We start from the raw sequence: 439,745 nt of genomic DNA on the forward strand, positions 1-439,745 counted from the left end.
GTTTAAATATTTTATACTAATATCTACTCATCCAATATGATACAATTTTACTATTCTATCCAAGGAGGGAAATTTAATGCAAGCAACTATCTTTGATATTCCAGAAGAGAATTCCCAATTTAAAATAGGAGATTCTGTGGTAATAAAATCTCCCATAGAGGTCGAAGAAAGTGGTATTACACTAGATATTGAAGATAGAGCTTATCTAGAGAAGTTTTCTCAGAAAGAAGTAATTATTGAGCAAATACTAACTAACGGAGCTGTTACCAATGTGATTGTTATTTTTAATAATGGAAGTAAAGGTATTTTTTATACTCATGACCTTAAGAAAATGAAATTGATTGAAGATCACAACCTTATTTCTAATTAAATTTTGTATTTTGTATAAAAAAAGGCTACCAACGAAATTGTTGGTAGCTCTTTTAATTATGATGCTTTTCTTTTAGCCAAAGACTCAATATTCCCGACAATTGAATGGTTCATCATATCGTTTGTGATTGTAATTTGACAATCATCATTAATAAGAGTGATTTCTTCTTTATCTTGGTTAGGAAAGTATGTATAAGAGTCGTATTCGAGTCCCACTTCTTTCCCTCCGCTGCTTTGAATAAGGAAAATTTTCACTTCGTCACCTGTCTCATTATCTGAGATGACTTTATCGTTATCAAAATATCCTTTAATTATATGTTTTTTAGGTTTTAAATTTTCTGCTAGAGTTACCATGTCATCAAAATTAATCATTTCAACTGAGTTATTAGTGCTAAAAAGTTGGATCATATTCCCGCTCCTTTTTTGTTATATTTTCATTATATATAAAAAAGCTAAATTTGTACATGGAATTTTTTTCTGCAAATTCCATAAACCCATCTTTAGATATATTTTACATTAAATATCATGGGTTACTATATAAGCCATTACCCCTACCTACGCGCTTCGAAACATCACTTTCGAATTTTTTAGAAAATATATTTATTCATAATAAGCGCTATTTAAATTTTCTAAAAAAGAAGAGGTGATTAACCTCTTCTTAATGTTTCATTAATCTTTTTAGGGCTACTGTTCTATCTGTTAGCCATTATAAAATCTACAGTATCCAACTTGGTAATGTAAGCATCTCTAATTCGATCTTCCACCAGGACATCGTCTAAATAATATTTCTCATTACAGTTCTTGCACGAATAGGTAGGTGTATTCGATACTGTAATCTCTTTTCCAAAAATCGTATGTACTGCATCTATATTTAACAGATCCATCAACTCATTGCATTTTTTGCATTGCATTGCTGGTGCTATTGTATTCATACTTGTCACCTCTTACGCTTGTATTAAAAAAACCTTATTGATTGGGTGTATTTGAATAACATCGATTCGCCCCACTATAAGGAATAAATTATTCTGTCTAGTGGCATACAGTGGAATCGAACCACTCCTCTCAGAGACCCGTTTAATGTGAGCCCATAGTCTGAAGCTTCCCAGAGCTGTATGCCATATTTTTATTATGTATTGCAGAAGATTATTCCAGGTATTAAAAATAACATAAAATATATATTAAAACAATATTTTAGTTAAAAACACAAAGTTGTTATAGAAATTTCCCTTTATTCTTTCCCATAGTAAATAACCCCTCATATAGAGGGGTATTGTTCCGTATTAATTCTTACTTTGATTTGTACTTTACTTCTCCAAAGACTGCTAGCTGCACCAATTCATCGGCTGATTCCACACTTAACTTCTCTACTTCGTTTAGTTCGTCGCCTATTTTTGAGGTTATTGCAGATGATAAATTCTGTCGAGACAGTTCGGCATGAGTTTGCCAATCATCTCTAACGTGTAGCTTTAATACAGCTCCTCTTGATATAGCTTGGTTTAACATCAGGTCTTCGTTGCTTTCGGGTGCTTTAATTGTTCTTATGCCTGAACACCAGCGACTAATCCCATTTTCGGAAAATGCTTTTTCTAAAATCTGGTCTATTGTCTCATCGTTATACAAATCGAATCACCTCTTGTTTAGTATGTGGTAGGAATGGATACAAATCAATATACCTTCTACAGAAATGGCATTTTTATCTTTTAGGTAGTTAATTTCACACTATAGATAAACGGTTGTTCACTTTCTCCTTTGATGATAAGAGAATGATTGCCGAAAATGTACTCAATGATCCTTTCGTTCCACTCTTCATTGTATTTTTGGTTTCTGGGTTTGCCTAAGTACATTTCCAAATCCTCAAACATAAACGGTGAAGGGGTTGCGATCATTGATATTAAACGATTGTTTATATTATCAATTTCTAGTATGTAATCTTTGTAGACTAATGAAATGACTCCTTCTGAATTATACTCTCTTCTGTTAGGTTCTCCCACCGTTTTAAATATTTCCTCTTTTTCCATACCTAACTTTAAACTAATTCCTGGTAAGGTCCCATCCGACGCATCCTTTTTAAGAGAGTCATTTATTTCTATCGTTAAGGGCAAATCAAAGATAAAATGAGTATTGTCTTCTTTCCAATTTTCTAAATAATATTCCCCTTTTGAGTAGTCCTCTGCGGAATAAACTTTTTCTTTTAATAGATTTAGAGTTAGAGTGTTGGGTTCATATTCCCACAATTTAAAATGTAATGATTCTCCTTTTTCTGATAAATCATCATTTGAGTATTCTACTGAACGATATAAAAACGGACTAACATACTCGATTGACTCTACAAAACCATAAAAATCTGAAACGTTGTAATCGATCTCTAGGTTTACTTCCATCAGTTTATCCTTTTTTAGGGTGAAGAATTGAGCTTCAACACCTTTTGTAGATGATGCCTTTTCCACCACTAACAGGTCGCCTTGAAAGTTCGAATCATTCTTGATGACATACACCATATTCTTATCAGGGATAAAGACTTGTTTATTAGAGGCTTTGCCGCTCCACAAACTGAGATTGTCTTGCGCAATTAGTTTTTCACCAACAGCTTTAACGGCTAATTGATAGTCTCCTTGGAAGTACCTCTTCCCTTTTTCGATAAAAGGATTGTTCTTCTCACTTATCTTTTCTTCTTCATTCTCTGCCACTAGATAAATCTCATATTGTTTATTATTTTCATTTTGCATTGTTACTTTATGACGATACGAACCTTGCGTTTCATTCTCACCATTTTCTATTTCACTATTTTTTATAAGTTCTTTTTCGTGTTCTCCATTCAGTTCATACACCCCACCTAACTCAAAAATAGCCCATCCTAGTATGCACAATGCTAGAACTGTTAAGATGATGATTTTACTTTTTTTCATATAATAGCCTCCTATTCTTATTAGTCATTTGGCTAAAAACATAGATTTACCTTAGTTTAAGTCTTCTTATTATCTACCTTAAAAGGTATACGTGGAGTAGGTTCTTTGTATATGCAAGGTGTGTGTTGAGAGCATAATAAGCATATACATAGCATATATATTTAGTTGTAATTGAATGTCTTTTGCCAAGTACCTAGAAATCATAAGTGACTTACTTAATTCATAGGAAAAGGTGATGTTTGTGTCTAAGAAACAGAACAATTTGAGGAGTAAAGTTGAGAAGGTTATTAGAAGATATAATTCTGAAATGCTACATAAGGCTAAAACGAATACTGATTTAAAAAAACGCGAGTTATTCTTGTTGAAAGAATTAAATAAGTTACGTTCATACATAAAAGAGATTAAAGGGGTTCATCAGACTGATAATTTCTTACAATATACTGAGGATATAAAGGAAAAGATACTAGATAGTCTATATAACGTTTCTAATGTTTTGCTAGAAGGAATTAATCAACTCAAGGGGACTCACTATACTCTTGAAGATGTATTAGAACGTGCTCCGAAAAAATATTTTCACGCTGGTGTTGCTTCAGCAGTAGAAAGTAAGTACATGATAAATGAAAGAATACGAGAGTTAATGGCAGCAAACCATCCCGCTCATCCTAAAGATGATTATGCTGAAACACGGATGATGAAGCGGAAATTCATTATTCATGCCGGTCCTACGAACTCTGGTAAAACGTATCAATCTCTTGTTGCATTAAAGAACGTTAAATCCGGGGTGTTCTTGGCTCCTCTGAGATTGTTAGCTTTAGAGGTGTTTGAGAAAGTTAACCAAGATGGGATTCCGTGCGACTTAATAACTGGGGAAGAACAAGTAAATGTTCCTGGTTCTTCACATACGTCCTGTACAATCGAATCAGCAAATTTTGGTCAAGTTTATGATGTTGCAGTTATCGATGAAGGTCAAATGATCTCTGATGACCAAAGGGGTGGTGCTTGGACGCGGGCGATTTTAGGTATTCAGGCAAGGGAGGTTCATATAAGTTGCTCTCTAAATTCGATTTCTTTACTCAAAGAAGTGGTCAGAGACTGCGGGGATGAAGTGGAAGTCGTTTATCATAATAGAAACACACCTCTAATGTTTGAAACTAAGAAGTTCTCATTTCCTGAAGATGTAAAGCCTGGGGACGCCTTAATCGTTTTCTCAAGAAAGATGGTTTTGGAGACGTCTGCTGTGCTTACTGACTTCGGCATAAAATCAAGCATAATATATGGAAATCTCCCTCCTCGCACTCGTAGAAAACAAGTAGAACGTTTTATTTCTAAAGATGCTGATGTTGTAATATCGACTGACGCTATTGGGATGGGTTTAAACTTACCAATTAAAAGAGTGGTCTTTCTGGAATCGGATAAGTTTGATGGAGGAGAAGTAAGAGAGTTAACAACACAAGAAGTGAAACAAATATCTGGGAGAGCTGGTAGGAAGGGAATGTACGACGAAGGCTATATCAATTCTACCGTTGAGGAATCAATCATCAGGCACAAATTAGATAGTAAGGATCAACAAATAGAAAAGGCGTATCTTTCTCCTTTGGAAGAAAATATCATAGCGCTTGAAGTTGGTTCGTTGAAGGATAGAATACTCTCTTGGATTGAAGTTCCGCCTGTTGCGCCATATCTTGATAAGGCTAATTTAGAAGCACAACTCTTTTTGTTAGATGAAATAGAGGAAGAAATATTCTTAAATGATTCTGAAAGGTATGCTGCCGTACATATCCCTTTCGATCATACAAATGAAGAATTGGTCAGTTTGTGGTCTGACTATATCAAATATATTAACAGCAATACCCATGAGTTACCTAAACCTACAGTCTCTCCATTAGCGGACTTGTCTAATTTAGAACATTATTACAGAAGTATAGATTTATACTATGCATTTAGTAAGAAATTCGGATTTCAATATGATGAAGATTGGGTACAAGAACAACGAGAAAAAGTATCAGACCTAATACACGAATTGTTAATAGAACAATTTAGGTCAAAGGAAATGAGATGTAATAATTGTGACTCATTACTTAGTGTCGCTTCCTCATCGTATCAACTATGCAACAAATGCATTTTAGAAGACCAACATTAAAAACTCGGAATCCGAGTTTTTAATTTATCTGAAGTCTTGTTCTAGACTTATTTGGCTTGTTAATGACTTGATATGTAATGTAGCTCAATTCTTGAAAGCTATGGCGGTTTTTAGTCAGTAGCGGATGGCACAAAGGGCATGTGCTCGTATTTAAGTGAAGCAATTCTAGAGGTCTCCATTGTTTGCTAAATTCCGTTTTGTAAAGAATGAGCCTCACATCCTCCATGGGGTAATCCATTTCTAAATTAACGCTAGCAAGCTTTGATACTAATGGTTCTCCGTTAACCTTCGCTATTTCTGTTTCTTCTATTCCAATTACTCTGGAATCTTTGATCGATAATAATCGTTCTCTACTCTTCCAAAACATATTGACTGAAGTTACTTTTTCGAATTCCGCTAACTTACTCCAAGGCAATCTCCGGTCAAATAACTCTATTTCTGATTGACTATTAACATCGTATCTAATTGCAACTGGTTTCTCATTCGTTTTGATATGTTGTTTAGTTGAGATAATCTCTTCTCTGGAAAGTAATCCGCAGAATGGATCGAAGTCATAACCGAAATATAATAAGTTTGTTTCCATATATTCCTCTCCTTTGTACCATTCTCATGTTTAGGTTAAGTTATATATCCTTCGTGGGACCAAATTAAAAAAGCAGATATCAAACAATCTGCTTTTAATCACACTCGGCTATGTCGCTTTTCGTTGCAACTCACTTTCTCTCCTACGCATCTCAGTGATTCTGTTACTTCCACTTTTGAAAACAGACATTTCCCGAGCGCGTTCCATAATTTCAGTTAATGTACCGTAATCCTCTTTCATTAGTTCATAATCATGTTTAATAGAATTCAGCTCCGCTTTTAACTCTTCATTTTCTTCTATTAGCTTTTGATTGCTAGTAGTATTCTCTATCTCTCTACCAAGTTCATCTTTCAAGGAGTTAGCTAAGCGGATCAGTTCATCCAAATTCTCAAGCGCTTTAGGACCTTCTTGTGGTATAGAAGATGACTCTTCCAATGAAATATTTTTTTCTTCTTCAACTATGATTGGAGACGGATTTTTTTCCATCAATTTTTTTCGATGTCTCTTAGCAATATCCAAGGCAGAATCATATTTCTTTCTTAAAACATTATTCCATCTAGCATTGACTGAAGCTGATGTTCTATTAAGGTTATTTGAAACTTCTTCGAACGCTCTCAATTGGGTACTGCCTTCTCGAACGTGTTTCAATACCTTATCTGCTAACAATAAATCCTCATCTTCTGTCCAAGAATCTGTGCGATGTGGCATTAGAATCTCCCCTTTAGTTTTTTAATAGGTTTGACAACTAGATTCGGTATTATACAAAAATATAATAAAAAGCCATAATCTTTATTAAGACTACGGCTTTTAAATAATTATATGTATTTAGATGAGCGCACTATCGAAGACTTCGTCATGACCCGCAATTAAAGCTCCATAGTTTATCGAACTCTGAACAGTTACTAAGTCAGAATGTCTATTATAAAACTCTTTTTTCACTACAACATATGTAGGATATGCTTTTACAACCGTAACAACTTGAGCTTTTTGAAAGCCTGGATCTGGTTTTGCCAACCATCCAATCTGTTCTCCTTCCAAGTTCTCGAATACACTCCTAATCTTAGGCAAAGCCACTCTAGCAGACATCTCTGACTGTCTTTTGAAAGCGGATATAGTTTGATTTAAACTTTTTGTTCTATCACTAATAAGAAGTTCCATTAATTACACCACCCTGTATTATTTCCGTTCGAACTCATAAACACATCATAAAATATGAAATAACTAAAAACAATAGTTTTTTTTATTAAACATATATTTTATTAATAAATATTTTACTTTGTTGTGTTTTGGATTTAAACTAATATAGTAGCTTTTTTTAACGGAAGTAGGTTTTATTTATGAGCAAAATGTTGCTATGCTGGGGTGTTTTATTCATTTTTGTAATGACATCTTGTGCCAAAAACTCTACATATACAGGGTTTGTTAATTCCGTTGACCATGATGAAAGGCTTGTGTTAATAAGCGATGAGGAAAATCACACAAAAACTGATCCTGAAACGCTCAACTATTTTACACTTAATATGAATCCACCCATTGTAGGTGAAAGTGATAAGCCTATTAAAGGAAAACAGATATCCAAGGGTGATCACATTAAGGTCTGGTACGATAAGCAGGATAAAAAAGTAAAGAGAGTTTTAAAAATACAACTTTTAAAGAAGAGTTCGGGTGAAGTCGCTAACCAATTAATGATAGATGATGTTAAAGAGAGACGGATTGTAGTTTTTGTTCGTGACAGTATTTCTGAATCTTTCCAAAAGAACACGTTGGATACAATTCCTTCAATGTACGCCGATGCGACAACTTTTAGAATGATGACTTCCAAAGAGCAAGTTGATTTAGCTAAAGAATTGGGTGTTGAGGAATATCCGAGTTATGTAGTGTTCGAAAATTCCTCTCCTGTTTACCTCACCTCCCAATTAAGGAGTTTGAATAAATTCCTAAATGGTAGAGAGTGAGCGAAGAAAAGGTGGCACTTAACCATTTTGGTAAGTACGAAAAATGGAAAGAAACAACTAACGACAAGTAATCGGTCGTTAGTTGTTATTTTTAAGTTGTCTATTCTTTAAGAATTCTTTAAAGTCTAACTCATTTTGGATGTGTAGAATCATTTTATCGAATTCTTTATCTTTTATTGTTGTTTCTCTTTTCAATAGAAATTCGTCTTTGTACCATTTCTTTAATTGTCTTTTTCTAGAGATAGTATGGGTTTTGGAAACTTGTTCGAACGCTAATATCGCCTCTGTTGATGGCTTGGTAGTGGGTTTGGAGAATTCATTGATCTTATAGTGAATTGGTTTAATGAACCTTAGATTGTGAAGTCTTATCACTTCATTTATATGAGGGTAAACCTTTATAGGGAATGGTCCTGATAGTATTTCCCACCTTATGCTAATGCTCAATTGATCTTTGTATTGGTGAGTAGTTAAAAGTTCATTCTTTTTATTACAGGTATGGTTTATTTTATGCTCCTTAAAAGACGTTATATAGCGCATTATTTGAGTTATGCCCAATTTGCAATGGTTAGATAGTAAAGGGTAATTTTCCATAGAATCGCCTCCTCTATTGTTGATACATAATTTTTATGCATTTTCCTATGAGTCCTAGAAAGGGACTAAATTGTTTCTGTAATTACTTATTTCAAAGGAGATGTTTGCAATGAAACAAGCAAGATTGATATATAACCCTTCAGCAGGAAGAGAGATTGTTAGAAATAATTTGGCTGATATTCTAGAAACGCTCGAAAATTCAGGATATGAAACAAGCACTTTTGCTACTAAAGGGAAAGGTGATGCATCATCGGAAGCTTTAAAGGCTTCTAAAAAAGGATATGACTTAATAGTTGCTGCTGGAGGGGATGGAACGATATATGAAGTGGTCAATGGGATATCTCCCCTAGAAAAACGACCTTCGTTGGCTATTCTACCAATGGGAACCAGTAATGATTTTGCGAAAAGTATAGGGATTCCTAGACGGCTACCAGAAGCATTAGAAGTCATTGAAAAAGGTGATTTCAAACCAGTAGATATAGGGAGAATGAATGATCGATACTTTATAAATATTGGAGGCGGAGGGTCGCTAACTGAATTAACATATGATTGTCCACCCAGAATGAAGACCATTTGGGGGCAGTTTGCATATTATATTAAAGGTATTGAAAAGTTGCCGTCTTTAAAACCTGTTACAATTGAGTATGAATACAACGGTATGTTGAAAACTGAAGAAGTCATGCTGTTTATGGTCAGCAATGGCAATACAGTAGGTGGTTTTGAAAAATTTGCGCCGAAAGCTCAAATAGATGATGGTCTCTTTGATGTATTTTTGCTTAAAAAATGTAATTTCCCAGAACTTATTAGGGTGATGTCTATGTTGCCATCTGGAAAGCATATCTACGATGATAAAGTATTAAATTTTAAAACATCTTATCTTCGAGTAGTCCCAAGTGAAGATGTTCAAATTAATTTAGACGGAGAATTAGGCGGGATTACACCTTGCGAATTCACCAATTTAAAACACCATTTGAATGTTTTAATGAATTAAAAAATGAGAGCCAAAGCTCTCATTTTTTGTTTAATAGGAATTGAGAATGTAGTGATTGGATCGCTCGTTTCATATCTTCTCCTTCTACAAGGAACCAAATAGTAGTATGTGAGTCAGAGGATTGTAGGATATTTATTTGATGTTTGCCTAATGCTTCGAAGGCTTGTGAGATCACTCCAGGAACTCCTGACATCCCCGCTCCTACAAGAGAGATCTTTGCACAGTTTTCTTTCACTTCATAATCATAGCTTAGTTGTTTAATTATCTCCGTAGCTTCTCCTAATACTTTCTGGGGAACAGTGAACGTAACCCCTTTTACATGGACGTTAATGAAATCAACACTAATACCATTTGTTTCGAGGGCTTGAAACACCTTTAACCTACATTCGAACGGACTATCTGATGTCTCAATGTTGAATTGTGCTAAAGAAGGAGTGTTTGTAATCCCTGTAAGGAGTCTGTCACTTACATCTAAATGGTTACGGTTTATTTCAGTAAGGTTTGTGACTAAGGTGCCTTCCTCGTTTGAAAAAGTGGATCTGACTTTCAAGGGGATATTTTTTTGCATAGCGATTTCAACAGCTCTAGGATGAACTACTTTCGCTCCTAACTGTGCTAGGTTACAAATCTCAGTATAAGAAGTCCTTTTTAAGATAGCAGCATCCTTCACTATTCGTGGATCCGCTGTCATGATCCCTTCAACATCCGTATATATCTCTACCAAATCTGCGTCTATCGAAGCTCCTATAGCGGTTGCTGATGTATCGCTCCCGCCTCTTCCTAGCGTAGTAACTTCGCCATTAATTGTCTCTCCTTGAAAGCCGGGAACGATTACAACTTCACCGCACTCAAAAGCTTGTAAGATGTTAGAGGGTTTTAGTGAAATAATTCTGGCATTATTATAATTGTTGTCGGTTACTATACCAGCTTGTCCCCCAGTTAACACTTTATTTTTAATACCTTCCTGATTTAACATTCCGGAGAAAACTGCTGCAGTAATTGTTTCTCCTGTTGATAATAAAAGGTCTCTTTCTCTATTGCTTAAAATGCTATTATCTTCTTCTACTAATGATAATAAGGTGTCTGTTGCATAAGGGTCACCTTGTCTGCCCATTGCTGAAACGACTACAACGACTTTTTCCCCTTCTGAAAGGGCTCTTTTTATATGTCTTATACATTGGATTCTGCATTCATGAGTGGAAACGGATGTACCACCAAATTTTTGTACGGTAATTCCCATAACTAAAGCACCTTCTTACATAAGTATTTGTTATTGTGGCAAGTTACTATATTTTCATAAAATCCGTTTAAAGTCCTTTTCCTAAGAAAAAGATGCAAAAAAAAAGAACCCCGCAGGGTCAAAAAGTGGTTGAGATCCCATAATAATATTTTCCGTGCTCCTCTTTTTTCCAAAGAATTTTACCGCGCTTCACTTTATTGTTTGAGAAAATATCATAAAAAATCTCTATGAATTGTGATTTTATCGGGTTAACAGACTCTACTTTCATTCCTGATTCGCTAATATCAAGTATTGTAGCCACATTAACTCTGTAATAGTCTGAAATTACTGCTTGGAACTCCACATTTTCTCTATTTTCTGCTCTTTCATTTTTTATCTGATTAGCTGTAACAATCTTAAAAACATATAACACTTCATCATCTAAAGTGTCCATTCTCTCAAATCTAACATTAAAGTAATTTATATATTCGTGTGTGTTATAAACAATACTCACTTCTTCATTGATAGTAAAGAACATCGGTTGCTCGTGATTTTTGGGTGTAAAGGTGACTAGTTCATCCGAAGTTTCCTTATATATATGTGTGTTTGCGATGAACCTATGATTTGGAGCTATTAGTTCTGCACTTTTAGAATTATTGTTTCTCACTATTACACACCTCCCTAGGAAGAGTATATATATAAATAGGATATTGGGAAGGAAATTAAATAAAAAGTTAAAAATGATTGCATTTATAACTTTTGGGTTTAAATTAGCATTAAGAATATGTTCAAGGGGGGGATAGAATGAATTACTCAGAAGTTGTACAGAAGGGGCAAATTAATTACTATGATTTGCTCTCAAATTTACCTGTTTATTATCAAATATTCTTATTAATTACTCTGTTCGTAACGATAGGCGTCTTTGCCTTATACATAAAACGAAAACTCACCATGCTCTCTACTTTAGGGATTGTAATTCTTATAACGACTACTGTTTCAATATTTCCGCCTTCTTCTTATTATGACGAACTATACGATGAGTGGGCAGATCATTATGCAAAGCCCTATATAGAAGAATTGCCTGAAAGAAAAGCGGATGTATTAAATGTGGAAAGTTTAAAAGATGATGACGGAGATAAGATCATGATTAACTTTGTTGATAAGAATGGTCGAGAATCACAAATTGAAACTGACTCTTCATATCCTATTGAAAGAATGAAAGGTGGTTCTCCTTATCTTACCTATAAAAAATTAGAAAAGGATTTAGGTAATGGAATAAAACCAGGTATGTACGGTATTACACTGCATCTTCCTGAGGCTTTCGTTATCAAAGGAAAGTAGCACTATATAGAAAAACCTACCCTTAAGATATTCTCTATAGAATACCTTTGGGGAAGGTTTTTTAATCATTCTAGGTCGGACTCTAATAAGTTTTTTAAATCAGTTCTGGTGTTTTCAAGAGTATCTTCATTTATAATCACATAAGAAACGCCATTAACCATATCAGGGTGACCTTTCATGGAGATACTAGATATACTGTCTCCTCTTACATCGTGCATTTTGATAATGATCTTCACCATATCTTTAAAGGAAAGATTTGTTTTTATGTTATCGCCAAGAGTGTTGAAAATATCGACCATTTTAGTTATGTTTCGGAAAGATACTGTTTGATTAACAAACTCTCTTATGACTTGCTGTTGCCTTCTCATTCGACCAAAGTCTCCCTCTCCATCCTTTCTAAAACGCGCATAGTTGAGGGTTTCTGTTCCATTTAATAATTGTTGCCCTTTATAAAGTGATACATAGGAATCGGATATCCTGTCATGAAAGTACATATCTTTCTCAACATCTAATTCTAGTCCACCTATTAAATCAACCGTGTTGACAACGCCATCAAAATTTACGATCGAATAAAAATCAATAGGAATATCCAGAAGATTTTCTACCGTGTTTAATGTCATGTCTATTCCGCCGTATGCGTATGCAGAGTTTATTTTATCGTAAGTATTTCTCCCACTTATTAAAGTTCGAGTGTCGCGAGGGATCGATAGTAAGGATACTTCTCCTTCATCAGGATTAACTACTGCCAGTATCATTGTATCCGTCCTGCTTAATTCATCCATATTTGAACTGTCGACGCCAAGTAATAATACGGTGAAAGGTCTATTTTTCACAGTGGCTTCAACATCGTTAGAACTATTAGTAAGGTCAATCTGTGAATTCTTATATTTTTCTTCGATCTTAGTCTCCGAAAAATCTTTCCATATGAAATCCTCTATTGTTAAGTAGCTACCTACCGCTAGAACTCCTATAAAAGTTAGTGTAAATAGGAACCTTAATAAAAATTTCATAGCACTCACCCCTTTCCACACAGGTTTCTCCACCGTTATTTAGTTTGTTAAGAATTCATAAAAACCTCATATCAAAAAAGTATAAATATCAATAACTTCTAAAATCCAAAAAGGACAGCTAGTCCTGAATATTAGACTAACTATCCTACGGGGTTTTATATTAACTTAAGGTTGGATTAGTCCTTTATAACCTATCAAGAGATTTTTTCGTTTAATTTAGTAATGCGACCTTCAAAACCTGTTTTAGTTCCATCATGAACACCTAATTTCAACGCTAGCTTGGAAACAGCAATAGCATCCTCATAATTTTGATTCGATTCATGAATTATAGCTAGTCTCTTGAATGCTTCCAAATTCGAGTTTTTCAGTTTTGCTTTTTGATAAAGTTTTATACTTTGATTGCATTGGTCAATACACTTAGAAACAGCGTCCTCTTTCTCCTGTCGCTGCTTATAATAAATGTCTATTAGTTTATCCATGTTGTTTAACTTTGTTCCCTGATCCTTAGTACAATTATTCATTTGAATAAAGCATTTCTCAGCTAAGGTGTAATGCTTGCCAGTAATCGCTCTGTTGCCTATTTTAGACAAGAAAGAGTAACGGGTTTCCTCTGTTTTAATCTTGTGCCCTCTTTGGTCGATTATCTCCACATTTATTGTTTCTGGATAAAAGCTTTTTGAAAAGTAAAATCTAGCTGCCTCTCTTTCTTCAGTAGAAAGGTCTCTCCAAAACTTATTCAATTTCAAACTTTTTATATATCCACCATAATTATTTAAAAATAGTCCCATTTCATCCACCTCACTTATTGTATTATGTTTATAACAAGTGAAAAGTTTGTTCAATGAAAACGTATCTTTTTTTGACATATTCCTAAGCTGAGCTTAGTTTTCCAAAAACAAAACCCGCACTAAAATCTGTGCGAGTTCTAAATGGTCATTTTTTCACTTTTGGTTCATGAATAATACTATAAAACCTTGTACAGTTCCCTACTCTTTTGTCCGGTTCCCGACTCTTTTGTCCGGTTCCCGACTTTATTGTCTATTATTCGACATTATCATTCATAATTCGACACTAAATAGTTACAGATTTTGCCAAATTTTTTGGCTGATCGATATTACATCCTCTGTGTAAGGCTGCATAATAAGCCATGATTTGAAGTGGAATTACGCTTACTAATGGAGCAAGTTCTTCATGGACTTTTGGAATGATGATACTATCTCCTTCTTGTTCTAATCCTTTCATGGACACAACACATGGTTTAGCTCCTCTTGCTGACACTTCATTGATATTACCTCTGGTATTAAGGTTTACTCTGTCAGTAGTAATAAGAGCTACTACCGGAGTTCCCTCCTCAATCAATGCTATTGTTCCGTGTTTGAGTTCTCCCCCAGCAAATCCTTCAGCTTGTATATATGAGATCTCTTTTAGTTTTAATGCACCTTCGAGACAGACATAATATTCTGCTGTCCTTCCAATAAAGAATGCATTTCTAGTTGTGGAGAAGAACTCCCAAGTAATTCTTTCAATATGTTCTTTATTATCACACATGCTTTCAATCGCATTGGCTGCAACAGCTAACTCTTTTAGTAGGTCAAATTCTAGTGTTCCTCCTTTAGCATTCGCTGTATCCACAGCAAGAATGGCTAGGACGGCTATTTGGGCAGTGTATGCCTTAGTAGAAGCAACAGCAATTTCAGGACCTGCATGTAACAACAATGTATGATTAGCCTCTCTTGAAAGTGTGGAACCTGGAGCGTTTGTAATTGTAATAGAACGATGCCCTAATTGATCGATCATGTTTAAGACTGCGCGGCTGTCTGCTGTTTCTCCTGATTGAGAAAGGAAAATAAACAAAGGTTTCTCGCTGAGGAGAGGCATGTTATGTACGAATTCGCTTGCGATATGAACCTCGACTGGGATATTTGAAAAGTTTTCTAAGAATTGTTTACCTATAAGACCCGCGTTATAACTAGTTCCGCAACCGATAATATAGATACGGTCTGCATCTGTCATTGTGCGACGAATATCTTCATCAAGCTTTATGTTTCCGTGCTCATCTTGATGTTCTTGGATAATCCTTCTAATGACGAAAGGTTGCTCATCAATTTCTTTTAACATGAAATGAGAATAAGTGCCCTTTTCGGTATCGCTAGGATCCAATTTAGCCTGATAGGGTTCTCTCTCAACAACATTTCCCTTTAAATTTTTAATTGTAATTTGTTCTTTTTCTAAAATAACCATTTCTTCATCCATTAACTCTATATAGAGGTCAGTTACCTGTAGCATTGCCATGGCATCACTTGTAACTACGTTAAATCCTTCTCCTGCTCCTACTAGCAACGGACTTTTATTCTTCGCAACATAAATGCGCCCTGAATCTTTGTTGTCTAGTAATGCGATTGCGTAAGAACCTTTTAAGCGTCTTAACGTCATTCTTAAAGCTTCTTCTGTAGGCACACCTTCTTTGGACAAAGAATCAATCATTTCGACGATGACTTCTGTATCAGTTTCGCTAACAAATTCATGTCCATTCAAATACTTGCTCTTAATTGAATTATAATTCTCAATTACCCCATTATGAACTACAGCGAACCTACCTGATGAACTTTGGTGAGGGTGGGCATTTCGTTTGTTAGCCTCTCCATGTGTAGCCCATCTTGTGTGCCCGATACCTTTTGGTGCATCTACATTAGGGTCTACTATGTCTCTCAAATTGGCGATCTTTCCTTTTTCTTTGTATGTCTGAATACCGCTATCATTTTGAAGTGCAATTCCTGCAGAATCATAACCTCGGTATTCTAACTTCTCTAACCCCTTCAAAAGGATTTCCTTAGAATTCTCACTCCCAATAAAACCTACTATTCCGCACATCGTAATTCCCCCAATTAATTTAAAATTCTCTTTAGTTGTTTGTTTTGTGCAACAAATTACTTTGTTGTTTTGCAAACAACTCTCGATTGTGAGTTCAACCGGAAGGTATCCGCCGATAATCGATAAACCTTCTCCTCGTCATCTAATTGTAGACCTGGCGCTTACCTTTCTTCTTGTTCAGTTTTTCTAAATACCCTTGAGAATCTAAAAAAGAAGACACAGAATGTCTTCTTTTGGATATATCTCTTCATTGTTATGTAAAATAATTTGTCCTATTTGATTTTGATGACCTCATGGCTTTTTAGCTCTTCCAAGGTGTACATAAATACCTTGTCTGGCGCTACGAAGGTATATAAGTCTCCTAACCGATATCCGCTAATAATTTTGTTATTCAGGTTATTTTCTCTTAATTGGAACTCAAAAGTGGATAAAACTCTTTTATTGATTAGGTCAATTCCATTTTTAAAGCCTTTACTTATTTCTGACTCTAACTGTTCCATGCTTAAAGAGCTAACTATTGCATCTTTCGCTCTTTCTGTGGAGAACTTATCTGCATATATAAATTTAAGTAACTTCTCGATGTTAGTCTCACCTTTTTTAGGTTTATACAAACCTAAGTAAGCTTCTACATCTTTTATTGATCTTAATTCATACGCATTTTCTTCCCATATTGTGATTGATCCGGCATCATAATTAAATGAAAATTCGTGTTTTTTGTTATTCCCTTTTTTCCAACAATGGTTAAGGTAGTTCAAAGAGAAGTCTAATGAATTATTTAGTTCTTTTACTATGGATAGGATATTCCTAGTTTTTTTTCCATTTGCGAATAATGAGCTGCGTTTCCTGGAAGAGGATATTAATACTTCTTCGCCGTAGCCCTCAAGAATTTCTCCGAGGTTGAGAATGATATCCTTAGTTATACGTTCTTCTTCCTCTATATCGGATATATTATAAGCGGATACATAAACCACCTCGTTGTCCCCTAGTTCAATAAGAAAGGATTCGCCCTGTTCGATCTTTCCGAACAAGAACGCAGCCTCTTCGGGGTGTACCAATACATTCCACTCTTCTACATTTGTGTCCTTATAGTAATTACGGTGTATTTGCTTTGAAAGGTCATAAGATGAAATCTCTAAAATTGATGGAAGCATAAAAAGTACCTCTCTATTCTTCATGGTTAAGTAATGGTGTACTAGGGTTCGAGAGAGAATGCTAGATAAATTTAGCGCACTGTGTAGCATTCTACCTGTCACAAGTTTTTCTCATTATAATAAACCTGAAGTTAGAAGTTAATAATCACAGTTCAGTAATAATATTATTTTTTTATAACTAATTTTTAAAAACCAAATAAATACTGTATCCCCCGTTCCATTCTTCAATTACAAAAAAAGGTGGCGATACGTATATTCTAGTTGTTATAATATAAAAAAATATGTTTTAACAATAAATAAAATTAATTTTTCTGATTTTATTTGTTTTTTAGATGTTGAGGGGGATATTATGAGTAAAAAGAAAAAGATGTTGATAACTGGAGCAATAGTGTTGCTAATCTGGTTAAAGACATATGTTGTACAGAAGGGTTTCTTTAACCTTCCTTTAGAAAACTCCATACAAAGCTTCATTTTGTTTATCAACCCATTAAGTTCAATCTTAATCATTTGTGGTATTGGAATGTTGTTCTCAAGAGTAGGTTTAGTGCTCGCGATGTTCTTCAGTTCTTTTATTCTTTTCGCGAATGTCATATATTATAGATTTTTCAACGACTTCATTACGCTTCCTGTTCTGTTTCAAACTGATAACGTGTCTGACATGGGTTCTAGTTTTCTAGAATTAGTTCAATTCAAAGACCTGTTTATTTTCAGTGATGTGATGGTCGTATTAATATACTTCTTGGTACGAAAAGAAAAGGTAAGGGATTTCTTCTGGTCTCGAAAACAATCTTTTACACTAGTTGCAGCAGGAGTATTAACGTTTATTCTTACGTTAATGGTAGCTGAGACAGAACGGTCACAGCTGCTAACAAGAAGCTTCGATAGAGAATTATTGGTCAAGAATATCGGTCTATTGAATTACCATGTATATGACGTAGTCTTACAGTCGAAAACAAAGACACAAAAAGCCTTTGCAGACAGTAGTGAAGTCATTGAAATTGAAAACTATGCTTCAGCAAATCATTATGAACCTAATGAAGATTATTTCGGTGCTGCAAAAGGAAGGAATCTATTTGTAATTAAGTTAGAATCAACCCAAAACTTTGTAGTAAATGAGACTGTGAATGGCGAAGAAATTACTCCATTTCTAAATGATTTAATTGACGATAGTATTCATATCGAAAATTTCTATCATCAAACTGGTCAAGGCAAAACTTCTGATAGTGAGTTTCTATTAGCTAATTCTTTATATCCATTGCCAAGAGGAGCTGTATTTTTCACTCACTCCCAAAATAAATACAATGCTCTTCCAAACCTACTAAAAGGAGAAGGGTACTACTCTGCGGTCTTCCATGCTAACAATAAAAGTTTTTGGAACAGAGATATTGTATATGACAATTTCGGGTATGATAAATATTACTCAAAGCCTTATTATGAAATTACAAAAGAGAATTCAATTGGTTGGGGAATTAGGGATGATCACTTCTTCAAACAATCAATGCCATACTTAGAGGATTTACCTGAGCCGTTTTATGCTAAATTCATCACTCTAACAAACCACTTCCCTTTTTCATTGAGAAAAAGTAATGAAATCATTCATGAGTGGGATTCGGAAGATGGTACTGTAAATAGATATTTCACTACTGTGAGGTATCAAGATGAAGCACTTAAACTCTTTTTCGAAGACTTGAAGAAGAAAGGTCTATATGAGAACTCAATGTTTATGATATACGGTGATCATTATGGGATATCAGAAAACCATAATGAGGCTATGTCGAGATTTTTAAACAAAGATATAACTCCACTCGAAACCACAAAGTTACAGAAGGTGCCTATGGTAATACATGTTCCTGGTCAGGAACCACTAACTGTAAAGACTGTATCGGGGCAAATTGATCTAAGACCTACTATTACAAATTTGCTAGGAATAGAAGATAATAAATCAATATTGTTTGGTTCGGACATGTTATCTAAAGAAAAAGAGTCCTTCGCGGTACTCAGAAACGGTTCCTTCATTACTGAAAATGTTATTTGGGCAAGAGGGAAATGCTACAACAGAGAAACTAGTAAAGAAACAAATTCCATTGAGTGCGAACCTTATTTTGAAAAAGCTAAAAATCAATTAGGTTATTCTGATAAGGTTGTATATGGAGACTTATTAAGGTTTATTGATAAGTAAAAATAGCATCTGCTTTAATTAGCAGATGCTTTTTTTATTTCGGACAATATATTCTCGTCCATTTGTTTGTATACTTCTTTTTTATACTCTTCGATTCCATACACCATAACTTCATTATTAGATTCCTCTTTCAGACCAATATTCTCCAGTAAAACTTTGGTATGGTAAATAGTATCTTTTTTCTTTAAAAAGAACGCATATAAATCCTTTTCTTTATCTGTAAACTTTAAGATATTTAATACTTCTTTCTGAAATTCTTCTATAGTAATGTTTAATGCCACTAGTTGACTAGTGATTTCTTCATTGTCAGCTATTACACAAATGTAATCTAATATAAAAAACCTAACAAGATCAAAAAATTTAGGTTTGGTTATTCTATTAATCCTTTTTTCGAAGGACTTGCTACTTATCTTTCTATACTCACTATCAAACTCTTTAATAATTGTAACGGTGCCTGATAATCCGATATCTGATAAGAGTATTAAAGATTTGATATTATTGTTAAGCCAGCTAATTGAACTATTGTGCGCTATCTTCTCTGTATATTCTTTTGCGTAATCAGTCCACTTATCATCCCATTTTTTAGCCAAATGATCCCCCTCCTCCCTTCTAATATTAGATGTTCTAAGCAATATCCATTTACTAAGTTTTTAATTTTATTAGTTTATTGACTTGTATTGATATTGGTTTAGAAAAGTATGGAGGTGATGTAAATGGCGGAACTTGAAAATTTCCGAAAAAGCTATCAATTTTCGAATAGCTTAATGTGTATTCTATTCCCAATTATTTTCTTTACGCCTTTGGCGAATATTACATTTCTTACAGGTCCTTTTGTATGTTTCTTCTTCTTAACCTTCCTAAGTGTATTGATAAAAAGCTATATTATTAAAAGAGATTTCACTATTAAAAGTAACATCTTATATTCTATGACCACATCTATAATATTTTCGATTCTAACGAGAGCTTATTTCTCTTTAGGAACTGGTGAATTTGTCTATGTAATGATATTTGGATTCTTATTTGCATTTTTTTATTTAATTCCATTAACAAGTGAATTCGAAAAGCCACTATTCTTCTATGGAACATATATAATGATTTCAATTTATGTATTCTTTGCTCCCATAGGTCTACTATTGTTCTTCCCCATTTGTGCTGCAACTTTAAAGAATTTTAGGGTTCGCGGTGTAGTAATAATTGGATTAATTCTTTTATTAGCAAACATCTCTCCAACAATGCAAGAGATGAAGGGAGTTGTAAAATACGAAGAAAGTCAAAAAGAAACGCATAAAATGGGATATAACAACTAATTTAGAAAGTAATGATTTTATATAAGATATATATTAAATATAAAAACAAATAAAAAAGCCCTGTAAATATAAATTTATGGGGTTTTCATTTATTATTTTTATCTCGTAATTTACTTTTTTCATTAAAAATATACAAAAAAGAATTTTTTACCTACTAAATTTTGATTATTTCTGTTAAAATTACTTGAGACAGGTTTTGAGATAACCTTTCAAAAATATGTCATCTGGTGACATGGGGTGAAGAGATGTTAAGTAAGGTTATAATTCCCTTCAAAAAGGATACCAACGAAGAAAAGATTCTCTTGATTCAGGGTGGAGAGGAAGAGTTAAGAAACTCTTTTATTAAGGATCATCAATCGTTCGTTAAAAAAATCGTCTCACGGGTTTGCAAGAGGTACATAGACTCCTCTATGGATGAGTACAGTGTAGGGCTTCTAGCATTTAACGAATCAATCGATGAGTATACCAATAAAAAGGGTAGCTCTTTTTTAACGTTTAGTAATCTAGTAATCAGAAGAAGACTAATCGATTACATAAGAAAAGAAGCTAATACTCAAAATCCTTATCCAATTGATGAACAACTTGGCGAAAATATGAATGGAAGCCTTACGGTTAAAGCTTCTATAACAAAGTATTCTGAAGAAATGATTAATGAGTTCAGAAAAGATGAATTAGAAGTTTTCAAGAGCCAACTGAAAGGTTTCGACATTACCTTTACTGAGCTACTGAAGATTTCTCCTAAGCATTTCGATGCTAGAAGGAATGCTATTGATGTCGCCAAGAAAATCACCGACTGTACTGAAATAAGAGAATATTTGTTTCAAAAGAAAAGGTTGCCGATGAAGAAGGTCGAAGGGATAGTTGACGTTAGCCGTAAAACGTTAGAAAGAAACAGAAAATATATTATAGCTTTGGTTATTGTTATGACCGAAGATTATAGATATTTAAAAGAATACCTCACCGGAATTTAAGATTCTCGCCATTTTATTCGAATGGCTTTGTTTTTTTTTGACGGTTTTTTTAAAACAACAAATAAAAAATAATTTTCCGTCTTTAGGTATTTATTGGAAAATATATAAAATAGATAATATTGACACTTAATTTTGTGTCCTATTGATTTTATATATTTATTAATGTTATTATTACAAAAGTGTTAAAAATTATTCAATACAATTACAACGAGGTGTTTACATTGAAAAAAGTTTTATTAACAGCAACTATACTACTGGCAGCTGCCCTTTCACACTCTGATGGAAGCATGGCATACGATCCATATGATCCTGGTGCATCAGGTTATGCGATTCAGGACAACGATTCAATGATGTTAGCTTATGACCCTTACGACCCTGGTAAATAATACTTAAACCTTTTAGACTCCACTAACTTACTTAGAATGTTTATCTAAAGAGGTTGGAATCGGAACGTTTGTTCGGTATTATTGAAACAAACATGAGAAGAACAGATGAAAGCAGGGATTCAAAGTGACACAGGGTCTAGTTATAGAGATAAAAAGAAGCCATTTAATCGTCATGACTCCAAATGGTGAATTCTTAAAAGCTCACAAAGAATTGAATGAACATTACATAGAAGGTAATGAAATTAGCTTTGTCCCCTTAGAAGAAAATTCTAACAGCAAGATGAAAAGTTATCTCAAAATACCGAATCTCAAAGTTGGTGTCTCACTTTCAATGGCGATTATGTTGATATTTCTTACGGTATTTTCGTCATTTGGAACAAATTCGGTATCTGCCTATGTCTCGTTAGATGTTACTCCAAGTGTAGAGTTGGAGGTAAACAAAGATCTAAAGGTAATCGACATAAAAGCTTACAACCAAGAGGGGCAAGATGTTCTATCTAATATGGTCGGTTGGAAAGAAGCTTCTATTGAGAATGTTACTGTGTCATTAGTAAACATTATAAAAGACATGGGCTACCTCAATGGAACTAAAGAGGTTGTTATTTCAACAACTTTTGCTGATAATGTTTCGGAGGAAACTGCTAATCATATAAGAGAAAAAATATCTAAAGCAATAGAAACAGTTGGTTCTACTGCAAACATTAAGCTTACTACATTTGAAAGTAATATTGATTTACACCAACAATCTAGAACTCTTGGAATTAGTCCTTTCAGGTATGCAATGGCTCTTGCAGCTGAAGATATGGGACTTGACTTAAGTATCGATGAAGTTAAGTCTATGCCTATGGAAGAATTAGAAAGAAAGATTGGTGGCATTGATCAGTTGGTTCGTTACGGATTAACTAATCGCCAAGTTGCTACTTTGAAAAACAATAACCAATCCAAAAAGAATGTTGCTGAAGAAAAGGAAGAGCAGGAAAATGGTACTCATGCAGACGATGATGATGTCATAAAAGAAGCACTTTCAACCTTCAGAAAACAGAATGTTGTTTTATCCCTTATAGTCCTGAATAATGTTTCTCATGAATCGCAATCTATTAGAGGTGCTGCTGACACATCTCATCCAATAAAAAAAATCTCGGCAAGTGATACCAGGTTATCAATCATACCTTGGTAATAAGAAAATCCCGACTTTGATGTCGGGATTTTCTTTATGCTGAAAAATTATTTACTTAAGATATCAAATAACTCTCAACTATTTATAATATCTAAGTCCACTACCTTATGACCATTTTTCTCAATTTTTTTACATAGTTGATGGATTTGTTCCTCATTGACGCTCTTATCTAAAGTAATGACAACTCTCCTCACTAATCTATCCCCTGGATCTAATGTAAATGAGCCTTCTATGTTGTAACTCTTTTTTATATTCGAAAAGAGTTTTCGTAGTGATCCTTTCACTTCTGATGTTGCTATTGTTAAGCTGTATCCACCTGTTTTCATGCCGAATGACCCTTTCAAAACGTCCATTACTTTGGAATGTGGTAAGATCCCTACAAATTCATTTTCTTCGTTCAGTATCCCTAAAAACGGTAACTTTTCAATGTGGAAAAGAGTTTTGAAGAAGGATGAATCCTCATTTATAAAAGCTTCTGTATCCTTAATTAATTCTGTAACTTTAACGCTCAATTCTTTCCCTTCTTCTTTATGTTCTAAAATATGTACTTTATAGATCAACCCTAAGAATTTTCTTTCAGAAGAACATAATACGGGAATGCAACGATAGCCAGAGCCCCTTAGTAACTTAAGGACATTTTCTAAATTCATATCGGCGGTACAGTAGGTAACTTCCCTTTTAGCTACGTAATGATGTTTCACTCTCATTATTTATCACCCCCTTCCATAAATCATAAAAAGACCCCAGAAGACTAAACCAATTTAATTATTTTTAAAAAGGTTTAATAGTCCTCGTAGAAATGTTTATCGAGGAGGGGTTGTATGGTTGATTTCATAAAGAGGTATCAAAAAACTTTAATAGATTTGTTTTTATTATTATTTTTAACTGTGTCACTGTTGTACTTTTCGTCAATGGTCATTAAGATTGCCGCGCCCGTAGTTCTGGGATATGTTTTCTTTGTAATTATTGAACCTTTAGCTGGATTGCTGCATAAAAAGGGGTTAAAGAAGTCTGTGTCATCGGGGATATCAATATTTGCATTTTTAATTATTTTTGCTGGCATTTCAACATTATTCATAGCTACTTTAATTACTCAGACTGAAAATGTGATAAACAACGTACCTAAATATAATCTCCAGCTACAAAGTCAGATTGACTCTTTAACTATTTTTGTAAACGAAAATATTGATAGGGTGCCTACGGAAATATCCGAAAAAAGCGCTGAAGTATTAGAAAAAACGGTTTCGGAAGTTTCTGCAGCTAGTATGTTAGTGCTTAAAGACTTTTTTAAAGCAATATCCTCTATACCCACATTGATATTTAATGTCTTGTTAGGATTGATCTTAGCCTATTTCCTTTCTGTTGAGAAAAATAATTGGAAAAGGTTTTATGATAAAAACGCACCTAATACTTTCAAAAAGCTCTATTCATTCCTAAGAGACAACGTTATGTCTGGTATTAAGAAGTACGCTTCTGCTCAGTTTAAGCTGATAGGTATTACTTTCTTATTTGTTTTAATCGGTTTGCTAATATTAAGAGTGGAGAATGCATTTATGATTGCCCTGGTTTCTGCTATTTTTGATATTTTGCCACTCCTTGGTATAAGTGCAATATTTTTGCCTTGGATCGCATATACAATTTTCATTTCTAAGGACATTGGTCTAGCTATTGCACTAGGAGTCATACTGGTGATAGTGATTTTATTTAGGCAGTTTGCAGAGCCTAAATTAGTTGGTGAGTCACTTGGAGTTTCAGCTTTTGTCATGCTTGCGAGCATGGTGGTCTTCCTTTCTCTCTTTGGAGTTGCAGGGATGATTTTAACGCCTCTAATTGTGATCGTTTTAAAAGAGCTTGTTCAGCAAGGATACCTTTCAACTTGGATAAGGAAGCCTGAAGGTGAATATGAAGAAGAAAAACCTGAGTAGTCCATTAGGACACTCAGGTTTTCTTAGTATATTTATGAAAAGATCCATGGTAAAATAATGTAGATTCCTTTGTCACTAAGTTTTTATTCGTATTTCCAAAAACCCTTGAAATACATCATAAAAACTTCTTAATTTTCCTCTGATTCTAATTTCTTCCACTCTGATTCGAATTCCAACCTATTAAGTTCGTGCTGTGAAAATGTTTCTGCATAGTAAGTCTTCCCATTTGGTCTTGCATAGAAATAAAGAGCTTTAAAGTTTGATCCCTCAGGTTTTAATACCGATTCTAGCGACTGTATACTAGGGGAGCCTATAGGACCAATTGGCAAACCATAAACATGATAGGTATTAAATGGTGATTCTGTAGCAATGTCACTATTGTACATAAATACTTTGTGCTCCCCATTTGCATACGCTGCAGTAATATCACTTTCTAATTTCATACTTTTGTTTATTCTATTAAAGAAAACCTGAGCCACTTTTGGTCTATCTTCCTTAAACTTAGATTCTTTTTCTACTACTGATGCGAAAGTGATGATTTCATCAAATGATAGATCGTTTTCTGCAATCGCTCTTTGGTTATCTTTATACCATTGGTGTGTAGCTGTTAACATATGGTTCACTACAATTTTGGGGTCTGATATTTCTTTAAAATGATAGGTATTGGCGTGTAGATAGCCTTCTAGTAAGTTTTTCTTGTCGGAATTGTATTCTGGTAGCCAGAAAAACTCCTTTTTAAGTTTTTTATACACTTCAGGATCATTTGTGTATTTCACGAAGCTTTCAGCAGAAAAGAGTCCGCTTTCTTCGAGAATCAAAGCCATTTGAGCTACTGTTTTTCCTTCTGGGATAGTAACTTTAACTCCTATATCTGAATCATTATTTGTTTCTCCGGAGTTAAATTGAGCTATTAGTGTATCGAAGTCCCCTTCTTCGATTGTGTAGTCTCCATGTTTAAAGACGATTTGAAATTTCTCGGGTTCTTTCTTAATCTTTTCATAATACAGAGATTTGAATTTCATATAATAATAAAATATATCAGCTTCTTTGATAACGCCACTTGCTTCTAAAAGGTCGGCGACCTGTTTTGCAGACTGACCGTGGAATATCGAGATTGTTCCCTGGTTTGCATGGTTATAATCTTCAAACTTCGCCTTACCCCATAAATAAATTCCCGTTAACATTATGATGAATATAAGAAAACTAATAATAAACTTCTTCAAACTTACACCTCTCTTCGCTATAGATAATAAGATGGTTTCGTGTTGTTTTGCACAAAATCATCCTCTTATAGTTTTTATAATTCATAGAAACCCCTCGTATACAAATAAAGGAACAGGTCAGAATAACAGACCTGTTCCTTTATTTCATTTCTAGATACCAGGCGGAAATTTTATTAATATATTTTTTGTCCGCTCCAACGATATAGTAATCATTTTCAAGTTTTACAATGATACTGTTTACGTCTTCTCCTCCTGATAAAGGTACCAGAACGTTAATGTTTTCTTGCTCGTATTCAATATTTAGCATCGCATCTTCTGACAGGCGTTGTCTTACTTCTTCTCTCCAGTCATCTTTATCAAAATCAGGTATGATCTTAATCTCGGGTTCCATCGATAATATAATTTTCTCTGTAATTGAAAACACTTGATAGTATTCTTGTGTATCTTTTAACGTTGTATTTTCTCCAATTATCTTTGGATGGAACTCCTTCCCTGCGTATACTTTTATATACCGATTAACATAGTTAGTTTCTTTTTTGGATAGATCCTCTGTTATGAATACATCGTCTTGGCTGCAACCAGTAAGTAGAAGAATAGCAATAAAAATAAACATTACTCTATTCATGACTAACCCTCCTCGAACAGTAATGCACCTCCTATAAAGGCACTTTCGCTATTTGTCAGTAAAAACCATAAAAATGTTATATGCGTTCTTTAGAATCTTGTGGTTTTTAATTGATTTTTTCTAGATTCACTCTATAAGAGAGAAAAAGGAGGGATCACTGTGAACGACCTTTGTAATTCATGTAAAAGAACTTTCGATGAGGAGCATGAATGGCATGAGTGTTCGGATTGCTCATATAGACTATGTTACTACTGCGCACGCAAGGAAGGCTCAAAATGTCGTAAGTGCGGAGATGGACGTATTCATTCTGAAAGGTAATGTGTTGCCCTCTTTAAGAGGGTTTTTTTATTTTTATTGAAAGAAAAGTACGCGAAAAGGAGTTGGTTCTAATGGTTAAAGTTTTTAATAAAATCTTTGATACTAACAAAATGACTATAAATAAATATAAAAAAATTGTTGAGAAAGTGAATTCATATGAGGAAGAGGTCTCCTCTCTAAGCGATCTAGAACTCAAAGGTAAGACAGAAGAATTCAAGGCGCGATTAGTAAAAGAAAAGGTTACGGATATCCTTCCTGAAGCTTACTCAGTAGTACGAGAAGCTTCCAAAAGGGTTTTGGGCATGAGACATTACGATACACAAATTCTAGGTGGGATCGTGCTAAACCATGGAGATATAGCTGAAATGAGAACTGGTGAAGGGAAAACTTTAGTCGCTACCCTCCCTCTTTATCTAAATGCGCTTACTGGAGATGGTGCACATCTTATAACTGTGAATGATTATTTAGCAGAAAGAGACTCTATGGAAATGGGCAAGGTTTTTGAGTTCCTGGGTATGAGTGTTGGTTTGAATATTTCGGGATTAAATAGTGAACAAAAGAAATCTGCTTACGAGGCTGATATTACTTATGGAACAAATAGTGAGTTTGGATTCGATTACTTAAGAGATAATATGGCGGTGTACCAACATGATAAAGTTCAAAAGGGTTTGGATTTCGTCATAGTTGATGAAGTAGATTCCGTATTAATAGATGAGGCTAGAACACCTCTCATTATTTCTGGTAACTCAAAAGATTCTACAGAGACATATTTAAAAGCTAATAAATATGTGAAAACACTAAAAAGGGATGAAGATTACATAGTAGATATCAAAAGTCGAAGTGTGCAAATGACTGAAAATGGTTCAGATAAGGCTGAAGCTTTTTTTGGAGTGGAAAACATATATGATTATTCAAACGTTAGTCTAGTTCACCATATTAATCAGGCATTGGTCGCATCTGCAATAATGAAGCGAGAAGTTGATTATGTAATCAAAGAAGGAAAAGTTGTTATAATCGATCAGTTTACAGGGAGGTTGATGGAAGGTAGGCGCTATAGTGATGGACTGCACCAAGCTATAGAAGCAAAAGAAGGATTAGCAATTCAGCAAGAAAGTAAAACGCTTGCCTCTATTACCTTTCAAAACTACTTTAGAATGTACAACAAGATATCGGGCATGACTGGTACTGCTAGGACCGAAGAAGAAGAATTCAGAAAGATTTATAATATGAATGTTGTAGAGGTCCCTACAAACAGACCGGTTATAAGAAACGACTATCCTGATTTCATTTATAAAGATGAAAAAGAAAAATTTGAAGCAGTTGTTCAAGAGGTTAAGAAACTAAATCATGTAGGACAACCCGTCTTAATAGGAACTATAAACGTTGAAACAAGTGAATCTCTTTCTAAGCTTTTCAAGCAAAAAGGGATTAAACATAATGTATTGAACGCTAAAAACCATGGAAGAGAAGCGGATATCATTGAGGATGCCGGGCAAATGAATTCAGTCACTATTGCCACTAATATGGCTGGAAGAGGGACAGATATAAAGATTAATCAAGAGGTTAAGGATTTGGGTGGGCTAGCTATTATCGGGACAGAGAGGCATGAATCTAGGAGGATTGACAATCAACTGCGTGGTCGTTCAGGAAGGCAGGGTGATCCTGGTGAGAGTAGGTTCTTCGTCTCGTTAGAAGATAATTTGGTTAGAAGGTTTGGCTCAGATCGATTGAAATCGGTTATGGAAAGGATGCCTTTGGAGAAAGGTGAGCCTATTGAAAGTAAAATCATTACTAAAGCTATTGAAACCGCACAAAAGCGTGTAGAAGGTAATAATTTTGATGCTAGAAAGAAAATCTTAGAATACGATGATGTTATGAGAGAGCAACGAGAAATAATTTATAAACAAAGAGATGATGTTCTTTCTTCGCAAAACCTAAGACAAGTCATTGAAAAAATGACACAGTCAACTATAGAAAGGTTGCTAGATACTCATGCACCTGAAAAGATGGTCTACGAAGATTGGGATTTAGTAGCTATATGTGAGTTTATTAAAAATAATTATCTTAATGAGACTGAAATCACTCCTCAAGAACTAAGAGGTAAAGATAGAAGTGAGATTAAAGAAATAATACTACATGAAATAAGTGCTGCTTATGATGCAAAAGAAGAAAAATTCCCTAATGAAGTTATTAGGGAATTAGAGAAATCAATCATCATTAAAAGTGTTGATAGGAAATGGATGGACCATATAGATGCTATGAGTCAACTTAGAGATGGAATTCACCTAAGAGCCTACGGACAAAATGATCCTTTAAAGGAATATGCCTTTGAAGGTTATCAGATGTTTAGTGATATGATCTCCTCTATTGAGGGAGAAGTGTCTAGTAATTTCATGAGAGCACGCCTAACTTCGGAACCTAAAAGAGAAAAAGCTGTTCAGGGTACAGCAAAAGTGGATAATGGTAATACTACTCCTACAAATAAACCAATAGTCAAAGGTGATAAAGTTGGTCGGAATGAGGCGTGTCCTTGTGGTTCCGGTAAGAAATACAAAAAATGTTGTTCACTTACAACTTGAGATAAATATTCTCATTTTGCAAAAGAGATAGAAAGGGTTTGGCTTACGCCGAACCCTTTCTTTATGGAGAAGTTTTTCTTTTTTTATATAAACAGTGTATTTCGTGATAGAATTTTACAAATCCACAGCAACTATAAGGTTAATAAAGTAGCTATATCAAACACTTCTCCTCTTTCAAACTAAACGACAAAATCGAAAGGAAGTTAACAATGAACAATACCCAAACAAAAGTGTTACTAGTACCAAAAGAAAAAGATTTGCAAAGAATTACCAAGACACCAGATGCTACTGTAGAAGCGGAATATGGCGAAACAGTTTTAGAAGGGAAACACGTTACATTAGCTCACCACGTTGAAAAATACAAAAACAATCCCGCTCCATGCATGTCTAAAGTGAGACCTCTTAGAGAAGGTTCTACAATCGTTATATCTCATATTGACTTAGATGCATTGGGAGGTGTACTCGGTTTATTAGGGTTAAAACCGAAGGATGATGATTTTTGGAGAGCGGTTGAGTATATTGATGTTAATGGTGTCCATCATATTAGAAAGTTCCCTGATCAAAAGCGAAAAATCGAAGCTTATTGGGCATGGATGTCTTTTAATTGCCGTACAGAAAAAGAAGGGGTCACCGATGTGACTGATATGATTTTACGACAACACAAAGTTATTAAAAGGATTTTAAGCGGAGATCAAAAGTTATTGTGGGATGGAGAAAGATGGTCAAAAGGATTAAAGAAAAAAGTGGAACGCTGTCTTGTAGAAGAGGATCAGAACGTCAGAGTATTTATCACCAATGATATATTTTGTAGTTCATCTTATTACTCCCCCAAACAAGCTAGAAACGTTCCGATAACTATCACTTATAAGACGGCTGATAGTTCGATCCGTTTGGCGACTTGTGAAAAAACTATTAACGTAAAGGAGATTATGCAAGAACTATTTGGACTAGAAGCAGGAGGTAAATCAGGAATTGCTGGAAGTCCCAAAGGAAGACGAATGACACGTTATGATTTTGAAAGAGTTGTGAAAAGGGTTAAAAAAATATTCGAAATGTCAAAGGTAAGTTAAAAAAGAGAGGTAACCTTTACCTCTCTTTTGTATTAATTAATATCCAAAGTATTCATTCACACCTTCTCTTATTGATTTTGCGGTTTTAGATTGATACTCTCCACTTTTTATCTTCTCTAAATCTGACCAGTTTGAAAGGAAGCCGAACTCTAGTAAGACTGATGGCATAGTAGCCATTCGATTCACATAGTAACTCTTATTCCTTACGCCTCTATCTATGCTACCTATAGAAGATTGTACGTGGCTATGTAAGATCGTAGCAGCTTTTTTACTTTTTTCAGGATATGGGTTCATATTGCCATCATAATCATCCCTAGCGTTGTAATAAGTCTCTGTACCTCTTATGGAGGAGTAATACATCCAGTTACTGTGTACTGAAAGTAATAGGTCTCCTTCTTTGTCCTCAGCAAAATCTAATCTGCACTGCAACTCTTCAGAGGAGCTCTTATATCCTGGCTTACATTCTCTATCAGAATCTCTCGTCATAAACACCGTGTAGCCCTCTTCTTCAAGTTCATTTTTTATTTTTTGTGATATTGAAAGATTAACTTGTTTTTCATATGTATAACCATCAACTGCTCCCGCTCCAGAGTCTCTACCTCCGTGCCCTGGATCAATTACAATAATTTTGTTCTTGGGTTCAGTTTTTTCTTTTGTTGGTTCTTCCACTACTATTTCCTTTACATAGTCTAAATGGATATACCCTACTTTCGTTTCAAACTTAACTTTTCCCCAAGGTCCTTCCCTTTCGACAATTTGAACTTTATCTCCATTTTCAAGCAAGCCTATCTTCTTGTTCCAAACTGCTGGACCATTTCTAAAGTTTAAATAGTCAGCTGTAACTACGGCAAATTCTTTTGTTTCTTTATTTTCAGTTTTGGACTCTTCTTTGACTTCTTCGTTTTCCTTTGAAGGTGTATTATCCTCTTCTACTTTAAGTTTTTGACCGATAAATATAATATTACTTGTTAAGTTATTAAGTTCTTTTATTTTCGTTACTGAAACTTTAAATTCTCTACTAATTCCATATAAAGTATCACCTGATTTAATACTATATGTACTGTATGAAGGAGTTTTATTTTCTTTCTCCTTTTTAGGTTTATCTTCTGTAAGTGAGAGTTTCTGCCCTACAAAAATCACATTGCTTTTTAATGAATTTAGAGATTTTAATGTAGAAACAGATATGTTGTTATCCGTACTTATTCTCCACAATGTATCGCCTGATTTAACTGTGTACTTTGTTTGCGCGTTTGCATATTGCTCCCCTATATTGAGTGCAAGAAATGCAACGATAAGGAATGTGACTATCCTTCTCATAGGTATATCCCCCCTTTTAAACTTTTTAATGTTACTTAGTTGAAGAAGAATGTCAATTAATCGTTACAGTTATTTTAGTTAGGAAGTTGTCGATATTTCGATTTAACTAAAAGGAAAATGAATTCATTTGGGAAAAAGATTAAAAAAGGAGGGGTTTTAATGGATAAAACCGCGATTAATGCTGAAAGTTATTATGCTATTCAGTTCTCTAATGGAAAATTTCTTCATGATTGCCCAAGTGGTAATCTTTCATACAGCGAACTAAATGAAGCGAAAAGGTTTCTGACGCAAGAAGGTGCAGTAAAGGCTACTGCTAAATTGGAAGATACATCGGATGAGCTTTCTCTTCCTAAGGAATTTAACGTTGTAAAAGTCGTATCTGAAGTGATTAGAGTTTAAAAAAAGAAGTGCCCAGCTGGGCACTTCTTTTTTATTTGAAATAACTTATAACGCCATTATGGATACCTTCTGCAAATTTGTACTGATAAGAATTTGAACCTAATTTTGCAGCATCGCTACTATTCGTTACATAACCTGTTTCAATAAGTGCACTTGGAATGTTATAGCCACTATTACGAAGTACAGCGAAGTTAGCGTATTTCACGTATCGGTCTCTTGTATTAGCACTATCAACCATTTTATCTTGAATCAAATTCGCTAGCTTCTTGTCTCCTCTTGAAGAGTTGTACCAGAAAGTTTCAGATCCATGAGCTGAAGATGGTCCAGCATTTGAATGGACACTTAAGAACATATCTGCATTGTGTTTTTTAGCTACTTCAGGACGACAATTTAGGTCACTTCTGTAAGAATGACCTGCTGGTGCGCATGCAGTATCAGTAGTGCGTGTCATAACAACTTTCGCCCCAGAAGCTTCTAACTTGTCTCTTAGTTTGAGTGAGATAGCCAGATTCACATCTTCTTCGTGTACAATTCCTTGTGCTCCAGCATAACGACCTCCGTGACCAGGATCGATAACAATTACTTTTCCTTTAAGTTCAGAAGATTGAACTGCTTGAGTATCTTTTGAAATAGTCGTTGAGCTACCTGTAGTTAGATATCCATTATGTACCCAACCATTCTTACCATTTACTGTTACGTAGTCCCAATTGCCTTTTGTACGATTTACCTTAACTTCTGTTCCTTTTTTCAAATATGTGATTACATCATAGTTTGTCGATGAACCTTTTCGAAGAGATAGCCAATAGGCTGTCACACTTTTACTAACTACTTTAACTTCTTCTTTTTCTTCAGCAGGATTATTATTAGTCAAGTAGTTATTGTGAACATATCCCTTCTTACCATCAACAGTAATGTTATCCCAATCCCCCGTTGTTGAATGGACATTTACCTTCGTCCCTTTTTTCAAATAGGAGATCACGTCATAGTTCGTAGAAGGACCTTCTCGAAGTGTAAGCCAAGTAGCTTTAACTGTTTTCGACGATGTGTCTGCAACAGCTTTGCTTCCTGTTAAATAGTCTGCATGGACGTAACCATTATGACCGCTAACTTTCACTTTTGCCCAGTCACCGCTATAACTAGTAACGATTACTTCTGTACCTTTCTTTAGATATGTGATCACTTCATGATTTGTAGAAGGTCCTTGTCGAAGCGTGAGCCAGTATGGTTTTACTTCTCTTACGCTGTCTGATGATACAACAACAGATTCAATGTCTAAGTATGAACTATGAACATATCCGCTCTTCCCATCATATGAAACTTTCGACCAACCATTTGTTTGTTTATCGATTTGGACTTTGGTTCCCTTTTTTATGTAGTTGAGAGCTTTGTAATTTGGAGAAGGACCACTTCTAACGGTGAGCCAATACGAAGTCACCGTCCCTTCCTTCAAACTTGCTCCTTCTGCTGTAAGTGTATTGGAAGTAAAAGGTACAAGCAGAACAGAGAGCATCATGAAACATGCTAACATGGAAATTTTCATTTTCCTCAAATTTGATCACTCCTTTTCCTGCTGCTATATACCTCATTGACCTAAAAGGAGTCTTTCCTTTCAATTTTTAATAAAAAAATATCCCTTCTCTTTCTAAGAGGGATATTAGCGTTAAAAGGGCTTTAGAAGACAATTGAAAAAGCAACTTCTTCAGTTGCTTCGCAGAATAATTTCTTAATTTTTATAAACTCTTGGACCCCTTATACTGAAGTCTATTTTCTTAATATCGGTTACAAGTGCTATATGGTCTCTCTTCTGTACTTCGATTAATACTTGTTTATCAATTTCTAAGCTACACGTACTATTGTTATCTAGCTTTCTAAATACTTTTATTACATTACCAGAAATAGAGTTATCACTGATTGGTGCCAACCCTTCTTCTAATCGGGATTTGTTCACTTTTTTTAATTTTAAATCCATTCCTTCAGAATATCCTACACCAATGTTATCTCCATTAATTTCAATAGTTTTCTTGATCGTCACCATGTCCATTCCTCCATCTGTTTGTTATTTCCAATAGCATTTTAGCACGGAAACAGTATTGCAGAAAAAAGAATCCTAATATTATCAGGATTCTTCAGAGATTAACTATCCTACTCTTTTAAGTTCAACTACCTTGTGGGACTTCATCCAAGCTTTGTTTACACTCTTATCCCAAACTGAAGTAATTTGAAAAGATAAGCTTCCGCTTTTTGCAATTGAGACTTCCCCTACAATTTTTGTAAGATCATCCTCAATAATATAGTGGTTCTCGCTTTCGTTATTTGAAAATGAAATAGTGTTGATGTCTAACTTCTCAATTAGAGAACCCATAATTGAATCAAACGTAATGAAACCATCAAACACGTTTTCGACTTTCCTATTTACAAAATCGCTCATCTCAACGTTTACAAAGTTTTCTTGTTTGTCCCCAAAAATTGTTCCATTATTCATATTAATCATCTCCCAATTATTTTTGAAAAGCGGTTCCGTTTGCTTTTCTGGTTTTTGTTTGGGTAATTTATAATAGATTTTTTCTATAATTGGTGAAAAAATATGGATTTTTTTGATATAAAAAAACCTACCTGCGAGGGGTAGGTTGGCTGCTTCCAATGTCTATCAAGTTAACAAAACAAACAGAAATAAAATCCCTATAATTATTCCGATGGACATTAAAGTTCTTAGAATATTTCCTAATAATCTAAAGGTGATTTTGGTAGCAAAGTAAACAACAAAAATAATTAGTATGATGATTAGTATATCCATGTGAAATGCTCCTTCTAGAGTTTTGATAATTATAGTACGGTTTTGAGATATGTGAAAAAAAGTAGCGCTGCATTCACATCATATTTCGGCAGATTACGATTAGTCTCTTCTCTCTCCTAAAAACAAAGTTAGGTATTATCAAAAAATCGCATCTACAAGAAAGGTAATTAGCCTTTTTCATGAAAAAAACCATTAGTTGAAGGGGGAATAATTATCCTTGTCTTATTAATGATTACCTCACTAATGGTGCAAATTCTCTCACCATTTGCAATAAATATGGTTGATGCTGCGACTCCTAAACCGGAACCGATAGAGTTGACCGGTGGATATGCCCACTCTTTGCTTTTAAAAGATGATGGTTCTGTTACAGCTTTCGGAATGAATGAAAGTGGTCAGTTGGGATTATCAGACTATACAAATAGATACGCCCCAGAAAAAATACCTCAATCAGATTTTGGAGGGAATAAAGTAATAAAGGTAGAATCCGATCCTCTGTCTAGTGGAGCTTTAACAGATAATAAAGAAGTGTATTTTTGGGGAAGAGGGTTTGGTAGTGATCCATACAAAAAACCACTTGGCTTCCCAGTTCGGGATTTCGATATGGGTGGTAGTTCAATAACAAATTTGCATGAACATAGAGTAATAGTTAATGATTTGGACGGTTCTATTTCTGTCTTCGGAAGCAACTATTATGGTTCTTACGGAAATGGTATGGATAGGTACGGAAGTTTAGGGAGTTGCTCTAGAAGTTATTCTAGTTCTACTCCTCAACAAGTCTTACTTTCTGCTACGTTAGAGTCCTGTAATGATGGTACTAGCTACCAAAAGATTACCCCAGGGACAGAAGTACCGCTTACAGATGTTGTTGAGGTATCCTCAAGTCATAACTCAAGGTACACAGTCGCATTAGATAACGCAAACGATGTTTACACTTGGGGTTCGGGTTATGGATTGTTCGCAAGAAAAAACGTAAATGTGAGCGCTTTGAGCATCCAAAAGGTCGAAGCAGGAGACTACCCATATGTATTAACTGCTTCTGGTGAAGTTTATCGTTTTTCAGGGTGGAACGGTTCACCGACAAAGGTTACACTTTCTGGCTCTAGTGAAAAAATAGTTGATATAAAAGCTGGACGTAATAATACACTATTACTCACTGAATCAGGAAAGTTATACGGAATTGGCGATAATTCATACAAACAATTAGGTAGTTCGATAGCTGATAGTGGGATAAGTCTTACAAGTGATACGGCTGAGTTCTTAAATATATCTAACGTTTCAATAATTGGTATGGGGCACTATCATTCCTTGTATACCGATACTAGTTTCGAAGTCTATGGAATTGGAAGGAATACATACGGGCAGTTAGGTAATAAAAAGGACAACTCTACTTCGGTATTTAAAGAGATCACTAGTTTCTCAGATCCAGTTAAAAAGATTTCTGCAACGAATAGATCCTCATATGCAATAACTAATAGTGAAGAGTTGTTTTCATGGGGAGATAACGTTACTAGAGCCCTTTTGGGTAGGACTGGTAGCAGCAATTCTCCTGGTCTAGTAAGAGACTTCTTAGCAGAAGGCGGCGTTAGAAGAATAGATGGTCTGTCCGGAAGTTATATGCACCACGGAGTCGTTACTGAGAACAACAAGTTTTTCAATTGGGGGCATACTTGGAAATATGGTACTGGTAACGGCGGGTCCTATGGGAACTTAGCTGAAGTTACCAACCAAAACGCATTATTAAATGGTGAAGACTTCACAGTAAAAGATGCTTACCAATCCTATTTTAACGGAGGTATAGTAACGACCTCGGGTAAAATTTTCACATACGGATATGATGCCCATGGAGCTCTTGGCACTGGCACAATAAATAAAGACGTTGATTCCAATGGTTACCCTTACGTTGTAGGAAAAAAAGCATTTATGGAAGTTGTGGTTCCAAATGGAGTGACTTTTGAAAAGTTACAGGGCAGTTTATATACTTGGTACGCGTTAACAAGCCAAGGTGATATCTACTCATGGGGTGATGACGCATACGGAAAGTTAAGCTACTCAGGTGGAGACAATCCTACACCTAAAAAAATTGAGGGTATTCCCAAAATACAAGATATTGCTGCTGGAGGGCATCACGTTCTTGCGTTAGATACACTAGGAGATATATGGGTTTTTGGAAGGAATGACGATGGGCAGTTGGGATTAGGTCACACCAATGATGTCACAACTCCTGTTAAATTAGATGGACTGTCTAATGTAACGAAGGTTGAAGCTGGTTTGAACTTCAGTTTTGCCTTAACAGATCAAAATGAATTGTTCGCTTTTGGGCAAAATCGTTACGGACAGCTCGGTTTAGGAGATTATGTTTCCCGCTCTTCTCCGCGAAAAGTTGATATTGCTAATGTAATAGATATGACAGGTGCTAGGGATCATAGTTTAATTCTTACAAGTAGCAATAAAATTTTTTCCTCTGGTTCGGACTCTCATGGTCAATTAGGATTGTCGCAACCTGTAGGGTTGGAGATCCCTCAAAGGGTGGCTTTCCCTCCTACTATTTCATTGAATATGACTAACAATAAAGAATACGAAGTAGGAGATACTTTAAATATATTGGGTGCAATTACGACGATTGACGATAATGTTTTGATGGACGTTACATATAGAATAGAGGGATTATCACAGAATACTAGTGGCTCTATTTCACAATACACTTCCGATTCAAGCGTCACTTACAATTTTAATAAAGACATTATATTAGACAGTTCATTTTCTCAAGGAGGATATACACTATTCGTTACAGTCACAACTGAAAGTGGCGTTTCAAGCACGGATTCTGTCAACTTTGGGATTCTGGATTTAACTGACCCTTCTCTCACTGCTAACAACACTACTGTGAGAGATTGGAATACTGAGCCTATAACATTTGATATATCTGCAGATGATTCAGGAGGTTCAGGGTATAGAGGAGTAAGGTATAATTGGACTGAGTCTTCCTCTAAACCGGCGACTGGATGGTCCTCAATCATATCTTCTAAAAACACGTCCATTTCAAAACCTGAAGCTGGTTTATGGTATTTGCATGTTGAGTCACTGGATAATGCGGGAAATAGTTCTTACATATCAAAAGGACCTTTCTTGGTCGAGAGTTCGAAGTTTAAGACGTTGGATGTCTCTACTGAGAAAATCGACTTGCATTGGGCAAGCAAAGCTTCGGCAACTTCTTACATAATAAAGAAAGATGGAACTACTATTTATAACGGAGCATTGAATGATTACACTGATACGAATATTCAAGAAAGCAGTCAATATCTATATGAATTTTTCACCGATACAAGTGGAACCGAAGTAAAGGTAGCTGAGATAAATGTTGCAACTGGTGTATTCTCTATTGACGTTCCTAATAGTGCAAGTTTCACCCCTATTGCATTAGATGGATATGAACAGACTACTAAAGGAGCATTTGACAAAGACTTGCTGATTACAGAGACTTCAAACAGAAAAAAAGACTGGTCACTCTCTGTAAAAGCAGATCCATTTGAAAACTCTTCTAAAAACCTAAGTCTTCCTAACGGCTCTCTCACGTTAGATGTTCCACAATTAGATTCAACAAAGTACGGTCTAATTGGTAATTCGTCGATAGTAACAATAGATTCAGGAAATTATGCACTATTACACCAGGTCGACTCGACGGTAGCAGATGGAGTGTTTACTCTCCCGCTTAGAAGTAATGTGTTAACTTTATTCCTCTCTCCAGGGACAAAGACACAAAACTCGGTTAACGGAACTGAGATTTACACTTCTACACTCCATTGGTCTATTTCTTCTGGTCCTTAAACCTCTCATTTTGAGAGGTTTTTTTGTGTTCAAGTGCCTGAATGAATAACAATAAAAAAACACTTGTCCATCCTATGATATATAAGGCGGACAAGTGCTGAGCGGTTCAGCTTTTTTTCTATCGTTATTCTATTTCCAGTACATAGAAAGGATAAACTGACAAGACACTAGTATTATCTATTTTATAATCTTGTTCTTCATGTAAGTGACCATGGAGGAAATAGGTTGGCTGCGCCTTTTTGATATAATCTGTAAAGGCTCGAAACCCTCTATGTGCGTCAGTTTCGTCATTATTTTGTTGTAATTGAGGGTTGCTGTGGGCGATGAAGAAATCAACAGTTTCTAACCCTTGAGTAAATTCCTCTACTTCAAACTCATCGTATTGGCAATACTTCCTTTTGTTATAGACTGGCGAACCACCAAATCCAGCAATTTTGTATCCATTAAATTCTATGACATTACCATGTACATCTTGGACATTGCCCGTCAAAAAATCAGGTCCGTCGTGGTTGCCTAATACTCCAAATTTAGGGCAATCAAAATAGTTATCAATCTTTTTCACATCTAAATAATCAATATCTCCCAAAAGAAAAACTACATCGGGATTTATATCAGGTAAACCAAAAGAAAAATGATAGTCTGAAATCACAAGTATTTTCATAAAATCCTCCCTTCTTTTCTTATCAGTTGTTCCAACGATGAATCCACAAGATGCCGGATTTGAGCAACCTAGGAACCGCACCAGTTAATGAAGTGTTCATAGCGGTGCCAAATCCATCTTTTTTTCCTAATGACCCCAAAGTCCCTTTCACCTTAATATCTGAAGGATCTTGTGGTTCAGTCCCACTTAGAACGCATTCTAAAACTCCGACGATCTGCTTGCCCTGCGCTTTTGCTATTTGTGCGCTCGGGGGATATGGTGAACTTGCACAATCACCCACAACAAAAATGTTACTCTTACCTATCGCCTGATGATGTTTGTTTACTAATATCCTACCTTTGCTATCCTTTGATAGGTCTGTACTTCTCACTACTTTGCTCACTTGAGTACCCGCTGACCAAATTGTAATGTCTGTATTTAGACATACTCCTTCATTACATAGAGTCCCAGGTTCAACATAGTCCACACGGGAATTGTGAAGTATCTCTATATCATGTTGTTTAAACCATTTTTCCACATAGTCTTGTAAACGCTCAGGAAAAGGGCTTAAAACTTTATCGCCTCGATCGATTAATCTTAAATTTAAATCAGGTCTGCTCTCTCTTAATTCGCTAGCAACTTCTATTCCAGTAAGTCCTCCCCCGACAATGGATACATGCCCAAATGGTCTTATATTGTGAAGGGCTGCATACGTATTTCTTGCTTCTTTCATTGTTTGTAATCCGAATGAATAATCTTCGGCTCCTTTAATACCATGGTAGTTGGATTCGACTCCTAAACCCATAATTAAGTAATCATATTTTACTTCCTTACTCTTCAGAATAACTTTATTTTCATTTGGAACGACCGAAATAACTTCGTCACAAACGACATTTATTCTTGGTGTGTTTGGGAATGGCAGTCTTATCTCGTTTTCTGGAACCGTCCCCGCTACCAAGGCGTGAAACTCTGTCTTGATAGAGTGGAATGGGTTTCGGTCAATTAACGTAATCGTGTATTTGTCTGGAATGTTCGAGTTGATAATCCCATTCGCTATTTGTAACCCTCCGTACCCTCCGCCAAGTATTACAATGTTATTCAATTCACTTCACCTCTTTCTCATCGAACACACTAATAATATAAAAAGGTAATTACATAAAGTATTAAAGCGAAATTTTTCATAAAAAGGTAACTTAGCATTGTGTTTTTCTTGCTGTTGGTTATGATGTTTTGAAATGGAGGTGTTGAAAATGACTGTATATGAAATATGCGCAATCTTAGCTACTGCCTGTTTGGTTTTAGTTTCGTTACATGTGGTGAATTTGTTAAAGGACGCAAGGACTTCTGTTCGTGAACTTAATAGAATGAATGGTGAAATAAACGAATTGCTTGAAAGCACAAAACACGTCCTATCTACTCTTACAAAACAGGTAGAAACAACAGTTAGTGTATTTAGAAAGTTCCAATATGGTTCTGATTTAATTAAAAAAATAAAAAACAAGCATTCACGCTAAAACCTAGTGGATGCTTATATACTTGCATGATTTAGTTAGTGTTGGGGTGAATGATATTGAAGTTCTAAAGGGATTTGAGCTTTCAATTTTAATTAGAGAATATGAAGGTGTTTTAGAGATGCGTTAGAGAAGCAGTCCCATTGTATATCATGATGATCATTTTGATAAACAATGGAATAAGGTCTCCACCTTCATAGAATATTTTATTTATAGATACATATTACAGGGGGATATATAAATGGACTGGATTGTAGTTGCTTATCGAGAAGGATTGAATTCGCCTGAAAAGGTTTATGAATTCAAAAAAGAAGAAGAAGCGAGATCGTTTGCGGAAAGCCTAAAATCAATGTACACAGTAGTGAGCAAGGTCGGTTAAAAAAGGTAGTAGGGTAAAAACCCCCTACTACCTTTTTCTTTTGTAATAGTCATTAACCTAGCATCGTGTATCTTACTTCCCTATGCCACCAGAGATACCTGTAACAAAAAATTCATACTTTAACTTATATAGTGTATTATCATCGTCCCATGCTCCGTATCCGAAGTTAGAAGCGGGTGGTAAAAAATTTGCCGTTGTGCCTGACCATCCACCACTAACAGGATTGGTTTGCCAAGAAGAAACACTAGCAGGTGAACTTGCGGCTGGTATCGAAAATAAACCTATAGCCAAAACAAATGATGTAGAAGTTAATAGAATTTTTTTCATACCCTCACCTCCCTTTTAAATTTATATATCAAAAAGTATTAAAGTCAATTAATGATTGATTCGTAACCATTACGTGAGTTTGGTAAAATATAAATGAAATAAATAGAAAGTCAACAATACAATACAAGTTGGTGATCTGATGGTATACGATATTCACATAATTGGTAGTGAAATAAGAAATGGGAATTACGTGACCTACGGTACAGCATATTCAGACAAACAAGAAATTTTATGGTTATACACTTCTAACAATGATGAAATTAGGATATATGAAGGTGTAGCGGGAGATGTTTTCAGACAAGAGTTGCTTCGATTTATAAGGACTGAAAATGAAAACCTCCTTAATGGGATATACAAATTTAACGAAGATAAGACATTTTCTATAGCAGAAATAAGTGCAGAAAAAGATTATTTAAGAAAGAAACGCAAAAAGAGAAGCTTCTAAAAAAACACTTTAGAGCTTCTCTTTTTGCTTTATATGTTTTTGTGATTAGCTTACAGTGTTCTGTAACCTAAGAAATGACTACTCCAGTAAGAGTTATTTACGCTAGAAATCGTTACACCTTTCGAAGATGAAGAATGAATGAACTTCCCATCGCCTAGATAGATACCCATGTGTGAAGGACCTGCTTTATAAGTGCCTTGGAAATAAACTAGATCTCCCTTTTGAGGGTTTTGGGTGCGTTCACCAAGGTTCCAATAGCCCGCAACATTCGTTCTACTCACATCATAGCCACTCTTGTTTAATACATAATACATAAATCCGCTACAATCGAATCCTGATGGCGTTGTTCCGCCCCACACATAAGGTGTTCCCAAATGCTTTTTAGCATTCGAAATCAACTGTTCGGATTGGACGTTAGAAGAGCTTTTCGTTTCAGTGTGTCCTGAACTTGTACTAGTCCCTCCGCTCTCGCCGTTAACTATCAATACTTGTCCAGGGTGAATTATTGTGCTACTTAAGTTGTTTAAGTTCATGATTGTAGAAACGCTTGTGTTGAATTGGCTTGCTATTTTTCCAAGGTAGTCTCCACTCTGCACAGTATAAGAACTTTGAGAGTTTGAAGGTTGAGAACTATCAGGTTGAGAAACAACCAGTTCTTGTCCAACATAAAGATAATTTGTTTCGAGTTCATTCCATTTAATGATATCGCGGTAGTCTACTCCATATTGCTTGCCGATTTTATATAAGTAATCTCCTCTTTCAACAGTATGTACCTTTGACCTCTCAACATCACTACCTGGTAGTTTAATTGTTTGTCCAACATAAATTGTGTTTGAAGTAAGATTGTTAAGATCTTTGATCTCACTGACGCTGGTATTGTAATCTCTAGCAAACTCCCATAAGGAATCTCCGCTTTGCACTTTTACAGATTGAGCAAAAGCATCCCCTCCAAAAGCAAACGTTCCAATCATTGCACTTGCTGTGACGCCCAGTAAAACTTTTTTCATAATAATATCTCCTTTAAGTTATGTTTTTCGCTAGTTAATAACGATTTATTTAAAATAATAATAAAATATATTTTTGTTTACTATTAGCATTATAAATATTAATTACTAATAATAAAACCCCTTAAAGATTACAATTAAGGGTCTATTTGTACCATCTAATGTTTCATAATTATTAATAAATGTAATGTTTTTAATATATTCGAGTAATATAATCGCCGTTCCAACTCGTTGATACACAAACGTATAAGAGCTTCCAAGCCGGGAATAATGAAGGTTATATAATACAAGGGGGTATTGGAATGAAAGATTGGTATAATAGTGTTGCTGAAGTTTTAGAAGACTCTTTGAGAGATGAATGTTCCTTCTTTGATCAATTGTCGGTCCAAGGTGATTTAGACATTGAGATTAACCGATATGAGCAAAACCCAAGTATTAGCGTACTTGTAGAGGGCGAGATATTCGATACTCTATATTACCAAGTAGACGAAAGATACTTTTATGTAATCAATGAAGGCATTGCATCGCATCCTAATACTCCACAGTTACGACTAATATTTACTAACTTAGAAATGATTGTGCAATTCCTCCATGGTTCTATCCATAATTACTTTGATGATGAGACGTATGTAGGTGCTAACGGGCATGAGGATTCACAAGATATCAATGAGAAAGCAAATAATTTTGAACCATTCGAGGGTGTTCAATGGGTATCTAACCTAGAATCCACCATGAAAATTGATGTTCCATTTCCTCAACAAATAGTAACTACGTTAGAGTTTGGGGAATTTGAAAATGAACTCATTATTAAAAAGAAAGAAGTTTTATCTTCGGATGTAGAAAATAGTGTAGGAGTGTATTATTTGAAGATAACTAAAGGCGAGGCTGAAGCGATTAAAGAGGAATTATCAAAGTATACTGCCTAACAGCATAAAAAACCTATCTGATCCGAATCGATCAGATAGGTTTTTTTAATAGATATATTTCAATGGGTCGACTGCATTAGTTTTTTCGAAGTCCCAATTTCCTTCATGGATTTCAAAATGGAGATGCTGACCAAATGATTTCCCTGTATTGCCCATGTATCCAAGAAAATCCCCTTGCTTTACGGTATCCCCCTCTTTAACTTCTCTATTTTTCATATGAGCGTAAACAGTTTCGTAAATGTTCCCGTCGATCTCATGTTCAATGAATACAACGTTTCCGTATGATTCAGATAAGTAAGAGCGTTTTACCAATCCATCAGCTGCAGCTGATACTGTAACCCTATCACCTTTCATCGCTATGTCCACGCCATTATGGTGACTCCCCCATCTCTCACCAAACGAAGAAGAGTAATTTCCTTTACTTGGTTTCATAAAAATAGGGTTCTCTGCTATTTCCACTATAAAAGTTTGACCTGTATATATAATGTTGCTAGAAAGTCTATTCATCTCTTTTAATTGGTTTACTGTTAGGTCGTGCTTTTTCGCTATTTTGTAAAGGTAATCCCCGCTCTTAACAGTATAAAACTCATTTTTAAGGCTTTTATTATATGTAGTTTTTTCTACTGCAGGTCCCTTCTCTTCTTTAACAGTCTCTTCCTTATTGCTTTTTACGGGTTCGGATACAATCAATTCTTGACCGGTATATAACATATAGCTACTTAGGTCATTCCATTTAGCAATATCTTTGTATGAAACACCGTACTTCTTCCCAATCTTATAAAGGTATTCACCGTGCTTAACGTTATGAGTTTTATAGATTTGTCTACTTGGGCTAGCAACTGACTCATCTGTCTTGCTGTGCGTATCTGTGGTATTAACAATCTCCTTCTCTTTGCTATGTATTTCTTTTTCTGATACACCTAATGGTTCAGAGACGATTAGTTCTTGACCGGTATACAACACATAACTACTTAGCTCGCTCCACTTTGCAATATCCTTATAAGTTACACCATACTTCTTCGCGATCTTATATAGGTATTCACCGTGTTTTACCTTGTGAATCAAAAGGTGGTCTTCTTTATTTTCTGAAGAGTAATTCACCTCACCTTTGTTCTCCTTTTCATTTATAGGGATGTTTAGCTTCTGTCCCACGAAGATAATATTTGAAGTCAACTTATTTTCTTTCTTTAAATCTGAAACGTTTATTTTAAGTTCATTTGAAATTTTCCAAAGCGTATCACCGCTTTTAACCTTAATTGTCTCAGCTGAAGCATTAGTTCCGTACGAAATTGTACCTATTAAAGCAAGTGATAATACCGCTCTATTTATTTTTTTCATTTTCTTCCCTCCTCATATAGAAAACGTAGATACACTATAATGAAAAAATAAATAAATCAACATATTATTTAAAATTAATAGAGTAATATATTCTTTTATAAAATTTGATTTGCTAAACTGACTCAGTAAAACGAAAGGGGTGTTGAAATTGAGTAAAGGGTTAAAGATAAGTGCGATTTTAGGCGGAGTATTTCTTTTGCTGATTGTAATGGTAGTATCGAGTTATAATGGGTTCGTATCCAAAGATGAATCTGTTAAGGAAGCGTTCTCTCAAGTGGACAACCAACTTCAGAGGAGATCTGATTTAATTCCGAATCTAGTAGAAACAGTCAAAGGATATGCTGATCACGAAAAAGGGATTATGAAGGATATTTCTGAAGCTCGTTCTAAGTTGGCAGGCGCGTCCACTCCTAGTGAAATGGCGAATGCTGATAAGGAACTATCTGGTGCATTGAGCCGGCTACTAGTGGTTGTTGAGAATTACCCAAATTTGAAAGCTGATAAGAATTACCGTCAACTGATGGATGAACTTTCTGGAACAGAAAACCGCATAGCAGTAGCACGTAAGGACTACAATGCTCAGGTAAAGTCATTTAACAAAAAGGTGAAAAAGTTCCCTGGTCTGGTTTTCGCAAATATGTTCGGATTTGATGAGGTAGAATACTTTGAAGCGGACGAAGGTGCTTCTGAGGTACCTAAGATTGATTTCGGTGGCGAGGGTGAATGATCCCATCGCTTCGTAGATTCATTTTACTAGCGTCATTATTGGTCTTTTTCACAGGTTTAGAAGTTCAAGCTTCTGAAATACCATCGCAACAAGGTGACATCTACGTACAAGATTTTGCCGAAGTGTTAACCACTCAAGAAGAGGAAAAGTTGCTCCAACTTGGACACTTTCTAGATTCAGAAACCAAGGCACAAATATCGGTTATGACAGTAGACTCATTAAATGAGATGCCAATAGAACAATACACAAACAAAGCTTTTAGGGAATATAAGCTTGGAGATGAGAAAGAAAACAATGGTATCTTGTTTCTTGTTGCAGTAAAAGATGAGATGACGCGGATCGAGGTAGGTTATGGGCTTGAAGGAGCTCTTCCAGATGGTAAGGTGGGTCGAATTCTGGACGAATTCGCAATGCCTTATCTACAAGAGGGTAAATTTAGTGAGGCAATAACAAATACATACAAAGTTCTTTACAATGAAGTTGCAAAAGAATATGAATTGGCGACAGATATAAAGCCTATACCATACAACGCAAACGATGCTTCTGATGAACTGCCCATATCATGGATAATTATTGGTATTGCAGTGTTGATCATTTTAATCATTCTTGATTTAAAATATCTAGATGGTTTCCTAACATTTACGATATTCTTAAATTTAATAACTTCTCTTCTCTCTCGTGGAGAATCGTCAAGCATTGGTGGTAATGGAGGTTCTTCAGGCGGTGCCGGTTCTGATAGAGAGTGGTAACTATTACCCGTTTGTTCTTTTAAAATTAATGTATTAAAGCATTGGATAGTTAGTCCGTTATAGGACTGACTATCCTTTTTTATGTCATCTAAATGCTTAATGTGTTTAATGTGAGTAAAGAAAGTATATTTTCATCTAAGATTTGTAGTCTTGATATCTTGCCAAATAAATCAATATTAGCCATAAACCCTTTTTATGATATATAATTATTTACGTTGGCAATACTTATATATAAAAGTCGACAAAATTGAATTTGCATTAGTCTGCAAACACAACTTCATAACAATTTAATAAATATTTTTTAGGAGTGATTTTGTTGAGTTCCGATACAATAACAAAATTGAATATCGATGAATCTTTGAGAAAAGATTTAATTGAATTAGAAAGAGAACGTTTAAAACTTGATGGTTTTGCACATGGGGAATTAACACCTTTGTTAAAAGATATTTCTCAAAAATACGAGAACCTTAGCATGTACAAGGTTCGAAATATTTATTACTCAAGGATTAAAGGTAAAATTGACGTCGATGCTGCTCAAAACGAGATATCTGAAAACACTTCAGAAGGTGACATCAACGAGACTCCCCAGAACTCAGAAATTCCTTATAATGAAGTATTAACCTTTAATAACAAGCAAATTAGAACAGTATTAATTGATGGTGAAGAGTTTTTTGTTGGTAAGGACTTTTGTGACGCTCTAGGACTCAATCGGTCTCATAAACTCGTACGTAAATCGTTTATACCTGAATTCAAATCCTATGCAAAATTGAAGTCTGGATATGGATTCATCCAAACGATGATCATTAATCACGATGGCGCAGAAGCTCTACTAGAAAATACTATTCTTGAAGGTTCAACAGAAACAACTCGAACTACAGCAGCAGAATTGAAAGAATATCTTGATGCAAGAAATCCCAACTCTGTTGAGGAAATGGTTTTAGAAACAGAGGAACAAACGTCAAATGAAAGTGTTCAAGTTGAACAAACTTCAGAATTCAAAGATGAATACTTAATAGATAAAGTTGATAACGATTCGAACGAAGTGAAGGATAATTCTGCTGAGGAACAATGGAACTTAGTTGAGGATGATAGTCAAGATTCAGAGGAAGTAGAAGGTGAACAGATTACATCTTCTCTAAATACTTTGGGCGTCTTAAAACCAGACTCTGATGATAATGATAATGTTGCAGAGGGTCAAGATGTTAAGAGTAACGACGTAAAAAAGGAATCGCATAAGCAAACTACGATAGACCTTGATTCTAGTATAGAGCAATACAATCAGAACGTTTCCTCACCTTTAGATGAAAGTAACAACATAGTTAGCAAACCACATAATTCTCCGTACGCAATAGGAGAAACTGTAAACGCTAAGGTAGAAACTATTAAGCATTATGGAGTTATCTTAAAAACAATTGATGACCACCTTCAGACTGGCTTGCTTCATATTAGCCAAGTGCAAAACGATTACATTAATGACCTTTATGACTATTTTGAAGAGGGCGACGAAGTCTATGATGTAAAGGTAATTAGTATCGAGAAGGAAACAGGGAGAATTGGTTTTAGTACGAAACACCTTAACTTAAATGATCCTGCTGCTATTAACCGGAAAAACCAATATTATAATGAATCAATTAGTAGTGTCGGGACAAGACAATCGAGTTCTACCCCTGATAGTGTAGAGAAGCGAGGTGAAGACAAGAGCAACCCTCCTATTAATTCTCTAGCAGAAAAGTTATCTGGGATAAATTTTGATTTTAAACCTGAACAGGAAACTGTTGTCGAAAGAGAATCAAGCTACTCGCTAAATAGAAGTGAGGCTCCTTCTCCTTCCAAAACTTCTAAGCCAATTACGCAAAACCCTGTCAAGACAAGGGATGTGAAAATTGACGAACAGAATGAGTTTAGGGATATTGCGCAATTCCTAAACGGTGTTGTGGGGGTGTTGTCTCCAGATGCAAAAGACGTTTTAAAAGAAATCATCGAAGATTTTGGTGTGTTTAAATTTGCTATGGCGATGAGCGAGGTGTCCAAGGACTTTGTAGCCGATCCTGGTCTACTGTTCTTGAAGGAAGTCGAGAAAAAGATTGGGGATGGACTTTGACTGCATTCAATATGAATCCTCCGACCATGCCGAAGATCAACTTTGTGATCGAACAGGTTACCCAAGAGAAGTAGCTCGAAAAGAAGTTATTCGCTTAGCTACAGAGGGGCAATTATTGATTGAAGTAGACGATTATAGATATATTAAGAATGGAGATTTGTATCTACCGTGTATCCAATACACCGGACGTCCACCAAATGTGTATCGTGTTAAAAGTGTTCTTACTTGGGACATGGTTGAACATCGTCTTCAAAATATTATAGATAATTATCATGAAGTTTCCTAAGAGGGTCGATATTCGACTCTCTTTTTCTTTCTCTCAAGAAAAATAACCGCTCACTGCGGTTTAAACCTTGTAGGCTGGCTGCGTATGATTTTTCATACTTCATATCTTTAAACTAGCTCCCATCCCTTCTCTCTCATTATCATTAGATATCTAGGTTAAGTGCAACTGGGGAGTAGCGGAAAGTTTAGTTCAAAGAAATTTCAAACTAGTTTTTTAGCTTTCATGACCGCTCTTACAATTTCGTTTAATAAATCGCTTTTGTTCCCATTCTTCACATTGTCTATGAAATCAATCACATCTTTGTCCCAATAAAAGCCCCTATAGACCCTTTTATCTTCATCAGGGTTGGATAATATCCTATCAATGCCATCTAATTCAATTACGCTCTTATTCGAACCATCTTCTGAGCTTTTATTTTCTACTTCTTTTTTGGAAGCATTTGTGTTTTTATTTGAGCTCTCTAATGTGCTATTGTAAGGGCTTTGCTCAACACTATTATTTTTACTTTCATTAGTGCTAGCATTTAAATTGTTACTCCTGCTTTCGCCTTGGCTTTTATTGTTACTCTTTCTCTTCCTATCATTTTTGTTAAGCAGGTCTTTACTTGGCGAGTATACTTCCCCTGCTCGGTCGCTTTTAGATATTATATTTACGTTCGGTTTTTTCCCGTCTACATAATCATATAGCGACTTCTTAAGAACCTCTCTATCTGCGCCATCAGCTAAGAACCACCCTCTTCTCCCTGGTGTAAATGTGCAACCCGCATTTTTCAAGGCTTGATTCGCCCGCTTTTCTCCGATATCTAAGCTTTCTCTGGCTACGTCCGCTAATCTCTTTTCCTTAGTGAGTTCCAACACTTTTCCGATTTCCATATCATCACCTCAATATGTAATATTCTTCCCCGCTGCATGCAGTTCCTACTAATGCAGTCGTACTTAATTTTGTAATAATCCCTTTGTAATGAGGCTCGATATATTATTTAAAATATGGGAGTAGTGGCAATGAAAATATGAATCCACAAATTAAAAATCTGAATAAGGTAAAACCACTGTCAGTTAAAGTTAAATCTTTAAAAGGCACATCTCTTTATTAGAGGGGGTCTCCTACTCTTCTATTTAGTAACCCTCTATATCTCCATGGTTACCTCTACCCTCTTCGATTCTCACTCTATTATAGTTCAAAGATGAAAAGACATAGCTTTCTCATAGTGAAAGCTATTTTGATTTGAATTTGTGAATATCAGACTGCATTATACTTCTATCTGTAATAAGGCGGATTTCAAAAAGTGAAATTTAGATTTTGATATTTGTCATGGTGATATTTAATAAGCAACAAAGTAAAGATCATGCTAGTAAAAATTATACGTAGTCACAATTCTTAGATTCTGATTAATCTTTTTCAAGGCTTTTCTTTGTTATTCGCCCCTCCTTCTCTTTGCCTTTCCTGAGTATGTTTATGTAATTTGCTTAAAACTTAAATCCTTTAAAGTAAAACAAGGGTATTTAGCTAATTGTGTTAATCAGTATAAAAAGAGGTTGCACATGCCAAGTAGTCGAAAACAACAGGGGCGAAATCCTTTGTTGCAGTTTAACCTTTGCGTGGTTTCGTTCATCATTACATTGTATTTGCTTTATCAATGAAATATAGTAGATGATGTTATTTTCTCAACGTTGTCTTTTAACAAAAACACCGCTAATCCGAGCATTTAATCAGGTATTATAGGAGGTAGAAATGATAGATATAATCACTCTGTTATTAGTCTGTTACCTAATCGGTTCAATACCTTTCGGTATTATTGTCGCAAGATTGGGGTATGGAGTAGATATTAGAAAGGTTGGTAGCGGGAATCCAGGAGGAACTAACACCTTTAGGACCCTTGGGAAAAAAGCGGGTTTCATTGTAACCGTTGCAGATATCTTGAAAGGGACATTTGCAGCATCACTCCCCTTCCTTTTAGGAATTGATGTTGATCCCATTGTGGCTGGAACTTTTGCTGTATTAGGTCATTGTTACCCTGTATTCTCTAGATTTAGAGGCGGAAAGGCAGTCGCTACTACTGGTGGTTTATTATTGTTTGCTGGTCCACTTCTGTTTTTGACTGCACTAGTAACGTTTTTTATCGTACTTAAGTTAACAAAATACGTTTCCCTTTCGTCAATTATACTTGGAACTGCAGTTCATATTTACGCCCTACTAACACAAGAAATCAGCGTTATGTTGGCAACATTTTTCTTATTTGTGTTGATCGCATATAGACACAAACAAAATATCAAACGGATGTTAGAAAGTACAGAACCTAAAGTTAAATGGATCTAATACTAAAGGTATACCCACTTTGTTTAGTTAGTGTGAGTATACCTTTTGCTATTTGTTATCTTGTGTTGCGCTCATTAAGTTTTTCTTCAGTAAAGCGCTTTGTATTATTAATTTCAAGCGCACCTTGCCCTCTCTTATAAAGTCATATTTCCGACCAATGACCGTTTCACCTCTCCTAACAACAGTCCTTTACCCTTTTAGTAACTTTAAAGAAGCATTGACGATTGATTGTGGAATGGTGTTCCCCGTTTCCTTAAGGACATAGGAAGATTTGTAATCTACCTCCCCTCTCCCCTTTTTCACAACAGTAATTTTATTCAATTTTGTGATCCACATATTGTTGCTTTTAATCACTTCATAGTCGTGCCCCACGCTATAAAATAAGATTGTTGAGAGGTCCCATGCATCTTGAAAAATCGTATCATCCTTTTCATTGGTGTTGATCCTTGCTTGGAGTTCTTCAAATCTGGATATTAATTTTTTCGTTTTCATCTTCATAACAAAGTCCCCCTTTTGTTTCTATTAGTGTGTTTAAATTTTTTTCATAAATCAAGGTTCGTTGAATGGAATATTTCGCAACAATGCACTGCACGTTCGTTAGTCTAAAAGTCTATCAATGAGAAGCTTATAAGCATCCCCCATCACAATCTAATCCACAACATGTTTTCCACAAACCACATATGAACCACATTAAAATATATCCAAAACCAATAACCGCCCAATCCAAAAGGTCGCTACACCGCTAAAAGAAGCACAAATGGTTCACAAAAAGCATGTATGGAACAATAATAGGATCTTTAATATCGGGATTAATGGCTCTAACCTCTACATGTTCCCAACAATCTATATGTGGTTCACACGTCGGTTGATATCTTAACTTTGTTATTATTGCTGCAAACAGGCTTTACAAGTTGGGTCCATCGAACCTAGATCCAGTGCACACTACATATGAAACATAAGAAACATGTGGTTCACAGGTTAGTTATTTAGTGACTTTTTAATTCGTAGTGATTACGATTATCATTTGTGTTGTTGTTCACAGCAAGACCATATAAGACATGTGATTCACATTAACTGAAACACTGATTTTGTTCTTGAAATAAACTCTTATATTTTGTACTGCACTTATCACAGCACATTAGTATTGATTTTCTTTCACATGGTCCATATGTAAAGAACATATTGTTCATACAAAACATGTTGCCCACAGTGAGTTTTTACTTTTTTGTTTAAATCATACGTGTCGAGTATATGCTTATTGCGTCTTATGTGCTTGCTTTATATATGTAAAGTACATGTAGAACACATAAATATATTTAGTCAAATTAGTTTCTATATCTTTTCTACGAGTCTATTGTTTTTGACTCGTTCAAAAAGCAGGTAATTTACGATAAATATGGTTCATAAGTGTTCTGTGTTCCATATGTAATAGAGCGGTTTAATCCCTTACATAATCTTCGTTCTCTGATGGACTTAAACATGTGGGGAACAAAGCACATGTGGTAGACATTCTCTATATGATGTGTGGTATTATGGTGAAAAAGATACTAAAGGTGGTGAAGTTATGAGCGACTATTGGAAAATTGGCGATTTTGCTAAGCTTGTATATAATAAACACTTTAATACCGTGGATGGTTGGTTTAAAAAACTAGAAGATGAGGGCATTCATTACGTTCAGAGGGATCCTCAAGGTGAGAAAATATATGATGAGCTTGATCTATCTATCGGGAAATTTATAGCCGAGCATAGAAAAGAAAAGTGGGCTTTACCAGGGATATTCGCAGTTTTGCCAAAAGCCTTTGAGTTAAGAACTGCTCCAGCCGGAGAACACGAGACACCAGCAAAGCAAATCGATGAAAAATATATCGCCAACATAGTTAATCAGCAAGTACAGGAACAAGTAAAAGAACTCATCAAGCATTATGACAGCCAAGTTCAAAAACAGTTAGAAAGTCCTGAGATGAAAATGAAGCAAAGAAGCGAGAGGATTAATGACCTTTTATTGTACTCAAAAGTCAGAAGGCGATTAGAAGATGAAGCTGCTGAATTATGGCTACAAAAGCCTGATCTCGAAAGAACAAAAAAAGTTGGCTTCTTCAGAAAGGAAGAAGATATTTTAAAGAGAGAACGTTTTATCAGGCAATATGTTGATGAACATTTAGATGAGGAATTAACAAAAGAAACTGAATTGACTATGATTAAATAAAGGGCGCTTACTTAGCGTTCTTTTTTATGCCCATTATTAGCTTGCATGTTATCTCACAACATATGAATCACAAACCATATATGCTCTACAATCTGTTTTGTGTAGAGCATATATGGTTATGAATTTTCAACATCTTCTACTTTATGGGATGACTTGTGATACCTACACAAACCCTTGCTATAACAATGATTCCAACCTCTATGTAGACAACATATCAATCATTAAAAGGCAATATGAGCTATAGTTCAAACATTTCTTTCCCGCTCGTTTAGTTCTTCCTCTATGTTGTTATGTTCATAATGAGAACACTGGAGATCTTGAATTGAAAGAGCAGTCTAAATAAGTAAGATGCGTTCTTTAAGAACAATCAAAGCAGCCTGTTTTTTAAAAGGCTGTTAGAAATGTGAATGTTAATCATAAGCATCTTAGGGTGTGTGAGCTACCATATAAAAAGAAACAAGAATGTAGACATGTTGTTCACTAATGGTGGTAGCTTATAGATATTTTCTCACCCGTGAAACTGTAGTGTGCAACATATTACCCTTGTTCGCCACAACTAGCTTTAAATTATTCTTCTTATGTGTTCCGTCATCCGCTCAATAAGAATTGAGGGTGGAGATTGTATCCTTTACTTACGTCAAATTCTATTAAATCCCCAACACGAGGCTATGCAGCATATGTTATGCACACATACTATATGTCCATAGTATGTTCGGAGTATATGTAAAGGAAGTACATTGTGTGTCTTATTAATGTGTTTTGTATTGTATTTGTATGTGCTCTATATACTGATTTTTGCATCTCATTTATAAAATTGTTCTGCTAACTACTGTTGCTGATCAATATTACATTAGTCTAGTTAACAATATGGAAGAGGGGAGGGCACCTAATAACCAATTTACTAGGTGAACTGTATCTCCATGCAGATTTCAGTAGGAAAGCTGTCCTTTCAATGTTAAAACAAAGCAAACACTTAGCTAATCGACCGAAAAAATGTATAGCTCGGCGTTTTAACCCTACTACAGTATGCACAACACATGCGTTCGATATATCCTAAGTACGTCCATGGGGGGTTTATAGTATATGTTTAGTATGTGTTAAGTATATGTATTGTGATTCCGAAGTAAATACCAAACATCTATCTCTACACAGGGGCTTGTATTATTGGTTCTTCAGCCTTCCCCATAAAGCAGATCCTTTATTATGATTCATTGTATATATAATAAAGAGGGGTATTAACCTCTAACGTCTGCTGCACTCATTAATGTTCAATCTTAGTAAGGGGAAAAGTATTTAGAAAAGTTGATTTATTTTATCGTTTAATATAAAAAACATATTTTTTACCACAAAAAAATCTCAAATTTTAATTTTAATGTTAAATCATATTTTTTATTGTAATTTATTTTTGATTAGGTTAATATTAACATTGTGCTCGACAGACAACAGTATCTGTTACGAGGTAAAAGAATTATAAATATGTAATTAGTGCTTATCCTTATATCTATCAATAAGAAACTAAGATACATACAATAAACAAAATAGCTTCCATACAATAGAGGAGGAACACAAATGAGAGCAACAGGCATTGTAAGAAAAATAGATGAGTTAGGTCGTATCGTAATCCCGAAAGAGCTAAGAAAGACGATGAAGGCTGACCCAGGTACGCCATTGGAAATCTTCGTGGATCGTGACGCTCAAGTTATCCTTAAAAAGTATTCACCAATGAAAGAACTTAGATTGGTATCTGAGGACTTCGCAACTTCATTGAGTAACACATTAGAACTCCCTGTCCTAGTATCCGACAGAGACTCGTTTGTAAACGTAACTGGAGAAGGTTCCGAAGGGTTCTTTAACCAAGACGTAGGTTCCGTTATCGAAAAGGCTATGGACACTAAACAGATTCTAGTGGGAAATTCCAATAAGCTCGTTAACTTATCCGGAAACACGGTGAGTAACAATCTTTCTTACATCATTGCACCTATTATTTCTGGTAAAGATGTTCTTGGCTCCATCACAGTGTTTTCCCAAGAAGACAGCAAGTTAGACGAAGGTGTAAAGTTTACTATAGCAACTGGAGCTTCCTTTATTGGAAAACAAATGAAAGTTTAATAAGAGTATCTAAGTCGACTATGAATCTAGTCGGCTTTTTTGTTTGAGCTGTTCTTCATCCGCTCAAATTCCTATTTTGGGTTCTGCATTATTTGGAGCATTTGACTTTAATTTTCTTACGTTTTCCCAACTTAGAAAATTCTTTGACTTGTTTTTTAGTGAGTCCAGCAGCCATTAAAGAATTCTTATTCGCCATGATAATCCCCCCAAACTCGTATGATTGTTCGTTAAATCTATTATTGACCATTATTTTGTAAACTATACTTCTAAGCCTCCCTATAGGTACATATAAATCTACCAAACAACCAAATGACCTAGCGACCCAAGGATAAGGTAGGGGGAGAGGGGTTCTAAGGAGAGGGAAGGGGATTATATGGGACATGTTAACCCGATGTTTTCGAAGACCACAGGTAAAGCTGAAACAAGCAAGCGGAACAATAATGTTCGGAAATCGACCACTGTAAGGAAGAAGAGGATTGATGCTAAAAAGGATATTAAAGTTCCTGTATCTATCGATGCTCGAAGGTTCTTAAGGAGCGAATCTTACAAAACAAATTCGACCGCTACAAAGATTGCTACCGAGTTAGTGGTGCAGTCTTTGAAAAAGAACATTTATTATCCTGAGGTTAATTACTCACCGTCAGAGAAACCTGTACATGTTAAGTTGGATCAATATTATTATGAAATACTTTATGAGAAGGCAATTGAATGGGATTGTAGTGTGAGGAAGGCAGCTCACAGAATATTATCTTATGAATTATCAGGAGGTACAAACTATGAGATCATACAGTTCTCTTGATTTAATTCACCAAGAAATGACTTACCAAAATCACCTGGATAGTGCGAAGGGGTTTTTAGATACCATTAAGGTAATAGCTAGTAAGAAGCTGAGTAAAAACGTCACTTTGCGACTGACTGTACCTAATGACATTTACCATAGAGCCAAGGTCTTTTGCGATGATGTCTCAGAGATAAGTGAAGATAACTTTGATCAGTCTAGTTTGATCTGGGTACTATACAAAGACTTTATTACTTATATACGCAAGCACAATAACCCCCATAGCGTTTATCAGATGCTAAGTGTGAGGAATCCTGATGAGCCGGAGATTAATGATTACACTGGTGCATACCATGCTGGTAAAAAGTATAGAAAGCGTAGAGTCTCGCTAATAGTAGAGATGGAAAGGAAGGAAGCATTGAGGGGTGAATATGCATTGGCTGATCTTTCTAAAGTGTATGTTGATCACCCATTCACCTTAGAAAAAGTATTGGAGATTTTATACTTAGACTTCATGGAAGAATATCAAAAGGGGAATATAAAAAGAGCGGTGGAGAAAATTTTAAGAAATTGGTCAGAGTAGAAAAATAACAAAAAATATTAATTACTCATTAGAATTTATATTCTGTTTAGTAAAGGGAATTGAGAATTATTATTACTAATAAGAATTAATATTCTAGTTAGTATGGTCAGATTATGTTAGGTACTTAATAAAAAAAGTAGCAAGACCCCTATAACTTTTTCAAGTGAAAATCGTCATCATCTTATACAATTTGAAGGAAAAATTATATGCCGTTAATATACATTATCGGCAGTTCGTTTAAAAAGGGCTAAAGCTAGTCACACCAACGGCTCAAGGCTCTTTTTTTGTTTTTTTATTTTCAACACTTTTTTTACCCTTTTTTACCCCTATAAACGCATATGTCTGGCTCTAAGAGTTCGTTTTATAATGTCTCTAGATATACTTCAGAAAAGAGAAACGTTCAATACAGGGGCAATTCAGGCGTTTTAGGGAGTGTTGAGGGTAACATCCCATAAAAGCACGTAAAAACATAAAATAAAGCCAATTTATAAAGCTCGAATTTTAACTGGTGAATTTGGAAATGAACTAATCACAAGAATAAATATTCTTTTTAGGAGGTACTAAGCAGAATAAATATTCCTAACAGTAAATTGTAAGAAAACTAACTTTAGGAATAAATTGAACTTTTCCCAAAGAAACATATCTTTTTTTCACACACTTCCATTGAGTATCCTACAATTAGAAAAATATTGAGGAGGAATCTACAATGGAAGCAACAAAATATCGCAAGTTAAGTTGTGAGTCTAACTACCAAAATAACAACGGGTTTACTACTTTCTTAATTGAGGGAGTGCCTGTTAACGATCCAAATAACGAAACAGTAACGATTGCAAAAGTACATGGAAAATTAATAAATAAAGAAGTAGTCTTATTCGAAGATTACTTATCACACTTTTGTGTGCGCGATGTTCAGGTGGAAAGAGTAATAGAAGAGGCTAAATACAAGTTAAGTCAGATGTTGAGACCTGAGCACTGGTATGACATTTGGAGCGATACAGATGGGCAAGAAGCTTATTTATCTACTGACATCCCTCCAGAAGACATGTATAATTTTGTACATCAATGGAAGGGGAGCTTAAGAGAAATCCCTGAAGACGGATATGACGTGAATGATTTTATAGAATTTTTGAGAAACGAAAAAAGTGCGTCGATCATGGTCGTTAACCGACCTAGTAACGGACTTAATCTAAACGATTAATTAAAGCTCACCAAAGGAGGCTTATGCCTTCTTTTCTGTAACGGGGGCGCAACAAAGTTACGTAATAGGGTTACAATTTGTTTAGAAGGGTGATTGGATGAAAAAGTGGATAGTGGTTTCGGTAATTGCTTTTGGTCTTCTATTTTCTTTTTTAAGACCATTAATGCAGATTCCTGAAGATTCATTTATAGCGAGTTACCTGCCCGCTATGTTAATATTCCCTGCACTAATCTTCATGTGGTGGGATAGCAAAAGAGAATTTAAAAAGAAAATAGAAACAATAAGAGACTCACACTTAGATAAATAAGTGTGAGTCCTTTTTTTGATAAAATTTAATACATTTCCAATATATGGTTTATAATCTGATTAATAAAATAAAAAAGAAGAAAGGATGGAATGCAGCATGAAAGAAATTACAGTAATTAAAAAGAACAAATGTAACTCATCGACCAAAGCGATCAAGTTTTTGAAAGATAATGGAGTTCCACATCGAGTTAAAAGGTTAGAAAGTCTCCATGTCACCGAAGAGTGGGTAATGGATCTATTAAAGAGGACTGGAGAGGGTTCAAGCGACCTACTGGTTAAATCTGCAGGTGAGTCTGTGCATTTGACTAAGGAATTAGGATTATATACAACGAAAGAGCTTGTAAATTTAGTGGTAAATCATCCTAGACTGCTTAAAACACCAATTGTTATAGAAGGTGACAAAACATTCTTCGGATTCTCAGAAGAAGAGCTGCGCACATTCTTCACCAGAAAGCACAAGTATCAAGAATTAAAAGCTTTGTTAGAAAAAGAAAGGAAAATGTCAGTTGGTTAAGGATGCGATAATTCGTCGCATTCTTTTTTAATATTAATAAAAGATATTATTAATTAATTTTCAACTTGTTTAACTACATATAAAAGGCTAAAATTAATGATGGAGAAAGCGGGGTAATATTGTGTCAGATTTATATGTATGTGTATGTGGAAGTGCTTTTGATAACCAAGATAAGCTCGATAATCATATATACCAGGAACACATTCTGCTTGAACATATTAAGCCGAAACTATCGAACAATCAGGTTCGTGATTATTTAGTGAAAAGAATAGGGTTAAGTTATTTCGATGAACTCAAAGTTACAACTCATCATAAAACTTCTCATAAAGTAACTGTAAAAAGCGACATTATTACAGTCGAAGTAGTAAAAGGTTACCTAACGGAAGATGACTATGTTAATAAATTAGAAGAAATGAAACTGGCTCTATCCATAAGATTGCATTTGGTAAATATGGTACTTCACGATTTAGGAGCAAATGCCTCTAAGTTAATAACATCTGCTGGATATCGTTATACAGAAGAGGGGAGAGGTCTTTATTATTTTTCTAGAGGTGAAGGAGTTCGAGATAGCTACTTTGATCCTGCCCAGGAAGAGTTAGAAGAATATATTTCTAGATTAAAGATGGATTTGTTAAGAGAAGTAGAAGGTACGCCTGTTCTGATTGCTAAGACAAGTCCTTATCACTTGATTGATTACAGCATAGACAACGTTTCTATATCTTCCTTATTAGAAAGCGGTCAGAAACTAAGAATAGAAGTTTTGGAGTAAGTAGAGGTGTTTATTTGAAGAATTATAATTGCAACGTATGTAATGGAACCTTCGCCAACAAAAAACAAGTTCTCGTGCATTTTAAGAAAGCTCATATTGAATACAAGGAAGACTGTTTAAGTCCTTTCGATATAAAACGAGTATTGCGTAATCATTTCCCTAACTGTAGTGATATACAGGTCATAATTTCAAACATCCCTTATATTATGTACGAATTGGTCTTAGAGTTCCATAATAATAAGGTCATTCACTATTGCTATGCGGATGATCACAATACTATTGAAAACTCGGAACTTCTGAATAAATTACTGTCTCAATTAAGGGAGAAGGTTGCACTAGTAGAAGAGATGCTATTAGCCTTCAAATCATTAGGTGACTTAATGGATGTCTACTGTTCCAATTTCACCTATGGGTATACAGAGCTTGAACACCATTATACATTCGGCTTTCTTACCAAAGATGATATGACACCTAGAGAATTATCATTTTTCCCTAATAGAGATGGTGATAAGGAAAGGGTAATGAACATTGTTCGTTCTTTCTTTATTAAGGAAGTCGAGGGAATATCAAGTCATATATATGAAGATGGTTTTATTAAAGGATATGAGGTAAATGGCATACCTGTTTTCAACATGTTGGAAACAGCAAAAAAAGTAAAGGTAAGTATCTTAGAAGGAGAGTGATCCCACGCGGATTGCTCTTTTTTTATTTGAGAAATAAGACACTATTACAGGATATGGAGCGGGATAGACCAACATTATGAAGGGAGGGATACATATGAGAAAAAAAGGACTACAAATAGTGCTTACTGTCATTACTAGTACGCTTTTGCTGTCAGGATGTGGAGATGGAATTAATCCAGAAGAGGGGATATCTACTCAAAAAGAAGATATCATAGTTAAGAAGGAAATAGTTACAGAAAAGAAAGATTATTCCCCTATCCAAGTAGAATCCTACAATACTGAAAATATATCATATGACGTTATGCCGTATAGCAAGACATCGAATAAAAACGAAGGGGTAAATCCCTTATTTAGAGACACCTACACTGATATAAAAGGGGTATTAACTTTTAGAGGTGACCATTTAAGGTCGTCCCCTTCCTTTGGAATTGTTGAGATTGAAGACGAAGCTTTTGAGGTAATTTGGTCCTTCGAAACAAAAAGAAACAGTGAATGGGGAGGCGGATCTGGCTGGGTTGGTTCTCCCGCTATAATTTCTTGGGGTAAAGATGTACTTGAAATAATGAATGTTAAAGAGCGGTTTAAACAGAAAGAAGATTTTACAGAAGTAATTTATGCTTCCTTAGATGGTAATGTCTACTTCTTAGATTTAGATAGTGGTGAAGAAACCAGAGACCCTCTGAAAATACAAAATCCAATCAAAGGTAGTGTAGCTGTAGATCCAAGGGGGTACCCGCTCTTATACGTAGGTCAAGGAATCCCTCAGCAAGGTGAGATCGGATATCGAATCTTTAACTTAATTGATGGAGAACTCCTATACTTCATCCCAGGTATAGACAATCAATCTTATAGAGGTTGGGGCGCTTTTGACGGTTCTCCTATAATTAATAAAGAAACAGATACCATGTTGTTAGGGGGAGAAAATGGACTGTTCTATAGTGTCAAATTGAACACTTTGTTCGACAAAGAGAATGGAACGATTTCTGTTGACCCAGAAGAAACGAAGTACCGCTATAAAATTAACGGTAATAACCATCAAGGTATAGAGAACTCTGTAGCAGCATACAAGAACATCGCATATTTTGCAGACAATGGAGGTAGTGTTCAAGCTATTGATTTAACTAACATGAGACCAATATGGGCATTAGAGGGTACAGATGATACTGATGCTACTATTGTAATTGATGTTGAGGGCGGAACACCATTTCTATACACCGGAACTGAGGTTGATAAGCAAGGTTCAAAGGGGATAACATTGATCAGGAAAATTAATGGATTGACCGGTGAAGTGATTTGGAAATCAGAGTATCCTGCTTATAGTATCTCTGGCGTAAATGGCGGGATGTTAGCGACTCCTTTGTTAGGAAAGGGTGAGCAATCTGATTCTGTATATTTTACAATAGCTCGTTATAAGACGGTAGGGGGCGGTATCTTAGTCTCTATTGATAAGAACACAGGAAAAGAACATTGGAGATGGGAAATGCCTTCTTACTCCTGGTCATCACCATTAGATCTTACAGATAAAGAAGGGAATATGTATATTCTTCAAGCGGACGCTGTAGGGAACGTCCATCTAGTTAATGGCGATGATGGGAGTATTATCTTTGCGGACAATTTCGGCTCCAATATCGAATCTTCCCCAGTTGCATATAATAACAAGATTGTGTTCGGCACTAGAGGTGGGCAATTCTACGGAATAGAAGTTAAATAACTGGAAAAAGAGCGGCTGCAGAAGAACAGTCGCTCTTTCCATTTATATACACGAATACCATTATTACATATAAAAACTAATAATATTTGCATGTTATTTCCAGATTGTTAGGTTAAATTCCCTAGTTATTTCTACTCAAATTATCAAAAAACTTACATTTCTTATGTTTTTTTATAAATTCAATGGAAAAAAGAGCGGTTTTTACTTATAATAATCAATGTTACTTTTTTTAACATTGGAGGAATCAACTTGAGATACAGAAGATGGCTCCTATTTACGCTATCCATCATGATCGTTTGTCTTATCTACTTAAATAAAAATGACATTTTGAACAGTGCGGATAATATAGATGAGTTACCAGTTCTTAACTTGGCTGAGAGTTCAGGAATGACAACTTTGGACTCTACGCAAGCTTCCGACGCTCCTACTTTTACTATATTAAATAATGTGTTCGAGGGTTTGTACAGACTTGGTAAAAACAATACACCGGTACCAGGAGTTGCTGAAAGTTACGAAGTTACAGATGAAGGGAAAAGGTACACCTTTGAATTAAGAAGGGATGCATATTGGAGCAACGGCGATAAAATAATTGCCCAAGACTTTGAATTTGCATGGAAAAAAGCCTTGAACCCGAATTCGCTATCTCCGAATGCTTTTAATCTGGGAAGTATTAAGAATGCTAAGGAGATCATCAATCAAGGTAGCGATATATATGGTCAAGTCGATAAATTAGGTGTTAGGTCGATAGACAAGCACACCTTGGAGGTTACGCTAGAAAAGCCTACTCCCCACTTTATCAACCTTACAACTTTTCCAACGTTCTTTCCTCAAAACAAAGACTTCGTAAATAATCAGAATGGTTATTATGCGATGGATGGAATCGATTCTCTAGTTTTCAACGGACCTTTCGTTTTGTCTAAGATGACAGACAACCAAGGGTTTCAATTAAAGAAAAATGAGAAGTATTGGGACAGAAATTCTGTTCAGGTGGGAAAGATTAATTTCCAACGTTCGAAAAATATGGCTCACGCTGTTGAGATGTATAAAAGAGGGGAAATAGACAGGACTAGAATTACTGCTGAATACCTGGAAGAATTCCAATATAGTACGGATTTCCATACAGTAGAAAAACCTGTAATACATTTCTTAAGACTGAATCAAGATAACGAAGTATTGAAGAACCCAAACATCAGAAAAGCTCTTGAAATTGCATGGGACAAAGAATTGATGGTCAGAGAAGTTGTTAAAGGAGGCGCTTCTCCCGCTCACTATTTTGTGCCTGATGATTTCGCTTTTAATAGTAAAGGGAAAGACTTTAGAGGTAATGAAATCGGTTATAACAACGTGGAAGAATTAATTGGTAAAGAATATTGGAAGAAGGGGCTACAAGAAATAGGCACTAAACAAGTAACGCTTGAATTGCTAAATTACGAGAGTGCGTTAACTCAGGAAGTTGCCTTGTTTATTAAAAATCAACTAGAAAACTATCTAGAAGGACTAAATATTGTTATCGATCCCAAACCAATAAAAGAAAAATTGCGAATGGAAGATGAAGGAGATTACGACATTTCCTTTTCGGGATGGGGTCCGGATTATCAAGATCCTATGACTTTTCTAAAAATCTTCGAAACCAATCACCCTAAAAATCAGATGAATTATTCTAATGAAGAGTACGATCGGTTAATAAAACTAGCATCTGATGAAAAAGGGGATAGGTGGGAATATATGAAAAGAGCCGAAAAGATTTTACTAGAAGAAGATACGGCTATAATCCCGATGTTTCAAAAAGGTGAAAACTATATCGAACAAAGTTATGTGAAAGATATTATTTCACACCCTGTAGGCGGAGGCATTTCCTATAAATGGGCGAAAATATTGACTCACAAGAAGGAAAAAGACTCTGATAAGTAACATAGTCCTTACCTATAAAGGTAAACTATATATTTTTTATGACAATAATCCAAAACGGCAACTAAAAAACAGAAAAAGGAAGTGCTGATGAGTTTCAGCACTTCTTTTTTTTGATTCTTAGTTTATTTTCTCAATATAATATCCCACGAAGAATGTTAGAATGGGTATACACGTTCAAAGACCTTTTATCTCGAAAATAGAAAGGGAGATGCTATTAGCCATGAATGGGGGTAAGTTCCACTTCTCTGATGACGATATCTCTTTTGATGATCAAAGAAACAGAGATTATATTAGGCAATATCAAAAGGAAAATGATATCGAATATAGAGACTTAGTTGTCAACGGGAACCTAAGACTAGTATTCAACATCATTCATAAATACCGTAGAGATGATAAAGATGATTTATTCCAAGTAGGGGTTATTGGCTTGATTAAATCGATTGATAACTATCATTATTCCGGTTCAGTAGCTTTCTCCACGTATGCTACGCATTTCATCATAGGATACATACAAAATTATATTAGCGATAATAATCTAATAAAGATTAATAGAAGTACGAAAGTGCTTGCTAAGGAAGTATTTGAGTACGAAGACACTTTCGAAAAGGTACATCAAAGGAAACCTTCTCTATCTGAGGTTGCTGCCCATTTACCTTACTCAGAAGAAGAAATGGCTCGGGCGATCATTTCAACAAAGAATGTCGGGTCATTAAATTATTCAACCGATGATGAAGGTGTATTGGTTCCAATGGGAGCCAACCTTTCTAGTGATGATGATGTTGAAAGTTATTCAATCGATAAAATTATACTTAACCGCGCACTTGATGAATTAGGTTTCATCATGAAGGAAATTATTTTGTTAAGGTTTTTTGAAGAAAAAACCCAACGTGAAATTGCTGAAATTTTAGATTTTTCACAAAAGCACATACATAAACTAGAAAAGAAGGCTCTGTCACTATTAAGGGAGCGAATGAGCGCTAAAGATGTTCAATAATCGAATTCTCTTTTAGAAAATGTTCTATACCATTTATTCGTTCTTTGATAATCTATTCATAAGATTGTTTGTCGCCTTCAATGGTTCCGCCTGATTGAACAGCACATCGTACAAGGCGTTTGTAATAGGCATATCGACGTTTAAAACATCGGACAGGTGTTTGGTTACTCTTGTCGCCTTAATGCCTTCTACAACCATGCCAGAGCCTTTTATTACTTCATCTACACTTTCTCCAGTCCCTAGCTTGAAACCTGCGTTCCAATTCCTACTATGTTTACTTGCGCATGTGACCATTAGATCTCCAACACCGGACAACCCTAAGAATGTCATTGGGCTTGCACCCATACACTCCCCTAATCTAGAAATCTCTGCTAAGCCTCTTGTAATTAGAGCTGCTTTTGTATTGTCTCCATACCCCAAACCATCGGATAGACCTGCTGCAAGTGCGATGATATTCTTTAGCGAACCTCCTAATTCCACACCGACTAAATCCTTGTTTGTATAAACTCTAAAATAATTATTGTTAAAATAATTTTGAACTTCTAGTGCGTAATTTACGTTCTTGCTACTTACAACTACCGTAGTGGGCAGTTCTTTAACAACTTCTTCAGCATGACTAGGACCTGATAATACAGAGATTTTCTGAGAATATTGATCGCCTAGTTCTTCCTTTATAACGTTGGACATTCTTTTATTGGTAGCCTCTTCGAAACCTTTACTTGCATGAACTAATAGAGTGGAGTCATTTATGTATTTAGAAGACTCTTTAACGACCTCTCGCATTGTGTGAGAAGGTACTACATATATCACCAAAGAAGAATCTTTAATTACACTTTCTAACGATGTAGAAGCGAATATATTAGTAGGCAACTTAACGTTTTGTAAGTATTTTGTATTCGTGTGATGATTGTTAATCTCATCTACAACGTCCTGTCTTCTTGCCCAGATACAAACATTATGACCATTATCGGATAACACCTTTGCCAAAGCAGTGCCCCAACTTCCTGAACCGATTACAGATACTTTTGTATTCATAATATCTCCTCCTTTTTCATTAATGTTGAAAAAGGAGCAACAGTCCTCTCAAATAAAAGAGAATAAAATTTGTTTAAATCGCGTTTTTGATTATAATTTCATAAATCGGAACGAGGTAGTGAAGGGGTGAGGCGATGTACAGGAAGAAATTTTACATGGTGATCTTTATGGTATTTGCCGTCCCTATAATCTTACTTACTGCAAGTATTGTAATTAATCAGTTTGTAGATGGAGGGATAGGTGTCGTCAATAAACTGGAAGAGGCAATAGGAATAAAGGAAGAAGAAATCAAGGTGTTATCTAAAGAAGAAATGTTATCAATAGGACGGTCAGCGCTTGCTTATGAAAATAACATCTACAAGATTGAAGATGTTGAGACCTTTGATATTTGGTTAAGGTCACTCTATATAGAACCTGGCGAGTTTGAAAAAGAAAAAAGGCAAGTTTTTAACAACTATAAAGAAAAGAATGTCATAGTATCTCTTATAGCGATTAGAAATCAGGAGAAGGTATCTCAAGATGACGAAGAAGTGTTTTTTAATTACCATATGACAAGAAAAATAATAACGGAGGATAACTTAAAAGTTACTGAAGAGTATGACGGTGAAATGACTTTGGAAGAGGTAAAAGAGGGTAGTACATATAAAATAAAGGATCATAGAAAGACGAATTATTCTGATACACAGGGTAAATTGACTAAAGAAGAGTTGGAACTGATCGAAAATTATTAAGTTTATTGGAAAAAATAAAAACAGTGCTAACCCTGAGTGGATTTACACTGTTTTTATTTTTTACCGCTTTTCCCCTTAATACATAGCGAACAACCTAGTTTTGAGAGTTAACTACCTCTTTTTTTTGTACTTAACCTAAGGGTTCTGTCGAATCGCCTCTATGTTTCATGTGAAACATGACTAAATAAATCGATTGTTACATGCAGAGTTTGTCAGTTAAACAATGTTTCATGTGAAACATATCGAATAGTGTTTCTTACAATCTTTCTGACGCGCAATTGGGTTGTTTTATTTATTTCCTGCCATCCCTGTTTTGATCAATTGCTCTATCAGACTAGAGTAAGAGATACCCACCTTATCAAATAACATCGGAAACATACTTCTTTCAGTAAATCCAGGCATTGTATTTACCTCATTTACAAGGATCTCCCCTGAGTTACGCTTCAAGAAGAAGTCGATCCGCGCCAGACCGGAGCATTGTAGAGCTTTATAAGTCTTTTTTGCGAATTCATCGATTAGCGCTTTAGTATCTTCGCTAATATCAGCAGGTATACTTAGGTTAGTCACAGATTTATTTTGATATTTTGCTTCATAATCGTAAAAGTCTGATGTTGTAGCTACTTCTCCTATAGCAGAAAGAACAATCTCTCCATTAGCTTTTTGGAGAACTCCAATCTCTAATTCTCTCCCATCAATAAACTCTTCAATAATAACCCTTTTATCGTATTCAAAAGCCTTGTTGATTGCTTCTTCTAGTTCGTAGGCATTTTTTGCTTTACTGATTCCTATACTGGACCCCATATTTGCGGGTTTGATAAAGCAAGGATAATTAGCGCAATCCTTTACTTCTTCAATAGATTTGTATGAGTTTAGCCTTTCACCCCTAGTGATGAATGTATACCTTCCTTGAGGTATGTTGAAAGAGTCTAACATGATCTTTGTTGTTACCTTGTCCATAGACAAAGCCGAAGAAATAACGTCGCAACCTATGTAGGGTACATTTAACATCTCGAATAGTCCTTGGATTTTACCATCTTCACCGTATGGTCCATGTAAGACAGGGAAAGCTACATCTATATCCTTTAAAATCATTAAAGCAATTGGTGTACTAGTAGGGTTCGCTGACCCTCTAGGCATTAACTTTTCGAGTTTTGTTGGCGGAGAAGTAAGTTTTTCAAACAGCTCCCAATCGCCATTAGAATTAATATGTATGGGATACACTTCTTTACCTTTGTAATCAATAGCTTTTAAGATTGAAAAAGCGCTCTTAACAGACACTTCCCGCTCCATTGATTTCCCACCGTAAATTACTGCTATGCGTGTCTTTTCTTGGATAATAGTCGTCATGTTTTAATACCTCCAGAGGGTTTATTGTAAGGATTTGATAAGGAACAATTAAAAACAAAAGAGGATTTAAACTACCTCTTTTGTTTTTTTGCCCTTCAGATAACCTACTAATAGAAGTGTGACGGTCAAAAGGGCAGGGATAAGCAATTCAAGATTTGCATTGTGAACTAAATCAGAGATGCTATCGTCCTGAACAATCATTTCTCCAGCTGTCCAAATGAGTACAGCAGAACCTATGTAGATTATTATTGGGTACTTTTCCATAGCCACAATGAGGAATTTACTTCCCCATATGATAATAGGTATTGAAATTAGTATTCCGATTAATATCATTCCAAAGCTACCGTGAGAGACACCAGCTAGAGCCATCACGTTATCGAGGCTCATAACTGCATCGGCAATTATTATCGTTTTTATTGCAGAGAATATTGTAGTACCTCCATCAACATTGTCGTGAGAGTTTTTACCTACCATCAGTTTGTAACCGATCCATAACAATAATAAGCCGCCTACAAGTTGGATAAATGGAATTTTCAATAACCATACGACTAATAGTGCAAAGACTAGGCGTAACACAACCGCTCCAGCAGTACCTGCAATAATAGCCTTATTCTTATGTTTTTCTGGCAAATCCTTTGCTGCCATTGCAATTAATATCGCATTGTCACCTGATAGGATCAGGTCGATTAGTATAATTTGAAGCAAAATAGACCATTGAATATCAAACAAATATATACACCTCTTTTCTTGTAAGTATAATAATAGAAATTAAATATTTTGGAATGTTAAAGAGATAAAATTTTATACTTGGGATGCTTTACTATCGTCTCCATGAAGATAAGGCGTAGTTTTCTTTTCATTTGTTTTGCATAGTGTTCGTTTAAAATAGAGGCATTAGTTGTAACACACCAGAAGTACCTTTTTCTTGAAGAGTTGATTAACCAATACAAAAATAACGAAGTTATAACATCTTCAGTGGAATCAAAATTGCTAAGGTCCCCGTCGTAATGGTCTAAAAACTGTTTGGTTTGAAGACGCATAGAAACTATTAAGCTTCTTTTTTGAGGAGCATTTAGGCTGTTCAAGTATATTTTCAGTTCTAACCCTCCTTAATTTATATAGATGATTATTGATAAAGAAATAAAAACACCCTTCAAACAACGCTGCATTGTTCAATTGCTACTGATAGGGAAAAGTGAGTGGGGGAGAAAGGCTTTGAAAAGAAAAGAAAACGATGGACACTTTAGAGGTGGGGAGGGGTAATATAAGTTAATCAATCTCTTGTTAATCAACTACCGTACATAGGATAGAAGTTAAAACAATATTAGTAAAATGCTTGGTGTAACATTTACATTCAAGAGATTTCCGAGGGGATACGATACAAAGTGGGGTGTTTTACTCAGGAAATTTAAAAGAAGGGGAACACAGGGTTCACAATTCGAAATGATAACACTTAAAATTTAACCTTATAGAATAGAAAATAGCCTGACGGTTTGCCAGGCTATACATTCCACTACTCCCTCGACGTTCAGAACTTACTGATTCCTACCAATATAGGCTATCTCCCCCCGCCTAGAGGTTATCAAAATCACTGTTTATATATTTTCAAACTCTCATTTTTAATATTAATAGACGCATTGAAATCACGATCTATCTTAAAATCGCATTTTTTACAAACATACGTCCTTAGATGCAAGGGCATTAAGCGCTTGTTACCGCAATTAGAACAAATTTGTGAGGAAGGGAAATATCGATCAACTTCAATAACGAACTTCCCTTGCTCTTGAGCCTTATACTTCAACATCTTAATAAAAATACCCCAAGAAGCATCATGAATTGATTTGGAAAGGTGACGGTTTTTTACCATATCTTTAATACCTAACTTTTCAATTCCGATGATGTCGTAGTTTGATACAAGATGAGAAGAAAGCTTATGAAGAAAATCGTTTCGATAATTTGTTAACTTTTGATATGATCTTTTGACTTTTTTCTTCTGTTTGTGCCAGTTACTAGATCCCCTTTCCTTTTGGGAGAGCTTCCTCTGTTCCGATTTTAATCTAGATTCGAGTTTTCTATAGTGCCTTGGGTTATTTACTTTATGTCCCGTAGACAGGAAAGCAAACTCCTTTAGACCGACATCTACACCTATTGCTTTTTTGACATTTATGTCCCTCTGGTAACTCCTTTTTTGCACCAATACATGTATGTACCAATCATCAGCGGTTCTAGTAATTGTTATTGACTTAGCAGCTCCATTCAAATTCCTTGAGTTTACGTATTTACATGAAAATAATCCCGAGATTGAAATATTGCTAGAAGGTTCATCGATTTTATAATTACGCTTTATAGTTATTTTTTCGTTTATATTTCGTTCAAAGTAGTTTATTTTGGTTCCATTCTTTAAAGAATTGTCTAACTCTGCTTTTAATGTGTAAATAACCGATTGTATATAGAAAAATTTCACATCAGCAACATGCGGATACTTTTGCTTTAGTGTTGGAATATGATTTATCATTTGTTCCACTGAGATGAATCGTTCTCTTTTCTGGAAATAGACTTTATTGTATTTCAGAAAATAATTATAAATAAATCGAAATTTGGAAAACTGGATATCGAGTTCTTTCTCCCGTGACCGACTCAACAACAACTTATACTTGTACGTTCTATATATGTTTTTCATTTTCTCACCAAAATATATTTCAAATAAGATATCATTTACCCTTTTCAAATAAAACAAATAAACAATTCCGCTACTCCCCACAGGAAATTAACCATAAGGAATTTGACCCTTTCTAGATAATTGCAATTATGGATGTATATTAAAGAAAGGTGTGATATATATGGACAAAGAGGTGTTATGGACCAAGATAAATCACCGTAAGTTTGAGCAATTACCTCAACACCAAAAGATATTATCGTTAATCAAAAGCAATTTAGGGCGAGTAGAGTTTGTAAAAGATCATATATGTTTAAGAGATGTCTTTTTCATATCTGAAGATGATGTTGAATCCTTTTCAAGTTGTTTCTTGGCTGTGGATGTACAGTGTGACAAACTTGCTAGTTATAAATACAATTTGCAGTGCTTCTTGGAAAAAGAAACATGTGACGTAGATACTGTTATATCTCGGTTAGAAAAGTTTTTCAGCGAAACAAAACGAACACTATTTGTCGGAATAGGATTTCGTGAGTGCCAGGTTGATTCATTTGATGAAGTGTTCATCACTCACGATTTACAAGAGGGGGTTTATGACACAATCGAAGAAGGATTAAAAGAACATAGGAGATTTCCTAATTGGTACAAAAAACATGCAGCATACCCCGATGAAATAACCTTTATCTCAGCAAATGAGGATAGGGCATTGGAGCAGTTAAAACAAATCGAGATGAGTCTATTACTTTTAAGTATAGAAAGCGCCTTAAGAGAAGAACATGATGGGGCGAAAACTACATATTATTTGTTAGCGGATCAATATAAGTTATTATCTAATATACGGTACTTCTAATCCACTAGGGAGTAGGTCAATAAAAAAGCGCTTCTCTTAAAATAGAGAAACGTTTTTTATTCGCTAATACTGTTAATTCAGATCAAGCCTTCTACATATTTGTTATGAAACTCTGGAACAGTTAATTCTTCGACTTGATTCATATATACAAACTGAGAAGGCTGGTCCATGCCTAATTCATGACATCTTTTCATAACCTTCTTATGGACATCACTAAAAGCTTCTAACACTTCAGGGTCATAACTTGTGCCGTTATATTGATTAAGGTCATCGAACGCCCCTCTAGCAGGTCCACCTTCTTTATAGCACCTCTTTGACATATAAGCGTCTATAGAATCAGATGCTCTTGTAATCCGTGCAAATAAAGGAATTTCCTTGTGGTAAAGACCTCCTGGATATCCCGTGCCATCAAAATTACAGTGATGATACTTAGATGCTTCAATTAATTGATGCTCCACGTTAAGCTTTTCGAGGACATGCGCACCTCCAGTAGCATGCTTCTTCATCTCATTGTACATTTTGATAGTGTATGCACCTTCATAATTTAGGAAGGAAGAGCTCATTCCTAATTTCCCCGCATCATGAAATAAACCACTCTGGTAAAGAAGGTTTAGGCTTTCTCCCTCAATACCCAAGGTCTTCCCTATGGCTGCATTCAACAATCCAGTATGATAGCAAAAAATTAGAGAGTTCTTATCATGTTCATTCATTAAGATTAGCAAATCTTTTTTTGAGTTAACCCTCTTAAAATCAATCCAAGAGAGGTCATACGAAAACTTTTCCAAAATAAACACCACCTTTAATAAAAAGTCAGTTTTCCACGCTTAGGGATTATATTCCAAAACCCTTTTTTTGGAAATAAAACTGATAACTTTTTAGTAAACGTTAGTGTAATGTTATAGAGAAACACAAAAAAAGACCTATGCTATTAATTTAATAATAGTAGAGGTCTTCTTCCTTTCTTCCTATATGCAATTCGGGCGATTTAGCCAATCAATTGTGTCCCAATCTTATGAGAGAACCTCGTGGTGCAGACGACACCTGGGTTCGTAACTTTCATTTGATCCGACTAAAACAATAGGATCATCAAATTTTGGTGGCAACCCGTTAATTAATCTTTGGGTAAGAGTGGCTTCAGCACCACATTTCGCACACAAACTAAAATTTTGGGTTATTTCGTCTGCCATAGCTAGTATATCTCCCATCGGTCCAAATGGAAGACCTCTGAAATCCTTGTCCAATCCAGAAGAAATCACATAGCGGTTATCGTCAGTAAATCTTTTTAGAGCGTGTAGGATTTTATACTCTTGATTTTCACCTATTTCCTCAAAGAACTGTATTTCATCAATGCCTATCACTCTGAAATTATTGTACTCTACTAAACCTATTAATTCTTCTACATTATTCACCGGTATTGCAGGAACCTTCTTCCCATTATGAGAAGCTACTTCTTCGTTGTCGTACCTTATATCAATAGCGTGCTTAAAGACGCCTATTGAAAGACTGTTATAGTTTTCCTCTGTTCTCAGCGCTGCGTCTTTCCTCAATTGATCACTGCGCTTAATTACATCTATTTGGGACATAAGCCTTTCCGTTTTACCGCCAAACATGTTACCGGAATTGACCACAATCCAACCAAAATCTAAACCTTTTATTCCAGGCAAAAACATATTAACCCCTCCTGTCTTCAATCATTATATTACTTTTTTATATAATTTTATATAATTTATTGTTTATTTGATTCGTTCTGTTGTTGATGGAGCTGGAATCGGATAGGAGAAACATTTTTTTGAAAGAAAAGAAGCGAGAGGGGGGATAAGATTGAATTTAGATGATTATATTACGCTATTCCTGAGTTATTTAAAGAGTTTGAACCGTTCTGAAGAAACGCTAAATCAATATAGAAAAGAGCTACAATACTTTATTAAGTTCTTAAAAGAGAAAGAGATAGACGATATTAAAAATGTCGATACCATTCACATTGACTTGTATCAGGCACACTTAATAGATAAAGGGAATACATCTACAACGCGTTCCAAAAAAGCTTCTGTACTTCGACAATTTTTCAAATACATGAATTCCAGAAACTATATCGTTTCATCTCCAACGGATGCTTTAGATCCTATTAAAACAAAAGATGCTGATAAGAAGAGGAAGCATGTTTTGTCTATAGATGAAGCGGTGCGCTTCATTAATAGCATTACTAAACACTCCGTATATAAGGATAAGAACAAGTGCATTGCGATGGTATTCTTGTTTTGCGGGGTTCGTGTAAGCGAATTATGTGCGCTTAGAGTAGAGGATGTAGAGTTCAAAAACAACACACTTCACATTAGAAATGGTAAGGGTGGAAAGGATAGGGAGACTTTTCTACCTAAACAAGTAGCAAAAGAGCTTAAACATTATTTAAAGAATCGTCCTGTTGACTCTGAATTTTTATTTAATAAAAAACTAACTAAAGAACCTCTAAAGCCACGATCAGTTCATGACTTGATAAAAAGACATATCAAGAAAGCCAGGATAAAAAAGAATATCGGGTGCCACGATTTGCGTAAGAGCTCTGCAACTAATTACCTCTTGGGAGGGGTTAACGTAAGAAACATTCAAATATTTCTTGGGCACAGCGATATCTCTACTACAATGCGATATCTAAATCCAGATAAAGAAGAAGTTAAAGCTGATTTCAAAAGTAAGGACCTATTATCGAAGAAGTTAAATAAAGCGAGTAAAAAATCACATAATCGATAAAGGGTTTTTTCTGAACTTTAACAAGGATATAACAGATTAAAAACAGGGTTTAAAGGTGGTTAATATGGAAATTAAAAAGTTCAACAAACTAGAAGACGCTTTGAGGTCGTTCGTCGAGACAAACACTGAAATGGAAGGAAAGCTAAAAAAGCTACAAAAAGAAATTAAAGTAGCAGGTTCAAAGATGATTGATGAGCACGTCAACTACAACCGGTTCGATGAGGCGAAAGAGACAATTGAGAACATCAATCACTTCAATAAATTTGTTTTTAAGACTAATGCTGTAGAAATTGAACAATTCGCCAAGTCTATCTTTAATATAGACAATGATTCCACACCAAAGAAGCCTATTTTAGTGGAAAAAGAGGGGGATGAATTTTCGGAGCAACCTGTTGATGAGCTTGGCGGTAACAGCTTGGATATCCAAAAAGTCAAAACTGCTCTTATCGAGAAAGATTTTATTATTGAAAATCTGAATGATACCGTAGCGGAGATTTCAAAGAATGGAGACCATTATTACCTCACACCAGTCTTAGCGAAATCATCTGAGAGTGAGTTAAAGGATATTTTAGATCGGACTGTTGATAAAAGAAACATAGGTTTTATTTGTCCTTCGGAGGAAGAGATGAATAAGGCATGGGAAGTTACTGAGAGTTGGACTCAAGAAAACAAATCCGAATGTAACTTCTTAACTATTAATTTCACTACACTTAAACGCATCAAAGAGGATCCAAAGGTTTTTGTAGATATAAGCTTTGAATAGAACGGAATACATATTGATCAAAAAAAGCCCACAAGTGTAAGGCTTTTTTTGTTTATCACCTATCAATCCAACAGTTTGCAAATTCATCTGCTGCTTTTTCTGGGGAGAGCTCTCTATAAGCTCTCTGAACAACTTCAAAAGAGTGAGAGCGGTTTGAAGCTACTTGGGTGTCAAACTTTTCGTAGATGTGGCTATTTTCCTCGGAGTAGGTTAGTAATAATTCATATGCTGAAGATTTTTGAATTTGTTTTGTTAGAGCATGATAAATGTGTCCTATCTCGTGAAGAGTTAAAAAGGTAGCATACCTATTCAGGGATTCTCTTTCACTCCCAAGTAATATATTCACTAGTTGTTTATTCTGTTTAAATTCATAACATATGTGGAGTAAATTAAGGTTTATAATTACAACTTCACGGTAATCGTCTAAATCTACTGAGGCACTTGCATTGCAAACAGGAATATCAGATATATGGACTATAATTCCTTCACGAATGTGAGAAGGGATTACCGGTTTAATAATCCCGATACATCTAATAATCTTCTCTAAGCAATCATGTAATTCAACTGTTCTTATGGAAAAGTCCCCAAATTGTTGCAGTGGCGCATCTGGATCAAAAACTACAAAATCTGTATATATTCTCAAGTTCATCACCACAAGTTAAATTGTTGGATGAACGCTGTATTCCTTTTAATTAGTAATGCAGTTTGGCTAATAAAAGGTCAATTTAAATAGCAAAGGCAGGAGATTTTTTTTGGAGAGCAATTACGATCACAAAATATATAAATACATGACGAAGCGGTCAGCCTTAGATGTCACACCTAATCTTACATTCAGAACGACTAACCAAAGGCACCAAGAACAGATATACAAAGGGAGTTTAAAATTCAGCATAAGTGATAAGTCTCAAGGTTATGCCTATGCCTATTTAGATAAAAGTAGCGTAAAGATGATTATGAGGTCGATTATAGAGGGAACCTTTGACCGATTATTCCCACTTAGACTATACCCAAAAGGATTTGTAGAGTATGGTGGTTCGGACGAAGGAAAAGGAGGAGACCCCGAATCAAGGATCTTGTCAATCTCAAAAGGAGAAAGGGAAGTAAGAGATACTGATGGAAGAGTTTTAGGAAAGGAACGGCAATACGTTTTCACTATTATGAAGGGGAAGGGGAGGCTTACAAGAACAAATTCTATACAAATGGTTGGTACTCCTGAGACTAGAGTCCAAAGCTACGTTTCTTACCATGAAGCAGTTAAAATGGCACATGAAATATTAGATTATATTTCATCATTAGAGTTGTCTCACATGATGATGGGCGAACCTCTAGTAACTTGGAAACCTAAATTTGTTGGCAGAAAGAAGAAGCAAGAAACAGTGAGAGAAGTAGATCAAGCAGCGAACACCATGTCTATTCCAAAAGGACAATTAAAAGGGAAGCAGATTAACCAACTAACTGAAAAAGAACTGATTTTAATTTATAACAACCTTAAAAATAATACAGCTGGTTATGAACAAATTTACAAACAAGTGAAAAGTGAATTGAAATTAAGATTACGTCTTAAAAGAAGCAAGAACTAAAATGAAATCAATCTATATCTGGACAATTAGCACTTTCCTACATATAAAGGAAGAGTCTTTTATGATTGAAGGGGGAATTTTTTGAACAGTGCACTAGGCATAACTCTCCTTCTTATACTATTAATACTAACAGCATTTTTCGTAGCATCTGAATTTGCAATTGTAAAAGTAAGAAGGTCAAAGATTGAACAATTAGTGGTTGAGGGAGATAAGAATGCAGAACGAGTTCTAAAGATATTGAACAATTTAGACGGATACCTTTCAGCATGTCAACTTGGCATTACACTTACAGCCCTAGGAATTGGATGGTTAGGAGAGCCAACCGTAGCTAAAATGATTCTCCCAATCTCAAAGGAATGGGGTGTGCCTGACAGTGCAGCACACACCGTATCATTTATAATAGCGTTCTCAGTAATAACATTTTTGCACGTTGTATTAGGGGAGTTAGCTCCAAAAACAATTGCGATTCAAAAGTCTGGAAAGCTTGCGTTACTGTTTGCTAAACCTTTAATATTCTTTTACAAAACCTCATATCCATTAATTTGGACATTAAATGGTTCGGCAAATCGCCTGGTACGATTGTTAGGATTTACTACTGTTAAAGAAGATGATGATCACAGTGAGGAAGAGATCAAGATAATAGTATCTAACAGTAAAGATTTGGATCCTGATGAGCAGAATATGGTTCAAAAAGTGTTTAATTTCGATGAAAGAATCGTGCGCGAAATTATGGTTCATCGTAAGGATATGTTTTGTCTAAAGTCAAACTGCGATATTCAGACGAATATAGGTCGCATTAAAGAAAGCACTTTTTCTAGGTTCCCTGTAATAGGAAAGGACCTGGACGATATAATCGGTTATGTGACATTACGTGATGTTTATAACCATGATCAAGATAATGATTTTGATTCTATAATTCGAAAAATGCCTATTGTGGTTGAGACATCATTGATTAAGAATGTCTTGAAGTCTCTTCAAAAGAACAAACAGCAAATAGCTATTGTATTAGATGAATATGGCGGCGTTTCTGGGATGATTACTGTAGAAGACATTGTTGAGGAACTTGTAGGGAATATTAGAGATGAATACGATAATGAAGAAGAACCTTTCAAAACAACTTCTGAGGGCATAGTAATTCAAGGGAACGTGTTGATAGATGAGGTTAACGAACAACTAGGTACGGAACTAGAAGATATAGATGGCTTTGATACTATTGCGGGTTATTTGGTAACGAAACTAGACCTAAGCAAGGAAGATAAGATAAAACTAAATAGCGGAGAAGAATTTATAGTCTTGAAAAAGGACGGACAAAGAGTAAAGGAAGTCCTATATAAAAAATAAAAGGTCGGAATACTCCGCCCTTTTTTTCATGGTGTTGTTTCTCGTTTTATGAGAGTGCATAATTGCGTAATTCTACATTCACTCTATTACCATTCCCGTCCTCAATCCACTCGCCGTTATAATAGCAGTTTTTCATCATTGTAATGATTTCATCAATGCTACTAAACTTCATAAAACAAGTATATCCTCCAGGCTCGTTGTCCCATTTCTTTTGTTTAATCCAACAAAGTTTGTACTCTTCCATGACACACCGTCCTTAACCTTTATAGTATTCCAACAGGCTTTCATGAACTATAGCTGGCTGTCCATTCGTCCAAATCTTTGCCATACCGTTAGAAGATATTGAATCGAGTAACCAGAACGTACCGTTGTATTTAACTAATTGTTTTTCCGTTGTTGGTTGTTGTTTCATTTACTTTTCCTCCCACTTCATTTTCTAGAACAAATTATACAACAGAATCAGTTCTTGGTCTAAAATACATCCCTTATTTTAAAGTCTTTGTTTTAGCGTCACCTCTATAGCTTGCAACATTCGAGAGCATAACCTCTCCAGGAACATCAAGCAATTATTAAAGAATGTTGTAAGTTCTTTATCTTTATTTTCATAGGTCAAAAACAAAGTTGGGGTTTGGTATAAAAACATGTCTATTCTAATGGGCAAAACTTGGTCAACGCTTTTTTCATGTACGACTTCATTTCGTAAATTATAGATGAAATTCCACACAGGATTGTTATATGGTCTAGTGTACTTCTGAAAAATGTTCTTAATGTTAACCGGAAGATTCTCATGATGATAAACATTGTGTAGGTAAACTGAATTGTTAGCAATATTAAGTTCGAAACATCTATTTATTAAATGGAGAATTATGTCCACGCTTGATCTTAAAGAAACCATAAACCCTTCTATCTCATAATAGATTGGCATGTAAATATCATCATAGTAATCATTATTTTGTAAGTCTTCTGATTTTAGAAGTAATCGTTGAATATTACTAAAGTGGTAATTGTTTCTCTTTAATTTGAAATCGACAGCTTCGAATATACTTGATAATTCTTCTTGCTTAGGCTCATTGATAATTTCACTGATTCTATCAAAATAATCTATAGCGTTAATTCTCAATATACACCCTCCTTTATTACGATTCATGCTTGATTTTTATTAAAAACTGATTATAGTCCGATAGAGTTCGATTGATAATCTAATTATATTTATTAAAGTTTTATATCAATGTTGTCGAAGGTAGATAGGAGTTTTTATGCACTTTTAGAAGGTTGCGTAATCAATAAATTGAACAAATACCAAACCAATTTTCAGGAGTATAAATCATCATTATATAGGCGTCAAAGGAACGGTGCATTTTTATATTTCATAAAGTCTTTTAAAGTTTGGGGGTGGTTTATTGGTAGTTAAAACAACTGAACTAGAGAGTAAGATTCAGAACCTTATTATCTTAGGCAAAAAACGAGGCGTATTAAGTATTTATGAATTGAAGAAGGTATTGAATAAATCTGATTTTGATAAGAGTCAATTAGAAGCTCTGTATGACCTTTTTATAGAAGATTTGAAAGTAGAGATTGTAGAAGAAAATGACATGGATGATGTAGAAAGCAAAGAGAAAGACGTTTATATTGAAGACCTAATCAAGGAAGAAGAGGAAGAAGAGGAAGAGGAAGAATACATAGAAGCTAGTGATGCAGTGAAAATTTACTTGAAGAGAATTGGAAAGTATCGATTACTTACTGGAGAAGAAGAAGTCATCTTAGCGCAGCAAATTGAAAATGGAGATGAGAGAGCAAAAGAAATGTTAGCAAACTCTAATTTAAGACTTGTAGTTTCAATTGCGAAGAAGTATATGCAAAGAGGTAAAGCTGGGTTAGACTTTTTAGATTTAATCAGCGAAGGAAACATAGGGCTGATGAAGGGGATTGAAAAATTCGACTATACTAAAGGGTATAAGTTTAGTACGTATGCAACATGGTGGATCAGGCAAGCAATAACAAGAGCAATCGCTGATCAGGCGAAATTAATCAGAGTACCTGTGCACATGAACGACACAATAAACAAAGTGAAGAAAGAGAACAAACGACTTACTCAACTACTTGGCAGAGAGCCTACACATAAAGAGTTAGCAAAAGAAATGGAATTATCGCCTTCTAAAGTGTCGGAGATTTTCCGAATTTCTCAGGACCCTGTATCAATGGAAAGTACAATAGGCGGAGATGAAGATGGAAGCACACTAAACGATTTCGTGGCTGATGAAGTAAATCCTACACCAATGCAATCGACCAGAAATTCAATGTTGCTTGAGACCCTGGAGGATGTATTGGCTTCCTTAACAGAAAAAGAGAGAATGGTCCTCAGACTAAGGTACGGATTAAATGACGGAGAGGGCAAGACTCTTGAGGATGTAGGGAAAATGTTTGGGGTTACAAGAGAGCGCATTCGACAGATAGAAGCAAAGGCTATTAGAAAGTTAAGACACCCTTCTCGTTCAGCAAAATTAAGAGACTTTAAAAAGAGCTAACACCTTAATTATGGTGTTAGCTCTTTTTATTAGTAGAACCTACGCCTCCAACCCTTATATCGATAGGAGAAATTTCGTTTTCCGCTATGTAATATTTAACTGTTTCCACATAAAATAGAGCATCATTCGCGCTTATCACCAGATTTTGATTGGTAAGGTTCTCAATAAATAATATTATGTGACCATCGTTAGCGTCGTTTTCGTAATAATCTGAGTCTATCACAGGAACTCCATTTGAAAATGCAACTTTATTTTCAAGAGCGGAAGGGATATACACTCCAAACCAACAATCTTCAGGAATTTTCTTTTTAAGACCGGTATTAATCCTAATTTTAGTAGCAGCGGGTATCGTCAGTTTATGATTTACCCTGCGGATATTGGGCTCATTCTCATGAGAATAGGTTTTTGTTGCTCTCTCATCACCCAACACAGAATTCGATACAGATTCGAAGTTACGTTCGAATAAAGGAGATCGTTCTCTGCTTCCAATAATAAATTGGGCAAAGTGGTCATACTTGTCTATTTTCAAATCTTTCTCCCCGTTATTAAATAGATAAATAGTATAAAGGTTGTTATCCAGCCTCAACTCGCAACAATTCTGCACCCTTCCAAATTCATCAGCAATCCTCAAGTGATTCTTAATCCCCAAACTACTTCTTAAATATAAATTCACTATTAAACCATCTTTCTCACGATCATGCGAAAACCAGAATGGTAGTTTCACTTCTATGTATTCGTTAGCCGGAATTATTACATCAGATGCCATATAGATATCATACCCAGCACTATAAAGAGTATTCCTTCTTGGAAATAAGAGTTTATCATCACAAATTATTTTCAATCCATCTACTAAATTAATAAAAACACCTCCGTCAAAAAGAAAGGGCGTACCAAGCATTTATATAGCACATCCACTACATATACTTTACATATAATATTGGATATTGGTAGAAAAAGTGGTATCCAAGGAAACAAATGGTTGCATTCCGCACATCCATTGCATATACTGAACATATACTAAATATATTTTCTTAGGAGAGTGCAAACTATGAAATTTGACTTTAAAGTCGGTAACGACAACGGATTCTCTGAACATGACATCAACATCGATGGTCTACTAGTACAACAACCGAATACTAATGTTGCTGTGGACCAAATTCCTTGGAGCGATGAACAGCAAATTGACCAATTCATCCCTAATATTTTAGATCAGTTAGTTGTAACAGTAGATTCTAAACACGCAAAACCTGGAATGTATTATGTTGGAAAATTCGCAGTCACTAGCGGAAAGCCACTAAATTACATGCAATTTGAAACTGAAAAGAAATTTGAAGTAGATCTGCCAATTGTCAATACTCTAGCAAACATAGCTGCAGTAGCTGTACAAAGGTCTTACAATGAATCTAAAGATAAGAAGTTAGTAGACAATCTTGAAGTGAAAGTTGATATGACTACAGCATTACCACTGAGTCAATATAATGACGATTCTGCTAAACTATTTACTGATAAGTTCATGGATGCTCCGCACAATGTTACGGTTCATGTTGGTAAAGAAAGAGTATTTGTTAAAATAGTTTTCGATTTTGTGAAAGTTGTACCTGAAGCGACACCTGTAATATTCGCTTTGCAAAAAGATAGTAAAGGGGACGTTAGAAAAGACGATATCTATACTCCTTTAGTAGAAGAATATGAACTTAAAAACATCAACGGAAGCCACTTCAAAGAAAAGAGAATAATGCACCTTGATATTGGCGATGGTACGACTGAATATGCAGTTACATCTGGGATTCGTCCAGATCGACAGTTTAAAAAAGGTTCTAACCATGGTGCGGGGCACGCAATTGAAGAGGCTATTGATGACCTAGCAGAGAAGGTGAAACTACTAAGCGTTGAAAGACACTGGTACGAAGAGGTAGTTAAAAGAGGCGACGTTCCTGGAAATAAATATTATGGCAGGGCTATGGATTCCCTTCAAAAACCTCTAGAATCTCAGGTAAGAGAGATAACTAAAAGGTTGAGTCGCGAATTAGACAAAGCCCGAAACGAAGTAGATTACATCGTGGTATATGGTGGAGGCAGTATCTTGATGAGAAACATTCTCTATCCAATCTTGAAGAAAACCGCTGACGAAAGAGAAATTAAACTATTCTATATCCCTTCAAAATATGCAGTTACATTAAATTCTGATGGATTATATGCCTTTGTTAATGGTAAGATATTTGAAGCATTGAAAGCGAAGACACAAAATGAAAGCACAGTAGTATAACGGAGGTGACTTCCATTGGTAAAGAGAGGAAAGAAGGTTGCCGGAACTAGCGTAACTTTAAAACTCAGAAAAGACGCTCCAGATTTGTTAGTCCACTGGGTCAATATACAAGGCAACTTTACGGATGCTGTATTCTATCTAATTGAAGAGGAAATTAAAAAGAATGGAGTTCGAGACCTATCGAAAAGGGTCTTGTCCAACAGAGATTTGCCTTCCGTGGAAGAATTAGAGGCAGACGATCTTGCAATTGAAAGGCTTGAGGAGTTATTAAATCCCCAAGTGGAAGAGGAGCAGCCTAAGCGAAGAGTGGTAAAACCTAAAGCGAGAGCTGAAAATACTCCTAATGAATATACTGTTTCGTCTCTAACAAAGAGTGAGGAAGACTCTGTAGTCTCACAGAAAACAACCGAGGAAACAGAAAAGGGAAGCGAAGTAATTCATAACCTCGCAAATGAAAGTAACAATAAATTAGGCTCTATTGGTGAAAATAACACCGAAGAAACTGATAAGGAATTAGAGGATAATGAAATTACCGAATCTAGTAAAATACATGTTGAGAACGAACAAGAGAATAAAGTGGCAGAGCGTGAAGAAACTCAACAAGTAGATGAAGAAGATGACGAAGTAAGTGAAGAAGATATTAACGCATGGTAAAAAGGACGCGATCGCGTCCTTTTTATTTTGTTTAATTCTGGACTATTTCTATCTCAGACAACTTTTCTCTTAGTTCTTCTAAGTCATTTACCCCACTGACTTTGAGAAACTGTTCGGTGGTTATATATCCTTGCTCGGACTCAGTTATTAAATTTAACGCCTTTGCATTTTCAATTCCTCTATCAGGGTTCTGTACTTGTCTATATTTAGATATTTCACTTCTGGTTACCGGCTGCTTCATAGAAACTATAGTGATGGTTTCCATTGTTGATTTATTTAGCTTCTCCTGTTTCTTCGGCAATACTTTCTCTAATATATCACCTGAAGAGCTTGCGGAAACCATTTCATATCCGCCAGCTACTTGTCTTATGATGAACCCTCTATCGCTAAATTCTTCGATCAATTCTCGTAACCATCTATTTACTATGGATTCTTCAACCTCAACGATAGAAGAAATGCGTTTTATAGAAAGTGGAGATTCTGCTACGAATAAGAGGCTTTCAACATATTTTTTACTCATATGTTTCATCCTTTCCCTCGATAAATAGCGTGTCATCGAGTTTAACTATTATCGCAATTTGTGATTTGATTAATTCTAGTAAAGCACTAAATGTAACAACTAATTCTTCCTTATCTGTAATAGAAGAGAATAGGGATGTTACATCTATGCTCTTTGTTTTTAATTCGTTTCTTAGAATTCTTACTTGGTCTTCCACAGTATATTTATAATTAGAAACTTCCTCCGTTAATTTATCCATTTTATTATTCTTTTCTGAACTTGCAAATTTAGATCTCAATATATTTTGATACGTTTTAACAAAATCATCTGTGGTGGCATTCTTTTTTTTGTTAAGAGTTTCTTTCCTAGTACGTCTATACATTTTGCTTTCTATGGATTGAATTTCTTTCATTTTTTCTAGATTTTCTTTGTAATCCATATAATCAAGCAATTGTTTAGTAAGAGAGTCTCTTGGATCAACTTTGTCCTTTTGGGGCAAGAGCATTTTTGTTTTTATGCCTAATAGTATACTAGCCATCTGCATAAAGTCTGACGTTAGCTCTATATCACTTTTCTTCATAACCATTAATTGTTGATTATAGTCTTTGGTTATTTGAGAGATGTGTAGGTCGTATATATCCATTTTTCTTTGCTTAATTAACTCAATTAACATATCCAAAGGACCTTCAAAGTCTTCGATCTTAATAATATAATCCATGTTATGTACCACTTTTCTCTTCTTGCAGTTTATGAGGGAACATGATTGTTACACCTTCTGTTTCCTGCGTCACTCCGTATACCGTATCAGAAACCATCCAAGTACCTTTCCTATGAGAAACTACGATGAATTGCGACTTCTCGCTAAATTTCTTCAGATAGTGGGCGAATCTCGCAACATTAGCTTCGTCTAATGGCGCGTCCACTTCGTCTAAATATATAAAAGGGCTAGATTTAGAAGATATGATCGCAAAAATAAGAGCTACTGCTGTTAATGATTTTTCTCCTCCGGATAATATATCAATGCTTTTTGGCTTCTTTCCTGGTGGTTTAGCCATAATGGAAATTGGAGATTCCAAAGGTTTTTCAGGTTCTAATAAAGATAATTGAGCCTTCCCTCCACCAAATAAGTCTACAAAGCTCTTCTTGAACATAGTTGAAATATTATTAAACGTTTCATTGAACTTTTCGATCATTTCTCGTTCTACATGTTCAATTAGTTCTAGGAGGTCTTTTTGAGCTTGTACCACATCTTGAAGATGTTCGGACTCCAATTCGTATCTTTTCTCAAGTTCTTTGCATTCTTCCACGGCATTGTGGTTAATGCTCCCTAATGCTGATAGAGACTTTTTGATTGTTCCTATTTTTTCACTTGATTTTCCTTTGTCAATTCGCTTTCTCTCGATGGAGTTTATTTCCGAACTTATTCCGTAAGAGTTTAGGAGCTGTGAGTTAATGGTTTTAAATTGAGTATCTAGCTTACTAAATTTCACTTCTCGGTTATTTATTTCTCCTTGGATACCTTCTTTAATAATATGTAAGTTTCTCAATTCGTCTTCTTCGTGTTCAATAGAGGCGGTGAGGTTGCCAATCTTCTCTTTAAGGTCGTCGATTTCTATCTGCTGATTATTCGTTTTTACCTCTAAGTTTATATATTCTTCATTTAATTCGTTGAGAGATTTATCGATCTGTTTTACTTTTATTTTTTCTCCTTCTTGCTTGGAATACAGGTTCGCAATCTTTTCTTCTAAGTTTCCATTATCGTTGCTATAGCTTTGCATGTATTCTTGTAACTGTTTAAATTCTTCCTGCAGACTTGTATTTTCTAACATAAGTGAGTTTTTTAGTTCTTTTTGAACTTCTAACTGTTCTTCCTTATCTTTTAAACTTTCTGCTAACCTTTCTAATTTAGAAGATAGTTCTTTATGTTTATCACCATTACTTTTTAATGTTAATGACACTCTGGACTTTTTATTTCTCGTCTCCTTCAATGAAAGGCTCATTTCTTGTTCTTGCATCGATATTACTTCAAGGCGTTCTTTCATATCGGAATATGTTTGCTCATAGTTAGCTAATTGTAGCTTTTTTTCTCTAAGTTGTTCTTTCTGGTCCTCTATAATTGCAGAAAGTTCATGAGTAATGTTATTCAGTTCAATAAGCCTATTCTGCTTTTCCTCTAACATTACTTTTTTCCGTTTAATTAGTTCTTTTTTCATTTCTGCTGCACTTTCAAGTTCTTCAAGCTCTCTTCTAATAGTGAAAAAATTTCTCTTATTATACTTTGATCTACCACCGGTAATTGATCCAGTTTGTATAAGTTCCCCTTCAACTGTAGCTATCTTCATACGGATCTTATTCTTCTTGGTAAGATTGATCCCAGTCTCTAGGTCTTCAGATATTAATGTTCTACCCAGAAGAGAGTGAATAACAGGAGCGACATCGTCATGAAAATTAATAAATTTAGTCGCAGGGTTAACGCCGTTTTCTTTATCTAATATTTTTTCTTCCTTTTCATTCAAGTGTAAGGGGTTTGCTAAATTCAAAGGAAGGAAAGTAGCACGACCCATTTTAGAGTTCTTTAAGAACTCGACACAAGTTCTCGCAGTAGAATCGTTATCAACCACAACAAATTGCATTGCAGACTGAAGCAAACTCTCTACAGCTTTCTCATAATGAGGTTCTACTTGTATTAACTCTGCCAAGACTCCGATTACTCCCTCAAACTCATTCTTTCCTTTTTGAGCAAGTATTGATTTAACCCCGTCATAGAACCCTTGATTGTTTGTAATAAAGTCCTGAAGATTTTCTAGCCGGCTTTTGATCTTCACATATTCCGTTTCTAGTGTTTGTATTTCGGAGGAAAGTTCATTAACTTCATATTCCAAGTCTTTGGCAGACCCGATATTACTTTGATAATCATCCAATTTCTTCTTATGCTCATTCTCACTATCACTAATCAAAGAACGGATCTCTTTTATAGCAGATTCCTTAGATTGCTTATCAGAAGCTCCATTAGAAATCCTTTCTCTTTCATTCGCAAGTCGTGATATCAATTCTTCTTCTTTCTTAACTAATTGCTCTAATTCGTATTTTCCTTGAGTTAGATTATTATAGTGGTTTATAGAATCAGTTCTAGTATGTTCTATTTCTGATTTCAAAAAAAGTATTTCACTCTCGCCATCAGAGAGGATAGAGTTTATTTCCGAATTCTTATTCTTATTCTGAGTAATCTGGTGCTCAACATCTTGCATTCGCCCTTTTTTCTTTACTATCCCATCCGCAGATAGGGAATAGTTTTCTTCTATTTCTTTCAATGTGTTATTGTTCTCATCAATATTTCTTATAGCAGTATCTCTACGTTCGGTATAGAGGTTTATTTCACCCCGTATCTTCTCCAAGGATTCCTTATTTGTAGAGTGATTATCCTGAAGGGAGAAGAATAAATCGTTGTGTGTTTTGATGTCTTTTTTTAAGTGTAATAACCTTTCATCGGAACTATGTATTTGTGAATTGATACTGGAGTATTTCGTTTTGGAATCTGACAAATGCTTTGTAACAGAAGTTAACTCTTCACCAACTTCGTCGTACTGATTTAATAAGTATTGGATTTCAACATTCCGTAACTCGTCACTCAATTCTTTGTGTTTTGCAGCCTTTTTAGATTGTTCCCTTAGTGGAGTTAGCTGCTTCTTTATTTCAGTGGTAATGTCTTGCAATCTCTGTACATCGTTGTTAATTTCTTTTAGATTTTTTTCAGTATCATTTTTTCTTTTCTTCATCTTCACGATACCTGCAGCTTCTTCAAATATTGCTCTTCTTTCCTCTACATTATTGGATAAGAGTTTCTTTGTTTGCTCTTGACCGATCATAGAATAACTATTTGAACCTATGCCAGTATCCATGAATAAATTTTGTACGTCTCTAAGCAAAGCTGTTTCTTCGTTGATGAAGTATTCTGACTTACCGGATTTGTTCATACGGCGGGTAACAGAGATGTTTTGAGAAGTATCGAAATTGCTAAATGTAGAATTCTCATTAGAAAAAACAAGCGTAACCTCGGCGAAGTCCCGAGGCTTTCTTGTATCGCAACCAGAGAAAATAACATCCTGCATTTTTCCTCCTCGTAAACTTTTGGCGCTTGTTTCTCCTAAAACCCATCTTATACCATCAAATATGTTACTTTTACCTGAACCATTTGGTCCCATGATGCTTGTAATGCCATTAGAGAAGTCAATTACTTCTCGGTCTGCAAAGGATTTAAAACCATGGAAAACCCCTTGTACTAACATTGATTATCAGCCTTCATTCTCTCTACTAGCTCATCACAAGCATCAGCTACGTAGTTAGGCTTAATACCTTTATCGTTAACTGTCTTAATAACCTTATTCTGTTTAAGGTTTGAAGCGTCTCGGTCACTCATTTCTCTTTTAGCAGAGATCTTAGAAGCTTCATGTACCATTTCATACGGATTTAGTTCTTTCAAGAAAACACCCCCTTAAGAATTAACACCTAATAAGTTCAAATACTTATTAAGAGAATTTTTTCTTTTATTCTGTGCTTGGTCATTCAGTTCATTAATTTCATCGTTGATTATTCCTCGAAGGATAGACACTGTTTCTTTTCCTTCATCTGTTAACATTTGCATAGAGCAAATTTCACAGCAATAAGCTTCAATGTTTTCAATGACAACAACCTTCTTATATGGATTCCTAGATTTAATTGTATGTTTTTTTGTGGTCAATTTTAGTTTACCGACCTTGCAATTTTCACACCTATTCATGTAAACGCCCTTTCCTTAAAGGGTTATCCCCTTTATTTTTAATAAAATATGACATCAGTATTATTTGTGTTTATAATATTTGATTTAAATCCTTCGTTTGTAAGTATATTGATTAAATAATAGCAAGCTAAAAGTGCGTCAGCAGCTCCATGGTCTTTAAAATAAAACCTATTTAAGTGGTCAATACCAACAGCAAAATCGCCTTCTCTCATATCCTGCTCGAATTGTTCAGTTGAAGAGAAAACAACATTCTTTAATCCTGGATATTGCTTAGCAATCAAGCCTAATTCAGTTGATAATAAGACTTTAGAATTTGAATTTTTAAATTTGGTTGAGATTAACTCTAAAATTTGAAAAGTTGATAGACGTATAATTGATCCGTGGTCATTATATAGAAACTCAAAAGTAGTACAATCTGGCGATATAATCATTCCTACATCTATACCGTGAAACTCCATATCTTGTTTGAATTGCTCGAAGTTATTTTCAACAGATGGCGTTATGCCTTCAAAATCAGTAACTAATTCGTTGAAGTCCAAAGCATATCCATTGAAATCATAATCTGATAGGAGTATTCCTCCTAAGAATTTATAAGCTGTTCCATATAACGGATTAAGTAATATCTTTACATTGGGCAGGAAGTTTTCGCCTTGAAAAGTATCCTGTATATACTTCCTGTAAGTTATAACTGGGTCAAACTTTTCTACTAAACCTTTTGATATCCATTTATTAATTTCATTATCATCATAGTATTTGTATTGTTGTTTAACTGTATCTAGGAGAGAAGGGGGGAGGGAGTAACCATTGGAATCGAATGCCTTAATGCCTAGTATGTTAGCCTTGTTCTGGTCTCCAGTTAACACCACAGTTCCCATAGATTTTTTGTGTTTAGAACTAACTATTAATACAGAGGATGGGGCTGGTTTATTACTTAGGAAGGTCTTAACCCCGTTCTTAGCCATAATTGACGCAAAGAAAAAAGCAAACTCTTTTGAGAAATATCTGGTATCGTAACCGATCACCAGTTTTTGCCCCTTCGTACTATAAGCCTTGTAATGATGCGATAACGATACAGCAATATCATACGCGTTTTGATAAGTGAATGTATCTCCTATTCTCCCAATCCATCCCTTAAACTCATTGGAATAATTCATATTTTATCTACTCCTTTTTATGTCTGAAATAATTCGTTCTATCTTTAGTGATGAAATAAATGCATAATGTTCTATTAACAATACACTTTTCATGACCCTGCCATTCGAAGAGTCATAAACGACTTCTTCCATCCTTTTTTTATGCAAGTAGTTCTTTATCGGTCGAGACTTAAAGTCATATATAGAATTTGTTTTATCTAAAGATACATAGTTCCCGAATCCTAAATGAATAAATTTAGGTAATTTATCTGCACTCGTCTTGGACAAAACAGGAGATAACACGACTGTTTCGTCTTCAAGAAGAAAAGCGGCTCTTGTCCTTTTCCCTTTTGTAATATCGACTACTTTTTTCTTGGCTCTTTTGTATTCTATATGTTTCCTGGTGGAGGTTGATTGGGGTGGAAGTATAGCTACTATACTTGATTCTTTTATGTAACTATCCAACAGCCTAAAGAAAGGTATATTAAATCTTCCGAAGAGCGTTCTTGGAGATAAAGACGAATCAATCGCAAACCCTTCTTGAGTTATCAGGATCGCTCTTGAAGGTTTCCCAAAAGAGGTGTCTACAAAGTATCCTTTGAGTTTTTTAATATTGATTTGCTTTTTTAGAGGTCGTGAGGTTTTCGGTAGAATAAAATTCACATTGTCTTTTGGTATATAATTGTCATTGCCTACGTTAACAAGTCCAGTGAATCTATTTGATAATGATGTAGGGGAGAGGGAAGAGAGTATTGAAAATCCGCTGTGAGTAATAAGTAAAGATCTGGATTTCTTGCCGTGTGTAGCATTAAAAAGGTCATTATGTTCCTGCTTTATTTGCTTGTATCTGTTGATAGGGTTTGATTTTTTATTTAAAAGTAGTTCTATAGTATCCTCGCTTATGTAATTGTTATTTCCTATGCTTACTAAATTTTTTACTTTTTTCGCTAACGTAAGCGAATTTATAGGAGACATTATTAAGAACCCGTTTTTGGATACAAGAATAGTCTTAGTTGATTTACCATAACTGCAATAAGCTATTTTACTTGATTTCATCCTGGAAATCTTTGCGCCCTTATTGGTCTTGCTGCCATTCTGAATTATGATCTCAACTTTGTCTTTGGTTGTATAACTTTGAGGTCCTATTTGAAGCGGATTGGTTACTAATTTTGATAAAGATTCTGGTGTTTTATAAGAACCAACCACAATGCCGAGGTTTGTTATTATAATGCTTTTAGTCTTCTTTGCTCTAGTAGTATCAATATACTCATCCTGTAACTTCTTGTCGGATATGAATTCTTTTACAGGTCTAGATCCATTGCTTTGAAATAGATGTATTTTATCCATTGGAATATAATTGTTGTGACCTATTGATACAATTAATCCGATTCGGCTAGCTAACAGCGAGGTCCTTACAGATGACAACACGAGGTATCCGTTGGTAGTTAAAATCAACGATCTTGTTTTTTTTCTATTTGTGGCATCAATAAGCTTAGATTCGTTTCTTTTTATTGAAATAAACTCTCGCATAATTTTGTTATTATGGTCTAATATTATTTCAATTTCTTTTCTTGGTATTCTATTATTCTGTCCTAAAGATATAAGCGACATTAATTACCTCCTTTCACTTTCGATTCAAAATCCACCATAGAACAAAAAATAGAATGTCTTTTCAATAAAAGACGGTATATGAGGTATTTTTCCGATAAACATTTAATATCAATTTCTATTTAATAAATTTAGGTGGTATTAACTTAAAACCTTTAGAAAATAAAAGAAAAGCCCCGTTTTCTGCTCATACAGAAACGGGACTAGATAGATATGCTTTTGAGCGGTGTTTTTTTAGATAAAAATGAGAAGTGTTTAGCTAAACCGTTCATTTTCTTTGGTGGGGCAATATGAAAAGCAATTAAATTTTGTTCGTTTAACTGAAACTTTCTTAGGTCATATCGATACTCGTCCAAGCTTGAAATAAAATCGAGTAAGGCGTTTTCTGCTGATGGATTGTTTGAGAGTAGTTCATTCAACATTGTGTGACCTCTGTCAGTCAACCTACCCTGATCATCTACTAATTTATGAAACTTAAGGTTGAGGATAGTTCTATTAGAATATAAGTCTTTGACCTCCAAACCATTAACTCTGAATAAGCGTCTCCAGTTATATGACTTATTATCATACAAGAACTTTTGATAATACAGCAGTTCAGAATTAAAAAGTCTATTTTCGCCTTCGTTCCTATCTAAAAAGAATAAGTATATTAAAGTGGTCCAGTTTTTCATACAAAACACCTCTAAGAAATTTTTTTAGGAAAATTCATTAAATTTTATTATTGATAAATTTATTATTCCACACAGTCTTAGAGCCAGTCAATTATCTGCTAACCAAGAAAACCTACCTTAACATTAAGGTAGGTTTGCACTCAGATTAGAATACTTTTCTGCTAATTCGTTAAAGAGGTCTTCGCTATTGTCTAGTAAGGTAGCTTCTATGTCGGACATAATGTCCCTTTTATAAGACTCTGCTTTTGTCTGTTGGATATGATACAAAATCTCTAACGAGGCAGAATCTCTAATAATTTGTTCAGGATATTTTGCATCATACCATTCTGGAAATTGACGAAGCTGTGTGATTGCATCATTTGGATCTTTAGCTTTATTCTCGTTCATGAGCGCTACTATTCGAAACATATCATCATTATCCAATACACTTTCTTGAAAACCTATTTCTACATACAAAGTTCTACTTGTATTTGAGAAGAAAGAGGTTATTTGCTTGTTAATATCCTCCAAGTCAATAACTGTCCGCTCGAAAAACGACGCGTTAACATCGTGTGGATCGGCTGCTTGGACTTGGATATTAAAGGATGCAAAAATCTGATACTCATACTCATCAACATTATCTTCAGCAATATATAGAATGTCTTGTAAGCCCAAGTGGTCTTTAACGAAAGTAACTCTATCTAAGTTAGCCTCCAAAATGTTTAATATCGATTCTGTACCTTGTTGAAATGTTCTACTTTTAATTTTATTAAAAATTTGTTTTTTGGACATCGTTAAATCTTCCCCCTTTAGAAGAGTTCTAAATGTAATTGTAAGCACTACATCAAAAAACCTTTAATTTTATTACCTATTAAGAACCTTATTCACATAATTAATAGTTTCTTTGAAGGGTGGTATACCTCCGTATTTATCAACATTACCTGGACCGGCGTTATATGCGGCAACGGATTTCTCTAAGTTGTTATCGTATTTATTTAATAGATAGTTAAGGTACTTAACTCCACCTTCAATATTTTGCTTAGGGTCGAAAGGGTCTTTTACCCCTAGCCATTTAGCGGTATTAGGCATCAACTGCATAAGTCCCTGAGCACCTGCATGGGATTCAGCGTCTTTTTTAAAATTGGATTCAGCTTTTATAACAGAGTTTATTAATTCTTTTGGAACATTATATTTGGATGACATATCCGAAACGGTGTCTTGATAAAAACCGTTACTACTATCACCTTTGTCAGTTAATATTTCATTGACTCTAACATTAGTTGGGCGGGAGTTATAATTAATAGTGTCTGGGGGGTTGTTAGAATCTTTAGAAGTTTTAGGGTCAATTCCTTTAGGTGTATTACTTTGAAAATTATCATACTCTATATCAAAATTACTTGAGAGTGTTTTTGTAATTGATGATTTCTCTTTATTTAGTATTTCGGTTAAATAGGTAGATGGTTCTGGAATAGATGATCGGTCGAAAGTTATAAAGTTGCTCATAATGATACCTCCAAATGTCCTTTTTATTTGTTTTATGTATAAGAGAGGTTCTTCCTCGTTTATTTAAAAGAAGTGGGGGAGGGGGTGGACATATGAATAAGAAAAAAAGGAAAAGTATTATTGGTAACATAGTAATTACATTAGTTATCTTTTTACTACTAATATCTTCTCTTGTCCCTGCGCTAGGTATATAAAAAAGTCATGGCTATACCATGACTTTTTTATGTATTTAACCTTGAAGTAGTTGGAGCACACCTTGTGGAGCAGAGTTGGCTTGCTTAAGCATCGCCATACTTGATTGAGATAGAATTTTTGATTTGGTTAGCTCACTAGATTCTTTCGCCATATTTGCATCCTCGATTCGGCTACGTGCAGCTTCTGTATTTTGTTTAGTAACTTGTAGATTATTAGAAATGAAGTCTAGACGGTTTTGTTTACTACCAAGACTAGCTCTTTGAGTAGAGATTTGATCAAGAGATTCATCTACAATTTTAATAGCAGCTTGTGCACCAGTATCTGGACCCCAAGTCACGTCATCAGTTACATCTAGGTTAGTTAGTGTATCTACAGTCCCTCCTAGTGCAGTTGATTGTGCATCAGAAAGGTTAACAGTCAACGTATCTGTAGCTTTTTCAGAGATATGAAGGTCTACAGAAGCAGCTGATCCGTTAAGTAGGCTGATTCCATTAAAAGTCGTATTTTGACTGATATGGTCAACTTCAGCAACTAGGTCTGTTATTTCACTTTGGATACTTGTTTTGTCAGCTGCACTATATGTACCATTGTCAGCTTGAACAGCTAGTTCTCTTACTCTCTGTAGGATATCACTGATACTACCAAGAGCGGATTCTGCTGTTTGAATAAGGCTAATTCCGTCTTGAGCATTTCTTGTAGCCGTTTCCATTCCATTTGTCTGAGCTGTCATCCTCGTAGCGATTGCAAGACCTGCTGCATCGTCAGCAGCCGTATTTATTCTTTTACCTGAAGAAAGACGCTCCATTGCGCTCTTAAGGTCTGCATCGTTCATTCTCAAATAATTTTGAGTAACATTACTAGGAACATTCGTGTTAATATACATAAAATCCCTCCCAAAAGTTAATCTTTCATTTTGCCTATTTAGTCTCTCGGAAGGTTCAAAAAAAACTATAGAAAATAATTTATTTTTTTCTGTTTGTCAATAATGAGACTGCTACCGGTGAAGTTAAAACAAAAATAAAAAACCCTGAAATAGAGGGTTTTTATCCTTGAAGCAATCCAAGTATTGACTGTGGTTGCATATTAGCTTGACGAAGCATTGCCATCGAAGTCTGATTAAGAACTTGTTGCTTTGTTAGCTCACTCATTTCTTTCGCCATATTTGCATCGGCAATCCTGCTTCTGCTTGCTTCTGTGTTCAATTGAGTAGCTTCTAGATTTTGCTTAATAAAGTCTAAACGGTTTACTTTAGAGCCGAATTTCGCCCTAGAATCTGAAACTTGTTGTAAAGCAGTATCAATGGACGTAATCGCAGTTTGGGCATCAGAAGAAATGTCAACTGCATTCAATGCTGTTCCAGTAGCTGAAACAGGATCTACCCCCAACGTGCCAGTAGTTGCATCGGTTAGTTCTACAGACATAACATCAGTAGCTTTATCAGAAATATGAAGTGTCACAGGAGAGGCTGTTGGGTCTGCTATGTTTAGAAGAGACTGACCATTAAACTGTGTACTCCCAGCTATCCTATCTATTTCAGAAGTGAGTTCGGTGAACTCATTTTGCATACTAGTCTTGTCACTAGCACTATACGTGTCATTGTCAGCTTGGACAGCTAATTCCCTGGCTCTCTGTAAAATATCAGATATTGAACCCAATGCAGATTCCCCTGTGTTGAGCATAGAAATGCCATCATCTGCGTTCCTCATAGCAACTTCCATCCCTTTAGTCTGGGCTGACATTCGCGAAGCAATCGAAAGACCAGCCGCGTCGTCTGAAGCAGAAATAATCCTTAACCCTGATGCTAATCTGTTCATAGTATTGGACATCATGGTGTTAGATTGGGTTAAATAATTTTGAGCAACTGAACTTGAAATATTTGAATTTACATACATATCTAACTACACCTCCTATAAAATCTGAGCAACAATAATTGTTTATTAAGTTTTAATGTTTTTATAAGGGCAATTAATCAAATGTCAACAAGAATTTTAGTATCCTAATAAATAAAAACCCGTTAAAGGGTTTTTATTTATCCTTGAAGCAAACTCAATACTGCCTGAGGTTGTGAGTTTGCCTGACGAAGCATAGACATACTTGATTGATTCAAGACTCTTTGTTTGGTCAGCTCACTCATTTCTTTCGCCATATTTGCATCTTCTATTCTGCTCCTGCTTGCTTCTGTATTAATTTGAGTAGAAGATAAATTTTGCTTAACAAAATCTAAACGATTTACTTTACTACCGAGGTCAGCTCTTTGATCTGCAACAGTTTGTAGCGCTGTATCTAGAGCCGTAATTGCTGCTTGAGCATCTGCGGATATATCAATACCAGCATTTGCATTATCAACAGCTAAATCTTGAGCAGTTGCTGAGGCGAAATCAATGTCCATGTTATCTACCGCTTTATCAGAGATATGTAGACTAATTGTAATTGGTGCCCCTGCACCGTCACCTTGTAGTAGACTGGTCCCGTTAAAAGTAGTACCTTCGGCAATGTGCTTTATCTCATCAGACAACTCGACATATTCATTTTGCATACTAGTTTTATCACTAGCACTATATGTGCCATTGTCAGCTTGAACAGCTAGTTCTCTCATCCTCTGAAGGATATCACTTACGCTTCCTAGCGCTGATTCAGCAGTATTTATCATGCTTATTCCATCTTCAGCATTTCTCATAGCAACATCCATCCCATTAGTCTGAGCCGTCATCCTAGTAGCGATCGAAAGACCTGCTGCATCATCAGCTGCCGAATTTATTCTTTTACCAGAAGCTAAACGGTTCATAGTATTAGACATCGCTTCATTAGATCGAGATAAATAATTTTGAGAAACTGAACTTGAAATATTTGAATTTACATACATGTGTAAGTACACCTCCTATTAAAATCACCTTGGTAATGCTACCTAGGTTTTTTGCTTTGTTCGAAGTCGTTATAATAGGAAAGATGAGTTTGTCAATTTTAATTACCATTTTTTGTTATTTTGTACAAAAGAAAAAAACAGAGGGGATCCCTCTGTTTTAGCCTTGTAGCAAACCTAGAACGGCTTGTGGCTGTGAGTTAGCTTGACGAAGCATAGCCATACTGGACTGACTAAGAACTCTGTCTTTCGTCAGCTCACTCATTTCTTTCGCCATATTTGCATCTTCAATTCTGCTTCTGCTTGCTTCTGTATTGATTTGAGTTGTTGCTAGATTATTCTTAACGAAATCAAGACGGTTTACCTTACTACCAAGTGAAGCTCTTTCGTCAGCAACAGTCTGAAGTGCAGTATCCAGTGCAGTAATCGCAGTCTGAGCGTCTGCAGAGATATCGATAGTAGCACTATCAACTCCAAGATCTACTGTTTTTGCAGAGTTAAAAGTAATTGTCATAGTGTCTGTAGCTTTTTCAGAAATATGTAGAGAAACAGCATTAGCAGCCGTGTCTAGTAGGGTAGAGCCGTTGAAAGTAGTATTATCTGCGATATGATCAATCTCGTTAGCTAGTTCGTCGTATTCGTTTTTCATACTAGTTTTATCACTAGCACTATATGTGCCGTTGTCAGCTTGAACAGCTAGTTCTCTCATTCTCTGTAGGATATCACTTACGCTTCCTAGTGCTGATTCAGCTGTGTTAATCATACTTACTCCGTCATTTGCATTTCTTGTAGCAACTTCCATTCCATTAGTCTGAGCCGTCATTCTAGTAGCGATTGAAAGACCTGCTGCATCGTCAGCAGCCGTATTTATTCTTTTACCTGATGCCAAACGATTCATAGTATTTTCCATATTACTATTAGCTTGGGAAAGATAATTCTGTGCTACTGAACTTGAAATATTTGAATTTACATACATTAACATACACCTCCTGTGGTTACATACCTAGTATCGAGAGGCTCCAAAAAATCTTTTACAAAAATTGGAACATATTAATGTTTTCAATCTAGATATTTCCCCAAACCCTTGTGAATACAGGGATGTTAAAAGGTGAATGCTCTGAGATAATCAATAAAAATAGAAATTATAATGTTCATTTGTAAACAGAACAAATAAAAAGAAGACCGTATATTGTACGGTCTTCTTAATTTTGATTTTTACTATTATTATCAATAGCATTATGTAATTTTTGATGGATAACGTGAGGATCATCGATATTTGCAAAACACAAAGCGTCTTTTCTTTTTTCATCATTAGCATCTTGTATATATAAGCTTCCAGTTTTCAAGAATCTATCAGATACAGTTCGTTTCACACTAGTATTAACCACATCTCTAAGCTTCACATCAAACACATTATAACTAATAAATCCTCGCTTAATAGATACCTTCTCATTCGATATGTAGTAACGAATAAATAAGAAGCTGATTTGATGACAAACAGAGAATAGCAGCCCTAGTACACCAATACCTATAGACATCTTTAAAACCAGAGATTCATCTATGTTATCAAATGAAGAAATTAATATTTGATAGAAGAAAAAAGCCAAAAATATAAAGATACTTAAATCTCTAGAAAAAATAAATGTTCTATAACGCTTCCCAGGAAAGCTCTTCCATAATATTTTTTCATCCGAGGATAAATAATTTTCCATAAGATCCCTCCTTAAACATTCAGATACTAATCTATAGCAGGGAATACCACAAGTAAAAACAAGATTATTAATTATTAGTTAGAATCGATTGGTTATTAAGAGGAAAAGAAGAGGGGCGACTGAACTAGTGCAAGGGAGGGGTTAAATAATGATAGTTTTGGATTTCAAGGCAAACGGACGTAAGGTGTATAAGATCTTAAGAGACTACCCAGCTATAGAGGATAAGAAGCCTGGGATAAAATTCATTCTGGAAGATAACGAAAGTAAGAGTAAGATAACATTTAGTTATTTTCTTCCGGAAGACAAAATGATCAATACCTATGATTGGAAGGGCATTAAGAAAGGGGAATACCATTTTGAATCAGCCGGAATAGAAGGCGGAAGCGAATCTCAACTTATTGTAGAAACTGGATTTCTTAAATATAAAAGAAATGGAATTCTATCAAAAGATAAAGAAATCACAAAAACTGCTAAGAAGTATCGATTTATTCTGAGCGATAAGTAACTATTAGACATACAAGAACCTATTCTCTTATTGAAGGTAATAATGAAAAAAGGAAGGTACTTTGAAAAAATACCTTCCTTTTTCTTAATTCAATTAGAGGATATATAGTGTAAATTGGTCATTACTAGTACCCCTGTACTCCTAAGAAAACATTTATAGGAAGATGTTTTTTACTGCGCTAGAATACTTTTTCCAACCAACTGACTGTAGAAGTAACGAACTACATCCTCCACAAAAGAAAAGTTTTCATAGACATTTTTATAATCATATTGTCCGTAAGGAATACCCTTTTTCTCATGGAAATCAAATAGAGTTAAACAGATCTTATAGGGGTCTTCTGAAACACTCATTAAAGGAGGGTTGGATAAAAACTCGTCGTCAGTAATATCGAAACGGTTTTGAAAAGTTGACATCAACTCATTTTCTAATGTGGAAAAGAACTCATCTTTTTTTGTAGTAATCATAATAATATCCCTCCATTATGCAATTGCAATCTTGTTTTGCTTAACTAAACTCTTCTCATAACATTGATGGTCCTGTAATTGCTTCACTTTTCGTTTAAAATGACTTACTTTGCTCTCTAAATTTGGTTCATCATTAAACATGTACTTAATTAGCGCTTTGATATCCGTATTGTTCTCAAATCGAAAAACATAATACTCATTTATAAGGTCAAAGAATGGTTTAGGAACATTCGAAACTTTATTGAATGCAAGTAGAAACTCAAGATTCTCTAGATTTACTGTCGAAAGGAATAATTTGATATTGCCTTGGTTGAATAGAGTTGTTAAATTGTCCGCGATCACCGTCACCTTACCACTGTAGAGTGTTGACACGCGATTCAGAATAGCAAAGGTAGCCGCTCTCATTTTCGATGAATGGATGTTCTTCATTTTAAAAATAACAACGTCGTTCTCTAAAAATGTAGTAAAAACATCATCCAAGGATAGGTGTTTTTTATTTTGATTCATTGAAACTCCATCATTCAATTCTCTTCCACGCTCATTTTCATTCGGCTCCCAAGAAACCAATAGTCGTTCGATGGCTTCTTCAACTAACCCCTCTTTAGATAGACTGTTTAAAATCATATCTTTTTCTGATTCATGAGATGTTCTGTATAAAGGGTCTTCCTTTAATATGTCCCTACACATCCGGTACAAGGAATGACTGTGGTCTAAATAACCCGCATTCAAGGCTTTTGTATCAGATAGATTGAGTCTACCCAACAAGGGGTTTACTGTGTCGATTGTAATTTCATGACCATCCCAATCGCTATATTGGTTATTAAAATCTAAAACGATGGTCTTGTTATGAATTCCTTTCGCAACCTCTTTCATTTTTGTGGTTTTTCCAGTTTCAGTTTGACCAATAAATAACCTGCTCATTTTTATCCCGCCCCAGACTCAAATTTAAGTAGGGATAGTATAGAAGATAGAAACAGAGGAATCTAGTATCATAAAGATAAAATATTATAAAAACATATATTTTCTTAAACTCATAGATTACTTTAATTAATATTGAAATAGGTTATTTCAAATATTGGTTACAGTTATACATGTAGCGAAAGATTATATCCTATGACAATTTCATATAAAGGAGAGTCTATAAACGTGAAACGATATTTAAAATACCTAAGCTCGAACTTAGTTATGTCATTAATCATTGGTGGGTTAATTGGTTCTGTAGTGGCTTTTGTTGCTGCAGGTACAGTGGCTGACAGAGTTGAGGACGTAGCCATTGACGATGATAAAATCACTATTAAACCTCGACCTACAATAGTCTACGATAAGAATGGTGATGAATTATCTAGGTTCGAACAGGAAAGGAAGGACGTCACGACTTATGACGAGGTTCCTATTGAAATCGTGCAAGCTGTTGTCGCGACAGAGGATCGGGAGTTTTTCGAGCATGCCGGTTTAAGTGTAAAAGCTATCTTTCGAGCTTTAATAGCTGACATTAGAGCAGGCTCATTCGTTCAGGGCGGAAGCACACTTACTCAACAATTGGTCAAGACAGTATATTTAGACCCTGGAAAGACTATTGATCGGAAATTGAATGAGGTCGTTTACTCAACAGCACTGGAACAGAAATATACGAAGAAAGATATAATGGCTAGCTATCTAAATCATATCTTTTATGGTCACCGCAGCTACGGAGTTAAAAATGCTGTACAAACCTACTTTGGTGTATCGCTCGAAGAGTTCAAGGAGCAAGATAGATTAACAAAGATCACTAGAGCAGCTCTTATAGCAGGTTTGCCTCAAGCTCCTTCAATTCACTCTCCGTATATGAACCCTGAAGGTGCCGTTCAAAGAAGAAACACGGTTCTTCATAATATGTTTGTTCAGGGTTATATAACTAAAGAAGAATATGAAGAAACGAAATCAAGAGATTTTATGATTCTTGAAGAAGTAAATGCTTTTCATGAAGATGAAAAAGTTCATTATCCTGAATTTGTGTATTACACATTAAATGAAGCTGCAGACAAGATGGATATTTCAGTTGAGGAAGCTATGTATTCTGGTCTGAAGATTTATACATCGTTTGATCCTGAGGTATATAAAAAGCTTCGAGATAACATGAGTAGAAGTGAACTATACCCATCAAGTCCAAGTGGCTCTAGTAAAGGACGCATAGTGCAGGGTGCATCGGTGTTAGTTAACCCTCAAAATGGTGAAATTTACGCTTTAACAGGGAGCAGAGATGAAGTAAAAGGGTTCATGGACTTCAATAGAGCGTTCCAAATGGAAAGACAACCTGGTTCCGCTTTTAAACCTCTTGTCTCGTATGGTCCCGCTCTAGAATCAGGGAAGTTCACACCATGGTCAACATTAGTAGCAACCCCAGGTCACGTATTCCCAGGAGGATATGTTGTAAAAGACCATGGCGGAGCAAGTAGGAAATCTATGACTGAAGCATTAGTGTGGTCTAACAACGTACCGGCAGTATGGACTCTACAACAAGTAGGGATTAACAGTTCCAAGGAGTACATGAAAAAGCTTGGAATTGATTTGAAAGATGATAAGAGTGGTTTAAGTATGGCACTTGGAGGAATCGACACAGGAGTTAGTCCACTACAAATGTCAGATGCTTATCAGGTATTTGCTAATAACGGTAAACGCTCTCCGGCGCATGCAATTAAGAGAATGGTATCTCATAGTGGTGAAGTGATATACGAAGCAGAGAAACCTACACAAGTTATTAAGAATCAGAATGCTAATGCGATGAAGACGATGCTAAGGAAAGTAGTCGAAAGAGGAACAGGTAGGAACGGTCAAGTTCCTGGTTATACACTCTCAGGGAAGACTGGAACAAATGAAAACCCTTCTGGGCATGGAAACAAAGACATTTGGTTTGTTGGATTTACTGATAATCTCGTTGGTACGGTTTGGATGGGTTATGATAATACAGACAAAAACCATTACATTCCTTCGGGGCAAACATCATATATCGCTGCCAAAATGTTTAGTGAAATAGCAAGTGATGTTCTCCCGATACTCCCAGAGGTTGAAGAAGGGGAAGAGGAAGAAACAGAAGCTCGTTATTTAAAGCCTATAGATATTAAAGCTTACTATATGAATGATGGAGAAAGTGTTCATTTGGAATGGGAGAATGAGAGAGGAATCCGTTATCAAATAATTAGAGACGGTGTGTCTATCTCGGAAACTACAGGCGGTAAATACAATGATCATACTACTAAACTTGGAAAACGATACAATTACCACGTTATTGGGTTCGAAAAGAGTTCTGGAGAACGTGTGATTAAATCTAGTGACATCTCTATCCGTATGCCAGATAAGGTAGATGCTAAGGAACCCGAAGATGAAGAGGTTGAAGATAAGGAAAAGAATACAGAAGACAATAAGAACGTTGAAACAATAGAAGTTGAATCTAAAGAAGATGGTGAGCCTGAAGAAAACACCTCTGAAGACAGCAAAACTGATGAGAATTCTACAACCGACGAAACAGTAACTTCAGAAGATTCCCAACCTACATCAAATGAAGAAACCACTTCGAATGAGGAAAGTGGTTCTGAGGGACAGTCTGATCCATCAGAAACGGCTAGCAATTCCCCTGATGGAGAAGGTGCTCCTGGAGAAACGACAGAAGATGGTTCAGATGGAGAAGGATTAGAACTAACCAACGGTAGCGACGCTCCAGTCATTGAAGAAAACAACAATAAAGAAACTGATTCCAGTAATGATAGTCCAAATACAAACGAAGAATGAATCTATACTTACTAATAGTAGAAAAGGCTGCGAATTTATCGTAGCCTTTTTCTCTTAAATTAAACTGTTAATACATGCGTCTCCAAAAGAGGGCAGTGGGCTTTTTAAATCAATATAAATATGAAAGGGAGGTAAAATGATGGAAGCATCTTTACGTGTTATGAAAAGACATATGACATCTCCTTCTCAGGGTCATATTACGCCAATTAATGAGAAGTTAAATTTAGCTACTCTTAGAAAGTATACGGCTTTAATGGACTCTGATAAGAAAAGGTTCTTAACTAACCTTCAAAAATTAGCACTTCCCGAATATCGCTTTGACGATAAAGGCTCTGCTCTTTATTTCTTTAAAGCTGGAAATGCAGTTATTGAAGTCGATGTCTCTGTTGAACGGAACGCCGTTATGATCACACCGTATTTACGGTATGAGGATATAAGTATAAAAGAAGACATAAAAAAAGTTATCCGTATGGATTACATGCTATATTGCCTATTCCGCAAACATCACCTACAAGAACGGTAATCATGCATTAATTAGATGGTTCCTCTCTACGTCTCAAACATGAGGGAGGTTTTAGGGGTGGCAAGAAAAGTAGTTGTGTTTTTGATTTCAGTATTAGTATTTTCCTACTTCTTTTTCCCTGAAAGAGAAGAAACTGTACCTTTGTCCCAAAACAAAGAGGGCGAAGTGGAGGTTGATAAAGGAGAAGAGATTACCCCAAGAAAGGTAGAAGGGGATACGTATTTTTCAATTAAAGAGCTTTCGAATTTATTGGAATTGGAATATCAATATGACGATACAAATAGAAAGTACCTGATTGAATATAAAAGAAATGAGTATGTGATTCCTTATAATTTCAACTATATTATGAAGAATAAATTTATGTATCCACTCCAAAATGCAAAAGGGGTAGGGGATGACTTATTACTAAAATCTGACGTATTAAAGAATCATTTCTCACTAACTGTTTACCATGGCGATCATAAATACTTTGTAAAAGAAGAAAATAATGAACCTTATGATTCTCCTTGTATAGATAGGCTTGAAGAGGATGACATTAAGAAAAGAATGGATAATGCAAACATTCCATTGGTTGGGTCTCACGTCACTAACATAGATGGTCAGTTACCAGGAGCAGATCGAGGATATAGAAATGGAATTCATGAGGGGGTTGATTGGTATCCAACAGGAACCGGTCCAGAAATGAATTTCGATACCAACATCAAACCTATCTATGAAGGTTGGGTTGTAAGAGCTGATCACGGATATAATGAGATTTCAACGGAAGAACGTAATAAATTGTTAGATATAGCCGCTAATAGTGATAAAACACAAACACCGGATTATATATTGGACATCATGCGTGGTAGGCAAGTTTGGATTCAATCGACAAATGGAACTATGGTTCGGTACGCTCATTTAAGTGATATAGAGGACAATCTGGAAGTGGGTAGTTACGTTACAACCGACCAAGTGATTGGTAAAACCGGTAATTCTGGAACAAGTAATGGGGCAGCCAAAACAGCTAAAGACATTCATCTGCATAGCGACATATATGTATGTGGAGAGAATTACATAAATTATTTTGATTCATTGGAAGATGCGCGTGAGATCCTTTACGACATTTTTAAATAGAGTGCATTCATTGCGCTCTATTTTTATTTGTTGTTGAACTTAAAAAACCCCCATAGTTTGGGGGGAGTACCAGTTTGGGCAGTTCACTTTAACTCCCGCTCTCAAATGCACATTTACTAGTGATAGGTAAAATGCTAGCAAAAGCATAAGTAGTCGCAAAAGTGAAAGCTAATAAGAAGTATTTTAATCGTATACGTGCTAGCATAATTGCTAGCCTAGTATGTTTAGGAGCATGCTACTATCAAGAACCGCTCCTGACCCTAGTCTTTTCAGCGCCTGAAGGTATTAATAGTTCTAGAAATTCCTTTTTATCAGGGTCTGGTCCTTGACCCACGGCTTCAGATGTTACTTTATTTATTCTCTGGATTGTCGCCCTTCTTGGTTCAGTTAGGTTACGATAGAATTTTTGCTTAAGTTCGTTTGTCGTTCCCACTAGAACTCTAGAAAGGAATTCATTATCACTTACTGCAGATAGAGTGTGCTGTAAGTCTTGGTCGCTAATTGCGTATATTATCTCGTCGAATTTCTCTATAGGTTGTTCGCCGATCTCTGTGTACTCTACAAACAATAAGTCTTGCAGGTTTACTGTGAAAGATTGTTTATAGTCGCTTTCTGAGATAAACGTTCTATTCCCTGTGTTGAGTATATTTCTAACGTTTGTAATAACCGTATTCATATTATGTCCATTTAAAAGAGTAGAGCAAGTCTTTTCTCTCCCCCTGAAAGTAGCTCTAAATAATTTGATATTACTTTTGCCCAACATATAATCACCTCTCAAGTGTTAATTGTTGAAAAAGGAGTTAAAACCTTATCATATAAGCTATAGAGTTGTTAATAGGCATAAAAAAAGACCTCAAATGATATTGAGGTCTATATTACCATAATAATGTGAGATATTTAGCGAACATTCATGAATTTCTTGTAGTTTCATAACGTCCGTACATTTTTATGATCTTGAAATTTTGTAGCTTAGCACTACCTTCTTCAGTAGCAGAACACTTTTTACACTTTATGAAGAAGTCATCGGGATATTTATTTGCTTCTCCATAACTCAATTTATTATCGTGTTCATGTTCGCACTCAAGACACAAAACTCTTACTTTATCGTGGTAGTTGTCCATTTCTTTTTCCCCCTAAGGCAATAATACGAATTGCAATTAAATGATAGTTCGTTCAACAGTTGAAGCTTCTTTACATTCTAATAAGAAAACCTCAATTGGTCTTCTGTATAAAAACAATATGCGTTCTCCAATACAACATAATAGATGTTATCTGAGAAGATTTCTTTATTAAAGACCGATTCTAAAATTCTATTTGTACACTCTCCGAAATCTTCACTAAAGAACTTGTACTCTTCGCCTTCTTTTATTTTATCACTATCAACATTGAGGAAATTTGGATACTGAGCCTCCACGTCATTAATACTGTTAATATATCCTCCGTGCTCCGCTAATAGAGTGAAGAGTTTAAATGCGTTGGTTTTATTTTCTGCTGAGAAATCCACTATTTTCTGATCATCATTGTTTTGACCAATCTCTCTAATAGCATAAAAGCCTGTTCCGTCTTCAAAGACCAAAACTTTATTGGATGTAAATGATATGATCTTCCCATTCTTTAAATTGCTTAAGCTGTTAGCTAAAGAGTTAGGCTCATCATAAGTAAATACTCTTTTCAGAAAGTAGCCGTAACCAGAAGGGAATGTAACCTGTCCTATTGTTGCTATTTTAACTTCTATGTCGAGTTGAGAAGAAATCGCCTCGTCAACCGCATCACTTGAAGTCCCTCCCATTAAGATGACTTCGGAAGAGAGTTTATTATCCTCCAAATTACCGATCAACTTCATGACTTCTTCCTTCCCAAATTCTTTAACAAGATTTCTTAATTGTTTCATTGCTGCGTCCATTTCCATGAGAACATCTCCTTTATCAATTTGTTTCATTGTATCGTGTGATTAAGTTCTTCAGTGAAAAAAAGTACATTCTTATTAATGAATGGAGTCGTTACCTTTGGAAGGGCATCTGCGCTTCATAAGTTTAGACAATGTATTAAAATTATTATATAGGCGTTGTTCCTGACAATATTCTATGAGCGATACCAACTTCTTCAGTTTCTTTAACTCTTTTGTCATTTTCATATTACTATTTACTTAAGAACAAAAAACAATTAAGTAAAGGGGACGCTATATGGAAAATTATGATCTTACACTATCAGAGGATGTACAAGTAGAAGAAAGGGAAGACGGAAATTTTGTCGTTCGATTGTCTGGTTGTGAAGTCATGTGCTATGTACATCGACAAAAAGGAGGCAAGTTTATTTCGAAGGTAGGTAGTTGTGAAAGTTTCTTAGTCGAAAAAGAGGTTGCTTTTAAATGGGCAGAAAATCTGCTTAGTGAAATTAGAGCTCAATAACGGTTGAAATTATAATGCTAACCGCTCATCCATATAGGATAGAGTGGTTTTTCTATTTATAGGTACAAACTTAATTAATTATTTACCGCTGTATTTCATTCTAATCATCTCCAAGCGACGACGTAGCTTTTCTTTCTTACGCTTAATTTCTTTTAAGCGATCCTCGTTGATTTCTTTTTGAGATTTAAAATGAATCACTTTGAATTTCTTATCCAAGGTTATTCGCCTCCTTTTATTAATGGTTCCGTTCGGAAAAGTAACGCTATGTACCGTCTAACATTGAAATATTATCACTCATAGGATAAGTATATCAGTCCTTTCGGTATTTGACTCGTTGTCAGGATAACGTAATCAAAGGCATCATTTTAATCACTACATTACCCCTTCTGCATCTATTAACAATGACCAGCAGAAAATAGGGGATGTTTTGTCTCCTATTTTTTATGGCTTAATGTAGTTTCCCCATCCATTTTCTACTGGTAGGGGATATTTATCATGTAATTCCTAATAGGATTGTAAGTTCTAATTCTAAGGAGGAATAGGCATGGTCAAAAGAAAGAAACTATATGAATATTACTTGGCAATAGCAAGAGGTGAAGTTCAGTCAGGAAAGTTTTTATACTGGTGTGATAAAAACAACTTTATACCGGATCTAGATTGTGAGAAAACGCGACATTATGTATTCAAGCTTTTATTCGAATAACAAGTTTAGCTATATAGCTCCAACTAAAAGGGGATTCGTAATCTTTTCTAAACCACACTCTTATAGGTAACTAGTCAAAACTAAAAAAGAACCAGAAAAGAGGTGGAATTATTGAAGAATGATGAATTCACATACGGAATACTTTCAAGTTTTGCTTTTGCAGGTCTAGCCCTTTCATTCTTGGTCCCTGTTGTAATGAACAACTATGATGCAATTTTAGTAGAAAAGGGTCCCACCATTCAATTTATTATAGGGTTGGTGATTCTAGCGTTCGGAGCAGCTATCTCAGTGACCACGATGGTTCTCTCACTTAAGAATAGAAAGAAGACTACCAACAGCTAATTATCCAGGTCTTTACTTGTATATAAGTAGAGACCTTTTTATATGTTTTTTGGGATGATACCCAAACCATTGCACAAAATAAGGGATTTTACATTATCCACCGAAAAAGGCTATATGTTCACATTATAACCAGGTCATAACTAAGGTCCATTTTAATTAATTTAGGAGGTTTATCCGAATGTCCGTTACCGAACATTTTATGAAAGGTTTTTTAAATGTTTGTCACCGTCCTAATATAGACGGTTTAGATAAAATTAACTTTGCTAAGAAGACTATATTAATGCCGAATCACGTTTCTTTACTTGATGCTTTGTTGTTAGCATTTCACCTACCTAAGAATGTTTGTTTTGTTGTTAACAGCAAGATCGCAGATCGATATCAATTCATATTAAAGAACAGAAAACACATTAAGGTAGATACAAGTAATCCATACTCCGTCAGAGAGATGATTGATGTTGTCGAGAAGGGCTCACCATTGGTTATATTTCCAGAGGGGAGGATTAGCACTACTGGCAACCTCATGAAGATTTATGATGGTTTAAGTTATATCGGGTTAAAAACTGGTGCTAATATCCATCCTGTTATTATCGCTGGGGCTGAGAGGTCATACTACTCTTATATTCCAGACATCTATAAGCAGAAGAGATTTCCTAAAATCTCAATTAGAATAGGTGAACCTTTTAACCTTCAAGAAAACGAAGAAGAGTCTCCAACAAAACAAAAGGAAGAAGCATCTCGTATCCTATTGAGAAAAATGCAAAATGAAATGTTCTTGTCTCGCCATAGCAACGGGCAAAATATATTCGATGAAGTATACCGCTCCGGTAAGGTAGAAGGCATGGATAAAGTAATTGTTGAGGATCCTATTTCAGCTTTAAGCTATAAAGAATTGCTAATGGCTTCTTATGCATTTGCAAACAACTTAGAAGGTAAGCTGCATGGTAACAAAAGAATAGGAGTATTTCTTCCTAACTCTACCGCTTTCCCCATAGCGACACTTGCCTTGTTTAAACTAGGGAAAACGCCCGCTCTTCTAAACTTCTCCATGGGGGCTAAAAGTTTAATGGATTGTTGTGAGACAGGGGACGTCAATACAATCATTACCTCTAAATCGTTTATAGAGAAAGCTGAGCTAGGAAGCACTATAGAGGCATTAGGAACTAAAGCTAAGATCATTTACATGGAAGACGTTAAAGAAACCATTACAAAGAAAGAAAAGTTAAAAGCACTTGTGCAATATAAACGATTTGAAAAAGCAGATAACTCCATTCCAGAAGTTCTTTTATTCACTTCTGGTAGTGAGAATAAACCCAAAGGCGTTCTGTTGTCACATGACAATATACTAGCCAATATCCAGCAGGTAACTACGATGATAGATGTGACGCCTAAAGATATCTTATTTAACAGTATGCCTACATTCCATAGTTTCGGTTTTACAGCTGCAACGATGCTTCCTCTGATTAGAGGGATTAAGGTATTCTTTTATCCGAGTCCACTGCATTACAAAGAGATTCCTGAACTTGCATATCAAAAGAACGCAACTCTGTTATTTGGTACATCTACATTCTTTGAGGGATACGGTAAACATGCACACCCTTATGACTTCTACTCGCTCAGATACGGAATCGTAGGTGCAGAGAAGCTAAAAGATAGTGTACGAAACTTATGGAACGAAAAGTTTGGTATTAGGATACTAGAGGGATATGGAGCTACAGAAACTGCTCCTGTTATATCTTTAAACACACCCTTAATGAACCGCTCAGGCACAGTAGGTCAATTTCTACCAGGAATCGAATACAAACTACAGCAAGAGGAGGGGATTAAAGAGGGTGGATCTCTGTTAGTGAAAGGACCTAACATTATGAAGGGTTATCTCATTCACAACGAAGGGTTTAAACCAGCAGATGAATGGTACAATCTTGGGGATGTTGTCAGTATTGATCAAGAAGGCTACATCAGTATCAAATCTAGATTAAAACGTTTTGCGAAGATAGCGGGTGAAATGGTTTCACTGAATCTTGTTGAGAATATGGCATCTCGCTGTTATGAAGACGCTTGTTTCGCGGCTGTGAATGTTCCCGATAAAAGGAAGGGGGAACGTATTATCCTTTATACCACCAGGGAAGATATAAAACTGAAGGAATTTAAGAAGTTCATTAAAGATGATAATCAAACAACGCTTCTTGCGCCTTCAAAAATTGTAGTGGTAGAGGAGCTCCCGCTGCTTGGAACAGGAAAGTTCGATTATGTTCAAATAAAGGAATGGGCAAAAGAAGTTAAAACAGGGTTGTTCTCTAAATAACAAAAAAAGATCGTTTAGGTGAATTGATTAGTACATAGTCAGTACCATATCAGTTACACAAAAACGATCTCATCTTTGTATGTCGAATAAGTAAGCGTTATTTATATTTTTCCATCTTCAAAGACTTTAAAGAGTTCACGTTGAGCCTTATCACCTTTGCGGTTAAGTGTGTACATATATAAGCTAATAAGAGAGCCAGTGAAAGACATCCCTATAAAAAAGTATATAAAGGGGTGAGCTCCTACGATTAGCATTGACAATCCATACAAAAAGGCTAGGATGTTTAGGATCATAGTAATCTTCCACACCTTAACAAATGGATTCTGTTTGTATTCCATCTGATCGCTCCCTTCCGCATTTCATTCATTATAACATTGTGCAGCTTCGATAATATTGAATATTAAAGCATCCTGTTTGGTAAATGAGTTTATAGGGAGTTCTATGCTCAAACACAATCTATCACCTATCATTATATAAATTTGGTTTCATTAGTACCTAAATACTTTGGTATGGGGGAAGGGGGTTAAGAATGGGGGAGCATAAAATCCAAGTCTTGATTATTTTTTCTATGTTTATTAGTTCGCTTTCGATGGCGCTGATAGGCAGCTCAAACATCTTTGATGGAATGCATAACATCGGTGTAGTATTTATATGCCTGAGCATTTTCTTCTTTGCTGTTGGAATTTATGGAGTGTTTAATAATATCAAATATAATAAAGAAAAGGGTTAGAGGGTCGGATATAGTACGTTCACAAAGAAAAGGAGGGGATTCGATGGATCAAAGTGGTCTTTCTCAAGAAGAGCGGATTTCTAAACTTGAGGAAAAAATAGAGTCATTAGAGTCAGCGAATACAGAGGCTGAAAATAAAAAAGAGATAATCGACACAATTTGTTATACACTTGTCGCTATAGTATTTATCATAGGCTTTTTTTGGATATAAAAAATACGCCAACGCAAGAAGCGCAGGCGCAAACGCAAATTCGAAGATTCAGGGACTAGCACTCCCTATCTCCAACCCTAACCATATAATACCACGTTTTTAAAACGCTATCTATTTGAATATTGAAAGGGTACATTCTTATAACTAAAAAAATATATGAATTTATACAATAGGGACCTACATGAGTAGGTTCCTATTTTGGTTGGTTTGAAAGATACTACCTCATTCTCTCTTTAATACCTACTATTATCTTACACACCAATGTAATCTGATCGTCTCGTCATGTCCATTTCATTAGCAATGTCCGTTTGATGGACTTTACCATCCACTAATGCTCAATAGAATCTCTCAGCATTTCTCCAAAACCAGTAATTTAATAGAGAGTAGAAAGGAAATAAAAAAATTTCTTTCGACAAATATCTACATATAAAACATGCTTAATGTGATCATTTATCGAGCAAAAAGACATTCTTTTTCTTATGATAATTCAACTTTTTTTTGATAATTAGCTCTGACATGTAAGTAATTCAAGAAATTATCAAAAACAAATTCTAAATACCAAAAAACGAACACTTTTATAATAATTATAAAAATCGTTCATCAGCAAGCTACCATCCTGTATCGAACTCTACTTTTTTTGATAATTGAGAGTTTAACTTTTGTTGTTTTTGTTTATTTATCAACGTTTATAAAGGATAACTGATTACTTTACCATAGGGAAAACATGTTCGCAATCATTGTCTTATTAGTCGAATCGAGCGGGGTTTACAAGTTATTTGGAATGGTGCTTTAATACATTTACAAAGCGAATGTTCGTATTTGAAATTAACCAACATTCACTCATCGAAAGGAGTTAGAAATGAATAAAGTTACTGAATGGGTACTAGTAAAACTATCATCACATCTAAGTATCAATAGTAGTAGTGATGTTCTTATGCCAAAGCATATGTACAACACTGAGATGGGGACTATCATTCAACACCTTACTAATGAAGATGAAAAAGTAAAGTCTCATTGGAATGTAAGCTCTAGAAGGGTTATGAGAGAAAGATAATGCTTCTTAGCAACGGAAATATAATAAACAAATATAAAAGGGGACGATGAAATGAATAAACCTATTAAGTGGTTGATTGTAGAACCATATGAGCAATTAGAGCCAAAAGAATGGAAGTTGTACACAGAGAAAGAATACTCTCCTCTTCATGGCAAGATCATCAAGGAGTTGTCAGCACAAACTCTTATTCATCCATATCAGGATTTACAAAACATCTTAAAAGATCGTGATCAAAACAGCTTCTTATCTGCTATTAAGGAGTTAATAGATAATAGCGTTCAGTCGGTCCTGGGAAAGTCGGATGGACCTAAGAGGATTAAGCTTGACGTATCATCAGGTGAGAGCGGGACAACAATTATAACGATAACAGATACAGGCGTAGGCATACCTTATGAGTTAGTACCACTTACTCAAATGATTGGAAAGGCATCGCAAGTAAATGGTAAAAACATGTACAACGAACACGGAGTAGGTTCCAAAGAGCCATTGGCAAAAGCTATTGATTATCGTATTGATGTCACAACTGATGAAGAAATGAGAAACGGTTATTTTACAAGGGTCACAAAACCTTCTTCTTCGACAGAAGTACCAGTGGAAAAGATAAGCACCGAAGAGGAAGAGTGGGTGCATGGCGATTCCCGCTACGCAATTCAACTCGTTGTCCCAGATGAAACATTCATTAAGGTTCTATATGATTATAGAAGAACGACTTTTTCTTCAAATGGTACAAATCTATTAAAGACTTTTCGATTTATGGAAGAAATGCTCGCTTTTTATTATGGAGATTTATTTGATGACGGGCTTGAAATCATTACATCATACGATTTCTTCGATGGACAGTACAGAGATGAAAAGAAATTAGAAAAGATTCAATTCCATAAAGTGATAGTTGATTCAATCCATAACAAGACCGTAAAGGGTTTTCCTGAGTTATCACTTTCAATTGAAGTCGTTTACTTCCCACACCATAAAAATATGTTGGTGTATAATCAAACCTCTAAAATGAGCGGTGTGATCACCAAACATAACGGTAAAGTTGTTCACTTTGGGGAGTTAAGTTACGTGTGGGGAACGATTAATAACGATCGAGCTGAGTACAACGGGTTCGCAGTTATTGTAAATGTCGTTTCATCAAATGGAGAGTACCCGTCTCTAAACACCTCAAAAACTGCTCTAAATTGGGATGATGAAAGGCAAAAGAAAATCGTAGAGGAAATCAAGACCCTCGTCCCTTCTCCACTTAAGAGAGCAGATCCATTAGCAACAGAAGCTCAAAAAGAAGTGGAATTATGTAGCATTCTTGAAGCTTCAGATGAAGAAACGGTTCTACCTCAAAAGAACGTTAGCGCCGAAATGACTGTTGATGACGAAATAGTACCAATTGAAAGTATTGTCGATATTGCAGTGAGGGAGAAGATAGATAATATATTTGTATTGATAGAGGGGAAAGCAAAAAAATCTAAGGACAAAGATATTTATCAACTACAAAGGTATTTAGATATTTGGACTTATAATGGTATGAAGGTTAGAGAAGTTGTTCTTGTAGCAGAAGAACACCCACCCTCAGTAAAAGCATTAGCTGAACTAAAGAACGGACAGACTGTAATAAAAGGTGATATGAAGTATACTATAAATATCCAATTAAAAACGTGGGAAGAACTTAACGTACCTAAATATAAAAAGGATTTAGTGACACTCCCTGAAAAAGAGAGGACATTGTATCAGCAACTCGATGAAGCCCAAAAACGCATTGATAAAAGGTTGAATATAAAGGAAGTGGGGAGTGAAGTCGTTGCCTAATTTAAATGATGTAATTGAAACAAATACAATCTTACTTACAAAGAAAGAAAAAGCAGAATACCTGGACTATATTAAGAAGTTGCAGCGTTCTAGGACGCTTCCTGAAGCGAAGATATATATGAGAAGGTTAAAGGGTTTAGTAGCAGTAGGGGAGGCTAGGGCGCAACATCGGTCTCCTTAAAGCAAAACAAGTTAAATAAAATAAGTATGTCCTCGACACATCTAATACACATACTTAGTATATGTATTAGATGTGTCTTTTATATGTTTAGTAACCGCACTGTTCAAGGTTGAAGAAGTAGCTGGTGCCATCATGACCATCCTTATCCGTGAACAAAAACAGATTTATACTTTCATAATTTTCAATTAAAATAGATATATAGAATAATAATGTTTGGGAATACTGGTATCTAAGAACTATTCGATCTTCTATCGAAGGAGGCAAAAGGATGTCTGAACTTATTGAAGAGCGGTTCAAGAGGGCTGGTTACACTCCATTAGACCTGGATGAATACGAAAATGAAAATTCAATGGTCAATTGCAAAAATGATTCAGGCTTGTTTTTTCTTACAAACCTCTCCGCATTAGAGAAAGGGAATAAACCTCACTGTGTTCGCGGGAACCCATTTGCCATGGTCAACATAAGAAAGATTGCAGCTAGAAACGGAATAGAGGTACCAAAGGATGCGCAATATGAGGGAAAGATACATTCTTCTGTCATTGGATATAAAGATGGGCTTAAAGTTGTCATCCATATATCAAGTCTACTTCGAGGCTCTATCCCAAGCCCTTTTCATAATCAAAATCCGTATGCATTAGATAACATTCAGACAATATGTTTAGGTCTTGGAGTGAAAGTTTCAAGAGACCAAGAATATCGCGGAGCTAGATATCTATATGAAGGAACAACGGAAGAAGGGTATAGGGTAACGTTTAGAATACATGATGTGATTGACGGAAAGCGTCCCAACCCATTCCATATAAGTAACCCCTACGCTATAGATAATATTCAGAAGCTATGTGATAGTTTAGGAAATGGTTGTAAGGTAATCCCGGATCAAGAATACAATGGGACTGCTAAAGGTGTATTAGCTGTTGATGAAGAAGGATATAAGGTGTCTCTTACGGTCGATAACTTAAAAGCGGGTAAGAAAGCTAGCCCCTTCCATATTAGTAACCCATACACATTAGAAAACATTGATTTATTCTGCGCAAAGAACGACCTCCCATACAAACTTGTACCTGGTCAAAATTACAAAGGTGCGAAAGATAAACTAGTTTTTAGATCTCCCAGAGGTGATGACAGCAATACGGATGAAAAAGTGATGGCATGGGATTATGTAAAGAAACGCACTTTGCTGAAGCAAAAGTAAGTATAGACAATAGTTCGGATTAATTAATAGTTATTGATCTTAAACACACAATAGTCCATGCTCCTTAAGGAAACCAATATTCTTGGTTTCTTTTCTTTTGCGGAAATAGTAAAAGAAAAAGCACCTATTATATTAGCTTCTTTTAATTTTATCTTTTAGTGATATAATCTGAAAAATAACATTTGGAGGCTGCGATGAAAAAGACGAAAAGCTTATTTTATTATGGGTTAATTCTTTTTGTTCTTGGAGGGTTATTATTATACCTCTCTGAACAAGAAGGAAATGTGTATCTTGTACTGTTTATCTTGCTCTTATGCATCATATTCTTAGTTAAGGGTATGAAAGTTCTTTTCATAAAGGATAAGAACGACTAACAGTAAATCTATTTTCCGACTATAATTAGAATTTCCACGTCCTAAACATATGAAGTGATTGTTCTGGAATAATAAAAATTGTTGAATGGAGAAACTTATGAAAAAGAAGCCACTAGAAGAAATAAGCCAACATTTAAAAGGGTCAAAACTAACCTTAATCAGCGATGAATATAACGGAAAGTATTTTACTGTAGCTTGTGAATGTGGTGAGATGTTTGAAACCTACTGGAGAATCATTAGACAAGGGAAGAAAGCGTGTAATCAATGTTCTTATTCCGCCTCGCAGGAGCCCAGGAAACACACAATTGAAACAGTTAAAAAATGGGTCGAAGAAAACAGTACAAGTAAATTACTTTCTACGGAATATGTAACTTGTAAAGATAAATTGATTCTACAATGTGAATGCGGAGAAATTTACCAAACAACATTCGACCAATTAAGTAATAAAAAAAGAGGGGAAAAGAAAGTATGCGCCGACTGCCAACTAGGTAGAATTGCAAATCTAAATGATGAAAGGAATGCGATTAAAAAAGAGACCTTTTTGTTAAGAGTAAAAGAGTTGACAGGTGCTGAGTATGTCTTCCACGATAAATACGTACATAGCAAGCACAAACTTACTGTAACTCATAAAACCTGTGGGAATACGTATAAAGTTGACCCAGATCACTTCCTCAACCATAGGAGAAGGTGCCCAGAATGCTTTGACAATAAGAACTCTAAATGGGCTTATGAGGTTGAGCGATATCTTAATGTTCATAGTGTTAATTATTTAAAAGAATATAGCTTTGAAGACTGCGTTTATAGAAAACAGCTTAAGTTTGATTTTGCGATTTTAGCTGGAGATTCACTTATAGGTCTTATTGAAGTGGACGGACAACAGCACTTTGAACCGTTTAGATATATTAAAGACGAGGAAGTACGATTAAAAAAATTTGAAGAAGGTAAGACAAGAGACGCAATTAAGGACGAATATTGCAAAAAAAACGACATTAGCCTGATTAGAATACCTTATCACCAGATTGATAATATTGACAATTTGTTAAGGGATATGATGTTGCCAAAACAAGTAGTATAAATATTTAACCAGTGAAATTTAACTAATCAGGGACCTCCAATTGGTGGTCCTTTTTTGGTCCTAAAAGGTTATTTCGACGGGCATCCAATAAATCTCATATATTATTTTTTCCACAAAAAAATATTCCGTTTTATGATTTGAAAAAACGAATGGAGTAATGCTTTATGAAGATGGTTAACAAGGTACCAAAAGAAGATGTTCATATCATTGAAGAATTTGTGGTCAATTGGAAGAACCGTGAATTATTCGACTTTATCGGAGAAGGTCATGATGCTGAGGTATACCGATACAAACAGTATGCCATAAAAATTTTCAAAGAAGGTGAGAACACAAGTTGTATCGATCCAGATATCTTTGAAGCTGCAGGAGATGCATTTCCAAACATTCCAAAATTATATTTTTATGAGTACGGTGAGTATATGGTTATGGAGTTTATCCATGGAAAGGTTCTTGCTGATAAGGGAGTTAACCGTATTGAAGAGATGAGATTCCTTCCTGATTATTTAAAAAGAGACCTCTTAAACGGTATAGAAAAGCTCCTGGAGCGAGGTGTATTCCCAGCTGATGTCCATTTACTGAACGTCATTCATTGTAAAAAAGAAGATCGCTTAAAAATTGTGGATCTCGGACGTTTCTACATGTACGACGGTCCTCATAAAGTAACTGCTGTAGAGTGCTATAAAATCGAGTGTAGAGCTTACAATGCACTTACAAACAATGTACGTTCAAAGAAAGCTGCATAACTAAAAAAGAAATGTAAAGGCTGTACAAACCGACATCATCGTGTCGGTTTTTTTATTTAATCCCTGAAGAGTTAGCCTCAATCATTCTCTAGATTACTTTTTTACAAATAAGATGAAAGAATCCATGAAAAAAATCGAACTGTATAAACGTAGATGGTAAGAAAAATAAAGAAAAGAGGGGGTACAATGAAATTTGATTTATCATCTTTTATAAGCACTATGAAAGAACTAACCGCTTCCATTACAGGTTCTGTGAAGGAGCGGCTATTAGATACCATATCGAGAAATACCGCTGAATCAGTAGGTCATACCGTTATGAATCACTCAAGGACGAAAAAAGAATCGACGACGTTACTTGGGTTAACGTTTTCCAAGTACCACCTGGAACATAACGGCTTTCTATTCATAGTAGAAAGCAAAGGGTCGTCAGAAGAAACCATCCTACACTTTACTATTACTACAAAAGATAGGTGGATATATAAATATCACTCTTATGAAGATAAGCATACGTTAAACAAAAAGATAAAAGTTAAGATATAGGGTAAATGGCAGCAATCTGAAAGAGGGCTTCCAAATTAGGTTCCATGTTTGTAAGCTGGAGTTCATTGTTGTAGGAATACTAAGATTAAGAATAAGGATTAGTCACTTTCCTTTGAAATGTCATTATAGGAAACAATAATCATTTAAAGGTTGTGGTCTAAATCGATAATATTAAAATGAATTCATTGATAGGCGAGCTTTCATATTTTACCGCTCATCAAAAGGAGCTAGTGGAACAATTAATTAAATCGTATTTACTTCTTCGAAAAGAGTTAGATGGAAATAATGCCATCGAGTCAGATGAAAACCAAAAAGCTTGAGGATATTCTCCTCAAGCTTTTTAATATGTTTTTTTGATGGTCCTCCTTTGAAATTGGTCTCGAAAGGTTTAGATTAAACCGGTAAAGCATCTACAAACCTTGGAAGCTCTGTTAATGGAACTGCATATGGAGGCTTTCGATTCATCGTGTTAAATTCTATATTACCGATCTTCGTTGCAACATTGTATTCTCCGATTAGGTAGTCCATTATATGAAACGTGTTCTCCATTACCTTTTCTGTCACTTCAGGAAGGTTGTAATAAAAATTCACATCAAGTTTATTCTCCAATGTTTGATCATATTCAAAATAAACTTCGCTTGCGCTTATATTCTTCCCTCCAGAAGAAATTCGGAAGTCGCTTACTAAACCAGGAGTGGAAGTTCGCGGTTTCAGAGCGATGACTTTCCAACGTTCCATCTCAGGCGCAGCAGATACGATGTCGAATACAATCGGAAACGCTTTTTTTAGACCTTCAGCTGTTATAACAATTTCTCTTATTCCGTTCTCATCAATGTTACCACTGAAGACCGCACTGAGCCGATTATCTACTCTTCTAATTCGATTTCCTATTTTACTGATTAGCATATCTGCGTTATCCATATTTAATTCATAATATTTATCTTTGTTTTTCAGAAACCAATCCCAAAATTCATGGATCTTTTCATTCATCTATTACTCCTCCTAAGTTTGTAGAGATTAAGGTGTGTACGCATTTTTGTTTGCAGAAGTGTTTATATGATTTACTGTTGCTCCTCATGTTCTGCTCCCTCTAAGAGTTCTGTGATTCCCCCATAATAGGTATCTATTTCTTTTGCAGTAATCGAATCTTGTAGTTTTCTCCTAAGGAACTCAAATCGTTCCGCCTGCTCTTGAGTGAAAACAAACCTCTTTTTACCTTCCATAAAAAAAGTCCTCCCTTTCATACTAAAAGGTAACTTCCAATTCCTATTATAGCAAGCTAGGGATGGTGAGGGCTATTGTTGATTGTTTCGCATTTTCTCACACAAATTAACTTAGTCAATTAGAATATATTGTATACATTCATATCAAAAAAAATTAAGGGGGAGTAAATGTTGAGAGCTTTGTCGTATGTAGAATTCCATAGCATGTTAGAAGAGACGTTGAAAAATGAAAAAGGGGATGTTTTTAGCATAAGCATTGTGAAAGAAGATGATGGGACGTTCGACATCCGAATTTGGGATGAGCGGGAACAAGAATCTTGTGAGGATATCGAAGAGGGGCACTTTAGTAGTTTTGGTCAGGCAGAGAAGCGTGCCAAAGAGATCATTGCAGAGAATAGTTCAGTTACATTTATTAAATTGGATTTTAGCGACACTACTAATGCGAGTGCACTCTAAAGCTTAGATAATACACTTTATAACACGGAGCTATTCGTTTCGTGTTTTTTAAATAGCTAAAATCAGTAATTACCTCTAACCGATTTAAGGGTTAAGTCATTACCATCTTAGCATTTTATCAATTTCAGATGGACTCTTAGGTTGTTCAGAGGACTGTATTTTCTCGGCTTCTTTCCTAACCGCTTCATATTCATTAAATACATGATACGTTTCCAATAGCAATGTATCGATTGATTCCCACCCTGTAGGATTTGGCTTTTCTCCTAATGACATATTCATTCCTCCCTTTGCTACTTCACATCTCTTGCGTTACTAGTTTTCACAAGGAGTTGTAGATGAACTATAACATTATTGGTGTATTAATTTGTAGATGGTAGGTTATACACCAAAAATGTTATAAAAGAAAGAGCCTCAATTTTATATTTAGGCTCTTTTTCTATTATTGGCTACAAGCATTTTCACCTTTTGAACAATTAATTCTGAATTTCGTCCCCAAAAATCGGTCGCTTCGTCTTCTGTACTATCAACAAATTTTCGATGAAACTGAATGAAACTTTCTTTTATTATAAACTCTGGTAGAGGACCAATCTCATTTTTTTTAGTGGAAAAAAACTCTCTACAAATCAACTCGTCTGAAAGGTCATTGTTATTTGGAGTTAGAGAAGTGGTAGATTCCTTGCTCTTTTCGCTTAGTATCTTGGTTATATAGTTGTAGTAATTATTTATGTTTTTTCTTGATTCAATCTCTTCAATTACATCAGCAACAGCGTCGAATCCGTATTCTTCCCATTTCTGAATATCGACTTCTTTAACGGTTATATCCCTTTGATTGAGTAACGTTTTAACAGATTTAACGAAAGAGCTTCCATTAACGGATCCATCTTCGTTTTGTTCGTTAAACAAGCTTAATTGCTCATTACCGTATTTACTATTTATGATAAATTTTAGAGCAAATACGCGTCTACCACGCTTAATTTCTTCGAATTCGAAATTGAGCTTGGTCTTTTCTTTTAATTCAGTTTGAGCAGGTCTAATTACCCGCTGCTTTAAATTTGGGTATTGAGGATACTTGTTTTCTAATCCTAACATCTTCCGCAATTCTGTGAGCTCGATCGTTCTCTCACCAATTTTTTCATACTGCTTTAACAGCTCAAAAATGCGTATAGAGTAACCGCTTTTAAGAGGAGAAATCACCCCAAACGAGTAATTCGTAAACCTTTTTTCTAATTGTATGAGAAGATCCTTCACAATAGGATTAAATTGAATATGTACTAATCCCCCATCGTAAATGATACCTTGGAACCAAGGGAACCAACCAATCTTTTGCTTAGATTTCACTTGTATTCGCCTTTTTGACAGTTGGTCCGCAGCTTTTTTTATTTGAGAGTAATAGTTTCCACTCCTAACACCTAAGGCATTAGCAAACTCACGAACCTCGAAAGTGTATTCGCTGAGTTCTGTATCATTCATTTTAATCTTACTTGCTGTATAACGAATTAACTTCTGTTCGTTAGTGGTAAGGTCTGTCTCGTAGTATGCTTCCACTAGGTCGTTAGATTGGACGATTAAATCGTTTATCTTTCTACGACCTTTGTTTATCGTTGTCAAATCTACTCCGCCTCCCAACATCTATTAGAGAAATTATCTCATTAACTGCAATATGTGGGAAGTCTAAACATAACATTTATTAAATTAAGTTATAGTTACGTATTCTTGGGATCGGGAGTAACCAAAGATGTTAGGGTTATCACCAAAAGTGTTATGAAAAAACCCTAAATGTTATGCCTTACACCAACAACGTTATAATCCCGCACCAATGATGTTAGGGTTCCCACCAAGAATGGTAGGTTCATAACCAACCCTGTTAGGTTCCAAACCAACTTTGTTATAGATATTCCTCATAAACCCTTTAATGGCGCCGGTTTCGAAAGAGCTAAAACAATATAACTTTAAATATCTATAACGATATATGTTAAAACTATAAAACTATGTTCGACCTATCAAGTATCACTTACTAGATACCCTAACATTTTTGGTGTATTTGCAAACATATCGTATGTCCAACATATATCTGGTGTTGATTATTCAAACCTAACATATTTGGTGCAAACCTACAGATTTATATTTAATTAAGAAAGAAACAACTACTAAACCTAACACTTTTGGTGTTAATACATATCAGTTAATTCTAATTCGGCTATTAAAGGAGCAATGTGTGGTTAAACCTAACACTTTTGGTTCGAAAATTTATCCGTCGTTCTACAGACATATTAATCTCATTACTATAAACCTAACGTTTTTGGTTTCGGAGTTTATATAATGACCAAAAATGTTAGGTTTCGTTAGGTCTGAGATATCAACTGCAAGTTCTTGCACCAAATCTGTTAGGTTTATGTTTTATTAATTGAAAAGTTTGAGAGCGGGAATCTAATAAAGGAATACTGCTAATCTCCAGAAACCTATTTAGTGAAATACCTTTACATTTCGAAGGGGAGAGCAGACATGTACGAAAAGACCATTTTGTTTTTATTGACGCCCACTGCATTCATTTCACTATTAGTGATAGGGGCTGTTGTATACCTCTACATAAAAGATCGTAATCAAAGGCAACATGCCGTTATACGTACACATCCATTAATGGGTAGACTTCGTTACTTATTCGAATTTATCGGGAAGCCGTTTCGCCAGTATTTCTTCTTAAACGATAAAGAAGGTAAACCTTTTGATCGAGATACAGCAGAAACAATCGCTAAAGCTTCAAAGTACGGAAAGACAATAAAGGCTTTCGGTTCTGTAAGGGATTTTGATGAGCCTGGGTTTTATCTATCCAATACAATGTTTCCTAAAAACGTAGAAGAACTTGAAGTAGATAACGAGGAAGTAATTGAAACTTTCAAATATAAGATCATCAAAGAAGGCGAATTTAGTCGAAAAGAAAAAAGAGAATCCGCTACTACTAAGCCTTGGTACCTCACTAAAGAAAACGCTGTAGTTATAGGAGGAAATACTTTGAATCCCTTTCATGTTAAAGGATTAGTAGGCATAGGCGGGATGAGTTTTGGAGCCCTATCCAATCCTGCGATCCGCTCTTTAGCGCAGGGGGTAGCAATAGCTGGTGGTTCTTGGATGAATACGGGTGAAGGGAGTATATCTCCATACCATTTAAGTAAAATGTATACAGCTATTGGTGAGAAACCTACTGATAAAAGTAAGCTCAGGATTTATCACACGATTCAAAATGAGAGGTTACTATCTAACTTCGGATTAATAGAGAAATTTGGCGAAGAAGTGATGGATACAGTTATGGAAATGGTTGATGAAGGGCACTTACATGAAAAAGGAACGGATCTTATTTTTCAAATAGGTTCGGGCTTATTTGGGGCTAGAGATAAGCATGGGAACTTTTCAGATGAAATATTCCGTGATAACGCTACAAGACCTGAGGTAAAAGCCATAGAAATTAAGCTTATGCAAGGCGCAAAAACCAAGGGCGGTCACGTAGAAGGTTCGAAGGTTACGCCAGAAATAGCCAAAATTCGTGGTGTAGAAGTAGGTAAAACGATTGAATCCCCAAATCGGTTCAAAGAATTTGACGATGTACCATCACTATTCGAATTCATTCGTAAATTAAGGCGCTTATCAGAAAGACCAGTAGGAATTAAAATTGTAATCGGGAACGATAACTCATTGGAAGATATTGCGAAGTACATGGCATTAACCGGAGAAGGACCTGATTTTTTTACCGTAGATGGTGGAAATGGCGGAAGTGGAGCAACATATCAGGAAATGGCTGATTCTTTAGGATTACCTGTTTACAGTGCTGTGGCTATAGCACATGAAACGCTATCAAAATATGGTGTTCGTGACAGGGTAAAGATTATAGCGTCTGGAATGCTATCTACGAGTGATAAGATGGCAATAGCCCTTGGACTTGGAGCTGACTTAATTAATGTCGCTAGAGCCGCTATGACAAGTATAGGTTGCATTCATGCTCAATCCTGTCATTCGAATACGTGTCCAGTTGGGATAGCTACACACAAAAAGAACTTACAGAGAGGGTTAGTTGTGAGTGAAAAGAGGTTCCGAACTTCCAATTACCTTATTACAATGCGCCAAGGTCTTTATACACTAGCAGCCGCTTGTGGACTTCATTCACCCACTCAATTCACAAAAGAGCATGTAGTCTATAAATACCGTACCGGAGAGACCAAAAGAGCAGATAAATTATTCAACTAGTGCGCAATAATCTCATAACTAAGAAGACATCCAATATAAATGGATGTCTTTTTCATTACTTTCTAAAATTATTTACTAATCAACTCTATTTTCAAATCTAAAACTTCCACAATAATAAATACCGTTTCTAATGTTGGGGTAGGGTGGAGCTCGAAAAATCGACTAATGTTTGGTTGAGAATATCCAGTCCTTTCTGCAAGATCTTGTTGTGTTATGCCATCTTCTTGCATTTTGGAGCGGATTCGCTCAATGATCTTGGCATAGAATTTGATGTATCTGTCCCGTGATTGCGGTATAGAATCTAATTCTAATTCGTCCCATTTCCTCATATCTAATCACCTCTGTAGTTTTCATGATTCTACCACGTACTCGAACCTCGGTAAAATCTCATAGTTGATATAAAGACCTTATGCGCCGATTGATTGGTGGAAAGAAATAATTTCTCTCCAGAACTTTATGTTTTGTCTAAGTACATTTCTATTAAGCTCTAAATCCTCAAAAGTAGGTTGTTTAATGATTGTTGTCCCGCTCCCGTTTTGAATTACTTCATCTGGCTTTTGTTTGTAGTTATTTAGTTTTTCTAGGCTTTTCTGATCCTCTTTTAACCTTTCGTGTACTCGTTCGATCGTGAAGATTTCCATTGCTTCGATATATTTTTCTTCAGTCATACTGATCCTCTCCAATCATTTATTTTGTAATGTTTAAGCCGTGTATTTTTACTTATATAAGTTCAGGATGGTCTAAATAGAAATCTTCTTGATAATCTTCTAAGCAGTCATACGATGTAGCATAGGTTAGCGTCTCTTTTCTAAGCTTATGCATACCCGCTTGGCGACCTTCTCCTGTTTCAGGTGAATCCACCACACTATCTGACGAGCCTAAAAACTCATTGAATCGTTTTAACAATCCTCTGGCTACACCTTTTCTTTTCCAATCCTTATGCGTATTGATGTAGCGGATCACTAAATAGTTGTGTACCTCATCTCTATCCTGCTCTGGTACGTATTCATGTTCTTCTGTAGAATAACGTTTGAATTTGAGGACTCCGATGATCTCTTCTCCATCCACTGCAATAACAAACTGTGTTCCTATTTCATGTTCAGCAAAATCTTGAGGAGAGAAATAATAAAAGTCTCTATATACTGGTATGTTCATGCTTTCATCATCAACTGCAGCTCCTTTAACACGCTCTTCTAATACTTCTTTTGGCAAAATGCTGTACATTACCATTCGTTATCATCCCTTTTCTAAAATTGGTTATGAAATGCTCTAAACAACTTCCTATTAAGGTTCTGTAAGTTATCCTCCTTGTTTTAAAGAGTATAAGTCACCATTAGAGCACTAGTGAAAAAATTTCACTACTTTCACACAGCATCCAAAAGAAAACGGTTAGATAAATTCACTTTCCGAATGTTATGTGTATGATCCCTTCGAAAGGAGGGGTGTTGCTTGATTAACTTCGAAGAGCTTAACGAAACAACCGTAGTGTTTAGTATTGGGACAAAATTTAAGAAGGATAATATCTTAATTGATAAAGAAGACCAGCCTATCATAGAGCGTTATCCTGGGAAGTTCTTTGTTAAAAGGATAGATGGTGTCAGAAAGGTAGTTTCCTTTACCAGAGGAGGTTACTATATTGAGTTACCTAACATTCTGCAAAAGAGGTATTCTCAAGCAAGAGTTACCTACATAAATAATAATCCGCTTGATTGTAGGAAGAAGAACTTAGATTTTATGCTACCTGAAGGAATCTATAACACTACTGCACAGGAGTCCGATGTAGATTCAATGCTCGAACTCAATTACAAAATCTATCCCAAGCAATGGCACGTCTCGAAGAGTTTTGTGCTTAACGTTTTGAAGAAGAACCCAAAAGTTTATAACTTAATCAAGACTGAGAGTGGTGTTAAAGGGATATCTACCTTCATACCTTTAGAAAAAGAAGTTTATGATCAAGTGATGACTGGAAAGTTGGAAGAGGGCGAGTTATATAACCATGTATTACCTTACGATACAGAAGGGGACGTCTATCTATATTTAATCTCTATTATTGTAGATGTAACTGAAAGTGAATGTAAAAGGTACTCTAAACCTCTAATTCTCTCAATTCCTGAACAGTTAGATACGGTTGATAAGAGCGGTGGAACGATTAAAGAGATTGGGGCGGTCGCTATAAGCGATGATGGTCATAAAATTTTAAAGCGGATTGGCTTTGCGTATAGTGAGGATTTAATCGAAGGCGATCACCGTTATGGCGTGTATAAAGCAACATACGATTCTATAAGAACATCCATAATAGGGTAGTAAAATAAGTTGATCAGGACGATTCCAAAAATTTCTTTCTCAAAAAACGTCATAGATTCTGTTCTTAATCCGAATAAATGGTTAAGTTCAGTGTCATGAATTTCTTTGTCATTAAATCATTATGTATTTAAGGTTTTGAATTTGAGAATTAAAAGAAATTAAGAATATTATTTTGTTTATGTCACTTCAGCATAATAAATACACTTCTATAATAATTAATAACAAAGACCTCTCTAAAGATGAAGACCTTTATAGGATTCGCAATCCCTTGCTACCACTGGGTTTAAACTACTTTTACTCCTAAAAAAACGAACTTGTTTGAGATTAATCATAATAAAACCAACTAAAATAACTTTTGTACGCTATAAATCATAAAAAAACGGAGTGTATTCGATGCAGACTAATGAGTAATTAAACGACATTAAATACGCTCTTTTTATCCCCAAAATGAAGGTACTTACCCACTAAATACACATTGTCCATACTACTCACAATTTCTATTACGTTTTTTTATGAACAGAGAATGTCTCTGATCAATTCAAAGTGATACTTACCTTATAGATATTAAGGGTGCTAACAGTATTCACATTAAGTGTTATGTTTTTTTATGAATAGAGAATAAAAAAATAAGAGACCTTCGTTTTAACAAGGGCTCTGAAATGACATTTGAATAAAGATGTATGCTTTTTAAGCTGGCGTTTGGGATCAGGAAGCGTAAGTGAAGGACCAATATAAAAACGAGGGCAGCACGAATGCCCCCTCGTTTTTTGTATTTTTAACGAGAGGGTATTAAGCCATTTGTTTTTTAAAGTTTATAAGAAACTCTTCAAGCTTGAAGTCTTTAGTGATAGAAGGAGCTGTTTCAACAGTAGGGAGTTGTTCAATTGTGGTTAACAACCAATTTCCAACTTCTAATGCAGATGTACCTTCTTCTAATCGCGTTACTGCTGTTTCTTCAAGTGTTATGTAATCCTTAGGATTCTTCTTGTTTCGTAATGCTGTGCGACGAACTGCTGATAATGCTGGAATTTGGTGAAGAACAGTTTCCACCTTATCTTCTCCGTGGATGTAATCATCAATAGAATAATTGGAGTCTGCAGAGTGATAAGATTTCAGATATGGTACTGCAGCTCTAAATAATTTACGAAGCGTTCTTTCGCTAAAGAAACTCATGCGATTCGAGAATTCATATAGACGATACTTCTCATTAGAACCCCTTTTATTAGGTGCAATCCAACCGTAGATCCCTTCAGTGTGTGCAAGGTTCTCGATTTTCGCCTGAAGTTTAGTACGACTTTCTTCTTTGATAAAGGAAACGATATCAGGGTGGAATTGCTTTTTAGATTTAACGAATGCTGCCAAGCGACGAACTACATACCTGGTAACAGTCTTCCCCTTATCTTTTAAAGCGTAAAGCATGTCGTGGAAGATGTTCTCTTTCTCAACAGTCATAAACTCTGTGATCCCTTGCTCATCCAAAAGATTATGTAAGAAAGTGGAGAAGCGCTTGTATTTGGATTTAGGTTGAATAGGGAAGTGATAATGCTTTCCAGACTCATGTTTTAATACATAGTTACTGTTCAATACAAAATCAGCACGATAGAATTTCTTACCGCGACGAACAATCATATCTACAGAGTTACTCTTACAACCTAGTAATGGTTGACCCTCCATCATAGGTAATGATGCTAAATCAACCAAAATGCGCTTCACATCGGAGGATTGTTGCTTATGTGTGATTTGTTTTAACCCACGATAAAGAACATGAGCGTGTTGCTCATTGTCAAATTTACGTGTAATTACTTTGCCTTTATCTTTACCAGTTTGGAGGGCAGCAAGAAGGAAGACCTTCCAATGGGATACAGTAAGATCAGTAAATGCTTTGGTGAATACAACAGGGTGTACAACGACAAAGCGAGCCTTATCCTCTTCGTTCTTTTTTATGTAATTCAACTGAATATCGAAACGACCATTTAAACGTTCATTCGAATAAGAGATTAAACCTTTCTTATTCAATTTAGTCATTGAATTGATAAAGTCCTGAAGCGTGATTGGATCTTCGAACCATTGAGATAGTTCTTCATAAATGTTAGACAGCATAACGTTCTTAATATTATGTGTAGTTGCGTGACATACCGTATGTAGAATGATGGCAGTGTAAATGTCCGATCTCGTCACATGGTTAAGCTGGCGTGTGCGAACATTGCCACTCTTCTTTGTAATGACGAACGTTTCTTTATTAGAAGAGTAATCTTGCTCAATATCGAAAAGAGCTTCCATAAACCCATGAAATAAAACGATGGGTGGAGTTTCTTCATTTCTTTGTAGTGATTTGCCATTGGAAAGTACAATCATCTTGGTTTCCCTCCTTTCTATCTTAGCTACGATCTTTGCAGTCGAATACTCTAAAAGTAGGTCGACTCTAGGATGAAAATATTATAACAAAGTCATTTCCTGTGCACGGGCGCTCTTTAAGGGAATTATGCACGCGTGCACGGGCGGTTCAGCCCAGTCATATCAAGGGGTTTGGGAGTTGGTGAAATTTCCGAATTAGAACGATAGCGTCATTTTTTTGCACGAAGTGTGCACATTTCAGACATGTGCAGGTTTAAGTGTGCAAACAAAAAAGGTCGTCTAAACCCCGTCAATACAACATTTAGCACGATTTTATGCCATTCAAATTGCAACCGAATTGGAATGATAACGTCATTTTTATACGTAAATGAATTGGAATGATAACGTCATTTTTATGATCTATGTGCATCTTATTGGAACGATAGCGTCATTTCTTTACGTGCATTGCACGACTCAATTGGAACGATAGCGTCATTTTCAACGTTATAAAATGCACACCAATTGGAATGATAACGTCATTTTGTATATGTACATTGCACACTATTAGGAAATGGTCAGGTCAGTCTTTCGTTTTACCTATTTGACATGGGGTCATCAGGAAAAACGTGCCATGACAGGATTTGTAAAGGTTATGCCATGCGTTCAACAGAGGGAAAAATCTAACTCACCATATATTATATGACTGTGCAGAAGTTCTTGAATTGGAATGATAGCGTCATTTTCAACGTTATAAAATGCACACCAATTGGAATGATAACGTCATTTTTGAGTGCATTTTGTGTGCAATGAACTGGAACGATAACGTCAAAAATTTTTTTTAATTGGAATGATAGCGTCATTTTTGATTTTAGTAATTGGAACGATAACGTCATTTTTTTAGAGAAATGTGAACAGTAGCGTGGTGTTACCTACGACATTTTTCTGAATATTAAAACATGTTTTATTTAAAAACATTAATTTTTAATATATTTATCTTCAATATTAAATTATCGCTTTTAGAAGAAAAGATTTGTTTTATATAAAGATACGATAAAAAAGCATAAATTTCAAAAACCACTAGATATGGAATATTTTATGTGTGCATGTGCACTTTTGGTGTGTGCATGTGCATTTTAGTGTGCACATGTGCATCGTGCACACAGGTAAATAATGTGTAAATTTGAATACTTAGTGTGCACACCGGACAGTTAAAGTGTGCACAATATGATAAAAAGCGTGCAAACTGGTACAGTGCACGCGTGCATTGCACACAAACCCTATGATATTATTTCATTAATAGAAGTCGTGCAAAATAGTAGAGGTTGAGAGTTTAGTTGGGAGTGAGCGTTATGGCGTACAATAAAATTACAGCTGATAGAATGATTCTGGACGCAGTAAAGCCCTTATATAAAGATCAGAGCGTAGTGTTAGATACATGGGAGACTTATGTGACGAAAAGAGAGTCAGATCCAAATGATGCGTCTGCAACAAGCAGTTCGTTTACGGCGCTATCATTATATGTTTATAACTACTTGAGTGAGCAGGATAGAAATATTGAAGAAGTAGAAGATGTTGTGCAAATGTACAGTGATCAGCTACTTAATGATATGGAACAATTCATAAAACAAGAATTTGAGAATGCACGTAAGATTGTGAAGAAAACTCGTAACACTGCAAGTCGTAATAAAGAGAAGGTGCAAGAGATAATGAGTAAGGAACATATGAAAGTAGGTTCTCATTACTTGCATTACCAAATATCAGACATTATCAGTAAAGATTCTTTCATTGAAGATAATGGCATTAAGAGGAAAGAAGTCAGAAGAGGTCGTAACAGCAAAGAGATTATGGCTGTAATAGAAGTAGGCGGGAAAAGACAAAGAGATGGAGATATGTCAGCTGATGAATTGACCGTATGGGATAAAGTAACAGCAAATGCGGTTTCTTCAATGAACGATTTAACAGCAGATATTTTTGATATCATTACAGTTCTATGGATGGAAACTACTACTCAAAAAGATGACTGGTTACATTTCCATTCGGATGATGCACTTAATATGAGAGGTCTAAAAGGAAGAACGAATGAAGATGGATATCAAGTTGGCTATAGGAAGCAAGATCGAGACCGCGTTATGGAAAGTATGGCAGCGTTAGGAGCTATTAACGTTGTGATGAATCCTCAAAGGATTGAGTCGGATGATATTGAAACGGTTGATTTGTATCCATTATTCGATATCGGCGTTAGAAGAGTTGCTTACCGGAAGGGAGAGCCGATCGGGATATATGAGTGTATGATAAAACCTGGAGCATTCATGGCAAATAACCTCTTTGGTGCAAAGCAAGTCACATCATACTTCGCAAAGAAAGCTTTGCATTACGATCCCGTTAGAAAGAAATATGAAAAGCGTTTAACCCGATACCTAAGTTGGCAGTGGAAGATAAGATTGACGAACTCTACTAAAAATGACCTTGAAAGACCGTTTAGTGTTGGAGGGGAAAAGGGTCTTCTAAAGGTTATGGGGTTAGATGAGAGCGAAATGTTCCAGAAAAACAAAGGGAAAATCAGAAAGCGGTTTGAAGCAGCACTAGATACGTTAGTAGAAGATAAGATCATAGAAAATTGGGAGTACAATGAACCACTTGATGAAGACGAATTTGGTGTTGGAAAGAAAGGTAGCTTCGAAAAATTATGGATGAAAGCCAAAGTAATTATTACTCCGACAGAAGAATTACTTCGTTTATACAATTTAGATGTAAAAGACCTAGAAGGTAAAAACAATGATAAGGGAAAGGGTTCTGTAGAAGAACTCCCAAGCCCAGAAGTAATTTCTGAACCTTCGGATATGATGAAAAAAGAGCCTGTGGACCAAGAAGAACAACTGACTCTACTAATTGAACCCGATACAGAGACGATTACGCCTGAAGTGGTTCGTCAGGTAAGAGAGGTAAAGGGAGTAAGTAGAGCTGAAGCTGCAAAAGAAATTGGTATTTCTCGAAGCGGATTGTCACGATTCGAAAATAAAGTGACTTCTAAGCCTAATAAAGAAAATTTAAGAAAGATTGTTGAATGGGTCAAGAAAAATTCTGAAGTACAAGAAGTCTAACCGGGGATATCCCGGTTTTTTTATTACAATTCTTACTAAATTTCGGATAATACATCAAACGACAAAATCAGCAAACGATTTGTTATATTCTATAAGGAAAATATAGGAATGTATCGGAGGTCGAGACTTATATGTCAGAAAAGCAAAAAATAGAATTGGATCCTGATTGGGTGAGGTTAATTGTCGAAGCAAGAGGAATGGGGATTACAATCGAAGAAATTCGACATTTCCTATCAAATCGATAAGAGAGAATTTTGTGTTTGCCCAATTGGTCGATATTTAGCATTGGTTGTTAGATTATTATAGAAAATACACACAAAATAGTAAAAATGATTATAGTGGAGGTGTTAAACAAAAAGGAGTGATGCTATGGATTTAAGAAATAAGGTTACCGTCATTACGGGAGGTGCTAGCGGGATAGGAAGAGCTACTGCAATTAAATTTGCAAAGGAAGGTGCAAAGGTTGTTGTAGCAGACTTTGACTCGAAAGGGGGCAAAGAGACTGTCGACTTGATCGTTAAAGAAGGTGGAGAAGCAAAGTTTAAGCAAACAGATGTCACCAACTTTAAAGAAGTCGAAGCTCTTGTTGAATTTGCCGTAAGCACGTATGGTTCGTTGGATTCCATGTTCAATAATGCTGGGATCGGTGTGAACAAGCCATTATTAGAGCATGGTCCAGAGGACTATCATAAGGTAGTAGACGTTAATCAGCATGGTGTTTACTACGGAATCCTTGCAGCTGCACGGAGAATGAAAGAGCTCGGGGTGAATGGTTCCATTATTAATACAGCTTCGGTGTTCTCTTACATGGCTTCTAATGGTGTAATAGGATACCATGCCGCTAAAGGGGCTGTTCAGATGATGACCAAATCAGCCGCTCTTGAATTAGCACCTTATGGGATTCGAGTAGTAGGTGTCGCTCCAGGGGGAGTTGAGACTAAGATTGTGGAAGGTTATAAAGAACTGGGAATGTGGGATTATCTGGCGAAGCAACAGCTTACTAAGAAGATGATTCAACCGGAACAGATCGCGAATGTCGTAGCCTTCCTTGCCTCTGACGAAGCTAGCGTGGTGAACGGTAGTATCGTTATGGCGGACGACGGATATGCTAGTTTTAAATCTCATGTGAAGTAACCTTTCTTAACTCTCTCTCTTTGTATAAGAATAGTATGGTTACAATTTGATATAGATTAATAATTTAAAGAGCAGATGGCTATCAAGCTGTCTGCTCTTTTGTATTTTATTATCGTTACCTCTCTAATCGCGTTCTACCCATACCATAACTATAGACATAACTTCCTTCTCCCGCTTGAAGATATCAATAGGGTGATGGAGGTTCTTATAAATTCAGCAAAAGTTGATATAAAATTCCCCAAAATTAAAATCTCAATCTAGAATTGTAAAAAACAAAGAGGTGGTCCAACGATGCTATTTAAGTTAGACACATTCCACGAACAAATCCAACCATTTCGAAAAACTAATGACAAGGGTGATTCAGACAGAGGCTTTGCTAAAGCATTGGATTATGTAATAAATCTCTATCCGACAAAAGAAGTCGATTTTGACTCTTTCAGTTTGGACGATGCCTACAGAGCTTTTGACGCTGTTACTGAAATCGTTCCTATGTATGCTGAAGAAGATGAGGATGAAACCTTTACTTTGAGTTCAAAGCACCCGTATGCAGTGATTCATACTATGCAGTGCGCAATAACGAAACTCTATCAAGTCGAAAAAAGTTACGAGCTTGAAGATGACTTCATTTAAGGAGGTTCAATAATGCAATTCGATATTTATAAAAGATCAAGCTATGAAACAACGACGTCAAATTTCATCATGCTTAAGTTATTTCATGATGAAGGGGTTGATGTGAAAGGTTTTGAGGACTTCATGGAAGATGTTCATTACGATAACGGAAATAGGTTTAGGATATTAGAAGAAGGTTGTAATAAGTTATTTGATTCTGCAAATATCTTTTCCTATCACGATGCTGAAGCCAATGAAGAGTATGATGCTATAGTCGGAGAAAAAAGTCACGAACATATCATTGTGCTTAAAGACGCTTCTTTTAAAAAATTAATCGAAAGCCGATATGAAGAGAGATTGCGTCAGCGTTTAAAGACTATAGGATTTCAATGGACTGAAGCTGTTGTGAAAATCCTACCATCAAGAGATGGTGTGGTATTTTGTATCGATGATTATGCTTGGGCGTTGCACGAATTGTGCCAAGAAGTTGTTGGTCTACGTAGGGATGTCTTCCGTTATTTATTAGAAATCGATCAAGGAGATGAAAAAGGAAATGAAGTATCAAATCACGATAACCGACGAGTTGCGTAGGATCAATCAATGCGTTGATGTAATTCAGAAAAACGGAGATATCACTATAGGAGAGTACCAAATGGAACTCCAGGAGCTTGTGGAAGCTCTAGCAACGTCTATTGAAATGGATAAAATGGTCGAAACGCCAATGTTACCTAGGAACTGTATTAAGTACATTTCAAATAAGTACGAGAAAAAGGAAGAAGTATTTATTGAAATTCCTAAATGTAATTGGACGATTGATTACTTCGGAGACAAGTACAATGCTGGGTTTCCGAGATTAATTGCAAAATACGTGGTACAGGATGAAAAAGTGCTAGAAATGCACCTTGTATCTGTAAAGGGTTCAAGAAGGATGACTGGCGATACTCCATTGTATAAGTTCCCATACTCTCACGTAGATACGTCAGGGAAGGTGTGTATGGGATTAAATGCATTTCCACCAATTAAAGATATTGGTCAATTGGAATCCCTTCATCAGCTGTTTTTCGGGTCCCCATTCACTAATGATCACGGGACCATGACCAACACTGGTAAACAACTAAGAACGCTGTTTGCTGAAATGAATGATAATGAATTTGATGATAGCTACTTAGTATCTATGGATAAAACATTCGATGAATTTTTTGGACTAAATACTGAAATTAACTAAACAGGAGGAATTACTAATGGATATTAAAAACCAAACAGATATTTTCGATATGGGGATCACTGATGAATACGCGGCTAAACGAAAAAGAGAAGAGGAAGCACGATTGAAAGAACAAGAGGAAAATCGCAAGAAATGGGAAGAGGCTAAAAAAGAAGCAACTAATGGTGCAAATAACGGCGATAAGAAGCCCGAACCTCAAACTTCTAAAGCCACAACAAACAAAAAAGATGAGTTTGAAGTGGATGACGAAACGGTAATTCGTTATCACGCTCAGGACATCCCGATTACAGATTACTTCAGCACAGAAGAAATCCGTGAGGGGTTGCCAAGGAAACGAAAAGATGAAGTGAAATTCGAAAAGATCAATGCTGAAGATGTTAGAAAAAGACTTGAGAAGGATTTTGCAGAGTTGATTAAGAACCTTTGCCAGGTCGTTTATAACAAGAAGAAAAATATGATTATCCCAGTACCAACAGCAGGAAAAAAAGGCGCAGACACTCATACCAAAAAGGAGTCTTCATCATATGATGAAGGCTTATCCTTTATACAAAAGAAGATTCCGTATACCATTCTTTCAGACTTTATTGTAATGGCTAAATATTATGGGGATACATATGGCACAGAATTGTGTGCAGATATTTATTATTCATCGACAAATGGAGAATTTATATTAGATATTCCTGAACAAAACGCAAGTAGGTATGAAGTAGAACGAACAGAAGATCCAGCAGTTACAGCTATGAAGATCGTAGAGGGTGATTTGGAGAAAATAATGGAGATTCATTCGCATCATTCAATGGCTGCGAACCCTTCCGCTCAAGATAATCGTACCGAAAGGGCGCCATATCTTTACGCCATCATCGGAAGGACAGATGAACTTTTTCCTCAAATTACGGTCCGCACGTTTGATTTAAAAAGCCAAGAACATATCCCGTTGAATCCTGCTGATGTATTTGAAAGCCCTTATAATTCGGTAACAAAGCAATATAATCTATCTGTAGTGGAGGTATCATAATGAGCCAACCAATCGATCTACTCAAAAGCAACACAACAATACTTAACAGAAAGAAACTCTATCCATATATCCTACAAATAGGGTGCGGTGGAACCGGAGGATATCTCGTTCAACAAATTGCTCAAATGCTTTCGATTTTTAATACGAAAGGGCATTACCTTATCGCAGATCCCGATGTAATTGAAACCAAGAACTTAAACAATCAGTTATTTATTGAAAAAGACATAGGAAAGAAAAAAGCAGATGTACTTGCAAGACGCTATAGAGGAAGTTACCAGGTAGATATATCGAGTTACTCAGACGATTTTATTGAAACAATTGAGAAACTAGATAGCTTGTTGAATATTGACTATCAAAGGATTGGGTATAGCCAAGATGTTACATTCCTGCCCATTTTGATTTCATGTGTCGATAACAATTACACTAGAAAACTATTTAACCAATACTTCGAGGAATTCGATGGAAACTTAATGTATATCGATGTTGGTAATCATGCAGCAACAGTTCCAGATGATTACCCTCAAAGAGATAAAGACGAATGGACAAAAGAGGAACTAGAAATTTACAATGAAAGCGGTTGGTCTGGTCAAGTTGTGACTGGACTAAAGCTGAAAGGGAAGAAAATACTCGAACCTGCAGCGACAATGTTTCCAGACATTATAGAAGATGAAGAAATAGCTCCTTCAAAGGTAGCTTGTTCTGATATAGTAGCTAGCGATCCTCAGAGGTTGCTAACAAATAGAATGGCTGCAATGGGTGTTAGTGTGTATTTGAACGAACTGTTAGAGAGCGGGACTGTTAGCAATCACACAACATTCTTCCATGCTAAAAAAGGATATATGCGTTCGAACCCTGTACCCGAAATCGAGAGCGATTCATTCTAATTGATAAAGGGTTAGATAATTAGATAACAGCACTATAAAGTTATGTTAAAATTTCTATGAGAGACAAACCAAAATGAATATAAGATAGAAGTACAACACAGGAGGGTTTGCGTCATGATCGGTAAAGAATTAGTCATTAGAGGGGAAATACTAAAAGATTGGTATACTGCTAAGAAAGAAATTAGACAGATCAGAACTGTAAAGAAAGAACGTTTCTCAATTTTAGATTCATTAGATGACATTAATGACAACCGCTACTACATCATAGTAGAGCAAGATAATACATACGTTGTCATCAAAGAAGTTGAATTTGCTAATGAGAAAGAAACAATATCTAGCTGGTTTGAGCTAGAAGCTAACTGACGGCAATAGCCTGATTAAGAAACTAGATAATTTAGGTATAAGACCATACGGTTTTGTACCTTTTTTATTTCTTCTACTGAAAAAGACCAGTAAACGATCGTTACTGGTCTAATATTACCTTTCTTATTTAGAAGATACTTCTTGCCAAGCCCATACATGATTACCAATCGGATAAACATGGATCTCTTCCCCATTAACATGAATAGTTTCGCCTTTGTATACTTCAGGTTCACCGTCAGCATCATCTTGAAATAGAATATGCATTTCGTCTTTATTCACTTCATGCCAAGAATCCGTCACATCCTGGGTTACATCGCGTGAAATCTTAATTGCGACGTCCTTAGTGAAATAGGGGCATTGATAGCCGTTCCAAAAACGGTCTGTGGTATAGCCTTCGTAGACTTCACCCTCTGGATCAATAGAAAAAAGTGTCTTGCGGAACATAGAATAACCTCCATATTATTTCGCTTTTTACACCTATAGTGTAGCACTGGATTCTAAAAGTAGAAAAAAACCATCCTATATACGGATGGTTCGTGGTCAAATCTGATAGTTAAAGAGCTTCGGGAATATCCACAATGTGATACTTTTTTCTTTTCTGCTTGCTTAACTTATTATAGACGCCTTCTGCTTCCTCGAACGAATTACCCTGATACCAAACATGGTAGGCACCGTCACCATCTCGGTCAATTCTTCCATAGTTCGCAACGACACGGTATAACGCGTTATCTTGTTGGATCGTTAGGTCATAGAATTTGAATTGGTTTTTTTCTTCATTGATACAATGCATATGAGTCCGCTCAATTGTCTCCCAATTTTCCATATCTTCACCCCTGTTATTTTGATAGAAACAGTATGGACAAAATTGGAAATAAGAATACAAGGGTGAAATAAAACTTCTACTGAATCGCTTGTCTTCCATAGATTTCAGAAAACTTTTCCTCAAAATTTGAGAAAAGATATTATAATTAATAAAACTAAAAGGAGAATTTCAATGGAAACTATACTAGCAACAAAAGAAGTACCTAAGAATGCAACAATACTTATTGTAGACCTGCAAGAGCAAATTTTTGATGAGATTATGGAAGGTCACGAAGCTGAAGAACGAGCAGTGGTTAAACAACGCTATGAAGAAAAGCTAGAAAAAATGAAAGAGAAGTTATTACGTCTAAAGGAAAATGGTCATCGTATCTATGCAACTGTAGATAAGGAAGGGATCTATGAAGGTTTCGAATCTGTACCAGACGTCTTCCTTCCGAGTTGGGAAGAGTCAAAAGACAAAAGAGCAGGAGTTTTGATTAACCCAGCTATACCGGAAGAATTAAAAGGAGAAGGTCCTGTATTGGTTTGCGGTCTATGGTTAGAGTTATGTGAGCTGGAAGTTACCAGAGGGCTTACTAAAGCTGGCATAGAATGTTATTTGTCTTTAGATGAAGATCTAAGTTTAAAAAATAGTATTATGTGGACTGATGACGACGTTATTACTGTAAAGGATATTTGCGAAGAGGAAAACGTCCAAATTGACATAGGAAGGGAAGAATTAATGAACGAGCTGATGGGATTGATGGAGAAATATCAGTTAAACCAACCATCATTTATCCAAGCAGCTATTCGAAAGCACCTATCTGATATTATTATTGATGAGGAAGAACGCGAGTTATCAAATGTGAATGTCGATGAAGAGACGTTGGAAAAGCTAGCATCTGAATTAGACGATATATCTTGGAAATTTTAGTGATAAAAGCCCCGACACTTTGTCGGAGCTTTTTTTAATTAATCGCTCAAGTACAGTGAAAAACCACCCTAAAGAGAGCGGTTCTTATAGTCTTATATCTTATATTTTTACTAACCGGAACAATCAAATTTATCGTAGTGGTCGATCAAGATTCAACCAAGTAATAGGACATTTCGATGTTCAACCAGAATCATAGTCTTCACATTTTTTGTCTTAGTCAGTCTATTTATCAGTGAGAATGCTAAGTCCTCAAGCTCATCTGATTCCCAATCTTCTTGTGGACCTTCTACATCTAGATAATTACGAAGTTGTTCGTTTTCATTAATATGATGTTCAGAAAGAGTTAAGAAATCTCCTGAATCGAGCTCTCTAATAGCAAAAGAGAAATAGTCGAAACCGAACTTCTCTATAATTTCTTCTTCGATGTCACGTCTAACATATAGTTTTGCAAAATTGTATTCTTGTACAGCATTGATCATATTAATCTCTCCTATTTTTTAAATTTTATTTTTTCTAGTACAGGTTGTCTAACGATGCTTCTTCTTCAGAAGTTAATTCGTGATAGGATCTGTTAGTTCGATACATATGGATAGCAGTAAACAAATTGTCGAACTCAAAATCTTCGATGTGGCTCAAGTAAAACCCTTCATTATGGTGAAGAGTATCGAAAGGTTTCATTTTTGTTGGATAGAAATTAAGAAATTGTTTCAGAACTTGTTCACCTTCCTTAATTGTAGCTAATGTACCAATTGCAGGTTCAGTGTTTAATTCGAAATATTTCATTTCGAGAGTTACGTTTTTGTCTGGCATAGCAGCAACCTCCTTGATTTTCTACATTGTAATACGGTGTATGGAAAACGGGAAATATAAATAAAAAATTGTAAAAGAGGTAAGAATTATTTAAAATAATATATAAATCACGTCAGTAATTTGATTGGGGAGAAATATGAGCAATAGAACGAGTGCCATAAACCAATGCGTTCAGGAATTAGAAGAAGTTTTGGTAGAGATTGACCAACTTAAAGAAGAAAGAGTTAGAAAGATGAAGCGCGGAGAACGATTTCTCTTAATCCTTAACAGTGCTGCCATATTATCTAATATCATTTCATTTTTAACTATGGCAACATCGGGTTTCTACGAGAATTTTTGGATTAGTGGATTGGGAATAGGTTTGTGTCTTTTAGCATTGACCATGTATTTTTTTAATATCAAGCAGAGAAAAAACTTGGTAAAATGGTTCGAAAGTGAGAGACAGAGAGTAGAACGTTCCATTAAGAACCTAAACAAAGGAAAGATATAAGTTCTGAGAATCTACCAATTAGGTAGGTTCTTTTATTTCGTTTAGAGATAATATTTTTCCCGCTAACTGGAAATCCACTGTACAATTGTAAAAATGAATTAGGAGTGAGTTAAATGACAGAATTAAAAGCAACGTTTGAACGATACACAGTTACGATTATTGTAGATATTAAGTTCCCTGACTATCGTAAGGAGATCCATTTAGGGTTTATTTCAAAAGAGAGACCTAGTCTCCAAGAGGTTTGGGAACACATGCAAGAAGAACTAAAGGTGAAAAACATCCTTGAAGGAAGTTATGATGCTGGCGGTCGAGAGGTTTGTGAACACCTTAAGGGGCTATTTACCAAGCACAATTGGAAAGAATACATTTCTCAAGGATACTTAATAATCAAGAAAGAATACAACATTAACGACGGTGATGTATCGCTCACTGCTGTACAAAAAGGTTCAGAAGAGGAAGGGTGTTTCTACACTCCTCAAATGTTTGATTTAGAAAAATTTCAACAGCGTTTCCAATGGTATGAGAAGAGGGGAGCTTCCCTCGTAAAATAAAGGGAAATTATACTAAGAAAAGACCTCAATTTGGATAAGAGGTCTTTTTTTGTGGCTCAATGGTTTGTATGTAAGTGCTCATCACTTTACTAGTAGTGTGATGTGCACTTACTATCACAGATATACATATGTTAAGTGAAAAAATTCTCCAAAACAGCGGACCAGGTATTATCATAGATAATAAGCGAAGGTATAGGAGGGGTAGGATGTTTAAGGATCAAATTGAACAAATCGTCCAAACACATCTAAAGAAGGAAGCAGATAAGTTAGGAATGACATTAGAAGAATATAATCGGTATGCTGCAGAAGAGGAAGAGAAGAAAAGGGCAGAGAGGGAAAGGTATGAGAATTCAGACCAATTTAAAGAAGAACAAAGGGTAGAAAAGGAAAGAGTTGAGCGGGAGAAGTACGAAGAGTTAGTCAGGTTATTTCAACTACCTGTTGACGAAACGATCAGAGCGACAAAAACGAATCTAAGAAAGGTCATAAAATGGGGATCATCACGATATAACCATTGGAAGAAGGAAGATGTAGTGCGGTCAGTCCTAGGTGAAGTTGAATCGAAAGCAAACGGAATTTCAGAATATCGTTATGGTGCATACTCAGAAAGAGCTCATACAAGTTACGCTCCGAAAAATTACAGTACGCAGTATCTCCTATGTATTTTGAATAACGAAGTGAGATTGATACATGGCTATGGTGAAGAAGGACAAAAAGTATACCAACTTAAGACAAAATGAGATAAAAGAGGCGTTTGACTAACGTCTCTTTTTTTGGTTTTAAATAGTTTTTTTACTAAAATATATGATTTTATATTAAAATGGATAATGTGAAAAAAACATAATTATAAGGGGAGAACAGCATGAGAGTAGTAAAACAACTAATGTTTATGACAGTTATCTTATCGAGCCTAGTAGCTTGCTCAAATGGCGGAGGTATGTTCGATTCAAAAGGTGATGGGGTTATAAATCCAACGAAGCTCGCTTCAACAGACGACGAAGTACAATTCGCATTAAATGAAGAAGGGCAATTACATCTTAATAGGTATGGGTTTTATCCCTTCGAATTTAATGATATTGCTAGCGGAGTAAACAATATCGCTTCAATAGAGGGAGAGTTAAGTGGCGTCCTAAGTCTAATAACAAAAGATAGTAAGGTTCTCTATGGAAAAGGAGCTATCTGGGAAGAGGAAGAAGTAGAAGATATTGTAAAAGTTGAACTAAGCGACTTAGGGGCAGATCTTTTAGATAAAAAGGGTAATGTTTATCACCGAAGAGATTTTTATGATTTAGATTTCTCTGATTCAAAAATGTACGAATCTAACCTTATCGATGATGCAAAAGATATTGAATATATAGGGGGACATCATTTAATTGTCTTAAATGATGGTAATGAGCTATATCAAACAATGTTCTATCCAAGGGAAGATGAAGAAGACCTGGAAAAGATTGTTGCGAAGCCTACCAAATTACCTTTTAAAGCTAATAGAATGGAATTCATTGAGGAACAAGGTACATTGTATGTAATTGCAGAGAGTGGGGACTTATATTCAATTAATGTATCTTCGTTCTACCCTGAAGATGAAGATGAAGTCCAAGAAGTTTCGTTTGAAGAAGATGACCTGAAAAAAATTGAGGGACTAAAAAATGTAACAAAAGTAACAGCTTTTAGCGATCATCATAAGTTGGAAGGTGCTTCGTTGGTTGTTGCTGATGAAAAATTATATTATCTCTATGAAAGAACAGATATCGTTTCAGAAATTAAGGTCGATGAAGGTGTGTCTGTAGCGGATGTGGATGCTAGCTATAGTTATATTGGAGTATTAGCTAAAGATGGCACTCTCTATGATGTAAATGATATAGGTCCTTTTCAAGATAGCCAAAATCTAGATACAAGTCTTCTTACTTTTACAAAGAGGGAAGCTTTAGATGTAGAATACGCTGACCGTATTGCATTCTTGAATGGTCAAAAGGAACAAGATTTAGAATATGTAAAGTCGTTTGTAGACTTAGATAATGCGAGTAATGCTGAGGAGTTCGCCGAGAAAAACTTTAATGAAGATGTGCGAGACTTGTTCATTAAGAAGGTTGACAGGTTCTCTTACGGTTTCACAGATGAAGAACTTAATTCTATGGAATTATATGAACAGAGCTTAATGGTTTACGAAAACATTTACAGAATGGATGCTAATGAAGATTACTTTGAAATTATCATCTCATACAAACCTAACAAAAATGGTTCCGAGCCTGAACTAGAAAACATTCAGATACTTAATATTGATGAGTGGGATTTGGAACAATGGTGAAAATAATAGATAGAGACCGACATATTATTGTAACGGGTTCCGTTACTTATCACAAACAATGAAAATGCAGACTAAAATGCGCCACAAATTGCATAGCAATCTGTGGCTTTTTTTTATTTGATATATAAGGATTCAAATAAAAATCGAAACAAAATTTGCAGGTGAATTTGCATTCGAATTTGTAGCCTTACAATAGACAGTGTATGTTAACAAATTGACCTGCATTTAACCCTTCAATTTGTTAAGAGTAATTTAGTGAATTAGGCAGGTTCTCGACGACTTTCCTGCAATAATATTGGGCTAATATGCTAAAATTGTAGTTAGATACAACTTAGGAGTAATCCAACAATCGGAGCGTTGATCTAAGAAGGATAACGCCTCTATTTGTTTCATACATAAGAATTGGTTTCTCGAATAACTTTATATGCAAAACCATTACTTGTATGTAAGAGAGGGGGAAGCAATGAAAAAGGTTGTTTCAATATTGGGTGGTTTAATTATAGGCTTAGCAATATCGTATTTTACATTGAGTGACGGCTGGACAATACATAATGGAAAAAATATTGAAGTTGTTACATTAGTTGCTAATGAAGATGTAGAAAATAGTAATAACATTACAATTAATTTTAGTAAAGATGTAGAGAAAAAATTCGTAAATGATATTCAAAATAAGTTGAAGTTATATGAAAAAGAAAGCAAAAACTTCTTTACACTACAAAATCAACATCAACTTGAGGTCAATCTTTATACTAAAGAAGAGTTCCGAAAAAATGAAGCAGACCGCATTGGAATTAGCTCCTATTATGATTTAAAAAAACAATCATTGAATCTTCCTGTTCCAAATGAGGCTATTTCTCGTGAATTACCTCATGAATATATGCACTTTCTATTTATTATGTACTTAAATGAGAAAGGGATTGAAGATTCAGAAATTCCTGTATGGTTTCACGAAGGGGTATCGGATTATTTTGCTTTAAAAGATAATTTTGATGTGGATTATGAAGGGTATAATCGGATATTTAAATTTAATCAATTAAATACGCATGATGAGTGGGATGATGCATATGGTAAGCCTGCGATAGATAGGTATCATCAAGCTTACTTAGGAGTAAGAATGTTGGTGGAATTAAAGAGTATTGGTGTCATTGAAGATATAGTATATGATGTTTCGGAAGGTAACTCCTTTTATAGTGCATTGGAAAACAAAACTAATCTTCCTATTGAGAAATTCGAAAAAAAACTTCAGGAGTACATCCGAAATGATTATCAATTAAAACATTAATTAATAACCGATAGTTATACTTGATCCTCCATAAAAGGGAGCTTTAATTGAATGAGCCTTTTGAATAAAATAAAAGTCGCATCCTGATCCGTTAAGGATTAAGATGCGACTTTTATTTTAGTAAAAACCTATGCAATACTTAATGCAATTATCTATCATTTACATAATCATTTTCTTACGCAAATTGATGTTTTGCGATAGGTAACGGATTGATTTAGTGGGGGTTAAGCGCTAAGGTCTTATTTTCCTTGTTCTTCGATATATTTTTTAATCACTTCAATTGTTGCGCCACCTGTTGTTATAACCATGTAGCTTCGGCTCCAAAAATAAGGTTTCCAATAATATTTAGAGAGTTCCTTCGGGAACTCTTTTCTAATGTATCTCGAAGTAACGGTCTTATAACTATTTATGGTATTCGCTAAATTAATTTGTGGAGGTGCGTCAAATAAAATATGAATATGATCCTCTTCTCCATTCATTTCAATGACTTCACAATTCCATCTATCAAATAAAGCTTTTGTTACTTCACGTAACCGATTCATGATTTCTTCTGATATGCATGGATGCCTATATTTTGTAACAACAACTAAATGATAAGTTAGCTTATATTGTGCATGTCTATTCTTGTTTATACTGTTCATACAAGACCCCCTAATGATTTACAACTGAATCTAGTTTTGATACTATAAAACTATCACACAAAGAAAATATTGGAAAGGGGGATTTGATTATGAAGGTTGCGAAATCAGTTGTACATAAGATTACAAACAACGCCAGCATCTTCGATGCGACGTTGGAAATCTACAACGAAGCATTAAGTTTTATCATCGAGGTCATTAACGAAGAGTTTAAGGATGTCGAAGACATATCTACAAAATCAATTGTACCAGCTGTTGAAAAACTCATTCACACAACCAAATCAAACCCCCTTCCAAAATATCGAGAATTTAATCAACGTTTTTATAAATTCCCATCCTATTTTCGGAGAAGTGCTATTGCTTCGGCTTTTGGTAAGGTAAAGAGCTTTCGCTCTAACTTACGAAACTGGGAGGAAGAGCGTAAGGTCGCACGTTCCGAAGGGAAGAAATTCAAGAAGAACTCTCCGCGCTTACAAATGCAACACAAGGAGTTTCCTGTTTTTTATAAAGATAATATGTTCAAACGCACAGGGGACACCTCTGCCCAAATCAAGGTACTTAAAGCAAATGATTGGGTTTGGATCGATATTCAGTTCAAAGAACAAGACCTCTATAAGCGCGGAATCTGGGATTGGAAAGAACATAATCCTAAGCTTGTTAAACGAGGAAAGAAGTTCTTTCTCTCGATCTCTTATGAAAATAAAGTAAAACTAAGCAAAACGAAAATACAGGAACAAAAGGTTTGTGCAGTAGATTTAGGACTAACGAACTCTGCTGTTTGTTCGGTTATGGATTCAAAAGGCACTATCTTAGGACGGAGTTTTATAAATCAACCTAAAGAAAAAGACCGATTGCATGCATTGACGAACAAACTCCGCAAAGTCCAACGAGAAAGTGGTTGGGTCAGTGCTCCAAACTATTGGCGACAAATAAATGGTTATCAAAAACACATTGTTAATAACACCAGCCATGAAATCGTAAAATTCGCTCACGAATATGATTGCGACGTTATCGTGTTTGAGTACCTGGGAATAATGAAAACCCCTAAGGGGTTCTATGGCGCAAAGAAGCTTCGCTCCAAACTACACAGTTGGCGCAAGACAGGCATTCAGAACAAAGTCGAGGAAATGGTACATTATTTAGGTATGCGAATTTCTCGAATAAATCCACGAAATACAAGTGCATTGGCATTTGATGGCTCTGGAAAGGTCGAACGTAACCATAAAAAAGACCTTGCCATATTCACTACTGGAAAAGTCTATCACGCTGATCTATCAGCTGCTTATAATATCGGTTCTCGTTATTTTATACGAAGTTTCCAAAAAACCACTTCTGAAAAGAAATGGTTGTCTCTTCAGGCAAAAGTTCCTGAACTGGCAAAAAGAACATCTCAAACTTTGTCTACATTAATTAACCTCCATCTGGCACAATAGTTCCCGAAGGGAATTAGACAGCGAGAAGTTGTGTTGTATTTTAGATAAGGGGATGCTCCATCAAAATCTATTTGATTTAGTTGGAGAGGTTCACAAATCATGAGATTGAATACAAAGTCCACGGTAATGATATACAGTTTGTAGAAATAGAACTAGATCCGTCCGAAGCTGTTCTTGCAGAAGCGGGCAGTATGATGATGATGGAAGATGGCATAGGGTTAGAAACAATATTCGGAGATGGATCTGAAGAAGGAAATAGCGGACTGATTGGGAAGCTTAAAAGCGCTGGTAAAAAAGTCCTTACAGGCGAAGGTTTGTTTATGACTGTCTATACAAATGAGAGTTCAGATATAAGAAAGGTAGCATTCGCTGCTCCATAGGAGGGTAAAGGGTTCATGCTCGGTAATGCGTTCGTTTCAATTGGTGGAGGCTGATTTCACAAGGACCGTTCTATAGTTATTATTTTCTAGTACGAAAAAGTGCTCAGAGTCCAAAGGATTCTGAGCACTTTTATATTTTGTTGCTATCTTTTTATGAACTCTTCTTAACCCTTCTGTTTATTGGCATCTACCATAAGAAGAATTGCTGTAAGGATATGCATGGTCATTCCTACAAATGGGATGACAGCGATAAACGATGTAACAATACCTAGAATACTTCCGTGTTTTGATGTACCTTCCTGTTTTGAAAGGATAAGTGTAACAATATGTAACCCCAAAGCTATGAGTAGTGGGATATAGAAGAACCCCATCACAAGCGTCCCACCAAGTATTGGGATTCCTAACAACGCTTCAAACCCTCCACTAATCCACTTAAATAATTTAGATTTGCTCAAAGAAACAACACCTCCTATTACAAGATATACCTACTCTAAAGCAAAACCTTTAAATTGGTGAAAAAGTAGAACGTTTTGTTCCTATCACTACGAGAAATATTCCATTTTATTTTGAAAGAGTCTTATTAAACGAAATGAAATGATTAAATGGAAGGCTTTGTAATGGGGGTGAAACTATGTGGTTAGATTTTTCTGCTCCAATGTTCTGGATAATCATCGCAGTGTTCTTCTTAGCGATTGAGCTAATGGGGGCTGGTGCACTGTTTGCGATTATCTTTGCAATCGGATCAGTCGCCGCTTCAATTGCAGCTTTCTTTATCGATGATGTAACCTGGCTAATTTTCATCGCAATAGTTGTATCGATTGTATCCGTATTTACTCTTAAACCAGCGTTAGAAAGAATGTTGAAAAAGAGTGAGGAAGAGAGACCTTCAGCTGTCGATGCAATCGTCGGTAAGAAAGGGACTGTAATTAAAGAAATATCAGGGCTCGATAAGGGATACGTCAAAATAAACAATGAAGAATGGTATGCAGCATCAATAGATGAGAGCGAAATTGAAGTGGGGAAGACAGTAGAGGTAGAGCGCATAGAAGGCGCTACGGTTTATGTTAGGGTTCCGAAAGAGAGAGGGGAATAATACATATGTTTGAAATATTTTTAATAGGTTTAGGTATTGTACTGTTTCTATTAGCTATTTCTTCTATTAAGATTGTTCGTCAATCAGAAGTAAAGATGGTAGAACGTCTTGGTAAATATCACAAAAAGATGGAAGCTGGCTTTAATTGGATGATTCCATTTTTCGATAAGGTTGCATACACAGTGGACCTTCGTACACAAAGACTAGATAGTGATCCGCAACCAGTAATCACTGCAGATAACGTTTCTATGATGATTGATACTGTTACTTTTTATAAAAGAACAGATCCTTTCAAAACTGTATATGAAATTGATGATCTGAATGGCGCAATACAAGCTATTACAAATACTACGTTGCGTGATGTAATCGGTTCATTAGAACTAGATAAGACGTTAGCTTCGAGAGATGATATTAATAAGCGTCTAAGAGCAGAATTGGACAATGCGACAGATTCTTGGGGTGTGAAGGTTGAACGTGTAGAAGTGAAAAACATCGACCCACCTACTGATGTACGTAATGCAATGGAAGCCCAAATGCGTGCTGAAAGAGAAAAACGTGCGAACATCCTGGAAGCAGAAGGTCGTAAGAAATCTCAAATTCTTGATTCTGAGGGAGCTAAACAATCTCAGATTAATGAAGCAGACGGTGAAGCACAAGCTATCGAATTGCTTGCTAAAGCAGAGAAAGAACGTATTACGATTATCTACGGAGCATTGAAAGACGCGAAACTAGATGAAGCGATCCTTAATCTTGAATCCATAAATGCAATGAAAGAAATCGCTAAGTCTGATAATAAGATGGTTGTCCCATATGACTCACAGAAAATCATGGGAGCAATTGCTTCTATTAAAGATATCTCAGGCGAAGTAACAGGAAGATAACTTAAGAGGTAACGAGGAGGTTCAAAATCCTTTCGTTACCTTTTTTCTATTGAGAGTATTAGAGTTATATGAAATGGACATCAATATAGACGACTTGAATTTTAGGAGGGTACGTTAATGGATATCCAAAAAGTTATGAAGAGAGAAACGTATGCTTTTAAGAGAAAAAGGCTTAAAAAAACCTATTGATATTAATGGTGGCTATTGCAAAGAGCATACTAAGATTATTGCTAAGAAAGTACCTAATGCGGTCATCATCAATATTGATCAAGTTTATTCAATTCCAGAACTCTATGCTATTAATCCTAAAAGGTTAAAGAATATCGGGAAATGGGACAGAGCCGCGATAAAAAAGCTTAACAATGGTTCTGATGCTATTCCAAAGGTTTTCGAGAAGTTATTGGTGACACCGTTTCATCAGTGGATTTACTTCGAAGGGAAACACTATGATGCGGAAGCGTTCGAAGGAGTAGAGAATTTCTTCGATTTACCGTATTTTAAAGATTATGTATTAGCTGAAAACGACCCTAAAAATATCCTTATAGAAAGAACGAATCAGAGGGAGTTAATGAATATTATGGGAAATGGAGCGGAAATGCTAATTCTCTAGTTGGGATTAGAAAGAACGGGCAGAGGGGTTCCCCCCTTGCCCGTTCTTATTTCTTATTCAATGTAAAAGTTTGTAAAAGAAGGTATTCTAAGGTTTCCATTACTAGTGCGATTGCGGTATTTAATGGTACATCTGAGCTTAGGTTCGAAGTATATCATGTCTGCTGTTTCTTCTTTCCTCAATGCCTGTTTGAAACTATTAATTACTTTCCTAGCATGTGGTGGGACGAATTCTGTGATCCCAACAAAACTCATCCCTTTGTCCGTTTCTTCGCCTAGTAACAACCCATAAGTCCCTTTCCGCTGTCCGATAATGTAAAAGACTTCTTCTGTATAGTTAACCGCTTTTTTCCAAGCATGTGATCGCTTATTGGTTTCATAAACTGAGTTTATGCGTTTCATAACAACACCTTCTAGGTCTAGTTGTTTACACATCTCAAACAATTCTATTGCCTTCCCCACCTGGAATCTTACTTTTATAATTCTCTCAGTATCCTCAGGTAGAATCTCATTTAATAGGTCTTTTCGTTTAATTAAAGGAAGGTTCATAACAGGTTTATTTTGATAATACAAAATATCAAACGGTACAAACGTAACCGGTTCGGTTTTCGCTTTGTATTCTATCTTTGCCTGATTCGTAACGTGAAATCTCGACATTAATGACTCGAAATCTGGGTGTCCATTAATATCCGTTTGTATGAGTTCTCCATCCAATATGGTTCCACTAGGGATTCCGCTCGTTATTACTTCAGGAAATCTTCGAGTAATATTATTGTTATGCCTGGTGTATAGGTTGATCTTGTTATTGATGTGAGAGTATAAAAACCTAATTCCATCAGCTTTGAGTTCTGTTATGTAATTTTCATCATTAAAAGGAGAGCTGGGTTGGAGGAGCATTGGCTTTATGAAAATGACAATCACCTTTTCGTTATTTTAGGTTTTGCTTATATCAACTTCTCGCAATCAGTCGCTTTCATTAATTATTACTCTATTCTCTTAAATTACACTAAGTAGTATAGGCACTTACTATATTATCAATACTTGAACAAAGAAGACTCTAGTAACCCTTTGATTGAAATGATGAATAATTTTCTTCGAGAGGCACATACTAAATTTAATGATTTTTTCCTAAAAAATGAAAAGGGGTGGACAGGTGGAAAGTATAGATTGGAACATTGCAATGTGCGCGGAAATAGGTAACAAATTCTCAAAAGAAGTTCGAGATGAAATACCAAGGCTGGTAGTACAAAAAGTTATGGAAGACCTAGAGCTACAAGGCGGATTTATGGAATATAAAGGGGTACATATGGGTTTTGTGCGAGATGATACTACCATCCTCATCACCTCAATTGAAGAGGTCTTTGAGCAACTTAGAATGAACGATATACAAATAAAGTTTACCCTTTCGGATGTGGAAAGGGGTAAGTGGTCACAAGGTGGACCTATATTCCGATAATCACATAGAATAATTGTATTAGTTATCAGGCGCTTAACCGGCGTCTTTTTTAGTTGAAAAAAATCGTTTTCTTTTCTTACGTGTTGCTGAGATGGTGATATAATCTTAAAAAATTTAGGAGGCAACAATTATGAAAGAAATGATTACAAAGATTAAGGCAATCTACCTCAACAAGCGATACGGTTTTAATGATGGAGGGACTATTGTAGTTGGTCACTATTACAAAAACCACCGTCCAGTAAAAGGTATGAGTGATACCGTATTCTGCGAAAGATCTGCGTTTGTAGAAAATTATGCTATGGAATGTGGAATTAATCGAGAAGATCAATTACACACGTTAGAAGGTATGCAAGTGGGAGTCGAATTCGAAAATGAAAATATCGAAGGCAAACAAGCTTTTATAAAATGTCTAACTAGACCTTATAAGATTTCTTTAAAATTAGGGAAACCTCAACATGAATTTGTCCTTGGAATGTTCGACTCGTTCGTTGATGAGGAGGACATTGTGTAACCAAAAAATGAAGTGTGAGCAACTGAGGTAAATAGTAATTCTACAACATTGAACAGGTTAGCCTTTAAACAAATAGACTATATATGATGGAGTGATATTGAATGAACACTAAATTTACGGACACAACATTTATTCAAGAGGATAACGATACGTTCCTTGAATATAAAGACCTGAATGAATTAAAAATTGACCAAGGAATTGAGTCAGTGGATTTCTTAGTTGGATACTTTCCTAAGTCCAGTAATGTTACTTATGAGGAGTTCGATAAATACAGAAAAGAATGTGCCTGGACTGTGACGTACATGGTACCAGATGGTTCTGTAGACTATCATCATCTTAAGCATTTCAGTAGTACACTAGAGTTGAAAAGAAAGTTAAAGAATATAATTGAGGAAGCAAGAGGAGAAGAATATGTAACTCTATTCCGTAACGATTCTTTGGTTTATCTGTAAGTTTACCTATCATAAAATACTAACTTTACTTAAGGAGTCGGTCGTTCAAATGAATATTCAGGATAAAAGCATATATGTAAAAACTTATTTTAGAATCCATACTGAATCATATAGAAGAGGAGAACTTGGTTGGGATAATCAAGAAGATCGAGAAGAATTTGATAATGAAGCAATCAAACAACTAAACCAACTTGGTTTCGAAATTGAGCAATCCCGCTTTTCCGGTTCTGCTAAAAGGGGCTTCCGTGGAGCGGAAGGACTGTACTTTCATCCAGACCAAGTTTCTGGATACATTAAGAAAGAAAGCGTTGAAGAGATTGAGGAAAACCTAAAAAAGAGCAATATCTTTCGCTTACGTACAATTGATACCTACGATGAAGTGATGAACTATACAGAAGAGGAGTTTAAGGAATTATTAAATGAGCGAAAATTAGATATCGAATTCAATATCCTTTCTAAGTTTAAAACTAAGAAAAGCAATCTGTACAAGCCGGACAGCGCTTTGTATTCTGTTAGAACAGGTATTAACTCTTTAGATGGAAAGTTAAAAGAGGTTGAACAAGATTTTATATATAATCTATTCTTAAAACTTGTCGAGAACGATAAGATTATCAGCTTCGATAAGTCTGGTCAGAAAATATATAGAACGAACCTCGAAAAGGGGAAAGTTCGGAAGTCCAACAAATTTGATAAAGCGTATCAAATAAAAGGGATGCAAGGTCATTTCCTACTGCATTCTAAAAAGGAATGTACATTTGATAATAGTAAGGTCGAAGTGGAGTACCTAATGTATGACAATAAGTGGAGACAAGATCTATGCTACATGGACAAACAATTGTATCAAGATCTTCGAATTCATTTATAAGAAGCGATTTGCTACTGAAGATTAAATCGAGCAAGAAGATTAGAATAAACCAAAACTCTAGAGGAGGAATAACAATGAAATTCGTCGTATACGGAACAATCTATAATGATTTTAACATCGAGGTAGAGGCTAAAACAGAAGATGAGGCAGTTATGAAGATAGAAAATATGAGTAATGAAGAGATTCTCAAAAAAGGAGAAGTTACACAAATTACCGGAGACACCTTAGAGGCTCTGCAGAAAGCGGATGAAGATAAGCCGAAGTCTGTAGTGGAAAAATAGAAAGGGAAAATGTTCGAAAGTCCAATGTATCAAGTTTTAAAGATTCATATATAAGAAGCGATATTTTAGTATATAGCCGGATTAACCATCTGGCTTTTTTATTTTGCTGTGAATAAGGAAGTTCTTTACTATAAAGTGAAGAAGCATCATAATTAGGGTGAAGGAGTGTTGAAAATGATGAAACCCATTATCCTTACCATGGTCGCTTTGGCATTGGTTCCGATCGCAATGTTTCTACCTCCAGAACAAAGCGGCACATACACAGGTTTAATGACGTCAGCGTTGCTTCTAATGTTAATCGGCGCACTTATTAGTATTAAGCATATCGTGGACTCATATAAGAAAAAGAATGAGAAACTTACTATAAGTATTTTCGTAAAGAGACATAGCCCAATATTGGTTATGATACTCGCACTTATAATTTTTGGCATAAAGATTATATTTGAAGAGGCATTATCGGAAAACCTTTCAGGTTCTCTCCACCTATTCGTACTAGCCCTATTGTTTTTAAGTATTGGGTTAAGAAAAATGGGAGAGCAAAAGCGATAGACATTCTAAATTAAAAAACCTGTACACCGTTGAGTTATCTTTAGGTGGTACAGGTTTTGTTTATGATAAAGGCTGTGTTAGAAATCCAAAAGCTTTAAGCTACCTAAAAGGGGCGAGATATTAAAGAAGACTCTACGCACTTTGCGTAAAGTCTTCATTCGTCTTTAATATGGAACATCGATATATTCAGAGTTCTCGCTTACCGTGGATACCTTCTCTATCTTAGAGGGGATCTCACTGTCACTCCATTTTTGGAAGTAGTGTATTAAATCCTTAGTATCCTCAAAATCAGATCGTGAAAGTTGTGGGTACTGGTGCTTCTTACGGAAGATGTATATCTTATCTAGAGTAGCGTATATCTGATTGTCTCGCTGAGAGCCTAACTCTTTGATTGTGTCCGAATCACCATTGTTAGCAGCCTGTAATAAGGCTTGTCTGTATTTCTCGTATAACTCTGATAAGCGTTCGACGTCCTTTTGATTCAACTCTTTAATCTTTTGAATATAGTCTCCAGCAGCCATCGAAAATAAGCTTGATTCGTAATCGTTTTCCGTATAGGTGTAGGAAGAGTTTGCGTAATTATGTTGAATCCCCTTCACTATATATCCGCCTAAGTTTTTGATGTTGTTGTCGCCTTCTGTCATTCTGAGAGCATATGTAAGATTCTCCTCCAAATAATTCGGGTGATAATCTTTTACAAAGCTAGCAGCTGTCGTGCGTTTAATGCCGTATTTCATTAATCGATTCAGCAGGTTTCTTACATCAAAATCAACCGCTTCTTTTGTTTGGAACTTCCTGATGTTTTTCTCATTTCGGTAGATGTAAAAGATGTAAGAGTCGATCTTGCGCCCAACTTTTTTATAAGGCTCGTACTCGAAATAGACATCTGTTTTCTCTTTTAACTCTTTCCTCGCTCTTTCCAAAACAACTCGCTTCAAGTTCTTCGTTTCTGTAAGCTTGTCATCAGGGATATTCAATAAACGACGAAGCTCTGAAATGCGAATGATTCGCTTTTTCTGAAGAGGCTGTTTCTCCTTGAGGATTTCGTACATCCTCCATGAGTAGTCTGATCTCAACTGAAGAACGTTAAATAACTGGTATTTTGTAAATGAGGTCAGTTTCACAAGATGTTCTGCTAACGCATCAGAAAGCTTGATGCGAACTAAACCTTCACCTTTGAGGTATGTGGCTTGTTGGATCCAATTTATTTTATCGACTACTAGTAATTTTCCTTTGGGGCTTATTTTTTCGAGAACGAGGACCTTGCTTTGCAAGTTATCTACTGTCTTTTCGACACGGTCATAAAAGCTCTTTTCGGTAATCCCCACTAATTCTGCTAGTTCTCTGATGGGAAGTATGTATGTTTTCATCTCTTCATCTTCAGGCTGGACCAAGCTAATTAGAGAAAAAATAATTCTTCGCTCCGTAAGTGTCAAATCTTGTCTTGAGTTTATTAACTCGTTCGACTGGTTCACGACATAGTGCGGCTTGATCTCAGCTAATTCAGAGTCGAATGTTAATTGCTCTTGTTCAGTTTCTGTCGACATAGTGACACCCTTTCGTGAGAGATTCTACGTCAAATATAGTACAAAGAATGCTAGAAATCTAGACAATTTTTTCACCTCAAAACCCCTTAAGAAAAGGTTACCTAGAAGGGGTGAAGGGTAAAGATTAGGGACACTCAAAAGGGGTCTTGCAGATGGTGATGTAAAGGGATTTGTTTGCTATTAGCTACCTAAAAGGGGTGAAGAGGAAACTTAAAGGTTACTCAAAAGGGGTCAAAAAATTTTTTCTCGTATCGTTTCTGAAACTAAAGGCTACCTAAAGAGGGTAGAGACTTGGCTTCGATAGAGAATAGGTACCTAGAACAATATAGAAAGGTTACCTAAAGAGGGTCATGCCCAATAAAAAGCTTATCAAAAGGTAGAAAGCAGGGTCTTATAACCTTTCATTTATCGAATACCCCTTTTAGGTAGCCTATCACTATGGAAAAAATGGTTCAAAATAGACAGACCCTCCTTTTGTACACCTTTCACCCCGTTTAACTACACCCTTCACCCTTTATGACTAACCTTTTACCCTGTCTGAGTAGCGTATCACCCTCTTTAAGTAGCCATTAACCCTTTATACGTAGCTTTAAAACGCTCAAACCCTATCCATATCAATATATTTTCAAGCCTTAAACAAAGAAACACTGAAAGCAATAGAAACATATGTAACATGTAAACAGAGAGGAAGGGTTTATACTAGACCCTTTTTAGGTAGCTTATAGATGAGAGTTGAGTTCCAATACAAAATAGACAGTTCATAATAAACAAACCCCTTTGAGGTAGCCGAAGATACTGAGGTGTATTAATGATTATGGCAGTTACAACTATAAGGCTAGCCTTTATCTGCTATTGGTTGCCCTATGGTTTCATAAATTTAAATAATAAATAGAATTTCTCCCTCAAATTAAACCCTTGTGCTAGTATTTTAAAAATTATTGATCAGTGGAGAGGGGAGAGTATTAATGTTAAATCAATTGATTATTAGAGAAGGTAAAGAGTTAAATATAGGAGACGTTGTACATATATATTACAATCTGCATAAAGGTGGATATTCGATAAGAAAAAATGGGATTGTGGTTGCGTACGCTAAAGATGTACCCATACAGCTTAAAGATGCTGAGTTCCGTGTTCAACAAAAGCCGAGGTTGGAAATCATTAAAAAGCAACGTAAGGGCGTATGTGCCTATGTTAAAGGAACCTTTGTTGGGTGTGAGAAGGTAAATCCAGAGGATATGAGAGAAATATATTTTAACCCATATACAACAGAGCAGTTTTTACTTACAGATACCCAGGAACAAATTCTAGAAGCCAATTGGGTTCACTTTGAAAATAAGAGAGCGTACACAAGAAGATAGGTTCCTTACTCAGCAAATCATGCTGAGTTTTTTTATTTGGTAGCTTTGTTAAGAAAAAGCATGAGCCCATCATTGCTTTCCTACAGAATGTTTTGTTTACTGTATAAAAAGTAAGGGGGCTTTAACTTATGATTTGGGGTTTCTTTTTTATCGCTATGATTACCGTAAGTATTATTTGGTTGCGCAAGGATATTTCTAGCAAAAGGAATAAACAGCGGAACCGTCACTATTCGGTTAATCTAGAGAAAATGCCAATCGGCAATACGAACAAGTCGGTAGGACCGCACAACAGCTCTAACAGAAGGGGTTCGTACAATACAAATAGGTCTCATCAGCAACCTTATGAACAGAACTTAAATCACTTCTCATCTTGGGATAGCGAACATAACGAAACTGACAATCGACAAACAAGTTCTGGCTGGGGAGGAAGTTCTGGAGGAGCGGGAGCAAGTCGTTCTTTCGATTACTCATCAAGTGATTCATCTTCATCTTTTAGTGGTGGAGGTAGTAGTGGTGGAAGTTCTGATTCCGGTGGCGGAGGAATGGATTAATAAATGGAGGGTGATAGACCATGAGAAAAAAAGAAAGAATTGCACCGTTTCTAAAAGTTATTGAGCAGATCTGGGAACTGCAACCCGATACTCGATTCAATCAATTAGTACATAACTTGAAAATGGATTTCTATAATAAAAAAGGACTTGGCACTCCAAAGAAGACTTATGCATACAATGAGTTGTTGCATGAGTATGAGCAAACAGGGACGTATATCGACCTATACCATGTCGAGGACGAAGTCTTTTTCGAATTTCTAGAAGATACTTTGAGGCTTTTGCAAGATCCAGAGGAAAGAGAACGTCTTAGAATGCAGAGAATAGAAGCCTACAGAGAAGACTACGGTAGCATGGGTAAAGTCGTTAGAGCTGTGTTAGAAGGAGCAAACCCAATGCACGAAAGAAATGTTGTTAAAGATTACAAAGATCTAAAGAAAATCATTGATGATAAGAATGATTAGTGAGTAGTTGCGAGGAGATAATTTTGTGATATATCGCTTATACCCATAAGGGGGAATAAGCGAGGTGAGTAGATGGGGAAAAAGAAGAATTGTAAATATATATGCAGTGTTTGTGGACAAGATAAAAAAAGAAAGAGTTTTGAAGCTCTCGGTCAAAAGTACAAGAAAAAGGGTAAGAATAGAAGAAAAGGCATTTGTAGAGAATGCCATGCTAAAGGTGCTGAAGGAGCGAATAATTTAAACCAGGTTCGCTCCAATAGAAGTAAGCATTGGAAACAAAACAAAAGGGAAGTTAAGTAACTGCCCCATACTGTTCTTTTTAAATAAGCAGAGCTTTGCTCTGCTTATTTATATTAGTGAGAGTTTCTTAAAGAAATGTATGAGCGAGTCAACATCCCTTTTTGTCGTATCTTCATTTATCAGAAATGCGCCCATTTCTACACATTTGCAGTAATCACCGTCTCCATAATACTCATCCATGATCATTACTTCTAGCTGCAGGTTTTGAGAAATGGGTAGTAAGTGAACATCTGTAGAAGAGGATACCGGAAAGTCTAATGGGCGCCTCTCCATCGACTCCTTGATGTAAGTATTAAGTATGTCTAAAACCTCTTCAGCTTCGTCATCAGAATACATGCTTTTGAAGTTGGGAAATGATCTTCTAAAATAGAGACTAAGCTCGTCAGTTAATACGGTTCTCTCACGTCTTACGATGTTGGTAGTAGATGCCATCATTCCTGCACTTTCGGCTTCTTTTATCACCGTAAAGTCAGTCTTTTTTACCCTCATAGAAAAGTCCTCCTCCCATTAGCTTGAATCAAAATGATTTCTTTTTATGTTTCTTTTTGTTGAGTGGATTAGTCTTTCTCTTAGAAATCTTCTTCTTTGTTTTGGTCTCTTCTTCTGTATGATCCTTAACCATTTTGGGTGTTAGCTTACCTTTGTGAGTTAAAAAGGATATGTCCCAAGGCGTCTTAATATCATCAACAGACATATGAAGTGCGTGAGCAAGAGATTCCTTATTTAATTTTTCTTTAGTTGTGTATCTCTTTCTCATAATAGCGAATTCGCCATTAGGTAACTCATATACATATTCGTCAGTCCCCATCTTATCTAAGATATGTTCTGCATCTTCTTTGAACATCTTTACCTTCTCTTGCAGCTCTTGAATGATTTCTTTGTGTTTGTACATTTCTGATAGAGATTCTTGTAACGAAGCTTCGTGTTTGCTGTAATCTGGAATAATAGAATCCTTGAGGTTTTGAGTTTCTTGTTCTTGAATTTTTTCAGGTGCTAGTACCGACATCTTGAAACACTCCCTGTTTCCTGTAATTTGAATTGATATATTGGCGTCTTATGTATGGCGAGCGATTGTTAATTATTGAAAACAATATGTTAAAAAGAATTATATCATAGCAAAAGCAAGCAATTAAACTAATAATTTAATAAAACATATATTTTAATAATATTAATAAATGGTAAGGGTTGTACCAAGGCATTTTTTTAGAATTTATGTTGACTTGGGAGAAAGTCATTCTAAAATAGAAAAAACCTTGGAGGGAATAACATGACAATCCAACAGAAATTCAATAACATGATAACTGGTTTGGAATTGGTCAAAATGGGCGGATTTGAAGTTGTTGAAAGAAGAGATATGAATGTCGTGGCAAGAGTAAACGGTGTAGATGGAGTAGTATTATTAAAGGGTGAATCACTATATAATTCCAAAGTGGATGATCTTCTATATGTGTTAGAAGGCATAGGGGAATTCAACGGAAATAACCTTATCCAGTATCTAAGATCAAAGAACAGAAAATGATACCTCAAAGGATCGATTTCGCAATCGGTCTTTTTTTCGTGAAATGAGTATTCTATTTCTTACAAAAAGGAAGAAAGGAGAGGAGGTTTTGTCATGTACATATTATTTGCTTGGTGGTTAATTGTATTAGGTACTATTTACTTCTTGTATAAGAAAAAAGGGGAAGAAGAGAGATTCCTATATATCAAGTTATTCGGATATTATCTATTAGGTTCGTTCACCCTAACGCTTAATGTGGTTTATATACCTTTAGGTTTTTTAATCTCTCTACTATTAAAACCTAAGACGAATAAGAAGGTTAAGCGAATAGCGGCTGCGGTCGGACTAGTAAACTTTATTTTGGGGTGGCTACTTTAAAATACGCTTTAAAGGACTTGAAAAAGTTGATATAAGAAAAAGCTATGTCAAAACGTATTGTAGTAGTGGATTTCTATTAATTTGTAACTTTTTCAGTTTCATCTCGTTATATTTAATGGGAGGGTTATACATATGAAATTAAAACTACTCTATCTGATGCTTGGGTTATTGGTTGTCCTGACTGCTTGTAATACTGGCGGTGGCAGCTCTACTGAAAATGAACTAGTAAAGCTTGAAGAAAAATATCCAGAAGTGAAAACTGAATTAGAAAAACTCCCAGAGGAATTTAGGAATGAGATAACAGTTCCAAACATGGAAGTGATACCTCTTGATATATTAAAAGTTGAAGCGGTGACAGAAACGAAACTGGAACCTAACGGTGTTGACTTTTATTATGCAGAAGAAGAGAGACGTCTAAATTTATATATTAAAGACCAAAAAGGAATAGACGTATCTTTCCGGGAAGATTCGAATCTGGAACTCGATAACGAAATTAAAGCATTATACAGTGAAGGTGGGGGGATATCGAGACTGATGTGGTTGAGCGAAAATAAAAACGCTTTATATTCGATACAAAGCGTCGTCCCAGCTGAGCAAGATTCTCCTTTTAAACAGGAAGATATGGTGAAGATCGCTAACTCCATCATTCAGCAAAGAAACTAGTATTATATTTGTCTAAGGGTCGGGAACTGTTCCTAAATGGATACGTTCCCGATTCTTTTTTACAACAGTAGAGAACAGGATTCAGTCAAAGATTTTCCTGAGGTAAGATATCAATAGAGTTGTTAAACTGAGATAAGAAAAAAGTAACAGTACGTTACTTTTTTTCATCTTCATAACGAAGAGTTAAAGCATCTGCGTAGATAGTACCTACTGTTTCGGATTCCTCTGTTCCTAACTTAGCATAGTGGGAGAGGTAGACGGAAGTGTTCGCTTCAATCACATGCAATCCAGTCTCGGTTCTAAATATATCAACAGTACAAAATTTCAGCCCTAAAGCATTGGCAGCATTCACAGCAAGCTCTTCTATAGCTTTTAGATCCTCAACATTTATATCATTTACTATTTTTGCTCCGCCATTTCCTGATAAGTTATGCCTCCAAGAGCCGTACTTTTCTTTTGCAAAAGTTAGTCTCGGTTCCCCATTCAATACCGTAGTGCGGTACTCAAAAGGGGACTCTAAGTAAGGGGAAATGACTACTTTCTTTTCTAAAGCGTAAAAGTCATTCAAACATTCAGTGAGTTGTTCCATAGTTTTGATCCTATGTACATTCGAACCACCTCCGCCGTTATCAGGCTTTATGACTACATCTTTATATCGCTCGAAATATTGATTAGCTACATCATATGAAGATTCTGCAGTACGATTAGAAGTGGGGTTGGGAAGAAAGATGTGTTCGACCGCTGGTATATCCATTGAGTATAGAATAGAGTAGCACTGTGATTTGGACTTCGTTACCTTGAATGAAGAGGTTCTATTCAGACCTGGATCAACATCCTGCATGATAAAGGATGTTTTTCCTTTTTGGACCCGATAAACGTAATCAGGAATAACTGAGTAGAAACTAAAACCTCGTTTGAGAGAATGCTTCTGTATGAGAGAAAGAAACGGTCTACTTGTCAAAAGAACACCTCCTAGGCGCTCCTTTTTTAAGTGAAACAATGGAGTAAGTCAATGTTTTGCTACAAACTGCTCTGGAGTAAGTATTAATATATATAAAGGGGCGATAATGAGAGTAAAAGTTTAGGAGGGGAAACGGATGGGGAAAAAAGATGATTTTTTAATGAAAGAGATTAAGGACATGGCGTATAGACTTCAGACCCACGTAGATTCTGGCAGGGAGTACACATTTGAGTGGGGAGGAATCCAATTCACTTTTCTAAAAAATCGTATGATCGTCGTAGATACGCCAAACCATAAAGATATGGGTTTTGTTACAGCTAAAGGTGCTGCCGAATTTGTATTACTAAATGGTGTGAGGGACGTAATGGGGGTTAAATCGTAATCAGATTTAATTTCAAAAAAGTGTAATAAAACGGTCAGAGACTAATGTCTTTGACCGTTTTTTATATGACGTCTTTAATTTTTAACTTTGCTTTTATGCTATCTCATGCGTTCGAAGCATCTTTATAGCGAAAATGTTCTTTGATTGTCTCCAGCATTTCTTCGTAGTGCTTATCAAATCTAGGCTTCATATGATTTCGGTTCGCACTTGAAGTGTGAGGGAAGTTTTTAAGTATGGTTTGGTTAGAGAGGTAACCCTTCTCTTCTAAATAGGAAACGGCTTGGTTAGCAGCTCCACCTAGAGGAATAACTAATGGGTTTTGCATAGTATTTATTTCTCTAGGCAAGTGACTTACCACTTGATCCAATAAAAAGTCTTTATTAATAACATCTGTCTGTCTGCCGTTATAGTCTTCTCTTTTATCTTTTTTGTAATAGAAAACTGGATAAGGGAGAACTGATGTCGTGTGGACTAAGTCACAATGTTCATCAAAAAGGTCATTGGTTGTAGAAATGCCTAATTTTGTATGTAAACCTAATTCGTTTAACAGTTCTACTAAGGCTTTTCTCATTTGTCCCTCAAAACTAGATTGATTTTTAATTTCTTGTAGCATTTCTTCATCACTAAGGGATGCAGCCTTTAAAGAGGATAACGTTTCGTAGGTTTTTATCATTTGGCTTAATCCAGGAGTGATGCCAACAATCACAACTTTTGCTTTCTTGTTGAGGTGTTCGAATGGAGCATAGTATACTTTTATTTTTTGATCATCACTTTGTTTCATTAGAAATTTATCAGTTAATATAGTTTCCTTAGATACCTTATCTAAAGATAGAATTTCATTTTTATATGAAGAAAAATTTGAGTAACCTACAATAGCCAAGATATCATCTCCCATAAAGTTATTATGATATTATTTTACACCATAAAAAGAAAAGACACATTCATTAAGAATGTGTCTTTCATCGTTTCGATAGTTCTTAGTTAAATTGGAACCATCCCAACCCATCAGCATAATACCAATTCTGCCATTTCTGAGTTAGAGTTAACGTTCCTGTATCTTCCGTCTTTGAAGGAGTTTCCTTGAACGGAGTTTCATAGAACTCAATCTTAGTGTCAACGTCATAACTAGCAGTCATGTCTTCGACAAAATGGAATCCTGTCTCGTCACCAGGGATGAATAGGTCCCCTTTCCAAGTTTGGATTTTGTACCATACATCACCATTGTCTTTAATGACTAGATCTTTTAGATTAAGATCCTGCGCTGCAACGCCTCCGTTTGCATTAGGGGAGGAAGTATCTGCAGTATCGTATAGTTGATTGTAAACAAAGTTGTGAACCTGAGAAGCGTCTTGATTAAACCAAACATCGCTACCGTTAATGTCAGTCAAGTACCAGTTACCAATTTGCCCTTTAACAGTGACTTGTTGGTCTTTTTTCAGTACATCACCGCTCTTGTCAGAGTGATGGAAAGGACTAACATGACCAAAGCTATCTCTAGTAAGAGTTAATACTTGTTCATCTGTAATGATGTCGCCTTCGATAGCATTATCTCCATTGATCCATTTAGTATGACCAGGAGCAGTAATTACTTTATACCAACCATCTTTCTTTTCAACGTACTCATAAACTGTTTTCTTAGCATTGTCATTGAAAGTAGGGTTGTCATACATATTAGCATCATCGAATACTGTTACTAGGTTTGGTTCTGGAGTCGGCTCAGGAGCGGGTTCCGGTGTAGGTTCTGGTGTTGGCTCGGCATTTCCTTCAACTTTATAAACACGGTCGTATGTTGTTGCTAGAACACCACCATCTTTTAGAATTATGGGTTCCAATTCACTCCCACTTCCACTAGAAATATATCGTGCTAGCGGAAGTTCTTTACTGTAAACGACTCTGTTGAGATTCTGAGTAGAGTACGGTTTCAATACTGTTAAATGAATTTTCCCACCTACATTTTCATAAAGGACAATGTTACCATCTTTATCAATAATAGGAGATGAAACAAAATGGTTAGGGTACTCCCATTTTATATTACCATCACGTTTAAAGCTTACTAGCGAGTTGGGTTCTTTAGAAACAACAAGAACAGTGTCTTCACCTACGTTATATGTTGGTTCTAAGGTAGATTGTCCACCGGAGTCATTTTGAAAGATGTCCAATACATTTTTTTCTTTACCATCCCAGATTTTCAACAAGTAAGAGGACATCGCTACTTCGTTATTGGGTAATAAAGTATACCTTCCTCGGAATCCATTAGAATCAGTAGGTTTATCTTTTTCTTCGATTCGGTTATCTGCATTAAAGCCGAAGGTTTGTAGTCCACCTCCGTATTTGTAGATTGTTCCATTTGAACTTACTTGGAGGCTTTTAATATTGAAGGGGGACGAGGTGGGGCTGCTGACCTTATCTAATATGTGTCCACTTTTCGGATCAATAACTATTATTCCATAACCATTCAAAGCCAATAGGTTACCTTTATCATCTAGAATCGGACTGCCTACATATCCATGGGCATAAGACGATACATTATATTTATAATCTTCTTTCCAGATAATTTCTTTACCGTCAGTCAAACTGACTTTGTAAAGTTCACCAGAAGCGTTATAAATAAGACCATCTTCTTGAACTAACATGCCCTTAATAGAGTCTTCAGATTTTACTTGCCAGTTAATCTTTCCATTAGGGTCTAAAGAATACAAATCACGATTATTAGTTGATACGTATATGTTACCGTCTCCATCTATCACAGGATTAACTGAAATAGTGTCATCTTCTAGCTTTAACAATTCAATTGGTTCCCCCGTTAATGCCGTTGAGTAAGCGGAGTTTTTAGACCAACTCGCTGTAGTTGGATGGGGAGAAACTTCTAAATAGGACCCTTCTAAATGAGGACCGCTTATAGAAAAGGCTTCCGCTCCTTTGATTCCTGTTCCCATAATCATACTCATTAATAACATGAGCGATAAAAACACTTTTGCAAACTTTGCTGTCATAATGATTCCTCCGTTGTTAGTTATTATGCTGTATTCTTAATCAACACGAAAACCATTTTACAATTTAAAAACCTATTTGTGTTAAAAAATATGTTTTTTTATTAAAATGAGTATTATAATTTAATTATATTTAATTACATTTTTATAAAGTTGCGCATTTTGGATATCTGAAGGAATACTCCAACTAATTTTGATATTATATTGTTATAGATAGTCCCAAAGATATGTAACCTTTAGTGCGGATTAGCATATGTTAGTTAGTTTCATTAGGTTCAGGGAAATAAAAAAGACGTGTAGAGATAGTGGAAAGGAGATGTCATAGAGATGGGTTTGAAACATATAAATAACAAAATTGAAAATAGTAATTACGATTATCAAGCTCTAGGAATTGCATTGTCATCTATTCTAATTGCATTTGCTAGTAGTTATGCAGAAGGTCCCTACATAAAACTGTTGTTGCTATTGAATGCGATCATTTTTATATGGTTATTTATTCGGAGTGTAAGAAAACGTTCAAGAAAGCAACCTAATAAGTAGAGTTTATTCTTAACTTTAAGATAGGGAACGGCTGTTAAAGTTGTGTCTTGAATAATTGTAAAAAAGAACAAAGCTACGATATATTATCGTAGCTTTGTTCTGCTCTCATAAGGTTTGTTGTATTTACAACACTTGTACCATTGTCCTCATCTCAGGTTGCTCAAACTTTTCCAAAAGTACCTATCAATAACTTTTCACTACAAATTTCTTATCAATAGAGTATTTGTTCTTTAGATAATTCAATGCTTCCATAACCTTATCAAAATCAGATTCTCCAACACCATCAAGTGTTAAGTGAGCAGGGGTTTGATAACTGATCTTCCCGTCATAACTCATTAGAATAAAGATAGCCGGTTTTAGATTCTTACCGTTTTTTGCCCAATCGACTTTCCCGTAGCAAACGTGGTATTTCACTTTTCCATTAGGATTATGGTTAGCTGTGATAACGACTTCATCTATGATGTTATGTACTTTGTGCTCCATGAAATCACTCCTTAAATAGTATAAGGGAGAGTTTCGATGCGGAAGTGCGATTCACCTGCTAAAAACGGTTAAACAAACGTTTGATTGAGGCGCTATCCCTTAGTATCTATTAATTCCAAACCATTCTCACCATATTTATCAATCGTATCAAAGAATTTCAAATTGTTTACCTCGAACATAGCAAAGCCTTCGTAGGTTAACTGATACTTTTCAAGTCTATATATTTGATGGCGTAGCATTAATTCCGATAGTACATTCACAACCCCGCCAACTTTATCTGTATTATGGATCTCTTGTTGGAGGGTGCCGTTAATATATAAACCTATACTGTCGTTGTCACCTTGGACAATTAACTGTAGTTTTTCTTTCATAATCTCTGCCTCCAATGCTAAACAGGGGAATACTTCTAGTATATATGACTACGTTTTCGTACACCAAGGGAAAATGTTTTGTATGCAAAGGGAAATCAATAGAATTATAATCTGTAATCTTCATTTGATGATATAATCTAAAAAAATTTTGGAGGTTATCATATGTATAACAATCAAGCAGTAGAACATCTTTTAACTGGAGCAATGCTAAAAGAAGCACTGGAGTTAAAGATGAAGGCAGTTAATGAAAAGTTGTGTAAAGAGAAGAATTTTACATTCGAAGAGGTTGAAACAGTTGATGGGCGCAATAAGTATATCTTGTTGCATAGTTCTAAAAATACGAAAGACACCCTTGTCTTCTCAAATCACCTACAACTCAAAAAGCATTTATACAAAGATAAGGATGAGAAATATAGAGAACAATTTAGAGAACGATTGGTCAGACAAAATATAACTTTAGCCACTGAAATGGGGTGGACAATAAAGGAATCTGAGGGACGAGTAAGTGTCGATACAGGTAATGGTAGAACTTATTGGTTTTTAAGTCATTCGTCAGTGAGTAGATTTCTATTTAGATCGAAACCTTCCAAATAAATTAGAAAATGAATTATAACGGCTTATCCTTTTTAGGATGAGCCTTTTTACATGAATGCAGTCTCCATATGTGGACCACACATCATATGTGTACCACATATCCCGATGCTGCACGATGCAGTAGCGGGTTATAAAGAGAAATTGCTCTGTTTCTGATTTGGAGGATTGGCTTTTATTGCTAGTATTCTTGTTTGGTACTCTACCATTATCAAAAATAGCGATAATGCATTATAATAAAGGAAGATAGTTAAAGGTTGGTGTTTATCATTAGAAGAGTATACAAAATTAGTTTTTGGGAATTCATGTTTTTCAGTTCAAGTGCACTAGCATATATCATTTTGATGGACGATGCATTTTTAAGCTTCTTATTACCATGTATCCTTATGATGCTTTTTGCTAAAAAAATCGTAGATTTAAAGTTGGTTAAGCTGAAGAAGGAGATTTTGCAAGATGTTTCTAGAAGGCTTGAAGAAATAGAACAGTCTGAAGTAAATCCTCACGAAATAGAAAGAAAATCCATGAAGATTTTTGAGGAGCACAAGAAGCGGATCGTTAACGAATTCAAGTCAACTTTTCCTAAGTTTATCTTTACCACTTTGTTGCCCGCAGCATTTATTGTGAGTGTGGTTCCGTTAGTTAACAATGAGACATTTAGTATTTTGTTCACTACTACTATAATTTTTATATTTGCAAAGATTGATATTAAAGTTAACGCAATAAAGGAATTAGAACTGCCAAAAATTAAATAATACCAGATGAAAAAGCGAGAAAAACTCTCGCTTTTTTGTTGTTAACGGTGTAGATGTTGGAGCAATTCTCCATAATCAGAAATGTGGATGTCAGCCTCAACATTTCTATTGTTGTACAAACAAGTTTTGATTCCTAAAGGTCTAGCTGGCATTAAATCTAGTTCTCGGTCGCCAATAACTAAATCAATGTTATATCTTCCGTGAACATATTCATATGAGCTTGGGTCCGGCTTTTTAGGAAATTGATCATCTGCACAAATAACTTCAGCAAATAAATCTGTTAAATTCCAAAACTTTAGGATTTTTACTGTTGAGGAACATTCTCTGTTCGTAACTAAAACATTGAGCTCACTCTTCATTAATACATCTTTAACCCCATTAAATAGGGGAAGCTCGTTAATAGGTATACTTCGATTTATTTTACGAAATTGCTCAATGCTTTCGTCAGTTTGTTTGATGGAATAATAACTGAAAAGCTCCTTAGAATTTATTTTGGTCAGTCGCTCAACCACCTTTCGATCAGCTTGGATGTCATAATGTTTTTCAGCAAATATGCAGAATGTATCTATTAAACTAGGAACAGTATTAACAATGGTTCCATCTAAGTCCCACAAAATTCTAATACGCATCACCACCTTGTAAAAGTTATAGTCCAATTACTAGGAAAGTCAACTTGGTTGAGCGAACGTAAAAAAGCAGCAGAAGCGTTCTGCTGCTTTTTGTATAGAATATATCTATCTTTATTTGACTTTGACTAATCGTCTAATTTAATCGTATAACATTGACTCAAATCGAATTTGTATACAAACCATGTTAATTTCTTAACAAAGTCATCTTCATTTTTGTATTCTTCGATGGCTTCTGAAAGCTCATGTAAAGCAGGTGATGGGTCCGTACCTTCTTTATGTAGAAGGCGTATTGGAACATTCATCATCTTTGCCCAAACCAATTCGATTCCTAATTCGGTCGAATTAGAAGATACGTCTGCAATAAACAAGTCGTATTGTCGCAAATCCTTTTTAGAAGCATTGCGACGAACGGAATTTTCGTACGGGAAGATAAAAGTGAACATGTCGTAGATAGCACAATTCCTGATAGGTTCATAAATCTCTTTTTCATAATCCATGTCCCTTGAATGACCAATAAAAATCTTCATCGGCATTTCCCCCGTTCATAGGATTATTTATTACTGCGATAGAAAATTCTAGATAATGCTATTCCTACTAACCCAAGACCTACAAATAAGAGAGCTCTTACAGATATTGATACGACAGGTAAATCAACGAAGATCAGTTTAATTAATGTGAAAAACATCATACCAATGCCCACTAAACGCAACTTCTTATTATTTCTAAGGATTCCATATCCTACTATCATTATCGCATAAAGCGTCCAGGAAAGTGAAAGGAAGAGGTGTTGAGCGTTATAAGACATTGAGCCTGTTACTACCATGCTAAGCTTCGAAATGAAGATTAAAAGGCTAACCAATATACAACTTCCCATTACGTTTACCAATGCAGAAACCACTTCTTTTCTTTCATAGTCCTTTCCAATTTTCATGATCATAAATTGAGTAATGATTAACATAATCCATGAGAGTGTTTCGTAGGAGAGGAATTGAGAGATATTTAGGTTTAGTGTGATAAGTGCTGCAATACTATAGATAGCCAAACCGGAATAAAGTTGTAAATTAGCCTTTAAAGAATAGCCTAAAAATATACTAATGACACCGTGTATCAGCAATAGTGTGGTAACTTCTTCAATAGAAAATAGTCTTAATAAACAAATCATAAACGTGAGCGAGCTGATGGATAAAACAATACCTGCTTTCATAGAAGCATGGTCTTTCATTGTAAAGATAACGGATAGAATTCCATAAACCATTACAGAAACAAGCAATGTGAGGTCGAATTGTTCACTATTCAGTATTGAATAACTCCATAATAATGTCAGTCCCAAACTAGGATATAGCGCCCTCATCGCAGGTTTACTATATCGTGCTTTAGGAATGAAGAGCGTCAAAATTGCAATGTGTTGTATCAAAATACCTATTAGCAAAATTACATCATTATTATTAGGTGCAAGCAGGTTAAATACTGCATATGTAATGTGAAGTAATCCAAATGCCACGTAAAATAGAACAGTGTGGTCTTTCCATCTAGCTAAACATATGACTGCCAAAGATAGGATTAGTTCGTATCCTGCAAATACATAAATGTTTGGTTCAGGACTATCGATAAGGAACGGAACTAAGTACCCTCCAATTGTGATGAAGACTGCCAATGCTTGAGAGTTCTTCTTTAATGCAGTTACTACACCTAAGGCGATCCAGATTACGTTTAAAAGAAATGCTGGTGTAGGCGAAATATAATCATAAATAAAATGGACTGCAAACGTTGTTAGCATTAGAAGACTGATTGATCCTCCTAGTAAAACAATACCTAATGCTCGCCTATCTTTATGAACCTCGCGTCCACCTAGCCAATAGAGGAGTCCTGCAACTGAAAATCCTAGAATACACTTAACAGAATCAGTGATCACTCCCATATCAGTTGCTGCTTTGAATCCCCAGACAACCCCTAGTAAGAGAACAAATAGGAAGATTCTCGGTAACCATACCTGTCCTATGTGCCTTTCCCAATCTACAGGTTCTTTTTTGACTGATTTCTGTAAATCGTTGCTGTTAGCTGTCTGAGTGGAAACCTTATTTGTGTGCGGTTTTGAGCTATCGCTAATTTGTTCTGAAGTTTTCAAGTGCAGTGAGGATTTTAGTTCTTCTACTTCTTTTTCAAGCACATTTACTTTTTTCTTCAACTGTTCAAACTCTAGTTCTTTCATTTATTCACTCCTTCCGTTGAAAAGACTTTTCTTTGAATAATTCATTAATTATAGTATTTTCCATTTATTATTTAGCCTTAAAAGGCTAATAGTTATCTATCATGGTACTAAAAACCCATTTGTTCTGAAAATTCAGTAAAATAATTCTATACTTCAGTCAGTAAGATTATAATTGAGCTGAACTCCAATATATGAAGGGTGGCGTTACTTCAATATGATGATATATGTAAAGTTAGTGATATGGTTCTTTTTCTTCATGATAATGTCTATGATTTCACCTTCTCTCTATGTGGTGTGGTTGGTAATACCGTTGGTCGCAGAGTTAAGCTATAGGACCTTTATTTATGTTCGAGCAAAAATACATATTAACAGAAGGGAGAAACGCCTACCTTTTAACAGAGAGTACATTGATGTTTGGTGGAGGAAGAAAGATAAGAAGATATCGAAAAAGAATCAAAAAGAGTTTGATAAGAGGTCGGAAAAGGATAGGAAATATAAAGAAGAAATGCTTAAGCGTTATGGCGTGAAAAAGAGTGATGAATTGCCTGAAACTACCCCAATAACCTCACAAGATGATTATAAAACTAGGGCATACTACGCAAAATTGCGAAAGATTGCTTTCTTTGGTTCTATGTTTTTAGCTACCGTAATATGTGGTTTTATCCTTAAAGATCCAGGAGCAATAGTGATAGCTGCCGCTCCCATTTTTATCATTTGGGCACTAGGATTGTTCATTAGTGCAAGTTTCATTACTATTCGAGGCAACCGTCACCGAAAAAGGAAAAAGAAAGGTCTTTCGTATAACCAAAAGTATATTGACATCCAAGATGATAGGGAAGAATTTTGGCTTGAAGACTATGGGGGCGATAGTTCGAATAGTTATGTTGTTTCGGGAGAGGTTCAAAGAGATAGTTGGAGAGAAGAGTATGAAAGGAAAAAGGAATTAGAACAAAAAGCAATCGATATGAGAGCTTGGGGTCACCCTGGTCAATACGATATTGAACTGGATGAAATCGATTTTGAGCTGGGAAGAAGTCAGTTACAAAGGGAATTCGAAGATGAAATTTACGATTACGAAAGAGAGGATGATCGTATATGATAGGAGAGAGTATCAAGTTAATATACCTCTATGGGTTTAGTTGAGGGAAAGGTGCTAATATAGCATCTTTTTTTAATGCTGCTGAGAGTAATTGTCTATTAATGGTGCCTTTGCAAAAAATCTTCTAAATATGTTTTCACCACTTTTTCTACACGGTGATATTATTAGGAAAATAAAATCATTAGATTTAGAAGGAGACTAATAAACATGACAATGACACAAACTTATCGCGCATTAACAAAAAAGCAACTTGAGGAATCGGAGAAATTTCCTATGGTGTTCGCCTTCAGTAATGAACAATTTGAGTCAGCCATGAAAAAGCTTGGGCTAACCAAAAATGATACTAACAAGATCTACTCAGTTGGTGGAGGAGGTTTTATAAGACGAACAGATGCTGAAGCACTCAGCGAAATGCGTTCTAGACATGATAATGAAATGAATGAAGCCATTGAAGGAGATCTTACAGGAGAAGGGTTCATTAAGGAGATGTTTTCCTATGAGCTTGCAAATCATGAATACAGTTATACAGGAGATATCGAACCTGCATTGGATGCGCTTGGTCTAACAGTTGATAAGGTTAATGCAGATAAAAGACTATTGAGAGGACTCAAAATGGCTATTAATGAGCAAAGGTAAATTAGATAGACAATTAATAGAAAAAGCAGATGGACATTGTGACCATCTGCTTTTTTATATACTTTATTAGGAATACTGCATACTTCTTCGCTGTTTATTCACTTCAGTTAGAATGGTTTCTTTATGTTGTCTCCAGGTATATTCGGCAGCGTCTTGCTCCATGATTTTCATGAATTCTTCAACCGAGGTTTCTTTTATGATGAATTCTGGCAAGCTATCGATTTTGGCAACTTTATTTTTAGGACGATACTTCTTCACGATGTTATCAATAGCATTCTGAATGGGATCGATATGTTCATTAGTAGAAGTTGAATTTACCGCCCCTTCAGCATCCGCTTGCCTTGATAACACCGTAGTGATATATCCAATTGGATTTGCGATATCGTCTTTATATCTAACGGTCTCCAACAACTTCAGGATGTTCTCCTTTGGGTGCGATAGCCATTGATTAATTACTTTATCGGTTAATTTGATTCCAATCTCTAATGCGATTTGACGTATTTCATCTTTGTCAGTATCGGTCCGGTCTTTCTCATTACTCGTTCTATGGTCACTTAATGATGAGTCGGTGCTGTCGGTGTCTATTTGACGGATAGCCTTCTTATTACTAGTGATGATGAACTCAATACTTGTTACCTTTCTTACAGTTTTGATTTCATTGAATTCGAATCGGATATCAGTTTTTTGATTAATTTCATTTTGAGCAACCAGGAGGACTTTATTTTTAAAATGCCCATATTGCTTATACTTGTTCTGCTCAATACCTAGCAACGATCTCAAGTCTGCCATTGTTAATTGGCGTTTCTTAATCTTTTCATATTGCTTCAGAAGCTCGTATATCCTTATAGAGTATACAGAATTAAGCCTCACAACGTTCTCTAGTTGATATGTAGTAAACTTCTCTTTGAGTTCTAAGAATAGGTCTTTAAGGTCTGGGTGAAATTGGAGTGTTATGTAACCTTCATTAGCTTCGTATATCGAAGTTATGACCCAACTATAATCGCGCTCTTGCCCATCTTTCCTGATGGTTAGGACTTTGGTTTGTAGACCTTTAACTATCTCTTTTAAGTGTGAATAAAATCCAGTCCCCTTCTTGTTTCCAATGATTTCGATAAAATCCCTAGCCGCGAAACTGTATGTCTTCAGCGTTTCATCACTAGGCTGAACCTTAGATGCCATAACTAGTAATATCCTTTGTTCCTGCAGAGATAGTTTATATGTACTTTCTATTAAATCGTTAGATTTTGTCACCCAGTTTTTTATATCTATTTTTTGTAATTCGTTACCTGTTCGACTATTTAGTCCGCTCATAAATGTCGCCCCCCAAATTAACTATCACTAAACTACCATAAGGGTGATAGTATGTAAATGACAATTACTCAACATGCTGTGTAAATAATGAAAGCTATGTTTATAAACGCAAAAAAGGTGATAGTTAGCGCAAAATAAGTGATAGTTAGTTGCGAAAGTATCCAAAAGCTTAAAGGGTGATAGTTAGTTTATAGCAAAAGAGACGCAAAAAAGGTGATAGTTAAGAGTGAAGAGGGGAAAACGCGCAAAATAAGTGATAGTTAACGCAAAATAAGTGATAGTTAGCGTCTTCCTGTTAAGCACAAAGAGTTAACGTTCATACTCTACAAATGGAAAATGCAAAAAGTGATAGTTAGTTGCAAGAAGTGTATAAAAGTACAAAGAGTGATAGTTAGTTTATAGCGAAAGTGACGCAAAAAAGGTGATAGTTAAGAGAAAAGAGGGTAAAACACGCAAAAAAGGTGATAGTTAACGCAAAATAAGTGATAATTGGCGCAAAATAAGTGATAGTTAAGGAGAAATGGATATAGAATGACGCAAAATAAGTGATAGTTAAGATGCGGTTTTAGCTAACGCAAAAAAGGTGATCGTTTATATAGCTGGGAGATGACAAGAAAAATATGAAAGTGAAAACACAAAAAAAGTGATACTTGGATAAAGACAGGAGCTAACGCAAAAAAGGTGATAGTTAATGTCCTTACCTTCCTCAAACGCAAAAAAAGTGATACTTAGCGCAAAAAAGGTGATATAACGGCGCAAAAAAGGTGAGCGTTAAAAGCAAAATAAGTGTTAGATAGAGCAAAAAAAGTGATAGTTAACGCAAAAAAGGTGATCGATTGCGCAAAAAAAGTGATAGTTAGAAGTCCTGAACATCTGGTATGAGTGCGTTTCTCGACTCTTTAAAACAATAAACAAGAAAAACATCTAAAACAATAAAAAACAATATAAAACAAACAAACATGGATGTTGCTCATATTATATTTACCTTAGTTTTTTCGTATCTACAGATTTTAATATAACAAGCAGCGTAATGCACGAAGGTCTGCATAATAAAAGTAAAAAACCTTGCTATAAATCTATAGCAAGGTTTTTTGTGTTAGTTAGAGATTAATATCAGGAATTTCAATAAGGATTAGCAGGATGGTAGTTGAATAAAAAGAGAGTGTCTTTGGTGTGAACGAAAGGATGAATCATTTGGAAAAGAAAACTCATGTTTTTAGCAAAGGAGAAGAGATAGCTAATTCCATTACACATGGAATTGGCGTCCTCGTTAGTATAGCCGCTCTAGTTCTTCTTATTGTATATGCATCTCTAGAAGGGACAGCTTGGCATATAGTAAGCTTTACAATCTTTGGAGTTACGATGACGTTATTGTATACATCATCAACGATGTTACACAGTTTACCTAAGGGAAAAGCAAAGAACGTATTTGAGATTATGGATCACTCATCGATCTATTTCTTTATTGCAGGGACTTACACACCATTCCTGTTTATTGCAGTAGAGGGTCCACTGAAATGGACGTTATTTGGAATTGTGTGGGGTCTAGCCATAGGCGGTACGGTGTTCAAAGTCTTTTTTGTGAGGAAGTATCTTTTCATCTCTACTTTGATGTACGTCATTATGGGATGGATGATTACGTTAGCCTGGAGCCAGTTAAAGTTAAATATGCCGGACCAGGGGATAGATTTTCTGGTCATAGGAGGAGTTCTCTATACATTGGGAGCTGTGTTTTATATGTGGCGTGTCTTTAAATATCATCATGCCGTGTGGCACCTATTTGTATTGGCTGGTACAATCTTTCATTTCTTCGCTGTGATACTCTATCTATTGCCTTAGGACGAATATCATGTTCATTTGGAAGTTTGTTAACATAATTGGGACAAAAGACCACCTCCTCTGGTAAAATATAACCAGAGGAGGTGTAATTTGTAAGAGAATGTATTTTAAGGAAAAATAGAGTTTTTTACATGGGAACAGCCTTAAAGCAATTCCAAACTCTAGTTAGAGGTAATCAATTGTTTTTCATCTTTACCGTGTTTGCTTTCTCCAACAGGGGAGAGAAAGTAAGGGAATTAAAGAAAAACACTAACTTCTCTTGCTCGAAATAAAGTTTCATTTTATAAAGTGAATGGAATTGAGGTGAGTAGACAACATGTTAAAAAACTCTGCGTTTAGAAAACTCCTCTCAGCTAAGTTTTTCTCAACACTGTCATTGGGCTTTCTAATCATACCGTTATTAAAGTGGATTGAACTATCAACCAACCAGACAGAACATCTATCGTTATTTTTCTTCTTTAATGCATTGCCTTTCTTATTACTATCGATCCCAGTCGGAACATGGACACAGAACCGTTCAACAAAGAAGATTTTATTATACACAAGCCTAGCTATGGTCGCTTTCGGAACTATCTTTATGCTGAATATGAATGACCTTTCATATCATTGGGGTTATGTTTTCATTATGTTAGACGCAATAGCTGTACTATTTTTATCACCAGCTGAAAAATCGATGATCCCTAAAATAGTTGAAGATAAGAAGTTAATCCATGCTAATAGTTATTTTAGTTTTGTAGAGACCATTCCTTTGGTCATATCGAATATCATAGTCGTCATTCTCATTCAAAACGGCGTACCGCTTACATATTTAATTGGAATCTCGACATTATGTTGGTTCATATCAGCGATTTTCATTTTTAGAATGAAATCAGAAGAAAGTACGAGTAGTGTGATGAGGAGCGAAGCGAAGGAGAAATTCATCAGTAAGATGAGTAAAGATGTTATAACTCTCTTTCGAAATAAGACTACATTGATGTTGTTTACGTTCTTCTGTTTATTCCTTATAATAAGCACACCTGCGGAAGATCTCTTGATAGTTAATTACTTAGTCGAGGTGTTAAAGGACGGAACTGAAAACTTAGGCTATTTTAATGCAGCATTTATCCTTGGAAAGGTAATTGTACTGCCATTTATACCATATTTATATAAGAAGTTTGAGAGAAAGATTTTTGTCATACTTCCGTTCTTCATTTACTCTATTTATTTACTAGCGATGCATGCAGAATCTCCATTATTAACGGTCATTATTTTGAGTATGATCTTTGGAAGTGCCAGGAATATCTTCTTCGTTTCATTGGTCAATTACATACAAGAAGAAGTCCCTAAAGATATTCACGGAAGCGCATTCGGATTGCACGTTTTTTTAAGTAGGGGACTAAAAGCACCTGTGATGTTGGTAGTGACATTAGTTATTAGCAGCAGTGGAATCCTTAGTACCTCCTGGTATCTGGCTATCCTTTGTACATTCCTAATGGTCTTAGGGATATTCTTCTTCCCTAGCATAGGAAAAGGAGACAAGGAAGAGGTAGGTATAGAAGAGGTTGATCACGGAATAGAAAGTGATAGAGACGTTTCAGCTTCGTAATTGAGTATACTTTGAGCACATTGATATTTATGATGCATTTTGGTAAAGTTAGAAACTACTAATATAACAACATAAGAAAAAGTCCTAGTGATAGAGCGAATGCCTACCTAGGACTTTTTCTTGTTTATGGAAATCGCCCCTGACTTTTTTTGTTATTTCGTGGTATAATTAGAACGAGCGTTCTACCGTGAAGGATGTGTTCTGATTGGAAAATGAACCTGAATACTTCAAGAAACGTACCCAAGAACAATTTCCTCATTTGACTGAAGCGATGCGTATATTGCGCCAGGCACTAAAAGAAGATGAAGCTGAACTCCAAAGATTAAAAGAACGGAAAGATAAACAAGGTTAACCTCTCTTTTTTTATTGTTTTGTCGAACTGTTGTTCTTAATCGAGTCCCATAACGTTCTTCATGGAGGTAAGCGATGAATAAAGAAGAAAAAGAAAAGAAGAAAAAAGCATTGATTGAACATTATAAGAGTTTTTCTGATAAGCCTATTCCGAAGGTTGAACCGCATCCGTTGATTAAAGAATGGAAGAAAAGGAGAAGGGAAAATGAGAGGCGCTAAAAACCGTCGTAACGCTCTTATTAAAGAAATACGAATGGCTAAAGATAAACCTATCGTGTTGGATAAGGTCGAACTAACGAATGATCCCGTATTCAAACGTCTTGAATGTTTAAAGAGAGAGCTAAAAGGAAAATTATGTGGATGGTTTTGAATTTGGATAGAAAGTTTTTTGGCTCGATGAACTCGTAAAAAAGAACGGTGAAGAAGCGGGAAGAGAAGTAGTGGATACTGAAATTGAACTTCGTTATGAAGAGGTGCAATTCCTACCAATACCCGTCCGATTCACAGAACAGATATACCATGCACCCCCTATATTCTATCGACCTGTACGCCATGTTATCGCAGTAGATATACGGCGGGCTATCGTGTGTGCGTATAGCCTCGCCCAACCCCGCGACCCTCTGCTACACACATTCCTATTGGACGGATGGGTACGACGAGTAGTCACTATCAACATGTTTTTCGCTCAAATCAGAGGGCAGTTTCTATTTCCCTCTACGTACCTCGCTAACGATCTGTTCCAACATATCATCACTCATTAGACGATTTGCTAACCGAACAGAACGTTCAATAGTTTGCATGTTCCTACCAAAGATAGCCAACAAAAATTCACTGAATTCCTCACTTGTTAACAGGGAAGCTTTTTGCATGGCAGCCAAAGCCACGACTATCTCATAGTCTTTTGCACTTCCGCTCATGTACCTTTTGCGAAACTTATTAATTGTCTCCTGTTTGGTAAAGTTGTTCAAACCAATCACTCCTTTTATTTGTCTATTACCTTATACGATTGCTCTTCTGGAGAGTTAAGTAAGAAAATTAAAAAGTTTATACGATTTTTTTAGATCCTCATTTCTTTTGGCGAGAGGATAAGCAAATGATAAAATTATCTATAATAAGCCTTTTGGTTGTGTAACCTGAAAACCAAACTTTAATATGGGGTGTTATAGATGGGTATTTTCAAAAACTGTGAGAGGTGTAATGGAGACTTTTTGAATCTTTTAAGAGTGAAGAAAGAAGATGACTATATTCATGTATGTGAAGGGTGCAGAGAGGGAGAAGCAGTTGAGACAAGGGATTCTATGATGGGTCTATTCGGTCCTATTTATATGGTTAAAGAAGTGGAATACGATAACGAAAAATATGTCACGTTGGTCAATAACGATGGAGACCTTATGGAGCAGAAAGACTTGTTGATTTTATCAGAAAAAATAAAAGAGTTTGCTAGTATCAGAAATATAGGAGAGGCTATAGAAAGGGATAGGAACTCACGATTCTTGAGTGACCAATTAGGCTTGAAACAGAATGAGGATGGTCTGTTTGTATTCCCAAATAATTTTGTAAGAGTAGACCGTCGAGAATTCGATTCAAGCAAACGCGCATGGTCTTTTAAGTGTGGAAATTGTAATGATAAAATCGGTACTAAGACACATCGGTATTACTTCGTGATTAACATGAGTCATCATGGCGCAATGATGTCTGGTTTAGATCGTGCCTGTAGTCCTGAATGTGCTAGAGTAGTAGCAAAAGATATGATACAACGAGAATTGCCAAAAAGATACACGGATCTAATTAAGCCGTTAGATGATTTCCAAATAGATGTGAAAACATGAAAAAAGAAGAACTCATTTGTGCCTTTTGAAGTCGAATAAGTTGTTGTTTTATTATACTAATTCCGAGTTGACATTTAGGTATGGGAAAGAGATAGTTGTAATGTCCCTTTTGTATTCTTTGGAAATGTTATCAATGAGAATCTATTATACAAACGAAAAAAGAAAGATGATTCCCTGTGTTTAGTCCCTAAAATGTTTAGGATGGAAATAAGGAGCTCTTACGAGAACGGGCTGACAACAATCAGAGAAAGGGTAGATAAGATATGTCTCAAAGACTAGTAGAACTCGCTAGAAATTTATACAAAGAAGCCGGAGTTGATCCAGATTTAAATTTACTAATGCCAGCGTTTCATCGCTTAGAGGGTGAAAAAGGCGAAACTACGTACATGGCTATGAATTTATGTATGTTAATTAGTGAGTACAACAACGGTGAGAAACTATACAAAGACGTAAACGGTGAAATGTGGGCAAAAGCAGAAGATATTTTGATGCCGACTAAAGAGGAAGATCAAAAGAACGCAGCAGTAATGTCGGGGTACTTCATTTCATCAGCAGAAAAGTACGGGTATTGTGAAACAACACTTGATATAGTTATCGATGAAATGATAGAAGATTTTGACGGAGAACCTATGAATGATAGCATCAGCGCGTTCTTTATTAAGCCAACAGAGAAAATTTTCGACATCGAGCTTTATAAAAGCATGACAGAAGAAGAAAGAGAAGAACTCATGAAAGAGTTCGAAGAAGGGGATATTTGAATCTGAGCTTTATATCCTAATGTTCGAAACACCTAAAAAAAGACCTCGTCTAATTGACGAAGTCTTTTTGTTATTTTTCCTTAAAATACATCGGGTGTTCAAACTCTTTAAAGAAGACAGGTTCATAATGTTCTTCCCCCATGTCTTTCCACTCCTTTAAATCCCATTTCCCCGTTTTCGTTTTAACGGTTAACTGGTTATACGGATACGTCTCTGTCCCAGGTAACAACTCTAATTGAATCGCATATTCCGTATCTACTCGACCATTCTTCGTAGAGCCGATAATTGCGTTAGGGTACCAATTCATAAATCCTTTTCCGTTTGATCCACCCTTATGCCGGATTGGATAAAAGGATCGGGTTCTTACAGATACATTAACTGCATGTTCTTTCGCTTCTTCTGGTGTATCGAAAGGATCTGTATCAATTACTTTATCGATGAAGTATTCCGATTCAGATTCGATTACATCTTCCCAATCTTCATAGTTTGCATAAATCTCTTTAATTTGCTCATCTACCATATGATCAAATTCATCCTGATATTCACTAACTACTTCCTGCAAGTCTATAATTTTAACTGCCTCTCTAACCCCGACTAGCCCCTCAGCTAATTCTTTAAAACGTCTTAATATACTAAGCGTTTTATATGCCACATCTGTGTCACTGCCCGATACGAAATGATGTAGGACTCCTTCATAGGCAATAACGAAGTGGAAGCCGTTATTGTAGATTTCACGAATGTGTTTCGCTATCAAGGTTAAGTGGATAATTGATAAGAATTCACCCATGTCAGGATATACTTGCCCGTTGGTGATTTCTTTCCTTCTTGGCTTTGGATTGATTGTTTCCATAAAGATCTCAACGGGTTTCCCTGTTAATGTCTTCTCCCTAATCATTTCTATGTATCTCTGTTCGGTTTCTTTTGAAACAGAGAGAGTGTTTGCATGGTCACTTTTAATGAAGCCTGGTTTGGATGTTAAGTAGTCATAAATAAACTCACTCAGAGTAGAATCATCGCTTGAAAAGTGGTCGTATTTTTTTAAGTTCTCAGCAGGGATAAAATCTGTAAGTTTTAAATCTTTAATGCTATTGCTCATCTAAGTCACCTCACTGTGTATAACGAATCATTAAAAATTTACTGGATTTTAGTCCAATGTCAATGTATCAGATTCGTTTTTCGTAGATATCAGAGCAAGGTTTCAAGAACAGTTTGCAATCCGAGCAAAGCAAAACTTCCACCAATTTGCCAAAATAGGATGGCTACTAATGGAGAAAGGTCAATCATTCCCAAAGGAGGAATGAACCTTCGAAAAAGATTCAGGTAGGGATTAACTAGTGTGCCAATCCCTTGTACAAAAGAGCTCTGGTGGAAGGATGGGATCCACGATGAGATAATAAATATCAACATGCCCCAGTAATATGCGTTATGAGAAAAAACTGCAAAAGACATTATATTTTCTACCAATTATATTCACCTCTTGTTTTCATTTAGTGGCATTTCCATAAATCCTAAAAGATTTAATTTCTTTTCGCACAAATCCTTATTCCATTCTATAATCGTAAAAAATACAGCTGCGATGCTATTATGATTAAAAATTCGTAGCAAATAACAATAGGGAGAGATTTTAATGAGAAACGAAAAACTAATCAACGAGTACAAGAATCCATCTAAAGAAAGAGGTTTTGAAGTAATCCTTCAAAATGGTGGAGATTCAGTATATGTAAGTGAAGATTTGTCATTTAACGATTTTGATAGATTAGGTCTATGTAATGATGGAGCGGAACGGACCGAAACATTGAAGAATCATTATAATCATGATTTTATTAATAAATATGAGATTGAGATTGAAAATGATGGCGTTATTTACCGTGCTCCGCTTAAAGATTTGGTAGAGGGCTATCCATTGTACAATTACGCTAAAAAGCATAATTGGGGGTAAGTAATCTGAGATAGTAAAGACCAAAAAAGAGTCGTAATTGAATTACAGACTCTTTTTTAGTGCATATTTTTAGGTTTCTTAAATTGACCACCTCTGACATCATGTACATGACCAATAGCGATAAATGCATTGGGGTCTATTGCCTGGATGGTAGTTCGTAAAGTCGCTTCTTCAAGACGAGTACAGATTGAGAAGATAATCTTTTTGTCTTCCCCTGTGTATCCTCCTTCGCCTTTTAAGAATGTCACTCCGCGCCCAAGTTGTTTTGATATTGCATCTGCAATAATTTCTGAATGGTCGCTAATAATCCAAAACGATCTGGTTTCTTCTAACCCTTCTATAACAAGGTCGATGACTTTGACTGCTACGTAATATGCTAGAAGTGAATACATCGCACGGTCCCAACCGTAAACAAATCCCGCTCCAGATAGGATGAAAAGGTTCATAAACATAACGATCTCTCCAACAGAGTAAGAGATTTTTTTATTTATGAGTATTGCTGTGATTTCAGTGCCATCAAGAGAACCGCCGTTTTTAATAACCATACCAACACCTATACCTAAGGTTATGCCTCCGAAGATAGCAGCTAATAACGGGTCGTGAGTAAATGGGTCGTGGTGATGAAGGATAGTCGTGAAGATTGCTGTTGAAACGATCGCGTATAGCGTAGAAAAGGCAAATCGTTTCCCGATATGTTTAAAGCCCATGACGATGAATGGGATATTGAGAACAACAAGCACTATTCCTAATTTTAAGCTAGGGAACAGGTGAGATATGATGATAGAGATTCCGACGATCCCTCCATCGATGACCTGGTTAGGTACTAAAAAGAGCTCAATTCCTACAGAGAAAAGTAAGGCTCCTAACGTAATAAAGAGTATTTTTTGAACGTTTTTTATTGTCAAAAGGACACGCCTCCCTCTATACATATCTTCATGGAAAAATAGGGAAACCCTTGTACGATTCCATTGAAAAAGGCGATCATAGTCGCCTTGAGGGAGTAGGGAACAAATCAAACAAACGTTTGATTGATAAACTAATTTTAAAGCTGATTATGCTTTTTGATCTTTGATATGTACCCATTATAAACTATCACTTGGAAAGTAGGAGAAACTAAATCAATATATTAAGGGACTCAATATGTGACATAGATATTAGATTAGGGTCCAGCAATTATTGACCAATTCAAATTCGAAGTATATATCCCACTTTCTACATCTCGTAGAGTGGATATGATGAATCCTTTATCTTGGAATTCAAATTCATAAATGCCCATGCCATCACCATGTTTAGAGGTCATGATCGATGCGTGATTTTCAGTATCTAAGATCCATGGTGCCGTGTGTAAGGTAGGCTGAGGGGAGTCGGTCTCATTTGAAATTACTCTATTAGGATGTTGTAACTCAATCATTCCTCTAGGCAACACGGTACCTTCGTTTGAAAAAGGGGTTGCTGTTGCTGAAATACGCCAACTAGTTTCTAGACCTAACGCATTCGTAGTCGCCATTGAAGTGAGAGGGATAAGTAATTTGGTTGCGGAGACCTTATCCGTCGATACAACATACTGGTTAGTAGAAGAGGGGAATATGAGGGATATGTTACCTCTTTCGATACTAGCCATAGCTGCGTGTGCCTCAGACATCATATTGAACCAACTTTTATTGTTTGCGCTCTCAGCTTGAACATCATTAAAAGGGAATAAGAGAAGGGATAATAACAATACATATTTCATGCGCCATCACTCCTTTCCGTCAATATACATTTGAATTTTAAAAAATCAACAAAATAATATTGCACGAAAAAAAGCACTGAATATCAGTGCTTTAAATGTACGAACCCTCATCGTAAAGATTTCTGTTTTCTATATTGTTTGCAGTTACTTTATTACGTCCGTTCTTTTTGGAGAGATACAGAAGATTATCCGCCACTACCTGAGCTTCCCCTAGAGTGAATTTATCCCCTTCTTCAATATAATAAAGACCGAAGCTAGCAGTGTAGTCTATTTCAACCTTTTGCCCATTATAACTTACGATAGAAGTAGATGTTTCGATGTCTTGTCGAATCTTTTCAGCTAACTCTTTAACTTCATCAAAAGAGCGGTTCTTGAAGATAACAGTGAACTCTTCTCCTCCGTACCTTGCGAAGATGTCATTGTAGGATAGGTGGTTCTGAATGACTTTTACAAAATGCTTTAACACCTGGTCCCCTACATTGTGATTATATGAATCGTTTACGGTTTTAAATTTATCTATATCGATCATAGCAATCGCTAAATTATCTTTCGCTAGCTCCAACTCGTTCATTTGAATGTTTAGGTGGCGTTTATTGTGAATGCCTGTAAGTTCATCTACATATGCAATTTGCTTATACCCTTCTAATTCAAGCTCCGTTTGGTAACTCTCCTCAAATGTATTCAAGTAGTCGAAGAACCTACGAATCGTCACATATGGTACAAACCCCATAAGGAGAGTGATACATACACCGAACAACACCATAGGATCTTGCATAACAACGAAAAAGATTAAAAGCTTGGTCAGTATCGTACCAGAAACAATCCAGAAGAAGCGCTTGTTTACAAAGATTGGGGAGAACAAGATGACAATGATCTCAAACAAGTGAGCGGTGAAGTAAGGCATTTGGTCTGAAGAATATATGATGGCTTCATGAATAGAGTAGACGGTAATAAAGCCGTAAAATAAAATGTACTTTACTGGTCTAGGTTTGTTGATTTTGAGGAAATAAATGCTGATTGGAAGTAGCAAGGTATAAGCAACGAAAAGCCAAATACCCAACCCTTGGTTAAGAATATCCGATTTCTGATGGGAAGTGATGACGTTTATTACCTCGTAACCGATGATGGAGATATAAAATAAAATAATAAAAGTTCGGGCGGCTTTCTGTTCCTGCTCTCCGAATACAGCTGAAAATCTGTCCTTATAACCAGCCAAGTAATCACCCCCTAGCACTAGAAGTTATACCTCCGTTTTCATTAAAGTCAACGATAATTAACAAATAAACCGGTTCCCCTAAAAAGAGCTCAACAAAAAAAGGTGTCGTTTAACGACACCAAAATGGATGGGACAAAGACCACAAGTGGTACATCACATGGTACGAACACACAAACAAACCTGACTTAATTAATTTGAGGAGGGGCAGTAGTGATTAATAGTCCCGCCATGGAGTGCCACTTGTGACCTTACTACTATCCTAATGGGCAAGGGGCAAAAGTATTACCCAAACTTTATTTAAAGCTGAATCTAAACTTAAGTATTTCTGCGCGTTCTAATGTGGATAGAACGATGATTACTGCAGGTCCAATTATCATTCCTATGATTCCTACTAACGAAAAGCCTATGTACATACTTATCAATGTAATAAGAGGCGTTATGCCTAATGATTTACCTATCAATTTAGGTTCCAATGCCCTTCTTACGATAGTGATAATGACAAATAGAATGATTAAGCCAATTGCATGGTGTATTTCTCCTGCTAAGAATAAGTACGAAGCCCAAGGAATTAATGCTGCTCCTGTTCCGAGTATCGGTAGAAGGTCGATTATAACAACCACTAATGCTGAAAATAACACGTATTCTATTCCAATAATCTTAAGCGCTACCGCTGTAATAACAAATGTAAGAGTGCTGAGGATGACTTGCGCCTGTAAGAAACCTATGACAGCATCCTTTAATTTATTTATCACGATCTCCATACTCTGTCTGCTGTCTCCCTCTTTAAAGAAACGTAAGAATGAAGTCTTTAGTTTAGGATATTCGATACCCATAATATAAACGGAAATCATGAACACGATAAACGCCACAAAATAACCTGTAAATTGAGTAGCTATCGAAAATAGATTACCAGCTAGTGTAGATAAGATATCGTTTAACTTTAAAGTAAGTGTAGAACTCGTTTCTTTTAAATACTCCTTGCTGCTAGGTGATAAGCTATTGTAAAACTGGAACCAATCATTGGTTTGAGAGCTGAATTTATCTATTGTTTCAGGTAACTTTCTTAAGAGTTCGACTGTTTCGCTTATGATCTTTACAAGTAGAAAGTACATAGAAGAAAAGATGAAAAAGAAAAAGATTGTATAGCTAATTAGGACAGTGTAAGCGCGTCCTATCCCCATTCGATTAACAAAAAAACTGACGATGGGCTCCAACATTGTAACCACAATCAAAGCCAAGATGAACGGCAAGAAATAAGGGAATATAAAATAACAAATACCGATAAGTAGTGAAAAATAAACAAACTTCGCTAACCTCTCCATGGTAGCCTCCTTCCGCATCTTCTCTTTAAACCGAATCAAATCCAATATAACCACATAATCCAAAAGGTCAAGCACAAAGAAACGCCAGTGATAAGGATTTATACGATTTTTCAGATTTTCGTTTTAAGGACTCTTATCGTTTTTAGAAAAGATAGATTATGACCTACTATTCATGAGGGGGAATAATCTTGAGGAAAATTTTCGTGATTGATACGAATGTAATTTTAGAAGATCCATATTGCATTTATAAATTTGGTAAGGACAACAAAGTAATTATCCCAGCGTTAGTGTTGGAAGAAATAGATGGTAAGAAGAGAGAACAAGCCGAAATTGGACTCCATGCTAGGAAGTTCTCCAATGAACTTGATAAATTGATTGTGGAATATGGTGGAGGGTTACATAAAGGGATTCAGTTAGAAAACGGTGGAGAGCTTCAGGTAGAGATGAATCACATTTCTTTCTCTAAGTTATCTGATCACTTTTCAGAAGATGTAAAGGATAATCGTATTCTTGCTGTGGGACTAAATCTACAAAATGAATCTGAGGATGCCCAGGTCATCATTGTTTCAAAAGACACACTAGTACGGGTAAAGGCAGATGCAATTGGGTTGAAGGCAGAACAATATGAGAACGATAGACCTCTACAAGATGCAACTGACATTCATAAGGGCTACCATACATTGATGGTGGAGCCAGAATTAATTGATGACTTTTACGGGAGTGGTCGTTTCCCTATCAATGTAATAGCGGAGCACTTAAAAGGTGTGGAATATTACCCTCAAGACTTTGTCGTGCTCAAGGACATTTATGGGTCTAATAAGTCCGGTGTAGGGAGATTAATAGAAGAACAAGGCGTCTTATATCTCAATGATCTTTACTATGGCAATGAAACAATTTACAAGAGTGTAAAAGGAAAGAATGTACAGCAAAAGATGTTCATTGAACTATTGATGGATCGTGACGTTCCTCTAGTTTGTGCTACAGGGAGGGCTGGTACGGGGAAAACCTTAATCGCCTTAGCTTCAGCATTACAACAAACTGAAGAAGGGGTTTACGTTAAAGCCATCACTGGTCGACCTATTATATCAATGGGAAAAGACCTTGGAGCATTGCCAGGAGAGCTTGAAGATAAACTTCGACCTTGGATGCAACCGATTTACGACAATCTAGAATACCTATTCAAAATAGATAAAGAATCAAAGAGCGGTTCCGGTTCAGAGCGAAACTCTCGTGTAGAAGAAGAATTGAGTAGAGTGAACCTGGAAGTCGAACCTCTTATGTATATTAGAGGTAGAAGTATCCCTAAACAGATCATTATCATCGATGAGGCGCAAAACCTGTCAAAGCATGAAGTCAAAACCATTATTACTAGAGCGGGTGTAGATGCGAAGATCGTATTAATAGGCGATCCTGATCAAATCGACCATCCTTACTTAGATAGTGTTAACAACGGTTTAACTTATGCGATAGAAAAAATGAAACCTGAACATGATGTAGGGATCATTCACCTAGCGAAGTCTGAGCGTTCACCGTTAGCGGAGAAAGCTGCAGAGTTATTGAGATAGAGTGCAAGAAGGCGACAGTGAGAAGCTGTTGCCTTTTTTATTTAGGAAAAATAGAAGATTTTATAAATGTATGTTTGAAAAGGTTAATGAAAGGAGGGAGATTTATGTACGAAAAGCCAGCTGGTTTTTGGATTCGTTTCGGAGCTTCTTTGATTGATACCATACTACTAGCCATTGTAGGAACGATTATCGGTCTAATCAGTATTTTTGGTTGGTCTTCGGGTGAAGGGTTCCGATTGGACCAAATTCTAATAGACGGAGTGAACGCTTTTTATTATATCTTACTGCCAGTTGTTTGGTACGGATACACTGTCGGGAAACGAGCGACAGATATTCGAATTGTTAAGAAAGATGGCACAGACGTTACATTCTGGACGATGATTAAAAGACATCTCTTGGCAGGTTTAATTTATGCTTCACCACTGATCATCGGTATGATTATTGGACTATTTGGTGTTGGTAAAGAATTTGTAGGTCTTTTTGTTCTAGGTGAAGAGATCAATGTGGCAGGTAAAGAAGAGGCTATCACCATTGCAAGTATTGCAATAGTCGCCGGAGCTGTTGGAACAATTCTTGTAACACTTGCTAGTGGGATTATGGTAGGCGTTAGAAAAGACAAGCGGTCTATTCACGATTTCATAGCAGGTACTTATGTAACGTGTAAACCTGCATTTAAAAAGGCAGATAGTGAGACAAACGATGATGGAAGTGAAATAGAAGGAAATGAAGTTCCAAAAGAAGATAACGATGGAAAAGGCGATAAAGAAAGTGAAACGGGCGAGAAGTAGTTCGTCCGTTTTTTTCATAGTGAAAGTGTTTTGAGCGATGTATTCATTTAACGGTTGGAAAGAACGTTTTTTGAAAACAGATAGTGAAACAAATCAGGCTTTTTTGTAGTTTTTTTACTTGAAAAAGCTTTTTTTTGTTGTATAAATTCAGCAAATACAATCAATGAAGGAAGGAAGATTAGAATGCGATTACTAAAAGCTAAGATCTTAATGACATCTTTTCTAGTTATCTCCGTAGTAACGATTTTAGTAGGGATTTATATCGGTTATGTTCTTTTTGGTAAGGAAACCGTAGCCAAGACAGAGGGGGAAATTGTTGAGGCGACTAACCAGGAATTGATCGAGGCTAAAACAGTGGTCAATGTAGAAAATGTAGCATTCGGAGAATCAAAGCAAATTTCAAAGTTATTTGGATATGAAAACGACGACTTTGAGTTTTTGTATACAGCGGATGAGACTCCAGAAGCTGTAAGGAAATCTGAAAATGATAATATCTTTGAAAATATGTACAAGGCAACAGGTCGAGCTTTTGTTGGCAAAACCTATGAAATTAAGATGGAATCTTTCTTGATGTTTGGTTATGACATGACTCAAGTCACAAATGAATCATTTGTTTTTGATGAAGAATCAGGGGTTCTGACAATCTATTCTCCTAGATTGGAGATGGTATTCGTTCCTCAGTTCGAATCAACTGAGTTTGAGTCATTCGTAGGCATGCTTCGAAAGTTCTTCGATGAAGACAAACGTAAAGCTATTATTGCAGACGCGATTAATCAAGGTTCGATGAAAGCTCTTGAAACCAAAAGCGAAGTTGAACTCGGTCATCAAATGACAGAAAAGGCGCTCCGCAAATTATATTTACAGAACGAAGATATCAAGGAAAATGTAACGGAAATTGAGTTTGTAAGAAATGAACAGAAACCTAAATTAACAACACAAGAAGATACCAATAACCTAAACAATACCAAGGGGGAAAATAATAATGTTCAGTAAAATCAATGCAATTAAGGATGCGGTAAAAGAAGCAGTAAAAGTAGGTGCTCAGAAATATGATCAGGTTAAGTCGGACGAAAAACTACAAGAACTGAAGAAACAACATACGGAGCTTATGGAAATAGAACGTGACATGGAAAAGACTAAGGAATCTATCAATCGAAAATATCGTTGGATTTCACAATTACGTGTCGATAGAACAGAGATAAAAGAACGAGTTGAAAAGCTAGAATTCGTAAATGCTACAAAATTTATTGAAGAAAGAACGAAGTTGGAAGTTGTAGAGGCATCCATCCAAGAAACTGAAAGTCAGATCCAAACGGAAGAAGAAAAATTGCAACACAGCAAAAAGGAACTTGCTAAGAAAGGGTTGCTATATAAGAAAGAAATGAAGTTACTAAAAGAAAAAATGGTAGCTGAAGGTTATGATCCAAAGCTTTCTGTTCCTGAAATCAAAGAAGAAAAAACGCATCACATTTCAAGAGTTCAAGGACTTCAGTATGAAAAGGATCTTGTTCCAGCCCTAAACTACTTGATGGACCATCTTGAAGAAGAAGTTCGCATTACAAGTTACAACCAAAACACATCTGTTGTTAAAAAAGATTGTGAAATTGCGGTAAAAACGAGTAATTACTTCCTTCTATTAAGTAAGTCTGAAGGTTATGTAGAAGTAGGCGATGAGAGAAAAGAACCTTATACAATTGCTAAATCTATTGATTTTACAATCGTGGATTTTGATGCTGTTCACTTGAATGTTTTGGTGTGGGATATCTCAGATGATGAAAAGGATGAAGTTTTAGAAGTTTTCGAAGGCATGTATAAAGATATCTTAGCGATTACAGATGAAAAACTAAATCAAAAGCAAGCAATATAAAACTAATTATTAAGGGAGAGCTGAATAATGGATTTCAAAAAAGTAGCCAAAGAAATAGATATGGATTGGACTTTCCACGGTAGATTGACTAAGCAAGAGTTAAGAGAGTTCGACAAATCAAGGAAGACGAAAGAGGCAGCTGCAAAAGCGGTTGTCGGTACAACGATATTGGCATCTACAATTGGGACAAGCTACACAGTGAACAAGGGGAATTTGTTTAATACTGACCAATCAAAAAATATTATAACCCAGTCAATTGAAGGAACAAAAGAGACAATCCAAAACATAACACCGAATACCAAAGTGGCATCTGAACAGGCTTATGGACCGGAAACAATAGATTTTCAGGGCAAAACCGAAAACGGAAATGACCTTGTAGGGATATTGGATGAAGAAGAAGCTTCTGAAACCAAGGATTCTATGCTTAGACCTGTTCAAAAACAAGATGTTGAAGTTATACATACATCTAGCGTCAAAGAAGACAAAGATGGCAATAAAGAGTTTGAGCCCTTCGTGACTTATAATACGTCGGTTGGAGCTGAAGTATTTGCTCCAGGGGATGGAGAAGTGATTGAGATAAACGATGTCTTGGTCATTTCACATAAAAAAGATGGAAAAGAAACATTTTCCGTTATCAAAGGTCTCAAAGATTTCGAGGTCAAAAAAGGCGACAAAGTGAAGAAAGCGCAATTCATCGGTAAAGTAAAAAGTTCTGTAGGTTTTGCAGTGGCTAAAGGATTTTCAGATGGAGAGGCTTTTAATTTCATCCATCCTAATATGTTTGTTGATATTGAGAAATCTGATTCGTTTAAGTACGGAACCTATAAATACTACAGTAAACCTGCTGTTAAAGCAGCATCTTCTGCTGTTGGGACAGAGGTAGAAAAGGAAGTAGAAGAAGCGCCAGAAGTAGCGAAAGAGTCAGAAGTTCTTGATGGTGTGGAAATCGAAAACAAGCAACAAGCCGAATTGCTAAAGGTAGATGATGAGGTATTCTACAGTAATGAAATACTACCTGTAGAAGTTATAAAGAATGGTAAGGCAAATGTATCTAAGCAAGTTCGTGCGCTTGAACCTTTAATCAGAGCAGAAGCTAAAAAACAAGGCGTAGAAGACATGACTGAATTTTTACTTGCATTGTTACAACACGAAAGTGGCGGCATTCAAAGCGTTTTGGATACTGATCCTATGCAAGCTAGTCAATCGTATAATGGAAAAATCGGTTCAATTAAAGCTCAGGAACTTTCAATCGAACATGGTGTGAAGGTGTTTGTTGAGCGCTTAAAGGAAAGTAAGATGTTCAAACCTTTAGAGAATGGTGATGTTCGAATTGCTATTCAGTCTTATAACTTTGGACCTGGACTGAGCAGAGAAGCTGACAAGGATAACGTAGGTTACTCTGTTAGTTACATCCAAGAGAAAGCGAAAGAGTTTTACGAGGATGCTCAGGAAAGAGGTATCCAACTATCTCAGTTACCTAATGAGTGGAGAGGAGAATTCACTTATGGTGACTTCACTTATGTTGCTAAAATTTTTCAATATTTCGATGTAGATAAAGATTGGAAAAAAAACGCACTTGCTGCAGAGAAATCTGTAAGAAATGCAATAGAAGCTGAAGAACAGAAAGCAAAAGAAAAAGTAGAAGCAGAAAAGGAAAACGAGAAAGTTAAGGATGCTCCAAAAGAAAAAGATAAGGATAAGGATCAGGAAGAGAGTAAGGATAAAGAACTGAAAAAAGATGAAAAAAAGGATGAGAATAAGCTTTCTAAGGAAGATCGAATTATCAAGGATGCTTATGAAACAGCGAGCGAAAAGATTAATAAGATTAAGGGCATACAGAAGCCACTCGTTGAAGCATTACCTGATAGTGATGTGATGGAAGGAAAAGTTATCGTAATAGATGCTGGTCATGGCGGTCATGATTCTGGAGCGATGGGAGTGGATGACGATCATACAACTGAAGCGGAATTAAACTTGGCACTTGCTAAGAATGCTGCTAAAAAGTTGGAAGCTCAAGGAGCAACAGTCATTATGACTAGAACCGATGACACTTTCCTCTCGTTGGGGGAAAGAGCAAAGATATCTAACGACAATAATGCTGATGCTTTCGTAAGTTTCCATAATAACTCGACTGGAGTGTCTGAAAATTTGGCATCCGGTTCTGAGACGTTATACCAAAAAGGGAGTAACGAAGGAAAAGCTTTAGCTGAGCATATTCAAAAATATCAAAAAGTAGCAATGAAGGGAACTCCGAATAGAGGGGTTGTTCCAAGAAACTTACATGTTTTAAGGGAAAATGAAAGACCTTCAGTGTTGCTAGAGTCCGGTTTCTTAATCGATCCATATAGTCTAGAACTATTAAAAAGTGATGTTATCCAGGACGGGATTACCAATGCGGTTGTCCGCGGATTGGTGGACTACCTAGAATTGGATTCGGAGACTGACGGAGATACAGAACAAAATCACGAAGAACAGGATTCAGAAGAGGAGCAAGGAAATTCAGAAGACGCTGAGGGAGACAAGGAAGCGAAAGAAAAGAAAGAAGAAGAAGAAGAAGAAGAAGAAGAAGTTGAAAAGGAATCACCGAAAGAAGTTGAGGAAGAAGAAGAAGAAGAAGAAGAAGAGGTTGAAAAAGAAGAAGAAGAAGAAGAAAGTGAAAAGAGTGCTAGGGATACAATATTAAATATTTTAGGGATCGGTGATAAAGACAAAAAAGAAGAAAATCAGAAAAAGGAAGAAACTGAAGGTGAATCCAAAAGTTCTATCTTCAGTATCTTAGGGTAAAAGTAACTAAAGATATTAAATAATGCTATCAAACTATCGATGGCATAGAAAGCGTAGAGAAAATTATCTCTACGCTTTTTTTAGTATGGACCGATCATAATTTAAACAATAATTATAAAAATGGTGCGAGATCATTCTGATTTACTACTGAGTTTAATAGAATAATAGAGCGCAAAATAGAATAAACGTGTTGATAATGGCAATCATGGAATATGAGGAGGGTGTATCATATGAATATCATTTCAAAACAAAAGGATATAGAGGGATTTTGGGAATGGTTTTGTTTCCACGAAGGTCTTTTTTTGGAAGACGACGTAGATGAAGATAATCTAGAACTGCTCGTAGCTCAACTGGAACGAATAAACCCTTTCCTATTAGCTGAAGTGAATAAATCTAGTGACGGATACAAAGCTGAGCTTACAATAAGTGCAGGAGGTTCTTTAGGGGCATTGAATGATGCATTCCTTACAGTGGATGCTGCAACTAATTACAACCTCAGCAATTGGGTTGTAATTCCCCTCAAACAACCGTTAACTATGAATCAATTAGAACATTATCGACTGAAGCACAATGAAATCATATTAACTCCATTTAATGTGTTGTGTCGTACTGAGGAATCGGAAAATAAGATTAATATAACGCTATATATTGAAGACTTTAAAGATGAAATGATTGGATCTGCATTTCACCTAATGGATAGAGTCCTTGGAGAGTATAAAGTCGTAACAAGCATAGGAAAAGTGGATTATAAGGTATTAACTTCGAGTGATACAGGACTAGAACCACTTATCAGTTTAAGAGACAAATTAGAGATGAAGAGCGGGGCTTAGAAGTACAAGCTTCGCTTTTTTTGTTTCTTATAAACCTCGTACCAATCGCTAATTCTAAAAAAACTTAAGAAGAGCCTTTATTTTGAAATTAGTATTGTTTAAACTATTGCAAGATTAATAATTAGCTTTCTTAGGAGGAATTATTATGAGCGGTATAGCTAATATGACGACCGGCGAAAAGAGAAGTATGACCTCATCTATGAATAAGTTGGTTGTTCCATATATGGAAGACAATAAACGGTTTAGCACTAAAGAAGAGTTGTTTTCTGACTTCTTTCGATTCTGGTTAAGTAAATCACTAGCAGCAAAATATTCCTGGTGTTCCGAAAAAGATGGAAGTGAGAAAAGTTATGTACGCTCCAAAACGTTTAAGGATGAGGCGATTGAGAAGATTGCCATTTCACTTTTCGAGGAATTAAAGACTTTCTATAATCCTCAAAGCAGAATCTCCAAAAAAGTGAAGCTTCGCAGAGAGAAAAACAAATTAGGCAGGAATGACTTGTGCCCTTGCGGAAGCGGGAAGAAGTTGAAAAGGTGCTGTACTGAAGCAAAAGCGCTACAACTAGCAACCGGTCAATCAAACCAGTTTTAATAGGTCACTAAGAAAATTACGTGCCAAGACAGTCACCAGTTAAGGGTGGCTGTTTTCTTTATATGCAAAAAGATACAAAAATTTCAGACCACATCTTTGAAACCACTCTATAATATGAAAAATAATAAAACACCAAGGAGGAATTACAATGTGCGCAGATGGTTGCGGATGTATAAATTGTAGTCCAGAATCACATCTATCAAAAGAGGAGCTGAACGAAATGGGAGTTTCAAGAATGATTTATTATGTAGAAATGGAAGATGTAGAAAATGAAGATGGAATGTCAAATAAAGTTGATATTTATGGTTATCGTGATCAGGTCAAATTTTTAGCATTTGGTGCACCTGGACATTACTACGATGTAAACAATGAAGAAGAAGCTAAAAACCTTATTGAAGAGAAAGTGAAAAAATTAGAAGACCACAAATTTAAAATTATTGCTACTAAGGGTCTAGAAATTGGCGGAGAAGACGTCTTCAGACACGAATCACTATAAACACTATAGAACAGGAGAGGTTGTAATGTTAGCTAGAATTACTGAAGAATTGGATAATGGATTGTTCAAAGTTGTTGACGAAGACAATGCGATTTCAGTATTAACGAAAAGTGTTCGAGACAATACGTTGAAAAGCAATGACTATATCGTAGGCAACCTACTGAACGACGAGCACGATGAGGATGATTTTTATTTTGAGTTTGAACGAAAAGCAACACCTGAAGAAGTTGAAAATAAGTGGATAAACCGTGAATGGTATCAACACTTATTCGTTTAAGAAAATATAATCAAGAAGCGATCTGATTAATTTCAGTATCGCTTTTTTAATGGGTATAGAACTAGATATTACTTATCGTTACGCTTTTATTCGAAAGTATTTTTTTGTAAAATTACAAAGATACAATATATCAATGTAGATTGGTGTGGTGATAGGGATGAGTATTAAAAGATATAATGTTGCTGTAGTCGGTGCAACTGGTGCAGTAGGAAGAAAAATGGTTGAAACGCTTGTTAAAAGAGACTTTCCAATTGGACAGTTAAGGTTGTTATCATCCAAGCGTTCAGCAGGTACGATGGTTCCATACAGAGAAAACGAGATGATTGAGGTGGAAGAAGCTACGCCTGAATCTTTCGAAGGTATTGATATTGCTTTATTTAGTGCTGGCGGTTCTGTTTCTGAGGTATTAGCACCTGAAGCTGTTAAACGCGGGGCGTTAGTAATTGATAATACAAGCCACTTTAGAATGGATAAGGACGTTCCATTGGTGATACCAGAGGTGAATCCTGAAGATATTTATACGAATAAAGGGATTATTGCCAATCCCAATTGTTCAACTATACAGATGATGGTAGCCCTGAAGCCAATTAAAGATGTTTATGGACTTAAACGTTTAGTAGTCTCTACCTATCAAGCTGTATCTGGTACTGGTTTGAATGCGATCGAAGAGTTAGAAAAACAATCGCATGAGATCCTAAGTAACCAGGAGATTAATCCTACCGTTTATCCAAAGCAAATTGCTTTCAATGCCATTCCTCATATAGACGATTTTCTGGATAATGGCTATACCAAAGAAGAAATGAAGATGATAAATGAATCCAAAAAAATCCTTCATGACGATAGTATAGAAGTAAATGCCACCTGTGTAAGACTTCCTGTTTTTCATGGACACTCTGAATCGGTTTATATCGAAACAAACCAACCGTTAAATGTTAATGAGGTTAAAAAGCGGTTAACCAATTCAGAAGGGATAAAGGTAATAGATAATCCATCCAATTTAGAGTATCCTACTGCAGCTGAGGCTGAAGGAAAAGATGCCACATATGTTGGGAGAATAAGAGCGGACTTAAACAAAGATAATGCTTTGAGCATGTGGATTGTGGCGGACAATTTGCTTAAAGGTGCAGCTCTAAATTCAGTCCAAATTGCAGAAAGATGGATTCAAAGAGAAAAGTGAGGCACAGTGAAGTAAGTCTATTAGGTTTTCGATAGAGCATGGAAAAATACGACCTCCTTAAAGAGTTATACGAACGATAAATTAGAATGGAAATCAGCAAAGAAAAAGCTCACTTAATTATTAAGTGAGCTTTTTGATATTCATCTAAGTTATATACATACTGTATCAATCTCGTAGTCTTCAGAGTCATCTGCTTCTCCAGTTGCACAGGTAAAACACATGTACACGCCAGTGATGCCACTGCCAATAGCCCAGATTGGCTCATCACATTGCATGCAGGTTGCGCCGTTTTTTTTAGATTCTACTGCGGAAATTATATTGCTTCTAGTTTGTTTAATATCTTCGTCTTTATTGTTCTTTTGGTAGCTTGCCAAAAATTCTTCAAGAGAGATTGGGACCATATATTTCACCTTCCTCATTAAGTGTTAGAACTAATGCCTATCATTTCTATTATAACAACTAGAAATCATTATAGTGGGAGCAAACGGGAGATATCTATGGTTAGGCTTTTTTCTAGATTTATTCCACTAAACGAATATCGTGCTATTATTTTAAAAAACCAAAGGGTGAATGAACTTGAAGCAACGTATTGCACTAATTACAGAATCTTCTACTAGGCAGGATAATTCAATGAAAGCCAAAGAGTTCTTTAGAGGACCAAGAAGTAGATGGGTTAATCACATTATGGACTACATGGAAGAGAGGAATTTCATTCAAGAAAATATCTACTTCTTAAGCTTTTATAATGAGCGTATTATTCCCTACAATGAAACATTGGAAAAATACCCTCTTACAAACAAAAGATTTACGTTGAAAGAAAGAAAATCGTTTGCTTTGAAAATTTCCGAATTCCTTTCAAACTTCGATGATCCATTTGTAGAGATTCACACTGGCAAGAATATCTCAGACCCTTTAAAAGAGATATTAGACGATGCTGGTATTCCTTATAGAATTTACGCTGATGGAGTACCGTTAGGAAAAAAGCATCAAGTGTATGAAAATCTAATTGAAGAAGAAAGGCAAAAGAGGAAGTTAAAAGAGATCAAACGGGATAAATTTTTTATAACTAGCGAAATAGAATATCGAAATCCGATAGAGGCTAGAAACTTATTGAGGGAATACGAATCTAAGGCAAATGTTTACGGGGTAGAAGATATTTTTCTAGAGTTAAAACACCTTCTAACTAAACATTATAAGAAGCAGAAAGATGCAATTAAAGCCAGGAACCAATTCGAAGAATTAATATCTAACATGGCGGGAGCATACGATTTAAAAGAATTTGTATCTCAGAAGAAAAGTATATCCTCCATCTTTAAAAACGTGAGTGAATATGAATTATTGAAAAGAAATTATGGTAAAGAGTTAGCGAAATACACGCGCTATCTTATCAAAAGAGATTATGTTTTACAGGCAGAGAATAAAATCAGTGAATGTTTGTTGAAATTGCAGATCACTTTACTGAAAAACGCAGCATAAAAAACATTAGGAGTTAGATAACATGATGAAATATAAAACTGTTCACATAAGGAAACCTCTTTAAAACAGGTGCGAAAGAGGAATGGTATGCAAAGGAGAATATGGGTATCCTTTGGTTATGTATCATTTGAGTCCAGTGAGACCACCTCTTGCTGATCTCCCTATAAGGGAAGAGTAGCAGCCGGCACATCCCAATTATCATGTGTAGGCAAGAACAACAATAGAGTTCTACCTTATCCGATCCAAAAAATCGGATTGAGGAGAGATTCCTATGTTGAACACAATTAAATTTAATGAAGATAAAGTACACTCACCTGTCAGATGGTTTGGCGGAAAACACAATTTGTCGAAAAATATCATGCCACTTTTGCCGAAACATCATTGTTATGTGGAGCCTTTTGGCGGAGGAGGTCACGTTTTGACGAGAAAAGAGCCGTCAAAAGTCGAAGTTTGGAATGATATTGACGAGGAGCTAATAAACTTCTTAATGCAACTTCGTAATGATAAAGATCGTATGGTAAAAGCTCTAATGACTCTTCCGACAAGTCGCGCACTTTGCGAAAAGTGGCAAAAGGAAGCAGACCCAGAAGATGACTTCGAAAGAGCAGTTCGCTGGTTCTATATCTTAAGGCAAACTATTGTCCCGGCGAACAATCATGACAGTGGTTGGCGTTCTGGTAAGGTGAAAAATACAGCCTTTGACTTCCAGAATGCTGTGAATAGGCTGAATGAGTTCCAAGAACGGATTTCAAAAGTAATGATAGAATGTCTAGACTTTAAAGAAATTATAAGAAGATATGATTCTGAAGAAACGTTGTTTCTAATTGATCCTCCGTATGTTGGTCGAGAGAACTTATACAAAGGTGGATTCACTAAACAGGACCATATCGAGTTAGCCAAACTACTCAATTCAATAAAAGGCAAAGCATTAGTTACTTATTATGATGATACTCTTATTAATGACTTGTATCAAGGTTGGACTAGAGTAGAGGTTGCTGCAATAGCAGGGACTGGAGTGACGAAGGCTGAATTAGGTCAAAAGAAGAAAAGAGCAACAGAAGTATTCTTCATGAATTATGACGAGAATGGTGACAAAATAAATAGAGATCAGAAAGAAATCACTTTTGTACCTAAGTCCAAACAAGAACAGTTAGCTCTATTTTAAGAGTGTGAAGGCGATGTTACGCAGGGTTACCATTAACGCAGAATTAAAATTTAGATATATAATTTAGGAGAGCCTATTTCAGGCTCTTTTTATAATAGCTTTTTAACTGAAATGTACTTGGCAAGTTATGAGTTTTTTTGCTTATGCGGCAACTTTATGGTTCATATTTGGCAACCTTATGGTTCAAAATAAAAACTCGTGGCAACCTTATGGTTCATATTTTGCACACTTAGGCAAACTTATGGTTCGCAAAATAACTCTTGGCAGATATATGAGTTATAGTTGTACTATAGGCAAATATATGGTTATTCGAAAGAGAAAGAGAGTGATTTAATTGGACAAAGATGAACGATTAGACAAAATACAGAAGTGGTTCGACTCCGAAGAAGGGAAGAAAAGTGTTGCAGAAACCTTAGAGGAGATGGAAAAAGAAGAAGCAAAATCAAAAAGGATAGAAGATAACAGTATTCTAGTCTATAGAGACGGACAAAAGGTCAAAAGAGGAGACATTTATATTGATCTAGACTCGAAGGAAATGGAAAATCTAGAACCGTCACCATGGGGGCATCATAGATATGTTTACAGAATTAATGAGGACGGTACAATAGATTTCTGTTTAGGGTGCTCGATTACAGCAAAAATGAATGGTCATAAATTCGAGTCCCAGAGAGCTGTTCTCGTAGAAAGAAATGGAGAATTGCATAATCCTCTTAATGATTTATTCGAAAGTATGGAGAATTAACTACAGGTCGCCCAGAGCGACCTTTTTTATTTTTCGTAAAAAGGAAAATTAATTGTAGCCCAAATAGATTTATAAGGAGGGAGTCATGAAAAAATCAAAATTAACAATGGACGAATTTGAAGAGAAACTGAAGAAATTAGATTCTAATTTATACCATGAACTTGATGTATTTGAAAGGGAGTTGGGGGGAGCCGAGTATTACGAGTTACTGCCATATTCATCAACCGCAATATCCCATGAAGGTTATTGCGTAATAAGATTTAAAGATGGCTTTTGCTATGCGATGTATCAAAAAAGTGGCTTTGATATCATCGTCTTTAATACTCTCAAGAGATTTAAAGAACATCATATTTCCTACTTAAACGATATGGAAGATCAGTATGCAAAGAATATAGAAGTGATTAAAGATATCAAAAAAGGGGACCGTATTAGAAAAATCTTAGGTCCTGAAGAAAAAGAAGGTATGTAGCCCAGTGAAAATACAATTATTAAAGAGCTAATATATATTAGCTCTTTTTCTAATCCCAACCTATTCTGTTACTTATACCTTTTGGGATATAGATGTGATTGGTTCCAGCGTGGTTCTTATTGATTTCTATTGGGCAATCTTTTCTCATTTTTAATATCCTTTTATTAGTTAAGATCCTCTTTTTTTCCTTAAGTAGCTTTTCATATAAGTAATGGTTTGTTCCCTCTCTGAAGTATTCCTCTATGCTGGTATATTCCATGAGAAGATGAATGACTTGGTTTTTGTGGAGACCTTTTACTCCTTTGATATTATCGTTCCTATCCCCTTGCAAGGCTTTAAAATCGAACAGCCGAGATGCTGGGACGGAAAAGTAGTGATGAAAGTTATCTGTATTAATTTCTTTGACGTCGTAGTTCCGTTCTAACAAAAGAGTCACTCTATCAGAAACTAGCGCGGCTAGGTCTTTGTCCCCCGTGTAAACATTTATTCTATCTTCTTTATTTTGAGAGATATAACTCGCTATCAGGTCGTCACCCTCTACATTTTCAGCTATCTGATATGAAAAGTTGTGCTCTTCCAAGAAAGAGTATATTTCATTCTTAACTTCAAGAATATCATGTGGCTTTTCAGGTCGATTAGCTTTATACGACTCCATAATTTTATGCCTGTAATTATCCCCTAAGCAATCAAATACGATGAATAAGGACGAGAGATCGTAGTTCGACAACAAGGTAGATATCGTACTTAAGAATTTATTTCTAACTACTTTGTTTAAATGGCTTTGATTTTCGATAACATCACGTTCTCTGAGGTTATTAGCGCTATAGTAGCTTTTATAAATTAGAAATGTGCCGTCAACTAGTAACATTTTTTCCACCTCCACTAAGTTAATTACTCAAGTAAGGTTCTTTTCATTTAATTTCAAGGATTGGGGCAGTGAGAAAGAAACCAATGAAATGAAGAGGCGGAGGTGTTAGGAATTAGAATAAATAGATTGATGGAAGTCAGGGATGTATTACTAGAAGAATTTCAAATGTTAAATAAACTTAGATTAATTGGAGATGATGCAGAAGTATTTCTACATGTTTTTCCTTGCGATCCACAGGATGATGTAAATGCATTTTCGTTTTATAAAGAAGCTGAAAATGGACTAGTCTTTGATATCTTCATGTTTATAAAAGAAGAAGATTTGGATGAATATAGCTTACATTTCAAAGATTTTAAGGGCTTTAAGAACTGTATTGAGTGGTTTTCTTGGATTCTCTATCATGAATATAATCATGTAGTTGATATTTATAATTTTTACATTGAGGGCGGTATGGACTATGTAGAAAAGATAATGGGAGAATACGGAGGGAAAGTTAAAGAACTGGAACTCCAGAAAAAGAATAAGGAGTTCTCTCCAGAAGTAATAAGAAGTCTATATCGTAATCTTCCTCTTGAAAAGAAGGCTGATCAGTTTGCTGACCAGATATTTGATCAGAGAATAAGAAACCTATAAGTTTTTGTTTGAGGAGATGAGAAAGCCATTAGTTAAGCACTTAGCAGGCAAATTATTGTCTGCTTTGTTTATTGTTTGAATGGCGCTTTTATCATCGAATAAAACGTGTAGATGATATTTGTTATGGTCGAAGATTTATAGACAAAAAACATGATTTAAACCTTTACATTATACCCAAATCTCATTATAGGGAGCGGGATAGGTAAAGGGAGGGATTGTATTGAACCAACTAGATGAATTTTTGTATCAGATGATTGAATTGAACGCGAGTGACTTGCATATGAACCATAATACGAAAGTCGCTTATCGTATAGACGGTAAGATACAAAAAGTGGGACCTTACACAAAAGGTGATGATATTTTTGGGCTCTTATTAAATGCCAGAGCACTTACAGAAGCGCAACAATCCAAATTTCATACTACCGGTGCTTGTGATTTTGCATACCAAATTGAAGATGGTACGAGGTTCAGGGGGAACTTAGTAAAGGCAAGGGGCGAGTATGGGTGTGTTATGCGAAAAATACCTTCTGAGATAGTGCCTTTTGATGATCTGGGTGTTCCTAGCGTAATCAGAAGTCTTTGTGATTTGCCTTGGGGAATCGTATTGGTTACTGGACCGACTGGTTCAGGGAAAACAACAACACTAGCTTCAATGATTGACTTAATTAACGAGAACAATCCCCATCATATTGCTACAGTTGAGGAACCTGTAGAATACGTCCATCCTCAGAAAAAATCTCTAGTGACGCAACGAGAGGTAGGTAAAGATACACCAACCTTCGCAGAAAGCGTCAGAGACGTACTGCGTCGAGATCCAGATGTAATATTAATTGGGGAGCTGCGTGATTATGAAACGATTTCGTCTGCTATCACTGCATCCCGAACAGGACATACAGTGTATGCTACTCTACATACAAACACTGCAGCTCACACAATTAATAGAATCGTAGGGGAGTATCCGATTGGAGAGCAGGATAGGATACGTAATCAATTAGCAGAGAATTTAAAAGGTGTAATTAATCAAAGACTCTTCCCTAAGCCTGGAGGGGGAAGGACAGGCTGTTACGAGGTAATGATCACAAACGACGAAATGAGGGAGCATATACGCAAAGGAGAATTAAACATGCTGGAAAAGGCGATGGAAAAAGCTAGAGGGAAGGGAAACATCCTTATGAGGGACTCGATTAATCAAGCGAAGCAAAAAGGTTTAATTGAAAACCATATTTCATGGGACTAAAAAAGAGAAGGGGTTATTCCCCTTCTCTTTTACACTGATATGACATCTTTATGAAAGTCTTTGAGTTCTTGTTTCATGCGAACTTCGAAATCCTTTAGAGCTACAATCTTATTTCCGCCTTTGATTTGTGAGAACTCACGGAATAAATGTTCTATATTTTCGAGTTTGTTCACTAAACCCTTTATAGTTTCTTGATATTCTTGTAGCTCGTTTTCCATTTCATCAATTTTCTCATCTTTATTTTCAACTGTTGTTAGGAGTTCAAGCCTTTTTTCTTCTTCTTTCTGATTTTGCACAGCTAGATTCGACAACTGGGCAAGACCTTGGAAAAGTTTGTTCACATCGAATCCTTGAATCTGGTCCGTTGTTTGAATGAATGAAGAGATGGAATTTAATACATCATCATCCTGTGATTCTTCATCAGAGGTAGGAAGGTCGTTTCTGTAAACTAGAGTTCCTTCTTCTTCTTCTTCTTCTTCTTCTTCTTCTTTATCGTGGTGAGTGTGATATGTCCCATAAGACGTATCTTCATCTGTGCCGATTTGAGATACCGTATATGATGTAATATCATCTTGAGCGTCTTCTGATGGAGTAGTTGTTTTGTTTTGTTCTGTTTCTGGCGTGATAGCCTCTTCTTCAGAGACCGCAATGGAAAGGCTTCCGCCTGCCGTCAATACTGGTCGGATAGCTTTATAATACTGTGCTGTCGTAGACGATTGTGTACGATTTTTAAGCACCCTTGAAATCTCTTCCGTCGCCTTTTTAATTGTAGTTGTCTCATCTGTATCATCGATATATTCGGCTACTAATAGATTTTCAGAGTCTAGCCAATCCGTCTTTTTCCTAGTAGGGCTTTCTTTATCGAATTCTTTCTTATAAAGGAATAAGTAGTTGAAGTATTTGATCAGAAGATCTTTGTCAGTTGAATTATCTTCAGCTAACTGTTGGATTACCTGTTCAAGTTCATCTTTCCGATAAAGCTCCCTTAACTCTCTAGTGTAGGTATCGTTTTTCTTGAGACGGTCACCAAAGATAATTGATTTTAAAATCTGAATTGAATTTATTAGACTCATAATATGGTATACGCTCCTTATTTTTGTATCTTTCACAATCTTACCACGGTTAACAGACTAGGAAAAAGTTAAGTTTTTCCTATAATACTTATTTTTTGATGTACAATCATAGAAAATATAGGTTGCAAATAAGTAAATGGAGAGTGAAAACATGTTTAACCTTAAAAAACCTTGCGCTGATTGCCCATTTATTAAAGGTGGGGTAATGAACGAATCTTTAAGTGAAGGACGAATGGAAGTGATCGTTGAAGATTTATACAAGAATCACACCTTTCATTGTCATAAAACGATAGACTATGATAACGACTTTGCGGAGGATGAACACGGTAACTCTGAATTTAATCCAAGTGGGAGTAATCAGTTCTGCGCTGGAGCAATGTTGTATCTGGAGAGAGAAGGTAGAGAAACGCAAATGATGCAAGTAGCCGAAAGACTTGGTTTCAGAAAAAGGTTAAATGAAAAATACTATGATCAGATAATAGATAGATTAGAAGTGAAAATACGATATTAATCACTTAGCATTTGGTAAATTGCTTACCGGATGCTTTTTTTAAGGAATAAATTTAACTTTGTAAAAATTGACTTTTATCTCCCTCGAATTATATTGCCTTCGATGGGAGGTGTTCTATTGAGTAACAAGAATGAAGTTCTCGAAAATTTATATGCAGAATTCGAGAAATTAAAAACTGAAGCCAAAGAAAGACAAGATAGAGCAAGAGAGATAAAGAAAGAAATGATTGGTTATATGGAGGAACAAGGATATGATGAGGTATTGATTAGTGGTCTGGATGATAGTGTAGTCCAACTTTCGCTTACATATCCTGAAAGAGAAGTCTTAAATAAGAAAGGCTTATCCGAAGCGTTAAATATGACTCAAAAGGATTTAAGTAAACCCTACGTTATGATTAAACTAACAGAGGAAGGGAAAATATCGAGCGAGTTAATTGAAAAGTTCACAGAGATAGAAGAACGACAGCAGTTCAGTGCGAAGGAATACCAAGAAGACCAGGATGATTAATTTTCATCTTTATATTTAATGTAGGAGAGGGAGGGGGTTAACATGAGCCCTCTCTTTTTCAAATCTGAAAATAAGAGTTGATGGTGTTAAGAAGTGGTTAGATGGATTAGAAAAGGTTTTTTCGAAAAAAGCAAAAACTCTAATTGAAAGTACAATTGGAGGTTCGATTAAATGCCAAGTAAAAAACAAATTTTAAAATTAGCGGAAGAACAAAATATTAGTTTTATTCGTTTGCAGTTCACTGATATGTCAGGTGAGTTTAAAAACGTAGAAATACCAGTATCTCAATTAAAAAATGCGCTTGAAAACGAGGTTATGTTTGATGGTTCTTCTATTGAAGGGTTTAGTCGGATTCAAGAAAGTGATATGTATCTATATCCTGACTTAGATACGTGGATCGTTCTACCTTCTTCAGTAGACAGTTCTCAAAGGGATTGCGCAAAAGTTCAAGTAGCTCGACTAATTTGCGATGTTTATACTGCAGATAGGAAACCATTTGAAGGTGATCCAAGAGGTGCACTAAAAAGAGTCCTAAACGAAGCTAAAGAATTAGGGTTCTCGGGGATGAATGCCGGACCGGAACCAGAGTTTTTCTTATTTAAGAAGGATGGGGTAGGGAATCCTACTACTGAATTAAACGATCATGCAGGATATTTCGACCTGTCTCCTTTAGATTCAGGAGAAAATTGTAGACGAGAGATTGTGCTGGCTCTAGAAAAAATGGGGATGGAAGCGGAGGCTGCTCACCACGAAGTAGCTCCTGGACAACATGAAGTGAATTTTAAGTATGCAGACGCGGTGCAAACAGCTGACAATATCCAAACCTTTAAGATGGCTGTTCGAAACGTAGCTTCTAAGAATAATATGCATGCTACATTTATGCCAAAACCGGCGTTTGGTATTAATGGTTCAGGGATGCACTGTAACCTATCGTTGTTTGACGGGGTTAAGAATGCATTCTATGAAGAGGGAGCTGAGGGACAACTTTCTAAAGTAGCCCATCACTTTATTGCTGGCTTGCTTAAACATGCTCGTGCAAATGCTGCTATTACAAACCCTACTGTTAATTCATATAAACGCTTAGTTCCTGGGTATGAGGCGCCAGTATACTGCGCATGGAGCTCCTCAAATCGTACGTGCATGATTAGAATACCAGCAACTAGGGGAGCAGGAACTAGGGTAGAAGTGAGACATCCTGATCCAACAGCAAATCCATATCTAGCATTGGCAGTATTATTGAAAGCTGGGCTAGAAGGAGTAAGAGAGAAACTCAACGCTCCTAAAGAAAATAGAGAAGACCTTTTCGAAATGTCTCAAAGTGATAGGGTTGAGCAAGGTATACAAACTCTTCCTCAAACACTAAACGAAGCATTGGATTGCCTTAAGAAAGATGAAGTGGTTCAGAGTGCTCTAGGTCACCATATATATTCTCAATTCCTAAGTAAGAAGGAATCAGAGTGGGAGTCATATCAATTACAAGTGTCTAATTGGGAAAGAGAACAGTATTTTAAAATGTGATGTTACGCCAAAACACCCTAATGTACTTTAGATACATTAGGGTGTTTTATTAAGCGTCGCACTCTTTAAGCCATTCATAAACTGGCTCTAGCTCCTTTTGTTTATCAAAAGGAATTTGGTCAAACAGTTCATGCAACAGAACTTTATATTTCTCAACATTCCCATTAGCAATTCGTCTAGGTTTGCTATTGGAAGAGAACAAAATGTATCCATCGCAGATTTCAGTTAAAAGTTTTAGAACACTAAGGTACTCGCTCATCTCAGAGGGGCATAATTCTGGAAAGTTAGGCTCATTATCAATAGAAGTGATCTCTAAGCAATTTATTGAGACGTTTCCATCAAGAATAAAGCGGTGTTCCTTACCAAAATTATCGCGGAACCAAAGGTGAAGGCTAAACCGGTCTCCAGTAATTTTCACTTGAGGAATGCGCTTGTCTGCGTTGTGTAAATGTCTAACACGATGCCTTTTGTAATAACGCGTATAATTCCATTCAGCAAAACTCTGGAGTTTCTGTAGATCAGTTTTCAACCAACACTTGCCGATCGAGAATGTTTTCATACTCATATCAGATCTCCCCTTTTCTTATTGCAGTCTTCGATAAAGCATAAAGACACAACAATCAATGTACTTATTTTTTACCCTTTTACCATCTATTCGTTGAAAGTGGAAGAAAAAAACGAAAAAAGACAGAAAATTTTGCTGAGCTCAAAATAAAAAAGATTTGGGAGGCATCCCAAATCAAAACTCTTAATACTTTCCGGTAGTAAGCATGTATGGGTTTTCTATGTAACCCAGTAACTTCTTTACGTTATCCCATTGCTTGTTTTTAAGGACAGATTTAGCTTTTTGTCGCATAGCCTTATTGAGCAAATCTTCTAACCTATGTATGTTTTCCTTTTTTAGTTCGGCACGAACCGATTCACCTATACCATCAATAGCAATAAAGTCTAACTGATATAAGAAATTGCCTAACAAAGAAGGTATCAGCTTTAGTTTATCTGCCTTTAACATAGATGCATTACCCTTACCGTTTTGAGGTTTCCACCAGTCAGCTTCAATCCACCCAGCCCGAATCTTGCATATACATGAGTATGGTAAGAAGTTGACGCATAAATAATATCCGTTCGGATCGCAGTAACTACTCGAAGAAGTGTATCGATTACCGGATATTTGAGTAGGATTTGTTCTTGTTTTTATCTGCAGTTGGATTCCTGATTCATGAACGACATCAGCCTCTTTATTTTGCTTACCAGTTCTCCACCCATCTAAGAGAGAAAGTTTATTTACTATTAATTCATGAAATATACCGCATATTACTTGAGATTGCAGCTCGACAGACTGTATTGGTATATTTCCAAACTTAGCTTCATTTAAAGAAAGAAAAGCTTCTTGAACGACATCTACTATTTTAGTTTTTGGTAGGATTTCAAATAATCGACTATTTTTATCTATGTCCATAGTATCCACTTGTAAAAGTGTAAATCCCCCTCCATAATATTAATAAATAATATGTTTTATATAATTTTCAGCAGTATAGCAATTTGATTATATAAATTGAATAGAGAGGGAAGAAAATTTTTAAGCTTTAATCAAATTTCAATCAGGAAGGGTGCTAGATGTGGGAATGACATCTGAGAAACTATTAGATTTAGCTGAAAGCGTCATCAAGGAGTTGCGTCATGTTACTAATGGCGGCTACAAGGAGTTATTGATTAATGGTAGGGGTTATGACCATATACTTATTAGGGCAATCGTGGACGGGGCAGAGGAGCAGTTAGAGATTGGTCAAGAAGATGAAAAACTAAGAGTGTTGGTCAGAAATGGGAAAATCTTAACAAAGGAAAATTTGCATTATATTGAACCATTGTTAGACACCCTAATATTAGGAGCTCGGAAGATTGTAGAAACTGCACCATTAAAGGATTTACAAGACTTAAATCCTCCATTGATTCCTATGAAGAAAAGAAAAAAGAGTGTACAAGAAGAGAAGTTGCAAATGGATCGACTACTTGATCGCATTAACTATTTCGAGAAGCTGTACAAAATGACGGGTTCTGAGATTTATCATAGGAAGAAGAAGAGGTTAATTCGATGGTTAGTTAATAGAGGATAAGTTCAATCACTCATTAAGGATGAGGGTTCATACAAAGTACCGTCTGTTAGTGAGGGCACTTTGACAATTGCTTGGGTGCGGATGGCTCATATACAATCCGGTATAGAAAGGCATTTTCGGTCATCAAAAAATCTTATTGCTTTATCACAATTTCCTGATATATTGATTCCAGCATTTCTAGAAGTTCTAATTTGGAATGCATTCTTTCACACAAGGGAGTGATTGTGAGTGACTATAAAACATACTACAGATGCTAGTTATGTTAGTGATACTGAGAAAGGCACCGTTCTAGTAGATTTTTATGCACCTTGGTGCGGACCGTGTAAAGTAATAGGTCCGATCTTGGAGGAGGTCTCTGAAGAAATTGGAGACAAAATTGATGTAGTAAAAATTAACATAGATGAAAATCCGAAAACCCCAAGCGAATTAAGTGTAATGGGGATTCCATCACTATTTCTATATAAAGAGGGAGAAATAGTTGAGCAGCACACCGGAATGGCTCCAAAAGAGTTACTAGTACAAATGATTAACAAGCATACATGAGAAGGCTAAATGCCTTCTTTTTTTGTGTTATGGAGGGTTTTTATTATGAGCTGTGGAATATCCTATTTAACCTAGTGAAGAGGGGGGAGATTGTGAGTATTAACCTTTTGAACACGGATATTGGAAAAGAGTTTTCGGTTTTGCAAAGTCAAACGAATAGTTCAATATACATAATGTCTCCGTTCATAAGTTATCAAACAGCTAACCAACTTTCTTCGTGGCTCGATAAACCTGAAAACAAAAACGTTATCGATTGTAAAATCATTACTCGTTTTAATCGAGAAGAGTTTGTCCAAGGAGCAAGTAGTATACAAGGTCTGAAAAGACTTAAAGAAGCAGGGGCGAGCTTATACGCCTTACAGCATTTGCATACTAAGCTATATATTTTTGATGGGGAAAATACCATTATGGGTTCAGCTAACTTTACTATCAGTGGCTTCTTTAAAAATCATGAATTAGGCATCATCGTTAAGGAAGAACCTGACTTCAATAAGAAATGTGTAGACTACTTTTCTGACATACTATATAAAATTCATGAATATGAGATAGATATGAATCGAATATTAGAGGAACAAAGTTCAATAACCGAGGCGACATCTTGTCTTGGGGAGTTAAGAAAGTCCAAACAGCCAAATAAAAAACAAGCTCGTTGGGGAGCGGTCATAGATAAAGAGGAAAATGATCGTCAAAAATCCTCAAATTATAGTTACAGTAAGCATTTCGATATCCTAAATGAAACCACATACGATGAAGATTCTGGTGTCGACGCTAGGATTAAATTTGAAGGTTCTAGTAAGCAACGCGTGCCTAACGACGAAGTATATTTGGAAAGGAAGAAACTCCACTATGATACCCTCAATAGAGCCTTCTTCTCAAGGAGACCGATCAGCTTCAAAGACGGTGACCGCATTTTTCTAGCTGTATTGAGTAAAGATAAGAAAGGTAAAAAAACCTCTATAATTGTTGGGTACGCAACTGCACTTGCATATAAAGAGGGGAACATTGTTCGCAAAGGGGATTCAAATTTTAAAGAATGGAATGAAAACTACCCCTATTATATCGAGTATAAAGATGGAAGGTTTCTCAAAGGTCCTATTGGAGAGGGAATCACTATGACAGAACTATGTACCAATGTGGGTAACAAAACGTATCCATCTACAAATATGAATCCTCAGACAAACATATTAAAATTACTGAGGAATCATCATACAAAACCACACATTAGAATTACCTCACATGCTTCAAGGTACTTAACTGCTAGATTAGAAGAACTCTTTGAAGAATTTGGGTATGACAAAATATAATTATTAGATTGAGCTCCGGACACGGTGGCTCTTTTTTTGTTATTAATGATTTGTATATTTTTGAGGCTTTTCCCACAAACAAACCTTTTCGATTAGAATGTGAAGGTGTTTGGCTTTGAGGGGAGTGATTAATTGAGTAAAAAGAAGTTAATCGATAAGTCCAATCCTGAAAATTTAAGGATAGAAAAAGAATTATGGACTGAAGGGTATGGTTTAGTGGCAGGTGTAGATGAGTGTGGTAGAGGTACATTTAGTGGTCCTGTAGTAGCTGGAGCAGCTGTAATGCCCGTCGACTTTAGAATCGAAAGGCTGACAGATTCAAAGGATCTAGCCAAGAAGGAACATAAGTATTTTTCAGATTTAGTGAAAGAAAAAGCAATTTCTTGGTCGGTGGCAGAAGCGTCCGTAGAAGAGATTGATTCTAAGGGTATTGAGGTGGCTACAAAATTAGCCATGACTAGAGCTATTGAAAAGTTAAATTGCGTACCTACGTACATATTAGTAGATGGGAGAGAAAGTGTTTATCTACCTATCCCACAAAAGTCGGTTATTAAAGGGGATCACTACTCTCATAGTATTGCTGCAGGTTCTATCCTTGCCAAAACATATAGAGATGAATTGATGGCAAATTTAGATGAGGAATATGGAAATGTATACGGATGGGCAAAGAATGCAGGGTATCAAACTAAAGCGCACGTTGAAGCATGCCATAAACATGGGCTAACCCCTCATCATAGAAGGTCTTGGAAGACTATTAACCTTTTTAAGTGAAAAGCGTCCTCCTAATTTAGGAGGACGCTTTTTTGCGTACTGGAAATGAGATAAAGTTTTCGAGATTGGGGCTGGGAATGAGGTTAATCACAATGTCCAACTTGCAGGTCATGTTCTAATTCATTCGATAAAGTAATAAGTATATGCCTATATTTTTCGCCTATTATAGAAAATATAAAATATAATATTTATGGAATAATGTAAATAAATGCAAAAATAAAAAGTATTAAGGAGTGGAGAAATGAATAGTGGAATTAGTAGCGAACTTAGAAAGAAAATTAGAGAGGAAAATAAATATTATCTATTATTAATCGGAAATCCAAGATACAAACCACAGGGTGGATGTCCCAAAAGAAACAAACGAATAGTAGGAATAATAGAAGGGGATCCAAAAAAATATAAACGAGAGCTACACCATCTTAACTTCCAATACTTTGACTCTTGGAAAGAAGCTTATATCCAATTACCAAAGTTAGAAGAAATTAGATAATAAATTATTAACGCAAGCCAAAATGTTTTGGCTTGCGTTTTTTGTGTATTTATCACTTGATGGTATCGATTGTAGTAACATCATCATAATTCTTAATCTCTGAATATGTGATGACAAACGTGTCTATGCTATAGCGGTCTAATGCCCTTGAGAGAGCAAATCTTAAGGGACTGCTTTTAACTACAATGACTGGGAAGTGCCCTTTATCTTGCTCCTTATCTACTTTACTTTGAACCTTTGCTAGAAACTTTTGAAATTCTGCAGAGTGTTCATCAAGTTGATAACCATAAAGGGTATGTGTGATTTTGAACTTTTCCGTGTATTTAGGAGTGACTTCAATTAAGCGAATTTCATTATCATTAAAGTCTTGATATCTAGAAAGAATCTCCCTGCTAATTCTCTCGCGAACGTGTCCAGTCAAATCGTCAGCGTTCCTATGTACTTTCGAAGCGTCTATTAGAGCTTCTAAAATTGTTGGAGCCTGATTTATAGAAATATGGTCGAAAAGCAAATTCTTTAATACTAGTTGAATAGTAGATAATGTTATCCCTGTTTGCTTCAATTCATTTATCAAAACTGGATGACTTTCTTCAATACTTTTAAGAAAATCATTTACGTCTTGTCTTGAAACATATTCGTGACCATATCTAAAAATCATCTCTTTAATATGCGTGATCATTACAGTCGGAGAGTCAAGAACTTCAAAGCCTTTTGACATTGCAGCTTCTACTTGATCTTCTTCGATCCAAATTGCCTCCATTTTGAAGACTGGATCAATGACAACCTCACCATTAAAAGCACTAACATCTTCATTCTCATGGAAGGCTAGGTACTTATTTGGTGAGATAACGCCTGATTCCAATAGATAACCATTCGATAAAATGGAATAGTGGTTCTTTTCTAAGGAAGAGTTATCTCGAATAGTAATGGCGGGCGGTTTAAAGCCTAACTCCTTTTTAACTGAATTGTGTAATTTGGTCATTCGGTCTTTAAAGCGCACTTGATCATCTGCAAACAAAGAGATTAAGTTAAAGCTAACTTCCATTATGATTTCCGGATTGCTATTATTCGCCCTCATAGAAAGGACTGGGTTATCTGGATTTTTAGTATTATCAACTAAAAGTTTAATGTGATTCGTTTCTTTATCAGCCATGGTATCAGCTCCAAAAAAAGTTTCTTACAGTATACGAAAAGAAAAAATATATTAATAGGTTTTAAGTATTGTTATACTATAACTAAAAGAATTTATATTTTTTTATGATTTTATGAATTTATATTATAATAATTTTGCGTTAAAATATGGTTTAGGAGAGATATTATATGAAAAAGAATAATAAATTATTACTTATTGATGGTTCATCTGTTTTATCAACTAGTTTTTATGGGTTACTACCTAAAGAATATAGATTTGCTAAAAGCAGTGAAGAAAAAGAAAAGTGGCTACACAAAATCATGCAAACATCTGACGGTACATACACTAACGGAGTTTACACGATGACGAAGACGTTATTGAAACTAGCAAACAAACACGGTTTTACTCATATTTGTGTCGCATGGGATGTAAGTCGAAATACTTTTCGTAAAAAAGCGTTTGAAGGATATAAATCTCACAGGAAAGAAACAAAACCTGAGCTCGCTTCTCAGTTCCAGGTAATGCAGGATCTGCTAGAGGAAATGAACATTCCACAATTTAAATATGACGAATATGAAGCAGATGACATCATTGGAACACTGGTTAAAAAATTCGAAGGCGAGATGCCTACGTACGTTTATACAAAAGATAGAGACGCTCTTCAATTGATTAGTGAAAAGACAAGAGTTTGGTTAGTTACAGATAAATCGAAGGATCTCTTGAAAGAATATGACATCGACCAAGAATTATTCAATCTTCCACATGGAATTTTTGAATATACACCAGAGTTATTCAGAGCAATACACGAACTAGAGCCTATTCAAATCATTGATCAAAAAGCTCTAGAAGGTGATAAGTCAGACTTTATTCCAGGCTGTCCCGGAGTAGGAGCTAAGAAGGTATTACCCTTACTAAAAGAGTTCGGAACAGTTGAGGGTATATATGAAGCGATTGAGGGATTAGATAAGAAAGAAGAAGCAGTGATGAAAAAATTCTTTAAAGAAGAATTAGGGATTGCTTCACCGATTAACCAGCTCTTAAAAGTGGATAAGGATGACGAAGATGCGTTAGTCGGAAAGAAAGCTTCTATGCTAAGCAAAATGTTAGCGACCATTAAATGCGATATTGAAGAATTACAAGATGTGAAGAGTGAAGATTTACTAATAAATATTAATGACCAAAAAATGAATAAGAAATTTGTCGAGTTGGAATTCAACAGTCTTTTAAAGTAAGAAATTACAGAAAAGAGAGGGAATATAACATTCCCTTTTTTTACACAAATTGGCTTGTTCCGACTAAAATTAGGAAAAATAAAAGGTAAAACCTTTTAAAGCCAAGGAGATGTAATAATTGAACCAAACAATTAACAAAAAAGACTTAGAATTCTTGAAACAAGTTAGAGAGAGATTAGATCGCGAAGTAGAAAAAATGTATATAAAATTCACAAAAGAGTACGGAGAAAGCTTAAAGGAAATACCTCAAGAAAAAATGAGAAAGATTGAAATATCCTTAAAACATATAGAAAAGCTTAATGCAGTTATTGAGACTGTTCGCAAAGAGAATAAGTGCAGCTGGGATATTTTAATTAAAGCAGTATAAAGGCGTAATTTTACGTCTTTTTTTTATGGGTAATATTAGAACATCCATAAGAAACAAAATAAGAAGACAGGGAAGCAACTACAATCATAGACACCATCACGAAAACTTGGTATTTTGCTGCGTTTAGTCCACTCACGTCGCCTGCTAGGAGCATCCCTGTCATCAGACCAGGAATTGTAACAAGTCCTGCTGTCCTCATATGTTCTATAGTCGGAACCATAGCGACTCGAATTGTTTCTTCTGGTGTATTTACTCCCTTCTCTTTTTTATTCTTATGCATTTTTAATACAACAGTAGAAGCAATCATGCTAGCTCCACAAAACATGCCACTCGTAGGAATAATATATCTAGCTTGGAGAGGGATGATGGAGAAGGAAAGCCAAAGAATCATTACCACACCAACTGAAATTATCATTCCAAAAAGAACTATAAAAAATAATTCCTTATTCTCACTTTGCTTAGCTGCATTATAAGAAGCTACAATAGCCATCAGAAATACATAAGTTATTATCCAATACAAGTTAGTTATTGAAAACAAAAAATAGATGATTGAACCTAGACCAATCAATTGGACAAATCCTCGGAAGCTAGCTACTAAGATATCCTTCTCTAATCCCAATCGTTTTTTGTAAGAGATACAGATCGGAATCATTAACAGAATTAATAGGCAAAATATCGCACTATTACTTATTTCATTCATACTCTGACACACCACCTTCTATATGACTGAAAAACAATATCCTATTAGAAAGCAATCGTCCATTTAATTACTAGAAAAAAGATGAATTTCATTTACAAAGTTATAAAACGAGATAAAATGCTTTTCAAGTAGGTGGTGGCTATGAAAAAGAAGGTTTTGATTCTAATGACAATTGTTCTAATCGCACTTTTAGTTTTATCAATTTTTAATAAAGAAGATAGTGAATGGTTTCCAGCTGAGATAGATGATATGAGAGGGGGAGTATTAGCATGAAGTCAGATGTAGTTAATGAGGTCTTAGATTCTTTATCAGAAAGTATAGGTGGAATCGATAAAGACGGTGCAAAACCTGATTATAAAAATCATTTATATACAGATAAACACCATCAACTTATTTATATTTTTGATGGTGATGTAGACGGAATAATTGGATTTGGGTTTGACGATGAGCTTGCAGATAAGGAAGAACTAATTGTTAAAGCGATGGATTCTATTCCTCATAAGTCAGTACACCAAAAATATGAGAAGGGGAAAATGCCCATCTTTAAGGACAATGAAGTATTTGTGGTGAAGATGAAGTTGGAAGAAGGGGAACTTGAAGTAAACTTTTCAATTAAAAAATAAGCCTATTCAAGGCTTATTTTCATCTAGAAATTGAATGATGTACAAGCGGTCTTTGCTAAATATTCTGAGCAGCTTTTCAATATGGTCAATCTCGATCTTATCGATACCTTTAATAGTGTAGTAATCGTGTTTGTGGTGAAGGTAAAGAAGATTTGATTCAGTAGTGACATCAGTAATATAGATTTTGTTTTTTAATATCGATACCTTTTTACCAATAAGCACTTCTCTAAGTTGTTCAGCCATTTCTTCATCGGTTAATGAACGAATAATACCGTTAACTATAAAAGTCATTATTTATTCTCCTTAAATATATATTTTTTATTTTATTCAATCATTTTACGAATTTCCATTTTTGTTTCCATAAGTATAGTTATTAGAAGGGGGCTAGGTCTAATGTTAGATATAAATCGAATCATAGAAAAATTTGAGCTTACTAAGGTAAGCGGAGAGAAAGGTTTAAAGAAATTCCTCCTTGCATCATAGTAACCAGAGGTCTTGATGCTCCTGTTGAATTGCAAGAGCTATGTGATCAATACGAAGTGCCTCTAATGCGCACACCAAACAAGACGACAGACTTCATAAGTGAACTAAATAATTTTCTTCAGAAAGAGTTGGCGGAAGAGATTGGTTTACATGGTGTATGTGTGAATGTGTATGGAGTAGGAATACTACTGAGAGGTTCAAGCGGTATAGGTAAAAGCGAAGTAGCTCTATCCCTGATTGAAAGAGGACATCGTCTCATTGCTGATGATTTGGTGCTTCTTAGGAAGATTGGACCTAGGGCATTAATTGGGACACACAACGGCTATAACAAGGGCTTCTTGGCGTTAAGAGGCATTGGATTAATAAACGTATTAAGGATGTACGGTTCTGGTTCGTTTCAAGAGGAGACAAAGGTAAACTTAGATATCAAATTGGAACATTGGGATGAAAACAGGAGTTATGACGCAATAGGTGTGGAGACTCATCACAGTGAATATCTAGGGCGAAGTGTAGAGAGGTTAGAAATTCCTATAAGACCTGGAAGAGACGTAGGTTCATTAATCGAAGTTGCTGCCAAGAGTTGGAGGTTAAGAGAACAAAATTATAACGCCCTAGAAGATTTCACAAAAGGTCTTGATAACTAACACCTTTGTTTTCTGACCTATATCCTAAATAGCTAGTATGATATTGGAGATTGGAATGCAACGTTCTAAAAACACAATTACGGAAGGGATGAACGTTATGGAATCTCTGTATCATGTTACGCCGGTTTCAAAGTATAGAGGGATTATGGAAAAAGGCTTAATTCCACAGCTTGGAGAAAGAGCACTTAAGCTAGAAAAAGAAAAAGCAGGAGTCTTTATGTTTCCGAACTATGAGGAGTGTGAAAATGCACTTATGAATTGGTTGGGAGATGAATTTGAAGGTTCCGAAGAAGAATTAATCACTTTAAAAGTAGATTTACCTGAAAACTTTCCATTGGTTCAAGAAGTGGAATGGGAGTTGATATCAAGATCATTAATCGAACCACAGTATATAACTTTTCACAACAATGAAGGATAAATAACACGTTTACCTTTTGCTAGGTGAATGAGAGAATGGAGAGGTGTCTTTTCGTTCAGGAATATTGTTATTTAATATCTTTATCAATAAAACATTAAACTAATTCGTTGTATAGAGAAAAAAGGGGTGCCATTATGGAAAAGTTCGATTGGATAAAATCAAAAACACTATTAATTACGGCAGGAGTAATCCTGGGAATTGCCATTTCTTATACCATTGGTCATACAAAAGGTGAACAAGGTGTTCTCGTTAAAGCAGCTGGGGTTAACCTGGAGTATGAGAAGTTATTGGAAAGCGTAGATTTCGAAAAAGAACAATTAAAGAAAAGAGAAGACATGCTTTCCAAAGTTGAAAGTGATTTAGAGGATGTAGAGAGCTCTCTTGAGGGAAAAGAAAAAACCCTTGAAAGACTAAATACGTTTGAAGAGAATGAGAAGAATATTAATAAAGAACTAGAAGAGAAAAAATCAGAATTAGTTAAACTAAAAAGCGATCTAGAAACAAAGCAAAACAAGCTTGATTCGTTAACTGGTCAAATTCAAAAAGCTACAGGTTCACCTGTTACATTAGGTGCAGGGTATTACGTAGTTGGTAAGGATCTAAAAACGGGAAGGTATGAACTTACTCCAGCACAAGGTTCTGGTAATGTCTTTATTGATGATGCGAATGGAAGAAGCAAGCTATCAGAGACATTTGGACAGGACAAAGAGTATCACTTGCAAAGTTTTGTTATGTGGGCAGAAGAAGGAGATGTAATGGAGTTAAATACTCCTATTACGTTCACTCCAGTAGAATAAACAATAATAGATTATTAAAGTGCGATCATATTATTGATCGCACTTTTTTTACATAGGAACGTTTTGAAAGGATAAAAACATGTTAACACCTAACCTTTCAGGAAACTAAATTAGAGACAGAGCCAATATCCCGACAATAAAACAGTAAAATGAGAAATAAATCAAGTTACCATTCTTCATTACATTTATAAGCCATTTTAAAGCGAAATACGAAGAGATAAACGCAATAACAAAAGCTGCACAATATGATAAGAGTAGGGTGGAATCTTCTTTTGCGATAAGTAAATTATTGTACTCCATTATAATTCCACCAACACTTACTGGTATGTAGAGGAAAAAAGAAAATCGAAGAGCGGTTGATTGTTTCATACCAAGTAACATTGCACCTACAATAGTAGCTCCACTTCTTGAGATTCCAGGAATTAAAGCTATGGACTGCGCCAATCCCACTATACAAGAGTCCTTTGCAGAAACGTCCTTATCTATTTTTCTTCCGTCTAAATTTCGTATAATCCATAAAGCTATACCCGTAATGATTAAAGTCACTCCTACAGTTGAAGGAGAGGTGAGGTGTTTGGTTATCTCATCAGAGAACATTAACCCAATAATAGCAGCGGGGAAAGTAGCTAAAAGCAAGTAAATTACAAATAAGAAGTCTCCCTTATATTCGATGTTTCTTGTTACTAAGTACATGGTAAAACTCTTACAATATTGAATTAAGTCTCTTTTATATATAAATAAGATTGCTAGTAAAGAAGCTGTATTCATTAAGACTTCGAAACTCAAATTGTTCGATTCTATATTAAGTACATTCTGGACTAACACAAGGTGACCACTTGATGAAATCGGCAGAGGTTCTGTCAATCCTTGTAGGAGACCTAAAAAACAAATTTTAATAAACAAAAGAAGCTCCATTAATTACACCCTTTCTGACTACACATCTTAAATGTTTTGAAAGGGATAAAAGACCTTAAAAAAAGTAAGGATTATCAAACTTTCCTTACTTTTTCTCATCTGGACGCTGTACTTTAAAAGGCTGATCTAACTTACTGAGTTCTGTTTCTTTCTTTTTATTAATTTTAATAACTTCGTTTATGTACTCTTCTTCCGAAAGGGTGCCTTTGTCCTTGTCTTCTATGAGTAACTTGACCTTTTCGTGGAACTCTTTCTCAACTTCCTTACTTTTCTCTAAAAGGTATGAGTTGATAGAAACATTCCTAAGTTCATATAAGAGGTCATACATTTCCTTTGACGACTCACTGCCGCCATACTCGATACTTAATTCAGAGTGGCGCTTTGCTAACTTATACTTATCTTGTAGTTCTAGATTCTCATATGAAAAATGTTTATTTAAGGAATTATGTTGTTTTATATAGAATTTAACACCTTTAACTTTATCCTTGTATTCCTTCGATTCAAGAAAACGTTCGTCCAATAGATTGAGGGAATAGTTCTCCTTTAAGGAAGGTATTATGAATAATTTTAGTCCTATGTTCTCTAACGCCACTTCCTTGTCATAAAAATCATGTTCGGGAGAATACTTGTCGTTTAAAGTGAAAATATACAAACCACTTAGAAGTAACATTGAAATTGCTAGTATAGATATTATTGAAATAAGCAATATTTTTTTAAAAATAATCACCCCCCTGGTTATGTTTTTATATCAAATACTGAAAAATAATCAAGTTATATAATACACAAAAAACAAGGACATAACACATGTCCTTGTTTTAGAAATTATTTGGAACGGCTATTCTACCGTTACCTGATAGGTCAGGTATCGAACTCCAATTATAGTAACTTCTCTTCATTTGATAGTATGCATGTAAATTTGATTCATTTCCGTTTAAGTACCTATTACTATAACTTGCAACTTCTGCATCGCTACGAGCATCGTTCCAGACTCGATATTCATTAAGTTTTCCTTTGAAGTAATCATTATATTTAGTACCTACAAAATTTCCGCTACCATCAAAATCGCCATCTATATCTTTTCCGACTATCCATTTTTCTCCCGATTCGTATGGATTACGATCGTATAAAGGGATAGTGTCCACTTTAGTGCCGTCTACATAGTATCGTAGCTGGTTTGCAGAAGAATCTACAACCCAAGTTAGCAGAGTGTAGCGGTTTAAAGGTATAATATTGTTCGAAGTAATATCACTATGTTTATTTGTTCGGTTTGGGTAATCCTTATAGTTAGATCCCATGGCACCCTTTCCACCTTGGAATAGTGAGAATTTCTCATTTCCATCATCTGCTGTTCTTTCAATTAGTGGAGATCCACCACCATAACCTGTAATGTTAATTCTTGCCTCTAGAGTCATTGAATTATTTCTTTCACCTAGATCCCCATACTTTCTAAGATCTAGGAAGTCGTTAACGCCATCAAATTCTATAAAGGCTCGATTTACAGTAAGATCGTATGTTGCGACTTTACAAGGTTTACTAGGAAAATCGGCATCGCATACAGTAGATGTAATTGTGTAATTACCAGGAAGGTAAGTAATACCACTGCTATAAGTGTTATTGAATGTACTTCCGTAACCTTGATAACCTGACCAGGAAATGTCGTAGTTCTTACTACCTTTTGAAGCAATGACTTTAAATCCAACATTTTGGTCTTCGAATACTGTATCCCCATCAGAGGAAACAATATAGGCTTCTATAGGCTCATAGATAGAATCCATAGTTTCGTTGAAAACCTTACAATTAAATGAGTTTAATGAGTCACAAACCTGAACTTGTATTCCATAACGCCCTTCTGGGTATTTTTGATAACTTCCATATTTGTTAACATCGTTAATCCCATTGTATTTATTCCAACTTGATACTGTATAGTTCCCAGTACCGTTAATTGCAGTAACTTTGAATCTAACTTCATCGTGAATGGTAATGGAGTCAATGTTTGATAAGTCTGTACTGGTCCCTTTTACGTTCGCAATTATATCTGCAGAGACTCTAAATGTTACTTCAAACGTTTTAGATACTGTCATACAGTTGCTTGGATTATTCGTATCACATATTTCTGCTGATACCGTTTGATTAGGTGTAGGAGAGTATCGAGTGGTAGCAGCATACGTGTTCTCTGAACTAGAACCTGAATAACCAGACCAGTTACGAACAACATAGCTTCCTGTCCCTCCAGAACCATCAACCTTAAAGCGAATATCTTCTTCGTAAGTAATGTAATCCTTATTTGGGTCCATTATTAGATTAGCGCTTATAGGTGTAGATACATTAAATGATTTTGATACAGTCTTACAATTCGTAGAGTTATTGGCGTCACATACCGTTGCAGTAATCGTTTTGTTTCCTGTTGTAAATTTCTTTGTTCCTCCATATGTGTTTTCTGAGCTAGATCCAGAGTATCCTCCTGACCAGTTCTTTACGATGTAAGGACCAGAACCTCCTGAAGCATCAACTTTGAATCTTATAGATTCATTAGTAGTAACATAAGGTTTGTTAGGGTTCATAATCATTGAAGCAGTAACAACAGATGTTACTGAAAAGGTTCTAGAGTCTGTAACACATGGTTGCGAAGTAACAATCGCGTCACAGGCAGTTACATCTACAGTTTGATTTCCTATTGGATATTTTAGAGCGGTTCCCCACTTGCCTTCAGATGAATTCCCATTGGAGAAGTTGTTCCATGTTAGTGTATAACTTCCTGAACCACCAGTTACATTACCTCTGTGATTGATATTTTCTTGATCAGTGTAATGAGATTTAGATGGTGAAGATTCAATGTTAGGGACTATTGGTTTATAATCTTTTACTTTGAAATTGTAGTTTTTAGTCGTACATAAGGAGTTTGGTGCTGCTTCATCACAAACTCTGAATGTTACAGTTTGGTCTCCTATAGGATAATTTACATCTGTTCCCCAATTACCTGGAGTATTGTTTGCTCCAGAGTAATTCGTCCAGAACGTTTTGTAATAGCCTGAACCTCCTGAGACATCGGCTTTAAATCGAATTCGTTCTACGTCATAAATATCTCTAGTAATACTAGGTGTAATCGTTACATTGAGTGGGTCATAATTTACAACATCAAATGTATAGGTCTGAGTTCCACAATTTCCACCTGTATCACAAGCTTGAGCTGTGATCTGGTGGTTACCTTGCGTATACTTTCTTGTACTTCCCCATGTATCAGAAGAATTGGATCCACTATAGTTAGTCCAAGTGATGTTATAAGAACCGTTTCCTCCAGTAGCGATTGCTTTGAATCTGATATCCTCATAGTCGAAGTAACGAGAGCGACCAGGGTCAGCCATAACAGAAACTTGAACTGGATTGAAGGAAGACGGTGATGAGTTGACCGTTAGATTGAATGTATCTGTAGCACATGTAAGCGAAGGCTTATTATTGTCACAAACTGTTACTTTTATAGCTTTTGAACCAGTGTTGTAGGTTTCTTGGGGTCCAAAAGAATCGTTATTTGGTGAGCCGTTATAACTATTCCAAGAGATGTTGTAGTTCCCGCTACCTCCTGAAGCATTTACTTTAAATCGAATAGGAGTCGAGTCATTAATTGTATTAGACTTATCTGTCTGGATATTTGCTTGAATAGGAGCATCTCCTACAGCAAATGTTTGAGCTTTAGTATCACAAAGTCCATTAGAGTCACACATCTTAACAGACACATTAACTACTTTTGGATCACTGTAATTTACACTTACACCTGAACAGTCACTATTACCTGAATAATCTCCTGTCCAAGTACACGAAACAGTTCCTGAAGATGAAGATGGAATTGCTTCGAATTTTATTGGCTGATTAATGTCATAAGGCGGACTATAAGCTGAACCGTCTGACTTCTTAGCAACGATATTAAAATCGATACTATTTTTAACATTGACCACAACGTCATCAGACGTAACCTCATTCCCGTTGGCATCTTTAACGGTTACTGAGACAGCTTGATTCCCCGCTGCGTATTTTTCATAATCTCCAAATTCTCCATCGGATTGCCCTCCGTTATAGTTTGTCCATGTAAATTGATAAGGAGGAGCACCACCATAAGTGGAAGCACTAAATTGGAACTCTGTTGCTGTTGTATAAGGACCATTGCTAGGGAACATATTTATTATTGGTTTGGCTAATGGTTCTTGTGTGTTACCAGAAACAACAGGGGTTAATTCGTCTTCACTTAAAGCTTGGTTGAATTGACCATTCGTCGTACCTTCCCATAGTGTGGATTGTTGCATTAATTTAGGGACGACTACAGTAGCAATTGCACCAATGGAGGCGAGTATGATTACCCATTCTAGGATAAAGGCACCCGAACGTTCGTTAATAAACTTTTTAAACATTACAAATCACCTCCTGAAAATTCTGTTAGATAATAAACGATTTTGATTAAAATACAAGGAAATACTGGAAAAAGACGGGGTGTTTAAATAAAAGGAAGAAATAGAGTTAAAAGAATTAAATAGGAGGGGTGATAAGAACAGACATTTTGTAAGAAATGAATTGGTAATTGTGGATGGTGTGAAGGACTGGGGGTGTTGCAGTGAGTGGTTTTTTATATCTTGCTTTAGCGTTGGGAGTTGTCGGTTTTGCCTTCAACCTAACAAATAGAAGAAAGTATTCTTTCGATAAGGAATATAGCAAGTGTGAAAGTCCTATCGAACAGAAGATGATGAAAATACTTAAAGAGGCTGGATATCGTCCATATACTCAGGTTAAAAGTGGATTCTATCGAATAGACATCGCGCTTTATAAAGGGAAGAGGAAATTCGCGATCGAATGTGATGGCAAAGCCTATCATACCTCTAAAGAACAACGGGCTCACGACAGGAAGAAAAACGTATTTTTAAAGAAGAAGAAATGGCATGTGATTCGACTTGAGGGGACACACATTCATAGTAGTCCAGAGTATAGCCTAGAAGTCATTCGTAACAGAGTAAAATAGAAAAGCCTACAAGGTAGGCTTTTTACATAATTTCTTTATCTGTCACATTTTTTAGGAACCCTAATACAAAATACGGTGCTGAAGAAAACAGTAATGCTGTAGAGAAATTACCCACAGCCCAAATGATGATGAAAAACATTGAAGAGATTAACACCGTTACTGCAGGAGTGTAGGCGTTAAATAGTTTTTTCCATTCACCATCCATTAGAAACGCACTTCCGAAAAAGTACATGATAGATGCTATAGCACTAATTAATACATGTGCAAAGAAAGAAGTAGTGTCGTTAATCTTCATGTTATTAAACATAAAAATGATAAAAGTGATCAATGCAGGAGTGAGACACTTAACAAAGAACACAACATCATGTTTAAATTCCGCACTTTCTTCTTTTTTAGCTAAAACTTCTTTTTCTCTTCTTTTTGCTTCGTTCATTTTGTCTAAGATTGTAGCCATAATGATTCATCCCTTCGGTATAGTTTAGTAGTTTGTTCTTTTATAATATGGATTTGTCGGATTGGTAGAAAAATATAGAATTTGTTGGTATATTTAACTAAAACGATAAATGAGGGGATTAGCTTGGATATAGCAAAATCCAGCGCTATTTTATATAAACAGGAAAGAATTGCACGTCACATTATTTACTGCTATTGCTTATATGTGAATTTTGTATGCCTTTCATATGTATTTATGCCTGCATTTCTAGAAGCGAAAGTGTTATATGTGCCTATTCACATACCGATCTTTGTTCTCTTCGGGATCGCTTTGGTGAATTTGACCAAACAACAAATGGGTGATCTATTAGAAAGAAGAGAATGGGAACGAAAAAAAGAGAGAGATGAGTATAGAAAAGCACATTGGATATTAAAACATATTGGAGCGGGATTACTTAGTTTTATATTTCAGTTTTGTGTACTAGTTCATCTCATGCTGTCTACGCCAATACTGAAGTGGGAGTATAGTCATTTAATCAGCCCTATAGGGATTCCGTTGATCACTGCAAACTGTTTTCTAACTATACTTTTCTACCGAAAATACATATTTAAGAGATAAAAAAAGAAGTGCTCGAAGTGAGCACTCAATGGTCCAGGAGACCTGATCGTTGACTTTCTATTTTTATCCATGATAAATTGTTATTAGACAAAACAAGATAATTCATAAATTGGTTGCACGCCAATGCAATCAATTACAGGGCGAGGATCTACAATCCTATGAAGCCATAAATACTTTTTTCAACTTCATAAACAGTGAAGGGTTTGTGTTAGAAGCGATTGACCGATCGATTCTACTGTTCTTCATTTGTTCCGGAGTTGCTACTCGTTCATTCAATACTAGTTTTTGCAAATTGCATTACCCCCTAGAATTATTGTTCCGCTTTTGCCGAAGCGGTTCAACACAATTATAAGGGAATTTAAAGTGAATAGTGAAAAGAAAAAGACGCTTCCAGCCAAGGAGCGTCTTTTTTATACTTCGAATTCAAATCCACCTTCTTTATTGTAGGGCTTTTTATCAGATTCGTTATGTTGGTTCTCGTCTTGGTCTTTATTATTCTTACTATCCTGTTGAGTTCCGTTTCTGTGTCTCTGTTTTTCTTGGTTGTCTACTTTGTCACCTCGCCTTACTATAGGCATCCGTTTCGTTGGTTCAATCGGAAAATCCATTTGATCACCCCGTTTTCGAATATAATCGAAAGTTAAGAGTTAGCAAGTAAGTTTTGGTTTCTTATGAACCTTCGGCTGCATCTCTTTCTCCAATTGGAAATGCAAAGTTAATTATATTGTTATCCCGCTCGATGACAATTGAAATATTTTGACCAGGTTCGTATGTTCTAATGATTTCAGGCAGTTCTTTAGCAGCTCCAAGCGACTTACCTTGGGCGGATAAAATTATATCTCCCTCTTGTATGCCTACCTCACTAGCAGGACTCCCCTCGATAACACTTGCAACTTCAATACCTCGGTCTGAATTGATAATTTCAATCCCTATAAAACCATGTGGTTCGTTATCCTTCTGAGTTGTTTCTTCGACATTCATCGGAGACTCTATCATTTTCTGTATTTCAGGTTTTATATGTTCGATAGGGATAGCAAGACCAATACCTTGAGAGTTCTTCATAATGGCTGCAATCATCCCAACGATATTTCCATCACTATCAACTACTGGACCTCCAGAATTACCAGGGTTGACCGGCGCGTCTACTTGAATCAAACCAGGATAGTCGTAAGTTTTGAAAGAGAGGTCTCGGTGTTTAGCAGAAATGATTCCTTTCGTCATTGAATGATTCATACCTAATGGGTTTCCGAATACAAAAATTTCAGTACCCTCATCAATACTTGAAGAGTTCCCTAATGGCACTCCCGCTGCTTCTTCATTTTGAGAATCAAAACTCAGTAATCCAAGGTCTTTCTTTTCATTCACTCCGACCAATGATAGGTCAAAAAACTCACCATGATATAACTTCCCTTTAATCGATTTCACACCATCAACTACATGATGGCTGGTTACTATGTATTTTTCATCTTTGTGAAGTATGACAAATCCAGATCCATATGCCTTGTTGCCATCTTCTTGAATCATTTGAAGATTGACTACGTTGTTTTTAAATTCCTCATAAACATCTCCTCTACTTTCACCTGACCTTTGTACGCTCCCTTTCTCATTATCTACGTTAACCCCTAGGTATGCGAAACCAATGATCAATAGAAAAGAGGATAAAGCCAGTATTCTTAACACTCTATATAACAAGTGCAAAAGAGCACCTCCTTCCATCGTGCTCATATTAAACGCAAAACTAGATTAATGGAATTATTAGGACAGAATATTTCATGTTTCTGTCTCTATGGAGAAAACAAGGGAGATATCTATGAAAAAAATAATGTTGATATTGATCATTATAGGAATTGTTTATTTATCAAACACGCCAGGATTAAGAGTTTCGGAACTACATACTTGGTTTAATGAACCTAGGTTCGAGACCAACATTGAGATAAGTCAGTTTTTCGATACGACAAGTGATTTCTATTTGCCATGGGAAGATTTCTTATATAAAGAATTCATATTACATAAATTAGGGCACATCGGAGCATATGGGTTACTTTCTGTATTTATCTATCTAAATTTAAAGAGTAAAAGCTTTCGTTTAACAAGAGTTTGGTTGCTGACAACTGCCTTTGCTATCACGGATGAAGTACATCAATATTATATTTACGGTAGGAGCGGTAGAGTAATAGATATCGCTTTTGATTCTCTTATATGCTTGATAACAATTGTGCTCATCTACTTGTCTAATCGTAAAAAGGAAAAGATACTAGCTAACCACCAAGAGGTTGCCTAATCGTTTACAAAACTAAGAAAAGACCCGCTCTAGTGAGTGGGTCTTTAACATTTTAATATCTTTTATATAGCAAAAGCTAATTGACCAATTTCGCTATCCTCATGAGGGATAACCTTTTTAATCGAATTTGTAAGGAAGGAATGAAGTTTGTAAGCAATTCTTTTGAATATTGTATAGCACACACTTTGCCCAATGCACTCAACCTTCATCTTATTACTGTCTCCTAAGTTTAAATGTTGAGGGATGCCTTGCAAAAGACGAATATGTTCCGCTTTTAAGTAGGCATACGTATCTTCCTTTGTGGGGTGTTTAATCCAGTTTTCAGGCTGTTTTTTATGGTGACTTTTCGTAATAGTTCCGATATAAGCGTCCTTAGTTATATCGAAAACCGTCATTTTGTGGTTGTGAGACATCTTACCTTTCTGCCTATCTAAGAAGTAAAAGAGCGTCTTGTCCGTTTCTGGTGTAACCCATTCTAAGTCATCGATCGCTAGGTTGCCATCAGCTATGATTGGACTAATATTTTTACCTGTAGGAAGAGGGAATGTGAACCCTTCAAACAGAGTAGCTAAAAAGAAGAATCGTTTGCGTTGGGTTCTGCTTCCATAATCTAAGCTATTTAATTGTGCTTTCGAAACGTAGAACCCTTCCTCTTTAAAACACAATTCAAGAGAGTTTCCCGCTACTTTTTCAAACTCAGGCACATTCTCGATAAGAATAGCGTTGGGACGTTCTAATTTTGGCTTTTCCCAAAACAGTCTCATTAAGTGCATGAATAAGTGCATTGTATGAAGCTGTTTATTTGTACCATTCGAAGATTTCGAGTAATCGGTGCAGTCCAAAGTAGCTAACCAAACATCCGCATAAGGTAAGTGCTCTGACTTTACTTGCTCCATAGGGACATTGAAGATCATACTATTAGGATTATTGGACGAATACAAATCAGCAAATTTACTTTCATTACCTTCTTTTGGGTTCCATTCAATTGCAGCTACCTCATCAAAACCTGCTAATTTCATCGCTTCTGTAGAAATACCGCTACCTGCACAAAAGGTAATCGATTTTAGATTTGTATCGAATTCTTGATTTTGCATTTTTGAGGTTTTTGTATTCTTTTCACCTTTTACGATTATGTGATACTCACCATTAGTCTCTACGATGAATATGAGGATTTGATCACACCCTTCCAAAGCTGAGCGAATATCTTCACTAGCTTTATCAATTACAGGGATAATGTTGCCTTTTTTCACCTTTTTAGAAATCTTATTGGTGCCATTTTCATCTAACTTGAATGTAACCTCGTTAGTAGCTGGATTAGTTTCTGTTGTAATGCGACTTCCGAATTCAAATCCGAATTTAGAGAACATAACCCAGTCAATGTACAGTCGTGTCCCTTTGTAAGTCATTTTTCTATTTAATTGAGATACGATATTCATTTGCAATCACTCCAAGTTTTTAAAAGTCTATCACGGTTTGATTCTGATGGATGTATTTTCACAAACAAAAAAGCATCGATCCCTAAATTTAGGTATCAATACTTTGGATTATATTTTCAGATTTAGGTTGAGAGCATTTGCAAGATCGAAAGATAACTAAAGTATAGTGCTTGAACAAAAAATGCTACTCCCCATATCATTGTAGGGATAAACGTTTTCCTTGCTAGGTTTGAAGCGTCGCCCGTATTTTTTCGATCTTTAAGACTCAACTTCAGAATTGTAAAAGAAGAGTATAGGCTTTCAATCAAGATTACAGATATAAAAAATAGCAAAACGTATGGAGTAAATGTGGCATCTATATTGATATATAAGAAATAAAGAATACCTCCAAAGGTAAGTAACCAAAAAGCGCCATACAAATTACGTACCCATAAAAGCAGATTTACTAATACAAATCCCATTAATATATATAGGATCCAATTCACTTCTCCGCTAGCATAGAGGTAGAAGAGGAGAAAAGACACAGCAGATGAAAAAGGGTAACCTGCCATCGTTGTGAGGACCCCACCAGACCAAGATGAGTCATCGGTCTCTGCAGCTCCAGACTTGTCATAGAATATCCTAATTGAGCGAACTTTGCCGCTAGTTAATAGAGACATCAAAGCATGACCAGATTCATGGATGAGAGTCTCTAAACAGTAAATGTACTTTCCGATTACACGAATTCTCGAAATAGAAAAAGCGATTATGATCATTATTAAATAGAGCATGAAGACCTCCTTAAGTATTTAGTAAATTATAATGAATTATTGAGGAAATGGTGTAAAATCAAAAACGATTTATAAAAAGAGCTTGGAAAGACAATTGTCTCCAAGCTCTTTTTATTTTATAGCCTTATACACCAGGTTCTTGTTTGCTTTCTTCTTTATCAGTATCCTCAGTTACATATTTAATCCTCTTATGATTAGCGTTGAAGATGTATTCTGTGAACTCTTCAATACATATCTCAATGTCTTTTACGGTTAACTCACAATCTCTCAAATCGCCAGCGTCCATTTTTTTACGTATCAACTGTCGGATCGCTACTTTAAGTTCTTCTTTAGGTTTCCCATTTAGTGTTTTGGAATATGCCTCTACAGAATCAGCTAAAAGAAGGATACCTTCTTCTTTAGTATGAGGAGTAGGGGTCTGGTACCTAAAGTCTTCTTTATCAACTTCGTGACCTCTCTTCTTGGCTTCATAATAGAAGTGTTCTAATAAAGAGTCGCTATGGTGACATTCAATTAATTTAATGATTGGTTCAGGGATCTTATGTTTACCTTTTTGTGCTCTGCATAGTCTCACACTTTCAAGTGGATGGCTCCTAATAATTTGAGCGCTTTCTCTTGGCTCGATAAAATCATGAGGGTTATAGCCGGGCTCTGTATTCTCAATAAAATACGATGGATTCTCCATTTTCCCTACATCGTGGAACAAAGCACCGATCCTCAGGAACAAACCGTTTGCTCCTATCTTTGAAGCGGCTCGCTCAGCTAGCAACCCTACCGCCTGACTGTGACTATGTGTACCATTAGCCTTTTGAACTAGTTCATCTATTAGAGGGTGACTAGTTCCGTTTAACTCTTGTAGCTTTACAGTAGTGATAATGCCGGTGAAATTCTCTACAGTTGAGAGGCTACCAAGAGCAATGATGGACGCGATTACTCCCGCCACGATCATAGGAAGGGCAAATTTCACCTGTAATAACTGGTCAAATGAGTATGCAAGTATGATGTGAGAAATGGCAAGCACTATACCAACAACTAGACCAGTTTTGGCAATGTCAGAACGTGTTTTCATCTCTACAAAGTAAGTAGCCAATATGATTCCCGCTATGATGGATAATGACAATACAATATAGTCATTACCGCTCAATAAGAAGCCTAATAGGATAGATGTAAAAATAACAAATTGCCTTCCCCAAAAGACTACGAAAATCATCAATGCCGTTAATAATGGGATAAACGTACCTAAAGTGCCTTGGAAGAACCTAGAGCATAGTAACACCAGCATAATTAGTCCTAAGACAAAAGCGTAGTTCCTAATGCTAGAAAACGTTTTTGAAAAGAATCGAGTGCAATAAAGGTGAAATAGGACGGTCGTTAATAATATGTATGGGAGTTGTTTCAATATATCTTGTAGATGGTAACCGGTCTTTACAAGTCCCAATTGTTTCAAAGCCTCATATTGCTCTTCGGAAATTTTATCGCCCTCTCGAACGATGTATTGCCCTTTTGCAATCTTCGTATAAACAGGGGAGACTTCTTCAAGTGCAGCTTCCTTTAGTTCATTCGTTCTTTCTTTATTTATCGTTAAGTTTGGTTCGAGCCGTTCTTTCAGTTTATCTACCAGCGCATCCCTTACATCCTTTGTGAAGAAGTAAAAGTTTGTGTTACCTTCAAACTCATCTTTCGTAGCTTGTAAATTTTCTATCGTTATCCCAGAAGAGAAGACTTTCTCAAGCTCTTTAGAAAAGATATCGTTCATTCGGATAAGTTCGGATTCAGGAACATTAACAAACATTTGGATTTCTTTATTGGAATACGAAAGTGGATTCATAATGATATCTTTTTGTTCTACTTTCTTTTCCGCCTTAATTTTATTTTTATAAGTAATGACAGACTTGATGAATTTATCTAATTCACCTGCAGTTTCTTGGTAAACGGATTTATCTAAGTCATACTGGGTTTGTACTTGGGATAGTACGGCATCTTTTTTGTCTTCAGTAGCCGGCTGATCAATATATGTAATAGATTTTGGAGCTTCCACTTTATAATCATATGATTCTCCTACTTTGAAATCTTTGTAAAAGAAATAGGAGGGTTGAAGGATAAAGGTAGTCATGAGAATGAATACACCTAATAACAAGTAATGTTTTATTGTGAACATCTTATTCATCGAGTTTCTCACTCCTTTCCATAGTGAAACACTTGGTTAAAGACAAATATAATGCTTTTTAGAAAGAATGACAATAATTAATAAAAAATATCTTTTAATGATATTAAAGACCCGACCAATGTAGATCGGGTCAATTTTTGTTTAATTGTAAGTATCAAATGATACGTTATCGTCAATCACTTGAACCCAAGTTTTGCCTGAAGATAGGTTTACTGTGTAGCCGTTAGCAGTATAAAATTCAATAGATGAATCTTTTTCTTTTTTCCAGTACCCTTCAATCATTGTTCCTTCTGTGAAGTAAACCGCAAGCCCTTTCCCTTCAAGCTCAATATTTATACGACCTTTATCATCGTTTAAGCTATTATGTTCAGCAGACATTACAATTACATTTGATGTCGTTATCGCTCGGTCGTTTTCTTTGTCTATTTGTTTCTTTCCTTCAAGTGAACGTTCATAGCCATTTATCTCTGAATTGTAATCGTAACGAACTGTAGTAAAGGCATTGTACTCAATTTCAAGAGAAGAAGCCTTGGGTTTTTGGTCATAGTTCATATCTTCGAAATCAAAACCTAGATTAGAAAAGTCATAATCAAATCTTGGTAGTGTTGAAGTTTTCAAATATGCATTATGTGGAGCATACCTTTCTTGATCTCGATAAAAATATTTACCATCCTTAAGCCCGTCTATGTGAGGGATAGAAGTGGTTTTTAATTCTTTATAGGCTTGTGGACTCCCTCCATAATGTAAGTAAGGAATCTTGTAACTCTCTGCCATTGGTATGAAGTAATGTCTGGAACTTCTTATGGGTCCAACTGTTGCGGGTGTCTCATCATGAAACAGAGCTAGATATCGAGTGATGTTTCCCTCGACCTTCATTTCATACACGATGTCGGCAGAAGACAACCCTGATTGAGGTCGAGCTGCTTGGGAGTTTTCAATCATAACAGAGAAAGCATTGGGTTCTGGCTCTAGAAGTGACAGCCCCGTAGCTGGCGATTTAACACCTGGTTCTTCGTGTGTATCATTAATCGTTTCGTGGTCGATGATTTCATCCTCAACAAGGTTCTCTGGAGGTGACTGTTCTAGTTCATTTTTATCCCCACCACAAGCAACTAAAAATACAGTTAATAATATTAAGAGTGCGCCTTTGTTCATGCTACACCTACCTTTCTAATTAAATCCATTAATTGTTTTTTGGGTTTAATCCGATTTGTCCTTGAGAAGGTTTTTGATAGATAACACTAAAATTGTAGGTGAGGGGGGTGTTGAGCTTGAAAGTGTTTTCAAAAAAGATTAGTTTTCTTGAAGTGTGTATAGGTGGATTACTCACAGCGATTTCTTTTTCTTACTTACTAAATTTGCTACTACTTCCGACCTTATATAATAAGTTTGGATTGATGTATGAGGATGTGAAGTTGATTGGGATTTCCACTGGATTGATAACAGGGATCTATATGTTTGGTCGGAGTGAATTTAGAAAAGTAGATGAAATGAGTTTTGAGGAAATGGAAAAGGAAGATATCTTAAATACTAAAAAGAACATAGTTGCAAATTATTCGGAAGCCGCTCAAATGTTAAGAAAGAGCGGATATTAATGAAGGATAAGTTGGTAAAACTGAAGGAATTGCTAGGGGCTGCAAAGAGGGTAACGGTTCTCACTGGGGCAGGTATTAGCACCAGCTCTGGGTTACCGGACTTCAGGGGAGAAAATGGGTTCTACTTAAACGAATATGATGTAGAAAGCGTAATCTCTAAGTCTTTCTTTCAGGGCAATCCGAAGGTTTTTTGGAAGGCATTCAAAGAAATCTTTCAACTGAAGTTAGAAGAAGACCTACTCCCTAACTACGGTCATTACTTTTTGAGGGAATTAGAACGTTCAGGGAAAGAGGTCTCCGTTTTCACACAGAATGTTGATGGTTTACATTATAAAGCTAGAAGTAGCAAAGTATTTGAAATGCACGGAAACGTCAGAATGGCAAAATGCCCAAAGTGCAAAGTGGAGTATGATATCGAATACATAAATAGTTATGATATCCCTAGGTGTATTCGTCAGAATAGCAAAGGGGTAACTTGCAACTTTATCCTGAAACCTAACGTTGTATTATTTGGAGAAAAAGTACATCATTACAACGAAGCTATCGAGTCAATTTATGACAGTGACCTATTATTGGTGATAGGAACATCATTAGAGGTGTATCCTGTAAACCAAATTCCAAATATATTTAAAAACGCTCCATTAATAAATAAGGTACTCATCACAAACGAAAGAACACAGTACGATAATCTTTTCGATCTTGTGATTAACGACGATATTAACCGTACTTTAAGTGAAATAGATTTGTATTGAAGGATGCAACCAATCAAATTCACGAAATTCCATCTTTTTTTCGCGCAAAACTCCTATATGTGATTAAATATTAAAAATCACTCAGGAGGTCATATGATTATGACAATTAAAGCGAAAGTAAAATTCGATGAAAGACCTGAACATTTAAAGAAAGTAATACGTGAAGCTGTAAGCAGGTTGCCAAAACCTAAAAACCTATATGTATACTATGAAGGCTTCAGTAATGCGTCTTTGGAGGCTTACTATCACAAAGAGTTGAAAAGACAAATTGTGAAATATGCTATATACCAAGACTGCGGATTGGATACAGGAGTAGAATTAGAGAGTGACGAGCAACTTGAGTTAGTAATTTAGATCGTAGAAACTTAATTCTAGAAAATGGACAACTCGTCCATTTTTTCTTAGGAGGATAAGCATGATATATATCGTTGAAGGGGACTTATTAGAAAGCGACTCAACTATTATTTGTCACCAAGCGAACTGTCAGAGTACAATGGGGCGCGGAATAGCAGAGGTTATAAAAGATAAATTTCCTGAAGCATATAGGGCAGATTTAAAGTTCAGAGTAGATGGAAAAATTGCAACGCCCGAACAAAGGCTAGGTAAGTTCTCATCTACCTTTTCAAAAGACGGTTCGAAGGTGATAGTTAATTTATACGGACAACTTAACTATGGTCGGGAAAGAGTATTATATACCAACTACAACGCTCTTTTAGAAGCTTTGGACAGTATGATGGGTAAAATACCTATTTTAGAAGAAAAAGGGTTTAATAAAGTGAAAATAGGGCTCCCTTATGGCATGGGTTGTGTAAGGGCTGGAGGGGATTGGAACAAGGTAATGGATATTTTAAAAGATCTTTCTGATAAGCATGATAGGGATCTTTATGTATACAAAAAATAAAAAACCGAGATTGCTCTCGGCTAAAGACCTAATAGGTCGGGGATTGGGTTTATAATCAATTCTCGGCATTAATCGAGAAAACTTTAGAAACTATTATAGGGCGCTATGCCCTTTTCGAATTTGACTTTTATAAAGAAAGTGGTAAAAATACAAAGCTTGGAAGGAGCTGATAGGTTTGAGTAATAAGATATATGATGTTGTTGTAGTAGGTGCAGGTCCGGCTGGTATGACAGCTGCTCTCTACGCTTCAAGAGCGAATCTCAACACTTTGATGATTGAGAAGGGGTTGCCTGGAGGACAGATGGCGAATACGGAGGACGTTGAAAACTTCCCAGGATTTGACCTTGTGACGGGACCTGAATTATCTCAAAAAATGTTTGATCACAGTCAAAAATTCGGTGCTCAGCATTTGATGGGAGAAGTGACAGAGGTAGAGGAAGAGGGTCCGTATAAAGTCGTTTCAACAAAAAATGGTGAAAGACATAAAACCAAAACAGTTATTATCGCTACAGGAGCTTCTTATAGAAATCTAGGAGTACCTGGTGAAAGGGAGTTTGGGGGCAGAGGTGTAAGTTATTGCGCAGTCTGTGATGGAGCATTTTTTAGAAACAAAGAAGTGATTGTGGTAGGAGGAGGAGATTCAGCAGTAGAGGAAGGTGTGTTTTTAACTCGATTCGCCAAAAAAGTTACTTTGGTTCATAGAAGAGACAAGCTAAAGGCTCAAAAAATACTTCAAGAAAGAGCTTTTAAAAACGATAAAATGGAATTCCTATGGAACAAGGAAGTGAAAGAGATTAAAGGGGATTCTAAAGTAGCTTCTGTTGTTATGGAAGATACTCAAAGTAAAGAGCTGTCCGAAATTAGTACCGATGGGGTGTTCATCTATATCGGTATGGATCCTCTAACAAAACCATTTATGAATTTATCTATAACGAATCAAAATGGATACTTATTATCGAACGGAGATATGGAAACAGGGTTAGAAGGTGTCTTTGTTGCTGGCGATTCACGCGAAAAGGAATTGAGGCAAATCGTAACAGCTACTGGGGATGGAAGTATTGCTGCACAGTCTGCACAGAGTTACATAGAAAGTTTTGATGAAACGTATAGTTAGTCAAGCTTAGGTAGGCGAAACGAATCAATTCCATTCCATACGGGATTATAAATAGGAAAAGCACCCATTGGGTGCTTTTTAAATAGCTTTTTTAATTTCTCTTCGTTGCACAACAAAATCTTCAAGTTCTTTTACAGTGTGAATTGCTTTCTTCTCAGACTCAAAGTCATAAAGGATTTCAAAGAATTCCTTATTACTAACGTCTTTTATTAAATGCTGTAAAACCTCTTCTTTGGTTTGGTGTTGATAGGTGAAATCTAGATTTGTAATTGTGGAGAGTTTCTGAAGTTTATTATTTTTTGCATCCACAATATACGCATAATGCCCTTTGTTATCGTTAGAAACATCTCCAACGTTTGCTTTTACCGCTAATAGATAATCTTGCTGCAATTCCATCGTTTCTTTGAAACAAGAATCTAATTTAACAAGGTAAGTGCCACAATCATGTACATACCACAGTAACCTTCCATGATACTCACTCATTGTGTAAAGATCGTGTACAAAGAAATCTGACCTGTAATTTCTTACATACTTGTCAACAATCTTCAGCATACGTTGTATTAACTTTGAATCTGAATGGATGATGTTATTTTTAATTTCATTAAGTACAGATTCTTTTTCATTGTCCTCTAGTTTGTAATATTTGTTCGGGTTAATTGTTCTCAACTAAACCACTCCTTGATTTTTCAACATAGTAACATGAAAATTCGGAAGTGGAACTAAATAATGAATTCTGTTAATGACGACGAGTGCATAAGTCGCACCCTTTCATTTTTAAATATCGGTTGCCCTAACAGAAAATGGACCATCCTTATTAAAAGAGGTTTTGGGAGTGACTCTCCAACTCTTTTGACTGCATATTCACACGAACTCTTGAAGTCAGATATAAAAGAGTCGTCGATGATCCACTCGAAGAATAATGAGATCATATCAAAATGGAGAAGGTCTTCTTCCTTTAGAGGGAAATCCGCTATCCATGAATGTTTTGGAGGTAAAGTGTCCACACTGCTTATGGGGGCATAATGATAAACTCGCATATCGTAAGATTCTAATTGTAGTTTTTCTAACCAATTTAATTTACCAATAGATTTTAACCACAAGTACGAAAGGTCTCTAACTGCGAAAAAGTGCTCGTTGGTTTCTTTCAAAATTCTCATTGGTGTATCAACATAATAGTGCTCATGGTGGATTTTTGCTCTTATATTCAATTTATCACCTTCTTATTTTTTTCTGGTGCCGTGGAGCGAAAAGAAATCTGTTATACCCCCGTGAAGAAATTCATATATTTAAGTAACAACTAAGAGGGCGGTGTACAGATGAAATTCGAGAACGTTCATATCGTGTCGCATACCATTGAAAATAGTTACGAAAGAATGGAGATTAGGTATACCAATGCTAAGGAACCTGAAATTTATGCCCATCAACAACTTACTCTAAGACGAAAATTAGGAGAAGTGGATTGGCATGTGCAGGGAGCATCAGTATATAATTTAAAAACCGAAATTTACGAAAGTATAAACAGTTTGTGGTCAAGACCACTTAAGAACTGGATTAGAGATGAAGTTATGGCGATTCTAGAACAAAAAGAAAGAAAAGTTATTTAACGGAACCTCATTAAGAGGTTTTTTTATATTCCCAAAGCATTTATGTTAAATTAATAAACTGAGGTGTCTTATTTGGAACATGAAGGTAACTTTGCAATAGGAATGTTTTGGGGACTTTTGTTTAGCGGAATTCTTTGGATCTCGCTATTTGGTTGGCTCAAACTAATAAACAATTTTCTATAAAAGGTAGTTAGATGATTATCTAACTACCTTTTTTGTTATTTCTGTTTTGTATCTTCATTAACAAATTCAAGGTGTATTTCTTGGTCTTCTTGATTTAGGTAGAGAACTCGAAATTTCACATGCTTTCCATCTAGGGGAAGAGAAACGATTGTTCTACCTTCAATGTGGAAGTAAAGTGGAGTTTCTATATTGTGAGAAATATCGCGCTTAGTGATTAATATTGTATTTGAATTTACATAGCCATTAAATATAAATTCTTTATTAGAAGGAGTATTGGTACTCTCGAACTTGGCAGGTATAGCCTCGAAAAGTACATCCCCTGTTCTAAAGGATGTTTGATAATAAGTAGGAATATTTACGCCTTGTGACTTGCCATCTTTTATATCTGAAACAACTTTGTATTCGCCTTTATTAGAAACGACGTCTCCGCTATTGTTATTTTCATGATTTGTCTTAGTATCTGTTGATTCATCGAGTGAAAGAGAGAAGCTAATGGTAATAGCTAAACCTATAATACACAGTGTCATATAAATTGTTTTCATGATTATCCCCCTTAATATGCTGACGCTAAAACACTATGTAATAGAAATTTTTTAACTCCTCTCAAAATCATTACAAAAAAAGAGTGCTGAGCACTCTTCATCACTATTAAATGGCTGTTCTCATTTTTTCACTAAATGTTAGTCCCCAAAATCCTCTACGAACTGGATAAAATTCATCTCCTCTTTGTAGAGTTTGGCGTACTTTAGCTTGCCAATTCTGGTTGTTTTTAGCTTTTTTAGTCCCTCCGATAATATGGTATAACTCATGGAGGTTTGCTTTGCCTCCGAGGTCTTCCATTGCAGATTGTACGATATCTCTCCAAGAAGGAAGTGTTGAATCTTTCAAACTTTGTTCAACCTTTCTTGTTACAGCTACAGGGATTGACCAAACATCGTTCTTTTTAAATACAAGTAGATGCTCATGATCGATTCGAATTAGCTTGTTATTCCCATATGATTTGTTTCCTGTACGAGTGTTGTGTTGGACCTTAACAATGTGCGATTCTACGTCCCCTACCCAGTTCATATCTTTAATAATAGAAAAATATTCTCCTTTTCTACGAACATCTCCGACTAAAATGGCATGCTTCCCACCGTTTCGAAGACTTGAATAGATCTTAGCATTAATGTGATCAAGTTTTTTCACGAATTCTTCATAAGAACCACAACGACTGAGATCATCAGGATGAGGTTCATTTCCCCAAGCGTTACCTGAATAAGTAATGATATCGTGGTAAGCAGGGTGCGAAAACACAAAATCACTACCCACTGGCATATCGTCTTTTAAAGCATTCCAACCTCCGTATTTAGGATTCAAATCTAAATGAAGGCTATTATCCATTCCAAGTGATTGAGCTACGTCAACTCCAGTACCTCCACCCGCAAAAACTTCAACAAATTTCTTTGGCTGATAGTGTTTAAGGAGTTCTAGGATTACATAACCGCTGCAATTACCTGGATAACGATTGTTTCCGTACTTACCTTAGTTTGGAAAATTCATAATACTACTGTTCATAATTGTTTCCTCCTTAGGAATGTATTGATTGTTTCAAAAATAGTACCACGGAAAAAAGAGAGGGTATAAAAAAACACAAAAAAATACAGGCTTATAGCCTGTATTAGAAGTTCATAAAGCCTTTGTAACGGCGTTTCACTTTATGTTGTTTGATGTGCTTTGCAATATCTAAAGCTACTCCTACTACGATAATTAATGTAGGTCCTCCGATCATTAGTTGCTGAGGCATTGATGTAATAGAAGTGATAATCAAAGGCAAAATCGATACACCCGTCAAGAATAGTGCGCCGACAAACGTTATATGTTTTAAAACATGAGTAATAAACTTTCTTGTCTTTTCGCCTGGTCGTACTCCTGGGATGTAACCAGAGTTCTTATGCATGTCATCAGCCATTTTCTTAGGATTCACTTGTACAAATGCATAGAAGAAAGCAAAAGCCATTATCAAGATGGAATAAATGGTCATTCCGATTGGTTGGGTGTAGTTTAGATTGTTGGAAATCCAAATCGCTATATTGTTATGAGGGAAAAACCGAGCTATTGTAACTGGAGACATCATAATAGCGACTGCAAAAATAACAGGGATTACCCCAGCAGTGTTAATCTTGATTGGAATGAAAGTCGCTTCCGCAGTAGAAAACGTATCGGCTGTGCTGCGTTTAGAGTAGTGAATAGGAATTCTTCTATAAGACTCCTGAATATAGATGATCACAAGAGTCATCAATAGTATGATGAGCACAATAATTATTAACTTTGCGATAGGATAAAATGTTCCATCATTTAAATTTTGGAACTCAAGTGAGTAGAATTGTTGTAATGCATTAGGGAAGCCGGCTAGGATTCCTGCAAAAATAATTACTGAGATTCCGTTACCTAACCCTTTATTCGTTATTAGTTCGCCCATTACTAGTAAGATACCAGTACCTAAAGTCAAGGTTATAGCTATTAATGCGTAAGTTCCTAGGGAAGGGTCAGGTATCAATCCAGGGAACATGTTGTTAAAGCCAAAAGAGAGGGCGATAGACTGAATCAAAGCGATTCCTAAAGCTGCAACTCTAGTAATATTCTTAATTTTCTCTTGTCCTTTTGCACCTTGTTCAGATAGTTCTTTCAAGGTAGGGGATAGGTTAAGTTGAAGAAGTTGGATTATGATAGATGCTGTTATGTAAGGCATTATTCCTACTGCAAATATTGAAAAGTTCTGGAGAGATCCTCCAGAAAATGTGTTCATAAAACCGAATAGGTCGTTATTGCCTAATGAAGATTGTAAAACGTGACTATTTACACCTGGTACAGGTATAAAGCTACCAACTCGATATAAAAACAATAAGCTTAAAGTAAAAATAATTTTCTTCTTTAGATTCCCAGACTGGTTTTGAGAAATCATTAAACATCATCCCTTCTAAAGCGTAAAAAGTCGCAATAGCGACCCATTAGAACCATTTCAAAATATAACGAATTGAGTTGGAGATAAGATAATCGCTAAAAGCAAAGAACAGTGTCATTAGCAATACAGTGACTCCTACTGTCAATGCATACGAAACTAGTTCTTGTTTTGTTGTCCATCTTACTTTTTTCAATTCATCACGAACATTCTGCAAAAATAGCATAGGTTTCTTAATCATGACATTCACCTCATTAGAAAATGGTGAGATAAGTTTAAAAATCCTCTATATATAAGTAAATTTGTAAACAATAATTTGACTTAGTTGCCTATATAACAAAACAGGTACGGATTGTGGAATGTGTATCCACAAAACCGTACCTGTTTATTTTAAATAGTTAAGGTAAGTTACTTAAATTCAATGTATTTAATTACGTCGCCGACTGTTGCCATTTTTTCTGCATCTTCGTCAGCGATTTCAGTATCGAATTCATCTTCAAGCTCCATAACAAGTTCAACTACGTCAAGCGAATCTGCACCAAGGTCATCCTTAAAAGAAGCTTCAGGTTTTACCTCTTCCTCAGAAACTCCCAATCTGTCTACGACTACTTTTTTAATAATATCAAGTGTATTTGACATTGCTAATTCCTCCTTTATTAATTTCCTTTGAAGTATAACCGCTCAAAATATGAAAAGGAAGGTTATACAGACACGTTTATTTATATATTAATTTTTTTAGCTTATTACCAAGTTTTATTAATGGTTTGTGATTCTCAGATAACATCCCTAATAATTCTGCAATCAGTTGAAATACAAGCAAGTAAAATATTAGAACAATTACAGAAACCCAAAACGCTAATTTCGTAAGAATAATGGCTAATAATGCAAAAATCATGCTAAATCCATAAATAATAAATACTGTCTGTTTCTGAGAGAATCCAATTTCAAGCAGCCTGTGGTGAAGGTGTTGTTTATCTGGTTGTGATATTGGCTCTCCTGCAAGTTTCCTTCTAATTATTGCATAGAGGGTATCAGAGATAGGGATTCCTAAAATTAATATAGGTACTAGGAATGATAGGACCGCCACTTGCTTGAGCTCTAACAGAGATAGTGTTGCAAGGCAAAAGCCTAAGAACAAAGAACCTGTATCGCCCATAAATATTTTGGCAGGGTGGAAGTTATATCTTAAGAAACCTAGTACGGATCCGAATAAAATTAATGCAAGGAGGGACACGATAGAATTCCCCATTAGTAAGGAAACTAGGAATAATGAAAATGACGCAATGCCACTGACTCCCGCTGCCAAACCGTCCATCCCATCGATTAAGTTAATTGCATTTGTAATACCAACAACCCAAAGGATGGTGATGGGGATACTAAGATAATGAAGTTCGAACTGCCCTTCATAAAATGGGATATGTATTGATTGAATCTGAATATCAAAACTTATTAATACTGCAGCTCCTAGGACCTGTCCAAATAACTTCAACAAAGGTGTGAGCTGAATAACATCATCAATAATACCCGTCAAAACAACGATCGTACTTCCAATTAATAACCCCATTACTATATTGCTTGTAATCGGGTCATATATGATTTCTACCAATAAGTAAGTTGTTATAAAGCTTACATATATGGCAAAACCCCCAAGACGAGGAGTGGGAATTGTATGTACTCTACGCTTGTTAGGATTATCAACTATTCCCGCTTTCAGAGCAATTAATTTAATCAAAGGTGTTAAGATAACACTTACTAAAATGGCTAAGGATAAACCAACTATGTATTCATTCATATTTCACCTAACCTAAAAGATATTTATCAAATTTCGATTTAAATAATGTTTTTCTATACCGGTCTGATAAAAGAAGAACTGAGAAATATATGCTGATAGTATTGATAAAGCTTGTTGCCAAAAAAATATAATAAGTCCTGTTTCTTAACATAAAAAAGCCCACTAAGAAGTGGACTAAATATCACTATTTTGAGTGGAACGAGTTCGATTTGCCCGTTCATTTTTAGATAGTAGGTATGTTATTGTTTTTTTCGAGGAATTGGTTAAGCATTTTAACGCTAATCTCATATTCCTTTTCCTTATAGATTACTTTAGCTGTATCTTCATTTTGTTTCCCAATGATTTTTATGCTATTCGAGGAGATTGTATAATCGCCTTCGTCATTAACCGTGTATGTAGCACTTTGTATTTCTTTATCAATAATCGGTTCAATCGTTTTCGTGTACAATTCGTTCGCTCCATTTAAAGTGTATTCGCTGGCGTCTTTGCCTATATTAAGCACCTCTTTTGGTGAGAAATTGAAAACGAATATTAACGTGGCAGCAACAATACCTAAAATAATTGCGATTCGGAATGCGACCTTAAGTAAAAAAGTGAAAACTATAAATCCAATTAGAAATAAGAGGATTGTGCCTATATTACTCGATAAAAATTCAGCCATAATATCCCTCCCTTATAATTTTTCTGAATTATAACCGAAATAGATAAACTGTTAATAAATTATGTGTATCTTTTTTTATGGTTTTTTCAGTTAAACCTCAAACAAAAACAAGGAAGAGAATATTATTCTCTTCCTTGTGCACCCTTATTGGTCTATTTGAACACCGTACCACTGCGGAGAAGACCATACATCATTATCTGTCCAATGTTGATAACGATACTCTTGTCTTTCATATGCTGATAGTTCAAAAGTGTGTTTACCAGAGTTTAGGAATGGTATCTTCGTATCAGTGATCTGATTGGTTCTATAATTTATGCTGTCACTAGTATAGTCTACTGGTCTGTCTTGCATATTTTCTTCGGTGTTAGGTAAGAAGAATGTAATTTCATCACAACCTTTTTTATGTTCTATATCTAAGTTTGCTTGGTCGTAACAACTATTTGGTATCGTATAACTAATTTGTCCAATAGCTACAGTTGATGGCACTTCCGTACCGTCTTCTTTGGTGTTTATCGACTTGATATCGAAACTAAATGATGCTGACGTAGGGAACATTCTTCCTCGGTAAGTATAATGTCCATCATCTACATAAGGACCTGGTAAATCTTTTAAATTGTGTGTCGGGCTAGAAGTCTTCTTAGGACTTGTAGGATAGAATAGATAAGAATTATGTTCACTTATAGAGTTGTTGTCTTCTAATAACGTTAAGCTCTGATCATCGTTGCCTAGATTGTCGACACTGTATTTAGGCATAGGAAGTGGGAAGAACCTGTATTTAGCAAAGAAGTACGTCCCCATTCCACCTTCAGCATATGTGGATGGGAATTTAGGGTACTTCCCGATACACATTTTATGAAGGTCGCTGGTTCCAGTGGCTATAACGTCGTATGTTGACGGAGCATCACGACATGTATCAAATGCAAGCAATGGCGGTTTTACAACAAAGAAGTCGTCGTCTTGATTATCTGCATACATGCTACTCCCATTAAAATCAACTTCGTCCATGTAGTAAGGCAAAGTAGTGTCTACTCTATATTTAATGAATCTCTGTGGATCCGTAATGCTACTACCAAGCTTGTTTTTTATATCCGTAGATACTTCCAACGTTTGATGACCGCTATAAGGGTCAACTGCATTTACATTAGAGAAGCTTAGAGGCTCATCATAGACCTTAACATCATCTGAAGTAGTCGAAGTCCACTTGGTATCGTAAACTTGGACTCTAGCTTGAGTAGGGTTGCCACTACCTAAACAAACTTCGTGACTTGCGCTAGTAGCAGGGCACGTTGAATTGATTCTTTTTATCATATTATTGTGAACATGTACTTCGATATTGTCTTTATCATGAGCTTTCACAAACACTTTAGCGTTAGGGTTATTAACTTGTACATTCCATTGGGAAGAGTTATTTGCCGTATTCGTTTCATCTATGGGATTTGTATTAGTTGGATTGATCTCAGCTTTAAATGGAACGTTTGAAGTTCTTTTATTCGTTTTATGGTACTTAAGTGGCTCTGTGTTTGATGTATTGCTACATGTTTTTTGTCCTGTTGTTAAGTTGATGATTTTCGAAGCGCTATATTCATCGATATCGAATGTTGTGCAATATTCGGTACCATTAAAACCGTAATGCAATTCTACATCTTCCTCTGTAGTCATTCCGTTATTTAAAATTCTAATAGAGATAGAGCTTATTGGTTTGTTGGTATGCTCTGGGGCGGTAGGGTTTATTGAGAAGTATGTAGGGTCAATCGCTAAATCTCGATCTAGCATAGGGTTTTTATGAGCTGGAATTGTATAGTTAGTATATCGATATACACCATCTGGAGCATGTGAGTACATCGTAAAGATACCTGGCGAATATTTGGTTGGGAATAAATAAGCACTCGCATAATTGTTTAGGTTGTTACCAGTAAGTGTTACACCCTCCTGCGAATTCGGAGCAAGTGTGAAGTAACCTCGTGGGTTGCTACTACCTGAAGCATTATGTTTTACATAAAACCTATCTACTGCTCTGTTTAATTCATCGATACGTGAAAATCCAGGGTATGTTGGCGATGCATAGCTTGGTGCTCTTGGTGGAGGAGTTTCGTATTCAGCTCGGCTACCTTTATATTGAGCCATTTGGCTGGCGTAAGTATCTGTACTTGTGTCCCATGGTCGGTATGTCCAATCGGCATCCCTTGTCCAAGTCTCATAATCATATGTATCAGGGAATCTCCAATTATTATATAAAATACCGTTTTCGGTGTAACCCGAATAAACAGGTTGTAGTTCACCGTTTGAATCGTATTTCCACTGCTGTTGCTTGTTACTTGTTGCATTAACATCGTATGGTGTACCATAAACGATTTCACAATAATTTAGAAACTGTTGTTTATTTGCTTTTAGCGTTTTTCCGCTAACGTTTATACTTGCAGGCATGCCCATTTTAGATAAATGAGACTGCCAATTGTTTTCTATCCTATAATAATCTGTTTCAGCTAAAGAAGGACTACATGATATTAGTCTGTCTAATGAATCTGTTGAGTTATCAGCCTTTGTTAAAAGTTGAGGAGATAAAAGGACGGTCATCACAGTGACAAAACCAAAATAAACAATTTTTCTCATCAATTAAATCACCTCCTTGATTTTTTTATATACAAGACAAGAAAACCTATCATTATTAAAAGTATAATTCCGAAATACAAAAAGTTATTAGAAATCTCATGTTTTCCATCATCAAATGTGTGGGGGTTAAAATTATCTACATAATCTTTAACTGATTTGAAACTAACCTCGTTAATTTCATCGAAGTTTGGAATACGATCAGAGAAGTTTCCAAATGTCTTTTCATCAAGAGCAAATTTTATGGGTTCCTCAATATTTTTATCGATATAAGAGTAAATTTCATTTTCATCTTCATTGAAGGATTTCTTTATTTCATCAGAGATACCAGGATTCGCATTGTAGGGTAGGATATAATCATTCATTAACTCGGAAAGTCTCTCGTTGAAATCGTGTTGGACATATGCCAGTGCAAGAACCTTCTTAGCTTCTAATAATGAGTTATCGCTTGAAGAAATTGTTTTGATACTCTTTTCTGGGACCGGTAAGAAGAGATAATATTGTTTCTCATCTTCATTAATATATGTTCGAGAAATACCTGCACCATCCCATACTTCATCGGTCAGTGTCCAAACGTCTTCTTCAGGATCTGCAGCATAAGAAAACTGGGGAACAATTAATATGGTAGAAATTAAAATAAGGAATATCTTTTTCATTTTTAATCACCTCGTCGATATACTAATAGAAAATACCGAAATATCAAGTTTTTTTTGGAACTTAACTACACGGTTTCTCTAGGTTTGAGAGGCTTGTTTGACTTAGGGAAAAGTAAACTAAATACGATCACAAAACAATAGAAAGAGATAGTGAATACTCGAAATTATATAGTGTAATGGTGAAAGGGAGAAAGTGTACGGTGCAAAGGTGAAAGTCTAAAGTCAATTGGAGGTTTTATTAGTAGGCTCTGGAATTCGTGTGCGGAACAAAAAAAGCCCTCTCTGGATATTATTTGAGAGGGCAAAAATGTTATGCTACCCGAGATTAGGGTACGTTAATTGTACCATAAGATTCGCAAAAAAAATAAGAACCCACAAAAGGAAATGGTCCTTTGTGGGTTCTTGTTGGTCTGTAAGCTAAATATTGATTTTAGTTAAAGCAAAGATGAAAGAATAGTTATATCTTCCTTTTGCAAAGCGAGTAAGGAGGACCTTAGTCCTGATGTCTGTTCTGTAGATGTTACGAATGTTTTATTAATGATATCTTCAAATTTCTTCTTATTATTATCGTGAATCAAGACCAAAATATTACCTCGATTTAAGATATATCCTGCATCCATAGCCCCTAAAGTTCCTTTCACAATGTCTGACCATTGTTCCAAATATGAAATGAGAGAACTGTCGTCAGCATTCTCCTTACCGAAGAACTCCCCAATCACTAAATATGAGGTATATTCTTTTCTTTGGGAACTAACTTTAATCATATCTTTCATACTATTCTCATCATAAAACAATGTACTCACTCCTTATACCTGATTCGTTAAGTTTCTTTTAGTGGTCTGCCTTAGGGAGGATTCAGTAAGATCCATGATAATCTCCGTAACGCCCAATTCTAATAGCAAATCCACTTGTTGTGTATCTACATCCTTACCAGGATGGACGACAACAGGAAGTCCAAAATTCTTTTTTATGTATTTCAACACTAACCACTCAGAGTCCTCAAATGTTTTCATCTCATACAAGATTAGCCTAGGTTTGTCATTACTAATTGCAGAAGAAATCCGGTGTGCCAAGGTTTCTCCAAATGAAAAATTATACTTATTTGTTAGAGCACCTGATGATACTAATTTAGTTTGAAATAGTTCTTTTGTTTGTTGGATAAAATGCGCCTCATTCGACATGCCCTCATTCTGGTATCTGACATTTAGAAGGCTGTAAGAAAATGCGCTACTTAAAAATTTTTGAGATAAAACAGTGAAAAAATTACTATTCGTAATGATTAATATGTGTTTCTCCATAATTATGGCTCCTTTACAAAAGAAAAAACGATTCATGAAAGAACCTCCTATAGGGAGGGATGGATTTGATAGAAACATTATTCAAATATTTAATGGAAACATATAACTCATTTACTGCATTTTTAGAACCTGTAATCGGTTGGTATGGAATTGTATTAATCTTTTCTTTAATTTATATAGTGGTCGAATACACAGTAGATAGATATAGAAAGTTCGAGAAGGTAAAGAGGGAAGCAATATTAAGTGATATGGAAGTGATTATTGAAAAGCACCAGAAAGAAGATGAAAAGATCGAGAATGATAACAAACCAACAGTAACAAGATTTATGAATTTCACTAAAACCTTCTCTAAATTAAATAGTGCGCAGCTTCAAGAGGTTAGGGAAAAAGGTTTAGCCTCTGTAAAAAAACATAAAGGGCGTCCTTGGGCTGGCTTATTAGCACTCTTTATAAAAATATTTATTTTTATCTCATTCTGGTGGTATCTGATGGATATTAATGCTGTGGAATTCGTTTTTTATATCCCATTAATTTCAGCTAGTCTATCATTTATCACATATATGACAAGAAAAACCGTCATGTTTCATCTTGTTCTTGCGGTATTTCTTTGTTGGATATACTCACATTTGTCTGGTGCAGCAAATGCATTTATTTTGCTGGTCATAATCTGGAGGTTTATCAAGAAGAAAAGCTCGAAATTTAAATTAAGGCTTATAAAACCGTGATATAATCCTAAAAAATTCAAGGAGAGATTCTAAATGGACTTTCAAACACCCTTTAAAATTGAATGGAGAGCACTGCAAAATATTAGGATTGCAAATTTCATTAATAATTTCCAATTGGCTGAAGTGACCATAGGTGATATATCTATGCAGAGTTGTTTATCGAAAATAGAAATAAATGATAACTCAAAAGTAGATTATGGATTCAAGTATACAGAAGGCATGCTTACTGAAGAAATAGTAGTACCGACAACCAATAAGCTCTCAAGCGAAAAAATGGTGATCTCAGTGAAAAGCGAAGTTGCTGTTTTGGAATTTGAAAAGTTTGCTCAAAGAACATTCTACGATTTAGGCATTGTAACTTGGGGTGAAATTCCAAAGCAAATGCAATCAAATAAGCTTACCGTTAGGCAGGAAATAGAACTAAGACTTTCTGAACAAGGGTTGATAGTAGATAACGTATTGATCAGTACCAGGAATAGAGAGTCACTTATACTAATTACAAATGAAAAAACCGGAGAATATTATGTAGGGGTTGATTGGGGCATTTCCAAAAGCGAAAAAGATATAAAGCATATTCGTTTTAAATATGAAGAAAAAAAGAAGTTGGTGGAAATGGTCAGTACACTAATAAGAAAAGATAATAAAGTATTAAAAGGGGCATAAAATGCCTCTTTTTTCACGCTCTCAAAAATATTAAACTTTTATATTAAAAAATAATATTTTGTATTACAATGAGAAAAAGAGAAAATTTAAGGAGAGTGTTATTATGTTAAATCGAGTTATTTTAGTTGGGCGTTTAACAAAAGACCCAGAATTGCGTTACACGCCAAATGGGGTAGCAGTTGCTAACTTCACTTTGGCGGTGAATAGACCATTTACAAATCAGCAAGGTGATCGCGAAGCAGACTTTATCAATATAGTTGTTTGGCGAAGACAGGCTGAAAATGCTGCAAACTTCTTGAAAAAAGGAAGTCTGGCAGGTGTAGATGGACGAGTTCAAACGCGTTCGTATGATAACAGCCAAGGGCAAAGAGTTTTTGTTACAGAAGTGATGGCAGAAAGTGTGCAGTTCCTTGAACCTAAAGGTTCAAAGAATGGTCAGGGTAACGGTAATGGTAATGGTAATGGTGGAGGAGCAAGCGGTTCATCTTACCAAGGAGGACAAAGGAACTCTGGCAAACCACAAGGTCAAAATAATGGTCAAAATCAAAATAACAAGAACCACTCAAACTTTGGAGATGACCCATTCGCATCTGATAATCAACCAATAGACATATCTGATGATGACCTTCCTTTCTAAAAGTAAAGCGTTAAAGAATTAACTAACTAAAGTAAATAAGTACAAACCACAATATCTATTGTGGTTTTTTTCTACAGAAGAGTTGAAGGGGGTTTTAAGTTGGAGAAATATCTAGTTGCGGGATTCACAGGACACAGACCAAAACTCCTATTTGGAACATACTCATGGGAGGATTCAGAAGTAAAGAAATGCTGCAAGGTATTGTCAAAGCGTATTGGAGAATTGATAAAGGATTATAAAGTTCGAACCTTTATATCGGGAGGAGCTCTAGGAATAGATCAATTAGCATATGTGCTAGTCCATCAGTACAAGATGAAGTACCCTGAGCTTGATATCAAGAACATTTTGGCGGTTCCTTTTAGTGACCAAGATAAGAAATGGAACCCTAAAGACAGGCAAAGGTATAAACATATAGTGAATACAGCTGATCAAGTTGTTTACACTGATACTCTAAGTGAATACAAATGTGTAAATGCTAAAGTAAGTGAAATTGGTAAGTACAAAAAAGAGAAGATGCAGAAGAGAAATGAATACATAGTAGATCATATTGATATTTTGTTAGGAGTATATAATGGAAGCAAAAGTGGCACCAAGAATTGTATCGATTATGCGAAAAAAGAGAAGAGGGAATTAATTATTTTAGATCCTTACAATAATTATGAAAGAAAGGGAGCAATCTAAAAAATTGGTGAAGTTTAATCACCAATTTTTTTAATACTTATGGTTTCTTGAATTGATTCAGGAGGAATTGTGGTACTTAACCAAACACCATTATTTGCATGAGTGAAGGTTACTCCAAATGTTATGGCTAACTTTGTATTGATTACTAAAACTATTGGATTCTTTCTTCTTGATGCGGCTTCACATGCAAAATCCCATTCTTCTGAAAGGTGAACACTTTGCCGATTCATAGGTTTAATCCCTTCTCGTTTTCCAATAATGGATTGAACCGATTTATCGTTAGAACCATGATACAGTGTTTGGGGTAATTCTTTATGTGAATCGGTTTGCTTAACAGGAAACGAATGACCGTAATTAGCTTTTATTAGTTCTCCTGTAATTGTATATCTACCTTTATCACATTTTTTTACTACTTCATATATATCTTCTACCTTAAGTCCGCTCCAATAGGTTTGGTTTTTCATCGATGAAACAAGTGAAGGGATTGAGGTATAGCCAAATTCATCTACAGAAACTCCAAATTTTGTGGGCTCGTGGCGGAGTATTCTAGTCATAAAGGTGCTAAGTTTACGTACATCTCTCTTACTATTTGTCATTGGGCGTAGCTGAAGCTCCTTGTTGTAAAAATTGAAGTTCTTGTTTGTATCCGTCATACTTTTCTTGATTGAATCGCTTCTCAATTGTTAATATATGTACCTCTTGGTTGGATAGAGTGCCAGATTGGATCTGTTCATCTAGTTCATCGATTCTTCCGTCTAAAGCAGTTAGAATGCTTTTAAGAGTTTCACTGCGCTCATACTCTAAAAGAGTTCTATCCGTCTCAAGGGGCTTTCTTTCAATTTGGTAGTCCTTTGAAGGTAGTGCAGAATACAATTTTTCTTCGGAGGCAACTGAGACACCGGTCAGACTAGATACGGTTATTCCTAACAAAAATACGGCTGTAATAAAAAGAAATTTATTAAACACAAATTGTTCCCCCAATTAAATAAAAACATATATTTAATTATAATTTTAGATCACCTATATGTATATTTCAATTAAAGATTTATTTTTTTCAAATCGACTTCTATGGTCTCTCCAGACTCCAAAGCTTTTTTCAATACTGAGAATAAATCTTGTCTTTCTTTAATTTTATCGATGGAAAGATTAATGCTCTCCAATTCTTTAATTAGAGGAGATCTTATTGGATTCTGCAAAGAGACTTTCTTATACCAGGGGGCTTTATTATAGAAAGACAATTCTTTTGTGTAAATTCCAGTTTTGACTCTTAACTCTTCATAATTATTTCTGAGGTCATCGTCAATTTCTACAAGAGAGTTCTCGATCAAAGATACATGCTTTAAATTTAAGAGTGTTTTCATGGAATAATCCCCATTTCGTAAATTTGGTTTATATAGTATAGACATTATTTTTTCTTAATTGAAGTTTCTGTGAAGTGCAAACAGGAATAATAGAAAATCTTAGTTATGCTGTTTAAGCTAGTATGCTAATGTATTGATTGTGATACACATTCTGAGTTGCAATTATATAAAAATAGGTTATAAATAATAGAAAAAGAGGGAGCGTTAGCTATGGGATTATGGAACATTGCTAAATACACTATGGAATATAAAAAGAATGAGAGGTTGGAAAAGAAAAAGGAAAGAGAAGAAAGATTAGAGTTTCAAAAATCCTTCGAAAATCAGAGTGAGCCTGAGAATAAAGAGTCTTCTGAGTTTGTAGAGGTAACTGAAAAGACCGAAGTATCAGATAAAGAAATAAAATTAAATAAGAAAGAAGCTGCAACTTCAACTGAAGAGGTTCGATCTCCCAAACAAACAGAAGTAGAAACTTCTTCAAAAAAAGACATCTTTCAAAGCAATATGAAAAGAAGGTCTTTCAAAGAAAAAATAAGAAACTATGTAAACAATTAGAGGCGCTAATTTGCGTCTTTTTTCTTTCTAAGGAATCTCTAATAATAATCGTAATAAACGTAAGAGGTGGAAACGTGGATCTAAAAACTAATAGCTTTATTGTATTCGTACACAGTGTAATCTATCTATATATCGCTACATATGCATTTATTTATCAAAACCCTTATGTATTTATGGGAGATTCATTCCCTTATTATTATCACTTTCCCATGTTAATTGTAGGTTTGTTACTTCTCCTGTGCTCGTTCTTCATATTATTTAAGTCTAGGTGGAGTATGTTCTTATTAGGAATAATATATGGGACCCTTACTATCGTGGAGATTGGGAAGTTTCTCTTCTTTATTCCAAAGACAGATGGTGGTTTTTTATTTATCATCGCAATTAAGTCTGTGTTTCTAATATTGCTATTTGGTGCAATTGCAAAAGAATCATTAAAATATGTGTTCATAAATGGTAATTTGGATGTTCGGGGAAACTCAGAAAAATTATGTAGAAGCAGAGCATGAAAAAAAACGAGGTGATAGACATCGCACTCGTTTTTTTAAATTATTTTCTCATATGTAGGTATTTCATGTGCTTCTTTACCATAATCTTGAGTCCAGTATAAAGCTCTTACACTGTGTATAGAATACAACACCTCTAATTCTTTTCTTTTGCCGTAATTTTCAGCGATAGTTCGCGCTTTTTGTATAGCATCAAACTGGTTTTTAGCGATAATTTCTTCTTCCCATAAATCATGAATTGAGGCGAAGCTCGCTTTGAATTTCATTATCACACCTCACTTAGTTCAAACTAAGTAAATTATAACAAAAACATATGTTTTTACAATATTTAGTTTTATTGTAGGTGTGAAGTTCTATTCTCAATTTGAGTCGTTCGAATGATGCCATCGAATTTATATGATAAAAAGCTCCTTAGGGAATCATCATTGTGAGCATAGTAAACCTTTCTCTGGTAGATTACAAAGGGAATCTCTTCATCATTATAATGTATACAACCTTCATTACCGTTGGTTATTATCTCGCACGAAATACCATCCAGTTCAATTTCAGTTCTTCTAATATTCGATTTCTTTCTATGTCCAAGCATTTAAGTCCTCCCCTAGTTGCAACTACAGATCACTTTTTAGTCATAACCGTTTTTCAATACCAGTCCCTTTATAAATGCCGAAGGATATCAACTTCAGTGATATCTCTCTCAATCTATTTCTGAATCCCGATGCAGTGATGAGTTCGATTTTCATTATATGTTTTCCAGGTGTCTTTCTTAATTTAGAACCTTCAAATGCGCTAAAGTAGATAAGATATATACTGAGAAAGAAAATTACTACCAATGTTAATGTAATAGGTTGGACAACGTAATCACCTGGTATCTCTTCAAATGGTGGGAATGATTTTGAGATTTGTATGTAAAATATGAAAGTCGTAAAAGTGAGTACATACATATCTAACACAAATGCAATGAATCTCCTCAAAAACATAAAATGCCTCCTTCGTATATTTCTTACTCACTATCAAATGTTGTTATTTACTGTTGAGGCTCAGGAGGGTACTTTGATAGTTGGTTTTCAAGATATTTAATTCTTTTCAGTAACTTCTCCTCTTGTTCGTACCTTTCGTTAATCTCACGAAGGTGTGGTTCTATCTCCGTTTTAGCTTGGAACCAGAATGAAGCATATCGAACATATCTCTTTCTGCACTTCTTAAAAAAGGGAAAGAAGTACATTTCAGTTTCCATAGCATAACGCTTTTTCTTTTCAACGCTCGCATCTTTTAGCGTCCCGAAATTATGGATTCTATCAGCGGTTTTAATAAGAGCTGCTCCCACGTTCTCATATATTAGGTCTAAGTAATTGGTCAATTCTTTCTTATTTTTTTTATAATCGACGTCTGGCTTTTTAGTTAGTAAGTCGACCATATGCGCTATGTTCTTGTTGAATTCTTTTTCAATCCAAGAAATGCTGTATTTTTCAACATCTTCTACAAGGTCATGCATTAATGCTGCCGCAATGATCTCTTCATCATTTATACCTTCATTAATGAGCTTTTGCGCAACGTCAATTAAATGGTAATAGTAATGAGTTCCGTTGTGTCTTGTATAACCTTTCTCTGCGCACATTTCATCTATGACTAAATCGAATGCCTTCAAACCATACCGACTATACCCCAATACAGATAGCGTGTGCTCTAGGTGTTTTGTTCTGCTACTTAACAATAAATCGGTCACTCCTTTTTTATTTAATAACAATCTTTTTAATGCGCTTTCCCGACCTAATAAAAAACCTTTTTGCTAAATAATACTTTTTTAACCCTCTTTCAATTTGCTCGACGGATTCGTCTGTTTGGTCAGTGAATATTATCGTCTTTTTCATATCAAACTTGTTAATTTCCGATCCTGAATAATAAACGGTTAGTGCCACCAATAATCTATAAATTGAGATATATGGATGACGAAATGTTGAGTAATGAACATTGAAAGTCTTCTGGCTGTACTCTGAGGAAAGGGTAATTAATAAAGTTAAGTTATAGTTCGAGTTAACATTCGGAGAGATTTTAAAGTCTAATAGTTTCGCTTTAACTCTCTTGGTCGTCAAGGACTTGTCATTCTTAAAGTCGTGTAAACCAGTATTAATTAATTCTTCAATGAATAGATTAAAGTTTCGGATCTTAACTTCTTCAAGTTCCATGTAAGAGTTTGATAGTAGTGAGTGTTGTTCGTTCAAATTAATCACCTAATTCCCCTCATAATTTTTAGCAGTATACGAATTGAGGAGTGAAAAGGGAAGGGCGGAGGAGTATAAAAAAACACCTCAAATTGAGAGGTGTTACTTATACCGTGATAAATTACCGGTTTTTTCGTCTTTGCAACTTGTGTATAACATATAGATTTGGCGCTCGTTATGGCGCATTAACTCTTTAAAATCCATTTGATAAATATCGCTAAGCTCTTTGCACATCTCTTCTTTTGTTTTCATTTTTCACCTCTACATCAATTGTTTAAAATAATTTGTTAATGCCCTGCAAAAAAAGAGAATAGAAAACTATTCTCCTTCTTTTTCAGAATCAGGCATGTCATTGTTAAGATCTTTGGAGACTGCATTAAAATCAAATTTTAACTCCTGTGTTTGCGCTAGCCTATTAAGAGATTTTATATAAGCTGTCTGTTGTTTGCTAATTGAATTTAGGTATCTATCTAGGGAGTCTACCTTGAAGTCGGCGCCAGGTTTAGACATGTTGTAAAGGCTCAGCGAGTCACTCTGCAAATCTTCTAACTTAACAATTAATGAAGAGTGGGTGTCAGTTAGTTCCTGATTAATCTCGAATGCTTTCTTTTCAGCTGCCCTTACCATCTCAGTGGAGCTGTTTAAAAACTCCTTTGCTTTCGAATGGACGTCAGATTGACCAAGGGTTCCTAAATTGGTTTTCTGGTGTAGAGTTGTCCAATCGTCATTTATTTTTATAGCCTGTTCAAGAATAGGTTTATACCACTTAGCGTAATCTAGTATGATTTTATATTCGCTATACTTCTTTTGTGCTTTTTCATGAGTGGATTTTAGCAAAGGATCTTCATCAGAAATTTTGAGTGCTCTTTCATACGATTTGACTGCTAATTCGTAATCCCAGTTTTTCATACCTTTTGCTCCTTTATCTAGAAGGTAAGCATAATAGGTATTATTTGTTGAATCGATCTTTTGAAGTGGTAAAGGTTCTCCAGGCTTTAATTCCTTAGCCTGTTGGAAGCTATCCAAAGCCTTTTCATAGTCCTCGTTTAACACTGCTTGCTCACCGCTATCTATCGCTTTTTCATATTCATTCTTTTCGCACCCGACCAAGATTAAAGAAAGTGAGAAGCCGATTATAAATATTTTTTTCATCTATATCACCTCTTTATAAGTAATTGCTAACCTTATAAAGCAAAAATAAAGATAATACAACAAAACTACTATTTTTATTTTTGATAAATCGAATACAAAGAACCCATGGCATCAATTGAAGAATTGGCGACATGGGTTTCTAACTTTACTTTCATAGGTTCAAGGTAGTTTCATTAGTTGTTCGCATCGTTTTCATCTGAGTGTTTTTTCTTCTCTTCTAGCGTAAGAACTATACCTTCTAATGAATTAATCTCCTTTAATGCTTCATCTAACATCCCAGCCTTAATTAAGTATTCTACCGCTGTCAGATTCTCATTAATCTTAGCTGCCTCTTCAGAGAAAATATCATTTTTCATTTTATCCTGCAAAGTTGAGATTTTATGTGTTACTTCTGTCTGTTTTTCGTAGTGTTCATTGGCAACTTCTGAAAATTCATCAATTAATGTCTTTAGGTTCTCTTGTTTGCGCGATACAACTAACAAATCAAATGGCTTTTGTAGTTCTGCTTGTTGTAACTCAGAGAATTCTAGTTGGATTGATTCCAACAGTTCCCTAAGACGGTCATTATTTTCTAGCAGATTATGGTGTTTTCCAATCGTCTGCTCAAAATCTTTTGAGATAGTTTTAGATTCATTTCTGCGCTCTTCTAATTTAGAGTTCAGAGTATGAGAAAGATTTAATGCTTCATCTAAATCACTCTGAACTGACTCCAATTGCTCTTGTATGCTAGTGATGATCTCATTAACTTGGACAAAGTTTAATTCTTTACTTTGCTTTTGTTGTTTCAATTTGTGGAATTGGTATTTGAGTTTTGCTAATTTCTCTTTAGATTCTTCAAATAACTCGATTACGTATTCCCAATGAATTGAACTAAAAGAATCGTGCAGCTCTTGTAAGTTACTTTGGAAGAGTTCATCGATGTTCTGGTGGTTATTAATCTGGTATTCAACTTTGAAGATTAGCTCCTCGTTATTTGAATCCATTGTTTTTATCTGAGCAGCTTCCTCTGAGATATTGCCAATCATATCGCCGATTTTCTGCAATAGCTCTTGAGAAGCCTCAAGAGAGCCACTAGAAAGGTGCTTATAAACATTTGTAATTGTTTCCTCTATCTCAGAAAACTTGTTATAGATCCCTAAGTCTCTAGGGTCCACTTCGTACCCTTTAAACAATTGTTCTAAGCCTTTTTTATGAGTGTCCAATAATGAAGGGAGGTTTGTAGCAACCACCAATTGTTCTTCTACACTAACAAGAGTGTAATCTAAGTCTTCAAGAGAATTTAATACGACGGAATAAGCTTCACCTTTATTTGCTGCGTCTTCCTCGTTGGATACGATTCCTTTATAATGCTCATAGATTTCGGTTAAACGCTGACCGTAGACATCTTCATTAAAAGTATGTAAACCATGCTCCTCTTTGAGAGAAGCGACTGAAGAGAGGAGAGTTCCTACTTTATTGAGACTTTTTTCAATATTGGTCAATAGCTCTTCATTATTACTCTGAACACCTTCTATATCGCGAACTAAATTATCGACGGAAGGTATGTCTAGTTTGCAATTTTTAATTTTCTTGCGGTATTCCGAAAATAGAATGGATACGGATTCGTAGTTAGAAATCGGGAGCTTGATATTACTTAATTCGACTTCAGTAAGACGACTTTCCTCAAGTAATTCGTCCATTTGAGCTAGAGAAGACTCAATATGTTTCTCAAAACCTTCCGTGTCTCTATTTTTAAGTGTTTCTATAGAGTTAAGTAGGTTGGAAATGTTGCTTTGGTTAGAGTTAAGGAGATTACGTTTTTCTTGGTTAAATGACTTACTTTTGATATTACGAAATATAATCATTGTGATAAAAAATATCCCCAAACATAGGGATAGAAACATAGCTGCGCTTGTAAATAAATCTCCTATATTGCCAACTGAGATACCCAAGTTAATGTTCTTAGCATTGTTAAGGAAGTTTTCTGTACTGCTTAGAAGAATATTCAATGGTTTTCATCCTCTCTACATAAATAGTAGAGACAGTATACATATTTCAAATGTCGTTTGGAATATCGAGCGCTTGCAAAATAAAAAGACCGTTAGGTCTTTTTTTAAACGCGTTTCCATTTGTTTATTTATACCCTAGTGGGAGTATGTATGAATAGATCAGTTGTTCTAACAACTTAGTATCTTCAAATTTCAAGGATATTTTAAAGGTGTTATCTTCGATGTTGTCCTTGAAAGGGTATCTCTTATCTTTAAGAAAATTTATTAACCCTTCATAGAGGAGAGGGTCTGCCTGTTTCCTCAGACTGATATCAACTTCCAACTTAACACTCCCAGCCCCATTATAGACAAAGATAATCTCTGAAATATTCCGGTAGATCCTTACCTGAATATCACCATCATTTATATTGTTTTTGACCGCTTTCCAATCACCGGATTTTACATTATCAATATCTTCGCTGAAATCTACTAAGAAGTGGCTGAGTTCTCTAGCGAAATGAATTAATTGGCTCTCATCCATGATTCTCCCTCCTGTCGCAATTGAAAAAAGAATACCACTTAATGAAAAAAGTTTGAACAAAAAGGGGAATTTTTTTATATAGAAAAAGAATAGGATAATGGCTTAAATTCAACTGTAGTAAAAAGGAGCGAAAATATGGACGGACATCAATCGTTAACATCCCTAATGATCGTTGTAAGCGTGGCATTCTTAGTGCCCATTATGTTACATAAATTGAAATTGAATATTATACCTTTGGTAGTGGCTGAAATCATAGCAGGTATTATCATAGGTAAGAGTGGATTGAATATCGTTCATGACGATCCTTGGCTAAGCTTGCTATCTGTATTAGGTTTTATATATTTAATGTTCTTAAGTGGCTTGGAAATTGATTTTAGTAGTTTTGATAAAAGAAAGTTGGGAGGGAAAAAAGGTCCCCAGCCTTTTAAGATTGCTGTCATAGTGTTCTCAGGGATCTTACTCTTATCATTTCTTTTTTCTTACGGGCTTGTAATGTTAGATTTGGTTCAAGATGTCTTCATTACAACATTAATAGTATCGACCATATCATTAGGGGTCGTCGTTCCAGTATTGAAGGAAAAAGATTTATTGGATACAACAATAGGACAAACAGTTCTTTTGATAGCTGTGATATCAGACTTCATGACGATGATCCTGCTAGCCTTCTATGTTATGGCTAAATCCGAAAATATCTTAAATTCATTATCATTGCTTTTACTATTTGTAATAGTCTTTGTATCGTACCGCTTTATCAAACGTTTCTTCAGAGTGAAGGTATTTGATTCATTGTTGAGTGGGACGGTCCAACTAGGTACTAGAGGGGTATTCGCTCTTATTCTTTTATTTGTGGGACTTTCTGAAACATTAGGTGCGGAGAATATACTTGGAGCGTTTTTGGCAGGGGTGATCATTTCTTTGTTAGCTCCTAAAAAGGAATTTGTTCATCAACTAGACTCATTTGGGTATGGCTTCTTAATACCTATTTTCTTTGTAATGGTTGGTGTAGAAATTGAAATACAATCTTTATTAAAAAATCCTAAAATAGTAATGTTGATACCTATATTACTTGTCTTGCTATACCTTTCTAAGATTGTTCCTTCGCTCATACTTAAGAGGTGGTTTTCTTGGAAAGAAGTATTTAGTTCAGGATTGCTACTAACTTCTACTTTGAGCCTCGTTATTGCTGCTGCTAAAGTTGGGGTAGATTTAGGGGTTATGGACGAAGAACTTAGCAATGCATTTATATTAGTAGCTGTTATTACATGCTTTGTTTCGCCTATTATTTTCACAAAGATGATACCTAAAATAGATAAGGAAAAAAAGAAGGTATCAATTATTGGGGCAAATAGATTAACACTTCCCGTATCACTAGACCTAGAAAAGGATTTCACTGTTAATGTTTATAGCGCTAAACAAACCAAACTTACTGTAGGAGACCTTTCCGAAAAAGATCATCATTTTCCTTTAGTTGAACTTCCTGAGTTGAATTCAATGTTGTTAGAGAAGTCGTCAGCATTTGATGTCGACAGCATAATAATTGGGACAGGGAATGATGCTAGAAATATAGAAATTGCAAGGAAGGCTAAAGAATACGGAGTGAAACAAGTGCTTGTGCGAGTCGAAGCAAATGAAAAATACGAAGAATTAATAGAAGAGGGGTATGGTGTTTTCTCTACGTTGAATTCAACGAGAGTATTGGTTCGTTCCATGATCGCTAGCCCTTCGTTAATTAGATTACTTAATAATAGTGGGGAAAGCATAAAAGAAGTCAGGATGAAAAATACGAAATACGAGGGAATCCAATTGAGGCATGTTCCATTTTTAGGAGATACACTGATTCTACAAATATATCGTAATGGTTCAGCAGTCATCCCTCATGGAGATACAAGTTTGGAATGCGGTGATAAGATATTGCTCAGCGGAAGTGAAGAGCATATTCAAAATATGAAGAAAGAATTAGAAGGATAGGAAAATTAACCGCATGATAAATTAACAAAGAGAGAGAAGGGGAACCCTTCTTTTTCTTTTTTTATACACCGAAGGTTGGAAATTGTACTATGATATTATCACTACGAGTCCATAGGAGGATTACAATGAGAAAACCAAACTACGTGTCATATGAATTCAATAGTGTTGAATTAGAAAAGGAATTTGAAAGGGTCATCCTTGAGGATACAGGTGTACAAGTAAAGATGGAAGTTCGCTTCGATGATGAAACTTTTGCAATTTACACTAAAATGTCTGAGGAGTGCGAAGAAAAAATTTCAGATGAAGAGCACGAAAAAGTCTTTAAGAAGTACAACATGGAAGAATGGTATGATGTGTCAAAGCAATTAGCTGCAAGAATCATAACAAAAGATCCTGGCTTGGAAATTCGTTCTTTTCATACTTTTGAAGATGATTTGAGGAAGGAAAACTTTTTAGCGGAAATAGAAATAGAATATACTGAATATGAAAAAAATGAAGAAGAGAGTAAGAACATCACAACAGAGGTAAATAATGAAGAAAAGTTACCTGTGTGGTTCCGAATGGGAGCTCAGATGAACCTTACGAAAGAAGAAGTTATTAAGCTGAAAGAAGACCCTGATAAGTTTGTAACTAAAAAATTAGAGAAAGGTGAAGTTCAAGCAAATGGAGATTCATACTTTCCTGAGGACCAAGAATCAGGAATAACAGATATTGATGATTTCGACATAGGCATTTTTAATATTTATAAAAAAGCTAATCAAGGAAGTGATGCAACACCATATGATGAAATAAATGAATTGATTGACAATATGAAAACAGCAAAAGAAACACTAGAGCATACAGATGTGGAATTTTTCAGTGAAGCGCAATTGGAAATTTTATTAAACACTTATAAAAATTTTAATTTAGTTGTACGTGAAGTTTTAACGGCAATTAAAGAAAATAAATGAGAAAAAAGAGCTACTTCCATAAGTAGCTCTTTTTTTATGTTAAAAAAATAAGTGGTGCTCCGGTGGTATAATACCTAAATTCATAAAGGATATCACCTAAAAAATAGATGATGCGTGGCATCATCTATTCGTTAACTTTATTTTTTTATTCTTTACTCCAACAGTGATTTGAGTAATAACTTCTTCGCTATCGATCAACATATCTGATAAAGGATCTTCTACATATTCTTGAATTGTTCTTCTCAAGGGTCTTGCTCCAAACTCCTTGTGGTAGCCCAATTCTGAAAGTAATTCTTTTGCTTTATCTGTGATACTTAATGTGATGTTGCGGTCACGCAGTTTCTCGGATAACGGTTTAAACATTAAGTCTACGATACTTTTTGTATCCTCTAAACTTAAGTGATTAAACTCGACTAAAGAGTCGAATCGATTTAGAAATTCAGGAGTGAAATGTCTTTTTAATTTTCTTTCCAAGTCGTAAGCCGAATGATTCCCTTCGTTAAAACCTACTACTTTTTGGTCAGGATCGGTAGAACCTGCGTTACTTGTCATGATAATAATTGTATCCTCGAAGCTAACTGAACGACCTTGATTATCCGTGATAGCGCCATTATCTAGAGCTTGCAAAAACAAGTTTTGGACTTCCGGATGAGCTTTTTCAATTTCGTCCATAAGGACAATACTATAAGGATTTCTTCTTACTTTTTCCGTTAGTTGACCAGATTGCTCAAAACCAACATACCCTGGAGGAGAGCCTATTAGTTTTGATACAGAATGTTTCTCCATATACTCGCTCATATCAAAGCGCAGAATGGAGTCAGACTCACCCAAGACCGACTCAGCTAAGCGTTTAGCCAATTCTGTCTTACCCACACCTGTTGGACCGACAAATAAGAAGGAAGCGATCGGTCTATTGTCTGGCTGGATCCCTGCATAACTCCTACGTACAGCTTTAGAAACTTTTGAGACCGCTTCATCCTGTCCTACAATTACTTTTAACAGGTTCTCTTGTAAGTTCTTCATTTTATTTTTTTCAGATTCCTCAAGCTTAGAGACCGGAACACCTGTCTTTTGCTGAATCAAATTCTGAATATCCTTGATGTTGATTTCAATGTGAGGAAACATTTCGATTTCACTTTGGATTTGTTTTTGTAATTCTTTCTCCTGATCTCGATAGGACGCGGCTAATTCATAGTTTTCATCAAGAGTCGCTTGGTCTTTTTTAGAAAGTATATCCTTTAGTTTGTGATGCAAATTATGATGATTAGACATTCTTAAGTTTGCATCGGCACCAGCTTCATCAATTAAGTCAAAAGCTTTATCAGGTAAGTGACGGTTCTTGATGTACCTATCTGAAAGTTTAGCTACAGCCTCAATGGTTTCGTTTGGAATCCGAACGTGATGATATTTCTCATAAATGAATCGATTCCCCTTGATCATTTCGATTGTCATTTCGATAGAAGGCTCATTAATGTGAACTGGCTGGAAACGCCTTTCGAGAGCTGCATCCTTTTCAATCGTCCTATATTCCTCTAATGTAGTTGCTCCGATTAACTGTAAATCCCCATTAGCAAGAGCGGGTTTGAGGATATTACTTACGTCCATCGAGTCTCGGTTCGAAGCACCTGAACCAACAATCATATGGAGCTCATCAATAAATAAAATAAGATTGTCTCTTTTCTTTACCTCTTGGATGATTGACTTTAATCTACCTTCCAATTGTCCTTTTATACCTGTACCTGCTATTAAAGAGTTGATATCTAACAAATACAATTCAGAATTAATTAATTTAGATGGAACCTTCTCCTCAACGATCAGTTGAGCTAGACCTTCAGCTATAGCTGTCTTACCCACACCTGGCTCACCAATCAATACAGGATTGTTTTTATTTCTTCGATTAAGGATGCGTACTGTTTCCCAGACCTCTTTATCTCGACCAATAATGGGGTCGATCAGACCGTCTTTTGCTTGTTTGGTCTTATTAATGCCGTATTTGTCTAGAAAGCTTACTTTTTTAGGCGACTCTTTCTTCTTATGGGGTGAGTCGGTAGCCTGTTTAGTGCCCTCATTATTCGTGCCATCCGAAAGTTCGCTTTCTATATAGGAGCTTAATTTTTTCACCATTTCTTCAGGGGAGGAGTTGATGCCTCCACATTCTTCACAAATGCTAATTTCTTTTTGATCTCCGCCTAAAGGGGATACAGCTATAACTTTTCCAACTGCTTCTTTTTCTTTGCAAATTTCACATATTCCGTTCAAGATTATTCCTCCTGGGGTATGGATTTAAGTCTAAATTTAAATTTCTATTCACATGATTATATGGAATTATATGTTTTTATTATATCAGTTGCTCAATTGGTTTGGAAAGAAAATAGGTTCTATCTATAAGCCTGAGTTTGTTGTAGTTACAAGAAGGAAGGGTCACGTATTATGTCGTTATTAACTTATTTAAAAAGCTTTGTCTATGCCTTTCAAGTAGACGTTCATACTAGCCTTTGCAAAAGCGAAAAGGATAGTTAGCCATATGATTGACTACTATCCTACAAGGTATAATCTTGATTTATTTTTCTTGTTCCTCTTTAAATGTGACAGTCATGAGCCTTTCCCTTAAATAACGATTTGAGCAATATTCAACTCCATATTTATAACCGCGTCTTTTTAAGGTTTTAGCCTTATTCGGGTCGATTAGAATCCTTTTAATCTCAGGAAATTCATAGCTTATTTTTTCTGCTACATTATCTCCGGCTTCGTCAGGGTCTGTTAAAATATATACTTCTTCGCAGATTGACAGAGCTTTTTTGATCTCCAACCGTTCTGCGTGGTGGAATCTTACCCCATTTAAAACAACAAAGTAGCAGTTCTCCAAAACTTGCTGCACTTTTTTAACGTCATTTTTTCCTTCTACAATGTATCCCTTCATAATAGGTCCTCCAAGACAAGTTATGTATAAATGAATGCTAATAAAATATGAAAAAACCTATATGGGTTTTCACGTTGTTCCAGTTGGTCTGTATAGAGGGGATAAGGTACTTGAAGGACATGTGAGAGATAGAGGTTCGAGAGCGTAGTTATTGTTATAGCTGTGTTAGAGCAAGAGCAAACCCTAATAGCAACCCAATGATAAAGAATACAAACATTGATATGAGTAACTTTTTCATAGTAGCCTCCTTCATTTTTTAATCTTTTCTTGAAGACAAGGGAAAACCTCGTAACTCAACAATAAAAAAGTATTAGAATTAATCGGTCAATGAGATTTAAAACTAACCCTCTAATAAAAAAGGATGATTGAAATGGAACTCAGAAGGCTACTAGATGCATTAGTTTTTAAGAAAGTTCATGGTATGAATAATAAAGAAGTATCGGATATACAAATGGATTCTAGAAAAGTAGTGGATAGTAGAACTCTATTCATTTGTGTTAAAGGTCATAATGTAGATGGGCATCAGTATATACCTCAATTGATTGAGCGGGGAGTGTCTGCGTTTCTTGTAGAGGAAATGCCGGCTGAACAAAGAGATGGCGTGACTTACATCGAAGTACCTGATACAAAGAAAGCAATGGCTATTGTCGCTTCAACATTTTTTGAATTTCCGAGCAAGAAGATTAAGGTTATCGGAATCACAGGTACCAACGGGAAAACAACAGTTTCAACTATGATTAAAGGCATTTTAGATGATATGGGGCACAAGACCGGACTAATCGGAACCATGCACATAAAGATTGGGGATCGTGTGATGGAAACTAAAAACACAACTCCTGAATCTATAGAGTTGCAGCGAGTATTGCACGAAATGGTAAATGAAAGTGTTCAGTATGTAATTATGGAAGTGTCTTCTCACGCGTTGGAGTTAGGAAGGGTGAATGGTATTGAATTTGATCATTGTATCTTTACCAACCTTTCTCAAGATCACTTGGATTTTCACGAAACGATGGAAGAATACCGAAAGGCGAAGGGATTACTATTTGAGAGGATGGGTAATTCTATCGGAAAGGATAAGAAGTCGGTTATCCTGAACAAAGATGATAAAAGTTTTAATTATTATAACGGGCTGTCTATTCACGAATCGATTACATATGGTTTAGATGATGAATCTAAAATAAAAGGATCAGAAATTAAAACTTCTCCACAAGGTACAAGCTTTAAGCTTACTGTTGAAGGTGATTGTTTTGAAGTCAAAACGAAGTTGTTGGGGATTTTTAATGTTTACAACACACTTGCGACTATTTCATTGCTTTGGTCTTTAGACTATGAGTTAAATGACATTATTAAATCACTTGAAGACTTTGAAGGAGTACAAGGAAGAATGGAATCAGTTTATAAGGAGCAAGATTATAGCGTCATCGTCGATTACGCTCATACGCCTGATGCTCTTGAAAATGTATTGAAAACTGCACGGTCATTTACGGAAGGAAAAGTTATTTGTGTCGTTGGATGCGGTGGAGATAGAGACAAAAGTAAGCGTTCTGGTATGGGGGGAGTGGCAAAAAAGTATTCTGACATGGTCGTATTCACTTCTGATAACCCAAGGACTGAAAGCCCTTCTACAATAATTGAAGACATGCTAAAGGGAGTAGATTCTTTAGAAGGCGTATTTCCCCTTGTGAATAGGAAGAGTGCAATCGAGTACGCTGTGAAGAAGGCGTCTAAGGGGGATTGTGTATTAATCGCTGGAAAAGGACATGAAACATACCAAATAGTCGGGGAACACACATTTAATTTCGATGACAGGGAGATAGCTAAGGAGTTTATCATAGAATATTCCCACTAAAAAGAAGCGCTGTTTAAGCGCTTCTTTCTAATAAGGCTTGTTGCATGTCTTCGATAGTTACAGAAGTTAAATCTTCTTTCTCTCCAGATGTTACAATTCTAACTCCCTGGGTCATCTTAACATTATCAACCATGTTTCTGATCCAGCGACCGTCCCCATCTATATAGCCTTCACCTTCCATTAGTTTCATCAATTCTTCCTCGAAGAAAGTGATAGCTTCTTCAGTAGGGACTAAATTGTTCGATTTCATCTCAAGCATTAGTAGCTCTAGAAGTTCATCCTTAGAGTAGTGAGGGAACTCTAGATGTGTTCTAAACCTTTGAGGTAAACCAGGGTTAGACTCGAATAGTTTATGAATTTGTTCCTTATAACCTCCGAAAATAACTAAAAGGTCATCCTTGTTATTCTCCATTTCGGCTACAAGAGTGTCGATAGCTTCGATTCCGAAAGTGTCTCGCTCATTTTGCACTAATGAATAAGCTTCATCGATAAATAAGATTCCTCCAAGTGATTGCTGGACGACTCTCTTTACGTTTTTTGCAGTGTGACCTTGGTACTCTTCAACAAGATCTGCACGACCAGCTTCGGTGAAAGTGCCATTAGTTAGAAGTCCAGCGCCCTTGAAAAGCCTTCCCACAATACGGGCAACAGTTGTCTTACCAGTTCCGGGAGGACCCATAAACAACATGTGCATAGATGGTTTTTGAGTCGTTAATCCGCTTTCTAATTTCATTTCTTCCGCTTGGAGGTAGTAAAGAGTATTTCTAACTTTTTCTTTTAAATTGTTCAAACCGATCATCGTGTTAAGGTTCTCCAATGCCTCTTTTTTAATGAGTTCTAAACCTTCCTCATCAGTTTGATTATTTTTCTTTGTTGCATACTTGATATCTTCTTCAACTAATACAGGTACAATATTCTCGTCTGCCTCTTTATCAATACGGATTAGGAATTGTTTGTTAATGGCTTCAGATAAGTTCCTTGCAGTTCTAGCATTTCCATCAACAACGCCATTCTTTGTCTTTGTTCTGAGAGCGACTTCGATTGCTTTGTTTACATTTGAACAATCGTACCCATACGATTCTAAAGATTTGATGATAATACCCTTAACTTCATTTGGCGTGTAGTCAGGGAAATGGAAACGGTTTGGAATTCTGGAACTAAACCCGATGTTCTCATTTAACATTTCATCCATGTCTGTTCCGTAACCTGCCATTATGAGGACGAAGTCGTTTTTTCTTTTTTCAACCTCGTTCACGAGTTCCGTAATCGTCTCAATACCGTTCTTACCGTTTCTTAATGCGTATGCCTCATCAATAAAAAACACTCCGCCCATAGCAAGGTCTAAATGCTTTCTAGTTTCAGTTGCGGACATATTATTATAACCAGATACCAGATCAGCTGCAGATACTTCGTGGCATTTTCTTTCTGGTATATAACCGAGTCCGTAATAAATATCTGCCATGATTCTTGCAACAACGGTTTTACCTGTTCCAGGATTACCTGTAAATATTGAATGCAAGGATTCTTGCGGGGGAGTGACATTGCCACTCTTTTGGATTTTTTTCAATCCGCGCAACCTTCCAATTAACTCTTTTACCTCTGTCTTTATAGGTCTTAGACCTACCATTCCTTCTAGCTGTTTTAGAGCTGAGTCCAATATTTCTTGGCGTTCCGTTTCTTCGCTGTCTGTATTTATGTTTGTGCTATCAATATCAATATCTGCCTTTTTATTCTTCTTAGGTTTATCAACTTTGTCCTGAATCTTAGGAGAAGGTTCAGGCTTTTGTGTGGAATTTGTGCCGCCAAATTCAGGAGCATTGTTAAGAACCAAATTAACTGTTGGTTTGGGAGGGTTCTTTCCGTCTAACAAAGAATTTTTTAATAACTTTAGATACTCTTTTAGAGGCTCGTTTTTTATTAAATTCTCCAATGCGTTTTTATCTTCCCAGTTAACAAGATCATAGTGATCAATAATAGAGATAATTGTTTCTACTTGTTCAAGCGTATGCATGCCATGAGTTACTACGGTACCACTAGGTATATGGTCAATTGTCCAACCGCTTTTTTCATGGTGACTAGCAACACCTAAACCTAAATAGGTTCCTCTAACATGTTTTTTATCGCCAGAGTCGTCTAAAATTGCATAAAGTACAGTCTGTCTTTTGGCATTGTACGTTTCTAAGTAATTAAAATTGATAGGTTGTTCTGCTATTTGAAAATCTTTAATTACTTCGTATGCTGATTTATACTGGTCTTCGCTTTGTTCATACATCTTTTCTAGAACTTTCTCTTCTTTGCTCCAATCCATAATAGTATCCAATTTATCGCGCGCTTCAAATGCTTGTTCCTTACTCCTTGTGGTTAATATCAGGTTATCGGATCTATTGTGTTTTAATTTAACGTAGCCTTCAGAATGGATTTGGATACTCCAAGTGCGTTGTTGTGTTGGTTCCATTTATTGTCCTCCTCATACGTTTTTCTTACGATAAATTATATCGCATTTCGACCTATTATTAGAAAAAAGATAAAATTAGTTAGTTTTTCACAAAAAAAGTGGACTTTAATTATAATTTTTGAAAAGGAACCAAATACACAATACAAAAAGGGGATGTACCTATGACCAAGGTGACGAGTGTAAGGAAAGAAGAAATTAGAAGAGAAGTGTTTTTACAAAAAAAGATGCCAGAAAAACTTTCTAACATGAAGCTTTCTTATGATGAGTCGAAGAGTGGGTTAGAACTCTATAAGAAAATGGTGAATGACGTAAAAAGAGGGATAAGAAAGTTTACTAAAAGTGCTACCTTTGAGGAAATTATTGATTTCGTAGATGAATTATCAGATGACAATTACTCTATTAGAATCGATAAGTTGTCAAACAAAGAAGAGGATTATGGAAACGTTATGAGGTTATTAAAAGTAGTCTACGATAGTCATAAAAAATCTGACGATGACTTCATTGAAAAATTATTACCAATGAGAGTGACATGTATCCAGGGCGATTCGCAGGTCGTTGGATATACAACGCAGGTAGAGCTAAAAAACAAGAAGAAGCATGGTACAAGAAGGCGAGTAGGGAGTATGGAGGCTAAATACATTTTCGATATCGTCACATTATTATCTAATGCACTTGTAAACAGTGGTTTGAGAGAGTTTAGGTCTAATCATATGGACGAACTTCAAATGGTGGTGGTAGAGGAGCTATTTAATTCGAAAAAATCCTTATTAAAACTTCCAAGAGACAAGAGCTTTAAAGAAGATGTATTAAGTATTGCAAAAAAATATTATTCTGAATTCGAAACCAAGTACGATCAATTTGCTGATGAATATAAAAACTTCTTTTATGGGATGTCTTCCGTTACTAGTCCATATTCACTTGAATTTTTAGTTCCGTTCTTTCTTGAAAAGCATAAAAGTGCAGAAAAGAATGCGGAGACAAAAGCTTCGAAAGAAGGTTTGAAAAAGGCAAAAGCATTTCAAACAAAACAATATATAACAAATGAAAAACTGAAGGTAATGGCAGATAATGCGTTCAAGTCCAAATATTCTTACGTAGAACTTGATAACGACGTTAGTATTTCAAAGTTTGAATTACTAGAAGAAGAATTTCTGAAATTCATTGAACACGTACCGGTTCCATACTGCAAAGGCAATTCATTCCGAATAAAGAAGCTGGGTCTCCATCGTGCTGCGGGAATATATTTTCCCGGTCATACAATAATTGACTTGGATCATCCGGATTCTTACGGTCATGAACTTGCTCACCAACTAAGTGATTATTACAGTCAGGATGGTCAATTGTTAAGCGAGATGCTTAATTTCAGACGAATAAGGCAGGAATATAAAAAGAAGGTTAGAGAGAATGTTATGTCGCTATCATCTGACGATTCATTCAGAGAGCAATGGGAGGGGAAAACGAAATACAATGCTTCATATTACTTTCAGGAAGACGAAATATTTGCAAGGTCTTTCGAGTTGTATTTGAATAATAAGAATTTCGAAACATCATTAATAAAAAACAATTACAATGATTTACCTGAGTATCCTACTGATGACGAATTTGTAGGTCTGATAACAAATTATTTTGATGAGTTTTTATCAAATATAGAGACATTAGAAAAAGCTAGTTAAGATCGGCATTTAGCCGATCTTTTTTTAGTCGACAAAAAAGCGTCTAACTCTGTCTCTAAACATCAATTTCTGCTTAGCTTCCTCTAATAAACCTTGAAACCAGTGAGGTAATTCATCATAGGAGATTATAGATTCAAAATCCATGCTCTCAAATTCATGAAAATCTTCATAGAACGGCTTCATTATCGTGTAAGACCATGTTAGCTCACAGTGAGAAGATAAAGGGACGTTGATTCGCGCATAAAAATCTAGACCTTCATAAAAAAATTGCATTCTTTTTTCTGCAGAATTATATAAGTGAGGCTTTGTACTGGAGAAATAACCGCTTTTCTTTAAAAAATCAAAACCATTTAATTTTACATTATCCATATAATCATCCTTCCGCTTTTTTAATACATTCCAAGAGGAGGCTTCATTCCCTCACCATAAATTGCACTTTTAATTGAATTGTTCTAAGAAAGAAAGACTAGCTTAGTTGTAACGAAACGACTAATAGTAAGTAAAGGAGGCGGTTAAACAATGGTTTACAAAAGAATTGAACAGTTTGAATTGGAGTTTGACCATTATAAAAAAATCTTGAAAAGGAAAGGTCCGTATCCTACCCCTGTTCTAAGCTATAAAACCAGTAAAGATGCGTGGATACGAGTGGATGCAATTTCAAGAAAGAAGTGGCTTGTCTCAGTATCAATAAATCAAAAGGGGGTTGAGCGTAACAACTTCGAAAACTTTGATACTGCTTATGAATATGTAGTTCATACAATCATGAGCAATAGGATAAGGATGATGTTGTCCTCGTAGTGGTTCTATTGTTTGTTAACTTTGGAACGAAGGATATTCGCGGTAAAACGTAAATATAGTTTTGGTGATATAAATGACAAAAGTGATAGAGAAATTGAAACCAGACTATTTTTTAGCGCATTATTCAGATATAACCGTAACCTGGTTGAAAGAAAGAGATATACAAACCATTATTTCTGATTTGGACGGAACTTTGGCTAAGGATAATGAAGCGGGGGATGAGGAATTCATCCAGTGGTTACAAGAAATGAATGACGCAGAAATAAACATCATCATAGCTTCTAATAACAAAGATGAAAGAGTATCGACATTCAGTCGTTCTCATCATTTGGTAGGGTATGGTGAGTGTCAAAAGCCTTTTGGAAAGAAAATACATAAAGAATTACTGTATAAAGGATTAGATCAAGGAACGACTATGTTTCTAGGCGATCAAATCTTCACGGATGTGTTGTATGGAAAGAGATTGGGTTTAAGAACATGTTTAGTGACTCCGATACCATGCCAACAGCCATTAAGGACTAAATGCAAAAGAGGTATAGAAAAACTATTGTTAAGAAAGTGGAGGATGGCACAATGAGTCATATATTTGGAAACGTAAACTGCCCAGAATGCGAACTTGAAACTCGTTTTCTGGCTCACATAAATGATAATAACGAAGAGTTCTTGCTATTAGGTAACGAGGTAAACTTAACTGAAGAGCAATTGTGTCAGGCTGTAGAATGTGATTATTGCAATAGAGAAATTATAGTCAAACCAAAGTTAGTCGAAGGGGTAATCTCTGCATTTTTAAATACTCATGAGTTTGAGAAATTACAGAATGGCTCTAGAAGTATTAGTAAGGCTGAAGATGGAGAAGGGCTTAAAAGGGAATATCAAGGGAACCTGAGGCAATTTAATCATTACAAAACGGTCGATTTTCAAAAACAACCTTACGCTATAGGCTCGAAAGTTGATGTAAGTGGTCAGTCTTGGGAAGTTATTTCTGCTTATAGGAAAGAAGGAATCGAGAAAGATCCTGTTAAAAGGATTCATGATACGAATCCACTTGAGTATTGGTATGAGGTTCAAGTCACTGGAGACATCAAGGAAACGAGATGGCTTATTGTGTACGAAGGTGAGATGAATAATTCAGTTTTAACTCAAGAAAGACCAAGAAAAAAAGAAACTGAGAAGGTCTATGACGTTTCAGAGTCTATGTTTAAGACCATGAAGGTGTTTACTCGGGAGCATGGAGAAAGTTATCAAGTGACCGGTTATAAATACATTTCAGGGTACCGAGTATTATTGATGGATAAAGAGGGATCTGTTGAAATGGATGTATTTGCCGAAACTATTGAAGAGGCAATGAAATCATTGGAAGACTGCTTGGCAATCCAAAAATAATTTTTTCACTGACTTTGGAATTCCTATGCTACTATATAGTCGTCATAGGAGGTGGTACCTTATGAGATATATTAAACCAAAAGATGTAGGGGAGACTTTGCATTTATCACCTGAGCGGATCTCTTTGTTAGCGAACCACTTAGAAGATGCGGGTTTATTATCGTTTAAGAGAACAGCGCTCGGTTCATACTTATTTGAAGAGAAGGATGTCGAAGTCTTATTAAAGTATCACGATACTTTGCGTTTTTTTAATAGAAAAAGTATCGCTTTAGAGACATTCGAAGAAACTCTGTTTAAAAAAGAAAGTAAGACTGAAAGGAACAGCCCTACTTGGATTAATACATTTTCTAATGCTTATATTGTTTGAGAAGTCGACTGCCATCGGCTTCTTTTTGTATATACTTGATCTTGAGAAATTTGCAACTAAAACTTGGTTTTATACTCACTTAAAAAATTAAGAATATCTTCGGTCAAATCTTCTTCAGTTTCTTCTTCTGTTTTATTTCCTTGATAAAAAAGCGGAATCTTCTTTTCAACAACTTTCGAATAGCCAAACCCAAATACTTTAAATGTAAATTCGGCTCCATCTGAATGTAAAACTGGAATTGGAACAACAGAATCTAACTTTTCCCCAGTTTTCATAACATTAACATCGTCCGAAAAGAACAGAACTGTTTTGTTCTCATCAATATATGAACGTAGCATTTCCCTTCTATCATCAGAAATTTCCACATTATCATGAACTAATATGAATCGAATTGAATCATTAGCCCTTTCATTCCAAGTTAGACTCTCCACTTTGACTTTTGAATTCGACTTTAAATGGTCTCCATACTGAGCGATTAGTAATCTCTCTTCTTTAATGGTTTGTTTTTTTGATACTGTGGTTTGCAACCCTATAAACAACAAGGAAGCTACGATCCCACAAAAAAGTATAATTAATATTATTCTCTTCATTTTCTCACCCCTTTGCCTAATCAATGTTTGTAGTTTAGTCCTTGTAAAGAAATCCGCAAGAAAAAAGCCGACATTTTCAGGTCGACTTTCTTGATAAAATTATTTTTCAACGGAATTTTGGAATAGGTCCTTTTCAATTTGACACTTAATACAAAACACTTTTTTATACCCGACAAACTTTTTATTTTGGTCCCATCCGCCGTTCCCTCTTGCGTAAGCATTTATTTTCTCATAGAGCTCTCTCTGTATTTTTCTATTACATCCGTCACACTTATACGTCTTTTCAGCCTTACTACCTTTCTTATTGTATTTTTTTCTATTCAAACTCTTATGATCAGGCTTTTTAATATCAGTTAATGCTTCCACAAGTTTTTCTCGCCTTATGTACCCCATCGCTTTTTTCTCATGGTATTTCTGCCATGCGACTTTTATCGCCTCTTCGAAAGGATTTTTATCATGCTCGATACGAATTATACTTTCTCTACCTTTGTTATCACCCTTACCAGAAGAAGAAATAACTTGCATTTTATTGTAGCCAACCGATAAAACTTCGATATTATAGTAGCGTATGTCGACTTTATCCTTATCTTTTTCGAGGTCAATGTAGACTAGTCTTTTTTTGAAAATACTCTTCATAGGCAAACACCCCCTGATTGCAGATTATTATAGTTGGAAAGTAGGATATTGGTAAGAAAACGCAAATTTTTATTTGAGGAGGTGGCTAAATGGATAACGCTAGAGAGTTTTACAGGCTGGACTTATTTAATTTACCTATTAGGATCGAAACTCAGGTCGATAGTTATAGAGGTCAAATAAGAGATATAAGCAAAAATGGAATGGCTTTTTACACAGAAGATGTATTCAACTTTAAAAGGTGCAAGGGCTTTTTTGAATTAGAGGAGGAAGAGTTTGAAATAGAAATGGAATTTATTCGCAAAGGGAAGGGGAATGTAGGTAGAGACTTATTTGCTTGTAAATTTGTAGATCCAGAAAGCAAAGCTGCCGCCAAGTTATTTAGTATCTTGCTTAGGATAGATGCTATGAGGCGGAATAATTTGAGAGATGATAGGTAAAAGAGCTAGTAACAAAGGATGGTTAGACCTCATTATGGGCTGACCATCCTTTGTCTATTGGCATTTTTGATCGGTATTTTTTATCCAAACAACGCCTTGATACTATCGTGTACGGTACGAACCGGTATTAGTTTAATATTTTCTACCTTCCCTTTGACTCTTTCGTAATCTTTTGTAGGAAGAATGCATGTCGAGAATCCGACTCTTTCTATTTCAGTTACTAGAGATTCCACTTTTCCTACTGGACGAACTTCGCCAACAAGCCCGACTTCTCCTAAGATCACTGTCTTAGAGTCGATGGGTTTATTTTTGCTAGTTGAGTAAAGGGACATGGCGACTCCAAGGTCTGCGCTAGGCTCAGAGACCTTCATACCGCCTGTTATCTTAACGTAGATGTCTTTGTAAGATAAATCTGTTAGGCTACACTTGTTTTCTAGAACTGCTGTGATAATCCCTAAACTATCTCTTTGAAATCCGACACTTGTTCTTTTAGGGAATGCGTTTTGGACAATTTGGTTTGTAGCAAGTGCCTGAACCTCAATTAGCAACGGTCTAGTATCGCTTATACATATAACTGCAGAACCACTAGCACCTTCCATACGGTCATCTAAAAGAAACTCTGATGGATTTGGGACTTCCACCATGCCTTCTTCTCGCATTTGAAAAACTCCAAGTTCGCTATCAGAACCAAATCGGTTCTTGTTACACCTCAACAATCTTAGGTCATTGTATTTATCACCCTCTAGGTAGATGACAGTATCAACCATGTGTTCAAGATTCTTAGGACCAGCAATACCCTTTTCTTTAGTCACCTGACCGACAACAAAAGTTGTTATACCGAGGGTTTTACTAATTTTCATTAATCGTGCTGTACATCCCTTCACTTGAGAAACAGAACCCATGTCGCCATTAGAAGAGGGATCGTATATGGTTTGGATGGAATCTACGATTAATAAAACAGGTTTATGTTCTTCAACAGCATCTTCTAGGTCCAGTACAGATTCTGTGTGCAATGCAAGGATGTTTTTTCCCGATAGTTTCATTCTACCTTTGAATCGCTTTCTTAATTGTCCCTCAGATTCCTCACCTGATACATACAAAACAGGTCCGTATTTTTCTGCCACATTATCTGAAATTTGAGAGAGAAGGGTGCTCTTGCCTTGTCCAGGATCACCACTAATAAGGGTTAAACTCCCTTTGGTAATTTGACCACCTAAAACTCGGTCGAACTCCCCCATACCTGAAGAAAATCCTTCATAGAGGATGTCCTCAGCGTCATTAAGATTGATAGCTTTTCGTTGTTTTACCGGTTGACCATTTTTTTTACTTGAATCTACACCGGTAAAATAATTGTCTTCTTCCATAGTGTTCCATTGATGGCAGCCTGGACATTTGCCAAGCCACTTAACAGTTTCATGACCACACTCTTTACAAGTGAATTTTGTTTTAATCTTCCCCATTTTCAAACTCCTTATTATATCTTTTATATATTTTAGAATAATTTCCAATTTTATTTTAGGTTTTGAGCTTACTATTTATAAATATTAGATATAAAAATATGATAAAATGAAAGGCAACTGTTTTTAGAGCGCAATATTAGTAAGGGGTAGGAGTTATATGAATTTATTAAATAAAATATTGTCCATTTTCTCTGCAAAGAGGAGACAAAAGAGGGCAAGCGAGCTAAGTGCGTTAGTAAAGAAGCATGGAAAGTCGATAAGTATTTTCACGCCGTTACATGAAGGACCAACTCCAGTTGGAACGGATTTAGGTGAGGGGTATTTCTTAGCGGTGATCACAGATATAAAAGAAGACACTCAGAATAATATTGAAGGGTTTAGCACGTATGGAGTGATGTTAAAAGAGGAGGTATGGAATGAAAGTAATAGTAGGGGTGAACTTCAAAGGAGAGCCCTCTAAAATAAATCAGCTAGTTGAGGATGATTTGGTCCTTGAAGATGTAGTTGTGGAAGGTGAGTTAGTGGAAGTAGCTGACCCCTTCCAAATGAAAAAGGGCGGGTATATCCATAAAGGCATTATCTTTGATGGCACGATGTCTATAGCATACAAGATATTCGCTGAAGAAATTATTAAATTGACAGAAGGCATGAGCGTTAAGGTTCATGCAAGTACAGATAAGCATGAAGTGTGGACCAAAGGCGACTTAGAGCTAACGATCAAAAATATGATGGAAGTCGAATTGGATAAAAGCCCTCCAAGAATCGATAAAGCAGATAAAAAAAGAGTAGAGCTTCAAACACATACCTTAATGAGCGAAAAGGCACCGATAAGTGCAGGAGAATACATAAAAAGAGCAAAAGAACTCGGACATAATACGATTGCAATAACTGATGTAAGTTCGGTACAAGCCTATCCAGAAGCTTACGCTGCAGCTCTTAAAGAAGAAATGAAAGTCATCTATGGGCTGACAGGTAGATTAGTGGACGAGAATGCAGATGTTGTATCCGATGCTGATGATCGAAATATCTATAATACCGATTATGTTGTATTTGACGTTGAGACTACCGGTTTCTCAGTAATACACGATCATTTAATCGAAATAGGGGCTTCAAAATTTACCCCTCACTTTATTTGTAAAACTTGTAACAAGTTCAAAGTATGCATGGATGGCTACATAGAAGGGGAAGTACATTGTCCTAATTGTGATACAGACAATGACTTAATTAAAGAGCACGTACTAACCGAAAACTTTAATTACATAATTAAATCGCCTAAAAGGATACCACCTCACATTATCGAGTTAACAGGGATAACGAATGAGATGATGGAAGAGGAAGGCGTTTCACTATCGAAAACTATGGTTGAGTTTCAAAAATTCATGGGAGATGCCGTACTTGTCGCCCACAATGCAATATTCGATAGAGACCACATTAACATGGCTTTTGAACGGGTAGGCATACCTGTACCAGAATATAGCTTGTTAGATACGCTCAATCTATCAAGGCTAATTAATAATGATATGAAAATACATAATTTAAAAAGATTGTCTGGAAAGTATAAGGTCAAACTAGATAGTCATCACAGAGCCTATGAAGATGCGGAAGCAACTGGTTATATCTTGTTAGGTATGTTAAAACAACTTGAGGAAATAGGGGTTAATACATTTAAAGAACTTAATGCAGAAATGCCTGAAGACTTCTTTAAATTCTTGTTTCCAAGTGATTTTAGCGTGTTAGCAAGAAATAAAGAAGGATTGAAGAACCTTTATAAATTAGTTTCATACTCCCATACGGATTACTTAGCAAAGTCTCCGGTCATGACCAAACAACTAGTTAATCAGAATAGAAAAGGTCTATTAATCGGAAGCGGTGGACATACGGGGAAGTTATTCCAAAATGCTTTGGAAAAACCGAGGCACATGGTACTGGAAGAGGCGAAATTCTATGATTATATAGAAATTCAACCTTCAGAAATAGCGAGTCATTTAGCTAAAGGGAAAAGCCCTAATACAGATTCAATCGATAACATAACTGAAGCATGGAAAACGGTTTATAGCGTAGCAAGGGAGCTAAATAAACCGATTGTAGCAACTGGTCATGTTAATTACTTTAATCCAGAAGATAGATTGGGTCATAACATACTTTATTACAATGAGGTCCCCATGAAACAAAGGGCTCATGAGAAGAGAAAAGGAAAAATAGATAGTCTGCAAGGGGATTGCTACTTCCGCACGACTCAAGAAATGATTGAAGCGTTTGATTGGTTATCAGATGAGGAAGCGTACGAAATTGTTGTAACAAATTCTAATCGATTAGCGGATCTTACTGAAGATATCTCTCCTTTACCAGACCAATTGTACCAGCCAAAAATTGAGGGCATAGATGACGAGTTTCGTAACATGGCAACGGATAAAGCAAAGTCCATATATGGTTCTCCAATACCACAAAATGTAGAACAACGATTGAACAAAGAACTCGACTCAATCATAGGAAATGGCTATTCGGTGATCTACATGATTTCACAGAAACTTGTTAAGAAATCGATTGAGGACGGGTATCTTGTTGGTTCTCGTGGTTCTGTAGGTTCTTCATTCGCCGCTACAATGACTGGAATAACAGAAGTAAACCCTTTGAAACCGCACTATGTTTGCCCAAGTTGCAAATGGAGTATATTTATTAATCACGAAGAGCTGGGTTCCGGTTATGATCTCCCAACTTCGTTTAGCGACCTATTGGATGAGAATACCTTTTCCTCTTCGGCAATAAATTACTTTATTTCTATTTTTGAAGATGTATACGGAGACAATACTCGTACAAAAATGTCGAATCATGATCCTTCAACATGCCCTAAGTGTCATACGGAAGGGTTAAAAATGGATGGGCAGGACATACCATTTGAAACGTTCCTCGGCTTTAATGGAGACAAGGTACCAGATATTGATTTGAATTTTTCAGGTGTTTATCAACCAGAAGCTCATCGGTACACTGGTGAATTGTTCGGGATGGATAAAGTGTTAAGAGCGGGGACGATAGGAACTGTAGCCGACAAAACCGCATTCGGATATGTAAAGAACTACGTAGAATTTAACGAGTTAAAATGGACTAATGCTGAGGTACAAAGATGGGCAGGGAAAATTGCTGGCGCGAAGAAGAACTCCGGGCAACACCCAGGAGGAATGCTAGTAATACCTGATTACATAGATGTGCTAGACATCACTCCGTATCAGTATCCTGCCAATGATGTCAGTGCAGAATTCCGAACTAGTCATTTCGATTTCCATGCAATCCACGATAACATCCTAAAACTTGATATCCTTGGTCACGAGGCTCCTACAGTATTGAGACTTTTGCATGACTTCACTGGGATCGATCCTAGAACCGTGCCAAGCGCTGATGAAAAAGTATTAAAACTTTTTTATGACATAGAAGGGTCTCTAGGGGTAACGGCTAAACAAATCATGTCTAAGACAGGGACATTGGGAATTCCTGAAATGGGGACCAAGTTTGTTCAGGACATGTTAGTGGAGACTAAACCCAAAAGCTTTCAAGAACTTGTTAAAATTTCAGGTCTCTCACATGGGACCGATGTATGGATAGGAAATGCTCAGGAGAATGTTGCCAGAGGTAATTGTGAGTTTAAAGAAGTTATTGGTTGTCGTGATGATATCATGGTGAACTTGCAACAAAAGGGACTTGAAGATTCTCTAGCCTTTACTATTATGGAATTTGTACGAAAAGGTAAAGGTTTAAAAGACGATTGGGAAGAAACCATGTTATCTCATGGTGTGCCTGAATGGTATATTGAATCATGCAAAAAAATTAAGTACATGTTCCCTAAAGCCCACGCATCCGCTTACGTTCTAGACGCTACTCGTATCGGTTGGTATAAGGTCTATAAACCTGTGGAATATTATGCAGCACTTTTCAGTTCTAGGTATTCACAAGAGGATATTTTAGAAATCATTAAGCCGGCTGACGAAGTTAGAACAAGACTGGATGAATTAAAGCAGGAAATATCGAATCTAAAATCAAGTGGAGAAGGCAATAGCGCAAACAAGAAAGCCAAGCTCCGCGCTGCTCTTAACTTAGCATTAGAAGCTAAAGAAAGAGGCATAAAGTTCGGAAACGTGAGGATGTACGAATCTCATGAGAAGAACTATATTATTGATATGGATACGAATGAATTAATACCGCCTTTTTCCTCAATTGTAGGCATAGGGGAGACTGCTGCAATTAAGCTAGCGAACGAAAGGAAGAACGGGGCGTTCAGAGGAGTTGCGGATTTGCAACAAAGAACGGGAGTAACAAAAACGAACTTACAAGTGCTTAAAGGTTTTGGGTGTTTGGACCAGATTGAGGAAAGACAATATAGGTTCTTCTAATAACCAATCCTTTAAGTTAGAAAATGACATGGGCTGACATAATATAGATATGTCAGCCCATTGTGTTGCAAAAACGAGGTACATGTTTATAGATGTACCTCGTTTTTTGTAATTCAGCAAAAAGTGTATAGTTTATCCTCGATATAAAAATTAGTCGTGTAAGTTTCTATATCGATCTCAACTATAGAAGCTAGGGGATGGACTTTTAAATTTTCTTTTACGTGTTTCTTTTCTAGTTTTATTAGCGGGTTGTTTAGTTGGTTAAGTAAATCTGTTTTTGTAGATTCTACTAAATAGCTACACATGTGAGCGTCGGAAAACAAAAATGAGATTTTATAAATAGACAATAATATCGCTCCCTTCATAGAAGAAATTATTTGATAAAAAAAGAAGCCCTCTAAAATGGCTTCTTTGATAAAGGCTTTTGTAGTTTTTTAAGATCCTTCTTGTCTCCAACAACAACAATGAAATCGCCCTTTTCAAGTACCTCATCCGCTCCTGGAGATATAATAGCGTCTTGTTCAGTCTTCCTACTAATCACTAAGACCGTAGCTTCATATTTCCTTCTAAATTGCAGCTCGGACAATGATTTTCCTACAAACTCATCTGGGACTTCCATTTCGATTCCGCTAAAATGTTGGTTGATTTCGATGAATTCCCTCATCCCTGGATATGCTTGTTGCCTTGCAAGCCTAAAACCAGATTCTTCTTCGGGATAAATGATTTGGTTCGCTCCACATCGCGAAATGATACCACCTTTAGTGTGGTTGTTCGCTTTTGCGATGATGTTTTTGCAACCTAATTCTGAAAGCTTTGTAACTGTTAGCGCACAAGCTTCAAAATTATCCCCAATGGACACAATGATTGAATCGAATTCAAGAACATTTAATTCCTCTAACAGATGGTCATCTGTTGAGTCACCTTCTACCACATAGGTACAAAAGTCATCAATCTCCTCTAGCGTTTTTGGTTCAAGATCGCACCCTACAACGGTATAGCCTAGTTGATGTAACTCTTTTAAAACACTTCTTCCAAACCGTCCTATTCCTATTACTAAAAACTTACGAGTCAAAAAACCGCCCCTTTCTTTAACCTACAATTACATGTTCCTTTATATATTTAGCTTTTGTTTTCTTGGGTTTAACGATTGAGTATATTAAAACGATAACTCCGATCCTACCTATAATCATAAGAACGCTAAGCCAAAATTTAGATAGTACAGATAATGTGCTTGTTATACCAGTAGATAACCCAGTCGTAGTTAGTGCTGACATAACTTCAAAAGAGATGTCTCTTAATGGCATATCTTCGACAAAGGATAGTGATAAAGTTGAAAAGAAAAACAAACAGAAATACACAAAAAAGATTAAAAACGCCTTCTGAACGTCTTGGTGATGGAGGGACTTTTTAAAGATCACCACTTCGTCCCTTCCTTTCACAACAGAAAGGGCATTGGCGACTAAAACACCAAATGTTGTTGTCTTTATTCCTCCTCCGCAGCTACTTGCAGAAGAACCAATAAACATTAAGAGCATCAAGAGGAAAAGTGAGCTTTGAGTAAGAGTCCCAACATCTAAAGTAGTCAATCCACCGTTACGGCTAGTAACCGATAGAAACAGCGCATTTGTTAACTTGTCCAGAAGGCTCATGCTATTAAAGCTATTGGAGGATTCGAACAGAAGAAATACGGAAAACCCCAACGCAAGTAAAGCTCCATGTACAGATAGGTTTACTTTGGTGAATAAACTCTTTTTAGCATTATTTGAAAAGAACAATTCAAGGATTGTAGGGAAGCCAATGATTCCAAAAAGAATTAACGAGGCTGTAGCTAGAACAAATACAGGATCGCTAGCAAAAGAAATAAGGCTATTTCCGAATAAGTCAAAACCTGAATTTGTAAATGAAGCAATTGCGTGAAATGTAGACTGAAATAAGGCTTCAGAAAGATCACCATGTCTAAAATATAAAATAGGTGTGAAGATTAGAATACCGATTAATTCTAGAGTGATTGCGAAAAGGAAGATAAAAATCATTAATTTATTGATAGATTTAAGACTTCTCTGGTTTTGGTCAAAAGACATGAGCGTCTGATTCGATAGAGAAACACCTCTTCGAAAAATAACTAAGAGGCTGCCTAGGACAGCCATTATACCGATTCCGCCAATTTGGAATTGGATCATTAATAACGATTGACCTAAAGTCGTTAATTTTTCGCTAACATTGACAGTGGATAGACCAGTAACAGACATACCACTTGTCGAAAGAAACCAAGCGTCAATTAAGGATAATTCCCCATTATGAGCTGAAGGTAGTAAGTATAGAAAAGTGAACATTGCTATAAAAAGTAAATATAGACTAGCGATTAATTTAAATGGGGAATTTTTAAAATGAATGTTTAACATGTATAATCCACCTCGAAAGGTATCCTAGCAAAGTTTCGCTATAAACAAAGCTTTTGGATAAATAATTTCGTCGAACAGTTGTTAATCTAGGAATTCATCAACTACGTTTGATAGCAGGATCTTAATCCTTTGGTCTGTTTCTTGTTGATTATGAAGAATGAAATGTATTAATTTTTTCATAGTAGCTTTATCAACGAAATACTTAGTAGCACTTATTGCATTCTCTAAGCGTAGGTGGAGAGGTTTATTCCTATGATAGTAAAAGTGCTCGAAGAAATTAGCGACCTTCCTAAACTCCTCTATGTTGCTTTCACTTATTTCCCAATCTAACAGCCATTCATCAAAGTAAGAAGCGGGGAAGGAGGCGTCAATTAGAGATCTATAATTCTTTTCAACAGGGATTAAGTCAGCCATATTTATTAGTTCTAATTTGTTTACTTTATCTAGCCATTCAACAGCGATCGGTTCAATAACGTACCAATTATTCTCATCTTCTTTAACAAGGTAAGCAGGGAAAAATACATCATTAAACATATTTGTATATTTTACTTTTCTCAAAAAGACACTTCCTTTAGCAGTTGATTGATTTTGTTATCAAGCATGATTCTCACGCGATGTTTCTTTGAATCTTCGCAATCAATGATATACTCAATGACTTTTGAAAGTATCCTCTTGGGCATTCTTGGTCCGTAAGTAGAAATAATAATTGATAACTTTCTTCGAGGAGTAAATATCCACTTTTGATATGTCATTAGGGATTGAACGATCTCATCTAAATACTTTATGTCTTCATCACATACTGGGAAAGAAGAATAGAAAGGGTCAACTATCTGAATTGAATTTGATACAGTACGCCAATTACAATAGTTTTTATTTATAACTTGGCATTGAATATCATTTAATGAATCCAACTTATCGTGCATTTTAAGTAACTCGTAAGTCTCTGGTCTAATAAGAAAGCAGTATGTTTGTTCCTCTGTAAGGTCTTTATAACTTTCCGTATGTGTTTCCTCTTTAATCAAATAGGCGAACAATTTGTTACCTGGGTGCGTTGGTGCAAATTCGTCATATTCTATATACATAGTTACATCCGCCTCCTTTAGTTTTTAACAGTCTATGAAAAATAGAAAACTAATAAAAGAGAAGAATGAAATTTTTTTGTAATTTATGACTGAATTACAATAAAATAAATTATAATAGTAAAAAAACAGTGCCGAGGGAGGCGAGTAGAGTTGCAATTATCTAATATTGAGGATCAATTAGTAAAAACAATAAAAGAAAAATACGAGCAATTCTCTCATATATCACTACAATTTTCTTGTTTCAATACAGAGAGTTTGGATTGTTATGCTTTTGAAGGTAGAAAACCGGTAAGATTAAAAATTACAAATGAAGAAGAGAGCATTATACTTAAGAAAAAAGAAAATGATAATTGGTCTACGCTGGGTTATTTATAGTAAAACGAAGAATTCATAATGCAAAGCGCCTATATAAGGCGCTTTTTATATAGGAAATTCTTTAACTTTTTCTTCATCATAATGAGGAAGTTCGAACAATGATGTTTCATCTACTACAGATATATAAACCTCGATTTTTTCTTCATCCTTACTGTGTACTGGTATCCACCTTTGAGTACCATTTGTTATGTATTTATCATTTTTAATAACCCCAGGAGAGATCTCCTCAAAGCGATATTTTGGCTTACCTTTATCGTTTAAAGTAGGCTCGCCATTTTCAATAACAGCGACTTTCTTTTTAAGAGGCTCAAAGCAATCTGCAAGTGCTTTAAAAAGGTTATCGAGGTCTCCTTTAGTCGTAGGAACTAATAAACCATCATTGTCTCTTTTGTATGTAGTGAAATGGTACATATCAAATTTCAAATGACCTCTTATAGGGCGCATTTCAATAGGGAAAGAATGAGCAAGTATTCTCCTCACATGATTTTCAAAGTTTTTAACATGCTTTGGTTTCACTAAGCGGTTATTCGAGATAATAAGCTGAGTTTTTACCTTTCCAGTGAATGGGAAAGTGAATTTAAAAATTTTGTCCAAAATTAATCTCCTTTCTGTTAAATATATGTTTTTATGATATTTAATTAATTATAAAAATACTATATGTTATAATTGAAAAGTGTTTTTTACAAAAGAGGTGATTTCGTGCGAGTTTATAAAAAAGCCTTAAAGGATGTCCTTGATATTTCTAAAAGGGTGCTTAAAAGTAAGGATAAAAAAGGCGAGTTGATTCTCCAGTGTATTGATGGAGAAAAAATAATAGCCGGCACTAAAAATGAAAATTCCTTAGTCGCATTAAGCGAAATAACTAATTTGGATGGCGAAACATTTTCATTTGTAGTAAACCCATATGATTTAGAGGCTTCGGTTGCAGGTAAGAAAGGTGATAAATCTACAGAGCGCCATTACGCAATTGAAGGTGAATTCATTATAGAAAAAGACCACAAGAAGAAATTGCAAATAAACCAATATAAACAAAGAATAAAGGTCCCTTATGGAGATTTTCAGGAATTCAAAGATAAGGAGACGTTCATAAAAGTATTAAAAGAGTCGGAATCTCTACTAAGCAAAACAGAAAAATACTGTAGTGCATTCTTAAAAATGGATTCAAAAAAGGCTATGGTCCTCGAACCTAAGAGTATGAATTACTTTAGATTAGATGAGGATTTCCCTTTTGATGAAGCTGTCCTACATATGGAAGATATAAAAGTTCTAAAACCGTCTCTTAAAGGGGAGTTAACTTTATCTGCCTATAAAGGTTATATGGTTTTGAAAAGCGATATCCTCCCTAAAGGAAAAGGGAAGGAAAAGGCAGGAGTTACACATCATTTTCAAGTGAAGATAGATCATGTCGTGCCATTTCCTGATCTAACGAAACTGCAGCAAACAAAGCCGATTGGACTATTTACAATAAATGCTGACGAAATGAATTCCTCACTAAAGGAAATTAAGGCGAAGAGTAAACGTGTCGAACTACATAAAGAGGAAAACGGGGAATTTATTGATTCATCAGGTTCCGTATTCGGTGAAGTTAAAACAAATATCTTAATCGATCCATTACATACTGAGTACAATGAGCAAAGAGTAGGGATATTGAGTTTAGAAGGAGAGTTTCCTGGAGCTAAATTTGACACAAGCGCATTTAAGAACCTATTTATGGGTTTTAGAGGCGATGTTGAAGTCCAATACAAAAAGTTCAGGAATGCTTCTCAAGAAGTCGGAGAGATGTGGAGAATATCAAATCCATATAAATCATCTACAGTAGCAGGGATTTCTCAACATGATTACGACAAAATCGATGTTGAAATAGAAGATAAGATGAAAAGGCGAATGGACTTTGAAAACAGGCATTTATAACACCTGGGAGGTAATTAGATATGAACATCGTTTTAACTGGCGGAGGGACGGCTGGGCATGTGTTCCCCGCAATAATCGTAGGTATGTATCTTAAGGAAAAGTATGATGCAGACCTTTCTTTTATAGGAAATAAAAATCACATAGAGGCAGATCTAGCACGCAAATATAAAATCCCTTTTTATCATGTACCTTCACAAGGGTTTGAAGGCAAGAATGCTATTGAGAAGTTTCTCGGCTTCGGTCATAAGAACATATCAGGTGTTAAAAAGGCAAGCTCTATATTAAAAGGGATCGCACCAGATTACATATTTGCAACAGGAGGGTTTGCAACCGCGCCCGTCTTAGCGGCTGCCAATCTACATCGTATTCCATATGCTATTCATGAGCAGAACTCGGTTATGGGAAAAGTGAACAAGTTGTTTTCAAAAGGCGCACAACAGGTTTTTCATTCTTTTCCTGTAATCGAGAAAAGGAAAGATGTTTATAGCGGAATTCCAGTAAGGTATACAGAAAAACTTCCTTACTCAGGAGAGGAGCTGTTATTCCTAGGCGGGAGCGGAGGTTCTCTTGCTTTAAACGAATTTGCAGTGAAATTCGCGCGTAATAATTCACACATCCCTTGTGTCCTAGTGTGCGGTAGGTCATATTACGAGAAGATGATAGAAGAAGAGAAACCTCAGAATTTAAAACTGATCGATTTCGAAGATGATATGTCATCATTATATAAACGTGCAAAGTTGGTAGTAGCTCGTTCAGGAGCAGGGACTATATTCGAACTGGGAAACTTATCAATCCCTTCTATATTTGTACCTCTGCCGACTTCAGCAGAAAATCATCAGCTTAAAAACGCGGATTTCTTTGCCCAAGAGAGAGCTGCAGTGTTGGTGGAACAAACAGATGATTTTGAAGAAAAGCTGAGCCACCACATCCTTGATTTATGGGGCGACGATTTTAAAAGAGAGAATATGAAGAAAAAGATGGATACTTTAGTTACAGACACTAGGGAAAGTCAAAAAAATATAGCCGAAGTGATCCTAAACAACCTTTCTAATAATTGATTTGAGATTTACAAAGATCAAGCCTAGAAAGGAAACGCTGTATATAACGGAATAAAAAAAGACCTTTGAGTAAAAAGGGACATCTTCTTTATCGTAATCCGCTATCCTTTCATTGTGGAGATATAGAGTGAGGGAGGGGTCTCTTTTTATTTCATGTTTTTTCAATACCGCTCTCAACGACTCTAATGGTGATAGTTTAGACTCATAAGGAGAGAAGGGTTTGTTACACTCGCCTAGCTCTTTTCGAGCTCTGTGCTTACAAAAATGACATAGGGAGTCTCCATTAATAACTTCACCTTTATGCATGAGGTCCCCTCGACCAAAATACCTTTTGTCAGTTCCACAAGTCCTCTTTAATTTATATACACCGTATTCTTCTGTTACTAGTAAATACGATATTTCGTCTTTAATCATTGTAAAAGCTTTTTTGTTTAATATGATGCTTTCGTTTTCTTGTATATCATATTTTGGTTTCAACGATAATAGCTCCTTCCTAATCTTTCCTACACATATATACATATATAGTTTCAAAAAACCTGTTATAAAGGTTTTCTACAAGATTAGGGGAACTGAAAATGAAAGGGAGGTTGTATATGGAATTTCTTGATGGTTTAACAGATATATATTTAATCAAACTAAGTATCCTTGCAATTGTTCTTTCTGCAGCATTTGCATTTATTAATAAATTGGTAGATGTATTCTTCAAAAGAGTGAATATCATAAGCGAGGAGAAAGAGAAGACGATACAAAGTATCATTCGCTCCTTATTAAATTATGCATTGATTGTTATTCTGATCATTTATGCAATAAGTCCATTTGTTGACGTATCTGGGATTCTAGCCGGAGCAGGAGTAATTGGACTGGTTTTAGGATTTGCAATACAAAATGTGGTCAAGGATATATTAATTGGTGGATTCCGTATATACGAGAAGCAATTTCAAGCAGGAGATTTTGTGAAATTGAATGGGAAGTACACTGGAACAATAGATGATGTAGGAATAAGGTATATCCAAATTAGAGACTGGGAACAGCGCGTCATTACAATTGCGCATGGGGATGTAAAAGAAATACATAACTATAATAAAAGTAAAATGAGGATAGTAGAAAAAGTGGTGGTGAGTCACAGGGAAGATCCAGAAAAGATTATGGTTATTTTAAATTCAGTCTGTGAGAAACTAAATAATGATGACTCCGATCTTTTGATTCATTCAAACGAAGTTCCTATTGAGGCATTTGACCTATATGGATTGACTTCGTTGAATTCCAATCACCATGGATATGAATACACTATAGTAGGGATGGTTAAGGACAAAGAGTATTGGAATGCATCCAAAAAAGTTAGATTAGAGATTGCCAAAGCTATGTACAAAAATGGTGTGATTATAGGCGAAACTAATGTTTATCATCGAACCAGACTTACAACGAAAGTGTGACAAGTCGATTGAACAGGACAAATTATAGTTCTGTAGGGAATACAAAAAAGCCTAGTTCATTAAGAACCAGGCTTTTTCCTTATATAGTTCGTTTCCCTCCCAGAATAGAATCGTCACAATTCATCAACAGAAAGCGGAAGAAAGAAACGCTTATTAACAGATTGGTGGACCTTGTAGGACTCGAACCTACGACCGGACGGTTATGAGCCGTCTGCTCTGACCAACTGAGCTAAAGGTCCAAAATGACTGAGTAAAAAGATGCTTTTTCAGAAGATTGGTGGACCTTGTAGGATTTGAACCTACGACCTGACGGTAAAGCCATCTGCTCTAACCAACTGAGCTAAAAGTCCAAATAAATGGCGGAGAAGGAGGGATTCGAACCCTCGCACCGCTTACGCGATCTACACCCTTAGCAGGGGCGCCCCTTCAGCCACTTGGGTACTTCTCCATAGAGCCCGCCACAGACTCTTGAACCAAGATAAAAGACAACAAACGAATTAATAGAAAATAGGAGGGAATTCAGCATAAATGGCTCCACAGGTAGGATTCGAACCTACGACCGATCGGTTAACAGCCGATTGCTCTACCTCTGAGCTACTGTGGAAAGATAGTGGTAACGTCCAGTTACCATGAAAGATTCGCTCAGGCGCGCCACGAAGTTTGACCTTAAGAACTTCGAAGGTGAAGGGCATTAGCCCGTCTAGCGTAAAGAAAAATATATAAAACTCCTACACACCAAAACCTTGGTTACACCAAATTTGGTCCTTTGCGGATGCCAATCCGCTCCCTAAAACTGTCAAGGTGGCAACCTTTAATCAAACCTTATCGGTTGCAACTACTAAGTATGTGTTTATTAGTGAGTTCAAGAAACTCGACTATAAATACTATTACTTAGCGATAAGGCTGACAGTCTCACCCTCAGAGTTGCTTTAGCTATTGCAATAGTAGCTAGTAGCGATACTGTGTATATGTATATCGTTTCTAGTAGTTGGCGTCCCGAGTAGGATTCGAACCTACGACCCACAGCTTAGAAGGCTGTTGCTCTATCCTGCTGAGCTATCGGGACTTAATAAGGGAGACCACATATCTAATTACAGTTATGTGATCTAATTACTGCAAGTTGAAAAGAGTGAAAAGAAAATCAAGTTGTTAACTTGTTATTTGTAGTATATCTTTATTACATATGAAATGTAAATACCTTTTATTAATTTTTTATATATTTTTTTATAAATAACTATAAAAACCGATTTTCATTTATAAAATCATTTATATTCGAATAAATATTGATATTTAATTTAGTCGTTTTTCGTATCATTTCTTTATTTTGAGAAGATAAAACAACAATAGTAGGAGAATCAAAGTCGATGGATTGTAGCCGTAAGAAAGATATGAATTCTTTGGAAGTTAAAAAACCTTCGTGAACTTCCCATTTTCGTCTCCACCCATTTGAAGATAGGTAGCTTCTCTGATATTCCAAAAAATAAGGGTGCCCATTTAATACAAAGAAAGCATCAGGACAGTATTTTAGTTTCTTTTGCAAAGTAGGAGAGAAAAAGACTTCTCTTAATTCACACCGGAATCTAGACACATTTTCGAGATTGTTTAATGCAAAATATACATCCCCAATCCCTAAGAGGTGTTGGATGTTGCGGTCGGTAAGTGGGACAGGTCTTCGTTTTATACCAAATAAGTCTCGCCCTTTTTTAGTTAAGCGCCAAATTTTAGATTCTCCTATTGCTCTTTCTTTACCTTCGATCAAGCAATCTTCTTTAGCCAACCGGACAAGGTATTCAGAAGTTCGTTTTTGCGGTGAGTTGCAGTCCTCAAAAAAAACAGAAGCTTGTTTTGTGGAGATGACTGGCATGATGGTCATAGCTTCAAGAATGAGCTTTTTCCTTTCTGTCGATCTCATGTTGTGACCTCCTCATTTATTATCCTATGTACGTTCATAAAAGATATTGATAAAAACTTAGCAATAAGGAGAAGTCCAGTTTGGACAAAAATAAAGATACGTGTGATTAAGGAAGGGGAGTTTAAATTGGATTCACCATTAGCTTATAGAATGAGACCTGTAAATGTTAATGAAGTATCCGGTCAACAGCATTTGTTAGGTGAAGGTAAATTACTTAGGAGGATGATTGATACAGGGAGTTTGCGTTCAATGATTTTATACGGTCCTCCAGGAACGGGTAAAACGACTATAGCAGAAGTGATCTCTACTCTATCAAATAAAAAATTCATAAAATTAAACGCTACTTCAGCTTCAGTAAAGGACATACGAAAAGTCGTTGAAGAATCAAAAGAAGATAATGGCGTCATCTTACTTTTAGATGAAATCCATGCTTTTAAGAAAAATCAGCAAGATGCGTTATTAAGCGATACAGAATCAAATAATCTAACACTTATTGGCTCCACTACAGAAAATCCATATATAGAAGTTAATCCAGCAATAAGGTCGAGATGCCAAATTTTTCAGTTAAAATCAAATGATGTTAATGATATAAAAGTCGTTTTAGAAAGAGCTCTAAAAGATAAGAGTAGGGGAATGGGAGATTATAATGTCACTATAGAAGACGAATCGCTAGAAATGATTGCAATTGGAACCAATGGAGATATTCGTGCAGCACTAAATGCACTAGAGTTATCAATAATGACAACCAAAGAAATAGATGGAACGAGAGTCATAACAAACGAGGTTATTAAGGAATGCATTCAAGAAAAGGGCTTTAGTCATGACAAAAATGGAAATGAAAAGTTCAACATTCTCTCATCTTTCCAAAAATCAATTAGGGGGTCTGACGTAAACGCCGCATTGTTTTATTTAGCTGCATTACTCAAAGCGGGAGAGTTAAAAGTAGCATGTCGTAGATTACTTGTTACAGCCTATGAAGATGTAGGTTTAGCATCTCCTGAAGTATGCTCGAATACCCTTGCTGCTGTTCAATCAGCTGAGAGGTTAGGGTTGCCTGAGGCAAGGATTCCATTATCCGTAGCAGTAATTGAGATCTGCCTGAGCGCAAAATCAAATTCTGCATACAAAGCACTTGATTGTGCAGCTGCGGATGTGAGTAAAGGAGGGTTCGATGTACCGGACCACTTAAAAGATGCTCATTATAAAGGTGCTAAAGACTTAGGTAGCGGTATTGGATATAAATACCCTCATGATGATATTAGAGGGTGGGTAAAACAACAATATCTGCCGGACAATGTTTTAGGCACTGAGTATTATTCTCCTATTGAGAGAGGAAAAGAGCGCGAGTTTGCAGCAAAATACAGAAAAATAAACAGCAGTAAATGATAAAGCATAAATCTAAGAAGAGTTGCCCAGGGCAACTCTTTTTTTATTGGAGTATATAAGGTTTTTTATTATTTCTCAAAAAGAGAGGAGGAGATAAAACGAATAAAGGGTGGATTGTAATTGAGAAGTAACCTTTCTATATTGAGCGGGAAGCTAGCTAAAAATGCCAGCCAAATAATCGGTAAAAATGGAACTAATATACCTGGAGTGGTAGCAAGGAAGATAGATAGAAACTTGTTGAAGAAATTATCTCATCAAGTTGATAAGACAATTTTGATCACTGGTACAAATGGAAAGACCACGACCGCTAACTTACTAGCGAACATATTACAAAATACCGGTAAGAAAGTTCTGCATAATACAGAAGGAGCTAATCTTATAACCGGTATAACAGCAACATACTTAAATGAAGCAAGTTTAATGGGCAAATTAAAGTACGACTATGCTGTCATAGAAGTTGATGAATTGACACTACCTAGAATCGTTAAAGAAATTAATCCCGACATGGTAGTTGTGACTAACTTCTTCAGGGATCAATTAGACCGTATGGGTGAGATTGATATATTAATAAATAAAATGATGGAAGCGCTGAAGGGTACTGATACAAAACTTATCTTAAATGGGGATGATCCATTTGTATTTCGATTAAGTGCGTTAAAGAAAGATAACATCTTTTTTGGACTACACAAGGACGCCTTCGAATTTGTGCAGCATGAAATGAGTGAATCTAAGTTTTGTCCGCGACCGAAATGTATTAAGAAAAAACGCGAACTGAAATATAGTCATGTTCATTATAGTCAGCTAGGGTATTACCGTTGTAAATGCGGTTTTAAAAGACCAAAGATGAAATACGAAGTTACGAAGATAAATAATGAAGAAGTATTAAGTTTCAATTTAAATAAAACTAAGTACAAGATGGGGATTTCGGGAGTATTTAACGTTTATAACGCATTACCTTCTGTAGTCATTGCAAAAGAACTAGGTATGACTGATGAACAGATTAATAATGGTTTGTTAGGGTATCAAGCAGAAAATGGTAGGATGCAGAAATTTATAATCAAGGACAAGCCAAGTTATTTAAATCTTGTTAAAAACCCCGCTGGCGTAAATACAACAATATCTGAAGTGTTATATAAAGAGGATGTTGAACAATTAGTTTTCTTTCTTAACGATTTAGAATATGACGGGTTAGATGTGTCTTGGATATGGGATGCAGACTACGAAAGGGTAGTGAACGATAAAATTAAAAAAATCGTCTGTTCTGGGACGAGAGCCTACGATATGGCAGTTCGATTGAAATATGCAGGAGTAAAAGAAGAAAACATCCAGGTGTTCGAAGACAAGCAAGAAGCTATTAATTATGCAGTTAGCAACGAAAAGGAGACGTATTACATCCCAAACTATACAGCCCTTGATCCGGTTAGGAAATATCTAGAGAAACGGAGCGAAGAGTCTTGAAACTAAAATTAATTCATCCCTACCATGATAAATTGAATCTTTACGGAGACAAAGGGAATGTAATAGCCCTAAAAAAAAGAGCGGAGTGGAGGGGAATTGAAGTCGAAGTGCAAGAAACTTCCTATGCTAAAGGAATCGACTTATCCCAAGCAGATATAATATTTATAGGTGGGGGAAGCGATAGAGAACAAGCTCTTGCTACAAACGATCTATTCTCCATTAAAGACGAGTTTAAATCCGCAATAGATGATGGAGTTTGCGCGCTAACAATATGCGGTGGATATCAATTTCTAGGGGATTACTATCAATTACCAGACGGGACGAAATTGAGCGGATTAGGTATTCTTGATTTTTACACTGTTTCAAGTAGCGATAGGCTTAAAGGGAACATCCTCCTTGATACTGAAGAAGTAGGAAGTATCGTAGGTTTTGAGAATCATGGGGGCAGGACTTATCACGATTACGAGCCACTAGGAAACGTTATTAGTGGTCATGGTAATAATGGAAAAGACGGAAAAGAAGGTTTGCGATATAAAAACCTTGTTGGAACGTATTTGCACGGTCCTATTCTTCCTAAAAACCCTGATTTAACTGATCACATCTTATCTAAAGCATTAGAGAGAAGGTACGGTTATAAAGGGCTTAAAAAACTCGATAATGAGTTGGAGAATAAGGCTCAGGGATCAATAGTTAGAAAGATTAAATGATGAAAAGACTCTAAATCATAGAGAAAACACGGTCCTACCTTAATCGTCTGTACGATTCGGGTGGAACCGTGTTTTTTCTCGGTTAAAGTCGAATGACTGAAGTGCCGATATTAGTACAAATAATAGATGGATGGGGGGGTTAAGTTTGGGTGTTAGGGAAACAAAACTTGCGTTAGACAAATTAAAGATGGGGACACAGTGGTTAAATGAAGCGATCGAACTAGTTAAAGAGGGGACGCTGGATTCTTTATTGGAATATTATCAAACAGGTTATATAGACAACAGCATTCATGTTCCGAGTGTAGTATTAATTGATAATACAGTAAATGAGATGGTTGCTGAAAAGATAACTGAAAAGATAAGAGAATATGGTTTTTACATAGAAGTAATCCATACTGAAGGTAAAGATGAATTCTATTTTTATTATCAGAATGAAAAGAACAAGTGCAAAGTAGGTTACATCGATCCGTTCCACAAAAACATTTCGTTTTATTTTGATTTCGATGAAATAGAACGAGAGCGACAATATAAGGTAGACCTTTTGGAAGCCAGAAGGAACGAAGTTTTAGAACGATATAGAGATATAAAACAATATTTGAGTAAGAATGATAATGCAATAAAAAAGCTGACCAATAAAAAAATGATTGAAGAAATGATTAAAGCCAGAAATAATCTTCCTGAAGAAATAGAAGATATAGAAAAGGAAGTTAGAACCTTATTAGCTGAAGGAAAACTGATGAGTGAAATAAGAGAGGAAGTGCCAAATCTCAAAAAAGTCTTCTACAGGATGGGTTTTGACTTTTTGGAGAAGGAAGAAAATCGCACTTGAGAGGCACGTATATATAATAATTTATAACTAAAAAGTAGAGGGTTCCGATGGGAGCCTCTACTTTTTTCATCATTCATATAAAAACTTAACTAACTCCGCTGAAGAATAACCTTTGGAATATAAATTCCATTCATTAGAGAAGTTGCTTATCTCGTCATGAGGGTATTCATCCTGTCGGATTAGCTTAATAATATTCCCTGTATCGAATGCCACAGGACCTGCAGTTAGTGTTTTGTAATCATACCATAGACCCTTATTTTCCTTGTATTCCTCCAAGTCGTAAGGAAAATAGATGATAGGTCTATTAAAAAGAGAAAACTCCATTGGAATAGAAGAATAATCTGTGATCAAAATGTCGGTTACAGCTAGAAGTTGATTGATTGCAAGACTAGAAACGTTATAAGCGAAACCTGGGATTTGAAAATTGAGGTTATTATTAATAGAAGGGTGCAACCTTAACAATAAAATATATTCATCAGTCAGTTCCTCTTCCATTTTTTTAATATCTATTCTCAATTTGTTTGGACAAGGGTCGCCATCTCTAAAAGTGGGTGCATATAGTAACACTCTTTTCTTTTGAATGTCTGGTACAACGGAAGCGATCCTTCTTTGAGAATCCGCTAATGCAACATCGTTATAAAAAAAGTCTGTTCTAGGAATACCAGTTCTTAACAGCTTAGCTTCGTCTATTCCGAAACTCTTTTTAAAGATAGTGCCCATTCTTTCAGATCCAATTACCACATGGTCAAACCTGTTATAAACTCTTTTAAAACGCTTTACAGCTTTTTTAGTTCTGTTCTTATTACCATTATCTTGCAACCCAAATTTTTTCACCGCTCCAGCTGCATGCCACAACTGAACACATTTCACATTCTGTGAGAAGTTAGTTACAGCTAAAAATCCAAAATAATTATCAGCAAAAACAATCTTAGAAGTTGCAAGATGATAAATAGAAATAGCCCAACTTATAGGCTTTTTTGGCGTAAAAACAATTATTGACCGTCTAGGATACTCTTCAAATCCATTTTTTTGACTCGTATTTAAAATAACGACTTTATGTGAAGTCCTTAATTCGACCTCATTAGCGACATATTCAACATTGTCTTTGAAAGAAGCTACCAAGACAGTTTTCTTTTGAACTGGAAAGAGCTTGAAAAGGAGAAAAATCGCCTTGAAAATATGAAGATAAAGAGTAATTAGTATTTCCCTCATCAATTAACTTGTTCGTTAACATTAGAGTTTGCTTGGTTCTTACCCCTTGGAGCATCATGACTCAGTTCAGTTTTAATTTGAGTTGTAGAAATACCTTCCGTTCTTGAGAGGTAGATTACTTCGCAATGCTCTTTTAGGAAATCAAATGAGCCAGCCCAATCATCACCAATAACAAATGCGTCTATAAGATGCTCTTTAACGTCACTAACTTTCTGTTCCCAAGAACGTTCTGGGATAACTTCATCAACATATTTAATAGCGTCCAAGATATGTTTTCTCTCTTCGTAAGTATAAAATGAGGTTTTCCCTTTGAGTTGATTAAATTCATCATTAGATATAGCGACGATTAAGTAGTCTCCAAGGTCTTTTGCGCGTTTTAATAAATTAATGTGACCAGGATGAAGCAAGTCAAAGGTACCGTAGGTTATAACCTTTTTCACAGGGCATTGCCTCCATTCAGATAATATTTATCCTTTCATGTATGTGGATTATTAATATCCCTGCTTTCTTTCAAAAAGAAAAACCACTAAAAATTTAGTGGTTTTACTGTTTCACAATGTTTGGATTGCTCAATGACCCTGTATCGACCCATAACAGTTTGTCATTATAATGGATCTGTAGCCAATCGCCGTTTTTTATACTATTGTCAGAGCTATCTAATACTGATGCTACTAACTCTCTGGATAAGTTGCCTTCTACATTAGAATTTGAAGACGGTTCGCTTTGAACTTCTAATTGAGACACATTCACTTCGTAAAGATTCAACGAATTAACATAAGAGGAGCTTACCCAACCTACATTGTTTTGGTAGGAAGCCTTAAACCATCCGTTCTTATCTTTACCTAAAATTCTTATTATTGATTGGTGAGGGATCGCACCTACCACTCCATATGAAGGGCTAGGTCCCGAACGGATATTTAATGTATCGTTTGGTGTATTAGTTTTTCCAATTACATGTTCAGGGAGATTCTCAAAATAGTTTTCGTTCCCAGACGAAGAGGGTTGATTATTAAATTGAGGAGTCTCGAAAGTTAAAGAGTAACTATCCATCAAATCATAGATTTTTCGAATACTATCAGTTTGTTTAGCTGCCCATCCAATATCCGTAGCGTATTGGTGGACCGGTCGGTTAATATTGGTTATCCCTAAAGGGTTCCATCGCATTTTGAATAACGTGTTTTGATTATAATTATTATGTATGTATTTTTCGCCAACAAATTTTGCCCCGCCAAATATGGCAGACTCGGGGGTTGTCCACCCATTTTTATAAGCAGTCTCAGAGCCACATCTTTTTGGACAACTATCGACAGCGCCAATTCCATACATGTTATAAACTACTTTAGGATCTACCGGATTTCCGTCAACTTCATCAACTAAGATACCGGTTGAAAGACTCGAACTTCCTTTCCCTGTTTCCAAGAGCGCATGCGAGATAAGGTAAACTTCATTTATATTGTGAGATTTAGCAGCATCAATAAATGTTTGAGCTTGCCCTTCCAATATTCCAGCTCCTGATAGAACTTTTGTATTTATCTCGTTGGTATTTATACCTGTAGGCTGTGAAAGGTCTAAAAACTGAAAATAATCTTTGGAATTCTTGTTAAAGTTATTTGAGTTTATGTAGTACCTGACTTGGTCTCTCGAAGCATCGCCCCATCCGCCTGTACGAAAAGACGTCTGAGGCTTAACTGCCATTTGCTTGTCCAATACGTTGTTAAAATCTATATCATAATTTGCAGAAATATACTCTTTTGATTTATAAGGGGTTAAATTTAATTTAAGGTTTGCTATACCGTTACTACCTTCATAATGTTTTACGACTATTTTGTGGTCGCCTTCGGGCAAGTTAATTTCTTTTTCCCAGGCTCCATTACCCCTATTGTTCCAGCGGTCCATAACTAATTGTTCATTAATAAAGACCTGAACCCCATCATTTCCTTTTACAGATAGTAAATGATTGCCTCCATGGGTTGAATAGCCCTTTTGAAAGTATGTAGAAAAGTTATCCGCCGGCATATCAATGGAGGGTGACTTCCAACCCCAGTTTAAGTCTAAATTGGGCGTCGATGTGTTTTTTAGTAACGTAGAAGATTCTCCTGTTAAGTTTGGATTTGAAAATGCCACACCATACCAATCATTATCTTTATACTCCTCATATGATAACGATATATTGGAAACGTCCAAATCTTCTTTATGCTTAATGAGTAATCGATGCTTACCTTCATCCATGAATAGCGGTATTGTGAAAGTGTTTTGTGTTTGATTCTGCATTTTGTCCAATACCAACTTTCCATCAACATAGAGTTCGAACCCATCACTTGATGAAGCTTTGAAGTTATAAACTCCTTTACTCACTTCGATATGCCGCTGAAAAATTGAAGAAAAGGAGTCATTAGGTATTCCTTTTGATGGAGATGAGGTTCCCCAATCCATATCAAGAGTAGGCAGTTGAGGTTTGTATCCCAATAAAGAAGTATTCCCGCTATAATCTGGATTTGAGAAAGCCAAACCATACCAGCGATTATCCCTCATTAGGTCATCGATTGAGAAATTCAATTCAGCCACCCCTACTATTTCTTTGTACTTAATGCGTATTGAGTGACTACCTTTATCTAAATATATAGGTTTTGCGAAAAAATCAAGAGCTTGATTATCCCATTCATCAATGATCAATTTGTTATCAACGTAGACTTTTACGCCATCATTTGCCCAAGTGCGGATATTGTAAATGCCTTCCTCTACATCAACTTTCCTTTGAAAAAATGTCGAAAACCCATCGTTAGGGATGTTACCAGCGGGAGATCCCCATCCCCAATCTTTATTCAAGGTATGTATTTGTGGTTTATAACCAAGCAATGCAGTATCTCCAGAGAAGTGTGAATCAGAAAAAGCCATACCGTACCACCTGTTGTCTCTCATGAGATCATCAATCTCGAACTTCAACTGAGCAACTCCGACAATTTCTTTATACTTTATCTCTATATTGTGGTTGCCTTCTGTAAGATAAAGAGGTTTTGCAAAGAAATCTAAACTTTTATTATTCCAACCATTGATTTGAAGCACTCCATCCACGTATACTAACACCCCATCATTCGCCCAAACGCGTAAATTGTAAACGCCTTCTTCGAAATAACGGTCGCGTGAAAATATAGCAGAAAAGTGGTCTTCTGGTATCCCAGGAGGTGAGCCTCCGCCCCAATTGTAATCAATAATGTCCGTTTTAACTTTGTGGGGGGTACCTTCGAAGTTTTCACTTGGATAAAAAGTCCCTGACCAACCATCTTCAGCACTAGCATTAGTAGCAAAAGTAGATAAAAGGATCATTATTAATAGAAACTGCACGTAAAGTAATCGTTTTAACACATTCACCTGTGTATCACCCCAAAAAAGTAAAAAGTCCAGTCTATATAAAAGTAGAGTGGTTCTAACTTAGTACCTTTTTTTTTGATTAAAAAGCCATGGGATAACACAATTCGACAAAGGTTTTTTAGATATTAATAAAATCATGTAGAAGAAGACTATTACGAGATTAGTTGTTCCTTATCAAATACTGGAGGTTTTACAAATGTGCGATATCTCAATCATAATCCCAACCTACAATGTTAGTAAGTACATCAGAGATGCAATGGATTCGATCAACGAGCAGAGTTTTAAAGGTGAGACGGAAATTATTGTTATTGATGATTGCTCTACAGATAATACAGTGGAAATCATTAAAGAATACCAAGATAAATGGGGAGAACATAAGGTTAAGCTAATACAACAACCAGAAAATTTAAAGCAGGGTGCTGCCAGAAATAAAGGAATGGAAGTCGCCAACGGTAAGTATATTTTCTTCTTAGACGGCGACGATTTTATCAAACCTGATGCCTTAGAAAAGTTATTTAATAAGGCAGAGAATGATAATTGTGATTTCGTTGTATGCGACTGGATCTTCCATTACGAGGACAAGGGAACGGTTTACGTAAATAATGATAGGTTTTTATTTAAAGATTTACTTATCGATGAAGAGTGTGAAATGTTGTTTGAAGCAATCACGTACTTTACCGTAAACAAACTCTATAAAAAAGAGTTTCTTAATGGAAACAAGATAAAGTACGGAGAGGGATATATTTATGAGGATTTTGAGTTTTATGTTCAAGTAACTCAAAGCGCAGATAGAGTTGGTATAATTCAAAACCCATTATACATAGTCAGAGTTAATGACGATTCCACTACGAAAACCCAAAGAGGGAGCACCATACATGTTGACTCGTTTTTAAAGGCTGTTAAAAAATCCTTATCCTTATTTCAACCCAGAAAAGACATTTCGTATTATCAACTCTTCAAACATCTGATATGGAAGACTATAAGTTACGCCAATCATAGAGCGCCAAAAGGTGAAAAGCGGAAAACAATTAAAAGGGTGCTTAGTGTACTAAATTCAACTAAGACCGACTACAATGTTCCGAAAAACATAGTAGCAAGAAATCATTTTTTCTTTAGGAGAAAATATGTCCAGAGAGGAAATGTAAATAAGATAATCATTGTCGACTGGTTAGACAGAAAAGGCTTATTGAAACCATCTTTTAAAATTGTAAGAAAAGCAAAGCGGAAAGTGCTTAATTCTAAGTGGGTTAAATCCTTTCGGGCTAAGAGAAAGAAAAAGAAGGTCAGGGAAATGCGTAGTAAGCCCATCGATCAGAACACGATCTTGTTCCTAGGCTTTGATTATAAATACACTGGTAATTCGAGATACTTTTATGAGTTCTTGAATAGTCAGGACCACAATTACAACGTTTACTTTGCAACTAAAGATAAAAGAGTGCCCAAAGAGCAAAGAGTGAATCCGCGTAGTATGGATTTCTACAAGAAATTATACGCAGCTAAATTTGTCTTTTCAGAGAGTTGGGTACCGTTAGACTTTGTTAAAAGAGCGGAGACTACATGGATTCAATTATGGCATGGTACTCCATTTAAGAAATTACTCTTTGATAGTCATGAAAAATATATTTCCAGTAAAAACAGAAATCATAAGAGGAATAAACACAAGGATATCTCTAGATGGGACTACTTGTTATCAGATTCTTTAACTGGAAAAGAAAAGTTCAAAACAGCATTTTCTTTTGACGATAATAGAATCTTAAATTTTGGGTACCCAAGGGTTCAGTGGTTAAAAGAAAATGTTCACAATGAAGTGATAAAAAACGAGATAAAAGAAAAACTCGGTATCCCAAACGAGAAGAAGGTCTTACTATATGTCCCTACGTGGAGAGACTATAACTTTAAAAAGGGTTCGAGGGATTTTTCTTACCTTATGGATTTGGAGAAAGTATCTCAGGAGCTAGGGGATGATTACGTATTAATAAAGAAAGATCACAGTATGGAACGTAACTCTAGCCTAGGTTCAAAGGTGATTACCCCTAATTCTCAACTTGATATACAAGAACTAATTTTGGTTTCAGATGTGTTAGTTAGTGATTATTCTTCAGTTGTATTTGATGGACTAACTGTAAGCAAACCTATTTATTTCTTTATCAAAGATCTAGAGGCTTACGAAGAGGCGCGTGGAGTATATAAAGATATTTATCATTCTTTAGAGGGGCTTACTTCTGATAACGAGGAAGAATTAGCTCAAATGATAAAGGACCGACAAACTCTTAGTAAAGAAGAAATAAAAGGGCTCTGTAATGTAGAAGATGACAGCAATAGCAGATTATTAAACAAACTTAATGAAATCTCAAAAGCCGGTAGTTGATTATCGGCTTTTGAGTATCTGTCTTCAGTATGTGCTATTTAGGAAAAGGGGCTGCACTTTGATTCCAATAGTAAAGGAGCAATAAGATGAAGAGGTTATTAATAAAAGTCTATAAAACGCTCTTTCATATACTTAGTTTCATGCCTAAGAATAAGAAACTCATAGTGTTTGAAAGTTTTTTAGGGAAGCAATATAGCGATAATCCTAGAGCTATGTATGAATATATGAAAGAACATTACCCTCAATATAAGATGATTTGGAGCGTGGATCGTCGTTATATAAATCTATTTGAAGAAAAGGAAGTTAGATATGTAAAAAGGCTTTCTGTAAAGTGGTTATTCACGATGACAAGAGCCGGTTACTGGGTGACTAACAGTAGGTTACCGAATTGGCTTACAAAGTCACAGAAAACAACTTACGTCCAAACTTGGCACGGAACACCTCTAAAGCGTCTAGCTAATGATATGGATGAGGTGCACATGCCAGGGACGGATAAGGAGAGATACAAAAGGAACTTTACTAAAGAAGCAAGTAAATGGGATTACTTAGTATCACCCAACCGCTATTCAACGGATATTTTTAGAAGAGCTTTTCAATTCAACAATGCCGTTGTCGAGTCTGGGTATCCAAGAAATGATTTTTTAGTCAAAGGGAACAATGCGGACACCATAAAGAGACTTAGAAAAAGTATGGGCTTGCCGGAAGATAAGAAAATTATTCTATATGCTCCTACTTGGAGAGATAATCAATATCACTCTAAAGGTAAATATAAGTTCGAACTTCAACTCGACATTGAACAATTAAAAGAACAATTAGGCGATGACTATATTATCCTATTTAGAATGCATTATCTTGTTGCGGACAAGATGGATTTGAACCAATACAGAGGGTTCGCTTATGATTTTTCTAATTATGAAGATTTAAGAAACCTCTATCTCGTATCAGATCTATTAGTAACAGATTATTCTTCGGTCTTTTTTGACTACAGCATATTGAATAGACCTATACTATTCTTTACTTATGATTTAGAAGAGTATCGAGATCAATTAAGAGGATTCTATTTTGACTTTGAAAAGGATGCACCAGGAAAACTTGTGAATACTACACAAATGCTAATTAACGAGATTAACAGCATCGATAAACAATCAATTAAAGAGTTACAAGATACATACGAGGAATTCCGCAATAAATATTGCAGTTTGGAAGACGGAAGTGCTACAGAGCGGGTTGTAGAAAAGGTGTTTAAGAGGAGTAAGCAATGAGAAGCTCATTAATAGTTTTAAAAGAACAAGTCAAGAACTTTTACTTAATAAGGAGGCTATCTCTTTATGAGTTAAAAGTAAAAAACCAAAATAATTATCTTGGAACCGCTTGGGAGATTATTAACCCTCTCATACAAATTCTAATCTATTGGTTCGTATTCCAAAGCGTAAGGCAAAGAGATGAAATTGAAATGTTACCAGGAGTAGATGTCCCATTTATTCTCTGGTTGATATCGGCTTTCGTCTTATGGACTTTCTTCTACAAAGCGACCATAGAAGGTTCTAAATCCATATATAGTAGAATCAAAGTGTTATCAAGGATGAATTTCCCGCTAAGTGTGATCCCTAACATAGTCATGTTCTCTAACTTCTACATACATATTGTCATGCTGTGCATTGTGATTTTAATATTCCAGATATCAGGGTTCTACTTAACAGTCTATTTCCTTCAAATTTTTTATTTCTTAGCAGCGACCTTTTTCCTGGTATTTGGTATATCACTTATAACATCCACACTTTCTACTATGATGAGAGATGTACATATGTTTCTAAATGCAACCTTACGAATGGTGCTGTATCTTTCACCTATCCTTTGGCAGATTGATATGTTAGGCGAACCAATTTCGACACTGGCTAAAATTAATCCGCTGTATTACTTGATAGAAGGTTACAGAGCTTCTTTTTTTGGAACTGAATGGTACTTTGTGAACAACTGGGAATATACTTTATATTTCTGGGTTGTAGCACTAATTATTATGTCAGTAGGGGCTATGATTCATTATAAATTCAGGAGGCACTTTATCGATTTTATATAGAGGTGGCGTGAAACTGTGGAAAAAACTATCATATTGAAAGATGTACAGAAAAAATACAAATTGTATAAAGGGAAAAAAGATCGGTTGTTGGATCTAATTACTCCAAAGGATTATGGAGAATCTTTTTATGCATTAAAGAAAATTGATTTTGAAGCTGAAAAAGGTGACGTCGTTGGGTTCGTTGGAATAAACGGGTCTGGAAAGTCGACACTATCGAATATTATTTCAGGGATTGTTCCAGAAACATCGGGAGAAGTGATGGTTAATGGAGAAGCAGCTTTAATAGCTGTGGCGTCGGGATTAAAAGCTAATCTGACTGGAAGAGAAAATATCGAAATGAAATGTCTTATGCTAGGTTTCAGCAAGAAAGAAATTAAACAATTGGAACCTAAGATTATGGATTTTGCGGAATTGGGAAAATTCATCGACCAACCGGTTAAGTCCTATTCTAGTGGCATGAAATCAAGGCTGGGTTTCTCTATATCAATAAATGTCGATCCAGATGTCTTCATTATCGATGAGGCGTTGTCTGTCGGAGACAAAGCTTTTGCAGATAAGTGTCTGGCTAAGATAAAGGAATTCAAACAGAATGGGAAGACAATGATATTTGTAAGCCATTCAATCAAACAAATGGAGCAGTTCTGCAACAAAATACTTTGGCTTGAATACGGTAAAGTTAAGGATTTTGGGGACGCTAAGGAAATTTTGCCAAAGTACAACAAGTTTATAAATGACTATAAGAAAATGAGTCAGAATGAAAAAAAGATATATGAAAAAGAAAATAAATAAGATTAATAAACATGAGCCCAAAGAACCTATAGGTTTTTTGGGCTCATGTTTCGTATGGGATTCTGGATAACCCAGCCTGTTTTAAATAAGTTAAAAATTGCTCTTCATTCCTGTACAAAATAGAGGCTCTTAAAACTATTTTATCCTGTTCATAAGTAGTAATATTGATGATAGTAGACTTAGTAACTTTTATGTGCTCTATTATACCTTCTGGTGTTATCTCGGTTTCGTTCAAGAAATAAGTAACATCCATACTTTCCTTTATCGCAGTTATAGTAATGATCATTATTCAAATATCACTTTACTTTTAAAACTCTTCTTAAGGATTATGGCAAACTCATTATTTAGCAGTCTATGGGGGTCTTGCACCTTAAGAAGGCGTGGATTTTCATATATGACGTAAGAAATGACATCCAGTTGTCTTTTCTCATTTCTAAGTATAAACATCCTATTTGAATCCTTGAGAGACATTTTGCCATCTGAGGTTATAGACAGTGTACGCATTGTAGGTGTGCTTTCTTTTATAGCGGGAGAGAATATAGGATTTTTCATTTCAACGGTTCGGTCTTCTCTAATGGAATCTATTAGGCGTGTTACTATTTGTTTTTCATGGCGTATTTGGAAAGTTATAAATGTTTCATGGCGATAAACAGTGCTTTTCTTCAAGTTTAAGGATAGCTTGCTTCTAATTGAGGACAATAGTTCATCTTTTTCTTCTATAGGGATTTTAGATAGAGCTCTTTTTCTAAATGCTTTAGTTAATTCATGTGAAAACGTTGCTTTTAATTGAGCATAAAAAATTGAATCAATTATATATGAAGCTAATATAGTCGCTACGTGCTGCAAGGAAAAATACTCATAAGTAATATCATCTTTCCGGATGAGTTCTTTAGTTAAATATGTGTGTAAATCATTATTCTTAGTATATACAGTTAATTCAAACATGGGAATCACCTCATTCGTAGGTTCTGTTTTATAAAAGCGTTCCCTTTTTCATTAAAATCATCAAAAGGAGAGTAGTATGGAAAAATATCATTTTACAGGAATTAAAGGTTCAGGAATGAGTAGTTTAGCTCAAATACTCTTTGATTCTGGGCTACAAGTTCAAGGGTCCGACATTCAGGAAACAATCTTTACGCAAGTTGAATTAGAAAAAAGGGGAATACCTATATATCCTTTTTGCAAAGGAAATATTGATGAAAACACTATAGTGATATTGGGTAACGCATTCCCAGATACTCATCAAGAAGTAATAGAAGCGAACTCTCTAGGTATTGAAGTGGTAAGGTATCATCAGTTCTTGAAACGGTATATCGGTCGTTTTAGAAGTATCGGTGTAAGTGGGACGCACGGGAAAACCTCAACAACTAGCTTGTTATCTCATGTAATAGGTGGTGTTAGACCGCTGTCTTACCTTATCGGAGATGGAACAGGGAAGGGAGTAGAAGGAGCTGAATACTTTGCGTTCGAAGCGTGTGAATATAGAAGGCATTTTTTAGCTTATTCACCTGATTACGCAATTGTAACTAATATCGAGTTCGATCACCCAGATTACTTTAAAAACCTTTCCGATGTTAAGGAAGCTTTTTGTGACTATGTTGGTAGTGCTAGAAAAGCTATTGTGTGCGGCGATGACAAGATCGCCAAGTCTACCTTGGATAAATTCACTCCCCTGTTTTACGGATACGACAGTGATAATGATCTAATTGCAAAGAATGTAATAACAGACAGTAGGGGAACATCGTTTGAAGTGGAATATAGAGACGAGTCATTAGGAGAAGTTACGATTAATCAATACGGTGATCACCACGTATATAATAGTTTGTCAGTTATTGCGGTTTGTCTGTTAGAGGGACTGTCGTTAGACGAAGTAGCACCATTCTTTTCATCGTTCAAAGGGGCTAAAAGGCGTTTCCAAGTTGAAGAATTCAATGGTTCATATATTGTGGATGATTATGCTCATCATCCTACTGAAATTTCAGCAACAATCGAGTCGGCGAAGAAGAAGTTCAAGAATAAGGAAATTATAGCAATATTCCAGCCTCACACATATTCTAGAACGAAGAAATTCGCAAATGAATTCACTCATTCATTAAGTGCTGCTGATCACGTCTATGGTTGTCCTATATTTGGTTCTGCGAGAGAAATTGAAGGGGATACGAGGATAGAGGATATACTAAAACAGATACCAGGCTCTAAAACAATTACTCCTGAATCAATAAGAAAACTAAAACAACACCATGGGGGCGTTTTTCTATTTATGGGAGCTGGCGATGTAAAGAAATACATCGATGCATATAAATTAGAGTGTTAATAGAAGTGGCGTAGGGGGAGTGGGGGATATCGAGGGATATCTTCCATTGAGTCTGTAAATAAGTCAATAGAAAGAAATGAATTAGCAGAGTCCCTCGAATTAGCATGTAAAACAACAACAAAAACAGTAAAAAGCATGGTAAGCGTACCACCATGCTTTTTACTGTTTTTTCTATATCAAGCTAGTTGACAATCTCTTTGTTTCCTTCTCTTTTGGATCTTTTTTATGTATTCACCATAAGGAGTATTTCCCTTTTCGGTGTTATGAAACAAGCAAGAACAGCAAAGATTCTTGTCTTCATTAGTACCACCCATTGAGACAGGATTTTTATGGTCTAGAGATAGATACACCTTTCTCGATATTGGAAGCTGTTCAATTTTACAGTAGTGACATACATACCCATCTCTTTTAAAGATTCTGCTTCTAATCTTTGGATTATCGAGTATTTCATTGCGTACTTCATTCTTTCTCTTTTTTAAGAGGTACATATACTCAATGTGACCCAGACCTAATTCTTTTTTCTCCACATAACAGTTTAAACATAAACAGGTACCATTATATACTTTGGGCAATTCAGGATCTTTTCTGTGAGTACGCATATTATACTGACTTACTTTCCATAGCATTTTGAGATTATCATCTTTCTTAATGACTCGAACTTTGTTATTTCTAATCTTTTTCAAACAATATGAGCAACGAAAACCAGCTTTGCGAATGACATAGTTTTTGTCAGTCTCGTCTAGTCGTTTGGCAGTCCTTTTAGAGCGTTTAGGTAGTGAGTTAACTTTCCTAAAGCCATTCAACAAATCTTTGTATTGGTCAGTGATGTCATCAATAAACTCGGTGCCTTTAGGCAAGCTATTTTCCATTTAATCACCTCTTTTATTATTAATTTATATGTTTTGATAATATTTAACTTGTTTTATACAGTATATCAAATGAAACCATAAATCGTAGTGGTGTAGAACAAAAAATTTACATATAGAATATAACTGTTATAATTTCGAAAAAAAGCAGGTGAATATAATGTTCAAAAAAGTTATGTTAAAGAAAGCGCTATACGATTTGTTCTTAAAAAAGGATGATATCAACATGATCTTTCTGAATTTTAACGATGATAAGAAGTTAAGGAGTTTAGTAGAAAACATTGATGCTCGGTATGCAAAGTCCGTAGGGCAAGCGATAAGAAAAATTGATGATCCCAAAGCACCAACGGTAGCTGACAAAATTGAAGGTATGATCTTGACGAAAGAATATGGTAAAGCCATAGCACAGTATATTGAAAGGAATGAAGACGATAAAATAAGAGAAATTATAGAAAAGTATCCTAAAGAACACTCACTTATTCTATTTGAATATATTTTAGGTGAGGTACCTGAAAAGCATAAAAAACTAGCTAAGTATAGAGATTATGTAAATAGAACGATGGATTTATCTTTCTTATATAATGATAATCCTGAGGAAATGGCTGATATTATTGGAGAAGTAGCGTTCTAAGATCTAAGATATTTTATAAAAAGAGAAAGCATCCTAAACAATGTAGGATGCTTTTTTTAATATTATTTTTTGTAGATAATTTCATCTACCAAACCGTATTCTTTCGCTTCAGGAGCGGAAAGAAAATTATCTCGATCAGTATCGACTTCTAAACGTTCGAGAGATTGACCTGTTTGTTCAGCTAAAAGAGTATTAAGCTTCTTTCTCATGCTAATAATTCTCTCTGCGTGAATTTTAATATCAGAAGCTTGACCTTGCGCCCCACCTAGCGGTTGGTGAATCATTACTTCGCTGTTCGGAAGCGCATAACGCATTCCGGGCTCTCCTGAGCTCAAGAGGAATGCGCCCATGGAAGCAGCCATGCCTACACAGATGGTAGATACTTTTGGTTTGATAAATTGCATAGTATCGTAAATTGCCATCCCAGCTGTAATTGAACCACCAGGACTATTTATGTATAAAGAAATGTCTTTATCAGGATCTTCTGCTGCTAGAAAGAGTAGTTGTGAAACAATCGAATTTGAAACGTTATCATCAATTCCACTACCTAACATAATAATACGATCCTTTAGGAGTCTAGAATATATATCATAAGCTCTTTCGCCTCTACTTGTTTGTTCTACAACAGTTGGGATTAAATTCATTACTATTTCCTCCTAGTGATTACTTATTATATTTGGATTTTACACAATAAAATTTTAAAAAACAAATGTTTTAATAAAATAAATCATCTTCAGTAAGATAATTAATATTATCTATGCCTTCATCCATCGTTGGTATCTCTAAATTGTTTTTAGCTAGTTGTTCGATATATGTAATTGATACTTTTCTATCTTCTTCTACCCATTCATTTCGCTCTATAACTTTATTCGTTAACCAGCTTAAACTTGGATCGAACCAGTACAATGTAACTCTTGCATTATGCTTTTTTGCCATTTCTATGTAAGGTTTTCGAGAAGCAACAGACAAGAAAGGTCCATCAAGAATAATCCTTTCACCTTTTTTAAGATAAAACTGGGCAGAATTTAAGGCTACATTAAAGAACAACTTGTTAGTTGAAGGGCTCATTTTATAACTTCCTGTTACAGATCTTCTGATTTCATCCATATTTAGTTTGGTGCCTTCTAGTGAGTTTGAATAAAATGTTTTACCAGACCCAGGCAACCCCATTAAAATAATCATCTCTTCCATTCCTTCACCTCTCATCACTTAAAAAGACTCTTTTTCATGTAGTAAAAATAACATTTTTATATGTTTTAATAAAGTATTGCTAAATAAATTAATTTCGTAGCGGAATTTATGGTTAAAGTTTTTACCCCATTTTATTGATTTTTTCATAGATTGACATTAAAAATTGGTCGATTAGCTTACTCTGAAAGAGGTGATTTAGAGATGGATATTGCATCCCTTATAGGAATCATAGCGGGGTTTGCTACCCTGGTCCTTGGTATGATTGCGAAAGGAGCAGACCCGACCGCATTAATGCAACCAGCCGCATTGATTATAATATTTGGCGGATTGGCTGCTTGTTTATTAATAGCTTTCCCCATGAAAGATCTTAAAAAGCTACCACAATTATTTAGAGTTATCTTCAAAGATGAAAAGAAGCTAGAAGAAAAAGAACTTATACCGCTATTCAAAGAATGGGCAGGAATATCAAGGAAACAAGGCATTATGGGATTGGAAAAGGAAATCGACAAAGTAGATCAACCATTCTTGAAAAAGGGTTTTGAAATGATTTTAGAAGGGCAGTCTTCGGACTATGTAAAAGCATTATTGGAGGAAGAGTTAGCCTCCACTGAAGAAAGACACCGTGTTGGTGCTCATATATTTACACAGGCTGGTACATACGCTCCTACATTAGGAGTATTAGGGGCTGTTATGGGACTAGTTTCTGCATTGGGTAACTTGAATGACATAAACGCATTAGGTCACTCTATATCAGCTGCCTTTATCGCAACATTATTTGGTATTTTTACAGGATACGTACTTGCACATCCATTGGCAAACAAACTAAAAGAGAAATCAAAAGAAGAGATAAGAATTGGTGAATTTATTATTGAAGGAATACTGGCTATACAGGAAGGAAGGTCTCCTTACGTAATTGAGAAGCAGTTAATAACGTATCTGCCTCTACATGCTCGTAAAGCATTTGAAGAAGTAGAAGAGGAGGGATAATAATGGCTAAAAAGAAGAAAAGTCACGAAGAACACGTCGATGAAAGTTGGTTAATACCTTATGCCGACATCCTTACCCTTCTTTTAGCCCTCTTTATTGTATTGTTCGCTACTAGCCAAGTAGATCAAAAGAAATTTGAACAAATGGCAAAGTCATTAAATGCAGCATTTCATGGTTCCACATCTATCATGTCAGGTACAGATAATCCTCGCCAAGTGAGGGAATCCATAACAGAACCAGAGAAGAAAATGATGGCTGCTATTTCGGAGAATAGCAATCTTAAAAAAGTAAAGTCGCAAATAGATCAAAAAATAAAAGAAGAAGGTATGGAAGACCAAGTTAAAACATCGTTGAACGCTGAAGGTTTGAAGATAATATTAACTGATGAGGTTCTATTTAAATCGGGTGAGGCTATCATTAAAAAAGAGAATCAGGGTTTGCTTGATATAATACAAGTTTTAATTGGTGAGTTACTTAACCCTGTTAGGGTGAATGGATATACAGATAATGTACCAATAAGCACAGCAAAGTACCCTTCAAATTGGGAGCTATCTTCAGCAAGAGGAGTAGCGGTATTAAAGTTTTTAATTGAAGACTCCGATGAGATGGATCTAGGAAGATTCTCTAGCTCTGGATTTGGAGAGCATCAGCCTATCGCTTCTAATGAAGATGAGGAAGGAAGGGCGAAAAATAGAAGAGTGGAGATAGTAATTGAAAGAATCTACGGAGAAGGATTATTAAAACCAGAGGAAGAGGGAGGTGCATTAAATGAGTAAGAAATTAATTTTTATTGTGATTGGCGCGCTATTGTTAGTTGCAGGTGGAGTAGGAGGATACATGTATTTTACTAACTCCGAGGCAACTGAAGAAACTGATAAAAAAGAGAAGGAAAAAGTTTGGAACCCATATTCAACAAAGGAAAAACATATTAAAACGTTAAACGACTTCTTGATTTCAGCTGCAAACGGTGAATATACAACAAAGATGACTGTATCCATCGACCTAAAGGATGAAGAGGCTGTAAAGAAGTTTGAAGGGGAAGAATCACCTGAAGTAAAAGAAGAAGGCGGTAAAGGGCATGGAAGTAGCGGCGGAGACGAAGCACACTTAAGTCCAATGGAAGTTGAAATCAACTCATTAATAGGAACATTTATGTTAAACACTAAAGAAGAGACTCTAAAAGATAAAGAAACTCTTGAGAAAGAAATGATGAAATTCTTGAACAATAAGTTAGATTTAGGAGATCACTTTATACATAAAGTCCTTATAGAAAATTATGTGATTCAATAAGAGGAGGGTTTTACTCTTCTTTTTTTTAAAAAGGGTAATTTCGATTCTCAGATAAATAACTCTTAAAAAATACGGGGCGTGAAAGCATGGTACTTAGTATAGCGATTATGTGCTTTATGTTCATCCTCCCAAAAGCTTTCAAGAGAATGGCGATGGATCTTATTGTTACCAAAAATAAGAATGGAGTTATATATCTTTTACTTTCTAAGGTAATGTGGTGGATTGGAGCGACTACTATTACTCTTATTTGGGTAGAGGGTCATACATTAATACTCATATCGATATTGGTTACTGGGTTTTTATTTAAGTTGTTCTTAGATAGAAAGGCACTGGTGTTGGATGTATAAAGAAACTAAAGATAATTTGAAATAACCTCATTAACGTTGAAGTTAATGAGGTTATTCTTTTATCTAAGTTTAGAAGCGGTTATGCTTCTTGGTACCTTGTTTTCTTTCAGTATTTTTCTTAATTTGACTTTGAATTTCACCACTAGATTTCAAAAAGTTTTTCATTCTTTTTTCAAATACAATTTCTTTATTAACTGTTTCGTTAGCACGGAAAAGAGACATAGTGATTTTATTCCTTGCTCTATCAATGTTAACTACTCTAAGTTCGATTTCGTCACCTACTCTTACTACGTCTGTTACCTTGCGAACATATCCTTCTTTAAGCTCTCTGATTGGGAGAAAACCCATATCCCCGCTAGATAGTTTTACTTTTGCTCCAACTTCTCGATCATGCTTATTTTTGATAATCTTAACAATTCTACTGTTTAACAACTCGCCTACTTTTGGCATATATGAATAACCTCCTAAAATAAACTCATCTACCTTTTTCTCTCATATTGGGAAAGACTCTTTTAAAAAAAGGGAAAAATGTAAATGGAGATAAGATACTTCAGTGAGGGGGCAAGATAATGAATCAAAAATTATTGCAAAAATATTTAAAGAGAATGGTTACAACAATGGTTGTTTTCCTAGTCATTTCCACCTTATCTTTTACAGTATCTTTCCTGGCTTACAATAATTCTCAAGGGGCTTCCCCAACTAACATAAAAGCAATGACAAAGAAGATTAATCAACTAGACGAGGATTTAGCTGTTATAAACCAAAAAAGTACAAATATTGATAGTAGGCTAAGTGTAGTAGAGGAAGAACAGAAAGATTTGGATGTAATAATTCCTAAAGACAAAGATGTTGAGGAAAAGGCGAAAGAGCCAACAGACAAAAGCAATGAAGAGAGTAAAGAAGAAAATAATGAAGAAAAAACAGAATCCATTACATATCAAACAACTGCATCTCATCTAAATTTCAGAGCTAAAGCATCTACAGACTCTGGAGTAATTAAAGTTTTAACAAAGGGTGAGAAACTTACACCTACTGGGAAAACTAGCAGCGCGGGCGGTTACAACTGGATACAAGCAAAAGATACGTCTAATAAAGTCGGTTGGGTTGCTAAAAAGTTCTTGAAATAAAAAAGCAGAGCGGATTACGCTCCGCTTTTTTTATTTCAAAATCGCGCTCAATTATAATTCTCTTTTTAGATTTCTACATCAAGTTTGTACAACAATATGTTACGCCCCTTCAAAAACCCAATTTAGAGGTAAAACAGCAAAATTAATGAAAGGGTATTTGTGAAGAGGAGCGTCGATAAAATGAAAAAAGTTAGTATTTACAATAGCTTTGTTAAGGACAACCCTGCAAAAAGAGAGCAACTAGCAAATAAGTTGCGCAAAAAGGGTTTCCAAACTTCTAGAGAGGGCGACCTACTGATAGTAATAGGCGGAGATGGTACATTCCTAAACGCAATTAGAAAAAGAAGGAACAATGATCCGATATTTGTAGGGATTAACACAGGTAATCTCGGTTTCCTTTCTGAATTTGATTTTGATCAAATTAATCATTTCATTAAAACAATAAAAAGACGTGAATATTGGATCGAGGAGCTTCCAGTGTATGAAGTTACTCTTCGAACAAAGAATGGCGAAATAAAAGATTACTTTGTAAATGACCTTTCAGTAGAAAGGACGGATACCGGCGTTTTACATATGGACATACATACCAATGGTAGTAAGCTTTGTTCGGTTTATGGCGATGGCGTAATTGTTTCTTCACAAGTAGGATCTACAGCTTATAGTCTCTCAGCGAATGGTCCAATAATGTTGGATAATGACAGCTCAATTTTAATGACTCCTTCTAACCCTATTTGGAATAAAGAGTACCATTCGTTAATGAAAAGCGTATTGATGAATGCTAATAGTGAATTGATAATTTACCCTAACGCTCAAAAAATCCGGTCTTTTAGAGTGGTAACAGATGGTAAGGAAGTAAAGACAGAAGAAGATGTAAGGTTTGTAACAGTTAAGCGTTCTACTAAAGTAATTAAAATACTAAGGTCAAACGACTTTAGTCGCAAAGAAAACATAAAAAAGAAAATATTAGAACAAGAATAAGACGACTAAGCGGTCGTCTTTTTTATTAAATTATATGTTTTATTAAATTTTATAACAATTTAGACTTAAAATGTATTAGAATGAGCTTAAGTCATAAACAATAAAATAAATAAAACATATAAAAAATAATAAAAAGGGTGATTTTGTGAGGTATTTAGTTGATTCTTTTCAGTTGTTCTTACTATGTGATAAATCGATGGAGAACCATTTGTTAGCTAATGGGATGAAGAAAACCCTAAATTTGCGAGGGAAAGAACGCTTTAGTATGCCAATAATTTATTGTGATAACACAAAATCTACAATCAAGAAAGAGAGTCACCTAAGAAAGTATGCTTTCCCTTCAGAATATTCTGGTGAGAAATCTAATATCTACGGTTGGGAAAATAGAAGGAATGGCGTGAGTATACCTTCGGAAGATTTTTATATAGAGGTAGACGACTTAGGTGAACAAGTCAGAATTAAAATGGACGAGAAAAGCCAATACCATTTAGAACATAAATATAAACTCTCCACAGATATGTCTAGATGGGAAAACTGGTTTGCCATCTACATGCCTGTAGGTACTGCTGTTCGTATTGTAAAAGATCTAGGATATGAAGAAGTGAAAAAAGAACTGAAACAAATGAGAAAACCGAAGTTCAAAATGATTCACGAACCAAAGCTGACTTCAGGCAAGAGAGAGGATATGTATTACTCCAGGGTACCAGTTGATTATTACAACTTTTCATATGAGCCCTTTGATAAAGCCAAAAATCTAATTGATCGGAATGGGTATAAAGGTGATTATCGAAGCGTTGTGTATGAGAAGAACGACCCTATAAATGCATTTATGAAAGTAGGGTACGTTCATACCAAGGAGTATGATGGAGATTTTGATCGGGATCCTCAGATTGCGATTAAGCTCACTCAAAGTAAGTTTGTTAACGGTTGCAAGCCTAGAGGAGAATTAAAAAGTATAAGTGGAAAGAAAAATTACATAGAAATGAACAAGAAAGATTTTATTAAACATATGATGATTTCAATCCTAGGAGCTAAAAAGGGGGTAGGTAACTATGGTACGTCTAAATCATTACAAGGAACGGTTGCTACATAAGAAGAAAGAGGGATATAACATTTTCCTTCTTTACCAAGAGTATATTAATCATTTGCCAACATACAAAGAAAAAAGAGAATTCACTACATACTTGAATTCCATAGAGGGTTACAACTAAAAGAGCAGTAATAAGTTGCTCTTTTTTTCTGTAAACCTTAATTTTAATAGTTCTAATTGATAAAATGCTAGAAACAATTTTCGACATGAAAAGAGGATACTATGAATAAGAAATTCCTTTTTGCGGCAGTGATCGTAATAATATCAATTGTAATAGGTTTTGTTTTTGGTGAGGTTAAAATAGATACAGTAGAAAACAAAGCTACTCTCAAGACAATGAACCCCAGCGATTTAGTAAAGAAAATAGAAGACACTAATTCAAAAGATATGAGTATAATTGAAAAGAGTACAGGGGATGTATTAGTAGAAATTGATTCCGTGAAGTATAGTTCAAGCACTAATCCTCAGAAAAGTGAGTTTTACGAATTAGCTTTGAATAAAAAATCCGAGTATGAATTCATTAATGTAACCCCACCTTCTGAGGACGGATTTATAAAAAATATATTTTTTATTGGTCTTATCCTATTAGGAATGATCATTATATTCTCAATATTGAAGTCACGTAAAAAGAATGCTCCCACAAACCCTAGGTATACTCTCTCTAACATAGGAGGGCTCTTGCCTGAAACCAAAATTGAGATAAACCGAATTATTAACTTATATAAAGACCCTGAGAAGTTTATGAAGTTGAATATCAAACACCCTAGAGGGATGCTTCTGCATGGTCCGCCAGGTACAGGAAAGACGGTTATAGCTCAAGCAATCGCTCACGAAATGGGAGCAGTATTTATAGAAAAGAGTGGTTCATCTTTCACTGAAAAATTTGTAGGAGTAGGACCTTCATCTGTTAGGAAGTTATTCAAAGAAGCGAAGGAACAAGCTCCGGCACTTATTTTTGTCGATGAAATTGATTCAATAGGTGTGGAAAGAGGTCAAAAGAACGGAAATCAGGAAACTGAGAACACTCTTAACGAGTTTTTAATACAATTAGCCAACATACAACCTGAAGATCAGGTGTTTGTAGTAGCTGCTACTAATAGGTATGACAAGCTTGATGAAGCCCTTTTAAGATTTGGAAGGTTTGATAGCAAAATAAAAATGGACATCCCAGATCTTGAAGGTAGAGTCGAAATAATGAAAATACATAGTGCGAACAAGCCTTTGGATAAAGATATTGAAGGCTCTTACAATGATATTGCAAAAACGCTTATCGGTTATACAGGAGCTGATATAGAAGCTCTTTTCTATTTCGGTGCTTTAAATGCTATTGAGAATAATAGGGAAATTATTAATCGCAGTGACTTAGAAATAGCTAAGGACCAAATAGAATTAGGTTCAGCAACTAGAAGAATTGCAAACAAAGATATCCAAGAAAGGATTGCCTATCATGAAGCGGGACACGCATTAATCGGCACTTTGGTTAAAAGAGGGTCTGTGAACAAGGCAACAATCTTACCTAGAGGTGGAGCTGGGGGTTTTGTATCCTTTACTAAGGAAGAATTCGCTCTATACACAAGGCAAGAATTAATTGATCAGGTTGCGATTAATCTTGCAGGCGGCGCGGCTGAAATATTAAAATATGGAGATCACTCTCATGGGGTTTCTGGTGATATTAGACAATCGAAAGAGATTATTGACCAAATGGTAGAACATTTCGGAATGATGTCGAACGATTTGCGTATTGGTTTTTCTAAAAAAAATAGACAAGAGGCTAGCGAGGAAATATATTCTCACGCCTATGATAAATGTAGAAATCTCTTAACAGAACACAGCGCTTCTTTAGAGCGGATAAAAGAACAATTGATTATCAAAGAGACGATAAGTGGAGAAGAGATACAGGGATTGATTTAACAAATTATATTTAATAGAAAAAGGTAGTAAGGGTAAACAATGCCCTTACTACCTTTTTTATCTTTTAATGGCTTTTTTAAATTCAGATGTTGCGTGGTCAGCTAGTACGTGGGAAAAGCTTGAACCACAAGAACCTATAAATAGGAAGAATACATAAACTAAATTTCCAGATAAGAATCCATAAATCCCTAACAATGTATCTTGAAAACTGTGTGCGGTCAGCATAGATATAAGAATATACGTTAAAGTAATATAGATAAATAAATATAAATATCGTATGATATCCCCCAAGATAATACCGTGTGTGAAAACAGATCGATGCTTAAACATTTTTTGATAAGGTATCCATATGAAACGAAGAGCTTTCCACCTATTATAAGGTTTGCTTTTAATATCTAAGTCAGGGTTCATATAGTATGTGCCTATCCAGTAACCGATTGAAAAGAAAGCTGTGTAGATTGATACAGTAAAATTAAATACTATAAAACTTAAAACAATAGCTATAGCAAAGAACATGATGTTTACTTTTTCGTGAGTTTTTCCGTTTGCCATTCCTTATCACCTCAAAAAAATCTTAGCACCATTTTTAATCAACTCATGAAAAAAAGAGGTTCTTTTTGAACCTCAGTTTTTCATGAGTATTTCTTTTATGTAAGCCTTTCCTTTGTTTCTGATTCTTTGAATCGTATTGTCGACTGCCTTCTTTTCTTTATCTACTCTTTCCCCAATTTCCTGATAAGAGTAATCTTCAGCATATAGTAATAATACTTTCTTTTCTAAGGGGGTGAGTCTCTCCCATATTGCTCGGAAAGTCTCTCTATTAATAGATCTTTCTTCGGGACCATATGAATCGGTCTTTAAAATTTGCTCAAAGGTGATGTCAGAACTAGAATCAGAAACCATAGGAGCGTGGTAGCTTGACGCTTCATTTAAAGATCGTTGTTTGTTATTAGTAGATTGAAGAATTAAAGATTTTACATGCTTTTCAACAACATGTCTTGCGAATATTTTAAACTTCGTTTTCTTTTCTACACGATAATCCCTTCTTGCTTTGAACATTCCTATAAACGCTTCCTGGTTAAGGTCGAAACGGTCGTGACCTTTGAAGTAATTTCCTTTACGCAAGAGTCGGTCAATGATCTTAGAAATATAAGGGATGTATTTTTCAAATAGAATGTCTTGTGATAATTCACAACCTGACTGAGCGAACAGAGCAAGTGTTTCGTCAGTGGTTTCTCTTAATTTGTCTTCTGTAACATTTTCTTGATCATATCTTGAAAATAACGTTTCCTTTGCTGCAGGGGAGAGGGTTTGAATTAATGTAATTAACATATCATCGCTTAGTTCTTTCCACTTACCTTGTAGTCGAAGTCTTAAAAAATAGGCTGGGGCTGACCATGTTGTTTTTTCGTGTACAGTCACAAGTTGTTCAATTGTTAAGTGGCTAAGGTCAACTAGTGGAGATGGTTGGTTCTCAATTTCAGATACATCCATTGGAGGGTCAGCGATTTGGCATTGAGTAGCTAATTCGTATGCAGCGTGTTTATTTCCGTTTTTTAACGAATGTATTAAGTCGGAAGTGCTTATTTTCATGTTTTCCTCTATATTAATCACTAATAATTCCCCTTTCGTTTGAATTCTGTATCAGTATACGAAGGTGAATTTTAAAAAGGAAGAATGTGTGAGAGGTATTTTGTGATACAAAAAAACAAAGAGCAATGCTCTTTGTTTAAGCTTGTTCAAGCGAATCCTTAAATTGTTCAAGAAACTTCTCTCGTTCTTTGCTTCGAGAGGAGGTATTTAGAGCTCTTTCGTGTAACATTTCTATCCGGTCTTCAAAGAAATCATGAATTTCTTTTAGTGATTTATGCTTTAGAAAGTCGGTCAAAGACATTTTTACAAATCCTTTTTCGATAGTAGCATCCGGTACATATCCGCGATAACCACCTTCATCAAAAACCTGATATGTAATGTTGCCTTTCTCAGTCAAATACACTTCATGACTTATAAGGGATTTATCGTCTATAGGGTAGACGTAGATTAATAATGATTGTTCTCCATTGATCTCTCTTTTAGTTGCAAAAGGGAAAATTCTTTGAGCGAATTCCACTAGTGCTTCTAGCTCTTTCCCAATTATTTGAGCTTCCTTTTTTTCAAATGCATGGAGATCGACATGCGCTTGTTCTAGGGATTTAATTAACATTTTTAGGTTCATAAAAAGCACACCTCCTACTAAACGCGAAAAGTTTAGCATAAAAAGGTGTGCTTTCAAGTAATCATGCGATTTTTTTATAGAACCAAGCGTAGTTTTCTCCAACAAAAGGCTTCCTTTTGTATTGATAAAAATCTTCTCTGCTAAGCCTGGTATAGTTATAGTAGGACTCGAAGTAAGATTTTAAATAAAGGTATTGCTCTTCTTCGTTTTTATGTAGTTGAAGTTTATCCACTGGAACTGGAAAAGCGTTAATACTAGATTTATCACTCGCTCTAACAGAATGGTAGAATTGGAAGTGACTATCCTCAGTCAACTCTGAAACGCTCTTATCTATGAAGACATCGCCTTTTTTAATCATGCCCAAAAGAGCGCTCTTTATCTTTAGGATATTAGAATTATCGTTATTAGTATTATTATCCAGAACAAACTGCAACTTTTTAAAAGAAACCCTCATAAAAAAATCCCTACTTTCGAATAATTGGTATGCTTACCGAAGCAACTTTATCTGTAGTTAATTATATTTTAGAGAAAGGCTACAGGCAATAACTAGTCGGCGACAGGAATCGACACGAAATGTCGAATAAAAAGTCGAAAATGCTCAAACCCCTTGGAGTGAGGGGAGTTTGGTGATTCGGATATTTTTATTTTTTATGAGGGTTTTTTTGAATTTGTGATAAAAGTCCTAGTTTTAACTATGAGTAATAGGGTATATAAAACGTTATTTCACTATAAGTTTCGGATAATAATACGCAAAAATAAAAGAACGAACCATTAAGGTTCGTTCTTTTTACGCGTTCTTTTCTTCTTTTCTTGGTCTTCCTCTTCGTCTTTTGGGCTTTTCTGGCTCTTTGTTTACTAATTTACCGCCTCTATCACTGCATTCCTCACAATATTTCATCGCGGGTTTTTCAGCAACAAATTGTCGATCGCATCGTTCACAATTCTTTTCTCTTGAGAAGAAATAGTTAATTGGTGCCTCTCGCTTTTTCTTTGGAGCATCTTCGCTCGTTTTCTTCTTTTGATGTTTTTCGCAATAATTTATAGCAGGGTGTTTAGCGATAAATGGTTCGCCACATTCAGAACAATGACGCTTAATTTCTTTCCATTCAATATCCCGTTTAGTAGTGACGAATTCATCCATTGGGTCTAATTTATCGACAAAAAGCTCAAATGCTTCTTTCGAACTGAAATAATGCTCTGAGTGTTTTTCTTCAAACTGCTTTTTTGTAGTAGGGCATGTCCGCATGATAATTCCTCCTCAATCCTTTATATTAAATATTATAAATATAAATTATTATAAATATACCCAATATTTAACTTTTGTTATCTTTATTATAAATTACTTTTGGTTTTTATACAAATAAATATCTTACCAATTCATATTATATAAATAAAAAAGCCGAATTGACTTCGGCTTATAAAGGATATTATATTATTTCTTCAGTTTGTTCATCCGGATTGACCTTACCCATGCGTTTATAATGGACATCCATTACTTTCTTTTTGATCTCATCCCTGATTTCGGGGTTTTCCATAAGGAACGTTTTAGAATTCTCTCTACCTTGACCTAATCGTGTTCCTTCGTAAGAGAACCATGCTCCTGACTTTTCTACAATATTAAACTCGTTGCTAGAACCTAGGTCTAATAATTCAGCCTCTTTAGAGATACCTTGACCATACATGATATCAACTAGAGCAGTTTTGAACGGAGGAGATACCTTATTTTTAACTACTTTAACTTTAGCCTTATTTCCTACGATATCAGTCCCTTGTTTTAACGCTTCACTTCTTCTTACTTCTAATCGAACAGAAGAGTAAAAACGCAATGCCCTTCCGCCAGTTGTAGTCTCGGGGTTTCCGAACATTACTCCCACTTTCTCACGAATTTGATTGATGAAGATAGCTGTCGTATTTGATTTGCTAATAGCTCCAGATAATTTTCGTAATGCTTGGGACATAAGACGCGCCTGTAATCCAACGTGTGCATCACCCATATCACCTTCAATCTCTGCTTTAGGGACTAATGCTGCCACTGAATCTACAACAATCATGTCAACCGCAGAACTTCTTACTAGGGCTTCTGCAATTTCTAAGGCTGCTTCTCCAGTGTCCGGTTGGGACAAGAGTAGTTCATCAGTATCGACACCTAAGTTTTTTGCGTAATCAGGGTCGAGCGAGTGTTCTGCATCGATGAAAGCTGCGATACCTCCATTTTTTTGCACTTCAGCTATCGCGTGAAGGGTGACTGTAGTCTTACCAGAAGACTCGGGACCGTAAACTTCAATGATTCTACCGCGAGGATAGCCTCCAATTCCTAATGCAATATCAATTGCGACCGATCCAGTGGAAGTAGCATCAATATCTACACTTTTCCTTTCACCTAACTTCATAATGGATCCTTTTCCAAACTGTTTGTCGATACTTGCTAAGGCTGCTTCTAGAGCTTTCTTTCTATCTGTCATAATAATATGCCTCCGCTACATTTGAATTTTTATCATTAAAATATGATATCTAGAATAATTATAACTTAGAAAAAGAGTGTGTGAAATAAAATAATAAAAACATATAAAAAGTAAATAACCTAATGTAAAATCAGGTTATTTTTTAGATTTTGATTTAATTTTATGAGAGGATAGTGATCCTAGAAAACTAAAGAAAGTCCAGGATAAACACAAGTAAAAATTCCACTCAGTATTCATGTCTACTTTTAGAGACAAAACAAGAATTAAAAGTACGGAAGAGAGTAGCCCAATAATAAATCCATCTATTAATACAAGGGGGGTCCTTCCTTTGCTTAATACAAATGAGATTGAAAACACAATCACTAGCAACATAATAGTAAAGGTTTCAAATTCCACTTTAAATTCGAATTGTATCAAGAAAAAAGCGAACAGGAAATAAGCCAATATATTCAGTTGTACGCCTTTAGATATCACTCTATAATTCATTTTACCCCTCCTAATTCATATTTACATTAACAGGAAAAGTAATTATTCCTTCAAGAAAGGCAATAAAAAAACGACGGCTATAAGCCGTCGTTAGATGTTTAAAGAATTATTTCACTGCGTCCTTAAGTGCTTTACCAGGTTTAAAAGCAGGTACCTTGGTCGCAGCAATTTCGATTTCTTTCCCTGTTTGAGGGTTGCGTCCAGTACGAGCAGAGCGCTCACGTACTTCGAAGTTACCGAAGCCGATTAGCTGAACTTTTTCGCCTTCTTGTAGAGACTTCATAATGTTATCGAACACTGCGTCAACTGCGTTCCCAGCATCTTTTTTAGAAAGTTCTGTTGTTTCTGAAACTACGTTAATTAGGTCTGTCTTATTCATATTAAATTCCTCCAATAAAATAAAAAGGTTGTGGATGAAAAGAATCCATCCCACTATTATTCTAATAGAAAAAAGGGGAACCCTTTTTTTATTATTACAATATAACTTATCATTTCATTGATATTATAGTTGATATTGAACAATAAGTAAAATTTGGAGTGATTAGTAATAGAATCCTCCCCCGAATTCTTCTAATCCATCCTCTATCAAATCATGGTCAAATTCAGACAAAAAGCGTGAGGGATCGTTAGATTCTTGGTTCCCCCAGACTAGTCTATATTTGGCGTGGGTAAAGAATATTTTTTTCTTCGCCCTTGTAATACCTACATAGAAGAGTCGTCTTTCTTCCTCCAGCTCATCAGTAGAGTTGGCGCTTCTCTTGTGAGGGAATATCCCTTCTTCCATACCTACAAGGAAAACAATCGGAAACTCTAACCCTTTAGAAGAGTGTAAAGTAGTTAATTTTACACTATTATCAATACTTTGGTCATCTTGAGCGCTATGTAATGAGACGTGCTCTAGGAATGTCTCTAGGTTATGGTTACTGTTACTTAACTGCATTTCAAATGCCATATTAACGAGTTCTGATAAATTTTCTTTTCTTTCATCCGCTTTGATATCTTTGCTCTTTGAGAGCATTTCACCGTATCCAGAGTCTTTAATAAGGTCTTTAATCGTATTCCCTATGTTGCTATCTGAAACTTTTCCTCTATATTTATCAATTAGTTCTATAAATTCATTGACGTTAACCTTAGCTTTTGCAGACATCTTGATCACATGTTCCTTCAAGTGTTCTAGGATGTTGCCTTGAGAAGATTCGATTATTTTATCAGCAGTTTTAGGACCTATGCTGCGCTTTGGAGTATTTATGATTCTTCTGAAGCTTACAGCATCTGAAGGGTTTAAGATGAATTTGATATAAGCTATTACATCCTTTATTTCAGCTCTATCAAAAAACTTATTCCCGCCTATTAGTTGGTAGGGGATGCCCGCTCTAATAAAAGCTTCTTCGAGCGTTCTCGATTGACTGTTAGCTCTAAATAATATTGCGAAGTCTTCATAAGAGTTGTCGCCACTTTCAACTCTCTTATTTATCACATTTGTGATGTACCGTGCTTCATCCTTATCGTTATAGCCCTGATAATAACCACCTCTGTCGCCCTCACCTTTTGATGTGAAGAGGTTTTTTTGTATTTGATTTTTATTATGAGAAATAACCTGGTTAGCAATTCTCAAGATAGTTGGGGTGCTTCTATAATTCTCTTCTAAAGTTACTACTTTTGCTGAAGGATACTCTTTATCGAACCTTAGGATATTTCGAATATCACTTCCTCTAAAGCGGTAGATAGATTGGAAATCATCACCTACAACGGCAAGGTTCTGGTGTAAAGAAGCAAGTTTTGAGATTAAGATGTATTGGCTATGATTTGTATCTTGATACTCATCGATATGTATGTAGTTGAACTTTTGTTGATATTTCTGTAGTAGTGTAGGCTCCTCACGAAATAAGCTGATTGTTTCTATGATTAAATCATCAAAGTCTACCGCATTATAATCAGATAGTCTGTTTTGGTATTCTTTGTACACTTTTTCTAAGATCCTAATGTGGTGAGGGGGGATCATAGAAATAACTTCTTTGGCTTTATTCCAATCGATATCAGAATTAGATGGCTTCATTGCTATAAGTGAGTGAGTATCAATCAATTCATTTTTAAGTGAAGAAATATAGTATTGGAAGGTTTTTGGAGTGTACTCTTTAGTATCCAAATCAAAATCTCGAAGGATAGACTTTAATACCGAGGTAGAATCGCTCGTATCGTAAATAGTGAACGATGAATTTATTCGTTTTAAATATCTCCCGTCTATTCTCAAAATCCTTGAGCAAAGTGAGTGGAAAGTGTGAACCCATATATCAAATGCACTAGGACCCACGGCATTTGAAATTCGTTCCTTCATTTCTTTAGCTGCTTTATTAGTAAATGTTACAGCTAAAATATTCCCAGGTGAAGCTAGTTGATTAGATATGATGTTTTCAATTCTTTGCGTTAAAACGGTTGTTTTTCCACTACCGGCTCCTGCGTTTATCAGTAGAGGACCTTCGGTGATGTCTACAGCTTCTTGTTGCTGCGGATTTAAGTTCATTAATATTCCCTCCTAAAAATTCATAGTTCGCATTTATTTATGTTTTAGAAGAAATGTCCTAATCATTCTAGAAAGTCAAAAATTGAACTTTTTAATGGAAAAGTCCATATTCTTGTTAGAATATTAAGGAGCGTGAGTAGAGGTAGAGAGGAGGGTGCGAATGAATTTCTTTGAAGGCTTTGATCATTCGGAGACTAAGAACCATCTCAAAAGAGTAGAGGAGTATACTAAGCTGTTAATGGAGTCGCATGAAAAAAGATCAGGTGAATCATTTTCATTGAATTATAAAAATGCAGTCGTTAAAGCTAGTGTTGTTCATGACATCGGAAAAGCTTCTATACCAGAAAGAATTTTATATAAACCAGGTCCTCTTTCAGAACATGAAAAGATAATTATTGAAACACATCCGATTACAGGTTTATATATGTTGGAGAGATTCATTGAAGATAAGGATAATTATTACGAAGTCACCAAGAACATCGTTCTGTATCACCATGAAAGGTACGATGGAGGAGGATATCCCTATAAGTTGAAGGGGGAAAAGATCCCTTTCGAAGCTAGATTACTAGCTATAGTTGACACCTTTGACGCATTAACTACAGAGAGAACTTACAAGGAGCCCTGGTCAATCGAAAAAGCAGTGACCTATATATTTGAACAAAGCGGGAAGCAATTTGATCCTCATTTGGTTTCATCATTTGTCGTTCTGAAAGAAGAATTAGATTCAATTTAAAAAATGAAAAAGGACCGAGGTCCTTTTTCAATAGTTACGTATTTCATGGTGTTTTCTACATCTAGGTTCGTATGTAATATGTTCGCCAATTAACAAAATAGGGTCGCTTTTCTTGGCAGGTATTCCATTCGATAGTCGTTGCGTCCTACTCGATGTATTTCCGCATACATTGCACTCACCATTTTTCTTAACCACTTTATCGGAAAGGGCTAGTATTTCACCCATGATCCCATAAACGTCACCTTTAAAATCTGTATCTAAGCCCGACACTATAACTTGAATGCCTCTGTCTGCTAAACCATTGATAAGCGGTACAAAATCCCAATCATTAATGAATTGTGCTTCATCGATAGCTACAGCATCGAATTCTTCTTCCTCGATTAATTCTTCGATCTCAAATATTTCATCAATTGAAATGGCTTTTGTTCTCAGATTATCGTGAGAAACGATGTCATTCTTAGAATATCTGGTGTCTACCCTTGGCTTAAGGGAAAGGACGTTGAAGCCTTGTTCTTTGAGGCTATTAACTCGATGAATGAATTCATTTGTTTTCCCCGCAAACATGTGACCTGTAATAGTTGTTAACAATTCAGTCACCCCTAATCCAAATAACCGATCTCTGCGCCTAAGAATTGAAGCTTTTCAATATAACGCTCGTAGCCTCTATACAAATAATGTAGGTTATGTACTCTAGTTACGCCTTCTGCTACTAATCCGGCGTTAATCATGCTAGCTGAACCTCTAAGGTCAAATCCTTCTACTTTGCACCCTGAGAGTTTGCTCGGTTCAAAGAAAGCAGTATTGCCGTTGATCTCGATGTTAGCGTTCATTTTATTCAGTTCATCACAATACCTTAACCGATTATTGAAAATGTCTTCAATAATTTGAGAAGGAGAAGACGCTTGCGTGAACAAAACACCCATTTGAGATTGCATGTCAGTTGGGAATCCTGGATATACAGCAGTCTTGATCTTGGCACCTTCAAGAGGTCTTTTGTAAGATACACCTACTGTTTCATCGCCGATGTTAATATGAGCACCCATACTTGAGAGAGTTTGTAACAACAGTTGGAGATCGTTAACATTTACACCGGAGAGTTCAATATCTCCCTTTGTTCCAAGAGCAGCAGTAAGAAGAGTGGCAGCTTCAATTCTGTCAGGTTGAATTTTGTAAGAAGACCCGGTACTAAGTGATTCAACACCTTGAATGATTATTGTAGAATTGTCTCCTTCCTTAAATCTAATCTTGGCTCCAGATTGATTTAAGAATTCAACCATGTTGCTAATTTCAGGCTCTCTAGCAACGTTATGTAATACAACTTGTTCTGTTCCTAAGACAGCACTAAATATTAAATTTTGAGTAGCTCCGACAGAAGGGAACTCCAAAGTAAAATCACCCTTAAGTGCAGAAGTTGACGCATGAATCAAACCTGATTCTCTTGTGACGATTGCACCCAATTGTTCAAATCCTTTGAAGTGTATGTCTAACGGTCTGTTTCCGATAACACATCCACCTGGCGCACCGACTTGGCACTCCTTAAATCTTGCGAGTAGGGGACCAATAACCAAACTACTAGCTCTAAGTTTATTACTGAATTCTTCAGGGATAAGTTTGTTTTCGATATTCTCGCAGTTTAACCTTACTACGCCTTGTTCAAAAGTATATTCCGCACCTAAATGACCTAGGATTTCTAGCATAACGTGAATGTCGCTCAAATTTGGAACATTGGTTAGTACAATATCCCCTGGAAAAAGGATTGCCGATGCTAAAATGGGGAGCGTTTCGTTTTTAGAACCTTGAACGGATACTTTACCGGTAAGCGGTATTCCGCCTGTTACGTAAACTGAATCTGGCTTCATGTTTTCACTCCTAAAATTTATTATATATATGTTTTTATGTTATTTTTCACAATGGATTCATTATATAACATAAACAAAGATTTTTTTAGTGGAAATTTATATAAATAAATATAAAATTACTAAATGCATCCTATTATGTTCATTTTACAAAAATTGAGAGTTACCTTTACAAAAATAAAAAACCGCTAAAAGCGGTTTCTTATTGTGAGTATTTTGCTGATAATTCTTCGATTTCGCTTACATTCCATGGAGTAGACCATTTTGCCGTAGAGAAGTCCTCTTCATCTGTCTCTATTTCTAAGACATAGTCAAATAGTTCTTTCACATTTTCTGAATGGGTAACGATCAAAATTTGCGAGAACATACTATTCAAATTCCTCAACATATCAATCATGGAGTCTTGTCTGCTGTTATCCATTGAACTAAAGGCTTCGTCCATTGCCAACATTTCAAACTTCCCTTGTCCTGTTTGTTGAACAAGAATATTAGAGATTGCTAACCTCTGACAAATAGCCGCTAGTTTTTCTTCACCACCAGAATAGAAATTCAAATGGTTCCTAATCCCTTTTCTGTACATATAAATATTGTATTTTTCATCCAAGTCAATTCGGTCATACTTACCCGAAGTGATCACATCAATAAGTTCGCTCATTATTTCGGACATAGCAGGTTTTAGCTTTCGGAGCTTATCGTTTTTATAAGCCTTTAACACTTCATCTAATTTGCTAAGAAGAGTCATCTCATCTTCCTTGTTTGAAATAAGAGTGTTTAATCTTTCATTTTCGGATAGTTTCGCTTTAGTGTTTTTGATCTCCGTTTCAGCGACTCGTATATTTCCAAGATGTTCATTCTTTATTTTTTCATGTTTCTGAAGCTGAACTTGGTTCTCTTCGATGCGCAGCTTTAAATTTTTGAAGGATTCTTGGTCGAAGTCCAAGGTGCTCAAGGCAGTTCTGACATTTGCCAAGTCTTCATTGTATTGAGAAATCTCATTTTCTGTTTGTTTAATAGATGCCTTCAACTCTGGTATTTCAGCTGCACTATTTTTTATTGAAAGCGTGTCTTCGTACAGCGGTTTCTTGCTGTTAATTTCAGTTAATAGGGCTTGATAACTTTCGATATCAAAGGTGACATCTTTTAATAACCTAAAACTCATCATCCAAGTATCGACTCGGTCTTTATAGCCTTCTAACTCCCTTTTTAACATCCTTAGGCGTTCAATGTATTTCCCTTTTTTAATAGACAATTCTCTCAGTTCGTTTATAACTGCTTTCTGTGAACTAATTTCATTGCTGGTCACAGTTAAGCGGTCATTAATTATCTTTTGCTCGTTAGTTAGAAGGGTACCTTGCGATTGGAGCACTTCTGCTTCAGAAGAAAGGTGGTTCATCTTGTCTTCGTAATGTTCTGCTAAAGGTCGTTCGCAAACAGGGCAGGGCGCTTCTGAACCAAGCTTAGTGAACTTGTCTTGAGTTTTCATCAATTCTTTGTATGCATTTCGCTTATTTGCGATTTCATTCTCTTTATTAATTAAGTCTTTTTGAATGCTGTTAAATTTATCATTAAGATCGTTTAACAATGATTCATTTTGGATAATTTCCTCTTGAGTAACAGAAATAGAACTTTCTTTGTCCCAAATCAGAGATATTTCTTTTTCTGTATCCTTTACAAATTCTTCTGCTTTTTTGATGTCTTTCGCAAACTTTTGCTTACTTTCGAACTTACTTCGGTCATCAATCATCTTGTCTCGTTTTTTAATTAGGTCTTCATATTTGCTAATAACGCTTTTCTGGGACTCATAACGTTCCTTTTGGTCTTGCACGAACTGTAGCCTTTTTATTGACGGAGACAAAGCCCTAGAATGAGCATATTCGATGTGCGAGAGTAATTGTTCTTCTTGAGATTTCAACTTTTGGAAAGAATATGAATCGTTCTCTAATTTATCCCGCTTTAGAATCAGTTGCTTTTGCTCTTCTTGGATTTGATTTATATTTTCGTTTGAAACAGACACAAGGTTTTGTAAGCTTTCCAAATCACTCTTAAAGAGTTCAATATCATTAAGCAAGTCTTCTTTATTCTTAAGGTGACTCTTGGATTCATTTACTTGTATATCTAATTTACGGTACTCATCTCTTGCTTTCTTTGCAGCTTTTTCTATAGAGTCGATGCGCAACAGTTTTGAAAGCATTTCAACTCTAGGACCATCATTTAATTTGACCAATTTATCAAAATCGTCCTGCTCCGCATAATATGAGGAGTTGAAAGCTTCTTGGTCCATCTTAAATATATTATTTTGTATCCACTCGTTTATATTAGTGGTGCCTTCAGCTTTCGTCTTGCCATCAATTTGAACGAAACATTTACTGGAGTCTTCGTGACGTCTAATTCTATGGAATTTTCCTTGATAGTAAAAATCCAGCTCACCAAAATATTTTTCGCGTTGGTTTATATTTTGGTTTTTAAACATCGACTTTTTCACTTTCTTTTTCTTTCCAAAAAGAATAATTTCAATAGCGCTTAGGAGGGTGGACTTCCCTGATCCATTTACACCAACTATTCCAATCAGACCTTTTTGAGGGAAGTATATTGTTTGATCTTTATATTGCCTATAATTTTTCAATCGTATTTTAATAATCTTCATTTTCCATCACCTCTGATAGTAGTTTGTCTCCGCGTTGATGTAGTTTGTCTTTTGGAAATGACTTATCTTCGCTTGATAGACGTTCTACAAAGGATGTGAACCCTTCACGAATTCCTTCGAAATGAACTTCGTGACCAGTCGAGATGTCAAAAGAGGATTCGGTCTTATCGGGAAATTCCAATTTGAAGTGAAGCGCTTTTTCTGTCATTTCATGTATTGTAGTTTTGTCTATTTGCCTCTTTAGGTGCTTAGGTAGGTGACGAACACGAAAGCGAACTATTTTATCAGTGAGGTCACAAGAGGATAGTCTATTGATAATTCCTTGATTAATCTCTGTTAAACCCATGTTCTTGGCATCTAACTCCTCAACGTCAATCATAGGTCTTACTTTAAGGAACAACTTTGAAGTCTCAGTGGAATATGTTGTGCCGTAACAATACACCTTATTTAATTTAACTGAAGGCTTGTTGTTGATCTCTCCGTATCCTAAGCGTTCAATGCTGCCACTAAAATGAACGTTTTGTCCAAAGTCTGTTTCAGCGTGATAATCACCTAATGCGACATAGTCCATATTTAGTTTCATTAACTTGTCCAGTGTGACAACGATAGAGTTCTCACTATACTCTGCATAGGCTTTTATCGTAGTGACTCCACAGTGGGTCATTAGGATATTGTAATGACCATCAATTCTTTCTACCTTATCAAGCTCTGCATTAAAGAATTCTTGATTAAAGGTGGAGGGGACGCAATGAATAGTTGTGTTGAATTCTTCTAGATGTATTGGTTCATAAATTCCTCGATAAACCGTGTAACAATTATCAATCAAGTTGGAGAGAGTAGAGAGGTAATTGCCTTTTCCCGCTTGTTTAGCGAAGTCGTGATTCCCAGCAATTTGTATCCATACAATCCCTGCATCAGTTGCTCTTTTAACTTCGGAAGCGTAGTAATCAAAAATGAATGGTTGTTTATATCCCCATTTATCGAATCCATCTCCTGCGTGGAGAATGACATCAACCTTTTGTTCAATAGCATGGTCTACGGTTTGAGAAAAAGAGCGGTTTATGTCGTCTGTTCTAACGTTGACACCGTAGTCTGTCTTTTTGTCGATTTGCAAGGAGCGGTATTCGTTATGGAGGCTTGCGTTTCCGCTGTGACCTACGTGAGTGTCGGCAGTATGTAAGAAAGTTAGCATTGACTTTTTAGTCATATAGTTCGCTCCTTATTGAATCAGATGTATCATTTTATAATATGGAAACTGGCATTTGAATGATTGGAGAACAAAAAAAAGAGCCGTGGCTCGGGCTCTTTAAAAAAATCCGTCATAACTTTTTCTTTCGGGGAATGATGATTCTGCTCTAAGTTCTTTTTTTTGTTCTTCTATGTAGTCATCAAAGAAATGGATCTTAGCGGGCACAGGGAAGGGATGTTTGGGACTAACAATAATTGCTTCTCCTGGCATCAGAGACTGTATGTCACGTTGAAGTTTATTAATCGGCTTCTTGCTTTTCCCCTTAAGGACAGCAAAATCGTCCTCATCTGAAATCCCTAAGATAAGCAGGGTATTAAACTGCGACATTAAGTTTCCATTTAGTAGTTTAGGCTGCTGAGTAACAGGAAAAATTCCAGTTTTATATTTTCTTCCTTCGTTACATATCGTAGCAAATATATTACCTTCAGTATCATCATCTTTCCCTAGCACACGCTGGGCTTCTTCTAACACGATAGAAACTGGAGGTACATTCTCAAATGCAATTGGATCTTTCGTGTAAGCTCTACTACGACGTTTAAATGTCTCTGAAGATAGAATGGAAGATAGTAATATTTCATGTAGTTTAGTTAGTGAAACCATATCAATCAATACAACCTTACCTTTATTCAGATGACTCATAAGTTCATTAAGGTCGTTTTGTTCTTTTGTTTCGGTGAAATAAGGCGCATTTCTTACCCTTTGCAACTTCGCTTTTGTAGCTTTGAGGGTATCTTGGTTAGTGTTAGGGAATAAGAATTTGAGCAGCTCTGGCATTTCGGCTTCACCATTAGCTGTTTCCTCAATATCATTTATATCAAAATCATATGCATCCGATTTGCCATCTTTTTGTCGTTTGCGCTGTAACAACATCAATTCTTGTTCGTCAAAGGGGGTATCAGTTAGAGTGAGGAACCAATCTTTACCGTAAAGGTATTCCGCCTCTCTCATTAACCGCTCTTGAGGTTCGGTCCATTGCATCTGCTTTCTCACATTCATTAAAGAATCTACGGTCAGCATATCGTAAGAAATACGTAGTTTTCTTTCTCCGTTTCGACCATCTTGCGAAAAGATCTCAAGTTGCTCAGAGTGGAGTGGGTGTTTTTTTAAATGATGAATATATTCCCCGTGAGGCTCAAAGATCAGCATACCTATCTTACCGCGAAGTTTCATAATTTCAGAAACAATGATTCTCATCGTATTTGATTTTCCATTACCGGTTGAAGCGAACATTGCAGTATGGTACTCAATAAGTTCTTCAAAAATGCCTGCACCAATGTCTAACACATCAAAACCTGAACGAAATTTACCAATGGGGATGTCGCCTAACTTGTTCTTAAGAGACTTATTCTCAAAATCTGAAGTATGTAACTTTCTAACAGGGCTGAAATAGGAGGGGAGTTGCTTAGGAGAGAGGAAGTTTTCATTTTCATCCAGCATACCTAATATCTCACAGACTCCAATTTGAAAGAGTTGGTCTTTTTGATTGGGTTGATATAGTTCGGTAGGGTTCTCGTGTTCGTCGCTAAGATGTTGATTTCTTTCCATGTTGTTATAACCTCTTGCGATTAACTGAGCCCATCTTGGGTCTTGACCATACTTTACATTCGTTACTCTTAAATAATATTTAATCGGGTCCTCGGAATCTTCACAAATTACGATTTCGCCGTTGGTGATTTTATTTTCTTTTTTATGAGGCTGATCAAATACAAATTTCAATTCCAATAGATCATCCCCGAAAATTCGTCCGATATATCGTTTATTTTTATCCAATAGCATTACCTCCCATAAGAAATTTGGTCTAGTTGATCATGATAAATTGAGAACATTTGCTCGAAGTAACGCCTTGAAATATTCGATTTTAAACATTCTTCTTGGAAAAGAGAAAAGCACTGGTTCCTTTGCATTTCATCAATGATGACAGCGTCATGAATGAATTGGAGAGGGTAGGGATAACCTTCCATACCAGCTGCATAACAATAAGATCCTAATCTTTTGATGACCGAATCTATCGTTGTGTTTTCAGGAAGAACAGCGTCCAATCGGAATACCTGTTCATGGTTTGGGCGGAATTTCACAAAGTAAGTATCATTTAAAGGCACAAACCAATTTTTATTTGGATGTTGATTTTTAGCCGCTTCTAGGAGGACGAAGGGGACAGGGACGGACTCTATTGATAGGCTTGTGTCCTTTGAAAGTCCAATAAGAGACACACCTTTATTTTTGGCTCTTGAGGATAGCTTTTCGAAGAAAATGCTAGATGTGGAAATAACACCACTCATCAAAGAGCCGTCGAACAGTACAATGTCACCAGCTTGTAACTTATCTACCAATTGCTTGATCTTCTCCCACTCCAGGAGAGTCCTTATCCTTTCGGTTACTTTATCAAATTCCATATCACCGTTAGGGATCTCATCAGTAACGCGTGTAAAGTACGATTCGTGTTTCGCTATGTAACCGGTCTTAAAATCTTTTGTGTTTGTTATTAATTCAACTGATATAGGGTCGATTGACTCTTCTATGAGTTCATTGTCACGGTATATTTGATATCCACTTCGAATCGTACTAAATACTGAGTTAGCTCCATTAATATTGTGATGGCTTCCATCAACTACGCCGATTCGCGCATTATTATTTTTTGATTTGAAAGAAGTGAACGGGTATTCTCTTTTACTTGTTTTTTCGCCATCACTAATAATTGTGCTTAGGTCTTTGACAGCGTTTTGTAACGAAGATAAATCAAGTTTAAATTCCAATAATGAACACCTCCTTAGGTTTACGGTAGTATATCAGATGAAATTACATAAAAAAATATATTAAAATAAAAAACACGCGATTGCGTGTTTTATTTTTCATCTTTAAGTAGTTTGAAATTCTCTTTTGGGAAGATGCCGTGATTGGTAATTTCCATCCGATGTAATTTAAAGTTCTCAATCCATGTATCTTCAATAGAATTTCCTTGTTCTAATTTGACGGTATTACCTTTGTAATTAATAAATGCGGTTCCGTGTGCATCTGCATAATGGAGCGTGAAGAGTGGTTCTTCATTAAAGTTGTAAAGGTATGGGAAAGAGTCAATAGAAAGGATCTCTTCATGTTTTTCAAATGAGTCGAATCCTTTATCGTAAACTACAACCGCTTTTGTACTGGTTTTGGGTAATAAGCTAGAGTATTTAATTCTTACTTCTTTATTCGGCTCATCATATTCCCAAGCTTTCAAACTTTCTAAAAGAGAATCGAAGCCGCGCTTTTTAGTCCCATAGGATTTTTCTTTCATAGTGATGAACACAACATGTTCCTCTGAAATATCATTTTGTTCAATTGACTCAAAGTCGACATCGCTTTTCCAGTTGTTGACTAGAAGGTAAGACAATAGAAGGAGAGAGATGCAAAGAAAAACAGCCCATATTTTACTTGGTTGGGTCTTCATTAATTGAGCCTCGCTTTCATTCCTAGATCATAGCTGTATTTGGATTTAACAAAAAATTGAAAACACCTAAAAAAAATAAAAGGTTGCTTAATTAAGCAACCTTTTATCCCCGAAGACAATAGGGCAAGGAAATTAAATGCCTATTGTTCTATTAAGTCTATTTCAATCTCACTGTCTAAATTAAACGGATCGTCATCAGATGCACTATTCTCTGAAGTGGATACTGTGTCTTGAGTAGTCGATTCATTCTTTTGAGTATTGGAATGACTATTACTATTTTGATAATTACTTTCGTTTCTTCCGGAATCCTTAGTGCCGAAATTGGCAAACCTTACACTTTCTGAGGTCATATCTAGAGATACCATCTCGGTTCCATCTGGCTGAGTATATGTACCAAGTCTAAACTGACTAGAAGTAACTTTTAGAAGGGAACCAGGCTTACAATATTGCATTAGCCAATTATGGTCTTTCTCATCCCAAATCGATACTCTTCCAGGTATGTCTTTATACTTTTTTCTGTCTTTGTACATTTCAACATTATCAAAATACACCGGAATACTCACAACTGGCTTTTTGCCTTTAGCGGTATTGGCGGTATATTTTTTCGGTGCTGCACCTACACGTCCTATTCCAGAAAATGTGAACATATGTATAAAACATCCTTTCTGATTCAGTTCATTATACTCATATTATCACCTGAGCAACCGCTTTAACAACATAAATATTAATAAAACATATAATTTAATAAAATAAAAAGACCTAAAAGGTCTTTTTATTATTCTTCATCGAACTCTTCCTCAGTGTTTCTCGCGATTCTAACGAGAGAGTCACCCTTTTTCAGATTGATCACTGTAGTGCCTTGAGTGTTTCTGCTGAATTGAGATATTTCACTGACTTCCAATTTCACCGTAAATGCATTTTTCGTGATTAACATAAGTTGATCTTCCTCTGTAACTGCACAAGTTCCAACTACTTCACCATTCTTCTCCGTCAGTCGAATAGCCTTAAAACCTTTACCGCCCTTGCGTTGAGGTCTAAATTCTGAACAAGGAGTGCGTTTACCATACCCATTGTTTGTAGCTACAAATAGGTCTGCAAATTCTTTATGTATATCAAGAGAAATGACATCATCTTCTGAACTTAAGGTAATACCCTTTACCCCACGAGTATCTCTGCTAGAATTTCGAACTTCGGACTCATTAAAGGTAATTGACATGCCTTTTTTAGTTACAAGGATCACATCGTTATCGCCACTAGTTAACTTAACTCCAATCAACAGGTCGTCTTTATCTAAGCGAATTGCGTTTATACCGTTACGTCTGATGTTTTCGTATTTTGAGAGCAAAGTCTTTTTAACAATGCCGTTCTTAGTGGCAAATATCAAATGCTGCTCATCCGAAAATTCTTTGATTGGCAAAACGCTTTGAATTTTCTCGCCTGGTTGGAGATTAATAAGAGTATTGATGTATATTCCTCTAGCATTTGCGAGGTTCTCCCGTATCTTATAAGCTTTCAACTTATAGACTCTACCGTAGTTAGTGAAGAAGAGTAGGGTGTCTTTGGTATATACGAGTTCTAGGTGTTCTATGAAATCACCATCGTGAGTTTGCATACCATTAATGCCGCGACCTTTTCTTCTCTGAGTGCGATAAGCATCTCCAGGAGTCCTTTTGATATATCCTTCATTTGTGATCGTCACAACGTTTTCTTCATTTGGGAGGGTATCTTCATAATCGATATCTTCAACAGCTGGAAGAATCTCTGTTCTTCGTTCTTCACCATATTTTTCCTTGATGGTTTTCAAGTCATCTTTGATGATGTTCATGATTTCAGTTTCATCAGAGAGGATAGTTTCCAACCTCTTGATTTCCTTCACCAAGTTTTGGTGCTCGATTCTCTTTTCGTCTTGCTCAAAATTCGCAATGGTAGATAGCTGTCTCTTTAGAATGCTATCAGCTTGATCTTCGTTTACATCCAATAGACTCATAAGATCGAGTAACGCTTGTCTACGAGAAGGAGCATTTTTAATCGTATCAATGGTTTCTTGCAATTTATCCAGCGCTTTAATAAGACCGTCTAAGAAGTAAACTTCTTTTTGTCTTTCTTTTAACTCGAAGTTTGACTTTCTCGTAACAACTTCTTTTTGATGCACTACATATTCTTCAATCATTTGTTTGAGGTTCAACAACTTCGGCTCACGCAAAGCTCTATTGTCTTTTTTAGGAACCAAAACATTAGAGTTAACTGAGAATGTAGTTTGAAGAGGGGTGTGCTTGTATAAATGATTAAGAGTGCTTTCTGGGTTCGCATCCCTTTTAAGCGTGATAACAATTCTAACTGTATTGTTTTTATTGACACGAGAAGTCTCATCGCGAATCCCGTTAGGAACACGGAAGTCGTGTCCTTGTTTTTCTACTTGTTTGTTGTTATTTAAATCTTTTTCATAACGGTTGTATTTGATTTGCTCTTCATCGATTTTATCGATAAGAGCTTGTTTAGGAACTTGGTAGGGGAGTTCGGTGATTACTAGTTGAGTGTGTTTATCAGTCTCTTCAATGTGGCATTTACCTCGAATTGTGATCGAACCGTTACCCGTCAAAAACGCACTGTTGATCCCATCTGTTCCCATGATATAACCACCAGTAGGAAAGTCTGGACCTTCAATGTATTCCGCCAACTCTTCTATTTGAGCATCTGGATTGTCTATCAAATGCACAACAGCATCGATTACCTCTCTGAGGTTATGAGGAGCGTGGACACATGCTAATCCAACAGCAATACCCTGAGTGCCGTTAACTAGAAGGTTAGGGAACCTTGAAGGGAGTACAATGGGTTCTTTTTCAGAGCCATCAAAATTGTCACCGTAGTCTACAGTATCTTTATTTATATCACGCAAAAGCTCAGATGATATCTTATGTAACCGAGCTTCTGTATAACGCATAGCAGCGGCTGGTAGCCCGTCAATAGAACCGTAATTCCCATGACCATCTATTAAGGGAGCACGTAGATTCCATTTCTGTTGCATACGTACCAAACTATCGTAAACAGAAGAGTCGCCATGAGGATGATACTTACCGATTACTTCGCCGACTATCCTAGCGGATTTTTTGTATTGAGAGCTATGAGTCATCTTCAAATCATACATCGCATACAGAACCCTACGGTGTACAGGTTTTAAACCATCGCGAACATCTGGAATCGCTCTACTAACGTTTACACTCATAGCATAATCTAGCCATCTACGTTCCATAATATCTACAATACTTACTTTTTTAACATTACCTTGAGACATCTAAAACAACTCCTTATGCGTCTATGTCTGCCTTATAACTATTTTCAGCTAAAAACTGCTTTCGAGGTTCCACTTTGTCGCCCATGAAGTTAGTGACAACTATTTCAGCTCGCTCAGCATCTTCTAGTTGCACCTGGTACAAAGTTCTTGTTTCAGGATCCATCGTAGTTTCCCAAAGCTGAGTATTATTCATCTCACCGAGACCTTTGTAGCGTTGCACTTCAGCGTTGTTTCCGAATCTAATCAAGACTTCCTGTAATTCTTCATCAGAGTAGGCATACTCAACCTTTTTACCACTTTGAATTTTATATAGCGGAGGATTAGCTAAATAAACGTGACCGTTTTCGATTAACGGGCGAAGGAAACGATAAAATAGCGTTAGCAAAAGGATAGAAATATGATGACCATCAACGTCGGCGTCAGTCATGATAATAATCCTGTTGTAACGTAGTTTTGAGTAATCAAAGTCGTCTCCTAAACCAGTGCCAAGCGCCCTTCGAATTGCGTCAATTTCATTGTTGTTATATAGATTTTTTAGCGTTGCTTTTTCAGTGTTAATTACTTTCCCTCTTAGCGCTAAGATAGCTTGGTAGAGTCTTTCTCTTCCATCAATAGCCGACCCACCTGCGGAATCACCCTCAACGAAAAAGATCTCTCTTTTTGAAAAATCCTTTCCAACGCAATCTTTGAGTTTCCCTGGAAGAGTGGAGTCACCTGACTTCTTTTTGCGCTCGATATTTCGGGCAGTTCGAGCAGCAATTCGCTCTCTATAGGAACGAATGACTTTTTCCGCAATAGCATTGGCTTCGTTCGGATTCTCCCCAAAATAACGATTTAAGTTGTCAGAAACTAGCGTTGAAACGATGTTCGAAACTTCAGCGTTTCCTAATTTCCCTTTAGTTTGTCCCTCGAACTCTGGGTCGGGGTGTTTAACAGATACAATTGCAGTTAAACCTTGCTTATTGTCATCACCTTTAGGCATGTCTTTTGGCTTGACCATCTGTTTGGCTGTTATGTAATTTTTAATGCTGTTGGTAATCGCGGTTCTAAAACCCTTTACATGCGTTCCGCCCTCAGTAGTCCTTATGTTATTGGCGTAACTACGTAAGCCATCTTTCTCAAAGTCATCAATGTATTGGAACGCTACCTCAACAGAAATGCCATCCTGTTCATCGCTGATATATATTACTTTTTCATTGATTAACTCAATGTCTCGTTTAGACTTTAATATTTTTGCCTCGTTAATATCCGTAACGAACTGAGAAACCCCACCCTCAAAACAAAAAGTTTCGTTTAAAAAGGTTTCATTTTCTTCGTCATAGCTTCTTTCATCTGTAATGGAGAGGGACAAGCCTCTGTTTAGGTAGGCACTTTCTTTTAGTTGTGAGCTGATAACTTCAAAGTCATAAACAGTCGTTTCCTTGAAAATAGTCGGATCTGGTTTGAACCACATTTCTGTGCCAGTTTCTTCTTCGGGACATTCCCCAATGACTTGAAGTTCCTTAACAGTATCCCCTTTTGAAAGTTCAATTCTATGGACTTTACCATCTCTTTTAACGGTAGCGGTCATGTATTCGGAAAGTGCGTTTACACACGACGCACCAACTCCGTGCAAACCACCAGATTTAATGTACCCCGACTCAGCTCCGCCGAATTTACCACCAGCGTGAAGAACGGTTAACACTACTTCTACAGTAGGTATGCCGAGTTTTTCATTATTCCCAACTGGTATACCGCGTCCATTATCTTTTACTGTTATGGAATTATCTTTATGTATAATTACTGAAATCGTTGAACAATGTCCAGCTAAGTGTTCATCAATAGAGTTATCCACTATTTCTTTAACCAAGTGGTGGAGACCATTTCCTGAGGTCGATCCAATATACATACCTGGTCGTTTCCGAACAGCTTCTAGACCTTCTAAGACCTGAACCTGTTCATCACCGTAATTTTGGGGTTGTTTTGCCATGAAAAAAGCCTCCTTTATAGGTTAATTATATTGTAAAAACATATAAAAGGTCAATATAACCTCTAAATACACCTTTTATTATGTTTAATGGTTTTATGTGGAGTTCCGTATTAAAAAACAAGCAAAACCTTGTTTTTAGATAAAATAAATATTAAAAAATATATATTAACTTATAAAGGGGAGAATTTTATGGAGGAAGAAAATCAAAATAACAAGCAAAATCAAGAAAAAGGATGGTATATTGTAGTAGTTAATCAAAACTATGAATTTAAGGTCATGAGAGACTTAACTAAACTCTCAAAAACAAACAGGTACAAAGATTTAATTTTTCGAGTGTTTGTTCCAAAAGAAACATATGAAACCAAAAAGGGACAACTTAAAGAAAAAGTAATGACCGGATATGAGAGATATGTGTTTGTAGAAATGATTTCAAACAACGAAACATACCATGGAGTTAAGACACCAAGCGGAGTAAGGCATATACTTGGGCACCCTAAACCTCAACCTGTACCAGAGGAAGAAGTTCCCTTGCATATTGGTGGGTATATTGAACATAAAGGGTTTGAAATTGGAGATAGAGTGAAGATCATCTCAGATAATAAAGGTGAGCTAAATAATTCTGAAGGTTTTATTATGGAAATTGATGTTGATAAAGGGGAAGCGGTTGTGGTAGTATCCCAAAGCAATATCAATTCCATTCCTGGCGACACCAGAGTTCAAGTTCGGTGCTATCTTGTCGAAATTAGTAAGCTCTGAGGTAGATTAAGTGGAGGGTTAGCATATGTCAAAAGTATTTCGATACATAAATTTCACCGGTCCAGACGGAAGCGGGAAAGATACAACATACAATGAGGTAATTAAGAAATTCCCTAATGCTACCAAGCTCAGAGAGCCTGGTGGAAGTAAAGAAGCTGAAAAAATTCGTTCAGTTATATTAGACATAGAAGATGACAATCGCTTATCAACTATTGAATATTTGCTAAACAGTGACGAAGTCTTAGAGATTACAAAAGAATACCTTCGTAAAGCATATAAAGAAATTGAAGAATCAGGGATCACTAGTGTGGCGGAAGTATATTTGTATGCTGCTAGTAGAGCTCAAACAAATCGAACGATCGTAAAACCTACTGTCGAAAATGGAGGGCTAGTCTTCGGGAGTCGCTCAGTGGCTTGTTCGATGGCATACCAAGCAAAAGCGAGGGGTCTTGGATATGATTTTGTTTGGGAACAAAATCAGAAGGCGTTAAACGTTTTGCCTGATTTGGAAATATACTTCGATATACCAACTGATGTAGCATTGAGTAGGTTGGAACAAAGAACGGGAAAACAAGATCGACTAGACAATGAAAGTATGAGATTCCATAGTTTATCGAAGTTAGGATACGAAGAATATTATGAGAACCACTGTCCTTATCAAATGGAGAAGATAGACGCTTCAGGTTCTAAGGATGATGTCTACGAAGAGGTTATTGCGGTATTAAGAAAGTACAACATATTGAATGTTGATGATTGAGAGGGGTAGCCCTCTCTTTTATTATTTTGCAAGGAAAAATATAAGGATAAGGAGATATGACAAAACATCTGAAGCGAACCTCGCCTTTTCAAGTTTAAGTTTTTATACTGGTCGTACCCAAAAAGAAAAGGTGTTGAAGTAGTTGAGCAACTTAATACGTGGCACATTTATATTAACTCTCGCAAGTACAATCTCAAGGATATTAGGTTTTATATATATTGTCCCTTTTACTTTTATTGTTGGGACGAATGGATATATACTTTTTGAATATGGTTATAAACCATACATCTTAATGATAAGCATTTCGACAATGGGCGTTCCATTAGCGATGTCTAAGTTTGTAGCTAAGTACAATGAGCTAGGGGACTATAGGACAAGTAACCGCCTCTTTAAATCAGGATTGGTCGTAATGGGTGTTACTGGTTTAATCGCTTTTACTACACTTTATTTTTCTGCACCATATATAGCTGAATTATTAGTAGATGGAAGTTCTAAAACAGGAAATCATGTAAGTGATGTGATTTATGTTATAAAAATGGTCAGTTTTGCTCTCTTAATAATACCCATAATGAGTCTGATGAGAGGTTATTTTCAAGGGTTCGAATCGATGGGTCCTACTGCTGTGTCGCAAGTTATAGAGCAGATCGTTCGGATCATGTTTATTCTTTTGATGAGCTTCATAATCATCTATATCAATTCAGGAGAAATATCAAAAGCTGTAGGGTTCGCGACATTTGGCGCATTCATTGGCGGTTTGGCGGGGCTTGTCATATTGGTGATTTATTATGTGAAAAGAAGAAGTTACTTTAAAGAAAAAATAAATTCTAGTAAAAACATACCTAACCTGTCTTTGGTACAGATGTATAAGGAACTTGTTACATACGCAATACCATTTGTGATAATAGGGTTAGCTCTGCCATTATTTCAAATAGCAGATACGTTCATAATCAATGCAGCATTAACTAGTTCTCAAGTAGGGTATGAATTAGTTGAGGCTGAGCGGGTGAACTCAATTATCGCATTGGTTCAAAAAGTAATATTAATACCTGTCTCGTTGGCAACTGCATTCGGTTTAACCCTTGTTCCGGCTATAACAAAATCTTACACCTCAAAAAAGTGGGTACAGCTTAAAGGGAAAATCAAGAAGATATTACAAATCATAATATTTTTAATCGTGCCATCATGTATCGGTCTATCACTATTAGGAAAACCAATATTCGTGATGTTATTCGGACTTCAAAATGCGGATTTGGGTGGATACGTCATGACATGGCATGCGCCTACATCGCTATTATTTGCATTATTCATTGTAACTGCAGCAATACTACAGGGGGTTAATAAACAAAAAGAGGCAGTTGTGAGTTTGTTTTTAGGGTTCTCTTTTAAACTACTTACAAACTACTTTTTCATAGTATTGTGGGGCTCTTTAGGAGCCATCATAAGCACTAACATCGGTTTCTTGATTTCTATCGCAATAAATTTCTATATTATTAATAAGGTTATTGGGTTTGGTTTTCATGAAATCAAAGAAGTTACCCTGAAAGTATTTCAGTTTGGTTTTATTATGGCGATGTTGCTACTGATAATAAATGAACTTTCTGATGCAATTCTAACAAGTTCCGATTATACTACCGCTATAATAAACGTAATAGTTGGAGTTTGCTTAGGTGCATTCAGTTACATTATACTATCCTATAAATTTGGCACACTATCTTTGGTCTTCGGAGATAACGTGGAAAAGTTGTTTGAAAAAATAAGTGTGAGAAAAAAACATGAAGGCTAGCCTTCATGTTTTTTTAGTTAAGCGCTCCTTTCCTGTGTCCGTAGGTTTCTATAGATGATATAGTTTTTAGCTGACTTTTTAAAATTGTATGCCATCAAAGTTTCTTCTACTATATCCTGAATCTTTTCAACCTCAGGGATCTCTCTAGGATATGTTTGAATAATCTTCTCAACAATAGAAGCAGTTATCCTTTGAGCTATATATAGGTTCCCTTCGTCTGCACTTTCAAATGCTCCTAGTATGGCGTTAGTTATTCTATTCTTATCAAATTTATCTAAATCACCGGTTCGGTTGTAACAAAATTTGGGGTATCTCATTAGAACCACCTCCTTAGTGGAAAAATTTTAGCATGTAAATAAAATTGCAAGAAAAAAAACCCCAAAATATTTGGGGTTATGCTGTACGATAAGTATTAATTTCGCTTATTGGAGCCAAGAAATTAATGAATTCTCGAACTCTTGAATTTTTTACTTCTTCAATATCACCTATAAAGGCTTTGTAATTACAATCTTTCAACTCACTTAGGATTGCATTTCTCCCTTCTTGTGACATTTCATTATCAATTGCGATAGAGGAGGCGGTAATGCCTTTGAATTTCTCGATGAATAAATCATGATTATCTTCAAGGAGAACCACATTCCTAATACCTTGTTCGTGTATGGTGGAGTAAAGTTCCGGAGATTCTGTAACTAGCATCCAACTTCTGTCACTAGCTTCTTCAAACCCTTTAACTATTTCATCTTCGCGACTAGCTCCTAGCCAAGAGGCTTGTAACAACTCTACATTGATACCTGTAATGTCAGCTACTTCTAGAGCTAACACACCTCTTAGTTCCCTAGGAATTCGTCTTAAATAAGGATAGACTCTTTTCAGCTCAGTGAAAATTTTAGTGTTCGTAGACAGGTCTTTTCCTTCTAGTTTGTCAACAACCATGAAAGCCTCGTAACTTACTGCTTGTTCTTTGTATTTTTCGAAAATAGCCTTTGTTTCAGTTCCGTGGTTTTGCAATAACTCGTTTGGATCTGTGTCTACTAAACGAATTACCATTACCACAAATCCTGCATCTACTAATTCTTGTCCTTTTTTCGCGATAGCAGCTTTACCTGGTCCGTCTGGATCAAGACATAGGTAAACTGTCTGACAGAACTTTTCCTTAGATTGATCTCTGTAATTCTTGATCATTTGAATATGTTCTGGTGTTAGACCGTTAGTACCTCTTGCAGTGATTGAGTTATCAATATCTAGACAAAGTAATGTAAACCAATCCATTTCACCTTCAAGAAAGATAATCTCTTCATTCTTTTTCGCAACACTCCAATTTACAGGCTCAGATACTTTTCCTGATAAACGGTTATGACCGTACTCTGGGTTCATGCTGCGAGAGTAGAAGTTAACAATCTTTCTATTAGAAAAGTAGGGTATAACTACTGAGTCTAAGACTGTATCCCTAACAGAATCTTTGTATTCCTTGATTACTCCAGCTTTGAGCATTTGTTCTTTAGAGTAACCTTTTTTCAATAGATGATTGTAGAGCATCTTAATGTTCGTTTTTGTACCTTTTGAATAGTCTCCAAATGCTGCAGGTGAAAACCCAACTTTATAGGTTTTAACGAGTTCAAGAAGCTTATGTTTATCAATTGATTTGAATCCACGTTTTTCCAATAAGTAATTCCACGCATCTTCTCGCTTATCGTGGTTCAGTAACAACCAATGGTAGTATTCTGCTGACGTTTGACGTATCTTTTGCGTGATTTCTTCTTCTGTGAGCTCTCGTTTCTCTCCTTTGCCTTGTAATTGGATATTTAATTCGTCTGCATATTCATTTATCAAGTAGTTTAGTGCGTTCATGTACGCTTTTTTTCCATCATGGTCATCACGATCTTTAATTTGGAAAACTTCAATTTCGTTAGTTAAACATGCTACAAGTTCAATTAGATCTAAATTGTGATCATTAACAGGGCAACCTGAATAATAGCAGTATGCCGTATTAGTTTCTTTGTATAAAGTTAGGTGGGAATTTTTGTGCCCATTTTCGTTATGAAAATAGCATTTTCCCTGAGATATCTCTGTACTTGGGCTGTGATCGATATTTCCATATTGTACTGTACCGTCTGAATTAACTTTAATATGGCTGTTTTTTATAGACTTAGGATTTATTTTACCTCCTAAATTCAAGTCCTCTAGTGTTTCGCTGATTGCTAGTGTACTTAAAATACGTTCTTTGGCAGTTTGGATATTTACAGTTTCCATAAAACACACCTCTCTCATTAGATTTTCTTTTTAAGGTCATTATACATGAAAACAAAAATTTATTAATAAAAAGATATGTAATATTATAATTGTTAAAAATTACAATATTACATATCTAATTTATGTGTTCACCTATACAAAATCCCGTTCTTGTTCGATATGGAATGGTTAGTAGAAATATTTATTTCGGTAATATTATTTTTAATAAGTTGTTCGATATCATCGAACCCTATCGCTAAGTTTTCATTATGTAGGCTTTTAGGGAAGAGGGCGGGGATGTATTCCGGTGCTATCGTATTTTCGAATAGACCATCTTCTGTTTGAGACAGGTCTAACATCTCTTTATCATAGAATCTGATGAAAGGTCTTCCGTTCTTATGTATAGGAATTCTCTTTAGTTCCTTTAATATGAATGATGATATTTGAGATGGAAGGGAAGGGTCTATTTTTTGTTCTTTCAAGACCTCAACTTCTTCTATTCTCCCTTTGTTATCTCTAACAACATTGAAGTTGCCTTCTTTAACAGCGGATAAGATCTTGAGAAAGGTGGAGAAGTTACTGAAACCAAATTGAGCTTTGTAGTAGTTAAGATTGTTCATTAAGGATTTGCGAATAGTCAATTTCAAGTGGGTCTCATTCAAATAGAAAAGGACATTAATCATTTCAGCATATAGCGTTAAAATATGCTGTGAAAAATCTTTAAATCTCCTCATTACATCATCAAGTGAGAAGTCATCAGTGCGTAGTGGTTGTGTAATAGAAGCAAGATTGATTTTTCCTTCTGTGGATTTGCCACCGTTAATAGAGAGATATAACAATTTTTCTAGGTCACAGCTCCCGCCGTCCAGTACAATATCTTCGCCTGGTATACCCGCTTGTCCATATGGGAATATACACTGGTCTTTCTTATTTTTAAATATCCTCGTACTAAAGAATGTTACTGGTATTCTTTGTTTTAATAATTCTTCACAGAACTCTTTAAATGGCAGTGGTGTTGAAGGATCAACTAGAATTCTCACGGAGAAAGGGTGTAAATTAAAGTTTTTTACAGAGTGAAGAAAACGATAAGTGGTCTTGGTAATATACGTTCCTCCGAAAGTTTCACCCATAAAGAACGGTTCAGCTTTGTGATGAATTGGTATAGAGGGGGAGACTACAAAGCGTATCAAACATAACTTTATATAAAAGTGGTCTATTAACTCTTGAGCACTTTCTTCGCTTATCACCTCGTTCTCAATGTCTGCGTGTATGAAGATGTCTATAAACGGTATGATCTGAGTTAAAGAGAAAGGGACTGAGGGGTTTTCAATTACTGATGCTAAGATTGTTAAGTAACATACACTAATGGCTTTTTCAGCTGAATTAGCAGGTGTTGAGACATCCACCCCATGCTTTTTACAGAATTTCTCTAACTCTTTGAGAGCATCAATTTCCTCATTAAAAAGAATTCTTCTTTCTATCCATTCAGTTGTTTTTAAATGCTTTTCTAATGACTTCAAATAATCTTTCTTATCCTTGATAATTGCCTTCGTCCCATAGAGTGCAATTTTGCGTACATCGGGATGTATAAGGCTGGGTGTAAAGTTAGAAGGAGCATATTTAATTAAATCAATTTTGAACAATTTTTGAAACTCACTAGTAGAAATATCTTCAAAGATATCGTAAACGGTTTTCATTTTGGGGATTTCAGGATACTTGTCAAAGCGGTAATACCCTAGCAGATCTCTGGGGGTCTCGCTGAATCCATAACGTTTTTTTAAACTTTTATCTTGGACACCTGGAATCAATTGATTTAGTGCAGAGTTTTTATCATGTTTGGTATCTCGCATAGATGAAGGGGTAGGTTCGATGTTTCTAGTTTCAGTATGTATTAACGTAGTTGCCTCTTTTAAAAGGGAATTGGTTTTTTCTGTAGGAATACATAAAAAATAGGGGCTCTTAAAAAAAGGTTTTTTATTCAAATCCACAAAATCATTAGTGTCGATGTGGTCAACCCATTGCCCTGGGATAAAGTTGTCGTAATAAGACATAAGCATCACCTCGAAGAAATACTAACAACTTTGTTGGAAAAATCAATAAAAAACAAAAACATTAAGGAGGCATGAGGATATGAAGGGATTTGTAAAAGATTTTATTAAAGTAGTTAATCCGTCTGACGAAGCACATGATAAACAAGAAACAGCTCCTAAGGCTGAAAAAAATAATGTGCAAGACAAACTTCATGATTTTAAATTGAAGAGGGGTCTGAGTGAAACGAAGGAAGAGTCTGCAAGTAATTCAAACCAACTTAGCTCAGCGATTGTTAAAGAGGCTACAGTAAGGTGTAGGTTGGTAGAACCTCAAGATGAGAGAGATGCTTTCTTTGTTGCAGACCTAATTGAAGATAAAAAAATAGTATTAATTAAACTTGAGAACCTAGAGCACGAAACAGCGTTAAAAATTCTACATACAATCTACGGAGCTGCATATAGTCAAAAAGTTGATCCTAAAAAAATTGGTGCAAAGCTCATCCTTATTGATCCTACTAAACCAGAAGACTTGAGGTAAACAATAGCAAAACTTCATATGGTTTATTTGAAAAGGAGCATATTATTATGCTCCTTTTTCTTCGCTTAAATATTCTTTTTTTAGTTGTAAAACAGCGTAAATGCTACTGTCGAATTGTTCTGCTATCTCCTTAACGCTCTTATTCTTGCGGAAATACATATCCAAAAATACTTCCCTGGTTAACTTTTTTGGTAGCTTTCGGTACGATTTGGATTTCCGCGAATGTATGCCATATTTTTTCCTCAACGAGTTTACTAAAGAAGGTGAAAATCCGTATATCTTACCTATTTCATGATCTGTTAATAGTTCACTATTATAAAGTTCATCTAAATCTTTAGCGGATATTATATCTGTGGATTTTTTAACTTCTAATTTAATCGGTATGACGCCTTTTTCAAAGTCGTTTTGATACTTTGCAATCATCCTTGTGACCCTGCTGCGATTCAAATTAAACCGGTTAGCTATCTCTTCAACAGTAAAATTTCTATCTAGAAACTTTTTCAGTGTGAGAGGATCAATCACTTTTCGCCTCACAATACTGCCGTGTATATTTTCATACTCCTTTTTTAATTGGTGCACACGTTGTCGAGACACCTGATACAGTTCGCCTATTTCTTCTAGAGATTTATTTTCTTTTTTATATAATTGTATGAACATTTTATATGTAAGTTTCTCTCGTAATGGTTTCAAAGCGCACCTCCTCCAAAACATTTCGAAGAGTTTACTAGTGCACCAACCAAATTGTCAAAGAAATGGAAAAGAAAAACTTCTGGTTCCCAGAAGTTATAACTACGATTCTTTGTTTGCTATTTTCATTATTCGGGTGGTTGATTTGGTTAAACAGTTCTTACATATAGGGTAGTAATGATTTTCGTGAGTTTTATTAAGTTCAATGTCATCCTTTTCTAAGGGTTGATAACATGAAGTGCATTCATTGTAGGTAATATTCAAAGAAACACCTCCTCGCCGAAAATAACTTACAACATATGGTATTTCTTGGCAATTTTTTAATCGTTTTTTTCAAAAATAAAAAACCTGTTTCTTAAACAGGTTTTCTAAATTCTCAAATAAACCGAATATCTTCTATACCTAGTTGAAGAGTGGTATTGCCTCTAAAGGTATTGGTCTGTGCTTTATATAAGATATTGGCTTTAGGATTTCCGGGGCTATTCAAGAGCGCATTTTCGTATTTTGCGGAAATTGCTTCTCCGTCAGAGAATTTAATGCCTTTTATTTTTTGGGTGCCATCGGTTACAGTAATAATGCATCCTTTGCCTTCCATGATCGGCTTAAATTCTTTAATTTCAACTTCATCTGTTCTAAAAAGAGGTTCTCTGTTACCTTGTCCAAATGGTTCGAGCATTTTAAGGTAATCAATCATCTCAAACGTCACATCTTCCAATTCTATTTTTGCATTATAGGATAGAACCGGAGTGAATGCTTCTGATTCGTGCTCTGAGCAAGCCTCTCTAAAGGCATCTCTAAATTCCTCAAATCTCTCTGGTTCTAACGTCATACCAGCTGCTTGAGAGTGCCCTCCGTGAACAAATGGTCCAATTACACGCTGAACCTTTTGCATCATGTTAAGAACATGAATTCCTGGGATAGAGCGAGCACTTCCTTTTAATACCGTCTTTCCATCAACTTCTACTGGGGCGAGAGCTATAGAAGGGCGATAGTAATGTTGGCAAAGCTTACTAGCTACAAGTCCTGCAATACCAATATGGAATGAATCCGACTGTACGGATATTCCAAAATCATAGGCTTCTTCTCCAACCGCTTCAAAAGATGAGAATACCTCATTACAACCATCAGATGTTTGTTTCTTCCTCAATTCGTTTATATCGCGTAACTCTTTAGCTTTTTCAAAAGCTTTTTCGTAGTCTCTCTCAATTAATAGCTCAACAGCAGGTGTGGGATCTTCAAGTCTACCTGGAGCATTAAACAATGGACCGATGCGGAAACCAACATGACCTGAATTAATATCTTCATCAATTCCGGTAATTTCTTTTATAGCGCCCAACCATGGCTTGGGTTTCTTATTCATGATGTTTATCCCATAATGACTCATTGTGCGAACTTCGAAATCAATAATTGTTTCGTGGCTAGATTTTTTAAAATCTAATTGTGGAACAAGATCCGCTATCAAACCTATCGCTACCAAGTCTAATAGGTTGTAGAGTGGGTTTAGGTTTTCGCCTCTTGAAATAAATAGAGCTTCAAAGAGTTTAAATACTACTGCAACTCCGGATAAGGATTTGTTTGGGTAAGGATCACCTAGACGATGTTGATTTATCACAGAGAAGGCATCCGGTAAAATAATATAGTCCTCGCCGTATAATTCCTTAACGCCCGATTCTGGAGCTTCGCTAAGTTCATTTCCTTTTAGAACCAATGGTTCGTGGTGATCGGTTATAATTAAGTCCGCTGCGCCATCCGTCTGTTTAATTCTTTTGGAAGTGTCGAATTCTTTAATCCCTGTATCGCCTGAAATAATTAAATCGTATTCTTTAGCGAATTTCTCTACATTCTTGATGTTTAACCCATAACCATCCTCAAAACGATTAGGTACATAATAGTCCACATCAATACCAAGGAGTCTAAAACCCTCAATGAAAAGAGCTGTGGTGGTCACACCATCAGCATCATAATCGCCGTGTACAATAATTTTTTCACCGTTATTAATAGCTTGATTTATCCTATGTATTGATTTTTCCATATCTTTCAAAAGAAAGGGGTTATGTAATTGCATTGGTGTAGGCTTTAAATATTGATACGCCTGATTTGGGTTGTCTATCCCAATCGAAAGTAGCAATTTTGAGATTGGCAAAGGGAAGTCCTTATAAACTCTTTCCAAATTTGAAGAGAGGTATCTTGCTTTGTCTTCTGAAATTTCTTCTGATTTCCATATCTTTTCCTCGCTCATACTAACCTCCATATATTAATAAAAAATATTATTTAATGATAAATATAACATAATTGTTCAATACCAAGTCGTGAAAAATAACTTTTCATATTTTATAATGCAATTAAAAGGGGTGCTGAGGATGAATTTGAGATTAGATTTGGACCGCCATTCAAAGGAAAATGGGTTTGATAGGTATAAAGCGATTCTGAAAGCGATTCTGAAATTTGAAGCAAATACTGGTGTGAGAATAAAAGATGATGCGTCTTTTGAATTAAGAGATAGTCAATGGGGAGTACAAATATTTGATATCGGTAGGATAGGTGATCATTATTTTTTCGGCTCTAAAACAGAATCTGGTGAATGGTTGTACGAACTATTCAAAAATAAAAATTCGATAAGAATGTATTTCACTAAAAATATTCCTACATTAGAGCACAGAGGTTATTGGTTGAGTGAGTTGGAGGAGTTAGGGAAAAGAAGGAGGACTTAAATATGGTTACGGATAGGCAATATAATAAAGAAATAAACAAAATTACAGAAATGGTAAGAAAAGAAGGCGTGTTGGATGAAACGTCGCAAGTATTCACGAATGAATTTTTACTGATGATTACAATTGGAGAAAAGATTATTTTCCAAGAAATGAGGATTGCAGTCCTGGAACGAGCTATTAAGGAATTTCATGCAGAGGAGTTGGATACGCCAAGTAACTACAATGATTCCATTCAACATAAGAAAGAAGAGGTACAAATCCTAAAAGAGGTTTTTGCAAAATATGCAAAGGAAAATGTTCAGTCGTTTACTAAAACAGATATGTTGGAATTTGCTAATCAGTCTAAATTGAATACTCAACAATTCGATGAGTATGAGGACAAGAGTGATTTGGTTTATAATCATCTTCAATCCAAAAATAAAAGTCAAAATGAGAGTACAGATAGGATCGTGAAAGCTTATACAGCAAGAAAGGTTATTGACCTGCTTTCAAAAGACGTAAAGGAGAGTATGGCGGTAATGTTAGTGGACGAAGCTGGCAATGGTCCTACCGATAATTCAATAATTGCTAAAAATTTTATCAGAAATATTGGTGTCAGCATGGATTTCGCTAATAAATACATATACAAGGAACTAAGTGACGAATATCGTCCGTTTTTCAACTACCTTTCAGAACATAATACCTACTTCAACAAAGAAGTCGACTACCAGATGGAGTGGTTAATAGATGAGGCGAGTACGTATACAATGACCAGTGTTCGGGCTGCTAAATTTGCAGAACAGGTTATGAGGATTTTTTCAATAGGTTTTCATATAGAAGATGAAAAGAGCAGGGAAGAGTTCCAAATGAAAGAAGGGCTTAAACTACAACAGATATTTCTTTCACTACCTAAAAGTACGAGTGGCTTTAATGAAGAGACACCACCTTGGTTGTAAAAGAAGCTGCTATAACCTAGCGGCTTCTTTTTTATTATGTTAGAAATAGCTGGGGTGATAAGAATGACGTATTATTATTTTGTGTTAGCGGTTCTAATATTGTTTTTAACTCTTCTGATAAACAAGATTCGTAAACAGAAGTTACTGCAAGAAAGAATAAATATTAAAAAAGACAATAGAGAGAAATACATCGTAAAAGTGAAAGATAAAGCCTTTGATGAAAATGGTTTTAATGGCGAAACAAAAAAAGAAATTATATCATGTGAAAAGCTTAGATTGGAAATATTGGAACGAGTTACGCGAGAGGATTACGAAGAAGAAGAGATCAATGAGGAATTGGAGAAGTATATGGACATGAACGTTCAACTAATGGCAAGGATGAAACAAGGTGAAAGTGAGTGGGAGAAAGCGCTGGAGAGATTAGAAGATGTAAAAGCAAACGGGGTTTCAATTATAAGTGAAAGTAATTACTATCCTCATGAATTCGCATACCAAATCAATGATTTAGGTAAATATAAAGAGGAAATCAACACAAATATTCAAGAAGATCCTTTGCATAGCACTGAAGAAGTCCTAAATCACTTAGAGGAGTTTAATCAAAAACTCTTAGCTTATCAAGAAATTAAAACGTCCATATTAAATACAATAGAAAACTCAACTGAAATTATGGAAGGGCTTAATACTGAGATGAAAAAAGACATAATTCAATTAAAACAAGATTTATATCTAGGTTTACAGAGTGGAAATATAAGTGATTGTAAAAGACTAAGTACAAAGTTGAACAATACACTAAAAAGAGCGAAAGCTAATTATTAATAGCTTTCGCTCTTTTATGAATCAAGGTCAAAATCTTCGAATTCCAAACCTGAAAATGGATCCTTATTTGGAGTAATGGTAGAAGGGTTAGCCTTTTCACCTTGCGATTTTGGAGTATCTTGAGAAGTATTTATAGAAACGTCACCAGTATCTTCTATGCGATTCTCGCTTTCACTATTAGTCGTAATGGATTTGGTCATTTTAATATCAGGAAAGATGACCCTTTTAACACGAATGTAGGTTCGGCTTCGAAATTCCTTTTCTTCTGATTCCCAGGTATCAACTCTTAATTCACCTTCAATAATTGCCCTTTCTCTCTTTTTACCCAATTCTAAAACAATTTCTCCAGTACGAAATCCTGCTTCACATTGAATCCAATTTCCGCGCTGCTGACTTCCAGACCGATACAAAGAGAGAGGGAATCGTGCATATTTAAAACCATTTGAAGTTTCTTTTTCTTCTGGATCAGCACCAAAAAAACCCATCAATCGAACATCATTAATCAAATAACCACCTCTTTTTATATAAAAATAAATATTTTTTGTAAATTCTAACACCGTTTTTATTATTTAATGAAAAAAACATATGATTTTGTTATAATTTAATAAAATGTTAAAAAGCGGGTGGAATGATGGACAAACATTTGCAGGACCTTTTTTTCAGGTATCGAAAAAATTCTTTTGAGTCACTGGATCTCCAACAGGTTATAAACGCTTCATATCAAATCCCGACTATAGCAAGATACTTAAAGAGACAACACAAGAGTTTTATACAGTTGATGATGGATATGCCGGATTTTTTATTTGCCCACTATCTTTGGTGTATAAATTCACTCCCTTTAGACTTTAAAAGGGTGATTGAAAACCCAAACATAATTAAGAGAACTTACTCTTTACATAACAATGAATTTACAAGCAGGCTGGCTATTCAATTGGATAGCCAATTGTTCATTGATAAGGTATTGGAAATAGGAGGTTCTGCCTTAATTCTTACGGTGGATAAGAAAACGACCGGAATGAATAAAGGGGAGGACTTTCTTTTAGAGGTAAGTGAGGGTAAGGTCCAAAAATATGATTTAGTTACTGCGTACCATAAGAAAGATTCGGATGGATACTACATACACAACAAAGAGAAGTTAGAGTCCTTTTTAGCTGAATATAAAGAAAGAAATAGAGCAAGATTAACTCTGGTCTCGTAAAACCACCCTATTTGTTATAAACACACATATACATATAAAAAAGATAGTAAGGATTAAATATCCCTACTATCTTTTTTTGTCGGAATTAATTGTTTAGATCATGCCATATTCTTTTGCCTTCTAGGATAGGGTGTTCAGGCTACGTTGCGTGATTTAGTATTAAATTCGTCAGATATTTGAAGAGCCACTTTCATGACTTGGTGCTTTTTGCTGAGAGGTCTAATTTTCCCATCGCCTTTGATCTTTATTCCTTTGATAATGTGGAGTTTACCTTCTGATTTGCGGGCAAAAATCCTATATTCGTCATCATTAAAATTCGTATCGAACTTCGAGAGATAGATTTCGCCTTCCTCTTCTTCAAGTCTCCATCCCCTATGACCATTTGCTTTAACCAGTTTACGAAAATCTCTAAACATAAGAATTCCCCCTATTAGGTGACCGAAGTGTATTTGAAAGCATTTTAGCATAATAAAATTCAAAAAATAATACCTTTTCCAATATAAATTTAACTTTTTATATGTTTTATTGTAATTTAATATGTAAAGGGCTTTGCCTTGAGGGTTTATAAAGGGGTTTTTTCGATAAAAAACAATAAAACAAATGTTTTTTAGAATTTATGTGGACAGGATAAATGATATTTGGTTATAATATAACCGTAGAAGGTTAAGTGGTGAAGTCACTCTTTTTAACCTTTTCCTCATCCGTTACAGGGGTATTTATGCCCTTTTTTAGACTGGATCGGGAAGAGGATCGAGTCTTTTTTATATGCACTAAAACTGCTAACCAAATGATGATCCTATATACTAATTCGATAACGTATCGCCAACCTAATCATCATGCCCAGCGATAGGGGCGCCAACAAGTGATGATGGTCTTAATATAAGATCAGCAAAGAATGCTAACATTTTGTGTTAGATGTGGATGGTACCCACCCCGCTTCCCAAGTTAATTGGTGTATTCCGAGCGGTGCGTCGCCCGTTAGAGGGGCATTAGCTTTCCAGAGCAATATAAGTAGAACACAAGGATATTTATACCCTCATACCAAAATGGTGTGAGGGTATTTGTGCTTTCTGTTTATGTATGCATATATACCCGTCCCCGTTGTCGTAAGGCAAGGTAGGTCATAGTGTGTTCTGTGGTGGAACGGTCAGTAAAGCGGGACCTGGATGACTTCCTTAAAAGCTTTAATAATCCAAGCGAAAGGAACACTATGTTGCGAAGCACTCATACAATGGCTCCAAACCTCAATATTTTTAGCCTAGAGCCTACCCTTTTCATTGGGAAGGGGGTAGTATGCTCTTTCCTCACCAACCCACCACCCCCAATATCTTACGAAACCTTAGAGTAAAAACAATACAAGTAAACAATAAAAATATTAATCATTTCCTATAACTTGGTCAAACGGATCGTGTCCCAGGTCGTTACTACCTTTGGGTTGCTTATCATCTTTGGCTGTTGCAGAATTCAGTTCTTCTTCTAAATCTTTCAAGTAACCAAGATATGTTTGTCTCTGGTCTGTATTGAGAACGGGGTAGTGATAGATCTGGTCGCTCAATGTGTTTATCATCACTTTAGGAGTAACAACAGAGTCAACTGCATTAACAAGAGCTATACCTAAAGTGTTTAAAATGAATCGAGGGGATATCCCGCCCATACCTGAACGCAAGGGGTTATCATTCTTTCGTGTTTCGATTGCGAATTTACTGGCTAAGCGGATGGCGTCTGGATGAACAGTGATGCCTTTGACAACTAACTTAGTCTTAAGGGCGCTATGGTATATCTGTTCTTCATGTTTGTAATTCATGTTGTATGGCATTCTTACTATGTATAGGCGGTCTACTACAGCCTCATTTTCTTTCTCAGATATAAATCTTTCGAACTCACCTTCATTTGTATGTGCGATCAACAATTCATCTACAAATTGGAGTGGGAATCTAGGTGTCTTAAAGCTTTGTTCTTCTGCGAGGGTTAGCAATACATGGAGGAAGGAGGGGTTTGCTTTTAACACCTCTATAAATTCCATTACTCCACGATTTGCGCTATGTAACTCTCCATTGAAATCAAAAGCTCTAACATCCCCAGCATTCCCATAATTCTGTACTCTCCTTAGGTCAACTGAACCATACAGTTCTTCCATTTCGTTACTTTCAGAAGGTGCAAAGGTACCTATTCCCGTTCTGGTTTCTTCATCAATATAAATACGTTCCACTTCGGCATTATTAATGTTTTGTTTCCATTCGTTATCATACCGATATTGACATACAGGACATAGTTTTCCCTCTATTTTAATATTAAATTTTCTGTGTATTTCTTCTCGATCTTCTTCAGGGATGAGGTGAAGAGGTTCTTCATGAATAGGGCAGTCTTTTATGCCATATAAAGATCCGGCATTGGTTCGAGAGTATTTTGCCAACCCTTTCTTTAAAAGGGAAAGGAATACTGATTTTCCGCTTCCTGGGGGACCGAGCAAAAGGCAGACGCGCTTCTTTATATCCAATCCCATAGAAGCTGCCTTGAGGTAAGTCATAATTTCTTCAATTTGTCTTTCGGATCCAAACATCTTACCTTCAAAAAAGTTATAGGTAGTTTTGTTATTTTGGTCTTGTGAAGTTCCATAGCTTAGAATCATGTTATAAATCCTTTGAATCGAAGTTTGAGCAACATGTGGATTGTTTATCGCTATTTTAAAATATTGATCAAATGTTCCAGACCACGATTTTGATATTTGTTTCCTTCCTATATTTTTTAAGTAATTTTCTTGAGACATAATTTTCACCTCCATTTAAAATGATTAGACATATAGTCTTTTTACATTAAGAGTTAAACTGTTTTTAAAACCATAAAAGCAATTTTTATCTATTGTTAAGCAGTAGAGGGCAGTCGGATTTAAGCCGTATTATGTACAATAAATTAATTAAAGAGTGTAGTTTGCAGGGTTTCTTCAAATTCCATTCCCCCTTTCTACAAAATAAATAAAAAGTCCTGTAATGCAAATATTTTGTTAAAAAAGTGGTCACAGTATATTGATAATTAAAAATTGGGTAGATATAATAAAGCCAAATGAATAACTTAATAAAAAAGGGGTGCTCCAGGATGAGGGAGTACCCCTTTTTGCATATAAATAAAGACCGCTAAAGTAGCGGTCTTACTGTTGAACAAGGATTTGAAACTTGTTATCTTTAGGACATTTAAATATATAAAGACAACCAAAATCTCCCCAGATCATATTGAAATGTTCCTGTGTGTCTAACTGCATCCATAAATCCATATGCTTATAACAATCGCATATTGGAAAATGGGGAGTTTCAAGAAAGTTAGGGTAACCGGAGTAAAAATTATAAGGTTCGAATGGTAGAGTCTCGTAATTTTCGGCAATTGATTTTTTATATAAGTCTTCCCAATCATCGCCATAAATCTTGGCTAATTCTTCAGCAATGGAGGGTTCGATCTCATACAATGAATCAGAGCTTGGAAAGTTCCAAAATGCCTCTAAGTAGAATTCTCCATATGGATATGGTTGTGAAACACGGATCTTCTTTCGCATTTTCTCTGTAGTGGGATTCTTATGTATTTTAATTTCAAAACCCTTGTCGCCACTTGTTTTGCAACAAGTGAAGCAGTAATAAAAGGAATATAAAGTAATGTCGTTATCTTCTGGAATCCTAACTTGAAAAACAAACTTCATCATGTCTTTACATATAGAGCAGGAGGGTTGCTTTTCATCAACTAAAAGATAGGGTTTTCCTCCTACGTGTGTTGAGATGTTAGGGGAGTCATCATGCAGCATTTCTAACTCATAAAGTAACGTAGATTTTTTGACCTTTTCCAAAGTAGATTTCATTTTATCCAAAATTCGCCCACCACCTTATCTAAAATTCACAATGTCAATTTCAATCGTAGTGAATCGCCATCGATATTTGTGTATCTAATTATGTCTATCATTTATGCATTAGCTTGCTTCTTTGTTATTAAGTAAATTGTACATACCAAAGAAGTTTCCTTTGTGTTTGGTAGGAAGTTATGACGGTAGCAAAAAAACATAAATAGGATAGAGCGCATCACTCTATCCTTTTGAAATAAATTGATTAGACCTTGTTCAGCAAACGGGAGACTTCCAAATAGAAAAAGACCTAAGTTTCCTCAAAATAAGGGCTTAGGTCAACAAGAGGGTGGTTTTTATAAAAAGAATTGACTATCTTCCGCCAAGCTGTTGTTCAGCCATTTGTACAAGACGCTTTGTGATTTCTCCGCCCACAGAACCATTTGAACGGGATGAAGTATCTGGACCAAGAGTTACACCAAACTCGGTAGCAATCTCGTACTTCATTTGGTCAATAGCTTGCGATACACCTGGAACTACAAGTTGGTTAGAGTTGTTTGATCTAGCGTTTGTCATATACAAAACTCCTTTAAATAAGATTACAACTATTCAGTTGTATGAATATTATCTTTCAAATTCAAAGATTTATTCATATATTTTAAAATAATTAAGTAAGATTATATTTTAGTTGAATGTCAGTTGAAATTTCTTTGATGTTGTCAGGTACTTGGCTTAAAGAATATCCCAATAGAAATACACTTGATGGACCTCTCGAAATGACTTTGACTATAATATCTCCGTTGTAATGATAGAAAGCTAAATTGAAGCTTCTGTACTTGGTATTTAGATGATTTAATATATAGTTGGTTGTTATTTGTAAATAATCACAGAACAGTTTGAATGAGCTAGTTTTTTTTAAGATTAAGTTGAATTCGTAGAATTCACTTCTAGGTTTCGTTGATATGTTCCATACTAAAGAATCATTGGAGATTATGTTTATTCCTCTAAAGTCTGATGATTTGATGTCTGCAAAACAATCATGTTCATAAAAACCTACAAGCTGGCAATGACTATGTTTTATACTTGCTCCAGAAAATGGACCATGGTTTTTAACAGCTAAAACGGATTTGAATTGGCTTGAATTCTCTAATTCTAACCAGTTGTCTATAAAAGTTGATATGACGTCATATAGCTTTTCCTTTGGATAATTTGAAATGTTTAAGTCGCAAGAACTGTCTTCAATAAATACAATAGGGTAAGATTTTTTTACTACAGGGTACTTGTTTTCTATGAAAATTTTCTCGCCTTTTTCTAACAGAACATTATTTGTCTTTTTCAAATTAATTAGATCGCAGAAAGGGCAGTAGTCCGTATTATTTAGAACAGTATCTGGTTTATTATTGCCTATAGATGCTTTGAAACTCAAATATGTATTCATGGAAACTAACCTCCGAAAATATGTGTTAGAGATTCCTTTAATAAAAAGTAAGAAAAGCCTAAAAAAAACCGCAAAATGCGGTCTTGTTATTCATTGTCATTGTCTACTTCTTTATAGTTAAGGATATCTTCCATACGTCTTTCTGCTTTTTTAACTCCAAATCGTATACCAATAAAAATGAAGAGAATAGATCCTACACCAATTAATCCCCATCCCCACCATGGCATGGAAAAGAACATTGGTTTGGGAGGGGTATACCCAGTTTGCTCATAGTATGTTTTCACTGTATTGTTCTTTATTTTGAAATCATTTTCAAAGGAGATTTCTTCGCCTTTATGTTCACCTTTAACTACAATTGTGTAGTCTCCAGGAGTAAACGTATCACTTCTCCAGAAAACAGGGTATTTGATCGACGATTTTGGAGCCATTTTGAATGAGCCAAATTTTCCGTTAAAAACTTCTTCATTGGCGCTATCAAACACTCGGAATGTGCCTTTTATATCTTCGGTTATGGTTGCGTTATGATTATTGATTCCTATTTTGAGTAGGGGACCAGCAGGTATAACTTCTATCGAGGTATCTGTAAATGAGACCTTAGTTTCTTCTGGTTGGTTTGTGTTGAGCTTAATTGCCATCGTAAACGCAACCTTATTTTTAATTACAAAAGAAACGTCTTTATTATTCGTGTCAATTTCGTCCTCGCTTGAAGGGTTTTTCTCAACAAAATTTAATCCACCGAGTAATACTCCGGTAGCACCTTTGGGGATAGTTACTTTAAACGGTATGCTCTTTGTTTCCCTTGCTTTTAATGTAATTGTTTCAGTTATGTCTATATTCTCCTTTATTGCATATGTAGTATCGCTCAAAGTTGAATCTGGAGTATTATCTTTCTCAATATATTGGATTCCTCCACTAGGAGAACTAAGTGCGTTTGTGGGCTTGGCAATCAAATGTACTTTCTTATTCCTTAGGTTGGTAATATTAACTTTCAAGTTGTAAGTTTGATTTGGAATTACATCGAGGTCGAAATACCCTGTTACATGTTTTTTTTGATTAGATTCAATTTCAGGTGTTATGGAAAAAGGTAGAGTTCCTGAAGATTCGGCGTAAGTGGTTTGTGCGATTAATGGAACAGATATAATTAAAGTGGCTAGTACCTTAAACAATATTTTCATAAAATGAATACGCTCCTTTTAAAAGTGACTATTGTATTGTTGAGGGGGGATAGTTAAAAGTCCTCTTTAGTCTAAAAAAGAAAGAACGCACTATTAGTGCGTTCCATATCATGGTCCAGAAACTACAGTCCAAGTCATAGTGCTTGAATAGCTACCAGCTTTAGCAGAAGCAGGAACGGTAAGTGTCAATGCGTCTGGGTCGAACTTAAGGTTATATGTACCCATACCATCATTTAAAGCTGCGCTTAGCAGTGTAACATTTGAACCTGTATCGATTGTCCACGTTGGACCATTAACTAATGTAGGGTTTCCGTTTGAGCCTGATCCAGCTACAATAGTCATTCCTCCTAGCTGCAAGCTGTTTAGCGGTAGTTGAATCCCTGGGTCTACAGTTTCTGTAAATTGAGAAGCTGAGACTTGGACTCTCCAACCGTCGCCCGTACCTCTAGGATCATTAATAACCACGTCTCCTCCAACATTATTTGTTGAATTTGTTGTTTGTGTAGTTCCATCTAGTGTTATTCCTGTAATTGTAGCTGTGCTTGGGGGAGGTGTTAAAGATAGTGTTCCTCCAGAAACGCTTACAGTTGCGTCGTTAGTTCCACTAGTAGCTGCAAAGGCTGGTGTAGTAAGTAGACCGAATGTGCAAAGGGTGATTAGCCCTGTTTTAAAAAACTTGGATATACTCATAAACTCACCTCATTTCGATGTAGTTAATTTATTCGATAATAGTAAAAAGTCAATTTTTAAGACAAAAAACACTGAACGGTCAATTGCCGTTCAGTGTTAAAGCATCCAATGATTGATCATACTCTACACAAATATGGTCAGAAGTATTATTTAAGAGGTAATCAATGATTTTGTCTTCGAGCTCTCTCGTTGTTACTCTTGATAGCATTCGAGCTCCCATATGTTCATCATAGCCCATACTTGCTAACCATGACTTAGCCTCTTTGGAAACAGATAAACTAAAACCTTTGTTTTCTAAGCCCAATTGTATCTTGGTTATAATTTGTTCTAAAATTACGATCACGGAGTCTTGAGTTAACTTTTCAAAAGGTACAATTTCGTCAATTCTGTTCCTGAATTCTGGAGTGAATGCGGACGCGATCGCTTCATGATTCTTAAACCTCTCATCACGCTCTGTAGAATTGAATGATATTTTAAGTGATGTTCCAGCGCCTAGATTTGAAGTCATAATAAAGGTAGAATGGGAAAAATTAATTATGTTCCCGTTTGAATCTTTCATTTTACCTTCGTCGAATGCCTGTAAAAACATGTTTAGTACCATAGGATGAGCCTTTTCCACCTCGTCTAGCAATATAATGGAGTAGGGGTTGTTCCGAACTTTTTCTGTTAGTTGACCAGGTTGGTCGTGTCCTACGTATCCAGGAGGGGATCCTATAAGCTTATTAGAAGAGTTAGCTTCCATGTATTCGCTCATATCGAATCTAATAATTGATTTTTCGCTACCGTAAACATGTTTCGCAAGGCACTTTGTTAATTCGGTTTTACCGACACCTGTAGGACCTACGAAAAGCATGACTGACGGTTTGCTAAGGTTCCTAATGTTCAAGCGATTTCGTTTTACTGACTTTACTACAGCATCAATAGCGTTAGGTTGACCGATAATTGAACTTGAAAGTGAATCGTGTAAATTCGATAATAATTGCCTATCATCTTGATCCATTTTATCAATTGCTATACCAGTCATTTCTTCCACTATACTCTCCATGTCACTTGCTGTAATATCAAGACGTTTATTTCTTTCATTTGCAAGAATGATTTCTTTTTTAATTCTTTCAGTTCGATTATTGGCTGCAGCTGGATGGTCTTTTACTTTCTCGCTATTCAATAATTGCTTATCGTGAAGAAGGTTAATTTCACTTTCTAACGTGTTTGTCTGATTCGGTCGTTTTAAGCTAGCGCGTGAACCTACTTCATCAAGTAAGTCGATGGCTTTATCGGGTAGTTTCCTATGGCTAATATACTTCTCCGAGAGTTTCACACAAGACTCAATAGATTCAGCGCTATAGCTAACGTTGTGAAAGATTTCGTACTTGTGCTTGATCCCATTCAGGATTTTTATTGCTTCTTTTGTATTGGGTTCCTCCATTTTGACGGGTTGGAACCTTCTCTCGAAAGCTGTATCTTGTTCAATCATTCTGTATTCTTCAAAAGTGGTTGCTCCGATAAGTTGTATCTGTCCCCTAGAAAGATAAGGTTTTAGAATGTTAGCTGCGTCCATCTTATTGTTAGATGACGAACCAGCACCCATTAGGTTATGTATCTCATCAATAAATAGTAGAACGTTATCCTTTTTGGTTGCCTCTTCCATAATTCCATTTAGTCTCTCTTCAAAGTCCCCTCGATATCTTGTTCCAGCAAGTAAGGAAGCGACATCTATAGAGATTATTGATAAGTTTCTAAGGTTTGAAGGAACTTCTTTGGAAGCAACTCTTTTAGCCAATCCTTCAACTATAGCTGTTTTACCAATTCCAGGATCGCCAACTATAACAGGGTTGTTTTTTGTCCTTCTGTTTAAAATCCGCACTACACGTTCAATTTCCTTGTCTCTACCGATTAAGGGGTCAAAAAGGTTTTTTGAAGCTAGTTTGGTAAAATCTTTTCCGTATTGTTCTAATAAACTTGATTTAGATTTTTTTGTTTTAAGTCGAGTTGCCCTTAGCGGTGTTGCGGAGCTTGCAACCTTAGGTTGAGTTGCAATTTGTGAGTTATCAGTTTTCTTCTTAGTTATATTTGAAGGATACAAGTTATTCTCAAGGTGACCGACTACTTTATAGACAGACGAGCATTGTGCACATAAAAAGAGAGGTAAATACTCATAGGTTCCGGGTCTTTTTCTGCATCGATGGCAACGTCCCTTACTGGTTTCCATTAACGTAGCCTCCTATTATAAAAAAACATATATTTCATAAAAATATATGTTTTATTGATATTGTTTATCTAATTTTATATTATATTTTCACTTTATTCAATCGTTTTTTGGAATCGTTTACCTTTCTTTTGTCGCGTCTTCTGAAAAAGAAAAAGGTCTCCACAAATACTACCGATGCAACAGGCACCCCAGTACAAATTGCTGTGATAAGGACTAGTGTTCTTGTACCCATTTCTGAAGAAGTAATGCTGTCGACGTTATAAATGACAAATATTGATGAAATGAAACCTACAATAAGTATTCTAACGAAGCTTACGAAGAATTGAGAAGTAAATGAGAAAATTTTAAGCATGTTAACAACCTCCTGATGTCATCGTATTTTTAAAAATCACCTTTATCCCTCTTTGCTGTTAGTGAGAAAAAAGGGAAAGCCCTTATTTGCTTAAACAAATAAATATGAATAAAAATGAATTCATAATTTAAGATAGAGGTGAGTTTATGTATGAAGCTACTATAAAAGCTCTTTTAAGTAGAGGAGTTGAATTAAAGAGACTCGGTGAGATTGTTTATGATCTTCAAAAAGATTATTCTACTGATATAACCGAGGAAATTGCTTTGGAAAATATACATGCAGTTTTACATAAAAGGGAAGTACAACATGCAGTTTTAACAGGCATTGAAATCGACAAATCTGTTGAAAAAGGATTATTTGACGAACCGATCTTATCGTCTATCTCTTCTGATGAAGGTCTGTACGGTCCGGACGAAATCCTAGCACTATCCATAGTAAATGTTTATGGCAGTATAGGTCTTACGAACTTCGGTTATTTGGATAAAATTAAGCCTGGAATTATCGGAGAATTTAATGATAAAGATTTAAAACCAGGAGAGGTACACACATTCTTAGATGACATCCTTTGTGGCATCTGCGCAGCAGCTTCTAGTCGTTATGCGCATAATGAATAATAATAAACGTTAGAAAGAGGGCATACGAACTATGCCCTCTTTCTAATTCACTTGTTTGATTCTATCTCGCACACTCATTTTATAGAGGTCAGAGCTCTTTCCAGGAAGGGTGTATTTATCTGCTCGTATATTCTGTTGTTTAGCTAACTCTAACGGAGCTAAAATTTTTGTAGTCTCTTCTGGGTTGCTATTGTAAAAGCTCACTAACATATCGGCGTTCTGCAGAATGGCATTCCAAGCAGTTAAGTATGTTTCTCTTCCATGAACAATACTTGTGTTGATGTTAAACGATGTATGCTTTGTACCGAGAGAGGAAAGGAACTGGATTGACCCTTTTATTTCTTCAGGCAAGTTTTGTAGAGTTTGAAAAGTGTAGACGTGAAGTTTGGGAGCTAATTGTGGTCTTTCTAAAAAATAACTTAAGACGGCAAGTTCAATTGATCGATAAGCTAATAATAAAATTTCACTTTCTTCTTCCATACCGCCATCCATAAGTAGTAAGTCTAAGTATTTTTCAATTTCTTTACGGTCGTAATTAGATATATCCATAGGACCGATCATGGCTACTTTCAAACTTAATCCTCCTTCAATAGAGCTGAGTAGTGATTAAACGATTCTATATCTTCGTTCTCAAGCGATTGTTCTATTTTATCCATTATTTCACTATAAGTCTTTTTCTCTTCTGTCTGTTGATAATAAAGATATAGATTTTCGTTATCTTTAAAGATGTTTTGAAGGATAATTAAAATCTCCTCGTACTCAGAAAAAGAATAGGTGAAGGTGTCGATTGTTTTGTCTTGGTAGAATAATACGATTGAATTCTCCTTTATATAGAGAAGTGGAAGATATTCATCTTTTGAATGAGCGGGTAATATTTGTCCAGAAAATTTATAGCACATATATAAAACTAATTTTCTCTCTGTGTCCTCAGATTCTCTTTGGATTAAGTCGATTAATAACTCATTAATATTCATAGATCAACCTCCTATTTTCGGAACACTAACAAAATAAAAGATATTAGAAAAGGAAAAGGGGTAATTTTTCCTCAATCTAAGAGAAGGTAGTAGAACCGAAAAGGTGGTGTTTTGGTGAAGTTTTTTAGGAATTGGGTTTTCCCTATTGCAATAGGAATTATTGCGGGGATTGTTATGAAGTGGACAGTTGTAGATAGTGTTAAAGTACATGGACAATCAATGGTCCCGACCTTTCAAAGTGGAGATAGTGTTTTGATAGAGAAAGTCACATCCTATTTTTCGAGTCCTGATATAGGTGACGTCGTGATAGTTGATAATGGAGATAAAAAGTTAATCAAACGAGTAGTGGGGGTTGAAGGGGATACAATTATAATCAAAAACGGCGCATTAGTAAGGAACGGTTCTGTAATAAATGAGAATTATATAAAAGAAGAAATGATTGATAATATGGACAAGATGGTTACAATTAAGGAAGATGAGGTTTTTGTGATGGGTGACAATCGGAACAATAGCTCAGACAGCAGAAATTACGGACCGTATAAATTAGATAACGTAATAGGGAAAGTTTTTCTTGAAGTGACAATCTCAGAAGATTTTTTAAAGACATACTAAATCTTAGTATGTCTTTTTCTTATTTCTTATTGAATCATTGGGGATGGATGAGGGTACCCTTGGATGTTTGGACCAAGGGTAAATAGAATCAACTATCAATCCGGATAAATCGTGTTTTTTTCCAATCGATAGGCTTCCCTGTTTCATCGTAAGGAATAGCACCTTGTTTAGTGAGGACCCATAGGGATGGGATGTTGAAATCTTTAGGGGCGCAACCATAACCGTCAGTAAGGAAGAAAACTGCATCGGGTTTTTGCTTCAACTTATTGTTAATATAATCAAATGCAGGTCTGAAGTCAGTTCCTCCCCGTCCTACAACTGTTAGTTCCATGTTTCTTTTAAATGTGTAGCAAGCATTTACCTTTGTATCAATTTCAATAATTGTGATATTAACGCCTAAGTTTTTAAGCGTTTTTAACTCTGAATTAAATTGAGATAAATCGGATTCAGAAATAGAAAGAGAAGTATCTATACAGACAACTAATTCGAGCTCTCTTATTTTGTAACTCCCCATTACTAGATCGCCTAAAACCCTATGTTCTCTTGCGAAGGTTCTTTTCTTTCTAGGAACAATCAATTTGGCTGGAAAATTTCGTACTACTTTTCTCCAATTAATTTTAGAATCTAGAATTTGTTCAACCTCATGTTTTACCATACCTGGGATGTTACCAGCTGCATTAGTAACTGCTTCCTCAACAACGCTCTCCGTAATCTGTCTTGCAATTTCCTCGTTATCAGGAGTCCCTTCATCGTCCCAAGTGGGGTGTAAGTCTTTGAAATCTGATGCTAATGAGTCGCTCTGTTCGTCAGTTCTTTTTCTACCTGTTCCATTGCATTTTTCACATTCAGAATTGTCGCCTTCTTCTTTGGATTCTCCAGAACCTTCGCATTCGGGGCAATTATTATCTGTTAAATGTTTGCCATGAGATCCTTGCTTAAAAGAATCAGGCATTTCGATTTGTTCTCCTCGATTTATCAGAATTTCATAATACTGTTCAAATGTAAGCTTCTCTGGTAGGTCATAATGTTTGGGAAGCAACAAGTCAGGTGGCATTACAGCTATGTCATTCTCGATAAATTGATTGATCTCTATGTCCATGCAAACATTTGCTAGGGCGAAATCTTTGTAGCCGGTTCTGCGAGAGATATGTAGATTAAGGAAGTGCTTGATTTCGTGGATTAAAATAAATATCCGTTGTTTCCTGTGATATGAAAGATAACCATGTGGGTTTATGTTTAAGATCATTCTATAGTTAGATATATTCATAGAAGCTACAGGAACTCGATAATCAACTTGTTTAATCGCCTTTGATAAAAGGTGGGCAAAGAAATCATAATGTTTAAATAGCGTGAAAATGTCATACTCTAAACGAAGCATTGCTTCGGAATCTGTTTGTTTTCTTATTTCGGAATCACTTAAAACCTTATTTTCCATAACCATCGCTCCTTATACAAAAACCACATGTCCTCAAAGGGATATGTGGTTTTTGGTATTAATCTTCAAGCTGTTTTGCTTTTTGATTATCTTTTTTCAATGCAGAAAAATATACATCGTCGTATGAAATAACATCATTAAGTGCGTTATGTATTTCGTCTTCTTGGTCTAATATTTTTTTGGTGGTGGCTGCTCTAGTGCCTGGAGGCAGGTCGAATAGAAAACGAGTAAGACGATTTATGTTTGTTTTTATATATTCGTCTCCGCCATCTTCCTGTATAACGTTTTCAAGATATGCCACTAGGTTGTTAGCAGCTTCTTCTATAATGTCTGTTCGATTTTCTTTAATAGACTGAAGAACTTTAATTCTTACTTCAGATTTAGGCTTTAGAGAGTCTGGATCTACTTCTACACCCTCGCTATTTACGTAATGAATGGAAACCGACCATGCGGCTTTTTCGGGGTTTTGAACGATTGGTTCTAAACCATCTCCATACTCGTCATATTCTTCAAGAATTTCTCTTCCAGTAGGTGGCTTCTCCACGAAGTTTTCTTGGAAAGACTGCCATTTCACAGCAAATTTCGAACCTATAATACCTGCAACGGTTTGATATTCCAATTTAGGGTCATCAGAGAAATCAACTAAATTTATGGCGCAATGTAGAATATGAGCTTTACGAGGTTGTCGGGAAACAATTTCATCAAGCTTAAATTCTTTCATCTCTTTTTGAAGTTTTTCCTTATCAATTAGCGCGTTTTCGTATGTATTAAAGAACTCAGTGATATTACTTCCAAATCCTAATTTCCTGAAGTGAGTTATCGCATCTTGTGCTTCGGGGATCACTTGATAATGTATAAAACGACCAGAAAAAGCATCGTCAGAAAACCAAACTCCTACATTGTAGTTATCAGTAGGTGGGTTTGCTGCTGCGATCAATGTTATTCCTTCTGGGACATGATAATCTCTTAATTGGTACTTTTCAAAGAACTGAAATAGCATCTGGAACATTTCTGGATCCATTACACGAGTTATTTCGTCATTGATCATAATGCCTCCAGGGGCTTCGTTGATATCTAAACCCAAAGATTCATAATGAGCCTTAATGTCGGTATAGTTTGAAATGTATCCACTGATTCTTTCCCAATTAATACGATATCCTGTTCCGTCTTTTCTTGGAATCTTATGTCCCTTTTCGTCACGTTCATATGTAGGGAAAAATTTATTCATTGCATAAACTAAGAATCGTTCAACGAATTCATCATATTCAATTTTCTCTTCTTTAGGGATACCGGCATCTTCCCGAGGGATTTGCGCCCATCTTAAATCAATTGCAGGTAAATTTAACTCTGTAGCGGCTTGTACACTACCCTCAGTTTTACCTGCGCCAGAAGTTCCCCAAAACATTGCGACTAGCTTACGGAAGGTTTCATCATGTTGATATTTAGAAATGGAATTTTCTAAGTGATATGCAGCATATTTTTTTACCACTTCTTTTGTTTGAGATATGTTAAGTGCCATTTTCATCCTCCTCGTCACGATTTGTGTTCAGTATAAAAAAACCAATCATGAATTCATATATTCTTATAAGGAAATATGTAATTTATTAAAATTATTATTTAAAATGAACCTATAAAATGAGGAGGGTGTTTATGATTAATGAGAACATACTAAAGATATTAGAAAAAGATATAAGAAAAGGTCATATGGTGGATGGTGAATTTGAAGAAACAGAGAAGAAAAAATTAGGCGAAGTCATTGATCCTGAATTGGATGGGTATGCGAAGAATGGGAAGTTCATTATAAATCACACAGGGGTATTAAAACTACAAGAGTACGTAGGAGCTGAGTGGGTGGAGATTCGTTTAGATGATAAACCTACTTCAAATAACGATAAGGGTTTTTATTACACAGTAATGTGCAGGTTTCCTGATGGAGAGATTTCCTATGAATCTGGAGAAGCCAATGATAGGAATACTGAGGGATTTTCTCAACATTATAAACAATCGATGGCAATAATAAGGGGGAAAAATCGTTCGTTTCTGAGGAGTAAATATATGAAGCTATATGATGTATATTCAGAAGAAGAAGCGGCTGCTTTTGATAGAAGAGAAGTAATAATCGATGATCTACAAAAACAAGTTGAGGAAAACAATAAGGTTATGGGTAATATGAGGCAAGAGCATACTTTCCTTAAGGGAAAACATAACACTCTTGTGAAAACCATCATTAATACACTTAGGTTGCCTGTTGAAGACATTAAGTATCCGGAAGAGTTGGTTAAGAATGTGTTCTTAGATCATTACGATGAAGAATATATGCTTGAGTTAACGGGTCATGAGGATAGATTAGTTAGTTATCTTGCCACGGAAATGGTAAATACATATATTCCGCAACATTTAAAAAAGATGGAAGTTGCTAAGGAAAATGAGGAAACAGAATTGCATGATAAAGAAGAAAAGACCGAATCAGAAGGGGATATTAATATCCCAGACGATGTGACTAAAGGTGATGTTCAAAACGCATCAGAATTGGATGGTGAAGAGTAAGGAAAAGAATAATTGAATTTAAGCAATAAGAAAAGAAGAGGACCTCTTGTCCTCTTCTTTTTTATTAAACCTCTATGTGAGATTAGTATTTTGCGATAAACTTCATTGCAGTACGTTCAGCATCTTCGATCGTAACAGTCGTGAATGCAGGTACAAAATAAAGGTCAAGACCATCAGTAGCTACATAACCACGAGCAGTAGCAAGTGCTTTTACAGCTTGGTTTACTGCAGCTGCACCAATAGCAGATACTTCAACGTGTTGTTTCTCGCGAACCATAGCTGCGATTGAACCAGCAACTGCGTTCACCTTGGAATCTTTACTTACTTTAAGAACTGTTGGATAACTTCTTTCTTCTGTCATTGTAATTTTCCCTCCAAATAATTGAAATAATGATTGTGCAATTCATTATGCTGAGGGAATGAAAAATACCCTTTTAGAAAAATTGACTTTTTTAATTTATTTTTTATAAAAAACAAAATGAGGGGGTCATTTATGAGAAAACTAACGTTTGTAATTGCTATATTGTGTTTATCTGTCCTAACTGGATGTGTACAAAATAAAGAAGATAAAGCTATGCAATTTGTTAATGAATCTTCTTTTGCGATGAAAGCTTCTAATGAAATAGATACCAAACTAATGGATAGAGTCAAAGAATTTGAGGAAAATGACGTAAAATTTGATCAAGTGGAAAAAGAGATTTGGAGTGCACGTAAAATACAACTCAATACATATGAAGAGTTTAAACAAAAGAAGGTTTATAGTAGCAATGCGAAGTTAAAAACAGGTTACCTTGAGCTTATCAGCCATAGAATAAAGGTTTATGATGAGCTATTAAATATAAGCATTTCCAAAGATTACTCATCACTTGTGAAATTAGCAGAAGTTCATGAAATTAGAGATAAGGAATTAATCAATGGACTAACTGACAAAGTAAATAGTGCTCTTAAGGAGAAAGAAATTAAAGATCTTACAAAAACAATAAATAAAGAAAAATAAAAAGAATGATCATTCTTTTTATTTTTCTTTATTTAAAATCATTTATTCTTCATTCTCTCTAAATGCTAGACCTTTCACGGTAACGTGAGCAATAACATTTTCTATATTAAAATCTTTCTTCAATGACTCGATAATGGCATCTTGTACATTTTCAGATACAGTAATGACATTATATCCGTGATAAACCGTAATAGACAATTTGCAGACTGCTTTCCCATTATGAGTTTCAACAAAAATATCTTTCTTTTTATTTGTTAAAGCCTCTATAAACTTGTTCTCCGTTTCATATACACCGTTTACTTGGCTTGTAGCAGCAAAAATAGCTAACTTTAACACGTCATCGTTAATAAGTACCTTCCCCTTATCGGATTCAGATACAGATAACGAATTATATTCCTTGGACAAAGAATCACCTCCCATATATTAGCCAGTTATATATCTTTTTTAGCTTGTGTCAACTTAATTTTAATGTAGATAACGTAGGACAAAAGAGAAAAGATTGTCCCATAAAATATAATATAGTCCACATACCAATTACTTAAAACGATCAACAATCCAATAATTAATGAAGGCACAAAAGGGAAAGAAAACGATGTTCTTCTTAAAATTGAGATCAACATATAGACAATTAAGCCTAGTATGCTACTCAAGTAGAGTGCACTAATACTTTCATATCCTAATATCATAAAGATAGGTAAATAAAAGTAAACATCTCCTTCGCCCAGAAAAGATTCCTTGGTGAGTTTCACTATCAACATGAATATACCGAATGCGACTAGTGAGAAAAGAAGGATATAGAAGTTTTGATGATAAAAGAGAAATAATACAGAAACTAATACCGGTATATATACGTTTAAAACGTTTTGTTTGATGTCATCTAACCCACAGTAGAACAGAGGGCTTATGATAAGCCAGACTACGATGTTAGAAGAAGGTTTATAAATAAAAGCGGAAAATAAAATTATTAGAAGGAATAGTAAGTCTACATAATTAAAACGCTTAATCTGAATGTTTTCAGAGATATAGTAAATAGAGAAAATAAAAATTGCAGTAATAAATCCGATTAATATATCCATTGAATCACTCCTTTGAAAATGGAAATCGGAATAGGGGGTATGTGTTATGGAACAAAAGCTTAAAATTTGTGATGTATGTAAAACAAGATATTCTCTTTTAGATTTTACGCCGATCATAAAGAAAGACCTTTGTCTTTGTTTAGTGTGTTATCACCGAGGGATGGAAAAAGGCGAGTTTCCTCCTATTGATCAAAAGGGATTTGAATATATTGAGAGTCTAATGAATTCACTTAAAGACAAGGATGAAAACAATTCATCTAACTTGCCAGCTCTTAATGCGAACACTCCTAAGAAGGAATTAACAATCATTACTGGTGGATTTGGTAAGGATTTGACTGAAGCTGCTTCTAATGGCGAGCTAGATCCTGTTATAGGTAGAGCGAATGAAATTAATAGAGCAACCCTAATCTTAAGCAGAAGAGGTAAAAATAACCCAATCTTTTTAGGGGAACCTGGTGTAGGTAAAACAGCAATTGTCGAGGGGTTAGCGCAACGTATTGTAGATGGTGAAGTGTCTGAAGAATTGAAAAATAAAAGAGTGATATCTCTTAACATTGCTAATATGGTAGCTGGAACTAAGTATCGTGGGGAATTTGAAGATAGAATGAAAAAGGTAATTTCAGAAGTTATGGAAGAAAAGAATATTATTCTGTTTATCGATGAATTCCATACCATTATAGGTGCAGGGGGAGCGGAAGGAGCGGTTGATGCTTCTAATATCCTCAAACCATCATTAGCTCGTGGAGAACTTCAGGTAGTAGGAGCAACAACATTAAATGAATATCGAAAGCATGTGGAAAAAGATTCTGCTTTAAGTAGGAGATTTCAGCCAATCCAAGTTGATCAACCAAAGACGGAAGAAACAGTAAAAATACTTCAAGGGTTAAAGAAGAAATATGAAGCATATCATGGTATCGAAATTACTGAAGAGGCTATTGACGCAGCTGTTGTGTTGTCTGAAAAATATATAGCTGATAGATTTCTTCCAGATAAGGCAGTTGATTTGATTGACGAAGCATGTGCAATGAAAAAACAATTTGTACTTGAGAAGCCATCGGAAGTTCTAAACATGGAAAGAAAAATTCAAGAGGCTTTCGCTAGGAAAGAACGAGCTATTCTTGAAAAAAGTTACGAAAAGGCTAAAAAAGAACAGGATATAGAAACTACATATCGTTCTCGACTGAGTGAATTGTTAATTCAGCAAGATGAAAGGTTAAAAAATCACTTTAAAATTACTAAGGAAGAAATCGCAAGTGTTGTTGGTCAGTGGACAAGTATTCCGGTTAATGAACTTTCAAAAGAAGAGACGGAAAAGTTAAGAACTTTAGAAAGTGATTTGAATGAACTTGTAATCGGACAAGGTGAAGCGGTAAAGAGTATCTCAAAGGCAATTAGAAGAAATAAGATTGGTTTGAAGGATCCGAAAAGACCTGATTATGTAGGCTTGCTTTTAGGGTCAACAGGTGTTGGAAAAACGGAACTTGCAAAATCAGTAGCAAAACTAGTATATGGTTCGGAAGATAGCATGATCAGGATAGACATGAGTGAATGTATGGAGAAGCATGCAGTGTCCAAACTTATTGGTTCGCCTCCAGGTTACATAGGGCATGATGAAGAGGGTGAATTGACTAAAGCTCTTAGACTCAAGCCGTATAGTTTGGTTCTAATGGACGAAGTTGAAAAAGCTCATCCCGATGTCTTAAATTTATTCTTGCAGATTTTTGAAGATGGTAGAGTGACAGATTCCAAGGGGAGGGTCATTAACGCAAAGAATGCTATATTCTTAATGACAAGTAACGCTGGTAGCGAAGTTTATCAGCAGAAAAACACTAATCTTGGTTTTTCTACAGGGGAACAAAACGAAGCTGTAACTATAAAGGACAAAGTATTAAAATCCTTAAAAAACAATGGTAGGTTTAAGCCTGAATTTCTTAATCGTATCGATGACACACTTGTCTTTAATAGGCTATCAACTGAAGATATGAAAGGCATAACTGCTAAGTTGTTAACAGAGATTCAGAAATACCAGCTAGAGCATCATGAAAGAGAAATCGAATTCACAGAGACATTTGTAGAACATCTTGCGGAAAAGGGTTATGACCCAGAAAATGGAGCTCGTTCTCTAAGGCGGAAAATTGATGAGATGAGAAATGGAATTGCAGATAAGATTATTGATGATGGCGTTACAGGTAAAATCGTTGTCGACTTCATAGAGGGAAGTATGGTAGTCAATGAATAAAGGGTAGCTTCTAGCTGCCCTTTTTTTGCAAATAAAAAAACTTGCTGTTCCTCAATATGATGCTATTATTCTTTTACTACCGGAATAAATAGCATGCAAAACTGTAGGAGGTACATAACTATGAAGAATAATGAAATTTTGAGAGGGCAAGTATATTGGGCTAACCTTGGTAAGTTTAATGATTCAAGTGTTCAAAGCGGGATTAGACCTGTAGTGATTATTTCAAATAATGTAGGTAATAAGCATAGTCCTGTAGTCAGTGTTGCGCCTTTATCTAGAAAGTATAAGGCTCTGCCCGTCCATGTAGATCTTAATAAAGAAGATCTAATCTTGTATGAAAATAACAAGTTAGAAGTTTCCCAAGTATTATTGGAACATATAATGGCAATTGATGTTGAAATGCAATTGTGTGGGAAAATAGGTGAACTTTCTGAACAGAAGTTAAAAGAGGTTGAAGCTGCAATTGCGATTCAACTGTTTGGATTCGATCATAAAGTTTACAGTTTGTATAAATCAAAAGCAATTTAACTTTTTGAGCGCTTGGAAAATATCCAAGTGCTTTTTTAGAGGTTATATTTCAAAAAAATTAAAATAAGAGGTGGAAAAGGGATGTGAGAATAATGAAAAAGATCGGAGTTATTGATTCGGGGATAGGTGGATTAACAGTAGTAAAAGAACTTATGAGCAGGCTCCCAAATGAAGAAATCATATATTTTGGCGATACGGATCGATGTCCCTATGGTGATAGGACGATAGATGAGATAAAAAGATTCACATTTGAAATGGTGGATTTCATATCTGAATTTGATTTAAAGATGATAGTTATTGCATGTAATACGGCTACAGTAGTTGCTCTAGAAGAAGTTAGAGAAAGAGTCAATATACCGGTGATAGGTGTTGTAGAAGCTGGAGTGAAAGCACTTCTGGGCTCTACTAGAAATAAAAAAGTGGGGGTTATTGGGACCACGACTACAATAGCTTCAAAGGTTCATAAGAGTTCTCTTCAAATTTTTGATCGAGAATTAGAAGTATATGATAGGTCAACACCACTTCTGGCAAGTTTTATTGAATGCGGTGACACCAAGAGCGAACTTTATAAGAAAAGTATGAGAATATACTTCGAAGAGTTTAAAACTAAAAAGATAGATTCTTTATTGTTAGGCTGCACCCATTATCCTATATTCAAAAACGAAATCAAAAATATTCTGGGTGAAGAGGTAGAAATAATCGACCCATCGAAGGGGACCGTAGATACGTTACTAAATATGCTTGAAGGTAATTTTAACCCATCTTACTATAAGCCAGACCACAAATTTTATGTTAGTGGTGATAAGAATTCAACTCAGAATTTATCAAGGTCTTGGTTTGAAGAGGAGATTGTTATAAACCAAATTTCCCTTGAGTCTTTAAAATATGATACTTTGAAGGAAGCGTGACGGGTATATATTTTAATAAAACATATGTTAATATGTAATATAGTATTTTGATGTTTGTTTTAGTTGAGAAGACAATGACTAAATGAGCGGTTTTTGGATAGGGATTTTGGTAGAGGAGGGATTTAATATGAATCAAACTGATAAAGTTTATTTAGACCTATGTAGGTTTATCTTAAAGACTGGTACCAAAAAAGAAGATAGAACTGGAACAGGAACGATTAGTACATTTGGTTATCAAATGAGGTTTGATCTACAAGAAGGTTTTCCGATTTTAACCACAAAACGTATTCCTTTTCGTTTAATTATTAGTGAATTATTGTGGTTCTTAAAAGGTGATACGAACCTCAGGTACCTATTAAAAAATAATAATCACATTTGGGATGAATGGGGTTTCCAAAAATGGGTCGAATCTGAAGAGTATGATGGACCAGATATGACTAATTTTGGTATTCGTAGTCAAGATGACGAAGAATTTAATAAGATTTATAAGGAACAAATGAAAACATACCAGGATAAAGTAATGAACGATGATGAGTTTTCTAAGACTTATGGGGATTTAGGAAACGTTTATGGTAAGCAGTGGCGTTCATGGGCAGGTGCGGATGGACAAGTATACGACCAAATAAAATATATTATAGACGAAATTAAGCGTAATCCAGATTCGCGAAGGTTGATATGCAACGCATGGAGTGCTTCTGAATTAAAGGATCAGCAATTACCTCCTTGCCATTATGCATTTCAATTTTATGTGGTTGATGGCAAACTAAGTTGTATGTTTAATATGCGCTCGTCTGACGTTTTTCTCGGGCTGCCTTTCAATTTAGCCTCTTATGCCTTACTAACGCATCTCATTGCACTTGAATGCGACTTAGAAGTAGGAGAATTGATTTATACAGGTGCAGATGTTCATATTTATTCTAATCATGTTGAACAAGTTGAGACGCAATTACATAGGGAACCACGAAAACTGCCTATATTAGAATTAAGTCCTAATATATCTAGCATTTTTGAATGTGAAATAGAGGATATAAGATTAACTGATTACAACCCCCATGACTCTATTAAAGCGCCAGTAGCTGTATGACTTGAAGTCCATAGTATTCGCTATGGGCTTTTTTATTTATTAGGTTAGTAAATGTTTGATTTATAACTTTACCTCTAGTAAAGTTATAACCAGATTAAGAACTTCATGTAAAAGTGGTGTTACTCATATGAAATGGTTCAAGGCGGAACAAGTCTTAACCCTATTAAGTGAATTAGGGATCACTTCGTCTAAACAAGTTTTACAGAGGTGGATCAGACGTGGTGATATAACAGCAAGAGTTGTTAATGGAGGTAGGGGAAAAGGTGGTCGTTACTATGAGATATCATCTTATGAAATCGAGCGTTTTATTGAATCTAAACAACCGGCTTACTTTATATTGAAGAAGGAAATTATTAATGTGTTGTTGGTTGAGGACGAAAATCCTAATGTTAGATTAAAAAAAGCAAGAAAAGTCTTAGAAGAGGGTATATCGGGAGGGTATAGACATGGCGACAGTAATTGATTTTAACGAAATAAAAAAACAAAAAGAAATGAAACGTAAAAGGGAAGAGAAGTGTAGAACGATAAGCCTAGATGAAATTAGACATAGGGTTTTTGATCACATTTTTGATAAAGTTCAAGAAGAATATGACTTTGAAAATATCTCTTTTGCAAATAAAGTTCTATTTAAAGAGAATGAGGAAAATATGAAACAATTTATTAAAGAAGTGGCAGAAGCTTTTGATGTGAATATTACTAAGGATGAAGAGGAAGAAATGAGATTTGATGAATATGATAAGATTGGCGCAATATGGCAATTTATATCCTTTAAGGTTTTTGAAGAGAGAGGGTCGTTCTAGTAGAGATAAAGAGAATGTCACTGACATTCTCTTTATTTTTTTGAGGTTCGTAAAGCGATAAAGAAAAGGATTGATAACAAAAGGAATGCGATCAAGGAAAGGAAAGGGATTGTTATAAAGCCCATCCAATTAATATATTCACCATTACAAGGAACTCCAATAGAACATGATTCAAATGGTTTTACTGAAGGGATTTTTTGAAGTGAATAATGATAAATTGATATACCCAATCCAATCAAGCTAATTGGAAGAGAGTAAAAAATGATTTGTGAGTCCATTCTGTACGAAGCAATCCCTAAAACTAAAACTAATGGGTACATAGAAATTCTTTGATACCAACATAGTTCGCACGGAATATATCCCAAAACCTCACTAAAAAACAAGCTGCCTGTTGTAGCGATTATCGAGATCGCCCAACTGAAATACAATATAAACTTAAACTTCATTTTATTTATCCTCAATTAGTGTATTAATGTGTTCTTTTATTTTTTCATAGTTGAATGGGTCTTTTACTTTGCTGCCATTTATATAAATTGTTGGGGTGCTGTTTACACCAATACTTTTTCCAAAGGACTTATCAGTAGATACTTCTGTTGTATATTTCTCTTGGGAAAATTCTTTTTGAATTGTTGTAGTGTCCATATCAAGGTTGTATTTCTCAATTAATTTAACTAATTTGTCAGAAGAAGCCCAATCAGAATGCTCACTTCCTTGGTTAGAGTAAATAATATCAGCATACTTCCAAAAACTTTCGTCACCATACTGGTCGAAAATTAACTCTCCCATAGAAGCTGCCGTATAAGAATCTTCCCCTAGAAATGGATAGTTCATGAAATGGAATTTGACTTTACCTGTATCGATAAAATCCTTCTTAAGTTGAGGTAACACGCTTTGCTTCCAATATGCACAAGCTGGGCATTTGAAATCTGCGAATTCCGTTACGTTTACTAAAGCATCTTCTTCTCCCATTGAAGGTTGTTTACTGTAATCAATTTCGGCATTAGTAGAAGTTACTGCTGGTTCATATGTTTTAAGAAGAAATAGTCCAATCATGCAAACAAAAATAACAGTTACGATCGAAATAAAAAGCGAGATATTATTCTTTTTCTTTTTCAATAATTTACACCTCCATACATATCTTCTTTTAAATGTAGAGAATCCATCTTCGAGAAGAAAAAAAGTCCGCAGGATGAGCGGACATTAGATTCAAAGTAAACCTGTAAGGAAATTCAAAATGTTATTCGCGATAATACCGAACATGCCGAAAAATTTGTCTCCAAGGTCTCCTTTTTCTGTTGTTTCGCTTGTTATGATGTTTACTTCTTTTAGGACTTTTCCATCAAGAGAAATTATCTGTTTCCCCACAACTGTACCTTGTTTGACACCGCCTTCAATATAATTAGGCAGCTCAATGTTTTGTGTGGAAATCTTATCAATGTTGTTTACATTCACAATTGCTGTTAAGTCATTTTCTAAAATTAAGTTTATGCTTTTATGGCTGCTAGATTTATAAACAGGAACTTTTTCTGCTTTATCGTTTGCTTTGCCAAAGGTTACTGGTTGCCATAACTTATAACCGTAATTTAACAAGCGCATCGTGTCATATTGACGATTGAGATTGCTGGATGCTTTTAAATTTACAGAAAGTAGTTTTAATCCATTCTTTTCTGAGGAACCAATCATATTCCAAAATCCAGATTTGTAACCACTATGAAGACCTGTTAAGTTGTTATAGGTTCCAACCAAAGGGTTTTCATTCATTTGAGTGATTGGATGAGTTCTAGTTTTTGTAGTGTACTTTTCTAAGGTGTGGAATTTAAGTATGTCAGGGAACTTTTCAATATACGATGTAGAGAGGATCTTTAGATCACTGGCAGTAGATACGTCATTGGTTGATGTTCCATTTACTGATTTAAAATCAGTGTTTTTCATTCCTAAGTCATTAGCTTTTATGTTCATTTTTTCTATGAATTTTTCAGTTGTTCCGGAAGAATGTTCTGCTAAGGCAACTGCAGCGTCATTTCCAGATAAGATTATCATTCCTTTTAATACCTCTTCTAAAGTGTATTCTGTCCCTACTTCTAGGAACATTCTATTGCCTCCTGTTCTCCATGCCTTATGACTGATCTTTACTTTGTCCGTCAAAGATAGTTCGCCGTTGTGTATCTCTTCGGAAATGATATGAGCAGTCATGATTTTTGTTAATTCTCCAATTGGGACTTGCTCATCAATGTTCTTTTCATAAAGAACTTTATTGTTATTTAAATTAATCAAAATTGCTGAGTGAGAATTAATCTTAGGTTCATGCACTGTAACTTTATTTGATGCTGACGTAATAGAAGGCAATATTAACAGAATTGCTAAAAAGGAAATAATGTATTTCTTCAAATGAGACACCTCTCTTTTTATAAATTAGTTCACAAATAAAATGTGAAAACCTGTTAAAAATACAAAAAGACCAAATTATCGCTAATTGGTCTCTTTAAATTCTTGTATTGAGATTGTGAATCCTATAGAAGATAAGGTCTCTAACATGCTTGCGAAATTAAAGTCGTGCTTGGGCATAACCTTGAAAATTCCTTCACTAATGTAAAATGAAGAGGCTCTATAATAGGAAATAACCTTCTTGATTGTATGTGATTGGGTTTCTGTTGGCGGGGGAGTTAACTTAATAGTGATCATAATTTTCACCTCACTTTTCAAATGTATATCACGAAAAATGAATAGTGAAAAAAAGAGTTCTAAGTGTTCTCAATACCCTTCAGAATATTTTTCAATAACTTTATTCACAGCATTGAAGTATTTTTCTTTACTCCAAGAGCCGTAGGAAGGGTGAGGGACGTTATCGATAAATTCCCAACCAGGGTCGTCTATATTTGCTAAGCGACAAAACTTTTGCGCAAATTTGCCACAAGGTACAAAAGTTAGTTTTCTACCTGATAGCGTATCTAACCTTTGAATGAATTTTTCTAATATCCAATCTTGTACCACCTTTTTTTCAGACTCTTTAAAATGGTCTTTTTCATTACGCGTTCTGATATATTCAATAGTTTTATACAATTCGATGTGTGCGTCGCTAAGTGAGTCAAGCGCTGATTTTTGCATTGGAAATTGGCAAATGTTCATGATTCCTAGTTTTTTGATTCCTGGATGTTTGTTTGATTCGTATTTTAACAATCTGCCTAGAGGAGTTTTAGTATCAGGTGAAACTAATTTTCTTGCCATTGCGGTTCCTGCTGTTCCACTAACTGGAGCAGAAAACTCTAGTTCTTTCTTGTGAGGACTTTCTAAAATCAGGACAAGGTTTGTTTCTGAACTAATTAAGTCATCTATTTTATATGTATTCAATAATTCTTGTAGTTGGTTAGTTATCTTATTATTCTCCAATGTAATACCCCTTTACTTTTTTTACTTTTAACAGTGTAGTTTAATAGAGGGTTTATAGCAAGTAATGCTTGAGAACAGATACTAGGTTACAAACTTGTGAAAATCATTGATTTTTACAAAAAATGTGCTATTTTGCAAACAAATGAAAGGGCTTACACAAAAGTGGTAGTAACATGTTATTAAAGAATGTGGGGTGGTACTTTGGAGGCGATACTAAGGAAGAGTTTTTTATTCTTATCTAGCAACAAATATACAATCCAGTTGGCTAAGAAATATGGATTCAAATTTGGAGCTAAAAAATTCGTTGCTGGTGCAACTATTCAGGAAACTGTAGCTCGTGTAAAAGTTCTTAATGATTCCGGATTGTTGGTGACTTTGGATCATTTAGGTGAATTTGTTAGTTCAGAAGTAGAGGCTAAGGAGTCTACAGAACATTGCGTGAAAACTTTGGACGCAATAAAAAATCACAATTTAAGAGCAAGTATGTCTGTGAAATTAACACAATTGGGGTTAGATATATCTGAAGAAGTTTGTCTAGAGAACATGAAATACATAATGGAGAAAGCTAAAGTGAATAACCAATTTGTCAGAATCGATATGGAGGATTATTCGAGAAATGAAAAGACGATCTCCATTTATAAACAATTAAATGCATTATACGAAAACAACATCGGGTTAGTAGTACAAGCATATCTTTATAAAAGCTTAGACGATTTGAGACATTTGAATAGTTACAAAGCTAATTTGAGAATTTGTAAGGGTGCTTACAAAGAAAGCAGTAGTGTTGCTTTCCCAAACAAAGAGGATGTAGATAAGCAATTTGTACAGATGATAGAGAACCATTTGCGAAATGGGAACTTTACTGCAATTGCTACACATGATGAGAAAGTTATAAATCATATAAAACGGTTTGTAAATGATAATAAGATCAGTGAAGAGAATTACGAATTTCAGATGTTATATGGCATAAGAGAAGATCTCCAGGAAAACCTTTTGAAAGAAGGGTATAGGGTTAGGGCTTATGTTCCCTATGGTACAGATTGGTTTGGTTATTTTATGAGGAGATTGGCAGAAAGACCAGCGAACGTGATGTTTGTGCTTAAAGGCGTTTTGAGAAAGAGAAGAAGGTAACGGTAAACGTTACCTTCTTCTTATGTTTAGTATATGTTATGTGTATGTTTGATGTGTGTTATGTACATGTAAAGTAGTGGTATAATAAATGCGTTTTTTACATTCTTAACGCAGTATCTTCTCGATAACGCATTGTTTCAGACCTTTCGATCATCTGTTGGTATAGCCTGGTTTTGCGGTCTTCTTCTGCACTTTCGGTTAATATTTCAAATACATCTTCTGACTTCCCTTGAGACTTCCTTTTTTCTTTTGCGATCTTTTCTCGTTCTTCATCAATCACGCGGTAAATTTCCATAACTTTGGGGTGGAGTAGACCAAGATCAATTAACTCGTTAACATTCTGAGCTGATATTGGGCAGCATCTAAAGAATTCCATGCCACTTACAGAAACCGTGCCACTTAAAAAGGAGTATCCATCGTTAGACAATGTTTCTACTTGTTTTTTTTGTCCTTTTTTAAGTTCAAAGGAGTTTAAGTTAGAGTCCATATGTACTCCATCAAAGTATAGGTTATTCTTATACACCGTAATAATATGGCTTTCATACTTGAAAGGTTCAGTGGTATTGAAAGTTATTTTATCATCTGTAAAAAGGTCTATAAGGGTGGCAGTATTGTCACTAGACATCTTGTACGCAAATGCTAATCTTTTGATGATTTTGTTAGAGAACATTGAGTCTATATCATAGCTAGGATCTCTGTCCCTGATTTTGAAAGTACCGATACCGTCAAAGCTATATGTAGAATCTCCTGTATCCTCCAGAACAGAAAGCAATTCTGATTTATATTTTGTCATTTTATCTTCGGCGATTTGTAATTTCATTTCGTTAATCTTATATAAATTAACGATTTCGTCAAAATCTTTATTAACTAGAATTTCTAACAGCCTAGCATCACAGGCTTCTTGCTTTTCTGATATAAGTGCGGACGGTTTTTTTGGGTATAGCTGCAAAAAATGTCCGCTGGGTATCGAATAGGGACTTATTTCAAATCTTGACTCTTGTTTTTTTGATACATTGACAGCTAGAGGTAATTTCGACTCATCTTCAAGTAAGTCATAAAAGTCTTTGCGCCACTTCCAAATCTTATTGGGCGGTTTGATCTTAAAGACGTAGCCATTCTTGTTGACCACGTTGGAATCGATATTTTGTGTTTCCTTATGAATCTTATCTCTAAGCAAGCTTCTGTAAATAGATTTTTGTCTTTTTCGTTCTTGCAGGTCTGGATATGCTTCTGTGATTAATTGCTTTAGTTCGTCCAATTTGCTCATCTATTACACCCTTACTAATGTGGATTTAAATTATATTATCATATAAAAAAAATAAACTGAATGGTATTATGGTTTTGTGAGTGAATATATTATTAACTTTTTATATATTATTCGATAATTGTTAAAGGTTAAAAAACCACATTGATGAATAAACCAATGGGGGTGAAATTTGTGAAAAAGAATATTCTTCTTAAAAACGTTAAGGCTTCTAAGACGCTTGTTAAAGAAATTGAAGATATAGACGATAAGATTGATTTTTATCATTCTGAACCGATTCAAAGTCCGATGTCTGGGTTATTATCTACATTTTTCAATGTTTCTTTATTGTCTGCATTTGTTACGTTGTCTACTATCTCATGGACAGTATTCTTAGCTGCGCCTGTAGTATTTTTATTTATTCGAGGGACAATAATGACGAATAAGTTGAACAAAATAATGTTAAAGAGAAAAATGCAAAAACATGAGTCAGATATAAATATGATGTTGAGAGATAAAAATGAAAAGATGATTGAGTTGACCAATCTATCAATTCTAGAAGAAAAATACCTCTCTGTGGATACTTTGGACAAATTTGAAATGTATTTGGAAACAAATCAAGCTTCAACTTTGGAAAAATGTGTTGAGTTATATAAGGATGAAAAGACTGCATAAATGTTAAAGAAATGACGGATAAAAAGCGCTCAAAAAGCGTTTTTTATTTTTAAGGGGAATGGAATGCTTTATGGAAACTATAATAAAATTACTCATATCTGCTTTACTAGGTACTATCTTTGGATTAGAAAGAGAAGTTAAGAAAAAGCCGGTGGGTTTAAAAACAAGTTTGGTTTTGACTGTAGCGAGTTGTTTATTAACGGTAATTTCGCTTGAAAGTGCAGAAACGCTAGCAGATCAGTATATTAGACCCATGGATCCTCTTAGATTACCAGCACAGATAGTATCAGGAGTTGGGTTTATTGGAGCTGGTGCTATTCTCATTAAAAATGACGTAGTATCAGGTTTGACTACTGCAGCAATGATATGGACATCAGTTGGTATTGGAATTGCTGTAGGGACCGAATTTTATCTAGAAGCAGTAGCTACAATCACATTAATAATGGTAGGTGTAAAGTTGGTTCCTTTTATTCTGAAAATATATGGTCCAAGTGTATTGAGGGAAAGAGAACTAAGGGTTTATATCAAGGTAGAAGGTAGAGAGAACAGGGAAGTTCTAAAAGAGCTTAAAGAAAAATCCATTCTAATAAAGCATCACTCAGAGGATAAAATGAAGGTAATAGGAAATATGGTAGAAATGACAATCACAATATCTGTAGATAGAAGTAGGTATACAACAGATGTTGTTAACGAGATATATGAAATTCAGGGTGTTTCTGCAGTTGATGCACAAGCATATTAGGAAAACAGTACCTTATAGGTGCTGTTTTTTATTTTTAAATATAAGAATCAATATTTAATCTTTTTGTTTTACTTGGGATAGGTCAATAAAATAATTAAATTTATTAAATACATATATTTTGTTATAATAGTTTTTGTTATCTGTTTTTCCACTAGCAGGGATAACTGGTTAATCATACTAAATAGGCTATCGTATAGAATATTATTGCTTGTAATTAGTGTTATTTTTGTATTACCAAATAGATTACTTTGTATTAAAAACAGGGTGATTCATGGGTAAGGAGATGTTTACCATTAGATATATAAAACAAGAGCTGTTTTCTCCTTTGAGTAATAGCTCTGAAGTCTTGAGAAAGAAAAGAGTAGCTATAGTAGGTTTGGGTGGATTGGGCAGTCATAGTTCTGAATACATAGCGAGAATGGGCGTCGGGGAGATAGTCTTAATTGATGATGATATTGTTGAAGAAAGCAACTTGTCGCGGCAAGGCATCTATAATAAGTCTGATGCTGATCTTAGTAGACTCAAAGTGGAAGTAATAAAAAATGTCTTAAATAAAATATGTCCTGAAACTATGATAGAGACTTACCCTAAAAGGTTATCAAAAAAGGATGCTAATTCAATGTTGGCAGGAGTAGATTTAATTATCGATGGTTCCGACAACATGTTAACCAGGTACGTATTAAATGATTATTGTTTAGAAAATAAAGTCCCTTGGATATACGCATCAGCTACCAATAGCGTAGGGACAATAGTTGATTTTATACCTGGAGAAACACCTTGCTTTAAATGTGTCTTTGGTGAAGTGAGTGAAGATGGTGCTAGTTGTGACAGAGACGGAGTTTTTCTGCCTGTATTAACGACTATATCCTCATTGCAGGTGACTGAGGGAATAAAGGTATTGATGGGTTATAAGACTTCAAGAAGTGAGTTTAGATATAACGTTTGGACTAGAGAAGAAACCTCTATTAACTTAGAAGCATTCGAAAATGAAGACTGTTCGTGTTGTACCGGCGAAGGTTATCATTATGAACCGAAAGTATACATTCTTTGCCGTGGAGACTCTATTCAAGTGAATACTAGATTGAGTTTAGACGGGTTTATTGAAAAATTTAGCGGTCATGGTTTTACTGTCATAAGCGATCCAAAAGTAAAGAGAGACAGTTTTTTAATTGAGATGATTTCGAGTGATGAAGTGAAAGAATTCCAAGCGATTACTTCTCGAAAAGAGCTAGCATCATCACGATTGCAAAGGATTGTCGGTTATAAAAATGGGAAGGTAGTTTTCTATAATATAGCTCAGAGTAAAATAAAAAAATGGTTTAATGAGGGAGCATAAAATGAGTGAACGAAGTATTAATCTAGTGATACAAGATCATACAGGTGATAGAAAATTAAGGTTGAAATGGAGTCAGTACGAGGACATAGTAGCAAAAGATGAAGATGAAAGAGTTCGCCAAAAGAAATTAGTCGATGAAGAGCAAACAAAAATAAGGGAAATGTTTGAGGGATTGCAAAAAGAAGGCTATAGATTTTTTAGTGTTAAAAAAATACTTGGGTTCATTCCGAAAAAAGGGAAAGAGGTTAAAAAATACGACCCTAATTTAGGAGAATTGATTTATCAGTTACCTGAAAGTAAAGGGTTGGAAAATAAAACTCTCATTATTGAAGAGGTTGAAATGGAGCAACCTAATAAATATGAAGAGCCAAAAAAATTCAATCCAACCAATCAAGAAATAGAATCTGGTCGAGACTATATAGCAACAAAACCAATGAGAGCAGGATAAGTGAATAACATGGTGAGAAGAGCTGTTAAAAACAAAGCAAACATAAAAGAACAATTGGCGTATCTTCGCACAATTAAAGAAGAGGCTTTTGGTGATTTTAGAGGAGTTAAACTTGGACTTGATCTAAATTTGACTTTTTATTTCGGGGATTTAATGTCATTCGAATTGATGAAAAAGTTTAATGAAGTTGACGAATACTTTTTTACGGAACGTGGGGTTATTGAAGAACTGGGAGACATTATGGATTCGACAATTGCTCGTGAAGGTGACGATTTTTCTCTAAAAGAGTCGTTGTACGCAGAAGCGAGATTATCAATCGTAAGTGATTATATACGGAACGTAAGGAAAAAAGAAATAAGAGTCTATCCATCCGTTGCCCAAAGGAAAGAGAAAGTTTTTGATAATGCTTTTTATCGGGCGAAGAAAGAAATTGATGCTTTTTTTGAACAACGAGATATTAGGTATTGTGAAATCAGCGACATAATTCCAATTTATGAATTAATAGTCAGAGATAATGGGCGTTTAGTGCACCTTCATTATGGTAGGTCAGGTACAACAATATCCGAGAACTCTTCTTCTTTAGAATTCATTGAGTTCGTTTGTAGAGAAAGAGAGGAGTTTGAAGAAAAGTCTCGCTATGTACAGAAACGGAAAGGTGAATTGTCAAAGCTTCGCAAAAGGGTTATTGATCTAGGGGGCAATATTTCGGAAAAGAGTGTACTAGCAGGAGAATTGATGTTTTCTGATTTTACTCTCATGGATAAGAAGAAAGAGGAGTTGGGGCAAGAGTTGGACTCCCAGGAACGAGCTTATCATAGAACGATCGACTTTTTTGAAGAACTGAGCTCAAGAAATATTTATCTTCCTGAAGATGTGGAGATATTTGTAGAGAGTAATATGGTTTATTATGGATATTATCAGTTTGATTATGGTAAGAGTTCTGTATCAGAATTGATGCATGGATTGAGTAGTTATTTAAAAATTGAAGGGTTTGTGGAGACTGTACAAATTGGACTATCTCAGAAAGAACTCTTGAATACTATTATCTTTAAGGATAACTATCTATTAATTAAATCTAAAGTCAGACGCGATAGATATAATTTGGGATCGCGCATCTCAAGACCTTATGAAGAAGTGAAAATCGGTTTACAAATGGTTGGTGCTGCTTTGTTAAGGGATACAGGTGAACAGGTTTTGACTCCAGAAGTTGTTGTATATGAAATACTAGAAAAGATAAGGGAATATCAGAGTCAATATGTTCAAAGTGTGGAAAGGGCTAGAAGTATGTTAATGGCGGTTCTTTCTGAAGGTGAGGAAAAGTTGTTAATAGATAATCAAATTACCGTAATCGAAGGTAAGGAGAACTTTTTTGCTCTTTTAGATGGACATCGTTATAACAATGTAGTCAAGGTACCAAAAGAGTTAAAGGATGTAAATGATATCAAAGCGCTTTGTACGCATCCGGAAGATTTGAATGTCCCAATGTACGATGGACTTGCTTCTATCGTATTATCGGTTAAAAGTGGTTGTGAAAATGATGTTCTAGATAATAGTAACGAATTCAGTTTATCAGAGAAGGTAAAAAAGAAAGTATTAAGGGTTGTAGAAAGTGTTACTGAAAAAAGGGAATTGGCACAAGCCTAATTCCCTTTTTTGTTTAGAACGTCTTGTATAAGTGCTTCATTCATTTTATCTTTAACCTTTTTTAATGCTTCTTCTTCGTTCGTGTTTTTTTCGACGACATCGGTAATGTCTATTTCTTGACGCTCCAACTTTTTTAGTTTCGCTTGGTCTACTCCCCCATCTGTAACCAAGTTGTAAATGTATACTTGTTTATACTTTGAGCCTAAACGGGTAATTCTACCTTTTCTTTGATCATACGTAGAAAAGTCGTCTGGTAGCTCATAATTAATAAGATAACAACCACTCTGTAGGTTTACTCCAAAATTACCTGCGTCTGTTGCGATTATAACTTTAGAAAGAGGGTCGTTCTGAAAATGCCAAGCAGCTTTTGTTCTAGTTGAGCAGTTCTCTTTAAAGGGACACTCAATACAGGAAAGGTTTTTAGAATCCTTCTTTTGTTGTTGTAGTGTAGTTTTCCATTTGCAACCTTGCTTGGTCTTACCGGTATAAGTTTCGATTCTAGTGGTTGTCTTCTTCTGTGAATTAAATAATGAGGTTAACTCCCGGTTGATTATTTGAGCCATTTGTTCATATTTAGTGAATATGACAACTTTTTCATCTTTGCTGTTTGTGATTTCATCAACCATATCAACGAGTCTTTCTAATTTTGGAGGATTCTTATACTTGTGAGGCTTACCATCTTTAGTCTTGCCAAGTATACGCTTTGTAAGTTGTGACTCGCTTCGGGTCAAAAGTTCTGGGGAGTCGCAAACTGCCAATAAGTAATTGATCATTGCTTTAGATAATGTATCCAGCTTTTCTCTAGTTTCATCATCTTTAGCTTTAGAAAGTTTTTCTTGAAGGTCGTTAAGGTGTTCTTTAATTTTTATGTATAATTTAGATTGTTTGTTGTCCCAATTTACAACAACTGTGTTCTCGATCTGCTGAGGCAATTCATCGGAGACCTCTTCTGTTGTTCTTCGTAACATGTAAGGAGATATAATTTCTTTCAAACGACCTTTGTTTTTAGCATACTTTATTTCAGGAACCCATTTGGGAAGAGCATTTTGGTTTAACCCGTAAACTAAGAATTGTTCAGAGAATGAATTCCATCTTTGTTTAAAAGACATCTCTTCGTTAGCTAAAATGTTTGGAGAAAGATAATCAATTAAAGTGAAGATATCTTGAATATCCTTTTGTATAGGGGTGCCAGTCATCAATAATTTGAAGGGAGGGTGGATTTGACGAATAACTTTGGATTTTTGAGTATCGGGATTCTTGATTTGGTGTGCTTCATCACAAATTATCATGTCATAGTTAATGTTATTAATAAATTCTAGGTCATAATAATCTCCGAATAAGATTTTATTTTTCTTTTCCTTTTGGCTATATTTCTTTCCTATTCGCTCTTTTTCTATTAAAAGATCATAGTTTACAACTGTGTAAAAGTTTTCTGGTAGTGCAGCCAACTCATATTGTTGTTTGCGCTTCTTTTTATTGCCATCTATTAGAATGACATTTTCATTTGTGGTCTTTTCAATCTCTTGAATCCACTGAGATTTCAAAGTGGCGGGGACTACTATTAAGCACTTGTTTATCTTACCTAATGATTTTAAGTGACTGCTTATTGCTAAGCCTTCTATAGTTTTTCCAAGTCCCATCTTATCAGCTAATAACCCACCGTATATTTGAGCTCTTTTACCCTTGAGAGTGCTCGCCCAACCTACAGCAATCTTTTGAAAATCGAAGGGAGTTAAATTGAGGTAAGGGGTGCTGATTTTTGGAGGTATCCTTTTCAAAACATCATTTAAAGTTTCTTCTTCTCGCTGTAGGAAATGAATAGTATCTTTTCTTTCCTTCGATGTATTCCACTTTACTTTCCGACCTAAGATATTGTCCAACTCATTTTTTGAGTGCTTTGGTAGGATCCACTTATTTGGTACAACATCGTCCCACTTAGCTCCCTTTATCTTTGATATATTACGCCACAAAACCTTATCGAAAGGGTGGTCAATGATTAGTGACTGCAATTGAGGGCTATATATTACGGTTACATAAGATACGGGTTTGGTCATGTTTATTCCATTTATATTCACATGGAAAAACCTCCTTAAAATTTATTTGAAACAGTATATTATATAAAAAAAAGAAATTACAGGTTTGTAAGAATTGAAAATTAGAGAGGAAATTAATAAAATAATTTAAATTTAATGAAAATAATAAAAGAGGAGTGGAGATATGAAGGTTATTAAAATGAAAAGGTTCTGGCTCTTTATAATATTACTATTTGCTATCATTTTCCCTTTTGTGTGGGAGAAACCATTACCGTATGAGATCGGAAAAAGCGACCTATCGGGAAAATCTGGAGGGTTTAATTTGCATGTAAAGGGTGGTCCATCAGAACAATTCATTAGCGTGGATGTTTTCAATAAGGAAGATGAGAAGGTAGGTAGTTTTAGTAGTGAAGAAGTCATTTCCTCAATTAGTGAAGTGATAGAAAAGGAAGAAAAAGTAAACATTACATACAAAAGCATTCAACTGAATGATCAGAATGAATTCTTTTTAGTGTTCGAATCAGTTGATAACAAAGAGTTTACATATCCACTTATTGTAACGAGTTTTCGGACAGGCTCTTTCTCCTTAAAACCTCTACATATTAATCAGTAGTTCGAGTGATTGTGAACTCTCCGATAGTAACCATGGAGTTAAGTGTTTTCCATCGTGAAAGTCCGTAATAGTGAAGAAAAAATAACCTAGTTTTTCCCCATTTTTTAAAACAGATATTAATATTAAGAAAAATTGATATGAAAAGGGGATTTTATTATGGAATTAACAACATTGAAGTCGATGGAGTCAGAAATTTTTGAGGCAGCTAAACTTCATTTAGGTAATGATGTAATGACTAGCGATTTGGATTTGGATATGACTTATAAGGGATACTCTTCAGGTCAATTCATCTTTCAAACCAAAGATCTGAAAGATGAGGATGATGTAATTGTAAGAGTAAATCCATACTTAATGATGGTTGAAGTTGAATGGAAAAGATATAAAGGCATGCCTTTTTCATTGGGAAGTATGGTAAAGAATTAACAAAAAATAAGATATTCATGTAGGAGAACACATATTTCATATGTGTTCTTTTTTTAATAAAAAATAATTTCAATTACCGTACTTGATTAGTAACAAAGGGTTGGAAATTTAAACAATTGTAGGGTATCTGTGTTAGAATCTGAAAAATTCAATGCTAAAAACAGAGGAGTGACCAGAGATGCAATACATTACTTGGTACGAAAGTGAAAACGCTCTACATATTGAGGACTTATTAGATGAAAATTGTATGGAATATGAATTTATTGAAACTCCAGCATGGATTAAAGAGAAAGATATTATGATTTGCAAAGATTGTTTTCAAATTAACGAGACGAACGAGGGAATAGCTAAATTCATGTCTATTAGTGACATTCCAAGCGAAACGCAAATATTCAATAAAGAAGGTGTCTTACTGTGAGAGAACAAATAGATTTCTTTCAGATGATGGACGAGCAAGGTACGGAGAAACAAAAAAAGCAATATAAAAAAATTGAACAAGAAGCGAAAGGAGATCCGATTGAAATTATCATTGAAAAGTTGGTGATAGCTTACTTAGATGATTACAATAATCGACCGTGGGTGGTTGCTTTTAGTGGAGGGAAAGATTCTACTGTCTTAGGTTATTGTGTTTGGAAGGCATTAGAAAGAATTCCTAAAAGCCAGCTATCTAGAAAAGTCTATTTTATTACATCTGACACAGGTCTTGAACATCCTAAGATGGTGCGTTACATGAATAAAAATATCGTCACCATGAACAAGGTCGCAAAAGAAGAAGGTTTAGACTGTGTTGAGGCACACTTAGTCAAACCCGTTGTCACCAGTAGTAAAAATCACCGATTTGGTCCAAGAGTAATAGGTAAAGGTAATGTATTGCCTACACCTAAAAAAGCACATCGCTGGTGTACAGAAAGCTTCAAAATAATGCCTAGTGATCACTTCCTTGAAGAGACAGTGAGGGATTTTGGTTCAATTACAATCTTTTTAGGGGTTCGAGAAAGCGAATCTGCTCAAAGGGCAAAAACAATCAAAAAGAATGGTGATGCTGAAAGGTTCATTTTTCCTAAAAAAACGGAAGGGAAGAAAAAGTGGATTGAAAGATATGAATCCCATCCTATTAAGCATTTATCTGACGATCAAGTTTGGAATACGCTTCGAAAAATAAAGAAAATGCCTTGGGGTCTTCGATACCTAGAATTGCGGTCAATGTATGAAGGGACTGGAGAATGTCCTGTTCAAATTGATAAAGCTGCTAGTAAATCGTGCGGAGGAAACAGTAGAAATGGATGCGTAGTATGCATGATGCCAAAAGACGATGAGATGCTGGCTGCTTTTAAGGAGAAAGGTGAAAAGTGGGCAGATCCAATAATTAAACTCAGAACGTTAATTCGCGACTCTATTTACGATGCTAACTTCCGTAAACCGATTAATCATTGGAAAAAGCTAAAGATAGGGTGGTTTAATCCCTTTCAACATGATTCGATTCAAAAGAAAGAGGAGTACACAAAGGCTAACAAAGGAAAAGGGAGTAAACAAAATGTAGAAAGGTATTTTGCGCAGTTAAATGAGGACAAGGATGCATTTGAAAACAATACGGAGTCTCTATGTCATGGTGGGGAACCTGTATATCCGGATTTGTCTCTTGCTAGTTATAATTTAAAAGCTCGTATATTTTTATTGAAGAACACCTTGTACTATCAAGAGCAAGCTGGAATGGAACTGGTTTCTCCAGAGGATGTCGAGTACATTAAACAGTGTTGGAAAGAAGAATTTGGTTGGGAAGAGAACTCTGCAGATCTAACACCGGAACCAGTAGAACATATTGGATCATTGGTGTTGAATCCAGACTACACAATTAACGAAAAAGATACAGACATTCCGAATCTGGTTATTTATTCAGAAGGAATGGACGGGAACGGGGAATCTCTTATAAGTTTCCCAGAGCATAAAAAGGGTAGCAAAAAGAAAAAGAAAGAAAAAATATTGAATGTTGATAAGACTAAGGAAGAAAACTACGTCTTTTATGTAACAAGAGACTGGGGCGGAAACGAAAAAGAGATTTATGAAAGCATTAATAAATCTGAAATGAAAACTGGAGAGGTTATCCCATACTACTGGATGCCTACTGCTAGTTTTGAATCTGAAAAAATGGTTCACTGGAATACGGTAACTTTTATTGTGTATCGGAAAAATATTAAAACCTATAAAGAGGCTTGCCAATACGTTGATAATTTCATTTCTAAATCAGATGATCGTATTGAGGAAGTACCTGATTGGGATAATATTTTCTGGAGAGTATACGGTGGGAAATCGCCATTAGTGGCTAGAAAAGAGATTTTATTAAGTGGTGACGATCCAAATATGATTCCTGATAGCTTAAAAAGGCATGTAGGATTGCTCACGGAAGAATTAGAGATTGCTCAAGTGATTCGTGAAAGCGTTGGAGATAGTTTTTATGTAACTGACTTTGAGAAAGTTAATAAAGTATGCAAAGGTCAGTTGTGGAGTGAGGTATTCCAAAAATTAATTAAAGGATTATCTCCTACACAAGCCAGGACGTTCATAGTCAAGAAAGGGTATATTCCTCAGAGTGTTCCGGACGAAATAAAGGAATTCGCTGGATTGAATGATGAAATCTTAGAAAGAGCTAATTTCTTCAAGAAGAGAGGGTTCTCGGAAGAAGAAATGAGAAATTTCTGTCCTGAAGAGACTAAGGGTTTGTTGATGCAAGAAGGGATGCATCCTAATAAAGTACCTGAAAAAATTAAACAATATGCATTGATTAGTGACAAAACCCTAATGAAAACTTATTACCTCAGAAAGAACAATGTCAGTAAGGAGAATATTATTAGTGAGTTAGAGAAATATGAAGAGCTCATTGATCTTCTTATTGAAAAGGAGCAACAAAAGGCTGTATAAATTAGAAAATAATCTATTTAGAGGATAGACTCATCAGTCTGTCCTTTTTTATTTTAGATGAATTTAATCCTGTTGTTTATTAGAAGAGACTATTTAACGCAACTTTGATATAAATGGTCAAAAATGTTGAAAAGAAAAATGAATTATACTAACCTCTTAAAAATTGTATTCCACTTGATTGGAGTATGTTTTTAATTTGACAAGTGGTGCTGTGTATAGGGGCTTTCCAATTTTAGATTACGACGTAGAAAGTGTTAGGTAGATACCTGAATATTGAGGGGGTTTTAAAGGGGGGGAGAATAGATGTCTGATTTGTTTCGTTTGATACGTAGAGATGTAGAACGTACAAAACCAAAAAAAGATATGCAATCGAATCTTGATGGGTTGCTTCTAGGTGAGGAAGAAAATCAATATAAACAAAAAGCTGAACAACGTAAAAACATCCCAGTAGAAGACGATGTTTTTGATAAAGAAATTGGATTCGAGAAAGAGCGAATTGACCGACTGAGCGATGTAGAAAAATTAAACATGCAAAAGTTGAATAAGAAACCTATTAAAACACAAAATCAAGAGCTTAAAACAGAATACTTAAATATATATGATCGTGCTGAAGAATTGAATTACGATTTAGAAAGAAAACAAAAACAGATTAATGATATGCAATTAGAAAAGCATTCGATAAATAAGGAAATCGCTAAGTTAAGAACGTTCATCCGTAATATCGCTTATATGTTGCCTGGAGGTACAGAAATAAAACAGAAATTAGAAGCGTCGGGTTGGAGAATCCAAGATATACAAGAAGCATACATAAAGCACGTAGGTCTATTAGTAGATCGATTGAAAAAGATCGATGCAGTTATTGAAGAAGAAACGAAAAAGACTTCTCATGAAAATAAATTGTTAAAAAAGAAAATGACGCAGTTTGAAGCTATGCTATTAAAACTTGAAGAAGAAATGGAGGCTCAAGCTTCAGAAGCGCCGGTATTTGAGAAGTCCAATTCTTCCCAAAGTAAAAACGAAGTGAAAAGTTCAGCACCATCAAAAGATGGTAAAGAAGAAGATAGTAATTCAGAAGATCAATCTATATTTACTGCGGAAAGCAAGATTAATTCATCCGACTCGACTACAGCTGAAGAGGTAAAGCAAAAACCCGTTGAGAAAGCTAAGTCTTTGTCAGCTAGGCTAGAAGAGATGAAGGGTGACTTTGATGAAGAAGAAGATTTAAGTGCTGGAGATGAAGAGGATGTAGATGATAGCTATGAGATCATTAATATAGAAAGGTATTTAGAAAATCTCTCAGATAGTAAAAAATACATAATTGAAGTGATAGGTGCTACAGGGATATCCAGAAATAGTGAGCTAAGAGAACATATTGAAAATGATAAAGAAGTGGGAAGTCAGATTTATGTTAAGGGTAATAAGTTCAAGAATCAGGACATGTCATCTGATGTCAAAGCTTTGAGAGATGGACAATTCTTAGAAGACGAGAAGATAAAATTAGGTGGTAGAGGTGGTCACAACTTCTTAGTTTATGAGTTGAGTGATATTGGAAAAGCTGCATACAAAAAAATAACAGGTAAAAAACCGGTTATATCGGAGAAGAGGGTAATTGTAAAACAACATGCTAGTTTAGAACACGGTTATCTAATCAAAGACTCTGCTAGAAGTTTCAGTCAACAAGGATATACAGTGTATACAGAAAGAGAAGATGTAAGTGTGAAATTGCCTGAAGGTAAGAGAAAAGACTTTGATTTTGTGATTGAGAAAGATGGTAAGAAATCGTATATTGAGGTTGAAAGAGGTACTCATTCTAATGAAGACTTTTTCGATGCTATGGATAAGATCTTTAAAATCACAGGTGAATTTTACTTCATTGCTCCTAATGAGGAAGTGCTCTATGGGAAGACGAAGCGACAATTCTTCATGTGGATAACAGAACGACAAAATGGTATGGAGAATGTAAAAGGTAAGATAACAGTAAACTTTGCAAAATTTGAAGATATAAAGAAGATGAAAAAAGAACCTTGGGAAACGATGCCTCTATAGAAGTAATAGTGAGTTCTCAATAGGAACAATAGATTATCTGTTGGAAAGTTTATATAAGCAGCAAATGGTCACAAGGAAAAACCTTGTGACCATTTTTTCGTTTGTTTTGAGATTATCAATTGGTAATGAAAACGGAAATAACGAATGGCATTTTTTGTTAAATTATTCACGTAAAAACTTGATTTTTTCCTTTTTATAGATACATTCATTAAACGAGTGAGGTGGTTCATTGTGCAAAGAAAGCAAAGGTATAAAAAGATAACGATTTTAGTGATATTTTTTGTACTTGCGATCTTATTAGTTGGAGCTCTATTAGGAAGAAATTCTACGGTGGATTATGTATCAGTTCAAAAGGAAGGAATTGATGTTAATAAACCTCTAAATCAACAATTAGAGTTCTTTACAACTAAAAGAATGTTAAAGGAAGAACTTGAAGAGTTTAACGGCTCTATAGTTACAGACCTAAAACAATTAGAAGAGCAAAAATTGCTATACCCATTAAGTGTTGGTGCGCCAGTTACTTTCGATGCTCTAACTAAAGAAGGTAGTGGTGGTCAATTTGCAAAGACTATGCCAGAAAATTATACGATATTTAAATTGATTGATGCTGTAAGTTCATTGCCTCCTGGTGTTCAAGCAGGAGATAAACTTAACATTGGATTGACTCTTGAAGGTGCAGATGAAAAGGGTGGCTTAATGACTGGGGTTGTCCTTCATGAAGCGGAAGTTTATTCGGTTGAAGAAACAAGTGTTTATATTATTGTTTCTGCGAAAAACCATATCATGATGTCTACTGCGCAAAAGATTGGTAATTTTGTATATCAATTGCCTGGTCAAAAGAACATAGGAGAATGTGCTGAAGGTGAACAATCTAATGGGTTCTGTGGAGCTGAAAAAGATAGACCATCAGTCATCACTAAACAAGAAATTATAGATAGAGTTATGAATAGTGACTCTTATTACGAATCTCAAGAAGCTGAAGAAGAAAAAGAAGGTGATGTTTTAGATAAAGTGACTGAGGAATTTAAAAAGGACTTTGAAGAAAAGATGTCTTCAGAAGATGTTGATTCAAAGAAAGAAGATGGAAAGGATTCTGATTCAATAGAGGGGGGTGGAAGTAATGAGTAACAAAATTAAGCTTTATCTTGTAGATTACGAGGAGCAGGATGTTAATCATATTGATGAATTATTTCTGGAACATCAAGAATTAGGTGTCGATGTAATCGGTTATGCTCATACTTATGGGTACTTTATGAACAACTTGTCGGTAGCGAAAAAGGCTGATTTATTCATTATTTCAGCCTACCTTCCTGACAATATGGGATATGAATTGATTAAAGAAATTAAAAAGATGAGTCCGAATTCAAAAATCATTATGAAAGTGGATAAAAACACTGCAAATTTAGATAGTTATTTAAGAGAAAAAGGGGCGGATGAAGTATTACTAAAGCCTTTTAAGATAAAGAAATTACTACAAAAGATAGATGATGTAATAGGGCGAGAGGATGTGTACGAATCTGCTCAAGTCAATGAAGAAGAAACTGTTCTGTCGACTCCTATTGAAAACGCTGTGGTGAGTGAGGAAGACGAAGCTATGGAAGATAATAAAGAACTAATAGAAGAGACTCCAATTAAAAGCAGACCAAACAGAAAGTTGTTTGAGATGCACGGGAACCCTATTACTGAAGCTTTGAAGGGGAAGGACGAGGAGGAAGAAGTAGAAAAGCCTAACGTCGTCGCAGCATTTACTTCTCCTGGTGGAGCTGGAAAGACAGCGCTAACGGCAAATATTGCACACGCTATCCACAAATATGGAGCTAACAATCCTAAAATTTGTATTGTTGATTTTGACTTGTTGTTCCCAAGCATATCCTTCAAATTTCATAACGAAGACATCGTAGAGTGTAAAAGAGATATTTATGATCTAGCAGAGGATATGAATCATTTAGATGAAGATGTAATTAGACAATCTATAAAAACGCACTATCCTACAGGAATAAGTATATTAAATACTCCATTTGATCCTAAGAGTGTACATAAAACGCACCTAGTCACTATTGAGACGATAGAACAATTGATCATTCATTTAAGAGAAATGTTTGATGTGATCTTAATAGATACGTCAAGGAACGTGCTAGAGGATTCTACGATATATCCAATTCAAGTAGCGGATGTAGGTGTGCTTTTATTTGAACCGGACTTGGCGAATTTAATGAATACAAAAAAATATATGCATATGTTAGAGGAATTGGAGGATACCTTGTCTGAAGAAATCATTTCGAAGTTACTATTTGTACTAAATAAAGAAAATGAAAAATCCAGTGTTCAAATGGAAACTATTAAAACACTCCTTTTAGGAAACAAGGTAGATATTAGGATTCCTGACGATCCACAATTCACTCATTTATCCAACAATGGACGGTTTGTTACAGAGTTGAATAATAGTACATCAAGTGCAGTTCAAGAGCTTGCGAGATTGATTTATCCAATGGGAGAAGGAACAAATAAGACTAGTAAGAGCTTGTTTGGTTCCATCATTAAAAAAATCAAAAAATAAAGAAAGAAGGTGAGGTGTTTTTTAAAGGGAGGTCTGAATAATGGGTAATTATTTTAATCGAGTAACAGGTGGTGACCATCAACAAAAAACCAATGAAGAGAAGATAGAAGAAAAAGAAAGACTTAGAGAATTAATAAGAACTAAATTACATTCCTTTACTAAAAATAAACAACTATTCGGAGTGGAAAATGAGCAGGACTTAAAAAGCATAAAAAAATCAATTGGAGATATTATTAAGAACTCTGGTACTTTTCTAGCATTGAATGATCAAGTAGCACTTACGGAAGAAATGCTCTTAGATATTACAAGTCTAGGTAAGATAAGTCATTTAATGAAGGATGAAGATGTTACAGAGATTATGGTAAATGCTATTGACGATGTCTGGGTTGAAAGACGAAGTGTAGGTGTTGAGAAGTGTACGGATATACACTTCAAAGACGATGAAGAAGTCATGCAACTTGCCCGTAAAATTGCAGGGCACGTTAATCGTTCTATTGATTTGCTTCACCCTATATTAGATGCGAGGTTGCCGGATCGTTCGAGGGTGAACATTGTTATTCCTCCAATTGCTATGGACGGTGTAGCGATTACTATTAGAAAGTTTTTCACAGAGAAATTAACAATTAAAGACCTTATGAAATTTAAAACAATGACCCCAGAAGTCGCTAGATTCCTAGAAAAAGCCGTTCGTTCTAGATCGAACATGCTTGTGTCTGGTGGTACAAACTCCGGAAAGACCACAACATTAAACGTCCTTTCCAATTTCATTCCTAGTGACGAAAGAATACTAACAATTGAAGATTCAGCAGAATTACAATTAAATAATGAACATGTAGTTCGAATGGAAACTAGAAATGCAAACGCCGAGGGAAAAGGCGGCATATCAATAAGAGATTTGGTCAAAACATCACTGAGAATGAATCCAAGCAGAATTGTAGTAGGAGAGGTAAGGGACCTTACGGCATACGACCTAATGCAATCCATGAACTCGGGACACGATGGAGCGCTAGCTACCATTCATGCCAACGACCCTGACGGAGCGGTGACCAGGTTGGATAACCTTATATCTGAGGCTGGGCTAAATTTGCCCAATGACGCTATTAGGAAATTAATAGGAAATTCGGTAGATCTTATTGTACAAATAAATAAAATGAGTGACAATGTCAGACGAATAACTCATGTATCTGAAGTAGTTGTAAACGATGATGGGGAGGTTCGTTCCCAACCAATCTTTGAGTGGAGAATAACAGGTAACGATGGAAATAAATTATTAGGAGAATATATAAGAACAGATTATCAGCCTAGTCAAAGATTTATTAATAAATTTATTCAACATAATGAAGATATTAGTGAGTTTTTGAGAGGGGAGGGTGAATAATGGAACTCTTTACACTTCTCTCAGAAAGAATCAATGATGTGGCAACTAATAAACCTGCATTATATTTTCAATTAGTTGTATTGATACCTCTATTAGCATTACTAATCTATGATTACATAACGGGAAAGAACAACCAGTTTGAAAAAAGAATAAGTTATATGTTGGGAGAAGGTAAGGGTAAGTTCAATTTATCCCTGTTAAATCAAAAACTCTCTCACCTTATGAAAGATAAAGAGAAAGATATTGAACTGGAATTGGTTAGAGCAAACCTAGATTTTAAGACCAAGGAGTATATAAGTTTTCTATTCATAGGTGCTGCAGTTGGTAGTTTAGTGGGGTTTATTCTTATTCCATTTGCCTTTATATTTAAGTCACCTTTCTTCTTTATTGATTCTAGTATCCTAAAGTTGACTCTTGCGAGGTTTTTAGCTGCTGGAGCAATGGGGTATGCAGGAAGTTGGTTCCCAAAGATTTGGGTGCGATATTTAATTATTAAGAGAAAAAGGATGCTGACTTCTCAACTTCAAGATGCGTTAATGAATATTGCTGATGCACTAAGTACAGGGCAAACAATTCAGCAAGCAATAGAGTCGGTAGGGGCAGAAATGCCTTATCCAATGGGTAATGAGTTCCGCATAGTGTCCTCAGAAATTGATACTGGTAAGGACTTTGCTTCTGCCATGAAATCGCTCAAGGAAAGGGTCAATATAGCTGATATGGATATGGCTTCAGACGCTATAGAAATATCTCACATATCTGGTGGAGAACTAGAAGATTTATTGAGAGGGATGGTACATATTCTTCAAGAGAGGTTTGATACGAGACAAGAAATAGCGAAGTCTATCGCAACGGCTAAAATGACAGGAATAATTCTACTATGTGCTCCGATTGCGTTTTATGTAATGTTCTCGTCTATGGGGGCGACATCTTACGGAGCTATGTTCACTTCGATAATAGGTCTAGCTTTGGTGGCTGTGGGTGTTGGGCTTTATGTATTGGCTGCATGGTTAATATTCCTCATCGTGCGCTATGCATCTAAAGATGTGTAAGGGGGTGTGTATATGGGTATCTTAGAAACTGCTCAAGCTCTAAAAGGTTCTGATTGGCTTATAGTTGTATTGATCACCAGCTTTCTAACGTTGATTGGATGGGAATTGGCAGAAACAAAAGGTGAAATTACACACCGACGTGTTTTAGCCATGCTGTCTATTAACAATCAAAAGAAAACTGGGAGGAAGGATGGCGAATCCTTTGTAAAACGAGTATATGGGATGTTAGAAGAAAGAGTTACTGTATTTCTTGAAAAACAAATCAGAAAAGGGAACTTTAACTCTCTAACTTTGAAGCTAAAGCAAGCAAATATACATGATATTCAACCTCTGCAATTCTGGTCTAAAAAGATCTTGTTCGCCATTGGAGGAACGATACTAGGAATCTTAATGAAAGACGTTAGAGTTATTATTGGACTAGGTGTCGCGGGTTTCTTTTACCCTGACATAAAATTAAAAGAAAAAATAAAGAAAAGACAAGACCAAATTAAACGTGAGCTGCCAGAGTTTCTAGATTTGGTTGCGGCAACGTTTCCTGCATGTTCCACTTTGGAAGAAACATTAAAGCAAGTCTGCCAAAGGAAGACTGGAGAAGTTGCAGATGAATTTAGAACGACACTAGAAGAAATAAATACAGGTAGGAAGAGGCATGAAGCCTTAAAAGACCTTGCCTTACGTTGTGGAATAGATGAAGTGAAAACAATGGTTTCTCAAATTAATCAAAGTGATCTCTTTGGTAATGGTTTGGATGAAACTTTAAGGGTCCAATCGAATAAAATGAGAAAAATGAAGAAGTATATGGCTGAAAACAGAGCAAAAAAAGCAGGACAATTATTGTTTTTACCTGGTGGGTTGTTGCTCATTACGTCAATTATAATGATCGTTGGACCTTCGATGGTAGAATTTCTCGGCACAATGCAAATGTTTGGCTAATTATAGATGGGATGGACCTTAAACGTCCATCTCGATTTTTTTTAGAAAAAAATAAATGGAAAAAAGAGGCAATTTTTACTTGTGTTTTTCTAAAATTCGATTATAAATACGGAGAATACAAAAAGAGAGGAGTTGATGTTACATGAAAAGACTATTTAAACAATTCGTTAAGGAAGAAGAGGGGAGTCTGGTTGAGTACCTTCTACTTATTGCAGTAGCTGGAATGCTAGTTTCTTTCTTGTTCCCAGGTTTGAAAGATAATTTGGTTCAATGGTTCAATGACATGGTAACTAATATCACAAAAGGTATTAACGATAGTAATGGCACTGTTGACACGACAACTGGTACTACCGCGTAATAAATTGATTGGAGGGACAGTTATGGGGATGTATATCCTATACGCTATCCTCATAATAGCGAGCGTTTGGGATTGGAAAACTTTCAAAATCCCGAACGCTCTTATTGTTATAGGTGGGGTTAGTGGTTTAGCAATATCATTTGTTGAAAATGGCTTAGGAGGGTTATTACTTGGAATCAAAGGCTTCTCTTTAACTATTGCGGTGCTTGGTTCGTTTTGGGTTATAACTAACTTGCTAGGTGTGAAAGTCGTAGGGGCTGGAGATATAAAATTATTTGCTGTAATAGGAATGTTTTTAGGTTTTCCTATAACCATGAAAGTTGCTCTTTATTCTGTGTTTGTAGGCGCAATAATTTTGATTTTCAAGCTAAAACCTTCAGGGATACTAAGGATGTATAGAGATTTCATGTACTTTGTTTACTACTTTATTCCTAAAGGGGTTCGTGTGAATTCTAAGATGAGTTTTGCATTACCGATTGCTTTATCTGTACTCATAATTCAACTCGGGTTGGTTTGATAGTAGGGAGGTGACTATTTATGAGATTGAAGAAAAAGAAAAAGGGAGCTGCTATTATTGAATACTTAGTTGTATTGCCAGCTTTCATGATATTGCTCTGGACGATATCTCAAATCATGTTATTTACACTAGCATCATCTACTTTCCATGAGTCTGCTATGGAAGGTGCTAGGGTTTTGGCGATGGAGACTAGAGGATATGATGGGAAACTTGATGATTTATCAAACGCTTCAGAAGTTGAAGCGAAAATGCACGAGAAAATTAGCACTGTGGCTCAATTTAACAGATTTATTCTCTTATACAATGAGGAGGACGGTACTCAAGTTCCTTTAACAAGTGGCGGAGGTACATGTCAGGACGAAGTCTGTACATTTATCGAACAAGAAACAGCATGTACGAACGCATTAGAGGATAGTGACAAAAAACGTGTAGTTTGTGCGTTTACTCAAGACAGCAATGTTAATGGAAGGGACCACCAACAAGTAATTGTAAAGTTGAAAGCGAACTTTCGCGTAGTAGGTAATTTTGTCCCAGGGATAAAGGATAAAGCGTTTTTACACGCATCAGGTGTTTCAACTAAAGAACTGACTGGTAGATTCCAACATTACTACAGTAATTGATCTTATATTAAACAAATGGATGGGAGGTGTAAGAGATGGAAAAAAAGAAAGGGAATATAATTATTATAGGTCTTTTCTTTATGGCGGGAACTGCTATGCTAGCTGCTATGTTTGTAAATATAGCGATGACTTACGAAGTGATGAATAGAGTAAGGAATGCCACTCAAGAAGGTGCAAGAGTTAGGGCTCAAGCAATAGATGTGCCATTAAAGGAGCAAGAGGGTTATGTTGAAATCATGCACGACGGAAGTGCTAATTATAATGATAACATTTCAAATAGATCGTCGTTTGAGACTCAAGAGGGTTACGTTAATGAGCTTGTAGATCCAAACGATTATCGATACGTCCAGGCTAAAGTTGATGCTGATAAAGCCACTAAAAAAGCAATAGTGGATTACTTGAATAGCAGTGTAAATGTAAATGTCAACGGAGAAAAGATGTTAGATTTCGATGAAGATAATGTTTGCATTGATGTAAAAGCCTTGCCTCGTAATCCAGGTAGCTTGACCTTCTCTTGTTCCATAAATAAAGACTTAGACGGCGATAGTTCAAACGATACTATTACTGTAACAAAAGATGTTTCTGGATATGATGATCCAGAACACAATGATCCGTCAGGGCTGCAAGTTAGAAACGTAGTTTTCGTCGGAGCTAAATTCCAATATAAACAGTTCATACACGATTCGTTACAAACCATGCTAAATGGTGAAGATAAAGCAAATTGGACTAAGATACCTTCTCAAACTGTTTATGACATTGCATATCCCCAGCTCGATACATGTACTGAGGGTAGTTGCTAAAACACTGGCGATGCTGGTGTTTTATTCATTATAAGTAAAAATAAAGAGGAACTTCTTTTACATATTACCTAAATTGACCCTAAAATATTGAAAACATAGGAGGGGAGTGTTCTCATGGAAGTCGAATATACGATTAATAAGACGGAAAGTGGTGTAGCGCTGCTAAAGAGTCTAGTAAAAAGAAGGTGCGATGGGCATGTCAAAATATATTGGGATAACTGCGCTCCTGTAGAAGAAAGTACGGCATTATTTGCAAAGGTAGAAAAGGTAGCTAGAAGGAATGGAATTGAATTGAAAATAAATAATGGAGTGGGAAGTAGCTTGAAGGAACATCAGAATACAACAGTTTATAAAATTAAAAAGATAAATTTATTGGGAAAAATATTCACTAATCCCTTTGCTAATAAGGAATGAAAAAGCTTGGTTCATGATATGGAACAAGCTTTTTTTATTTTCATTTATTACAGTTTGATGATGGGAAGTTTGATTGACTTTACATAAAAACATATCTTATAATGATTTTTAAAGAATGGGGGTTTCAAAAATGTTTGAAAAACATATAAAAATAGAAAATTACCCACTAACTTGGACGGACAAGAAGAAACTTCATCAGAATGAATTCAAGGTGATTTATTGTTATGAAAAAGCAACCGGTAATCGTTTTATGAGTGAAGATCTCATCACACTTAAAGAATTGATTCGGGTTGCTACGCCAGAACAAATTAATAGTCAAATTATGAGGTTTTCCAAGGGAAAGTACAAAGATAACTTTGTTGATTTCTTTTACATAGCTAAACCGGTTAGACAAATGTTCAACAATAGGCGGGGTGGAAGTAAAGCATGACAAAAAAAGAAGCAGAGACTAAAACTACAACTGAACTTTTGGATATGGTAAAGGGTTATATTCCTCCGAAGTTAACGTACAGGGGTGAGGGTGAAGAGTCTGAGGAACAGGGTTACTTTACTGATAGGTGCCCTTATGACAAGTGTGATGGTTCAGGTTTGGTGAAGTTCATAAGAAATGATAAGCGTCATGCTGAAGACTGCGACTGTCTAAAAGAAAGACAGCTGCGATCAAGATTAGAAAAGTCCAACATAAAAGAGAAGTATTGGCGTGCAGAACTGAATTTCGATAAAACATTTAAAGGGATCTTGTTAGAGCCTAAGGAAGAACCACTGGAAAGAAAAATAGATAAAAGATTGAAAAATCAGCCACCAGAAGGTCCTGATGAATACATAAAAAGAGTGTATGAAAAAATCAAAATCAAGAATATCAATTTACTTGGAGAAGATTACACCCAAACTGCTTTATCTGACGTATCTATGATTCCACGTATTGATTCAAAAGGGCTAGCTTTAATGGGGAAACCAGGGTGCGGAAAGACAACCTTAGCATGTGCTATAGGTAAGGAGTTCTTAAAAGACGGGAAGTCAGTTTATTTTTCAACTATGCAGAACTTGCTAGATCAAGTATATGATGATGACTTCGACCTTAAGAAACTTGCTAAGAAGACAGATTTACTAATCATAGATGAAATGGGCAATGAGTATCATACGGATACCCGATGGGCTGTTAAAACCATAAAGGAGCTCTTCAAGATACGTTCAGATGCTTTTCTTCCCACAATCCTAACATCTAATTATTATCCGAATGGCTTTGATCGACTTTATGATGAAGCGATAATGAGTATGTTTAATGGAGAATTCCTCTTAGTTTGTATGGAAAGGTCTGTTGATAAACGGATTGAAAAGGCTAAGAAAGACATAAGTAAATATAGCTTTTTGGATAGAGGTGAGTAGAGGTGCCAGCAATCAATAAAGAAGTTGCTGAACAGATAGAAGGTAAGCGAAGAGAGAATCTGATTTTCTCATCTATGTTATTCAATAAGGAATGTCGTGAAGAAGTCATACATAATCGATTGAACCCTGATATTTTTACTAACGACAGCATAAAAGGTTTTGTGCAATTATTTAATAGCATTGCAGAATCCCCAAACCCGTTGACGCTTAATACGATGATAGAACATCGTTATCCGCATGATGAGCAAGAAATGGATCGGGTGAAGTTAAAATCACAATTCGAGAAGTTAAAAAATAATTGCCCTCCACTTGCTCTAGAAGATTTCCAATTCCATATAAAAGTATTGATGAATCAACAGAAATTCTCGAAACTCAGAGGATTGGCAAATGGAATATTGGATTTAATTGAAGAATCTGAAAAAAACATAACCAATATTAACAATAAAAAAGTAGAGACTTACATGGAGCAAGGTCTTGCTGCTATAGGCGAGGAATTTGACGAGGAAGAGATTAAGTCAATGAACTTGGCTGAAGGTTATCAATTCCTTGTAAATCGAATAAATGAAATCAGAGAAACAGGATTAATTACTGAAACCGTAACTTCTGGATATGCTGAATTGGATGCAATTTTATCTGGAGGTTTTAGGAAAGGGAACTTTTCAATCATATCGGCTAGACCTTCGATGGGGAAATCCGTGGTTATGATGAATTTAGCAATTGAGGCTGCTAAATCTGGGGCTAAGGTTCTCTTCATGTCTATAGAAATGAATCTCCTTCAGTGTTTCCAGAGAATAGTATCTAATGTAAGTAACGTATCAGCGCAACATATCCAACAACCAATGAAATTGAATCCACAGGAGTTGCAACAGCTTACAGAAGCCGAAAAAGAGATAGCTGAATTATATGGGCAAAATCTCTGGGTGGAAGAAGCTGTAAGTCTTAGTGTGCCGAGGCTTGAGCAACGCATTAGAAAATACAAGAAGAAGTATGGTGTGGATCTCGTATTTGTTGACTACGCACAAATAATGAAGATGCCTAATGGTCAATCGCCTGAAGATCCAAGTGATTATACGGCTATATCTCAGGGGCTTATGGGGATGGCAAAAGTTCTTGATGTTTCTGTAGTTGTAGGTAGTCAGTTAACGAGAGATATAGAGAAAAGACAGGATAAGAAACCCATGTTGTCGGACCTTCGAAACTCAGGTTCATTTGAACAGGACGCTGCAGCGGTTATTGGTTTGTATCGAGATGTTGTATATAACGAGAATACAGATGAACCGAATACGCTTGAGTTTGTTATTAATAAAAACAGATTTGGTCAGGGTAATGTAATTCTCAAATATAAATATGACTTTGGGAAGCAAATGATATTACCTGGTGGAATTGCTGAAGCAGCATAAGAAAACTGGGCGGGTCCAGTAAATTTAATAAAAGGTGGTTAACCAAGTGGTCGAGGAAGTAAGAAAAATATCGCGTTCTGTAAATATCATTTTAATGTTGTTTAAGGATAGTAACTTGACAATGGTTTTGGATGGGATGCCTGGAATTGATAAAGAGAGGCTTAATGATGAGAAGGTTTCAATGTTACCTGTTAAGGTAGCAGAGATTGAAGAAGCGGTTGATAATTTCGTTAAGGTAAGTGGGGCAGAATATCAAGGTTATGAAAATAAAATAGAGTTTCTTAATGAGATGGCAAGGTCTAATCCAGATGAAGTGGCTAAAACACTCTTTGCATTTTGTCATTAAGTAAAAAAGGGGCTGAAAATAGCTCCTTTTTTTAGTTGCAAAGATAAATCTGGGATACGGAGATTTCTCTTGTCACAAGTTCAATTTCTTTTTCCTTCTTCTTTCGTCTGCCTGAAGGGGTTTTCCATCGGATGATATTAGTCTTATTATAGGTTCTTGATTGTAGTCTCCCGTAAACCTTCACTTTGTTTCCGCGCTTCACTGTAGATAAAATATCTTCAGCGGTTGTTGACCAAGCAATTATATTGTTATAGAAAGCTCTATCATCAAAGAAAGAACTTTCGGTTTGGACTTTAAAGCTAGTAAATGGAGTTATACTTTTTCCTTTCATGTCGAAGCGTGGGTTAGTTACAACTTCTCCTTCTATCGTAACTTTGTTGAAATCTCCGAAGATAGGGTGAGGTTCATCTTCTAGTTTCTTTATAGTGTCATTAAATACTAGAACTTCGTATGCTACATGTTCGCTCTCTTTATAAACCTCTCCATTTACGTCAATTCTATATACATATTTTGCTTCGCTAGTTTTTTGCTTAGTACCATCTTCTTTATACATAGAATCCTCGGGAACACTCTTGATTAACTTAAATTGGAGTAACTTATCCCAGGCTACAGGTTGTCTATATTTCCCCTTTGGTTCAACTGTTGCGGGGATCTCATCCCAAATATCAATATAGTTTTCTATTGCCATCTGAACCATTTCAGGTACTTCATGATGGTCTCTTGTATAGTTTCTACTTTGGATTTCGCCTTGGCAACTAATTCGGTCTCCAGCTTTAAAATCTTTATGGAAGTTTTCGTTATCAAAAATCACCAGTCTGTTAAAGTCAGATTGCCAATCGTGTTCTTCTGATTTTCGCTTTCGTAATGATTCAATTTCGCACGAAATTAGTGGGCGGGGTATGTATTTAACATATTCATCGATCTTTTGAATTCTACCAGTAATTTTGATAAGGTTCTTATCACCTCTAAATTTAATATTTTTCATAAATTCACTCCTTATCATCTGCAATTGAGTCATAAGCCAATTTTATTTCTTGGACATTATCGGGTTTATTTGTCTTTTGGCAATATAGTTCAAATTCGGATTCTGTCAAATATTTGCCTGAGATAAGTCTATTCTTTAACTCGTTTAGGTTCTTGACCATTTCATCCTCGGAATAAAGACCAATTTTTAAGTCGAATTTTTTTGGACGGAGTTCTACATATTCCTGGTTTGTTCTATTGTCATAGATCATATCTATTTCGTAATCATTAATTGCATAAACGCCATCTTGAAGAGGGTCATCGCTCAATACAGTTTGCTCGATTTTTGAATGAGTGCCTCCCTCAGCAATCCGGTGTTTCATGAAAACGTAGTTGTCGTCGTCTTCCCCAAAAAATTTTACACATACCCACTTGTCCAAGATTTTATCAAGAAGTTGAATACGGTGAGCTTCTTCAGTTTTTGTCCTCTTTCTTTTTCTCTTTCGTTTTTTAACTTCTTCCATAATTCATCACCTTCTTATTCAAAAAACAGCCTTTGTTTGAACTAACGACAGAAAGAGAGGTTTACTTTAATATTTTTCACTTGTCAATAGAGGTTTTTTCTGAAATTTGGTGTAAAAAAGGGGGACAAATATTGAGGTGATGTAAGTGGATAAAATTATTTCTAGAGGAGTTATTTTAGCGATAGTGGGCTTTTTGGTCTTGTGGGGTAGAATGGCTTACTTGCAGGTAATAGCTAGTGATGAGATACAAGAAAAAGTGGTCGAACAGAGGGTAAAAACGATTAAGGAAATCCCTGAGAGAGGGAAAATAGTCGACCGGAACGGAAAAATACTTGCTATGAGCATGATGGCAAAAAATATTGCAGTGTATCCGAATTTAATCACTTCTGAAAAACATCAAGTAAAAGTAGCAGAATTATTACATAGTAATTTAGGTGTAGACTACGACGAAGTTTTAAATAAAGTAAAAAAAGACACACAATGGGAATCAGTGGCTAAAAGAATAGATGCTGATGTAGCTATGAAAATAAAAGATTCAGGAGTTGGTGGGATTGAAATAAGCCAGTCTCCCAAAAGGTACTATCCAAATGGTGATTTAGGTGCTAGTTTGCTAGGATTTGTTAATCATGACAATCAACCTGGGGCAGGCTTAGAGCTAAGTATGAATGAAGATTTAGCGGGTATTCCTGGATATACACTCGCTGAAACAGATAACAAAGGAAATAAAATTGCTACAGGCTTTACTAACATATCTTCAGCATTTGATGGGAAGAAGGTTACGTTAGCAATTGATAGTTATATGCAATATGTTGTAGAAAAAAGACTGAAGCAAGCAATGGAGGAAATGGAGCCCAAGGGAATTCACGCTATCGTGATGAATCCTAATAATGGAGATGTGTATGCGATGGCAAGTGCGCCATCTTTTGATCCAAGTGACTATACTGCATATGAACCACATAAATGGAACTATCAGGCGAGTAGCTACACTTATGAGCCTGGGAGTACCATAAAGCCTATTATAATGGCTGCTGCAATGAACGAAGGAGCTATCGACGAAAACTTCCTTTCAGATACAGGTTCTACAAAAGTTTCAGGAGTAAGGCTTAGAGACTGGAATGGTGGAAAAGGTTGGGGGAAACTCGATCTAGAAGGGATAATAAAAAATTCTAGTAACGTAGGAATGATAAATATATCTAGGAAGATGTCCGACAAACAATTGGTAGAGACGTTGTCTAAAGCAGGTTTTGGTGAAAAAACAGGCATTAATATGCCTGCGGAAGAAAGAGGTTTGTTTGTTTCTGAAGATGTGTTAAAAAAAGATCCTGTAAGAAAAGCGACTGTTAGTTTTGGACAAGGTCTGTCAGTGACACCTATTCAATTGATAACAGCTTTCTCTGAAGTAATAAATGGTGGGTATAGTATTAGTCCTCAATTAGTGAAAGAAATTGTTGATAAGAATGGAAATGAAACGTTAATTGATAGACCTAATGAAGGTCAGAGGATATATAAAGATAAAGTTGTAGCTCAAGTGAAGTCTTATTTGGAAGTGAACATGAGAGAAGGTTCGGGAGCGAACTCACAAATTGAAGGTTACAAAACCGGTGGAAAAACTGGTTCGGCTTGGAAAGTAGACTCTTCTACAGGGGGCTATAAAAAAGGTGCTATCATTGGTTCGTTTTTAGGTTTCGCTCCGTATGAAAATCCTGAAATATCTGTGTTGATAGTCGTTGATGAACCAAAAGAAATTGAATTTGGTAGTGAGGCTTCAGGACCCTTATTTAAAGACATAGTGACAGAGATAATGCGTTATAAAAACGTAGGTAAGGAAACAGAAGGTGACCAAGAAGGACAAGAAGAAGGGGAAGTTTTACTACCTTCTGAAGTTAAATTACCTTCGACTAATTACATGCTATTTGAGGACGCAAAAAAGACATTAGAGAGTACCGGACTAAGAATGATCGTTAAAAAGCAAGGTGTGGGGGACATCGTTGTAGATCAAGATTATAAAGTTAAGAATGACATTGTAATTGTTGATTTGATAACGAAGAAAGTGTTGGATGATCCTTATAAGTATATACCTTCTCTTTACGGTAAATCCAAGGAAGAAGTTATGAGAATTGTTAATGATGAAGAAATGGACCTGACCTTTTTTGGTGAAGGTGAGGTCGTTGAGCAAAGCATAGAACCAGGGAAATATTCAACTTTAAATAAGATGGTTATTTGGTTAAAAGAAGACGATTAATTCGTCTTCTTTTTCATTCACAAACTTATTCACAAAAAAATTAGCAAACAATTAAAAAGTGATATAATAAAAAAACAAAAAAGATATAAAAAATAATAGTTAAAGGATGAATTAAATGAATTTCTTAGATCCAGCATTAAACTTATTGTTATTTGAAAACACCTTAAATAGTAGTAACGCATATAACATTAATAGCACCGATGGCATTTTATGGCGACATGATGACGTGAGATTAGTGGCTTATAAGTTAAAAACGCAGGTCAAAGGAGAACACACTTATAAGGTAAATGAAATCAGTTACGGCGAAGAGACATCAGATTTGAAGATGTCTAGTGATGGGAAGGTGTCGTTAGTTTCGAAAGACGGAGAAAGTAAAGAGTTGAAAGAGTTGCAGAATATGAGTAAAAACAGAAAGATGCTTGATGTATTGAGGTCTAACGGTGATCATTTAAAGCTTTCTATCCAAACGAAATTTTTAACTAGACAGCTAGTTACAGTAAGTAGGAAGTTAAAAAAACAAAAGATTGACCCCAAGAAAGTAGAAGTGGTGATAGATATTAATTCGGGGACGATACTCATTACTCAACTGAACCAAAAGAAAGATATACCTTTAACGGTAGAAAAGAAAGATGAGAGTATCAAGGTCTTAAGATATTCGTATCCATTGTTCATGCAAATGTTTATAGATTCTAGAAAATTCGGAGCAGAAGTGAGTATTGTAGTTCCTAATAAGATGTATTCAATTGTAAAATTCAATAGTCAACTCAATGCTGTACTAACCCATAAGAAGGACTGAAACCTCCTTTAGTGAACCTTTCAAAAAGAGGTGGTAACATGAGGGAAGAAAAAATATCACATCGAATAATTGGAAAAGAAGAATTTATCAAAACGATGCTGCATTTAAACAGAAAAAATGTTTTAGAGAAGGGGAGAGAAACCTTTCAGCCACGTATGGGTGCAAAGTGGGAAGATTTAGAGAGTGGATGCTTTAAAAGACGTACTATAAGATGGTAGAATGGACAAAATAGGAATTTAATAAAATATATAAATTATAAAAATATAAATAATATGTATGGATAGCGGGAGGAAATTTAATTATGGGTGAAAATCAAGGTTTGAAATGTTCATTTTGTAAAAAGAATCAAGATGAGGTTAGAAAATTAGTTGCGGGACCTGATGTATATATTTGTGATCAATGTATAGAGGTTTGTAATGATGTAGTAGAAGAGTTGTATGATAATACAAATGAAGAAGATGACAAAGAACTTCTTAAGCCAAACGAAATAACAGAGGTACTTGATCAGTATGTAATTGGTCAAGAGAATGCTAAGAAGAGTTTGGCGGTTGCAGCATATAATCATTTCAAAAGATTAAATGTTAATAATAATGCTAAGACGGATGATATTGAACTTGATAAATCTAACGTAGCTTTAATAGGACCTACAGGTTCAGGTAAAACGTTGTTAGCGAAAACGTTGGCAAAAGCATTGGATGTTCCGTTCGCTATTGTTGATGCGACAACTGTTACTGAAGCGGGTTATGTTGGGGATGATGTTGAATCGTTAATCCTCAATCTTGTAAGGAAAGCAGAGTATGATATCGGTAAAGCTGAAAAAGGAATCATTTTCATCGATGAGATTGATAAGATTGCAAGAAAATCAGAAAATCCTTCAATTTCCAGAGATGTTAGTGGAGAAGGTGTACAACAAGCACTATTGAAAATTGTAGAAGGTACGGAAGCTTCTGTTCCTCCAGAAGGTGGAAGAAAGCATCCGAACCAGGAAACGATAAAAGTAAACACACGAAACATCCTGTTCATTGTTAGTGGTGCGTTTGATGGAATAGAACAAATTGTTCAACGAAGAAAAGGGAAGAAGACAATTGGTTTTGGTGGAGAATCCAAAGTTGCTGAAGTAGACGCAAAGAAATTGTATCAAGAAATCACCCAAGAGGACATTTTGAAATTCGGTTTAATTCCAGAACTGATCGGTAGACTTCCTGTTCTGACAGGGTTAGAACCTTTGGATAAAAATCAACTTGTAGAAATATTAAATGAACCTAAAAATGCGCTCATCAAACAATACCAAAAATTGTTCGAACTCGATGATATTGAACTGGAATTCACTTACGATTCTTTAGAAACTATTGCTGATATGGCTATAGAGAGGAAGACAGGTGCCAGAGGTCTTCGTAGTATAGTAGAAAATTTGCTCCAAGATGTAATGTTCGAAGCGCCTTCTTGGGATATTAGCAAAATTACCATTACTGAAGAATTTGTAAGAACACAAAATATGAAACTTCTATATGATCAAGAAAAAAAGAAGACAGCCTAATATACAAAAGAACGACCTCGCGGTCGTTCTTTTTTTAAATCATCTCGTTGTAGAATATTGAAAGGCGCTTGCTCCGATTTACATTGCTTAGTTTATTTATTGCTTTTGTTTCAATTTGCCTAATTCTTTCTCTAGTTACACCATAAAAATCTCCGATTTCTTCTAGAGTCTTTCTCCTATTATCGTGAGTAAGCCCGAAGCGGAGCCTAATAACGCCCTCCTCTCTTTCTGAGAGGGTAGAAAGAGCATCGCTTATTTCCTCGTCAAGAAGGTCTAAATTTATTTTATCTGTAGGGGAGATCATCGTTTCTTCTTCGACTAGGTCTCCTATTGTGAAATCTATCCCTTCGCCGATTGGAGTGTCCAATGAAATAGCTTCTTGTGCGATTTTTAGAGTTTCAGATACTTGAAGAGGGTTCATATCCAGCGCTTTTGCAATTTGGCTTGGAGTAGGTTCATTCCCTGTTTCTTGTAAGAGGTTTCTTTGAGTTTTAAGCACTTTGTTAACGATTTCAATCATATGGACTGGTATTCTAATCGTTCTACCAGAATCTTGGACCGAACGGGATATTGCTTGTCTAATCCACCAAGTGGCGTAGGTGCTGAATTTATAACCTCTTGTGTAATCGAACTTTTCAACGGATTTCATTAAACCGGTGTTTCCCTCTTGTATTAAATCTAAGAAGTCTACCCCTCTATTTATGTATTTCTTTGCTACGTTCACTACAAGGCGAAGATTTGCTTCTGTCAATTCATCCTTAGCGTCTTCATCTCCGTTTTCAATTCTCTTGGCGAGTTCAACTTCTTCTGGATAAGACAATAAGGGGATGTTCCCAATTTCTTTGAGCCATGTTTTGACGTTATCATCTAGTTTCTTGTACTCATGTTCGAACTTCTTGTCTTTTATCAACGAATATCCTCCTCATGTAGCTTATTTTCATAATCTATATGCTAACCTTTGACTAAAAAACAACAAAACATATGTTTTAATAATATTATATAACTTTAAACTTCATTTGTAAAAAACTGAAAGTAGTGTTGTGATACCTACAGGTAAAAGGGGCTTGGAAGACAGATAAAAAAAGCAAATGAGGTATCATTTGCTTTTTAACGTGTTCTTTGCTGATTCTAAAAAATCGTCACGATGGGTGTTTCTATTATATGGAGTAATCGTTCCATGAAGTCTAACCTTGAAATCTCTATCGTTTGCAGTAACGGTATATTTTTGAGATTTAAATAAAATACGATCTAGTGCCTTTTGTGCACCTTCGACATTCGTTTTGCTCATTAGAATAGCGAAGTGATCTGCGTCTAATCGGACCGGCATATCAGAACGGCGAGTAGAGGAGAGTATCCAATTACCTACTTGTCTTAATACTTCATCTCCTCCCTGAAAACCCAAGACCTCATTTATTTTTCTGAAATTCTTAATGTTTACCATTAGCAAGGAGAGTGGTTCATTGTATCGGTCTGCCTTGTCAATTTCTAAACTTAATAGGTCTTGGAAGTATCTATAATTATAAAGTGTGGTGACAGTATCTTTTACACTAAACTCTTTGTTAACGGATATGAGGTTATAATATTTAAACATGAACGCTGAGAAGTGTAAGAGTAGTGCAATTTTATCCCAGCTGTTTATTTCTTGTTTTTTATGGATGATAAGAAATCCTAGAAGTTCATCTTTAGAGACAATAGGTAGGACAGCGTGAAAATTTTCATTACTATTGTCTAAACTATGTTCAAAGTAAGGTTTCTTGGTTTCACCAACATGCTTTAGAATTTTTCGATCCTCAAGATATTCATCTATTTTCTTGAGATCTCCAAGATTCCCCGTAACTACGTATTTGTTATCTTTTAGTTGAATTAAAGATACTTCACCTTCTAAATCTAGATTTGATAATGCTCGTTTCGAAACATTTTTTATCTCTTGTTGGTTGCTTAGCATTTCAAAGAGATTTTTATAGATATCTAATGATTCAAGAGAAACATCTTCTTTTTTAAGGATATGTTTAATATAGTCCATTAGTAGACCTCCTTTTGAGGCATACTACAACAGATTTGATAAAATTCAATTTTTATACTTAATTTTATTGAAATATAAAAAGATAGTAAGGATCAATTATCCTTACTATCTTTACTTTAAATCAAAAATTATGAGGCTTTATACTTTTGTAGTATCTCTCTATCCATAAACTCTTTCATTGAAGCGAGGTTTGCAGAAAGTTCACTTGTTTGGGAATTGGATAGTTTATGAGCTTCTTCAAACATCTTGCTTATATCTGTATATGCTTCTGTTAATAGTCTTTCGCGAATTGTCTCCGCGTCTGAAATCAATTCATCTCTAATTTCTTCGGCTTCTTTTAGAGTATTTGCTGCTTTTTCGTGGGAATCGTTAATAATATCAGTGGCATAGTTTGTAGCTTCCTTTACTACATCTTGTTCTTCTAATCTTAATTCTGCTTCGCGAAGCATTTCTTTCGTCACTCTTTCAGCTTCTTCATACATAGTGTTTTTATTCAAAACAATATCATTTGCTTCTTTCATATCTTCTTTAGCGATTTCCAAGATCTCATCCAAAGATTTATATAATCTAGTGGGATTTACCACTCTACCAATATATCCTATCCATGGCATTATGCCGGACTCATGAATTTCTCTTTTAACATTTGTGATCTTTTCCTCGGTTTTAGAGGTTGATTCGTAATTTTTCATGATAACACCTACTTTATAATGTAAGCAGGCTTCCCCCTTTCAAATACATATAGTTATTTATATTACTCCATTTAATACTAGAGGGAAAAAACTTTCGTCATCAACTTGGTATATTTCAATTGGCTCAAAAACTTCATAAATATCCTTAATACGTTGAATGTTTCCCTCAATGTACTGTTTTTTAAAGAAAAATATACTTTTCCCTTCAACATCGGGAGAATTTTTTAATAGCAACGTTGACGATAGGTGCTCAGATGTAAATAGTGAAGTAGACGTGGAGCAAATTTCTCCATGACAGTCTAATAATTCTCTTATTTCTGTTTCTTGATCGTGCAAATCATTTATTGTTTGTAGGGAGATAGGGGGCAATTCCTCTACAATCTTATTTACAGAAGAAAAATAACTTTGATAATTAGAAAGTCGTTCATTTTCTTTGAAACTAACGTATCCTTTTTTAGAAAAAATCATATAATCTTGTACTTCAATACCGGATAACCGTAAGAGAGATGTTAAATATTTTTCCTGGTTAATATCTTGAATAGATGGTTCCGGAGTACCATTCGGATGGTTATGTGCAATAATAACGTTATTTATATTTAATTCTTTAAGTTTTGTAATTGATTCCAATACGAAATCGTCGATCAAACTGGCGGTATTCTCAGAGTTTCCAGATGTGATTTGGTCACCAGTCCAATTACCACTTGTATTTTGATAGAAAAAATACTGTTTTTCAACTGTCTCATTCTCAAAAGCGCTCCATAGAAGTTCCAAATCAGATCTGTTCATAGAAACCGCTCCTTTCTTAATAATAAAATAAAAAATCATATGTTTTTAATTTTTCTAGTTATTAGTATATCTAACTGGTTATAAATGGTGCAAGGAATTGCTTACCAAAAAAACCCGCTAGCTGCGGGTTAGTTAATTTTTGTTCGTAGTTTAGTCTCTTCTGTTAATTTGATTTCTTTAATTTTTCTTTTGACTCTTTGAATAGCATTGTCAATTTGCTTGTTATTTTCAATGCCTAGGATATCCATAATTTCTTTATATGAATTTGAGTCGACGTACAATGCGAAGATTTCTTTTTCTGTTTTGCTCAACTTAGAATCAATTTTACTTTCATAGAAAGCCTGTGTTTCTTCCAATATTAATTGTGTGGCAGGGGGGAGTGATTCGAAGTCCATAGAATCCTGTACATCGTTTAAAGCTCCGAATATATCCATCATAGTCAGGTTATCGTTATCCGGTAAACTAGTATCTAAAGAAACTCTACGATTAAGAGGTCGGTTATACTTTCTTGTAGCCGTTTTTATAGCAGAAATAAGTTGTCGAGTGACACAGATTTTCACAAACCCCTCGAATTCTCCTTTACTAACATCGAAATCACGTATAGCTTTCCAGATTCCCCAAATGCCTTCTTGAATTAAATCGTCTCGGTCGCCGTTTGGTAAAAAGTAGTCCTTTTTATTAACAATGCCATGGACGATGCCTTTGAACTTATTAATTATTATTTCACAAGCTGGATGGTCAGCATCTTGTTTAGCTAATTCTATTAAATCATTTAGTGGCATATCTTTAAGATTTGACACAAAACCCCTCCTTTATGGATAGCGGTAGTATGATTTGATTCAAATAAAAAAAGTCCTTAAAAAAACACCAAGGGATAGCCCCTTGGTGTTTTATTTAGTAAAATGTAGGTATTTTAAGTTTCCGTTTAACTCAAATGTTGATCCCTCTTTAATTTCTAGAAAATTGCCGTATTCCAGACGGAATGTTTTTTTACCATCTCTTGCATAGCCAAGACCTTCAGTAATGAATAGAAGTCCATCTTTTGAAGAGTCTAAGTTCTTCCAAGTTCCATTATGGTGCTCCTCTTTTAGACCGATAGTTCCTTCGTCTTTTGGTTCTACGCAAAGATATTCCACTTGACCGCTGATCTTGATTTCTTGGTCGCAAGGAGCTTCAAATGAAGTACCCTTTGCTAAACCCAAATGACGATTAGGGCTTCTCATAGATCCTGTGCCTCGAAGCACGTACATTAATTTATCAGTTTTTGAGAGTTGGACGTAGTCCCAACCGCCCAGAATTGTGAATGAAGATAGTTTGATTGAATTAACATCTTTAAGACGGTACTTGTGACTAAAAACAGTTTGTTTATCACTTTTAAAATTAGGTTTAACTAATTTATGATGCATTTTAAAATTCCCCCTTAGGATTTGGATTCATACACTCAGTACACCCAAATAAATTACACCCCTCTTTTTTAAAGAAATTAGTGGTAGAAATTACAATTATATATTTTGTGACAAACAGGGTTCCTAGAAATATATATAAAATAAAAATGAAACGGGGGTGTTGATGATACAAGTAAAGGAAAAGTGTTTTACTTTTGAGGATAATAAAATCGTTATACAAGCAGAGGAACTTCCAATTGCAATCCCTGAAGGTTTTTTCACAACAAGGACGGATAATGGAATCGTTATTAGGGAAGTTTTTAAGAACCAAAAGGTTGAACTTTTAGAAAGTGGAGCTCTTAAAAAAGAGATCGTGTATCAAAACGTGGATTGTGAAGGTCGATATTCAAAAGAGCATAAGTTTAATATAAATGGTGAGAAGGAATCAGTGTGCGGAATGTGTAAGTACACATTGAACTGCCTATATGGGAGCAAAAGGCGGAAGTTCAAACCTAAAACTGATTTTTACATACGCAAGAAAAAAACAATCTATAATCTTGTTAATGAATTGAGAGGGAAAGGTTATAGTGAAAAAAAACCAAAACCAAAAGGCGATTAGCTTAAATAGCTGCCTTTTGGTTTTTTGGTTTAATCGGCGTCTTCTAAAGTGTCAAAAGCCATTCTATCATTTATACTTTTACGGATAATTTCTCTTGGAATAGTAATTAACTGCCGTGATCGTTCCTTTACTAGTTCTCCATTTGCCTTTTCGCTTTCAGGGAAAGGGGGTAATGTCTTCGCGGTAAATGGGTTACTTTGTAACCCTGATTTTGTCATAATTCTAAGTACAATTTCAAATTTGTCTAGGTTAGCAATATCGTTGGCTTTGTACCCTTTGTCAGTATCTTTGTCGTAGTACATTTTCTCAAAGAATTGGGCATCGGTAGCTCCGGATCTAAATGTAATGGTTGTACCACAATTGTTGAAAATCGCCTCGGACAAAAAATTTGAACCGGTCTGACTTAATTGAGCCAAGAACTGATGGGCTATGATAAGTCCTAATTTATATTTTCTTGCTTCAGACAGAATTTCGGCGAAGGATTTAGCTCCTCCTTGATCCTTAATCTTCAAACCGACTCGCTAGGTTGGTTCCGCTCCCTATAGAGCTGCTCACAGTTCCCTGTGATGTTGAGACTATATCATCATCTGAAAAATCAGAGCTCCCTGTTTCCACTCGCTTGAGTGTACTGGCTTCCGCCATAGTCGTTGCACCTTCCTGTCCTTTAACAGGCTTGGCTCAGGATTGTCTCATCAGTTTGAGAGTTCCCCTGAATTAAAGGAGTTGTTCGATATGCGTCGCCGCATAAAGGGGCAATCAGTCTACCCACGAAATTCTGGAACTCGTCAACGTACAAATACGTAGCTACCCTTTGCTCTGGTGGCACGTTAACGCGTTGCATTGCCGCAATCTGGATTTTGCTGATTAGCATGGTTCCTAGGAGCGCCGAATTCTCGAAACCGACGTCCCCTCGACTAAATCTTGCTAGGATTACCGCTCCGTTGTTTATTGCTTCAGCAACGTTTATAGTGCTTTTCTTTTGGCAGATTATGTTGGCGACAACGCCGTTAGCTATAAACCTTCGGATCTTATTCAAGGGAGCATTTAAATTTTGAGAGGCGAATTTCGCATCTCCATTTAGGGCAGGGAAAACGGTATCCCAATAGTTTTTAACAATAGGGTCCTGTATAAATGGGATAATTCTCTGTCTGAACGGGTCGCTTACTATCATTAGTAGCATTTCTAATAATCCTCCACCATCTGGATGATCTAGTATAGCGGAGCAACTCATTCTGAAGATATCATCGGTGTTAGCGCCAATACTAGATTCGCCAAATACTCTTTTCATGGCAGTAATATATGCATCTATTACTAACACTTTTTCCATTTCTCTTTGTTCTGGGTCATCTGAATTAACTTCTAGTAGATTCATGCCGAAAGGGTGCCCAATAGAAGAAGGATCGAGGACAAATACGTCTTGTCTTTTCGGGTCCATCTTCTCAAGGATGACATCGCACAATTCTCCGTGAGGATCAATTACAACTGCACCTTTTCCCGAATTTATATCATTCAGGATCATGTTCTCAAGGAGTGTCGATTTACCGACTCCTGTCATACCCGAGCAATATACATGACGCATTCTAGCTTTTTCGTCTAAACCTATCATTCTTCTATTATTTTGATTGTCGATTCCTACTGCGAAGGCGTTTTCCGATGATACATCCTGTGGTATTTCTGACCTCTTACTTTGGATGTGTTTGTATCCAGGAGTTTTACTAGTTTTATTTGGTAGATGAGCGAATCCAGCAAGTTCAAAACTACTCAATACGTCATCGTTATTTACATAACTAAGGTACCGATTTTTTATTCTTCTATATGTACGCCCTTTATTGATAATCAACTCTCTTTTGAAGCTATTATGAGGACCATCAAGTTCTCTTAGTCCAGAGGAAATGTTTCTAATCCTTTGTTTTGCATTTGCAGATCCGTATGGAGAACCTACTAATAACCTCATCTGGAAAGCAAAATTCGGTCGGCTCACTTTTTCTAACATAGCTTTCTGTTGTTGTGATTCTTCACTTGATTTTGTATGTTTTGGAATGTTTATCTCAGGGTTTGAGCCAAACAAACCGCTTAGAATGCTATCAAAAACTTTGAAGAATAACCCAAAAAATTTTCCGAACAAGTTAGTCCATTCTGGAAGTTTACTAGGTTTGCTTCCTGTTCTTTCGTATTTAGAAAGGACTCTTGAAGCTCTTCGGTTCCACTTGGATGATACCGGTCTAACGACTAATTGTATTATCCCTATTTCATGTTCTTTGAGACCGGATAGAGAAGAGGTTATTGAGTTAAGTGGGTCAGAATCATAGTTGTCGAATGTTTTGATTGAAAACGCGCTATCAGAACGTAAACCAATTTCTGCTGTCTCAAGTTCTCTGTCAGTATCGAGTTCGTGAGGAACATAGTCATCTTCTTGGGAAATTCGAGTGATTTGGGCATTTGGATACGTGGCACTAATTCGCTCACTTACCAAGTCAGAGTAGTCTTCAGGAACCCAGAAATTAAAGGTAATCTCCTTGGTCTTTTTCCCTTTGTTTAATATATTTTGGGATTTTATTTCAAAGCTGATATAGGGTTGAGCTCTAAGCAAACGTTTGTACCAAGGTAAAAGCAAACCGTGGAAGTTATTCCACATTTGTTCAAGATATTCTGGTTTAACATCGGAATCTTTTTCAAGCGTAACTTGAAGTAAGACGCCTGTTTTAGACTGCTTTCTGATCAAGTGGTTTTGGTAAAGAACCCATAATAAATATAAGGTCATGTAAGAAATCACAGCAAAAGCAGTTAAAAGAACATAATTGTTCATATGGATCCCCCTTTCACATGAGGGAATATAGCTAAGAACCTCAAAAAGTCAATTTTAAGACCAAAAAAAGAAAGTGGTGTTGCTGCTTTCTATGCTAAAGATTTCTCTAGTATAAATTGGATTATTGTATGGACGGGATTGTAAGAGATAATTATTAATAGTGTGGAAAACTCTATATTGAAGTTTTTAAAGGATTTATCGGGAAACATCGTTTTTAAAGGGTTTATAAAAGGGTCTGTTGTTTTGTTAGCAATAATCAAAATAAAATTATTAATAAATGTGGTACTGGTTAAGTTAAAAACAAACCGCCCTAAAAGGATATAGAAATAAATGCTCAAAAGTGAATCTATTAAGTTGAGATAAAGAGTCCTTATCATATAAACGGTTAAGTATGAAAATCCAAACAAGTCAGTAAATAGATGGTGTTCAAGCATACAGGTCCCCCTCTCACAAGAAAGAAATATAGATATTAACTTAGGAAAGTCAAAGTTAAGGACAAAAAAAAGAAAGCAATCAATGCTTTCTATACTAAGACTATTTCTAGGATATATCGTATAACCGTTTGCAATAGATTGTAAAAAATAATTAGCAGCAAAGTAGAAATTTCAATTTTATAGTTTTTATATGTTTTATCTGGAAGCTTAGCTTTTAATGGGTTAACAATAAAATCTGTTGCTTTATAAATCCATTTTGATAATGTATGGTCTTTAATTTTGCTGCTAAAGAAGTTGATAGCAAAACGTCCTAAGAGAATGTAGAAATAAACGGTTAATAGTAGCTCAACTAAGTTAAGTAATTCATATTTCAAAAAATCACCTCCAATTAAATAATCCTAAAAAGGTATTTATATTTCCTTAAGGTATATCATTTTTACAATAAAATATATAATTTTACTATATTTTTGTGATATAATTCGAAGGAGTTTTTTTAATAGGGAGGGATTTGCATTATGTCAAATTTAGAAAATGGTATTAATATAGATAAATTAAATAAGGATATCTCAAAGTTTCGTCAGGTTCATCCTATAACTTCTGATATGGAGATAACACATAAGAATGTTAGTCGTCTGGTTATGTTGGATAGGTACGCATTTAAAGATACGAAGAAGGAAACATTAGGTGAAGGGGATTTTGTAGTAGTTACTGTCAAACAAGATACAAAGTTTCCAGCACGCGGAACTGGATTTGTTCAAAAAATAGATTTACATAATAAGCTAGTCACAATAAAAGTCTCTGAAAACTATGTTAGCTCAATAGGAGATGATGAGGAGAGAAAATCTGGAGTTATTGTCCGTTCAATTGATGTGGTTGATAAGCCTTTAGAACTCTTCTACGAACAGATAGCACTGCGAAATGCTACTGGTCTTGCTTCTGTCGAGAAAGATGGTAGCAAAAGAGAGGGAAGTAATCGACGTTTCTATAACGAATTAGTTAATTTAAACTTCATACCTGCAGGTCGAGTTCTATATGGAGCTGGGTCTGAAACCGATGTAACGTATTTTAATTGTTACGTGATGCCTTTTATGCAAGATTCCAGAGAGGGGATTTCGGTACACAGGAAAGAGGTTATGGAGATTATGTCTCGTGGTGGGGGTGTTGGAACAAATGGCTCAACACTACGACCGACTAATACACTAGCAAGAGGTGTAAATGGTAAATCTTCTGGGTCTGTTTCATGGTTAGATGATATAGCGAAATTAACACATTTAATCGAGATGGGCGGCTCAAGGAGAGGGGCGCAGATGATCATGTTAAATTCATGGCACCCTGACATATTTCAATTCATCATTTCTAAGATGCAAAACCCGAGGATTCTTCGTTATCTAGTTGAGAATACATCTAACGAAACAATTCGACAATTAGCAAAGGAAAAATTGATGTTCAAACCTCTTTCAAATCCTGAGAAGATTATGTTTGAGCAAATTGTTGCACTAAAAGGAACAGAAAAGGAATTCGATCGCCAAACAACTAAGGACGCTGAAATGAAGCTTAAAGTTGGCGGTACGTATGATGTACTAAACCCTGATTTCTTATCAGGCGCTAACATATCTGTTTGTTTGACTAAAGAATTTATGGATGCAGTTGAAAACGATGGTTATTATGACCTTAAGTTCCCAGATGTCGAAAGTTACTCCAAGAAGGAAATGGAAGACTATAATAGAAAATGGAGCGAAATCGGAGACGTAAGAGAATGGGAAAGACTTGGTTATAAAGTCAGGACTTATCAAACTATCAAGGCGAAAGATCTGTGGGACTTAATTAACATTTGTGCCACATACTCAGCAGAGCCTGGGATCTTCTTTATTGATAACGCCAACGATAAAACAAACGCTCAAGCTTATGGTCAGAAGGTTGTTGCGACAAATCCTTGTGGTGAACAGCCGCTCGCGCCGTACTCCGTATGTAACTTAGCTGCGGTTAACCTAGCTGAAATGGCAGATAGGGAGAACAAAACAGTGGATTTCGAAAAGCTGAAAGAGACTGTTAGAACAGGCGTTAGAATGCAGGATAATGTTATTGATGCTACGCCTTATTTCCTAGAGGAAAATAAAAAGCAAGCTCTTGGAGAAAGACGAGTTGGTTTGGGTGTAATGGGGTTGCATGATCTTTTAATATACACCGAAACAAGATATGGTTCCGAAGAAGGAAATGAGTTAATCGATCAAATTTTTGAAACCATTGCTACAACAGCTTATCGAACTTCTGTCGAGTTAGCTGAAGAAAAAGGAAGTTTCCCTTTCTTGATTGGTAGAACAGATGAAGAGACTGCGGAGTTAAGAAAATCATTTATCAACTCTGGTTATATGAAAGGAATGCCTGAGGATATTAGGGAGAGCATTCTAGAAAAAGGTATTAGAAACTCTCATCTACTCACTGTTGCTCCAACAGGTAGTACCGGCACTATGGTAGGTGTATCAACAGGATTGGAACCATACTTTGCATTTAGTTATTTTAGAAGTGGACGACTTGGTAAGTTCATTGAGGTTAAGGCGGACATTGTTCAAGAATATCTAAATTCTAATCCTGAAGCCAGTGAGGAAAACTTGCCAGATTGGTTTGTTACTTCAATGGAATTAAAACCTGAAGAACACGCGGATGTTCAGAATATCATACAAAAATGGGTAGACAGCTCTTTATCTAAAACGGTAAATGCTCCAAAAGGTTATAGGGTTGACCAAGTCCAGTCTGTTTACGAAAGACTATACAAGGGTGGAGCAAAGGGAGGAACCGTTTATGTAGATGGTTCTCGCGATGCTCAAGTTCTCAGTCTAAAAGAAGAGGAAAACAGCTTTGATGATAATGACACATTAGAAAAAGAAGAAGTGAATTCTGAACGCAAAGTTGTGATTATTGATACGATTTCCGAACTAGGCTCTACAGAAGTTACAATAGGTAATGAAGTAGGTAATACATGTCCTGTCTGTCGCAAAGGAGAGGTTAAGGATATTGGAGGGTGCAACACTTGTTCTAACTGTAATTCACAATTGAAATGCGGTTTGTAAAATAAATGTCGAGTACAATTGTGTAGCTTTAGAATAAAGTCGTACCGTTTAAAAAAGATGTACCGTTATGCCCCTTTAGATGAAATTATCTAAAGGGGCATGTTTTTTTGGTTGACGTAAAGGCATAGTGACGAAGATTCGGTAGAAGTAGTTATCTTTTCTTATTCTGAACGAAGGGATTGATGGTGGGGGGCGGAATCTAGTTGAGGGGTGTTTATATGAAGGATAATTATATAGTCTTCACTCTTCAAGGAGATACATGTGCGCTCAATGTAGGAGATGTGCAGTATATTGCGGAGTTAGGGAGCATGGTGCGTACCAACAATAAGAAAATAAACGTTATGGAATATGAGAATAAGGCGTTGCCAGTTGTAGATCCAGTAGCTATGTTGTCGTTTGATCAACATGAGCCGACCACAAAATCTAGAATAATTGTAATGAAAAAAAACGGTGTAGATTTTGGTGTCTTGGTTCAGGAAGTAGTAGGGGCTATTGAAATCGAAGAAGAACTGATAAAAGATCCGGACTTGAGTGAGAATTTATATGTCTTGGGTCAAGCGGGGAAGGTGAAGATATTTAATCCATCCGCTTTCTTAACAAACGAAATGGTGTCTCACTTTAATAAGGTCTATATGATACCCATTATGGACCTAGAGGCTGGACAAAGGGTTCACAGAGCCAAAGGAGAAAATAGGAACGAATTGTTGGACGAAGTAAGGTTAAGAGCATTGAACTTCTTAGTTGATGCAACCAAAAAGAAAATGGAGAATAAATTCATCGTACGAATGATGGAAATACATGATTTGGTAGCTAAGTTGTAGTTAATAAAAACAGCCCATGTGGGCTGTTTTTTTTTAAATTTTGTATCATTTTTTAAAGATGTTACCGAGTAACCCCTTATTGTTTTTATTAATTTTAGTTTCTGTTTTCCGTTCAGGTACATGGAAAATGTTTTTATGTATTTCATTTGAGATTACAACAAAATTATAGTACATATCGTCATCTGGTTTGCCTTTAAGTAATGGGCTTCCGGTTAATATACTCTTTCTAATCTTGTTTTTATTATGGAAAGTACAAATAACCGAGCTTACATCTAATATTGCATTTAATGCTCCTTTAAAGCGAACAGATGTATCATCATTTGCAGATTGATTTATGGTGGGGATTAATTTTTTTCGGTCTATGAAATTTGTGACATACAGACCGACTTCTTTATCGAAACATCTTCTAACAGCAAATAGCTGACCAGGAGACTCTGTTATAGGCATTAGAATCTTAGTAGCTTTCTTTAATATGTGGATTGTGCTCGCATCTCTTAATCCACTTCCCATGTCTACTAAGACCGTTGAAAAGTTTTTTGATTCAGATAGCGAAATAAGTCTATCAAATACTGTTGATACGACATCGGTATCCGGATTAGCCATCTTTAAAATATACCCTGGTAGGATGTATAGGTTTTTGTATGCGGGGTGTTCAATCAAATAATCTTCAAATGTATCCTCATTGATCTCTTTTCCATTTTGGAAATCATCTATAACCGCTCCGAGGTTATGGTTGCCGTCTGGATCGGTAAATCCGAACTGCAAATGAATATTTGGGTTTTCAATGTTGAAATCTAATAATAATACTTTTAAATCCTGATTAGAAGCTAACATTAATGAGGTATTTACGAGTTGAAAGGTTTTTCCTGACTGGTCGAGGACGGACCAACTTGAAACGATTTGTTGATAAAGTTCTTTGGATCGTTGAGAGTTAGGTGCGTTGTTTAATTGGTGGTAATCATCATCTATTTTGGTGAGATTCTCTTCATCAACTTCTTCGTCACCAAAATCTTCGCTAACTTTCTCATAGGTGGTTAGGATTTCAAACTCATCAGCTACGTCAGAAAATTGTTTTCCTTCTAGAAGTGAAGTTTCTAACTCTTTAGTTTTGAAACTCTCGATAAAAACATCATAGATTGAAAGCTTGTATAAAAATGATTTCAAAGAAGGATCGTCTTCTTTCATAAGGAAGATGATTCTAACATCAGAGTGATTTCTTCTTAATCGAAGGATCAGCTCTTTGTTAGACATGGTCGGACTTTCTAAAATATTTGATAGCAAAACTACATCTGGATTTTTTCTCTCCACCATTCCTTCTAAAGCTTCACGATAAAGTGCTTCTCCCACAAAACTAATATTTTCTATTTTCTTTTTAATCGCTTTATCCAGATTAGGAAGACCTGTAGCTAAAATAACTTTCATGGCATTCACCTCTCTGGAGAAATACTAGCTCTAAAATATTATTTTTCAATCTTTTTGTAGATAATTTTTGATTTTTTTAAGGCGCGTTGTGCGCCTTTTTTTATTTTGTCAAAAAAATTGACATTTACCGATTCAGAACTATATTTCGGTCGAGGTATTGGAAGTGCAGAGGTAACTCTCCATCTCAATGCCGATTCCCCGAAAGAAAAGATAGTGTATTTTATTGCATTTACATTTTTATCTGGTAATATTTACCAAAATAGAAGGAGGGATATGCATGAATAAACTGACAAAAATTCTGGCTAGTTTTGCTTTTGTGTTCGCACTGGCATTTACTTTCAATAGCTTACCAGTTGATATAGATATCTTTAACAACACAGTAATGGCTGAAGAAGGATTACCTGAGGGTAATGTGATTACAGATGCTGATACAAGGTCAAATACTCACCTAAACAGTATTACTGGGAAGATATACGACTTCGCAAAAATTTTCTCAGGCTTGGTACTTGCCGTTGCGGTGGTGTTCATAGTGTTCGCAGGATTTAGATATATTACTAGCGGTGGGGATCAACGACAAATGGAGCAAGCTAAGCTAATGATTATATCGGCAGGTATTGGTATCTTCATTTCTCTATCTGCATTTGTAATTCTAAGGTTCTTCTTAAGTGCTTCGGGCGCAGGAGCCTAATAATTTTTTCGGGGAGAATGTGAACAGGACACTCAGTACGAGTGTTTCTACCACATTCTCTTTCTTTCTATCTGAAAGGAGAGTGCTTTTATGTATGGAGAGTATATTATCCCAAAAGAAGTTAACCAAGCTGATACGATAGGCGGTTTTACTATTCCTCAAATTTCGATAGCTGCCTTAGGTGTGTTGGTGTCTTTATTACTATTATCTAGTTCAATGTCGCTTGTAGTCAGTTTTTCTATTAGCATTCCAATTCTTGTATTAACAGCGATACTAGTTTTTAAAAAAGTTCATGACATACCTGTATACGAATTTTTATTGATTTACCTCATGTATAGGGCTATGCCCAAACGATTGATTTACCGCGCAGACAATATTAATGATGACTTTTATGAGGATGAAGAAGAAGAAAGCTTATTTATGATTGATTAACAAAGGGGGCGAATTTAGATGACGGTAGTGTTAGGAATATTCCTTTTACTTCTAATTGTGGGAGTAGGATTTGGTATATATTATCTGATAAAAAAATTAAAAAATAGTGAAGGAAAAGAGGGAGAAAAGTTTGTCCCTACGACACAAGACCAGTTGCCCATTGAATACATAAGGCATGGAATTGTTAAGTTGAAACGCGGAGGATATCGAATACTTATAGAAATTCCAAGCGTTAACATCGATCTTATGGGAGATGAGCAAAAAGAAGTCATCCTTCAACAATACGCAAGGGTATTGAATTCAATTGATTTCCCATTTCAATACTTGCAGCAATCAAGAGTAGTAGATGTTTCTGAATACATAGACAAGATAGATAAACAAATTGTAGGGACAAAAAACCCGTTTATAGTAAAGCAATTAGAGATGTATCAAGAGTATATATCTGAACTTGTAAAAGATAGTTCTGTACTAACGAAAAAAATATTCTTTGTAGTTCCCTTTGATGAACACAGAGAGAAAAATAAGAATCGAGAAAACGATAAGGCTAAAAAGAAAAAGAAAGAAAAGGGCGGTACTAAAGAAGAAAATGCAATTGCTCAAGAAGAAGCAAACTTCGAAAGGGCAAGGAAACAGCTATACCAAAGAGGGAAAATGGTTGATAACGCATTTAGAAGATTTGGTGTTAACCCATATATCCTGGGTGATGAAGATCTCTTAGATTTGTTCCAAACGAGTTATAACAAGGATCGTTCGGTTAAGCAGTCTTTAAGAGGTAAAGATCCATCTGATTATACGACTCTTTATGTGAAGAGAGAAGGAGGGGATGAATAAATGGGTATAAATAATTTCACAAATAACGGACACGAATATGATAAGCGGATGAAAGATATGGTCGAACGAGGGACTATGAGAGTTAATGATTTGATTGCTCCAGATGCTATGGAAAACGGTGAAAACCATATTAAAGTTGGGAATCGGTTTTATAGAACTATTGTTATAACGGGATATCCAAGAACGGCGAGTATAGGATGGTTAAACCAGTTATATTCATTCGGGGCTAATATTGATATTTCAAGTCATATAGAGCCTTTGCCAACGCCAAAGGTCATAAAAATGTTAAACAGGAAAATTGGTGAGTATAATTCTACTATTAATATGAACGATGAAAAAGGGAAACAAACGGACATATCGATTAATACGGCTTTAGGTGACGCTGAAAACTTAAGAGATAAACTACATAAAGGTCAAGAGAAGCTATTCTATCAATCTATTTACATAAATATTGCTGGAAAAACATTAGAAGAATTAAATTTTGTATCAGATGAAATAGAGACATTGTGCGGGAGTTTAAACTTAATAACCCGTCACGCAATGTTTGAACACCATAAAGGGTTTAATAGTGTTTTGCCAATAGGCGATAATCGATTACGCTTCAAACGAAATTTTGATTCGTCTAGTTTAGCTACATGTTTCCCAATTGTATCTGCGGAGCTGACTTCTACTTCTGGTGTACCTATTCTCTACGGATTAAACGATATCAATGGTTCTTTGGTTTTGTTTGATAGGTTTAGTTTCAATAATTATAATTCCGTGGTAGTAGCCTCGTCTGGTTCGGGGAAATCATATTTCGTCAAACTTGAAAGTATAAGATATTTATCTATGGGTACAGAGGTAATAATTTTAGATCCTCAAAATGAATATTCCAAACTTGCTAAAGCAATGGGTGGGCAATATATAGATTTGTCTTCTTCCAGTCCTGATCGAATCAATCCTTTGGATATTGAATACTCTGATGCTGAGGAAGATGGACGAGATTTCTTGACTCAAAAAATATTAGATGTTTATTCAATTATTCAAGTTATGTTGGGTGAAAGGAAGCTTGAGCCAAAAGAAAGGAAAATAGTTTTCCAAGCCATTGAAGATACATATAAGAAATTCGGGATAACAAGGGATAAGAAAAGTATAGTAGAAGAACGATTCGATGATGGAGATACGTTCACACTCAAAGGTTCTAAAAAGACTATGCCTACACTAGATGATTTGAATATAGCCCTTAGAAGTCATGGTGATGAAGGGGTTAGCATTGCAGAAGAGTTAGACCCTTATATATCAGGGTTCCTAAATTTATTCAATGGTGAGACAAACGTAAACCCTAATAGTAATTTCCTAGTGTTTGGTATTAAAGATATGGAGGCTGAACTTGCTTCACTAGCTATGTTTATTACGTTAGAATTTATTTGGAATAAGATAAAATCCGGTGACAAAAAGAAAAGAATGATCGTTGTCGACGAGGCATGGATGTTGATGCGCAATAAAGCTACTAATGAATATCTATTAAGACTCTCAAAAACTTGTCGTAAATTTCGCGCGGGGTTGACCTTAATAAGTCAGCAACCACGAGATTTTATGACGGAAGAGGGAGACAAGATTATAGGTAATACCAGTATGCAAGTCTTGTTGAAACAACATCATAACGATATAGCGGATGTATCTAAGATGTTTGGTTTATCACCTAATGAAGAGAGTTTACTGAAAACTGCTCAAAAAGGGGAGGCTCTTATATTTGCTGGAGGTAATCACACCACAGTCAACGTGTTATCTAATGAGTTTGAACACTTACTGTGTACCACTGATCCAGAAGAGGACGTCGACGTAGACGAAATACTAGCCTTGTTTGCCTAAGAGACTCGCAGATAATGCGAGCTCTTTTTTTAATGGACATTTTCTGAATGCGTGGTATTATTTCGAAGAAAGTTGGTGGTGTCATGATATTGGTTCAAATTGCTGCGTACATATTGGTAGCTACAATGGTAGCTGTAGTAGCTACTCAAGCATTATGGCTTATCTTTCTGTTATTTTCATTCAGGACATGGAATGGCATCCTTACCTTAGAGTTCTTATCAAGTCATTTTAGTTTTGTTACGGAGAAAAACTACTTCTTTATCATATTGGCAATAGCGTTAATAACTTACTTCAGTGTTATGCATATTGCACAAGCTATGCCTTTGGTTAAATATTCACTTTTATTCCTTATGGCGCTTTATGTATTTGTGAATTATGACTTCAAAGATATATTCTTCTTTAAAGACGTCTTACAGCAGTATGACTTGTGGGGAGTGGATGCATGGAAAGAACAATTGAATAGTTTATTTTCTAGTTCCCAAGATGAAAAAATTTCAATAATCGAAGAGGCGTGGGATAACGCAATGGATGTATTGAAATCGGTTTGGGGAGCATTCTCTAAAGAGTAAAGGTAGTAAGGGTTATTTAGCCCTACTATCTTTTTTTATACACTGTGTAATTCTGATGGAACATAAAACAAGGGAAGGGGAAGGATGACAAGAAATATATCAGTGTATTGTGACTATATAAGTCGTATCAATAACGTTTTACGAGGGGTGAAATTATTGGAGATAAAAGGGGTATCTCAAGGTACTAGACCAGAACTAATTAACATGAGTATTAAGAACACCAATAATAAAATTAGTAAAGATGTTGGGTTTGAGCAGTTGTTAAATAGAAATGAAAGCACTGAAAATAACAAGGTTAAGATAAATCAAATGATTGATGGTATTGAAAGACTAAAGCATCTTTTAGAAACTGACACCACTACAGAAAACTTAAGAGAGTTTAAGAAAGGTGTAAAAGAATTTCTGGATTACTACACAAAGAATGAAATGTATCTTGAAGATCATGAGGTAAGAGATAATAGAGGGAATAAGAAAAAAGTTTCAGTAGTAAAAGCTGTTGATGAAACCTTAAATGAACTAACGAGTGAAATGTTAGAAGAGAACTTTGGTCACTTGGAAGTGTTACGGAAAGCGGGAGAGATCCATGGATTGGTTCTTGAGTTTTACGTTTAATTTAATCTATACATAATAGGAGGAATAAGACATGAGGGTTGAAAATCATCAAAATTTAGAATTGGCTAACTTGAATAACGCTAACAAACAGAAGAAGGTTGTTCAAAAACCAGAATCGAACATAGCTAACGGAGAAAGATATGATGACAATGTAATCATTAAAAAGGATTCATTAGAATTAAAAACCTTAACGGATATCATCATGAGTAAGGAAGAGCCCTTCCAAATGGACAAAATCGAAAGGGTGCGTCAACTTGAAGAAGCTGGGGAATGGAATGTCACCGGAAAAGATGTTGTTTTTAAAATGCTTGGAGTGAGAAGTAGTGATAAATAAACTGTTGAATCAATTTCATGAGGTGAATGATAAGTATGAAACTTTGATAGAAATTTCCGAAGAAAAATTTGAAATTCTTAAGAAAAATAATTTTGATAGGTTGGAAATTATTCATAAAAAAGAAAAAGAAGCAGATTTTAGATTGCGTTATTCGCAAAAAAACCTTTCAAAAATTTTAAAAGATGTTTGTGAAGAAAGAAGAATCTTTGACAATGGTGAGATACCTAAAGGTGAACTGATTACTACTCTATCAAAACACATAGATGAGGAATCTGCTGAGAAGCTAAAACTAATTAGAAACATGCTATTAGAATCGCAAAGAAAATTAAACAAAGTATTACAAGAGAATGCTCATTTCGCGAAGATCATGATGGGTATTACTCAAACAGAAATAGAGGTCGCTATGGAATTAGCGGAGAAGGAAAATAAGAAAAGTGGCGGCAGTAGTTATTTCATCAATGAAGATATATAAGTAAATTTTGAAGGGGGGGAGGAACGCACCTTATAGGTGGGTTCTTAAATAATGGGATTAGAATTTAATACGTCTTTATCTGGTCTAATGAGTGCTCAAAAATTAATAAGGGTAGCTCAAAATAACATTTCAAATATTAATACTGAGGGATATGCAAGACAGAGGGCTGAAATAGCCGTAAATAGTGTCCCTGCTGGACAAGGTATAAAAGCAGAGTTGGGGACTGGAGTTGTTACGGAACAAATTACTAGGTTAAAGGATGACATGCTGATTCAACAATCAAGGAACGAAATGAGTCAGGTAGGTTATTTCAAAGGTCTTAGAGAAGTTCTCACAAACTTAGAGTCGATTTATGATGAAACCGCAGAGAATTCTGTTTCTGATCAATTGCAAGGGTTCTTTAACGCTTGGGAAGAGTCGAGTAAGTTTCCTCAGGAGGCTTCTTATAGAAGTTCGTTATTAGGTACGGCAGAGCGTTTAACGCATAAGTTGAACTCAATGGGAGATGAGATTGAAGAGGTCAAGAAACAGACAGATGTAAAGATTGAAAAAGATTTGATGACGGTTAACGAGTTAATTAGGAGTATTGCTAGTGTAAATGAAAAGATTTCCTCCTATACCACAGATAATCCTAATGCTCTTCTAGATGAACGGGACAGGTATATCAACCAATTATCAAACTTTGTAGATGTAAAAGTAACTACTAGTGATAGGTCTGGTGAGATTGATATAAAAGTCGGTGGAGCAACAGTTGTTTCAGGTAAACATTCTAAAGAGATAAAGGGATGGTTTCTTCCAACAAAACAAGAATGGCTGCTTTCAGCATCGGATGTTGAATTAAAAATTGATAAAGGTTCAATGGCAGGGTATTTAGAAGTGCGTAATGGAGTAATACAGAAACATGAGGGTAAACTTGATGTGCTTGTGAAGGGTCTAATCAATGAAGTGAACACATTACATAACACTGGATTTGGGTTAGACGGAACGACAGGAGTAAACTTCTTTCAAGGGGTGGACTATAGAAGTATTGAGGTCAATGCGCTTCTAAAGAACAACAATGAGAAGATTGCGTTAGCTAACGTATCTACTGCACCAGGGAATAGTGACATCGGGAAGGCGATGAGAGATCTAGAGAATAAACAGTTTTTAAGTGGTGGGACCGCTGATCCTATTAGTTTTTATCAAGGAAACATAGTAGATATGGCTACTGAGTTAAATGTAGTTCGTGATAATGAAGATGTTCATACAAACGTCCTTAGAGGGATAAATATTCAGAAGGAAGCGATTCAAGGTGTGAACATTGATGAAGAAATGACGAACATGCTTAATTACCAACAATTCTATCAGGCTAACGCTAAAATGGTTTCTTCAATAACCAAAATGAATGATGTAATGATGAGCATGGTTTAAAAGGAGGGGAATTTATGAGGATATCTGGATATGAAAGATTTGATTTGACAAAGACATATTTATCGAATATACAAAGGCAAATGAGTGAACAACAGTTTCAACTTTCGTCAGGGAAAAATTATCAGAAGGTAAGTGATGCACCAGTCAGAGTGAACCGCTCAATGCTAATATCCAATACGCAAAATAATATTGAGCAATATCAAGGGAACCTAAGTGATTCAAAGAGTTTCTTAGAAGTGTCTGAGAATGTACTAGGGACAACTATTGATATTATGATGACCGCTAAAGAGCAGGGTATGAAAGCGAAAAATGGTACTTATAGTGCTTCGGATAAGAAAGTATTTGGAGATTTAGTTGACCGATCCATTGATCAAGTTGTTGAACAAGCTAATACTACTCATTTAAATCGATACGTTTTTAGTGGAGAACAAACAAATACTCCAGCCTATACTTTTGACGGTACTACAGCTACATATAACGGAGATGGAAATGCCATATCTATGAAGGTATCTTCACAGATGGATATGCAAGTATCTGAAATAGGTAACACTACATTCCAAGGCACATTAGATAGCTTAATTAACCTAAGAGATCAAATAAGAACAGGTACTTCTACAGATATAGGAAACGCACTGTCACAACTTGAGACAGATATGAACTCAGTAATTGACAAGCGATCAGATATTGGAGTAAGGCTAAAAACGCTAGATATGATTAATGAATCATACGAGCAAACAAAGGTTGATTTGAAAGAAAAACGTCAGAAGACTGATGACGCGGATTTCGCAAAAGTAGCATCTGATTATGCTAAAACACAGCGGTTGTATCAAGCTACAATTCAATCCAGCTTAAAAATGATGGAAAACACCATATTAAACTACATGTAAGAAATTATTTTAAAGGGGATTATCTTTATTAACAAAGATTTTCAAAATACCTTTTAGTGAGGGGGGATTTATATGGCTTTATTCGATAATACGTCGATGACTACTTATGGTAATAGTCAACAAGTATGGGGTCTTGGTGGAGGAATGATTAACACGCAAGACTTAATTGATATGGAAATGCAAGTTATGCAGATGAGAAACTATCCTTACCAACAAAGGATGCAACAAATACAACAAGAGCTAAAAGGATGGAACGCCTTTGAATCTACGCTAGGTAAGATAGTTACTGCAGCTGACGATCTAAGAGATGTGAATCTAGAGGATAAGTCAGTTGATTTGTCTGAAGAAGGGTTTGCAGATATATCTGCTACCGGCTCTGCTATTGATGGGAAGTATTCTTTATCAATACAACAAGTTGCTCAAGAACAAAAAATTCTGGGGTCTACCGTGAGCGACTCATCTTCGCCTTTGGGGTATGATGGGACCTTCCAAATAAACGGAACTGATTTAAAAGTTACTAGTGATATGAGTCTATCTATGATTGCTCAAGAGATAAACAAAGGAGAGTACGGCGCGAATGCGGTAGTTGTTAGTGATACTTTGGTTTTATCATCTGATAAAACGGGTGTGACTAATGAGATGACATTCACGGATTCTGCAGGAGGAAGCCGTGTAGTTTCTTCCGATGAGTCGAAGTTAACTGCTTCGATTACTGGTAGTCCTGATCCTGGAAACAATACCTACAATTTAGAGATTTCTCAATTAGCTTCTTCGCAAATAGTAGAATCTAACAATGTCACTGATACTACTGCCTCATTAGGGTATTCTGGTAGTTTTACAATGAACGGAGAAACATTTACTCTTGCTGAATCAGATGGTTTGACTGACATTGTGGATAAAATTAATGCGAGTTCTACACTAGGGGTGGAAGCTTCTATCGAGTCTGGAAAATTGTCATTAAAAGGGGACATAGGAGCAGGTAATGGCTTTTCATTGACGGATACTACGACTTCTACTACGAAAAGTAACTCAGTTTTTAACGAGATAGGTCTCATTGATGGCGGGGGAGCGTTTTCTAATCAAACATCATCTGCACAGGATGCTTCCTATACGATAGACGGTGTTGCATATAACAGTTCTGACAATACTTCGAATGATATTAACGGTGTTGAAGTTGAATTAAAAGAAGTTACTACAGGTCCAGTGTCTGTTACGGTTGATTCTGGTAATGTAGGAATCCTAGAGAATCTTGGAATACTAAATCCAGATGGTTCAATAAAGAATGAGACTCAACAAGCAAAAGATGCTCAATATACAATAGAGGGTATTAGCGGGTCGAGTGCTTCTAATGTGATTAAAGATGCAATAGAGGGTGTCTCTATTGAGTTGACAGAAGAGACGACATCCGACATTGAATTCGATATAAATCAAAACAATGATTTAATAAAGGAGAAGCTCCAAACATTTGTAGATAATTACAATAACGTCATAATGAACATAAATCAGATGACTTCAGAAGGGTCTAACTTGCAAGGAGAGTCATTGATTAATAGAGCTAAAAGGACATTGGCGAATGTGTTAATGTCAGATACATCTTCAACTTTACACCTGTTTGACATAGGAGTCAGCATAGACGGTGAAATGAAAGATGGAACTATAACCTTCGATGAAACGAAATTGGACGATATGATAAGTGAAAACCCTGATGAAGTGGTATCTCTCCTATCAGGTGATAATAATATCGGTGATTTGATGTACGACAGGATAAACGAATTTACCAAGGCTTCCGGTTACA

General features: G+C 35.6%; 466 protein-coding genes, 5 tRNA genes and 2 pseudogenes. 251 read left to right on the top strand and 222 right to left on the bottom strand.

The annotated features are described in order from the left end of the window. Window positions 1-76 precede the first annotated feature (76 nt). Window positions 77-370 carry a hypothetical protein gene (locus ACXAEY_RS23405; protein ID WP_474815672.1) on the top strand — a complete coding sequence of 98 codons (294 nt, stop codon included), beginning with the start codon at window positions 77-79 and terminating at the stop codon, window positions 368-370. Window positions 371-426: 56 nt separating this feature from the next. Here ACXAEY_RS23405 and ACXAEY_RS23410 read toward each other — a convergent pair whose 3' ends face one another. From ACXAEY_RS23410 to ACXAEY_RS23425, 4 genes are all read right to left on the bottom strand, one after another. Further along, window positions 427-777, bottom strand: coding sequence for a hypothetical protein (locus tag ACXAEY_RS23410; protein WP_474815674.1), 351 nt, complete (start codon window positions 775-777; stop codon window positions 427-429). Between the two features lie 284 nt (window positions 778-1,061). Then, window positions 1,062-1,301: a hypothetical protein gene (locus ACXAEY_RS23415; RefSeq protein ID WP_474815676.1), complete on the bottom strand. Its 240-nt coding sequence runs from the start codon at window positions 1,299-1,301 to the stop codon at window positions 1,062-1,064. A 355-nt stretch (window positions 1,302-1,656) separates the two neighbouring features. Continuing rightward, entirely contained in the window at window positions 1,657-1,989 is a 333-nt protein-coding gene (locus ACXAEY_RS23420) for a hypothetical protein (protein ID WP_474815678.1), read from the bottom strand. Window positions 1,990-2,069: 80 nt separating this feature from the next. Further along, window positions 2,070-3,275, bottom strand: a complete 1,206-nt coding sequence (locus tag ACXAEY_RS23425; protein ID WP_474815680.1) for a hypothetical protein — start codon at window positions 3,273-3,275, stop codon at window positions 2,070-2,072. A 361-nt stretch (window positions 3,276-3,636) separates the two neighbouring features. On the opposite strand from ACXAEY_RS23425, the gene ACXAEY_RS23430 reads away from it, so the two are divergent. Then, window positions 3,637-5,415 (top strand): helicase-related protein, encoded by a 1,779-nt coding sequence (locus ACXAEY_RS23430; RefSeq protein WP_474815682.1) that lies wholly within the window; start codon window positions 3,637-3,639, stop codon window positions 5,413-5,415. 19 nt (window positions 5,416-5,434) lie between these two features. On the opposite strand, the gene ACXAEY_RS23435 is transcribed toward ACXAEY_RS23430, so the two are convergent. The 3 genes from ACXAEY_RS23435 to ACXAEY_RS23445 all read right to left on the bottom strand — a co-directional run bounded on the left by ACXAEY_RS23435 (window position 5,435) and on the right by ACXAEY_RS23445 (window position 7,156). After that, the gene (locus tag ACXAEY_RS23435; protein ID WP_474815684.1) at window positions 5,435-5,998 is read right to left on the bottom strand and encodes a hypothetical protein; all 564 of its coding nucleotides are present in this window, start codon (window positions 5,996-5,998) and stop codon (window positions 5,435-5,437) included. 108 nt (window positions 5,999-6,106) lie between these two features. Then, window positions 6,107-6,706 carry an RsfA family transcriptional regulator gene (locus ACXAEY_RS23440; RefSeq protein WP_474815686.1) on the bottom strand — a complete coding sequence of 200 codons (600 nt, stop codon included), beginning with the start codon at window positions 6,704-6,706 and terminating at the stop codon, window positions 6,107-6,109. Window positions 6,707-6,823: 117 nt separating this feature from the next. After that, entirely contained in the window at window positions 6,824-7,156 is a 333-nt protein-coding gene (locus tag ACXAEY_RS23445; protein WP_474815687.1) for a hypothetical protein, read from the bottom strand. A 179-nt stretch (window positions 7,157-7,335) separates the two neighbouring features. Between ACXAEY_RS23445 and ACXAEY_RS23450 the strand changes: the two genes are divergently transcribed. Beyond that, window positions 7,336-7,953: a hypothetical protein gene (locus ACXAEY_RS23450; RefSeq protein ID WP_474815689.1), complete on the top strand. Its 618-nt coding sequence runs from the start codon at window positions 7,336-7,338 to the stop codon at window positions 7,951-7,953. A gap of 78 nt (window positions 7,954-8,031) precedes the next feature. On the opposite strand, the gene ACXAEY_RS23455 is transcribed toward ACXAEY_RS23450, so the two are convergent. Beyond that, window positions 8,032-8,544: a hypothetical protein gene (locus tag ACXAEY_RS23455; protein ID WP_474815690.1), complete on the bottom strand. Its 513-nt coding sequence runs from the start codon at window positions 8,542-8,544 to the stop codon at window positions 8,032-8,034. A 109-nt stretch (window positions 8,545-8,653) separates the two neighbouring features. On the opposite strand from ACXAEY_RS23455, the gene ACXAEY_RS23460 reads away from it, so the two are divergent. Beyond that, window positions 8,654-9,535, top strand: a complete 882-nt coding sequence (locus ACXAEY_RS23460; RefSeq protein ID WP_474815692.1) for a diacylglycerol kinase — start codon at window positions 8,654-8,656, stop codon at window positions 9,533-9,535. Window positions 9,536-9,554: 19 nt separating this feature from the next. On the opposite strand, the gene dapG is transcribed toward ACXAEY_RS23460, so the two are convergent. Together dapG and ACXAEY_RS23470 are read right to left on the bottom strand one after the other, a co-directional pair. After that, complete coding sequence (dapG, locus tag ACXAEY_RS23465) at window positions 9,555-10,775, bottom strand: aspartate kinase (protein WP_474815694.1); 1,221 nt, start codon at window positions 10,773-10,775, stop codon at window positions 9,555-9,557. A gap of 118 nt (window positions 10,776-10,893) precedes the next feature. After that, window positions 10,894-11,421, bottom strand: a complete 528-nt coding sequence (locus ACXAEY_RS23470; protein WP_474815696.1) for a PilZ domain-containing protein — start codon at window positions 11,419-11,421, stop codon at window positions 10,894-10,896. Between the two features lie 137 nt (window positions 11,422-11,558). Between ACXAEY_RS23470 and ACXAEY_RS23475 the strand changes: the two genes are divergently transcribed. After that, window positions 11,559-12,095 carry a hypothetical protein gene (locus ACXAEY_RS23475; RefSeq protein ID WP_474815698.1) on the top strand — a complete coding sequence of 179 codons (537 nt, stop codon included), beginning with the start codon at window positions 11,559-11,561 and terminating at the stop codon, window positions 12,093-12,095. Between the two features lie 65 nt (window positions 12,096-12,160). Here ACXAEY_RS23475 and ACXAEY_RS23480 read toward each other — a convergent pair whose 3' ends face one another. The 4 genes from ACXAEY_RS23480 to ACXAEY_RS23495 all read right to left on the bottom strand — a co-directional run bounded on the left by ACXAEY_RS23480 (window position 12,161) and on the right by ACXAEY_RS23495 (window position 17,127). Continuing rightward, the gene (locus ACXAEY_RS23480) at window positions 12,161-13,105 is read right to left on the bottom strand and encodes an LCP family protein (RefSeq protein WP_474815699.1); all 945 of its coding nucleotides are present in this window, start codon (window positions 13,103-13,105) and stop codon (window positions 12,161-12,163) included. Between the two features lie 194 nt (window positions 13,106-13,299). Further along, the gene (locus ACXAEY_RS23485) at window positions 13,300-13,893 is read right to left on the bottom strand and encodes a hypothetical protein (protein WP_474815701.1); all 594 of its coding nucleotides are present in this window, start codon (window positions 13,891-13,893) and stop codon (window positions 13,300-13,302) included. 283 nt (window positions 13,894-14,176) lie between these two features. Beyond that, window positions 14,177-15,976, bottom strand: a complete 1,800-nt coding sequence (glmS, locus tag ACXAEY_RS23490) for a glutamine--fructose-6-phosphate transaminase (isomerizing) (protein ID WP_474815703.1) — start codon at window positions 15,974-15,976, stop codon at window positions 14,177-14,179. 272 nt (window positions 15,977-16,248) lie between these two features. Then, window positions 16,249-17,127: a hypothetical protein gene (locus ACXAEY_RS23495; RefSeq protein ID WP_474815704.1), complete on the bottom strand. Its 879-nt coding sequence runs from the start codon at window positions 17,125-17,127 to the stop codon at window positions 16,249-16,251. A gap of 349 nt (window positions 17,128-17,476) precedes the next feature. Here ACXAEY_RS23495 and ACXAEY_RS23500 point away from each other — a divergent pair, with 349 nt between their 5' ends. Next, window positions 17,477-19,306, top strand: coding sequence for an LTA synthase family protein (locus tag ACXAEY_RS23500; RefSeq protein WP_474815705.1), 1,830 nt, complete (start codon window positions 17,477-17,479; stop codon window positions 19,304-19,306). A 14-nt stretch (window positions 19,307-19,320) separates the two neighbouring features. Here the strand turns inward: ACXAEY_RS23500 and ACXAEY_RS23505 are convergent, their stop codons facing one another. Further along, on the bottom strand, window positions 19,321-19,896 hold the full coding sequence (locus ACXAEY_RS23505) for a hypothetical protein (RefSeq protein ID WP_474815707.1): 576 nt from the start codon (window positions 19,894-19,896) through the stop codon (window positions 19,321-19,323). Window positions 19,897-20,019: 123 nt separating this feature from the next. Here ACXAEY_RS23505 and ACXAEY_RS23510 point away from each other — a divergent pair, with 123 nt between their 5' ends. The 4 genes from ACXAEY_RS23510 to ACXAEY_RS23525 all read left to right on the top strand — a co-directional run bounded on the left by ACXAEY_RS23510 (window position 20,020) and on the right by ACXAEY_RS23525 (window position 23,147). Next, complete coding sequence (locus ACXAEY_RS23510) at window positions 20,020-20,613, top strand: hypothetical protein (protein ID WP_474815709.1); 594 nt, start codon at window positions 20,020-20,022, stop codon at window positions 20,611-20,613. 245 nt (window positions 20,614-20,858) lie between these two features. Then, complete coding sequence (sigI, locus tag ACXAEY_RS23515) at window positions 20,859-21,584, top strand: RNA polymerase sigma-I factor (RefSeq protein WP_474815712.1); 726 nt, start codon at window positions 20,859-20,861, stop codon at window positions 21,582-21,584. 221 nt (window positions 21,585-21,805) lie between these two features. Further along, complete coding sequence (locus tag ACXAEY_RS23520) at window positions 21,806-21,970, top strand: hypothetical protein (RefSeq protein ID WP_474815714.1); 165 nt, start codon at window positions 21,806-21,808, stop codon at window positions 21,968-21,970. A gap of 124 nt (window positions 21,971-22,094) precedes the next feature. Further along, window positions 22,095-23,147 carry an anti-sigma factor domain-containing protein gene (locus tag ACXAEY_RS23525; RefSeq protein WP_474815716.1) on the top strand — a complete coding sequence of 351 codons (1,053 nt, stop codon included), beginning with the start codon at window positions 22,095-22,097 and terminating at the stop codon, window positions 23,145-23,147. Window positions 23,148-23,221: 74 nt separating this feature from the next. On the opposite strand, the gene cbpA is transcribed toward ACXAEY_RS23525, so the two are convergent. Beyond that, window positions 23,222-23,854, bottom strand: a complete 633-nt coding sequence (cbpA, locus tag ACXAEY_RS23530; protein WP_474815718.1) for a cyclic di-AMP binding protein CbpA — start codon at window positions 23,852-23,854, stop codon at window positions 23,222-23,224. Window positions 23,855-23,968: 114 nt separating this feature from the next. Between cbpA and ytvI (ACXAEY_RS23535) the strand changes: the two genes are divergently transcribed. Continuing rightward, entirely contained in the window at window positions 23,969-25,072 is a 1,104-nt protein-coding gene (ytvI, locus tag ACXAEY_RS23535; RefSeq protein ID WP_474815720.1) for a sporulation integral membrane protein YtvI, read from the top strand. A gap of 128 nt (window positions 25,073-25,200) precedes the next feature. Here the strand turns inward: ytvI (ACXAEY_RS23535) and mltG are convergent, their stop codons facing one another. Both mltG and ACXAEY_RS23545 read right to left on the bottom strand, forming a co-directional pair. Then, window positions 25,201-26,295: an endolytic transglycosylase MltG gene (mltG, locus tag ACXAEY_RS23540; RefSeq protein WP_474815722.1), complete on the bottom strand. Its 1,095-nt coding sequence runs from the start codon at window positions 26,293-26,295 to the stop codon at window positions 25,201-25,203. A gap of 139 nt (window positions 26,296-26,434) precedes the next feature. Continuing rightward, on the bottom strand, window positions 26,435-26,920 hold the full coding sequence (locus tag ACXAEY_RS23545; RefSeq protein ID WP_474815724.1) for a hypothetical protein: 486 nt from the start codon (window positions 26,918-26,920) through the stop codon (window positions 26,435-26,437). Window positions 26,921-27,309: 389 nt separating this feature from the next. On the opposite strand from ACXAEY_RS23545, the gene secA reads away from it, so the two are divergent. Together secA and ACXAEY_RS23555 are read left to right on the top strand one after the other, a co-directional pair. After that, window positions 27,310-29,817 carry a preprotein translocase subunit SecA gene (gene secA / locus ACXAEY_RS23550; RefSeq protein ID WP_474815726.1) on the top strand — a complete coding sequence of 836 codons (2,508 nt, stop codon included), beginning with the start codon at window positions 27,310-27,312 and terminating at the stop codon, window positions 29,815-29,817. Between the two features lie 209 nt (window positions 29,818-30,026). Further along, window positions 30,027-30,887: a hypothetical protein gene (locus ACXAEY_RS23555; RefSeq protein ID WP_474815728.1), complete on the top strand. Its 861-nt coding sequence runs from the start codon at window positions 30,027-30,029 to the stop codon at window positions 30,885-30,887. 36 nt (window positions 30,888-30,923) lie between these two features. Here ACXAEY_RS23555 and ACXAEY_RS23560 read toward each other — a convergent pair whose 3' ends face one another. After that, window positions 30,924-32,204 (bottom strand): N-acetylmuramoyl-L-alanine amidase, encoded by a 1,281-nt coding sequence (locus tag ACXAEY_RS23560; RefSeq protein ID WP_474815730.1) that lies wholly within the window; start codon window positions 32,202-32,204, stop codon window positions 30,924-30,926. 159 nt (window positions 32,205-32,363) lie between these two features. On the opposite strand from ACXAEY_RS23560, the gene ACXAEY_RS23565 reads away from it, so the two are divergent. Then, window positions 32,364-32,603 carry a hypothetical protein gene (locus tag ACXAEY_RS23565; RefSeq protein WP_474815732.1) on the top strand — a complete coding sequence of 80 codons (240 nt, stop codon included), beginning with the start codon at window positions 32,364-32,366 and terminating at the stop codon, window positions 32,601-32,603. Between the two features lie 31 nt (window positions 32,604-32,634). Here the strand turns inward: ACXAEY_RS23565 and ACXAEY_RS23570 are convergent, their stop codons facing one another. The 3 genes from ACXAEY_RS23570 to ACXAEY_RS23580 all read right to left on the bottom strand — a co-directional run bounded on the left by ACXAEY_RS23570 (window position 32,635) and on the right by ACXAEY_RS23580 (window position 35,085). Continuing rightward, the gene (locus ACXAEY_RS23570; RefSeq protein ID WP_474816526.1) at window positions 32,635-34,143 is read right to left on the bottom strand and encodes an SH3 domain-containing protein; all 1,509 of its coding nucleotides are present in this window, start codon (window positions 34,141-34,143) and stop codon (window positions 32,635-32,637) included. Window positions 34,144-34,326: 183 nt separating this feature from the next. Further along, window positions 34,327-34,638, bottom strand: coding sequence for a hypothetical protein (locus tag ACXAEY_RS23575; protein ID WP_474815733.1), 312 nt, complete (start codon window positions 34,636-34,638; stop codon window positions 34,327-34,329). Window positions 34,639-34,740: 102 nt separating this feature from the next. After that, complete coding sequence (locus ACXAEY_RS23580) at window positions 34,741-35,085, bottom strand: hypothetical protein (protein WP_474815736.1); 345 nt, start codon at window positions 35,083-35,085, stop codon at window positions 34,741-34,743. Window positions 35,086-35,640: 555 nt separating this feature from the next. On the opposite strand from ACXAEY_RS23580, the gene ACXAEY_RS23585 reads away from it, so the two are divergent. Beyond that, a complete protein-coding gene (locus tag ACXAEY_RS23585; RefSeq protein ID WP_474815738.1) occupies window positions 35,641-39,222 on the top strand; it encodes an RCC1 domain-containing protein in 3,582 nt (1,193 codons plus the stop codon). A gap of 124 nt (window positions 39,223-39,346) precedes the next feature. Here the strand turns inward: ACXAEY_RS23585 and ACXAEY_RS23590 are convergent, their stop codons facing one another. Together ACXAEY_RS23590 and ACXAEY_RS23595 are read right to left on the bottom strand one after the other, a co-directional pair. Beyond that, on the bottom strand, window positions 39,347-39,883 hold the full coding sequence (locus tag ACXAEY_RS23590; protein ID WP_474815740.1) for a metallophosphoesterase family protein: 537 nt from the start codon (window positions 39,881-39,883) through the stop codon (window positions 39,347-39,349). Window positions 39,884-39,905: 22 nt separating this feature from the next. Then, window positions 39,906-40,964, bottom strand: coding sequence for an NAD(P)/FAD-dependent oxidoreductase (locus tag ACXAEY_RS23595; protein WP_474815742.1), 1,059 nt, complete (start codon window positions 40,962-40,964; stop codon window positions 39,906-39,908). 148 nt (window positions 40,965-41,112) lie between these two features. Between ACXAEY_RS23595 and ACXAEY_RS23600 the strand changes: the two genes are divergently transcribed. After that, entirely contained in the window at window positions 41,113-41,376 is a 264-nt protein-coding gene (locus ACXAEY_RS23600) for a hypothetical protein (RefSeq protein ID WP_474815744.1), read from the top strand. 238 nt (window positions 41,377-41,614) lie between these two features. After that, window positions 41,615-41,752: a hypothetical protein gene (locus ACXAEY_RS23605; protein WP_474815746.1), complete on the top strand. Its 138-nt coding sequence runs from the start codon at window positions 41,615-41,617 to the stop codon at window positions 41,750-41,752. A 72-nt stretch (window positions 41,753-41,824) separates the two neighbouring features. On the opposite strand, the gene ACXAEY_RS23610 is transcribed toward ACXAEY_RS23605, so the two are convergent. Then, the gene (locus ACXAEY_RS23610) at window positions 41,825-42,079 is read right to left on the bottom strand and encodes a hypothetical protein (protein ID WP_474815747.1); all 255 of its coding nucleotides are present in this window, start codon (window positions 42,077-42,079) and stop codon (window positions 41,825-41,827) included. A gap of 139 nt (window positions 42,080-42,218) precedes the next feature. Here ACXAEY_RS23610 and ACXAEY_RS23615 point away from each other — a divergent pair, with 139 nt between their 5' ends. Further along, window positions 42,219-42,524, top strand: a complete 306-nt coding sequence (locus ACXAEY_RS23615) for a hypothetical protein (protein WP_474815749.1) — start codon at window positions 42,219-42,221, stop codon at window positions 42,522-42,524. A gap of 50 nt (window positions 42,525-42,574) precedes the next feature. Here ACXAEY_RS23615 and ACXAEY_RS23620 read toward each other — a convergent pair whose 3' ends face one another. Beyond that, on the bottom strand, window positions 42,575-43,531 hold the full coding sequence (locus ACXAEY_RS23620; protein WP_474815751.1) for a C40 family peptidase: 957 nt from the start codon (window positions 43,529-43,531) through the stop codon (window positions 42,575-42,577). Window positions 43,532-43,830: 299 nt separating this feature from the next. On the opposite strand from ACXAEY_RS23620, the gene ACXAEY_RS23625 reads away from it, so the two are divergent. Then, a complete protein-coding gene (locus tag ACXAEY_RS23625) occupies window positions 43,831-44,454 on the top strand; it encodes a hypothetical protein (RefSeq protein WP_474815752.1) in 624 nt (207 codons plus the stop codon). A 45-nt stretch (window positions 44,455-44,499) separates the two neighbouring features. On the opposite strand, the gene ACXAEY_RS23630 is transcribed toward ACXAEY_RS23625, so the two are convergent. Further along, window positions 44,500-45,792 carry a LysM peptidoglycan-binding domain-containing protein gene (locus ACXAEY_RS23630; RefSeq protein WP_474815754.1) on the bottom strand — a complete coding sequence of 431 codons (1,293 nt, stop codon included), beginning with the start codon at window positions 45,790-45,792 and terminating at the stop codon, window positions 44,500-44,502. Between the two features lie 148 nt (window positions 45,793-45,940). Here ACXAEY_RS23630 and ACXAEY_RS23635 point away from each other — a divergent pair, with 148 nt between their 5' ends. The 4 genes from ACXAEY_RS23635 (at window position 45,941) to ACXAEY_RS23650 (ending at window position 49,655) form a co-directional block, all read left to right on the top strand. Then, window positions 45,941-46,519, top strand: a complete 579-nt coding sequence (locus ACXAEY_RS23635) for a LemA family protein (protein ID WP_474815757.1) — start codon at window positions 45,941-45,943, stop codon at window positions 46,517-46,519. Beyond that, on the top strand, window positions 46,516-47,268 hold the full coding sequence (locus ACXAEY_RS23640) for a TPM domain-containing protein (protein WP_474815759.1): 753 nt from the start codon (window positions 46,516-46,518) through the stop codon (window positions 47,266-47,268). Before ACXAEY_RS23635 ends, ACXAEY_RS23640 begins: the two co-directional genes overlap by 4 nt. 316 nt (window positions 47,269-47,584) lie before the next feature. After that, on the top strand, window positions 47,585-49,369 hold the full coding sequence (locus ACXAEY_RS23645) for a S1 RNA-binding domain-containing protein (RefSeq protein ID WP_474815761.1): 1,785 nt from the start codon (window positions 47,585-47,587) through the stop codon (window positions 49,367-49,369). Continuing rightward, on the top strand, window positions 49,359-49,655 hold the full coding sequence (locus tag ACXAEY_RS23650) for a hypothetical protein (protein ID WP_474815764.1): 297 nt from the start codon (window positions 49,359-49,361) through the stop codon (window positions 49,653-49,655). Before ACXAEY_RS23645 ends, ACXAEY_RS23650 begins: the two co-directional genes overlap by 11 nt. A 200-nt stretch (window positions 49,656-49,855) precedes the next feature. On the opposite strand, the gene ACXAEY_RS23655 is transcribed toward ACXAEY_RS23650, so the two are convergent. Next, window positions 49,856-50,527, bottom strand: coding sequence for a hypothetical protein (locus ACXAEY_RS23655; protein ID WP_474815765.1), 672 nt, complete (start codon window positions 50,525-50,527; stop codon window positions 49,856-49,858). An 862-nt stretch (window positions 50,528-51,389) separates the two neighbouring features. On the opposite strand from ACXAEY_RS23655, the gene plsY reads away from it, so the two are divergent. Beyond that, window positions 51,390-51,971, top strand: a complete 582-nt coding sequence (gene plsY, locus ACXAEY_RS23660) for a glycerol-3-phosphate 1-O-acyltransferase PlsY (protein WP_474816528.1) — start codon at window positions 51,390-51,392, stop codon at window positions 51,969-51,971. Between the two features lie 189 nt (window positions 51,972-52,160). Here the strand turns inward: plsY and ACXAEY_RS23665 are convergent, their stop codons facing one another. Next, entirely contained in the window at window positions 52,161-52,469 is a 309-nt protein-coding gene (locus ACXAEY_RS23665; protein WP_474815766.1) for a hypothetical protein, read from the bottom strand. Window positions 52,470-53,535: 1,066 nt separating this feature from the next. Between ACXAEY_RS23665 and ACXAEY_RS23670 the strand changes: the two genes are divergently transcribed. From ACXAEY_RS23670 to ACXAEY_RS23725, 12 genes are all read left to right on the top strand, one after another. Next, entirely contained in the window at window positions 53,536-54,177 is a 642-nt protein-coding gene (locus ACXAEY_RS23670) for a MerR family transcriptional regulator (RefSeq protein ID WP_474815769.1), read from the top strand. A gap of 1,569 nt (window positions 54,178-55,746) precedes the next feature. After that, window positions 55,747-56,286, top strand: coding sequence for a stage V sporulation T C-terminal domain-containing protein (locus tag ACXAEY_RS23675; RefSeq protein ID WP_474815771.1), 540 nt, complete (start codon window positions 55,747-55,749; stop codon window positions 56,284-56,286). A gap of 373 nt (window positions 56,287-56,659) precedes the next feature. Continuing rightward, the gene (locus tag ACXAEY_RS23680) at window positions 56,660-57,085 is read left to right on the top strand and encodes a hypothetical protein (RefSeq protein ID WP_474815772.1); all 426 of its coding nucleotides are present in this window, start codon (window positions 56,660-56,662) and stop codon (window positions 57,083-57,085) included. Continuing rightward, window positions 57,063-57,647, top strand: a complete 585-nt coding sequence (locus ACXAEY_RS23685; protein ID WP_474815774.1) for a hypothetical protein — start codon at window positions 57,063-57,065, stop codon at window positions 57,645-57,647. The genes ACXAEY_RS23680 and ACXAEY_RS23685 overlap by 23 nt, the downstream gene beginning before the upstream one ends. A gap of 706 nt (window positions 57,648-58,353) precedes the next feature. Continuing rightward, the gene (locus ACXAEY_RS23690) at window positions 58,354-58,845 is read left to right on the top strand and encodes a hypothetical protein (protein WP_474815775.1); all 492 of its coding nucleotides are present in this window, start codon (window positions 58,354-58,356) and stop codon (window positions 58,843-58,845) included. A 97-nt stretch (window positions 58,846-58,942) separates the two neighbouring features. Beyond that, window positions 58,943-59,152 carry a hypothetical protein gene (locus ACXAEY_RS23695; protein ID WP_474815777.1) on the top strand — a complete coding sequence of 70 codons (210 nt, stop codon included), beginning with the start codon at window positions 58,943-58,945 and terminating at the stop codon, window positions 59,150-59,152. 96 nt (window positions 59,153-59,248) lie between these two features. Beyond that, window positions 59,249-59,665 carry an ArsC/Spx/MgsR family protein gene (locus tag ACXAEY_RS23700; RefSeq protein WP_474815779.1) on the top strand — a complete coding sequence of 139 codons (417 nt, stop codon included), beginning with the start codon at window positions 59,249-59,251 and terminating at the stop codon, window positions 59,663-59,665. A gap of 121 nt (window positions 59,666-59,786) precedes the next feature. Then, window positions 59,787-60,434, top strand: a complete 648-nt coding sequence (locus tag ACXAEY_RS23705) for a hypothetical protein (RefSeq protein ID WP_474815781.1) — start codon at window positions 59,787-59,789, stop codon at window positions 60,432-60,434. 14 nt (window positions 60,435-60,448) lie between these two features. Further along, complete coding sequence (locus ACXAEY_RS23710; RefSeq protein WP_474815783.1) at window positions 60,449-61,117, top strand: hypothetical protein; 669 nt, start codon at window positions 60,449-60,451, stop codon at window positions 61,115-61,117. A 94-nt stretch (window positions 61,118-61,211) separates the two neighbouring features. Continuing rightward, window positions 61,212-62,828, top strand: a complete 1,617-nt coding sequence (locus ACXAEY_RS23715; protein ID WP_474815785.1) for an outer membrane protein assembly factor BamB family protein — start codon at window positions 61,212-61,214, stop codon at window positions 62,826-62,828. Window positions 62,829-63,077: 249 nt separating this feature from the next. Beyond that, window positions 63,078-64,739 (top strand): peptide ABC transporter substrate-binding protein, encoded by a 1,662-nt coding sequence (locus ACXAEY_RS23720; RefSeq protein WP_474815787.1) that lies wholly within the window; start codon window positions 63,078-63,080, stop codon window positions 64,737-64,739. Between the two features lie 220 nt (window positions 64,740-64,959). Beyond that, window positions 64,960-65,733 (top strand): sigma-70 family RNA polymerase sigma factor, encoded by a 774-nt coding sequence (locus tag ACXAEY_RS23725; RefSeq protein ID WP_474815789.1) that lies wholly within the window; start codon window positions 64,960-64,962, stop codon window positions 65,731-65,733. Window positions 65,734-65,766: 33 nt separating this feature from the next. Here ACXAEY_RS23725 and ACXAEY_RS23730 read toward each other — a convergent pair whose 3' ends face one another. Next, the gene (locus tag ACXAEY_RS23730; RefSeq protein ID WP_474815791.1) at window positions 65,767-66,768 is read right to left on the bottom strand and encodes an NAD(P)H-dependent glycerol-3-phosphate dehydrogenase; all 1,002 of its coding nucleotides are present in this window, start codon (window positions 66,766-66,768) and stop codon (window positions 65,767-65,769) included. Window positions 66,769-66,902: 134 nt separating this feature from the next. Here ACXAEY_RS23730 and ACXAEY_RS23735 point away from each other — a divergent pair, with 134 nt between their 5' ends. Further along, window positions 66,903-67,499 (top strand): hypothetical protein, encoded by a 597-nt coding sequence (locus ACXAEY_RS23735; RefSeq protein WP_474815793.1) that lies wholly within the window; start codon window positions 66,903-66,905, stop codon window positions 67,497-67,499. A 288-nt stretch (window positions 67,500-67,787) separates the two neighbouring features. Here the strand turns inward: ACXAEY_RS23735 and ACXAEY_RS23740 are convergent, their stop codons facing one another. The 3 genes from ACXAEY_RS23740 to ACXAEY_RS23750 form a co-directional block, all read right to left on the bottom strand. Next, entirely contained in the window at window positions 67,788-68,846 is a 1,059-nt protein-coding gene (locus tag ACXAEY_RS23740) for a D-alanine--D-alanine ligase family protein (protein WP_474815795.1), read from the bottom strand. A gap of 66 nt (window positions 68,847-68,912) precedes the next feature. Then, window positions 68,913-69,551: a TerC family protein gene (locus ACXAEY_RS23745; protein WP_474815797.1), complete on the bottom strand. Its 639-nt coding sequence runs from the start codon at window positions 69,549-69,551 to the stop codon at window positions 68,913-68,915. Between the two features lie 883 nt (window positions 69,552-70,434). Then, window positions 70,435-71,526: an RNA-guided endonuclease InsQ/TnpB family protein gene (locus ACXAEY_RS23750; protein WP_474815799.1), complete on the bottom strand. Its 1,092-nt coding sequence runs from the start codon at window positions 71,524-71,526 to the stop codon at window positions 70,435-70,437. A gap of 160 nt (window positions 71,527-71,686) precedes the next feature. On the opposite strand from ACXAEY_RS23750, the gene ACXAEY_RS23755 reads away from it, so the two are divergent. Then, window positions 71,687-72,349, top strand: coding sequence for a hypothetical protein (locus tag ACXAEY_RS23755; protein ID WP_474815801.1), 663 nt, complete (start codon window positions 71,687-71,689; stop codon window positions 72,347-72,349). A 77-nt stretch (window positions 72,350-72,426) separates the two neighbouring features. On the opposite strand, the gene ACXAEY_RS23760 is transcribed toward ACXAEY_RS23755, so the two are convergent. Together ACXAEY_RS23760 and ACXAEY_RS23765 are read right to left on the bottom strand one after the other, a co-directional pair. Next, window positions 72,427-73,134, bottom strand: a complete 708-nt coding sequence (locus ACXAEY_RS23760) for an HD-GYP domain-containing protein (protein ID WP_474815804.1) — start codon at window positions 73,132-73,134, stop codon at window positions 72,427-72,429. A 225-nt stretch (window positions 73,135-73,359) separates the two neighbouring features. Beyond that, window positions 73,360-74,019, bottom strand: a complete 660-nt coding sequence (locus tag ACXAEY_RS23765) for a thymidine kinase (protein ID WP_474815806.1) — start codon at window positions 74,017-74,019, stop codon at window positions 73,360-73,362. 151 nt (window positions 74,020-74,170) lie between these two features. Here ACXAEY_RS23765 and ACXAEY_RS23770 point away from each other — a divergent pair, with 151 nt between their 5' ends. Further along, window positions 74,171-75,097 (top strand): tyrosine-type recombinase/integrase, encoded by a 927-nt coding sequence (locus ACXAEY_RS23770; protein ID WP_474815808.1) that lies wholly within the window; start codon window positions 74,171-74,173, stop codon window positions 75,095-75,097. Window positions 75,098-75,161: 64 nt separating this feature from the next. After that, window positions 75,162-75,860 (top strand): hypothetical protein, encoded by a 699-nt coding sequence (locus ACXAEY_RS23775; RefSeq protein WP_474815811.1) that lies wholly within the window; start codon window positions 75,162-75,164, stop codon window positions 75,858-75,860. Between the two features lie 55 nt (window positions 75,861-75,915). On the opposite strand, the gene ACXAEY_RS23780 is transcribed toward ACXAEY_RS23775, so the two are convergent. Continuing rightward, on the bottom strand, window positions 75,916-76,503 hold the full coding sequence (locus ACXAEY_RS23780) for a hypothetical protein (RefSeq protein WP_474815813.1): 588 nt from the start codon (window positions 76,501-76,503) through the stop codon (window positions 75,916-75,918). A gap of 109 nt (window positions 76,504-76,612) precedes the next feature. Between ACXAEY_RS23780 and ACXAEY_RS23785 the strand changes: the two genes are divergently transcribed. Both ACXAEY_RS23785 and ACXAEY_RS23790 read left to right on the top strand, forming a co-directional pair. Beyond that, window positions 76,613-77,440 (top strand): hypothetical protein, encoded by an 828-nt coding sequence (locus ACXAEY_RS23785; protein ID WP_474815814.1) that lies wholly within the window; start codon window positions 76,613-76,615, stop codon window positions 77,438-77,440. Between the two features lie 81 nt (window positions 77,441-77,521). Beyond that, window positions 77,522-78,781: a hemolysin family protein gene (locus ACXAEY_RS23790; RefSeq protein ID WP_474815816.1), complete on the top strand. Its 1,260-nt coding sequence runs from the start codon at window positions 77,522-77,524 to the stop codon at window positions 78,779-78,781. Window positions 78,782-78,827: 46 nt separating this feature from the next. Here ACXAEY_RS23790 and ACXAEY_RS23795 read toward each other — a convergent pair whose 3' ends face one another. From ACXAEY_RS23795 to ACXAEY_RS23805, 3 genes are all read right to left on the bottom strand, one after another. Then, window positions 78,828-79,025, bottom strand: a complete 198-nt coding sequence (locus ACXAEY_RS23795) for a hypothetical protein (protein WP_474815818.1) — start codon at window positions 79,023-79,025, stop codon at window positions 78,828-78,830. A 12-nt stretch (window positions 79,026-79,037) separates the two neighbouring features. Beyond that, a complete protein-coding gene (locus ACXAEY_RS23800; protein ID WP_474815820.1) occupies window positions 79,038-79,193 on the bottom strand; it encodes a hypothetical protein in 156 nt (51 codons plus the stop codon). Window positions 79,194-79,271: 78 nt separating this feature from the next. Further along, the gene (locus tag ACXAEY_RS23805) at window positions 79,272-79,901 is read right to left on the bottom strand and encodes a hypothetical protein (RefSeq protein ID WP_474815822.1); all 630 of its coding nucleotides are present in this window, start codon (window positions 79,899-79,901) and stop codon (window positions 79,272-79,274) included. Between the two features lie 280 nt (window positions 79,902-80,181). Here ACXAEY_RS23805 and rpoD point away from each other — a divergent pair, with 280 nt between their 5' ends. Next, on the top strand, window positions 80,182-81,306 hold the full coding sequence (rpoD, locus tag ACXAEY_RS23810; RefSeq protein ID WP_474815825.1) for an RNA polymerase sigma factor RpoD: 1,125 nt from the start codon (window positions 80,182-80,184) through the stop codon (window positions 81,304-81,306). Between the two features lie 16 nt (window positions 81,307-81,322). Here the strand turns inward: rpoD and ACXAEY_RS23815 are convergent, their stop codons facing one another. Then, window positions 81,323-82,204: a dCTP deaminase/dUTPase family protein gene (locus ACXAEY_RS23815; protein ID WP_474815827.1), complete on the bottom strand. Its 882-nt coding sequence runs from the start codon at window positions 82,202-82,204 to the stop codon at window positions 81,323-81,325. 150 nt (window positions 82,205-82,354) lie between these two features. Between ACXAEY_RS23815 and ACXAEY_RS23820 the strand changes: the two genes are divergently transcribed. Next, window positions 82,355-83,572, top strand: a complete 1,218-nt coding sequence (locus ACXAEY_RS23820; RefSeq protein WP_474815829.1) for a ParM/StbA family protein — start codon at window positions 82,355-82,357, stop codon at window positions 83,570-83,572. A gap of 15 nt (window positions 83,573-83,587) precedes the next feature. Continuing rightward, window positions 83,588-84,226 (top strand): hypothetical protein, encoded by a 639-nt coding sequence (locus ACXAEY_RS23825; RefSeq protein ID WP_474815831.1) that lies wholly within the window; start codon window positions 83,588-83,590, stop codon window positions 84,224-84,226. A gap of 31 nt (window positions 84,227-84,257) precedes the next feature. Here the strand turns inward: ACXAEY_RS23825 and scpB are convergent, their stop codons facing one another. The 15 genes from scpB to ACXAEY_RS23900 all read right to left on the bottom strand — a co-directional run bounded on the left by scpB (window position 84,258) and on the right by ACXAEY_RS23900 (window position 99,163). Next, on the bottom strand, window positions 84,258-84,746 hold the full coding sequence (gene scpB, locus ACXAEY_RS23830) for an SMC-Scp complex subunit ScpB (protein WP_474815833.1): 489 nt from the start codon (window positions 84,744-84,746) through the stop codon (window positions 84,258-84,260). After that, window positions 84,739-85,443, bottom strand: coding sequence for a segregation and condensation protein A (locus tag ACXAEY_RS23835; protein WP_474815835.1), 705 nt, complete (start codon window positions 85,441-85,443; stop codon window positions 84,739-84,741). Before ACXAEY_RS23835 ends, scpB begins: the two co-directional genes overlap by 8 nt. Window position 85,444: 1 nt before the next feature. Then, window positions 85,445-89,011 (bottom strand): chromosome segregation protein SMC, encoded by a 3,567-nt coding sequence (gene smc / locus ACXAEY_RS23840; RefSeq protein ID WP_474815837.1) that lies wholly within the window; start codon window positions 89,009-89,011, stop codon window positions 85,445-85,447. Further along, entirely contained in the window at window positions 89,005-89,205 is a 201-nt protein-coding gene (locus tag ACXAEY_RS23845; protein ID WP_474815839.1) for a hypothetical protein, read from the bottom strand. The genes smc and ACXAEY_RS23845 overlap by 7 nt, the downstream gene beginning before the upstream one ends. 12 nt (window positions 89,206-89,217) lie before the next feature. Beyond that, a complete protein-coding gene (locus tag ACXAEY_RS23850; protein ID WP_474815841.1) occupies window positions 89,218-89,502 on the bottom strand; it encodes a hypothetical protein in 285 nt (94 codons plus the stop codon). Window positions 89,503-89,540: 38 nt separating this feature from the next. Next, window positions 89,541-90,656: a phosphohexomutase domain-containing protein gene (locus ACXAEY_RS23855; protein ID WP_474815843.1), complete on the bottom strand. Its 1,116-nt coding sequence runs from the start codon at window positions 90,654-90,656 to the stop codon at window positions 89,541-89,543. A 3-nt stretch (window positions 90,657-90,659) separates the two neighbouring features. Next, complete coding sequence (locus ACXAEY_RS23860) at window positions 90,660-92,246, bottom strand: extracellular matrix/biofilm biosynthesis regulator RemA family protein (protein ID WP_474815845.1); 1,587 nt, start codon at window positions 92,244-92,246, stop codon at window positions 90,660-90,662. A 200-nt stretch (window positions 92,247-92,446) separates the two neighbouring features. Further along, window positions 92,447-92,914, bottom strand: coding sequence for a hypothetical protein (locus ACXAEY_RS23865; protein ID WP_474815847.1), 468 nt, complete (start codon window positions 92,912-92,914; stop codon window positions 92,447-92,449). A gap of 123 nt (window positions 92,915-93,037) precedes the next feature. Next, window positions 93,038-93,685, bottom strand: coding sequence for a hypothetical protein (locus ACXAEY_RS23870; protein WP_474815849.1), 648 nt, complete (start codon window positions 93,683-93,685; stop codon window positions 93,038-93,040). A 72-nt stretch (window positions 93,686-93,757) separates the two neighbouring features. Continuing rightward, window positions 93,758-94,396, bottom strand: coding sequence for a lytic transglycosylase domain-containing protein (locus ACXAEY_RS23875; RefSeq protein ID WP_474815851.1), 639 nt, complete (start codon window positions 94,394-94,396; stop codon window positions 93,758-93,760). Window positions 94,397-94,625: 229 nt separating this feature from the next. Then, complete coding sequence (locus tag ACXAEY_RS23880; RefSeq protein ID WP_474815853.1) at window positions 94,626-95,474, bottom strand: flagellin N-terminal helical domain-containing protein; 849 nt, start codon at window positions 95,472-95,474, stop codon at window positions 94,626-94,628. A 160-nt stretch (window positions 95,475-95,634) separates the two neighbouring features. Continuing rightward, window positions 95,635-96,483: a flagellin N-terminal helical domain-containing protein gene (locus tag ACXAEY_RS23885; protein WP_474815855.1), complete on the bottom strand. Its 849-nt coding sequence runs from the start codon at window positions 96,481-96,483 to the stop codon at window positions 95,635-95,637. Window positions 96,484-96,620: 137 nt separating this feature from the next. Beyond that, window positions 96,621-97,454, bottom strand: coding sequence for a flagellin N-terminal helical domain-containing protein (locus tag ACXAEY_RS23890; protein ID WP_474815857.1), 834 nt, complete (start codon window positions 97,452-97,454; stop codon window positions 96,621-96,623). 157 nt (window positions 97,455-97,611) lie between these two features. Beyond that, a complete protein-coding gene (locus ACXAEY_RS23895) occupies window positions 97,612-98,427 on the bottom strand; it encodes a flagellin N-terminal helical domain-containing protein (RefSeq protein WP_474815859.1) in 816 nt (271 codons plus the stop codon). Between the two features lie 226 nt (window positions 98,428-98,653). Next, window positions 98,654-99,163: a PH domain-containing protein gene (locus tag ACXAEY_RS23900; protein ID WP_474815861.1), complete on the bottom strand. Its 510-nt coding sequence runs from the start codon at window positions 99,161-99,163 to the stop codon at window positions 98,654-98,656. A 148-nt stretch (window positions 99,164-99,311) separates the two neighbouring features. Here ACXAEY_RS23900 and ACXAEY_RS23905 point away from each other — a divergent pair, with 148 nt between their 5' ends. Next, window positions 99,312-99,668, top strand: coding sequence for a hypothetical protein (locus ACXAEY_RS23905; protein ID WP_474815863.1), 357 nt, complete (start codon window positions 99,312-99,314; stop codon window positions 99,666-99,668). Window positions 99,669-99,838: 170 nt separating this feature from the next. Here ACXAEY_RS23905 and ACXAEY_RS23910 read toward each other — a convergent pair whose 3' ends face one another. Next, the gene (locus ACXAEY_RS23910) at window positions 99,839-100,132 is read right to left on the bottom strand and encodes a hypothetical protein (RefSeq protein WP_474815864.1); all 294 of its coding nucleotides are present in this window, start codon (window positions 100,130-100,132) and stop codon (window positions 99,839-99,841) included. A 15-nt stretch (window positions 100,133-100,147) separates the two neighbouring features. After that, a complete protein-coding gene (locus ACXAEY_RS23915; protein WP_474815866.1) occupies window positions 100,148-101,053 on the bottom strand; it encodes a hypothetical protein in 906 nt (301 codons plus the stop codon). Between the two features lie 225 nt (window positions 101,054-101,278). Between ACXAEY_RS23915 and ACXAEY_RS23920 the strand changes: the two genes are divergently transcribed. The 3 genes from ACXAEY_RS23920 to ACXAEY_RS23930 all read left to right on the top strand — a co-directional run bounded on the left by ACXAEY_RS23920 (window position 101,279) and on the right by ACXAEY_RS23930 (window position 105,533). Then, window positions 101,279-103,897, top strand: a complete 2,619-nt coding sequence (locus ACXAEY_RS23920) for a transglycosylase domain-containing protein (RefSeq protein ID WP_474815868.1) — start codon at window positions 101,279-101,281, stop codon at window positions 103,895-103,897. Between the two features lie 139 nt (window positions 103,898-104,036). Then, window positions 104,037-104,420 (top strand): hypothetical protein, encoded by a 384-nt coding sequence (locus ACXAEY_RS23925; protein WP_474815870.1) that lies wholly within the window; start codon window positions 104,037-104,039, stop codon window positions 104,418-104,420. Between the two features lie 57 nt (window positions 104,421-104,477). Further along, complete coding sequence (locus ACXAEY_RS23930; protein ID WP_474815871.1) at window positions 104,478-105,533, top strand: M23 family metallopeptidase; 1,056 nt, start codon at window positions 104,478-104,480, stop codon at window positions 105,531-105,533. A 241-nt stretch (window positions 105,534-105,774) separates the two neighbouring features. Here the strand turns inward: ACXAEY_RS23930 and ACXAEY_RS23935 are convergent, their stop codons facing one another. From ACXAEY_RS23935 to ACXAEY_RS23945, 3 genes are all read right to left on the bottom strand, one after another. Then, window positions 105,775-106,293 carry a hypothetical protein gene (locus ACXAEY_RS23935; RefSeq protein ID WP_474815873.1) on the bottom strand — a complete coding sequence of 173 codons (519 nt, stop codon included), beginning with the start codon at window positions 106,291-106,293 and terminating at the stop codon, window positions 105,775-105,777. A gap of 148 nt (window positions 106,294-106,441) precedes the next feature. Then, window positions 106,442-106,654: a hypothetical protein gene (locus tag ACXAEY_RS23940; protein WP_474815875.1), complete on the bottom strand. Its 213-nt coding sequence runs from the start codon at window positions 106,652-106,654 to the stop codon at window positions 106,442-106,444. Between the two features lie 77 nt (window positions 106,655-106,731). Beyond that, window positions 106,732-107,442, bottom strand: a complete 711-nt coding sequence (locus ACXAEY_RS23945) for a hypothetical protein (RefSeq protein ID WP_474815877.1) — start codon at window positions 107,440-107,442, stop codon at window positions 106,732-106,734. Window positions 107,443-107,716: 274 nt separating this feature from the next. Between ACXAEY_RS23945 and ACXAEY_RS23950 the strand changes: the two genes are divergently transcribed. Further along, entirely contained in the window at window positions 107,717-107,941 is a 225-nt protein-coding gene (locus ACXAEY_RS23950; RefSeq protein ID WP_474815878.1) for a hypothetical protein, read from the top strand. A gap of 78 nt (window positions 107,942-108,019) precedes the next feature. On the opposite strand, the gene ACXAEY_RS23955 is transcribed toward ACXAEY_RS23950, so the two are convergent. Continuing rightward, the gene (locus ACXAEY_RS23955; protein ID WP_474815880.1) at window positions 108,020-108,157 is read right to left on the bottom strand and encodes a hypothetical protein; all 138 of its coding nucleotides are present in this window, start codon (window positions 108,155-108,157) and stop codon (window positions 108,020-108,022) included. Between the two features lie 328 nt (window positions 108,158-108,485). Between ACXAEY_RS23955 and ACXAEY_RS23960 the strand changes: the two genes are divergently transcribed. The 13 genes from ACXAEY_RS23960 to ACXAEY_RS24020 all read left to right on the top strand — a co-directional run bounded on the left by ACXAEY_RS23960 (window position 108,486) and on the right by ACXAEY_RS24020 (window position 119,188). Further along, window positions 108,486-108,644, top strand: a complete 159-nt coding sequence (locus tag ACXAEY_RS23960) for a hypothetical protein (RefSeq protein WP_474815882.1) — start codon at window positions 108,486-108,488, stop codon at window positions 108,642-108,644. Between the two features lie 111 nt (window positions 108,645-108,755). Beyond that, window positions 108,756-108,986: a hypothetical protein gene (locus tag ACXAEY_RS23965; RefSeq protein WP_474815884.1), complete on the top strand. Its 231-nt coding sequence runs from the start codon at window positions 108,756-108,758 to the stop codon at window positions 108,984-108,986. A 178-nt stretch (window positions 108,987-109,164) separates the two neighbouring features. Continuing rightward, window positions 109,165-111,288, top strand: a complete 2,124-nt coding sequence (locus tag ACXAEY_RS23970; RefSeq protein WP_474815886.1) for an AMP-binding protein — start codon at window positions 109,165-109,167, stop codon at window positions 111,286-111,288. A 529-nt stretch (window positions 111,289-111,817) separates the two neighbouring features. After that, window positions 111,818-112,018, top strand: coding sequence for a hypothetical protein (locus ACXAEY_RS23975; RefSeq protein WP_474815888.1), 201 nt, complete (start codon window positions 111,818-111,820; stop codon window positions 112,016-112,018). A gap of 43 nt (window positions 112,019-112,061) precedes the next feature. Then, on the top strand, window positions 112,062-112,229 hold the full coding sequence (locus ACXAEY_RS23980; RefSeq protein WP_474815889.1) for a hypothetical protein: 168 nt from the start codon (window positions 112,062-112,064) through the stop codon (window positions 112,227-112,229). An 859-nt stretch (window positions 112,230-113,088) separates the two neighbouring features. Then, window positions 113,089-113,283, top strand: coding sequence for a hypothetical protein (locus ACXAEY_RS23985; RefSeq protein ID WP_474815891.1), 195 nt, complete (start codon window positions 113,089-113,091; stop codon window positions 113,281-113,283). 51 nt (window positions 113,284-113,334) lie between these two features. Further along, window positions 113,335-115,083, top strand: a complete 1,749-nt coding sequence (locus tag ACXAEY_RS23990; protein ID WP_474815892.1) for an ATP-binding protein — start codon at window positions 113,335-113,337, stop codon at window positions 115,081-115,083. Continuing rightward, window positions 115,076-115,264 (top strand): hypothetical protein, encoded by a 189-nt coding sequence (locus tag ACXAEY_RS23995; protein ID WP_474815894.1) that lies wholly within the window; start codon window positions 115,076-115,078, stop codon window positions 115,262-115,264. Before ACXAEY_RS23990 ends, ACXAEY_RS23995 begins: the two co-directional genes overlap by 8 nt. A 268-nt stretch (window positions 115,265-115,532) precedes the next feature. After that, window positions 115,533-116,456: a hypothetical protein gene (locus tag ACXAEY_RS24000; protein ID WP_474815896.1), complete on the top strand. Its 924-nt coding sequence runs from the start codon at window positions 115,533-115,535 to the stop codon at window positions 116,454-116,456. Between the two features lie 194 nt (window positions 116,457-116,650). After that, window positions 116,651-116,830 (top strand): hypothetical protein, encoded by a 180-nt coding sequence (locus ACXAEY_RS24005; protein WP_474815898.1) that lies wholly within the window; start codon window positions 116,651-116,653, stop codon window positions 116,828-116,830. A gap of 97 nt (window positions 116,831-116,927) precedes the next feature. Then, window positions 116,928-117,905 carry a hypothetical protein gene (locus ACXAEY_RS24010; protein WP_474815899.1) on the top strand — a complete coding sequence of 326 codons (978 nt, stop codon included), beginning with the start codon at window positions 116,928-116,930 and terminating at the stop codon, window positions 117,903-117,905. Between the two features lie 164 nt (window positions 117,906-118,069). Beyond that, window positions 118,070-118,648: an AarF/UbiB family protein gene (locus tag ACXAEY_RS24015; protein ID WP_474815901.1), complete on the top strand. Its 579-nt coding sequence runs from the start codon at window positions 118,070-118,072 to the stop codon at window positions 118,646-118,648. Between the two features lie 186 nt (window positions 118,649-118,834). Beyond that, window positions 118,835-119,188, top strand: coding sequence for a hypothetical protein (locus ACXAEY_RS24020; protein ID WP_474815903.1), 354 nt, complete (start codon window positions 118,835-118,837; stop codon window positions 119,186-119,188). 393 nt (window positions 119,189-119,581) lie between these two features. Here ACXAEY_RS24020 and ACXAEY_RS24025 read toward each other — a convergent pair whose 3' ends face one another. Continuing rightward, window positions 119,582-120,178 (bottom strand): hypothetical protein, encoded by a 597-nt coding sequence (locus ACXAEY_RS24025; protein ID WP_474815905.1) that lies wholly within the window; start codon window positions 120,176-120,178, stop codon window positions 119,582-119,584. A gap of 71 nt (window positions 120,179-120,249) precedes the next feature. Beyond that, the gene (locus ACXAEY_RS24030) at window positions 120,250-120,411 is read right to left on the bottom strand and encodes a hypothetical protein (RefSeq protein ID WP_474815907.1); all 162 of its coding nucleotides are present in this window, start codon (window positions 120,409-120,411) and stop codon (window positions 120,250-120,252) included. A gap of 171 nt (window positions 120,412-120,582) precedes the next feature. On the opposite strand from ACXAEY_RS24030, the gene ACXAEY_RS24035 reads away from it, so the two are divergent. After that, window positions 120,583-120,867, top strand: a complete 285-nt coding sequence (locus tag ACXAEY_RS24035; RefSeq protein WP_474815909.1) for a hypothetical protein — start codon at window positions 120,583-120,585, stop codon at window positions 120,865-120,867. Between the two features lie 99 nt (window positions 120,868-120,966). On the opposite strand, the gene ACXAEY_RS24040 is transcribed toward ACXAEY_RS24035, so the two are convergent. Together ACXAEY_RS24040 and ACXAEY_RS24045 are read right to left on the bottom strand one after the other, a co-directional pair. Beyond that, window positions 120,967-121,140 carry a hypothetical protein gene (locus ACXAEY_RS24040; protein ID WP_474815910.1) on the bottom strand — a complete coding sequence of 58 codons (174 nt, stop codon included), beginning with the start codon at window positions 121,138-121,140 and terminating at the stop codon, window positions 120,967-120,969. A 150-nt stretch (window positions 121,141-121,290) separates the two neighbouring features. Continuing rightward, window positions 121,291-122,475, bottom strand: coding sequence for a replication initiation protein (locus ACXAEY_RS24045; RefSeq protein WP_474815912.1), 1,185 nt, complete (start codon window positions 122,473-122,475; stop codon window positions 121,291-121,293). Between the two features lie 894 nt (window positions 122,476-123,369). On the opposite strand from ACXAEY_RS24045, the gene ACXAEY_RS24050 reads away from it, so the two are divergent. Next, a complete protein-coding gene (locus tag ACXAEY_RS24050; protein ID WP_474815913.1) occupies window positions 123,370-125,103 on the top strand; it encodes a glutamate synthase-related protein in 1,734 nt (577 codons plus the stop codon). Between the two features lie 68 nt (window positions 125,104-125,171). Here ACXAEY_RS24050 and ACXAEY_RS24055 read toward each other — a convergent pair whose 3' ends face one another. From ACXAEY_RS24055 to ACXAEY_RS24065, 3 genes are all read right to left on the bottom strand, one after another. Further along, window positions 125,172-125,432: a helix-turn-helix domain-containing protein gene (locus ACXAEY_RS24055; RefSeq protein WP_474815914.1), complete on the bottom strand. Its 261-nt coding sequence runs from the start codon at window positions 125,430-125,432 to the stop codon at window positions 125,172-125,174. A 78-nt stretch (window positions 125,433-125,510) separates the two neighbouring features. Continuing rightward, complete coding sequence (locus ACXAEY_RS24060; protein WP_474815916.1) at window positions 125,511-125,771, bottom strand: hypothetical protein; 261 nt, start codon at window positions 125,769-125,771, stop codon at window positions 125,511-125,513. A gap of 52 nt (window positions 125,772-125,823) precedes the next feature. Further along, window positions 125,824-126,333, bottom strand: coding sequence for a hypothetical protein (locus ACXAEY_RS24065; RefSeq protein WP_474815918.1), 510 nt, complete (start codon window positions 126,331-126,333; stop codon window positions 125,824-125,826). Window positions 126,334-126,552: 219 nt separating this feature from the next. Here ACXAEY_RS24065 and ACXAEY_RS24070 point away from each other — a divergent pair, with 219 nt between their 5' ends. Further along, the gene (locus ACXAEY_RS24070; RefSeq protein ID WP_474815919.1) at window positions 126,553-127,407 is read left to right on the top strand and encodes a hypothetical protein; all 855 of its coding nucleotides are present in this window, start codon (window positions 126,553-126,555) and stop codon (window positions 127,405-127,407) included. Window positions 127,408-128,196: 789 nt separating this feature from the next. Here ACXAEY_RS24070 and ACXAEY_RS24075 read toward each other — a convergent pair. Then, a complete protein-coding gene (locus tag ACXAEY_RS24075) occupies window positions 128,197-129,762 on the bottom strand; it encodes a hypothetical protein (RefSeq protein WP_474815921.1) in 1,566 nt (521 codons plus the stop codon). Window positions 129,763-131,090: 1,328 nt separating this feature from the next. Between ACXAEY_RS24075 and ACXAEY_RS24080 the strand changes: the two genes are divergently transcribed. The 9 genes from ACXAEY_RS24080 to ACXAEY_RS24120 all read left to right on the top strand — a co-directional run bounded on the left by ACXAEY_RS24080 (window position 131,091) and on the right by ACXAEY_RS24120 (window position 138,072). After that, window positions 131,091-132,842 carry a helix-turn-helix domain-containing protein gene (locus tag ACXAEY_RS24080; protein ID WP_474815922.1) on the top strand — a complete coding sequence of 584 codons (1,752 nt, stop codon included), beginning with the start codon at window positions 131,091-131,093 and terminating at the stop codon, window positions 132,840-132,842. 131 nt (window positions 132,843-132,973) lie between these two features. After that, a complete protein-coding gene (locus ACXAEY_RS24085; RefSeq protein ID WP_474815923.1) occupies window positions 132,974-133,087 on the top strand; it encodes an anti-repressor SinI family protein in 114 nt (37 codons plus the stop codon). 124 nt (window positions 133,088-133,211) lie between these two features. After that, the gene (locus tag ACXAEY_RS24090; RefSeq protein WP_474815924.1) at window positions 133,212-133,976 is read left to right on the top strand and encodes an SDR family NAD(P)-dependent oxidoreductase; all 765 of its coding nucleotides are present in this window, start codon (window positions 133,212-133,214) and stop codon (window positions 133,974-133,976) included. Window positions 133,977-134,267: 291 nt separating this feature from the next. Beyond that, window positions 134,268-134,606 (top strand): hypothetical protein, encoded by a 339-nt coding sequence (locus ACXAEY_RS24095; protein ID WP_474815925.1) that lies wholly within the window; start codon window positions 134,268-134,270, stop codon window positions 134,604-134,606. 12 nt (window positions 134,607-134,618) lie between these two features. Then, window positions 134,619-135,176 (top strand): hypothetical protein, encoded by a 558-nt coding sequence (locus tag ACXAEY_RS24100; protein WP_474815926.1) that lies wholly within the window; start codon window positions 134,619-134,621, stop codon window positions 135,174-135,176. Then, complete coding sequence (locus ACXAEY_RS24105) at window positions 135,139-135,810, top strand: hypothetical protein (protein ID WP_474815928.1); 672 nt, start codon at window positions 135,139-135,141, stop codon at window positions 135,808-135,810. Before ACXAEY_RS24100 ends, ACXAEY_RS24105 begins: the two co-directional genes overlap by 38 nt. A 16-nt stretch (window positions 135,811-135,826) precedes the next feature. Beyond that, the gene (locus tag ACXAEY_RS24110; RefSeq protein ID WP_474815929.1) at window positions 135,827-136,825 is read left to right on the top strand and encodes a Mov34/MPN/PAD-1 family protein; all 999 of its coding nucleotides are present in this window, start codon (window positions 135,827-135,829) and stop codon (window positions 136,823-136,825) included. Further along, window positions 136,825-137,709, top strand: coding sequence for a ThiF family adenylyltransferase (locus tag ACXAEY_RS24115; RefSeq protein ID WP_474815930.1), 885 nt, complete (start codon window positions 136,825-136,827; stop codon window positions 137,707-137,709). The genes ACXAEY_RS24110 and ACXAEY_RS24115 overlap by 1 nt, the downstream gene beginning before the upstream one ends. A 114-nt stretch (window positions 137,710-137,823) precedes the next feature. Then, window positions 137,824-138,072 carry a hypothetical protein gene (locus ACXAEY_RS24120; RefSeq protein ID WP_474815931.1) on the top strand — a complete coding sequence of 83 codons (249 nt, stop codon included), beginning with the start codon at window positions 137,824-137,826 and terminating at the stop codon, window positions 138,070-138,072. 123 nt (window positions 138,073-138,195) lie between these two features. On the opposite strand, the gene ACXAEY_RS24125 is transcribed toward ACXAEY_RS24120, so the two are convergent. Both ACXAEY_RS24125 and ACXAEY_RS24130 read right to left on the bottom strand, forming a co-directional pair. Continuing rightward, entirely contained in the window at window positions 138,196-138,516 is a 321-nt protein-coding gene (locus ACXAEY_RS24125; RefSeq protein ID WP_474815932.1) for a hypothetical protein, read from the bottom strand. Between the two features lie 109 nt (window positions 138,517-138,625). Continuing rightward, window positions 138,626-138,895: a WGR domain-containing protein gene (locus tag ACXAEY_RS24130; protein WP_474815933.1), complete on the bottom strand. Its 270-nt coding sequence runs from the start codon at window positions 138,893-138,895 to the stop codon at window positions 138,626-138,628. A gap of 171 nt (window positions 138,896-139,066) precedes the next feature. Between ACXAEY_RS24130 and ACXAEY_RS24135 the strand changes: the two genes are divergently transcribed. Continuing rightward, entirely contained in the window at window positions 139,067-139,807 is a 741-nt protein-coding gene (locus ACXAEY_RS24135) for a hypothetical protein (protein ID WP_474815934.1), read from the top strand. A gap of 152 nt (window positions 139,808-139,959) precedes the next feature. Here ACXAEY_RS24135 and ACXAEY_RS24140 read toward each other — a convergent pair whose 3' ends face one another. Together ACXAEY_RS24140 and ACXAEY_RS24145 are read right to left on the bottom strand one after the other, a co-directional pair. Beyond that, entirely contained in the window at window positions 139,960-140,286 is a 327-nt protein-coding gene (locus ACXAEY_RS24140) for a hypothetical protein (protein WP_474815936.1), read from the bottom strand. A 34-nt stretch (window positions 140,287-140,320) separates the two neighbouring features. After that, complete coding sequence (locus ACXAEY_RS24145; RefSeq protein ID WP_474815937.1) at window positions 140,321-140,617, bottom strand: hypothetical protein; 297 nt, start codon at window positions 140,615-140,617, stop codon at window positions 140,321-140,323. Window positions 140,618-140,753: 136 nt separating this feature from the next. Here ACXAEY_RS24145 and ACXAEY_RS24150 point away from each other — a divergent pair, with 136 nt between their 5' ends. From ACXAEY_RS24150 to ACXAEY_RS24170, 5 genes are all read left to right on the top strand, one after another. Continuing rightward, window positions 140,754-141,107, top strand: coding sequence for a hypothetical protein (locus tag ACXAEY_RS24150; RefSeq protein WP_474815938.1), 354 nt, complete (start codon window positions 140,754-140,756; stop codon window positions 141,105-141,107). A 113-nt stretch (window positions 141,108-141,220) separates the two neighbouring features. Beyond that, the gene (locus tag ACXAEY_RS24155) at window positions 141,221-141,658 is read left to right on the top strand and encodes a hypothetical protein (protein WP_474815939.1); all 438 of its coding nucleotides are present in this window, start codon (window positions 141,221-141,223) and stop codon (window positions 141,656-141,658) included. A gap of 206 nt (window positions 141,659-141,864) precedes the next feature. Next, complete coding sequence (locus ACXAEY_RS24160; RefSeq protein ID WP_474815941.1) at window positions 141,865-142,398, top strand: hypothetical protein; 534 nt, start codon at window positions 141,865-141,867, stop codon at window positions 142,396-142,398. Window positions 142,399-142,520: 122 nt separating this feature from the next. After that, window positions 142,521-143,963, top strand: coding sequence for a hypothetical protein (locus ACXAEY_RS24165; protein WP_474815942.1), 1,443 nt, complete (start codon window positions 142,521-142,523; stop codon window positions 143,961-143,963). 463 nt (window positions 143,964-144,426) lie between these two features. Beyond that, window positions 144,427-145,245: a hypothetical protein gene (locus ACXAEY_RS24170; RefSeq protein WP_474815943.1), complete on the top strand. Its 819-nt coding sequence runs from the start codon at window positions 144,427-144,429 to the stop codon at window positions 145,243-145,245. Window positions 145,246-145,484: 239 nt separating this feature from the next. Here the strand turns inward: ACXAEY_RS24170 and tnpA are convergent, their stop codons facing one another. Next, window positions 145,485-145,886, bottom strand: coding sequence for an IS200/IS605 family transposase (gene tnpA / locus ACXAEY_RS24175; protein ID WP_474815944.1), 402 nt, complete (start codon window positions 145,884-145,886; stop codon window positions 145,485-145,487). Between the two features lie 89 nt (window positions 145,887-145,975). Here tnpA and ACXAEY_RS24180 point away from each other — a divergent pair, with 89 nt between their 5' ends. Both ACXAEY_RS24180 and ACXAEY_RS24185 read left to right on the top strand, forming a co-directional pair. After that, window positions 145,976-147,316 (top strand): RNA-guided endonuclease TnpB family protein, encoded by a 1,341-nt coding sequence (locus ACXAEY_RS24180; RefSeq protein ID WP_474815946.1) that lies wholly within the window; start codon window positions 145,976-145,978, stop codon window positions 147,314-147,316. 80 nt (window positions 147,317-147,396) lie between these two features. Next, a pseudogene (locus ACXAEY_RS24185) lies at window positions 147,397-147,693 on the top strand (AIM24 family protein); the annotation flags it as partial. Between the two features lie 167 nt (window positions 147,694-147,860). Here ACXAEY_RS24185 and ACXAEY_RS24190 read toward each other — a convergent pair. Then, on the bottom strand, window positions 147,861-148,151 hold the full coding sequence (locus ACXAEY_RS24190) for a hypothetical protein (RefSeq protein WP_474815947.1): 291 nt from the start codon (window positions 148,149-148,151) through the stop codon (window positions 147,861-147,863). Between the two features lie 176 nt (window positions 148,152-148,327). Here ACXAEY_RS24190 and ACXAEY_RS24195 point away from each other — a divergent pair, with 176 nt between their 5' ends. From ACXAEY_RS24195 to ACXAEY_RS24205, 3 genes are all read left to right on the top strand, one after another. Beyond that, a complete protein-coding gene (locus tag ACXAEY_RS24195; RefSeq protein ID WP_474815948.1) occupies window positions 148,328-148,789 on the top strand; it encodes an NfeD family protein in 462 nt (153 codons plus the stop codon). Window positions 148,790-148,794: 5 nt separating this feature from the next. Then, the gene (locus tag ACXAEY_RS24200) at window positions 148,795-149,670 is read left to right on the top strand and encodes an SPFH domain-containing protein (protein ID WP_474815950.1); all 876 of its coding nucleotides are present in this window, start codon (window positions 148,795-148,797) and stop codon (window positions 149,668-149,670) included. A gap of 151 nt (window positions 149,671-149,821) precedes the next feature. Next, entirely contained in the window at window positions 149,822-150,280 is a 459-nt protein-coding gene (locus ACXAEY_RS24205; RefSeq protein ID WP_474815952.1) for a hypothetical protein, read from the top strand. 53 nt (window positions 150,281-150,333) lie between these two features. Here the strand turns inward: ACXAEY_RS24205 and ACXAEY_RS24210 are convergent, their stop codons facing one another. Beyond that, on the bottom strand, window positions 150,334-151,176 hold the full coding sequence (locus tag ACXAEY_RS24210; protein ID WP_474816529.1) for an ATP-dependent DNA ligase: 843 nt from the start codon (window positions 151,174-151,176) through the stop codon (window positions 150,334-150,336). Window positions 151,177-151,432: 256 nt separating this feature from the next. On the opposite strand from ACXAEY_RS24210, the gene ACXAEY_RS24215 reads away from it, so the two are divergent. The 6 genes from ACXAEY_RS24215 to ACXAEY_RS24240 all read left to right on the top strand — a co-directional run bounded on the left by ACXAEY_RS24215 (window position 151,433) and on the right by ACXAEY_RS24240 (window position 154,393). Beyond that, complete coding sequence (locus tag ACXAEY_RS24215) at window positions 151,433-151,735, top strand: hypothetical protein (protein WP_474815954.1); 303 nt, start codon at window positions 151,433-151,435, stop codon at window positions 151,733-151,735. 130 nt (window positions 151,736-151,865) lie between these two features. Continuing rightward, window positions 151,866-152,246 (top strand): hypothetical protein, encoded by a 381-nt coding sequence (locus tag ACXAEY_RS24220; protein WP_474815956.1) that lies wholly within the window; start codon window positions 151,866-151,868, stop codon window positions 152,244-152,246. 101 nt (window positions 152,247-152,347) lie between these two features. Next, entirely contained in the window at window positions 152,348-152,698 is a 351-nt protein-coding gene (locus ACXAEY_RS24225; RefSeq protein ID WP_474815957.1) for a hypothetical protein, read from the top strand. Between the two features lie 49 nt (window positions 152,699-152,747). Further along, the gene (locus ACXAEY_RS24230; protein WP_474815958.1) at window positions 152,748-153,563 is read left to right on the top strand and encodes a hypothetical protein; all 816 of its coding nucleotides are present in this window, start codon (window positions 152,748-152,750) and stop codon (window positions 153,561-153,563) included. Window positions 153,564-153,637: 74 nt separating this feature from the next. Continuing rightward, entirely contained in the window at window positions 153,638-153,844 is a 207-nt protein-coding gene (locus ACXAEY_RS24235) for a hypothetical protein (protein ID WP_474815960.1), read from the top strand. 174 nt (window positions 153,845-154,018) lie between these two features. After that, on the top strand, window positions 154,019-154,393 hold the full coding sequence (locus tag ACXAEY_RS24240; RefSeq protein WP_474815962.1) for a hypothetical protein: 375 nt from the start codon (window positions 154,019-154,021) through the stop codon (window positions 154,391-154,393). A 164-nt stretch (window positions 154,394-154,557) separates the two neighbouring features. Here ACXAEY_RS24240 and ACXAEY_RS24245 read toward each other — a convergent pair whose 3' ends face one another. Beyond that, entirely contained in the window at window positions 154,558-155,940 is a 1,383-nt protein-coding gene (locus ACXAEY_RS24245) for a replication initiation protein (RefSeq protein WP_474815964.1), read from the bottom strand. Between the two features lie 965 nt (window positions 155,941-156,905). Between ACXAEY_RS24245 and ACXAEY_RS24250 the strand changes: the two genes are divergently transcribed. The 4 genes from ACXAEY_RS24250 to ACXAEY_RS24265 all read left to right on the top strand — a co-directional run bounded on the left by ACXAEY_RS24250 (window position 156,906) and on the right by ACXAEY_RS24265 (window position 158,610). Next, window positions 156,906-157,298, top strand: a complete 393-nt coding sequence (locus tag ACXAEY_RS24250; protein ID WP_474815965.1) for a hypothetical protein — start codon at window positions 156,906-156,908, stop codon at window positions 157,296-157,298. Window positions 157,299-157,426: 128 nt separating this feature from the next. Then, window positions 157,427-157,849, top strand: coding sequence for a hypothetical protein (locus ACXAEY_RS24255; protein ID WP_474815967.1), 423 nt, complete (start codon window positions 157,427-157,429; stop codon window positions 157,847-157,849). Window positions 157,850-157,869: 20 nt separating this feature from the next. Then, window positions 157,870-158,310: a hypothetical protein gene (locus tag ACXAEY_RS24260; protein WP_474815968.1), complete on the top strand. Its 441-nt coding sequence runs from the start codon at window positions 157,870-157,872 to the stop codon at window positions 158,308-158,310. Window positions 158,311-158,382: 72 nt separating this feature from the next. Further along, window positions 158,383-158,610 (top strand): hypothetical protein, encoded by a 228-nt coding sequence (locus ACXAEY_RS24265; protein WP_474815970.1) that lies wholly within the window; start codon window positions 158,383-158,385, stop codon window positions 158,608-158,610. A gap of 48 nt (window positions 158,611-158,658) precedes the next feature. On the opposite strand, the gene ACXAEY_RS24270 is transcribed toward ACXAEY_RS24265, so the two are convergent. Beyond that, complete coding sequence (locus tag ACXAEY_RS24270; RefSeq protein WP_474815972.1) at window positions 158,659-159,099, bottom strand: hypothetical protein; 441 nt, start codon at window positions 159,097-159,099, stop codon at window positions 158,659-158,661. Between the two features lie 28 nt (window positions 159,100-159,127). Continuing rightward, window positions 159,128-159,616, bottom strand: a complete 489-nt coding sequence (locus ACXAEY_RS24275) for a hypothetical protein (protein WP_474815973.1) — start codon at window positions 159,614-159,616, stop codon at window positions 159,128-159,130. Between the two features lie 261 nt (window positions 159,617-159,877). On the opposite strand from ACXAEY_RS24275, the gene ACXAEY_RS24280 reads away from it, so the two are divergent. The 3 genes from ACXAEY_RS24280 to ACXAEY_RS24290 all read left to right on the top strand — a co-directional run bounded on the left by ACXAEY_RS24280 (window position 159,878) and on the right by ACXAEY_RS24290 (window position 161,149). Beyond that, window positions 159,878-160,129, top strand: coding sequence for a hypothetical protein (locus ACXAEY_RS24280; protein WP_474815974.1), 252 nt, complete (start codon window positions 159,878-159,880; stop codon window positions 160,127-160,129). Window positions 160,130-160,222: 93 nt separating this feature from the next. Then, window positions 160,223-160,486, top strand: a complete 264-nt coding sequence (locus ACXAEY_RS24285; RefSeq protein ID WP_474815976.1) for a hypothetical protein — start codon at window positions 160,223-160,225, stop codon at window positions 160,484-160,486. Window positions 160,487-160,618: 132 nt separating this feature from the next. Then, a complete protein-coding gene (locus ACXAEY_RS24290; RefSeq protein ID WP_474815978.1) occupies window positions 160,619-161,149 on the top strand; it encodes a hypothetical protein in 531 nt (176 codons plus the stop codon). 154 nt (window positions 161,150-161,303) lie between these two features. Here ACXAEY_RS24290 and ACXAEY_RS24295 read toward each other — a convergent pair whose 3' ends face one another. Then, window positions 161,304-162,110: an ATP-grasp domain-containing protein gene (locus tag ACXAEY_RS24295; RefSeq protein WP_474815980.1), complete on the bottom strand. Its 807-nt coding sequence runs from the start codon at window positions 162,108-162,110 to the stop codon at window positions 161,304-161,306. Window positions 162,111-162,246: 136 nt separating this feature from the next. Here ACXAEY_RS24295 and ACXAEY_RS24300 point away from each other — a divergent pair, with 136 nt between their 5' ends. Then, window positions 162,247-162,492 carry a hypothetical protein gene (locus ACXAEY_RS24300; RefSeq protein WP_474815982.1) on the top strand — a complete coding sequence of 82 codons (246 nt, stop codon included), beginning with the start codon at window positions 162,247-162,249 and terminating at the stop codon, window positions 162,490-162,492. 103 nt (window positions 162,493-162,595) lie between these two features. Here ACXAEY_RS24300 and ACXAEY_RS24305 read toward each other — a convergent pair whose 3' ends face one another. The 4 genes from ACXAEY_RS24305 to ACXAEY_RS24320 all read right to left on the bottom strand — a co-directional run bounded on the left by ACXAEY_RS24305 (window position 162,596) and on the right by ACXAEY_RS24320 (window position 166,876). Then, entirely contained in the window at window positions 162,596-163,372 is a 777-nt protein-coding gene (locus ACXAEY_RS24305; RefSeq protein ID WP_474815985.1) for a uracil-DNA glycosylase family protein, read from the bottom strand. A 97-nt stretch (window positions 163,373-163,469) separates the two neighbouring features. Further along, the gene (locus tag ACXAEY_RS24310) at window positions 163,470-165,485 is read right to left on the bottom strand and encodes an outer membrane protein assembly factor BamB family protein (protein WP_474815987.1); all 2,016 of its coding nucleotides are present in this window, start codon (window positions 165,483-165,485) and stop codon (window positions 163,470-163,472) included. A gap of 720 nt (window positions 165,486-166,205) precedes the next feature. Then, complete coding sequence (locus tag ACXAEY_RS24315) at window positions 166,206-166,505, bottom strand: hypothetical protein (RefSeq protein ID WP_474815989.1); 300 nt, start codon at window positions 166,503-166,505, stop codon at window positions 166,206-166,208. Between the two features lie 92 nt (window positions 166,506-166,597). After that, window positions 166,598-166,876, bottom strand: a complete 279-nt coding sequence (locus ACXAEY_RS24320) for a hypothetical protein (protein WP_474815991.1) — start codon at window positions 166,874-166,876, stop codon at window positions 166,598-166,600. Between the two features lie 162 nt (window positions 166,877-167,038). Between ACXAEY_RS24320 and ACXAEY_RS24325 the strand changes: the two genes are divergently transcribed. Together ACXAEY_RS24325 and ACXAEY_RS24330 are read left to right on the top strand one after the other, a co-directional pair. Beyond that, window positions 167,039-167,470 carry a hypothetical protein gene (locus ACXAEY_RS24325; RefSeq protein WP_474815993.1) on the top strand — a complete coding sequence of 144 codons (432 nt, stop codon included), beginning with the start codon at window positions 167,039-167,041 and terminating at the stop codon, window positions 167,468-167,470. A gap of 338 nt (window positions 167,471-167,808) precedes the next feature. Next, window positions 167,809-168,219, top strand: a complete 411-nt coding sequence (locus ACXAEY_RS24330; protein WP_474815995.1) for a hypothetical protein — start codon at window positions 167,809-167,811, stop codon at window positions 168,217-168,219. A 41-nt stretch (window positions 168,220-168,260) separates the two neighbouring features. Here ACXAEY_RS24330 and ACXAEY_RS24335 read toward each other — a convergent pair whose 3' ends face one another. The 3 genes from ACXAEY_RS24335 to ACXAEY_RS24345 form a co-directional block, all read right to left on the bottom strand. Beyond that, the gene (locus ACXAEY_RS24335; protein ID WP_474815996.1) at window positions 168,261-168,848 is read right to left on the bottom strand and encodes an HAD-IA family hydrolase; all 588 of its coding nucleotides are present in this window, start codon (window positions 168,846-168,848) and stop codon (window positions 168,261-168,263) included. A gap of 125 nt (window positions 168,849-168,973) precedes the next feature. Further along, window positions 168,974-169,375 carry a hypothetical protein gene (locus tag ACXAEY_RS24340; RefSeq protein WP_474815998.1) on the bottom strand — a complete coding sequence of 134 codons (402 nt, stop codon included), beginning with the start codon at window positions 169,373-169,375 and terminating at the stop codon, window positions 168,974-168,976. Window positions 169,376-169,398: 23 nt separating this feature from the next. After that, window positions 169,399-171,057, bottom strand: coding sequence for a DUF2339 domain-containing protein (locus ACXAEY_RS24345; protein ID WP_474815999.1), 1,659 nt, complete (start codon window positions 171,055-171,057; stop codon window positions 169,399-169,401). 310 nt (window positions 171,058-171,367) lie between these two features. On the opposite strand from ACXAEY_RS24345, the gene ACXAEY_RS24350 reads away from it, so the two are divergent. Next, the gene (locus tag ACXAEY_RS24350; protein WP_474816002.1) at window positions 171,368-172,156 is read left to right on the top strand and encodes a hypothetical protein; all 789 of its coding nucleotides are present in this window, start codon (window positions 171,368-171,370) and stop codon (window positions 172,154-172,156) included. A gap of 207 nt (window positions 172,157-172,363) precedes the next feature. After that, window positions 172,364-172,792: a DUF7659 family protein gene (locus ACXAEY_RS24355; RefSeq protein WP_474816004.1), complete on the top strand. Its 429-nt coding sequence runs from the start codon at window positions 172,364-172,366 to the stop codon at window positions 172,790-172,792. Window positions 172,793-172,858: 66 nt separating this feature from the next. Here the strand turns inward: ACXAEY_RS24355 and ACXAEY_RS24360 are convergent, their stop codons facing one another. After that, window positions 172,859-174,103 (bottom strand): replication initiation protein, encoded by a 1,245-nt coding sequence (locus ACXAEY_RS24360; protein ID WP_474816006.1) that lies wholly within the window; start codon window positions 174,101-174,103, stop codon window positions 172,859-172,861. Between the two features lie 1,194 nt (window positions 174,104-175,297). Between ACXAEY_RS24360 and trhA the strand changes: the two genes are divergently transcribed. The 5 genes from trhA to ACXAEY_RS24385 all read left to right on the top strand — a co-directional run bounded on the left by trhA (window position 175,298) and on the right by ACXAEY_RS24385 (window position 178,248). Continuing rightward, window positions 175,298-175,942: a PAQR family membrane homeostasis protein TrhA gene (gene trhA, locus ACXAEY_RS24365; RefSeq protein WP_474816008.1), complete on the top strand. Its 645-nt coding sequence runs from the start codon at window positions 175,298-175,300 to the stop codon at window positions 175,940-175,942. 316 nt (window positions 175,943-176,258) lie between these two features. Beyond that, the gene (locus ACXAEY_RS24370; RefSeq protein ID WP_474816010.1) at window positions 176,259-177,527 is read left to right on the top strand and encodes an MFS transporter; all 1,269 of its coding nucleotides are present in this window, start codon (window positions 176,259-176,261) and stop codon (window positions 177,525-177,527) included. A 205-nt stretch (window positions 177,528-177,732) separates the two neighbouring features. Then, window positions 177,733-177,879: a hypothetical protein gene (locus tag ACXAEY_RS24375; RefSeq protein ID WP_474816012.1), complete on the top strand. Its 147-nt coding sequence runs from the start codon at window positions 177,733-177,735 to the stop codon at window positions 177,877-177,879. Window positions 177,880-177,953: 74 nt separating this feature from the next. Then, entirely contained in the window at window positions 177,954-178,097 is a 144-nt protein-coding gene (locus ACXAEY_RS24380) for a hypothetical protein (RefSeq protein ID WP_474816014.1), read from the top strand. Further along, the gene (locus ACXAEY_RS24385) at window positions 178,084-178,248 is read left to right on the top strand and encodes a hypothetical protein (protein ID WP_474816016.1); all 165 of its coding nucleotides are present in this window, start codon (window positions 178,084-178,086) and stop codon (window positions 178,246-178,248) included. Before ACXAEY_RS24380 ends, ACXAEY_RS24385 begins: the two co-directional genes overlap by 14 nt. A 334-nt stretch (window positions 178,249-178,582) precedes the next feature. On the opposite strand, the gene ACXAEY_RS24390 is transcribed toward ACXAEY_RS24385, so the two are convergent. Further along, window positions 178,583-178,846, bottom strand: coding sequence for a hypothetical protein (locus ACXAEY_RS24390; RefSeq protein WP_474816017.1), 264 nt, complete (start codon window positions 178,844-178,846; stop codon window positions 178,583-178,585). Between the two features lie 198 nt (window positions 178,847-179,044). On the opposite strand from ACXAEY_RS24390, the gene ACXAEY_RS24395 reads away from it, so the two are divergent. Both ACXAEY_RS24395 and ACXAEY_RS24400 read left to right on the top strand, forming a co-directional pair. Continuing rightward, entirely contained in the window at window positions 179,045-179,707 is a 663-nt protein-coding gene (locus ACXAEY_RS24395) for a hypothetical protein (RefSeq protein ID WP_474816019.1), read from the top strand. Window positions 179,708-179,970: 263 nt separating this feature from the next. Further along, window positions 179,971-180,465 (top strand): hypothetical protein, encoded by a 495-nt coding sequence (locus ACXAEY_RS24400; protein ID WP_474816021.1) that lies wholly within the window; start codon window positions 179,971-179,973, stop codon window positions 180,463-180,465. 70 nt (window positions 180,466-180,535) lie between these two features. Here the strand turns inward: ACXAEY_RS24400 and ACXAEY_RS24405 are convergent, their stop codons facing one another. Together ACXAEY_RS24405 and ACXAEY_RS24410 are read right to left on the bottom strand one after the other, a co-directional pair. After that, complete coding sequence (locus ACXAEY_RS24405) at window positions 180,536-181,561, bottom strand: hypothetical protein (RefSeq protein ID WP_474816023.1); 1,026 nt, start codon at window positions 181,559-181,561, stop codon at window positions 180,536-180,538. Window positions 181,562-181,650: 89 nt separating this feature from the next. Then, the gene (locus ACXAEY_RS24410) at window positions 181,651-181,914 is read right to left on the bottom strand and encodes a YggT family protein (protein ID WP_474816531.1); all 264 of its coding nucleotides are present in this window, start codon (window positions 181,912-181,914) and stop codon (window positions 181,651-181,653) included. 178 nt (window positions 181,915-182,092) lie between these two features. Between ACXAEY_RS24410 and ACXAEY_RS24415 the strand changes: the two genes are divergently transcribed. Beyond that, entirely contained in the window at window positions 182,093-182,404 is a 312-nt protein-coding gene (locus ACXAEY_RS24415; protein WP_474816025.1) for a hypothetical protein, read from the top strand. Window positions 182,405-182,460: 56 nt separating this feature from the next. Here ACXAEY_RS24415 and ACXAEY_RS24420 read toward each other — a convergent pair whose 3' ends face one another. From ACXAEY_RS24420 to ytvI (ACXAEY_RS24435), 4 genes are all read right to left on the bottom strand, one after another. Beyond that, the gene (locus ACXAEY_RS24420) at window positions 182,461-183,333 is read right to left on the bottom strand and encodes a YitT family protein (protein ID WP_474816027.1); all 873 of its coding nucleotides are present in this window, start codon (window positions 183,331-183,333) and stop codon (window positions 182,461-182,463) included. Window positions 183,334-183,563: 230 nt separating this feature from the next. Continuing rightward, complete coding sequence (locus tag ACXAEY_RS24425) at window positions 183,564-184,136, bottom strand: WxL domain-containing protein (RefSeq protein ID WP_474816029.1); 573 nt, start codon at window positions 184,134-184,136, stop codon at window positions 183,564-183,566. Between the two features lie 91 nt (window positions 184,137-184,227). After that, window positions 184,228-185,352, bottom strand: coding sequence for a GGDEF domain-containing protein (locus ACXAEY_RS24430; protein ID WP_474816031.1), 1,125 nt, complete (start codon window positions 185,350-185,352; stop codon window positions 184,228-184,230). 293 nt (window positions 185,353-185,645) lie between these two features. Beyond that, window positions 185,646-186,674, bottom strand: coding sequence for a sporulation integral membrane protein YtvI (gene ytvI, locus ACXAEY_RS24435; RefSeq protein ID WP_474816032.1), 1,029 nt, complete (start codon window positions 186,672-186,674; stop codon window positions 185,646-185,648). A gap of 188 nt (window positions 186,675-186,862) precedes the next feature. On the opposite strand from ytvI (ACXAEY_RS24435), the gene ACXAEY_RS24440 reads away from it, so the two are divergent. The 10 genes from ACXAEY_RS24440 (at window position 186,863) to ACXAEY_RS24485 (ending at window position 197,050) form a co-directional block, all read left to right on the top strand. Then, the gene (locus ACXAEY_RS24440) at window positions 186,863-188,239 is read left to right on the top strand and encodes a PhoH family protein (protein WP_474816034.1); all 1,377 of its coding nucleotides are present in this window, start codon (window positions 186,863-186,865) and stop codon (window positions 188,237-188,239) included. A 104-nt stretch (window positions 188,240-188,343) separates the two neighbouring features. Beyond that, window positions 188,344-189,027, top strand: a complete 684-nt coding sequence (locus ACXAEY_RS24445; protein WP_474816036.1) for an RDD family protein — start codon at window positions 188,344-188,346, stop codon at window positions 189,025-189,027. Window positions 189,028-189,210: 183 nt separating this feature from the next. Then, window positions 189,211-190,020 carry a hypothetical protein gene (locus tag ACXAEY_RS24450; protein WP_474816038.1) on the top strand — a complete coding sequence of 270 codons (810 nt, stop codon included), beginning with the start codon at window positions 189,211-189,213 and terminating at the stop codon, window positions 190,018-190,020. After that, window positions 190,010-190,894, top strand: coding sequence for a hypothetical protein (locus ACXAEY_RS24455; RefSeq protein ID WP_474816040.1), 885 nt, complete (start codon window positions 190,010-190,012; stop codon window positions 190,892-190,894). Before ACXAEY_RS24450 ends, ACXAEY_RS24455 begins: the two co-directional genes overlap by 11 nt. A gap of 27 nt (window positions 190,895-190,921) precedes the next feature. Next, window positions 190,922-193,678 (top strand): N-acetylmuramoyl-L-alanine amidase, encoded by a 2,757-nt coding sequence (locus tag ACXAEY_RS24460; RefSeq protein WP_474816041.1) that lies wholly within the window; start codon window positions 190,922-190,924, stop codon window positions 193,676-193,678. Window positions 193,679-193,908: 230 nt separating this feature from the next. Beyond that, on the top strand, window positions 193,909-194,508 hold the full coding sequence (locus ACXAEY_RS24465) for a hypothetical protein (protein ID WP_474816042.1): 600 nt from the start codon (window positions 193,909-193,911) through the stop codon (window positions 194,506-194,508). Between the two features lie 145 nt (window positions 194,509-194,653). Next, entirely contained in the window at window positions 194,654-195,100 is a 447-nt protein-coding gene (locus tag ACXAEY_RS24470; RefSeq protein ID WP_474816044.1) for a YecA family protein, read from the top strand. Between the two features lie 148 nt (window positions 195,101-195,248). Continuing rightward, window positions 195,249-195,596, top strand: coding sequence for a hypothetical protein (locus ACXAEY_RS24475; protein ID WP_474816046.1), 348 nt, complete (start codon window positions 195,249-195,251; stop codon window positions 195,594-195,596). A 25-nt stretch (window positions 195,597-195,621) separates the two neighbouring features. Next, complete coding sequence (locus tag ACXAEY_RS24480; RefSeq protein ID WP_474816049.1) at window positions 195,622-195,873, top strand: hypothetical protein; 252 nt, start codon at window positions 195,622-195,624, stop codon at window positions 195,871-195,873. Window positions 195,874-196,030: 157 nt separating this feature from the next. Then, window positions 196,031-197,050 (top strand): aspartate-semialdehyde dehydrogenase, encoded by a 1,020-nt coding sequence (locus ACXAEY_RS24485; protein WP_474816051.1) that lies wholly within the window; start codon window positions 196,031-196,033, stop codon window positions 197,048-197,050. A gap of 149 nt (window positions 197,051-197,199) precedes the next feature. Here ACXAEY_RS24485 and ACXAEY_RS24490 read toward each other — a convergent pair whose 3' ends face one another. After that, complete coding sequence (locus ACXAEY_RS24490) at window positions 197,200-197,451, bottom strand: hypothetical protein (protein ID WP_474816054.1); 252 nt, start codon at window positions 197,449-197,451, stop codon at window positions 197,200-197,202. A 175-nt stretch (window positions 197,452-197,626) separates the two neighbouring features. Between ACXAEY_RS24490 and ACXAEY_RS24495 the strand changes: the two genes are divergently transcribed. The 4 genes from ACXAEY_RS24495 to ACXAEY_RS24510 all read left to right on the top strand — a co-directional run bounded on the left by ACXAEY_RS24495 (window position 197,627) and on the right by ACXAEY_RS24510 (window position 200,902). Continuing rightward, on the top strand, window positions 197,627-198,526 hold the full coding sequence (locus ACXAEY_RS24495; RefSeq protein ID WP_474816056.1) for a DUF6884 domain-containing protein: 900 nt from the start codon (window positions 197,627-197,629) through the stop codon (window positions 198,524-198,526). Window positions 198,527-198,797: 271 nt separating this feature from the next. Further along, the gene (locus ACXAEY_RS24500) at window positions 198,798-199,691 is read left to right on the top strand and encodes a DNA adenine methylase (RefSeq protein ID WP_474816058.1); all 894 of its coding nucleotides are present in this window, start codon (window positions 198,798-198,800) and stop codon (window positions 199,689-199,691) included. A 334-nt stretch (window positions 199,692-200,025) separates the two neighbouring features. Beyond that, window positions 200,026-200,433, top strand: coding sequence for a hypothetical protein (locus ACXAEY_RS24505; RefSeq protein WP_474816059.1), 408 nt, complete (start codon window positions 200,026-200,028; stop codon window positions 200,431-200,433). Window positions 200,434-200,518: 85 nt separating this feature from the next. Then, on the top strand, window positions 200,519-200,902 hold the full coding sequence (locus ACXAEY_RS24510) for a hypothetical protein (protein WP_474816061.1): 384 nt from the start codon (window positions 200,519-200,521) through the stop codon (window positions 200,900-200,902). Window positions 200,903-200,951: 49 nt separating this feature from the next. Here ACXAEY_RS24510 and ACXAEY_RS24515 read toward each other — a convergent pair whose 3' ends face one another. After that, window positions 200,952-201,770 (bottom strand): 5'-3' exonuclease H3TH domain-containing protein, encoded by an 819-nt coding sequence (locus ACXAEY_RS24515; RefSeq protein ID WP_474816063.1) that lies wholly within the window; start codon window positions 201,768-201,770, stop codon window positions 200,952-200,954. A 102-nt stretch (window positions 201,771-201,872) separates the two neighbouring features. Here ACXAEY_RS24515 and ACXAEY_RS24520 point away from each other — a divergent pair, with 102 nt between their 5' ends. After that, on the top strand, window positions 201,873-202,403 hold the full coding sequence (locus tag ACXAEY_RS24520) for a hypothetical protein (RefSeq protein WP_474816065.1): 531 nt from the start codon (window positions 201,873-201,875) through the stop codon (window positions 202,401-202,403). Between the two features lie 220 nt (window positions 202,404-202,623). Next, on the top strand, window positions 202,624-203,640 hold the full coding sequence (locus ACXAEY_RS24525; RefSeq protein WP_474816067.1) for a type IV pilus twitching motility protein PilT: 1,017 nt from the start codon (window positions 202,624-202,626) through the stop codon (window positions 203,638-203,640). A gap of 29 nt (window positions 203,641-203,669) precedes the next feature. On the opposite strand, the gene ACXAEY_RS24530 is transcribed toward ACXAEY_RS24525, so the two are convergent. Then, a complete protein-coding gene (locus ACXAEY_RS24530; protein ID WP_474816069.1) occupies window positions 203,670-204,713 on the bottom strand; it encodes a hypothetical protein in 1,044 nt (347 codons plus the stop codon). Window positions 204,714-204,918: 205 nt separating this feature from the next. Between ACXAEY_RS24530 and ACXAEY_RS24535 the strand changes: the two genes are divergently transcribed. From ACXAEY_RS24535 to glnA, 3 genes are all read left to right on the top strand, one after another. Next, window positions 204,919-205,224 (top strand): hypothetical protein, encoded by a 306-nt coding sequence (locus ACXAEY_RS24535; protein WP_474816072.1) that lies wholly within the window; start codon window positions 204,919-204,921, stop codon window positions 205,222-205,224. Window positions 205,225-205,341: 117 nt separating this feature from the next. Further along, window positions 205,342-205,731: a hypothetical protein gene (locus ACXAEY_RS24540; protein WP_474816074.1), complete on the top strand. Its 390-nt coding sequence runs from the start codon at window positions 205,342-205,344 to the stop codon at window positions 205,729-205,731. A 171-nt stretch (window positions 205,732-205,902) separates the two neighbouring features. Then, window positions 205,903-207,249 carry a type I glutamate--ammonia ligase gene (glnA, locus tag ACXAEY_RS24545; protein WP_474816076.1) on the top strand — a complete coding sequence of 449 codons (1,347 nt, stop codon included), beginning with the start codon at window positions 205,903-205,905 and terminating at the stop codon, window positions 207,247-207,249. 49 nt (window positions 207,250-207,298) lie between these two features. Here the strand turns inward: glnA and ACXAEY_RS24550 are convergent, their stop codons facing one another. Together ACXAEY_RS24550 and ACXAEY_RS24555 are read right to left on the bottom strand one after the other, a co-directional pair. Further along, window positions 207,299-207,814: a hypothetical protein gene (locus tag ACXAEY_RS24550; protein WP_474816078.1), complete on the bottom strand. Its 516-nt coding sequence runs from the start codon at window positions 207,812-207,814 to the stop codon at window positions 207,299-207,301. 183 nt (window positions 207,815-207,997) lie between these two features. Continuing rightward, window positions 207,998-208,708, bottom strand: a complete 711-nt coding sequence (locus ACXAEY_RS24555) for a ScaI family restriction endonuclease (RefSeq protein WP_474816080.1) — start codon at window positions 208,706-208,708, stop codon at window positions 207,998-208,000. A gap of 160 nt (window positions 208,709-208,868) precedes the next feature. Between ACXAEY_RS24555 and ACXAEY_RS24560 the strand changes: the two genes are divergently transcribed. The 5 genes from ACXAEY_RS24560 (at window position 208,869) to ACXAEY_RS24580 (ending at window position 212,471) form a co-directional block, all read left to right on the top strand. After that, window positions 208,869-209,363, top strand: a complete 495-nt coding sequence (locus ACXAEY_RS24560; protein WP_474816082.1) for a hypothetical protein — start codon at window positions 208,869-208,871, stop codon at window positions 209,361-209,363. 228 nt (window positions 209,364-209,591) lie between these two features. Continuing rightward, window positions 209,592-209,906, top strand: a complete 315-nt coding sequence (gene trxA, locus ACXAEY_RS24565; RefSeq protein WP_474816084.1) for a thioredoxin — start codon at window positions 209,592-209,594, stop codon at window positions 209,904-209,906. A gap of 92 nt (window positions 209,907-209,998) precedes the next feature. Then, a complete protein-coding gene (locus ACXAEY_RS24570) occupies window positions 209,999-211,210 on the top strand; it encodes a phospholipase D family protein (RefSeq protein WP_474816085.1) in 1,212 nt (403 codons plus the stop codon). Between the two features lie 132 nt (window positions 211,211-211,342). Then, complete coding sequence (locus ACXAEY_RS24575; protein ID WP_474816087.1) at window positions 211,343-211,981, top strand: ribonuclease HII; 639 nt, start codon at window positions 211,343-211,345, stop codon at window positions 211,979-211,981. A gap of 241 nt (window positions 211,982-212,222) precedes the next feature. Then, complete coding sequence (locus ACXAEY_RS24580; RefSeq protein ID WP_474816089.1) at window positions 212,223-212,471, top strand: hypothetical protein; 249 nt, start codon at window positions 212,223-212,225, stop codon at window positions 212,469-212,471. Window positions 212,472-212,523: 52 nt separating this feature from the next. On the opposite strand, the gene ACXAEY_RS24585 is transcribed toward ACXAEY_RS24580, so the two are convergent. Further along, complete coding sequence (locus ACXAEY_RS24585; protein ID WP_474816091.1) at window positions 212,524-213,624, bottom strand: FHIPEP family type III secretion protein; 1,101 nt, start codon at window positions 213,622-213,624, stop codon at window positions 212,524-212,526. Between the two features lie 167 nt (window positions 213,625-213,791). Between ACXAEY_RS24585 and ACXAEY_RS24590 the strand changes: the two genes are divergently transcribed. Together ACXAEY_RS24590 and ACXAEY_RS24595 are read left to right on the top strand one after the other, a co-directional pair. Continuing rightward, window positions 213,792-214,835 (top strand): 5'-3' exonuclease, encoded by a 1,044-nt coding sequence (locus ACXAEY_RS24590; protein ID WP_474816093.1) that lies wholly within the window; start codon window positions 213,792-213,794, stop codon window positions 214,833-214,835. A 118-nt stretch (window positions 214,836-214,953) separates the two neighbouring features. Further along, window positions 214,954-215,202 (top strand): hypothetical protein, encoded by a 249-nt coding sequence (locus tag ACXAEY_RS24595; protein ID WP_474816095.1) that lies wholly within the window; start codon window positions 214,954-214,956, stop codon window positions 215,200-215,202. Window positions 215,203-215,212: 10 nt separating this feature from the next. Here ACXAEY_RS24595 and ACXAEY_RS24600 read toward each other — a convergent pair whose 3' ends face one another. Then, a complete protein-coding gene (locus ACXAEY_RS24600) occupies window positions 215,213-215,902 on the bottom strand; it encodes an ABC transporter permease (protein ID WP_474816097.1) in 690 nt (229 codons plus the stop codon). A 141-nt stretch (window positions 215,903-216,043) separates the two neighbouring features. Here ACXAEY_RS24600 and ACXAEY_RS24605 point away from each other — a divergent pair, with 141 nt between their 5' ends. Next, window positions 216,044-216,175, top strand: coding sequence for a hypothetical protein (locus ACXAEY_RS24605; protein ID WP_474816099.1), 132 nt, complete (start codon window positions 216,044-216,046; stop codon window positions 216,173-216,175). Continuing rightward, window positions 216,172-216,525: a hypothetical protein gene (locus ACXAEY_RS24610; RefSeq protein WP_474816101.1), complete on the top strand. Its 354-nt coding sequence runs from the start codon at window positions 216,172-216,174 to the stop codon at window positions 216,523-216,525. The genes ACXAEY_RS24605 and ACXAEY_RS24610 overlap by 4 nt, the downstream gene beginning before the upstream one ends. Window positions 216,526-216,531: 6 nt before the next feature. Here ACXAEY_RS24610 and ACXAEY_RS24615 read toward each other — a convergent pair whose 3' ends face one another. Further along, the gene (locus ACXAEY_RS24615) at window positions 216,532-216,816 is read right to left on the bottom strand and encodes a hypothetical protein (RefSeq protein ID WP_474816103.1); all 285 of its coding nucleotides are present in this window, start codon (window positions 216,814-216,816) and stop codon (window positions 216,532-216,534) included. A gap of 173 nt (window positions 216,817-216,989) precedes the next feature. On the opposite strand from ACXAEY_RS24615, the gene hprK reads away from it, so the two are divergent. The 3 genes from hprK (at window position 216,990) to ACXAEY_RS24630 (ending at window position 218,867) form a co-directional block, all read left to right on the top strand. Beyond that, complete coding sequence (gene hprK / locus ACXAEY_RS24620) at window positions 216,990-217,652, top strand: HPr(Ser) kinase/phosphatase (RefSeq protein ID WP_474816533.1); 663 nt, start codon at window positions 216,990-216,992, stop codon at window positions 217,650-217,652. A 55-nt stretch (window positions 217,653-217,707) separates the two neighbouring features. Then, entirely contained in the window at window positions 217,708-218,070 is a 363-nt protein-coding gene (locus tag ACXAEY_RS24625) for a hypothetical protein (protein WP_474816105.1), read from the top strand. Window positions 218,071-218,204: 134 nt separating this feature from the next. Then, a complete protein-coding gene (locus ACXAEY_RS24630; RefSeq protein ID WP_474816106.1) occupies window positions 218,205-218,867 on the top strand; it encodes a hypothetical protein in 663 nt (220 codons plus the stop codon). Between the two features lie 105 nt (window positions 218,868-218,972). On the opposite strand, the gene ACXAEY_RS24635 is transcribed toward ACXAEY_RS24630, so the two are convergent. From ACXAEY_RS24635 to ACXAEY_RS24645, 3 genes are all read right to left on the bottom strand, one after another. After that, entirely contained in the window at window positions 218,973-219,782 is an 810-nt protein-coding gene (locus tag ACXAEY_RS24635; protein WP_474816108.1) for an undecaprenyl-diphosphate phosphatase, read from the bottom strand. 85 nt (window positions 219,783-219,867) lie between these two features. After that, window positions 219,868-220,509 carry a hypothetical protein gene (locus ACXAEY_RS24640; RefSeq protein WP_474816109.1) on the bottom strand — a complete coding sequence of 214 codons (642 nt, stop codon included), beginning with the start codon at window positions 220,507-220,509 and terminating at the stop codon, window positions 219,868-219,870. Window positions 220,510-220,597: 88 nt separating this feature from the next. Further along, the gene (locus ACXAEY_RS24645; RefSeq protein ID WP_474816111.1) at window positions 220,598-224,182 is read right to left on the bottom strand and encodes a LamG domain-containing protein; all 3,585 of its coding nucleotides are present in this window, start codon (window positions 224,180-224,182) and stop codon (window positions 220,598-220,600) included. Between the two features lie 200 nt (window positions 224,183-224,382). Between ACXAEY_RS24645 and ACXAEY_RS24650 the strand changes: the two genes are divergently transcribed. Next, a complete protein-coding gene (locus ACXAEY_RS24650) occupies window positions 224,383-224,784 on the top strand; it encodes a DUF559 domain-containing protein (RefSeq protein ID WP_474816113.1) in 402 nt (133 codons plus the stop codon). A gap of 22 nt (window positions 224,785-224,806) precedes the next feature. On the opposite strand, the gene ACXAEY_RS24655 is transcribed toward ACXAEY_RS24650, so the two are convergent. After that, window positions 224,807-225,238 (bottom strand): hypothetical protein, encoded by a 432-nt coding sequence (locus ACXAEY_RS24655; protein WP_474816115.1) that lies wholly within the window; start codon window positions 225,236-225,238, stop codon window positions 224,807-224,809. A gap of 123 nt (window positions 225,239-225,361) precedes the next feature. Here ACXAEY_RS24655 and ACXAEY_RS24660 point away from each other — a divergent pair, with 123 nt between their 5' ends. Then, entirely contained in the window at window positions 225,362-225,835 is a 474-nt protein-coding gene (locus tag ACXAEY_RS24660) for a hypothetical protein (RefSeq protein ID WP_474816116.1), read from the top strand. A gap of 156 nt (window positions 225,836-225,991) precedes the next feature. Here ACXAEY_RS24660 and ACXAEY_RS24665 read toward each other — a convergent pair whose 3' ends face one another. The 3 genes from ACXAEY_RS24665 to ACXAEY_RS24675 all read right to left on the bottom strand — a co-directional run bounded on the left by ACXAEY_RS24665 (window position 225,992) and on the right by ACXAEY_RS24675 (window position 227,533). Beyond that, window positions 225,992-226,126, bottom strand: a complete 135-nt coding sequence (locus ACXAEY_RS24665; RefSeq protein ID WP_474816118.1) for a hypothetical protein — start codon at window positions 226,124-226,126, stop codon at window positions 225,992-225,994. A 119-nt stretch (window positions 226,127-226,245) separates the two neighbouring features. Continuing rightward, window positions 226,246-226,443 (bottom strand): hypothetical protein, encoded by a 198-nt coding sequence (locus ACXAEY_RS24670; protein ID WP_474816120.1) that lies wholly within the window; start codon window positions 226,441-226,443, stop codon window positions 226,246-226,248. A gap of 61 nt (window positions 226,444-226,504) precedes the next feature. Next, window positions 226,505-227,533: a S1C family serine protease gene (locus ACXAEY_RS24675; RefSeq protein WP_474816121.1), complete on the bottom strand. Its 1,029-nt coding sequence runs from the start codon at window positions 227,531-227,533 to the stop codon at window positions 226,505-226,507. A 112-nt stretch (window positions 227,534-227,645) separates the two neighbouring features. On the opposite strand from ACXAEY_RS24675, the gene ACXAEY_RS24680 reads away from it, so the two are divergent. Further along, on the top strand, window positions 227,646-228,116 hold the full coding sequence (locus ACXAEY_RS24680; protein WP_474816123.1) for a VanZ family protein: 471 nt from the start codon (window positions 227,646-227,648) through the stop codon (window positions 228,114-228,116). Between the two features lie 62 nt (window positions 228,117-228,178). Here ACXAEY_RS24680 and ACXAEY_RS24685 read toward each other — a convergent pair whose 3' ends face one another. The 4 genes from ACXAEY_RS24685 to ACXAEY_RS24700 form a co-directional block, all read right to left on the bottom strand. Further along, entirely contained in the window at window positions 228,179-229,552 is a 1,374-nt protein-coding gene (locus tag ACXAEY_RS24685) for a DNA cytosine methyltransferase (RefSeq protein ID WP_474816125.1), read from the bottom strand. Between the two features lie 122 nt (window positions 229,553-229,674). Next, the gene (locus ACXAEY_RS24690; protein WP_474816127.1) at window positions 229,675-230,322 is read right to left on the bottom strand and encodes a M50 family metallopeptidase; all 648 of its coding nucleotides are present in this window, start codon (window positions 230,320-230,322) and stop codon (window positions 229,675-229,677) included. 124 nt (window positions 230,323-230,446) lie between these two features. After that, window positions 230,447-232,489: an HD family phosphohydrolase gene (locus ACXAEY_RS24695; RefSeq protein ID WP_474816129.1), complete on the bottom strand. Its 2,043-nt coding sequence runs from the start codon at window positions 232,487-232,489 to the stop codon at window positions 230,447-230,449. A 141-nt stretch (window positions 232,490-232,630) separates the two neighbouring features. After that, window positions 232,631-233,644, bottom strand: coding sequence for a DUF3048 domain-containing protein (locus ACXAEY_RS24700; protein ID WP_474816131.1), 1,014 nt, complete (start codon window positions 233,642-233,644; stop codon window positions 232,631-232,633). A gap of 116 nt (window positions 233,645-233,760) precedes the next feature. Between ACXAEY_RS24700 and ACXAEY_RS24705 the strand changes: the two genes are divergently transcribed. The 5 genes from ACXAEY_RS24705 to trxB all read left to right on the top strand — a co-directional run bounded on the left by ACXAEY_RS24705 (window position 233,761) and on the right by trxB (window position 236,851). After that, window positions 233,761-234,084 carry a hypothetical protein gene (locus ACXAEY_RS24705; RefSeq protein ID WP_474816133.1) on the top strand — a complete coding sequence of 108 codons (324 nt, stop codon included), beginning with the start codon at window positions 233,761-233,763 and terminating at the stop codon, window positions 234,082-234,084. Further along, window positions 234,084-234,836, top strand: a complete 753-nt coding sequence (locus tag ACXAEY_RS24710) for an NAD-dependent protein deacylase (protein ID WP_474816135.1) — start codon at window positions 234,084-234,086, stop codon at window positions 234,834-234,836. Before ACXAEY_RS24705 ends, ACXAEY_RS24710 begins: the two co-directional genes overlap by 1 nt. 99 nt (window positions 234,837-234,935) lie before the next feature. Then, window positions 234,936-235,190: a hypothetical protein gene (locus tag ACXAEY_RS24715; RefSeq protein ID WP_474816137.1), complete on the top strand. Its 255-nt coding sequence runs from the start codon at window positions 234,936-234,938 to the stop codon at window positions 235,188-235,190. Window positions 235,191-235,251: 61 nt separating this feature from the next. Then, window positions 235,252-235,737, top strand: coding sequence for a macro domain-containing protein (locus ACXAEY_RS24720; protein ID WP_474816139.1), 486 nt, complete (start codon window positions 235,252-235,254; stop codon window positions 235,735-235,737). 175 nt (window positions 235,738-235,912) lie between these two features. Then, window positions 235,913-236,851, top strand: coding sequence for a thioredoxin-disulfide reductase (trxB, locus tag ACXAEY_RS24725; RefSeq protein WP_474816142.1), 939 nt, complete (start codon window positions 235,913-235,915; stop codon window positions 236,849-236,851). Window positions 236,852-236,929: 78 nt separating this feature from the next. Here trxB and ACXAEY_RS24730 read toward each other — a convergent pair whose 3' ends face one another. Beyond that, on the bottom strand, window positions 236,930-237,517 hold the full coding sequence (locus tag ACXAEY_RS24730) for a hypothetical protein (RefSeq protein ID WP_474816144.1): 588 nt from the start codon (window positions 237,515-237,517) through the stop codon (window positions 236,930-236,932). Window positions 237,518-238,167: 650 nt separating this feature from the next. Here ACXAEY_RS24730 and ACXAEY_RS24735 point away from each other — a divergent pair. Continuing rightward, entirely contained in the window at window positions 238,168-238,455 is a 288-nt protein-coding gene (locus ACXAEY_RS24735; RefSeq protein ID WP_474816146.1) for a hypothetical protein, read from the top strand. Between the two features lie 218 nt (window positions 238,456-238,673). Here ACXAEY_RS24735 and ACXAEY_RS24740 read toward each other — a convergent pair whose 3' ends face one another. From ACXAEY_RS24740 to ACXAEY_RS24790, 11 genes are all read right to left on the bottom strand, one after another. Beyond that, entirely contained in the window at window positions 238,674-239,180 is a 507-nt protein-coding gene (locus tag ACXAEY_RS24740; protein WP_474816148.1) for a hypothetical protein, read from the bottom strand. A 106-nt stretch (window positions 239,181-239,286) separates the two neighbouring features. Then, window positions 239,287-239,955: a DNA methylase N-4/N-6 gene (locus ACXAEY_RS24745; RefSeq protein WP_474816535.1), complete on the bottom strand. Its 669-nt coding sequence runs from the start codon at window positions 239,953-239,955 to the stop codon at window positions 239,287-239,289. A gap of 343 nt (window positions 239,956-240,298) precedes the next feature. Further along, window positions 240,299-241,582, bottom strand: coding sequence for a preprotein translocase subunit SecY (gene secY, locus ACXAEY_RS24750; RefSeq protein ID WP_474816149.1), 1,284 nt, complete (start codon window positions 241,580-241,582; stop codon window positions 240,299-240,301). Window positions 241,583-241,628: 46 nt separating this feature from the next. Beyond that, window positions 241,629-241,820, bottom strand: coding sequence for a preprotein translocase subunit SecE (gene secE / locus ACXAEY_RS24755; protein ID WP_474816151.1), 192 nt, complete (start codon window positions 241,818-241,820; stop codon window positions 241,629-241,631). A gap of 167 nt (window positions 241,821-241,987) precedes the next feature. Further along, window positions 241,988-242,218: an acyl carrier protein gene (acpP, locus tag ACXAEY_RS24760; protein ID WP_474816152.1), complete on the bottom strand. Its 231-nt coding sequence runs from the start codon at window positions 242,216-242,218 to the stop codon at window positions 241,988-241,990. Window positions 242,219-242,294: 76 nt separating this feature from the next. Next, the gene (locus ACXAEY_RS24765; protein WP_474816154.1) at window positions 242,295-243,371 is read right to left on the bottom strand and encodes a glycosyltransferase family 4 protein; all 1,077 of its coding nucleotides are present in this window, start codon (window positions 243,369-243,371) and stop codon (window positions 242,295-242,297) included. 223 nt (window positions 243,372-243,594) lie between these two features. Continuing rightward, on the bottom strand, window positions 243,595-244,032 hold the full coding sequence (locus tag ACXAEY_RS24770) for a hypothetical protein (protein WP_474816156.1): 438 nt from the start codon (window positions 244,030-244,032) through the stop codon (window positions 243,595-243,597). Between the two features lie 144 nt (window positions 244,033-244,176). Next, window positions 244,177-246,642, bottom strand: a complete 2,466-nt coding sequence (locus tag ACXAEY_RS24775) for an Athe_2463 domain-containing protein (RefSeq protein ID WP_474816157.1) — start codon at window positions 246,640-246,642, stop codon at window positions 244,177-244,179. 8 nt (window positions 246,643-246,650) lie between these two features. Continuing rightward, window positions 246,651-247,295, bottom strand: coding sequence for a hypothetical protein (locus ACXAEY_RS24780; RefSeq protein WP_474816159.1), 645 nt, complete (start codon window positions 247,293-247,295; stop codon window positions 246,651-246,653). Window positions 247,296-247,729: 434 nt separating this feature from the next. Next, window positions 247,730-248,089: a hypothetical protein gene (locus tag ACXAEY_RS24785; RefSeq protein ID WP_474816160.1), complete on the bottom strand. Its 360-nt coding sequence runs from the start codon at window positions 248,087-248,089 to the stop codon at window positions 247,730-247,732. Window positions 248,090-248,101: 12 nt separating this feature from the next. Further along, window positions 248,102-248,629 carry a hypothetical protein gene (locus ACXAEY_RS24790; RefSeq protein ID WP_474816162.1) on the bottom strand — a complete coding sequence of 176 codons (528 nt, stop codon included), beginning with the start codon at window positions 248,627-248,629 and terminating at the stop codon, window positions 248,102-248,104. 29 nt (window positions 248,630-248,658) lie between these two features. On the opposite strand from ACXAEY_RS24790, the gene ACXAEY_RS24795 reads away from it, so the two are divergent. The 4 genes from ACXAEY_RS24795 (at window position 248,659) to ACXAEY_RS24810 (ending at window position 251,299) form a co-directional block, all read left to right on the top strand. Continuing rightward, window positions 248,659-249,318 carry a hypothetical protein gene (locus tag ACXAEY_RS24795; protein ID WP_474816164.1) on the top strand — a complete coding sequence of 220 codons (660 nt, stop codon included), beginning with the start codon at window positions 248,659-248,661 and terminating at the stop codon, window positions 249,316-249,318. A gap of 33 nt (window positions 249,319-249,351) precedes the next feature. Then, a complete protein-coding gene (locus ACXAEY_RS24800; RefSeq protein ID WP_474816165.1) occupies window positions 249,352-249,981 on the top strand; it encodes a hypothetical protein in 630 nt (209 codons plus the stop codon). Between the two features lie 103 nt (window positions 249,982-250,084). Continuing rightward, window positions 250,085-250,618: a single-stranded DNA-binding protein gene (gene ssb, locus ACXAEY_RS24805; RefSeq protein ID WP_474816167.1), complete on the top strand. Its 534-nt coding sequence runs from the start codon at window positions 250,085-250,087 to the stop codon at window positions 250,616-250,618. 99 nt (window positions 250,619-250,717) lie between these two features. Next, the gene (locus ACXAEY_RS24810; protein ID WP_474816169.1) at window positions 250,718-251,299 is read left to right on the top strand and encodes an SLOG family protein; all 582 of its coding nucleotides are present in this window, start codon (window positions 250,718-250,720) and stop codon (window positions 251,297-251,299) included. Between the two features lie 14 nt (window positions 251,300-251,313). Here the strand turns inward: ACXAEY_RS24810 and ACXAEY_RS24815 are convergent, their stop codons facing one another. The 3 genes from ACXAEY_RS24815 to ACXAEY_RS24825 all read right to left on the bottom strand — a co-directional run bounded on the left by ACXAEY_RS24815 (window position 251,314) and on the right by ACXAEY_RS24825 (window position 252,660). Continuing rightward, the gene (locus ACXAEY_RS24815) at window positions 251,314-251,895 is read right to left on the bottom strand and encodes an RNA 2'-phosphotransferase (protein WP_474816171.1); all 582 of its coding nucleotides are present in this window, start codon (window positions 251,893-251,895) and stop codon (window positions 251,314-251,316) included. After that, entirely contained in the window at window positions 251,885-252,265 is a 381-nt protein-coding gene (locus ACXAEY_RS24820; RefSeq protein WP_474816172.1) for a hypothetical protein, read from the bottom strand. The genes ACXAEY_RS24815 and ACXAEY_RS24820 overlap by 11 nt, the downstream gene beginning before the upstream one ends. Window positions 252,266-252,336: 71 nt before the next feature. After that, entirely contained in the window at window positions 252,337-252,660 is a 324-nt protein-coding gene (locus tag ACXAEY_RS24825; RefSeq protein WP_474816174.1) for a hypothetical protein, read from the bottom strand. 210 nt (window positions 252,661-252,870) lie between these two features. On the opposite strand from ACXAEY_RS24825, the gene ACXAEY_RS24830 reads away from it, so the two are divergent. After that, complete coding sequence (locus ACXAEY_RS24830; protein WP_474816176.1) at window positions 252,871-253,212, top strand: hypothetical protein; 342 nt, start codon at window positions 252,871-252,873, stop codon at window positions 253,210-253,212. A 541-nt stretch (window positions 253,213-253,753) separates the two neighbouring features. On the opposite strand, the gene ACXAEY_RS24835 is transcribed toward ACXAEY_RS24830, so the two are convergent. The 8 genes from ACXAEY_RS24835 to ACXAEY_RS24870 all read right to left on the bottom strand — a co-directional run bounded on the left by ACXAEY_RS24835 (window position 253,754) and on the right by ACXAEY_RS24870 (window position 259,594). After that, entirely contained in the window at window positions 253,754-253,981 is a 228-nt protein-coding gene (locus ACXAEY_RS24835; protein ID WP_474816178.1) for a hypothetical protein, read from the bottom strand. 360 nt (window positions 253,982-254,341) lie between these two features. Beyond that, window positions 254,342-254,692 carry an RDD family protein gene (locus ACXAEY_RS24840; RefSeq protein WP_474816180.1) on the bottom strand — a complete coding sequence of 117 codons (351 nt, stop codon included), beginning with the start codon at window positions 254,690-254,692 and terminating at the stop codon, window positions 254,342-254,344. A 47-nt stretch (window positions 254,693-254,739) separates the two neighbouring features. Then, window positions 254,740-255,426: an HD domain-containing protein gene (locus ACXAEY_RS24845; protein ID WP_474816182.1), complete on the bottom strand. Its 687-nt coding sequence runs from the start codon at window positions 255,424-255,426 to the stop codon at window positions 254,740-254,742. Between the two features lie 19 nt (window positions 255,427-255,445). After that, complete coding sequence (locus ACXAEY_RS24850) at window positions 255,446-255,934, bottom strand: hypothetical protein (protein WP_474816183.1); 489 nt, start codon at window positions 255,932-255,934, stop codon at window positions 255,446-255,448. A gap of 102 nt (window positions 255,935-256,036) precedes the next feature. Next, window positions 256,037-256,186 carry a hypothetical protein gene (locus tag ACXAEY_RS24855; protein WP_474816184.1) on the bottom strand — a complete coding sequence of 50 codons (150 nt, stop codon included), beginning with the start codon at window positions 256,184-256,186 and terminating at the stop codon, window positions 256,037-256,039. Between the two features lie 66 nt (window positions 256,187-256,252). Continuing rightward, window positions 256,253-257,086, bottom strand: coding sequence for a hypothetical protein (locus ACXAEY_RS24860; RefSeq protein WP_474816186.1), 834 nt, complete (start codon window positions 257,084-257,086; stop codon window positions 256,253-256,255). Window positions 257,087-257,259: 173 nt separating this feature from the next. Beyond that, complete coding sequence (locus tag ACXAEY_RS24865; RefSeq protein ID WP_474816188.1) at window positions 257,260-259,074, bottom strand: hypothetical protein; 1,815 nt, start codon at window positions 259,072-259,074, stop codon at window positions 257,260-257,262. A 124-nt stretch (window positions 259,075-259,198) separates the two neighbouring features. After that, window positions 259,199-259,594 carry a hypothetical protein gene (locus ACXAEY_RS24870; RefSeq protein ID WP_474816190.1) on the bottom strand — a complete coding sequence of 132 codons (396 nt, stop codon included), beginning with the start codon at window positions 259,592-259,594 and terminating at the stop codon, window positions 259,199-259,201. Between the two features lie 135 nt (window positions 259,595-259,729). Here ACXAEY_RS24870 and ACXAEY_RS24875 point away from each other — a divergent pair, with 135 nt between their 5' ends. After that, entirely contained in the window at window positions 259,730-261,562 is a 1,833-nt protein-coding gene (locus ACXAEY_RS24875) for a monovalent cation:proton antiporter family protein (RefSeq protein WP_474816192.1), read from the top strand. Window positions 261,563-261,687: 125 nt separating this feature from the next. Continuing rightward, window positions 261,688-262,512 (top strand): hypothetical protein, encoded by an 825-nt coding sequence (locus tag ACXAEY_RS24880; protein ID WP_474816194.1) that lies wholly within the window; start codon window positions 261,688-261,690, stop codon window positions 262,510-262,512. 120 nt (window positions 262,513-262,632) lie between these two features. On the opposite strand, the gene ACXAEY_RS24885 is transcribed toward ACXAEY_RS24880, so the two are convergent. Next, window positions 262,633-264,771 carry an ATP-dependent Clp protease ATP-binding subunit gene (locus ACXAEY_RS24885; RefSeq protein ID WP_474816195.1) on the bottom strand — a complete coding sequence of 713 codons (2,139 nt, stop codon included), beginning with the start codon at window positions 264,769-264,771 and terminating at the stop codon, window positions 262,633-262,635. A gap of 301 nt (window positions 264,772-265,072) precedes the next feature. Beyond that, window positions 265,073-265,432, bottom strand: a complete 360-nt coding sequence (locus ACXAEY_RS24890) for a ribonuclease M5 (RefSeq protein WP_474816198.1) — start codon at window positions 265,430-265,432, stop codon at window positions 265,073-265,075. A 370-nt stretch (window positions 265,433-265,802) separates the two neighbouring features. On the opposite strand from ACXAEY_RS24890, the gene ACXAEY_RS24895 reads away from it, so the two are divergent. Continuing rightward, window positions 265,803-267,281: a UDP-N-acetylmuramoyl-L-alanyl-D-glutamate--2,6-diaminopimelate ligase gene (locus ACXAEY_RS24895; RefSeq protein WP_474816200.1), complete on the top strand. Its 1,479-nt coding sequence runs from the start codon at window positions 265,803-265,805 to the stop codon at window positions 267,279-267,281. A 13-nt stretch (window positions 267,282-267,294) separates the two neighbouring features. Here the strand turns inward: ACXAEY_RS24895 and ACXAEY_RS24900 are convergent, their stop codons facing one another. Next, window positions 267,295-269,736, bottom strand: coding sequence for an AAA family ATPase (locus ACXAEY_RS24900; RefSeq protein ID WP_474816202.1), 2,442 nt, complete (start codon window positions 269,734-269,736; stop codon window positions 267,295-267,297). 161 nt (window positions 269,737-269,897) lie between these two features. On the opposite strand from ACXAEY_RS24900, the gene ACXAEY_RS24905 reads away from it, so the two are divergent. Further along, the gene (locus ACXAEY_RS24905) at window positions 269,898-271,409 is read left to right on the top strand and encodes a hypothetical protein (RefSeq protein WP_474816204.1); all 1,512 of its coding nucleotides are present in this window, start codon (window positions 269,898-269,900) and stop codon (window positions 271,407-271,409) included. A gap of 24 nt (window positions 271,410-271,433) precedes the next feature. On the opposite strand, the gene ACXAEY_RS24910 is transcribed toward ACXAEY_RS24905, so the two are convergent. After that, window positions 271,434-271,778: a hypothetical protein gene (locus ACXAEY_RS24910; protein WP_474816205.1), complete on the bottom strand. Its 345-nt coding sequence runs from the start codon at window positions 271,776-271,778 to the stop codon at window positions 271,434-271,436. A gap of 150 nt (window positions 271,779-271,928) precedes the next feature. Between ACXAEY_RS24910 and ACXAEY_RS24915 the strand changes: the two genes are divergently transcribed. The 4 genes from ACXAEY_RS24915 to ACXAEY_RS24930 all read left to right on the top strand — a co-directional run bounded on the left by ACXAEY_RS24915 (window position 271,929) and on the right by ACXAEY_RS24930 (window position 273,957). Next, window positions 271,929-272,207: a hypothetical protein gene (locus tag ACXAEY_RS24915; RefSeq protein ID WP_474816207.1), complete on the top strand. Its 279-nt coding sequence runs from the start codon at window positions 271,929-271,931 to the stop codon at window positions 272,205-272,207. Window positions 272,208-272,280: 73 nt separating this feature from the next. Then, entirely contained in the window at window positions 272,281-272,784 is a 504-nt protein-coding gene (locus ACXAEY_RS24920) for a YqeG family HAD IIIA-type phosphatase (protein WP_474816209.1), read from the top strand. Then, on the top strand, window positions 272,781-273,590 hold the full coding sequence (locus tag ACXAEY_RS24925) for a hypothetical protein (RefSeq protein ID WP_474816210.1): 810 nt from the start codon (window positions 272,781-272,783) through the stop codon (window positions 273,588-273,590). Before ACXAEY_RS24920 ends, ACXAEY_RS24925 begins: the two co-directional genes overlap by 4 nt. A gap of 61 nt (window positions 273,591-273,651) precedes the next feature. Beyond that, window positions 273,652-273,957: a MerR family transcriptional regulator gene (locus tag ACXAEY_RS24930; RefSeq protein WP_474816212.1), complete on the top strand. Its 306-nt coding sequence runs from the start codon at window positions 273,652-273,654 to the stop codon at window positions 273,955-273,957. A gap of 56 nt (window positions 273,958-274,013) precedes the next feature. On the opposite strand, the gene ACXAEY_RS24935 is transcribed toward ACXAEY_RS24930, so the two are convergent. Beyond that, complete coding sequence (locus ACXAEY_RS24935; protein WP_474816214.1) at window positions 274,014-274,547, bottom strand: hypothetical protein; 534 nt, start codon at window positions 274,545-274,547, stop codon at window positions 274,014-274,016. 99 nt (window positions 274,548-274,646) lie between these two features. Beyond that, entirely contained in the window at window positions 274,647-275,183 is a 537-nt protein-coding gene (locus ACXAEY_RS24940) for a hypothetical protein (RefSeq protein ID WP_474816216.1), read from the bottom strand. 89 nt (window positions 275,184-275,272) lie between these two features. Between ACXAEY_RS24940 and ACXAEY_RS24945 the strand changes: the two genes are divergently transcribed. After that, window positions 275,273-275,620 carry a PilZ domain-containing protein gene (locus ACXAEY_RS24945; RefSeq protein ID WP_474816218.1) on the top strand — a complete coding sequence of 116 codons (348 nt, stop codon included), beginning with the start codon at window positions 275,273-275,275 and terminating at the stop codon, window positions 275,618-275,620. Between the two features lie 80 nt (window positions 275,621-275,700). Here the strand turns inward: ACXAEY_RS24945 and radA are convergent, their stop codons facing one another. Further along, a complete protein-coding gene (gene radA, locus ACXAEY_RS24950) occupies window positions 275,701-277,080 on the bottom strand; it encodes a DNA repair protein RadA (RefSeq protein ID WP_474816220.1) in 1,380 nt (459 codons plus the stop codon). A gap of 157 nt (window positions 277,081-277,237) precedes the next feature. Between radA and ACXAEY_RS24955 the strand changes: the two genes are divergently transcribed. Continuing rightward, the gene (locus ACXAEY_RS24955; protein ID WP_474816221.1) at window positions 277,238-277,540 is read left to right on the top strand and encodes a hypothetical protein; all 303 of its coding nucleotides are present in this window, start codon (window positions 277,238-277,240) and stop codon (window positions 277,538-277,540) included. Continuing rightward, complete coding sequence (locus ACXAEY_RS24960) at window positions 277,497-281,462, top strand: exonuclease domain-containing protein (RefSeq protein ID WP_474816223.1); 3,966 nt, start codon at window positions 277,497-277,499, stop codon at window positions 281,460-281,462. The genes ACXAEY_RS24955 and ACXAEY_RS24960 overlap by 44 nt, the downstream gene beginning before the upstream one ends. Before the next feature lie 397 nt (window positions 281,463-281,859). Here the strand turns inward: ACXAEY_RS24960 and ACXAEY_RS24965 are convergent, their stop codons facing one another. The 4 genes from ACXAEY_RS24965 to ACXAEY_RS24980 all read right to left on the bottom strand — a co-directional run bounded on the left by ACXAEY_RS24965 (window position 281,860) and on the right by ACXAEY_RS24980 (window position 284,946). Continuing rightward, a complete protein-coding gene (locus tag ACXAEY_RS24965; RefSeq protein WP_474816225.1) occupies window positions 281,860-282,534 on the bottom strand; it encodes a potassium channel family protein in 675 nt (224 codons plus the stop codon). A 16-nt stretch (window positions 282,535-282,550) separates the two neighbouring features. Beyond that, complete coding sequence (locus ACXAEY_RS24970; RefSeq protein ID WP_474816227.1) at window positions 282,551-283,864, bottom strand: TrkH family potassium uptake protein; 1,314 nt, start codon at window positions 283,862-283,864, stop codon at window positions 282,551-282,553. Between the two features lie 81 nt (window positions 283,865-283,945). Then, complete coding sequence (locus tag ACXAEY_RS24975) at window positions 283,946-284,422, bottom strand: hypothetical protein (RefSeq protein WP_474816228.1); 477 nt, start codon at window positions 284,420-284,422, stop codon at window positions 283,946-283,948. Next, window positions 284,419-284,946 carry a hypothetical protein gene (locus ACXAEY_RS24980; protein WP_474816230.1) on the bottom strand — a complete coding sequence of 176 codons (528 nt, stop codon included), beginning with the start codon at window positions 284,944-284,946 and terminating at the stop codon, window positions 284,419-284,421. The genes ACXAEY_RS24975 and ACXAEY_RS24980 overlap by 4 nt, the downstream gene beginning before the upstream one ends. 150 nt (window positions 284,947-285,096) lie before the next feature. Between ACXAEY_RS24980 and ACXAEY_RS24985 the strand changes: the two genes are divergently transcribed. Then, window positions 285,097-285,321, top strand: coding sequence for an SH3 domain-containing protein (locus ACXAEY_RS24985; RefSeq protein WP_474816232.1), 225 nt, complete (start codon window positions 285,097-285,099; stop codon window positions 285,319-285,321). A gap of 45 nt (window positions 285,322-285,366) precedes the next feature. On the opposite strand, the gene ACXAEY_RS24990 is transcribed toward ACXAEY_RS24985, so the two are convergent. Further along, window positions 285,367-285,915, bottom strand: a complete 549-nt coding sequence (locus ACXAEY_RS24990) for a RusA family crossover junction endodeoxyribonuclease (protein WP_474816234.1) — start codon at window positions 285,913-285,915, stop codon at window positions 285,367-285,369. Between the two features lie 105 nt (window positions 285,916-286,020). On the opposite strand from ACXAEY_RS24990, the gene ACXAEY_RS24995 reads away from it, so the two are divergent. The 3 genes from ACXAEY_RS24995 (at window position 286,021) to ACXAEY_RS25005 (ending at window position 289,723) form a co-directional block, all read left to right on the top strand. Continuing rightward, window positions 286,021-287,232: a hypothetical protein gene (locus ACXAEY_RS24995; RefSeq protein WP_474816236.1), complete on the top strand. Its 1,212-nt coding sequence runs from the start codon at window positions 286,021-286,023 to the stop codon at window positions 287,230-287,232. A 20-nt stretch (window positions 287,233-287,252) separates the two neighbouring features. Further along, on the top strand, window positions 287,253-288,290 hold the full coding sequence (locus ACXAEY_RS25000; RefSeq protein WP_474816238.1) for a UDP-N-acetylglucosamine--N-acetylmuramyl-(pentapeptide) pyrophosphoryl-undecaprenol N-acetylglucosamine transferase: 1,038 nt from the start codon (window positions 287,253-287,255) through the stop codon (window positions 288,288-288,290). Between the two features lie 593 nt (window positions 288,291-288,883). Next, window positions 288,884-289,723, top strand: coding sequence for a mechanosensitive ion channel family protein (locus ACXAEY_RS25005; RefSeq protein WP_474816239.1), 840 nt, complete (start codon window positions 288,884-288,886; stop codon window positions 289,721-289,723). Window positions 289,724-289,885: 162 nt separating this feature from the next. Here the strand turns inward: ACXAEY_RS25005 and ACXAEY_RS25010 are convergent. The 6 genes from ACXAEY_RS25010 to ACXAEY_RS25035 form a co-directional block, all read right to left on the bottom strand. After that, window positions 289,886-289,962: transfer RNA gene (locus ACXAEY_RS25010), tRNA-Ile, on the bottom strand. A 36-nt stretch (window positions 289,963-289,998) separates the two neighbouring features. Further along, window positions 289,999-290,073: transfer RNA gene (locus ACXAEY_RS25015), tRNA-Lys, on the bottom strand. Between the two features lie 7 nt (window positions 290,074-290,080). After that, a tRNA-Ser gene (locus tag ACXAEY_RS25020) sits at window positions 290,081-290,171 on the bottom strand. Window positions 290,172-290,252: 81 nt separating this feature from the next. Next, window positions 290,253-290,327: transfer RNA gene (locus ACXAEY_RS25025), tRNA-Asn, on the bottom strand. Window positions 290,328-290,712: 385 nt separating this feature from the next. Further along, a tRNA-Arg gene (locus ACXAEY_RS25030) sits at window positions 290,713-290,789 on the bottom strand. Between the two features lie 168 nt (window positions 290,790-290,957). Continuing rightward, window positions 290,958-291,635 carry a replication-relaxation family protein gene (locus tag ACXAEY_RS25035; protein ID WP_474816241.1) on the bottom strand — a complete coding sequence of 226 codons (678 nt, stop codon included), beginning with the start codon at window positions 291,633-291,635 and terminating at the stop codon, window positions 290,958-290,960. Between the two features lie 126 nt (window positions 291,636-291,761). Between ACXAEY_RS25035 and ACXAEY_RS25040 the strand changes: the two genes are divergently transcribed. The 4 genes from ACXAEY_RS25040 to ACXAEY_RS25055 all read left to right on the top strand — a co-directional run bounded on the left by ACXAEY_RS25040 (window position 291,762) and on the right by ACXAEY_RS25055 (window position 296,015). Continuing rightward, a complete protein-coding gene (locus ACXAEY_RS25040) occupies window positions 291,762-293,021 on the top strand; it encodes a replication-associated recombination protein A (protein ID WP_474816243.1) in 1,260 nt (419 codons plus the stop codon). A gap of 234 nt (window positions 293,022-293,255) precedes the next feature. Next, window positions 293,256-294,479, top strand: a complete 1,224-nt coding sequence (locus ACXAEY_RS25045) for a MurT ligase domain-containing protein (protein ID WP_474816245.1) — start codon at window positions 293,256-293,258, stop codon at window positions 294,477-294,479. Continuing rightward, on the top strand, window positions 294,476-295,186 hold the full coding sequence (locus tag ACXAEY_RS25050) for a type 1 glutamine amidotransferase (protein ID WP_474816246.1): 711 nt from the start codon (window positions 294,476-294,478) through the stop codon (window positions 295,184-295,186). The genes ACXAEY_RS25045 and ACXAEY_RS25050 overlap by 4 nt, the downstream gene beginning before the upstream one ends. A 145-nt stretch (window positions 295,187-295,331) precedes the next feature. Beyond that, window positions 295,332-296,015: a hypothetical protein gene (locus ACXAEY_RS25055; RefSeq protein WP_474816248.1), complete on the top strand. Its 684-nt coding sequence runs from the start codon at window positions 295,332-295,334 to the stop codon at window positions 296,013-296,015. Between the two features lie 69 nt (window positions 296,016-296,084). Here the strand turns inward: ACXAEY_RS25055 and ACXAEY_RS25060 are convergent, their stop codons facing one another. From ACXAEY_RS25060 to ACXAEY_RS25070, 3 genes are all read right to left on the bottom strand, one after another. Beyond that, the gene (locus tag ACXAEY_RS25060; protein WP_474816250.1) at window positions 296,085-297,227 is read right to left on the bottom strand and encodes a CDP-glycerol glycerophosphotransferase family protein; all 1,143 of its coding nucleotides are present in this window, start codon (window positions 297,225-297,227) and stop codon (window positions 296,085-296,087) included. Continuing rightward, on the bottom strand, window positions 297,227-297,667 hold the full coding sequence (gene tagD, locus ACXAEY_RS25065; RefSeq protein ID WP_474816252.1) for a glycerol-3-phosphate cytidylyltransferase: 441 nt from the start codon (window positions 297,665-297,667) through the stop codon (window positions 297,227-297,229). The genes ACXAEY_RS25060 and tagD overlap by 1 nt, the downstream gene beginning before the upstream one ends. Window positions 297,668-297,770: 103 nt before the next feature. Beyond that, window positions 297,771-300,596 (bottom strand): PA14 domain-containing protein, encoded by a 2,826-nt coding sequence (locus ACXAEY_RS25070; RefSeq protein WP_474816254.1) that lies wholly within the window; start codon window positions 300,594-300,596, stop codon window positions 297,771-297,773. A gap of 196 nt (window positions 300,597-300,792) precedes the next feature. Here ACXAEY_RS25070 and ACXAEY_RS25075 point away from each other — a divergent pair, with 196 nt between their 5' ends. The 4 genes and pseudogenes from ACXAEY_RS25075 (at window position 300,793) to tagH (ending at window position 305,830) form a co-directional block, all read left to right on the top strand. After that, window positions 300,793-302,964, top strand: a complete 2,172-nt coding sequence (locus ACXAEY_RS25075) for a bifunctional glycosyltransferase/CDP-glycerol:glycerophosphate glycerophosphotransferase (RefSeq protein WP_474816256.1) — start codon at window positions 300,793-300,795, stop codon at window positions 302,962-302,964. 92 nt (window positions 302,965-303,056) lie between these two features. After that, window positions 303,057-304,226 (top strand): annotated as a pseudogene (locus tag ACXAEY_RS25080) (CDP-glycerol glycerophosphotransferase family protein); the annotation flags it as partial. Beyond that, on the top strand, window positions 304,223-305,041 hold the full coding sequence (locus tag ACXAEY_RS25085; protein WP_474816257.1) for an ABC transporter permease: 819 nt from the start codon (window positions 304,223-304,225) through the stop codon (window positions 305,039-305,041). The pseudogene ACXAEY_RS25080 and the gene ACXAEY_RS25085, both read left to right, overlap by 4 nt. A gap of 15 nt (window positions 305,042-305,056) precedes the next feature. Beyond that, window positions 305,057-305,830 (top strand): teichoic acids export ABC transporter ATP-binding subunit TagH, encoded by a 774-nt coding sequence (tagH, locus tag ACXAEY_RS25090; RefSeq protein ID WP_474816259.1) that lies wholly within the window; start codon window positions 305,057-305,059, stop codon window positions 305,828-305,830. A gap of 285 nt (window positions 305,831-306,115) precedes the next feature. On the opposite strand, the gene ACXAEY_RS25095 is transcribed toward tagH, so the two are convergent. After that, on the bottom strand, window positions 306,116-306,775 hold the full coding sequence (locus ACXAEY_RS25095; RefSeq protein ID WP_474816261.1) for a hypothetical protein: 660 nt from the start codon (window positions 306,773-306,775) through the stop codon (window positions 306,116-306,118). A gap of 76 nt (window positions 306,776-306,851) precedes the next feature. Between ACXAEY_RS25095 and murC the strand changes: the two genes are divergently transcribed. Further along, window positions 306,852-308,144: a UDP-N-acetylmuramate--L-alanine ligase gene (murC, locus tag ACXAEY_RS25100; RefSeq protein WP_474816263.1), complete on the top strand. Its 1,293-nt coding sequence runs from the start codon at window positions 306,852-306,854 to the stop codon at window positions 308,142-308,144. A gap of 176 nt (window positions 308,145-308,320) precedes the next feature. Here the strand turns inward: murC and ACXAEY_RS25105 are convergent, their stop codons facing one another. After that, window positions 308,321-309,013, bottom strand: coding sequence for an HNH endonuclease (locus ACXAEY_RS25105; RefSeq protein ID WP_474816265.1), 693 nt, complete (start codon window positions 309,011-309,013; stop codon window positions 308,321-308,323). A 157-nt stretch (window positions 309,014-309,170) separates the two neighbouring features. On the opposite strand from ACXAEY_RS25105, the gene ACXAEY_RS25110 reads away from it, so the two are divergent. Continuing rightward, window positions 309,171-309,641: a hypothetical protein gene (locus tag ACXAEY_RS25110; RefSeq protein ID WP_474816267.1), complete on the top strand. Its 471-nt coding sequence runs from the start codon at window positions 309,171-309,173 to the stop codon at window positions 309,639-309,641. 62 nt (window positions 309,642-309,703) lie between these two features. Here ACXAEY_RS25110 and clpP read toward each other — a convergent pair whose 3' ends face one another. After that, a complete protein-coding gene (clpP, locus tag ACXAEY_RS25115) occupies window positions 309,704-310,285 on the bottom strand; it encodes an ATP-dependent Clp endopeptidase proteolytic subunit ClpP (protein ID WP_474816269.1) in 582 nt (193 codons plus the stop codon). 70 nt (window positions 310,286-310,355) lie between these two features. Further along, complete coding sequence (locus ACXAEY_RS25120) at window positions 310,356-310,832, bottom strand: AAA family ATPase (protein WP_474816270.1); 477 nt, start codon at window positions 310,830-310,832, stop codon at window positions 310,356-310,358. A 201-nt stretch (window positions 310,833-311,033) separates the two neighbouring features. Here ACXAEY_RS25120 and motA point away from each other — a divergent pair, with 201 nt between their 5' ends. From motA to ACXAEY_RS25135, 3 genes are read left to right on the top strand one after another with little or no spacing between them, the layout of a single operon-like run. After that, window positions 311,034-311,819 carry a flagellar motor stator protein MotA gene (gene motA, locus ACXAEY_RS25125; RefSeq protein ID WP_474816272.1) on the top strand — a complete coding sequence of 262 codons (786 nt, stop codon included), beginning with the start codon at window positions 311,034-311,036 and terminating at the stop codon, window positions 311,817-311,819. Between the two features lie 2 nt (window positions 311,820-311,821). Then, window positions 311,822-312,595 (top strand): flagellar motor protein MotB, encoded by a 774-nt coding sequence (locus ACXAEY_RS25130; RefSeq protein WP_474816274.1) that lies wholly within the window; start codon window positions 311,822-311,824, stop codon window positions 312,593-312,595. Beyond that, entirely contained in the window at window positions 312,588-313,109 is a 522-nt protein-coding gene (locus ACXAEY_RS25135) for a hypothetical protein (RefSeq protein ID WP_474816276.1), read from the top strand. Before ACXAEY_RS25130 ends, ACXAEY_RS25135 begins: the two co-directional genes overlap by 8 nt. A gap of 416 nt (window positions 313,110-313,525) precedes the next feature. Here ACXAEY_RS25135 and ACXAEY_RS25140 read toward each other — a convergent pair whose 3' ends face one another. Beyond that, the gene (locus tag ACXAEY_RS25140) at window positions 313,526-313,906 is read right to left on the bottom strand and encodes a S1 RNA-binding domain-containing protein (RefSeq protein WP_474816277.1); all 381 of its coding nucleotides are present in this window, start codon (window positions 313,904-313,906) and stop codon (window positions 313,526-313,528) included. 119 nt (window positions 313,907-314,025) lie between these two features. On the opposite strand from ACXAEY_RS25140, the gene ACXAEY_RS25145 reads away from it, so the two are divergent. The 4 genes from ACXAEY_RS25145 (at window position 314,026) to ACXAEY_RS25160 (ending at window position 318,562) form a co-directional block, all read left to right on the top strand. Further along, the gene (locus ACXAEY_RS25145; protein WP_474816279.1) at window positions 314,026-314,583 is read left to right on the top strand and encodes an SH3 domain-containing protein; all 558 of its coding nucleotides are present in this window, start codon (window positions 314,026-314,028) and stop codon (window positions 314,581-314,583) included. Between the two features lie 180 nt (window positions 314,584-314,763). After that, on the top strand, window positions 314,764-315,561 hold the full coding sequence (locus ACXAEY_RS25150) for an NAD(+)/NADH kinase (protein WP_474816281.1): 798 nt from the start codon (window positions 314,764-314,766) through the stop codon (window positions 315,559-315,561). A 145-nt stretch (window positions 315,562-315,706) separates the two neighbouring features. Continuing rightward, window positions 315,707-316,654, top strand: a complete 948-nt coding sequence (locus tag ACXAEY_RS25155; protein ID WP_474816284.1) for a hypothetical protein — start codon at window positions 315,707-315,709, stop codon at window positions 316,652-316,654. Window positions 316,655-316,873: 219 nt separating this feature from the next. Further along, complete coding sequence (locus tag ACXAEY_RS25160) at window positions 316,874-318,562, top strand: AAA family ATPase (protein WP_474816286.1); 1,689 nt, start codon at window positions 316,874-316,876, stop codon at window positions 318,560-318,562. Window positions 318,563-318,619: 57 nt separating this feature from the next. Here ACXAEY_RS25160 and ACXAEY_RS25165 read toward each other — a convergent pair whose 3' ends face one another. The 8 genes from ACXAEY_RS25165 to ACXAEY_RS25200 all read right to left on the bottom strand — a co-directional run bounded on the left by ACXAEY_RS25165 (window position 318,620) and on the right by ACXAEY_RS25200 (window position 326,246). Continuing rightward, entirely contained in the window at window positions 318,620-319,114 is a 495-nt protein-coding gene (locus tag ACXAEY_RS25165) for a metal-binding protein (protein WP_474816288.1), read from the bottom strand. Between the two features lie 72 nt (window positions 319,115-319,186). Next, the gene (locus tag ACXAEY_RS25170; RefSeq protein WP_474816290.1) at window positions 319,187-320,176 is read right to left on the bottom strand and encodes a sigma-70 family RNA polymerase sigma factor; all 990 of its coding nucleotides are present in this window, start codon (window positions 320,174-320,176) and stop codon (window positions 319,187-319,189) included. A 115-nt stretch (window positions 320,177-320,291) separates the two neighbouring features. After that, window positions 320,292-320,777 (bottom strand): hypothetical protein, encoded by a 486-nt coding sequence (locus ACXAEY_RS25175; protein ID WP_474816292.1) that lies wholly within the window; start codon window positions 320,775-320,777, stop codon window positions 320,292-320,294. A gap of 61 nt (window positions 320,778-320,838) precedes the next feature. Further along, on the bottom strand, window positions 320,839-321,141 hold the full coding sequence (locus ACXAEY_RS25180; protein ID WP_474816294.1) for a hypothetical protein: 303 nt from the start codon (window positions 321,139-321,141) through the stop codon (window positions 320,839-320,841). A gap of 423 nt (window positions 321,142-321,564) precedes the next feature. Further along, window positions 321,565-322,023: a hypothetical protein gene (locus tag ACXAEY_RS25185; protein WP_474816295.1), complete on the bottom strand. Its 459-nt coding sequence runs from the start codon at window positions 322,021-322,023 to the stop codon at window positions 321,565-321,567. A 181-nt stretch (window positions 322,024-322,204) separates the two neighbouring features. Continuing rightward, window positions 322,205-323,239 carry a recombinase RecA gene (gene recA, locus ACXAEY_RS25190; RefSeq protein WP_474816298.1) on the bottom strand — a complete coding sequence of 345 codons (1,035 nt, stop codon included), beginning with the start codon at window positions 323,237-323,239 and terminating at the stop codon, window positions 322,205-322,207. Between the two features lie 592 nt (window positions 323,240-323,831). After that, on the bottom strand, window positions 323,832-324,104 hold the full coding sequence (locus ACXAEY_RS25195; protein ID WP_474816300.1) for an HU family DNA-binding protein: 273 nt from the start codon (window positions 324,102-324,104) through the stop codon (window positions 323,832-323,834). Between the two features lie 162 nt (window positions 324,105-324,266). Next, window positions 324,267-326,246, bottom strand: coding sequence for an ATP-dependent helicase (locus ACXAEY_RS25200; RefSeq protein ID WP_474816302.1), 1,980 nt, complete (start codon window positions 326,244-326,246; stop codon window positions 324,267-324,269). Between the two features lie 160 nt (window positions 326,247-326,406). Between ACXAEY_RS25200 and ACXAEY_RS25205 the strand changes: the two genes are divergently transcribed. Then, the gene (locus tag ACXAEY_RS25205; RefSeq protein WP_474816303.1) at window positions 326,407-326,979 is read left to right on the top strand and encodes an HD-GYP domain-containing protein; all 573 of its coding nucleotides are present in this window, start codon (window positions 326,407-326,409) and stop codon (window positions 326,977-326,979) included. Between the two features lie 27 nt (window positions 326,980-327,006). On the opposite strand, the gene ACXAEY_RS25210 is transcribed toward ACXAEY_RS25205, so the two are convergent. From ACXAEY_RS25210 to ACXAEY_RS25255, 10 genes are all read right to left on the bottom strand, one after another. Then, window positions 327,007-327,567, bottom strand: a complete 561-nt coding sequence (locus ACXAEY_RS25210) for a thymidine kinase (RefSeq protein ID WP_474816305.1) — start codon at window positions 327,565-327,567, stop codon at window positions 327,007-327,009. An 11-nt stretch (window positions 327,568-327,578) separates the two neighbouring features. Continuing rightward, the gene (gene murA, locus ACXAEY_RS25215) at window positions 327,579-328,838 is read right to left on the bottom strand and encodes a UDP-N-acetylglucosamine 1-carboxyvinyltransferase (RefSeq protein ID WP_474816307.1); all 1,260 of its coding nucleotides are present in this window, start codon (window positions 328,836-328,838) and stop codon (window positions 327,579-327,581) included. Between the two features lie 199 nt (window positions 328,839-329,037). Then, window positions 329,038-331,479, bottom strand: coding sequence for an AAA family ATPase (locus ACXAEY_RS25220; protein WP_474816309.1), 2,442 nt, complete (start codon window positions 331,477-331,479; stop codon window positions 329,038-329,040). Further along, window positions 331,466-332,686 carry a metallophosphoesterase family protein gene (locus tag ACXAEY_RS25225; RefSeq protein WP_474816311.1) on the bottom strand — a complete coding sequence of 407 codons (1,221 nt, stop codon included), beginning with the start codon at window positions 332,684-332,686 and terminating at the stop codon, window positions 331,466-331,468. Before ACXAEY_RS25225 ends, ACXAEY_RS25220 begins: the two co-directional genes overlap by 14 nt. 99 nt (window positions 332,687-332,785) lie before the next feature. After that, a complete protein-coding gene (locus tag ACXAEY_RS25230) occupies window positions 332,786-334,498 on the bottom strand; it encodes an ATP-binding protein (protein WP_474816313.1) in 1,713 nt (570 codons plus the stop codon). 5 nt (window positions 334,499-334,503) lie between these two features. Then, window positions 334,504-335,481, bottom strand: a complete 978-nt coding sequence (locus tag ACXAEY_RS25235) for a DNA double-strand break repair nuclease NurA (RefSeq protein ID WP_474816315.1) — start codon at window positions 335,479-335,481, stop codon at window positions 334,504-334,506. 89 nt (window positions 335,482-335,570) lie between these two features. Next, a complete protein-coding gene (locus ACXAEY_RS25240; protein WP_474816318.1) occupies window positions 335,571-336,155 on the bottom strand; it encodes a hypothetical protein in 585 nt (194 codons plus the stop codon). A 140-nt stretch (window positions 336,156-336,295) separates the two neighbouring features. Then, window positions 336,296-336,802 (bottom strand): single stranded DNA-binding domain-containing protein, encoded by a 507-nt coding sequence (locus tag ACXAEY_RS25245; protein ID WP_474816321.1) that lies wholly within the window; start codon window positions 336,800-336,802, stop codon window positions 336,296-336,298. A 128-nt stretch (window positions 336,803-336,930) separates the two neighbouring features. Then, window positions 336,931-339,447 carry a DNA gyrase subunit A gene (gene gyrA / locus ACXAEY_RS25250; protein WP_474816323.1) on the bottom strand — a complete coding sequence of 839 codons (2,517 nt, stop codon included), beginning with the start codon at window positions 339,445-339,447 and terminating at the stop codon, window positions 336,931-336,933. Window positions 339,448-339,460: 13 nt separating this feature from the next. Then, the gene (locus tag ACXAEY_RS25255) at window positions 339,461-341,416 is read right to left on the bottom strand and encodes a DNA gyrase/topoisomerase IV subunit B (protein ID WP_474816325.1); all 1,956 of its coding nucleotides are present in this window, start codon (window positions 341,414-341,416) and stop codon (window positions 339,461-339,463) included. A gap of 189 nt (window positions 341,417-341,605) precedes the next feature. On the opposite strand from ACXAEY_RS25255, the gene nusG reads away from it, so the two are divergent. From nusG to ACXAEY_RS25270, 3 genes are all read left to right on the top strand, one after another. After that, complete coding sequence (gene nusG / locus ACXAEY_RS25260; protein WP_474816327.1) at window positions 341,606-342,172, top strand: transcription termination/antitermination protein NusG; 567 nt, start codon at window positions 341,606-341,608, stop codon at window positions 342,170-342,172. Between the two features lie 25 nt (window positions 342,173-342,197). Beyond that, on the top strand, window positions 342,198-342,929 hold the full coding sequence (tmk, locus tag ACXAEY_RS25265) for a dTMP kinase (RefSeq protein WP_474816328.1): 732 nt from the start codon (window positions 342,198-342,200) through the stop codon (window positions 342,927-342,929). Window positions 342,930-343,071: 142 nt separating this feature from the next. Next, complete coding sequence (locus tag ACXAEY_RS25270; RefSeq protein WP_474816330.1) at window positions 343,072-344,712, top strand: putative polysaccharide biosynthesis protein; 1,641 nt, start codon at window positions 343,072-343,074, stop codon at window positions 344,710-344,712. A gap of 17 nt (window positions 344,713-344,729) precedes the next feature. On the opposite strand, the gene ACXAEY_RS25275 is transcribed toward ACXAEY_RS25270, so the two are convergent. From ACXAEY_RS25275 to ACXAEY_RS25285, 3 genes are all read right to left on the bottom strand, one after another. Beyond that, window positions 344,730-345,029 (bottom strand): ATP cone domain-containing protein, encoded by a 300-nt coding sequence (locus ACXAEY_RS25275; protein ID WP_474816332.1) that lies wholly within the window; start codon window positions 345,027-345,029, stop codon window positions 344,730-344,732. A 76-nt stretch (window positions 345,030-345,105) separates the two neighbouring features. Next, complete coding sequence (locus tag ACXAEY_RS25280; RefSeq protein ID WP_474816334.1) at window positions 345,106-346,962, bottom strand: toprim domain-containing protein; 1,857 nt, start codon at window positions 346,960-346,962, stop codon at window positions 345,106-345,108. 128 nt (window positions 346,963-347,090) lie between these two features. Next, a complete protein-coding gene (locus ACXAEY_RS25285) occupies window positions 347,091-348,992 on the bottom strand; it encodes a pyruvate formate lyase family protein (protein WP_474816335.1) in 1,902 nt (633 codons plus the stop codon). A gap of 79 nt (window positions 348,993-349,071) precedes the next feature. Here ACXAEY_RS25285 and ACXAEY_RS25290 point away from each other — a divergent pair, with 79 nt between their 5' ends. After that, window positions 349,072-349,509 carry a cell division protein SepF gene (locus ACXAEY_RS25290; protein ID WP_474816337.1) on the top strand — a complete coding sequence of 146 codons (438 nt, stop codon included), beginning with the start codon at window positions 349,072-349,074 and terminating at the stop codon, window positions 349,507-349,509. A gap of 45 nt (window positions 349,510-349,554) precedes the next feature. Here the strand turns inward: ACXAEY_RS25290 and ACXAEY_RS25295 are convergent, their stop codons facing one another. Together ACXAEY_RS25295 and ACXAEY_RS25300 are read right to left on the bottom strand one after the other, a co-directional pair. Next, window positions 349,555-350,199 carry a sigma factor-like helix-turn-helix DNA-binding protein gene (locus tag ACXAEY_RS25295; RefSeq protein WP_474816339.1) on the bottom strand — a complete coding sequence of 215 codons (645 nt, stop codon included), beginning with the start codon at window positions 350,197-350,199 and terminating at the stop codon, window positions 349,555-349,557. A gap of 373 nt (window positions 350,200-350,572) precedes the next feature. After that, window positions 350,573-352,435, bottom strand: coding sequence for a single-stranded-DNA-specific exonuclease RecJ (locus ACXAEY_RS25300; protein ID WP_474816341.1), 1,863 nt, complete (start codon window positions 352,433-352,435; stop codon window positions 350,573-350,575). Window positions 352,436-352,556: 121 nt separating this feature from the next. Here ACXAEY_RS25300 and ACXAEY_RS25305 point away from each other — a divergent pair, with 121 nt between their 5' ends. From ACXAEY_RS25305 to ACXAEY_RS25315, 3 genes are all read left to right on the top strand, one after another. Continuing rightward, window positions 352,557-352,907 carry a hypothetical protein gene (locus ACXAEY_RS25305; protein ID WP_474816343.1) on the top strand — a complete coding sequence of 117 codons (351 nt, stop codon included), beginning with the start codon at window positions 352,557-352,559 and terminating at the stop codon, window positions 352,905-352,907. Window positions 352,908-352,909: 2 nt separating this feature from the next. Next, window positions 352,910-353,842, top strand: coding sequence for a hypothetical protein (locus ACXAEY_RS25310; RefSeq protein WP_474816345.1), 933 nt, complete (start codon window positions 352,910-352,912; stop codon window positions 353,840-353,842). Between the two features lie 63 nt (window positions 353,843-353,905). After that, window positions 353,906-354,658, top strand: a complete 753-nt coding sequence (locus ACXAEY_RS25315; protein WP_474816346.1) for a hypothetical protein — start codon at window positions 353,906-353,908, stop codon at window positions 354,656-354,658. Window positions 354,659-354,672: 14 nt separating this feature from the next. On the opposite strand, the gene ACXAEY_RS25320 is transcribed toward ACXAEY_RS25315, so the two are convergent. Continuing rightward, the gene (locus ACXAEY_RS25320; protein ID WP_474816348.1) at window positions 354,673-355,164 is read right to left on the bottom strand and encodes a single-stranded DNA-binding protein; all 492 of its coding nucleotides are present in this window, start codon (window positions 355,162-355,164) and stop codon (window positions 354,673-354,675) included. A 125-nt stretch (window positions 355,165-355,289) separates the two neighbouring features. Between ACXAEY_RS25320 and ACXAEY_RS25325 the strand changes: the two genes are divergently transcribed. After that, window positions 355,290-355,856 (top strand): hypothetical protein, encoded by a 567-nt coding sequence (locus tag ACXAEY_RS25325; protein ID WP_474816350.1) that lies wholly within the window; start codon window positions 355,290-355,292, stop codon window positions 355,854-355,856. A 134-nt stretch (window positions 355,857-355,990) separates the two neighbouring features. Here ACXAEY_RS25325 and ACXAEY_RS25330 read toward each other — a convergent pair whose 3' ends face one another. From ACXAEY_RS25330 to ACXAEY_RS25370, 9 genes are all read right to left on the bottom strand, one after another. Continuing rightward, a complete protein-coding gene (locus ACXAEY_RS25330) occupies window positions 355,991-356,272 on the bottom strand; it encodes a hypothetical protein (RefSeq protein ID WP_474816352.1) in 282 nt (93 codons plus the stop codon). A 959-nt stretch (window positions 356,273-357,231) separates the two neighbouring features. Beyond that, entirely contained in the window at window positions 357,232-358,623 is a 1,392-nt protein-coding gene (locus tag ACXAEY_RS25335; protein WP_474816353.1) for a hypothetical protein, read from the bottom strand. 378 nt (window positions 358,624-359,001) lie between these two features. Further along, window positions 359,002-359,697, bottom strand: a complete 696-nt coding sequence (locus ACXAEY_RS25340) for a DUF1963 domain-containing protein (protein ID WP_474816536.1) — start codon at window positions 359,695-359,697, stop codon at window positions 359,002-359,004. Between the two features lie 351 nt (window positions 359,698-360,048). Continuing rightward, window positions 360,049-360,252 (bottom strand): small, acid-soluble spore protein, alpha/beta type, encoded by a 204-nt coding sequence (locus tag ACXAEY_RS25345; RefSeq protein WP_474816355.1) that lies wholly within the window; start codon window positions 360,250-360,252, stop codon window positions 360,049-360,051. A 91-nt stretch (window positions 360,253-360,343) separates the two neighbouring features. Continuing rightward, entirely contained in the window at window positions 360,344-361,114 is a 771-nt protein-coding gene (locus ACXAEY_RS25350; protein WP_474816357.1) for a DUF4931 domain-containing protein, read from the bottom strand. 86 nt (window positions 361,115-361,200) lie between these two features. After that, window positions 361,201-362,289, bottom strand: a complete 1,089-nt coding sequence (locus ACXAEY_RS25355; protein WP_474816358.1) for a DUF916 domain-containing protein — start codon at window positions 362,287-362,289, stop codon at window positions 361,201-361,203. A 108-nt stretch (window positions 362,290-362,397) separates the two neighbouring features. Then, window positions 362,398-362,979, bottom strand: coding sequence for a WxL domain-containing protein (locus ACXAEY_RS25360; RefSeq protein WP_474816360.1), 582 nt, complete (start codon window positions 362,977-362,979; stop codon window positions 362,398-362,400). Window positions 362,980-363,058: 79 nt separating this feature from the next. Beyond that, the gene (locus ACXAEY_RS25365; protein ID WP_474816362.1) at window positions 363,059-365,188 is read right to left on the bottom strand and encodes an AAA family ATPase; all 2,130 of its coding nucleotides are present in this window, start codon (window positions 365,186-365,188) and stop codon (window positions 363,059-363,061) included. Window positions 365,189-365,267: 79 nt separating this feature from the next. Then, on the bottom strand, window positions 365,268-365,540 hold the full coding sequence (locus ACXAEY_RS25370) for a hypothetical protein (protein ID WP_474816364.1): 273 nt from the start codon (window positions 365,538-365,540) through the stop codon (window positions 365,268-365,270). A 146-nt stretch (window positions 365,541-365,686) separates the two neighbouring features. Here ACXAEY_RS25370 and ACXAEY_RS25375 point away from each other — a divergent pair, with 146 nt between their 5' ends. Next, window positions 365,687-366,154, top strand: a complete 468-nt coding sequence (locus tag ACXAEY_RS25375) for a phosphatidylglycerophosphatase A family protein (protein WP_474816365.1) — start codon at window positions 365,687-365,689, stop codon at window positions 366,152-366,154. Between the two features lie 42 nt (window positions 366,155-366,196). Here ACXAEY_RS25375 and ACXAEY_RS25380 read toward each other — a convergent pair whose 3' ends face one another. After that, on the bottom strand, window positions 366,197-366,727 hold the full coding sequence (locus ACXAEY_RS25380; protein ID WP_474816367.1) for a hypothetical protein: 531 nt from the start codon (window positions 366,725-366,727) through the stop codon (window positions 366,197-366,199). A gap of 2 nt (window positions 366,728-366,729) precedes the next feature. Beyond that, complete coding sequence (locus ACXAEY_RS25385) at window positions 366,730-367,128, bottom strand: hypothetical protein (protein WP_474816369.1); 399 nt, start codon at window positions 367,126-367,128, stop codon at window positions 366,730-366,732. Window positions 367,129-367,242: 114 nt separating this feature from the next. Between ACXAEY_RS25385 and lepB the strand changes: the two genes are divergently transcribed. Next, window positions 367,243-367,740: a signal peptidase I gene (lepB, locus tag ACXAEY_RS25390; protein ID WP_474816371.1), complete on the top strand. Its 498-nt coding sequence runs from the start codon at window positions 367,243-367,245 to the stop codon at window positions 367,738-367,740. Window positions 367,741-367,828: 88 nt separating this feature from the next. Here the strand turns inward: lepB and ACXAEY_RS25395 are convergent, their stop codons facing one another. Both ACXAEY_RS25395 and ACXAEY_RS25400 read right to left on the bottom strand, forming a co-directional pair. Then, window positions 367,829-369,175, bottom strand: a complete 1,347-nt coding sequence (locus ACXAEY_RS25395; RefSeq protein WP_474816373.1) for a vWA domain-containing protein — start codon at window positions 369,173-369,175, stop codon at window positions 367,829-367,831. A gap of 58 nt (window positions 369,176-369,233) precedes the next feature. Next, window positions 369,234-370,694, bottom strand: coding sequence for a hypothetical protein (locus tag ACXAEY_RS25400; protein ID WP_474816375.1), 1,461 nt, complete (start codon window positions 370,692-370,694; stop codon window positions 369,234-369,236). A gap of 131 nt (window positions 370,695-370,825) precedes the next feature. On the opposite strand from ACXAEY_RS25400, the gene ACXAEY_RS25405 reads away from it, so the two are divergent. Next, window positions 370,826-371,722: a hypothetical protein gene (locus ACXAEY_RS25405; protein WP_474816377.1), complete on the top strand. Its 897-nt coding sequence runs from the start codon at window positions 370,826-370,828 to the stop codon at window positions 371,720-371,722. 82 nt (window positions 371,723-371,804) lie between these two features. On the opposite strand, the gene ACXAEY_RS25410 is transcribed toward ACXAEY_RS25405, so the two are convergent. Then, window positions 371,805-372,083, bottom strand: a complete 279-nt coding sequence (locus ACXAEY_RS25410) for a stage V sporulation protein S (RefSeq protein ID WP_474816378.1) — start codon at window positions 372,081-372,083, stop codon at window positions 371,805-371,807. A 132-nt stretch (window positions 372,084-372,215) separates the two neighbouring features. On the opposite strand from ACXAEY_RS25410, the gene ACXAEY_RS25415 reads away from it, so the two are divergent. Beyond that, the gene (locus ACXAEY_RS25415) at window positions 372,216-372,719 is read left to right on the top strand and encodes a hypothetical protein (protein ID WP_474816380.1); all 504 of its coding nucleotides are present in this window, start codon (window positions 372,216-372,218) and stop codon (window positions 372,717-372,719) included. Between the two features lie 42 nt (window positions 372,720-372,761). Here the strand turns inward: ACXAEY_RS25415 and ACXAEY_RS25420 are convergent, their stop codons facing one another. After that, complete coding sequence (locus ACXAEY_RS25420) at window positions 372,762-373,124, bottom strand: Asp23/Gls24 family envelope stress response protein (RefSeq protein WP_474816382.1); 363 nt, start codon at window positions 373,122-373,124, stop codon at window positions 372,762-372,764. A 717-nt stretch (window positions 373,125-373,841) separates the two neighbouring features. On the opposite strand from ACXAEY_RS25420, the gene ACXAEY_RS25425 reads away from it, so the two are divergent. The 6 genes from ACXAEY_RS25425 to ACXAEY_RS25450 all read left to right on the top strand — a co-directional run bounded on the left by ACXAEY_RS25425 (window position 373,842) and on the right by ACXAEY_RS25450 (window position 379,354). Then, window positions 373,842-376,034, top strand: coding sequence for an ATP-dependent Clp protease ATP-binding subunit (locus tag ACXAEY_RS25425; protein ID WP_474816384.1), 2,193 nt, complete (start codon window positions 373,842-373,844; stop codon window positions 376,032-376,034). A 120-nt stretch (window positions 376,035-376,154) separates the two neighbouring features. Next, window positions 376,155-376,562: a type II toxin-antitoxin system PemK/MazF family toxin gene (locus ACXAEY_RS25430; protein ID WP_474816386.1), complete on the top strand. Its 408-nt coding sequence runs from the start codon at window positions 376,155-376,157 to the stop codon at window positions 376,560-376,562. A gap of 92 nt (window positions 376,563-376,654) precedes the next feature. Beyond that, complete coding sequence (gene murI, locus ACXAEY_RS25435; RefSeq protein WP_474816388.1) at window positions 376,655-377,470, top strand: glutamate racemase; 816 nt, start codon at window positions 376,655-376,657, stop codon at window positions 377,468-377,470. Between the two features lie 127 nt (window positions 377,471-377,597). Beyond that, a complete protein-coding gene (locus ACXAEY_RS25440; protein ID WP_474816390.1) occupies window positions 377,598-378,554 on the top strand; it encodes a thymidylate synthase in 957 nt (318 codons plus the stop codon). A gap of 127 nt (window positions 378,555-378,681) precedes the next feature. Beyond that, window positions 378,682-379,017 carry a hypothetical protein gene (locus tag ACXAEY_RS25445; protein WP_474816392.1) on the top strand — a complete coding sequence of 112 codons (336 nt, stop codon included), beginning with the start codon at window positions 378,682-378,684 and terminating at the stop codon, window positions 379,015-379,017. After that, window positions 379,001-379,354 carry a hypothetical protein gene (locus tag ACXAEY_RS25450; protein WP_474816394.1) on the top strand — a complete coding sequence of 118 codons (354 nt, stop codon included), beginning with the start codon at window positions 379,001-379,003 and terminating at the stop codon, window positions 379,352-379,354. The genes ACXAEY_RS25445 and ACXAEY_RS25450 overlap by 17 nt, the downstream gene beginning before the upstream one ends. Before the next feature lie 32 nt (window positions 379,355-379,386). Here ACXAEY_RS25450 and ACXAEY_RS25455 read toward each other — a convergent pair whose 3' ends face one another. The 4 genes from ACXAEY_RS25455 to ACXAEY_RS25470 all read right to left on the bottom strand — a co-directional run bounded on the left by ACXAEY_RS25455 (window position 379,387) and on the right by ACXAEY_RS25470 (window position 382,741). Then, a complete protein-coding gene (locus tag ACXAEY_RS25455) occupies window positions 379,387-379,800 on the bottom strand; it encodes a disulfide oxidoreductase (RefSeq protein ID WP_474816395.1) in 414 nt (137 codons plus the stop codon). Between the two features lies 1 nt (window position 379,801). Beyond that, window positions 379,802-380,470, bottom strand: a complete 669-nt coding sequence (locus ACXAEY_RS25460) for a thioredoxin domain-containing protein (protein ID WP_474816396.1) — start codon at window positions 380,468-380,470, stop codon at window positions 379,802-379,804. A 90-nt stretch (window positions 380,471-380,560) separates the two neighbouring features. Continuing rightward, window positions 380,561-381,742 (bottom strand): D-alanyl-D-alanine carboxypeptidase family protein, encoded by a 1,182-nt coding sequence (locus ACXAEY_RS25465; protein ID WP_474816398.1) that lies wholly within the window; start codon window positions 381,740-381,742, stop codon window positions 380,561-380,563. 363 nt (window positions 381,743-382,105) lie between these two features. Beyond that, on the bottom strand, window positions 382,106-382,741 hold the full coding sequence (locus tag ACXAEY_RS25470; protein WP_474816401.1) for a hypothetical protein: 636 nt from the start codon (window positions 382,739-382,741) through the stop codon (window positions 382,106-382,108). A 201-nt stretch (window positions 382,742-382,942) separates the two neighbouring features. Here ACXAEY_RS25470 and ACXAEY_RS25475 point away from each other — a divergent pair, with 201 nt between their 5' ends. Then, window positions 382,943-383,872, top strand: coding sequence for a proline dehydrogenase family protein (locus ACXAEY_RS25475; RefSeq protein ID WP_474816403.1), 930 nt, complete (start codon window positions 382,943-382,945; stop codon window positions 383,870-383,872). Window positions 383,873-383,969: 97 nt separating this feature from the next. On the opposite strand, the gene ACXAEY_RS25480 is transcribed toward ACXAEY_RS25475, so the two are convergent. After that, window positions 383,970-385,139, bottom strand: a complete 1,170-nt coding sequence (locus ACXAEY_RS25480; protein WP_474816405.1) for a hypothetical protein — start codon at window positions 385,137-385,139, stop codon at window positions 383,970-383,972. Window positions 385,140-385,310: 171 nt separating this feature from the next. Here ACXAEY_RS25480 and ACXAEY_RS25485 point away from each other — a divergent pair, with 171 nt between their 5' ends. The 5 genes from ACXAEY_RS25485 to ACXAEY_RS25505 all read left to right on the top strand — a co-directional run bounded on the left by ACXAEY_RS25485 (window position 385,311) and on the right by ACXAEY_RS25505 (window position 389,960). Beyond that, window positions 385,311-385,790 carry a hypothetical protein gene (locus ACXAEY_RS25485; protein WP_474816407.1) on the top strand — a complete coding sequence of 160 codons (480 nt, stop codon included), beginning with the start codon at window positions 385,311-385,313 and terminating at the stop codon, window positions 385,788-385,790. A gap of 70 nt (window positions 385,791-385,860) precedes the next feature. Next, window positions 385,861-386,532 (top strand): MgtC/SapB family protein, encoded by a 672-nt coding sequence (locus ACXAEY_RS25490; RefSeq protein WP_474816408.1) that lies wholly within the window; start codon window positions 385,861-385,863, stop codon window positions 386,530-386,532. Window positions 386,533-386,803: 271 nt separating this feature from the next. After that, the gene (locus ACXAEY_RS25495; protein ID WP_474816411.1) at window positions 386,804-387,868 is read left to right on the top strand and encodes a HesA/MoeB/ThiF family protein; all 1,065 of its coding nucleotides are present in this window, start codon (window positions 386,804-386,806) and stop codon (window positions 387,866-387,868) included. 1 nt (window position 387,869) lies between these two features. Beyond that, window positions 387,870-388,316: a hypothetical protein gene (locus ACXAEY_RS25500; RefSeq protein ID WP_474816413.1), complete on the top strand. Its 447-nt coding sequence runs from the start codon at window positions 387,870-387,872 to the stop codon at window positions 388,314-388,316. Continuing rightward, entirely contained in the window at window positions 388,317-389,960 is a 1,644-nt protein-coding gene (locus ACXAEY_RS25505; protein WP_474816415.1) for a hypothetical protein, read from the top strand. On the opposite strand, the gene ACXAEY_RS25510 is transcribed toward ACXAEY_RS25505, so the two are convergent. After that, entirely contained in the window at window positions 389,957-392,035 is a 2,079-nt protein-coding gene (locus tag ACXAEY_RS25510) for a DEAD/DEAH box helicase (RefSeq protein ID WP_474816417.1), read from the bottom strand. The genes ACXAEY_RS25505 and ACXAEY_RS25510 overlap by 4 nt on opposite strands. Before the next feature lie 142 nt (window positions 392,036-392,177). Here ACXAEY_RS25510 and ACXAEY_RS25515 point away from each other — a divergent pair, with 142 nt between their 5' ends. The 19 genes from ACXAEY_RS25515 (at window position 392,178) to ACXAEY_RS25605 (ending at window position 409,749) form a co-directional block, all read left to right on the top strand. After that, window positions 392,178-392,606 carry a hypothetical protein gene (locus tag ACXAEY_RS25515; RefSeq protein WP_474816418.1) on the top strand — a complete coding sequence of 143 codons (429 nt, stop codon included), beginning with the start codon at window positions 392,178-392,180 and terminating at the stop codon, window positions 392,604-392,606. Window positions 392,607-392,762: 156 nt separating this feature from the next. Further along, window positions 392,763-393,029, top strand: coding sequence for a hypothetical protein (locus ACXAEY_RS25520; protein WP_474816419.1), 267 nt, complete (start codon window positions 392,763-392,765; stop codon window positions 393,027-393,029). 178 nt (window positions 393,030-393,207) lie between these two features. Further along, window positions 393,208-393,447, top strand: a complete 240-nt coding sequence (locus tag ACXAEY_RS25525) for a hypothetical protein (protein ID WP_474816421.1) — start codon at window positions 393,208-393,210, stop codon at window positions 393,445-393,447. After that, a complete protein-coding gene (locus ACXAEY_RS25530; RefSeq protein ID WP_474816423.1) occupies window positions 393,444-395,945 on the top strand; it encodes a phosphoadenosine phosphosulfate reductase domain-containing protein in 2,502 nt (833 codons plus the stop codon). The genes ACXAEY_RS25525 and ACXAEY_RS25530 overlap by 4 nt, the downstream gene beginning before the upstream one ends. Window positions 395,946-396,248: 303 nt before the next feature. Then, a complete protein-coding gene (locus ACXAEY_RS25535) occupies window positions 396,249-397,991 on the top strand; it encodes a coiled-coil domain-containing protein (RefSeq protein WP_474816425.1) in 1,743 nt (580 codons plus the stop codon). A 231-nt stretch (window positions 397,992-398,222) separates the two neighbouring features. Next, complete coding sequence (locus tag ACXAEY_RS25540) at window positions 398,223-399,119, top strand: hypothetical protein (protein WP_474816427.1); 897 nt, start codon at window positions 398,223-398,225, stop codon at window positions 399,117-399,119. Next, on the top strand, window positions 399,112-400,548 hold the full coding sequence (locus ACXAEY_RS25545; protein WP_474816429.1) for a CpaE/TadZ family protein: 1,437 nt from the start codon (window positions 399,112-399,114) through the stop codon (window positions 400,546-400,548). The genes ACXAEY_RS25540 and ACXAEY_RS25545 overlap by 8 nt, the downstream gene beginning before the upstream one ends. A gap of 40 nt (window positions 400,549-400,588) precedes the next feature. Then, entirely contained in the window at window positions 400,589-401,926 is a 1,338-nt protein-coding gene (locus ACXAEY_RS25550) for a CpaF family protein (protein WP_474816430.1), read from the top strand. After that, window positions 401,926-402,975, top strand: coding sequence for a type II secretion system F family protein (locus ACXAEY_RS25555; protein WP_474816431.1), 1,050 nt, complete (start codon window positions 401,926-401,928; stop codon window positions 402,973-402,975). The genes ACXAEY_RS25550 and ACXAEY_RS25555 overlap by 1 nt, the downstream gene beginning before the upstream one ends. Before the next feature lie 12 nt (window positions 402,976-402,987). Then, a complete protein-coding gene (locus ACXAEY_RS25560) occupies window positions 402,988-403,908 on the top strand; it encodes a type II secretion system F family protein (RefSeq protein WP_474816433.1) in 921 nt (306 codons plus the stop codon). A gap of 142 nt (window positions 403,909-404,050) precedes the next feature. After that, window positions 404,051-404,266, top strand: coding sequence for a Flp family type IVb pilin (locus ACXAEY_RS25565; RefSeq protein WP_474816435.1), 216 nt, complete (start codon window positions 404,051-404,053; stop codon window positions 404,264-404,266). Between the two features lie 22 nt (window positions 404,267-404,288). Continuing rightward, a complete protein-coding gene (locus ACXAEY_RS25570; RefSeq protein WP_474816437.1) occupies window positions 404,289-404,783 on the top strand; it encodes a prepilin peptidase in 495 nt (164 codons plus the stop codon). A gap of 20 nt (window positions 404,784-404,803) precedes the next feature. Further along, complete coding sequence (locus ACXAEY_RS25575) at window positions 404,804-405,403, top strand: TadE family protein (protein WP_474816439.1); 600 nt, start codon at window positions 404,804-404,806, stop codon at window positions 405,401-405,403. A gap of 35 nt (window positions 405,404-405,438) precedes the next feature. Beyond that, a complete protein-coding gene (locus ACXAEY_RS25580) occupies window positions 405,439-406,203 on the top strand; it encodes a hypothetical protein (RefSeq protein WP_474816440.1) in 765 nt (254 codons plus the stop codon). 114 nt (window positions 406,204-406,317) lie between these two features. Then, the gene (locus tag ACXAEY_RS25585) at window positions 406,318-406,617 is read left to right on the top strand and encodes a hypothetical protein (RefSeq protein WP_474816442.1); all 300 of its coding nucleotides are present in this window, start codon (window positions 406,318-406,320) and stop codon (window positions 406,615-406,617) included. A 130-nt stretch (window positions 406,618-406,747) separates the two neighbouring features. Continuing rightward, window positions 406,748-407,047, top strand: a complete 300-nt coding sequence (locus ACXAEY_RS25590; RefSeq protein ID WP_474816443.1) for a hypothetical protein — start codon at window positions 406,748-406,750, stop codon at window positions 407,045-407,047. Beyond that, the gene (locus tag ACXAEY_RS25595; RefSeq protein WP_474816445.1) at window positions 407,044-408,003 is read left to right on the top strand and encodes an ATP-binding protein; all 960 of its coding nucleotides are present in this window, start codon (window positions 407,044-407,046) and stop codon (window positions 408,001-408,003) included. Before ACXAEY_RS25590 ends, ACXAEY_RS25595 begins: the two co-directional genes overlap by 4 nt. 2 nt (window positions 408,004-408,005) lie before the next feature. After that, window positions 408,006-409,403, top strand: coding sequence for a replicative DNA helicase (locus ACXAEY_RS25600; RefSeq protein ID WP_474816448.1), 1,398 nt, complete (start codon window positions 408,006-408,008; stop codon window positions 409,401-409,403). A 46-nt stretch (window positions 409,404-409,449) separates the two neighbouring features. Continuing rightward, complete coding sequence (locus ACXAEY_RS25605; protein ID WP_474816449.1) at window positions 409,450-409,749, top strand: hypothetical protein; 300 nt, start codon at window positions 409,450-409,452, stop codon at window positions 409,747-409,749. 31 nt (window positions 409,750-409,780) lie between these two features. On the opposite strand, the gene ACXAEY_RS25610 is transcribed toward ACXAEY_RS25605, so the two are convergent. Together ACXAEY_RS25610 and ACXAEY_RS25615 are read right to left on the bottom strand one after the other, a co-directional pair. Next, the gene (locus ACXAEY_RS25610) at window positions 409,781-410,734 is read right to left on the bottom strand and encodes a single-stranded DNA-binding protein (RefSeq protein ID WP_474816451.1); all 954 of its coding nucleotides are present in this window, start codon (window positions 410,732-410,734) and stop codon (window positions 409,781-409,783) included. Between the two features lie 4 nt (window positions 410,735-410,738). Continuing rightward, a complete protein-coding gene (locus tag ACXAEY_RS25615; protein ID WP_474816452.1) occupies window positions 410,739-411,236 on the bottom strand; it encodes a hypothetical protein in 498 nt (165 codons plus the stop codon). 145 nt (window positions 411,237-411,381) lie between these two features. On the opposite strand from ACXAEY_RS25615, the gene ACXAEY_RS25620 reads away from it, so the two are divergent. From ACXAEY_RS25620 to clpX, 4 genes are all read left to right on the top strand, one after another. Then, window positions 411,382-413,478 (top strand): penicillin-binding transpeptidase domain-containing protein, encoded by a 2,097-nt coding sequence (locus ACXAEY_RS25620; RefSeq protein WP_474816454.1) that lies wholly within the window; start codon window positions 411,382-411,384, stop codon window positions 413,476-413,478. A 115-nt stretch (window positions 413,479-413,593) separates the two neighbouring features. Continuing rightward, window positions 413,594-414,274: a hypothetical protein gene (locus tag ACXAEY_RS25625; RefSeq protein WP_474816456.1), complete on the top strand. Its 681-nt coding sequence runs from the start codon at window positions 413,594-413,596 to the stop codon at window positions 414,272-414,274. A gap of 38 nt (window positions 414,275-414,312) precedes the next feature. Next, entirely contained in the window at window positions 414,313-414,492 is a 180-nt protein-coding gene (locus tag ACXAEY_RS25630) for a hypothetical protein (RefSeq protein ID WP_474816458.1), read from the top strand. Window positions 414,493-414,575: 83 nt separating this feature from the next. Then, a complete protein-coding gene (gene clpX, locus ACXAEY_RS25635) occupies window positions 414,576-415,811 on the top strand; it encodes an ATP-dependent Clp protease ATP-binding subunit ClpX (RefSeq protein WP_474816460.1) in 1,236 nt (411 codons plus the stop codon). A 34-nt stretch (window positions 415,812-415,845) separates the two neighbouring features. Here clpX and ACXAEY_RS25640 read toward each other — a convergent pair whose 3' ends face one another. From ACXAEY_RS25640 to ACXAEY_RS25665, 6 genes are all read right to left on the bottom strand, one after another. Next, entirely contained in the window at window positions 415,846-416,721 is an 876-nt protein-coding gene (locus ACXAEY_RS25640; RefSeq protein ID WP_474816462.1) for a sigma-70 family RNA polymerase sigma factor, read from the bottom strand. Window positions 416,722-416,907: 186 nt separating this feature from the next. Further along, on the bottom strand, window positions 416,908-417,834 hold the full coding sequence (locus tag ACXAEY_RS25645; protein WP_474816464.1) for a diguanylate cyclase domain-containing protein: 927 nt from the start codon (window positions 417,832-417,834) through the stop codon (window positions 416,908-416,910). Window positions 417,835-417,962: 128 nt separating this feature from the next. Then, window positions 417,963-418,523, bottom strand: coding sequence for an ATP synthase subunit B family protein (locus ACXAEY_RS25650; protein ID WP_474816466.1), 561 nt, complete (start codon window positions 418,521-418,523; stop codon window positions 417,963-417,965). Window positions 418,524-418,580: 57 nt separating this feature from the next. Further along, window positions 418,581-419,309 (bottom strand): JAB domain-containing protein, encoded by a 729-nt coding sequence (locus tag ACXAEY_RS25655; protein ID WP_474816468.1) that lies wholly within the window; start codon window positions 419,307-419,309, stop codon window positions 418,581-418,583. A 128-nt stretch (window positions 419,310-419,437) separates the two neighbouring features. Continuing rightward, entirely contained in the window at window positions 419,438-420,109 is a 672-nt protein-coding gene (locus ACXAEY_RS25660; protein ID WP_474816469.1) for a sigma-70 family RNA polymerase sigma factor, read from the bottom strand. Between the two features lie 90 nt (window positions 420,110-420,199). Then, window positions 420,200-420,715 carry a hypothetical protein gene (locus ACXAEY_RS25665; RefSeq protein ID WP_474816471.1) on the bottom strand — a complete coding sequence of 172 codons (516 nt, stop codon included), beginning with the start codon at window positions 420,713-420,715 and terminating at the stop codon, window positions 420,200-420,202. 163 nt (window positions 420,716-420,878) lie between these two features. Here ACXAEY_RS25665 and ACXAEY_RS25670 point away from each other — a divergent pair, with 163 nt between their 5' ends. Continuing rightward, a complete protein-coding gene (locus tag ACXAEY_RS25670; RefSeq protein WP_474816473.1) occupies window positions 420,879-421,313 on the top strand; it encodes a hypothetical protein in 435 nt (144 codons plus the stop codon). Between the two features lie 29 nt (window positions 421,314-421,342). On the opposite strand, the gene ACXAEY_RS25675 is transcribed toward ACXAEY_RS25670, so the two are convergent. From ACXAEY_RS25675 to ACXAEY_RS25695, 5 genes are all read right to left on the bottom strand, one after another. Beyond that, complete coding sequence (locus ACXAEY_RS25675) at window positions 421,343-421,825, bottom strand: hypothetical protein (protein WP_474816475.1); 483 nt, start codon at window positions 421,823-421,825, stop codon at window positions 421,343-421,345. Next, on the bottom strand, window positions 421,815-421,955 hold the full coding sequence (locus tag ACXAEY_RS25680) for a hypothetical protein (RefSeq protein ID WP_474816477.1): 141 nt from the start codon (window positions 421,953-421,955) through the stop codon (window positions 421,815-421,817). Before ACXAEY_RS25680 ends, ACXAEY_RS25675 begins: the two co-directional genes overlap by 11 nt. 22 nt (window positions 421,956-421,977) lie before the next feature. Further along, entirely contained in the window at window positions 421,978-424,119 is a 2,142-nt protein-coding gene (locus ACXAEY_RS25685; RefSeq protein ID WP_474816479.1) for a DUF8128 domain-containing protein, read from the bottom strand. Window positions 424,120-424,208: 89 nt separating this feature from the next. Continuing rightward, on the bottom strand, window positions 424,209-424,553 hold the full coding sequence (locus ACXAEY_RS25690) for a YggT family protein (RefSeq protein WP_474816481.1): 345 nt from the start codon (window positions 424,551-424,553) through the stop codon (window positions 424,209-424,211). A gap of 89 nt (window positions 424,554-424,642) precedes the next feature. Next, on the bottom strand, window positions 424,643-424,927 hold the full coding sequence (locus tag ACXAEY_RS25695) for a YggT family protein (RefSeq protein WP_474816482.1): 285 nt from the start codon (window positions 424,925-424,927) through the stop codon (window positions 424,643-424,645). A gap of 141 nt (window positions 424,928-425,068) precedes the next feature. On the opposite strand from ACXAEY_RS25695, the gene ACXAEY_RS25700 reads away from it, so the two are divergent. After that, window positions 425,069-427,621: a vitamin B12-dependent ribonucleotide reductase gene (locus ACXAEY_RS25700; protein ID WP_474816484.1), complete on the top strand. Its 2,553-nt coding sequence runs from the start codon at window positions 425,069-425,071 to the stop codon at window positions 427,619-427,621. Between the two features lie 218 nt (window positions 427,622-427,839). Next, window positions 427,840-428,442, top strand: a complete 603-nt coding sequence (locus tag ACXAEY_RS25705; protein ID WP_474816486.1) for a chemotaxis protein CheW — start codon at window positions 427,840-427,842, stop codon at window positions 428,440-428,442. 45 nt (window positions 428,443-428,487) lie between these two features. Here ACXAEY_RS25705 and ACXAEY_RS25710 read toward each other — a convergent pair whose 3' ends face one another. Then, window positions 428,488-429,864 (bottom strand): hypothetical protein, encoded by a 1,377-nt coding sequence (locus ACXAEY_RS25710; RefSeq protein WP_474816488.1) that lies wholly within the window; start codon window positions 429,862-429,864, stop codon window positions 428,488-428,490. A gap of 277 nt (window positions 429,865-430,141) precedes the next feature. On the opposite strand from ACXAEY_RS25710, the gene ACXAEY_RS25715 reads away from it, so the two are divergent. The 11 genes from ACXAEY_RS25715 to fliD all read left to right on the top strand — a co-directional run. Beyond that, on the top strand, window positions 430,142-430,552 hold the full coding sequence (locus tag ACXAEY_RS25715; protein ID WP_474816490.1) for a pilin: 411 nt from the start codon (window positions 430,142-430,144) through the stop codon (window positions 430,550-430,552). A gap of 90 nt (window positions 430,553-430,642) precedes the next feature. Beyond that, complete coding sequence (locus tag ACXAEY_RS25720) at window positions 430,643-430,984, top strand: PrgI family mobile element protein (RefSeq protein WP_474816492.1); 342 nt, start codon at window positions 430,643-430,645, stop codon at window positions 430,982-430,984. Window positions 430,985-431,002: 18 nt separating this feature from the next. Then, window positions 431,003-431,815, top strand: coding sequence for a hypothetical protein (locus tag ACXAEY_RS25725; protein WP_474816494.1), 813 nt, complete (start codon window positions 431,003-431,005; stop codon window positions 431,813-431,815). Beyond that, window positions 431,816-433,666, top strand: coding sequence for a VirB4-like conjugal transfer ATPase, CD1110 family (locus ACXAEY_RS25730; protein ID WP_474816496.1), 1,851 nt, complete (start codon window positions 431,816-431,818; stop codon window positions 433,664-433,666). 47 nt (window positions 433,667-433,713) lie between these two features. Beyond that, window positions 433,714-434,235, top strand: coding sequence for a hypothetical protein (locus ACXAEY_RS25735; protein ID WP_474816498.1), 522 nt, complete (start codon window positions 433,714-433,716; stop codon window positions 434,233-434,235). A 156-nt stretch (window positions 434,236-434,391) separates the two neighbouring features. Then, window positions 434,392-434,847 carry a DUF327 family protein gene (locus ACXAEY_RS25740; RefSeq protein ID WP_474816499.1) on the top strand — a complete coding sequence of 152 codons (456 nt, stop codon included), beginning with the start codon at window positions 434,392-434,394 and terminating at the stop codon, window positions 434,845-434,847. A gap of 31 nt (window positions 434,848-434,878) precedes the next feature. Beyond that, entirely contained in the window at window positions 434,879-435,181 is a 303-nt protein-coding gene (locus ACXAEY_RS25745; protein WP_474816501.1) for a hypothetical protein, read from the top strand. Next, a complete protein-coding gene (locus tag ACXAEY_RS25750) occupies window positions 435,171-435,653 on the top strand; it encodes a hypothetical protein (RefSeq protein WP_474816502.1) in 483 nt (160 codons plus the stop codon). Before ACXAEY_RS25745 ends, ACXAEY_RS25750 begins: the two co-directional genes overlap by 11 nt. A 51-nt stretch (window positions 435,654-435,704) precedes the next feature. Then, window positions 435,705-437,063: a flagellar hook-associated protein FlgK gene (gene flgK / locus ACXAEY_RS25755; RefSeq protein WP_474816504.1), complete on the top strand. Its 1,359-nt coding sequence runs from the start codon at window positions 435,705-435,707 to the stop codon at window positions 437,061-437,063. A 14-nt stretch (window positions 437,064-437,077) separates the two neighbouring features. Then, a complete protein-coding gene (gene flgL / locus ACXAEY_RS25760; protein ID WP_474816505.1) occupies window positions 437,078-437,950 on the top strand; it encodes a flagellar hook-associated protein FlgL in 873 nt (290 codons plus the stop codon). 72 nt (window positions 437,951-438,022) lie between these two features. Beyond that, window positions 438,023-439,745, top strand: a 1,723-nt coding sequence (fliD, locus tag ACXAEY_RS25765) for a flagellar filament capping protein FliD (protein ID WP_474816507.1), incomplete at its 3' end; no start/stop codon positions are given.

Source organism: Anaerobacillus sp. ABA4_114 (genome assembly GCF_056159065.1).

Coding starts and splice junctions, on each gene's coding strand:
- ACXAEY_RS24935 (WP_474816214.1), bottom strand. CDS start 274,547: ATGAAGAGAATAATATTAATTATACTTTTTTGTGGGATCGTAGCTTCC.
- ACXAEY_RS25205 (WP_474816303.1), top strand. CDS start 326,407: ATGAATTTCTTTGAAGGCTTTGATCATTCGGAGACTAAGAACCATCTC.
- ACXAEY_RS24125 (WP_474815932.1), bottom strand. CDS start 138,516: ATGTTCCGCAAGACACTTTTTTCTATTGATCCAGAGGGTGAAGTCTAC.
- ACXAEY_RS25500 (WP_474816413.1), top strand. CDS start 387,870: ATGAGTGAACGAAGTATTAATCTAGTGATACAAGATCATACAGGTGAT.
- ACXAEY_RS24920 (WP_474816209.1), top strand. CDS start 272,281: ATGACAAAAGTGATAGAGAAATTGAAACCAGACTATTTTTTAGCGCAT.
- ACXAEY_RS24945 (WP_474816218.1), top strand. CDS start 275,273: ATGGATAACGCTAGAGAGTTTTACAGGCTGGACTTATTTAATTTACCT.
- ACXAEY_RS25105 (WP_474816265.1), bottom strand. CDS start 309,013: ATGGAAAATAGCTTGCCTAAAGGCACCGAGTTTATTGATGACATCACT.
- ACXAEY_RS24405 (WP_474816023.1), bottom strand. CDS start 181,561: ATGAGCAATAGCATTAAAGATTTAAAACTTACAGATTTTATCCCTGCT.
- ACXAEY_RS25160 (WP_474816286.1), top strand. CDS start 316,874: ATGAATAAGAAATTCCTTTTTGCGGCAGTGATCGTAATAATATCAATT.
- ACXAEY_RS25370 (WP_474816364.1), bottom strand. CDS start 365,540: ATGCTTAAAATTTTCTCATTTACTTCTCAATTCTTCGTAAGCTTCGTT.
- ACXAEY_RS24400 (WP_474816021.1), top strand. CDS start 179,971: ATGTCTCAAAGACTAGTAGAACTCGCTAGAAATTTATACAAAGAAGCC.
- secY (WP_474816149.1), bottom strand. CDS start 241,582: ATGATTTCTCAAAACCAGTCTGGGAATCTAAAGAAGAAAATTATTTTT.
- secA (WP_474815726.1), top strand. CDS start 27,310: ATGGTTAAAGTTTTTAATAAAATCTTTGATACTAACAAAATGACTATA.
- ACXAEY_RS23575 (WP_474815733.1), bottom strand. CDS start 34,638: ATGGTGACGATCAAGAAAACTATTGAAATTAATGGAGATAACATTGGT.
- ACXAEY_RS24160 (WP_474815941.1), top strand. CDS start 141,865: ATGTTTAAGGATCAAATTGAACAAATCGTCCAAACACATCTAAAGAAG.
- ACXAEY_RS24145 (WP_474815937.1), bottom strand. CDS start 140,617: ATGCCAGACAAAAACGTAACTCTCGAAATGAAATATTTCGAATTAAAC.
- ACXAEY_RS24025 (WP_474815905.1), bottom strand. CDS start 120,178: ATGAATGAAAAGATCCATGAATTTTGGGATTGGTTTCTGAAAAACAAA.
- ACXAEY_RS23880 (WP_474815853.1), bottom strand. CDS start 95,474: ATGTATATTAACACGAATGTTCCTAGTAATGTTACTCAAAATTATTTG.
- ACXAEY_RS23560 (WP_474815730.1), bottom strand. CDS start 32,204: ATGAGAAGGATAGTCACATTCCTTATCGTTGCATTTCTTGCACTCAAT.
- ACXAEY_RS23970 (WP_474815886.1), top strand. CDS start 109,165: ATGTCCGTTACCGAACATTTTATGAAAGGTTTTTTAAATGTTTGTCAC.
- ACXAEY_RS23945 (WP_474815877.1), bottom strand. CDS start 107,442: ATGGAAATGGACGCAGCAATGAAACAATTAAGAAATCTTGTTAAAGAA.
- ACXAEY_RS24670 (WP_474816120.1), bottom strand. CDS start 226,443: ATGGATTTTCCGATTGAACCAACGAAACGGATGCCTATAGTAAGGCGA.
- ACXAEY_RS23620 (WP_474815751.1), bottom strand. CDS start 43,531: ATGAAAAAAGTTTTACTGGGCGTCACAGCAAGTGCAATGATTGGAACG.
- ACXAEY_RS24610 (WP_474816101.1), top strand. CDS start 216,172: ATGAAGTCAGATGTAGTTAATGAGGTCTTAGATTCTTTATCAGAAAGT.
- ACXAEY_RS25495 (WP_474816411.1), top strand. CDS start 386,804: ATGGGTAAGGAGATGTTTACCATTAGATATATAAAACAAGAGCTGTTT.
- ACXAEY_RS24195 (WP_474815948.1), top strand. CDS start 148,328: ATGTGGTTAGATTTTTCTGCTCCAATGTTCTGGATAATCATCGCAGTG.
- ACXAEY_RS25325 (WP_474816350.1), top strand. CDS start 355,290: ATGGACAAACATTTGCAGGACCTTTTTTTCAGGTATCGAAAAAATTCT.
- ACXAEY_RS24240 (WP_474815962.1), top strand. CDS start 154,019: ATGATGAAACCCATTATCCTTACCATGGTCGCTTTGGCATTGGTTCCG.
- ACXAEY_RS23775 (WP_474815811.1), top strand. CDS start 75,162: ATGGAAATTAAAAAGTTCAACAAACTAGAAGACGCTTTGAGGTCGTTC.
- ACXAEY_RS25035 (WP_474816241.1), bottom strand. CDS start 291,635: ATGAGATCGACAGAAAGGAAAAAGCTCATTCTTGAAGCTATGACCATC.
- ACXAEY_RS25440 (WP_474816390.1), top strand. CDS start 377,598: ATGAATCAAACTGATAAAGTTTATTTAGACCTATGTAGGTTTATCTTA.
- ACXAEY_RS24355 (WP_474816004.1), top strand. CDS start 172,364: ATGACAATGACACAAACTTATCGCGCATTAACAAAAAAGCAACTTGAG.
- ACXAEY_RS25735 (WP_474816498.1), top strand. CDS start 433,714: ATGCGTGGTATTATTTCGAAGAAAGTTGGTGGTGTCATGATATTGGTT.
- ACXAEY_RS23835 (WP_474815835.1), bottom strand. CDS start 85,443: ATGGATTATATTATTAAGATCGAAGACTTTGAAGGTCCTTTGGATATG.
- ACXAEY_RS25290 (WP_474816337.1), top strand. CDS start 349,072: ATGAAGGGATTTGTAAAAGATTTTATTAAAGTAGTTAATCCGTCTGAC.
- ACXAEY_RS25095 (WP_474816261.1), bottom strand. CDS start 306,775: ATGTTTGAATTAACTGTATATACTAAGAATAATGATTTACACACATAT.
- ACXAEY_RS24555 (WP_474816080.1), bottom strand. CDS start 208,708: ATGGACATAGATAAAAATAGTCGATTATTTGAAATCCTACCAAAAACT.
- ACXAEY_RS25575 (WP_474816439.1), top strand. CDS start 404,804: ATGAGATTGAAGAAAAAGAAAAAGGGAGCTGCTATTATTGAATACTTA.
- ACXAEY_RS24480 (WP_474816049.1), top strand. CDS start 195,622: ATGTTAGCTAGAATTACTGAAGAATTGGATAATGGATTGTTCAAAGTT.
- ACXAEY_RS25445 (WP_474816392.1), top strand. CDS start 378,682: ATGAAATGGTTCAAGGCGGAACAAGTCTTAACCCTATTAAGTGAATTA.
- ACXAEY_RS24655 (WP_474816115.1), bottom strand. CDS start 225,238: ATGGCTACAATCTTAGACAAAATGAACGAAGCAAAAAGAAGAGAAAAA.
- ACXAEY_RS25705 (WP_474816486.1), top strand. CDS start 427,840: ATGAAGGATAATTATATAGTCTTCACTCTTCAAGGAGATACATGTGCG.
- murA (WP_474816307.1), bottom strand. CDS start 328,838: ATGAAGCCAGATTCAGTTTACGTAACAGGCGGAATACCGCTTACCGGT.
- ACXAEY_RS24030 (WP_474815907.1), bottom strand. CDS start 120,411: ATGGAAGGTAAAAAGAGGTTTGTTTTCACTCAAGAGCAGGCGGAACGA.
- ACXAEY_RS24235 (WP_474815960.1), top strand. CDS start 153,638: ATGAAATTCGTCGTATACGGAACAATCTATAATGATTTTAACATCGAG.
- ACXAEY_RS24245 (WP_474815964.1), bottom strand. CDS start 155,940: ATGTCGACAGAAACTGAACAAGAGCAATTAACATTCGACTCTGAATTA.
- glmS (WP_474815703.1), bottom strand. CDS start 15,976: ATGTGCGGAATAGTAGGTTTTATTGGGAGTGAGAATTCTAAGGAAATC.
- ACXAEY_RS24085 (WP_474815923.1), top strand. CDS start 132,974: ATGTCAGAAAAGCAAAAAATAGAATTGGATCCTGATTGGGTGAGGTTA.
- ACXAEY_RS24220 (WP_474815956.1), top strand. CDS start 151,866: ATGAAAGAAATGATTACAAAGATTAAGGCAATCTACCTCAACAAGCGA.
- acpP (WP_474816152.1), bottom strand. CDS start 242,218: ATGTCAAATACACTTGATATTATTAAAAAAGTAGTCGTAGACAGATTG.
- clpP (WP_474816269.1), bottom strand. CDS start 310,285: ATGAATTTAATCCCAACTGTTGTAGAACAAACAAGTAGAGGCGAAAGA.
- ACXAEY_RS24710 (WP_474816135.1), top strand. CDS start 234,084: ATGAAGGATAAGTTGGTAAAACTGAAGGAATTGCTAGGGGCTGCAAAG.
- ACXAEY_RS24905 (WP_474816204.1), top strand. CDS start 269,898: ATGACCAAGGTGACGAGTGTAAGGAAAGAAGAAATTAGAAGAGAAGTG.
- ACXAEY_RS24370 (WP_474816010.1), top strand. CDS start 176,259: ATGTTAAAAAACTCTGCGTTTAGAAAACTCCTCTCAGCTAAGTTTTTC.
- ACXAEY_RS24450 (WP_474816038.1), top strand. CDS start 189,211: ATGCGATTACTAAAAGCTAAGATCTTAATGACATCTTTTCTAGTTATC.
- ACXAEY_RS25305 (WP_474816343.1), top strand. CDS start 352,557: ATGAATTTGAGATTAGATTTGGACCGCCATTCAAAGGAAAATGGGTTT.
- ACXAEY_RS25285 (WP_474816335.1), bottom strand. CDS start 348,992: ATGTCTTATTACGACAACTTTATCCCAGGGCAATGGGTTGACCACATC.
- ACXAEY_RS24500 (WP_474816058.1), top strand. CDS start 198,798: ATGTTGAACACAATTAAATTTAATGAAGATAAAGTACACTCACCTGTC.
- ACXAEY_RS23640 (WP_474815759.1), top strand. CDS start 46,516: ATGATCCCATCGCTTCGTAGATTCATTTTACTAGCGTCATTATTGGTC.
- ACXAEY_RS25135 (WP_474816276.1), top strand. CDS start 312,588: ATGAGTAAGAAATTAATTTTTATTGTGATTGGCGCGCTATTGTTAGTT.
- radA (WP_474816220.1), bottom strand. CDS start 277,080: ATGGGGAAGATTAAAACAAAATTCACTTGTAAAGAGTGTGGTCATGAA.
- ACXAEY_RS23450 (WP_474815689.1), top strand. CDS start 7,336: ATGAGCAAAATGTTGCTATGCTGGGGTGTTTTATTCATTTTTGTAATG.
- ACXAEY_RS25430 (WP_474816386.1), top strand. CDS start 376,155: ATGAAGAATAATGAAATTTTGAGAGGGCAAGTATATTGGGCTAACCTT.
- ACXAEY_RS25665 (WP_474816471.1), bottom strand. CDS start 420,715: ATGCATCATAAATTAGTTAAACCTAATTTTAAAAGTGATAAACAAACT.
- ACXAEY_RS25315 (WP_474816346.1), top strand. CDS start 353,906: ATGACGTATTATTATTTTGTGTTAGCGGTTCTAATATTGTTTTTAACT.
- ACXAEY_RS24065 (WP_474815918.1), bottom strand. CDS start 126,333: ATGGTAATGTACAGCATTTTGCCAAAAGAAGTATTAGAAGAGCGTGTT.
- ytvI (WP_474815720.1), top strand. CDS start 23,969: ATGGTTGATTTCATAAAGAGGTATCAAAAAACTTTAATAGATTTGTTT.
- ACXAEY_RS24100 (WP_474815926.1), top strand. CDS start 134,619: ATGCAATTCGATATTTATAAAAGATCAAGCTATGAAACAACGACGTCA.
- ACXAEY_RS24345 (WP_474815999.1), bottom strand. CDS start 171,057: ATGAAAGAACTAGAGTTTGAACAGTTGAAGAAAAAAGTAAATGTGCTT.
- ACXAEY_RS25655 (WP_474816468.1), bottom strand. CDS start 419,309: ATGAACAGATCTGATTTGGAACTTCTATGGAGCGCTTTTGAGAATGAG.
- ytvI (WP_474816032.1), bottom strand. CDS start 186,674: ATGGAGAGGTTAGCGAAGTTTGTTTATTTTTCACTACTTATCGGTATT.
- ACXAEY_RS23680 (WP_474815772.1), top strand. CDS start 56,660: ATGGGACATGTTAACCCGATGTTTTCGAAGACCACAGGTAAAGCTGAA.
- ACXAEY_RS25690 (WP_474816481.1), bottom strand. CDS start 424,553: ATGCTTGAACACCATCTATTTACTGACTTGTTTGGATTTTCATACTTA.
- ACXAEY_RS24460 (WP_474816041.1), top strand. CDS start 190,922: ATGGATTTCAAAAAAGTAGCCAAAGAAATAGATATGGATTGGACTTTC.
- ACXAEY_RS24105 (WP_474815928.1), top strand. CDS start 135,139: ATGAAGTATCAAATCACGATAACCGACGAGTTGCGTAGGATCAATCAA.
- ACXAEY_RS25480 (WP_474816405.1), bottom strand. CDS start 385,139: ATGAGCAAATTGGACGAACTAAAGCAATTAATCACAGAAGCATATCCA.
- ACXAEY_RS24490 (WP_474816054.1), bottom strand. CDS start 197,451: ATGGTCCCAATCTCTCTTGAAGAATTTTTGGCAAGCTACCAAAAGAAC.
- ACXAEY_RS23905 (WP_474815863.1), top strand. CDS start 99,312: ATGATAGTTTTGGATTTCAAGGCAAACGGACGTAAGGTGTATAAGATC.
- ACXAEY_RS24835 (WP_474816178.1), bottom strand. CDS start 253,981: ATGAAATTCAAAGCGAGCTTCGCCTCAATTCATGATTTATGGGAAGAA.
- ACXAEY_RS24080 (WP_474815922.1), top strand. CDS start 131,091: ATGGCGTACAATAAAATTACAGCTGATAGAATGATTCTGGACGCAGTA.
- ACXAEY_RS25130 (WP_474816274.1), top strand. CDS start 311,822: ATGGCTAAAAAGAAGAAAAGTCACGAAGAACACGTCGATGAAAGTTGG.
- ACXAEY_RS23725 (WP_474815789.1), top strand. CDS start 64,960: ATGAATGGGGGTAAGTTCCACTTCTCTGATGACGATATCTCTTTTGAT.
- ACXAEY_RS23455 (WP_474815690.1), bottom strand. CDS start 8,544: ATGGAAAATTACCCTTTACTATCTAACCATTGCAAATTGGGCATAACT.
- ACXAEY_RS25175 (WP_474816292.1), bottom strand. CDS start 320,777: ATGAACCTAAAAATGTTAATTAAATCCCTAGAACAAGCGCATGTCGAT.
- ACXAEY_RS25585 (WP_474816442.1), top strand. CDS start 406,318: ATGGAAGTCGAATATACGATTAATAAGACGGAAAGTGGTGTAGCGCTG.
- ACXAEY_RS24615 (WP_474816103.1), bottom strand. CDS start 216,816: ATGACTTTTATAGTTAACGGTATTATTCGTTCATTAACCGATGAAGAA.
- ACXAEY_RS24890 (WP_474816198.1), bottom strand. CDS start 265,432: ATGAAGGGATACATTGTAGAAGGAAAAAATGACGTTAAAAAAGTGCAG.
- ACXAEY_RS25195 (WP_474816300.1), bottom strand. CDS start 324,104: ATGAATAAGACAGACCTAATTAACGTAGTTTCAGAAACAACAGAACTT.
- ACXAEY_RS23860 (WP_474815845.1), bottom strand. CDS start 92,246: ATGTCGCTTATATCTTTAGGACAGAATAATAGAATACCAAGAAAAGAA.
- ACXAEY_RS24895 (WP_474816200.1), top strand. CDS start 265,803: ATGGAACTCAGAAGGCTACTAGATGCATTAGTTTTTAAGAAAGTTCAT.
- ACXAEY_RS25490 (WP_474816408.1), top strand. CDS start 385,861: ATGGAAACTATAATAAAATTACTCATATCTGCTTTACTAGGTACTATC.
- ACXAEY_RS25580 (WP_474816440.1), top strand. CDS start 405,439: ATGGAAAAAAAGAAAGGGAATATAATTATTATAGGTCTTTTCTTTATG.
- ACXAEY_RS25310 (WP_474816345.1), top strand. CDS start 352,910: ATGGTTACGGATAGGCAATATAATAAAGAAATAAACAAAATTACAGAA.
- ACXAEY_RS24770 (WP_474816156.1), bottom strand. CDS start 244,032: ATGGCTGAATTTTTATCGAGTAATATAGGCACAATCCTCTTATTTCTA.
- ACXAEY_RS25345 (WP_474816355.1), bottom strand. CDS start 360,252: ATGACAAACGCTAGATCAAACAACTCTAACCAACTTGTAGTTCCAGGT.
- ACXAEY_RS25725 (WP_474816494.1), top strand. CDS start 431,003: ATGACGGTAGTGTTAGGAATATTCCTTTTACTTCTAATTGTGGGAGTA.
- ACXAEY_RS24590 (WP_474816093.1), top strand. CDS start 213,792: ATGAAAAAGAATAATAAATTATTACTTATTGATGGTTCATCTGTTTTA.
- ACXAEY_RS23800 (WP_474815820.1), bottom strand. CDS start 79,193: ATGAAACAACAACCAACAACGGAAAAACAATTAGTTAAATACAACGGT.
- ACXAEY_RS24455 (WP_474816040.1), top strand. CDS start 190,010: ATGTTCAGTAAAATCAATGCAATTAAGGATGCGGTAAAAGAAGCAGTA.
- ACXAEY_RS24475 (WP_474816046.1), top strand. CDS start 195,249: ATGTGCGCAGATGGTTGCGGATGTATAAATTGTAGTCCAGAATCACAT.
- ACXAEY_RS23850 (WP_474815841.1), bottom strand. CDS start 89,502: ATGAATAGGTGTGAAAATTGCAAGGTCGGTAAACTAAAATTGACCACA.
- ACXAEY_RS24925 (WP_474816210.1), top strand. CDS start 272,781: ATGAGTCATATATTTGGAAACGTAAACTGCCCAGAATGCGAACTTGAA.
- ACXAEY_RS25245 (WP_474816321.1), bottom strand. CDS start 336,802: ATGTTCACATTTTCTGGAATAGGACGTGTAGGTGCAGCACCGAAAAAA.
- ACXAEY_RS25525 (WP_474816421.1), top strand. CDS start 393,208: ATGCAATACATTACTTGGTACGAAAGTGAAAACGCTCTACATATTGAG.
- clpX (WP_474816460.1), top strand. CDS start 414,576: ATGGGTGAAAATCAAGGTTTGAAATGTTCATTTTGTAAAAAGAATCAA.
- ACXAEY_RS24285 (WP_474815976.1), top strand. CDS start 160,223: ATGTACATATTATTTGCTTGGTGGTTAATTGTATTAGGTACTATTTAC.
- ACXAEY_RS24855 (WP_474816184.1), bottom strand. CDS start 256,186: ATGAAAACAAAAGAAGAGATGTGCAAAGAGCTTAGCGATATTTATCAA.
- dapG (WP_474815694.1), bottom strand. CDS start 10,775: ATGGGAATTACCGTACAAAAATTTGGTGGTACATCCGTTTCCACTCAT.
- ACXAEY_RS24005 (WP_474815898.1), top strand. CDS start 116,651: ATGAAAAAGACGAAAAGCTTATTTTATTATGGGTTAATTCTTTTTGTT.
- ACXAEY_RS25615 (WP_474816452.1), bottom strand. CDS start 411,236: ATGGAAGAAGTTAAAAAACGAAAGAGAAAAAGAAAGAGGACAAAAACT.
- ACXAEY_RS25625 (WP_474816456.1), top strand. CDS start 413,594: ATGAATTTCTTAGATCCAGCATTAAACTTATTGTTATTTGAAAACACC.
- tmk (WP_474816328.1), top strand. CDS start 342,198: ATGTCAAAAGTATTTCGATACATAAATTTCACCGGTCCAGACGGAAGC.
- ACXAEY_RS25400 (WP_474816375.1), bottom strand. CDS start 370,694: ATGGCACTTAACATATCTCAAACAAAAGAAGTGGTAAAAAAATATGCT.
- ACXAEY_RS24050 (WP_474815913.1), top strand. CDS start 123,370: ATGTACGAAAAGACCATTTTGTTTTTATTGACGCCCACTGCATTCATT.
- ACXAEY_RS24340 (WP_474815998.1), bottom strand. CDS start 169,375: ATGAAGATTTTTATTGGTCATTCAAGGGACATGGATTATGAAAAAGAG.
- ACXAEY_RS24205 (WP_474815952.1), top strand. CDS start 149,822: ATGCTTTTAAGAGAAAAAGGCTTAAAAAAACCTATTGATATTAATGGT.
- ACXAEY_RS25335 (WP_474816353.1), bottom strand. CDS start 358,623: ATGTCTCAAGAAAATTACTTAAAAAATATAGGAAGGAAACAAATATCA.
- ACXAEY_RS24955 (WP_474816221.1), top strand. CDS start 277,238: ATGAATTTATTAAATAAAATATTGTCCATTTTCTCTGCAAAGAGGAGA.
- ACXAEY_RS25590 (WP_474816443.1), top strand. CDS start 406,748: ATGTTTGAAAAACATATAAAAATAGAAAATTACCCACTAACTTGGACG.
- ACXAEY_RS23865 (WP_474815847.1), bottom strand. CDS start 92,914: ATGAAAAACTGGACCACTTTAATATACTTATTCTTTTTAGATAGGAAC.
- ACXAEY_RS24685 (WP_474816125.1), bottom strand. CDS start 229,552: ATGAATATCGTATCTCAATTAAATAGAAAAATGACTTACAAAGGGACA.
- ACXAEY_RS25280 (WP_474816334.1), bottom strand. CDS start 346,962: ATGGAAACTGTAAATATCCAAACTGCCAAAGAACGTATTTTAAGTACA.
- ACXAEY_RS23615 (WP_474815749.1), top strand. CDS start 42,219: ATGGTATACGATATTCACATAATTGGTAGTGAAATAAGAAATGGGAAT.
- flgL (WP_474816505.1), top strand. CDS start 437,078: ATGAGGATATCTGGATATGAAAGATTTGATTTGACAAAGACATATTTA.
- ACXAEY_RS24980 (WP_474816230.1), bottom strand. CDS start 284,946: ATGTATATAGAATATGACGAATTTGCACCAACGCACCCAGGTAACAAA.
- ACXAEY_RS23765 (WP_474815806.1), bottom strand. CDS start 74,019: ATGTTTTTGCCTGGAATAAAAGGTTTAGATTTTGGTTGGATTGTGGTC.
- ACXAEY_RS23655 (WP_474815765.1), bottom strand. CDS start 50,527: ATGGAAATCGGAAAAGTGTTGGAACTCACTAAGGAAAAGAGATTAGCG.
- ACXAEY_RS24165 (WP_474815942.1), top strand. CDS start 142,521: ATGAGAGTAGTAAAACAACTAATGTTTATGACAGTTATCTTATCGAGC.
- ACXAEY_RS23625 (WP_474815752.1), top strand. CDS start 43,831: ATGAAAGATTGGTATAATAGTGTTGCTGAAGTTTTAGAAGACTCTTTG.
- ACXAEY_RS24605 (WP_474816099.1), top strand. CDS start 216,044: ATGAAAAAGAAGGTTTTGATTCTAATGACAATTGTTCTAATCGCACTT.
- ACXAEY_RS24150 (WP_474815938.1), top strand. CDS start 140,754: ATGAGCAATAGAACGAGTGCCATAAACCAATGCGTTCAGGAATTAGAA.
- scpB (WP_474815833.1), bottom strand. CDS start 84,746: ATGAGTAAAAAATATGTTGAAAGCCTCTTATTCGTAGCAGAATCTCCA.
- ACXAEY_RS23990 (WP_474815892.1), top strand. CDS start 113,335: ATGAATAAACCTATTAAGTGGTTGATTGTAGAACCATATGAGCAATTA.
- ACXAEY_RS24385 (WP_474816016.1), top strand. CDS start 178,084: ATGAGAGGCGCTAAAAACCGTCGTAACGCTCTTATTAAAGAAATACGA.
- ACXAEY_RS23600 (WP_474815744.1), top strand. CDS start 41,113: ATGACTGTATATGAAATATGCGCAATCTTAGCTACTGCCTGTTTGGTT.
- ACXAEY_RS24120 (WP_474815931.1), top strand. CDS start 137,824: ATGATCGGTAAAGAATTAGTCATTAGAGGGGAAATACTAAAAGATTGG.
- ACXAEY_RS25405 (WP_474816377.1), top strand. CDS start 370,826: ATGATTAATGAGAACATACTAAAGATATTAGAAAAAGATATAAGAAAA.
- ACXAEY_RS25220 (WP_474816309.1), bottom strand. CDS start 331,479: ATGAAGATTATTAAAATACGATTGAAAAATTATAGGCAATATAAAGAT.
- ACXAEY_RS23900 (WP_474815861.1), bottom strand. CDS start 99,163: ATGGAAAATTATTTATCCTCGGATGAAAAAATATTATGGAAGAGCTTT.
- ACXAEY_RS25060 (WP_474816250.1), bottom strand. CDS start 297,227: ATGAGGGAAATACTAATTACTCTTTATCTTCATATTTTCAAGGCGATT.
- ACXAEY_RS25225 (WP_474816311.1), bottom strand. CDS start 332,686: ATGACTAAAAAGTCAATGCTAACTTTCTTACATACTGCCGACACTCAC.
- ACXAEY_RS24840 (WP_474816180.1), bottom strand. CDS start 254,692: ATGTTTTTGAGGAGATTCATTGCATTTGTGTTAGATATGTATGTACTC.
- ACXAEY_RS24020 (WP_474815903.1), top strand. CDS start 118,835: ATGAAATTTGATTTATCATCTTTTATAAGCACTATGAAAGAACTAACC.
- ACXAEY_RS23440 (WP_474815686.1), bottom strand. CDS start 6,706: ATGCCACATCGCACAGATTCTTGGACAGAAGATGAGGATTTATTGTTA.
- ACXAEY_RS25410 (WP_474816378.1), bottom strand. CDS start 372,083: ATGACAGAAGAAAGAAGTTATCCAACAGTTCTTAAAGTAAGTAAAGAT.
- ACXAEY_RS25340 (WP_474816536.1), bottom strand. CDS start 359,697: ATGAAATCTACTTTGGAAAAGGTCAAAAAATCTACGTTACTTTATGAG.
- ACXAEY_RS23650 (WP_474815764.1), top strand. CDS start 49,359: ATGGACTTTGACTGCATTCAATATGAATCCTCCGACCATGCCGAAGAT.
- ACXAEY_RS23565 (WP_474815732.1), top strand. CDS start 32,364: ATGGATAAAACCGCGATTAATGCTGAAAGTTATTATGCTATTCAGTTC.
- ACXAEY_RS23610 (WP_474815747.1), bottom strand. CDS start 42,079: ATGAAAAAAATTCTATTAACTTCTACATCATTTGTTTTGGCTATAGGT.
- ACXAEY_RS23605 (WP_474815746.1), top strand. CDS start 41,615: ATGGACTGGATTGTAGTTGCTTATCGAGAAGGATTGAATTCGCCTGAA.
- ACXAEY_RS24900 (WP_474816202.1), bottom strand. CDS start 269,736: ATGGAACCAACACAACAACGCACTTGGAGTATCCAAATCCATTCTGAA.
- murI (WP_474816388.1), top strand. CDS start 376,655: ATGAAAAAGATCGGAGTTATTGATTCGGGGATAGGTGGATTAACAGTA.
- ACXAEY_RS25545 (WP_474816429.1), top strand. CDS start 399,112: ATGAGTAACAAAATTAAGCTTTATCTTGTAGATTACGAGGAGCAGGAT.
- ACXAEY_RS24815 (WP_474816171.1), bottom strand. CDS start 251,895: ATGACAAATAGTAAGAGAGATGTACGTAAACTTAGCACCTTTATGACT.
- ACXAEY_RS24265 (WP_474815970.1), top strand. CDS start 158,383: ATGGGGAAAAAGAAGAATTGTAAATATATATGCAGTGTTTGTGGACAA.
- ACXAEY_RS23510 (WP_474815709.1), top strand. CDS start 20,020: ATGGCGGAACTTGAAAATTTCCGAAAAAGCTATCAATTTTCGAATAGC.
- ACXAEY_RS24745 (WP_474816535.1), bottom strand. CDS start 239,955: ATGCCAGTGGGTAGTGATTTTGTGTTTTCGCACCCTGCTTACCACGAT.
- ACXAEY_RS23405 (WP_474815672.1), top strand. CDS start 77: ATGCAAGCAACTATCTTTGATATTCCAGAAGAGAATTCCCAATTTAAA.
- ACXAEY_RS24580 (WP_474816089.1), top strand. CDS start 212,223: ATGAATAGTGGAATTAGTAGCGAACTTAGAAAGAAAATTAGAGAGGAA.
- ACXAEY_RS25715 (WP_474816490.1), top strand. CDS start 430,142: ATGAATAAACTGACAAAAATTCTGGCTAGTTTTGCTTTTGTGTTCGCA.
- ACXAEY_RS24110 (WP_474815929.1), top strand. CDS start 135,827: ATGGATATTAAAAACCAAACAGATATTTTCGATATGGGGATCACTGAT.
- ssb (WP_474816167.1), top strand. CDS start 250,085: ATGTTAAATCGAGTTATTTTAGTTGGGCGTTTAACAAAAGACCCAGAA.
- ACXAEY_RS25645 (WP_474816464.1), bottom strand. CDS start 417,834: ATGGACTATATTAAACATATCCTTAAAAAAGAAGATGTTTCTCTTGAA.
- ACXAEY_RS24940 (WP_474816216.1), bottom strand. CDS start 275,183: ATGAAGAGTATTTTCAAAAAAAGACTAGTCTACATTGACCTCGAAAAA.
- motA (WP_474816272.1), top strand. CDS start 311,034: ATGGATATTGCATCCCTTATAGGAATCATAGCGGGGTTTGCTACCCTG.
- ACXAEY_RS25520 (WP_474816419.1), top strand. CDS start 392,763: ATGGAATTAACAACATTGAAGTCGATGGAGTCAGAAATTTTTGAGGCA.
- ACXAEY_RS23915 (WP_474815866.1), bottom strand. CDS start 101,053: ATGAGCAGGTTATTTATTGGTCAAACTGAAACTGGAAAAACCACAAAA.
- ACXAEY_RS23700 (WP_474815779.1), top strand. CDS start 59,249: ATGAAAGAAATTACAGTAATTAAAAAGAACAAATGTAACTCATCGACC.
- ACXAEY_RS23570 (WP_474816526.1), bottom strand. CDS start 34,143: ATGAAAATTTCCATGTTAGCATGTTTCATGATGCTCTCTGTTCTGCTT.
- ACXAEY_RS25000 (WP_474816238.1), top strand. CDS start 287,253: ATGAACATCGTTTTAACTGGCGGAGGGACGGCTGGGCATGTGTTCCCC.
- ACXAEY_RS24210 (WP_474816529.1), bottom strand. CDS start 151,176: ATGCTCCTCCAACCCAGCTCTCCTTTTAATGATGAAAATTACATAACA.
- ACXAEY_RS24275 (WP_474815973.1), bottom strand. CDS start 159,616: ATGTCGGTACTAGCACCTGAAAAAATTCAAGAACAAGAAACTCAAAAC.
- ACXAEY_RS24300 (WP_474815982.1), top strand. CDS start 162,247: ATGGGGAAAAAAGATGATTTTTTAATGAAAGAGATTAAGGACATGGCG.
- ACXAEY_RS24415 (WP_474816025.1), top strand. CDS start 182,093: ATGAGAAACGAAAAACTAATCAACGAGTACAAGAATCCATCTAAAGAA.
- ACXAEY_RS24695 (WP_474816129.1), bottom strand. CDS start 232,489: ATGAATAAGATGTTCACAATAAAACATTACTTGTTATTAGGTGTATTC.
- ACXAEY_RS23820 (WP_474815829.1), top strand. CDS start 82,355: ATGAAATTTGACTTTAAAGTCGGTAACGACAACGGATTCTCTGAACAT.
- ACXAEY_RS23415 (WP_474815676.1), bottom strand. CDS start 1,301: ATGAATACAATAGCACCAGCAATGCAATGCAAAAAATGCAATGAGTTG.
- ACXAEY_RS23590 (WP_474815740.1), bottom strand. CDS start 39,883: ATGAAAATACTTGTGATTTCAGACTATCATTTTTCTTTTGGTTTACCT.
- ACXAEY_RS23585 (WP_474815738.1), top strand. CDS start 35,641: ATGGTGCAAATTCTCTCACCATTTGCAATAAATATGGTTGATGCTGCG.
- ACXAEY_RS23740 (WP_474815795.1), bottom strand. CDS start 68,846: ATGACGACTATTATCCAAGAAAAGACACGCATAGCAGTAATTTACGGT.
- ACXAEY_RS25710 (WP_474816488.1), bottom strand. CDS start 429,864: ATGAAAGTTATTTTAGCTACAGGTCTTCCTAATCTGGATAAAGCGATT.
- ACXAEY_RS25140 (WP_474816277.1), bottom strand. CDS start 313,906: ATGCCAAAAGTAGGCGAGTTGTTAAACAGTAGAATTGTTAAGATTATC.
- flgK (WP_474816504.1), top strand. CDS start 435,705: ATGGGATTAGAATTTAATACGTCTTTATCTGGTCTAATGAGTGCTCAA.
- ACXAEY_RS24720 (WP_474816139.1), top strand. CDS start 235,252: ATGATATATATCGTTGAAGGGGACTTATTAGAAAGCGACTCAACTATT.
- ACXAEY_RS23755 (WP_474815801.1), top strand. CDS start 71,687: ATGGACAAAGAGGTGTTATGGACCAAGATAAATCACCGTAAGTTTGAG.
- ACXAEY_RS23960 (WP_474815882.1), top strand. CDS start 108,486: ATGGTCAAAAGAAAGAAACTATATGAATATTACTTGGCAATAGCAAGA.
- ACXAEY_RS24735 (WP_474816146.1), top strand. CDS start 238,168: ATGAAATTCGAGAACGTTCATATCGTGTCGCATACCATTGAAAATAGT.
- ACXAEY_RS24510 (WP_474816061.1), top strand. CDS start 200,519: ATGAAAAAATCAAAATTAACAATGGACGAATTTGAAGAGAAACTGAAG.
- sigI (WP_474815712.1), top strand. CDS start 20,859: ATGTTAAGTAAGGTTATAATTCCCTTCAAAAAGGATACCAACGAAGAA.
- gyrA (WP_474816323.1), bottom strand. CDS start 339,447: ATGTCTCAAGGTAATGTTAAAAAAGTAAGTATTGTAGATATTATGGAA.
- ACXAEY_RS23870 (WP_474815849.1), bottom strand. CDS start 93,685: ATGTCCAAAAAACAAATTTTTAATAAAATTAAAAGTAGAACATTTCAA.
- ACXAEY_RS25150 (WP_474816281.1), top strand. CDS start 314,764: ATGAAAAAAGTTAGTATTTACAATAGCTTTGTTAAGGACAACCCTGCA.
- ACXAEY_RS25255 (WP_474816325.1), bottom strand. CDS start 341,416: ATGGCAAAACAACCCCAAAATTACGGTGATGAACAGGTTCAGGTCTTA.
- ACXAEY_RS24140 (WP_474815936.1), bottom strand. CDS start 140,286: ATGATCAATGCTGTACAAGAATACAATTTTGCAAAACTATATGTTAGA.
- ACXAEY_RS24055 (WP_474815914.1), bottom strand. CDS start 125,432: ATGAGGAAATGGGACGAATTAGAATTAGATTCTATACCGCAATCACGG.
- ACXAEY_RS24250 (WP_474815965.1), top strand. CDS start 156,906: ATGTTAAATCAATTGATTATTAGAGAAGGTAAAGAGTTAAATATAGGA.
- ACXAEY_RS24880 (WP_474816194.1), top strand. CDS start 261,688: ATGAGAAAACCAAACTACGTGTCATATGAATTCAATAGTGTTGAATTA.
- ACXAEY_RS24270 (WP_474815972.1), bottom strand. CDS start 159,099: ATGAGGGTAAAAAAGACTGACTTTACGGTGATAAAAGAAGCCGAAAGT.
- ACXAEY_RS25005 (WP_474816239.1), top strand. CDS start 288,884: ATGGAATTTCTTGATGGTTTAACAGATATATATTTAATCAAACTAAGT.
- ACXAEY_RS24465 (WP_474816042.1), top strand. CDS start 193,909: ATGAATATCATTTCAAAACAAAAGGATATAGAGGGATTTTGGGAATGG.
- ACXAEY_RS24130 (WP_474815933.1), bottom strand. CDS start 138,895: ATGGAAAATTGGGAGACAATTGAGCGGACTCATATGCATTGTATCAAT.
- ACXAEY_RS23795 (WP_474815818.1), bottom strand. CDS start 79,025: ATGGAAGAGTACAAACTTTGTTGGATTAAACAAAAGAAATGGGACAAC.
- ACXAEY_RS25360 (WP_474816360.1), bottom strand. CDS start 362,979: ATGAGTATATCCAAGTTTTTTAAAACAGGGCTAATCACCCTTTGCACA.
- ACXAEY_RS24335 (WP_474815996.1), bottom strand. CDS start 168,848: ATGCGTATTAGAATTTTGTGGGACTTAGATGGAACCATTGTTAATACT.
- ACXAEY_RS23500 (WP_474815705.1), top strand. CDS start 17,477: ATGAGTAAAAAGAAAAAGATGTTGATAACTGGAGCAATAGTGTTGCTA.
- ACXAEY_RS24680 (WP_474816123.1), top strand. CDS start 227,646: ATGAAAAAAATAATGTTGATATTGATCATTATAGGAATTGTTTATTTA.
- ACXAEY_RS24380 (WP_474816014.1), top strand. CDS start 177,954: ATGAATAAAGAAGAAAAAGAAAAGAAGAAAAAAGCATTGATTGAACAT.
- ACXAEY_RS24425 (WP_474816029.1), bottom strand. CDS start 184,136: ATGAAATATGTATTGTTATTATCCCTTCTCTTATTCCCTTTTAATGAT.
- ACXAEY_RS25450 (WP_474816394.1), top strand. CDS start 379,001: ATGGCGACAGTAATTGATTTTAACGAAATAAAAAAACAAAAAGAAATG.
- ACXAEY_RS23580 (WP_474815736.1), bottom strand. CDS start 35,085: ATGAATAATGGAACAATTTTTGGGGACAAACAAGAAAACTTTGTAAAC.
- ACXAEY_RS24010 (WP_474815899.1), top strand. CDS start 116,928: ATGAAAAAGAAGCCACTAGAAGAAATAAGCCAACATTTAAAAGGGTCA.
- ACXAEY_RS23735 (WP_474815793.1), top strand. CDS start 66,903: ATGTACAGGAAGAAATTTTACATGGTGATCTTTATGGTATTTGCCGTC.
- ACXAEY_RS25240 (WP_474816318.1), bottom strand. CDS start 336,155: ATGAAGACCCAACCAAGTAAAATATGGGCTGTTTTTCTTTGCATCTCT.
- ACXAEY_RS25425 (WP_474816384.1), top strand. CDS start 373,842: ATGGAACAAAAGCTTAAAATTTGTGATGTATGTAAAACAAGATATTCT.
- ACXAEY_RS23665 (WP_474815766.1), bottom strand. CDS start 52,469: ATGAAGATGAAAACGAAAAAATTAATATCCAGATTTGAAGAACTCCAA.
- ACXAEY_RS25355 (WP_474816358.1), bottom strand. CDS start 362,289: ATGAAAATATTGTTTAAGGTACTAGCCACTTTAATTATATCTGTTCCA.
- ACXAEY_RS23675 (WP_474815771.1), top strand. CDS start 55,747: ATGAGAGCAACAGGCATTGTAAGAAAAATAGATGAGTTAGGTCGTATC.
- ACXAEY_RS25455 (WP_474816395.1), bottom strand. CDS start 379,800: ATGAAGTTTAAGTTTATATTGTATTTCAGTTGGGCGATCTCGATAATC.
- glnA (WP_474816076.1), top strand. CDS start 205,903: ATGCCAAGTAAAAAACAAATTTTAAAATTAGCGGAAGAACAAAATATT.
- ACXAEY_RS23925 (WP_474815870.1), top strand. CDS start 104,037: ATGGAAGCATCTTTACGTGTTATGAAAAGACATATGACATCTCCTTCT.
- ACXAEY_RS24315 (WP_474815989.1), bottom strand. CDS start 166,505: ATGGAGCACAAAGTACATAACATCATAGATGAAGTCGTTATCACAGCT.
- ACXAEY_RS24875 (WP_474816192.1), top strand. CDS start 259,730: ATGGACGGACATCAATCGTTAACATCCCTAATGATCGTTGTAAGCGTG.
- recA (WP_474816298.1), bottom strand. CDS start 323,239: ATGACAGATAGAAAGAAAGCTCTAGAAGCAGCCTTAGCAAGTATCGAC.
- ACXAEY_RS25395 (WP_474816373.1), bottom strand. CDS start 369,175: ATGGAAAATAAGGTTTTAAGTGATTCCGAAATAAGAAAACAAACAGAT.
- ACXAEY_RS24060 (WP_474815916.1), bottom strand. CDS start 125,771: ATGACTGAAGAAAAATATATCGAAGCAATGGAAATCTTCACGATCGAA.
- ACXAEY_RS25375 (WP_474816365.1), top strand. CDS start 365,687: ATGTATGAAGCTACTATAAAAGCTCTTTTAAGTAGAGGAGTTGAATTA.
- ACXAEY_RS24740 (WP_474816148.1), bottom strand. CDS start 239,180: ATGAAAACAATTTATATGACACTGTGTATTATAGGTTTAGCTATTACC.
- ACXAEY_RS25700 (WP_474816484.1), top strand. CDS start 425,069: ATGTCAAATTTAGAAAATGGTATTAATATAGATAAATTAAATAAGGAT.
- ACXAEY_RS23815 (WP_474815827.1), bottom strand. CDS start 82,204: ATGCTTGGTACGCCCTTTCTTTTTGACGGAGGTGTTTTTATTAATTTA.
- ACXAEY_RS24290 (WP_474815978.1), top strand. CDS start 160,619: ATGAAATTAAAACTACTCTATCTGATGCTTGGGTTATTGGTTGTCCTG.
- ACXAEY_RS24445 (WP_474816036.1), top strand. CDS start 188,344: ATGTACGAAAAGCCAGCTGGTTTTTGGATTCGTTTCGGAGCTTCTTTG.
- ACXAEY_RS23670 (WP_474815769.1), top strand. CDS start 53,536: ATGAGCGACTATTGGAAAATTGGCGATTTTGCTAAGCTTGTATATAAT.
- ACXAEY_RS24635 (WP_474816108.1), bottom strand. CDS start 219,782: ATGGAGCTTCTTTTGTTTATTAAAATTTGTTTTTTAGGTCTCCTACAA.
- ACXAEY_RS24485 (WP_474816051.1), top strand. CDS start 196,031: ATGAGTATTAAAAGATATAATGTTGCTGTAGTCGGTGCAACTGGTGCA.
- ACXAEY_RS25595 (WP_474816445.1), top strand. CDS start 407,044: ATGACAAAAAAAGAAGCAGAGACTAAAACTACAACTGAACTTTTGGAT.
- ACXAEY_RS24960 (WP_474816223.1), top strand. CDS start 277,497: ATGAAAGTAATAGTAGGGGTGAACTTCAAAGGAGAGCCCTCTAAAATA.
- ACXAEY_RS25075 (WP_474816256.1), top strand. CDS start 300,793: ATGTGCGATATCTCAATCATAATCCCAACCTACAATGTTAGTAAGTAC.
- ACXAEY_RS25565 (WP_474816435.1), top strand. CDS start 404,051: ATGAAAAGACTATTTAAACAATTCGTTAAGGAAGAAGAGGGGAGTCTG.
- ACXAEY_RS25145 (WP_474816279.1), top strand. CDS start 314,026: ATGAATCAAAAATTATTGCAAAAATATTTAAAGAGAATGGTTACAACA.
- ACXAEY_RS25110 (WP_474816267.1), top strand. CDS start 309,171: ATGTTCAAAAAAGTTATGTTAAAGAAAGCGCTATACGATTTGTTCTTA.
- ACXAEY_RS24530 (WP_474816069.1), bottom strand. CDS start 204,713: ATGAGTCTAATAAATTCAATTCAGATTTTAAAATCAATTATCTTTGGT.
- ACXAEY_RS24015 (WP_474815901.1), top strand. CDS start 118,070: ATGAAGATGGTTAACAAGGTACCAAAAGAAGATGTTCATATCATTGAA.
- cbpA (WP_474815718.1), bottom strand. CDS start 23,854: ATGAGAGTGAAACATCATTACGTAGCTAAAAGGGAAGTTACCTACTGT.
- ACXAEY_RS24600 (WP_474816097.1), bottom strand. CDS start 215,902: ATGAATGAAATAAGTAATAGTGCGATATTTTGCCTATTAATTCTGTTA.
- ACXAEY_RS24310 (WP_474815987.1), bottom strand. CDS start 165,485: ATGACAGCAAAGTTTGCAAAAGTGTTTTTATCGCTCATGTTATTAATG.
- ACXAEY_RS23545 (WP_474815724.1), bottom strand. CDS start 26,920: ATGAATAGAGTAATGTTTATTTTTATTGCTATTCTTCTACTTACTGGT.
- ACXAEY_RS24180 (WP_474815946.1), top strand. CDS start 145,976: ATGAAGGTTGCGAAATCAGTTGTACATAAGATTACAAACAACGCCAGC.
- ACXAEY_RS24135 (WP_474815934.1), top strand. CDS start 139,067: ATGGAAACTATACTAGCAACAAAAGAAGTACCTAAGAATGCAACAATA.
- ACXAEY_RS23475 (WP_474815698.1), top strand. CDS start 11,559: ATGAATTACTCAGAAGTTGTACAGAAGGGGCAAATTAATTACTATGAT.
- ACXAEY_RS24230 (WP_474815958.1), top strand. CDS start 152,748: ATGAATATTCAGGATAAAAGCATATATGTAAAAACTTATTTTAGAATC.
- ACXAEY_RS23890 (WP_474815857.1), bottom strand. CDS start 97,454: ATGTATGTAAATTCAAATATTTCAAGTTCAGTTTCTCAAAATTATTTA.
- ACXAEY_RS24915 (WP_474816207.1), top strand. CDS start 271,929: ATGGTTTACAAAAGAATTGAACAGTTTGAATTGGAGTTTGACCATTAT.
- ACXAEY_RS23885 (WP_474815855.1), bottom strand. CDS start 96,483: ATGTATGTAAATTCAAATATTTCAAGTTCAGTTGCTCAAAATTATTTA.
- ACXAEY_RS25685 (WP_474816479.1), bottom strand. CDS start 424,119: ATGAACAATTATGTTCTTTTAACTGCTTTTGCTGTGATTTCTTACATG.
- ACXAEY_RS24515 (WP_474816063.1), bottom strand. CDS start 201,770: ATGTTACTAGTTGACGGCACATTTCTAATTTATAAAAGCTACTATAGC.
- murC (WP_474816263.1), top strand. CDS start 306,852: ATGGAAAAATATCATTTTACAGGAATTAAAGGTTCAGGAATGAGTAGT.
- ACXAEY_RS24870 (WP_474816190.1), bottom strand. CDS start 259,594: ATGGATGAGAGCCAATTAATTCATTTCGCTAGAGAACTCAGCCACTTC.
- ACXAEY_RS25550 (WP_474816430.1), top strand. CDS start 400,589: ATGGGTAATTATTTTAATCGAGTAACAGGTGGTGACCATCAACAAAAA.
- ACXAEY_RS23685 (WP_474815774.1), top strand. CDS start 57,063: ATGAGATCATACAGTTCTCTTGATTTAATTCACCAAGAAATGACTTAC.
- ACXAEY_RS23730 (WP_474815791.1), bottom strand. CDS start 66,768: ATGAATACAAAAGTATCTGTAATCGGTTCAGGAAGTTGGGGCACTGCT.
- ACXAEY_RS24360 (WP_474816006.1), bottom strand. CDS start 174,103: ATGAGCGGACTAAATAGTCGAACAGGTAACGAATTACAAAAAATAGAT.
- ACXAEY_RS25415 (WP_474816380.1), top strand. CDS start 372,216: ATGAGAAAACTAACGTTTGTAATTGCTATATTGTGTTTATCTGTCCTA.
- ACXAEY_RS25200 (WP_474816302.1), bottom strand. CDS start 326,246: ATGAACTTAAATCCGCAGCAACAAGAAGCTGTAGACATCACCGAAGGT.
- ACXAEY_RS24115 (WP_474815930.1), top strand. CDS start 136,825: ATGAGCCAACCAATCGATCTACTCAAAAGCAACACAACAATACTTAAC.
- ACXAEY_RS23630 (WP_474815754.1), bottom strand. CDS start 45,792: ATGAAAAAAATAAATAGAGCGGTATTATCACTTGCTTTAATAGGTACA.
- ACXAEY_RS25680 (WP_474816477.1), bottom strand. CDS start 421,955: ATGGCGGAAGCCAGTACACTCAAGCGAGTGGAAACAGGGAGCTCTGAT.
- ACXAEY_RS24470 (WP_474816044.1), top strand. CDS start 194,654: ATGAGCGGTATAGCTAATATGACGACCGGCGAAAAGAGAAGTATGACC.
- ACXAEY_RS23750 (WP_474815799.1), bottom strand. CDS start 71,526: ATGAAAAACATATATAGAACGTACAAGTATAAGTTGTTGTTGAGTCGG.
- ACXAEY_RS25610 (WP_474816451.1), bottom strand. CDS start 410,734: ATGAAAAATATTAAATTTAGAGGTGATAAGAACCTTATCAAAATTACT.
- ACXAEY_RS24690 (WP_474816127.1), bottom strand. CDS start 230,322: ATGCTCTATTTAATAATGATCATAATCGCTTTTTCTATTTCGAGAATT.
- ACXAEY_RS23410 (WP_474815674.1), bottom strand. CDS start 777: ATGATCCAACTTTTTAGCACTAATAACTCAGTTGAAATGATTAATTTT.
- ACXAEY_RS23950 (WP_474815878.1), top strand. CDS start 107,717: ATGGAAAATTATGATCTTACACTATCAGAGGATGTACAAGTAGAAGAA.
- ACXAEY_RS25275 (WP_474816332.1), bottom strand. CDS start 345,029: ATGAGATACCCCAAATTTTGTTACAACCGAACCGGTGATTTAGATAAA.
- ACXAEY_RS23985 (WP_474815891.1), top strand. CDS start 113,089: ATGAATAAAGTTACTGAATGGGTACTAGTAAAACTATCATCACATCTA.
- ACXAEY_RS24830 (WP_474816176.1), top strand. CDS start 252,871: ATGGGATTATGGAACATTGCTAAATACACTATGGAATATAAAAAGAAT.
- ACXAEY_RS24040 (WP_474815910.1), bottom strand. CDS start 121,140: ATGTCATTAGGAGAAAAGCCAAATCCTACAGGGTGGGAATCAATCGAT.
- smc (WP_474815837.1), bottom strand. CDS start 89,011: ATGTTAGTACAAGGGGTTTTCCATGGTTTTAAATCCTTTGCAGACCGA.
- ACXAEY_RS23715 (WP_474815785.1), top strand. CDS start 61,212: ATGAGAAAAAAAGGACTACAAATAGTGCTTACTGTCATTACTAGTACG.
- ACXAEY_RS25730 (WP_474816496.1), top strand. CDS start 431,816: ATGGGTATAAATAATTTCACAAATAACGGACACGAATATGATAAGCGG.
- ACXAEY_RS23895 (WP_474815859.1), bottom strand. CDS start 98,427: ATGTATGTAAATTCAAATATTTCAAGTTCAGTAGCACAGAATTATCTT.
- ACXAEY_RS24630 (WP_474816106.1), top strand. CDS start 218,205: ATGGAAAAGTTCGATTGGATAAAATCAAAAACACTATTAATTACGGCA.
- ACXAEY_RS24825 (WP_474816174.1), bottom strand. CDS start 252,660: ATGAAAACACTCTTAAATTTAAAGCATGTATCTTTGATCGAGAACTCT.
- ACXAEY_RS24000 (WP_474815896.1), top strand. CDS start 115,533: ATGTCTGAACTTATTGAAGAGCGGTTCAAGAGGGCTGGTTACACTCCA.
- ACXAEY_RS25570 (WP_474816437.1), top strand. CDS start 404,289: ATGGGGATGTATATCCTATACGCTATCCTCATAATAGCGAGCGTTTGG.
- ACXAEY_RS24790 (WP_474816162.1), bottom strand. CDS start 248,629: ATGAATCGTTTTTTCTTTTGTAAAGGAGCCATAATTATGGAGAAACAC.
- ACXAEY_RS24090 (WP_474815924.1), top strand. CDS start 133,212: ATGGATTTAAGAAATAAGGTTACCGTCATTACGGGAGGTGCTAGCGGG.
- ACXAEY_RS23425 (WP_474815680.1), bottom strand. CDS start 3,275: ATGAAAAAAAGTAAAATCATCATCTTAACAGTTCTAGCATTGTGCATA.
- ACXAEY_RS24225 (WP_474815957.1), top strand. CDS start 152,348: ATGAACACTAAATTTACGGACACAACATTTATTCAAGAGGATAACGAT.
- ACXAEY_RS25515 (WP_474816418.1), top strand. CDS start 392,178: ATGAAGGTTATTAAAATGAAAAGGTTCTGGCTCTTTATAATATTACTA.
- ACXAEY_RS24260 (WP_474815968.1), top strand. CDS start 157,870: ATGAGAAAAAAAGAAAGAATTGCACCGTTTCTAAAAGTTATTGAGCAG.
- ACXAEY_RS24280 (WP_474815974.1), top strand. CDS start 159,878: ATGACAATCCAACAGAAATTCAATAACATGATAACTGGTTTGGAATTG.
- ACXAEY_RS25385 (WP_474816369.1), bottom strand. CDS start 367,128: ATGAATATTAATGAGTTATTAATCGACTTAATCCAAAGAGAATCTGAG.
- ACXAEY_RS24625 (WP_474816105.1), top strand. CDS start 217,708: ATGCAACGTTCTAAAAACACAATTACGGAAGGGATGAACGTTATGGAA.
- ACXAEY_RS25555 (WP_474816431.1), top strand. CDS start 401,926: ATGGAACTCTTTACACTTCTCTCAGAAAGAATCAATGATGTGGCAACT.
- ACXAEY_RS23435 (WP_474815684.1), bottom strand. CDS start 5,998: ATGGAAACAAACTTATTATATTTCGGTTATGACTTCGATCCATTCTGC.
- ACXAEY_RS23555 (WP_474815728.1), top strand. CDS start 30,027: ATGAACAATACCCAAACAAAAGTGTTACTAGTACCAAAAGAAAAAGAT.
- ACXAEY_RS24970 (WP_474816227.1), bottom strand. CDS start 283,864: ATGTTAAACATTCATTTTAAAAATTCCCCATTTAAATTAATCGCTAGT.
- ACXAEY_RS23485 (WP_474815701.1), bottom strand. CDS start 13,893: ATGGGACTATTTTTAAATAATTATGGTGGATATATAAAAAGTTTGAAA.
- ACXAEY_RS25350 (WP_474816357.1), bottom strand. CDS start 361,114: ATGAATACATATTTGAGTTTCAAAGCATCTATAGGCAATAATAAACCA.
- ACXAEY_RS24930 (WP_474816212.1), top strand. CDS start 273,652: ATGAGATATATTAAACCAAAAGATGTAGGGGAGACTTTGCATTTATCA.
- ACXAEY_RS24775 (WP_474816157.1), bottom strand. CDS start 246,642: ATGAGAAAAATTGTTTATTTTGGTTTTGTCACTGTGATGACCGTCCTT.
- nusG (WP_474816327.1), top strand. CDS start 341,606: ATGGAGGAAGAAAATCAAAATAACAAGCAAAATCAAGAAAAAGGATGG.
- ACXAEY_RS23695 (WP_474815777.1), top strand. CDS start 58,943: ATGAAAAAGTGGATAGTGGTTTCGGTAATTGCTTTTGGTCTTCTATTT.
- ACXAEY_RS23875 (WP_474815851.1), bottom strand. CDS start 94,396: ATGAGCAACTTTATAACTTTCGACCGATCATCTATTCCAGAACCATCT.
- ACXAEY_RS24420 (WP_474816027.1), bottom strand. CDS start 183,333: ATGTATAGAGGGAGGCGTGTCCTTTTGACAATAAAAAACGTTCAAAAA.
- ACXAEY_RS24395 (WP_474816019.1), top strand. CDS start 179,045: ATGGGTATTTTCAAAAACTGTGAGAGGTGTAATGGAGACTTTTTGAAT.
- ACXAEY_RS25330 (WP_474816352.1), bottom strand. CDS start 356,272: ATGTTTAGAGATTTTCGTAAACTGGTTAAAGCAAATGGTCATAGGGGA.
- ACXAEY_RS24155 (WP_474815939.1), top strand. CDS start 141,221: ATGACAGAATTAAAAGCAACGTTTGAACGATACACAGTTACGATTATT.
- ACXAEY_RS25670 (WP_474816473.1), top strand. CDS start 420,879: ATGATACAAGTAAAGGAAAAGTGTTTTACTTTTGAGGATAATAAAATC.
- ACXAEY_RS25165 (WP_474816288.1), bottom strand. CDS start 319,114: ATGGCAAACGGAAAAACTCACGAAAAAGTAAACATCATGTTCTTTGCT.
- ACXAEY_RS25745 (WP_474816501.1), top strand. CDS start 434,879: ATGAGGGTTGAAAATCATCAAAATTTAGAATTGGCTAACTTGAATAAC.
- ACXAEY_RS25085 (WP_474816257.1), top strand. CDS start 304,223: ATGAGAAGCTCATTAATAGTTTTAAAAGAACAAGTCAAGAACTTTTAC.
- ACXAEY_RS25650 (WP_474816466.1), bottom strand. CDS start 418,523: ATGAAAAATTACGAATCAACCTCTAAAACCGAGGAAAAGATCACAAAT.
- ACXAEY_RS23445 (WP_474815687.1), bottom strand. CDS start 7,156: ATGGAACTTCTTATTAGTGATAGAACAAAAAGTTTAAATCAAACTATA.
- ACXAEY_RS25185 (WP_474816295.1), bottom strand. CDS start 322,023: ATGCGGACATGCCCTACTACAAAAAAGCAGTTTGAAGAAAAACACTCA.
- ACXAEY_RS23940 (WP_474815875.1), bottom strand. CDS start 106,654: ATGGACAACTACCACGATAAAGTAAGAGTTTTGTGTCTTGAGTGCGAA.
- ACXAEY_RS24550 (WP_474816078.1), bottom strand. CDS start 207,814: ATGAGTATGAAAACATTCTCGATCGGCAAGTGTTGGTTGAAAACTGAT.
- ACXAEY_RS24585 (WP_474816091.1), bottom strand. CDS start 213,624: ATGGCTGATAAAGAAACGAATCACATTAAACTTTTAGTTGATAATACT.
- ACXAEY_RS25560 (WP_474816433.1), top strand. CDS start 402,988: ATGGGTATCTTAGAAACTGCTCAAGCTCTAAAAGGTTCTGATTGGCTT.
- ACXAEY_RS24765 (WP_474816154.1), bottom strand. CDS start 243,371: ATGAATGAATACATAGTTGGTTTATCCTTAGCCATTTTAGTAAGTGTT.
- ACXAEY_RS24200 (WP_474815950.1), top strand. CDS start 148,795: ATGTTTGAAATATTTTTAATAGGTTTAGGTATTGTACTGTTTCTATTA.
- ACXAEY_RS24700 (WP_474816131.1), bottom strand. CDS start 233,644: ATGAACAAAGGCGCACTCTTAATATTATTAACTGTATTTTTAGTTGCT.
- ACXAEY_RS23980 (WP_474815889.1), top strand. CDS start 112,062: ATGGATCAAAGTGGTCTTTCTCAAGAAGAGCGGATTTCTAAACTTGAG.
- ACXAEY_RS25535 (WP_474816425.1), top strand. CDS start 396,249: ATGTCTGATTTGTTTCGTTTGATACGTAGAGATGTAGAACGTACAAAA.
- ACXAEY_RS24780 (WP_474816159.1), bottom strand. CDS start 247,295: ATGAAAAAGATATTCCTTATTTTAATTTCTACCATATTAATTGTTCCC.
- ACXAEY_RS25120 (WP_474816270.1), bottom strand. CDS start 310,832: ATGGAAGAGATGATTATTTTAATGGGGTTGCCTGGGTCTGGTAAAACA.
- secE (WP_474816151.1), bottom strand. CDS start 241,820: ATGATTAAGAAACCTATGCTATTTTTGCAGAATGTTCGTGATGAATTG.
- ACXAEY_RS23855 (WP_474815843.1), bottom strand. CDS start 90,656: ATGAATTATTCCAATGAGTTTAAGGGATGGATTGGGAGAATAGGAGAT.
- ACXAEY_RS24715 (WP_474816137.1), top strand. CDS start 234,936: ATGACAATTAAAGCGAAAGTAAAATTCGATGAAAGACCTGAACATTTA.
- ACXAEY_RS24860 (WP_474816186.1), bottom strand. CDS start 257,086: ATGAAAAAAATATTTATAATCGGCTTCTCACTTTCTTTAATCTTGGTC.
- ACXAEY_RS24410 (WP_474816531.1), bottom strand. CDS start 181,914: ATGTCTTTTGCAGTTTTTTCTCATAACGCATATTACTGGGGCATGTTG.
- ACXAEY_RS24095 (WP_474815925.1), top strand. CDS start 134,268: ATGCTATTTAAGTTAGACACATTCCACGAACAAATCCAACCATTTCGA.
- ACXAEY_RS24645 (WP_474816111.1), bottom strand. CDS start 224,182: ATGTTTAAAAAGTTTATTAACGAACGTTCGGGTGCCTTTATCCTAGAA.
- ACXAEY_RS24910 (WP_474816205.1), bottom strand. CDS start 271,778: ATGGATAATGTAAAATTAAATGGTTTTGATTTTTTAAAGAAAAGCGGT.
- ACXAEY_RS24255 (WP_474815967.1), top strand. CDS start 157,427: ATGATTTGGGGTTTCTTTTTTATCGCTATGATTACCGTAAGTATTATT.
- ACXAEY_RS23975 (WP_474815888.1), top strand. CDS start 111,818: ATGGGGGAGCATAAAATCCAAGTCTTGATTATTTTTTCTATGTTTATT.
- ACXAEY_RS24170 (WP_474815943.1), top strand. CDS start 144,427: ATGAAAAAGGTTGTTTCAATATTGGGTGGTTTAATTATAGGCTTAGCA.
- ACXAEY_RS25300 (WP_474816341.1), bottom strand. CDS start 352,435: ATGAGCGAGGAAAAGATATGGAAATCAGAAGAAATTTCAGAAGACAAA.
- ACXAEY_RS24320 (WP_474815991.1), bottom strand. CDS start 166,876: ATGAAAGAAAAACTACAGTTAATTGTCCAAGGTGACAACGACAGTATA.
- ACXAEY_RS23460 (WP_474815692.1), top strand. CDS start 8,654: ATGAAACAAGCAAGATTGATATATAACCCTTCAGCAGGAAGAGAGATT.
- ACXAEY_RS25720 (WP_474816492.1), top strand. CDS start 430,643: ATGTATGGAGAGTATATTATCCCAAAAGAAGTTAACCAAGCTGATACG.
- ACXAEY_RS24800 (WP_474816165.1), top strand. CDS start 249,352: ATGGACTTTCAAACACCCTTTAAAATTGAATGGAGAGCACTGCAAAAT.
- ACXAEY_RS23495 (WP_474815704.1), bottom strand. CDS start 17,127: ATGCTTCCATCAATTTTAGAGATTTCATCTTATGACCTTTCAAAGCAA.
- ACXAEY_RS25365 (WP_474816362.1), bottom strand. CDS start 365,188: ATGGAAACCAGTAAGGGACGTTGCCATCGATGCAGAAAAAGACCCGGA.
- ACXAEY_RS23910 (WP_474815864.1), bottom strand. CDS start 100,132: ATGATTACTACAAAAAAAGATGAGTTCTTTTCCACATTAGAAAATGAG.
- ACXAEY_RS25630 (WP_474816458.1), top strand. CDS start 414,313: ATGAGGGAAGAAAAAATATCACATCGAATAATTGGAAAAGAAGAATTT.
- ACXAEY_RS23480 (WP_474815699.1), bottom strand. CDS start 13,105: ATGAAATTTTTATTAAGGTTCCTATTTACACTAACTTTTATAGGAGTT.
- ACXAEY_RS23690 (WP_474815775.1), top strand. CDS start 58,354: ATGGAAGCAACAAAATATCGCAAGTTAAGTTGTGAGTCTAACTACCAA.
- ACXAEY_RS24325 (WP_474815993.1), top strand. CDS start 167,039: ATGTATAACAATCAAGCAGTAGAACATCTTTTAACTGGAGCAATGCTA.
- tnpA (WP_474815944.1), bottom strand. CDS start 145,886: ATGAACAGTATAAACAAGAATAGACATGCACAATATAAGCTAACTTAT.
- ACXAEY_RS24075 (WP_474815921.1), bottom strand. CDS start 129,762: ATGATTGTACTTTCCAATGGCAAATCACTACAAAGAAATGAAGAAACT.
- ACXAEY_RS24535 (WP_474816072.1), top strand. CDS start 204,919: ATGAACGAATCTTTAAGTGAAGGACGAATGGAAGTGATCGTTGAAGAT.